This window comes from Apilactobacillus apisilvae (genome assembly GCF_023380225.1).
Classification (GTDB): domain Bacteria; phylum Bacillota; class Bacilli; order Lactobacillales; family Lactobacillaceae; genus Apilactobacillus; species Apilactobacillus apisilvae.
Genome location: NZ_CP093362.1, coordinates 1,038,088 through 1,469,670, shown reverse-complemented (window position 1 = coordinate 1,469,670; position 431,583 = coordinate 1,038,088). Strand labels below are relative to the sequence as shown.

The window sequence follows — 431,583 nt, the reverse complement described above, 5'->3', positions numbered from 1 at the left end:
ATCCTTAATCTTGCGCGTCTGCCAATTCCGCCATAGCCGCAAAAAACAACTACAACTATTATTATAATAAATTGTAGCCGTTTTTACAAATATCATTATATTATAAATAACTTATTCGCCACGAACTGATGCACCTTCATAATCAATTTTTAATAATCTAAAATTACCGTCCAATTCATGATTATTTAATACATCCCTTAACTTATTTAATTCTGATTCGGTGCCAAAAGTAGCAATTGTTGGACCACAACCACTAATATAAGTTCCACGAATTCCAATTTCATGAGCATATTTTCTAATTATATTTAATTCAGGAACATCTTTTTCACGATAATGTTCGTGAAACTTATCTCTTTCAATCATTTCGGCAGCTTTGCTCCATTCATTACTCATAACTGACGCAACAAAAACATTTGCAAAACTACTAGATTGAATCGCATCATTAAACTTAATTGTTTTAGGTAAAGGTCGCTTCGGTTTAGTAGATTCTTTATTTTTAATAAACATCAAAACATTAATATTTTTAGGCATTGATGCTTTAACAGTAGTACACATATCACCATCAAAAGTAGAAATTGTTAAATCACCTAGGATTGCTGAAGTTACATTTTCAGGATGTCCTTCAATTTTTGAACCAATATTAATTTGCTGATCTAATGATAAATCCATATCACCTAAAGCATTCGCAATCTTAATTCCAGCAACGACAGCTGTGGTGCTAGACCCCATTCCCCTTTCCATAGGAACATCAGACATTACTGTTAATTGATGTGGATGGATCTTTGAATTGATCGATAAAATCGTTTGGACAATTAAATTATTTTCATCATGTGGTATGTCATCACCCAAAGCGTGGTTAACTTGCCATTCATCCATCTCTTCTTCAACAATAACTGTATAGTATAAATGAAACGCAATTCCCAAAGAATTAAATCCCGCACCCAAATTTGACGAAGTTGAAGGCACTCTAACAATTAATTTTTTATCCAATTAAATCATCCCTTGCTTAATTAATTTTCCATGGCATTTACCACAAACGTAACGTCTAGTATCAATTCGACGTTTTCTTAAATAAATTTGACCACATTTTGTACAAATATACTTTATTTGATTAGTTTTATCTGGTGATGGTGCATATTTTAATCCACCAACTGCTTTTAACATATTTTTAAAATCATTTGTATTATGTTTACCAGAATAACCTGCTAAATGCAAATGATAATGACATAGCTCGTGCTTAATAACACCCACTAAGGTTTTATATGAATGCTCACTAAGCATTTTAGGATTAATATCGATATTATGTGAATCCATATGATATCGACCACCAGTAGTCTTCAACCGAGCATTAAAATAAACTTTGTGAAGAAATCGTCTAGCAAAACTAGTTATAGATATTTTCTCCACCAGTAATTGTAATTCTTTATTAGTCATATTAATCAATTCTTTTCTGGATCCATCATTGTTAACTGAATACGATTACGATTAACATCAATGTCTTTAACCCAAACAGTCACTACATCACCAATTGAAACAATAGTATTTGGATCTGAAATAAAACTATCACTCATATTAGAAATATGAATTAGTCCATCTTGTTTTAAACCAATATCAACAAAAGCACCAAAATCAACCACATTTCTAACAGTTCCTTGTAATTTCATATTTACTGATAAATCTTCAATTTTTAAAATATCTTGTTTTAATTTAGGCTTAGGCATATTTTCACGAAAATCACGGCCTGGCTTTTTTAACCCATTAAAAATATCATAAACTGTTTCTTTTCCAAAATGATTAGCACTGATAAATTCATTAATATTAATTTGATTTAATTTATCAAGCATAAAGTCTGAACCCAAGTTATTAATATCAATATTGGTTAATTTGATAATTTTTTCAGCAATTGGATAACTCTCTGGATGAATATCGGTATTATCTAACTTATTATCACCATCAATAATTCTCAAAAAGCCAACTGATTGTTCATAAGTTTTTTTACCTAATCTTGGAACCTTTGATAAAGAGACACGATTATTGAAACGACCATTTTCATTACGATATTTAACTAATTTTTTAGCTACATTTTGATTCATTCCAGAAATATGGGTTAATAATTCTACACTAGCAGTATTAACATTAACACCAACGTTATTCACAGCTGTTTCGACAACTCGATTTAAGCTTTGATCGAGTTGCTTTTCAGGCAAATCATGTTGATATTGACCGACACCCACTGACTTAGGATCAATTTTAATTAATTCAGCTAACGGATCCTGTAATCTTCTGCCAATACTTACCGCCGAACGCTCTTCAACATTAAATTCAGGAAATTCATCACGTGCGTTTTGACTAGCAGAATAAACCGAAGCACCTGCTTCATTAACAATTACGTAATATAAATCCCACGGTATTTTCTTAATTGCATTAATTACAAATTGTTCAGATTCACGACTAGCTGTACCGTTACCAATTGCTATCATTTCAACATGATTTTTTTTAATAAAATCTAGAAATAATTTTAATGCTTGTTCTCGTTGATGATTACTAGCTGGTTTATGCGGATAAATTACTAATTTATCCAGAAATTTACCGTTATTATCGACAACTGCTAACTTACAACCTGTTCGATATGCAGGGTCAAAGCCCATTACTGTCTTACCTTTTAAGGGCGATTGCATTAATAACTTATATAAATTTTTACCAAAAATTTTAATTGCATGCTCATCGGCAGTAGAAGTTATTTGGTTCCTAATTTCACGATTAATTGCAGGACCAATAAATCGATTATAAGCATCTTTAATGCTATTCTCAATAAACTCCACAGCTTTTCCGCGCTTATTATGATTGACTTGATTAAATAAATATCTTAGAATTTTGTCTTTATTAACAACTACTTTAACTGTCAAAATTTTATCGTTTTCACCACGATTAATTGCTAGGACTTGATAACTTTTTAATTTTTTAATGGGAACTTCAAATTCATAATAATTTTTATAAACTTGTTCTTCATCTTTCGAATTTTTCTTGTTCTTGCTATTCAAAGAACCAGTTTGAAAAGTGTATTGACGAACCCATTCTCGATATTCAGCAATATTGCCAAATTTTTCTGCTAAAATTTCATGCACACCATTCAAAACGTCACTTTTATTATTTAAGTCTTCGTTAATAAAATCAGCTGAATGTTGTTCAAAAGAGTTATCATAAGATAAAACCTTTTGAGCTAATGGTTCTAACCCCTGTTCTTTGGCGATATCAGCTTTTGTTTTACGTTTCTTTTTATATGGTAAGTACAAATCCTCTACTTGTTGTAAATTATTTGCAGACCTAATTTTACTAGATAATTCCTTAGTTAAATTATTTTGTTCTTCAATTAATTTAATTACTTCATCTTGACGATTAAACAAATGATTAATTCTAATATTCTCATCTTCAATTAATCGAATTTGCACTTCATCTAAACTGTTAGTTTTTTCTTTTCGATATCGAGCAATAAAAGGAACTGTGTTACCAGCGTCCAGCATTGTTATAACAGCATTTATTTGCTTGATTGAATAATCTTTTAAATTATTAGCAACCGCTTTAATAATTTCTACATTCAAGGTAAGCTTCTCACTCCTCAATATAAGTTCATTTATTAAATATTATAGCATTTATATTTTCATAAAAAAAAGCAGTTGATAATTTTCATTATCAACCACCATTAACTAAGCAGTTATCATAATTTTTTGTGCATATTTAAAAACTTTTTCGATACTAGTTTGTTGTAAATCACCAGCTTGATTGAATGAATCTTTATCAATATCATCATCTTTAATACTATCAACCATATCTTGGCAACCTTTTACATAATTAGCATAAGCTGATTTTAAATTAGAATGCATTCCCAATGTCTTAGCTGGTACATCAGCAGAACTTAACTTATCTAAGTAAGTTTTGTAGGTATTGGTTCCATCTTGAAAAGTTTTCTTTGTTGAAACCAAATCAATACCACTTAAATCTGATTTATCCATAGCTTTTTCTAGTGGTTCGTAATCTTTACTCATCTTTTCACCGGTTTCATTAGTACCTGAAATTAAATCAGATAACATTGAAGCATACATTGCCATTTTATTCTTTTTCATTACTAAATATCCTCTCTATTTCCAAAAATCATCATAAATATTGATGGGTAAATGACGTTTATGGGCTGTTCTATTATACCAATTTTCGATAGTCAAAGCAGCCTTTTCAGAAATTTCTTTACCTTCTAAGTAATCATCAATATCATCGTATCGAACGCCTAAAGCAGCTTCATCAGGTAAAGCTGGACGATCATCTTCTAAATCTGCGGTTGGTGTTTTTTCATACAAATGCTTAGGTGCATCTAAATATTCTAACATTGCCTTACCTTGACGTTTATCTAGACGCCAAAGTGGTGTAATATCGGCTGCTCCATCCCCAAATTTAGTATAAAAACCAGTAACTGCTTCAGCGGCATGATCAGTTCCTAATACAGCGCCAGATGATTGTCCAGCAATTGCATATTGAGCAATCATTCTTTCGCGAGCTTTGATATTTCCCTTATTAAAATCAGAAATTTTAGGACCATCTTCTTCAACTGCATTAACTGCAGCATCAGCCATTTCTTTAATATCAACTCTAACTACTTTATCAGCATTCATGAATTTAATAGCATCCATAGCATCAGATTCATCAGCTTGTTTACCATATGGCAAGCGAACTGCGATAAATTGATAATCTTGGTTGCCAGTTTCTTCTCTGATTTCGCTAATAGCCATCTGAGCAATTTTACCAGATAGCGTGGAATCTTGGCCACCTGAAATACCTAATACTAATGATTTCAAAAAAGAAAATTTCTTTAAATAGTCTTTTAAAAAATCAACACTATTTCTAATTTCTTGTTTAGGATCAATTGATGGCTTTACTTTTAAGTCGTCAATAATTTGTTTTTGCATTGAACGCATTAAAGTTCACCTTTTCCTTTTTCAATTTTGTTTTTAATTGTTTCATGAACATCTTTAATAATTTCCATTTTATTTTGCCAACATTTTAATGATAAATCAACTGGATATTCTTGCGGGTTCAATTCACGTTTATACTCAGGCCATAATGATGACAAAACTTTATTAGAGAATTCTTTAATTGATTTTAACGATGGTTGATTATAAACTAATTCACCATCTTCAAAAATAGTTTTCAATAGCGGTTTAGCATCAAAATCATTCAAGGTTTTATTAATATAAGTAAATTGAGGATGGAACATGTAAATACTTTGTTGTTTTCTAGGATCCTCATCACTAAATGAAATGTAGTCTCCCTCAGACTTACCATCTTTTTTCTCAGTAATTCGCCAAACTTGTTTTTTACCAGGTGTCGATACTTTCTCAGCATTATTAGATAATTTAATTGTATCAATCATCTTACCTTCATCATTTTCAGCAGAAACCATCTTATAAACTGCACCCAAGGCTGGTTGATCAAAACAAGTAATTAGCTTAGTTCCAATTCCCCAGACGTCAATCTTAGCATCTTGCATTTTTAAACTAGTAATCGTTTGTTCATCCAAATCATTAGATGCATAAATTTTTGCATTAGGAAAGCCAGCATCATCTAACATTTCACGAACACGTTTAGACAAATAAGCCATATCACCAGAATCAATTCTAACACCGGCAAAATTAATCTTATCGCCCATTTCTTTAGCAACCCTAATAGCATTAGGAACTCCACTTTTGATTGTGTCAAAAGTATCCACTAAGAACACACATTCATGATGGCTTTCTGCATAAGCTTTAAATGCTAAATAATCATCTTGAAAGAACTCTACTAATGAATGTGCATGCGTTCCACTAATAGGAATGCCAAACTCTTTACCAGCTAAAACATTAGAAGTAGCATCAAATCCACCAATATAGGCTGCTCTCGCTCCCCACAATGATGCAGAAGTTTCTTGGGCACGACGACTACCAAATTCTAGTAAAGGATCTTTATCACAGGCCAAACGAATTCTAGCTGCCTTAGTAGCAATTAAAGTTTGATAATTAACAATATTAAGAATTGCAGTTTCAACTAATTGGCACTCGCAAACATTACCTTCAACTTGTAGGATCGGCTCATTATTAAATACTAAGTCGCCTTCAACTGCCGAACGAATAGTCCCCTGAAATTTAAAATTACTTAAATATTTTAAGAAAGATTCACTATAGTCACCGTCTTTTCTTAAAAATGCAATATCTTCATCTGTGAAATTAATATCTTTTATATAATTAATCACATGTTCTAATCCAGCGAAGATACCAAAACCATTACCAAAAGGCATTTTTCTAAAATAAACTTCAAAGACACTACGACGATTTTGTTTGCCTTGTTGAAAATATGTTTGCATCATATTGATTTCATATGCATCAGTGTGCAAAGTTAAATTATCAAAAATTTCTGCCATGATAGAATAAAATCCTCCTAATCATATCGCTTTTTATTGTCTTTTATTTTATCATTAATTAAAGAAATAATCATAATTAATTAACCTAGAAAGGGAAAAAATGAAAAATAATAAAATTAATATTTTGGGATTTAATTTTTTAAATACCACTTTTAAAAAATTTATGGAAACAATCAAAGCAAGAGTTGATAAAAATCAAAACACTTTTATCGTTACTGCTAATCCTGAAATTGTAACCTATGCATTGGATCATGAACAATATAGTAAAAAAATTAAAAAAGCTGATTACTTAGTAGCTGATGGTGTTGGAATTTTAAAGGGAGCTAAAATTTTAGGAGAAAAAATGCCTGAAAGAATCACTGGATATGATATCTTATTAGATTTATTAGATTGGGGGAATAAAAATAATAAGTCTGCATATTTCATTGGTGCTAAACCAGAAGTAATGAGCGACTTAAAAAAAATAATAAATAAAGATTACCCTAATTTAATAGTAAAAGGTACTCAGGATGGTTATTTTAAAAATGAAGAAGTGGTTGCTAATGACATTCTTAATAAAAAACCAGACATGGTCTTTGTAGCTCTTGGTTTCCCAAAGCAAGAGAATTTCATTGTTAAATACAAAGATAGACTAAGTAGTCTTTGGATTGGCTTAGGCGGTAGTTTTGACGTTTTATCAGGACACACAAATCGGGCTCCTCAATTTTGGATTGATCATAATATTGAATGGCTTTATCGATTAATAAAAGAACCATCACGTTTTAAAAGAATGTTAGCATTACCCAAATTTATCCTATTAGTTAAAAGACAAAATAAAAAGAGTACTTATGAATGATTATTCAAAAGTACTCTTTTTACTATCTAAATAAAATTCAAAACGTTCTCCCACGTATTGAGTTCTTACATACTCAAAAGGTTCTCCATTTTGTAATGCTGTTGTTTGTCGCATTAATAAAATAGCATCACCCTTTTTAATATCTAAATAATCAGAAATTTTTTCAGATGCCAATGTTGCAGAAACTGTCTGATTAGAAACTTTAGGAATTAAACCTAGTTTCTTTTCTAAAGATGCATAAAAAGAATTAGTTACGTCATATTTACTTAGGTTTTGAACAATTTTTTCTGGAACAGTTGCAATTTCAAAACAAATGGGTAAACCATCGCCATAACGAATTCTTTCCATTCTAACAACTTTTTCATTTTGATTAATTTTTAATTTTTCAACTTCACTTAATGAAGGTTCCAAAGAGTGATACGAAATAGTTTTACTAGAAGGCTTCTTACCTTGAGCTAACATTATATCCGTAAAACTAGTGACTCCAGACATTTTTTCTTGAATCTTTTCATTAGTAACAAAAGTTCCTGAACCCATTCTTTGTTCTAAAATGCCTTCATCTACTAAAGTTTGAATAGCTTGACGTAATGTCATTCTACTAACATTAAAATTAACAGAAAGTTCCCTTTCAGAAGGAATTTTTTCCCCTAGTTTCCATACACCATCTTCAACCTTTTTTCTAATTTTGTTATGAATTTGAATATAAATTGGTAAAACCATTAAAATTATAAACCTCCTAGTGGCGACCCTGGGTAGCATCAAAACATTTCATAATTGCATTTTCAAAGCCATTTTCCTTTAATGCTAAAAGTCCTTTTACGGTACTACCACCAGGTGAACAAACATTATCAATTAGGTCTGAAGTGCTAAGAGAACTTTTAGAAATTGTTTCCATAGAACCCTTTACAGCTTGAGTTAACATTACATTAGCATCTTTTTTATTAATGCCATATTTAACAGCTATTTGACTAAAGGCTTCAACAAATAAATAAGCATAAGCTGGTGTACATCCAACTAAAGATCCAGCAATATTAATTTTATCTTCCGATACTTTAATCATTTTACCTAAGAGTTTAAATGTATTTATTGTAGAGCTTAATTGATTATCTTGCAGATTATTATTGTAATTATAAGCGATACTTCCTGAATTCTCTTCAACGTTGACATTAGGAACCATACGCATAATTGGTAAATCATAATTAGTAAGTTCTTCCAGGCGTTGTAAATCATAATCCCAAACAATAGAAATAAGTACTTTATTATCTAACAAATCTCTTACATTTTTTAATACATCAATAACATCATCAGGATTAATTGCTAAAATAATATAATCACTAGAATCAATAACTTCTTCATTAGAGTCCATGGCATTTAAATCATAGTCTTTAGAAAAATTTTTATAATTCTCAGCATGTTTACTATGAACAAAAATATCTCGTGGCTTAACCTGATTAGATTTAATAAATCCTCTAATCATAGCCTTAGCCATCGACCCTACACCAATAAAGCCAATCTTCATAAATAATCAACTCCAAAATTAAATAATAATATTATTATAACATAAAAAAAATGACTAACTTTTACAAGTTAGTCATTAAATATTGGGCTAGCTGGATTCGAACCAGCGCATCACGGGATCAAAACCCGATGCCTTACCGCTTGGCTATAACCCAATAATATGGAGGGGAGTGGATTCGAACCACCGAACCCGAAGGAGCGGATTTACAGTCCGCCGCGTTTAGCCAGACTTCGCTACCCCTCCGAAAGATATCAATTAATCAACAATATATATAATATCATTTATTAACGTATATTGTCAATAAATAATTTTAAAATTTTTAAAATTATTTATGCCTGTTAGTTCATATCAACCAACAAATAATATGATATCTAATTTTAGATAAATAGTCAATATTATTTTTAAATTTTTTTAAATTTTTTTAAAAATAATATGAATATACAGCTCATTGTCATTCCTATACATCCAAGGATAATAAAATACATATGAGGATTTAACATATAATATTTTGATATTTGAGAATTAATAGCTTGAGCACTAGCATAAGGAAGATAAGAAATAGCCATCATTTGTGATCCAAAAGCCTTTGGCATCAATTTATTAGTTAAAGACATTCCTATTGGTGATATTAACATTTCACCGATACCAATAAATCCGATAGACAATAATAGCCACATAGGTTTCATATTGATGCTAGGTATTAGCAAGGTGGGAATTATCATAATAAAACAACCAATCCCTGCAAAGAAAAGTCCAATTGAATATTTTAAAAATGCAGAGCATTTAAATTTAGACCATAGCTTAGCAAATAACGGAGTGTATATTAATATAAATAATGGATTTAAAGATTGGTACCAAGAAGAAGGAATATGAATATCAATACTCTTAAAACAATATATTAATATAGATAAAAAAATAAAAGCTATAGAAAAAAATATAGTAATTTTATTTATATTTTTTCTACTCCTTAATAACAATATAAATATAGACATAATAATAAATAAAATTATTATGAGAATATATTTATTAAGTGAAAAATTATTATCTGAATTTAAATTTGCTATAACTGCAAAAATAGTAGGTCCCTGTTCTTCTATTATCCAAAAAATAGTAGCTGAAATAAAGAAAAATGAGTATATACTTAGATTAGATTTTTCAATATCATTTACTTTTCTGCTAAAAAACATAAAGATAAAATATAAAATAGGAACTATTAATATAAAAATACTAATCATAGTAATAATATTATTGATATTAAAAGATCCTATTTCAAACATTAATATAGTTATTAATGTTATTCCGAAAACACCAATTATTATTCTTATAAATAAGTTTTTTAAATCATTGGGTTCAATTGGATTAATTGGATACATATTTTTAGAATTATAATATTTATATGAATTAGCTTTGTAATTAATAAAACCGATAATCATGGATATTGCACCAACTAAAAATCCTAAGTGAAAATTAATATGAGTTCCTATAAATCCAATTATCATGGGAGCAAGTAGTGCTCCTAAATTTACACCCGATAAATAATATGTAAATCCCGAATCCATCATAGATTCTTTATTTTCGTAAAGGTTACCAACTATTGAAGATATAGTTGTTTTAAGTAAACCAGTTCCAAAAATTAAAAATATTATAGATATAAACAATAGTGGAATTTTGAATAATGGTAAAGATAATAATAATTGACCAATTATTATTAGAATAGCACCTAAAGATACTGTTCTATAATTACCCAAAAGTCTATCACTAACATAACCACCCAATACTGAAAAAAGATATACTAATGATCCAAAAATAGAAAAAATGGAAATCGCATTAGCTAGATTTAAACCAATCCCCCCTTCTTTTAAGGAATAATACATATAGAATAATAACGTCGCTCTAGTACCATAGTATGTGAACCTTTCAAAAGTTTCAGTAGAAATTAATGTTGATAATCCATTAGGTTGATTATTAAAAGTTTCATCCAAAAATTTATATTTTTTTTTCAAGTAATAACCACTCCTAAACATATATTTATTACATATAAGTATATAAAAAAGCCAAAAAGTAAAAACAATTTGGCTTTTATGCCGGCTGCAGGACTTGAACCTGTGACCGCCGGTTTACGATACCGATGCTCTACCAACTGAGCTAAGCCGGCAAAATGGTTTTAATAATATAAAAGTGCTAACCAAGAAGTTAGCACTTTTCAGTACTCCGAATGTCAGACTCGAACTGACGACAACCTGATTAACAGTCAGGTGCTCTACCAACTGAGCTAATTCGGAATAATAAGCGCGGCAACTTCCTACCCTTGCAAGAGGCGATCCTCTAACTACTCTCGGCGTTTAGAAGCTTAACTACTGTGTTCGGCATGGGAACAGGTGTATCCTTCTAGCTATCGCCACCACACTATTTTTCTAAAAGAACTTCGTTCTTTCAAAACTAGATATTATCATTTCTAAATGAGAACAACCTTACTTGGTTAAGTCCTCGACCAATTAGTACTAGTCCGCTCCATACATCGCTGCACTTCCACTTCTAGCCTATCTACCTAATCATCTCTTAGGGGTCTTACTTCCACAAAGGAATGGGAAATTTCATCTTGAGGTGGGTTTCACACTTAGATGCTTTCAGCGTTTATCTCAGCCATACATAGCTACCCAGCTGTGCCCCTGGCGGGACAACTGGTACACCAGCGGTATGTCCATCTCGGTCCTCTCGTACTAGAGATAGCTCCCCTCAAATTTCCTACGCCCGCGACGGATAGGGACCGAACTGTCTCACGACGTTCTGAACCCAGCTCGCGTACCGCTTTAATGGGCGAACAGCCCAACCCTTGGGACCAACTACAGCCCCAGGATGCGATGAGCCGACATCGAGGTGCCAAACCTCCCCGTCGATGTGAACTCTTGGGGGAGATAAGCCTGTTATCCCCAGGGTAGCTTTTATCCGTTGAGCGATGGCCCTTCCATATGGTACCACCGGATCACTAAGCCCGACTTTCGTCCCTGCTCGACCTGTCTGTCTCGCAGTCAAGCTCCCTTGTGCCTTTACACTCTGCGAATGATTTCCAACCATTCTGAGGGAACCTTTGGGCGCCTCCGTTACTATTTGGGAGGCGACCGCCCCAGTCAAACTGCCAATCAGACACTGTCTCCCACCACGATAAGTGGTGCGGGTTAGAGTGTTAGCACAGCGAGGGTAGTATCCCAACAATGCCTCCACCGAAACTAGCGTTCCGGTTTCTACGGCTCCTACCTATCCTGTACAAGCTATGTCAACACCCAATATCAAATTACAGTAAAGCTCCATGGGGTCTTTCCGTCCTGTCGCGGGTAACCTGCTTCTTCACAGGTATCTCAATTTCACCGAGTCTCTCGTTGAGACAGTGCTTAGATCGTTACGCCTTTCGTGCGGGTCGGAACTTACCCGACAAGGAATTTCGCTACCTTAGGACCGTTATAGTTACGGCCGCCGTTTACTGGGGCTTCGTTTCTGAGCTTCGCCGAAGCTAACTCATCCACTTAACCTTCCAGCACCGGGCAGGCGTCAGCCCCTATACTTCATCTTACGATTTTGCAGAAACCTGTGTTTTTGATAAACAGTCGTCTAAGCCTTTTCACTGCGGCTGCACGTAGTGCAGCACCCCTTCTCCCGAAGTTACGGGGTCATTTTGCCGAGTTCCTTAACGAGAGTTCACTCGCTCACCTTAGGATACTCTCCTCGACTACCTGTGTCGGTTTGCGGTACGGGTAGTTAATTACTCACTAGAAACTTTTCTCGGTAGTGTGACATGGCTTACTTCCCTACTTAAATTCGGTCCTCATCACAGCTTGTCAACCCGCTAAAAAGCATTTCACTCTTCAACTGACTTGCTGCTTGAACGCACATCCAATAGTGCGCACAAGTTAGCCTCCTACGTCCTTCCATCGTTCAAACATAATTAACTAGTACAGGAATATCAACCTGTTATCCATCGCCTACGCCTCTAGGCCTCGGCTTAGGTCCCGACTTACCCTGGGAGGACGAGCCTTCCCCAGGAAACCTTAGTCATTCGGTGGATTAGATTCTCACTAATCTTTCGCTACTCATACCGGCATTCTCACTTCTAAGCGCTCCATCAGTCCTTACGGTCTAACTTCGTTGCCCTTAGAACGCTCTCCTATCACATGACTACGTCATGTCCACAATCTCGGTAATATGCTTAGCCCCGGTAAATTTTCGGCGCAGAATCACTCGACTAGTGAGCTATTACGCACTCTTTAAATGGTGGCTGCTTCTGAGCCAACATCCTAGTTGTCTGTGCAACTCCACATCCTTTTCCACTCAGCATATATTTAGGGACCTTAATTGGTGGTCTGGGCTGTTCCCCTTTCGACGGTGGATCTTATCACTCATCGTCTGACTCCCGGACATATAAATCAATGGTATTCGGAGTTTATCTGAATTTAGTAACCCATGACGGGCCCCTCATCCAAACAGTGGCTCTACCTCCATGATTCTAAATCCGAGGCTAGCCCTAAAGCTATTTCGGAGAGAACCAGCTATCTCCAAGTTCGTTTGGAATTTCACCGCTACCCACATTTCATCTCAGCACTTTTCAACGTACACGAGTTCGGCCCTCCGGTGCGTTTTACCGCACTTTCAGCCTGAACATGGGTAGATCACCTGGTTTCGGGTCTATCTCAACATACTCAAACGCCCTATTCAGACTCGCTTTCGCTACGGCTCCGGTCTTATCCACCTTAACCTTGCATGTTAACATAACTCGCCGGTTCATTCTACAAGAGGCACGCTATCACCCATTAACGGGCTCTAACTGTTTGTAAGCACATGGTTTCAGGAACTATTTCACTCCCCTTCCGGGGTGCTTTTCACCTTTCCCTCACGGTACTGGTTCACTATCGGTCACTAGGGAGTATTTAGCTTTGGGAGATGGTCCTCCCGGATTCCAACGACGTTCCACGTGTGTCGCTGTACTCAGGATCCTGAACTGAGGTTAAACAATTTCGTCTACGGGGCTATCACCCTGTATCGCCTAGCTTCCCAGCTAGTTCGACTATTGTCTAACTTGGTAACTCAAATGTTCAGTCCTACAACCCCAAAGAGCAAGCTCTTTGGTTTGAGCTGTTCCCCGTTCGCTCGCCGCTACTTAGGGAATCGAAATTTCTTTCTCTTCCTGTGGGTACTTAGATGTTTCAGTTCCCCACGTCTGCCGCCAAATTAGCTAATTAATTCACTAATTGGTGATAACCGATTAAGGTTATCGAGTTTCCTCATTCGGAAATCTCCGGATCAAAGCTTACGTACAGCTCCCCGAAGCATATCGGTGTTAGTCCCGTCCTTCATCAGCTCCTAGTGCCAAGGCATCCACCATGCGCCCTTCATAACTTAACCTGTTCATCACTTCGTGATGTTTGGTTAATTGAGTATAATACGAATAAAACTTTTTAAAAAACTCAAAATAACGCGGTGTTCTCGGTTAAAATTGTATTTAATACAAATTTTAATGTTAATTTTAGAAATTAATAATATCTAGTTTTCAAAGAACCAAGTTCAACACTTTCGTGTCAATGGAGAATAGCGGAATCGAACCGCTGACCTCCTGCTTGCAAAGCAGGTGCTCTCCCAGCTGAGCTAATTCCCCATATAAGGTTTTGTGGTAATCCACTAGTCCTATGGGCCTAAATGGACTCGAACCATCGACCTCACGCTTATCAGGCGTGCGCTCTCAACCAACTGAGCTATAGGCCCAAAAAGCATAAGCTTCTTTTGAGAGTAAACCTCTCAAAACTGAATAAGATTGATTAACCTAATGTAAGTTTCCGTAATATCCTTAGAAAGGAGGTGATCCAGCCGCAGGTTCTCCTACGGCTACCTTGTTACGACTTCACCCTAATCATCTGTCCCACCTTAGACAACTAGCTCCCGAAGGTTACTCCATCGTCTTTGGGTGTTACAAACTCTCATGGTGTGACGGGCGGTGTGTACAAGGCCCGGGAACGTATTCACCGTGGCATGCTGATCCACGATTACTAGTGATTCCAACTTCATGCAGGCGAGTTGCAGCCTGCAATCCGAACTGAGAATGGCTTTAAGAGATTAGCTTGACCTCGCGGTTTCGCGACTCGTTGTACCATCCATTGTAGCACGTGTGTAGCCCAGGTCATAAGGGGCATGATGATTTGACGTCATCCCCACCTTCCTCCGGTTTATCACCGGCAGTCTCACTAGAGTGCCCAACTTAATGCTGGCAACTAATAATAAGGGTTGCGCTCGTTGCGGGACTTAACCCAACATCTCACGACACGAGCTGACGACAACCATGCACCACCTGTCATTCTGTCCCCGAAGGGAACACCTAATCTCTTAGGTTGGCAGAAGATGTCAAGACCTGGTAAGGTTCTTCGCGTAGCATCGAATTAAACCACATGCTCCACCACTTGTGCGGGCCCCCGTCAATTCCTTTGAGTTTCAACCTTGCGGTCGTACTCCCCAGGCGGAATGCTTAATGCGTTAGCTGCGGCACTGAAGGGCGGAAACCCTCCAACACCTAGCATTCATCGTTTACGGCATGGACTACCAGGGTATCTAATCCTGTTCGCTACCCATGCTTTCGAGCCTCAGTGTCAGTAATAGACCAGACAGCCGCCTTCGCCACTGGTGTTCTTCCATATATCTACGCATTTCACCGCTACACATGGAGTTCCACTGTCCTCTTCTATACTCAAGTTCTTTAGTTTCCGCTGCACTTCCTCAGTTGAGCTGAGGGCTTTCACAACAGACTTAAAAAACCACCTGCGCTCGCTTTACGCCCAATAAATCCGGACAACGCTTGCCACCTACGTATTACCGCGGCTGCTGGCACGTAGTTAGCCGTGGCTTTCTGGTTAAATACCGTCAAAGCGTAAACAGTTACTCTTACACTTGTTCTTCTTTAACAACAGAGTTTTACGAGCCGAAACCCTTCTTCACTCACGCGGCGTTGCTCCATCAGACTTGCGTCCATTGTGGAAGATTCCCTACTGCTGCCTCCCGTAGGAGTCTGGGCCGTGTCTCAGTCCCAATGTGGCCGATTACCCTCTCAGGTCGGCTACGTATCATCGCCTTGGTGGGCTTTTATCTCACCAACTAGCTAATACGCCGCGGGTCCATCCTAAAGTGATAGCAGAGCCATCTTTCAAGTTGGAACCATGTGGTTCCAACTAATTATACGGTATTAGCACTTGTTTCCAAATGTTATCCCCTGCTTTAGGGCAGGTTACCCACGTGTTACTCACCAGTTCGCCACTCGTCCCGAATCCAAAAATCTTTTATGCAAGCATAAAATCAAATTGGGAGGACTCGTTCGACTTGCATGTATTAGGCACGCCGCCAGCGTTCGTCCTGAGCCAGGATCAAACTCTCATCTTATAGATGAAAAGCTTTTCTAGCTCATCAAATTAATTGTTTTTAAAAGCGAATTGACTTCGCTGTGTTTTAATTTCTTATAATCTAAATTATAAGAATCCTTACACATCATCGATTATCAATCTTGTTCAGTTTTCAAAGATCTACTTATTAGTTATCTGCTTCATTGAGCAGCTTTTTAATTATATCATGTTAACAACTTAACGTCAACAACTTTTTATAATTATTTTTTATTGCCGTTTGCTTTATCAGCAACGCAACAATAATTATTATGCCATCTTTACAAGTAAAAGTCAACAACTTTTTTTAATAAATATTTAAACAACTTGTAAAATTTGTTACCAAAATGACAACAGGAACAATAATATCAAGAATAAACACTCACGTCAATAGAAATAAATAAAAAAATTTATAATTGTTTAATGGAGCAAATAATTTCCTATATTCCAGAGACTATTGGTTACCTAATTTCATTTATTAGCCCAAAGTCTTTTCTTAATCAAATAGGTAACTATAAATTGATTTTATTATATTTATACTTTTTACCTAGTTATTGATTCATATGAATGTTTGTTATCGATCATAAAAAAAGCACCTCCGAATTATATTATTTTACAAAATTAAAATAATAATTTTATCAAAAGTGCTTTTATTTATCTGCTCAATATTATAATTTCAGTTAATTGTAAGAATTTTTTATATTACTATTCTTCAGAATTATCTTCTGGTCTCATAGTTGGGAATAATAAAACATCTCTAATTGATTCAGCATTAGTTAACAACATAACTAAACGATCAATTCCAATACCTAATCCACCAGTAGGAGGCATACCATATTCTAGAGCTTCAACATAGTCCAAATCTACAGGTTGAGCTTCATCATTACCTTGAGCTTTTTCTGCTGCTTGGGCTTCAAATCTAGCTTTTTGATCAATTGGATCATTTAGTTCAGAGAACGCGTTAGCATATTCCATTCCAGAAACATATAATTCAAAACGATCAGTAAATCTTGAATCATCAGCATTTTTCTTAGCCAATGGTGAAATTTCAACTGGATGACCATAAATAAACGTAGGATTTTTAATCTTAGGTTGAACTAATTCTTCAAAGAATTCATTAATAATGTGTCCAACTTTCCAGAAATCCTTGTATTCAATATGATGTTCATCAGCTAATTTACGAGCATCTTCTAAACTCATTTCTTTCCAGAAATCAACGCCAGTGTATTCTTTAATAGCATCAACCATGTGTAAACGTTCAAATGGCTTATTAAAGTCTACTTCGTCACCTTGGTATTCAATGATACCATTGTCTGACACAACTTTAGATGCAGACTTAAAAATACCCTCAGTTTCATCCATTACATCATGAAAATCAAAATATGCAATGTATGATTCTAATTCAGTAAATTCTGGGTTATGATCTTGATCCATTCCTTCATTTCTGAACACACGGCCGATTTCATATACTCGTTCCATTCCACCAACAATTAATCTCTTAAGATGTAATTCTAGTGCAATGCGTAAATATAAATCAATATCTAGTGCATTATGATGAGTAATAAATGGACGCGCATTAGCACCACCGGCTTGGTTATGCAATACTGGAGTTTCAACTTCTGTACAGTCCATTTGATTATCTAAGTAGCTACGAATAGCTGAGATAATTTTAGTACGTTTTTGGAAACGATCAAAACTATCACGGTTTGCAATCAAGTCTAAATATCTTTGACGATATTTTTGTTCTTTGTTTTGTAGACCATGATACTTATCTGGTAATGGACGTAATGCTTTAGCTAGGAAAGTAACATGAGTAGCTTTAACAGTAAGTTCACCCATGTCAGTCTTAATAACTTCACCTTCAAAGCCTAAATGATCGCCAATATCAGAACGTTTAAAGATATGGTAAGTTTCTTCACCAACAACATCTTTTCTAACGTAAAGTTGAATTTTTCCTGAACGATCTTGTAAATCAGCAAAACCGACTTTACCTTTACCACGTTTTGCAATCATACGACCAGCAATAACAACTTTTTTATCTAGCTGTTCTAAATCTTCCTTTGTTGAATCGTTATATTCTTCATGTAATTGTTTAGCTAAATGAGTACGTTCAAAACGACTACCGAATGGATCGATGCCTTCTTCTCGTAATTCATTCATCTTTTGGCGACGAACTCGCAATTGATCATTCATTTGCTTTTCTTTTGCCACAGTAATACCTCCATCAGAATAAATTATTTTCTATAATAATAATACCATAAATTATCTTCAAACCATTAATTTTAATTAAAACTATGCTTTGGTGACTGTTTTTTTAAGTGATTTTTCTAAAAATTTATCGAAGATATCATTCATTTCTTGTTCTGTATCAGCTGAATTTAAAGCAGCTTTAGTTCTTGCGGAATGTCTTAAACCTTTCAAATAGTATGCAGCTTGTCCTCTAAACTCACGGGGACCAATAAAGTCACCTTTAATGCCTACTAATCGGTGCAAATGTTCCTTAGCAGTCTGGATAGTTTCTTCAACAGAAGGTTCTGGTAAAATTTCACCAGTTTCCAAATAATGAGCGGTTTGTTTCAACATAAATGGATTACCTTCGGCAGCACGCCCAATCATAACGGCGTCACAGCCAACATAATCAAGCATTTCTTGCGCCTTTTGCGGAGTTGTAACATCACCATTACCCATAAATGGAATGGTTAATTTATCAGCAACTGCTTTTAAAACATCCCAGTCAGCACTACCTTGGTACATTTGCTTTCTAGTTCTTCCATGCATAGCAACTGCTGATGCTCCAGCTTTTTCAGCCATTAGAGCATTTTGTACAGCATAAATATGGTCTTCATCCCAACCAGTTCTCATCTTAACTGTAACTGGTTTATTAACAGCAGAAGTAACTGCCTTTACCATTTCATAGACCTTATTAGGATCCAATAACCATTTCGAACCAGCATCAGTTTTAACAACTTTGTTAACTGGGCATCCCATATTGATATCAATAATATCAGCTTCAGTTTTTTGATCAATGAACTTAGCACCCTCAACCAATGTTTCTTTACTTCCACCAAAAATTTGAATACTCATTGGATGTTCTTTTGCATCAACATTAATCATATCCAAAGTTTTTTGATTATTGTACATAATTCCACGATCAGAAATCATTTCACAGACAACTAATCCTGCATTAAATTCTTTACAAATCATTCGAAAAGCAGTGTTAGTTACTCCTGCCATTGGAGCAACCACTACTTGATTGGGAATTGTAACATCGCCAATTTTCCATTCCATAAATTTCACCTCATAAAATAATCATATATCTATCTTGCTAAACATAATAGCATATAAATATAAAATCAACTATTTTTCATCACCTTTTATCTTAGATGAAGCTGCTACTTCTAATTTTTTTAAATTGTCTTCACTAAAATTATATTCAGTTTCACAAAAGTTGCAAACAACTTTCGCTCCATGATCTTCATCAATCATCGCTTTAATTTCTTTTGCACCAATTCCCACAATTTCGTTAGCAAATTTTTCTTTTGAGCAATCACATTTAAATTCAACCGGTAGATTTTGTAGTAATGTTAAATTATCTTCACCAAAAATTAATTTAAGAATATCTTCAGGTTTTTGCTTTGATAAAAATAATTCAGAAATCATTGGAATTGATTTCAAACGTTTTTCCAAATTAGCAATAGCATCATCAGAAGCACCTGGAAGAACTTGAATTAAGTACCCTCCAGCTGCACCAATTGTTCCATCTTCATTTACATAAACTGAAACTCCAACTGCTGAAGGAATTTGTTCTGATTGAGCCAAATAGTAAGTAAAATCATCCCCAATTTCACCAGACACTAAATCAACATTACTAGTATAAGGCTCATCGCCTCCTTGACTCTTCATTACTTGAAGTGTTCCATTATGACCAATAGCACCACCAACATCTAATTTATGATGAGAATTTAAAGGTATATCAACATGTGGATTATGCATATAACCTTTAACATATCCATTAGCGTCAGCATCAACTACGATTGTTCCAGCAGGACCATCTCCCATTACTTTAACCGTCATACTTTCCTTCCCTTTTAATACAGAAGATGAAAGTAATAAACTGGCAACTAAGCTTCGTCCTAACGCTGCTGATGAAGTAGGCCAAGTATTATGATCCTTTTGTGCTTCACTAACTAAATCTGTGGCTTCCATTGCATATGCCCTAAACATTCCATCTTTAGTGACACTTTTTGTTAAATAGTCTGTCATTATAATAACCTCTTTCGATATTAATATATTTAAAAAACGTGAGTTAAATTATAGCATTTAACCCACGTTTTTATTAAATCAATTATTCTTGATTATTTGAATCATTATTTTCTTTTTCTTCATCATTTTTTTCTAATTCTTTTTTTGATTCTTCAAATGATGAATTTTCATTTGTTTCATTATTTTCTTCTGGCATTTTACCTGTACGGTATAAGCTTAAGATTTGCTTTTCATCAAGTGTTTCGTATTTGATTAAAGCATCAGCAATCGCACGATGTTGTTCACGATGACTTTCAATAATATCATGAGCTTCACCATGTGCTTCATTAATAAAGTTTCTAACTTCTTCATCAATAGTTGCTGCAGTCTTTTCAGAATAATTACGTGCATATGGATCTTGAGTAGGACTTTCTAACTGAACAGTTCCTAATTTTTCACTCATACCATATTGTGTAACCATAGCACGAGCTAAATTAGTTGCTTGTTCAAAATCATTAGAAGCTCCTGAAGATTCTGAATTAAAGATAATTTCTTCGGCAGTACGACCACCCATTAATCCAGCAAGTTGTTCCATTGCATTCTTCTTAGACATTAATTGTTGGTCTTCCCTAGGAAGCATAATTGCATATCCGCCAGCACGACCACGAGGAACAATCGTAACTTTGTGAACAACACGAGCATCATTTAATACTAATCCAACAATTGTATGTCCAGCTTCGTGATTAGCAACGATATTTTGTTCTTTCTTGCTAACAACTTTATTCTTCTTAGCAGGTCCAGCGATTACACGATCTTCAGCTTCATCTAATTCAGAAGGTCCAATACTATCCTTATTGCGACGAGCAGCTAATAAAGCAGCTTCGTTTAACAAGTTAGCTAAATCAGCACCCACAAATCCAGGAGTTTGCTTAGCAATTTCATGTAAATCAACATTATCAGCAACTGGCTTGTTCTTAGCATGAACTTTCAAAATAGCTTCTCTACCACGAACATCTGGTTGACCAACCAAGACCTTACGATCAAAACGACCAGGTCTAGTTAAAGCGGGATCTAAAACATCAGCACGGTTAGTAGCAGCTATAACGATAACACCATCATTACCTGAGAAACCGTCCATTTCAACAAGTAATTGATTAAGCGTTTGTTCTCTTTCATCATGGCCACCGCCCATACCGTTACCACGTTTTCTACCGACAGCATCAATTTCATCAATGAAAATGATGGCAGGACTGTCTTTTTTAGCTTGAGTAAACAAGTCACGAACACGACTAGCACCAACACCAACGAACATTTCAACGAAGTCAGAACCTGAAATGGAGTAGAATGGCACTGCTGCTTCACCAGAAACCGCTTTGGCAAGTAAAGTTTTACCAGTACCAGGAGGTCCTTCTAATAAAACACCATGAGGAATTTTAGCACCTAGTTTGGAGTATTTCTTTGGATTCTTTAAGAATTCAACAACTTCAACTAGTTCTTGTTTTTCTTCTTCTTCACCAGCAACATCTGAAAATTTAACATCACTATGTGTAGGCTTAGCTTTAGATTTACCAACACCCATGATGCCACCTTTACCACCGTTCTTACCACCGGCTTGGTTCATCATAATAAAGAAGAAAATCAAGATAATAATCATCGGAACAATTGAAATTAACAAGTTAGTCCAAAATCCACCATTAGTATCCGCTTCTTTTGCATTCATGTTAATATTGTTCTTTTTAGCATAATTAGTAATTTCAGAAATAGTACTATTATTCTTCAATACATTGGTCTTAAAAGAAGAAATTTTAGTAGTTTTCTTAGAATTACCAAATAATAGATTACTGCTATCAGAAGTACTTTCTTGTGCTTCTCTGTATTTCCCAGAAATGTTATAAACACCATCAGAAGGTTGAACAGCAAAATCCTTTATCTTATTATCTTTTAATTGTTTAACAAACTGACTAGATTGAATTTCTTGGTTTTGAGTTTGTCCTTTGTCAGAGGTGGCAAAGAAAAAGACTCCCATCAAAATCAAGAAAGCAACAATGTAGAACAGACTGTTTTTGAATATTCCATTGTTATTACGCAATTAATTGCCTCCTGTTCTAATTATTTTATTTAATGATAATTATATCACTAATAAAGAAAGATATTTTTTAGTTAGTATCTAAACTTAGACACAAAATATATATTATCATTTTTTTGTTTTATAGACTATCTATTTGTCTGAATAAACTTCTGGTTTTAAAACTCCTACATAAGGTAAATTACGATATTTACCTACATAGTCCAGTCCATACCCTACTACGAATTCATTAGGAACTTCTAGTCCAACATAGTCAGCCTTGGCTTCAACTACTCGACCTTCTGGTTTATCCATTAGTGTACATACCTTAATCGATTTAGCACCACGATCTTCCAATAAATCTTCTAAATATTTTAAAGTACGGCCTGTATCAATAATATCTTCAACAAATAAAATATTGCGTCCCTTTACATCAATATCAATATCCTTCATAAGTTCAATTGAACCACTTGAATGAGTACCGCCATGATAACTTGATACATCAATAAAATCGATATCCATATATAAATCAATATCTCGAACCAAGTCAGTCATAAAGAAAATAGCACCTTTTAAGACACCGATAACTATTGGATTTTTCCCTTGATAATCTGTAGTTATTTGATCACCAAGTCGTTTACATGCGTTTTCAATATCTTGCTCACTATATAGGGTCTTAAGAATGTCGTTATTCATTATGTTCTCCTTCCAAAAGCTTTACTTAATGATTAAATTATATCTTTTATTACTGTGATTTAAAATAGTTGATTCACTATATCCTAAAATTGATAAGACCTTACCCTTAGCGGTCAACAATGTTTGAGCAGTTTTTCTAAGGTCGTTAGGAACCTTCTTATTAATGAAAATTCGCTTAGCGAATTGATGTCCACCGCTTTTTAAAGTTATTTTATCCTTTTTATCGGTAAGTCTAACACTTAATGGAAAATCATCTGCAGATAATGAAAATATTGAAACTCGTGAATATTTATCAACAGATTTTATTTCTTTATCAGTAAATAATACAGATTTTCCATCTAATGTAGTAAACCATTGGTTTAATGGTACCACAAAGTTATCTGATTTTAATAAATTCACATTATTATTTTTATTTAAAAGGCCAAATTTATTATAACTTTTATAAATTTGATATTCATTAGATAAGTCAATTTTAAGTTGTGGTTTTGAATCAGCCGATAAGATTTCAATAATATTGTACATATTATTATTATTAGCTAGCGCTGGATTATTTATGGGATTTAAAATTGTTTCTAAAATACTAAACTTAACGTTTTTTGAATAACCATTAAATAATTCTAAATTATAGCCACCATCTGGTAATTTTAATTGATCTAATAACCTAAAAATTAAATCATTATTGGTATCAATTATTTGATTCAGTTGTTTCGAAAAGTTACCCAAATGTTTAATGACTTGTGGATTCTCTTTTTCCATCATTGGAATAATTTGATGACGAACACGATTTCTTTGAACATCTAACTCTTGATTAGTGGAATCCTCAAACCATTTAATGTGTTTTTCAATCGCATACTGCTTTAATTCTGATTTTTTAAAATCCAACAATGGTCTTAGTAAAAAGCCATTATTGAATTTACGAATTCTTTGAATTCCACTAATTTGTTTTACATATGAACCACGAATTAATTTCATTAAAATAGTTTCTGATTGATCATTTAAATGATGCGCTGTTAATAAATAATTGGCAGAATATTTAGTCATAATTTTTTTAAAAAAACTATATCTATATTGCCGCGCAAAATTCTCAATTCCATTAGTTGGATGATTTTTTTGTTCCCAAATACCAATTTCACATTGTAAATCGTTATTCTTACAAAAACTTTCAATATAAGATTGCTCTTTTTCACTTTGTAATCTCAATTTATGATTAATATGCGCTACGATAATTTTGGGTCTAACATTGTCTGGCAGATGAGTCATTAAGTATAGAAGTACCATTGAATCAACTCCTGCTGAAACTCCTATAACGACTTTATCTAAGGGACTAAACCACTCATTATTAGTAATTAAATTGAAAAATTGTGTGCTTAATGTCTCACCATCTTGCATCATTTTTCTCCTTTATATAATTAAAAAATTTGGATAAAAAGAAAATGATTAAGGAATGAATGTCCTCAATCATTTTTTAATTTTAGCTACGACGACCGCCACGGCCACCACGTTTGCCTTCTGTATTCTTCTTAATTGTTGCTAGTCGACTTTCACTATCCTTTATGAAATTATTCATTAAGTCATCGAAACTAGCCTTTTTATTTTTATGGTTATCGTTATTATGACGATGGTTATTATTGTGACCAAACTCATGCTTTGAATTACCATGATTATTAGAATGGTGTTCAGGTTTTCTTTCTGATTCTGGTTTTGCCTTTCTTATTGAAAGAGCAATCTTACCATCATCACCAATTTTCAAAACCTTAACTTGAACTTCATCGCCAACTTTTAAAACATCTTTAATGTCTTTGATATAGCTGTCAGAAATTTCACTAATATGAACTAACCCGGTTTTATGATCGCCTAGGTCAACAAATGCTCCAAAATTAGTAATCCCTGATACTTTGCCGGAAATTTTTGATCCAACTTCAATTGCCATAAAAAAATTGTTCCTCCTAAAAAAGTAAGTATATTAAGTATAGCACCATTATAGATATTATTGTACAAAAAAAATGGTATTTTTATACCATTTTAATTTTGTGTGACATCTCTTGATACATCACCTGGTAAACCATAAACTGTTTCACCTGGTTTTGTATAATAGTATTTTTGACGAATTAATTTTTCTAAATAATCATTACTATAGAGTTGCTTTACATTTTGCTTTAATTCTTTATTCTTCTCACTGCTATTTTTTAAAATAACTTCACTACGTGCTTTTTTACTAGCTAAATTACTAGACTGCATCTTAGTATTTATCAATTGATAACTAAGAATCAAAATAACTACCAAAAAAATTGAAACTAAAATAACCCCACGTTTTTTACGCATTTTAATTATTTTAGCGTGCCTGGAATTAGTTATCTTTTCATAATTATTATTCAAATGATGTACTTTATTTGGCATTATCTAGCAACCTCCCTAATAAATATTAGTATAATCATTATTTTAAATAAAATAAACACTTAAAAGCAAAAATAATACTATTCGTTAGAAAAATCACGTTCATATTGTTCATCTAATACAGTGTACATACGATCTGCATCAGCTTTCTTAGTTGTTTCAAAAAGTTGATTAACTTTTAAAGTTAAGGTTTTGTTACCAAATTTAATTACTAATTCATCATTAGATTTAACATCAGTGGATGATTTGGCAATACGGCCGTTTAGTAGAATTCTACCTTGATCAGAAATACTTTTAGCTACTGTTCTGCGTTTTATAATTCTGGCTGTCTTTAAAAATTTGTCTAATCTCATAAATTAAATTCCTCCTAATCTTTAATAAATCTATTTATTATTGGGACTGACTTCCACTCTTCATCACTTAGTATAGTAAGTTTTTTTGCAATTAAAATAAATAAGGCTGCTCCAATTGGAATCAAAATAAGCAATGAAACTAATGATTTTAATCTAAGACTATGCATTGGTAAATAATTATAAATCATATCAGATAAAATTAATTCAACTACCATCATAATAACAGTAGTTACTATTAATTTAATTGTGAACATCATTTTATTATTCATTTTTAGTTTAAAATTAGCAAAACAGATTTCTAAAATTAAAATAATCAACAAACTAAAAATCGTTGAAAAACTAGCCCCCATTATTCCAATTTTGGCTGTTAAAAATTCAGTTGTTAAAAATTTAAATAATATTCCTACTCCAATTGAAATCGCAGCAACTTTAAATTGGTCTATACTTTGTAAAATACTACTATAAATTGTAATAATCGTTGTGATTAGAATACTTAAACAATAAACACTAATCGTATGACTTTCAGTTTGACTGTTAAACAACAACTGATTAATTAATGGCATCAAGCTAATCATTCCTGCCGTAATCGCAACCGTTAAGAAAATGCTCACATGCATAATATCATTTGCAATATTGTTAAAAGTTTTATGATCACTTTTTTTATATGCCTGACTTAAAGAGGGTAAAATTGCACTAGAAAAAGATGTTGCAAAGACTAGTCCTAATTGAACTAAGGTTTGACCACGATCATATATTCCTTTAGATACTTGCGAATCAAACATTGATAAACCCGAAATAACTAATCCTTTTCTAACTGTAAAAGAGTCAACAAGTTGCAATAATACCATTAAAGATGCCAATAAACATAAGGTTCCACCTTCTAAAAATAACTGCTTAGTTAAGTTGGAATATGATATCAATTTAATTTTGGGTAAGTTACCAATCCATTTTTTAAAATAAATCAATAAAACAGCTAATGAAAAGATTTCAGCAATTGGTACTGCTAACATAGAATATTTACCAACAGTATACGGATCAATTCCACTATGCATTCCAATATATGCAGCTAATAAAATCACAGCAACTCTTATAATTTGTTCAACCACTTGAGAATATGCGGTGGGTTTCATAAATAAAACAGCTTGAAAATAGCCACGTAGGCTTGCTAAAAATGGCGTAAATAAAAACATCCAACTAATTGCTCTAATGATAATGGATAGTTTTGCATCCCCCATTAAATGAGCAATATTCAAAGAATTTAATTGTAAAATTAAAAAAATTATCATCCCAAAAATAGATAAAGAAATTAAAATTTGTCTTAATAAAGCTTTTTTATTTTCATCATTACTTTGCTCAGCAATCAATCTTGAAATGAAAATTGGTAATCCTGATAAAGCCAGTGTCATCCCAATGCCATAAATAGGATAGACCTGCTGATAAATATAAAAACCTAAGTTACCAACTAAATTTTGGAATGGAACCCGATAAAAAGCACTTAAAACTTTACTAATTAAAGAAGCGATTGATAAAAGCATGGCTCCCTTCATTAGAGCTGCTAATTTATTTTCACTATTTTTCATTATTTAAAATACCTGTATGTTCCTTATCTAAATCTAAAACAAATTTCATTAATTCGTTTAACCACTTATCTTCGCTCATCGTCGGTTGAACGATGAGTGTAATTTGCATTTTACCATCAGCTATCCCAATCATCGAACGAAATGAAGTTGCAGCAATGGATTTTAATACCTGTTTACTATCATAAAAGTCAGTTCCCATTTTAGATAGCGTAATTACTAATTGTTGCTTTCCTTTAGTAATACTTTGAATAAGAGCAGTTCCTGCATACATCTTAATCCGACTAATCGTCATTAGATTTTCAACTGCCTTAGGATAATCACCAAATCGATCAATCATATCAGATTGTAATTCTCGATACTGATCATCATTATTCATTTGACGAATTCGCTTATATAATTCAATTTTTTGTTGTGAATCCTGAATATATTCATCTGGTAAATAAGCCTCAACATCTAAATCAATATGAGTTTCAATTTTGGCATCAGTTTTACGCCCACGTTTTCTAGCTACTGCATCTGATAACATTTCAGTGTACATATCATAACCCACTGAATCTACAAATCCAGATTGTTGTTTTCCTAGTAAGTTTCCAGCACCACGTAGCGATAAATCACGCATCGCAATTTTAAAACCAGAACCTAATTCAGTAAAATCACGAATGGCTTCTAGACGATTTTCAGAAACTTCGGTTAATACTTTATTAGGTTTATACATAAAGTATGCATAAGCAACTCGATTAGAACGGCCAATTCTTCCACGAATTTGGTACAACTGTGACAATCCCATATGATCAGAATTCTCCACAAATAAAGTATTTGCATTAGGAATATCAACACCAGTTTCAATAATTGTAGTCGTTACTAAAACGTCATATTCACCATTAACAAAATCATATAAAACAGTTTCCAACTGATTTTCAGTCATTTGTCCATGAATATAGCCAACTCTTGCATCTGGTACTAATGACTGCAAATGACTAACCGTTTTTTCAATATCGGCAACTCGATTATGCATATAAAAGACTTGACCACCACGACTCATTTCACGATTAATTCCCTCTCGAATAGCACCAGCATTTTCTTCCATTACATAGGTTTGAATTGGATAACGATTGGCTGGTGGGGTTTCAATAACGGATAAATCACGAACACCCATCATTGACATATTCAATGTTCTAGGAATTGGGGTTGCTGTTAGCGTTAAAACATCCACATTCGATCTTAATTCCTTAATCTTTTCTTTATGTTTAACTCCGAAACGTTGTTCTTCATCAACCATTAATAAGCCTAGGTCTTTAAACTTAATATCTTTAGACAAAAGACGATGGGTTCCAACTACAATATCGATACTACCGTCTAACAATCCATTCTTAGTTTCCTTAACTTGTTTCCTAGTTCTAAATCTTGATAAAACTGAAACATTAACGGGGAAACCTTCAAAACGATTTAAAATAGTTTCATAGTGCTGATGTGCTAAAACAGTTGTAGGAACTAAAAAAGCCACCTGTTTGCCAGCTTCCACTGCTTTAAAAGCGGCATGCAAGGCAACTTCAGTTTTACCATAACCAACATCCCCAACTAATAAACGATCCATTGGTTGTGGTTGCTCCATATCGTGCTTAATTTCCTCAGAACTACGAACCTGATCAGGTGTTGGTTCATATGGAAAAGCAGCTTCAAATTGATCTTGATACTCATCATCTTTCGGAAATGCAAAACCTTTTTGTGAAGATCTTTTAGCATAAAGATCGATCAAATCGTCAGCAATATCCTCAATTTTATTTTGTACCTTACGTTTAGTTTTCTGCCATTCACTACCACCAAGTTTATTTACTCTTGGATGACGATCTTCTGAAGATACATATTTTTGAATTAAATTTAGTTGTGTAACTGGAATAAACAACTGAGCATTATCACGATAAGTGATAGTAATATAATCTTGATGTTTACCATCGACCTCCATTGTTTTCATTCCATCATATCGACCAATTCCATGGTTAGCATGAACAACATAGTCACCAGCCTTTAAATCAGTATAACTTTTAATTCTTTGCGCATTCGAAAAAGTCTGACGTCGTGGTCTTCTCTTATGGACTTTAGCAAACATTTCTGATTCAGTAATCACAACTAACTGATTAAGTGGAATTTCAAAACCATTCTTCAAACGTTCTGAAACTATTTGCACTTTATGTGGAATAATATTATCAGCACTATTTTGCAATGTCTTAATTTCAAAATCATTTAAAGTTTGGGTTACTTTTTGCATCCGATTTTTATCTTTAACCAATATAATTACTGTTGAACCTTGTTTAGACCAATTATCAATTTCAGTTTTTAATAATGGCATTTGACCAAAGAACTTTTGCATTGGACGAACTTTAATATCATTCAATTGAGTTAACTTAATATTGCCTAAGCCTTTTTGGAATAGTGAAAATAATATTTCAGATTGTTTAATTTTACGAAATTGGTCCTTAAAATCTAATGTAATATTATCAGTTGATAGAAGTTCAGAATGTTCAAGCTTCTCTTCCGCCCAATTTTGTTCATCAGTCATTAATTGACGATCTGAATCCAATAAACGACTATAATCGTCAAATAAAATTACTCCATCATTAGGAACATAATCAAATATTGAACTGGGATTACTAAATAACTTTTTAGCATATAATAACCAATTATTATTAAAAATACCTTTTTTCATATCATCAATAATTGATTCAACCGTACTTGAAAGACGTTTTTTATCTTCGGCATTTTCAATCGATGATATTCTAAGTTTTAATTTATCATTAATTGATTCGGCTGCTTTTTGTCGTTCATCTTCACTAACTACCATATCATTTGCAGGTAAGACATTAATATTGTCAATATTTTCTAAACTTCTTTGGTTAGAAATATCAAAATAACGAAGTGAATCTACTTCAGTATCAAAGAAGTCAATTCTAACTGGGTATTCAGAATTTAGTGGATAAATATCAACAATCGAACCTCGAATAGAAAATTCACCTGGTGCAGCAACCATTTTTTCAGGTGAATATCCCATTTGATATAACATTATTCTTAATTTTTCCAGATCAATATCCATTCCCAATTTGATACTTAGCTTAGATTCAGAAAAGGTTTTGGAATCAGGTAGATATCTTTTTACTCCTGAGACAGAAGTAACAATGATTTTAGGTCCATTACTTTGAAGAGCATCTAAAGCTAGAACCCGATCAGCTTTATATTCAGGTGAACTGGTTGCCATCTCAGCGGCAAGAACTTCTTCCACAGGGAATGATAAAACATCCTTTGCTGGTAAAATATTTTGCAAATCTTCTACAATATCAGAAACCCTCGATAGAGAATCAGTAACAATTAAAAATGTCTTTTTAGTTGACTGCATTAAAGTAGCAATTAACATCATCTTAGCAGAACCTGACAATCCGGTTACTAACTGACGATGTTTGGGTTTTAAATCATCAATTATCGAATCATATTGTGGTAATTGAGAGAAAAATTGATTAATTTCCAATTGTAATTCCCCCTTTTTAAACTTTAATTATATTTATTTTCCAAACGACTAAATTCTTCATTATTAACAAAATCTTCTAATGCAGATACAGAATTATCACAAGCTCTAGCAAAATCAGGTTTTTGTTCGGCAGTAAATTGACCTAGTACATAATCCACAACACTTTCACGTTGAGGATGACCAGTTCCAACTCTAACACGGTTAAATTTATCTGTTTGTAAATGGGCAATTAAACTTTTAATTCCATTATGACCACCCGCTGAACCATGCGTTCTTAAACGAATTTTACCAACTGGCAAATCCATGTCATCATAGACAACCACTAAATCTTCTAAACTTAATTTAAAGTATTTCATTAACGGACCGACTGCTCGACCTGATTCATTCATAAAAGTTAGTGGTTCAACTAACATAACTTTTTCCCCATCAATTAAGCCAGAGCCAAATTTAGCTTCCATTTTACGAGTTGATAAATCAATTCCATGCTTTTCAGCAAAATGATCTACAACTTCAAATCCTGTATTATGTCTAGTTCCATCATATTGTGGACCAATATTTCCTAATCCAACAATCATTTTCATATTTAAGCGCTCCTCATTTTTAGTTAATTATTATAAATTATATCATAATCAATGATTATTCTGATGTTTCAGTAATTCATCCAAATAAATTATGATTTTTTAAGGCTATGTCCTTACTAAATACAATTTTAATGATATAATTTTCTTGTAACTTTAAAATATGTTTTTGAAGGGATGATTATTGTGGCTTTGAAACATCAAAAAGTCGTTTTAGTTGGTGACGGTGCCGTAGGTTCATCATATGCATTTGCTATGATGCAACAAGGAATCGGTGAAGAATTCGTCATCGTTGATATTATTAGAGATCGTATTGAAGGAGACGCACTTGATTTAGAAGATGCTCAAGTATTTACTGCTCCTAAGAACATTTACGCTGGTGATTACAGTGACTGTGCAGATGCTGACTTAGTTGTTATCACTGCTGGTGCACCACAAAAACCAGGTGAAACTCGTCTTGACTTAGTTGGCAAGAACCTAAAGATTTTATCTTCAATCGTACCAGAAGTTGTTAAATCTGGTTTTGATGGTATTTTCTTAGTTGCTGCTAACCCAGTTGACGTTTTAACTTACGGTGTTCAAAAGCTTTCAGGTTGGCCAAAGGAAAAAGTTGTAGGTTCTGGTACTTCACTAGATACAACTCGTTTCCAAGTAGCTGTTGCTAAGAAGATCGGTGTTAACCCTGCTGATGTTAATGCATACATCATGGGTGAACATGGTGACTCTGAATTTGCTGCAATTGACGAAGCAACTGTTGGTTCACGTCCATTATTAGACGTTGCTAAAGATGCTGGCGTAAGCAAAGATGACTTACTAAAACTTGAAGATGAAACTAGAAACAAAGCTTACACTATCATTAACAAGAAAGGTGCTACTTTCTATGGTGTCGCTACTGCATTAATGAGAATTTCACGTGCCATTTTGCGTGATGAAAACTCAGTATTGCCTATTGGTGCTCCAATGAATGGTGAATATGGTTTAAACGATATTTACATTGGTACTCCTGCTGTTGTTAATGCTTCAGGTGTAAAACAAGTTATTGAAGTTCCTCTAAGTGATGAAGAAAAAGCTAAGATGGATGCTTCTGCTAAAACTTTAAAGGAAACTGCTGAAAAAGGTATGGAATCTTTAAAGTAATTTGTTAAATATAAATAAAAGCCATGTTGGATTTATCCAATATGGCTTTTATTTTGTCGAAAACCCTAATACATATTAAAAAATATATGCTAAAATGAGAATATTAGATATATTCTAATAATTAAAGGAGTGTTATTTATGTTACTAAAATCTTTAGTAAAACCCAAAAGTAGATTAGTTACGGTAAACGAGAACGTATCGCTTAAAGATGCTTTAACAGTTCTTGAAGAATCAGGATTTAGATGTATTCCCATTCTAGACGAAACTGGCACTATTTTTAGAGGAAACATCTATAAGATGCACATTTATCGTCACAAATCACGTGGTGGTGATATGAACTTACCAGTTACAACTTTATTAAAAAATGCTACGAAATTCATTAGTGTTGATTCAGCTTTCTTCCATGTATTTTTCTCAATTAAAGATTTACCTTATATCGCTGTATTAAGTAACGAAAATAAATTTTATGGAATTTTAACTCATACTAGATTACTCGATATGTTATCCCAATCATGGAACGTTAACATTGGTAGTTATGTAATTACAGTTTTGGCTCCTGGTGATCGTGGTGATTTGGAAGCTATGTCTAAAATAATTACTAAATATACTTCAATTGCAAGTGTTATTAGTTTGGATGCTCAGGAAGGTGAACTAGTTCATCGAGTAATGTTTACCTTACCAGCCGATGTAAATAAAGAACTATTAAGTAAAATCACTGCTGCTCTTGAAAGGAAAGCCTTTAGAGTGGCTGAAATTGAAGATTTAAATGATGAAAGATAATAAAAAAGATGCGTATATAAAAACCGCATCTTTTTTATTATCTAAATTTATGTATTAAAATCACTGAATCCCAACACTCAATTTCAAAGACTTATCGATACGTTTCATAAACTTATCGCCCAAATGATCCACACGATCATTAAGACGTTGTTTATCAATCGTCCTAATTTGCTCCAATAAAACTACCGAATTTTTTTCAATTTTAGTTTTATCAGCACTGATACCCACATGAGTGGGCATTTTAGGCTTTGAAATTTTAGCAGTGATTGCAGCGACAATTACGGTAGGACTATAATGATTACCAATATTATTCTGAATAATTAATACTGGCCTCATTCCACCTTGTTCTGAACCAACTACCGGTGATAGGTCAGCATAAAAAATATCTCCACGTTTGATATCAACGTTTGACATTTTCACATCCCCTATCCAAAAATTATTTTTTTAAATTAATAAACTTACATTCAGCATCAGACTCACATGGGGCAAATTCATGAGAAATCTCCTGGTTAATATTCCCCATTTCTTTGTAACCATGAATCATAGAATTAATTAATAAATAGTCATCAAGCATTGGACTAACTTTAACACTTTTTTGGTTATCTAATTTAGCTGGAATTCCATTAGAAAGTTCATCCAATTCATATTGAACTGATGAATTTCTTGCAATGTTAAAACAAATCCCATTATTTAATACCATATATAAATTACTCCTATTTTCTAAATTATGTCTAAGTTTAATTAATATAGACTCGTTTCAAACGATTAGTAAATAAACAAGCAACCTCATAATGAATTGTATCACAATACGTAGCGATATCCTGTAATGTTGTCTTGTGGTCACCACTTTTACCAACAATAGTGACCTTAGTGCCCGTTTTCATTTGAGTGGGAAGTTTTATCATTAGCTGGTCCATACAAACACGACCAACAATTGGACATTTATATCCATTAACTAACAAATTAAATCCTTGCATTTTTCTAATAACTCCATCTGCATAACCAACTGGTACAGTCCCAATCCACTCATTATCATTAGTAGTATAAGTAGCACCATAACCAATTGAATTACCAGACTTAACTAGCTTACAATTAACAATTTCACTAGTTAAGGAAAGTGCAGGATACAATTCATACGGAAGCTTTACTGCTCCACCGGAAGGATTTAATCCATATCCGGCAACGCCATATCTTACCATGTTACCATTACATTCACTATGCCACAAGCTCGTAGCTGAATTTGATACATGCACATACCTGGGTTTTACTTTAACAACAGTCATAAATTCCTTAAATTTTTTTAACTGAAAATTGAAATATGTTTTATCTTTTTCATCAGCAGTTGCAAAATGAGTAAAAACCCCTTCAAAAAACAAATTTTTACAATTGTTTATATAATCAATTGCTGCTTTTAAGTCATCAGGATTTTGAAAGCCAATTCTACCCATTCCCGTATCCAATCCCAAATGAACTTTTAAAGTATTATCAGTTGATCTTAATAAATTTTGTGCATCTTTAAGCCATTCTAATGATGATACTGTAACTGAAATGTTCTCTTTAGCAATTAATTGAACATCCTCAACTCGACTAATCCCTAAAATTAAAATTGGTTGCTTAAATCCAGCATGACGCAATTCTAATGCTTCATCTAACATAGCAACACAAAATCCGTTAGCACCAGCCTTTACTGCAGTTTTCGCAACTTCGATTGCTCCATGACCATAACCATTGGCCTTAACGACCATAAATAACGCATCATCTTTATTTAGATGTTGCTTTTCAGATAATATATTTTTGTATAAAGCATTTCGATCAATGATTAATTTAGCATTTCGATGCGTTGCTACAACCATAATGAACAATCCTCCAGTAAAAAACTAATTGTATTTCCATTGTATATCTAAGACCCAAAAAAAGCTATTGACTTATTAAATAAATCAATAGCTTTTTACATAATTAATCTTTGTTTTTAATAGTAAAAGACTTATTTGGACGACGACCAGCGGAACGACGATCATTGTTGCGACGGCCACCATTACGACGATTACCACCATTTTGATGATTATTATTTCTTCTAAAGTTTCCACGGCGACCACCGCGTCCACCACCACGATGGAATCCACCACGACGACCATTCTTACCATGTCCACGACTTGGTAGTGGTCTTTCAGATGAAATATGAACCTTAACTTGGTTTCTAGTCATCTTACTTAATAAAACAGCAACTAGGTCTTTTGCATCATATTCTTCTAATAATTTATCAGCAGTACCAGCAAATTTTTCAACCTTAGTTTTTTGGATTAATGAACCAATTTGTTTAGTAGCTGCTTCCAATTGACCTTTCAAAGCTTCATCAGCTGAAGGTGGCTTTAATGGTAGCATTCTAACTTTTGTTAGCTTTTCAATATCTCTCAAGTAGCTAGTTTCATTTGGTTCAACGAAAGTCATTGATACTCCATGATTTCCAGCACGTCCAGTACGACCAATTCTATGAACATAGCTTTCTGAGTCTTGAGGAATATCGTAATTATAAACATGAGTAACTCCTGAAACATCAATTCCACGAGCTGCAACATCAGTTGCTACTAAAACATCAACCTTATCGTTTTTAAAATCACGCATAATTTGTGAACGACGATTTTGAGTTAAATCACCATGTAATCCAGCAGCACGGTAACCTCTTAATAATAATCCCTTAGATACTTCATCAACACGACGTTTAGTACGACAGAATACAATCGTTACCTTAGGTGCTTGGATATCAAAGAATCTAGTCATAACATCAAATTTTTCGAACTGTTTTACACGGATATAATATTGATCGATTAATTCCGTAGTTAACTCTTTTGCCTTAATTTTAACTTGTTTGGGTTCTTTCATGAATTGAACCCCAACACGTTTAATTGATTGTGGCATTGTAGCAGAAAATAATAGTGTTTGTCTTTCTTTAGGAACTTTCTTGATGATACTTTCAATATCTTCTAAGAATCCCATATCTAGCATGTCATCAGCTTCATCTAGAACTAATGTTTTAACATTAACTAGTTTTAAAGTGTGACGGTTAATGTGATCTAATAAACGACCTGGAGTACCTACAATTACTTGTGGGTGACGCTTCAAATCTTTAATTTGTCTTCTAATATCTGAACCACCATATACGGCAGTAGTATTTACACCCTTAATCTTGCCAAAACGACTAATTTCGTTTTTAGTTTGAATAGCTAATTCACGAGTAGGTGAAATAACTAACGCTTGAACATTAGGATTATCTAAATCAATATGTTCAATAATTGGTAGTGCAAAGGCAGCTGTTTTACCAGTCCCAGTTTGGGCCTGACCTAAAACATCTTCACCTTTTAATGTTAAAGGAATAGTTTCAGCTTGAATTGGAGTGGCTTCCTTAAAACCTTTTTCCTCAATTGCTTTTAATAAGTCTTCTGAAAGACCTAAGTCTCTAAACTTCAAATATGTTTCCTCCTAAACGAAACATTTTATATAATACCATCGCTAACTTGAGAAAGATCCGTTCTCATAAATTCGGTAGCAACTTGATTATAAAAATTCCGATAATTAAAAAAATGTAACTAATCAATATTAAACCTTTTAAGCTAATTTATCAACTTAAGTTAATCTTCAGTTAGCTTATTTAAAACTTTTTCTAGATGAATCCCATGACTAGCTTTCAATAGGACTTCATCATCTTCATAAATTTCAGCATTTAATTGACCAAATAATTCGTCTAATTGGTCAGGTAAAAAGTAATGTAATGACTGTAATTCATACTTACCCTTCAGCTTTTCAGCTAAATATTTCATATCATTACCAATTAAATAAACACTTTGAATTTCATTTGGATTTAATGAATCATAAAGCGATTCATGCATTTCACGAGATTTATCTCCCAGTTCCAACATATCGCCTAAAACTGCAATTCTGCGACCCTTGGTTTCACTTTTAGAGAATGCCTTTAAAACTAACTTAGCCGCCGTTGGATTTGAATTGTAGACATCTGATAGAATCATTTCGTGTTTTAACCCTTTGATCCATTCAGTACGATTATCAGTAATTGTAAAATCTTTTAAAGATTGAATCATATAACTTTCATGAATACGATATAATTTTCCAACTGATAAAGCAGCTAATGCATTATTAACGTTGTATGATCCCATAATAGGAATCGTAAATTGATCTTCCCATTCATTAACAGTAAATTTAGTTTTATTTTCTTCGCTATCAATACTTGTTGAATATAAATCATTGTTGTCTTTGTTACCAAATGTTAATTGCTTAAATGGTAATTTTTTAGCACGATCTACTAATAATGGCTCGTCACCATTATAGATAAATACACCGTCTTCTTTTAAACCGTGTGTAATTTCCATTTTGGCATCAGCAATTTTGTCACGAGTCCCAAAAAATTCAATATGAGCCTCTCCAATCATTGTAATAATTGCAATATCAGGCTCCACTAGATGGCTTAATAAGTCTAACTGACCAGGACGATCCATTCCCATTTCAATAACTAGCATTTCAGTATTTGGTTCCATTGATAGAATAGTAATTGGAACACCAATTTCATTATTAAAATTATCGTGAGTTTTGGTAACGTTGAATTGTGTTGATAATATTGAAGCAATCATATCTTTAGTTGTAGTTTTACCGTTACTTCCAGTAACCGCCACAACTCTCGGATTAATTTTAGCCAAATAATATTGACTTAAGATTTGCAAAGCACTTAAAGTATTATCAACTTTCAACACTGGAAAATCTGATGGCTCATTAAAATGATCTGATTGCCATAAAACCGCCTTAGCACCATTTTCAATAGCATCGGCTACATAATCATGACCATCATTTTCGCTAACTAAAGGTACAAATAGCGATCCCGGTTCTAATTTTCGACTATCAAAAGAAACGTTAGTAATATCAATATCGTCATATTCACTAACATCATTTTGTGCGGAAACGGCTCTTGCTATTTCTGCAACTGACATTTTCATAATTGTTAATCTCCTATACACTTCTTTTTGTCAAAATAATTAATAACAGTATAACATGAAAAATAAAATTATTTTTAATTTAAAATTTCATAAATTTCACTAGGTAATGATTCGTCATCAATATGTAACTGCCATTTAGAATTAGTAAAATTATATTTTAAATATCCAACTCTGATTGTATCTTCATAAATATCATCGTTATCGTGAAAAATATAATGACTCTGAGGTTTATTTTCTATTAATAACGGAATTTTATACTCATGATGATGCTCATTAGTTTTGTCAAAACTTAAAAAAATGCCATCAGTACTTACTTTAATTATAAATTTTAAAATATCGATTGGAACATTTTTTAATAATAATGGACGAATGAACATCCTTCTACTATTATGTAATATTCTTAGATGACGCTTAATACCAATATTTAAGATATGGTTAAAGTCAGCAAAATTACGATAATAGGTTGTTAATAAATTATTCTTATTAGATACATAAACATATTTATTTTGTAATTTAGAAGAAAATGGATTGTCTATTGGCATCCCCATATGTCCAAAATACAATAAACTAGCAATTTCAGTATCCAATAACAAATTTAAATCATAATTACGTTCAAAATCCATAAATTTTTTATTAATAATCTGTTTATTTAACAAAAAATTTTTAATTGCTTCCTGCCCATTAATAACACTAAATTTAGTATGTATATTTACATTATTTGCGTTAATTCGATCATCATTTAATAAAATAATATTTTTTGGTAATTTGTCTAATCCATTAACAAAGTCAGCTGAACTAATTCCATAAGTTTTCACCATATTACGTAATAAATTAGCATTAATATAAATAAAATTATTGCGCATTAAAATCACTCTTTCAATTATTCCCACTTTTATTGTACAACTATTTTAGAATGAATGACTATAAATTTATAACTTAATATTATTAATTAATCCTGTTAAAATAATATATGAAAAATGTATTGGAGGTCATCAATTTGAAAAAAGTATTGTTTGTATGTCATGGAAATGTATGTCGTTCTGCGATGGCTGAAGCTATTTTTAGACAATTAATCAATAAAAATAATTTATCAGATAAACTAGAGGTTGCATCAGCAGCAACTAGCACTGAAGAAATTGGTAATCCACCCCATCCATCGGTGCAAAGTATTTTAAATCAAAATCATTTAGATTATTCTAATATGTACGCTCGACAAATTGAAGCAACTGATTTTAAAAAATATGATTATATTATTGGGATGGATAAGGAAAATATCCAAAATTTATTACACTGGGCTCCTAAAGATGATTTGCAAAAAATTCATTTGTTTTTGGATGTATCTGATAACAAAGCTGGAAAAGAAATTCCAGATCCTTGGTATACCGGGGAATTTAAACAAACTTTTAAAGCAATTAATGAAATGATACCTGAATGGATTAAATATATTTTAAATAATTAATAAAAAAGCAAGTCCAAAGTGGACTTGCTTTTTTATTATCTCTACTTGAAACCGTATTTCTTGTTGAAACGATCCACAGCGCCATCTGCTTGGGTGAATTTTTCACGGCCAGTGTAGAATGGATGAGAATCTGAAGAAATTTCAAGACGTACTAATGGGTATTCGTTACCATCGTCTAGTTTGATTGTTTCGCTTGAGTTCATAGTTGAACCAGCAACAAACTTAGCACCAGTACTAGTATCTTGGAATACTACTTCACGGTATTCTGGATGAATTCCTTTTTTCATTATATATCGCTCCTTTGCCCTGTATCATATGCTGATCCAGAGATTATCGATTAGTCGACCTAATTATACTAACACGAAATATCTATTTCAGCAATATAATATTATTTTTCATCGTTAATAATTTCTACATCAGCATTCAAATCTGTTAATTTATCAATAATATTATCATAACCACGTAAAATATTATCAGCATTACTAATTACAGTTGTTCCTTCAGCCATTAATCCAGCGATCATTTCTGATGCACCAGCTCTAATTTCACCAGCAGAAATGTTAGATCCAGTTAGTTTATCAGTATGACTAACAATAATACTTCCATTTCCGTCATTATAACGAATATTAGCACCCATTTTATTTAATTCGCTAATATGTTTAGTTCGTTTAGGATAAATTGTATCAATAATTGTACTATCGCCATTAGCTTTTAATAACAATGGAGTAATTGGTTGTTGTAGATCCGTAGCAAACCCTGGATAAGGCATTGTCTTAATCTCAATCCCATTAAAATGATGACTTTCGGGAACATAGATACTATCTTCATGAATTTTTAAATCAATTCCCATTTCTAGCAATTTAGAAATAAAAGATTCTAAATGTTCAGGAATAACATTATGAACATTAACACCATTTCCATAAGCAGAAGCCATCGCTAAATAAGTTCCAGCTTCAATACGATCAGGGATAATGATATGGGTATTCTTAGCTTCTAACTTTGAAACTCCTTCAATTCTAATCACATCGGTACCAGCACCTCTAATTTTAGCCCCCATATTATTTAGGAAGGTCACAATATCGATTATTTCAGGTTCCTTAGCAGCATTTCTAATAATGGTTTCCCCATTAGCCTTGACTGCAGCCAAAATAGTGTTAATAGTTGCACCTACTGAAACGACATCTAGAAATATAGATGCACCATGAAGTCCACCTTTTTCAGTATTAATAATAACCTTATCACCATCATTAATCACTTTGGCTCCCATGGCTTTAAAAGCTTTAATATGTTGATCAATTGGCCGTGGTCCAATATTATCACCACCTGGAAAAGTAACTTTGGCTCTTCCAAATTTTCCTAAAAGCGCTCCCATAAAATAGTATGAAGCTCTTAAACTTTTAATTGCTTTACTGGGTAAAGCATTTTCGACTATGTTGGTTGGATCAACATTTAAAATTCCATCAGCAAAGTCTGATTTTACATTCATGGATTCCAAAATTAACATTAGATTATGAACATCCAAAATATTGGGAACCATATCAAATTGAACTGGCGTATCAGCCAAAATGGCCGCTGGAATTAACGCCACTGTACTATTTTTGGCACCACCAATTGTTACATCACCAGATAATCGATGGCCACCCCTAATTATCATTTTATTCATTATTTAAATTCCTCACTTACAATTTCACCATACTTAGTGAACAATACAATAATAATCATAAATAATAAACTAGAAAAAAACAACACTTTAAGCAAAATTATGCTTATATTTAATCGTTTATTAATAAGAAAAGGGACTGTGACATAAGTCTCTAAAAAAATAACGCTCGTTGGAATTTAATTTTTCCAACGAGCGTTATTTATGTATAATAAAAAACGATATCGAACCAACCGATATCGTTTAAATAAATCTCCTTGAAAGGAAACTTAAAACTAATGAGTACTAATTATATTTTAAATATTCAAAATTGGCAACCTAAAAATAATCATCAAGTAAAAATTATCAATCAAATTGTTGAAATGATTGTTTTAGAAGAAAAATACATATTTGGTAGGCCACGAAAATACGACCTACGGTCACTATTAAAGTTAACCTTGTTTGCCTATTCTAAAGGAATTTTTAGTAGTCGCCAAATTAGTGAGCTGGCAGAAGAAAATTTACCTGCACGTTGGTTAACTAAAAATTCATTTCCTTCATACAGAACAGTCTGTCGATTTAGGATTTCAGATGAAGCAGAAAATTTAATTAGTAAATGCATGAATCAATTAACTAAATATCTAAGAAAAAATAATTATATTTATGATGTAAGTTTTATCGATGGAACTAAAATACTAGCGAATGCTAATAAGTATTCTTTTGTTTGGCGTAAAAATATAATCAGATTCGATAAATTAAATCGCGAAGCGATTATAAAATTACTACATGACATGAATGATGTTAAATATGTGGGTGAACTCCCAGATGACTCTGATATTTCAACAAGTGAGTTAGATGAAATCATCATCCATTTAGAAAATTGTTTATCAGATTTAAATGATCAAATTAAACAGAATAAAAAACTATCACCTAATCCCCATAAACAAAAGCGTCGTAAGTTAAAAGCCATTAGAAGAAAACTTCGTTTTCGTAAATGCAAACAAATAGAATATCAAAAAAGTAATAAAATATTTTCCAATCGTAATAGTTATTCTAAGACTGATCATGATGCTACTTTTATGCGTATTAAGGAAGACCCCATGTTAAATGGACAACTTAAACCTGCTTATAATTTACAAATTGCCACTAGTGGACAATTCATAACTAATTTTGACATTTATCAAAATCCCACTGATACTCGTACTTTAATTCCGTTCTTAAATAAACAAATTAAGAATAATAGTTTAGGTAAATATATTGTTGCCGATGCTGGTTATGGATCTGAAAGTAATTATCGTTTTATAGAAGACAAACTAACTAATAACATTCCTTTAATTCCCTATGGAACAATGTTAAAAGAACAAAGTCGTAAATGGAAAAGTGATGACCGTAAGGTCATGAATTGGTATTATAATTCAAAAGATGATTATTATATTGATCCCAAAGGCATCAGATTTAATTTTAATGGTTATCGTAAAAGAACTGATAAATATAAATTCACTCGTGATTTTAAAGAATATAAAGCTGAAAAGTATGATCTTAATCAAGACATTAATTCATATGCTCTAACTAAGTCTGGTAACACTAGAAAAATCAGTATTAATTATGCATGGGAATATTTTAAAAACAAACAACAAGCATTGCTTTTGGCACCAAAAACAAGTGATATTTACGCAAAAAGAAAGATAGATGTTGAATCGGTTTTTGGTAGACTAAAGGCTTCTTTGCGTTTCAATCGATTCTCCGTTAGGGGAATCGATAAGGTTAAAAAGGAAGCTGGGTTTACTATAATGGCATTAATTTTATAAAGTTATATACAAAAATAGGATTTACGTTAAATTTAAAACGTAAATCCTATTTTTGTATAGACTTATGTCACAGTCCCTTTTTAATAATTATTTATTATTTATATCATGTTGTTCATTTGCGGCTTCAACAAATGATTTAAATAACCCTTCTGGTCTAGTTGGTCTAGATAAGAATTCTGGATGATATTGGGCAGCAATAAAGAATTTATTTGCTGGAATTTCAATAACTTCAACTAAATGATTATCAGGTGAAGTTCCTGAAATAACTAAGCCATTATCTTCCATTTCTTGACGATATTCATTGTTATATTCATAACGATGACGATGACGTTCGGAAATTTCTGCTTTATTATCATATGCTGCAGCTGTTTTAGTACCAGGAACTAATTTACATGGATAAGCACCTAAACGTTGAGTTCCACCCATACCATCAATATCACTTTGATCAGCCATCAAGTCAATAATCTTGTGTGGTGTGTCTTGGTCAATTTCAGTAGTATTAGCATCTTTATAACCTAAAACATCACGTGCAAATTCAATACTTGCAATTTGCATTCCTAAACAAATACCAAAGTAAGGTACGTCATTTTCGCGAGCATACTTAACAGCAGTAATCATACCTTCAATTCCACGATCACCAAATCCACCAGGAACTAAAATACCATCAGCATCACTTAATAAGTCTTTAACGTTATCTTCATTAACCTTTTCTGAATTCAACATTTTTAAATTAACCTTAGCATCTAGTGGGTATCCAGCGTGTTTTAATGATTCAGTAATTGAAATGTAAGCATCTTTTAGCTTAACGTACTTACCAACTAAGGTAATATTAATTTCTTTACTTAGATTTTGAACTTTATGTTCAAGTTTTTTCCATTCTGTCATATCAGCTTTAGGTGTTTCTAGACCAAAGTGGTCCAATACCTGTTGATCCATATTTTGTGCTTGTAGCATCAATGGAATCGTGTAAAGTGTTGGGGCATCTTTTGATTCAACAACAGCTTCTGGCTTAACATCACAGAATAATGCAATTTTTCGTTTCATATCATCAGTAACATCTTGTTCAGTTCTAACAACTAATAAGTTGGGTTGTATTCCTAAGCCACGTAATTCCTTAACACTGTGTTGAGTTGGCTTAGTTTTCATTTCACCAGCAGCACGTAAATATGGAATTAAAGTTGTGTGAATATAGAAAACATTGTCTCCACCAACTTCAGCTTTCATTTGACGAATAGCTTCTAAGAAAGGTAGTGATTCAATATCTCCTACAGTTCCACCAATTTCTGTAATTACAATATCAGCATTAGTAACTTTAGCAGCACGCATAATTTTTTCTTTAATCATTCCTGTAATATGAGGAATAACTTGAACCGTAGCTCCTAAATAGTCACCACGACGTTCTTTACGTAAAACTTCTGAATAAATTTTACCAGTAGTTACGTTTGAGTACTTATTCAAGTCATTATCAATAAAACGTTCATAATGTCCAAGGTCAAGGTCGGTTTCTGTACCATCATTGGTAACAAAAACTTCACCATGTTGGTAAGGACTCATAGTCCCTGGGTCGACATTAATGTATGGATCAAATTTTTGGATGGTAACGTTTAATCCACGGTTTTTTAATAAACGACCTAGTGATGCAGAAACAATTCCTTTTCCTAGTGAAGAAACAACCCCACCAGTAACAAAAACATATTTAGTCATGTGTATAAACTCCTCGTAAAATCTATTAGGGTAAAAAACGTAAAAACTCCCTATTCAAAGAGAATAGGGAGTCATTGATTACTTTAATCGATCAATTGTCCTCACAAATACTTTTGTAAGGAGCCCAAAAACAATAATACATGGTTATATATCTTTAGTCAAGATTATAAAGTAAAATTATTTTAGATTAATCTTTGGAATCATCATCTTCATCATGTAACTCGGATAATTCTCCTTCGATACCATCAGGAATATCTTCTGATTCATTATCGTTTTCTTCGTCAATTTGGTCTAAATCTTTATGATATTTATCGGTTTCATCAGTGCCTTCATCGGCATCTTCAAATTCATCATCTTGATCTTCTGGGTCATCATCATCATAATCAATAACATCATCATCGTCAGAAGCATCAGCAAGGAAAGCATTAACTTTACGACGTTTTTTATTTCTAGGACGATCAATATCTTCATCTTCAGGATGAACAGTAGCTTCATCGATTGATTCATATGGATACCATGTTCTTAATCCCCAAAGATTATCACCTAAAGAAATAAAACTACCATCAACGTTCATATCTGTATAGAATTGAACTAATCGTTTACGAATTTCTTCATCAGAATCACCCAAATATTTTTGGATTTCGTTTGCGATGTCAGCAAAGGCCATTACATCCCCATGTTCAGCTAAGATAGCATGAGCAACTTCAACCATTGATAATTCTTTCTTGTCTTTACCTTCTAAGGCTTCTAGTTTCAAATCGGTGCACGTCCTTTCAAAATACTAAATAACATAATACTCGTTTAGGCCGAAAAATGCAATTGCATTTTATATTCACCAACCATCATTTTGCCAGAATATAATTCATAATTAATTAACAAATCCCCAGACTGTGGAGATTCATTATAACTATACAGTAAATCTTTAGTATCTACTGATAAATTCATTGGCCCATATGGGGTTTGATAAATAGTATCATGTTGTTCTTTATCAGCAAATATAAGTCTGGAATGGTGTCCCATCGAATCTTGTCTGGTTAATTGAATATGATCATCACTAATTTTAATCGTCACTGAAGCTACTTTTTCGCCTTTTTGAGTTTCTTTAAATCTTAGATAAGTTTTGGTTCCTACATTAACTAAACTTCCTAATTCTCGGAAAGTGAATTTTTCACTTTCATCATCTTGTTTAATATAGGTTGTTAGATCAACAACTACACTTTCACTATTATCTGTCATAAACCAATTCACTTCCCTTTATTTAAACTTATTATAATTAATTATATCTGGTATCCAAGTGGAATGCATTATTTTCATAATGATAATTTTAATTATTAAATAATAATCTTTGTTATAATAAATATCAAAGATATATAATTTTAAGGGGGAACAATAATTGAAATTTGAAGATGCATTGTTACCACGCGAAAAAGTTTTTCGTGACCCTGTTCATAATTACATTTATGTACAACACCAAATTATCTTGGATTTAATTAACACAAAAGAAATGCAAAGGCTAAGAAGAGTTAAGCAATTAGGACCTTCATCTTTTACATTTCATGGTGCTGAGCATTCAAGATTTACCCATAGTTTAGGTGTTTATGAAATCACCAGAAGAATTTGTGATATTTTTCTAAGAAATTATCCTACGAAGGAATCTGGTGATGGTCTATGGGATGACTCAGAAAGATTGGTTGCTCTTTGTGCAGCATTACTACATGATATTGGTCATGGTGCCTATTCACATACTTTCGAGCATATTTTCCATACTAATCATGAAGCGATTACTCAAGAAATCATTACTTCGCCTAAAACTGAAGTAAACAAAGTTTTAAAAAAGATTTCCCCCGAGTTTCCTAAACAAGTAGCTGACGTTATTAATCATAGTTATAAAAATAAACAAGTGGTACAAATGATTTCCAGTCAATGTGATGCTGATCGAATGGATTATTTATTACGTGATGCTTACAATACTGGCGCTAGTTACGGTAATTTTGATTTAACAAGGATTTTGCGAGTAATGCGTCCATACAGCGGTGGAATTTGTTTTGATGTTTCAGGAATGCATGCAGTTGAAGACTACATAATTAGTCGTCTTCAAATGTATATGCAAGTTTACTTTCATCCCGTCTCTCGTTCAATGGAAGTTATTTTAACTCATTTACTGAAGCGTGCTAAAGAATTATCAGATAAAATGCCAATTAATTCCAGTGAAACTCCATATTTATTAATGCCATTTTTTAATAATAATTTTGATATTAATGATTATTTAAAATTAGACGATGGCGTTTTAAATACTTATTTCATTCATTGGATTGATTCAAAAGACAGCATTTTATCAGACTTAGCTGACCGATTTATCAACCGTCGACCTTTTAAATCAGCAGAATTTACAGATGATACAGAATTTTTAACCACTAAACTTCAAAAGCTAATTAAACAAGCCGGTTTTGATCATAAATACTATACGGATACCAATGATTGTTTCGACTTACCATATGATGCTTACGATCCTAAAAAGAAAAGTCATGCAACTCAAATTGAATTACGTCGACCTGATGGATCAATGGTAGAGTTATCAAAAGTCTCACGTTTAGTAGCAGCTGTAACTGGTAAGCAATTGGGTGACGAAAGATTCTTTTTTCCTAAAGAAATGCTAAATTCAGCACAAAATATTGAAATTTTTCAACCAATTTATGAAGAATTTCAAAAACATATTAAAAATAATCAATTAATTGAATAATTGGAGGACATTATCATGAAAAATATTAAACTAATTGCCATTGACATTGATGGTACATTATTAAATGAGGAAAATGTTCTAGCACAAGAAACAATTGATGCTATTACTGAAGCTAGACAAAAAGGTATTAAAGTAGTTTTATGTACTGGTCGTCCATTAACTGGTGTAAAAAAATACTTAAAGCAACTAAATATTAGTGGTCATGATGAGTATGCTATTACTTTTAATGGTTCTCAGGTACAAAATGCTGATGGTCAAATTATTGAAAAAACAAATATTACCCATGAAGATTTTCTGGAATTAGAAAAATTAAGTCATAAATTAGGAACTAACTTTCAAATTGAAACTGCTGACTGCATTTACGCTACTAATCGCGACTTAAGTCCTTATTCCATTGCTGAAAGTTACTTAGTAAATATGCCAATTAAAGTGCGTAAGCCAGAAGAAATTGATAAGAGCATCGAAGTAGTTAAAGCAATGTTAATTGCTGATCCAAGTGTGATTGACTCATCATTTGAAAAAATTTCAAATGAATTATTTGAAAGATTTGCAGTTGTTAAAAGTACCCCTGTCTTTATTGAATTTATGAACAAAAATTCATCTAAAGGAAATGCACTAGATAGTTTAGCAAAAGATTTAAACCTCACTGCTGATAACGTTATGGCAATTGGTGATCAAAATAATGATATGTCAATGATTAAATATGCTGGCACTGGTGTTGCAATGGGAAACGGTGTTGATGAACTAAAAACAGTTGCTAACAAAATAACCAAAACCAATAAAGAAAATGGTGTAGCATATGCTATTCGTAATTTTGTTCTAAATAAATAAGAAAGGGGCTGTGACATAAGTCTCTACAAAAATAGGATTTACGTTTTAAATTTAACGTAAATCCTATTTTTGTATATAACTTTATAAAATTAATGACTTTCGTCATTAACTTTCTTATATTTAATGCCATTATAGTAAACCCAGCTTCCTTTTTAACCTTATCGATTCCCCTAACGGAGAATCGATTGAAACGCAAAGAAGCCTTTAGTCTACCAAAAACCGATTCAACATCTATCTTTCTTTTTGCGTAAATATCACTTGTTTTTGGTGCCAAAAGCAATGCTTGTTGTTTGTTTTTAAAATATTCCCATGCATAATTAATGCTGATTTTTCTAGTGTTACCAGACTTAGTTAGAGCATATGAATTAATGTCTTGATTAAGATCATACTTTTCAGCTTTATATTCTTTAAAATCACGAGTGAATTTATATTTATCAGTTCTTTTACGATAACCATTAAAATTAAATCTGATGCCTTTGGGATCAATATAATAATCATCTTTTGAATTATAATACCAATTCATGACCTTACGGTCATCACTTTTCCATTTACGACTTTGTTCTTTTAACATTGTTCCATAGGGAATTAAAGGAATGTTATTAGTTAGTTTGTCTTCTATAAAACGATAATTACTTTCAGATCCATAACCAGCATCGGCAACAATATATTTACCTAAACTATTATTCTTAATTTGTTTATTTAAGAACGGAATTAAAGTACGAGTATCAGTGGGATTTTGATAAATGTCAAAATTAGTTATGAATTGTCCACTAGTGGCAATTTGTAAATTATAAGCAGGTTTAAGTTGTCCATTTAACATGGGGTCTTCCTTAATACGCATAAAAGTAGCATCATGATCAGTCTTAGAATAACTATTACGATTGGAAAATATTTTATTACTTTTTTGATATTCTATTTGTTTGCATTTACGAAAACGAAGTTTTCTTTTAATGGCTTTTAACTTACGACGCTTTTGTTTATGGGGATTAGGTGATAGTTTTTTATTCTGTTTAATTTGATCATTTAAATCTGCTAAACAATTTTCTAAATGGATGATGATTTCATCTAACTCACTTGTTGAAATATCACAGTCATCTGGGAGTTCACCAACATATTTAACATCATTCATGTCATGTAGTAATTTTATAATCGCTTCGCGATTTAATTTATCGAACCTGATTATATTTTTACGCCAAATAAAAGAATACTTATTAGCATTTGCTAGTATTTTAGTTCCATCAATAAAAATTACATCATCAATATAATTATTTTTTCTTAGATATTTAGTTAATTGATTCATGCATTTACTAATTAAATTTTCTGCTTCATCTGAAATCCTAAATCGACAGACTGTTCTATATGAAGGAAATGAATTCTTAGTTAACCAACGTGCAGGTAAATTTTCTTCTGCCAGCTCACTAATTTGGCGACTACTAAAAATTCCTTTAGAATAGGCAAACAAGGTTAACTTTAATAGTGACCGTAGGTCGTATTTTCGTGGCCTACCAAATATGTATTTTTATTCTAAATCAATCATTTCAACAATTTGATTGATAATTTTTACTTGATGATTATTTTTAGGTTGCCAATTTTGAATATTTAAAATATAATTAGTACTCATTAGTTTTAAGTTTCCTTTCAAGGAGATTTATTTAAACGATATCGGTTGGTTCGATATCGTTTTTTATTATACATAAATAACGCTCGTTGGAAAAATTAAATTCCAACGAGCGTTATTTTTTAGAGACTTATGTCACAGTCCCTTTCTTATTTATAAAGTAATGCCGATTGAAATTAAAACCCAAGTAATTCCAATTAACAATAAAGATTTAGCGAAGTCATTAATAACAATGGCTTCATTTTTTTTACGACCAATTTCTTTAGCCGAAATTTTTTCATTATCAAAACGTTCATTATCACCATTACGGTGAAAAATGCGCCATCCAGTAAATAAGTGTCCCTTAGCTAGGATAAAGATAAATCCAATAACTAGTAATAACAATCCCACCAAAAACATAACATTACTAATAGCAGTCGTATCATATTTAAAAATATAAACTATTATTCCTAAAAGTATGCTAATAAGGACAATTATAAAACTAAATTTCTTTATATTCATTATTTATCGTCAATTCTGAAACGATTGCTAAACAATGGACTAACTGCACGATCTTCATTAATACGCTTAATTGCATCGCCAATTAATGGAGCAACAGAAATTTGTTCGATTTTATCAATTTGCTTTTCTTTAGGTAGACGGATTGTATCGGTAACAACTAATTTTTTAATTGGTGACTTTTCAATTCGATCAATTGCAGGACCTGATAAAACGGGATGAGTACAACAAGCATATACTTCTTTAGCACCGGCTTCCATTAAAGCTTGCGCACCTAAAGTAATAGTTCCAGCTGTATCAATCATATCATCAACCATTAGGCATGATTTACCCTTAACGTTTCCAATAATATTCATAATTTCCGCCACATTAGCTTGTGGACGGCGTTTATCAATAATTGCAATAGGTGATTTTAGAAATTCAGCTAATGCACGAGCTCTTACTACTCCACCATGATCGGGTGAAACAACCACTGCATTAGAATCCCAACCATTGTTCATGAAGTGATCAGCTAATAATGGAGCACCCATTAAATGATCAACCGGAACATCAAAGAATCCTTGAATTTGAGCAGCATGTAAATCTAAAGCAACTACTCGATTAATTCCAGCTGTTTCTAACATGTTAGCAACTAATTTAGCCGTAATTGGTTCTCTTGAACGAGCCTTACGATCTTGTCTAGCATAACCATAGTAAGGAATAACAACATTGATAGTCTTAGCACTGGCACGTCTTAAAGCATCAATCATAATCATAAGTTCCATTAAGTTATCATTTACTGGAGCTGATGTAGATTGGATAATATAACAATTATCTCCACGAATACTTTCTTCAATGTTAATTCTAATTTCTCCATCACTAAATCGATCTACAGATGTTTCACCTAAATCAACACCAACACGCTTGGCAATTTTTTCAGCCAATGGGATATTTGAATTCAATGCAAAAATCTTTAATTTAGGATCAGAATATTTTTCAGCCATAAAGTTCCTCCACCTAACAATAAAATATAATATTACTCGTCATTTCAATATAAAACATTCAACATCATTTTACACTAAAAATCGATTTTTTTCACTTAAATGTTATAGAAATGATAAATAAAAAAGTATCATAACTATTTATTATCCGTTATATGGTAATTTTTTATAGTAACCAGCTTTATTTGTCTGACGTTGTCTAGCAATTGCCATATCATATTGTTTAACATTATCAGTAATTGTTGAACCAGCTGCAATAAATGAATGGTCTTCAATATTAACAGGAGCGATTAAGTTAGCATTACTACCAATGAATGATGCGTCACCAACATTAGTTTCATGTTTATTTTTGCCATCATAATTTGCAAAAATAACTCCACAACCCACATTAATATCTTTACCTAAATGGGCATTTCCAACATAAGTTAAGTGACCTACCTTAGTTCCTTCATCAATTTTAGCTTTTTTAACTTCAACAAAGTTACCCAAATGAACATTCTTGCCAATAAATGCTTTAGGTCTTAAATGACTATAAGGTCCAATATCAGATCCTTCCAGCATTTCAGATTCTTGTAAGTATGATGAAATAACATTGACATTATCATGAATTTTACAATCATGGATTTCTGAGTTAGCACCCACTTTACAATGTGAACCAATTTCAGTTTCACCGTGAATTTGAACTCCAGCCTCAATTAATGTATCTTGACCAATTTTAACGTCAAAATCAATATAAGTATTATCGGGATTAACAAAACTAACACCATTAGCCATGTGTGATTCGTTGATACGTCTTTGCATAACCTTATTGGCATTAGATAAAGCAATACGATCATTTACTCCCATTGATTCATTAAAATCATCCATTTGATATGCACCAATTTTCTTACCTTGTTCCTTGAAAATTCCAATTACGTCAGGTAAGTAATATTCTCCTTGAGCATTATCATTATTAACCATGTTTAATGCAGCAAATAATGCTTTGTTATCAAAAACATAAACACCTGTATTAATTTCATCAATCTTCTTTTCAGCTTCACTAGCATCTTTTTGTTCAACAATCTTATTAACATTGCCTTCTGAATCACGAATAACTCGTCCATATCCAAAAGGATTAGGTGCTTTAGAAGTTAGAACGGTTGCAACTGCTTTGCTATCTTCATGATAATCAAATAACTTGTTAAAAGTATCAGCTTTAAATAATGGAGTATCACCACTAACCACCATTGTTGAACCTTCTAAGTCATTTAGAATAGGTGAAGTTTTTTTAACAGCATCACCAGTTCCTAATTGTTGTTTTTGTAAAACATACTGACTTCTTTTACCAAGTTGTTCCTCAACAGCTTCTGCACCATAGCCAACAACTGTCACAATATTATCCATGTTAATTTTTTCCACTTGAGTTAAAACACAGTCAACCATTGTTTTTCCGCAAACTTGGTGTAAGACTTTATATAAATCTGATTTCATACGAGTACCCTTACCCGCAGCTAAAATAATCGTATTTCTAGTACTCATTGCTAATTTCCTTTCTTACTAAAGTTATCAAATACTTTCCAATCAAAATTGCCCTTACTTACCTTAATATGGTCTTCATTTGTAGCAATTTTAAATAATGAAGTATATTGATCTTTATTGATTTTACGTTGACCATCATAATCACGTTCAGCAATAAAAGAAATTCCAGCTATTTTAGAATCAAATTCATGAATTAAACTACAAAGTCCCGCAGCAGATCCACCACCACGCAAGAAATCATCAACGATTAAAACATTGGATTTAGCTGGTAAACTTCTCTTAGATAAAACCATTTTTTCAATTCGGCGCTGAGAACCAGAAACGTAATTAACACTAATAGTCGAACCATCAGTAATTCTGGAATCGTGTCGAGCAATTATAAAAGGAACATTTAATAACGTTGCTACACTTTGAGCAATTGGAATTCCCTTAGTGGCAACTGTTAGTACTGCATCTATTTTTTCTTCTTTGTACATAGTAGCAATTAATCTACCAATTTGTCTTAGAATTGATGGACGATCTAATAAATCATTCATATAGACGTATCCACCTGGTAACATTCTAGCGTTATCATCTAAAAATGATTGCAATTCTTCAATAAATAAGAGTGCCTCATCTTTTTCAATACTAGGAATAAATTTACTACCACCGGCTGCCCCTGGAATAGTTTCTAATAATCCAGTTCCACTGTCTTTAAAAGTTTTTCTTAAAATTGTTAAATCTTCACTAATTGAAGATTTTGCAGAATCATAACGATTTGCAAAAAAAGTTAATGGAACAACCGTATTAGGATTTTCCATTAAATATCTAGTCATATCAACTAATCGAACACTACGTTTAGCTTTCATTTTTTCACCTCGTAAAAGTAAAAACTATAAGTAAATTTTATCATAATGTTCGGGTTTAAAACACTTTTTTGTCAATTTAAATTAAAAACATCCATAAAAATAATAATTTTAAACTGATCTGACAATATAAACCTCTGAACAAAAGCCTCGAATACTATTAAAAACATGTTTTGCATGTCTTTCATTTTTACACAAACCAAAAATACTTGGTCCTGTACCACTCATCTGAGCATTATCAGCACCATATTCCAATATTTTAGTTTTTATTTTATGAATATCCGAATGTTTTTTTGAAGATAATGGTTCTAAAACATTACCCATATTATTAGCAATCATATTATAATCGTGTTTTTGAACCCCTAAAATTAAGTTATTAACGTTAACATGCTCTAATTGATTATAATTAATGCGATTGAGAATATCAGGTGTTGATATGCTTAATCGCGGTTTTACTAGTACAAAATACATTTTCGGTAATTTAGGCAGTAACTTAATAACTTCACCCTTACCAGTAACTTGAGCAGTTTTACTATAAACACAATAAGGAACATCAGAATCTAACTTTAGACCAATAACCGCCATTTCTCGTAAGGTTAAATTTAAATCCCAAAGTTTATTTAGCCCTCTAATCACAGCAGCTGCATCAGAAGAGCCGCCACCTAATCCTGCGGCTACTGGAATATTTTTTTTAATATTAATAATAATCTTGGCTTTAACTTTAAAAGTTTGTTTCATTAAAAGAGCAGCTTGATAAGCTAAATTACGTTGATCGTGCGGCAAAAAGGCCTGACTTGATTTAACATTAATTCCATTGCCATGCTCAGAAATAATTTCGACATAATCTGATAAATCAATCGAAGTCATTAACATATTCCATTCAGGGCTACCATCTTTGTGGCGAAACAAAGTATCTAAGCCTAAATTAAGTTTGGCTCTCGCTTTTTCAACAGTTTTCAAGGTTTTCCACCTCGCTTCACTTCATTTATTTTATATTTATTATACTAAAATAAAATATAAAAGTCAGTGAAACTTTATTAACACATCATAAAATAAAAAAAGCTAATACAATGTATTAGCTTTTTATACTTCTTCAATATTACTATCATCAAAGTCAACTTCGATATTTTTAGTTAAAATATCTGTATAACTGTATGATACTCGTTTTAAATTTTCATCTTTTTCTAAGTCTACAATAAATACTGCAGGAAATGTTTCTGATAACGTTCCATGACGTTCTAAAGTTTTGTTTCTACCTACTTGAACAGTCACCATGACTTTTTCGCCAAGGCGATTATCCAATTCATCTTTGATTGTATTCAAATTTGCTGGCATAACCATTCACCTCACTGCAATGATTATAGCACACATTATAAATAACATCAAATTATATCATAACAATTTTTAAATAGCAATTATTTTATATCATTTTTATCGAATGAAATTCATTAGCAATTTCAACATATTGTTCTACCGAAATTTTTTCTGGTCTAATCCCCGGATTAATATCAAATTTATCTAAAACACCTTGAACCTTTGCTTTATTTTCAGGATTTTTGCCAAAAAGGCCTTGCATATTATTCCAAAAAGTTTTACGACGATGAGCGAAACAACCGCGAACAAAACTAGCAAACAATTTAACATCAAACACTTCAGTATCAATTGATTCTTTTTTGGATAAAGTTACGATTGCAGAATCAACTTTAGGGGCTGGAATAAATGATTTTCTAAGGACTTCAAATGCAATATCAACATTATTCATGTATTGAATAATAACGGATAACGATCCATAGTCACGACTACCAGGTTTAGCAACCAATCTTTGGGCAACTTCTTTTTGCATCATGACTACAATTTCATCGAAATCGGCATTACCTTTTAATAAATCAAGAATAATGGGCGTCGTAATGTAATAAGGTAAGTTGGCTACCACTTTGATAGGTCTTTCATTATTAAATTCCTCATTAATAATCTTAGGTAAATTAGCTTGTAAAATATCTTGATTAATAATTTTAACATTATTATATGCTGATAAAGTATCATCTAAAACTGGTAATAAATTTTGATCAATTTCAAAAGCCAAAACCTGCTTAGCTTCTCTCGCTAAATATTCAGTTAGCCCACCAATTCCAGGGCCAATTTCAATTACATTATCTTTATCACTTAAATTAGCTGCTTTAACAATGTTGTTTAAAACATTCAAATCAGTTAAAAAGTTTTGCCCTAAACTTTTCTTAGCTGATAAATGATAACGATTCAAAATCGCTTGGGTTCTTGCTGGACTAGCAATATCTGGATTATTTGTCATAATTACTCCTTTATTTTTTTAACTGCATCTAAAAATTGTTTTTTAGAAATACCAAACATATTTAAACGTTTAGGTAGTTGTTTACCATTTACATAACCAATTTTTAAAATATTACAGAATTCAGTTCTTCTTATTTTTGCTCTTTCATCATTAATTAAACGTGCTCCCTCAAGATCATCATGACTAATATCAATTGACGAAGCATTATCAGATGTATAAACATCTTTTAAGGATTCACGAATAGTTTCAATACTAGCATGTTCTACACCAAGGGAACCATCACTTTTTGTGGGGGTTGATTTTTTACGAGCTACAAAAGCATGCTTAGCATCAGGAACTGCTTCAGAAACAATTCGACGAATTCGTTCTCCAGAAAAATCGGGATCAGTAAAAATAATAACGCCCCTTTTTCTGGATGCTTTTTTTATTAACGATAAAGTTTCCGGTTCAATTGCTGAGCCTTGCGTTTCAATCGTATCTGCATTAACAGCACGTTTGATTCTTTTTGTATCATCTTTTCCCTCAACAACAATAACTTCTTTTATTTTTTTCATTATTTTTCCAATCCAAACACTTTAAGTGCATTTTTATAAGTTGCATCTGCTATCTTATCTGGCGTTGTATCTCTAAAGCGAGCAACAGCTTCAACCGTATACAAAGTATATCCTGGTTCGTTTTGATGACCACGCAATGGCTCTGGCGCCAAATAAGGTGCATCAGTTTCAACTAGCATTTTATCAATTGGAGTTTGTCGAACTGAATCATGAACTTCATGCGTTTTCTTAAAACTAGCAACGCCTGAATAAGAAACGTACATCCCTAAATCAATAAATTTTTTTAACCATTCTGGATCACCATTAAAACTATGAATGATTCCATTATTAACGCCTTCTTCACTCAAAATCTTATAAGTATCTTCAAAGGCTTCACGATTATGAACTGAAATTGGCATATTCATTTCTTTAGCAATTCTAATTTGACGTCTAAAAACATGAAATTGACATTTCTTAGGTGCTACCGATTGAAAATAATCTAAACCAATTTCACCTAAAGCAACAACTTTATCATCTTTTAATTGTTCTTTTAAAATGGCCTCTTGTTCGTCATCATACTTTAATGAATCTTCAGGATGCCAACCAACAATTGCATACAAATTATCATATTTATGAGCTAACTCAATGGCTTCTTGATTCATTTCAGTATTAGAACCAACAATCGCCATTTTATCTACACCTAATCGATGCGCATGTTCAATGTAAGCATCCACATTATCACGAAATGCATCATCATTTAAATGTGTATGCGAATCAAAAATTTTCATATACTAATTACACTCCATTTCACTAAAATAGCCATTAATTCTTTATTGAATTAATGGCTATTATTCAATTATCTAGTTATTAAATAACCATTATTCTAAGGTTGAACCATTTTCAAATTGATTGCCAACAGTAATCAACTCAACATTACCATCTTTATGTTCAACAGATAATAACATTCCTTGACTTAATTCACCGCGCATTTTTCTAGGTTTCAAGTTTGAAACAATGACTACTTTTTTACCAATTAATTTATCGTAATCTGGATACCATTTTGCAATTCCAGAAAGGATCTGTGTATCTTCTTCTTTACCAGCATCTAAAGTGAATTTAAGTAGTTTATCAGCGCCTTCAACTTTAGCAACTGCTTTGACTTGAGCCACTTTTAATTCAACTTTTTCAAAAGCATCAAAACGAATTTCTTTCTTATCATTAGCTTCTAATGGTTTATCTGCATCCAATTTAGCTTGTGCTTTTTGCTTAGCTTCTTCTTTGACAGCACGACCTTTTTTCTTATCAGACTTAGTCATTTGACCTTTAATAAATGCAACTTCTTCTTCCTTATCTAAACGTGGGAAAATTGGAGTTCCTTTGGCAACAACTTTATGTCCAGTTCCTAAATCTGACAATTTAGGATCAGTTAAATCTAAGTCTTGATCATCCAAACCTAATTGAGTAAAGATTTTCTTTGGTGCATTTGTCATAATTGGGCTAATTAATAATGCAATCAAACGTAAACTAGCAGCCAAATGTGCCATAACAGCTGATAGTTGTTCTGCATCCCCTTCGTTTTGTTGTTTAGCTAAGATCCAAGGAGTTGTTTGATCAATATACTTGTTAGTTTGGGAAACTAACTTCCAAATTACTGATAAAGCATCGGAGAAGTGAGCTGAATTCATTTTTTCTTTATACTCAGCAACAACACTATTAGCAATGTTTTCTAGTCCTTTATCAGCTGGCGTTACTTCTGATTTATAATCAGGAATAATTCCATCTTCATATTTATTAATCATTGACACCGTACGATTTAACAAGTTTCCTAAATCATTAGCTAAATCATAATTAATTCGATCAACAAATTCTTCAGGGGTAAACACACCATCATTACCAAAAGGTACCGCTCTTAGTAAGTAATATCTAACTGCATCAAGACCATACTTATCAGATAAAGTTTCAGGATAAATAACGTTCCCCTTAGATTTAGACATTTTACCATCTTTCATTGTTAGCCAACCATGACCAATAATGTGCTTAGGCATTGGTAATCCTAGTGCATGTAAAACAATGGGCCAGTAAATAGTGTGGAAACGAACAATTTCCTTACCAACCATTTGAACATCTGCAGGCCAGAATTTATTAAACAATGATTCATCATCACCACCATAACCTAAAGCAGTAATATAGTTACTTAATGCATCAATCCATACATAAACTACATGTTTAGGATCAGATTTAACTGGTACTCCCCACTTAAATGAAGTTCTAGAAACCGCTAAATCTTCCAAACCAGGTTTAATGAAGTTATTAATCATTTCATTCATTCTTGACTCAGGCTGAATAAAATCTGGATGTTCTTTGTAATAATTAACTAACCAGTCAGCATACTTACTCATTTTAAAGAAGTATGATTCTTCATGAACTTTTTGTACTTCATGTCCAGAAGGTGCTTTACCACCGGTAACATTGCCTTGATCATCTTTATAAACTTCAGCTAATTGAGATTCAGTAAAGTATTCTTCATCAGATACTGAATACCATCCTTCATATTCACCAAGGTAGATATCGCCTTGATCTAATAATTTTTGAAAAATCTTTTGAACCGCTTTTTCATGATCTTCATCAGTTGTACGAATGAATTTGTCATTAGTAATATCAAGGGTTTTCCAAAGTTGCTTAATTTGTGCAGCCATTTTATCCACATATTTTTGTGGAGTCATATTTAACTTTTCGGCTTTTTCTTCAATTTTTAGTCCGTGTTCATCGGTTCCAGTTAGGAAGAAAACATCGTAACCTTCAGAACGTTTATAACGAGCTAAAGCATCACATGCAATTGTAGTGTATGAATTACCGATGTGTAAACGTCCAGATGGATAATAAATTGGAGTTGTTACATAAAATGTATTATTATCGGCCATTTTAATCGTCCTTTCACCCTATTTTATATAAATATTATACATAAGTATATCACATTTAGTTATGCAAAAATATTGATCATTAGAACAAATCCAACTGCTTGGGCGCTAAGTTATTAAAATGTAATTTTAATAATTCTTGCAGTCTTAAAGCATTCGCAGCAGCATCTTTTCCAGAGTTATTATTAAATATAATGCATACTTCATGAGTCTTCTTTTCAAGTTGCTTAACAACATTAGCAAATTGGTTCAGTTCCTTATCATCATAACGATAAAGAGTCCGCTGGCTGCGCCAATCTTTATCTTGGTTAAACCAGCCTTCTTCATTGCGACCATGTAGTCTTAAAACCACTAATTTAGAATTGGTAACAATCGGTTTAAACTGAATTCCATTGTTAACATTATGGGGCTCATCAATAATCGATAAAGTAATATTCAATCGTTTTAAATAATTAGCTACGTCTTCATAAACGGCATTGTCAGTCCAACTAGGATTTCTAAATTCAACCGTAATTGGGATTTGATTTCCTAATAACTGACGAATTTTCATTAAATAGTTGATGTTATCATTACTACGTTGAAAATAAGGTGGAAATTGAAATAACACCGTTTTTAATTGATTGCCATCTATTAATGGCTGCATTGCAGATTTAAAATCTAAAAAAGCTTGATAACGTTGTTGATTATCAGCTGGCAACATTGATTTTAAATCATGTTTCGTCATTAACTTATTTGCCTTGATGATAAATTGGAATTCTTTAGGAACTTGATGTTGCCATTTCTGAACGGTTGATATTCTAGGAATTCCATAAAAAGGGTTATCAACTTCAACCGTTGGAAAATAACCTGTATACTCGTTTAATTTAACCTTTCGTTGTTCACCATTAATTAAGTCTGGATGATCTGACCAAGTTGTTAAACCAATTGTTATCATAAAATCATCTCACTTTTAGACTTTTAAGTCAGCAAAAAATTTAGTTGCATCTGTTTGAATCATTTTAAACGGAAAACTAAAATTTAATTTTTCTTGATTAATTGCTAAAACTTCTGCTTTAGGATTACGATAATCCAACAATCCTGCAAAAGGATAAACCCGCATCGATGTACCCACAATCACAATTAGGTCAGCTTTTTCCATCAAGTTAACACTATTAAGAATGTTACTTTGATTAAGCCCTTCATCATACAAAACAATGCCTGGTCGTAAGGTACCGCCACAGTTTTCATGGATTGGACTTTGCATGTATTCGTGCCAATCAACCGATTGATTACATTTTTGACAATAAACATTGTATAAATTGCCATGAAACTCAATTAGGTGTTTTGTATTAGCTTTCAAATATAAATCATCAACATTTTGAGTCACAATTGCAGCCCGATTTTTTCGAGTTAGTTCCGCTTGCTTTTCATGAATCGCATTTGGTTTTGCATCTGGATAATACATATTTTCTTTTACAAAAGTATAAAATGTATCTGGTTCGTTATTTAAACAAGCGTGACTTAAATAATATTCTGCTGGCTTACCGGTAGTATCAGTCGTATAAAGACCATTTTTAGATCGATAATCAGGAATACCTGATGCAGTTGATACTCCAGCTCCAGTTAAAAATACAATGTTTTTCGCGTTATCAAATAATGATTGAATTTCTTCATCCATTATTAAAGCCTCCCAAAATTATTTTCTAATGATGTATGGCATCTTTAATTCTTTAAATAAATCTTTAACCCTTAATGAATACAGTTTCTTAAAGTATGCAGGACTATCATCCATCCCCGTTGGTGCTGGTACTACAAATGAATTTTGATTATCACTCTTATTAAAACCAACGTAAGCACGACGATGAGTTTTACTTTCATGCATTTCTGAATGGAAAATTTCAAACATTTGTTGGACGTTTAGATTTAATTGACGTTCTGAAACAACACTAGAAATCGTAGCATATTCATTATTATGAAGTGCTGGCAATCCCCATTTGGTCAATTGATCGTCAAAAGCCTTAAATAATTTTACAACATTGCGACGTAAGCCAAATGGTGAGTCAGTAGCTTTTTCAGTAATGATTTGATAAATCTTATCAGCAGCTTTTAATGAAACCGGATAATCTTTTTGTAAGACATTGCGAACCTTTTCATCAAATTTATCACCATAAAAGACATGTGCATCAATTAAAGTTAATAAACGCAGTTCCATTGCATTATCCAATTCTTTAGGTTCTGGTTCAATTGTATTTTGAATTCCTTTTAGATACATGGCTTCAATATCATCATCAATCAAGTTATGCTTGCGTTGTTCTGAAACAACAACAAAGTGAGAAACAATATCAAACAACTCAGTTCCCATTACTTGTAATTGATCATCAATCTTTTCATTGCCAGTTTCTAATGAGAAAAATAACTGTGGAAAACCACGCAAAGTCATTAATAAATGTAATAATTCATGTGAAGCTGTGTAATCAGGAGCAGATAAATCAGAGATTTGAACAAAAATATTTTTACCATCTTGAACAACTTGTGCTTGATCATGTCGAACATATCCTGACTGTAATTGGCCAATAAATTGTACTTCAATTTTACCTGGGAAAAATTTGTTAACAACGTTAATTAAGCCTTGTGTTTCATCATTTAATTGAATATCCATTTTCTTTTCACCTTCGTTATTTATTTTCTTAAATTTTGAATAATTTGTTTTGCATTTGTTAAATTTGGATTTTGCATTTGACGTAAAGATTGAACCACCGTAAATAATTCTTCATCGGTTGATCCAGCCGTCATAGCTAAAGAATTTAATTGTAAATTCATATGTCCTTTTTGAATGCCTTCAGTAACTAATGCTTTTAAAGCAGCTAAATTTTGTGCAAGCCCAATAGCTGCTGCAAATTGCATTAATTCTTTTTTAGAATGTACCTTAGCAATTCTTTGGTTAATTTTCACCTTAGGTAAAACCTTAGTAGCGCCACCAATAAAACCTAAAGAAAGTGGTAACGTCATCTCACCATATAAAGTATCTTCTTTAATCATAAAATGACTTAATCCTTGATAGTGTCCATTTCGACTGGCATAGGCATGAATACCACTCTCAACAGCACGCCAATCATTTCCCATCGCCATAACAAAAGCATCAATACCATTCATAATTCCCTTATTATGCGTAGTTGCTCGATAGGTATCAATTTGTGCAATATGCGAAGCTTCGACAATTTTATTAGCAACTTCTTTTCCAGAAAAATTGCCCTTGCCCAGTTGAGAAAATTTAACTGATCCTGAAACTGTTACTAAACTATCAATTGAATAATTTGATAAAATGCTCATCAAAATATCTTTTGAAGCTTTCGTTTTTAAAAAGTTAGCTAATGCTTCTAACATTGAGTTCATAATATTAGCACCCATTGCTTCAGCAACATCTACAAATAAATCAATTGAACAATAATTTTCATCTAATTGCCTAACGCTAACTTCTTTAGCACCACCGCCATATTTTAAAATCGATGGGTGTGCGTTATTAGCAACCGCTATTATTTTATCACGATGAGTATTAACATAACCAAATAACAAGTTAAAGTTGTCAGTTTTCACAATAATTTGTCCAGTTAAATTCGAACTAATTACTTTGGCATTTAGGCCCCCATTTTTGGCAAACATCCTTGCCCCATTACTAGCTGCAGCAATCACAGAAGGCTCTTCAGTTACCATTGGTGCAACTTTTTCTTCACCATTAATCAAAAAATTAACCGCAATTCCTTCAGGTAAGGAATAATCAGTAATGTAGTTTTCAATTAAACTATTATTTCTTTCATTGTGGTTTTCGTATAAAGATTTTAATTCTTGTGAATTTAATTCAGAAAAATCACCAATAATATTTATCCTTTCATCATAACTCTTATGGTAAAAATGATTAAAAGTGCCCAAAACAAACACCTCACATATTTTAATTATATTTAATGATAACATTTATTAAAGCTTTAATAATTAAAAAAGGTTTTTAACCTCTTGATTCCAGATTAAAAACCTTTTTAGTATTTTCGATAATATTTATTTAAATATTCATTAACAATTCCTTCACGCACACCACCATCAGAAAAAATGACTCTTCTGGAATCTAATTCATCTAAAAGTGTGATTAGTGGTAATAATCCACCCAAAATAATATCTGCACGATCTTTTTCTAATCCTTTAACATGCTTACGATCATATAAATTTTTACGTAACAACATTTCATAGGTACCTAAGATACGGTGTTGGTTTAAATAGTAACCATTCAAATGATCGACATTTTGAAAACTCTGGTGATTACGATTAATCCTAGCTAACGTTCTAGCAGCACCACCTAACATAACAATCTGATAATGTGATGATTTTTTAAGCCAAGGAACGCGATGAAAAATACTTTTCAAGAAACGCTGTGCATTAAATAAATCAGCTGCATAAACGTGGTTACTTAAATTAAAGCGCTCTGATATATTGACTGCACCAACGGGAATACTAATTATATCCCTGCGTTTCTGGCCACGAACTCTAACTAGTTCAATACTAGCACCGCCAATATCCATAACTAAATAATCGTTCATTTTAACACGATTAACAACACCCAAATAATCATAATAAGCTTCTTCGTGTCCTGATAAGACGCGAACATTTAGGCCAACTTTTTTGCGAACCTTTTTTAAAAATAATTTTTGATTTTTAGCCTGGCGTACGGCCGCAGTTGCAATCGTAATTACTTTAGGGTCATGAATATTACTGTAAGCTTTCTTAAAGACTTGTAAAGATTCAATTGTTCGATCAATCGCTGTAGCCGTTAGATATTTATCAATTCCCATCCCCTCTGAAAGGCGACTACTACTTTTACAACGTTTAATCTCCGTACAAAAACCATCTGCATCAATCTGATATGCAGACATTCTTGATGAATTAGAACCAATATCGACAATTACTAAATTTCTCATTCCAATCCACCCTGATTAAAAGTAATTAAATGCTGATTATTTAAAGTAGTTGATACCAATAGCATCTCTTAATTCATCAAGTGTTTTATTAGCAACTTTATTAGCTTTTTCACTACCAGCTTTTAATATATCATAAACAGCTTGTGGATCTTTAGCAAATGCTTCACGACGTTCACGAATTGGTTTTAGCTCCGCTTGTAAAACATCATTTAAATAACGTTTAATTTTAACATCACCTAAACCACCATGAGTATATTGATCTTTTAGGTCTTGAACCTTTTGCTTATCATCAGCAAAAATATCTAGATAGGTGAACACAGTATTGCCTTCAACTTTACCAGGATCTTCAACATGAATATGACTAGGATCAGTATACATTGACATAACTTTCTTTTGAATTGTATCTGCATCATCAGAAAGATAAATACAGTTATTTAATGATTTACTCATCTTAGCATTTCCATCTAATCCTGGAATTTTACCCATTCCTTTTGGTGGGAAATATCCCTCAGGTTCTACTAAAATATCCTTTCCATAAAGATTATTTACACTTCTGACAATCTCTCTAGTTTGTTCCAACATAGGTTCTTGATCTTCACCTACTGGAATAGTGTCAGCTTTAAAAGCAGTAATATCAGCTGCTTGACTAACTGGATAAATAAAGAAGCCAGCGGGAACACTTTCACCAAATTGTTTTTGTTTAATTTCATTTTTAACAGTTGGATTACGTTTTAAACGGTTAACTGACACTAAATTTAAATAATGCATTGTTAGTTCATTTAATGCTGGAATTTGAGATTGAACCATGATAGTTGATTTTTCTGGATCAATGCCCACAGCTAAATAATCTAATGCTACTTGCAGTAATGAATGTCTAATTTTTTCTGGATCACGAGCATTATCTGTTAATGCCTGCATATCAGCAATCATAATATTGGTATCATAATCACCTGAATTTTGTAATTGAACACGGTTTTTTAATGAACCGACATAATGTCCAATGTGTAATTTACCGGTTGGACGGTCACCTGTTAAAATAACTTTTTTCTTTGACATATTTATCATCCCTTCTAAAAAAACGCCCCATTGTTAAATAAAACAATAGGACGCCTTCACGTGGTACCACCTAACTTGCACAAAAATGCCGCTTTGCGATAAGGGCGCATACCCATTTTCCCCAATTCGTTAGCCATAATCAATTTCAGCTTTAATGATTTCTCTGTTATTGGCATCACTACTATTCTCTTATAATCAATTACATTTTACTGGATTTAATAAATGATGTCAAAATTGATATTCATTGACATTTTAGTAAAATCTCATTAAAATTATTTAGCATATTTATAAGTAACGGATATTAAATTGAGGGAGGCTATAATGGAATCTCAAGATTTTCAAAATGAACAAAAAAGAGTTGATTATGTTGTCCATAAATTGGGCAATCGAATTGATCAAACTAAGCTTGAATATAATAAAGCTCATAATGAAACCAAAAGAGTTCAACAAAATTATGGAAATAATACTTCAGTTAACTACTTTGAAGTTGATGATCGAATTGAAACTTCAGCCGATTTGCAACAACAAAGGGGTTTAGTTAACACAGTGGTTCAAAATGAATCAATTATCGAAAACCAATTAAAAACGTATAAACAACTATCCAATTCTCCATATTTTGGTCGAATTGATGTTTTAGATGATGATGAAAACGATAGTGAAAAACTTTATATTGGTACAGCATCCTTTGTAGATGATAATAATGATTTTTTAATTTATGATTGGCGTGCCCCCATTTCTAGTATTTACTATAACGGAACTTTGGGCAAAGTGAATTATACTACTCCTGCTGGTAAACAAACGACTGAGTTATTAAAGAAACGACAATTTCAAATTCAAAACAGTAAAATTGACAACATGTTTGATACAAATGAAACTGTTGGTGATGAAATGCTACAAAATGCTCTAGGTCAACAAAATGATGAAACTATGCAAAATATTGTAGCAACGATTCAAAGTGAACAAAATGATATAATTCGTGATACCAAAAATGATTTGCTAGTTGTTCAAGGAGTGGCCGGTTCAGGAAAAACTTCAGCAATTTTACAAAGAATTGCATTCTTGTTATATCATAGCCGTAGTTCATTAGAAGCTGACCAGATCATTTTATTTTCACCTAATCGTTTGTTTTCGCATTATATTTCTGATGTTTTACCTAGTTTAGGTGAACGTAATATGCGACAAGTTACTTTACAAGAATTTATCGACCATCGATTTGAAGGATTAAATGTTCAAAGTTTATTTGAACGTTATGAGAATGAAAAAAATCTAAGTATAAACCAATCAACCATTAGAAATTTTAAAGAAAGTCATCAATATATGAAACAAATTTATGACTATGCTGAAAATACTGCTCCAAATAATATGGCATTTAATGATTTAATGTTAGATGGACAGGTTATTTTTGATAATGAAGTTATAAACAATATTTATAATGAACAGCCTAAATTAATGAAATCAGCTGATAAGTTTCTTAATACTAAAAATCGGCTGATTAAACTACTAAAGAAAAGAATTGAATTAGAAGTTTATAAACCATGGGTGGATGCAAAAATAGACCAATTAAATTCAGAACAATATCATGACTTTATTGCTGGACACCAGCTAGGTAGCTTTCAAGATGAAGATGATGAGAGATATTTTATCGCTAAACAAATCGTAACTGAACATTTTAGAAAAATGTACGATGCTATTTACAATGGAAATTTCTTTAACCCATACATTCAATATAAAAAGTTTATGAAACAAGTTACTCTTGAAAAAAATATTAAAGATAATAATTGGAAAGAAAATATTTTTGATTATGATAATCAATTAGAAATGCATAAAATTAATTTAGATAATGCAGCCCCTATTTTATATCTTAGAGATTTATTAATGGGCGGCGGACAAAATCAAAAAATGCAATATTTATTTGTTGATGAAATGCAAGACTATTCAATTGCTCAATTGGTGTATATTAAACACGCATTTCCGAGAACAAAAATTAACCTAATTGGTGATAGCGAACAAGCTTTATTTAAAGAAGTGGAATCTCCAGAATCATTATTAAACAAACTAAATGATGCTTTTGCTACTAAAAGATCTAGATTAATTACACTTAATCGTTCTTATCGTTCAACCTATCAAATAACTAATTTTGCAAAATCATTATTACCAACTGGAAATAAAATTGAAGCGTTTAATCGTCAAGGAAAAGCACCAGAAATAATTATTAGAGATAGTGAAAAAGATGCTATTGATAATTTAATTAAAAAGGCAAAAACTGAATTAGCATCAGAAGGCACAGTTGCTGTAATTACTAAAAATTTAGTTGAAGCAAAATCTGTATACCAACATATTACAACTCAAATTAATTCAACATTATTAGATAATGCTGACCGTTCTTTACCTAAAGGTGTTGTTGTTATGCCAATTTATTTAGCTAAAGGATTAGAATTTGATTCAGTTATAGCTTGGAATATTTCTAAAGAAAACTATAATTCCAAAAAATTAGTTGGAACACTTTATACAATCGCTACAAGATCAATGCACCATTTATCATTAATTAGTATTGGTAAGGTATCACCAATTATTGCTAATGCTAAATTACCAATAAATGAACTAAAGATTAATCGACAAATATAAAAAAGACTGCTATGAATTTTTTCATAGCAGTCTTTTTTTAAGCCGTTTCCGGGATTTGAACCCGGGACCTCTTCCTTACCATGGAAACGCTCTACCTTCTGAGCTAAAACGGCATAACTGTAAATAAAAAGCCCTCGATAATTAAACCGAGAACTCTTTATTTTAATATATTAGCGCGGCAACTTCCTACCCTTGCAAGAGGCGATCCTCTAACTACTCTCGGCGTTTAGAAGCTTAACTACTGTGTTCGGCATGGGAACAGGTGTATCCTTCTAGCTATCGCCACCACACTATTTTTCTAAAAGAACTTCGTTCTTTCAAAACTAGATATTATCATTTCTAAATGAGAACAACCTTACTTGGTTAAGTCCTCGACCAATTAGTACTAGTCCGCTCCATACATCGCTGCACTTCCACTTCTAGCCTATCTACCTAATCATCTCTTAGGGGTCTTACTTCCACAAAGGAATGGGAAATTTCATCTTGAGGTGGGTTTCACACTTAGATGCTTTCAGCGTTTATCTCAGCCATACATAGCTACCCAGCTGTGCCCCTGGCGGGACAACTGGTACACCAGCGGTATGTCCATCTCGGTCCTCTCGTACTAGAGATAGCTCCCCTCAAATTTCCTACGCCCGCGACGGATAGGGACCGAACTGTCTCACGACGTTCTGAACCCAGCTCGCGTACCGCTTTAATGGGCGAACAGCCCAACCCTTGGGACCAACTACAGCCCCAGGATGCGATGAGCCGACATCGAGGTGCCAAACCTCCCCGTCGATGTGAACTCTTGGGGGAGATAAGCCTGTTATCCCCAGGGTAGCTTTTATCCGTTGAGCGATGGCCCTTCCATATGGTACCACCGGATCACTAAGCCCGACTTTCGTCCCTGCTCGACCTGTCTGTCTCGCAGTCAAGCTCCCTTGTGCCTTTACACTCTGCGAATGATTTCCAACCATTCTGAGGGAACCTTTGGGCGCCTCCGTTACTATTTGGGAGGCGACCGCCCCAGTCAAACTGCCAATCAGACACTGTCTCCCACCACGATAAGTGGTGCGGGTTAGAGTGTTAGCACAGCGAGGGTAGTATCCCAACAATGCCTCCACCGAAACTAGCGTTCCGGTTTCTACGGCTCCTACCTATCCTGTACAAGCTATGTCAACACCCAATATCAAATTACAGTAAAGCTCCATGGGGTCTTTCCGTCCTGTCGCGGGTAACCTGCTTCTTCACAGGTATCTCAATTTCACCGAGTCTCTCGTTGAGACAGTGCTTAGATCGTTACGCCTTTCGTGCGGGTCGGAACTTACCCGACAAGGAATTTCGCTACCTTAGGACCGTTATAGTTACGGCCGCCGTTTACTGGGGCTTCGTTTCTGAGCTTCGCCGAAGCTAACTCATCCACTTAACCTTCCAGCACCGGGCAGGCGTCAGCCCCTATACTTCATCTTACGATTTTGCAGAAACCTGTGTTTTTGATAAACAGTCGTCTAAGCCTTTTCACTGCGGCTGCACTACGTGCAGCACCCCTTCTCCCGAAGTTACGGGGTCATTTTGCCGAGTTCCTTAACGAGAGTTCACTCGCTCACCTTAGGATACTCTCCTCGACTACCTGTGTCGGTTTGCGGTACGGGTAGTTAATTACTCACTAGAAACTTTTCTCGGTAGTGTGACGTGGCTTACTTCCCTACTTAAATTCGGTCCTCATCACAGCTTGTCAACCCGCTGAAAAGCATTTCACTCTTCAACTGACTTGCTGCTTGAACGCACATCCAATAGTGCGCACAAGTTAGCCTCCTACGTCCTTCCATCGTTCAAACATAATTAACTAGTACAGGAATATCAACCTGTTATCCATCGCCTACGCCTCTAGGCCTCGGCTTAGGTCCCGACTTACCCTGGGAGGACGAGCCTTCCCCAGGAAACCTTAGTCATTCGGTGGATTAGATTCTCACTAATCTTTCGCTACTCATACCGGCATTCTCACTTCTAAGCGCTCCATCAGTCCTTACGGTCTAACTTCGTTGCCCTTAGAACGCTCTCCTATCACATGACTACGTCATGTCCACAATCTCGGTAATATGCTTAGCCCCGGTAAATTTTCGGCGCAGAATCACTCGACTAGTGAGCTATTACGCACTCTTTAAATGGTGGCTGCTTCTGAGCCAACATCCTAGTTGTCTGTGCAACTCCACATCCTTTTCCACTCAGCATATATTTAGGGACCTTAATTGGTGGTCTGGGCTGTTCCCCTTTCGACGGTGGATCTTATCACTCATCGTCTGACTCCCGGACATATAAATCAATGGTATTCGGAGTTTATCTGAATTTAGTAACCCATGACGGGCCCCTCATCCAAACAGTGGCTCTACCTCCATGATTCTAAATCCGAGGCTAGCCCTAAAGCTATTTCGGAGAGAACCAGCTATCTCCAAGTTCGTTTGGAATTTCACCGCTACCCACATTTCATCTCAGCACTTTTCAACGTACACGAGTTCGGCCCTCCGGTGCGTTTTACCGCACTTTCAGCCTGAACATGGGTAGATCACCTGGTTTCGGGTCTATCTCAACATACTCAAACGCCCTATTCAGACTCGCTTTCGCTACGGCTCCGGTCTTATCCACCTTAACCTTGCATGTTAACATAACTCGCCGGTTCATTCTACAAGAGGCACGCTATCACCCATTAACGGGCTCTAACTGTTTGTAAGCACATGGTTTCAGGAACTATTTCACTCCCCTTCCGGGGTGCTTTTCACCTTTCCCTCACGGTACTGGTTCACTATCGGTCACTAGGGAGTATTTAGCTTTGGGAGATGGTCCTCCCGGATTCCAACGACGTTCCACGTGTGTCGCTGTACTCAGGATCCTGAACTGAGGTTAAACAATTTCGTCTACGGGGCTATCACCCTGTATCGCCTAGCTTCCCAGCTAGTTCGACTATTGTCTAACTTGGTAACTCAAATGTTCAGTCCTACAACCCCAAAGAGCAAGCTCTTTGGTTTGAGCTGTTCCCCGTTCGCTCGCCGCTACTTAGGGAATCGAAATTTCTTTCTCTTCCTGTGGGTACTTAGATGTTTCAGTTCCCCACGTCTGCCGCCAAATTAGCTAATTAATTCACTAATTGGTGATAACCGATTAAGGTTATCGAGTTTCCTCATTCGGAAATCTCCGGATCAAAGCTTACGTACAGCTCCCCGAAGCATATCGGTGTTAGTCCCGTCCTTCATCAGCTCCTAGTGCCAAGGCATCCACCATGCGCCCTTCATAACTTAACCTGTTCATCACTTCGTGATGTTTGGTTAATTGAGTATAATACGAATAAAACTTTTTAAAAAACTCAAAATAACGCGGTGTTCTCGGTTAAAATTGTATTTAATACAAATTTTAATGTTAATTTTAGAAATTAATAATATCTAGTTTTCAAAGAACCAAGTTTGAGAGTAGACCTCTCAAAACTGAATAAGATTGATCAACCTAATGTAAGTTTCCGTAATATCCTTAGAAAGGAGGTGATCCAGCCGCAGGTTCTCCTACGGCTACCTTGTTACGACTTCACCCTAATCATCTGTCCCACCTTAGACAACTAGCTCCCGAAGGTTACTCCATCGTCTTTGGGTGTTACAAACTCTCATGGTGTGACGGGCGGTGTGTACAAGGCCCGGGAACGTATTCACCGTGGCATGCTGATCCACGATTACTAGTGATTCCAACTTCATGCAGGCGAGTTGCAGCCTGCAATCCGAACTGAGAATGGCTTTAAGAGATTAGCTTGACCTCGCGGTTTCGCGACTCGTTGTACCATCCATTGTAGCACGTGTGTAGCCCAGGTCATAAGGGGCATGATGATTTGACGTCATCCCCACCTTCCTCCGGTTTATCACCGGCAGTCTCACTAGAGTGCCCAACTTAATGCTGGCAACTAATAATAAGGGTTGCGCTCGTTGCGGGACTTAACCCAACATCTCACGACACGAGCTGACGACAACCATGCACCACCTGTCATTCTGTCCCCGAAGGGAACACCTAATCTCTTAGGTTGGCAGAAGATGTCAAGACCTGGTAAGGTTCTTCGCGTAGCATCGAATTAAACCACATGCTCCACCACTTGTGCGGGCCCCCGTCAATTCCTTTGAGTTTCAACCTTGCGGTCGTACTCCCCAGGCGGAATGCTTAATGCGTTAGCTGCGGCACTGAAGGGCGGAAACCCTCCAACACCTAGCATTCATCGTTTACGGCATGGACTACCAGGGTATCTAATCCTGTTCGCTACCCATGCTTTCGAGCCTCAGTGTCAGTAATAGACCAGACAGCCGCCTTCGCCACTGGTGTTCTTCCATATATCTACGCATTTCACCGCTACACATGGAGTTCCACTGTCCTCTTCTATACTCAAGTTCTTTAGTTTCCGCTGCACTTCCTCAGTTGAGCTGAGGGCTTTCACAACAGACTTAAAAAACCACCTGCGCTCGCTTTACGCCCAATAAATCCGGACAACGCTTGCCACCTACGTATTACCGCGGCTGCTGGCACGTAGTTAGCCGTGGCTTTCTGGTTAAATACCGTCAAAGCGTAAACAGTTACTCTTACACTTGTTCTTCTTTAACAACAGAGTTTTACGAGCCGAAACCCTTCTTCACTCACGCGGCGTTGCTCCATCAGACTTGCGTCCATTGTGGAAGATTCCCTACTGCTGCCTCCCGTAGGAGTCTGGGCCGTGTCTCAGTCCCAATGTGGCCGATTACCCTCTCAGGTCGGCTACGTATCATCGCCTTGGTGGGCTTTTATCTCACCAACTAGCTAATACGCCGCGGGTCCATCCTAAAGTGATAGCAGAGCCATCTTTCAAGTTGGAACCATGTGGTTCCAACTAATTATACGGTATTAGCACTTGTTTCCAAATGTTATCCCCTGCTTTAGGGCAGGTTACCCACGTGTTACTCACCAGTTCGCCACTCGTCCCGAATCCAAAAATCTTTTATGCAAGCATAAAATCAAATTGGGAGGACTCGTTCGACTTGCATGTATTAGGCACGCCGCCAGCGTTCGTCCTGAGCCAGGATCAAACTCTCATCTTATAGATGAAAAGCTTTTCTAGCTCATCAAATTAATTGTTTTTAAAAGCGAATTGACTTCGCTGTGTTTTAATTTCTTATAATCTAAATTATAAGAATCCTTACACATCATCGATTATCAATCTTGTTCAGTTTTCAAAGATCTACTTATTAGTTATCTGCTTACTTGAAGCAGCTTTTTAATTATATCATGTTAAAAACTTAATGTCAACAACTTTTTATAATTATTTTTTTATTACCGTTTGCTTCATCAGCAACGCAACAATAATTATTATGCCATCTTTACAAGTAAAAGTCAACAACTTTTTTTAATAAATATTTAAACAACTTGTAAAATTCGTTACCAAAATGACAACAAAAATAATAATATCAAGAATAACCACTCACGTCAATAAAAAAAGAGAATTAATTTAAATTAATTCTCAATAAATCATAATTTATTTAATTCTAGCCAAGAAATACTTCTTTTTACCTCTTCTAACAACGACAAATTTCCCATCAAAGCTAGTACTTGGATCAATTTCAGCATCAAGATCATCAACTTTGTCACCGTTAATTCTAATTGCTCCATTTTTAACATCTTCACGTGCTTGTCTTCTTGATGATTCAATCTCAGTATCATCAGCTAACCATTCAACAATATTCTTTTTATCAGCACTAACAGTCATTGAAGGCATATTCTTAAAACCAGTTTCAACTTCATCAACTGTTAAGTCCTTAATGTTACCTGAAAATAAAGCTTGGGTAATATTTTCAGCTTCTTCAACTGCTGCTTTACCATGTACGAATTCAGTAACTTCTTCTGCTAATCGACGTTGAGCTTCACGTTTCCATGGTTCATTTTTTACTTTATCTTCTAATGCTTCTATTTCTTCCTTATTTAAGAAAGTGAAGTATTTCAAGTATTTAATTACATCACGGTCATCAGTATTAATCCAGAATTGGTAAAATTCGTAAGGTGTTGTCTTTTCAGGGTCTAACCAAACAGCACCGCCAGCAGTTTTACCAAATTTAGTTCCATCAGCTTTAAGCATCAAAGGAATAGTTAATCCAAAAGCTTTGGCTTCCGCTCCTTGTGTCTTATGAATTAAATCAATTCCGCCAGTAATGTTACCCCATTGGTCAGCGCCACCAATTTGCAATTGAACATCATGATTCTTGTATAAATGTTCAAAATCAATTCCTTGAAGAATTTGGTAAGTAAATTCAGTGTATGAAATTCCAGTTTCTAGGCGACTAGCAACAATTTCTTTATTCAACATTGTATTTACATTAAATAATTTACCGTATTCACGCAAGAAGTCTAATAATGAAAGTTTAGATAACCAATCATAATTATTAACGATGGTGAATGAACCATCTTGACCAAATAAATTTTCCATTTGTTTATTTAAACATTCTTCATTATGTTTAACCTGATCCATTGTTTGTAATGTTCTTTCCGATTTTTTACCGGAAGGATCACCAATCGAACCAGTTGCGCCACCAATTATAATATATGGATGGTAACCAGCCAATTGAAATCTTTTTAAAATCATAAAAGGAATTAAATGTCCAACATGCATACTATCACCAGTAGGATCAATTCCAGCATATAAGCCAATTTTCTTTTCGTTTACTTCTTTATTTAAGCCTTCAGCATCAGTTTGTTGATTAATAGCGCCACGCCATTTTAAATCATCAATAATATTCATAAGCAATTTCCTCCAAATAAAAAGTCCCCAACAATGCTAAAAAGCATTGTCAGGGACGAAATTTTAATATAATCCGCGTTACCACCCAAGTTATTGCAAATCGCAATCACTCAAATCATTAATAACGCAATGAACCGTCAATAAAATTGAATAAGCTCCATAGGTGTATTTCTTCAAGAAATTTGCTCAGTTTACATAACCACTGAGTTTCTGATTTCAAAAAATCTCAAATACTAGTTACTACTTCTTAGCTCTATTATTTATTATAATAATCAGCCTTGAAATAATTGTCAACATTTATTTAACTTTGCTTAATTCTTGTTTTATTTGTGGCATCATCTTTTGCATTACTTGAGCTTGTTGTTGGTTAGTAAATTCTTTTACTAATTGTTTTTGTAGCTTAGTTTGACTTTCTTTACTCATTTTAGGGTTCTTTTGCATTGCTTGCATCATTTTTCCTTGAACATAACTTTGTGCAGCAGATTTCATTTGAGCTTGAGAACCACTACTTTGAATTGAAGATTGAAGTTTCTTCATAATATTAGGTAGTGCTTTGGCCTGACTAACGGTTAAGTTTAACCAATCTTTAGGTACATAGAAATAGTTAACTGTTTTAACTCGAGTAGGCTTTTGTGCTAAATCAAACCAAAACTTAGCTGTTTTAGATTTATATTCATAACGAGTTGTCTTAGTAACTAACTTAGCACTATTAGCATCAGTAATAATGTAGTTAGTATTCTTATCAGTTGATGTTGTCTTTGGTTTAGTTTGATTGTTATTAGTACGATAAATAACAACCTTATCTTTACCAGAAGTACCAATTGGTTGATTTAATAACATATTCATTTTGGAATTACTAGATACTAATTTAGTTTCATTAGTATCAGTCACTTTATGCATCCCATAATGATCATGGAAATTCAAAGTAATAAAAGTTACTGAAATTATTAAGGCAACAAAAGAGATAATCGTTGTAGTCCAATGAAGCGCCTTATTTTTAACTAACAAGTTGTTAAATAGGAAGAAACATAAAGCTGAAATAACTAATATAATTAAAATCATTATTTGTTACCTCCCTTTTTATCACTAACTGCAAATGAAACAATTAAGCCAAGAATTGTGAAAATAGCAGCAACCCAGAAGGCAGCATGGTATCCACTTAGCGTAGCTGATAATGCTGAATGACCGTAAGCAACTGGATCTAAAGTCTTCAAGTGTGTTGAAGGCATATTGCTAGTTGTTACGTTGGATAAAATGGATACTAATACTGCAGTTGCAATTGCTGAACCTACTTGTCTTACCGTATTGTTAACAGCAGTTCCATGATTAATCATGTCAGTAGACAAAGCATTCATACCATAAGTAGTAGCTGGCATCATAACCATTGCCATTCCGAAAGTTCTAACTGCGTATAACAATACAATGTAAGTAACTGAAGCATCTTCAGTTAAGAAAGTAAAAGGAATGGTTCCTATGATTAACAGTAGAAATCCCGTTGTGACTAATTTTTTAGCACCGTATTTATCAAATATTTGACCAGCAAATGGTGAGACAATCCCCATCATTAATGCCCCTAGTAATAAGGTTAATCCAGAATGAAAAGCATTCATTCCACGAATAATTTGTAGATATAATGGTAAAACCATTTCAAATCCAACTAGAGCCATCATTGTAATAGATGACATGGCAGTAGCAACTGTAAATCTAACGTTTTTAAATACACGAATATTTAAAAATGGATTGGTCATTACTAATTGACGCCATACGAATAAAGCGATAAAGATAGCACCAACAATTAATGTTGAGATAACAGTTGTGCTTCCCCAACCAGCAGTCCCAACTTCAGAAAATCCATATAATGCACTACCAAATCCAATTGTGGATAAAATAAGTGAAAGTACATCAATTTTAGATTTCTTAGTTGGTAAGATTGGACGCATAAACTTAAATCCTAATAAGATTACTAAAGCAACAATTGGAATAATCATTCCAAATAAGTCACGCCAAGTAAAGTTAATCAAAATCCAACCAGATAATGTAGGACCAATTGCAGGAGCTAACCCAATAACAACTCCGGATAATCCCATTGCAGCTCCACGTTTTTCAGGTGGGAAAATCGATAACATAATTGTTTGTAATAATGGCATAGTAACACCAACACCAGCAGCTTGAATCAATCTTCCAGCTAATAAAATACCAAAATTACTGGCAAAGAAAGATACAATTGTTCCTATTTCAAAAACAATCATCGCTCCTAAGTATAGCCATTTAGTATTAACTCGACTTGAAAGCCAAGCACTAACTGGGATTGCAATCCCATTCACCATCATGAAACCTGATGTTAACCATTGAACAGTTGAAGTGTTAATATCAAAAGCCTTCATCAATGTAGGAAATGCAGTTGATAAAATTGTTTGATTTAAAATCGTACAAAATGTACCAACTAATAGTAGAATTATTAGCATTGTTTTATTGTAACTTTTGCCGTTTGCGTCTACATTCATAATATAACCCCTTTTCTTAATTATTATATTCGCCATAATTTTAACTTTATTTAATATACAACCTGTAGATGTCATTGTCAACTTATTTGACACTAATTATATATAATATATAATAATTACAAGTTATATAAAATTAATTGATAAAACTTAAGGAAGTGATATATTTGGTTGAAAGATTAAATGACGATGAGGTCAAGGATTATTCAAATCGCTTATACAAAATTTTTAAAGATTTAGACTTATTAGTTGGAATCGGTGGTTTGTCAAAAATGTGTAAAGTCCCTCAATCTAAAATTAGATACTGGGAACAAAAAGGATACATTGAAGCAGTTGACACAGATAAAAATAAGAATCGTCGCTATCCATATCATTCAATTATCAAGGTCGAATTAATTAAATCATTTTTAAATTCTGGTTACACATTAAGTGCCGCAGCTGATAAAGCAGCTGTTTTTGACCGAACTGGTAGTATTATAAGAAAAGTTATCGGTAATCGATTTAATGAATTAACCTTAATTGATAACAAGCCGGCTATTAATATGGGCCCAGTTGATGGAACGAAAGATCAATATATTTATTTCATAGATGAAGGTAATGATATAAAAACCAAAATAATAAAAAAGAATTCCTAATGGAATTCTTTTTTATTACAAACTTGTTTTTAATTTTATTGTAGAGTAACGTTATTTTGATATCTATGAATAATTACTTTATACTTAATTTATGTATATTACATAAATATGATTAATTATTTAGTAATAATACTAAGGAGGAAATCATAGAAATGGGATTTTTAGACATAATCAATGATTTTATAATCGGATATCCAATCATTGTTTCTGCAATTTGGATTGTTGGTTCTATTTTCGAAAGTCTATATCGTAAACATGAGAAGTTTGTCAGTATTTCAGGCAAAGATTTAGTATCAATTATCGTTCCATCACATAATGAAACTGATACTTTAAGAGGAGCAATTGACTCTATATCAAAAATTGATTATCAAAACTTTGAAATCGTATTAGTTGATGATAAAAGTGATGATGATACTTTAGATATAATGTATGAACTACAAAAGAAATATGCTAACCAGTTCAGAATTAAAATTGTTCCAATTGAAGTCAATCAGGGTAAAGCTAATGCTATGAACAAAGGATTTGCCGCATCAGAAGGTAAATACATTATGGGAATTGATGCTGATTCTTTAATTGCTGAAAATTCCGTTACTGAAATGGTAAAAACTTTAGCATCTGATAAAAATCTTGGTGCCGTCGCTGGAAAACCAGTTGTAAGAAACCGTACTACTATTTTAGGTCGTCTACAATTACTAGAATATATTGGTGTTATTGATATTATTAAAAAAGCCCAATCATTCTTATATGGACGTATTAACACTGTTTCAGGTGTTATGGTAGGTTTCAGAAGAGAAGCAATTGAAGATGTTGGCGGTTGGCATACCGATGTTATTACCGAAGATATTGATATTACTTGGCGGATGTACCGTAAACATTGGCAAGTTAGATACCAACCAGCAATGATATGTTGGATCTTAGTTCCAGAAAATACTAGAAGTTTAATTAAACAACGTCGTCGTTGGGCTCGTGGTGGTATGGAAGTTTTAGTTAAAAATCATGATTTCTTAATTCATAGTGATATATCTCGTAAAGCATTACTATATGAAACAATCATTAGTAACACTTGGGCGGTTTTAACTGCATTAAGCACTATTTCTTATTTATTTAATTTATTGTTAATTCATGAAGTTCAATTAGACGGTGATGTATTGCTACTATTAATTGTAATCAGTATTACACAATTTTGTATTGGATTTTTAGGATCAAAAGCGAAGGCATTTTTACAATTCCGTGATTTATTATTAATCCCAGCATATATTGTTTACTACTGGATGATTAACTTAATTTCATGTATTAGTGCCCTAGTATCATTCTTCTTGGATCCTGAAAATGTAGGAACTTGGAGCAGTCCTGACCGGGGGGTTAAATAATGAAAAATGAAATTGAAAAATTTGTGATTAGAAAAAATATTAGTCCATTTCGTAGCATCTTTCATTTTTGTTTATATGCTGTTTTATGGTTTTATGTATTCTTTGTTTTAATAGTTAACTTTGCATTTTTATTTGGATACTACAGTGATGATTTTGTAAGTTTCTATTTATTACTAAACTTAAATTACGGACTATACATTAAATTAATTATTGGAGTTGTAGCACTAATAGTATTAACTGCTATTTATTCAATATTTAGATTACACCACTTACGGAGGTTAAATAGTAATGTCGAGAAGGACTAGAAAAATCATCGTTGCTATTGTTGCTGTCATTGTTGTTATTTTAATGTCATTTACAGTTAGAAAAGCAATTCAATATGATAAGGGTAGTAGTGAAAACTATGCACTTGATAAATCAGCTGAAAAACAAAAAAATGGTATTTTAGTTTTTTGTTACCATCGAATTTTAAAAAATAATTTTGGAGTAAATGTATCAAGAACACTTTCAACTAACTCACAATTACATGACTTTAATGTTCCTTCTAATGATTTTGCTAACCAAATGAAATTTTTGCATGACCATCATATTAAAGTTATCTCTGGTAGTGAAATGGTTAAAATGACAAATTCTAATAAGCCTATTAAGGGTAAATATGCGGTGCTTTCATTTGATGATATTGACCGTACCACTATCGATAATGCTATTCCAATTATGAAAAAGTACAAATTCCCATTTACTACTTTTATCATTACTGGAAACACTGGTAGATACCGTGAAGGTACTCAATTAGCAACCTGGAATCAAATTCATGAAGCTCAAAAAGAAGCTGGTAATTTAATGACAATTGGATTACATACTCATAATATGCATTATTTAACTCACAAGTTAATTCCAATTTTCAACTTACCACAAAACTACGAACGTTTTACTCGCGATTTCCAAAAATCTCGCCAAGATTTATATAATCATACGGGAACTCGTGGCGATTCCTTTGCCTACCCTTACGGTGGTGGAACTCATAGAACTAATCATTTTCTACAAACACAGCATTTAGGCTGGATTGCGACTTTAGATGGTGGAGTTGTTTACAATGACGGTAATGGTAATCATTTAGATTTACAATATACACCTCGAATGATTATTAATAGTAACAGTTGGCCAAGTATTAAACATTGGTATTCAACTAAATAAAATAAAAAGACAATCGGAAAAACCGATTGTCTTTTTTAGTATCAAATATATTATTTGTCTAATTTTGTTTTGCTTTGTACTTCTAGTTTATCATTGAAATCATAAACTACTGGTTCACCAGTCTTCATTTCAAGATCCATGATATCATCATCAGAGATTCTTTCAATGTATTTACTTAAAGCACGTAGTGAATTACCATGAGCAGCAATAATAACGTTCTTGCCATCTAATAACTTAGGAGCAATTTCGTCTTCCCATTCAGGCATAACACGTTCTAATGTAACCTTTAGGTTTTCACCACCAGGAATAATGTTGGGGTCTAGGTCTGAGTAACGACGATCGTTAACAGCTGAGCCTTCATCATCTGGACTTAATAGTGGAGGTAGAGTGTCGTATGAACGACGCCAAATATGAACTTGTTCGTCTCCATACTTTTCAGCAGTTTCTTTTTTGTTTAAACCTTGAAGACTACCATAATGACGTTCGTTTAATCTCCATGTCTTAGTTTCAGGAATCCATAATTGATCAGATTCTTCTAAAACGTAATGCAATGTCTTAATTGCACGAGTTAATACTGAAGTGAAAGCATAATCAAATTCTAGACCAGCTTCCTTTACTAATTTACCAGCTTCTTTAGCTTCTTCAACACCTTTGTCACTTAAATCAACATCTTCCCAACCAGTGAATTTGTTGGATAAGTTCCATTGACTTTGTCCATGACGGATTAATACTAATTTTGACATAGGATTGAACCCCTTTCAAGTTTATAATTAACAAATCAATTTTACACCAAATTAAAACAATTTTCAGCTTATTTCATAATTCTCTTTATTTTCGCTGATTTTTTATTATCACCTTTTACTCCAATGATTTCTAAGAAAAATGTAAGAATTGGTACTGAGACAATTAGGCCCCAGCCTCCAAAAATTTCTTCACCAATCATCAAGGCACAGAAAGTGTAAAAAATGGGTAGTTCAGTTCTAGAAGACATTAATTTAGGATTTAAAATATAAGCTTCTAAGAAATGAACTGCTGCAATCATAATTACTAAATAGACAATATATTTAAAACCACCAACTGAATAACCAACAATTGATAATGGAATCAATGAAATAATTACCCCAGCAACAGGAATTAAACTCAAGAAGAATACTAAAATTCCTAAAATAAATAATTGTGGCATTCCTAAAGCGGCCATAATTAATGTTGTAAAGATAGTATTAAAAATAGCAATTAAGAATTGAGCTTCTAACACAACACCGAAAGTTTTAGTAAATGTTTTGGCAAAATAATAAATATCTTGAAAGAACCAATCAAATTCAGAGGTTAGAAAACGTTTACTAAATTCAGCCATTGATTTTTCTTCTAGTGTAAAGAAGAAACTTAAAATTAATGATAATAAGAAAGTTACTCCCATTTGACCAATGCTAGAAATATATTGAAGTAAGAAATCCAATCCACCCTTAACTTCAGTTAAGAAATTAGAACGATGGATAAACGAACTAATCCAATCTTGGAATTGACTAGCCCCTTCCATGTTATTAGGATCATCATAAAAATCAATCACATGTTTAGATGCAGTAACCGCTTGATCATAAATAACTGGTGAATAAACCGCTACAACTGTTACAATTCCAGCAATAAATAACACATACGTGATAATCACTAAAATGGGTGAAGGAATTTTAATATATTTTCTAATAAAATTAACCCACTTAGTGATTAATAATGAAAAAATAAACGTCAAAAGTAACATACTAATCATACTACGCATTAAATATAGGATAATAATTAAAAAAATTAGTACAAACCAACGACGTAATTTAACATTGGCTACAAACTTGTCCCAAATTTTCATACATACCTCCTGCTTATTAAATTTTATTTAGATACTTAATTATAACATCTAGGTCTATAAAATTAATAAATTTCATTCGGCTAATTACTTACAAAAACAGTCATTTTAAGAGTATAATTATTTAATGTGATTATTATTGAAAGAAAGGACTGTTCACATGTTTGAAAAAACATTCTACAAAACATTTTTTAAGCACGGATTTAATGAACCCATCCAAGTAAATTATTGGGACGGAAAATCTGAAAAATATGGTGATGGCGAACCTAAGGCTGTTATTACTATGAAAGAACCAATTCCTATTAAGGAAATTAGAAGTAATGCTTCTATCGCCCTTGGTGAAGCTTATATGGACGGAAAAATCGAGGTTGACGGTAGCGTTGAAGATTTAATTGTTTCTGCATACCAAAAATCAACTAGTTTCATTCGTGATCACAAATTTATTAACTTTTTACCTAAACAAAATCATAATGAATCTACTAGTAAGAAGGATATTCAAAGTCATTACGATATTGGTAATGATTTTTACAAGATTTGGTTAGATAAAACCATGACTTATTCTTGTGCCTACTTTGAGCATCCAGATGATGACTTATATGATGCACAAACACAAAAAATGCATCACATCATCAAAAAATTAAATCCACAACCTGGTCGTACCCTACTAGATATTGGTTGTGGTTGGGGTACCTTAATGTTAGCTGCTGCTAAACATTACGACTTAAAAGTCGTTGGAGTTACTTTAAGTCAAGAACAATGCGATTATGTAAATGCACAAATTAAGAAATTAGGCCTAGAAGATAAAGCAGAAGTTCGTTTACAAGATTACCGTCAATTAGGTGATGAACAATTTGACTACATAACTTCTGTCGGAATGTTCGAACATGTTGGTAAGGAAAACTTAAATGAATATTTCTCATGTGTCGCTAAATACTTAAAACCACATGGTGTTGCATTAATTCATGGTATCACTAGACAACAAGGTGGCGCTTACAACGGTTGGATTAATAAGTACATCTTCCCTGGTGGCTATGTTCCAGGAATGACTGAAAATCTTGATCACATTGTTAATAATGGATTACAAATCTTTGATTTAGAATCATTACGTCGTCATTATCAATTAACCCTTGAAAATTGGGACAAAAACTTTAATGAACATCTTGATGAAGTCAAAAAAGTTATGGGTGACGATGAACGTTTCTTAAGAATGTGGGACTTATATCTTAAGACTTGTGCTGGATCATTTAAAGCTGGTAATATTGATGTTATGCAATACTTAATTTCTAAGGGTCCTTCTGGACAAGAATTACCACTAACTAGAGATTATATGTACGAAGATAAATAAAAATATGAAAAAAGCAGTGATGATGTGAACCCTTAAATCGAAACAACTATTTATTTTCTAGGAGGTAAAGTTTCCGATATTCTTTCGGAGCTTTACCTCCTAGTTTTGTTTTAATTCTACAATTATTATAATATTTAATCCATTTTTTCATCGCTTTAATTAATGAAGACTTTGTTTCATAATGATTACTCATAATTTCTATTTTCATGATATGAAAGAATGATTCCATTTGTGCATTATCTAGACATGTCCCTTTACGGGACATAGATTGAAATATATGATTATCCTTTAAAAGCTTTTGCCACTTATTATTTTGATACTGAAAACCTTGGTCGCTATGAATGGTAGTTCTATATTTCAAATTGGGTAATGCCTTAATCAAGGCTTTTATTGGCTTAATAGTAAAGTCAACAGTTGGATGTTCGCTAATAGAAAATTTTAATATTTCATCTGAAAATAAATCCATAATGGGTGATAAATAAACTCTATGATTTATATCTTGATTACCATACCTAAATTCACTGACATCAGTTGTTAATTTTTGATATGGACGATCAGTCTTAAATTTTCTGTGAATTCTATTTTTAGCTATATGTCCAACTTTGCCAATATAAGAATTATATTTTCTTCTTTTTCTATTATAGCTATTAGTTGTTAAGTTTAACGTTTTCATTAATCTTAAAACTTTTTTATGGTTAACAACTACGTTGTTATTAATCAAAGCCAAGGTTACACGTCTATAACCATAGTTTGGATTAAAATGTTTGATTTGAGTAATCATCTTTTTTAATTTAATATCTTTATCATTTTCTTTTAAATGACGATAATAGTAGCTTCTACTTATACCAATACTCTTTAAAATGAATGATATAGAAAATCTTTTAAACAAATTAATTAATTTCTTTATATGATTAATAATAGATCCATGATCTTGTTTTATTTGTTCATAACGATAATTAATTAGATAATAATCAAGTTTGTCCTTTAAAGATTTATTAAGTAATTTAAGTTCAATATTATTTGATTTCATTTTTTTAGGGCCACGATTAGTGTATAATCCAATTAGGCCTTTAGTCTCCAATCTTCGCTCCCAAGCAAGGATTGTGCTCGGGGCAGATATGTTGAAGAAAAGTGCTGTTTCTGGATACGAACTGTGGTTAGTGTGCATCCAATGCAGCACTTTTCGTTTATAATCTCCAGAATATACTTTGCTTGGTTGCCTGACAACTAATCCTTTAATGCCGAAGGCATTATACATATGAATCCAATTTAACACAGATGTTCTACTCTTAATATTATATTTTTTAGCAAGACTAGTGGAACCCATTCCTGTTGAAAAATATTCTTTAATTATCTTTTTCTTTAATTCAAAACTAAATTTTGTCATACAAAAACCCCTAAAGCGTTGTTTCACTTTAGGGGTTCACTTCATGATGTCTAAACATCACTGCTTTATTTTTTTATATAATTAAAGCTAATAAAATTACCGAACCTAAACCTAAAATAACAGATAGTGCCATTGAACGTGTCCAATAAGCAATTACAAAAACAATTAATGAAGCAATCAATTCAGGGGCTTTACCACTAACTGATAAACCATATGAAGATGTGATTACTAGATCTTTAACCACTAATGATGTGAATAAAGCAATGGGTACATATGACATCCATTCATTAAACCATTTAGGTATTTTTCTTGTTCTAAAAAAAGAAAGGGGAACAAATCTTGGTATTAATGCAACTAAGAAACATAACATTACTAACCAAAAATGTTGTGTTGAATTCCACTCCATAAAATATCTCCTATTACACTACTTATTTTCTTGAAAATTCTCTTCATCTTCTTCTTCAGGTGTTCCCGCCGGATTCTTAAACAAATGTAAGAATATGTTCTTACGATAATGTTTATAATGCGCGCGAATGTATGATTCAACCATAAAACCAACAAAGGATGAAAGTAATGTTGCAACAACTAAACCTAATGTTGATTTCATCAGCATCAAAAAGATAATTGCTAAAACAATCGTTAATAATGTAATTAATACTTTTAATAATGACTTAATTTGCATTACTATCATATAAATAAACAATGCAGTTAAAGCAAAATGAACAACAGTTAAATTAATTTGAATAGCTGAGCCAATTAAACTACCAATGATTGTACTAACAGTCCACACAATTAACGCATAATGTTCAATTTGCAAAGCATCTTTTGGTGTAAACTTTTTATCAGTCGACAATTTTAAATAATTGACAGCATAAGTTTCATCATTTAATGACACTGCAAATAAGAATGTAAATAAATTCGATTGACCTTGTAAATACTTAGATATACTTGAACCTAACAATGCATATCTTAATTCTAAGAAAAATAACATAATTACAATTGATAATAACGGTGAATTAATAACTAACATTGAAGCAATTAGAAATTGTGCTCCACCAGAAAAGACTAACAATGAAACTAAACCAGTAAGAATTGTATTAAATCCAGCTGCATGTAGAAGAATTCCACATGCTAGTCCAATAGGTATATAACTAATATTTAACGGCATTGCTGTCTTTAAGTTAGTTAACCAACGTGGTTCATTTGGATTTGGTACTTGCTTTGTCAAAGAGTATTCCCCCGTATATAAAACATTCGGTAATTTAGATTAGTATCTCGGTAAATAGTTATATTTATTAAAAATAAACTTTACTACCATTATAGTACAAATTGATTATAATTTTGTATATTTATAGAAATTAATCTCTAATAATTTTAAAGCCAAGATAAAATACTCCGCCACATTCTAACAAAAATATTGGCCTTATCATCATCATTCAAAGCTGTTAATTTTAAATTATTTTCATTATTAATGTAATTCAATCCAATAACTTTGGCGTTAGCTACAACATCCCCTGCCGTAATTGGTGCATTCAGTCCACCATCGTATTCAACGCTTTTTAATGGGGTAATTTGACTCAATTGAAATTGTTGAACGTTTGATAGCCAAATATCTTGATGATCAGAAAAGCCTAAACTAACTTTTGTTTGCTTTCCATTAGGCACATCTAAAGTCCCTTCATTGCGACCTTCCGTCATTTCACTAACTGGTTGGTGAGCATTTAATGAAACATAACGATACTTAGCATAGACATATTTTAATAGTTTTTGCGTTTGCACAAACCGAGATGGATCATATTGACCAGCATGATGGACACCCATTACTACCGTAATTACTCGATGATTATCTTTAACGGCAGTTCCTGTAAAACAAGCGCCCGCAGTATCAGAAGTCCCTGTTTTTAACCCATCTACTTTAATATCTGGTAAAGCTTCACTTCGACCTCTAATCATCCAATTCCAATTCAACATAGTATTATTTTCAAATTTAGTGGTATTGGCGGCTGTATCTTTTAAGATATGTGGATATAGTTTGAGAATATTCATTGAAATAACTGCCATATCACGAGCCGATAGTTTATTTTCAGCATTAGCATCAACATTGGAAAAACCTAACGAGCCAACTTCCCCATTGGTTAAGCCACAAGCAGTATAAATCTGGGCATCATTAATTCCTAAATCTTTAGCTGCTTTACGCATTGCTAAAGCAAATTTTTGTGTACTACCTGCCACACCATATCCCATTGCCATCGCACCAGCATTTTCAGAATAAATGGCTGCTTTATATAATTGTTCAATTGTATAAGTATGATTTTCTCTCAATTCAACATTGGCATATTCAGGATTAACACTCAAAGCATGTAGAGCAGGAGTTATTTTAACTTTAGTATCCCAGTTAATTTGATGATTTTTAATTGCTTTTAAAGTTACATAGATACTTAATAATTTACTCATTGATGCAGTTGGTAAAGATTGCTTAGAATTCTTATCATATAAGATTTGCCCAGTTTTAGCATCAATTGCTAAAGCTGATTTGGCTTGTAAATTTAAAGGTAAATTATTTTTTAATAAATGATTAGTTTCCTGATTTAATTTTTGACTAGTCTTTTCTTGATTGGTAAGTTCATTATTCTGATTATGTATATTCGAACCATTAGTTGCAGCCATTGATGGACTTGATACTCCCGCTAACATTAATGTAATCAACATCACTAATGTTATATTTTTTAATAACTTATGAATCATAATTTAATTTCCTTTCAAGATATGTAATTTATATTATTATAATAATGCTTATAGCAGTATGTTACAACAATATAACAATTAATCGCACAAAAAAAGTACTAAAAGAATTAACTTTTAGTACTTTTGCTTTTAAATAATTATTATTTGTAATTAGGAGCAGCTTTAGTAATTTGCACATCATGTGGATGTGATTCTGATAAACCAGCATTAGTAATTTGAACGAATTGAGCATTTTCAATCATACTATGAATATCTTTGGCACCAGTATATCCCATAGCCGATCTAATCCCACCTTCCATTTGGAAGACAACATCTTTAGCTGAACCCTTGTATTCAACACGAGCTTCAATTCCTTCTGGAACTAACTTATTAGCTTCATTGACTTCACCTTGGAAGTAACGATCAGCTGAACCATGTTTCATTGCGCCAATACTACCCATTCCACGGTAGGCTTTGTATTTAACACCATCTTCTTCAAAAACTTCACCAGGGGCTTCATCAGTACCTGATAACATGCTACCTAGCATAACAGCATTACCACCAGCGGCTAAAGCCTTAGCAGCATCACCTGAGAACTTAATTCCACCATCAGCAATAATTGGCTTGTGCCATCTTCTTGCTACTTCAGCAGCATCGTAAATTGCAGTAATTTGAGGGACCCCAACACCAGCAACAACACGAGTAGTACAAATTGATCCAGGACCAATTCCAACTTTAACTACATCCACACCAGCTTCAAATAAGTCGTTAGTAGCTTCACCAGTAGCAACGTTACCAGCGATTAATGTCTTATCGGGATAATGTTCACGAATTTCTTTAACTTTTCTAATCACACCAGCTGAATGACCATGAGCAGTATCAATAATAATTGCATCCACACCAGCATGGAATAATGCATCTGCACGTTTAAAAGTATCAGATGTTACTCCAACCGCAGCAGCACATAATAAATGGTTATTAGCATCCACCGCAGCATTAGGATGTTTATCATCATTTTCAACAGCCTTAACTTTAGCCACTTCTTTAGCTTGGTCATCAATTAGCATGTTTTTATGCACAACGCCTAATCCACCAACTTGAGCCATGGCAATTGCCATTTCAGATTGTGTAACAGTATCCATACTAGCACTTAAAAATGGTACATTTAATTTTAAATTATCTGCTAGTTGAACAGATGTATCAACCTCATTTGGTAAAACGTGACTTTCGGCTGGAATAAGTAAAACATCGTCAAAGGTAATTCCTTTTTTTGCAAATTTTGTATCCCACTTAGACATAATCAATAACCCCTCTTATTATTTTTTATCTTCTAATATACAAAAAAAAACGATAAAGGTCAAATGACCTTTATCGCTTTCAAGGTATTATCTACGACCATTAGCCTTCATACCAGGAGTAAAAAAGTTAACAGTAATCGTATATTTTTTATATACATAAATTGCTAGTCCAATTGAAATAACTGCCAAAATAAAGTTGACATAGAATGGCACAACTGGATTAATGATTCCCTTTGGAATTCCCATTGAAATTGCGAATGCTGCAATCCAAGCAACAATAATTAATAATAGGAATAATACTCGGGTCCAGCCACTATACTTATGCTTAACATTGGAATCCATCATTCTTGTTAGCAATGGAATTAAAATTCCGGATAGAATTGATAACACTGTAATAGAAATAATTCCCACAGATTGTTCATTTGCACTATTTTTAGACATTAACATTGTAATACCATATAAAATGTTAAAAATAATGTAGAAGAACAACATATTATAAACCGCATTCGGCCAAAAATTATCCATCATACTGATTGGCTTTTTAGGTGGATTCATAATAAAGTCAATTCTTTGTTCAACTGTACCATAAAGATTTCTAGCAGTTGCCCCATGCTTTTGTTCAACTAACAATTGATCTTTCATTTGTTTAACAATTTCTGATTTGCGTTCAACACTCAAATCAGTTGCCATTAATTGGCGATTAAAACGAAACATGTAATCAGCATTACGTTTAGTTAAACCAATGTTGTCAAATTGTGTTCGTTCTTTTTTATCCGACTCATGGCGTTTTTGTTGCACATGAGCGTTTCGTTTTTCCGTCATATAAAAACTCCTATATTTTTAAACGTTGAATCTAAAGTTAACGATGTCACCATCATTCATAACATAATCTTTACCTTCAACACGTAATTTACCAGCATCTTTAACTGCTTGTTCACTACCTAATTGATCTAAGTCATCAAAAGCCATTACTTCAGCACGAATAAAACCACGTTCAAAATCAGAATGAATCACTCCAGCAGCTTGAGGTGCCTTAGTGCCTTTTAGATAAGTCCAAGCTTTGGTTTCCTTACCACCAGCAGTAAAGAATGTTTCTAGACCTAATAAGTTATATGAAGCACGGATCAACTTGTTCAAACCAGGTTCAGTTACTCCTTCAGCTTCTAAGAAAGTTGCTTTATCATCATCATCTAATTCAGCAATTTCTTCTTCACTTTCGGCAGCAATACCGATTGCACCGGCACCTTCTTTATCAGCATAAGCCTTTACTTGTTGGAAGTAATCTGATCCTTCTGGATTAGCCATATCATCTTCAGAAATATTAGCAACATATAAAACTGGCTTTGATGATAGTAAAAATAAACCTTTCACAATTTTTTCTTCATCTTCATCAAAGTCAATTGAACGAACAGCTTTTCCAGCTTCTAAAACCGGCTTAATTTTATTTAAAACTGCTAATTCAGCTAAAGCATCTTCGTCTTTACTTTTAGCAGCACGTTGAACTTTACCCAAACGCTTGTTAACTGCATCTAAATCGGCAATGTTTAATTCCAAATTAATAGTTTCAATATCATCAACTGGATCAACTTTACCGGTAACATGGGTAATATTATCATCATCAAAAGCACGGACAACATGCACAATTGCATCGACTTGTCTGATGTTTTCCAAGAATTTGTTACCTAGACCTTCACCCTTACTAGCACCTTTAACAATTCCGGCGATATCAGTAAATTCAAAGGTAGTTGGAACAATTTTTTTAGCTGGAATAATTTCTTGAATGCGATCTAAACGACTATCAGGCACTTCAACCATCCCAACGTTAGGGTCAATTGTCGCAAATGGATAGTTTGCCATTTCTGCCCCTGCTTTTGTAATTGCGTTAAATAATGTTGATTTACCAACGTTAGGTAAACCGACAATTCCTGCTGTTAATGCCATATTTACAATTCACTCCTAAATTATTTTATTTGTCAGAATCAGCTTTTTGCAAAACTTTCTTCATTTTCTTTTCAAATTCACGGCGAGGTAGCATGACCACATGTCCGCAACCTTGACATTCAATTTTGATGTCAGCACCCATTCGAATAATTTGCCATTCATTTTTACCACATGGGTGTTGTTTCTTCATTTCGACAATATCATTTAATGCATACATATAAAATCATACCCCTTTACTAGTCTAAATTAATATCTAAGATTTGCAAAATACGATTTAAATCATCATCGGAAGTATAGTTAATCTCTAACTTACCACTACCTTTTTTGGCACGACTAGATGAAATATTAACATTAGTTCCAAATTTATCCTGTAGTTCATCTTCATAAGCACGTAAAAATGGTGATTGTTTGGTTGAACGACGAGGTTTTTTCTTCTTTTTGGGGGTTGAAGATAACTCTTCAATCGCCTTTTCCAATTGACGAACCGTTAGAGTTTCACCGTAAGCACGTTTGGCTAAGGTAATTAAATCTTGTTTATTCTTTACTGAAAGTAAAGTCCGGGCTTGTCCCATTGAAAGCTGATTTTTAGTTAACATATCTTTAACTTCAGTTGGCAACCCTAATAAACGTAAATAGTTCGCAATATAAGGACGTGATTTCCCTAAACGTTTAGAAACTTCGGCTTGAGTGATCTCTAGTTTAGTCATCAAAGTGTTATAGGCTTCTGCTTCTTCGATAGGATTCAAATCTTCACGTTGAAGATTTTCTAAAACAGCAATCTCCATCATTTGTTCATCAGAAGCATCCCTAACAATTGCTGGGATCGTCTTCTTATCAGCCATTCGTGAAGCACGAAAGCGACGTTCACCAGCTAAAATTTCATAAGCATCATTTTTGCCAGCAGTTTTTCTAACGATAATGGGTTGAAAAACACCGGATTTTTTAATTGATAAAGTTAAATCTTTTAATGCTTTGGTATCAAAATGGGTGCGTGGTTGAAATGGATTGGGCGAAAGCTTATTAATTGTTAAATCTAAAACTTCCTCTTGGCCTTCATCAACATCATTATCAGCAAATAAGGCCTCAATCCCGCGACCTAATCCTTTATTATTCGCCATGAGCTGCTAACACTTCCTTCGCTAATTGCATGTATAGTTCTGATCCCTTGGACTTAGGATCATAATCAATAATGGGTAGGCCATAGCTAGGTGCTTCAGATAATCGAACATTTCTAGTAATCACCGTTTGATAAACGGTCTCACCAAAGTAGTTACGCACTTCTGAATTAACCTGTTGGCCCAATTTAGTTCTGGCATCATACATCGTTAATAATACCCCTTCAATCTTCAAATCAGGATTGAAGTGTTTTTGAACTAATTTAACGGTATTCAATAGTTGACTTAACCCTTCCAAAGCATAGTACTCACTTTGAACTGGAATTAAGATTGAATCACTAGCCGTAAAGGCATTAATGGTAATCAATCCCAATGAAGGTGGACAATCAACTAATATGTAATCATATTGATCTTTGACTTGTTTTAAAGCATTTAATAGACGCGTTTCCCGAGCCATCTGTGGAGTTAACTCAATATCCGCTCCTGATAGTTGAATGGTTGCAGGAACAACATCTAAATCTTTGTGACGTGAAGGTAAAATAGCATCAGTAATATCATCTTCATTAACTAAAATATCATAAATATCTTTTTTAATTGATGACTTTTGAACGCCCACTCCAGAAGTCGCATTTCCTTGAGCATCAGCATCAATTAGTAAGACTTTTTTACCTTGACTAGCTAAATCTGCTCCCAAATTGACGGAAGTGGTGGTTTTACCAACGCCACCCTTTTGGTTGGCTAAAGAAATTACATATCCCATGTATAAACCTCCTTATAAATTATTTTTTTGGTTCGCCAATTGGTTTTTTATTTGGTGTTCCAGCTTTTCTTGGATATTGTTTAGGTGTTTTTTTATCTTTACTTAAAATAATAATGTGACGTGGATCATCAGATACTGGTAAATTAAATTCTTCATCATCAATGACACTAGCACCTAAAGTCTTAATGGCTTGATTTCCATTTACTAATTCTGTTTCAGCTTGGGCTGCTTTTAAGGCAATCATTTTGCCCCCCACTTTAACTAATGGTAAGCATAGTTCAGCTAAAACACTCATGCGAGCCACTGCACGCGCAGTCGAAACATCATATTGTTCACGATGCTTGGATTTTTTACCACCAAATTCTTCAGCCCGCGCATGATATAATTTCACGTCTTTTAAGCCTAATTGATCAACCAAATCTTGTAAAAAAGTAATTCGTTTGTTCAATGAATCAACAATTGTTACTTTTAAATTAGGAAAGACTATTTTCATGGGTAATGATGGAAAACCAGCGCCCGCACCAACATCACATAACGTTAACGTTTCATTCTGTAGTGACTTATCATAAAATACCGGTGTGATGGAGTCATAGAAGTGTTTAAGATAAACATCGGCTTCATCAACGATTGTGGTTAAATTAACATGTTCATTCGTTGCAACTAGCATTTGATAATAAGTAGCAAATTGATCCATCTGATGATTAGATAATTCAATGCCATCAGCAGTCAATTGTGCTTTAAATTCTTCTGGATTCATTTTGATTCTCCTAATGTGAAACTTTTAAAATGTTTCACGTTTATCTCTACTTTAAACGAAAAATATTCGTTTTACAATACGCAAAAGTACACTTATATATTATAACGAAAAATCATTGATTTCGTCACTAGGTATTATATCGAAAACACAAAAATTTATAAAATAAAAAAGGCAGCCAAAAGGCTGTCTTTTAAAAATATTATTATATTACCAAACGAATAGTCCCACAATTCCTGCAGACATCAATGAAACTAGAATTCCTGATAAGACCAAGTATCCAACGTTTCTTGAAATTACATCGTTTGATTTTTTATCAACGATTCCCTTGAATGCACCAATAATCATTCCAACAGTAGAAAGGTTAGCAAATGATGTTAGAAAGACGGTTAATTGAGCACGGAAGTGAGGAGCAAAAGTATTAATTTTACTTGAGACACCACCCATAACAACGAATTCGTTGGTAACTAGCTTAGTTCCCATGTATTGTGCGAATTGGAAGGCTGTGTGAACATCTGAACCCATTAACCAAGCAAATGGGAACATGATGATTCCTAGAATATGTTCTAGGGACAAGGCCGGATTAATTAAACCTAAAACTTTATCGATTAGAGCAGCTAAAGCAACGAATGCAATAACATTGGCAACGATAATTAGGATTAACTTACCAGCACCTAAAATTGAATCTCCCAAGAATGAGAAGAATGGTTCACGTTCAACGTTTTCACCAATTTCAGCAGCTTCTTGGTTTTCACTGTTACTACCGCCCATTTTGGCGATAGTATCTTCTTCTGGGCTGACATTAGTTGGCATTAAAATACTACTAATGATAACTGCGTTTAAAATGTTTAACGGTACGGCAGTTAAAACAAATTGACCTGGAACCATTTGAGTATACGCACCTAAGATTGATGCAGTAACACAAGACATTGACATCATCGCAATGACAACGTTTCTTTGTGCAGAAATACGTTTAATTTGTAAGGTTGAAACCGCAATGGCTTCAGTATTACCTAGAAACATCATTTCAACGGCAAAGAATGATTCAAATTTAGGTTGGCCTGTTATGTATGCCAAACCTTTTCCTACCCATTTAATGATAAATGGTAGAACTCCAATATAAGTTAAAATATCAAAGACTGGAACAATCAATAGAATTGGAAGTAATGCTGAAGTCACAAAGTCCATTTGTTTCATATGAACCCAGCTTGGTAAAGCAAATGCAATTCCTTGATAGGCAACTTGAACCAAGACCGCGAAGAAATTAGCAGCTGCTTCCACAGCAGCACGACCCCAAGCAAACTTAGTTAAACAAAATGCAATCACTAAGTTTAAAACCAAAACAGTAATGACTGAACGCCATTTGATATTCTTTTTATCTTTCGAAAAAATAAATGCGATTCCTAAAAATACTAAAATTCCTAATATGTTAACTAACAAATACATGTAGAACTAATCCTTTCTTTACTCCAAAATAAATTTTAACAACGCTAGCTTATTTTAGTTGCGCATCACTCCCTTCAAGTTAAAGTAGATTTTAAAGTACTTCATTCAAGAAGTTTGGTTTTAATTGACGATCAGTATCGGAAAGATCAAAGTTCTGAGCAATCGCATTTGCAAACGCAGCACTACTGCGTTTGATGCCCAGTGATTTACCATTTTGATTTGAAGGATTAAAAACAATCAATGGTAAGTATTCTCGCGTAATGGATTCATTTAACGTTGGATCATTGGCAAAAGATGACGTAATAATTAATAGGTCATCTTCAGATAGATTTTCAATTAATTCTGGAATTTGTGCATCTAAATTACTCAATTGTTCAGCATATCCAGCAACATCACGATTCATCGAGAAACGTTTTAATTCAGGGGGCTGACAATATATCAAGCCATTAAATTGCACATCTAATTGCGCGCTTAATTCAACAAAAGCTTTACTATCATTAGGCACCTGAATTGAAAAAGCATCATCATGGTTTTCTAAGTAACTAGCAAAGCTTGAAATCATTGAAATATTCATATTTTTTTCAGACATTAAGTCCATTGTAGATAGAGTCCGCACGCTAGTATCGAAATCAAACATTTCACGTAAACCAGCACCACTACCCTTAGTATTAATGCAATTAACCATCTTACCATAAAAGGCACTAGGATTAGCCACTTGTGGAATTTGAGCAATCTCATTGTCCCATCTGATGCTACCTAGCCCTAGCTTAATAAGATTAGGGATTTGTAACTTGTCATTGGCATGTTTGCAAACATGCCCTAATGTATCAACACCAACAGAATTAAAGCGATTTGCATCAGGAGCTTCACCAATCCCTAAAGAAGCTAAATCTAAAATAACAATTCGCTTTTTACTCATTATTGCATACTTCCCCTCTGTCAGTTTTATTTAACTAATAATATTATCATAATTATAAATCATGTCAATAAAAAAAGATGTTAACTTGTCAAACAAGTTAACATCTTTCAAGCATTTTAGTGCCCCTGCCAAGGACCATCATTTTAACACAAAAGATAATCAACTATAATAATAACGGAGGGATTAATATGACAAAAAGATCTAGAATTGTAGCACTAGGAGATTCAGTCACCCGTGGATATGATGGATGCTCCGATATCGAAAAAAACTATCCTAATTACTTAAGTCAAATTCTTAAAACACCAGTTGATAATTTGGGGATTAATGGTGGTACGATCTATGATGATTTAGTTACTGAAGTCAATCAAGTTAAATGGGAAAAATATGATCAATGTATTCTAATGATGGGCACTAACGATTATGGTCATAACCATCATTCACTACATGATGTTATTGAGCAACTACAAAATAATCTCAACAGCATTTTAGCAAAAAATAATCAGCTTAAAATCTGGGCAATCTTACCATTAAATAGATATGATAATCATCAAAATGCTGCCGATAAAATCAGATTTGCAGATTACACATTCAATCAATTATTAAATGGTTTGAAAAAGTGCTATCAAGATAACAACATCAGTGTCTTAGATTGGCGCAATTATAATCCTAATTTTATTAATAATAACAACTATCAAACTCAGTATAACGATCACCATGTGCATCCCACAGCTGCGACCTATCAACAATTAGCTCATGAAATTGCTAATTTTATAAAAAAGCAATAGCACTTTTAAGCTTTTTATGATATATTTTATAATTATCAATCTAAAGGAGGCTACCCTATCGTGCTGACAAGCATCAGTAAAGATCCGGTAAGAACTAACTATTTAAACAATAGTAAATGTGTTCGTTTTAAAGATTTAAGATACTCACACATTATTAGAAAGGTCAAAAATCATCAGCCCAATTGGGATAAAATAATCATGTTGCTGGATTTTAATGAGCATAGCAAAAAATACCCCACTTTAGTAATTGAAAAAGATGTAGGTTTCTATCTAACTGATATATCAATTAATGTGATTATTAATCAGAACATTAAACAAAATCAATTTTCTAATCAACAAATTATTAAAATGTTTTGCGACAGTCTGAATTTAAAAAATACATATCCATTGATTAGCAATAATTCCATTTTAATTGCGTTACCCAAAAATAATCGTGGTAGTTGTAATCATTCATGGATTAATCCTAGTTATCTAGATTATTTTAAATCTGCTAAAAATAAAAATGAAACTGAATTTTTATTAGCTGATAATCAATTTATAAGTCTCCCTGTAACTGAAAAATACGTTGATAATAAGATAAATGATTCTAAAAAGCTAAAAAATTATTTAAAAACACTCCTAATTGCTTTAAATCAATGGGGAAATGTTAATTTACAAGATGCTAAATTATCGAATGAACCCGTTATTCCACTTAAAGACTTAATCGATAAATTAATTAACGATTAATAAAAAAACTATTTTATCAGTAAAAGATAAAATAGTTTTTTTAGTTCTAAAGCAAGATTTTAGCCACTACATAAATTAATAATAATAGCCAACTAAAGGCAAAAATGATCATTAAAATATTGAATGGTTTACTGCTTACATATTTAATTGTCATGGTATTTTTACCAAGTTTGGACTTAGCAATAATTGCACCAATTTCAGTGGTTTTAATATTTTTACTAGCATCTTTACCGTTTAAAATAACTTTAGTATTCGCATACTTAACCACTGGAACTTGGATATTTTTTTCACTAAATCCATCATTATGCCAAGTAACCGTTAAAGAACCATCCTGATTAACTTTTTTATCAAACTTATGATCTAAGTTAGGAATAATGAGCTGATAATGAGCTGTATAGTAGGGATGTAACTTATTATAATCAGCTGACTTCAAATGACTTTTAACTGGTAAATAATCAGGACTAGCCTTATTAATGTCTTGAATTAAGTATTGCCAATTATCGCCAAAGAAGTCTTGTTTAACGGTATGGTGATTATACTTAACATACATATAAGAATGGGCAATTGGGTTCCATGGATAATTGTCACTAACCATTTGATTGGATTTATCGACTTTAAAATCCATATTGTAACCATTGATCCCCATGTTTAAACCAATTAGCATAAATAGCAAAGCTGAGCGTAATAGCTTGGGTTGTTCCAATGCTTGCAAAGTAAAAATATGATCATCACTAGTTAAAATTTTACCAAAGACCACTAATAACATTACAAAAGCAATTACTAATAACCGTTTGGGAAATTGAAAATTATAAGCTAACTGTGGAAAAGTATTTTGTACTAATTGCCATGGAAATAGTGTTGTTGAAGCAAATAATGCTAATCCACCAGTAAACGTTAATAACCGAGTGATTAAATCTGATTGTTTAAAATGACGAATAAAATAATAAATTACAAATAAGAAAACAACCATCTCAACTGGTTTCACTAAACTAAACCAAGAATAGTGATCAAAACGAAAGGCATATTGACGCATATCACTAACTGGAAAGACTGGCATTAAGTAATTAGTGCTAAATAATTCTAGTGCACTCCCCCAGACATTCGCTGTTAATAACAAGGTCAAAGCAGTAGCTGATAATGTATTAAATAACATCTTGAATTTATGTGGTGTAATAATTAAAGCAGTCAAAAATAGCGGAATGACCGCAATAAATGCAATTACTGTACTCATTAAATGGGTTTGAATCAGTAATGTCATCGCTAATGCTAAATAAATAATTGCAACGCGCTTCTTCTTGATAGCTTCAGTTCCGGTTAAAACTAGTAAGGGAACCAACATCGCGCCCACTCCAGCAAATTGCTGGGTGGTCACCCAGCCCATTAATTGGGATGAATACATGTATAAAATCCCCACAGCAATCGCATATCCACGGGCAACATTATTCTTAATACATAACAAGTACATTGATAGACCAGCAATCAACAAAAAGATAATCGATTGAACTGATTGAAAAACATACCAGTTACGACAAAGAATTAATAACGCCCCACTAAGATAAGCAACTAGTGGTCCATAAATCGAATTAATCACACGACCCGTTTGATCAAAGCCAAAGTTGCCTTGGAAATAACTTAATTTTCCGGTTTGAATCTGCATGGCAGTATCATAAAAACGATTAAAATGGAAAATCGAATCTGCACCTAATAGCACTGAATGCGTAAATATTTGTTTACTCATCAATGCGAATGCTGCTAATAAAAGCAATACAAACGGCGCAAATCTAGATTGCCAGCAACGCTGGACAAACCTTTTAAAAGCATCCATAAAATAATAACCTCAATTTAAAAATGTAATAGTTTAATTATATGTTTATAACAAGGCTTTTTAAACCCAAATTCAGTTAAATTTTAGTTACAATTTTGCTTATAATGAAATAAAACAGTAAAGCTAACCAACTTAACATGCAAATAACCATCATTAATCTTGTCATAAAACTAGTTTGATATTTAATGGTAACACGGTTATGGCCAGCCTTCGCGTGCACAACAATCGCACCTAAGTTCGTTGTATGAACTTTCTTTAATACATTCCCGTTCAACGTAACCTTGGTATTAGCATATTTAACTAATGGAACTTGGGTCCACTTTTGCTGAGGACTATGCCAAGCCACTGATAAACTACCATTTGGCCAGACCCGATGTTTAAAATGCGTTACTTGATTCTTACCAATATATTGATGATAATCCAGGTCATATGGATTAAAAGCATTATATTCATTAAAACCCTTAATCGACTGCTTAACTGGTAAATAATCTGGTGAAGCTTTTAGATAATCATTAATTAAGTGACCAAGATGTGGACTGTCAATGTCAGATCGAACATTACGATGGTGTTTGCCAAAATAATAGTAAAGTGAGCTGTCATGATAATTACTTTCATTATGACCTTCAGCAGTTCGATCATAACGATAAATACGTTCATTCATCGAATAGAAATCTAGTCCCAAACTACCAAAAATAATGACTACCACCATGATTAGTCGCCACCATTTTTCTTTTTGAAAGAATGCTTGATTAGTTTGACTCTCAAAAGTCATAATCATCCCTAAAGCAAGTAAAATCATGATAAATGGCAATACCAAAAAACGTTTAGGAAATTGGAGTGTATAAGTTAAGCTCGGAATAAAGCGTTGCAAAAGTCCCCATGGAAAATGACTAGATGAAACAATCATAAAACCTAAGCCAGTAACAGTTAGTGTCTTAGTAATTAATTCTAGCTTTTTCCAACGATAAATCACAAAACCAATAACAAATAAAAATAAAATCACTTCAGTAGGTTTAAAAATATTAGTGATTGAATATAAATCAAAATTAAAGCCATAGGTGCGCAGATAATGAACTGGATAAACTGACAGTAGTTTGTTCTGTGCAGAAATAACGATCAGGTTATACCAAATATTAATGGTTAAAAGAATTGTTAAACCGGCTGCATACAAAGTATGGCGGACTAGTTTCCATTTATCAGTAGCGGTTACTAGACCAACAATAAATAAAGGTAAAATTCCAATTGCACCAATCATACTGCTCATTAAATGCGTTTGGATTAATAATGACATACTCAAAGCTAACCCAATAACCGAAACATCATGTTCACGCAATGCCCGCGTCCCACTTAATATTAAAAGTGGTAACAAAGCGGCACCAAAAGCCGTGAATTGTTGACTGGTCACCCATTGCACAATTTGGGATGAATACATATAAATAACTGCAATAATCATTGCATAACCGCGACTCACATGATTATGAATGTTCAAACGATACATTGTTAATCCAGCCGTTACTAATACCAATAAATTCAATACAATTTGAAATTTAAACCAAGTGCCACATAGCAATAAAATCGCACCGCCTAAATAGGCAATAATCGGTCCATAAAGTGCACTTAGAATTCGGCCACTTTGCATGAAACCATAATTAGTTTGAAAATAACTAAAATGGCCTGATTTTAGCTGCATAGCAGTATCATAAAAGCGATTGAAGTGAAATAGTGAATCGGCACCAAAAAAGAGCGTGTGCGTCCAAATTTGGCGACTGACCATTAATAACGCCATAATGATGAAAATAATCAGTGGCGTAATCTTGTAAGAAAATATTTTACTAGTTAGTTTTTTTATATTTTGCATAAATTATAACTAACCTCCTGTATGTAATTAATCAAACTAACATCAATGTTAGTACAAATTCTTAAAATAGCCATAGAAAATTAAAAAATCCACTTAAATTAATAAGTGAATTTTAATAATGATTTATTTATGAGTTTTAGTAGCTTTAAATTCCTCTGGAGTAAGAACATGACTTTTGCCATTGCTTAATTGGTTCAAAGATTCATTAAGTGCTTCACGATTATGAACATTGTATAATAAATAATTGGTTTCTTGCCAAGAATTATAAGTTGAGTTTTTATCAATAGGCATATTAAGTACTTCATAGTAATTAGGCGAAATCTTTGCATACAGATTGGCAGATGCAATATTCCTTATTGTTGAAAAACAAGGAAATCTATTATAGAATAAATTTAGTTAAAAAGAAGCCCTGTGTAACCAGGACTTCTATGTAGATCCGTTAAAAGCGGTGGCATGTTAATTATGAAATAAGAAAGCCATATTCAACCCGCCAAAGTTGAGGATACGGCTTTTTTATTTTGTCTTTTTGTTCTGTTTAATTACAGAAATCAATTTTGTTATTGAATTTATGCAATATGCTAAAGCTTTTAATAAACCAGCAATTGCACAAATCAATGCAATAATCGACAAAACTGTAAATCCTTTCATAAGATTTTGGATTATGATTTATTACACCATAACAACCATCTCTTATATTAAGATTTACCACCACATTCAATTTCTCCACTAAAATATATTTTATCATAGAATAATTAATCATTTTTAACATTGTCTGAATGGATGAGACTTAAAATAGATGAACTACACAGAATTAACTAAAAAACACTTTCCCAATCGAGAAAGTGTTTTTATATTAACGATAATAAACATTAACCACTAAATTATCACCCTTCACTAAACCAGCATCAGTATAAGCTAGACTAGCTGATCCATTGTCAGTTGGCACAATTGATAGACCATAGTTAGTTAATACTTGTTCTACTTGAGAAGTAGTTAAAATGGTTCCTTGCATTATGTTCATGTTAACAAGTGCTTGTTGGGCACTAGCAATACTATTATTTCCATTCATATTCATATTAACTGGTAATGCATTCCCATTGCTGTCAAAGTAACGTAAATTTAACTTCACATTTTTAACAGTGGGATTCTTCGCAACATAAATAATGGCTTGGCCACCGCTGGAAATAGTTCCATCATAAGAAATTGCATTGCCATATTGATAGAAACCATAGCCGCTTGGTAAGTACTTAGCCACACTGTTAGCGTTCAAAGTAGCCGAACCACCATTCGCATTCATTAAATCACTGACCGCAATGCTTTGTTGACTAATTGGTTGGGCGGTTGATTGATCAATAAACTTCAAAGTATAGTTATTAGTATTAGATGTTGGAATCAAATTAACATTGTTATTATCATTATTACTTGGCTTTGCTGGTTGGTTATTGGAAGTAGACTTTTGATCAACATCTGATGATTGCTTATCGACTTGTTTTTGTTTAGTCTGCTTCTTAACAGCTTGTTTCTTAGTTGTTTTCTTGGCAGGCTGCTTTTGCTTAGCATTAGCTTTTTTAGCAGGATTATTAGCTGGCTTTACATAGCTATGAAAAGCCCAGCCGTTAATCTTAGGATGTTGTTCATCAACAACATAGTAATAAACCCAACCTTGGGTGTTAGAAACAGCACTCTCAATTCTAAAAGTATCTTTAGCATATTCTTTTTGATTAAAACCTAAAGCCTTGGAATTAATTCGACTGTAGTTAGGTGTGGTCCATAGATCAGTATTAACCCGATAACCAGTTTTGTTCTTAGGCATCTTCGCATATTGAAGCGGTCTAGTAACCGTCATCCCAGTACCCTTATCAATATTAGTTAAGTCATTGGAAAAGTCGGTCTTACCAACATAAATCCAACCACGATATTTGCCACCTAAGGTCACAACATGAGCATAATAAAGACCAGTATTAGTCTTAGCCATGCCATAAACATAAAAAACATCCTTAGGTGAAGTCGAAGCAGCTAGTTGCTTCATGACAGTCTTTGAAGCAACCACTTTAGCGTTCCCCAACTTGCCAGGCTTGTTGAACATTGTGACAATTCCAGTTGCCTTAACATACGCCTTGTCTTCAGGCAGTTTTAAATCAGTATAATCCACCGTGGTTTTATTATACTTTTTAGTATGTTGATTCGTTTTTTTAACATTTTTGTTTTTAGTAGTAACAACTTGTTTATTAGCTTTACTCTTAGCATTAGCATTCAAGCTCATAATTGATCCAAAAGATATAGCTGCTAATCCTACATATAATGATTTTTTAATAAATTCATTCATTAATATGCCTGCTTTCCAAAGTACATACAAACATAGACATTGTTAGATTTTGCCTATTGTACTTTTAGTCATCGCAGTCTACATTAATATTCTGATTTGGCAACAAGTGCCTTACCACATTGATTAACTCTTGCGACATTATTTCTGGGTAAAGCCTACCCAGCAATTTGAGTTTAACTTTCAAGTAAACTCATTGTTTTTTCATTGTAATTAATTAAATTATTGACTGCGTTTTCATCTCTATCTAAAATGGCTCCGCACTTATAACAATAATATTTTTGGTGAATATGATGAATTGAATCACCATTTAATTTTTGCTTACCACCATAAGTTTCACTGGTTTTTCTAAAGCCACAATTGCTACAAATCTGTGTTGATGGATATAGTCTGTTTACAACAACTAACCTACGGTTATACCATTCACACTTGTAAGTTAAAATTTCTCTTAATCGCCCAAATAGAGAACGATGTAGATTTTTACCCATTTTATTACTCATGATCATTGCACGAACGTTTAAATCCTCAATATGAATTTCTGAATATTGTTCCATGACTTCGGTAGTGAATTTCTGTAGGATTTCATTTTGCAATCTTGAAACTTTAAGGTAATTCAGTCTAAGCTTGGTTTTCACTTTCTGATATCTTTTAGTTTTAAAATTGTTAGGGTTAACTAAACGTTTTTTAGCTAATAGCCGTTGATAATAAGTAACTCTTTGATAATATCTTTCTAGTTTTTGAGGATAAATATTAATTTTCTTTCCATCGTTGTAATCAAAATGCTTAACATTAACATCAATTCCGGCGATTTTATCAGTATTAGAAAATTGTTTGTTATCATCAGTATCAAATGATAGTGAAGCATATATGCCGTCTGACAATTTAGTTACTGTACATAGTTTTAAAGTTCCAGTAAACCTAATAGACTCAGACAATTTAATTGGGTACCATTCTGCTTTATCTACTTCGTTAGGTTTATCTATTACCAATTTACCCTTTATAATTCTTGCTCGATCTGTTGTAAATGTAGGTTTATAGTTCTTTTTGCTTTTAAATTTTGGTTTCATATGACTAGACATTTTAAGATTAAAATAGTTTTTCCATGATTGCTCTAATTGAGAAACTGTTTGCTGTAATACTCTAGAAAAACGTTTAAATTGCCAATCAGCTTTATTTAAAACTAATTCATTGCGTACCTTAGTGCCATTAGGTCTTAATTTTTTGCTGTTTAAAATAAGAGAACCATCGTATATTTCGTTCCATACACCAAGTGCTTGATTCCAAACATATCGCCTATAATTGAACAAATCATTAACAACTTTTGTCATATGACTATTTGGGTGTATCTTAATTTTTTGAGTTTTTATCATCTTGTAAACCCTTTCGATACTTTCTCAAACCATAAGAACGACAACTAAAAATATGAATAATGTTAATTAAATCTTCAGTTAACTCTTGTTCGGGACTAAGTTTCTTATTATTAACAACTACAATTTTTGTGCCAAATTTATTACAAAATTGTTCAAACCAGTCAAAACCAAATCTTATGAATCTATCTGGATAGGCAATATAGATATTTTCAATATTCCCAGCTATGACGTTGTCTAATAATCTGTTCCATTTTTTGCGATGGTAATTCAATCCACTACCAATATCAGTGATGACTTCAGAAATAATAACACCTTTAGCATTGCAATAAGTTTGCAAAAAGTCTGTTTGGTTCTCTAAATCATCTTTCTGGTTGGCAGTAGAAACCCGAGCATATATCACATTAACTTTATTAGTTTTTTTGATTTATGCCCATCAGTTGATTATATTGAGATTCTGTATAGCAACTACGATTAGTAGGAGTAAGATGAGCAATTAACTTGCCTGAATTATCCCAACGTTGTAATGTCTTGACGATTTTGCCAATGCGTTTTCCAAATTCCTTTGGCGACATACTTAACCATTTCTTTCTTATTTGGTTAAGAATAACATATAACAAAAGTATACATTTATCCACTTTTATATACTTAATTACTATTGTTTCCTCCTAAATCTTACTAATACTATTATATCACATACAAAAAAAGACATGGAATTTATCCATGTCTTTTAAAATTAGGTTGATTAACCGAAAATGTTAACATCGCTAGCATTTACAGTTTGACCAGTATTATTGTTAGTAATGTCATATACAAGGTTTAAACCACGACCGTTGTTTTGAGCATTAATATCACTAACTTTAGCAGCAGCATTAATAGTACCTTTATCGTCAGCAAATAATGCAGGGTTAGCAGAATGAGTTTGAGTCATCGCAGCATCAAATGTGTAAGTGTACTTACCATCTTTGCTAGTTAACTTATTAATTGCTTTACCTGGATTTAGTAAATTCATTTCGAAGTTTACATAATCAAAGTTACCATTAGCATCACCGGAGAATAAGCTATTTCTGTCGGTATTAGAAATGTTAATAGGATTCAAGTCACTAGTATTAACGCTAGTAGTTGATTGGTTATATGAACCTTTGTTATTAACACCATAAATACCATAGTTTAGTTGAGCACGTGAACTAACTAATACAGTTAGATTATCACCCTTCTTAACAACAACTGAACCGGCTAAACTTTGGCTATTTTGTGAATTATCATTAATGTTATTAGCAGTTACATTAGCGTAACCCTTACCATATAATGAATTATTAATAGAGTTCACAATATCTTGGGTATTGTAAGTACCATCATTTCTCATATTAGCAGGATTTAAAGTTTCAGTGTTAAGAGTTTGGTAAGTACTGTTATTTACGTAAGTTACATGAACACCATTAGCATAGTTTTGCGCATCAATAATTGACTTTGGAGTTTCATTAGTAAAGTAGTTAGCATTTACCCAACCATTAATTAGTGAGTTGTTTTGATCAGCAACTTTGTAGTAAACATTACCATCTGAAACAGTCATTGCATCACTAACTGTGAACTTATCCTTACTAAAGTCAATACCGTTAAAGTTTTGGACCTTAGCACCAAACTTAGAACCGTATGGGAAGTTAAAGATACGATTGCTGTTTAAGTAACCAGTGGTGTTGTTAGGTAATGAAGCTTGGCTGTTAGGATTTACTTCAGCAATGCCCTTAGCATATACATAACCACGGACTTTCTTATCAAATGATACTACTTTGTAATAGTGAACACCCTTTGAAGTCTTAACTTGTTGGTATGCCATGAATAAGTCACCAGTGGCTGTTGAGTTGGCCTTAGAAGCCATATTATCCTTAGTGACAGCGATTTGAGCACCTTTAACACCGTTTGGCTTAGTGTAGATTGCATTGCTACCAGTAGCACGATATACAACGCCTTGGTCTAATGACTTAGTAACGTTGAAAGTTACTGGAGCAGCTTTTTTAACAGTCTTTTTAGCGACCTTCTTAGTAGTTTTTTTAGTCTTTTTCTTAGTTACTTTAGTTGTAGTTGCTTTTTTAGCAGCATTTGCAGTAGTAGCTGAGGCAGTAGAAGCACCAGCAACTGAAGCAAATGTTAAAGCAGCAAGACCTAAGTAAATTGATTTCTTAAGCTTTAATTGCATGTAAAAAATCCCCTTAAATAATTATTATGAATATACCCATGATTATAACATTTACTCATCAAGATGCCATAATATTGGCTTAAGTTTTAATAAAAAAATCACTAGATAATTATTAAATTATCTAGTAATTAATTATATTATTTGTTTTCAGCGTGTAAACGTTGACTAATAGCTAGTTTTTGGTAACTAGTTACTGGTTGATTAGTGAAATACTTAGCATTTACCCAACCATTAATATTAGAATGGAAATTATCGGTTACCCAGTAGTACTTGTTACCATTAACTACTTGCATTGCATCGATAACAGTAAATGGATCACCACGGTAATCATACTTGTTGTTTTCCATAATTCTGAAACGAGCACTAAAACGAGAAGCATAAGCATCTCTAAACATGAAATTAGTGTGAATATAACCTTGAACGTTAGCAGGCTTGTCAGCTTGCATTAAAGTATTAACTTGGTTAATACCATCAGCAGCAATATAACCGCGGATATTGCGGTCAAAAGATACTACCTTGTAGTACTTAGCACCAGATTGAGTGGTTGCTTCTTGGTAAGCCATGAATTGCTTACCAGAAATACTGTCAGCACTAGCAACTTGTTGGGCACCAGCAACGCCAGCAGGACGTGAATAGATACCAGCACTACCAGTTGCTTGGTATGTAAGACTTTGATCTAAAGCCCACTTAGTAGTAGTAAATGCAGGTGTTGACTTAACAGTATGCTTAGTAGAAGCATTAGCTGAACTAGCATTCGTTGAAACTCCAGCAATGGTAGCAAATGATAATGCTGCCATACCTAGATATAATGACTTCTTAAAATTAATCTTCATAATGACACTCCTCTATATGTTTAAACCATAATAATTATAGCACTAAATTTATGTAAAAAAAAAGAATGGAATATATCCATTCTTTTTTATAATCTATATTAAAGATTATTTAACTTCACTTAACAAAGCGTTAATTTTAGCAACAGTTAAATCAGAACCGTTACCTTGGAATTTAACATTACCTTGTTGGTTAGTACCATCAGAAGCAGCTACAGCATCTTGCAATAATCCTTGAACTGATTGTACATATAGACCCTTAGTATTATCGTTCAATGTCTTAGCATTTTTAAATGCAGTAGCAATATTAGCTGCTGAAGCATTATTAGATAACATATGACCTAATGTTTCGAAATCAGTTCCTACAGTTTCATTATCTTCGCTTTGTTTATCAAGAAGAGTAAAGTTGTTCTTGTCTAATCTAGCATCAAGAATTGATTGAATTTCTGAAACTTGTGATGGTTTACTATCTTTTCCAGTATTGTAGTTTGTAAGGTTTTGCTTAGCAATTTCTTGTTTAAGAAGACCAAATGCATATGAGTTGATGTTCTTATCAGAATCACTAACAGGGTTAACAACAAATGCGTTGTTTAAAGCATCATTAGTATTAGCCTTTGCATATTGTGAAGCAAAATCTGCTACAGATTGACCATTATCTTTGGCAGTATTAGCGCTCTTCAAAACAGAAGCAACTAAGCTATCCTTTTGAGGAGTTTGATTTGAACCAAATGCATTAACAATTACACGGCCTGTAGAATCGTTGTGGCTTGCATTAAATACACTTGAAGTGTTGTTTGAAGTGTCTTTAGTGTAGTATACAGGTAATGAGCCATTGTTAAATGCAGTTTCAAATGTATAAGCTCTATCACGGTATGAGCTATTATTGTTGCTTTGTTCATTGTTGTAATAGTTACTATTGTTGTTGAATTGGTTTAACTTATCATTGAAAGCTCTCATAGTAGCAGTCTTATCAAATGTGTAAGTGTTACCATCATCACCCTTAACAACATTCCAAACTTTACCGTTATCAAAGAATTCGCTTACCATCTTATCAAATGATACAGTATCATTTTGTGCAGAAACTAAGTCTCTGAATTGTGAGTCTGAAATACCAGCAAACTTACTTACATCAAGTGGTGTACTGTTTACAGAACCATTTGAACCTGAAGTAAGACCGTAAGGTGTGAACTTAGCATTCAATTTAGCACTTTGTCTAACTTGAACGTTTAAGCTATCACCTTTTCTAACTGGTTGGTTAGGGTTAGTAACATTGTTGTATACACCAGTAGCAGTGTAACCAGTACCTACTAGAGAAGCATTGATAGCATCTAGAACTTCACCCTTACTGTAACTTGTAATAGGAGTGTTTAGATCTTTAGAAATATCATAGAAACCACCATTTGGTTGAACTGACTTAGATGACATAACAATACCACTGTTATCTACATTATAGAAAGTTAACTTAACAGCTTTTGAGTTGTTTTGTGCTTGGTTTACAGCGTCAGTAGCATCGTTTGAGAAGTAATCAGCGTTAACCCAACCATTAACCATAGCGTTGCTTTGGTCAGTAACGTTGTAGTACTTAGCACCATTACGTACTTGAACTGCATCGTTAACAGTGAACTTGTGAGTTGAGAAGTCAATGCCGTTAAAGTTCTTTAGCTTAGCGCCAAATTGTGAACCGTAAGCAACATTGAATACACGATTGCTCTTTAAGTAACCAGTAGTGTTTGATGGTGTAGCAGTTGAAGTCTTACCGTCAACCTTGTTAACACCACCAACGTATACGTATCCACGTACCTTCTTATCGAATGAAACTACCTTGTAGTAGTGAACACCCTTTGAAGTAACAGCTTCTTGGTATGCCATGAAGTTGTCGTTAACACTCTTTGAGTTAGCTTTTGAACCCATGTCAGCCTTAGTAGCTACAACCTTAGCACCTTTAACAGTACCTGGTTTTGAGTAAACAGCGTTCTTACCAGTTGAAGCAAATACAACTGATTGGTCTAAGTTTCTGTTAGTAGTTTTGTAAGTTACTTTTTTAGCAGCAGCTTTTTTTGAAGCAGCGTTTGCGTTTGAAGCAGTAGCAGTAACGCTAGCAACTGAAGCAAAACTTAAAGCAGCTAGACCTAAATATAATGATTTCTTTAGATTAGATTGCATTATATATTCCTCCAATATAATTTTATGTAATTCATTAAGCATAAAAAAGTATAACATATCAAGAATAAAAAACAAATATTTTTATCCATTAATTAAATAATACTTATTCATGCTGATTTGAACTCATTACAGATTAGTATAAATAACATTTACTAAATTATCAATAACCTAATAAGCTTTGTAATATAATTGATAAAAACTTGCAATGTTTATTAATGTCAATCGATAAATATGCAAACATCATTTACACCATCAATATAAAACGTGTATGAATGCTTGTCAAAAAATAAGCATAATCATCCCAAAACATGTACAATCTTTTTAATGATATTTATAGGAAGGAAGATTAATAATGATTTCTTTTGCTTACCGTGCATTAGTCACCGTTATGAACGAAGGTAGCTTTCATCATGCTGCCCAATTATTAGAAGTCACCCCTTCGGCGATCTCACATTCCATTGATAAGTTGGAAAAGAAGCTAGGCTTTTCACTCTTAATTAGGAACCGAGCGGGCGTGAAGTTGACGGAAGCTGGGAAGTTAATTCTACCAACGATTCAAGAGATCTTAAATAATGAGAATCGCTTGATGCAAGAAGCAGCTAACATTAAAGGATTAACTTCTGGAACCGTTAAGATGGGTGCTTTTAGTAGTGTCTGTATCAACTGGATTCCCAGCATTGTCCATCAATTTAATGAGTTATATCCAGATATTAAAATTGAAGTTACACAAAGCAGTTTTAATAACATTACGGCTCAAGCTCATCAAGGAAACATTGATTTAGGCTTCACTTGTCAGCCGATTAATGAGAAGTTAGTCCGGGTATTATTAGTTAAGGATCAGATTTATTGTGTTACCCCGAAATCATTTATCCCCAAAAATGGTCATTCAATTACGATTGAAGATATTAAGAACGAACATTTTATTCTGCAAAAATCTGATTATGATGGTGATACCAAGGAAGTATTGGATAAGTATCAAGTTAAAACTAATTCGATTCAGTTTAGTATTGATGATCAATCAATTATTGCGATGGTGGATGCAGGACTTGGTATGGGGATTTTACCGAAGTTAGCATTGGAAAATATTAATGGTAATGTGAGTGCCTATCCATTCGATAAGGCCTATTATCGTTCAATCTTCTTAGTGATGAATGCCGTGCAGATGAAAACACCGGCAGCACAAAAAATGGTCCGTTGTATTCGTGAATTTATTGAACAGACTTATCCGAATAATAGTTTAGAATAGACAAAAAGGCGGCCGTCAAATTAATGACAACCGCCTTTTGTAGTATTGATGTTAGATTTTAATTAATTATTTTTGTTTTTTGTCTTCGTTACGAGTGTCGAAGATTTCGTCAGTCTTGGTATCAACATAACGAGCCGCAAGCGGAATTTGGTATTGGTTCATCCCATTAACCTGGAAAATCTTCAATGCCGCAATTCGATTCATGTCACTAATCAATGCATTATTGTCTAAGGTACCACTTACATAGTTCAAGCGGAGTGTCTTAACCTTTTGTTCTTCACTTTTGAATACTAATTCTAATTTTCTCATTTATATTTCCTCCATTAATTAAGCGTAGTATTTTGTTTGTTCAACTAATTCAACGTTTTCTAAATTATCAGTGGTTAAAGTTTTTAAAATTGAGCCAAATTCAGCAATTTGATCATCGGTCACATTTTCAATGATGTTAGTGAAGGAGCGTTTTACGACCTTTTCTGCATCCTTTGTGACCATGTTATAGACTACCTTTGTTTTATCCCAAGTTTTATTCATACTTTCCATCCTCATTTCATTTTATTGGTAAGTCGTTAGCGCCAACCCTTACATCTACTAGTAACGAAGTTAGTCGCGAAATCGTCACACTTTTTTGCGATTTTCTAAAATTATTATTTTTTCTTGCAGTCGCTTTCGCCATTTTTTAAGCGTGCTTTCAGCAATACCAGTTAATCGAGAAATTTCTGCAGTATTATAAATTCGTTCAAAGTAACGATAATAAATAACAATTTTTTCAGTTTTATTACTCATATTCCATAATTGTTTTAATAGTTGATTACCTGAATATTCATTTTCAAATTCATATTCATCGATGATTTGGTTTTCCCAACTATCTTGGGTATCATCCGCCATGAATTCCATTTTTTGCGTTTCACGGCTGGCTTTTCTAAGTTGATCTAATAGATGCCAGTAGACACCTTGATAGAGATAGGCTAAGCGTTTTTTATCATCATCTTCTCCATTATATTGACGGTACTTTTTAGCAAATATAATGAAGCCTTCTTGCATCAAATCATCATATTGAGGTGTGTACCTCGGAATATTCAATCGTTTCAACACTCCATATATTATGACCTGATGATCACCTGTCATTAGGTAGTCGAATCCTGATTTTAAGTCCTTACAATCGTTCATATTGCACCAATCCTTGTCATCTAATTGGTCCAAAGGCCTTTGAACAAATATAAAGATAACAAGCAATTTTGCACATTTCACTGCTGCAGATTTAGGCAGAATTGCTGCATATTTTCGATTTTGGCATTTTTTGGCTAAAAAAGGGGTATTTTTTGTGTGTTTAGGTGGTAAATGTAAAAGAACTTTCTACTTTTTTGGCATAAAATTATCATATAAGGTGAATGTAAAGAAAAAGAGCCCTGTTTGAAAAAGGCTCCAATGTATTGTTGGATCAGGCTTTGGCTAATTTTAATTAAAATTTTTGTTTTGTATTTTAAAAACATAAGTACTGCATATTTTTTATTTTATTAACAAAAAAGTGGGGTTTCCTTTGCATTTTTATTTATAGTTATTATATACTGTGAATATAAAGAAAAAGGAGCCCTGCGGATACAGGACTCCTAAGTAGAGCCGTTTAAGACGGTGGCTACTATCGAATTTTATATAATGATAATAACCGCTAGCTTGCCAGAGCTAAGGCGGTTATTTTTTTTGATTGTTTTTTACAATCTCAACAACTAATGCGATGAGCGCGACGATAAACGTGCCAAACATCAACATTAGTTGTAAAGCGTCTGCGACAGACACTTTGGCTACTCCTTTCGCTAGGATCAATGAATAATACAGTTATAAAACCATACGCACCACTTCCTTGGCGTAGCCACCGCCTTAACTTCTCTACTCAAATATTATACATGAAAACAACATGAATATCTTAGACTTGGCTAATAATCATAATATTGCTGCATGTTTTTAATTTTATTACTAAATAAAATAGTATTTTCTTTGCATTTAGCTACAAAATAGTAGAATTGAATTATAAATAAGGAGGTATTATTATGCAATGGCATGAAAAAACATTTCAAAAATTAACACGTGACGAATTATGGGAAATATATAACGCCCGTACAAAAACCTTTGTGGTCGAACAAAAAAGGCCTTATCAAGAAGTTGATAAAGTTGATAAAAAAGCCTTACATATCTGGGCCGAAGAAGATGGTCATTTACTAGCCTATGCTCGGATTTTTTATGATACTGATAAAACTACTTTTGGCCGAGTCTTAACCACGAAAGAAGCTCGTGGTAAGGGCTTAGGTAAGCAATTGGTTCAAAAAATATTAGAAGAAATTGATGAACACTTCGATCATAATCACACTATTGAGATTGATGCACAGGAAGATAAAGAACTATTTTATGAAAAGTTTGGTTTTCATCCTGTCGGTAGTGTCTATACTTTCCATCAAACTCCCCATATTAAGATGATATTGAATCAATAAATTATTTAGGAGCAATTTATGTACTATTTTTTGAATGAATCATTACCAGTTAATGGTTCCGGAATTGAACATGCTGAAGTAAAAAGGTTAAATTTATTTAAAAATTTTGGTGTAAAAGCCAAAATTATTACGCGTAACTTTGATCGTTTAGCCCATTCCACCCTTTCATTATATGGTCTGAAAGATTCAGACTATTTGAATATGTTTGATTATTTTGCTGGGACCACTCACTATCGGCCTCGAATTGTAACAGTGGAATCATTGAAAATTCCGGATATTTACACAATGAATCCCGTTAAGGATGGTTATGAAGTCTTTGATCATGAACGTAAGGTTATGCGAATTTATCTTTTTCAAAATGAAAAGCAATTAGACAGTGTTGAATATTTTAATGCTGATAATCACACTACTAAGCAAGATTTTTATGATTATCGTGGTTTTAATAGTCTCACTAAATTTTTTGATACTGCTGATGGTCATCTAGTATATGAACAATTCCATCGTCCTGATGGCTCTAATTATTATGAAGTATCATATGAAAAAAGCCCCAATAATCTTGTGGCAACCAATTTACAATTAATTAATTTTAATGGTGCTGATTACTCATTAATGAATATGAATCAATTATTTACAATGATGTTAGATGATGTAAATACTATTGATGGTAAGGAACCATCCACTTTTATTTCTGACCGCAGCAATATTACTAATGTTCCAATGATTGATATGAAAACTAATGCCAAAAAGATTGAGCATTTTCATAGTATTCATTTCCGTGATTATTGGGATCCTATGAATTCACCGTTAACGTATCCGTCAATTAAGAATAACGAATTATTAAGTCGGACTGATTTAGTAATTGTAACATCTGAACAACAAAAAAATGATATGAAAAAACGTTTGAAAACAAAAGTCCCAATCGAAGCAATTCCAGCTGGAAGCATTCCTAATAGGTTATTGAAAACAAAGCATATCGATATTGGTCAACGTGAACAAGGTAAAATTATTGCGGTTGCTAGACTTTTTTATGAAAAAAGACTTGACGATACGATTAAGGCATTTAACATGGCTTATCAAAAAAATTCTAATTTAACTTTAGATATCTATGGATATGGTGATTCACGTGATAATTATAAAGAAGAAAAAATGTTAAAAAATTTGGTTAATAGTTTAAATTTGCAAAGCGTTGTTAAATTCATGGGATATACACGAAATATTGATGAAGTTTATAATAATGCACAATTAATGATTGTATCATCAAGATTTGAAGCTGGACCATTGTCAATAGTCGAAGGTCAAGCACATGGAGTTCCAGCGATTGCATATAACATTAATTATGGACCCGCTTATTTAATTAATAATCATCATAGCGGTTTAATTGTCCCTGATGGTGATATGAATGCATTAGCTAGTGGCATAACCAATTACTTTAATGACCAGAATCAACAAATAAAAATGAACGAAGCTGCTTACGAGAATGCTAAACGTTTTTCACAGGAAAATGTGTGGAAAATATGGCAAAAATATGTAGTTAAGTAGTTTAAACAAAAAAGCCTTACGATAGATAATATCTATTGTAAGGCTTTAATTTTATTAATTTAATATCTTATTCTAATGGATAAGTTGTCTTCATAATTTCTGAACGCCATAGTGCTAATAAGTAACCATAGCCATTTTCATCGAAACTTAAACCTTCAAATTCACGATGTGAATTAAAAGTTGTATATTTCATATCTTTACCAGTCAAAGTACCAGCATTTAATTTATCCACTGGTAATGAAGTAATAATGTCATTTGATACTAGGTACAAACGATCATTCTTAGGATTATAAGTTACTCCTTGGTTCCAACTACCAGCCCAATGGATAACTTGTTTAGCAGGACGGAAACTAATGTTACCGTCGCTTAAGTTACCAATGTATAGACTGTAAGCTTTACGGTTCTTAGTTCCACTAGGACCCGCTTGAATACCAAAGTAAGCACGACCTTGCTTATCAAAAGCTAAGGTATGAAGGCCAAAACTCTTGCCTTCATGTTGTAACTTAAAGTTATATTGATGGACTGGTTCCATTGTGTCAGCATCAATTTCAGTGATTTGGTTATCATCATTATCATTATAATCGCTAGTCTTATCATCTTGAGCTAAGTACAAATGATTATTAGCTGAATTATAAGCCATCGTTTGACCATGACCACTATTAATTAATGGTGTTGATTGAACTGAATCAGTAATTGATTCATATTGGCCTAGTAATGGATTCCCATTTTGCGCTTCTTGAATTGATTGTTGATCCTCAACAATTTGAGCATTTAGTTGGTTAGAAGTTGTTTGATCAGTCTTAATTTGATCATTGGTCTTTTGAACTAATGCATTATATTTTTTAATGCTCTTATCTAGTTGTTTCTTAGCAGCTTTTTGTTGAGCTTGTTGTTTCTTAGTTTCTTTGTCTTTGGCTGCTTTTTGTTGTTTTGTTAGCTTCTTGTTGTTTCTATTATCGTTAGATTGACCAGTTGTTCCAAATTTACTATTATAGTCATCTTGTAATTTTTGATTATCAGCTTGTGCTTTCGCCAAGTTGGTCTTCATATTTTGAATAGCAGTTTGAATCTTATTAATCTTTTGTCCGCTAGCCTTCATATCATCACGAGCATCTGAAGTTGCATTCAAGTAATCAACAAATTCCTGGTTATTTTGACGACCTTGGTCAGTATATGGATTAAAGTAATTGAAAACATTCAATAAAACATTTTCATTGCCTGATTGCATTAGACCCATATTTTCCAAAGCATCCAATTTAAAACGAATAATAGCACCTTGATTTACACCTGATCCCATCGATTCAAGTAAGTAAATACTATTATTAGCCATCACGATCCCTTGATAGTTACCATGTTCTGATTGTGAAATATTGAAACCTTGTGGTAAGAACCATTTAGTCGTGAAATCATTGGCGGTATTAGATTCATCAGTATTACTGTAAACATATGGTTTATCAGTACTCTTAACGTGCTTATATTTACCCCAAACTGGCTTGAATTTTGGTAATTTGTTGTTCATCATTTGTAAGTCTGAATCGTTATAGTCTTGAAGTACATTGCCAGCACTAGTCTGTGGAATTGGTGTTTTACTTTCATCCCAACTGTGAATAAAGAAATTAGAATCCGCATGCGCAGCTGGCGCAGCTAATCCACCTAAGGACAATGCTGCGACTGCGGTCAAAGCAAGTTTTGTAATTTTTTTCATACATATCCCCCTATGTAATCTGTAACCTAATACCTTCAATTTAAAACTTTTATTCATTAAATATCAAGTTTTTAATGGTATTTTTTATTTTAGTTTTTAGCATGATATAATTATACTTAAACATTACTACTGGATTTAGAAAAGGAAAACTATATGAAATATAATAAAAGAAATAATCGTCATAAGTTTGACGATGTCTCCGTCGAAATTGGTCAACAATTTAAGATGACTATTAAAAGAATGGGTATTAACGGTGAAGGAATTGGCTTTTATCAACATAAATTAGTCTTTTGTACTGATGCCTTTCCAGGCGAAAAAGTGGTTGCTGAAGTTACTGATGTTTTCGATAAATACATTAAAGCTAAAGCAGTCAAATGGAATAAAGAGTCTCCTGACCGAGTAGAACCACGTGATAGCTATGCCGGTGAAGTTGGTGGCTTTGAACTAGAAAACCTATCTTACCCTGCTCAATTACGTTTCAAGCGTGATTTAATTTATCAAGCATTAGAAAAATTCCAACCAATTGGTTATAAAGGTTATAAAGTTAATGCCACGATGGGGATGGAAGACCCTTACGAATATCGTAACAAAGCACAATTCCCCGTTCGTGAAAAAGATGGTAAAGTGGTCGCTGGTTTATTCAAAGCCGGAACCCATGAAGTTGTAGATTTAGAAACTTGTTCTGTACAATATCCAGCAACTATGGAAGTAATGCGTAAAATTGTTGAATTTATTAAAGAATTGGAAATTCCAGTCTTTAATGAAGAAAACGGCTCTGGAATTATCAAAACCGTGGTTGTGCGTGCTGCTTTAAATACTGATGATGTCCAAGTCGTCTTTGTTACTAACACGCCTAAGTTTGTTAAAAAAGGCTTCATGTTGAAAAAGATCATGAAAGAATTGCCTCAAGTAACTTCCGTAATGCAAAACGTTAATCCTGGTAAAACTTCCTTAATCTGGGGCAATGAAACAATTAAACTGGCTGGAAATAGTTTTATTGTTGAAAAAATTAAGCGCCTTAGTTTTGAACTATCAGCGCGTGCTTTCTTACAATTAAACTCGATTATGATGCCACGTCTATATGAAGTTGCAATTTCAGCTTTAGAATTAACTGGTAATGAAAATATTGTGGATGCCTACTCTGGAGTTGGAACCATCGGTTTACCATTAGCTAAAAAAGCCAAAGAAGTTCGTGGAATGGATACCATTGCAGAAGCTGTTGAGGATGCTAACCATAATGCAATTATCAATAAGATTCGCAATGCCCATTATGAAGTCGGTAAAGCTGAAGACTTACTACCTGAATGGTTAGCTGAAGGTTTCAAACCCGATGCGATTATCGTGGATCCACCACGTACTGGATTAGATGACAAATTAATCAAGGCCATTTTAAAGAGTGCCCCTGAAAAATTTGTATATGTATCATGTAACCCTTCAACGATGGCAGCTGATTTAGTTCAATTAACACGTAAATACAATGTTGATTTTATTCAACCAATCGATATGATGCCACAAACACCTCGTTGTGAAGCAGTTGTAAAATTCACTAAAAAGTAATAATTAGAATTTATCTTTAATAAGTGTTAATCTTGTCTTATTAATTAAAAAAGAAAGTAGGTCATAACATGCAAAATCCGTTTGGCAATGGAATGATTCCCCTACCTTCTAATGTAATTGTTTTGAAGAAAGGTAACTCTAAAAATCTACGTATTGGTAAAGTTGGTTTTTCAATTTCTGCCCTACTTTTTCATTGGTTACCATCAATTCTAAGATCAGATATGTATAACTTTTTATGTATCTTAGGTGTTGATGCAATTTTATGGATGGCAGTTAATATGTTTTTACGCCTTGTTTTAGGCGTAGATCCCAGTGCAACTTTCACCTTTGCATACTTAATTGGTAGTGTTATCTGGGGATTACTATATAACAGAATGTACATTAAACATTTATTAAAAAATGGATATAAGCCCGCTGATGACCGTTCAGCTAAATTGTTGGATAAGTCAGGGTATCTTAAAAAATAATAAATTGAGACATAAAATAGTTTTTTACTGTTTTATGTCTTTTTTTATTAACAAATAAAAAAGCAGGATGATTAAAAAAATCATCCTGCTTTAATTTATAAATTAGTCAGCATTAGTAGTATCAACTAAATGATGTCTAGCAATATCTACTTTAATTTCGGTATCAGTATCTTTAGGGTTGATGGTTTCATCATAACTGAAATCAGCTTCCTTAAAGTATTTCTTCATTTCATTATTAATAATGCTTAATTCACGTCTATCGCCATCTTGACGGTGAATAAGTAGAGTGTATTCTTTATTGTCTTCATCGACATTATCAAAACTATAAATTACATCAACTGTATTTAAAATTTCTTGAATTAATTGACGTTCAGTCATTTCCATAATTCTATTACCTCTTTATTGCTAATTATTAATACAATTATAGTGTAGTTCTTATTGTTAAAAATGTAAAATATTAAGCACAAAAAAGCCAGTTAAGATATAAATCTTAATTGGCTTTTTGCAATTTATGAATTAAGTTATTCACCTAATTTTTTAACAATTGTCTTATTGCTTGAAATATATTGACCATTGCCAATGTAAAATCTAGTAATATAACCTAATTTTTCAACTTTTTGAACTCTAATAATTGAATTCTTAGGAATCTTTTTAACAATTGTATGTTTATTAAATTGCTTACTACTGTAAACATGAGTTCCCTTAGGTTTAATTACACGAACTCGTTCATTTACCTTATTACCACGATAATATGCATCTGCAATATACTTATAATTTGCAGTGATGTAACCACCGGAAACACGATATCTTGGTAACCCATTCTTAGAATAAGATATGCCTAAAACCCTAAAGACATGAGCCAAAGCTCTTGTAACTCTTGAATACCCCTTAACACGAGTATTCTTATTAAATCCTTTCGAATTGTGCAAATACATTCCTTTAAGATTATAAATATACCTTGGCATATGCTTCTGAAATGCTTTTCTAAATGCATTATTATAAGCTTTAACATATTCAGATGAATATTTCTTTAATGCTTTAGCATTAAATTTACGCATTAGACCATCTTTATAACCAGCTAGTTCCCCAGCTTTTTGTGTAGCACTAATTGTTTTTTGATTGTTATTGGCACTTTTATTTGGCTTAACAAATTGGTGACCAGAATTATCAATTGGAATCTCAATACTACCAGAAGTAGCTGGTGCAGGAATATCACTCTTTCCTTGTTTAAAGGTAGCATCATAAATAGCTTTATAAACAGGTAAACTATTATATTGGCTATCTTGTGATTCATTAGGATTTTGAAGTCCATTATTATATCCACTGATATAACCATTATATGCACCCTCATAAGCATTCAAATAAGCCTGACGAGCATCAGAAGGAATATCAGTAGGCACTACTACTTTAGCGGGATCCACTTTATTTTTACTATTGCTCTTTTTGGCATCATTTACACCATTCTTAATAGCAGCATTAGCAGCATCATAACCTGCTTTAGCAACATTATCACTAGGTGCATTTTTGTCACTATTAGCTGCAGCTTTAATCCCATCTAATAAACTATTAGCTAATTTCTGTCCAGCAATATAATCAACATTATTTTTATCACTAGCTTTATCTTGACTAGGATTCATAACTGAATTGTAACCATCACGAGCAGCTTCATTACTTTGATTATATAAGTTTTTAGCTGTTTGAGTATCAGCTTTATCATATGGATTATTAACTTGTGCACTTGGATCCTTTGTAAAGTCGCTAACCCCTTTAGCTTTGACTCCATTATACATATTATAAGCATGATCATAAGCCATCTGATATTCAATACTCTGGTTAGTATTGTTAGATTGTGGTTTATTGGCTTTAACATCTTGATATGCTTGTGCTACAGCTTTATAACCCTCTAGCGCATTATTATCGGTTATTTCTTTCCCATTAGAATTTTTAATAGGTGAATCATTTACACTTGGATTGCCGTTGGCTTGAGCAGCTTGATAACCAGTCTTGGTAATTTCAGAACGTTGCAAACCTTGGTTATAAATATCCTTATAAGGATTGTCTGTATATGGATTATCTTTTGTAGAACCACCATTAATTCCGGAAATATATCCTTGTTGTTCAACAAATCCATTATTTTGAGCTTGTTCATGAATATTTTGTGGCTTATCAAATGGTAATTTAGCACCATTAACATTGCTATTATTTTCAACGTTAAGTCCGCTAACTTGTTTGAATAATTCTTTAGCACCATTAGCACGATCCGTTTGAATATCATTATAAGCATTATTATATGCTTGCTGATAAGATGCCGGCTTAGTCGAAATATTATTGTAATTATTACCATTTAATCCATCAATATATCCTGACTTGGCACCATCATATGAATCAGGATCAACTTCACGATTAGTATTTTGTTTACCTGAAATTGCATCTGAACCAGCACCAATAATAGCTTCCTTAGCTTTTTGACCATTCTGGTATGCAACTAATGATGGTCCAGAATATTGATTAGAGTGATCGACTTTATCATTAACTCCAGCAGAGTAAGCTTTTTGATTATCATATCCTTGGTTAAAGGCCTGATGATTTTGATTGTTGTCATTAGGTTGTTTATTACCATCGACTATTACTTCTCTAGCACCGGCATTCATCTGTTGAATAGCTTCTTCATAAGCCTTAGCATAAGCTGACTTTTGGGTTAAATTACCATCTGGGTGAAATCCAGAACTATTTTTAGCATCGTTATAACCTGCTTTGGAACCATTATATGAATCAACACTAGCATCAGCAGAAGGTTTATCGTTACCAACCTGCGCTTCTTGATAACCTTTTTTATAACCTGAAGAAGCATTGATTCCATTTTGATATGCTGACTTAACACCATCATTTCCAGGATATTTAGATGCATCAGATCCAACTGTATTATTTAAACCATCTTCAAAGGCCTTCTGATTATTGTAACCTTGATTATATAAATTGTTATTACCCTCAGGTGTTAAATCAGATTTGCCATCAATTTTATCACTAAGATATTGGTTAGCACCTTGTGAAGAATCTGATTGAGCTTTATTTTTACCAGTCTGATATGCTACTGAATTGGTATTAACATTTGCTGGTACTTTATCCCCAGTATTAGCACCTGATTGAGCACCCCAATAAGCGTTATATACATTAGTATCATCGGAATCAGGAATATCAGCATTCGTTTTAGCAGCATCATAACCCTTATCAGCATCAATTAAAGCATTAGCTCCGGTTTGATAAGCGTTACTGTTATGATTACTGTTTTTGTTGCCATTACCATCACCAGCATAGGCAGCTTGAGCATCCCTAACTCCATTGGCATAGTTGGCATCATATTCCTTTTCAGACTTAGTGTTAGCTTCATTAGTGGGATCATCAGTAACCTTACCAGCTACATAATCATCAGCACCCTTTTGTTGAGCAGCTTGTTTAAAGGCATTAACATAAGGCATATTATTAATTTGGCTACTATCAAATTTATTGTTGTAACCATCATATGAACCTTTATATGCATCTTGATAAGCTGTCGTGTTAATTCCGCTAGGTGTGCTTGGAACTATGATTGGATTAGGAACACTACCACCATTTTGTTTAACAGCAGCTAAGCCATTATGAGCACCCAATCCTTGACCATTAGCAATTGAGTAGACTGAAGTATTATTGACATTATCGTTTTTACCATTTTGAGCATCAGTTAACGCCTTCATTGTCTCTTGGTAAGATGCCTTTGCACTAGGCTCAGTTTCACCTTTGGCAGGATTAGAATTATCATATCTAGTCCCATTATTAAAGTCATTAATGGCATCAACATAACCTCTAGAATCAGCCTTACCTTTATTAAATCCATTTTGTTCATTTGAGTCAATTGGTTCGGTCATACCAGGATTGCTTAATCCTTCTTGGTAACCCTTTTGAATATTATTATAAACGTCTGAATAGAAAGCCTTCGTCATATTATTAGCAGGTGTTACGTTATTTTCATTTAATACCTTTCCAGCATTAAAATCACTATTAGCTTGTTTATTAGCCGCTTTAATATTATTTAAAGCTTGATTATAAGCAACTCGATAAACAGGATTACAATTATAATCATTACCTAAATCATTAACACTGTCTAATCCTTTACCGGATACATTAGCTTGTTTAGCATCTTGCAAAGCTTGAGCAACAGCATTATAGGCAGCCTTTGAATTATCATTATCTTTAGGAGCATTGGAATCATTAACATTTGGATTAGCATTATCTTGCGCTTGTTGAATTCCATTTTGATAATCATTCTTAGCATTTTTACCAGTTTCTTGAGCTCTTTGATACTCAGCCGAATTCTTTTCTGCATCAGTGATTCCATTAACCGGTTGACCAGTAATTCCAGCTTGATAACCATCTTTTGCATATTGATAAGCTTCATTGTAAGTATCAGTGGCATTTTTAACACTTGCTTTACCAGCTAACAAATCAGCTACCGCTTGTGACCTTTGGCCAGCATCGCGGCCTTTTTCATAGGCATCAACATTATTTTGATTATCACCGGAAACTTTACTATTATCAGTTGGATTACTTTGCCCATCATTATAACCATTAATCATGGCATTATAAATTGCTTTATAAGCATCTGGATTTAAAGAATTCTTGGCATCAGTATTATTGTTATCAATAGTATTCAATTTACTATTATTGGCATTATTATTAATAACATTCGATGCTACTTGCTTAGCTAACTCTTGTGAATTAGCTAAACCATAAATTGGATTTTGATTGTCCTTGTTGGTCTTAACAGCTGGATCATTTCCATTACCGTCAGCATCTTTTAATCCTTGAATGGCATTATTATATATATCTGCATTAATTCCAGTTTTGCTAGTAGTATCTGGTGCATCTTTCTTATCTGCTGCATCATTATAATCACTTACAGCTTGATTATATGAGCTTTGAATGGCTTTACCTGCATCTACCCCAGCTGCTTCATTGGAATTACTTGGTACTTTTGATGTATCTTCACCATTTATACCTTCACTATATCCGGTCTTGGTTTTAGCTTGGGCATTATTATAGATATCATCATTAGCTACATTAGAATCATAACTAGTATCTTTCCCATTATTTAAAGCCTTATTTTGACCAGCTTGGTTTGCCTTTTGGGCTTCTGCCAAGGCTTCATTATAAGCGTTGTTATAAACAATACTATTACTACTGTTTTTATTATCTAAAGCAGGCACATTATTAACACCAGTACCATCAGTATCAGCTCTTTTAACTGCATTAATGGCATCAGCGGCACCATTATAGGCATCTTTACCTACAGCGTTAGTTGGTGTATCGGAAGAATTACTTTGTGGATTAGTTGTACTTTGTGCTTTATTAACTCCACTTTGATAATAATTCTTAGCATTATGACCAGCTGCTTGAGCTCTTTGATACTCAGCCGAGTTTTTTTCTGCATCTGTGATTCCAGTAACTGGTTGACCAGTAATTCCAGCTTGATAACCATCTTTGGCATATTGATAACCATTACTATATTGAGTAGTTCCACCATTTGTTGGTTGCTTATTGTTTAGATAATCACTAGCACCTTGAGATTGTTGACCGGCGGTTTTACCTTGATTATAAGCATCCGCATTGATTGGATTGGTATCCTTTGATTGGCTATTATCAGTTGGATTATTTTGTCCATAACTATAACCATTTATAAATGCGTTATAACTATTGGTATATAATCTTGGCATCACATATTTATTTGCATTTGAATCACTATTATTGATATTACTTAAATTATTCTTTTTCGAACTTGATATTGCTTGAATCCTACCACTTTCAGATGCTTGAGCTGCATCATAAAATGCAGAAGAATAATCGGTAGGACGTTTACCACGATTATCATCGTTTTGATTATTAGCTGATTGTAGTCCAGCAATTGTTGCTTTATAAGCAGATTGGTTAGAACTATTTAGTGATGCATTAGGACTATAACTATAAGCATTAGGATTATTATGGTAATCGTTCATAGCTTGAGTATAACCGTCCATTCCATTATTCGCTAGAGTAACACCATCTCTATAGTTGACATCATTACTATTATTGGAAGCGTTCGGATTATTTAATTGATCTTGGAAGCCATCTTTAGACTTATTATAAGCATTAGTATAAACATTCTGTTCGGTTTTACTACCGTCAGTAGTAGTTGAATTGCCACCAGACATAAATGCATTTTTACCAGCATTGTTTGCTAATATAGCAATATCAATGGCTTTATCATAAGCTAAGACATAATAATCATTATTACTTCCCTTTGCAATATGATTGTTAAGACTGTTACTAAAATTACCAGATTTTATTTTTTGAACTGCATCTGCATAACCTTTATATGCAGATTTATCATTTCCACTAATTCCAGCCAAAGTCGAGTTAGGGAGCGGATTGCCCAAATCAGCTGCCTTATTATAACCAGTTTGACTATTAATAGCGATTTGATATCCATAATCATATTCAGCTGATGGCGTATCTTTTTCTTTAGTATTTGATCCATTAGCAATTACATCGCTATAACCTTGTTTAATATCATTATAGCCATTTACAAAAGATTGACTGTTATTAGCAGTTGTTGGTTGCTCATCACCATTTAAATATGATGCTTTACCTTTAGCTGCATCATAAGAATTTTGTGCTATTAAATCGTCAGTTGGACGATTACTACCTGTTCCAGCTAAATGTGCACCATAGTAAGCTGATTGATATACTTGAATATTAGGAATATTATCTGATGATAATACTTTAATATCACTAGGTTTGGTAATGTTTTGTGTTTGTGGATTACTATTATTATAATAGTCTTTTCTAGCTTGTTGTGCAGATTGATAACCATCTTTTTGAGCCTGATAATTAGGGTCAGTAGTATCAGTAGGTAATGAATCAGCACTGGCACCAACTAAAACATTTTTACCATAATTAAATCCAATCATTTGTTGATTATTTAAGCCGTCCGAAGATGATCCATTAATTCCATATTCATAACCATTATTAAATGTTCTAAAAGCAGTTTGATAACTATCATTATTAATCTGACTTAAAGTATCACCATTGCTAGTTGTTGCGGTACTATCAGTATGCGTAATTTGCCCATTGGCAATTGATTTCTTAACATCATTAATTCCAGTTTGGTAATCTTGTTGAGCCCGATTGAAACCTTGCTCAAATTGATCAGCATAACCACTATTAGCGTAATCATTTTTATAACTCTCATTATTCTGATAATTTAAAGTAGTGGGATCAACACTATTATTACTTAACTGATCAACAAAAGCTTGATAACCTGCTGCAGCAGAATTATAACCATTAGAATAATCATTATTATTACTCATAGTAGTTGGATTAGGCTTAACTGTGTTACCACCAGAATTAATAATCATTGCATCTGAAGCACCATTATTAACATCGCCTTCATTTCCAGTTGATACTTGGGTTAAATTAGATGTTAAATTTTTATTTGCATCATCAGAATAATTTAAAACATTCATAGCATAACCACCAGGAGTAGTTGAGACATTAGGTGTGCTAGGGTTATTAGCAGTATTGTATTTTAAATTAATTCCACTAACACCATATTTCAATAATACTGTTACACTAGTTGGTGAAATATTTGTATTATAAATAAATTTAAATGGAATTAATTGACCATTATCCTCAACTTCCATCGACTGATTAAATTTAGTTGTGTCACCATTGTTATTATTAGTTGTCTGTGAAATTGTAGGATTACTAATATCAGTATTATTATTGTCAGAATACTTAATATATATAGTTTTATCACCATTGTTATAGGTTCCAGATATTTTAGCATTGCCTGTAATTGTTGTTTGTTTACTTTGTGAATCGTAAGAAACATTAACTGGACCGACAAAGTAGGCGGCTGGAACCCTACTAATTAATAAACTATCGCCTTTAAATGAGGTTGGAACAACTCCATTATTGTTATTATTTGTTTGGTCAATAGTAGTAAGATTATTGTTACCATTTCCGTTAAGATTATACATATAGTAATTAACATCATTAACGTTAATGGTATTAGCAGTAATGGATGCTCCTGATTCTAAAATAGTTGAACCATCATTGTTAACTTTTAAGTTAACTCCAGATAATCCAGGGTTATTAACGCTAACATTACCATAAATCAATGCACTATTAGTAGAATTAGTAGCATCCATTGTTAAGTTACCACCATTAACAATATTAATCTTGCCACCGGAATTATATAAAATTCCTGAAGAATTATTAACACCATTAGCGATAACATTAATGGCACCACCATTTTGAACTAAAACATTACCACCAGCAAAATAAACAGGTAGTGAATTCGTATTGTTACCATTTAAAGTAATATTAATATTAGCATTATTTACATTAATCTGACCACCACTAGAATATATAGCAGATCCATAAGTACTACCAGCTTTTTGAGTATCTATATTTAGATTAGATCCTTTATTAACATTTAATTTAGAGCTTGAAGATGTTAAATAAACTCCCGCATTACCATTATTAGCAGCTCCATCACCACCAGAACCTCTAGAAATTAGGTTCATATTAGAATCCACACCTAAAGTAAGGTTCCCGTTCAATTGAACATTAGTTCCTCCTGTATTATTTGATACATCACCAAAAAAGTTGGAATTTTCTCCTAAAGTCAAATTATTAATAGCAAGTATTTGTTGATTACCACTACCATCCATTTTTGCATTCTGCTGAAATGGTGAATTATAAGTGTTAGAACTACCTAAATTTTGATAAGCATTGACATTGCCATTAATGTAAACATTATTATTTGTTGATTGTAACATTTGAGGACCAACATAATTAAAGTTATCAAAATAGATTGATCCAGAACTAGCTGCAAATGGTCCATAATAGTTTATACCATAAACAGTTTGGAAATTTTTAATATTAAAATTATAACTATTGCTTCCTTGATATTGTAAACAATATTGCATTCCATAAAAATCAGCAATATGATTTTGACCATTAATTGTTAAATTGGTATTTGTATAAGGATTAGTTCCGCCAGACCCGGAATTACCAGTAGTAACGTCCTGTAAATTAACATCATTTACTAAATTAATAGTATTAATTAAAGGTTTATTAATCGAAGAATTATTGTTATAAAGCATATTTAAACTATTATTTACACCAGTTCCAGAAGTGACTCCGGTAACAACATAGTTCATTTGTTGAGCATTTCTTACATAAACAATTCCATTTTTATTGTCATTAACTACACTATTATAAGCATTAGTATAATCATTATTAGTTGAATTAGAATTACTGCCTATAAAGCCGGTATTATAAGTATTGTCAGCCTTAAATTGATTGGCAATTCCACGCTTAGCACCTTCATATGCTTGGTAGTATGCATCAGATTTAGCGGAATCATATGTACCACCATTAATATTACTATCATAGAAGTCTTTAGTAATTTTAGCCGTATTTCCATAATTAGATGAATTTTGATTATAATTAGTTCCTTGCCATTTACCAGACTTAGCATCATTAGCACCCTGATTAGCTAAGAAGTAATTAATTCCATACCTAAAAGCATCATTATAGACACCTTGACCAGCATAATTTTGGGCTACACTATTGTCATTTTTCTTATCATCATTAATTATTTGTGAATCTGATGAAGGAACATTCACACTTGATCCATTTAATCTTACACTCGAATTATTCTGACTATTTAATTTGGCCGTATTCTTAGATGAATAATCAGTATATGACTGGCCACTAGCCTTATTATATGAATCATAATTGCCATTAGTTCCTTGATTTGAAGTAGACTGATTATAAGCGTTAGAAGCTGTTTGGGCACCACTATATGATGCATTATAGTAATTTTGTTGAGTCTGATCAGTATAATCAGTTTTCTTATTATTTATATAATCTTGAGCACCCTGATTCATTTCATTTTTATATTGATCAGCTAAATTTTGCCCTTGTTGATAAGCATCTGGTTGAGCAGTATTAGCTTGACTATCATTGGTTGTGTTGCCTTGTTTTAATTTATCATTAAAGCCATTAGAAGCAGCATCATACTGAGCCTGCTGGTCATTGTCATTAGTAGATGGCTTAGATTCACCATTACTATAACTTTGAGAACCAGCTTTGGCCGTTTCGGTTAATTTAGAATCACCTACTTGATTATTACTTGATGAAGGTGCAACCTTAGAATCATCAAAGTTATTAGAACTTGCTGACATTGTCATCTTATCTTCATTTAAGTTGCCAGCACCGGATGCATCACTTACTTTAAGTGTTTGATTATCCCTTTCACTTGAAGGAGCTGTTATTGATTGCGTTTTTTTAACAGAACTTGTATCATGAGTATCCTTTCCAGGATCACTATTTTCATTATTTTGGGAAGTATCTAATTGATTAGAATTCTTTTCATTAACTAATGTATCAGCATAAACATTATTAGAGGTTTTACTCAAAGGTAAAGATCCAGAAATAGCAAATCCACTAATGACGGATAGAGAGGCAATGGATACGACTACCCACTCTTTTTTCACCTTCTTAAGCAGTTTTTTATCATTAACTTTATTGAATTTATTTTTGTTATATTGCATAAAAAACATCTCCATTTCTATAAGCTGAAGAACCATTAAATAAAAAACTTTACGATTACAATTTAACACCTAATGGTAAATAAAATATAATCATTAGCTTACTAAATATGTAAAAAAGTCCCAACCTAATTAATTTAGATTGGGACTTTTTATAAAAGATAGATAATTAGTTATCTAATTTCCTTAACAATTGTCTTGTTACTTGAAATATAGCGACCATCGCCTAGATAGAATCTGGTAATGCGACCTAGTTTTTCAATTCCCTTAACTTTTAGAACTGATCCCTTACGCATATTCTTTACAGCAGTCTTCTTATTGAATTGTTTACTGTTATATGTGTAAGTTCCTTTAGGCTTAATTACACGAATTCTCTTATTAACTTTAACGAACTTAGCTTTATTGTCATTGCTAAATTGTTCTTGATCATTGTGACGATAGTATACATCAGCAACTGACTTACCGTTAGCTGGAATCCAACCACCGTTAACTTTGTAAACTACTTGACCTTTATCGTTAATCTTATATCCTTCAACCTTAAATACGTGACGTTCGTACAATACGGTCTTAGCGTATTTAGTTCCTCTAGTCTTACGATCTAAGACTGGTGAACTATGACGATAAATCTTCTTCAAATTATATACATAACGTGGCATAGTCTTCTTGATTTGAGCTTCGTATGCTTTCTTATAAGCATTAATGTAAGCCTTAGATTCATGCTTAAAGTTAGGTAAATCTCTTCTTACATTTCCAGCGTTTTCACCAGCCTTAGTTGCAGTTGTAAATTGCTTATGTCCAGCTTCATATCCAGCTTTATAAGAAGCATCATTTGTATTGACCTTCTTACCATTAGCACCAGCAGCATAACCAGCCTTAGCTTTATTATAAGCATCATTAAATGCATTTTGATATGCAGCTGACTTATTAGCTAACCCTTTGGTATTAGCTTTGTATGACTTGCCATTAAGGGCAGCCTTAATACCGGCATTTTTACCAGCTGGATTATTAGCAATATTATTATGATTATTATTTGAACCATTATTATTGCCATTTTGGTTGTTACCATTATTTCCATTATTACCATTTGATGAATTATTGTCAGTGTTATTAACACCGCCACCACCAAATGGAATAAAATTATCATAACCAGCTTTGTTAGCAGCTGTGTTCTTCTTAGCAACATCACTATCAGTATCACCATTTAAACCAGCATTATATGCATTTTTAGCATCTTCATATGCGGTCTTTTCTGGATCATTTGGATACATCTTAGAATTATCTTTGCCATCTTTAGCGTCAGTAATTCCTTGACGAGCTGCTTTACCAGTTTCATTTGCCACTGGATTATCGCTGTTATCTTTACCATTTAATCCATCATTATATGCATTTTTAGCTATATTATATGCATTTTCTGCAGCAGGATTATTACTGTATTGACTAGCATTATTAGCTCCAGTTTGACCATCAGTAGCTCCTTGTGCAGCTGCTTTACCAGCTTCATTAGCATATGGATTTGAATTATTGGTCTTACCATTCAAACCATCATTGTATGCTTGCTTGGCATTGTTATAAGCGGTCTTTTCTGGATCATTTGGATATGAACTATTAGCTCCGGTTTGACCATCAATAACAGCTTGTCTTGCTGCTTGTCCAGCTTTATTGGCATCAGGATTATCATTTGCAGATGAAGTATTAGTTTTATCATTTAAACCATCATTAAATGATTGCTTAGCAGTATTATAAGCAATTTGTGCTGATGGATTATTACTGTATTGGCCAGAATTGTCAGCTCCAGTTTGAGCATCAGTAGTTCCTTGATCTGCTGCTTGTCCAGCTTGATATGCTTGATTTTGATCAGCACCTGGTTGACCCGATGCAGGCATTCCTGAATTATTTTTACCAGCTTTAGCGGCTTCATATGCATTATTGTAATCAGCTGCATTTTTAGCTTTACTTGAATCAGATTTTTTACCAGCGATGGCATCAGCAATACCAGCCTTAGCATCCATACCAGCATTGTATGATGATGGGTTAGTATTATCAGCATTACTGCTATTACCACTTAAACCATCATTATATGCTTGTTTAGAATCGGCATATGCTTGTTTAGCAGTTGGGGTATTGTTATCGAATTGACCGGAATTATCCTTGCCTGTCTTACCATCACTAATTGCTTGTTGGGCAGCACGACCAGCTTGATATGCATTATTTTGACCAGCATTATCACCAGTTGCATCAGCACTTGCACCAGGAGTATTACCAGCTTTAGCAGCAGCGAATGCTTTATTATAAGCATCCGATTGACCAGAAGTTGGATTAGATTGACCTTTAATAGCATCAGCAATTCCTTGCTTAGCATCCATACCAGCTTGGTTGGCAACAGTATTCTTTTTAGCAGAATCGCTTGTAGAATCGCCGTTTAATCCATCATTGTAGGCAGACTGGGCATTTTTGTATGCGTTAATTTCATTACCATTGTAATCCTTTGAAATATTTTGTGTGTTATTAGCAGCATTATCAATACCCTTTTTGGCAGCTTGACCTGCATCATAAGCATTACTTTGATTATCAATGCCATCACCATAATTACCATTCATACCAGCATTAAAGTTCTTTTTAGCTTGATTATAAGCATTAATTTTAGAAGCATCACTTCCAAATCCTTGTTGATCACCATTTTCAGAAAAGTCACCATTGTTTGAAGCATTATCAATAGCTTTTTGTGCAGCAGATCCAATATTGTATGCACCTTTTTGTGACGAATAATTGTTAGGACTATATGAATTGTCATTCATACCTGCTTTAGTGGCATTAAATACATCGCTATTAGCACCATCAGTAGGGGTCTTTTGACCATCTAATGCATCTTGGATAGCTTTCTTTGCAGCTTGACCTTGCTTGTAGGCATCACTATTAGCATTTGGATATGAATTAGTGACCTTTCCATCTTTGTCTTTACCAATACCAGTACCATCTAAACCAGCTTGATAATCATTCTGTGCTTGTTGATATGAAACATTTTTAGCATTATCACCTTGTGGTTCACTACCCGATTGCTTATCTTTAATACCTTGGTTTGCAGCTTGACCATCTTGATAAGCTTTAGATTGATGTGAATCTGAAGTACCATTTGTAGATTGACCAGCGTTAAATCCGTCATTAAAGTCATTACCAGCTTTTTGATATGCTGATTTTTGATCATTATTATACTTATAATCATCTGGAGTTGTTCCTGATGTAAATTTACCAGAAGTTGCATCAGCAATTCCTTGATTTGTAGCTTGATCATTTAATCCAGCTTTATAAGCACTACTATTAGGATCATTTGATTTGCTACCGTTTAATCCATCACGGTAATCCTTTTGTGCTTGTTCATAGGCATCTTTTTGAGTTGATGAATTATATCCATGATCATTAGATGTCTTAGTAGGATCATTTTGTGCATCATTCAAACCTTGTTGAGCAGCTTGACCGGCTTGATATGCAACATTCTGGTTACCTTGTCCTACATCAGAAGCTGATTTAGAAGCATTAGCTGGATCATTACCGGCCTTAGATGCCTTATAAGCGTTAGTATAATCAGAGTTGCTATTCATCTGATTATTACCTGAAATACCATCAGTAATACCTTGCTTGTAATCTGCTCCAGCTTGATTTGCTGTAGGATTCAACTTAGCATCGGAACTTGTTTGGTCACCAGATAGTCCCTTATTAAATGCCTTTTGAGCATTATCATAAGATGTTTGATTTAATCCTTGAGCACTAGGTCTTTTATCAGTAGTTCCATTTTCACTAGCATTAATACCATCACGAGCGGCAGAACCAGCAGCATAAGCAGCGCTCTTAGATGAATCACTAGTATTTACATAAGATCCATCAGTTTTTTGTGTCATACCAGCGCTGTAATCTTTTTGTGCCAAATCATAAGCATCTTTTTGTTGTTGGGAGTAACCATTATAAACTGATGAATCACTTGACTTATCTTTACCTGATGAAGAATCTACAATAGCTTGATATGCAGCTTGGCCAGATTGATAAGCATCTTGATTACCATCTTTGGATGGATCATAGGTAGCTGATGGATTGTTAAATCCAGAACTAAATGATGCTTGTGCATCTGTGTAAGTATTTTGTTTAGTAGTCTGACCTTTATAATTAGAACTATTATTATTACCATTTATAGCATCTTTAATAGCTTGTGGAACAACCGCTACATTTTGACCAGCTTGATAAGCTTGATTTTGCTTGTAATCAACGGAACCATTATCAGTAGCTGTACCACTTGGGTTAGCTTTACCATCTAGGTATGCTTGATATGCAGCTTCATAAACTTTGTGTTGGTTAGATGTCCAGTCATTACCACTTGGTTTATATGAACTACTATTGTAGCTACTGTCATTTGAAGATTCAGCAGAATTTACATCTGAATACTTACCACTTTGTGCATCTTGTACAGCAGCTTGAGCGGCACGACCTTGATTGTAAGCATCACCTTGGTTATTGTTTAAAGCATCTTCTCGAGAAGAATTATTATCATCGGATGTAGTTGTACCATTAAATCCACCATTATAAGCTTTTTTAGCATTTGTATAAGCATCGTATAATTGTGTTGTAGCTTGAGGATTACTATCTCTATCTTTAGATTGTGGATAATTATGAGCGTTATCACTCTTACCAGAAGCTGCATCAGTAATTCCTGCTTGAGTAGCTGCACTGGTTTGTCCTGCTTGATATGCTAATACGTTAGCTTGAGCATCACTTGCATTGGTTGATGCTGAATTAGCATCTTTTCCGGCATTATCTGGACTAGTACCTGCTTTATATGCTTTATACGCTTGGTTATATGCATCTTTTTGTTGTTGAGTCCAATTTGAACTGTTAGCAGGTGTACCCGGTGTAGCAGAAGATCCACTAGCAGATGCATCTTGAACCGCCTGTTGTGCTGCTTTACCTTGGTTGTAGGCATCACCAGAATTAGGATCACTTACTGATGATGAATTTGGTTGTTGATTAAATCCACCCTTGTAAGCATTGTATGCATTCTTAGCAGCATCAGAATTATTTGATTTTTTCAAATCGTCGAGTGATTTACCAGCTTTAGCAGCATCGATACCTTCTTGTGAAGCATTAGCATCTTTTCCTGCTTGATTAATTACGGATTGGTTATTATTAGAATCAGCATCACCAGCAGCATTGTCTTTATTTTGAGAGTTTTTTCCATTTTTATATGCTGTATAAGCTTGATTATATGCATCCTTTTGTGCTTGAGTACCATTTGTAGGATATCCCTTTGAGTATGCACTATTTTGATGACCTTGGGAATCTGTAGAATCATGATTGGTGTCACCATCCTGCTTAGCAGCTTGCATCCCATTATATGCAGCTTGCCCAGCATTATATGCATTCATTTGATTTTTATCATTATTAGATGCTGGTTGACCATTCATACCATCTTGGGCAGCTTTTTTGGCAGCGTCATATGAAGATTGATCTGATGGTGTTTGAGATGGGGTACTCTTCCCAGTATAAGCATCCTTAATAGCTTGATTTGCAGAATTTCCAGCATTATAAGATGCTTTATCATTTTGACCATCAGTAGGTTCTCCAGAACCATTTAATCCATTATTATATGATTTATTAGCTCTATCATATGCAGCTTTTTGTTGTTCATTAAGCTTGTTATAACTACTATTTTGAGGATCAGTAGCATTCTTTCCATTTTGACCATTTGCTGCATCAGATTGACCGGCTTTAGCAGCTTGTCCATCTAAATATGCTTGACTATTATTAGGATTATTCTTGGCGGCATTATATGCTTTACCTTCATAAGAATCTGCGCCTGATGTGTCTTTTCTTCCAGCTCCAGCATTAAAGTTACCTTTAGCTGTATCATAAGCTTTCTTGGCAAATGAATCGGAGCCATTAAATGGATTTCCACTATAACTATCAGATGATTTATCATTACCAGCTTGGGCATCTAAAGCACCTTGTTTAGCAGCTAATCCAGCATTATATGCAGACCATTGTGGAGATGGATTTTCGTATTGAACACTTGTATCACCAGATAATCCAGCTTGTGTTGCTTTATAAGTAGCATTATATGAATCACTAGCATCGTTAGACTTATTAGGATCAGTATTATTAGTACCTTGACTTTGACCAGTTAAGGCATCATTAATACCATTGTATGCATTTTTACCATCTTGGTAAGCTTTGTAATCAGTATTATTAGTATCAAGATTTCCTGATGAATCTTTAGGTTGAGGTTGATTATTAGTATTACCATTTTGGGCATCTTGCATTCCATTAGCCATTTGCACACCATAATTATTGGCTAAATCAGATGGTTTAGTATTAGCTGTAACGTTAGGACTTTTCATTTGAGAATTATAACCGTTGTTAAAGCTAGAATGTGCTGCGGAATAATCAGGAGAACTGTTCTTTCCAGTATCATAATTATTATTAATAGTATCCTTAACTCCTTGGGCTTCATTCATACCCTTATTATAAATTGAGTTTGTAGAATTATTGCTATTTGCAGCTGTATCAGGATTACTACCAATATTATTATTAAATCCAGAGCTTAAATCTTTGCCAACTTGATTATATCCATCTTTATATTGGGATTTAGCAGGATCATCATTAGGCATTCCTGTATGATTTTCATTAGGTTGATTTACATTGTAATTACCGTTTGATAAATCATCAGTTCCTTGCTTATAACCATCATATGCATTGTTGTATGCATTTACATAATTATTTTTAAATTGGGATCCATCTTTACCATCAGCATAATTATTTTCATAGGCCTCAGTAGCTTCTGCATTTTTTGTGTTACTTGCAGCAGCATCATAGACACCATCACGAATACCATCATTTGCTGCTGATTCAGCAGTAATTGGTGCTTTGCTAGTAGAATTATTCAAATTAACAACACTACCATTGTCGGGCAATGTAACTGGTTTATAATCGCTTGTAGGGTTTACAGAATTAGTAGTCAAACCATTATCATTTGGATTTTGCTTATATGCAATTGTTTGAGTTTGTCCAGTAACAAAGTATTTAGCAGTAGCACTTAATGAATCTCCATCTTTACTTGGCACTTGAGAACTATCAAGTTGATATGTGAAAGCAATCCGATAAGTATTGTTATCAGTTTTGTCTATTTGTGGAATTTTTACATTATATGATCCATCAGATTGTCTTACATAAGTTAAATTTTGTTGTGATCCATTGGATCCAACTAGAACCATACTATCAGGTGAACCAATTGTATTAGTTTTCTCATCAATTTTATTTTGAATAGTTATATTAACATGACCATTGTTCCCACCATTATCTTGTTTAGAAGGTAGATTAGTTAAGATTAAATTACCATTCAAATCGCTATTACCATTAGTTTGATTTTGAACATTGATATGTCCATCAAAGTTGGCATTAGGAGTAGCATTTAATGATATATATTTTGCACCATAAGCACTGTCGGAACTGGGAACTGGTGAACCTGGTTTACCATCTGATTCTAATGGTACGTATTGAATTTTACTTCCATTAGTATTAGGAACGGTTAGTTTATAGTAGTATTGATCATTACCAGAATTTACTTGTGTACTACCTGGCTTATAACCCAATGCATAACTTACTGAGTAAGCGTTAATTTGATTAGTAAACAAGTAACCTGATCCATCTTGTTTGTAACTACCATCTTGATTGGTTAAAGGCTTAATTTGTAGATAAACACTCTTGCCAGGATTATCAACATTAAATTGACCATAGTTATATAGTAATGTTGGACTGTTTCCAGTACCATCAGTAACAATATTAAAGTTACCACGATTATTAATATTCAAGTTTGCTAAAACATTTAATAAATATCCACTAAAGTTACCTAAATTTTCTCCAGTAACATTAAAATTACCATCATTTGCAACTGTAATTGAACCAGCATTATAGTTAGCGTTAGTGACACCAGGAGTTCCATTTAAGTCAACACTTAAAGTACCACCATCGACAGTAATTTGGTTTTGAGCAGTTGAAAGATAAATACCTTGAGCTAATCCAGAAGCATTAGGACCAGCTTTAGGAATAATATTCAAATTTGCGCCTTTATTTACATAAATAGTACCATTGGATGTAAGACTATTTCTTAAGTAAACACCATTTGAACTATCACCACCAGAAGCTTGTCCTTGAGTAGTTCTCATAGGTACTAATTGCATATTAGAACCACTATCTAAAACCACATTACCAGTTAAGTTAAGGACAGTACCACCAGTAGTTGAGCCATAATAATTAGCACCGCTGTGTAATCTTAAGTTATTAGCTTCAAAGTTTTCTTGATTATCACCAAATACTGACTTACCAACACCACCAGTAACATTATCAGCACTATTAGAACCTTCAGTGATAACATTATTCTGGAAAGGACTTGTATAATTACCAACAGAAAAGACATTCAAATTACCATAAACATCCACGTTAGCATTAACACCTGAACTACTCATTAATTGAGGACCAACATAAGTAACGTTTGAATAATTTACTTGGGCAGTTCCTGTTTGAATTTTAAATGGGCCATAAAAGTTTGAACCATAAGCAGCATTAAAATTATTAAAACTAAATGATGATGTTTTATCACTGCTATAAGGAGTTACTAAGTATGAAATTCCATGAAAATCAGTAATATGATTTTGACCATCAAAAGTCATTGATTGACCATTCTTAGTATATTGAAGTGTAACATTAGTTTCACCATTTGATACTCCTACACCAGCAGCACTAGAATAATCAATATCCTTCAAAAACTTAATATTCTTAACGTCACCTTTTGATGTAACAGTATTAGTCAAAGGTGGATTTACAGTTCCAACACTACTTAAAGTACCTGTTAATGCACTATCAATTTGTTCAGCGTTGGAAACAAATGAGGTTCCATTTTGAACTTTTTTAACAACATCATTAAATCCTGCTTGATAATTAGTATCTGTTGATTGAGCAGTTGGATTAAAAATGCCTTGGCCTGTATCACCTAAGCTAGTATAAGTTAAATTATTAGAGCTATTAAATTGTTTTGCAATAGCATCTTGAGCACCACGATATGATTGATCATATGAGTTACCTAAATCAGCTTTTGGAGAATATGCATCGTTAACATTTTTACCATTCCAACGACCAGTTTCAGCATCATAAGTACCTTGAAGTGCTAAGAATTGAGTAACTCCTTGGTTAAATGCTGATCCGCTTGTAATATTAACTGTTTTAGATCCTGTTTTAGCAGCACCATTGTCATAGATAGTAGCTTGCTCGTTTTCTGTTTTAGGCATATTCTTTTGATCTTCACCCTTATTACTTTGAGAAGTTGGATCATAAGGAATAACAGCTGATTTGGAGCTATCAACACTATTGCTTCCACTATTTAATGTTGGATCAACACTATTAGGATTATTTCCATTTTGTGCATTATTTTTATTATAAGTAGTTACATTTTGAGTTCCATTTTGACTATTAGCATCATTGTAAACTTTCCATGCAGCTGCGGCACCGTTGTATCCATCTTGGTAATATGATGAATTAGTGTCAGCGCCTTTTACATCTTGTTTGTAATCATTATTAATGTCATTTTGATGAATGTCATTCCAATAAGCTTTAGCACCATTGTCAGATTGTGTTTTTTGATCATTATTTAGTTGTGAACTACTATCAGTAGAGTTACTTCTATTAGCTAATCCCATAACATCATTATTATGTTTCATAACTGATGCATTTGAAGTGCCTCCACTAGATGCATTTGAGGTTCCTGCACTGGATGTTGTTGAAGTGCCTCCACTAGATGCATTTGAGGTTCCTGCACTGGATGTTGTTGAAGTGCCTCCACTAGATGCATTTGAGGTTCCTGCACTGGATGTTGTTGAAGTGCCTCCACTGGATGCATTTGAGGTTCCTGCACTGGATGTTGTTGAAGTGCCTCCACTGGATGCATTTGAGGTTCCTGCACTGGATGTTGTTGAAGTGCCTCCACTGGATGCATTTGAGGTTCCTGCACTGGATGTTGTTGAAGTGCCTCCACTGGATGCATTTGAGGTTCCTGCACTGGATGTATTATCCGCATGTGCAACTACTGAACTAGTTGGTTGAGTCATATGTAGAGTTCCACTTACTGCAAACCCACCTAAAACTGCTAAAGAAGCAACAGATACAACGACCCATTGTTTCTTAACTTTTTTCATAATTTTTTTGTCATTTATTTTATTAAATTGATTTTTGTTATATTGCAATTTAACGACATCTCCTGTTCTATAAATGAATTAATATCTTTATTACGTCTATAATTTAACACCATAAGCATTAAAAAGTGTAATGATTTGCTCATATTTTTCCAATTATTTTTAAAAAAGTAAAAAAGCTACAAAAGCCGCAGTGACGGTTTTCGTAGCTCCATAAAATACATGTTTTATTAATGATAACACAATATAAAATTAAAGTAATAACATTTTGCTCATTAAATTTTAAGAAAAAAGGATATATCGTTTTAATTAGCGATATATCCTTTATTTATTAATAATTATTTCTTATTAATTTTTTCAACAATTGTCTTATTACTGGAAATATATTGACCATTACCAAGATAGAATCTAGTAATATGACCCAATTGTTCAACACTTTTAACTTCAAGTGTGGTTCCTTTTCTCATATTCTTAACAGCAGTTTTCTTATTAAAGTTCTTACTATTATAAATATAAGTACCTTGAGGTTTAATTACACGAATTTTTTGTGTTGATTTTCTAGCAGAATTAGTATTTTGATTATCATGACGATAGTACACATCATTAAATGATTTCTTATCAGCACTAATCCAACCCTTAGAAGTCTTGTAAACTAATTGACCCTTATCATTAATCTTGTATCCAGTAATTTTGAATGTTTCACGTTTGTACATTGCAGTCTTAGCATACTTATTTTCTCTGGTCTTACGAGTCATGCTAGGATTGTTATGACTGTAAACTTTCTTCAAGTTGTATACATAATGAGGAGTATTATATTTAACTTCTTTCTTAAATGCTTCTTTGTAAGCATCTGCATATGCTTGAGATTTGTTCTTAAAGCTAGGCAACTTAGTTAATTTGGAAGCAGCTTGCTTTCCAGCTTGCTTTCCATCATTAGTATTCTTAACGAATTGTTTCTTACCTGCTTTATAACCTTCTTGATAAGAAGAATCATATGAACCACTATAATGACCCTTTTTACCAGCATCAAATCCAGCTTTAGATTGATCATAAGCCTTCTTAAATGCTTTACGGTATTCAGGAGACTTATTAGCTAAATTAATGCTATTAGTAAATTTAGATTTACCATTAATAAGTGCATTTACCGCATCTTTAGCAGCTGCTTTTTCGTTTGAATTCTTTTGCTTAGCAGCATTTTGAGCTTCTTGATAAGCATTAGGTTTAGGACTGTTATTGTTATCATTCTCAGTCTTAGGGCTAAATGGAACAAAGTTAGCATAACCTGCTTTATTAACGGCTGGATTACCTTTAGCGTCAGCACTAGTAGTGTCACCATTAATACCAGCTTGGTAGGCCTTCTTAGCATTATCATATGCAGCTTTGGCGTCTGGATTACTGTTGTAGCTATCAGAATTATCCTTACCATTTTCAGCATCATTCATACCTTGACGAGCAGCTTTACCAATGTCATTAGCCTTAGTAGCTGAGGCGTTATCTTTATCACTATTGAATCCATCATTATATGCATTCATCGCTCTTTGATATGCATCATGAGCATTGGAATTATTATTATATGGACTTGCATCATTCTTACCAACTTGAGCATCAGCAGCAGCTTGACGAGCAGCTTTACCTGCTTCATTAGCAACTGGATTATCAGCATCATCATTACCATTTAATCCCTTATCAAATGCTTGTTTTGCCTTATTATAAGCATCTTTTTGAGGATTATCTGTATATGGATTATTCTTACCATTACCACTTTGAGCATCAATCATACCTTGACGAGCAGCTTGTCCAGCAGCATTAGCAGTAGGATTATCCTTAGATGCTTGCTTACTGTCACCACCATTCAAGCCATCATTGTAGGCTTGCTTAGCATCAGAATATGCTGATTGGGCTGCAGAGTTATCCTTGTATTGATCAGCACTGCCAGTACCAGTTTGAACATCCGCAATTCCCTTTTGAGCAGCTTGTCCAGCTTGGTATGCGGTGCTTTGATCATCTTTTTTAGCATCAGCAGCTGATTTATTAGCATTATCTACATTGTTACCAGCTTTAGCTGCATTAAAGGCATTATTATAATCTTCTGATTGAACAGCTGTTGGGTCAGTTTGACCCTTAATAGCATCCGCAATTCCTTGCTTAGCATCTAAACCAGCCTTGTTAGCAACACTGTTCTTCTTAGCATCAGCATTAGAATCATTACCGGCTAAACCAGCTTTGTAGGCAGCTTGAGCATTGTCATAAGAATCTTTGGCAAATGGATTACCATTGTAATTATCAACATTTGAAGTTTTATTAAAATCACCCTTATTAGCTTCAGCATCTTTATAACCATCTTTAGCAGCCTGACCTGCTTTATAAGCATCAGAAGACTCAGAAGTTTTATCATCTGTTTTATCAGCTAATCCCATATCAAAGTTATGTTCGGCATTATTGTAGGCATCAGTTTTATCTTTTTCATTGACATATTGGGTTTTACCAGGAGTTCCATTCAATGAATCATTAATTCCTTGATTTGCAGCTTGTCCAATATCATGAGCGGCTTGATAATTGTTATCATATGATTCGTTACCAGCTAAACCAGCTTTAGCAGCTTTATATGCTGGTGAATCAGAATGATCTTCTTTACCATTTAATGCAGAATCAATTGCATTTTTATCATTTTGACCTTGTTTAAATGCATCAGATTGACTATTAAATTTCTTTAAATCGTCTCCATTAGCTTTAGGATTATTAAATCCATCTTGATAATTTTGTTGAGCTTGATTATATGAATCAGACTTTGCATCTGTAGATTTTGTTTCAGATTGTTGGTCTTTAACGGCTTGTTTAGCATCTTTACCAGCTTTTTCACCAGATTGATATGCTGAATTATCTTTATCGATACTCTTATTACCGTAACCGTAGTCAAATCCATTAACCGCATTCTTATATGCATTTATTTGATTATCTACATTATTAATGTCTTTGCCATCAACTTGCTTAACTGGAGTATAAGAAGAACCATCTTCTTTAGCAACCCCATTAGATGCATCCTTAACACCTTGCTTAACGGCACGATCATTTAATCCTTCGCCATAACCATTACTGTTTACATTACCTGATTGTGCACTTAGACCATCTTGATAATCTTTCTTAGCTTGATTGTATTCACTTTGATGGTCTTTATTAAGATCTTTACCTGAATTGTCAGGATTATCTGTTGATTGAGCATCGCTTAAACCAGATTGATATGCTTTACCAGCATTATTGGCATAATTATTTTGGGCATTATTTTGATTATTCAATCCGGCTTTTGTAGCATCGTATGCTACTTTGGATACTTCAGTTGAATCGTCCTTTGGTTCAGAATCACCTCTAATTGCTGCATCAATACCAGACTTATCAGATTGACCTTCATTGAAGGCTTGAGTGGAATTATTAGGTTGTGGATTACCAGTTAAACCGGATTTATATGCTGATTGAGCATAAGTATAAGCATCTTTTTCTACTTGATTAGCACCATTTTTATCGTAAGATGTTTTACCATTAACATCTTTAGTGTCTTGGATTCCCTTTCTTGCCGCTAAGCCAATTTGGTAAGGAATACTGTTGTTTTTTTCATTATCTGTTGTAATTGATGAATCAGAACTATTTTTGCCAAATCCATATTGATATGCATTAAAGGCATTATCATAATAATTCTTTTGATCAGGTGAAAGATTGCCATCTGACATGTTACCAGTAGTTTTTGCATCACTAATTGCTTTGTTAACAATATCCACAGCTTTATGAATGTCATCAGAATTAGAATCCTTATTAGAATTTTCTAAAGAATAATTAAAGTTCTTTATGTTATTACTATAATCATTATCACCGTTACCAGTTTTACCATTAATAGCATCATTAATTGCTTCTGGTAACTGACCATCACCTTGCCCTTTATTATATGCAACTTTTTGACCATTAGGGGCAGAACCAGAATTAGGACTCTTCTTACCATCTAAATAAGCTTCATAAGCATTATCATAAGCAGTTTGTTGATTTGTAGTCCAGTCAGCACCACTAGGTTTATAATCATCACTGTTGTACATACTATCAGCAGATGAATTCTTGGATGAGTTAGGTTGGGTTGAATCTAAAGGTCTATTAGACCCATCATTACCAAATTTACCTGAACTTGCATCTTTGACCGCAGCTTGAGCAGCACGGCCTTGATTATAGGCATCCATTTGACTTGGATCAGATTTTATGGTTTCGGTAGGTTGTCCATTATTACTACCTTCATATCCAGCTTTATAGGCATTATAGCCATTATTTAACGTCTTACTATAATCATTATTTTTAAGAGTAGGTCCATCTTCATTATTAACATATTTATCTATACCTGATTTTGTAGCTTCATACTTTTGACCAGTTTGGTATGCTAATGATGCGCTTGTATCGACCGTATTATGATCATTAGAAGATGATAATTTATTTCTTTCTTTATTGCCATCTTTAAAGTCATTTTGAGCTTGATCATAAGCTTCTTTGTTATAAGTTGTATTTTTATCTTGTGAATCTTTTTGATCATTTGGATTACCTGGCTCGTTTTGTTGGCCATTTTCAGCATCTTGAATACCCTTTAAAGCATCTTTACCAACGTTGTAAGCATATCCTTGATTATGATCAACAGATGATTGATTAGATTGTTGAGTTAAACCAGCATTGTAGGCATCTTGAGCTTGATTATAAACAGTTAGTTGATTTTTGTCATTATTGGAAGGTCTATAAGTATTTGTATGATAAATAGCATCATGAATAGCATTATCAGTAGTTTCTGAATCTTTAGCTATTTGGTAAGGAACCGTTGATTCATTAGGATTTTGATTGCCATCACTTATTGGATTTTGACCAGGTCTATCATTATTTTCATTTTTACCATCAACAATTTTTGCTAATCCATCCTTATATGCAGTATAAGCTTTATCATAATTTGAATGTTGAGATGATCCTTCAGTATATGAATTTGAATATGCAGATGATTTATCCTGTTTTAATTCTCCATGATTTAACCCATTTGTATTATCTTGTTTAGCAGCCTGCATCCCATCATACATAGCTTTACCATTATCATAAGCATTTTGTTGTTGCTTATCCAGATTAGATTTTGCTTGACCGTTCATTCCATCTTCGGCAGCTCGTTTAGCAGCATCATAAGAATTTGTGTCTGGACCTTTTTGTTTATCGTCATTTGAAGGATTTCCATTTGAAAATGCATCATCAATACCATCTTTAGCTGACATTCCGGCATTATTTGCTGCTTGGTCAGCTTTAGCATCACCAGTTGTATTATCACCAGTTAAGCCCTTATTGTATGCTTTCTTAGCATTATCATAGGCTGTTCTTTGAGTATCGTTATAAGTGCTACCATCAGAATTATTAGGATAACTACCATTTTTATCTCCCTTAGTAGCAGCTTGTTGTCCGGCTTGAGCAGCTAAACCATCTTTATAGGCTTGACTGTTAGTATCAGGTGTAGATGCACCATTACTTCTACCAGCACCAGCGTTAAAGTTTCCTTTAGCATTATCATAAGCTTTTTGTGCAAATGAATCTTCACTAGGTCTATTACTATACGAATCTGCTTGAGCATCGGTAGAACCTTTTCTAGCAGCTTGTCCAGCTTCGTATGCTGAATATTGTGGTGAAGGATTAGTATATTTTTCTGGATTATTTGAACTATCTGTTAATCCCTTTTGTGCAGCTTCATATGCTGAATTATATTCATCGTTATTACTCTTATAGTCTTCATTCTTACCTTTATTTTGGCCCGTTAACGCATCGTTCATACCATTATATGCATTCTTACCATCATTATAAGCTTGATAATCACTGCTATCTTTATCGCTAGGTTCATTAAAACCTTTATTACCATTAGCAGCTTTCATACCATTAAGCATGTTTTTTCCATAATTGTAAGCTGTATTTTGATTATCTTTTGTATTATTATAACCATTTTTAGTTGAATCGTATGCATTATTATAAATGTCTTGGTTAACATTATTATTTTGCGTTTGATCAACTGAAGATGAGTTTTTATCCTTGCCACTTAGGTAATCACTAGTTCCTTTACCAGCAACATATCCCTTAGTATAACCATTACTTGCATCTGCAACTGCATTTTTGGCTTCAGCACCATCTTTATAACCGTTACTTGCTTCATCATAACCAGATTTATAAGAAGAACTATTACCATTGTAATTAGATTTATCCTTAGATTGACCAGCTATATAGTCATTAGTACCAGCATTACTTTGGGCAGCTTGATAACCTTGATCAAAAGCTTCAGTAGCTTGCTTATCTTTAGCTATCTTATAACTATTGTCATCTGTTGTATTATAATTATCACTAATATTATTATCAGGTTTCTTAACATAAGCTTCATAACCTGCTATAGCACTATTATAACTATTAGCATACAAATCATTATCGTTATAAAGATCATTATTCTTATAATTTGAACTATTAAAATCTTTGTCATTAATAGCATCTTTAATTCCTCGACGAGCATATGAGTTGTCAGAATTTAAAATTTGAATTGGTCTACTACCATCAGGAGAAACTCCGCCATTTTCTCCGGGATTGTTACTATATGATTGAGCATCAATTGTTTCTTTACTATAATTATCGTCTTTATCATGTAAATTGATAGTGATACCTTGTATACCATATTTAATAGTTGTTGAAACATTATCAGGCTTACCACTTAAACCATTAACAGTTTGAGTAAATGGAACTAATGTACCATTAGAAATGTTTGGAATTACATTATTGTATTTAGTATTATCATCAAAATCCCTTTGTTGAATTGTATTATTAGTTTCATTACTATCAGCTTTACTTCTTAAGTAAATGCCATTATCGTTTTTATCTAGTTCTTCTGCTCTATCAACAACTAAATTCCCTGTAATAGTAACAGTACCATCATCATTATATTTAGCATTCACTGGACCAGAAACAGAAACTGATGGTGCTCTATAAATTGATACTTCATTTTTACCTTTAGTGCTACCATTATATGTCTTACCATTACCACTAATACCTGTAATTGTGCCATTAGCATTTACATTGTATTGATAATAAAGTTGTTTATTATTTCGATTATCATCGACGGCAACAGTACTAGTATTCATTGTTCCGCTAGATACTAATTGACCATTTTCATTAGTTTTTAGAAGAATTCCTTTATTACCAGGATCATTAACACTAATAGATCCATTTAATAATGTAATAGGATTTTGATTATTTTGACTTCCATCAATAATCAAATTACCACTAGCAATGTTAAATTGATTACCAGTCGAGGCATTTAGCAATCCACTACTATAACTTCCATTAGCATTTGATAATTTAATCTGCATTAATCCATTATTAGTAACATTGATTTTACCTTTATTAATTATGAGTGGATTGTTTCCATAACTATCACCACTAAATTCAATGTTAATGTTACCACCATTAGAGTTAATATTACCATTGTTATAAATACCAGAACCGTAGTTTCCACCAAAATTATAATCTTTATTATAAATAACATTTAAGTTAGACTCTTTATTCAAATTCATAGTAGAGTCACTATTATCTATATAAACACCTGAATTGTATCCACTACTACTGTTGTTAATACTCTTACCGCCAGTAAGTAATGTCATATTTGAATTTCTTCCAAGAGTTAATGTTCCACCATTAAATACTTGAACAAGATCAGATCCGCCCAAGTTTTGGAAGTTAGTATCACCATAGTAACTAGCACCTGGTAATAATGTCATATTACTTGCCTCAATATTTTGTTGAGGAGTATTTACAACAACATTAGTAGTAAATGGTGAGTGATAGGAGTCTACTAACATAACATTATTCTTACCAGCAAAATTAACTTTAGTGGTTCTAGCACTAATAAGTTGAACTCCTACATAGTTAATATTTTTATAATTAATTGTAGAATTTGTTGTTTGAAAAGATACAGGTCCATAGTAACCATTACCATAAATAGTCTTAAAATTATTCATGCTAAGACTACTTTGTGAATTAGTATCACTAGGATTGAAACGATATTGCATATTTTTAAAATCAGCAATATGATTTTGACCATCAATATTAACATTAATAACGCCTGAAGGAGTTATTTGTTTATCAACAGTAGTATAGTTGGCATTATTTGAAGCAATTCCATTAACATTACTATAATCAATATCATTTATAATTTTTACATTACTCTTAACTTGATTGTTACTTAATAAGTTATCTAATTGATATCCATTAGAAACAAATGCAGTACTATTATCATTAATTTCATTTTTTACGTTATTATAACCAATTTTATAAAATTGATTTTCAGATAAGCTGACATCACTAATGTTACCATTTGTATTACTTAATTTAGTTGAAGCTTGATTCCCTGTCCACTGGCTTTCAGCAGCAGTTTTAGCACCTTGATACCCCTTATAATATGCACTTTTAGTATCTGGTTGGCTATCCATATAATAATCATGAGTAGGATCATTTTGAGAATTGCTTTCATTAGATCCATTATTGTCACTAGCTTTAGTACCCTTCCATTTACCAGATTCATAATCAATAGCAGCTTGATTAGCTAAGAAATAATTATATCCATAAGCATAAGTATCAGCGTTTATTCCCTCTAATTTAGTATTTTGAGGTGTAGTTGCACTAACATTGCTATCACTAGGAACACGCACATCATTATTTTGGACACTTGAATTAGTACTTTTTCCATTAGCATCTGTACCATTAAATTGCTTCTTTAAATCACTATCATAGTTCTTTGCACTATTACTTGCATCACTTGGATTATCTGCACCACCAGAATGGTCATCATTACTAATATTTGATGAGGAGTTAGTATTTGCACCACCATCTTTTTTAGAATTGTTCTGGCTATCTGAAACAGAATTATCATAAGATGTGTAATCCTTATCACTAGTACCTTGATTATTAATAGAATTATTATAGTCAGCTTTAGCCTGATTGGATCCATCGTATGAAGAATTATAATAGTTATTATCCTTATATTGATCATCCTTAACCTTACCATTAATGGCATCTTGGGCACCTTGATCAATAATAGTCTTATTGTCATTTGCTAATTGTGCACCATAATCGTATGAATCTTTTTTACCAGTATTATCTTGTTTATCACTGTTAGATTTGTCTTGATTTTGGTTATTCAATTTATCATTAAAACCATCTTTAGTTTTATCATAGTCTTTTTGGTTACCATCATTATCCGTTGAATTTGATGAAGCACCTTCATAATTTTTGGCACCTTGATTAGGACCTTGGGTGTTATTACTAGTTTGTGGCTGAGTAGTGCTACCACTACCGGCATTAGAGCCATTAGGTAGCGTAGATGATTTACCACTACTATTAACAGCTACGTTTTCATGATCTGGGGTATATGGTGCATCACCTTTTTTGTTATCAACATTTGTAGATGCTTTATTATTAGCACTACTTGCATCCTTCTTAGTAGCATCTGATGCTTTTTGTTGATCAGTTTCACCTTGTGGTTCTTCTTGTTGCTTTGATTGAACTGTTGAATCTGATGTTCCATCATCAGCATGTGCAACCACTGAACTTGGTTGAGTCATTGATAGAGTTCCACTTACAGCGAATCCACCTAAGACTGCTAAAGAAGCCATGGATACAACGACCCATTGCTTCTTTACTTTTTTCATTATTTTCTTATCATTTACTTTATTAAATTGCTTCTTATTATATTGCAACTAACGACACTCCTGTTCTATAAATGATTATTAAATATTAAAATATATTTAATTATATAAATTATATATTTAGAAATTTACCATTATTAAAAAAATTAGTAAATTATTTTAACTCTTAATTTTTGTTACATTCATAAGTGTAGTACAAATGAAAAAAGTATTTCAAGGATATTACAAAATGAAAGCGGATACATTTATAATTTGTTAAATATATCCGCTCTTATTTTATTTTTTACAGCATAACGCTATTTAACTTTTCCAACATAAGTCTTATTAGCTGTTACATATTCTCCATGACCAATATAGAATCTGGTCAATCCTTTGTAGTTAACAACTTTATCAACGTTAAAGATTTCACCATGATATGCTCTTCGAGCGACATTATTCTTACTGAATTTCTTCCCAGTATGAACCAATGCACCCTTTGGTTTAATCACTCTAATTTGTTTAAAATTATGTTGATAATATACATTTACAACACTATTATCGGCAGCAATTACACCAGTACCACTCTTGGATACAATACCACCACCACGAACACGATATCTTGGTGTTCCATTCTTGTAGTATTCAATACCCACAACTTTAAAGATATTAGAGTCATATCTTGGCTTTCTTACATATTCCTTAATACGATCAGACCTTGTGAACTTCACATTACTGTGGGTGAAAATCTTTCTAACATTGTAAACGTATTTAGGCATCTTACGTTTCATTTCACGTTTATATGCACTCATGTATGATTTTGCATAGGTTAATGAATGAGTAATGTTCAAATTAGTAGGCACAGCATGCATTGATTTAGCCTTTTCAATTCCACGCTTAATACCTAAGTTATGTTGATGACGTTGTTCAACTTTCATCCCTTGCTTAAATGCATGAACATAAATTGCATTTTTACCAGCTAAATCATGTTTGCTTAAACGTTTGTTGGCCTTCATCGTACGTTTTGCAGCAGCAATCCCATGCTTGTAACCACTGTATCCATCGTCATAGGAAGCTTTATCTTGTTTATTACTAAACTTCTTCATTAATGATTTATTAGCTGCATCTCTCATTCCAGATAAGCCAAGTAAACCATTACGGTAACCATCATTATAGCTAGATGATGATACTTTAGCATTTTTAATATTTCTCAATGCATTCATTTCACCAAGGTAAAAGTCTTGAGTATTAAAACCTTTATTAGCTTTATTATGATTAATATTTGGTTTATTGACAGTGTTAGCATGCAGGTCATTATTAGATGATGGAATTACAATATCGTTTTGTCCCATCTTGTATGCATGACTGTATACACTCTTATCAATAGCATTATTAGTATTTGGATTGGAAGCTTTGCCACTAATACCATCATTATATGCAGCTTGAGCTTCTTTATAGATATTATTATAAATATCTGGGTTCAAGCCACTAGGTACGTTCGAAGTATGTTTACCATTACGAGCATCATTAATAGCATTATCCATTGCTGTTTTAGCAGTGTTGTAACCATTCATATAATTTTTATCATTATTTTCAGGTTGCTTACCATTAATATTATCACTTAATCCACTCAATACATTCTTAGCTTTATCATAGCCCGCCTTTTGAGCTGGAGTTAAATTATTATGGTCAATGTTATTAGCACCATTCATAGTTTGTTGATACATATTTTGAGCATCGTTATATGCGTTACGACTAGCTGCTTGTTCAGCAGGAGTTCCTTCATTAGGAGTATTTGAATCACCATTTGTAAATTGATTCAAACCATTCTGAACGGCTGCTTTTGCTTTTTGCTGAGCATCATTAAAGGCATTACGATAAAATGGATTGTTAGCTTTATTAGGGTTGATTTGATTGTTACCACCATTAGCATAGCCATCTTTTATTCCTTGATATGCCATATCAGAATTAGTATTACCGTTATATTTGTCATCATTAGATGGGTTATTTTCATTTGCAGCCTTTTTAGCTTGATCAACATTAGTATTAGCATCAGTAATTACTGTCTTTTCAGCTGGACTCAAATTTGTATTAGGACCACCATTTGCTAAAGCATTAGCTGAGGCTTGGGCTTGATTATAAGCTGCATTGTAAGCATCTTGATAAGTACGAGATTTAGTATTTAAGTCAGATGGCTTTGGTGCAGAATTAGCACCCGCAGCAATCCCATCATAAGTAGCTTGATAAGCTTGTTTTTGATCATAACTACCTTGGTAATCTTTTTTAGGATGTTCTGAATTTTGGGCATCATTAGCACCATTGGCTTCATCAATTGCCATTTGAACTCCAGCTTGATATGATGGGTCGTTATTTGATGGATCAACTTGGTTCTTTCTTTGTTCATTATAGCCATCTTGAGCTGAATTATAGCCATCATTATGAGCATTATTTATTGCATCATTACGACCTTGAGAACTGCTATTTTCACGACCATTTCTAAATTCATTTAATCCAGCTTGTGCTGCTTGTCTAGCATCATTATTAGCTTTGTCATAGGCGCTCTTATAATATGGATCTTTAGCTTTGGTAGGGTCAATCGTATTATTACCATTATTAGCATAACCATCTTTAGCACCTTGATAGGCTTTGTCAGCATTAGTATTGCCTGAATATTGTGCATCATTATCTGGATTATTAGCATCAGCAGCTTTAATGGCATCATTCATTACTTTGGATGCTTGATGAGCAGCTTGTTGTTGAGCGTTAGACAAATCAGCAGGAATTTTATCGTCAATAATATCAGTAGCATTGGCCTTAGCTTTTTGATCAGTATCATTATATGCCTTGTTGTAAGCATCTTGATATGCCTGTGATTGCTTATTCAAATCACTTGGAATTGGTTGACCATTCATAGCGGCTTGCGTTCCATCAAAGGTAGCTTGGTAAGCTTGCTTTTGAGCAGGACTACCATTATATGAAGCATCTGGTTGAGAAGCATTATTAGCATCACTAGCTCCTTGATTGGCAGCATTAGCCATTTTAATACCAGCTTGATATGATGGATCATTATTTTGACTATCAGCAGTTCCATTCATTTGAGCTTGGTAACCTTTTTGAGCTTGTTGATAACCATAGTTATCAGCTGCCTTTCCAGCATTATTTGATTCCGTTGGATTATTAGTTTCACCATTTACATATTGGTTAGCTCCATTTTGAGCAGCTTGTTGAGCTTGTCTTTGGGCGTTATCAAATGCATTTTTATAGTATGGATTGTTTGCTTTGCTAGGATCCATCTTTCCAGTTCCACCGTTAGCAAGACCAGCTTTAGCACCTTGATATGCTTGATCAGCATTAGTATTACCAGCGTATTTAGCATCATTAGCTGGATTATTATCATTTGCAGCATTAGCAGCATTAGTAATTGCTTGTTGAGCATCAGCATTAGCTTGCTTTTGGGCAGGTGTTAAATCAGTTGGAGTATTACCTTGAGCAATCTTATCAGCATTTGCTTTGGCTTGTTGATAAGCTTGATTATATGCATCTTGATATACCTTAGGTTGATTACTCAAATCAGGTTGAGCTTGACCATTCATGGCAGCTTTGATTCCAGCAAAGGTAGCATTGTAAGCTTGTTTTTGCTCATCACTACCTTGATAGTTAGGATCAGGTTGATTAGCATTTTGTGCATCGCTAATACCTTGATTCTTATCTTTAGCCATTTGAATCCCTGCTAAATAACCTGGATTCTTATTAGTAGAATCTACAGGATTGGCATTATATCCAGCTTTAGCTTGGTTAAAGGCAGTGTTTTGTGCTTCTGATACTGGATCGTTTTTATCACTTACTTCAGTTTGGGATTTACCAGCTTTAAACTCGTTAATTCCATCTGTAACGGCACGACTAGCATTTTGTTGTGCTTGATTATAAGCACGCATGTAAACAGGATTACTGCTAGTTGGTTGACTCTTAGGATTGTTACCTGCTTTAAATCCGTCAATTGAACCATTATAAGCTTGATCATAATTACTATCACCAGTATGTTGACCATCATTATCAGGTGTATTTTGGCTTAACGCTTGTTGATAAGCATTATTATAGTCATTAACACCTTGTGAGTAAGCTTCACTAGCCATTTTATCGTTATTTAATTTATTTTGGTCAACAGGATTACCTTCGGCACCCTGTTGTGCTAAATATTGAGCATTTTTGTAAGCCTTTTGATAAGAACTATTATAGAAATCATTGTTTTCTTTAGGATTCATTGGTTTACCTGAAGCACCATCCATAGTCCCATCTTTACTTCCATTAAATGATTGTGATTGAGCAATACTACTTGGATGTTCTAATCCAGTTGACAAATCTGTTTTGGCTAATTCTTGTCCACTTTGTACATCCTTTGCAGCTTGAACTCCTTGTGCATAGTTAACATTTTTATTATTCCCATCTACATCATTAGCAATTTGATTTCTATATCCTGTTTGAGCCTGCTCAAAGCCTTTATTTTGGGCAGCACTTAAAGCATCATTTGATGACGAAGTACTACTGGAGCCTTTATCATTACCTTGAGCAAATTCTTGGGCACCAGTATTAGCTGCTTTAGCTGCATCATTTTTTGCTCTATTATATTCATTTAGGTATACAGGATCATTACTTTTAGGTGAACTATTAGGCGTTGTCCCATCAGTAAATCCATCACGGGCACCTTGATAGGCTTTATCAATATTAGAAGTACCATTATATTTACTGTCATTTGTGGTTGGATTATTTTCTAAGGCGATATTATAACCATTTTGAGCATCTGAAGTCCCTTGTGCAAATGAATTACGGTCAAGTGGAGTAATAAGATTATTTTCGTTTAATTGACCTGCAGCAGCACGGTTAGCAATATCATTAGCATGTTGATAAGCACTATTATATGCATCTTGATATACTCGTGATTGTTTGCTTAAATCAGGTTTAGTAATTCCACTTGCTCCGGCTTTACTCCCATCAACGGTAGCATTATAGGCATCGATTTGATTTTGATTTTGACCTTGATAGTTAATTCCTTGGGTAGGATGTTGTTGAGCATATTGAGCTCCAGTATTTTTATCTTGGGCGGCTTTGACACCAGCTCGATATGATGGATCAGTATTAGATTGATCAACTGGATTAGCATTGTAACCCTTTTGAGCTTGTTGATAACCATATTGATCAGCTGATTGTTCTGCCGGCGTACTTTCAGTTGGTTTATTATTTTGCCCGCTTAAGAATTGATTAGCACCATTTGAAGCAGCTGTTTTAGCTTTTGCTTGAGCTACATTAAAGGCATTTACATAATTTTGGTTGCTAGTTTTTGTAGTATCCATACTACCATTACCGCCATTAGCATAGCCATCTTTAGCACCTTGATAGGTCATATCAGCATTGGAATTACCTTGATATTTACTATCATTAGCTGGATTAGCTTGCGCAGCATCAGAACTAGCATTTTGATTATTATTATTATTATTGTTAATAGCAGCTTGTTGTCCCGGAGTTAAAGCTGCACCATTTTTTTGTGCCTGTTGGGCTTGATTGTAAGCATTATTATAAGCATTTTGATAAATAGGTGACTGCTTATCAAAATCGCTTGGCTTAGGTGAATTATTAGCTTGGGCATTATTACCAGCGACTGTGGCTGCATATGCTTGCTTTTGAGCAGGACTACCATTGTAGGCATCCCCTTGATTAGGATTATTTTGTGCATCCTGAACACCCTTAGCAACATCATTGCAAATACCATTAAATTGATAGTTATACATCTTTTGATACAAAGGTGGTTGTGAACTAACATCACTAGCTTGATGTTTTGTATTATAATCATTCAAAGCTTGATTATAAGCATTGAAACCAGCTTGATATGAATTTGCTTGGCCGTTAACACTAGCATTTTGATTTTGTGCAGCTAACTTAGAACCATTCATGGCATTAGTTTCTTCATTGTAGCCCGCATTGTAAGCAATGTTTTCTGGATCGTTATCACCGGCATTAGGATTTGGTAGATTCTTATTGCCATCAAGTGCATTTTGAAAACCATTCATTGCAAATGTGAAAGCTTGATTATAGTTATTTTTATAACTATTAGTTTGACTATTGTCTGCTTGATTGTAACCATTTTTATCAAATGCATTAGCACCATCAATGTATCCTTGAGCATCGGCTTTAGCTCTAGCATAACCTTTAATAAATGAACTTGGATCGGCAATATTATTGAATGATCCATTAACGACATCATAATTGCTAGCTTGTAGATTTTGCAAAATAGAATTTACATTCGATTGATCGTTTAATCCTAGATTAGGATTCTTGCCATACAAATTATAGCCGGCAGTTACACTATCATAAGCATTAGTGTAATCAGGATCTTTTTGATACATAGTAGAACTTTTATCACTAGTTTGATTAGATAAATCATCTAATGCATTATCAGTTCCTTGGTTGGAGCTATCAATAGATCCAGCTGATAGTACCGAATTATTCTCACTTAAATTACCATCGCTGGTTTGATTACGACCTTCAACACTAGAAGTATACTTATTATTAGCTATCACTTCATTGACACCACTAACACCATAACGAAGTCTAACTCCATAAGTGTTATAAGATGGGCTACCAGCGGGTAAAGTAAAGCTAATAGGGATTAAATCATTTTTACCATTAATTTGAACTTGTTGATTGTACTTATCCTTATCAAGACTAGAGAAACTATTACCAATAGATGGATTCCCAATAGTTTGCATATCTGTATATTGGGGAATGCTTTGTCCATCAGAGTTACCGGCAACATATTGAATATATACAGGACCAGCAGTTGAACTATATTGAGCAACTCTAGCGTAACCATTAATTACGGTATTACCACTTAAATTTTTGGTTACATAGATTGGTCCAACAAAATATGCCGATGGAACCGCAGCTATATATAGTGACTGAGTATTGATATTTCCAGTCGTTTTCTTACCATTTTGGTCAGTACCAGTATAATTTCCGCTTGAATCCATATTGAAGTCATAATACCAAGTATCATTAGGTTTAGCGGGATCAGTATAGGCACGAACAGTGTACCCATTAATACCAGCAGTAGAGAATGAACTATTATTATTAGAATTTCTTAATAGATTAACATTCCTATTGCCAACATCATATACATTAAGTTGATTCCCATTAATTAGGTTAACAACTCCATTAGTGTTACTACCATCAACAGTTAAAGTTCCACCACTGTTAATATTCATAACAGAATTATTATTAATTAAACCAGCTGAGTTATTGTTTGTTCCAGCAACTTTAACATTCAAATTACCACCATTAAGAACATCAATAGAACCATTTGAATAAATTAATACATTTTTTCCATTGGCAAACTCCCCATATGCTTCTGCATTAATGGTTCCGCCATTAATATTAATATTACCATTGCTATGAATACCTGAAACATATTGACCATATTTGGTTTCGGGATAAACATTTAGAGTAGCACCTTTATTGACATTAAGTGATGAATCAGCATTTTGAATATCAATACCATAATTATTAACATTATCTGGACTATTTTGACCTTGAGCAGCACCAGTAGGCATTAGAGTCATTGTAGAATTTTGGCCTAATGTTAAATTACCCCTAATTTGAAGAGTTGTTCCACCAGTTTGTTGAGCAGTATTTACGAAATACTTAGCACCAGCTCCTAAAATCATATTATTAATTTGCACTCCTGGTTGATAGTTACCACCATTACCATAGATATTATCAGTTTGAGTTGCCATTGAATTGAATGGTGAAGTATAAGTATCAACATCATCTTGATTAACACTTCCGTTAACGTATACATCACTATAATATGAAGAAACCAACTTAGACCCAATATAATTAATATTAGAGTAAGTTATAGAATAGGTGTTTGCGTTATTATCATTACCAGTGTTATCAAAAGCAAATGGTCCATAATAACTGGCACCATAAATAGTCTGAAAATTATGGATATTCAATTTAGTGTTAGGATTATTGGGCCAAAAAGTATAATTAGTATCAGTTTGATCTAACATATGATTTTGACCATCGATATCTAAATTAGTAGAATTAATATTTTTAACAGCTGTTAATGCAAACTTGTCATAATTCATATAAGCAATATCGTTAACTAGTTTCAATGAATTAACGTTAGCCATATCATTTTTGAACACGTTATCCATTTGAACGGCATTACCAATATAAACCGTTCCGTTTTGAGTTTGGTTAGCAGCATCATTATATCCACTTTGATAATATGCCGAATTATTGGTTCCTGAATAATTATTAACAGTCGTATTTGTTCCGGATTGTGTTTGACTAATTTGTTTATTTACGGCTGCTTGAGCACCTAAATAAGCTTGATCATATGGATTAGTTGAACCTGAACTAGGTTGATAGAATGACTTCATGGTATTTGAACCATTAGTTCCATTCCATTTACCAGCTTTAGCATCTTCAGCACCTTTATTAGCTAAAAAGTAATTAATTCCATATTGATAAGCTAGTGCATAACCTGAATTATTATTATAATTTTGTTGTTGATTATATTGATTTTGTTGACTAACAATTGCATTATCATCAGGTTTAGCAACCTGGACAACTGCAGAATTGCTAGTATGAACACTAACATTACCCTTGGAATTGAATTTATCGTTTAGGTAATCACTATAAGATTTAACATTATCTCGATTTTGTTGTGGAGTATCATTTTGACTTTTATTATTATCTGCTAACCATTGTTGATAATTTGTGTAATCTTGATTACTAGTTCCTTCATTTTGTGTCACATTATTGTAATCAGATTTAGCATTATTAGCACCATTATAGGCAGCTTCATAATAATTTTTACTTGAAGTATCAGTTTGTAATGATGAATTATCACCTTTACCATTATAGGCATCTGAAGCTCCAGAATTCATAACATCTCGATAATTATTATATTGATTTACTCCAGATTGATAATTTGAATTGATCTTATTATTGTTTGACGCAGGATTATTCGTATTATTTTTATTCTGGCTTTGAACAATATTCTTATCACTATTCATTGAGTCCTTAAATCCCTGACTAGCGGAATTATAAGCATTATTATAATCGGAGCTGGTATTAGTATTATCTTTAACACCATTTTGCCAATCTTTTATACCTTTATCATTGTTACTTGTACTTTGATTTTGTTGAACAGCATTAGTATAAACTTTATTTTGAGTAGATGGATTAGTCTGAGCACCTTGCATAGAAGTAAGATTGCTTTGTTGTAACTGGGCACTAGAAATTGGTTGCCTTTGTCTAGGATTGAAAGTTACTTCATTAGAATTACTTTGGTCACCATTTTGATTCTTTGATGAAATATTTTCAGTATTATTAGAATTTTGATTATTATTAGGTTCATATTGAATAACATTATTAGAATCTTTATCATCAGCCTTAACATTCATACTACTACTAGCGAAAACTGATGCACCAAAGAATGCAAATGATGCAATTGAAGCAACAACCCAGTGCTTCTTAACCTTTTTCATAATCTTTTTGTCATTGGATTTACGAAATTGTTTTTTGTTGTATTGCATTTAAAGCATCCCCATCCAGAATTATTTCAACAATAATTAATATGTACATAATTATTTTCTACAAGTAAATAATAATTCTAAACTAATATAACTATCAAAGATTTTGCTTAAAAAAAAAGAGCTCAAATTTTAGTAATTTTGAGCTCTTTTACTATTTAATTGTCACCGATATTACAGTAATCGAACGAATTAAAATATATAAAATCATAAATATAGTTAATTCCCGATAATTCTGCATCAAACTTTTCTTAAGTTGATTAAACCAATTATTAAAATAACCTTTTTTATCGTTATCATTATCAATCACATCAAAACTAATCTTAGTCAAATAATAAGCAAGCATTAAATGAGTAATTGTAAATATTAATTCCACAACTAAACCGATAATATTTAGTCTTGGTAATGTATAGTATGCTTGCACTAAAATTTGTCCTGCTGTCATGAGCATGAATATATTAGGTAATAAAGTTAATTTACGCGATGGAACTAAACTAAAAGCTACATATAATATGACAATAATTATTAAAGAAATTAAAGACCAAATATAATCACCTAGATTAGTAAACAAGAACGTAACATCAATATCTTTGATTCCATCATAGTGATATTGAATAAAGCCGGCATATACAGCAAACACAAAAAAGATTACTGCAAATAGCCAACCCTTAATTGACATTTTTAACTTACTTTTCATAAGACCACCCTTTTGAAAGTAATTTTACCTTAAATTTTATTTGAATGAAAATCATTATGAATTTTTTCTTTTAATAGTAATGACCAAGTATTTTCATCATGAAAGCCATCTAATAATAATTCGTTTTCTCTTAAGACACCATCTAAATGAAAATTACATTTTTTAGCAACATTGTTACTAGCATTATTTTCAACCGCTGCATTAATAATGATTTTGTTTAAATCATAATGATTAAATCCAATATCTAACATCCCGATTACACAACGATGAATAATTCCATAACCCGTAAAATCTTTGCCTAACCAATATCCAATATCCGCGGTATGACGGTTTTCATCAAAGCCATTAAAACTGATAGTACCAGCAATATCTCCGTGATATTTAATAACTACTATTAAGGATTTATTATTTTGATAATCTATTAATGAATTAGATAAAAAGATTTGTTCATCTTTAACCGTCTGCATATGTTTAACCCAAGGCAACCATTTCATAATTCGATTCCGGTCTTGATCAATTAAATTAAACAAAGCTTTCGCATCATGATCAATATCAGGTAATGATAATTCAATCTCATCGTCAATTTTACATGGAAACATACAAATCACCACTTTTTATTAATATACAACTCTTCTAACATAATGATTAAAACGTGAGCTCCAATGTGGATCATTTAATGATGAAATCCCGACACCACCAGTATCAGCGGAAGGAGAATCATGAATAAATAAACCATTACCTAAATAAAAGGCAACATGACAGAATTTCCCTTCTGATTTGTCATCAAAGAAGAAAATATCACCACGTTTCATATGCTTATAATTAACATGGCTTCCCATGTTTTTTAAAGTATATGTTGATGCACTTGACATTGCACCTAAGCGAACCCCAGCTTTGGAATACATATAATGAACAAATGAAGAGCAATCAAATTGGTGCATACGTACACTTGATACTGTACGACCTTTTCCCCATGCATAAGGTGATTTGCCATAAAGCTTATAACCGGCTTTAAAAGCAGTTTCAATTTTTTTATTCGAACCACTTAGTCCAGCCAAATTAAATTCTAAATATTTACCCCTAATATAATAGTTTCTACCATTATAATTAAAACGATAATACCCTTTACGTAAATTAGTTTCAGCACGGCCATTCACTTTAACTTCTTGGTTAAAGATACCTAATGAACTAGTGGAACCAATTTTTTTAGCCCCAGCAGTTTCATAAGGCTTGTTATAAAGTGCTGCATCGTCTTTCACTACTTTCATTGAGTAGTCCATATTACCAAAGCCAGTTACATACTGAGTAAAAGCATTCTGATTAATCCAGCCCTTGTTAGTCTTAACGTAGGTAATTCCACCACTGCTTTGCGCAATACGAGTTAATTTGAACTTCTTACCTTTATCATACTTAGCAGAACTTAATCGATATTTCGAATTAGGTTCTTTATAAAAATGAAATTTAGTGCGATATAAAGTTTTGGCTTCATTATAAGTACTTTGTTGAGTTGTTTGAGCATTATCATCCGCATGTGCAGAAATATTATTTATGCCTAAATATAAACCTGATACTGCCGTGGCTAATGATATCCACTTAAGAACATTATTCTTCATTAAAAATTATTCTCCTATACTTGAATTAATACTTTTAATCATTTTAGCTTGATCTCTTGATCCACTATTATCGTGTAAAGTTGTTACAATAATACGATCACGATTATGTAATTTACTAGTACTTACTAAACAATAACCAGCTAAAGGTGTGTAACCCGTTTTTAAGCCATCAACATGCAATGCATGATCATAACTATAGCCACCCTTTAACAATTCGTTCTCATTTTTCATTTTTTGGCTACCCATATAAGCAATCCGATGCTTAGCATCATTAACAATATTAGGATATAAATCTAATAACTTAGCTGCGATATTGGTAATTGCTCTAGCACTTACTCGATTATAATCACGATATTTACCATAGCGAATTCCATATCGATATAAGTCATTATTTTCTAAACCTGATGCCGAAACAAAATGAGCTTGGTTTTGAAGATGCCATTGTTTAGCTTGATAATTCATTAAATGAATAAATTTATTATTCGAACCACTCACCCATTTACCTAAAGTAATGGCCGATGCATTTGATGAAGCAATTAAACTGGCACGATACAAAGTCTTAACGGTATACTTTCTTCCCGCAACTAATCGAACGTTTCCTAAGTCAGAACTTTTGCTCATACGACTCAAGTTATTAGAAATTTTTACCCGTTGATTCCAGCCATTATGTTCATGCTGTACTTTATTAATTGCCAAATATAAGGTCATTAATTTGGTAGTTGAAGCAATTGCATAACGTTTACTAGCATTTTTTGTATAAAGAAATTTATGATTATTTAAATCCATTGCTGCTGCAGCCCTAGCATGATTAGACATTGATGTCTTAAAATCAGCATTCGCAATTATTGGATTAAAAAAAGTCATAAAAAATATGATAACCATTAAGATTACCGGCGTCTTTTGTAAAATTTTATTATTAATTTTTACACCCCCAATATTATATATTAATATTTTTCATGTAAAAAGTTAACCTTATATTATAAACAAATAAAAAAGCCATTATAAAATGACTTTTTTAAGACTATTTTTTATCGCCATCTTTAAGGATTTTCTTTAAAGTAGCAATTTGACCATATTCATTAGCTTTGTTCATTGGTGCCACAATTAAATTGCTATCGGATTTAGCAACCTCACCAAATGCATTAATTGATTGATTTTCAAAGTATTTTTCATCAGCATTTTTCAATCCATCTTGAACTGTATCGATTCGATATTTTTCAGCATCTGCCTTTAATTTAGTAGCTTTGGCATTGGCATTAGCAGTGGCAATCAAAGCTTCATTTTGTGCTTTCGTTCTTAATTGGATGGATTGAGCATCACCTTGTGCCTTAGAAATCTCAGCTTGACGCTCACGATCAGCAGTTAACTGCTTATCCATTGCTTCTTGAATAGCTGCTGATGGAGTTAATTCATCAATATTAATTCGATCAACATTAACTCCATAAGTATTGGTCAAATCACCGATTGCTTCAGCTAAATCTTGGTTAATCTTAGCGGTTGAACCTAACACTTCATTTAATTCCATACGACCAATAATATCTCTTAAATGACCGCGAACTAATTGCGACATTGATTCAACTGAATCCGTATTTTCGTATTGATATTTAACCGAGTTAGTAACGTGATAATTTAAAGTTACACTGGCGGATACTTCAGCATTATCTTTCGTGATGATTGAATAGCGAGGTAACAACTTAGGTTGCATTGCTAAACTAACACTTCTGATTTTTTGAACAAATGGAATGTAAAAATGTAATCCTGAGTGAATTGTTTTACGATATTTACCCCAATTTTCAACTAGTCCTTCATAGTTTTGTCTAACAACTTTAATTCCAAATGGCATAATTAAATTCCTTCTTCCTTAACTTTTTTTAAATATAAAATATTTCCATTATTACCAATAACTTCATATGAAGCATTTTGATTGAGTTCTTTTTCATTAATTAAATCATAGCGATAATAAATTCCATCCATCATTACGAGATGATTATTGCCATTGACATTCTTACCATCAACACGTTTACCAACAAATTGACGCTGCTCAAAGTTACCCGTTTTTAAAGTATCCTGTAGCAAATTAGTTATGTATTCTTCAACACTAGTATGCGCAGTATTAGCTGATTTTTTAACCTGATCAGCTAACATGCCATCTAGCTTGATTGTAACTTTCATCTTCACACCTCCTACACTGAATTATTTCAAATTATAAAAGTTTTAATTAAATAAGCAATAGGTTTAGCTAAAATTTATCAATAAATTAAAACTTGCATTTTTAAATGAATGCCATAAAATAAGAAGAAAATATAGAGGTGATTTCATTTGTCATGGCAAAGTGATTGGGCATACAACAAATATTGGGTAATGGCACGTTCTCAACAAGCTTATAATGAAATTCGAAATTTAGCTAAAAATAATCAATGGACGAAAGAAAAAGAACATAAATATGAACAAATTGTGATTGATTTAGAAAATATCACTCCAACTAGAGCTACGTTGGTGACTGCTTATCAACATGTTTGGGGATATTTTAAAAAAATTGCAAATGATGACGAAAAGAAAACATATCTAAAATATTTGGATGCATTATCTCCGAAAAGTGACCAGCTAGGACCTTTTTTAGCCGATTTAACCGATAAGTATGAAGTTAAATATTTACAAAAGTCTAGAATAATTCTTGAAATCAAGAAATCTTAATGTATTTTAAGCGGTCCCAAATATATTAAAAATTTACAAAGTGAGGATTTATATTTATAATGTAATAAAATCTGTGTTATAAAAGATTCATGTTAAGATTATGTTTACTAGATTAATCGAAAGGAATTTATTTAATGAAATTTCAAAAGACAATTATTGGTTCAGTTGCTGTGCTACTTATCGCAATTGGCGGTGGTGTCGCATTCAATAACTTATCAGATAATAACACTGATAAAGCTGACACCCTACCAGTTTCTTCCGATAACTTAATGAAACGAATTGCTGAAAATGATAGCTATCAAAAAGCAAAACAAAATCACAAAGTACAAAAAAATGACGATACTTATGATAATGTCGCTGATCAAAATGGTGATGATGTGAATAAGCATCCGATTTATAAGCCAATCACTCGTGACTATTTAGGAAATTGGTATAAAGGACAAAATGCTAAGATGATTATTCAAAATAGTATGTTTATGGCTGATCATCCTAGCGATCCAGTTGCTGGAATGCCACCCTTGAATATGGAACGTTACGGCAAAACCAATGCCATCTTTATTAGATCAGTATACAAAATTAATACTTACTGGCCTGCTAAGGTAATCTATAATGGTCAAACTTACAAAACCATGATTACTAGTAATGCCCCTAAATTTAATCATTTCAAATTCTATACTAGCGTAAAAACTAAATCACCAATTCCTGATTATGTATCAAAACAAAGTCACGTTGACTTGGTAGGTAAAAATGAAATTAATTTAGATCAATTAAATAATGAACAATAATAAAAATGGCGTTATCCAATTATGTGGGTAACACCATTTTTTTGTATTAATCTTCTTCTTTGTGTTGTGAAATAGGTTTATTATCTGAGGCAGTTTTAACAATCTTCAAATTATCGCCATCTTTTTTAACAGTAGCGGTCCATCTGAATACTTCCGTATTTGTTGAATCATCACTGTAGAAAACATACTTAACATTGTAATTAATAATTGAGGTTCCATCATGACCTGGTGTAATAGATTGAATATCGTTGGTCAAATCAACACTATTAATATCATCATTTTTATGTTGAGTTTTACCCCAATCGTAAAGTTGATTGTATGAATTATTGTCTGATCCACCAACAAAATCATCATCTAAATCGTCAGCATCACCATCACTAACAATATTTTGTAAATTATTAGATACATCGTCTAATAAGTTTTGAGTATCATCTTTAGATACACTACCTGGATAAGTAACATCAACGGTGGACTCATTATCATCTGAAGTTACCTTAGTTGGATTAGAATCAATATTACCGTATTTAGCAGTTACAACCATATTAGATGAATATGGCATTTCTGGAACAGCATAGTTCCCGCTATCGTCAACAGTTCCTTGACGTTTACCATTAATGTAAATAACTGATTTAGGTGCAGCTGACACCTTAAATTTGATCGTTTTTAATACTAAGTTTACCGAATCAGCATTATCACTTAAGTAATATTTACCATCATTAGAAATTTTCTTACCATTAACTTGACCGGTTGCTTTTAATTCATATTGACCTGGAAAAATAGGGCCAATCTTCTTTTGATAATCACTACTATTAGAAGTAAGAATATGTTTACCATCTAATTCAATTTTGGCATTATCACGATTAGTGTAAACAGTTGGATAAACTGTCTTGGCCTTAATTTGGTAACGAGGAAAAATTAAAAATTGATGGCCATTTTGTTTATATTCAAACTTGTCACCACTAGTTTCACCACCATCCATTAGCTGAGACTTAAATTCAAACAATTTTTCTTTATTGTCATTAAAGTAATTAGATAATGGTGTTAATGAATCACTATTCATTGTGTAACTAGGATCATTAGTATAGAAGTATTTAGTAACATCATTTTGATCTTGCATTCCATCAACAATTCGATTCATCGTAGCACTTTTAGAATAATAATTTTGGCCAAATAGGTAACCACCACCTAAGACGATTACCAAAATTGCAATGATAGAAAGCTTCAATTTAGGATGCTTCATCTTGTGTTGTGGTGATTTTCTTTGAATAGCGTTTTGATTATTAAACTGACTATTATTTGATTGATTAGCATCATTTTGTGATGAATTATTATTAACTGTGTCATTATTTGTATCAATGTTTTTTAAATTAAAACCACAGTTTTGACAAAATTCATCAGATGCTTGAATGGGATGTCCACAATTGGGACAAAATAATTTCTTAGGCATGGAAAGATCCTCTCTTAATCTTAACTAAATAGTTTAAAAATAATTAAAACCGCCAATAAGTCGGCAATAATCGTTCCTAATACCATATAAATTTCATCAATTTTACTGTTAGAATGTTCGAACAGAATTAATGATAAGCCAATATTATATGCAACAGGAATAATTAGTGTAATAAATAAGAAAACTAAGGCATAAGCTAAATAACTTGATGAAACTAAAACTAGTATAGATAGAAGTAAATCTATAATAATTATGTAGTTAGTAACATTAGATAGCTTATTAAGATATTCAAAAAAGCCAATTTTATTTTTAGATGAGAACTTTTTAGCAAGAAAACCGATTAAAATCCAAACAATAATCAAGATTAATACAGTTATCAAACAGTCGAAATAACTAACATTATCACTAATGTTATTACCTAAAACAGAACCAAAAGTGTCTCCTAAAAGTGAAGAGATAGTCATAAAGCTATGATACATGGTAAATGCAATTAAAATAGCTGAAACAATAAATGAAGTTAGTCCGTAATATGTATGACTTTCCTTAACTTCTTCACTAGGTTTTTTAATGGTTTTCATAAACCAACTAAAGTAACCATTTGAGTATTTTTTCATACTCTCAACATTTTGATTAATGTTGTCCTGTGTATTGTTTTGTTTTGATTGATTATTCATTTGATTATTTTGATCATTAATAAATGAATATCCACAATTAGTACAAAACTTAGAATTTGAATCAACAGATGCTCCACATTTAGGGCATTTTTTCATAAAATAACTCCTCCAATAATAATTTAAATATAAGATTGCACTAATTATAATAACACTATTTTATCAATGTTAGAAATTCATTCTAATATTAATGCTTAAAACTAGTATAATTACATATTTATCATATTAGAAAATACTTAAAATTATTAAAAGAATTGACTTTTAAAAATTTTACTGATATATTTCTATATATTAAATATTCAAGTAAATTAAAGGCAATGATAAAGCAAAGTAATAATTTGATTTTATTTAGAGAGTCTCAGTATTCTGAAAAGAGATATAAATTAAGTTATGAAAGTATCTTTTGAGCTATATACCGAAATCGTTGAGAGTAACGTATATTGGGTACACCCATTAAAGTGTTAGCGTATGTTAGTACGTGAAGTGGCTATTTTTAGCAATCAAGGTGGTACCGTGTGTCTAAAGCACCCTTAGTTTTTTATACTAAGGGTGCTTTTTTTATTGTTTTTAAAAAGATTGGAGATGATGGTTATGAAAGTGAGTAAATAAAAAATCGCAAGTAACTTATTTACAATATAATTTGGAGGAGAAAACATGCAAGATGAAATTAAAGATCTCAATAATAAACCATTGTCCATCAAACAATATTTAGTTGTAGGATCAATGTTATTTGCCCTATTTTTTGGTGCAGGTAACTTAATTTTTCCAATTCATTTAGGTCAATTAGCTGGTGCTAATTGGATTCCTGCGGCAGCTGGGTTTCTAATATCTGGGGTGATTTTGCCATTACTATCAGTTTTAGCAATTAGTATTACCCGTTCAAAAGGGGTTTTTGATATCGCAAAACCATTAGGTACTGGTTTTGCAATTATATTCTTGGTGATGGTTCACGCAACTTTGGGCCCATTATTTGCTACGCCTAGAACCGCAAGCGTTAACTTTACCGTTGGAATTAAACCATTCATCCCTGACCAATACGTTCAATTAGCAATGATTATTTTTACTGGTATTTTCTTTATTGCAACATTCTTATTAGCATACAAAACAACCAGCATTTTAGATAGTTTAGGAAAAATTTTAAATCCATTATTTTTAGCACTACTATTTATTGCATTTTTATTAGCCTTTTTACATCCAATGGGCAATGCCGCTAGTCAATCAATCTCATCTACTTATCAACATGCATCATTCTTCAATGGATTTTTGGAAGGTTATAATACAATGGATGCTTTAGCTGGATTAGCCTTTGGAGTTGCCGTTGTTAGTGCAGTTAATGTCTTAGGCAAAACAAATCCTAAATCAAATGCCAACGCAACTGCAAAAGCCGGCTTCATTTCAGAATCATTAGTTGGAATTATTTATATTGTATTAATTTGGATCGGTGCAACTTCACTAAATTTATTTAAGATTAGTAATGATAATGGTGGAACTACTTTTAATCAATTTATGGGACATTATTTAGGTTCAACTGGACATGCTTTACTGGCCACTTTAATGACTTTAACTTGTATTACCACTGCAGTTGGTTTGGCCTCAGCTTTTGCACAAGATTTTCATCAACATTTTCCAAAATTCAGTTATCATCAATGGTTAGGGCTAAATTGTATTATTTCATTTGTGGTTGCTAATGCTGGATTAAACTTAATTGTTACCTGGTCAACGCCAGTATTAATGTTATTATATCCATTCGCAATTACATTAATTTTATTATCAATTTTTTCCCCATTATTTAAAAGAAATAAAATTGTTTATATAACGACCATTATTTTTATAACGATACCTGCATTCTTTGATATGTTAGTTTCAATGCCACCGATGATTAGTAATTTAACCGTTATTCAATCATTAATTAAAATTGAACAAGGTATTTTACCATTTGCAAATATTAAAATGGACTGGATTCTTCCCGGAATTGTTGGTGCAATCATTGGATTAATCATTTATAAATATAAAAAGTAAAAAATAAGCAACTCAAAGTTAATTGAGTTGCTTATTTTTTATGGGGGATTGTATATATGAAATATCTTGTTTTCTAATCAATTATGGATTTAACCATTTGAAAGTTTTTGGTTTCCAAATATGACCACCCTTTAATTTCAATTCATAACGACCAATCATAATTGTATTATTTTCATTCAAACTTGTTGGATCCATTAAAATCTGTTGTCTTAGCATAGTCATATAACCTTCTTTCTTAATTGATTGTCATTAATATAACAATGAAAACTTAAAATTATCTTAAATGAAAAAAGAAATTACTAAACTTAGTAATTTCTTTTTGGCCTTTCATATTAGAAGTTAACTGATGGAGCTTTTTGGGCACTTTCATCAGCTTGGAAGTAATTAGCCTTCTTGTGGTTAGTAATACTTGCAACTAATGAACCAGGGAATTTAACTAGTTTATTGTTATATTCACGAGCAGTCTTATTATAACGATTACGTTCCACACTAATGCGGTTTTCACTCCCTTCTAGTTGTACCATCAAAGTTTGCATATTACTATTAGATTCTAATTTTGGATATGCTTCACGAATTGAACCAACCATGACATTTAAAGCACGATCTTGCCCACTTAAAGCATTAACTTTGTCAGAACTATTGTTAGCATTGTTATACTTAGATTTTGAATTATAGTATTCAGTTCTAGCCTTACTAATGTCACCATAAACTTGTTTTTCTTGTTTTTGTTGGCCCTTTACAGCATTCATTAAGTTAGGAATTAAGTCAGCACGACGTTGTAAAACGGTTTGAACTTGTGCCAATTGTTCCTCTACGCCTTGTTCACTGGTTGACATGCTATTGGAAGATTTAATAAAACCACCAATCATTCCAATTAGTACAACACCAACTACGACTAGTGTAATAAACCAGCCACGTTTATAAAATGGTTTGTTTTCAATCATTTTTTATATTCTCCTTATTCTTTACAAATTATTAAATATCGGATCCTCCACCACCGAAGTCTCCGCCGCCTCCGGAATCACTAAAGCCACCAGAGTCGCCACCACCAAAGCTACCAAAATCACTACCGCTAGACCTAGAACCACCAGATCCTAGTAAACTACCGATTAATGCACCAGTCCAGAAACCATTATCGCCGCCTCCAGAGCCACCACCGTAATGATTATGATGGTTATTGTCATCATTATTATTCTTCTTCAGATAGTAGATAATTACACCAACTATTCCTAATAAAATAAATAATAATACCCAAGTAGTATACTTTTTACGTTGGTTAGCTTGCATGGTTGCCTTGGCGTCTTTTACTGATTTGTTAGCGTATTCTTTACTGACAATTGAAGCAACATCTTGAAAAGTCTGTTGAAGTCCATTGTCAACTTCTGAAGAATTGCTAGACTTCAATAAAGACTTATTATTTTGTAGAATTTGATTAGTTTTACCATCAGGTAAGATTCCTTCAACTCCATAACCTGTACTAATTCTAACATTATTTTTACCCCCATTTTGGGCAAATAAAATTAAAGTTCCATTATCCAGGCCTTTTTTACCAAATTTCCAGCGATCATTTTCCAAAAGTTTATCAGCATAATCTGCAATAGATAAATCTCCAGTTGACTTTACCGTCATTACAACAATTTGTGGTTTCGTTTCCGTTTGTTGATATTTTTTATCCTGATTTAGAATAATTTGTTTAGTATTATCAGATAAAATATTAGCATAATCTTCAATCACATACTCCGAATTAGGTGTTGGATTGGTCGATTCAGCATTTGCATTTAATTTACCCATTAATAAAATTAATGAAAAAATAGGAATTAATAGATAAAATATTCTTTTAAAATACTTCGTAAATCTCCCCCCTATAAACTCTTTATAAGAGCATATTAATTGATTGTAATATAATAGTAAAGAAATATTTAACTAAAAATTTGAAAAAAATCCTTTTTTAGACTATTTTTGAGTTAAGGATTTAATTAAAGAAGGCATAAAATATGTATAAATATATTTCAATTATTTTTAGAACAATTAGTGTTATTTTAGGATTATTAGCTGGAACCATTATTGGGCTTGATATTATTCCTATCGAGCCAATTAGTCAGTTACCTCTTAACTTTGTTATTTATGATATTATAGGTGTAATTACTGTTATATTATTAATTATTCAAATTGTAGCAGCTTTCTTCATTCAAAATACCAAGTTTGATGCAATTTTATCAATTACATCAATTATAATGATTATGATTTTATGGATATTAAATCCAGAAACTAAGTTCCCTTATGTATGTGGAGTCATTTCAAGTATTTCATTAATTCTTGGCAATATCAGGAACAACGTCTACAATTTGCAAAATTAATTTATCCTTTTTTTATAATTTAAATCGTTATATCATAAGATATATAATTTACATCAGGAGTTGTTACAGATGGAAGCTATCAAATTGGGGAAGGCCAAAACCCAACAAATTACCCAATTTATTAACTTTGGCAATCAAAATTATGACAATGACAATCAAAAACAAGCAATTGAATTTTATAGTAATGCAATTGCAATTTACCCTGCTAACTTAAAAACAAATGAAGAAATAAATGGAGATATTCCTGATCGTAATGAAATTTTAACTAAATTAGGGATGCTATTTACTAAATATGGTACTCAACTTGATCCAACTGGTGTCCATTTATTTAAACAATCATTAATTTACGCACCAGATGATGTTGAAGCCAACTACTATCTAGGAAAAATCCTATTTAATAATGGTAACATCTACGAAGCTAATTTATATTTGAATAAGGTCATTGATAATATTGATGAAAATGATAAATTATATAATTCAACTAAAAAAGCTTTAGAAGAAATTAATAATCAAGATGAAAAAGATCTACCTATTTTTGCAACTGACTTTATCATTGGACAAGCTTTATCCCACACAATGTTAACCAGTCCAATTGGAACCTTTGTTAAAATGAGTTTTGATAAAATTGAAAATAAATACAATGATAGTGTTCAGCTATTTCCAACTGATCAGACTGTTAAAAAATTAAATAAAATTCGTGACTTTAATTCTAATCATGGCTTTAAGCAAGCTCCCTTTGAAGAGTTTTTACCAGCAAACCTACCATTATTTGAAGTAAAAAATAATCTATCATTATTTATCGATGAAAATTATACCTTAATTAATCAAGGTGCTGAAATCTATGATGTTTGTGGAATTAACGTCCCACCAGAATTATCATTTAATTTTTACAAACTAGTTAATAATGATACCGGAACAATTGCTTATCTATTACTAACAGGTAAAAGTCCATTAGAAATCAAAGATGAACAGTTAAGAACATCTGATGATTTTGATTATCAAGAAACTATTTTTGATGATTATAAAACTAATGTTTCATATGATACTGAAACAATTAAAGTATTTATGTTAGCGGTAGCGAAGGATTATTTCAACGATACAGTAACTAAAGATAATATTGAAAAAACTAAAGTTTGGGGTATTAAAGATGCCGGTTTTGAACAAACTTTTGATAAAAATGATGATTTTACTTTAGATGATTCGAGATTAGAGATTTTAATTGAAACCAATATTGAAAAATAAAAAGTCGATTCGAAAGAATCGGCTTTTTGTGTTTTATCGATTGTAATGATGATAACTACGATGGTAATTATGCGTATTATAACTACCATAGTTACGGGCATAATGATGATTATTCTTATAAGAACGGTTGTTATTACTAAAGTTAGGTGCACCTTGAGGTGTTGGAACCGTCATACTTTTATCAATTTTAGATCTACCTGTAGCGTAATCAAATTTAACTCCTGGTTGAACATTATATAAATAAATATTGAAGTTCAAAGTTTCATCAGTAGAAAGTGCTTGCATGTGAACTCCACTCGCCATTAAATTATTTCCTTTAAAAATTGGGGTAACTTTATAAATAACTTTCTTCCCCTCTTTTAAAGCATCTCGAACTTTAGTTTCGTAAATAGTTTGTACTTTTTGATTACTAAAGGCACTTTGCGTAAATAAATTCTTAATGTTGTTCTGGTCACCAGATTTTAAACCAGGTTTGTAACTACCATCTAAACTAATGCCTCCAGAAATACTATAGGCAATTTCATGGCCACGATTAATTATAGCTGAACCATCAACAAATTTTTGATGCCAAGCTGTTGGTTGAACAGTTTGTGAGCTTCTTAGGCTACCACTAGCTAAATTACGATGTTCTAAGTAAGCAATGTTACCAGTAGAAGTCCGATTCAAATTGTCTAAATCAGCATAAACAACATGATTATATTTCCAATCAGTTGTTTTTAAATTGGATTTATTATTATTAATTTCAATATAAGATTGATCGCCAGATTTGTATTCTAGCTGATCTAGTTTCTGATCAACTGTGTTATCATTCTTGCTTTCAATATTAATATTGTTGTCTTTTACTGTACTTTGGTTTTCTTCTTTTTTAGAACCACAACCTGTTAGGAGTAATGCTAAAAATAAAGAACTAACGACTAATCGTTTAATTTTCATACTTTATCCATCCCTCTAAATTATCTATCAATAATATTAACATAATCGCTAATTAAAAAATAAAAAAGCTGGATTAAAAATCCAACTTTTCGATATTAAATATTAATCAACTTCAAATTTATCAGCGTAAGCTTTTTCTTCTTTCATCAAACGTTGTTTTTCCTTTTCATTAAACCAAGGAGAAACGGTGAAAGCTAAGACGTCATTAGCAACATAAACAGCACTATTAACAAACATTGCCAAAGTAGCTGATCCTTCTTTGTAAGTAATGAACCATAATACTAATTGAGCAAGTCCTGATGCTAACCACCAGAAGTATTGATTGTTGTAACGCATGAAGCAAATGATTCCAGCAGTTAAACAAACCGCAAAACTAAATGCATCATAGAATGGACGACCATCATCGGTTAATGTTTGAATGGCAAATCCAGAAACTACGAAAACAACAGCTGTAAATGCAATTGAGATAAACCAGCTTTTAGCGGTAAACTTACGAATCTTAGAAACCATGTTAACATTCCAGTTCTTACTTAATAATACTGGAATATCAAGTGTCAATATGTAAGCAATCTGTTCACCAATACTTAAATAATTCTTTGCAGTAAATCCAACAATAATAAAACAAATTCCGGATAAAATACCTAAAATACCATTTACAGATTTAGCTGCATTTATTGCAAGCACACATAGAACTCCTAAAGTAGTTCCAATAAAAGTTAAGATTGAAAGCCATGTAATTGGTGCATTTACCAATGTCATCACTTGGCAACCTAAACTAAAGAAAAATAAGTAGTAGTTTTGTTTTGGCCATCCCTTTAGTTGATGGGCTAAAAATTTAAAATAATTAGACAATGTATAATTTCTCCTCAATATTTTCAAATTCGGTTAAGAATTTTGAGGAGAACATACCTAGGATTCATCTATATATTGTGTTAATACATAGTGTTCTCTCAAAAAACAACACTATATATACTACCATGTAGAAATATTTTTGCAATCCAATCAAAATAAAATTAGAGCCTTCTGGACTAGATAAGACGGGCTCTAATTTAGCTTTAGAAAAATTTGATTAAATTTTAAATTGAATATTTTAATCTTCAAAATTGAATTTGGTACATTGCAAAAAGAATCTATATAGTGAGAATATAATACATATTGTAACAAAAACCATAATGTAAAAAGATACACTTAGATTAATATTTAGAAAATAAATAAACAAAGAAGTTGATAATAATATTAATGGAATATAGTAAATTAATTTAATTTTCCAATTACGACTTCCAATAGCATTAATATTTTTAAAAAAATATTGATTGAATTTGTCAAATTTAATACTTCCCTTAGTTGCATAATTCATAATAATTTCATAGATAATAACAATAGCTAGTAACCACAAAGAACTATACATACTTAAAAAGCTATAATATAAAATAATAAATATACTTAGTGGAACTACCATCAAAAAAATAAAGTACGAAAAAGTTTTCCAGTCAATTTTCATTAAACACCCCTACTTACTCTCCAATGAATAAAATAATTCCAAAATAACTACATAACATAAAGTAAACACTAAACTTCCCAGATGAAGAACACTAAATAATATGTTCATAACAAATAACAGTCCAACTAAGATTAATAAAGAAGCTGTTGGATGAGTTCTGGCATATGCATTAGGTCGCATTCCAAATCCATAGTAAAACATTTGCGCAATTTTACTATATGGATGATTTTTGCAATAAAAATATAGTGCCACAAAATAAGCAATAATTGCTATTAAACTAAGTAACCAACCAATAAACACTTCAACAATTCCAGCAATCAAAAATGCTGGTAAAACTAAAATGATTCCGTTTATAAATGATTTCCAATTAATTTTCATAATAAGCTCCTATTTTTCTTCTAATGAGTAAGTAAAGTTGGTAAATGATAAAACAATAAACAAATAAATTAAAGGATTTACAACATTAAAGACTCTAATCAACAAATAAATAAGTAACAAGTAGAATGCAAAGTTAATCGCAATACATAAAATCTTATGAGAACGATAGAACATTTTTTCACTATCGTAAAAATTCAATTGCTTATTCCGTGCAGATTTTAATAAAAAATACGTCAAAGCCAATAAAATAACGGTTACAATTAAGCAGACAATAAAACTAACCTGCCACGCTGCTAGAATAACTAAAAATAATATTATTGGAATAAATCCTAATAAAAAATTATGTAAATGTATTTTCAATTTTTCACCCTCATAGTTTAAAGATATACCATAATGTTATCAGACTTCAGATTAAGTTTTAATAGTATTTAGCAATATATCATAATATAATGAAATTATCTTATATAAAAGGACTTGATTAAATGGATTATCGAATTGAAAAAGACTCTTTAGGTGAAGTAAAAGTTCCCAAAGATGCACTCTTTGGGCCTCAAACTCAACGTAGTCGAAATAATTTTAAATTTGGTAAACTCATGCCGATGCCAATTATTCATGCTCTTTTGCAAATAAAAAAAGCCGCCGCGGTGGTAAATTCAAAAGATGGCAATCTTGATCAGGATAAAGCTAATTCAATCGTAAACACAATTGATACAATTTTGAATGGAAATTATCGTAATGAATTTCCCCTTCATGTTTATCAAACTGGTAGTGGAACTCAAACTAATATGAATGTGAATGAAGTAATTTCACATCTAGCAGAAGAATTAAATTCAGCTGTTAAAATTCATCCAAATGATGATGTTAATAAGTCACAAAGTTCAAATGATACTTTCCCAACTGCCATGATGATTGCAGCAAATGATGCAATTAATCAGTTATTACCAACATTAAAAACATTGGTCCAAAAATTAAACGAAAAAGAAATTGCATACAAAACTGTTGTTAAGATTGGGCGAACTCATTTGCAGGATGCCACCCCCATTACTTTTGGCCAAGAAATAAGTGGCTGGAAGTCAGCAATCCAACATGATATTGACTTCTTAGAAGAAAATAAAAAAACATTATTAGAATTACCAATTGGTGGAACTGCTGTGGGGACTGGATTAAATACGCCTAATCATTTTGACTCAGATATGGTTAAACAAATCAGTAAACAATTAAACGAACAATTTAAAGTTGCACCTAATAAGTTCCAAGGATTAGCTAACCATACTGGTATTACAATGGTTCATGGAATTTTAAAAACCTTAGCGACTGATTTAATTAAAGTCGGTAACGACATTCGTTTCTTGGCATCCGGTCCTCGTGCTGGCTATGACGAATTAAATATTCCAAGTAATGAACCAGGTTCTTCAATTATGCCAGGAAAAGTTAACCCTACTCAGATTGAAGCTTTAACCATGGTCGGTGCTGAAGTAATGGGCAATGACACAACCATTAATTTTGCTAACAGTCAGGGAAATTTTGAAATGAATGTTTATAAACCATTAATCATTACTAAATTTTTAGAAAGTGCTAATTTATTACGTGAATCAGTTGAATCATTCACTGACAAACTAGTAAATGGGATGACTATTAATCAAGATCGGATGAATGAACTATTAAAGAATTCATTAATGCTGGTCACTGCATTAAGTCCACATATTGGTTATGAGCGCAGTGCTAAGATTGCCCAAAAAGCGAAAAAAAATAGCACAACTTTAAAAGTAGCAGCATTAGCTAGTGGTGTTACAGAAGAAGAATTTAACAAATGGGTAGTTGCACGTGATATGACAAATATTGATCGATAGAAAAAAGTCGGCTAAAAATTTAGTCGACTTTTTGTGATTTATTTTCAATTTTCTGCAATAGTAAATTATTTTCAAAATGGAAACAAACAAGTGATATTGCAATCGCAGCGTAAATTGCTAAAATTATAAATTCAAAAATAATTTCTTTACCACCAACGGCTGTATAATTACTTTCTGGCATCCCTTTGGCAAGTGTAACTACAAAGTCATAAATAAAATGGGTTGCCATTGGAATCAAAAGACTACCAGACTTAATATAAATAGCCCCTAGAATCATCCCAACTCCGATAGCATTTAGAACTTGTAGCGTTGTAAAACCAAATGATTGTTGAGCTAAATTAATATAATGGAAACAGCCAAAAATAATAGCGGCAACCGTTAAAGCAATTGATACATTGACATAGGTTTGCTTAAATTTCGTAATTTTTTCTAGTACCCAGCCCATAATAACACCGCGAAACATTAGCTCTTCAGGAATTGCCGCAATAATACCAACATCTAAAGCAGTCCAATAATGTTTAGAAGTACAAGTTATTAAGATAATTAATAAACAACAGAATATAAATATTTTCCAACCAGCTTCTTCTTTCGAAGGTTTTAAATAAAAAGTCTGTCTGAACAACAAGTAGTTCAGTATTAAGATCACAAAAATAGATAAAATTTTATAGATATTGAGATATAACATATAGTGATTCTCAACTAAACTTGCATGTGTTAATAATCGATAACCGCCAGCATATATCAATGGTAATATAAGACCATCTAATAGTGTTTCTAAAATCAATAACAATGGAATCATCGTCCATTGCCATTTTGAACTAATTTTTTTAACTAACATCTAGTCACTTCCTAAAATAATAGTTTAAGCATTAAAATTGCCGATATTATATTGTTGAGCATATGTAAGGCGATTGATACTTTTAAATTGTTAGTTTTTTTATAAACATAAGCTAAAAACATCCCAATTTGACTATAAATTAAAATAAAGAAAACATTAAAATTAGTTGTATGAGCCAGGCCAAAAATTAAACCACTTAAAATAATGGGTAACCATTTAAAACGTGTGGGAAATAAAGCATCCATAAAATAGCCGCGAAAAACTAATTCTTCTAAAATCGGACTTAATATAACAATTCCAAAAAGCATTAGAATAGCCGTTGCATGATTAGTAGAAACCATATTTTCCAAATTTTGTTGATTACCGCTCGTCGATTGATGATACAATAACTTACTTAAAAAAAATAAAATCTCTTCAAGAAGCTGCGATAAAATATAACAAATCACAACTAATTTTACATTACTTAAAGTGATTTTTTGTTTTAAATTATTAATACTATGCTTAGTATAACAATAACGAGATACCCAAATCATTGCAAAATACAATAGAAAAAAGACTACTGATAATATAATCACTGAACTTAGGCTATTAGTATGAGCTAAAAAAGCAATTGGAATATATTGAAATCCTGCTATAATCATTAAAAATAATAAAATAAAGATACAAATTCGGTTGAATAATTTATCAAATGACCAAAAATTTGAATCATGCATTTATAAATCACTCCTTACAAAAATAACTTATTATGACAATAATATCATAATAAGTTATTTTTCATTTAGTGTTTATTTCTTTTCTTAATTGCATTGTTAATTTTTGAAGTTGTATTTTTAAATGTACTAAGAACCATTAGCCAAATAATTACATATATAATCAAAAAAGCAGTGATATATTGAGCCAAATAAGGCATTCTAAACGTGTCCAATTGGCCAGTTACTATATTTAATAAAGATACCAAAGTAAAAGTACCAATAAAATGTAAAATGATGGCATAAGTAACCTTTAATTTATCAGAATTAATTAACTCTGTTAATAACCCAATTAGACCACAAATAGAAAGATATATGATTCTATATTTTAAATCCCCCTCATAAAAATCAGTTAACATATAAATCAACGATCCAAACAACATTCCAACTATAAATTCTCGAACAAGTCTTTTCACAATTTTCATCTTGAACACCTCACATCTTCAAACTGCGTTTTAATTCTGGTAAATATTTCCGACTAACATTTAGCTTTAAATCATTGGTTAAGAAAGCAGTCATACTTCCTGAAAATGCGGTTTCCATAGATTTTAAATGGTCTAAATTAATAATCGCTGAACGACTAATTTGAATGAAATGATATGGTTTTAAGTTATTCAAAACTGATTTCAACTTACCATTAGTAGTGTATTCTTGTTCAATCGAGTAAATAGTTAATTCATTGCCATAAACTTCAATCCCAATAATGTTATCAAAAGGTAACATCACTACTCGATCATCAGTTGAAACCGGTAAAACTTTATTTTCATTAATTGAATCATTTAATTCATTAAGTTGATTTAAAAGATTGATGACTTGGGGAGATAATTTATTTGCACTGACCAAGACTTTAATATCATTTTCTGCTAATGTTTCATCTTGGTGAAAATCAATATTCATAAAGTGTCCCCCCTCTTTACTTATAACCTTAACATAATAAAATTAAGAACGATTATTTTTAAATTGTGATATTAATAAAAATAAAATAATTAAAACTAAAATGAAGATACATAAGGCAAAAACATTGCCTAATTGTGTCGTAACACCATTCACTTTTAATCCCATTGTATCTTTAAAACTTGATAATACCTTTGATGGTAAACCACTGAAGCTATCATTTAATTGATCCTTCATCAAAAGATTACGGTATAAAGATGAATTATATGCTGCTGGAATAAATTCAATAATTTTTTGACCAGCTTTAGGCAAGGAACCTAATGGCATATACACACCTGCAAAAAATCCTGCACAGGTTCCTACAATTGAGTTAACCCCCGAGATAGATGCTTGATTATCAAAAAATAAATCAATAACCATATTTACCATCGTCCAAACTAAGCTACTAAGCATTGCGATTAAAATTATGGGAATAATTGAAGCAAAATTGATTAATAATCCATCGGAAAAGTTAAAATAAATTGATAATAAGAAGAAAACAATGACTTGCATTAAGGTCCCAATTACAACTGAAGTTGCGACATATCCAATATTAATTTGTAATTTAGAGGCATTAGTTAATAATAAATCATCAATTCGACGATTTTCTTTATCCACAATTTTTTGATTCAAAGCACTTTGTGTCGTAGTAATTGCAGTCACTGTGACGGTTCCACCAATCAACCAGTAGTCTAGCAATTTAGTTCCTTCATGAATTGATTTTAAATCAGATTGAATACCATTTTTTAAAAATAAAATATATAAGATAAATGAAATAATTGCTCCCATTAAAGAGAAGAAAACCCTTTGACGATTGTTAAAATATAATAATAAATTTCTTTTGACCAAACTAATCATTATTGAATCTCCTTTCCAGTTAGGGCAATAAAGATATCATCCATACTGCCACGTTTATATTCAAAAGTAGTAATGAAATCTTTAATTTTAGATAAAATATTAATTGCATCATTATGATCATTAATATTGATTGTAAGCGATTCAAAAGTTTCCTCAGCAACATCAATGTCTAAATGTTGTTTTAAAGCATGTACATTATTTGAATATAAGGTTAACTTATCTTTCGTATATTTAATTTTTAGATCATTAACCGTATCATTAGCGACAATATTTCCTTTATCCATAACATAAACAAAATCAGCATCTTCAGCTTCTTCTAAATAGTGAGTTGTGAGGATAATTGTTAAGTTCATGGACTTGCGAAGATTATTTAGCACCTCCCAAATTTTATTTCTAGTTTGAATATCTAAGCCAGTTGATGGCTCATCTAAAAATAAGATTTCCGGTTTATTTAATAAAGATCTAACAATATCTACCCTTCTACGTTGGCCACCAGATAAGGTTTTATATTTTTGATGGATAATGTTTTTTAATTCAAAATCATCAATCAATTTATTTTTAAAATGGATATCCAAGTTTTTATACATATGAGCTCTAATATCGATGTTTTTCTCTACCGTTAAATCATCATCTAGGACACTATTTTGGAATACAACCCCCAACTTTTGACGATACTTAGCATCATTGGGTGAAAAACCCGCAAGTTTAATTTCACCATTGGTTGGTTTCATTAAACCAATCAACATTGAAATCGTCGTGGACTTACCAGCTCCATTATGACCAAGTAAAGCAACTAATTGTCCTTTTTGAACACTTAAATTAACATTATTAACGGCGATTTTATTTTTAAATTTTTTAGTTAAGTTATCAACTTTTAAAAGTTCCATAATTAAGGCCACCCTTTTGATTAATTGTGAATAGATTACCAGTAATCAAATGGGGTGTATCGAATAATACGATAAGTCGTTATTTTTATAATACGAGTGGTTCATTTATGTATATAAAAAGAGTATTCATAAAATATGAATACCCTAATATTTATTAAAGATATAAAATAGCTGCATAAACAACTAATGCAATTGCATTTAATGTTAAGAACCAGTTAATATTTTGAACCGTTAAACCAAAAGTTTCAGTTTTAACCTGTTTACCAAAAAATATTTTAGTATTGGACCAAACTTTTGGAATACTAATTAGGACTAATAACATGGTCCATGGTAACCATTGGAAAATAACCGATACTACAATACTTACATACATTAATACATAATAAAAAGCATAAAGTTTTAGAGCATTTTCTTTACCAATTCTAGCAACAATGGTAATTCGATGAAGATTAATATCATCTTCTTCATCACAAATATTGTTAGCTAAAACCATATTAGTAATTGAAAAAATAGTTAAGCCTGATGACACAATTGCGATTAACAATAATCTAAGATTAATTTCGCTTAATGGTACATTAATCAAAATACAAGCAAAGGTAATCCCAATTCCCATCGTGACACCAGAAGCTAAATCACCAAAACGAGTTGTTGATAATGAGTGTTTTCCAGCAGAATAGAAAAATGCAACTCCGAATCCCCAAAGACCAATTAATAATAACCAATATGTAGTAATAAAAACTAAATAGATTCCTAAAATCGCAATTAATATTCCTAAAGCAATATCTAGACGAGTAGCTTTGGTAATGGAAAGTCCTTTCACTCTAGTATTTTCAATAAAGCCATGCGCACTATGCTTAACTGCTTTTTTATAGTCCTCTAAGTTATCAGTAACATTAGTAAACATATGCATAAGCAAAGCAATTATCAAGAATAACAAAGAATGCCAAATGTTGATTGAGCCAAAATTACCCAAAACAAAAGTTATTCCCAAAATAAAAGCGAAAATGGTGGTCAACAAAGGACCAAGTACAATTAAATTTAAATATTCCTTAATGTTAATCATCTCCTATAAAAAAGTTTCAATAATATTATAAATTATACAACTATTATTATACAAATGGGGCCTATTTATCATATAATGTAATGATGGAGTTAAAAATTAATACAAAGAAGGGGATAACATGAAAGAAGTCCTTGTATTAGGTGGAGGATTTGCTGGTCTTCGTGCCTGCAGATTACTTGCCAAAAGCAAGTTAGATATTAACATTACCTTGGTTAATAATAATGATTATCATTATGACGCAACAGCTCTACATACTGTTTCTGCTGGTACTAGCAAACCAGAAGAAATCATGATGAAAATTAGTAACTGTATCAGTTCCAAAGTTAACTTTATAGAAGATACAGTCAATAATATTGACCACGATAATAAAACCGTGTCCTTAGAAAATAACGGTAGAATTAAATTTGATTACCTATTTAATGCATTAGGTTTTGAATCTGAAACTTTTGGTACACCTGGTGCTGATAAATACGGTCTACAAATTTGGAATATGAAAAGCAGTATCCAAAATATCAATAAAGTAAATGACAACCTAAAAGAATATCGTAAATCAAAAGATAAAAGCTATCTTTCATTTGCAGTAATTGGTGGTGGATTTACTGGAATTGAATTGCTGGGTGAACTTGCTTACATGTTACCAACATGGGCTAAGGAATGTGATTGTGATGTAAATGACTTTACAATCACTTGTATCGCTCCTAATTGCATTCCAATGTTTGATGAAAAACTAGTCCATTTTGCTTTGGATTACTTACATGATAAAGGTGTTGACTTTATTCTGGGTAACGATGCCAAAGCCAAAGAAATCACTGCTGATGGTGTTTATTATGGTGAGGATAATAAATTTGTTCCCGCTAAAACTACTTTCTGGACAACTGGAGTTAAAGGAAACACTGTCATTAAAGAAGCTGGTTATGATCAAAAACGTAACCGAGTAGTTGTTAATGACACAATGGCTTTAGATGCTTATCCTGATGAATATTTAATTGGAGATGTTTCAGCTGTTATGGATAAAGATACTAATCGTCCATACCCAACAACTGGACAAATTTCAATTCAAGAAGCTTCTATTGCTGTAGAAAATTTAAAAGCTCGTCTAAATAACAGCAAAAAAGTTCCATTTAGTTATAAGTCATTAGGAACCGTATGTTCCTTAGGTCCTACAATGGGAATTGCTGAATTACCTATGGGTAAGAAAACAATTAAGATTAAAGGACATTCAGTTTCATTACTAAAACATCTTGTTAGAATGAATACTGCGTTCGAAATTGCTGGAGTTAAGGCAGCAATTCAAAATTAAGGAGGAAGGTAAAATAATGTTTGATTTTGCATTAAACGTTCTACCGTTTGCTCGTTTTCAATTTGCAATGACAACCATTTTCCATTATTTCTTTATTCCAATGTCAATTGGAATTGGTTTGTCTGTTTGTATTATGGAAACAATGTATGCAATCACTAAGAACAAAATTTATCAAACTATGACAAAGTTTTGGGGAAGAATTTTCTTAATTGCTTTCGCCGTAGGTGTGGTTACTGGTATTATTCAAGAATTTCAATTTGGAATGAATTGGTCACAATACGCAAGATTCATGGGAGATATTTTTGGTGCTCCACTTGCAATCGAAGCATTACTAGCATTCTTCTTGGAATCTACGTTTTTAGGAGTTTGGATGTTCACTTGGGATAAATTCAAACCCGCTTGGCATGCTTTAATGATTTGGTTAGTATTTTTAGCTTCCACAGCTTCTGCTTTCTGGATTTTAACTGCTAACTCATTCATGCAACATCCTGTTGGTTACAAGTTAGCTTCCTCTGGTCACGTTGAAATGACTAGTTTTAAAGCCCTACTTACTAACGAACAATTATGGTATGAATTTCCTCACGTTATCTCAAGTTGTATTGTTACTGGTTCATTTGTGGTTGCTGGTACTTCTGCTTGGATGATTTTCCGTAAGCAATCGGTTGCTTTCTTCAGAAAATCAATGCGTCTAGGATTAGTGTTAGGAATTGTTGGTTGTCTGGGTGCAGTTACATCTGGTGACTTGCAATCAGGTTACTTAATTAAAGATCAACCCATGAAGTTTGCTGCTTCTGAAGGTATTTATAATCATACTGAAAATCCAGCCCCTTGGTCAGTGTTCCAACTAACTAACACTAAATCACATAAAGAATATGGAAAAATTGAAATTCCATATATGTTAAGTTTCCTTTCTTATCACAAATTTAGTGGTTCTGTTGCTGGGATGGATGAAGCCAACCGAGCTCTTCACAAGCAATATGATGGTAAATTTGGAAAAGATATGGACTATTCACTTAATGTTAACGTTCTATTCTTTGCATTTAGATTAATGGCTGCTGGTTTTGGTGGTTTAACCTTTATTGCATTGTTAGGTCTATGGTTCTCAAGAAGAAAGAAAAATTCAATTGTTAAACAAAAATGGCTAACATTTATTTTATTCTTAGCTACATTCGCGCCATTTGTTATTAATACTGGTGGTTGGTTATTTACTGAACTTGGTCGTAATCCATGGGTTGTTTATGGACTACTACCAATCAAAGATGCCGTTTCACCAAGTACAAGTACCACTTCAGTAATCTTTACTATTGTTGTATACTTCTTATTATTCGTAACACTTGCTAGTTGCATGGTCTTCTATGCTAAGAAATCACTATACAAAGGTCCTGAAAGTATCGATAAAACTATCGATTACGATAATGATGATCCATTTTCTAAGGAGGCCTTTAACAAATGAGTTTCTTACAATTTTTATGGTATGCAGTAATTTGTTTACTGTTCATCATGTTTTTAGTCCTAGATGGAGCTGATTTTGGTGCTGGAATGGCATCTAAATTGCTTGCATTTCGTCCTGCTGAAAGTAATATGATTGTTCGTTCAATTAGTCCTCACTGGGATGGTAACGAAGTTTTCTTAATTGCTGCTGGTGGTTCTATGTTTGCAACGATGCCATTTTGGTATGCTAGTCTATTTTCTGGCTTTTATATATTATTATTTTTAGTACTAGTATCATTAATCTTTAGAGGGGTAGCATTCGAATTTAATAATGTTGCTGAAACCCCTAAGGGTAAAAATGCTTGGATGTGGGTTACCGCAATTAGTAGTACTACTGCACCATTCTTACTTGGAATGTTATTTACTGCTATGATTCAACCAGTACCAATGGATAGTCATGGAAATGTCTTCGTTAGTTTATTTAACGTTGTTAACCCACTTTCAGTATTAGGTGGACTTGCAGTTACTGCATTGTGTTTATTCCAAGGACTTCATTTCTTTACATTACATGCAAATGGAATCATGAGATATCGTGCTTCTAGTTTAGCTGCTAACCTCTATTGGGCTGCTTATCCAGTTGAAGTATTATTCGCAATTGCATTGTTCTTCCAAACTGATTTCTTTAAAGATCATTTATTTAGTACTTTAATCTTATTAGTACTAATTGTATTTACAACTGCTTGGGGACACTTATCAACTGGAATGCGTAAAGAAGTTCAAGCTTACATTGCCAACTCTCTAACCATTGCATTTGTTGTAATATTAGTATTTGTCGGATTATTCCCTCATGTACTAATTGCACAAAACCCAGTTAACTCATTATTAATTAAAAACGTTTCTTCTTCTCCATTTACTCTAACCGTAGTTACAATCGTTCTATGTATCTTACTACCAATTTTAACTACTTACTTCATTTGGAGTTATGTAATTCAATGGAAACGTCATGATTTATCAGAATTCGAAAACACCGATAAAGGTGCCTATTAGGATTCTATATCGGGAGGAATCTTCATATGTTCAATAAAAAACTAATGACAATTCCCGGTATCAAAAAACTAATTATTAAAATTAGCATATTAGCAGTCATTCAGGCATTAGCAATTATTGCCGAAGCATGGTTTTTATCCAGCGCTTTGGTTAATGCATGGATGCTTAAAAAAGTAACAGCATCGATTTATCCAATGCTGTTCTTTTTTATTGCTTTCATAATTAGATATTTGATTACTAGAATTGAAAATCAAATTAACGATAATTTTGCCGATCAAGCTAGTAGTGATTTCAAAAAAGAATTGCTACAAAAGACTTTCGAATTAGGTCCACAATCAATTGCTAAATTAGGTTCTGGACAATTAATCACTCTTTCACTTGAAGGTATCGACAAAATAAAAAATTATTTAAACATAATTATCCTAAAAACATTAAACTTAGCAATTATCCCATGGATTATTTTAGTTGCTGTCTTTTTTGTAAATGCATTGTCTGGATTAGTATTGTTATTAGTATTTCCAATTATCATTTACTTTATGATTATTTTGGGAATTGCTGCCCGTAAAAAATCAGACCAACAATATGTTAACTTTTCTAAAATGTCTAATAATTTTATAAATACGTTACGGGGATTAAAAACCTTAAAATTATTTGGTTTGAGTAAAATTTATGGTAAAAATATTTTTAGAGTTTCAGAAAATTATCGTAAATCAACCATGGAAGTTCTGAAAATAGCTTTATTATCAACTTTTACATTAGATTTTATGACAACTATCTCAATCGCAATTGTTGCCGTTATTTTAGGGGTTCGTTTAATTAATGGTTCAGTATTGTTGTTCCCGGCATTATTTGCATTAATCACAGCACCCGATTACTTCTTACCACTAAGAGATTACGGAAATGATTATCATGCAACTTTAGATGGTAAAAATGCCTTAGATCATTTAAATGAAATCTTAGAAACTCCATCACCTAAAGCTAAAAAAGAATTAAATAAATTTAATCATTGGCAAACAACATCAACATTCAGCGCCGAAAAGTTATCATTTAATTATGATGAAAAAGACAACAAAGGTGTTAATGATATTGCATTTAAGTTTACTGGTAATTTAAAAGTTGGAATTGTTGGGCAATCTGGATCAGGTAAATCAACTATGCTAAATTTACTTGGTGGTTGGTTACAACCTGATGAAAATAGTATTTTCAAAATTAATGGTGAAAAAACTGATAGTTTGGCTCAATTCAATTGGCAAAAGCACCTTAGTTATATTCCACAAAATCCATACCTATTTTCAGGGTCAATTGCGGAAAATATTGCTTTTTATAGACCAGATGCTAGTCCAGAAGATATTAAAAATGCAGCTCAAAGTGCTGGACTAGAAAGCTTTATCGAGTCATTAAAAGATGGAATTGATACTGTTATTGGTCGCGGTGGTCGTGGCGTTTCTGGTGGACAAGCCCAAAGAATTGCTTTAGCACGTGTATTATTAGACGATCAACGTGAAATCATATTACTTGATGAACCCACTGCTCATTTAGATATCGAAACCGAATATGAATTAAAACAAACTATGTTACCAATTTTTAATAATCACTTAATTATTTTTGCTACACATCGTCTACATTGGATGAATGAAATGGATTACACTTTAGTGATGGAAAATGGTAAATTAGTTGAACAAGGTAATCCAAAAGAATTACTTCAAAAAGATGGTAAATATAAACAATTAGTTAATGAAATTCGAGGTGAACATAATAATGCGTAATTTTTTTAATAAAGATACATGGATTAAACCATATTTAAAAAAAGACAAAAAATTATTGTTCACAGCTTTTAGTTTAGGAATTTTAACAATTATCTGTTCAATAGGATTGATGTTTGTTGCTGGATATTTAATCAGTCGTTCAGCGACAAGGCCTTATAACATTTTAATTGTTTATGTTCCTGTTATTTTGGCACAAGCATTTGGCACTGGAAGACCAGTCTTCCAGTATCTTGAACAATTAACCTCACATAATTGGGTATTAAGAGTTGTATCTTCTTTGCGTCAAAGATTATATGTAACTTTGGAAAAAGGTGCCGATTTTGTCGGTGAACGTTTTAAATTAGGTAATTTACTAGGAGTATTATCCGATGATTTAGAGCATTTGGAAGATTTATATCTTAAAACCATTTTTCCGATAATTACTTCTTATATTACTGGAACCTTACTAATTATTTTGTTGGGAATTATTAGTTGGCCCTATGCCATCTTTATGTTTATCTGCTTTGCAATCATCTTATTAGTAGTTCCTGTTATCTCAGTTATTATTTTTGGTAAAGCTAAAAAATATGAAAAAGATTTGGTTGCTGATAACTATCAAAATTTAACCGATGCAACCCTTGGTGTCACCGACTGGATGATATCTGGACGTAAAAATGACTTTGTTAATGAAGGTACTAAAAATGATGATAAGTTAGCTCAATCAAGAAATAAGGTGGATCATTTTGAATGGAATCGTGACTTATTTTTACGTGGAATGATCGGTATTATTATTTTAGGTTCTATCATTTGGGGAAATATCTACTTAAATGATAGCCAGTCAATGTCCAATTATATTGCAGCATTTGTATTAGGCGTTTTCCCACTTTTAGATACATTTATCCCCGTGTCTCAAGCAATGGAAAATTGGCCAATATATAAAGAATCAGTAAGTCGCTTGAATAATCTTTCCAATCAATTAGATACTGAAGAAAAAGAAACTAAAGCCGAATTTGATGAAAATAAAATTAATCGTATTAGTATGAACAATGTTTCATTTAAATATGATGACGACAATTCTGAAATTCTACAAAACGTTTCTATTAATCTTAAAAAAGGCCAAAAATTAGCCATAATTGGTCCTAGTGGTGTTGGAAAAACAACTTTACTTCAATTATTAATCGGTAGCATTAACCCCAACAAAGGAGAAATCAAGATTAATAATACTAAAGTTAGCGACTTGCAAAATAATCGATCAGATATTTTTAGCGTTCTGGACCAACAACCATTCTTGTTCGATACAACAATCATTAATAATGTCATGATTGGAAATGAACAAGCTAGTTTTGAGCAAGCCAAAAAAGCTTTATCTGATGTTGAATTATCAGATTACATTGAAAGTCTACCTAATCAATATGACACTGATATTGATGAAAGTGGAATCAAATTATCTGGTGGACAAAGACAACGCTTGGCAATTGCTAGAATTTTGCTACAAAACAATCCGATTGTATTGTTGGACGAACCAACCGTTGGTTTAGATCCCATTACAGAAAATAATTTAATAAAAACTTTAAATAAAGTATTAAAAGATAAAACCATTATTTGGGTAACTCATCATTTGCAAGGACTATCAAAAATGGATGAAGTTATTTTCTTACAAAAAGGAACCATCCAAATGGATGGCTCCCCAGCTGAGTTATATAAAAATAATGAAAAATACCGAAAACTTTATCAAATGGATCAAGGAATTGAAAATTAATTAAACAGTTTTGTTACCAATTTAGCTAATACTTTTCTAGCATTATTATTTGGTAGTTGTTCAATCATATTTTCAATTGATTGATTGTAAGCATCCATCTTGGCATGCGTTTTATCTAATGATCCACTTTCTTTTACAATTGCTTTAACTCGAATTAGATCAGCTCGCTTGAGCTGGTCTTTTTTGTTTAGAATCGAAGTTAGTTCATCTTTATAATTAGTTTGCATTGCATAAATAACTGGTAATGTATAAATACCATCTAAAATATCATTCAAAATTGGCTTACCAGCATCTTCTTTATTGTCTTCAAAATCAATTAAATCATCTCGAAGTTGAAATGCAATTCCAAATTCTGAACCAATTTGTTCGGAAAATTTGATTGTTTGTTCATCAGCTTCAGCAATGATGGCACCATTACCGGCAGCAATTTTGAATAATTCAGCTGTTTTACCTTGAACAGCTGCTAAATATTGTTGTTCACTTCGATTTAAATCAAATTTAGTTTCATTTTGGCGTAATTCACCATTAACTATTCCTTCAATACCTGTAATGTTGTATTTTATTTCAGCTTTACCAGGCAATGTATCTAATACTAAATTAAAATACTTAACGAATAAATAATCACCTAGGTAAATCGATGTCCGTTCGCCAAAATTATAATTTAAACTTTTAACCCCACGTCGTAAATCTGATTTGTCAATAACATCATCATGAACTAAAGACGCTAGGTGGATTAATTCTACTGAAGCAGCAACTTTTTCGAAATAATTGTCCTCATCCTTTTTAGTGCCAAATTCAGTAAATAACATTAAGAAAGCAGCACGCAGCATTTTACCGCTACCGTTAATTAGATCATTGATACTCTTTTTAAAATCATCATCGTCAATTTGAACTTGCTGTTTCATAATTTGTTCTATTGCTTTCAACCTTTTTTCTAACTCAGGTCTTTGTTTCCATAATCGAAGATCCATACAATTCCCCTATTTCATACTCGTTTATTATATTTCATAATTTTACAACTTTTAAAGTGTTCTATCCAGTTAGCAACCATTAATGTTATCAATCAATTCACAAATTATCAATCATCAAGCCCATTAACTATACCTTTAAGCAAAAAATGGTTAAAATATTGATTGTATAATATTTTTATAAAGGAATGATTTTAAATGAGAATTGGCGTTACCGCAGACATTATTTTAAGCCAAAACCAAACTTTCAGACAACGTGAAGGCCACTTTGCCCAAAGAACTCTGATGAGTTGCCTTTTGGCTAATAACATTACTCCAATTGTTTTTCCAGTTGCTAAGCCAGAAATGGCAGCTGATTTATTAGAAACAGTTGATGGAGTTATTTTAACTGGTGGTCCAGACGTTTTACCAAAATATTATGGTGAAGAACCAATCAAAGAAATCGGTGCTACATATGAACCACGTGATGAATTTGAATTAGCCTTGGTCAAAAAAGCTGTCCAAATGCATAAACCAATTTTAGCAATTTGCCGTGGACTACAAATTGTGAATGTCGCTTTAGGCGGAAATTTATATCAAGATATCGATACCCAATTTAAACCTAAAGATGGCATGCATATGCTACAACATTCGCAAAGAGCAATTGGTTATGCCCCTATTCACCATATTAACATTGATAAAAATTCAGCATTAGCAAATACCTTTGGTAGTCGAGCTTTTGTTAATTCATTTCATCACGAGGCAGCAAAAGACCCGGCTCCTGGATTAAATATTGTTGCTCGTTCCGATGACGGAATGATTGAAGGATTGGAAAATGAATATAAAACCATCCAATGTGTTCAATGGCATCCTGAGAATATGTGGGACGAATACGAAGAAGAAAATCAACTATTTGTTGACTTCTTTAATCGTATCCATACAAATTTAGGAAGTGATAATTAATGCCAGATACAAAAAAGAAATTAAGCTTCTTTAGTATTGTGCTTTTAGGTATAAATGCAATCATTGGTTCTGGAATCTTTTTGTTACCATCAGCTGGAATGAAGATCTTTGGTCCCGCTAGTATTTTAGTATTAATTTTTGATGCGTTTTTAGCATTTATGATTGGCCTTTGCTTTGCAGAATGTTCCGGATTATTCGATGAATCCGGTGGTGCTTACATTTATGCAAAACGCGCCTTTGGTAATTTTGTTGGATATGAAGTGGGAATTGCTGCATGGGCTGTTAGAATTATTGCCGAAGCAACTATGTATGTAGCATTTGCAACTGCTTTAGGTGGTTTTTTCCCTATTTTAAACTCATCATTAGCTAAAAACATGATAGTAACAATCATGGCAGTTGGGCTAATGATCTTAAACCTAGCTGGAATTGAAGCAGCTTCTGCTTTAAGTAATATTATTACTGTGGGAAAATTATTACCGATATTTTTGATAATTATAATTGGTTTATTCTTTATTCATCCCGGTAATTTCCAACCATTTTTTGTTCCGTCTCTAACCCATACTTTTAATTTTTCCAATGCTACATTAACGATGTTTTACATTTTTACTGGAGTTGAAGGATTAGTGGTTACAGCTGGTGAGATGAGCAATGCCAAAAAGAATTTACCCCGTGCAATTATGGTCGTATTATCAGTTGTAACAATTGTTTATATTCTAATTATGACGGTCTGTATTGGTGTTTTAGGTCATAAATTAACGCAAACTTCAGTCCCATTACAAGCAGCTTTAACTGCCATGATTGGTAAAGTTGGTAGTTACATCGTCGTAGCTGGATCGGTATTATCAATTGGTGGGATTTGCATTGCATCATCATTTATTACACCACGTTCAACTGAAGCTCTGGCTGATAATGGTATTTTACCAAAAGCTTTTAGTACTAAAAATAGGAAAAACGCTCCATATATTTCTATTATTGTTAACGCTGTATTGATTTTAGTTTTAGCGTACTCTGGAACATTTACTTACTTGGCACAAATTAGTGCAATTTCTCGTTTTGCACAATTTATTCCAACCATCATTGCAGTAATGGTATTTAGAAAAACCATGAAGAAACAACCCAGATCATTTAAACTACCTCTAGGTTATACGATTCCAATTATTGCATTGGCAATATCGTTATGGTTAATCTTTAATACTCAAGTTAATTTATTAATTTTTGGTTTTGGTGCATTAGTTATTGCATTACCATTCTACTTTTTAACTCGTGTTTATAGAGAAAAATAAATAATAAAAAAATCTCAAACAAATAAGTTTGAGATTTTTTATTTCATTTTTACAATAATGGCTCTTAAATTAAAGAATTTTTCAAAACGTACATGCATCCATTGAACATTATCACCCTGTCTTTCAAATTCTTTTTTATAACGCTTAATCATTCCAGGAGTATTCAACATAAAAATCTTACCACCACTTTTAACAACTCGATTTAATTCATTAGTGATTAGTAAATAAATGCTTTTACTATGATTACTTAATTGATCATCGCGACCATGAATAGCAGTAGCTACGTTAAATTGACTATCTTGATATGGTATTTGGGTAATATCACTATCTTTTAGTTCAATTTTATCTTTTACATTTTCTAAAACAGCATTTTTTTCTAAACGTTGAATACTGTATTGATAAATATCTTCTACACCATAAGCTTTTTCAATATTATTATCTTTAGCTAACTGGATTAGTGCATATCCAGTACCAGTTCCCAAATCTAAGCCTTGTGATTTTTCATCAAATTTTTGATTATTAATAAATTTATTAATATAAATTTTTTTAAAAGTAACCGTTCTAAAAATGGACCACAAAGCAATTAATATTAATAAAATAACATATATAGTCAATCCTCTTTTATGGTCTAAAGTAGTGGATCCATATAAACAAAATGCTGCAATCAATGAAAGTGCAATAATATATGGTTCATCAGTCTTATATCGATACCAATGTTTTATCCAATTTGTAAATTTCTTCATCAAATATGTATCCTTTCGAATCATTTTTATAATCCAATATTAACAAATATAGACCATTTTAATCTATATTTAAAGATGTTTAATAAAATAAAGCCTATTATATTTAAATAATAGGCTTCACTTCTTATCTTTTATCTAGCTTTTAATTCTGATTGAACTAACCATTTGTGATTATTGATCATCATTCCAGTTTTACTATCTTTAAAGTTAACTGCATAGGCTGGTCCTTGGTTTACTGAAACTATCTTACCTTTAGCACCTTTCATACCAACCATATGATCAGCTTTAACCGTAATATTTTCACCAGATTTAAGTGCACCCTTAGCACTTAATTCCTTAGCAACAACCCATTTATGATTCTTAACTTCTTTGCCGCCATTAGTTGGTTTAAAATTAATCTTGTATAATTTAGTCTTGTATACACCAGCAACAGTTGCTTTAGTATTCTTCATACCAGCCATATGATTAGCTTTAAGAGTTACCTTTTCACCTACATGGTATTTAGCATGAGTATCTTTTTTAAGACCCTTTGGCATCTTAGAATTCATATTCATCTTTAAACCGTCCATAGTCATATCCATATTCATATGTGTTGATTTCTTCTTATCAGACATATGAATTGATGACATGCTATCTTTATGAGTAGATGAGGCGTTGGCTCCTACTCCTGTAAAAATGAATAGTGACAATGCAGCCATTGATGTTGCAGCAAATACTTTTGACATTTTCATTATAAAGGCTCCCTAAAAATATTTGGTAAGATATAATCTTACTTGATTAAATATATTATCATAGAAAAAAATATATTCATACATATTGGCTCATAATTAATAATATAACTTAATAGATATCATTATTAAATTACGTTATCATGGAGTTAAATGTTGATAAGGAAGGGATATTTATGAATTTTAAAAAAAATGTAGCTGCAGTTTTAACTGGAATTACATTAGCTTCAATTCCAGCTATGTCAGCTAGTGCTAATGGCATGCCTAAAAATAATTCTAATTATTGGAATCAAAATAGATACATAAAAGTTAATAAAAACGTATCTGCAAATGAAAAACAAGTTAAAAATAATACCATTCAAAATAAAACTATTAAAAAAATGAATATTAAAAAAGGGACAGTGTTGGTTGTTAGTCGTATTAAAAACAATCACAATCAATGGATTTTACAAGGTATTAAAGGAAGTAAAAATTCAATTTGGGTTACTAATCAAAAGAATACTAATTGGATGAGCAAATATACTCCTAAGAAAGTAAATAATAATCCTAAGTTAGTTAAAATTAGTAAAAATACAGCTATGATTGAAAAAGAAGTTAAGAATAATACCATTCAAAGTAAAACTATCAAAAGTTCAACCTTAAAAAAAGGATCAATTGTTTATACTAGACAATTAGGCGAAAATGAATGGCTAGTTTATGGCAATAATTTACCAGGCAATTCAAAGAATGGTGCTTGGATTGTTAATAATAAAAATACTAATTGGATGAGTAAGTATACACCTAAGAAGATCGATAATAGTCCAAAATTGGTAAAAACTACTAAACAAACTAATATTGTCGCTAAAGAAGTCAAAAATAACACGATTCAAAATAAAACTGTCAAAAAAGCTAATTTGAAAAAGGGATCAATTGTATATTCTAGACAACTAGGTGAAAATGAATGGTTAATTTATGGTAATAACTTACCCGCTTCTTCAAAAAACACTGCTTGGATTATTAATGATACAAATGCTAAATGGATGAGTAAGTATACACCTAAGCCAATTGATAATAGAGCTAAAGTTGTAAGCTTAACTACTGATATATCAATCAATGAAAAAGCGGTTAAAAATAATACCATTCAAAATAATCAAATTAAGAGTGATAAGTTAAAAGCTGGGTCAATCGTATACACAAGACAAATTGGTGAAAACGAATGGTTATTATATGGTCATAGTCTACCTGCAACTTCTCAAAATGGTGCTTGGATTACTAATCAGAAAGACACTAGTTGGATGAAGAAAGCTCCAGTAGTTAAATCAAATTATTCAAGTGTTGAATCAGGTAACATTAGCAAAGATAACTATATTGGTGCATATTTACCAACAAGTATCGTTGGTAATAACAAAAAGGTATTAATTAAAGCTGGACAAAAAGTTCAAGTTAAAAAAATAGACAATAATACTGAATCAATTAGATTTAACGGTCAGGAATTCACATTATCAGTTGGTAATGGTGGATTTGCTACTAGAAATAATGCTTATCCTATACAAAATGGTAAGAGTATTCAATCAACATTTGCACCTAACAATGTTGATGCAGTAGTCCTAGCTGGTTATAAGCCAGAAAATGGTTCTCAATGGTATCAAAGTTTAGGTAATGGTCAATTTAAATACTTTACCTATTCATCACAAGATAATGGATGGGTGTACTTAGGTACCCACTAAAATTTAAATATAAAAAATAGACAAGATGATTTTTGAATCATCTTGTCTATTTTTTATTTATTCAGCTTCACCAATTGCTCCAGCTATATCATCATTAGAAAAATCATGTTTCATAAATTCTTCATCATTAACTGGTAATTGTTGATCTAAATTATCTAATACTTGAGCTGAAACTTCACCATTATCAGTTGAGAAGTCTAATAAATGGCCACCCATTGATAAATCATCTGCAATAAAGTGTAAATGAAAGCCACCAACAGCTGATCCATTAAATAGTTGTGGTGAATAGTATCCCATAACTGTTCCGGTAACTTTTTCACCATTAAATTCATGTTGCTTACGTGCACAATCAACTAACTTAGGATATGGTCTTGATTGTTTATAAACTGATCTAGTTTTAATTTGATCAAAAGTTCCATGCAATTTAATTGAGAAGAAAGTATTTTGCCAATCTTTCATCCCCATAACTTTTTCTTCCAGTTTGGATGGTGTTAATGTTTCATTAACATCAAAAAGATGCTTATAATCAGCAAAATGAACATCAGCAAATGGCACTGTAAAGTCACTATCTAGCTTATTAACATTGCCTTCCCCATCGATCTGATATGGAGTACCGTCTTTAATGACTAATTCACCATCTAAGCCATCACCAGTTCCGATACCGGTATCACCATGTTTTAATAAATCGCTTAATTTTAATGTTCCTTTAAATAAGCCAGGAACTAATAAAGCCAAAGTCCCATATTGATATAAAGTATTTGTTTTAGCCATTTTAAAATTCTCCTTTTCATTTGTTTACTAATATATTGTAGTACATATAATGAAATTTTAAATAAAAAAGACCTTACTCAAAATTGGCAAAGCCTTTTATAAAATTACTTTAAAAATTTTAAGCTTTCACGATTAAAGTCTTCCAAGTCATCTGGAGTACGACTAGTTACTAACTTGTGTTTATCGTCTACGACTACTGATTGATCTAATACTTCAGCACCAGCATAGAATAAATCGTATCTAACTGTAGTATATGCAGTTAATTTTAATTCACTACTTAATCCAGTTTGAATAAAGAATTGAGGTCCATGACAAATTGCAAATACTGGCTTATTAGCCATCAAAAACTTTTTAACAAATTCTACATAGCGATCATCCCCACGTAAAACTTCAGGAGAATTTCCACCAGGTAATAACAATGCGTCATAATTATCAAAATCTACATCATCAATTGACAAATCAACGGTTTGAGTATCACCGTGTTCACCTTTAATTTCATTACCTGCTTTAGCTTCAACAATATCAACAGTGTTGCCAGCTTCTTCAAAAGCCTTTTTAGGTGAAGTTAATTCTGAATCTTCATATCCACTAGTAACAATAGTAGCAATCTTACTCATATTAAATTCCTCCTAATTAAATCTTTGTATTAGATTATATCTTATAAAATATAATTATAAATTACAAATAAAAAGCTTAAGAATAACGCCAAATCATTGATAATAAACAATATTTTTTATTATAATTAAGATAATGAATATATAGGAGATATTATTTATGAAAAAAGTTATTAAGATTATGCTTACTGCATTTACTTGCTTATTAATTTTAAGTGCTTGTGGTAAAAAACAACAAACGAGTGAAAACAAAAAGCCTTTAAATGTTCCATCATTAGCTAGTGCTTTTGATACTAGTGGTATTTCTTTGCAAAAATATAATGGCATTAAAGTAACTAGCAATCAATTAAAGGGTGGAGATTCTAAAGCTAAAGTAATGAAATCTTTGGGTAAACCAATACGTACGTCAGATACTAAATTAACTAATAACCAAACTGCAAAAGAATATACTTGGCAATTAGGTAATGATGCTAAAATTAAATATATTTTCGCTATTGTTTATAAAGACAAGATTTTAAGTAAAGGTTATCAACAAAATACTTCATCTAAAATCGTCAAAAAGCAACAAATTATTAAACTAAGCAAGAATAGTAATTATAAAGATGTAATTAATGAATTAGGAAGTCCTTTAGCCGAAGAAATTTCAGATGGTGTTCAATTCTTAACCTATCAGACCGATAAAAATGGAAATGCTTATAATTTAACATTTAAAGACAACAAGTTAAGTAACAAAATGGCTAGTCAATTGAACAAATAAAATAAATCTTCACACTATTAAAATGGTGTGAAGATTTTTAAATATCAACATAGTTGTCAAATTGCAATGCTTGAAATTTTTTAAGTAATTCATCATTACTCATCTTAGACAATTTGGTCATGAATTCATGATCGTAATTATCCATTAAATCGTCAAAATATAATTTAATTTGCTTAGGGTCTAAGCTTTGATACATTTTTACTTTATCCTCTGGTTTCCTCAAATCATAATTATAATTTTTTGCAAATTTTTTAATATACCATGCGCCCTTAATCTTCGCTTGATAAATTTTGATTTGTTCGTCCGTTAAATTCATTTAGTTTTCACCCTCTATATTTTAATTATATAAAAATATCTAAACAAATAAAAGACACTAGCTGAATCACTAGTGCCTTTTATTTATTTTTGTCCACGCTTATAAGAGTCATTAAAAACTTTAAAATCATGATCATGTAAATCATTTGCAGCATCAGCTAACCAATTAGTATTTCTTAGAAGAGCTCGCCCTTCCATAATTAAATCTGCTTGATTATTTTGCAAAATGTATTCACATAGTCCTGGATTATCCAATAATCCAACTGTGGAAACTGGAATTTTAACTGCTTGTTTAATTTGACTAGCAAATTTAGTTTGATAACCATCATGAACGGGGAAATCCGGTGCATCATCAGTTAATCCACCAGTTGATACATCAATCAAATTAATGCCATCAGCCTCCAACCAACGACTAACTTGTTGCCATTCTGACATTGTATTTTGTGTTCCAGTAGTATCATAATCACTCAGTGATAGTCTAATCCAAACTGGTCCTTCATAATTATCTTTAACAGCATCAATAACTTCTTGTACAATCCGGTAGCGATTTTCTAAACTACCCCCATATTCATCATTACGTTTATTAGCAACCGCAGATAAAAATTGATGTAATAAATAGCCATGAGCTCCATGAATTTCGACCATATCAACACCAGCATCATTAGCTCGTTTAGCAGCTTGACCAAACTTTTTAACAATTTGATGAATTTGTGAAACTTCTAATTCTTCAGGAATCCGATAATTGTCACTAAAATCAAATGAACTAGGTGCAACTGGATGTTTTGCATCACTAGCTTTACGACCAGCATGATTTAATTGAACCCCTATTTTACTACCTAAATAGTGAATAGAATCCACTAGTTCTTTAAATTTATTAGCTTGTTCATCATTCCATAAACCTAAATCATTTTTAGTAATACGACCTTCAGGATCAACCGCAGTTGATTCGGTAATAATTAAGCCAACTTGACCAATTGCACGCATCCCATAATGAGCAAAATGAAATGGGGTTAAAATACCATCTTCATTTTTGACTTCATACATACACATTGGCGACATCGCAACGCGATTTTTCAAATCCAGTCCACCAATGTTAGCTTTAGATAATAATAAAGACATTTATAAAACACTCCCTCGAATTTATTAACTAGTTTAGAATTGTATTAGCTATTTTAAATTATGTAAAATAAAAACACTCAACAATGAGTGCTAATTTAAGGAATTTAATGCATTGGTAAAACAATGCATCGAACAATTAATCTCTCCCTTAATGATTTTTAATTTATGATTCACATAATTTGAATCAATCTCATGGTCATTAGATTTTAAATAATTAGTTAAATTATCAATATCCGAAATAACGTTACTTTTTTCATTTTTACTATCAAAGGCATTCATCATATGAGAACGGGTTCTTTTAAGATTATTTAAAGTTTTTTGAACATCTACTGGATTCAATATAATCACCTCAAATTATTAATTTGCATCTTATTTAGTTGATTTTAAATTTTTTCTAACTAATAATAAATTAATAGCGGCCAAAATAGTGGTAGCAATAAAAACACCACGATAACCACCGATTAAGACTACTGCTGATCCAATCATTGGACCCGAAACATTTCCCGCTGCTTGAAAGCTCTGATTCCAACTAAAAACCTGACTGATTCTTTCTTTTGGACTATATTTAGCCAACATTGCTTGAACGGTTGGTAACAGTGCCGCATCCGAAATTCCAACTAAGAATCTTAATGCCCCTAATTGCCAAATATTTTGTGCAAAGGTCGTTAAAAAGAATGTAAAAATTGAAAATAGAATTCCAAATTTCAAGATTTGGTGTGAACCAATTTTGTCACCTAATTTTCCAAAAAATGGTGCAATCGAAATCATTGCGACTCCATTCAATGCTTGAATAACACCTGCTGTTAAAGCAATATTACTTGAATTGGGATCCAATTGTTTTACATATAAACTTAGAATTGGTGAGATGGAGTTATTTGTTGCTTGAATAAACAATGTCGTTAAAAACATTCCAAATAAAATTTGTGCAGTTGGAATACCATTCAAAAAGTGTGGTTGCTTTTCCCCTTTTTCATGATGAACTGGAGTAAAGTTTTCATGAACAAAGAAAACACTCAATAAAAAAGCCATCATCATTGCAATTCCAGTAATCGTAAACGTATAACGATAGCCAAATAAATCAGCAATTAAACCACCAATCATTGGACCGATGAGGGTTCCAGAAACATTTCCTGTTGATAGTTTTCCAGATGCATGGCCAACTTTACTTTTAGGTGTTTCTGCAGCTACTAATGCATTGGCGTTACTAATGTATCCAGAGAAAACCCCTTGTAATAATCTTAAAACGATTAACTGCCAAGCACTCGTAACTAAACTCATTGAACCAATGACAATTGCCATTCCAAATGATGCTCTTAAAAGCATCGGCTTTCGACCATATTTATCAGCTAAGTATCCCCATAATGGTGAAACAATCATTTTAACAATAAATGGAGCAGCAAACGCCATTCCACTATATATCGATGTTTCAGTCGCATTATAATGACCTAACTGACCGATAAAAAGTGCAATAAACGGACTGATGCAACTAAAACCAATCCCTGCAATAAAGTTTCCAAACCACAAAACATTTAAATTTTGCTTCCAGTTAACTGTTTTAGAAACCAATATAATATTCATCTCCTATATATAATTTAAAAATTGTAACACTAATAAATAGCTTTAAAAAGTTATTTTATTTATATTTATGGTTTAAAATGAGGTTAGGCATTAAGGGGGAAACCAGATGATTTTTATTGGATTGATCTTGTTACTTTTAATATCAATTGGTTTATTTAGGATTTCATATAAGTTCAACCACACTAGTATAATTAATGGATGCTTTATACTGTTAATATTTTTATTGATAATTTTAAATATTGGTTACTGCCTATTGAAAATAAACTTTCCAATCATACATATTATTTTGTTTATTATATTTGATTCATTATTTGTTATTTTAGCAACTATTTATTTTATTCATGCAATTGTATTAATCATTAATGGTTTAGTAGTTTGGCGCCGAGAAAGTCACCAGTTGGCCAATATTATTACACTCACTTTAGGACTAGGAATGATTTTTTATCCATTAGTGAATCATTTTATATTTAAATTATTACCTGATCCAATTGATATTATTATCGAAAGAATTACTGAATTTGACTTAATCTATATAATTAGCGCTTTTATCGCATTTTCTATTTCGGTATTAATTTGCAATTATTATAAACCAAAGTTAGATAAAGATTATATAATTGTTCTAGGCGCCGGATTAATTCATGGTGATAAAGTAGGACCCATTTTAGCCGCTAGAATTGATAAAGCAATCAATATTTATTGGAAACAAATTGAAACTAGTAACAAGCACCCATTAATTATTTTTTCTGGAGGACAAGGGCCTGATGAAACAGTTCCTGAAGGATTTGCAATGTGTAAATATGCAACTAAACATGGTGTAATTGAAAATGATATAACGGCGGAAGAACAATCCATTAATACAATGACTAACTTCAAATTATCCAAAAAAATAATTGAACGTAAAAATTTTAAAATCGATCATGGTATTTTTGTATCAAGTAATTACCACATTTATCGTGCTAATAAATATGCAAAAATTGCTGGATTGAATATCAAAGGGATTGGTTCTAAAACTAAATTGATTGCATTCCCCAATGCAATTTTACGTGAGTTTTTTGCTATTTTACTAAACCACAAAATTTTTAATGTATTAATTGGAATTCTAATTTTAATAATTACAGTATATTTAAATATATAAAAAAACTATCTATAAATTTATATGATGTGAACCCTTAAATCGAAACAACTATTTATTTTCTAGGAGGTAAAGTTTCCGATATTCTTTCGGAGCTTTACCTCCTAGTTTTGTTTTAATTCTATAATTATTATAATATTTAATCCATTTTTTCATCGCTTTAATTAATGAAGACTTTGTTTCATAATGATTACTCATAATTTCTATTTTCATGATATGAAAGAATGATTCCATTTGTGCATTATCTAGACATGTCCCTTTACGGGACATGGATTGAAAGATGTGATTATTCTTTAATAATTTTTGCCATTTATTATTTTGATACTGAAAGCCTTGATCACTATGGACGGTGGTTCTATAGCTTAATTTTGGTAATTTTTTAATCAATTCTTTCATTGGCTTAATAGTAAAGTCGACATTTGGATGTTCGCTAATGGAAAAATTTAATATTTCATCAGAAAATAGATCCATAATTGGTGATAAATAAACCCTGTGATTTATATCTTGATTACCATATCTAAATTCACTGACGTCAGTTGTTAATTTTTGATAAGGACGATCAGTTTTAAATTTTCTATGAATCCTATTTTTGGCTATATGTCCAACTTGTCCAATATAAGAATTATATTTTCTTCTTTTTTTGTTATATTGATTGGTCGTTAAATTTAATGTTTTCATTATCCTTAATACTTTTTTATGATTAACAACTACGTTGTTATTTCTTAAAGCTAAGGTTAAACGGCGATACCCATAATTAGGATTAAAATGCTTTATTTTAGTGATCATCTTTTTTAAGTTATCATCTTTATCATCTTCTTTGAAATGTCGATAATAATAACTTCTACTTATACCGATACTTTTTAAAATGAATGATATAGAAAATCTTTTAAAGAAAGTAATCAATTTCTTTATGTGATCCATAGTAGATCCACATTCTTGTTTTATTTGTTCATAACGATAATTGATTAGATAATAATTAACTTTTTCTCTTAATGACTTGTTAGGTGATTTAATTTTAGTTTTATTTGATTTCATTTTTTTAGGGCCACGATTAGTGTATAATCCAGTTAGGCCTTTAGTCTCCAATCTTCGCTCCCAAGCAAAGATGGTACTTGGGGCTGATATGTTGAAGAAAAGTGCTGTTTCTGGATACGAACTGTGGTTAGTGTGCATCCAATGCAGCACTTTTCGTTTATAATATCCAGAATATACTTTGATTGGGTGCCTGACAATTAATCCTTTAATGCCGAAGGCATTATACATATGAATCCAATTTAAAATAGTTGTTCTGCTTTTAATATTATATTTTTTAGCAAGACTAGTAGAACCAATTCCTGCTGAAAAATATTCTTTAACTATTTTTTTCTTTAACTCAAAACTAAATTTTGTCATACAAAAACCCCTAAAGTGTTGTTTCACTTTAGGGGTTCACTTCAATAGATAGTTTTTTATTATTTCGATATAATATAATCCAATAATTGATACATAATTTTTTTATTTTCTTTGGGAACTGGATGATTAATAATATCACCAGCTGTCTGATTTAAAGCATTATCACAAGCATAATCACCATCATTGATAACAATTTCCCTTAAATCTGTTTGCATTGGTTCAAAATGAAATTGAAGTCCAATAATTCGATGGTTCATCACAAAACCTTGATTCTTCATTAAATCACTAGAAAAAAGTAATTGTGATTGATTTGGTACTTCAAACATTTCACCATGCCAATGTAAGGCTGTCATCTTTTTAGGTAATCCAGCAATTACATCAGTCTGTGTGTAAACTGGTGCCCAGCCCACTTCTTTAACTGGTGATGCTGATATCCGATAACCTAAAGCTTTGGCAATTTGTTGCGAACCAAAACAAGCACCATAAATTGGAATGTTTTTAGCAATTGCTTGATGAATTAATTGGCGTTCTTTTTTAACCCAATCAATATCATCATTAGCACTCATCGGGCCACCTAAAATAACTAACATATCAGTTTCATCAATCGTTGGTAACTTATTAAAAAAAGCAGGATGATAAATATACATATCATGGTCATGATCTTCAGCCCATGCTCTAATAGCCCCAGGGCCTTCGTTCGGAGTATGTTGTAAAACATTAATACGCAAATAGATTACCTTCTTATTCAATTAATAACAACAGTATAACGCTAAATAATTATATTAAAATAAAAATCAAATAAATTATTAATATTATTGTATAGAAAATAATGTAATAATGTTTCTCATTAATAGTTAAATCAGCATAACATTTTGAAGGCTTAACATATAACTGAGCTATAAAAAGAATTAATACGATCATTGATAGAAATATATTTAAAAAAATTCCCTTTTTATATGCCACAGCCATAATTATAATCATCAAAAAAGTCAAAATATTAATTAAATTAAATTTAAAAGTTGAAACTTTCATAATTATACATTCCTCAAATTAACGTCACTAAAAGTGACCATTTTATATAATTTAAATCAACTTAAAATTTTCGGAATGCCACTTAAATGACCGAAGTAATAACGTGCATGGTTAAAATCAGTAAATAAATTATTAATTTGATTATCCATCACGATTTTCCCCAATCATTTTGTTCTCTATATAAAATATAATTTAACCAATCAACAATTGCAATTTAAGTATCTTTACATATTATTTTTTTCTAATTTTTTTAATTTCTCTTCACTTTTAAACATATGATCATCAAAATGTTCAATTTTAAATTCCAAATGATCAATTGCATATTGAATATCATCACGTTTTTCTCTCATAATTTCAACTTGTTGTTTTAGTAAATCTTTTTGTTGTTCAAGATTATCTTCTTGCGAATCAAATAATTGAATATATTTCAATAATGACTCAATGCTCATCCCAGCAGCTCGCATCGTTTTGGCAAAATTAATTCGACGAATAATTCTTTCATCAATGTCACGAACACCGGAATCATTGCGATCATGAAGTGAACCTCTGATTTTTATAAAGCGCTTTTTTAATAAAAAAAATAGTTTATAAATTTTAGTAATATCAATATTGGTATATAATAAAAGCATAATTTATTGTTAAGAAGGCCTCGTAATGAAAAAAATAATCACTGCTTTAATGCTACTATCTACATTTGCAATGGTATCTATAATAAGTAATTGTGATGTACACGCAAGCACTAATCCTATTAAAATTAATAAAATAACTAATGAAAATAAGAATAGTATTGCAACTATTTATGCTGATAATAACGAAAATGTTTATACAAAAGATTTTAAAAAAGTTCTTCAACCTGCCAATATTTATAATTATCAAAAAGTTCTTACTGGAAAAACTTTTCATGTGAAAATAAATGGTAAGTATAAAATTTATCAAGCAATTTATCAGCATAAAAGATTTATCGGTTGTATTTGGCATAATGCCATTAATATAGATAAAAATAAAACATTTTCTTTTAGGGCATCAACAACTTTTAGAAAATTAATTAATGTCTATCGAAAAAATAAAGGACTTGCAAAAATTAAATTTAGCCATCATTTAACATATCAAGCAAATCAAATTGCTCAGAATGTTGATAATAATTTTCTACCCAAAAATAATAACAATCAAATAATTTACTATGCGAATAATAAGGAAACTTATATGCCATCTTCTTTTAGTTATTTGGCATTTAAAGATTTAGTTTACTTTGATCAAAATAATGGATGGCAAAATCGCGATATGCTAAGTAGCAATGTCCAAACACACATGGGAATTTCAGCAGTTAAAAGTCCCCTTCATATAGGTAATCATAATGACTTAAACAACTATTATTTAGTTATTTTAGTAAAAAAGGATAAATATTTTTAATAGTATCTTTACAAATAATAAAATATAATTAATTCATTAAGTATTTTGGAGGTTAATCATATGTCATTTAAACTTAGAGCAATTGAAAGCAAAGATTTAAAAAAAGTTCATAAATTATTTAATAATCCATTTAATATGAAATTCTGGTTTGCAGAACCATATTTACCAATGGAAAAACTACAAGCAAAATTTAATCATGATTTAGATGATAATAGTTCGCGTAGTTTCGCTATAACCCACGATGAAAAATTTGCTGGAATCATTGAATTGGTAGATATTGATTTAATATCTCAAAATGCTGAAATTCAGATTATTATTGATAGTGAATTTCGTGGCTTAAAATTGGCTCAAAAAGCTTTCAAAGCATGTATGGAATATGGTTTCAATACTTTAAATCTACACAAAATTTATTTAAATGTTGATGTAGAAAATGCACCTGCAGTTAATGTTTATAAAAAAATGGGCTTCAATATTGAAGGTACTTTAAAAGATCAATACTTTGCTGATGGTGATTTTCGTGATTGTTACTTCATGGGAATCTTAAAAAATAACTTTAATAAATAATAAAAGAGCTAACGATTAATCGTTAGCTCTTTTTAGTTGGTGACAATAAAATTGCAAAGTTTATAAGTGCCAATACTTTTCTTAAAAATGATAATATACTCAAATGATCTGCAAAAACAGAAATAATAACTAATAAAGAAAATATTAGTAAGAAATAATATCCATTGATTCCAGCATCACGATATCTTCTAACCATAAGTGATAGAGTCGGTAGAATTACTATTACTAAGTATATCAAAAATATCCAAACAGGAATCAAAATTATTCTGTTACCATGGCTTACCATAACTAATAAAACTGTAAGGATTAAAATTCCAACATTTAATAAATAAGTAAACAAAAAGTCTTTGAGGTTAGTTCTTCCCTTGTAGTTAAAGGTGTTTTTTATAAAACTAGCATATGAATGGCGCAATTACTTATCTCCTTTACTTTTTACTTGGTAATAATTTAATAACAAAATCAGCAATTAAAAGCAATGAAACAATTGGGCTCAAATAACTAGCAAAATTATTTTCAAAAGTAATAATAACTGTAATCAAAAATGGCAGTATATTAGTTAAAACAAACCACCATGCTGAAATACCCGTATCACGATATCTTCTAATAATAAGGTTGATGCTTGGAATAAAAATAAGAAACTGATAAATACATAGTCCTATAATTACATAAAATAAACTAAATAATAAATCATCAGCACCCGTAATTGCAGAGTAAATAGTAAAAATAATTATCGAAATTATAAAGCGAATAATAATATTAATTAAAAATACCCACCAATATTCGGAACGAGTACTTTTACCATGTAATTGAAAGTATTTTTTAAAAAACAATGCATATGCTTCAAAAAAACCAACCATATTTAACCCTCCTAGAATATAGTAAGATCATAATTAACATTTATAATAAAAGCAATTAAAATATTTATTTATTTTTACTAGGTAAAATTGTAATAATAATGTTAACTAAGGCAAATATTAAAACAATAATTGTACTTGTGACATCTTTGAAATTATAAATAACAGCTATAATTGTTGGTACCAAAGAAGTTAATAATAACCACCATGGCGATACCCCTGCATCACGATAACGTCTAAACAATAAAGAAATACTTGGAATCAAAGTAGATAATCCATATAAACCTACTAACATAATAACGGCAAATCCATAAAATATTAAACTCATTCCTGAATGAGTTTTGGATGCAAAAAAAGCAATTAATAATGCAAACCCAATTATTTCCAATAGAAGTGAAATTAGGAAATTCATTAACTGTACCCACCAATATTCAGCACGTGTACTTTTACCAGTAAACTTAACATAGTTTTTAAAAAAAAGCTTATAGGCTTCAAACATTCCGACCATAAAAAGGCCTCCTTCAAGAAGAATTATGTATCATTAAGTATGTTAATGGACTATCACATCAAAATCAAACTTATTATTAACTATGTTATAATTTTTTTAGTTAATAATTTTTAAAGAGGTGATATTATGAATAGAGTGGACTTTGATCAACTAGAAGCCGAATTAATGAAGGAAGAACAAAGACTTAATCCAGAACAACAACAAATGGTTGAAAATCAAACTAACGTTAGCAAAGCTAATCCAATTGTAGCTTGGATTCTATGGTGGTTTTTAGGTAATTTAGGTGCCCATCGCTTTTATTTACATCGTAATTATGCTGTTTTAATGCTAGTTTTAGATGTAATAGGATGGTTATTAGCTTTTATAATAATAGGTTTCCCTATCTTAGGAGCCATCTTTATTTGGTGGATCATTGACGCATTTTCAATGCAGGAATGGCTTCGTGAAGACTATCTATTAACGAAACAAAGAATGATTAACCTGATTAAAAGTAATGATAATTCAACATTTGATGGACAATTTAATGCTCGTAACTAATTTAGAATGCTTGTTAGCATTCTTTTTGTTTGCATTTTTTCAATCCGCCTGTTACTTTATTTATAACATGTTAATTAAAAAATAACAGTTTAAGAGGAGACTTTAATCATGAAATACGCAATCACAATGGTTACTGGTAAATTCGGTAAATATGCAATCAATAATTTAATGAAAGTTGTGGATCATAAAAATATTGTTGCTTTAGCCAGAAATGTTGAAAAAGCTAGTGAACAATTACCTGAAGATATTGAAGTTCGTCCTGGTGATTATACTAATAAAGACGAATTACAAAAATCCTTAAAAGATGTCGACAAATTATTATTTATCTCATCACAACCCGGTGGTGAAGTTTCTCGTTTACAACAACATAAAAATGTTGTGGATGCAGCTAAAGCTAGTGGTGTTAAGTACATTGCATATACTAGTTTTCCACATGCTGACAAAGCCGATAACTTCCTAGCTAATGATCATAAGGCCACAGAGATATACATTAAAGAACAAGGAATCGACCGTTCATTCTTACGTAATAACTGGTATCTAGAAAATGAAATCGCTACATTAAAAGCTGCCGATAATGGCAATACTTTTGTATATGCTGCCGATAATGGCAAAGTTGGTTGGGCACTAGAAGAAGAATATGCTCAAGGTGCTATTAATGTCTTAACAAAAGATAATCCTAAGGAAATTTATGAATTTTCTGGTCAAAGTCGTAATTACAAAGAATTATCGGATGCACTAAAAGAAGTTTCTAATAATGAATTTGATGTAAAATCAGTTAGTTTAGAAGAATATAAAGAAGGTTTTAAACAAGCTGGAATGCCGGACGCTGTTACTAATGCTTTAACCGCAATCCAAAGATTAATCAAAGATGGTGCTCTTAAAGAAGATACTAACGATTTGCAAGAAGTATTAGGTCATGAATTAACTCCAATTGAAGATGCGCTTAAAAAGATTTTACAATAATATATAAATGGTGATAAAGTGAAATATTCGCATAAACTAAGTGATGCCATTCATATTCTAACTTATGTATCTATATCAGATAGCATCGATAATGATTTATCCAGTCGTGCAATTGCTGGTAGTATTGAGTCTAATCCTAGCTTAGTTCGTCGATTAATGGCTAACTTAAGTAAAGCTAATTTACTAAAAAGTAGTCAAGGAAAAGTTAATATTAAGTTAGGCCGATCAGCTAAAGAAATCAGTATCTTGGATGTATATAAAGCAATTGAAGAACCTGATTTACTTCATGTTGATCCTGATACTAATGTAAAATGTATTGTTGGTGCTAATATTCAAAAAACGTTAAATAGTGCTTATAATAAAATACAAAAACAAGCAGAAAGTGAAATGGATAAAATTAGTATTTATGACATTATGAATGATATTTTAGAATCAAATAAAAGATAGAAAAAGACTCCGCATTTAATAAAATACGGAGTCTTTTTTAGATTAAAATTATTCGTTAATTCCAATATTATTTAATCTATTTACTTTCATATTGTCTAAATTATCCCAGTTAAGGGTTAGGTTCTTTCCGTCGTGGAAGAATGTTCCAGTCATTGTTCTTTGACCGTCATTAATATACATTTCGAAAACTGTATTATCAAAGTAAACTGAACAATTATTGAATCTAGATGAGCCTAATAAAATAGTACGGTTTTCTGGATCTTCGCCCACATTTTTACGAGTTAATGTTAACTTATGTGAGTCTTTATCAAATGATAGTTTCAAATAACTATCATCAGATTCAATCAGCATACTATTGTCTTTGCCATCTTCAACGTCAAATTTAATTAGACTTTGTTTATCTAATTTCATACCTTCTGAAACATCAACTGATTCTTTAACTAAAGAATCGTTTTCTTTTACAGGAGTTTGAATTAATCGGCCATCTTTAATGTGGAGCTCACGAACCATTGTTAATGAACCTTCCCAACCTTCATCATCTGAAAGATATTCAGTATCAGGTAAGCCAATCCAAGTTGATGATAATAAACGACCATCAGGAGCATTTAATAATTGAGTTGCATAAAAATCAAATCCTTCATCAACTTGATGCATTGCTGATGGATTAATTAACTTCATGTTTTCCCAATCAAAATCATCAGCAACGATATAAGCATTAGGATGAATATTATCATAACTAAACTTAGTATCATCAGCACCTTGTGGACAGAAAATTAATACTACTTTTCCATCAACAAAACCTAAATTAGGACATTCTGTCATATAACCTAGATTATCGTGACCTAGATCCATTTTTTTATAGAATTCCCAACCTTTATCAACGTTTTTAGAACGATAAGTTAAGATTTCACCTTCATTATCAATTGTTTGAGCACCCAAGATTGCATAGTAATAATCACCATGTTTTAGAATTTGTGGATCTCTAAAATGACCAGTAATTCCAGTAGGTGCATCATCAATTAAAGGATCTGATAGCTTAGTAATATTATTATCTTTATCCATCCATGCACCATTTTGATATGGATGACGACGGTATTCATCATCATCTTCAAATACATTTCCAGTATATATTAAGAATAGTTTATCATTAACATTAATAGCACTACCAGAGTAGCATCCATGGCGATCATTATAACGATCTGGAACCATTGATTTATTAACATTATTCCAATTAACTAAATCATCAGAAACCATATGGGTCCAACTTTTTAATCCATGCACACCCCCATATGGAAATGCTTGATAAAACAAATGCCACTGATTATTAAAATATGAAAAACCATTGGGGTCATTTAACAAACCAGTGTCAGTTTGAATGTGGTAACCCAAGCGCCAATTTGATTTAGTAATTTTTTCTTTCAAATCAGTTAATACTTTAGGATCCCAATCCTTGTATAAACGATCTAATCTATATTTAGTCCAATATTTTGTATCCATAATAAAAACCTCACTTTAATAAAAATTTTAGTTATTAATACTAATCATTTTGTTTATTTTAATGCTACTCAAATTATTAAAATGTAAATTAATATTTAATCCATCATGATAAAAATTACCAGTCATTGTTTTCATACCATTATTTATAAATAGTTCAAAGACTGTGTTATCTAAATATAAATAACAAGTATCAAAATTATTTATATCTAATGGACATTCACGGGATGTTTCTTGTTCTCCCCAATTTTTTCTAATAATTTTAACACAACTTCTGTCATTATCTAAATAAACTTTTAAATAGCTATTGTCAGACTTTAAAAATATTTTACATAATCCATCACTATTACAATTAAATTTTATTACTGATTGTTTACAAATATTCATACCATCATTAACAGGTATTTCTGAACTTATTAATTGATTGTTCTCATCAACTGGTTTTTGAAATAATTTATTATCTTTAACAGATAATTCACGAATCATGCTTAATGAACCAACCCATCCTTCTCCTGGAGAAAGATAATCTGTATCTGGAACACCAATCCACGCAACTTCTAACAATCTTCCATTAGGATCTTGTAATAATTGAGTTGCATAAAAATCAAAGCCTTCATCTAATTGTTGCATTTTAGATGGATTAATTAATTTCATATTATCCCAGTCCAAAGCATCAGCGATAATATAAGCAGTTGGGTAAAAATTACTATATCTAAATTTTGAATGATCAGCGCCTTGTGGACAAAATACCAAAATTAATTTACCGTCTATAAAACCTATATTAGGACATTCTGCCATATAACCAAGTCTCTCATCATTATACGCACCTACATCTAAATGTTTATAATAAGTCCATCCATTATCTAAACTGGTAGATCTGTAAACTATAAATTGACCTTTATCATTGACACTTCTGGCTCCAAGAAAAGCATAGTAATATTTACCATGTTTTATAACTTGTGGATCTCTAAAATGTCCAGTTATTCCATCAGGTGAACCATCAATTAATGCTTTATCTAGCTTTTTAATATTGTTATTCTTGTCCATCCATGCACCATTTTGATATGCATATCTAACCGATTCATCATACTTATTTTTTTTAAAAACATTACCAGTATACATCAAAAAAAGCTTGTCTTTGGTTGAATACGCACTACCAGAAAAGCAACCTTTAATATCATTATACTGATCTGGAACCATTGGCTTATGAACATTTTCCCAATGAACCAAATCATCAGATACAACATGCGACCAACTTTTCAAACCATGAACCGCTCCATAAGGAAAAGCTTGATAAAATAAATGCCATTGATTATTAAAATATGAAAAGCCATTAGGATCACTTAAAAGGCCTGTTTCAGGTTGAATATGATAACCTAAACGCCAATCAGATTTTGATATTTTATCTTTTAATTCATCTAATACCTTTGGATCCCAATCTTTATACAACTTATCTAATTTATCTACAGTCCAATATTTTTTATACATAATAATGACCTCACTTTGTTATAACTGAATACAAATATTCATTAATTAAATTTTAACAAAGTATTAATCGATTAGCTCTGATTTTGACTGATAAGCAATTTAATTAATAATTACATCACCATTTTCATTGGTAAAACTATATTTCTTTGATGAATTAGAATGACTAACGTCCGGAGCAACTTTATTATCGCCATCATCGGAATAAGTATAAATATTAGCATTGTCTTTAGCATCAACTTCACCACTAACATCGCCATTTTCTGAATCAGCTTTAAATTTATTAATTATATTTTGATGTTTGAATGTTATATCACCATTGTCATTCGATAATTCTAGTGCATACCAATCATTATTACCCAATTCAATATCGCCGTTTTCATTTTCAATTTCACTGAATCCACTATTAATTTTATTATTTTTAGCTATAATATCGCCATTTTCATTAGAAATGCTTAACTTCTTAAAATGATTATTATTAACATAAATAGCACCATTGTCGGACTCAATATCACTAGTACCATTATCAAAAGTACTATTTTCAATTGTCATATCTTTATTTGAAGCCTCTGCATCGATGCTAGGTGCTTTGACATTATATATATCTTTAACTGAATCTAATTCTAAAGGCTTTTCTACATTTATGTCTGACAGCGAAATCCCAGCATGTTTTTTACTTTGATTGATATATTTTAAATTATGGCCTTTGGGTACAAATAATGTAATTGAAGTTTTATTTCCATTATTAAATCCGTTCAAAAAACCGATTCTGAAGAAATTGTGATACCATTCATCACTTGAAGCATTAAGTTTTAAAACACCATTATCAACAGAATAACTAACCTTTTGTGTTTTATTCAAAGCAACTGACATTTTTGAACTATTTCCACTTTTAACATTAACTTTTACATTACTATTAAGATCAACTGCATTAAAACTATCCAAATTTTTTGTATATTTTTGGGTTATTTTTCCATTTACTGTTTCATTAGCTTGAGGTATTGAAAAACCATTAAATGCAAAACCAATAAAAAATACAAATAATCCAATTAACAAAAGAAATAATGATATTTTAATATATGTTTTCATAATTAAGCTCCTTATTTTTTATTGTAATTTACGTGAAAGACACTATTAACGATTGATATAAAACCATTAATAGTTAATTTATAAATAATTTTAAATAATTTCATACAAGATGGGAACATTATAATTACTAAACCTAATGCAAATATTGATAATCCAATTTGCATCAATGAAATTTGTAAATTATCAAAAATATAAATAACTGCTGCGATAAAACCAACAATTCCACCTAAAAAGAGACTAATTAATACACTAGCAATCGTAACAACAATTGAGAATATAATGCTTGCAATAATGATTAAAAAACTTAAAAGAAATGGTGAAGCTAAAATTAAGAGTAAAATTACCCACCAATCAATATGTTTCTTTTCTGGAACAACGTCAGCATGAGATCTTATACCAAACTCCTGCAGAATATTTTTAGATAAATGTTGAGGAGTTCCTAACTCCCTAACACAATCTTCATAGTTAATAAATCCACCATCCTCTAAAAATTCACTGTAGTAGGTTATGGCACTATCAAAATCATCTTTATTTAAAGACGTTAAATATTTTTTAAGTTCATTTATATATTCAATCATTAGAATTACCTCCCATTAAATAATTAATATTTTCTTTAAAATTTTGCCAATTTTGCTGTAAAAGTTTTAATTCTTCTTTACCCTTATCAGTAATTCGATAGTATCGACGGTTTCTGCCTTGATAAGGTGAATCATAGACTGTAACTAATTCTTGCTTCTTTAGTCGACGCATCACTGGATAAATAGTTGAACTGGAAACTGATATACTTTCTTGAATCTTCTGAGTTAAAGCATATCCGTAATAATCATCTTTACTCAGAACACCTAACACACAGCCATCTAGTAATTCAGTTGTAACTTTTAGTGCCATTAATTAACACCTCTTTTTATTTATTTTTTAATATTATATTAAATATAATATTAAACCTTATCTAATATTTTGTAAAATAAAAAAGCTAATCCAAAAAATTAGCTTTATTGCTTAATATTTAAATTATCGGGCTTATTGGCCTTAATGTTTTTATGAGTCGATAGATATTCCATAATTAACTTAGGCATATCTTTAGAAAAGCTTTTAACAACTTTACTGTTAGAAAACATCTCATAATCTCCAGCACCAATACCACGATATTGGTTCAAAGTTAATCGTAATTTTTGGTCTGGTCTAATGTCTGCATTATGATAATTCAATTTAACAACTCGTTGCCCAATTGGTTTAGTTAAGTCAAAAGTATAATCAATACCTGAATAATAATCATAATTAAATAGTTGGGGCTTAGGTCTTAAATATTGCTTAGAAATCATAACTTCATTTTGACTATTTAGTTCAAAAAATGAAGCGCAATGTTCTAATGCAGATTTTAAATCATTACCACTAATTTCTTCAATTACTAAAGTGTTAGGAAAAACATAACTATTTAGGACATCCCTAATCGTTACCTCACTATTAAAACCAGTAATTTCATCATTAAATAATGATGTACTAGCAATATCAGTACCCGTTGCATCCATTTGGACTCGATTAATAAAATCTAGGTATGCGTTACCATGTAATCTAGCATCCATAAAGTCATGAATTTTCAAATCACCCTCAATATGGGCTAAAGGCTTGTCTAACCATTGATCCACTGTTTGTTGAACATCAGAAATTATTAGTTTACCTTGATTATCAACATCATAATTAGCTGTTTTAATCAATTCAGAAAAACTTTTAATAACTTGATGATTAGAATCTAAATCCAAAGTAATTTTACCAACATTAGATCCACGATATCCTGGTTGTGTAACTGGTACGTTGTTAACAACATCAGAAATTTCACGATGTTGATGCCCAGTTACTAAAGCATCAATTCCAGCAACTTGCTTAACCAATGCATAACCTTCATTTTCCCCAGTTAATTTTTCGGTTGGTTCACCAGTTTTTAAGTCGCATTCAAAACCACCATGATATGACACAATAACGATATCTGCTTTTTGATGTAACTTAGGAACCCAGTATTGAGCAGTTTTTACTGCTGAATCAAATTGCAAGTCGCCTAAATTAGATGCTTTTTCCCAATTAGGCACGTATTGCGTAGTTAAACCTAAAATCGCAATTTTAACTCCCTTTTGTTCAATTATTTGATATGGACCATCAGATATTTTTTGTAAATCATGACCAAATAAATTAGCTGATAATATCGGAAATGTTCTATTTTTCCAAGTATTTTGAATGTATGAAATTCCATAATTAAATTCATGATTACCTAATACAGTTGCATTGGGATGAACATAGTTCACTAATTGATTTAATTTTTGATTTAAATGTTTTTCATTATTAGTACGGAAAAGATAATCTGTTAATGGCGATCCTTGAATAAAATCTCCATTTTCAATATATATAACAATCTCATCGTCTTTAGCATTTTTACGAACATCATTGATTGCACTAATAGCTTTTAAATATCCAAAAGGACTGTGATCATCATGACTATGAAAATTATTAGGAAACAAATAGCCATGAACATCACTAGTAGATAATATTTTAATTTGCATCTTAAACTAACCTCTTTCTTAAGGTTCCTGATAACCAGTCAATTAAAGTAACCATAATAATGATACCTAATAAAATAATTCCAACACGAGGCCAACTTCTTGTTTGAATGGCAAATAATAAAGGTGTTCCAATTCCTCCAGCACCAACCATCCCAAGAATTGAAGCTGAACGCACTGCAATCTCAAATTGATATAAAGTATAAGATAGTAACGATGGCATTACAGCAGGGAAAGTGGCCAAAAATAAGCCATCCATTTTATTCCCCCCCATTGAATACATTGCTTCAGTAGAACCGTTATCCATATTTTCAATTGATTCACTAAATAATTTTCCTAGCATTCCAATCGAATGAATTCCTAAAGCCAGAACTCCAGCAAATGAACCTGGTCCAACAGCTTTAATAAACATAATTGCTAAAACAATTTCTGGAAAAGTTCTAATAATAACCAAAATCACCTTGCCACTAGTTGATCTTAAATGAATTTTTTTCTTCATATCACTTCTAGCTGCCCAGAAAGAAAAAGGTACACTTAAAATTGAAGCAACAAAAGTTCCCAAAAAAGCAATTGATAAAGTTTGTAAAAGTTGAGTAAACAAATCTTCACCACTACCGTTATAAACATATTTCCAATCAGGATGAATTAACCCATTAAAAATAGAACGACTAACTTCACCTGCTGATGATTGTAATCCAGTAAATGAAAGACCCTTAAAAGCCCAAAGATATATTATTCCAATAATAAATATCCAAAAGATATACCCAAATCGATTAAATAAAGTTTGATTTTTCATTTCAATTTCTCCTGCAAAATATTACTGATTCCATCAATTACTATCACCACAACTAAAATTGTAATAATAATTACTGAAGTTTGGTTATACATAAATGAAGATAGTGAGCGTTGAAGATATACACCAATTCCTCCAGCACCTAAATAACCTAGAACAGTTGAAGAACGCACATTAATTTCAAATGTATATAAGAAGTAATCAATAAATCGATTTAATACTTGAGGGATTACTGAATAAATAATGACTTGAATTTTATTAGCACCGGTTGCTTTTAAAGCATCTAATGGCTTATCATCAATTGCTTCAACGGTTTCATAAAACAACTTAGAAACCATCCCAAATGAAAAAATAGCTAGTGTGAAGACTCCGGCAGTTGGACCAATTCCAACAACAGCAACAAATAAGGCTGCCAAAAGTAAGTTAGGAAAGGTTCTAACTAAATTAAGAATTAATCTAACGATACCACGAATAAATGGGTTCTTAACAATATTTCTAGCTGCAATTACTGAAAATGGAACTGCAACAATTGCGCCAAGCGTAGTTCCTAAGAGTGCCATCTGAATGGTTTCAATAATTGGTTGGATAATAATATTCATGTATTGCCAATCAGGATTCGACATCTTAACTAATAAATCAGCAAATTGATTTAAATTATTAAAGAATTCGGTAAGATTAACACCAGTCATCGCTGAAGATAAGAATAATAAAACAATTAAACTGATTACCCAAAGAATTCCTTTAACATGAAACTTTTGCATAAAACTTCTTTTAGGAATAGTATTGTTCATTTTTATTCCGCCTTTTCTGCATAAATTTGTTTAAAATCATTTTCTGCTACTTCAGAAATGGGCTTGTCGTAAACTAGTTCTCCACCTCTTAAACCAATAATTCGATTAGCATACTTCATTGCTAATGAAACTGAATGAAGATTGACTACTACAGTCATATTAAGATCTTCATTTAAATGCTTTAAATCATTCATCACTGATTCAGAAGTAACCGGATCTAGTGAAGCAACTGGCTCATCGGCCAAAATAATTTTAGGATCTTGCATTAAAGTTCTGGCAATTGCAACCCGTTGCTGTTGACCACCAGATAATTCGTCAACTCGTGCATATAATTTTTCTAATAAATGAACACTTTTAAGTGCATCAATTGCTTTTTGTTTATCTTTTTTACTAAACATACCTAGTAAGCTTTTCCATGTTGGGTAATAACCAACGCGACCATTTAAAACATTTTTTTGAACAGTTGATTGATTAACCAAATTAAATCCTTGAAAAATCATTCCAATATTTCTACGCAAATTACGTAATTCTTTAGCATTATAGTTATTGATAGAATGACCTTCGATTAGGACATCCCCATCAGTTACATTATGCATTTTATTAATAGTTCTTAATAAGGTACTTTTACCAGCACCTGATAGTCCAACTACCGCAACAAATTCACCTTTATAAATATCTAAATCAATGTCCTTTAAACCAATGTTACCTTTTCCATAAATTTTTTGAACATTTTTAAATGAAATTATTGATTCCGGCATGTTGAAAAACTCCTTTCCACAATAATTGCCTGCAAAATATAAATGTTTGCAGGCAATTATTTTAACTAAATATTTAAATTTTTATTTATTCAAATTTTCGGCACGTTTTTCGTATTGACGAAGTTGATTGAAATCACTGTCTTTAGAATTCTTGTATCCCTGATGAGCGTAAACTGTAGACATAATATCATGACCTTTTTTAGTCTTGATAATGTCCTTAAAGGCTTGAGAAATTTTCTTTTGCCATTTTGCACTCATATCGCCACGAACAGTTATTGTATCGTTAGGAATACCTGCAGTTGTGTACATAGGAACAACCTTCTTCATGACATCTGGGGCATCCTTAGTAACTAACTTTCTAGCACCTTGGAATACAAATGCTGCGTCTGTGTTCTTGTTATAAACAGATAGTACTCCTTGATCATGACCCTTAACTTGAACAGTTTGGATATTATCTTTATTAATATTCACACCATTTTTTAGCATATCAACTGCTGGATAAACCCATCCTGCAGCAGAAGTTGTATCCTGAACAGCAATTTTCTTACCTTTTAAATCTTTAAGACTCTTAATTCCACTACCCTTACGAACTAAGATTTGAGCATAATAATGGTCTTGCAATCTGTTTCCTTGGCGATCATTAGGTTCAAGATAGTTGTAACGTAATGCTTGTAATAACACTTTAGTATTGTATTGCTTGTGAGATAGAGTATAAGCATCAGGTGGCAAGAAACCAACATCAACTTTTTTGGAACCCATTGCTTCAACAATTGTATTGTAATCAGTTGAAACACTAACATTCACTGGAATTCCTAATTGTTTTGAAAGTAATCCTTCAAGAGGCTTAGCCTTTGCTTCCATTGCAGTCGCGTTTGATGAAGGAACAAATTGGACATTTAATTTCTTTGGTGTGTAATTTTTTGAAGATTGATTACCACACGCAGCCAGTACAACCACACTAAGTAGAATCAAACTTAGTGCAGTGAACTTTTTAAGATAATTCATTAATACTCTCCCCTTATAGTTCGTGTTTTGCTTATCTATATATTTATAATAACACATTTATTCACTTTGTCTATGTAAATTACGAACTATTTTTAAAAAAATTAAAAAATAAAGCTTTTTTTAATTTAATTCCTAATGATTTATATAAGAAAAAAAGAAACCGTTAGTATTTAAACTAACGGTTTCTTTTCATTTAAGTTGGGGGTAAATCTACTTTTTGCGAATTGGCAATGTAATTATTTTCTAAATTAGAATTAATAAATACACTGCCTTTTCCATCTTTGTAGACCCCAATTGGAAAGTTATATTTTTTAGAAGTTGAATGCAATGTATAACTCATAATAACATCTCCCTTGATTGATTAGTTAAAATCATCAACGCTTTAATCGATCTAAACGATTTTTAGATGTATCAATATAATTAAACACACTACTTTTATATTTTAGAAATGAAAATTGGTTAATTTTAATTGTGGTCATGCTAATCATCTCCGTAACACATTAAAGCAATAATTATTTAATTTTACATTGGCTTTCGTTTATCTAAACGTCCAGTCACAGCTTTTGCATTATTGAAGATATTATATTTCATTGTTTTAAAATCAATTAATTTTTTAGTAGTCATGTTAAGCATCTCCTAACTTGAACGATTTAATAAAATCGAACTAACGCTTTCGTCGATCCAAACGTACATTAGTAACTTGAATAACAGTTAAAGACTTACCTTTTAAATTAAATTTATTAGATTTCATAATTATCATCTCCGAAACTAAATTATTTTTTTAGTGCTTTAGTCGGTCTAATCGACGATTAGAGATATTAATATAAAACACGCTACCTTTCTCGTCTTTGACTGAGAAATTCTTATAATTTAAAACTGAAAACTTACTTACTGAACTTGTTGTCATATTAAACATCTCCTTTATCAACTAATAAATAATTAGCTTGCGGAACACTTCAATTTATCTAAACGATTATCAGAGATAAAATAATTAAAAACGTTCCTAATATCATTTGTATAAATTTCGGTTGGAAGATTAAACTTTCGAATCGATAAATCTAATCTCTCCTTATTACTTTTAATCATTGTTATCTCCTCCCATCAATTAAGATTATTATCATTATATTCTAATTAAATTTTAATTCAAGGGTTTTTATATATTTTTTATAAAAAAAGAGACGATTTATTATCGACTCTCTCAAAAAACTATCTAGCTACGGCTGGAGTAGCATTATCACTATCACGAACACTTTGATTAAAGTATGGTGAATATTTATAGATTGCTTTATACATTTTAGATTGGCTATAAGCACTAAAGCGATCATTTAAAGTAACAATAATTACTCGATCCTTTCCAGATAAATGACTAGTACTTACTAAACAATTACCAGCTAATGGTGTGTAACCAGTTTTTAATCCATCAACTTTAAGTTCTGGATAATATCTTAATCCACCAGGTAATAATTCATTAGTGTTGTTCATCCACTGACCATTTTGTTTAGTCTTGTAAATTTTAGAAGTATTTACAATATCTGGATATAATTTTAGTACGTTCGATGCAATAACTCCTAGGGCTTTTGCACTAACTTTGTTATATGAGTAATAACCGCCATATTTAATTCCATACATATATAAATCAGAGTTTTCTAACCCCGATGCTGAAACAAAAGTTGCTTGACGACCAATTCCCCAATCACGCGCTTGGCGATTCATTTGATTAATAAAATTAGTGTTAGAACCTGCAACCCATTGACCTAAAGCAATAGCAGCACTATTAGATGATGCAATTACAGTTGCCCGATATAAATTTCTAACTGAGTATTGTTTACCAGCGACAAATTTATAACTACCTAAAGACCCGTTGTGACTCATACTAGCTAAATTGGATGGCATTGTAATTTTTTGATTCCAACCATTACGGGTATTTTGTGCTTTTTGAATTGCTAAATATAAAGTCATTAATTTAGCAGTTGAAGCTACCGGAAAACGTTTATAAGCATTTTTTCGATAGAATACATGTCCATCATTCATATCTAAAGCATAAGCAGCCTTAGCTGTTTTAGTGTTATCACTCATTTGGTCAGTATAAGCACTGGCATTAGCACTTATCCCACCCATAGTGGTTCCTAAAGTAACTAAGCTTAATGTCACTAAGACCGCTCTTTTAATCCATTTGAAATTCATCAAATTGTACACCTCTCCATATATCAATACTAAGTCTATAGTACTATCTTTTAGAAGAAAGTGCGTTTACAAATTATTACATTTAGATTATGACAATGTTAAATAAAAAAGGATTGGTAATAAGACCAGTCCTTTTAAATTATATTTTATTTAGCTAATGCATCATTAACTGAAGCCTTTTCTGCCTCAACTAATTCAACACGAGTTTCAATAGATTTAGTATCCATCTTAATTTCACGAGTTAATCCTGGATTATTAACCTTAGGAGCAAAGAATTCGTTAAACTCATCGAAGCGACTACGAGTATGGAAAATACCTGAAGTAACAGTAATAAATGAAGCAAATTCCATATCACCACCAACAGTATCTTCTAACCATTGCCATTCGTTACGAATCCAGTCCCATGCGAATTGTTGTCCTTCATTATTAGCAAGTACACCTCTAAACCAAGCACGTAAATCTTGGGGCTTAATTGTCTTACTATCTTCAAAGTTAGCAACTATAATTGCAAGCAACTTAGGATCTTTAGTAGCAGTCAATGCTGCACAAATATCAGATTTGTAACTTGGGTCTGAAGTATGACGATAGTCATCAAGTAATCCTTCAAAGACATCAACATCACTGAAGTTTTTAATTTCATTGGCTAAGACTAACACACGTGTATCAGCTGGCAATCCAATTAAATTATCTTGATTTTGTTCAAAAATTTTATGAGCTGCTTCAACTGATTCTTCATCTTCTGAATACAAAGAAGCCTGTAAGACCGTTGGACGTGTTAATTGGTCATCGTTAGATTCGCCAGCTTTAGCAGTCCAGCCTAAACGTTTAACTTGGTCTGAACTCAATGTATTCATAAAATGTTTTAGATTTTCTTCTTCTTCAGAGTCTGGATCCACAAACTTTTTAAGGTTAAATGCAAGGCGGTACAATGCATCATTCACGACATTAGAATGACTGTCAGCAAACTTAGATAACACGGGGATGACTGATGCATAGGAAATATGACGACTTTCTGCCAATAAACGCAAGTCTTGTAGGATTTGCATCTTAGTAATTGAGTCTAATTCATCAGCATGATCTAAAATATCATTTAACAATGTTTGATCATATTTAACGATAAAGTGTGAGTTGTTCCCAACATTGACACGGAATGGTTTATCGTTGCTTTGACGTAATTCTTGATAGTTACCTAAGTCAACAGTTGCATCTTTAAAAATTTCTGGCATATCAGCATAATTACTATTCAAAGGAATTTGCCATTGACGACCTTTATCTTCACCATCACCAATAAAGAATTGTTTTTGAGATAATTTCAAATGACCATCTTCAACAGATGCTGAAACGACTGGATAACCTGGTTGTTCTAACCATGAATTCATAATTTTAGCTAAATCAATTCCTGAAGCAGCGCCTAAAGCATCCCACAAGTCTTTTCCAGCGGCATTATTATACTTATGCGCAGCAAAGTAGTTCTTTAATCCAGTCCTTAATGCGTCATCACCAATTAATGCTCTAACCATTACTAGCATTCTAGCACCTTTAGCGTAAACAATAGCTGGATCAAATAATGCATCAATTTCTGCAGGATGATTAACTTCAACGTGGACTGATTGAACACCATCGATTGCATCACGTTGCAATGCTGCTGGTGCTTCTGAAGTTTGGAAAGTTTCCCAAATTTTCCAGTCAGGTTCTAATGCATCAACTGATACATATTCCATCATGTTGGCAAAACTTTCGTTTAACCATAAATCATCCCACCATCTCATAGTTACTAAATCACCAAACCATTGATGAGCTAGTTCATGAGTAACAACAGTTGCAACTAATTGTTTCGTTGATAATGAAGTATTGTCTGGATCAATTAATAACAAAGCTTCACGATAAGTTACAAGTCCCCAATTTTCCATTGCACCAGCTGAGAAATCAGGTAATGCTAATTGCCATGAATGTGGTAGTGGGTATGGTGTTTGATAAAAGTCTTCATAAAATTCAATAGCACGTTTTGCAATATCTAAAGCAAAGTCCAACTCATTAGCTTTATGTGCTTTAGTAGCAAAAACGCCGACTTTAACACCACTCTTGGTTTCAGTCATCTTACTTTGCATATCACCAAAGGCAAATGCAACTAGATAAGTAGACATGCGAACCGTTTCGTCAAAGTAATGGACGCCATCTTCAACTTTAGTTTCAGGCATGTTCGCAATTGCGGTTTCGCCTGGTTTTTCATCAAATTTGATTGCTAAATTAAACTTAGCCTTAGCTTCTGGTTCATCGACACATGGAAAAGCTTGGCGAGCAAAATTAGTTTCAAATTGAGTTCCAACTAACTCTTTCTTTTCACCATTAACTTCATAATATGAAGGATAAATACCCATCATTGAATCAGTTAATTTAGCTTGATATTCAATTGAAAATTCAACTGCACCAGCTTCAGGTAATTCAATATTAATCATGTCATTGTCATCATCAACATCATAATTTAAATTATTATTTGATGACTTAACTGAACTAACTTTTAACCCTTTTTGGTGCACAGCGATTTGCTTTTCTGAAGCATTACCTTGGATAGTAGTTTTACCAGTAATTGTTTTTTCTTCACGGTTAACATCTACATAAATGTCATAGTGTTCTGGTTGAAATTTACTATATAATCTTGTAATTTTTTCCATAATGCCCTCCTAAGTTTATTTCTAATGTTTTTCTCATTTAAATCTAATTATATACTTTTTGATAGCATTAAGCTATTAATATATATATTGTATAAGATATATTTGTATGATGCTAATAAAAGCACTAAAAAAGCGACCTAATTATTTTTAGGTCGCTAATTTTATTTAAACATTTGATTTAACTGTTTTTTATTATGAAGATTAAGATATTTTTTAGATTGATTATCTTTTAAAACATAACCAATCCCATTTCCTTGAAGATTGGTTCCGTTGAAATATTTAGCTGACCAAGTTCTTAAGCGATATTGATCAGTTAATTTAGCATGATTAGAAACTTGGCGGTACTTAAACAAATTAGGAAAACGGTGTTTCAACATTTTAAGATAACGGCCACCATACTTATGCTGATAATCTTTTCCACTACCTAAACTATTGGCCGCGTATAAAATATTTTTGATTTTAGTGTTAGGCAATGGAACTCCAAATCCATTTGTCCTTGTAACATCAACAACTTGTTTCCATGGTAACGAATAAATTTGATTAGGAACAAAATCAGCCATCACTTGAATATTATTACGATGCAAAGCTTTAATGGTAGTTGCTAACTGGTCAGCGGTTCCATATTTAGTTGGTTTATTGAACCCTAAATCATACTTATCATTAAAAGCATAGCCATTTTTAATAACTGCATCAATAAAACTATCATCATTAGTTGAGCGATATTGTGGTGCCAATTCAAAAGAGGTAATTCCCCACCTATTAAATAAATCTGCGTTCTTTGCAATAATTGCATTAGTATATTGATCTTTAGGGGTAGTTGAATTAGGGTTGGTCTGGAAATTAGAAAAGCCTTCATAGATAACATTAGAATCTAACGCTGGATTACTATGGAGTGTTTTACCGTTAGCGTTATGTTTTTGGCTAGGTTTAGTTCGGACATCTTGGTTACTAAAAGTGCCTTTAGGTACCCAAACTGACATATAACCATAGACTTCTGGATTACGATAACCTTTAATATCATTAGCATTTAAAATTAATTGCCCCGCATCGTTAGTTTGCTTAGTAAATTGAGTAGCTGATGAATCATCGTAAGTACTAATACCATTTTGAGTTGATTGCATTAATGGACGATAAGTTTGGTTGGAATGTGCTTTCCCCATATCTAAAATAACTTTGTCATCATTCTTCAATGCTAAATTAGGATTATTTGAAACGACTACCCCAATGCCAGAACTACGTGTTAGGGAATTGCCTTTTTGTTTAGGATTATTAGCGCCTTTACCAAAACGAACTGAAGTTAATACCTTATCCTCACCAGTTTTTACATGAACCTTTTGTAAATCCATTTTTTGTCCACCAGCAACATATTTAACTCGATTGGTTAAAAGTTGACTAATTGAATCATAAAATGGCGTCTTAGTTTGCATGTAATTGTCACCATCAAAATACAAATCACCATAATAAATCCTTGGGACCGTGTCCTTGTTAGTTAGCATTAAAGCATAATTACTAGCCAAATTATATGGAGTATATTCTTTATTAGTACTCCACATGTCTTTTTTATAGATGCTAAGTGCCTTTTTAACAACTGATAAATTAGGATTACGCATTAAATTAACTTTACCTTTGGTATCCTTTAAAGCAATTTGCGTTAATGCATCCTGGGGTCCATTATCATGTGAACGTGAGAAGGTGTAGTTCGGCGCAACTGATTGATTGCCATAATTACGCGAACGATCAACATAATGATCACGAATTAATGAACTTAAATCAGAACCATTATGATTTTTGGCAGTTAATGGACTAGAGTACATTGCATAACGAATATCTAAGCTTAGATAATTAGTTCCACGACCTTTTAAATAGCGTGCATCATTGTCATCCCAGCCTTCAACAATTGACAAATGTTGATTAGCTTTCGCGTCATTTTTATTGGTGTGATATATATCGCGAGCATATTTAGCGTAAATATCAGTTAAATCAGCATCAATATTATCTAAAGCATCAATTCTGATACTATCGAAATTAGCATCACTGCCATGTTTAGTAATTTGGCCAAAATGGGTTAAATAATACATCCAGTTAAGTTGTTCCGATTGCACAATTGGGTTGGAATTATCAACATCATTAGCTAATAAAAATTCTTGTAAGTTGGTATCCTTATTACTTCCATCAACATTACTACCATTACGATTAATTAAACGATATTTAGAATTAGTGTTATTTTTCAAATGCTTATTGTTTCCATATAAGAAAAATCCACCTTGAAAACCATCAGCATTACTATAACTAGAAACAGCTGGTTGTTCACTTTTAATATTAAATTGGCGTTGTGATTTGATAAATTTATGCATCAAAGTCTTTAACCAATCAGTAGAATGTTCTTTAGCAATTCTTTTTTCAATTACACGTTGAATTTGGTTAGTCGTTTTATTTAAATCATGATTTATTTTAATTTCATCAAAATGTTTTTGCATAAAATGTATGTATTGTCGTTTCGTTGATTTGTTTGGCCACCAAAACATTAATAAAGGGCGACGATCATTTTTCTTGGAATTAGTCCAGTGTTTTCCATTATTTAAAATATATTTAGGACGAAACCAAGTTTCAGCAGTTAAATAACCATCAATATTGGAAATATTTTTATGGTCAACTTTATAAAATTCGTTGTGTTTGGCATATTGATTATCAATTGTTTTGGCACTAGTTGGAGTATTCCAATTAATTGCAGCTAGTCCCAAAACGGTCAGCAAAAGCATAAAAGCAGTTTTAATATTTTTGTTCATTAATAAGCGTTCTCCTAAGTTTTATGTATTTATGAATTAAGCAATATCTTATATTAAAGCATATTAAGTGAAAGTCTACAAATTAAAAAACACGCTTAAATTTAAGCGTGTCATTTATCATCTAACCAAGTATTTTATTGTTCTTAATCCAGTGGTTACCATTGTAATACCATTTATTGGTCGAGCCAATCCACTTCATACCTTTATATAAATATATACGGGAATTCTTCGGTGTTAATATTTTACTATAATTTGAAGGATCAAAGTTAGATTGAATAGTAGCACCTGATTTACTAGTGTTATATGGTCTCATCATAGAAATAATATATAAGTAGTAGACTTTATTACTATTACCAATTTTAGCTTGATAATTGTTGTAGATTTTTTTAACATAAATAATTTTTTTACTCTTACTGGAAATTTCTAATGCACTTTTTTTAGCTTTATTTAAATCATCAGTAAGCTTTTTTAGTTCGTTAGGTTCTGGATCAGCATCTTCATAGTCACCTAAATTACCATCCGCAGTATCATATTTATTAAGTGCTTTTAATGTTGGAAATAATAGAACCGAATTGTTAAACATGTTACTGCCATAACTATTGTCAAATTGTCCACGATACCAAATTTTGTTATTAAAATCTGTTATTTTGGCTTGTTTATAATGTACTTCTTTAACCGGTAAATTGTATTTATTATCATTAAGCAACTGAAGTTTGGGAACTCCGTGAATTTTTGCATACATTGCTGTTTGATGGTGCATATCGGTACTATTACTTTCAGGTTTATTAGTTAAAACCGTAAAGGTGTTAAATAATGCAGTCACATAGACCTTACTGCCAGCCTTTAAAGTTTGGCTTTTAATAACTTTTCTTTGCCAAGTTTGGTCAGATTGTCTTTTATAATCTTGAATCCAGTCAACTTTCATCGGAGCAGTTAGTTGAACATGCCGCCAGTTACTCCAATATGAATTCATCATTGCTGGAATATCGCTTTTCATAATTTTACTTTTTTGATTTGCTGATACTGACATTGTTGGTAGCATCAACAATATTAATGTAAAAGCATTAATTAATAATCGTTTTATTTGCATTTTAAAATGACCTCTTAATATATTTTCTATAATTTTACATACTAAACTAGAAATCGAATCGTAGACATTAAAACTAAATATAATAAATCTATTTATTTCCGTAAATTATTGAAAATATTTTCTTAATTATATATTTTTTATTATAAGATTTTTTGTTTAAGCTTTTTTTTCTAAAGTATTTTAATGAAATATTACTTAATATATTAAATAATATTTTTACATTCATTGAATTATAATTAATGATGCGATTTTTAATATTAAAATTATATTCTTTAATATCTGAATATTGATGAAGATCTTTCATAATTTCATAACGTTTAAAATTATTAAGTTTATATTTTTTACACAAAAAGACCAATTCACCATATAATTGAAAATATTTATTGTAATTATTAACTTCAGAATAGCCATAAGGTAACCCAATCTTCTGTATATTACTTTTACTATCCAAGGTTATTACCCCGCAAAAAATATTTTCAACTCTGTATTTTAATATCCAAAAACTATTGGATCTTTTATTTTTTTTATAATCCAAAAAATATTTATTTATTTTAGATTTATATTTTTTTAACTTAACATTACTTATACTGATGTTAACTATTAAAAGCTTTTCCCCTTTTTTACATTGAGAATTTGAATTTTGTATTATTATATTTTTAGGTACTGAAAGTAATGAAAATTCATATCCTAAAAAATCAAAAAGATGATAATTGTTTTGAATACTACTTTGTTTTAATTTTTTTAAAATTGGTTCACTAATTTTAGTTATAGAAAATTTTTTATCTGATAAATACAGGTTTAATTTTTTCAATTTGTCTGAAATATCTTTTTTAATACTATTAAAATCAAATTCATTTCCTGATAAAACAATAATGAAATCATCAACAAATCTTTCATAAATAATTGGCTCAAATTTTAAATTAATAAAATTATCAAATTCCATTAAATAAATTTCACTAAGTGAAGAAGACAAAGGATTCCCCTGAGGCAATCCTTTTATATTCTTATCAAAAATAATATTCTTGATAAGGTTTACTTTTTCAATAGACAAACAATCTTTTGTCATCATTTTTTTATATATAATACGCTTATTAACACTAGAAAAAAAATGATGAATATCTCCTCTTATAATTAATGTAGGACGTTCATTACTAAAAGTAAGGCAATTATCATTATCCATTATAATTCTATTACCATTTGACAGACATTCTTTAATATCTTTTATTATATTCTGTCTAGATTTTGTTTTAATAGACCATATTCTTCTTAAATAATTAGATAATTTCTTGTAAGAATTCATTAATTCATCATTATATATATATATTTCTCTGCCATTTAAGTTTTGTTTTTTATAATAATATTTTTTTTTCATAAATTATCTCCATTTATAAAATGATAATAATTAATTCAATATGTATAGGCCAAAAATTTTTCTTACATATATAAATTTTTTTAATTTAAATATGATTAAGATAGAAAATAATCTTAATATGATATTATAAGTATAAATATCTATTGTGTGGCTATTACATTTTACAAATGAAATTTCATAAATTAATATTTTATAAATGAATAATATAAAATTATTTTATCCAATAAATAAAGAAAATATAATTTAGCCTAAGAAAAATAATGACCTAATATGATAATAACATAAACTTAATGCATTCAGGAGATTTTATAATGTCTAATAATTATTTTTTGAGAACAGATGTTCTTCCAGAAGAATTACCAATACCATTTTCAAATAAACAACTATATAAAAATATAACAGAAAAAGATGTAAACAATTATTTAACAGAAAATTATAATAAAAAGGTATTAGATGTAAAAGATGGTACAATTCCTTTAGTTCAACAAAGCATCCCCCTTAAATTTAAGGTAGATGCTAGAACAGATAAAATTAGAAATATAGGATTAATCCATCCATTAGCTCAATTGCAAGTTTTATTTTTTGTAATAAAATATGAACGAATGATTTTATTATCAACTGAAAAATCTAATTTTAGTGTAAGAAAACCAGTTAATAGAAATAAAAATCAAATTGATGAGTTAAAAGCCAAAAAAAAGAAGATTAAAGAATTAAAAGATTCATTTATACCAAAATCACGTAATTTAATATCCTCAGAGGAATTAATTAAGCAATATAGAAATTACTTTTCATTTTCTAAATGTAATTCTATAAGTGAACTATTTAAATCATCTGAATTCATTAATTCTCAAGAAAATTTTTTACATATGCAAAAAATAGATATACAAAATTTTTTCCCTTCAATATATACACATTCCTTGTCTTGGGCTCTTTTTGGTTCTAAAAAGATTGCAAAAATTAATAAAAATATAAATTCATTTGAAAATAATGTAGATAAAATAATTAGAAGAATAAATTATGATGAAACTAATGGTATAATTATTGGACCCGAATTTAGTAGGATAATTGCAGAATTAATTTTATGTCAAATAGATAGAGAAGTAGAAAAGGATCTTTATAATGATAATATAAAAAATAACAAAGAATATAAAATTTTTAGATTTATTGATGATACATTTATATTTTATAATAGTGATGATGTAATAAACAAAATAATTCAAACGATAAAATCAAAATTAGCAAAATATAATCTTGATTTAAATGAAAATAAGATAAAGAAATTTTCATTAACTACATCCATTTCAGTATCTCCAATTACTAAAGTAAAAATTGCCATAGATACATTTAAAAGAAATAAATACATAAATGCACAAAAAAAGAATATCGATGAAAAAGATTTTAGAGGAACTAATAATGATTGGAATTTACTATTTGAACAAATTATTGAAATATCTTCAAATAATCCAAAAGATAAAACAAAAATAATAAATTATTTTTTAGAATCCTTATCAGGCATAATTATTATGAAGCCTACAAATAATAATATTGCAAATTATTTGAAAACAATTAATAAGGTACTAAGAGGCATAACTGATTTAATAAAGATTTCTTTTACACAAAAAACCTTATACAAATCTTATTTCTTAGTAATCAAAATAATAAATCAGATAAAAGAAGGAATTAAAAATAATAACTTACAAAATTATGAAAAGGATTTTATAGTTCCAATATTTATTTTTATATCTAAATTAATATCTTTTAATTGGTTTGATATAACCCAAGGATATGATTTTATAACTATATCTAAATTTTTCATTAAATATAATTTATATTTAAACAGTTATAAATTAATATCATTTATTAAATCAAACAAAAATTCATATTTCATTATGTCTACAATTGCTTATTATATTTATGATAATAAAAATAAAAGTGTATTTAAAAACTATATAACTGTTAAAAACGTTTTATATAGAACAATAAAAAGTACAATATTAAATTATAAATTAAAAGGAAGTTTAAAAGAACTATGGTTTGATTCTGAGTGGTTTTACTTTTCAAATGATTTTTCAAAATATCCTGGTTTTAAACAAGAAGAACGTCAATGTTTTATTGATAATTTTAAAAACACTTTAAAAAAAGCAAAATATAGCAACACTACGAAAATTTTATTTAAAGAATCATACTATAATTGGAATTTAACATTTGATGATATATCTAAAAAATTATTCTATAAAAAAGTAATAAATAAAATTGAAAATAATATAATATATTAAAAAAAGCAATAAAAAGATTTAGAAAATTATAAGTCTTTTTATTGCTTTTTTAATTACATATCTTTTTCAATTTTCTTTTTTAAATCTTCATATCCAGGTTTACCTAATAATGCGAACATATTACTCTTGTAGTCTTCTACTCCAGGTTGGTTAAAAGGATTAATTCCATTTAAATATCCAGAAACTGCAATTGCAAATTCAAAGAAGTAAATTAATTCACCTAAACTGTACTCAGTTTGATCTTTCAAACTAACTACCATATTAGGAACGCCACCATTAGTATGTGCAATAATAACACTTTGGAAAGCCTTATCATTAACATAATTCATGGTTCTACCTTCCAAATATTGAATCCCATCATTATTATCACCAGTAACTGGAACATCAATATCTGATTTATGTTGATCAATTTTAACAACTGTTTCCATTAAATTACGCATCCCTTGTTGAATGTACTGACCTAATGAATGCAAATCAGTTGAGAAGTTAGCGGAACTAGGATAAATTCCCTTTTCATCTTTACCTTCAGTTTCACCAGCTAATTGTTTCCACCATTCAGCTAAGAACCGTAGATTAGGTTCATAGTTTTCAAGAATTTCATTGGTATAGCCCTTACGATAAAGAATGTTACGATAAGCCGCATATTGAAGTGCCCCATTATCTTCTAAAGAAGTATTCATGTAATGCTCTTGGGCATCAGCTGCACCCTTCATCAATTCATCAATATCAGCACCGGAAGTTGCGATTGGCAACAAGCCAACTGCTGAAAGAACTGAGTAACGACCACCAATTCCATCTGGGATGATAAATGATTCATAACCATTTTCGTTAACTTCTTGTCTTAAAGCACCATTTTTAGCATCAGTAGTTACATAGATACGTTTGTTAGCTTCAGCTTGACCATATTTTTTCACTAATAATTCTCTGAAAATTCGAAAGGCAATTGAAGGTTCGGTTGTTGTTCCAGATTTAGAAATAACATTAACTGAAAAGTCTTTATTACCAAGAAACTTGATTAAATCATTAACATAGGACCCACTAATAGAATTTCCGGCAAATACAACTTGTGGGTATTCACGTTCATCTTCTGACATAGATTCATAAAAGTTATCATGAAGAAAATCAAGCGCCATTTTAGCACCCAAGTAAGAACCACCAATTCCAATCACAACTAAAACTTTAGAATCTGATTGAATCTTTTTAGCAGCTTTTTTAATTCGAGTAAATTCGTCTTGATCATAGTCAGTAGGAAGTGTCATCCACTGACGCATTTTATTTTCAACACCAGTACCATTTACTAACTCATCACGAGCAGTATTTAACATTGGTTTGATTTCATTTAATTCATTAGTTTTTACAAAGCTTTTTAATGCGGATGTATCAAATTTTATGTTTGTCATTATGCTCACCTCAATTAGATTTTAACAATATTTTCTTTATAATACTGTTTTAACGCTAGTGAAAAATTACCAACAGTTGCCGAACCATTATGTTCAACTTTAGGCATTTGAATATATTCTTTTAAATCACCAACATCCAAATAATCATTAAACATTGCTTTGAAGTGTGTTCTTACCATATCTAAGAAAGCTTCGCTAACAACCCCACCACCGAAAATAATACGTTCAGGACGAATAAATAAAGTGGCTTGAATTGAAGCTTGCGCAACATAATATGCAACATAATCCCATGAGGGATCTGATAATGGCACATCTTTACCATTTTTACCAGTCCGAGCATTAAAAGTTGGCCCGGAGGCTAGTCCTTCTAGACAGTCACCATGATATGGGCAAATACCTTTAAATGCTTTATCACCTTCAGCACGTTTTAAGCGAACATGCCCAGCTTCAGGATGACCGACGTGGCCTAGGAAATGACCATTATCAACGATACCAGCTCCAACTCCAGTCCCAATTGTGTAATAAACTAATGAATGAATTGGTTTGTGATTTTTAATTGAAGTAATGTATTCACCATAAGCAGAGCCATTAACATCAGTTGTCCAATACATTGGAATATCAAAATATTTTTTCATAGTTCCTAAAAAGTTGGTATTAGACCAATGTGGTTTGGGGGTATCAGTAATATATCCATATTTAGGATTATCTAATCTTAATTCAATTGGCCCAAACGATGCGATCCCAATGGCTTTTATGTCATCGAATTGCTTAAAATATTCCACACACTTACCTAAAGTTTCTTCAGGAGTGGTTGTTGGAATATGAATACTATCTTTAATGTTGAAATTTTCATCGCCAATTGCACACACGAATTTAGTGCCGCCAGCTTCAATACTTCCAAATAACATTAAAATCACCTCGTATTAATCACAAATCATCGTTTGCAATCTATCAATTTATAGAATTATGTTCTCTACAAAAATAAAGATAGCACTTTATGAAACCGTTTACAACAAAAAACATTCAAATTTATTGTAAACGGTTTCATAAAGTGGTAATTTTAAATTGTTAAATAATATTTAATGGCTTTTATTATGAAAAGAGGGATTGCCCATGTTATTAGGTAGCATTGAATTTCGTGATGATGAAATCACATGTGCTGTAAGTGATGGTCACATCAATATTAAAGATAAAGTCGAATTTCCATTAACCACTCCAAAGGAAAACTTCAAACAGATTGTTGAATATTTTAAAAAAATCAATGATATAAAAGCGATCGGAATTTCATCTTTTGGTCCACTGGAAATGCGTACCTATTCTCCGCAATACGGTTATATTAAAGATTCATCTAGGAAAAACTGGTCAAATGTTAATGTCCTAGGAACCTTAAAAAAATATCTAAAAGTTCCAATGTCCTTCACTACTGATGTTAATAGTACTGCATACGGTGAATACATCACTTCTATTTTAGAAAATAAACCAGTTTTATCATTGGTTTACATTACTATTAGTAAAGGTGTGGGTGCTGGTATCGTTAATGATGGTGAATTAGTCGGATATAAAGGTAGTCCTGAAATTGGACACATCTGTCCTAAAAGGCATCCCAAAGATCAAACTTTTCCCGGAACATGCCCTTATCAAGGTGATTGCTTAGAAGGTTTAGTTTCTGAACCAGCATTTCAGGCGAGATTTAATAAAAGCTATAAAGAAATTTCAATGTTTAAGCCGATTTGGGACATTATCGCATACTACATTGCTCAATCGGTTGTTCAATCAACTTTATTAATACGACCACAAAAAATAATCATTGGTGGTGACATTATTAATAAAATTGAAATTCAAAAAATTAAAAATGAATTTAAAAAATTAATAAATAATTATATTAAAGTTGGCGATGATGGTAACTTAGAAGGTTATATCAGTTTACCTTCAAATTCTAGTAATAAATTATCAATCATTGGTAATATTTCATTGGCCAAGAAAGTGTATTATGCAGATGGCGATGAATATGCAAAATAATTTTAAATTTTAAGGATGTTGGATTATTCTAACATCCTTTTTTATTGTTATGTATATGAATAATGAATTACAATTATAGTATATATATTGTTTAATTGAGGGAAACTGACAATAATGAAATTTTTAAATAACATTTTAAAAAATATGGGATACATATTAATTATTCCGGCATATATTTTATTTTTTACTGTATTTTTTGCATATTTAGCATACTTCTGTTTCCAAATTTTAACTGGACATATTCTAAGTGGAATAGTTTATAATTTTTTAAAAACTGCTGGATTAATTGTCGATAATAACATTTCAATAAATATTATTTCAGCCATTATTATTTCATCAATTTTAATGATGTGTGTCTTTACGGATTCATATATGATTGAAATTCTGAAAAAAGCTGAAATAAAAACCGTTGATGTATTAAGCAAAGTTAAATTTAATTGCTCGTTTGCCATTTTAATTTTATTAAATTGCTTAGCAATGTACATTAGAAATTCTTATAAAGAAGTCCCACTAGCACTTCCTAACGGTAATTTAATTCCACTAGGCATCTTTATTTGGCTTAGTATTTTATTAATAACTTACTTAAGTAACAAAAATATAAAAGAGGAAGAATAAACTTGAAAACAATTATTAAAATATTCAAAATAATTTTATACATATTAGTTGTAATATTTTCGATTAGTTTTCTAATTGTATTTTTTTCATGTTTAATGTATTTTGGATATAAATTAATGGGGATCGATAATGAAAATTTGATTTCATTCATGACAAATAGTGGATTAATTAAAGAAAAACATATAACAATAAGTATTCTTTCATCAATTATTGTATTAGTGTGTTTATTTTCAATAATTATGTTAATAATATCAGTATTAAGCGTTTTCAGAAATCTGAATAATAAAATTAAAATAAAAAATAATATTAAATATTTTAATATATACTTAGTTATCGTATTTGCCTTTAATGTAATTGCTATGGTTTTACGATTGATGAATTCAAATGTTCCCCATGCTTTGTCATATGGAAAAGTCATTCCATATCTAGCTTGTCTTTGGTTAACGTTCCCATATATAATAAAATACTGTCGAAATAAGGTTGGTCATAAATGAAAAAATTAATTTTCCTAATATTAGTTGTCGTTGGTGTTGTTGGATATTTTCACTATACAAGTGCTCAAGATAAAGCCCAACGAAAAAACTTTGTAAAAGCTTATGATGAAAATGGTCAAATGGTTTTAAATACTCAAAATAAGGATTTAATCAAGTATATGTCAGATGATTTTGGAGATAAGGCTGGATATGTTGGTGGAAACAATAAAAGTGCCAAATTGCCTAGTGGTTCAAAGTTATCTTATACTTATGAATTATCCCAAACCCATCCCAATGCTAGTATGAAAGTCAAAGTTTATTCCAATACTGGATATATTACTGCTGATAATAAGGGATCCAAAGTTTTCTTGGTAAACAAATTACCAAATGTAACTTGGAAAATGTCAGAAAAAGAAATGAGCATTTATAATAACCCAACAAGATATAAGTAAATAAAAAAATTCCAGCATCTAAAATTAAAAGATGCTGGGATTTTTTGTTTGTTCTATTATTTTTGCCTTCTGTATTATAATAACTTCATCATTTATGATAAGGACTACCTTCATTAATCATAAATGCCCGATAAACTTGTTCAGTCAAAACCAAACGCATTAGTTGATGTGGCAGAGTAAATTTACCAAAAGAAATTTGTGTATCTGCACGTTTCAATACATCAGAAGAAAGTCCCAATGATCCGCCAATCACAAAAGTTATATCAGAGTTACCATATGTAGTAAGTTTATCTAATTCTTTAGCAAAGTCTTCTGATGTTCGTTCATTACCCAAAATAGCCAATGCATATACATATTCTCGATCAGATATTTTTGATAAGATACGACTACCTTCTTTTTCCATCACATTATCCATTTGAGACTGGCTAAGGGATTCCGGCGCTTTCTCATCTGGAACCTCAATAATCCGAAATTTACAAAAACGTGATAAACGCTTTGCATACTCAGCAATTCCAGCTTTAAAGTACTTTTCTTTTAATTTTCCGACAACAACTAGCTTAATATTCATTTGTGAAATTTTCCTTTCAAAAAATATTTACACCATATTTTGTGTTTAAAATATCATAAAAACACAACCGATATGATATTAAAAATGTCAATCTTTTCCACAGAGTTATCCACAAGCTGATTAGTACTTATTTTTTGTGTAACAACTTATAATCATTGTCAAATTAACATTTCAATGTATAATTTTTTATGTGTAACTTTTTTATCCACAGAGTTATCCACAGGTCTGTGGGTAATAAGGTAAAAGCTATGAATTATAGATATAAAAGCCGTTATACCAACTTTTATACAAATTTAAAGTTCTATAATAACTATAATTAATTTGTTTAGTTATTATTAATAATAGTTTGTGAAATAACACTTAAATTTATTTCACAAACTATTAAAATATAATCAACATTATAGTTCGTAATTAATCGTACTTGAATATATCATTTTGATTATACCAGTAATTTTTATAATCGTAAAAAGCAAAAAAGGCAGAGATTAAATCTCTGTCTTTTTATGGATGCATCCCATTCATCAAAAAATTAGTTGCATCCTCAGTTATTTTATTAATGTTTAAATTTTGATAATCATTTTTAATAATAAAAGGTACCATATATCCCATTAATATAGAAAATAAATATTGTAGAAATTTTTCAGTTGATATATCAACCAACTCATTTTTAGATTTTAAATTTTCCAAAACAGGGGTAATACTTTTTGATAATCTACTCTTTACAATAGTTAATAACTCTACTGCCAATTTTTTCTTTTGTATTATCTCTTGCAAAAATACTTTTGCGATAAATTGATTTTTAACAGCAAAGTTTAAACGATCACGAATAATATAGTTTAAAAAATCCTTTAAACTATCAAAATGAACTTGATTTACTTCTGCAGAGAATTCACTAGCAACTTTGGGTACAACACCTTGAATAAAAGGTATCAATATAGCGTTCAAAATATTTTCTTTGGTCTTAAAATGTTTATAAACGGTTCCTTCTGCTACTCCTGCTTTCTTTGCAATATCAGCAGTTTTAGTTTCAGCATAACCTTTTTCAGCAAATAATTTAATACTAGCCTGTAATACCGATTTTTGTTTATCAGTTAAAGACTCTTCATCTAAACTTTTTGATAATAAGGTATTAATATCCGTAAGCTGCATATAAAAATCCCCTTTATACTTTTCTATAACGTTTTAGTCCCATCACATTTAGAATTGTTAGCACTATTGCAAAAACTATTAGTACAATAATATCTACCCAAACATCTGATAGTCCTTTACCACTAAATACAATAGCAGATTGAGCATCAGTAGCATATCTTAATGGTAAAATATGTGACACTACATTTAACCAGTTAGGCAATGAATCAAATGGAATAATTCCTGAGAAGAAAATTTGTGGAACTGCAACTACTGGAATAAATTGTACCATTTGGAATTCAGATTTTGCTAAAGTTGATACTAATAATCCAGCAGTTAAAGCAACTAGAGCAACCAAAACATTAATCACAATAACACTAAAGATACTACCAATAATTTCAATATTCAATAACCAAACAGTAACTAAGACAATCACTATTGTTTGTAATATTGATAAAACTCCGTATGCTTCCAAATATCCTAAAATAATTTCTGATCTTTTGACAGGAGTAGCTAAAACACGATCTAATGTCCCCGTAGTTCTTTCTTTTAACAATGCCATTCCTGAAATAAGAAAGACAAATAAGAATACAAAGAATGCCATTAAAATTGGTACAAGTGTACTGAAATAATTTGTATTAGAATCTCCATAAACATAATGATTGTGCACTTTTAGGGCTGATGATTGTGTTCTTTGTGCATTGGAAGGAACACTAGTTTGACTCATTTGTAATTTCTGATTAGTAATTGATAGTTGTTTTACCTTATTAGATAAGTTCTTCATCGTATTACTAGTAACACTACTTTGCAATCCCATTTTAGCTAAACTAGTTTTACTAGAATCAGTATTAGAATAAGTTACATCTAGTCGATTACTATTTTGATGGATATAAGCATCCACTTTACCATTTTTCATCGCTTTTTTAGCTGCATTAACATTATCATAATTATGAACCTTTACATTTTTAACATCTTTAAGTTCAGTTCTAATCCCACCATTAACCCCAATGGTTCCTAAGTTAACATTTGTGGAATTATTAGAATTAAACACTAAACTCATTAACCACATAATTAAAATAGGAGCTAAAAATATCATTGCTAGCGTTCTTTTGTCTTTTAATAATTCTTTAAATAGTCTGATACCAATTTCATTTATTCTACTCATTATAGTTCACCTTCTGCTTTCAAGAATGCATCCTCAACTGATTTAACATTATACTTAGCTTTTAGCTCAGTTGGGGTATCATAATCCATCACTTTTCCCTCAAGTAACAGAGCAACTTCATCAACTTTTTCAGCTTCATCCATAACATGAGTTGTAATCAAAATACTAGAACCGTTAGATGATAATTTTCTTAGTTCATCCCAAATTTGTAGTCTCAATGCTGGATCAATTCCAACAGTGGGTTCATCTAGAACTAACAATTGTGGATTATCTAACAATGCAATTGCTAATGATAATCTTCGCATCATTCCTCCAGAATAACCACCTACTGGTTTACTCAAATCATTTTCTAAATTAACAACTTTAGCAACCCGATTAATTTCTGATTTACGATTCTGCTTTTTAATTCCTTTCATTGAAGCAAAAAAGTCTAAGTTAGTGTAACCTGATAATGATGTATATAAAGCATCTGACTGTGCCATATATCCAATATCGCTCAACAATTTACGATTAGGTAACTTTCTACCAAAGACTTCGGCGGAACCAGCATCAGAAACTTCCATTCCTAAAGTAGTTTTAATAACAGTGGACTTTCCTGACCCAGAGGGCCCAATTAGACCAACAATTTTGCCTGGTTCAACATGTAAATTAACGCCACGCAAAACTTGTTGATTACCAAATGATTTTTTTACATTTTCTAGCAAAATAACATTTTTCATTATATTTCTCCCCTTTTCAATGAGTGAATACTCACTCATTAATCTATTTAATATTCTAATCATAAAAATAAAATTGTCAATAATTTTTGAGCAACTTATTATATTTAAATTTTAAATTATATTAATATTGATTTGAATAATAAATCTAAGGAGGAATTTTTCTATGTCTGATAAATTAACTACAGATGAAGGTCAAGCTTGGGCAGATAATAATCATTCATTAACTGCTGGCAATCGTGGCCCTGTTTTATTACAAGATTATCAACTAGTTGAAAAATTAGCTCATTTCAACCGTGAACGTATCCCTGAACGTGTTGTTCATGCTAAGGGTGCTGGTGCTAAAGGTGTATTCACATTAACTCGTGATATGAGTAAATACACTAAAGCTGACTTATTTAACGGTGAAGGTAAAGAGACTCCACTATCAATTAGATTCTCTGAAGTTGCTGGTGAATTAGGATATCCTGATACACTTCGTGATGTTCGTGGATTTTCGATGAAATTTTACACTAAGGAAGGAAACTACGATATTGTTGGTAACAATACCCCTATTTTCTTTGTTAATGATCCATTAAAATTCCCTGACTTCATTCATTCACAAAAACGTGATCCTGCTACTCATTTGAGATCACAAGATATGCAATGGGATTTCTGGTCACATTCACCTGAATCACTACATCAAGTTACATACCTAATGGGTGACCGTGGTAATCCTGCCAGTTATGCAACAATGAATGGTTATGGTTCACATACTTTCAAATGGGTAAATGCAGAAGGCAAACCTTGCTGGGTTAAATATCACTTTATCTCAGAACAAGGTGTCAAAAACATGACTGAAAAACAAGCTGTTAAGACTGCTTCAGAAAATCCTGACTATCTAATTCAAGACTTATACGATCGTATTAAAAAAGGAGATTATCCAAAGTGGAAAGTTTGTGTTCAAATCATTCCTTACGAAGAAGGTTTAAATTACAAATACGATATCTTTGATGTTACTAAGACTGTTTCACACAAAGATTACCCACTACAAGAAATTGGTGAATTCACACTAAACGAAAATCCTACTAACTATTTTGATGATGTTGAAGAAGCAGCTTATGCTCCTTCAAACTTGGTACCAGGTATTGAACCATCAATGGATAAATTACTACAAGGCCGTCTATTCGCATATAAAGATGCTGAAAGATACCGTTTGGGTGCTAACTATGAGAAGTTACCTATTAATCGTCCAAGAAACGAAGTTCATAACTATGCTCGTGATGGCTTTATGGCGCAAAGTCAAAACGGTGACGTCAATTATGAACCAAATGGTGAAAATGGCCCCGTTGAAGATAATTCAGCTAAAATTCATCAATATGATGTTGAAGGTAAGGCTGGTAACTATAAGACTTACGATGATGATCCATATTCACAAGTTGGAGCTTTATACAATGTATACTCCGATGATGAAAAAGATCGTCTAATTGAAACCTTAAAGAATACTTTAGGTACAATTAAGAGCCATGATAATAAAGTTCGTGAAACTCGGATGTTCTATAAAGCTGATCATGATTATGGTACTCGTGTTGCTAAAGCATTGGGATTAGACATGGATGAAATTACAAAATAATTCATAATTAATTGAATCAAAAAGTCTGATATAAAATATATCAGGCTTTTTTTATACATAGAATAAGTGAAATATGTCAGCGTTGTAATATTAAATAATATAACTGTAATTATTCAATAATATTGTTGATACATTTAACGGGTATAGTTACAAATATAGATAAGAACGAACGTAAAAAAATAAAATCGATATTTAAAACAAGGAGAAATTTATTTTGAATAGCATTAAGAAATCAATCGTAAAATATACAATCATCGCGTTAGGTACTTTTGCATTATTATTTGCATTTAACCTAGCAACTAACAATCAAAACAATGCTCAAGCTGCTACTAACTGGCAAACAGTTGCTGAAAAGGGTCTATCAAAGAACCAAGTATCAGCTAGACGTTGGATTTCATTTCATGAATCAACAAACAGATATTACGCAAGAAATGGTGTTTGTTATGGTAAATTCCAATTAAGTATTGGATACTTACATGGTGACCATTCAAAGAAAAACCAAGAATTAACTGCTAACCGTTACGTTAAAAATCGTTATGGTACTTGGACAAACGCTAAAAACTTCTGGCAAGCACACCATTGGTACTAAAATTTAAATATCTAAAGGCAACTATCACACGATAGTTGCCTTTTTATTTTGATTATTAATAGTGATAGAATAAAAACACTTAAGTTAAGTAAAGCGAGGCGAAGATAATCAATAAATATTATATTGTAGATAATTCATTACTACCTGATACTTTTGAAAAAGTGATTAAAGCACGTAATTTATTAAATCAAGGTGCTATAAAAAACGTTAGCGATGCAGTTAAAAAGGTTGGAATTAGTCGTGCTAGTTATTACAAATATAAAGATTTTGTATATGAATCTGAAAACAAAAATTACCAGAGAAAAGCAGTCATTTCATTTCTTTTAAATCACAAAAGTGGCATCTTATCAGAGGTTCTCAATGACATTTCAGAAGCTGATGCTAATATTCTGACAATCAATCAAAATATTCCAATTAACAATATGGCAAATGTTGTTATCTCATTGGATATTAATCATATGAATATTTCAGTTGATGATTTATTATCTAAAATTTCAGTTATTAAAGGAACTAATAAAGTTAATTTAATTGCGATTGAGTAAAAAAAGATAAGCCATCTGGCTTATCTTTTTTAAACGATTGTTTGTGATTTGGCATTATAAGAAGCAGGAGCTTCTTTAGCAACTAAATTAGTAACCTTTTGCATATGATCACCAAAATCACGAATAAGATTTTGAATGTTTAAATACTCATCGTGATCTTCAAGTCTATTCATTCGACTGATAATCGCACGACGTTCACGATTACGGAAGCATAACTTCAACTGGCGACTAACATTTAAAATCTCAGTTAAGCAAAATACATTAACTGACATTGGAGATGTTCCTAGCATTTGATTAGATATTTCATCGATTATTTCTTGATTAGTTTGGTGTTTAGGAACAAAAGTCCTAACTTTATGGATAAGTCCCTTTTTCTTTTCTACAACATGTCCATATTCAGCAAATTGTTCGCCTAGTGCCATATAAGTGTGTTTCATTACACTAAAATTCTGTAGTAATTTAGCGATAACAGTATCGATATCTTCTTCTTTATTTCTTTCAATTAAATCCATGAATGAATTCAAAAAGTATAATTGATGTGGTAACCCATTACCAATCTGAATCTTGTTATCTGTGCCAATTGTAATAACTCCGGCAGCTGCTAAATCAATTAAACAGCTATCAACCAAATAAGCGCGTGAGCGAATGTTCTTCAACATTACTCTACTATCTTTTGATTTACTAGTAATCAAAAAATACATTTCAGCAGTTGTAAGTGCCATTTTATAGCCTCCATGAAAATAATAGCAATATTTTACCACTTAATAAAAAGTTTGGGAACAATATTGATTAATTTTGTATTTCATTTCTAATTTTATTGGTTCGCTCAAAATTATTAGTAAACACTCCAAAAATATTCTTTCTAAATAGAAATCTTAGTCTTAATGGATGATTGACAGTGAAAATTTTTTCTCTATTCTCAATACCATCTTGAAAAAATTTCAAGTGTAATGAATCTAGATGATTATCATTCATAAACTTTTCGGGATGCTTTACTTTTCTAACACTTAAAAAGCAAAATTTTTGTTTACTGTCTAAATTTTGAGCAACTTTAATCGAATCTAGATTAAAAGATGAATAAATAACCGGATGACATAAATGATATTCACTCATCATCTTAATGACAATTGCTTCAATTCCACGATAATGAATTTTATTTGTCTTAAATTCAAGATTAATATAAATGTCCTTATATTCAACTAAATCTAAAAGCTCACTTAGTTTAGGAATCGGTTCATAGTTATCTAAAGAAAACTGTCTCAATTCATTTATTGTATAGTCCTTAACAAATCCACGTCCATCAGTAGTTCGATTGATTTTTTCATCATGAATTATGACCGGTATATTATCTTTAGTTAAGTGGACATCAAATTCAATTCCATCAATATGATGATTAATAGCATATCGAAACCCCTGTAATGAATTTTCAGGATATTTGTCTGGGAAACCGCGATGACCAAAAACTAAACTTTTCATTAGATAACACCCCCTAAACTAATCATTTAATTTCTATGATAAATCTATTTTTAAATTTTGCAAATAATAGTTTTTTAGCTACATAATGTTACAATAATATTATCATAAATAAAAACAAGGAGGTCCCTATGATTTACGCAATTATTAGCTTTTTAGCTGGATATATAATGTTTGTTTTTTGCTTATTTCAAGGTGTTTTGGATATGTCAGCTCAAATTAATGAAATTCATAAAGCTGAAAATTCATCACGTAAGTTTCGTGCCATTAGAACTGGTTTATGGATGATTCCACCATTAAAAATTATGCTCGAAAGAAATCGTTTAAAAAAAATTGTGCAAAGTGGTGATAATTCCATTGAAGATGCTAAACGTTTTAAAAAATATTACGATATTTCTAATCAATCAACTGCATGGGCATATATATCCTTTGCATGTATGTTAGACTCGATTGTTTCGATAAAAACTTTATTTGATGCATTTGGTTGGCATTTAACCTTACCACTATTTAGTGTTCTATCAATAGTGGTAATTCTTGCTGGATATGCACAGGTTATGTATCGGGCATCTGACGATCGTGAAGAAAAACTTAGTGCTAAAATTGAACGTCTTGGAAAACAATAAAATAATATAAGATTGCTTTTTGGATTATTATAAATGTATAATTTTATATAATTAATTTCCTGGAGGAAACAATGAATATTAACGAAGAAAAATTACATATGATTACAAAAGCTTTAGATAACTCAATTAGAATTAAAGTTTTATATTATTTAGCAGAAAATAAAAACAGTAATGTTTCAAATTTAATTAATATTTTTAATATATCTCAACCTAACATCTCTAGACATCTAAAAATATTAGCAGATGCTAACTTAGTCTTTAGTATTAAAGACGGTCAAGAAAGAATTTATCAAATAAGCGATCAACATGTTTTACAAATGCTAGACACTTTAAAAACGCATATTAATGATTAAACATTATCAATTGACATATACCTTTATTTGTTATATAAATATAAATGATATATAACAAATAAAGGTATTTTGTATTTTTGGAGGATAGTATGCATAAATTTAAAAAAATTAGTTTTTTAATCTTTTTGGGTAGTATTATTTTTATTTTAACCGGGTGTAATAGCCAGAGTAATAACCCTAAAAAAAGTATTAATGTCACAACATCATTGAACTTCTATGGTGAAGTCGCTAAAGATGTATTAGGTAATCACGGAACTGTTAATTCAATTATCAACAACCCTAATGTGGACCCTCATGACTTTGAGCCTAAAAGTAGTGATGCTAAAAATGTATCAAAAACCAACATCATGGTATATAACGGTTTAGGTTATGACAGCTGGGCTGAAAGTTTAACTAGTAATAATTCAAATATTAAAAATATCAACGTCGGTGCCCTAATGGGAAAACGTGATGGTGATAATCCACATATTTGGTATAATACTGACACAATGAAAGCTTTGGCCTATGATCTAGCAAAACAATTTAGTAAGTTGCAACCAGAAAATAAAAAAGCTTTTGAACAAAATGCTCAAGAATATGTTAATAAACTAAAACCAATTGATAATACCATTAAAGATATTAAAAAATCAAAAACCAATAAACCAGTTGCGGTTTCAGAACCTGTCTTTGATTATTCGTTAGAAAAATTTGGATACAAAATAGCAGACAAAAATTTCGAATCAGCTATTGAAAAAGATAACGATCCTGCTCCCAAAGACATTCGTCAATTACAAAATGATATAAAGGATCATAAATTAGCATTTTTCGTAGTAAATAAACAGGTTAATAGTAAAATTGTTACTAACCTAGCTGAATTGGCAAAACAAAATAATGTACCAATCGTTAAAGTAACTGAAACTAAGCCTGACAATGATAAAACTTATCTTGAATGGATGAATAATCAATATAGGCAAGTTCTAAACATTCAAAAAAATCATAGTTTGAAGTAAAAGCTTTAAAATATTAGTATATAATATAGGTATATTATATATGAGATTTTAAGTTAAGAGGTTCGAACAATATGGCAATTGCACTAATCAAAGAAATGTTCAATGAATTTAATGATCCCGACTTAACCTATATTGAATCCAGAGATGGAAACACAGAATGGTTTAAGTTATCTTTCCTAGCTGATGAACAATATCACACATATAAAGATGGAAAAAGACAATTTATTGAAAAATATAATCAAGAATTAAATGATGTTATGAGTAACTTTTTAAATAAATATCAAAAAGAATTTGAGTCTTCATTTATTGATGAAAATGAATTCGAAGTTTTAGATCGAACTAAAGAAATTGCAAAAGATTTGAAAGAAACTTTAGATAAAGAATTTTTAATTCCTAATAAAATTATTCTTTTTAGTATTGATTTAGTTGGTAGCTGGCAAGCCTTCAAAAGTTCGGGTAAATCTGAACTAGAAAAACGCTTTTACCATAATATTGCTGAACACGTTAAAGAACAACATGAAAAATAAAAAAACGGCCATTTTGGAACTGCAACTATTATTTTGAACAAATAAATAAAAGCAGCTTTCTAATTATTTAATTGGGCAACTGATTTCCTGTACTCTACAGGTGATTGGTTGCCTAATTTTGTTAATATTCGTGTATTATTCCAAAATTTGATATAATTATTCACACACCTAATGGTATCTGCTAAACCTTTTGGTTTAGCTTGTGTGTATATCATTTCAGTCTTTAGGCTTGAGTGAAATGATTCAATGATGGCGTTATCAGCTGGCGTCCCTTTACGGGACATACTTCTGATGGCGCCTTTTTTGCGTGCTAATTCAAAAAATTCACGCGAAGTATAAGTAGAACCCTGATCACTATGAATGATAGCACCACTTAAATAGCCTAATTGATTTAGTGTATCTAATGCCAATTGGGTATTTGGATGATTAGAAATTTTATGAGCAATAATTTCCGAATTAAAACTATCCATAATTGTAGAGAGGTACAACATTTTATTTCCGCAAGGAATATAAGTGATATCAGTGGTTAATTTACGATTTGGTAAACTAATGTTCCAATCACGATTGATTATATTATCAAATTGTTTGAACGGATTACCAGGTCGATGAGATCTTTTACGTTTAATACGACACCCCCAATTGTATTTAGCCATAATTCTTTGAACTTTACTAACACTGCATTTTAAGTGCTTATTAATTAGTGCATGAATTTTACGATAACCATATAAAAACTTTGTTTTTATACATAGTTGTTGAATCTCCTGTTCAATCTGACTTAAATTAAAATGAGCTGCATGTGTTTTATGATAGTAATAGGTACTTCTAGATATATTGAGATACTGACAAATCCTAACTAAAGGTATTTTGGATGTGAAAGTATCGATTAATTTAATAGTAGCTTGATTTACCACAGCCCTTCCATGATTAAATATTTTTTTATAACTTCAAGTTCTTCCTTCATTTGTTTAATTTCCATATCTTTTCTGACATCACTAGGTAGTTCTAAATTGCCTTTATTATATTTATATTGTTTGCCAGGCTTTTGATTCAAACGATAATAATCACCATTTCTTACATATTTCCGCCATGTATAAATTAAGCCGTCACTCTTTAAACCAAGTATTTTACAAATCTTTCTACCAGGAATACCTTCATTAAGAAGCCGAACGGCTTCTAGTTTAGTTTCATATGAATATTTATTATTAGTCATACAAAAAACACCTCCGAATTATATTATTTTACCAAATTAAAATAATACTTTTATCGAAAGTGCTTTTATTTATCTGTTCAATATTATAACTTCAGTTCCTTTTGGCCGTTTTTTATTTACTAATTTTTCCTTCTGATTTTAAGCTATTTAGATGTTCATAAAGAACTCCATATCTCAAGCCTTGTTTGCCAAATATCATTCGGTCAGAGTTTAAACGTTTCATCATTTCCATTGCCGGACAAAGTCCACCCACAATAATATCAGCACGTTCTTTGGAAACTCCAGGAATCATTTTACGATCTGCTAGGTCAGAGTTTAATAATTTTAAGAAAATATCCTTAGCTTCTTGGTTTGATAAATGAAACCCATGAATATCATCCCAGTATTTACGATCTGCATCGCGACGTCGCTTAATCTTAGCTAAAGTACGATTGGATCCACCTAAACCAATAATTGGTAAATTAGTTGCACGAGATAGCCACCAAATATCATTAAAGATATTATTTAGATAATCGGATAATCTAAATAATTCGCCAGCACTAACTACATCTGGATTAATTCTTCCTTCAGATAAAGTGACAGATCCAAATGGTAAACTAATCAAATTCATGGCACGACGATTCTGTACTAAAACTAATTCAGTACTAGCTCCACCTGTATCCATAATAATTCCGTTCACTACTGGTAAAGAGTTTATGACACCTAAGTAATCATAATAAGCCTCAGTAGTTCCAGTAATAACTTCTAATTCAATTCCAGTTTTTTCCATTACTTCATCTAAAAAATCTTTTTGATTTTTAGCCATTCTAGTAGCTGCAGTTGCAACCGCTTTTAAGTGAACATTTTCTAAATCTTTAAAATCTTCTTTGAATGATTTTAAAGTGCTAATTGTTCTTTCAATAGCTGGCTTTTTTAATATTTTTTCTGAACCCATGTTTTCTGATAATCTTACTGGTTCTTTTCTTTCAATAATATTTTTAAAAGAACCATCATTTTGAATTTCAGTAACCGCTAAGCGCACTGAATTAGATCCTAAATCAATAACCGCTAAATGTTCCAAAATTAAAGCTTCCTTTCATTTTTACTACGCATTGGTGTGAACTTATTTTTTATTTTACTTCGATGCTTTTTAGGAAACAAATCATTCAATAAATCATCGGCAACTTTTTTACGGTTGTCAATTAAATATCTTTGTGAATTTAATAACTTCTTATTATTTCTCAAATGCCCCCATGTATTATCAGGATATAATAATCTAGTTTTAACATTGTCATTCCATAAAATTTTATAAATATTAATTAAATGCTTTCTGATATTATCATTCAAAATTGGAAACATCAATTCAACACGACGACTTAAATTTCTAGTCATTAAATCAGCACTAGAAAGAAATACTTTTTCATCACCATCAGCATAGAAATAATAAAAACGACGATGTTCCAATAATTGTCCAACAATTGAATGCACTGTAATATTTTCTGATATTCCTGGAATTCCAACACGTAAATTACAAATTCCTCTAACAATTAAATGAATTTTAACACCCGCAGCGCTTGCTTCATAAAGTTTTTTTATAATTAAGGTGTCAGAAAGTGAATTCATTTGCATTTGAATTAAACCTTTCTTTCCCATCTTAACATTTTCGATTTCTTTATCAGCCATGTGCATTAAATAATCGCGAATGCCATCAGGTGAAATTGATAATTTATGAAAATATGGAGGTTGTGAAAATCCAGACAACATATTAAAGATGTTTGTAGCATCCACTCCCATTTCTTGATTACATGTGAAGATTCCCATATCAGTATATAGCTTGGCAGTTACATCGTTATAATTACCAGTACCCATATGCATATAACGCTTAATTCCACTTTCTTCTTTTCGAACAACTAGTGCCAATTTACAATGGACTTTTAATCCAACTAGTCCATAGATAACATGACAACCAACTCGTTCTAATTCATCTGCCCAGTGCAAATTATTCGCTTCATCAAAACGAGCTTTTAATTCAACTAAAACTGTCACTTGCTTACCATTTTGAGCAGCTTCTTTCAAAGCCTTAATAATTGGTGAATTAGCAGACACCCGATAAATTGTCATTTTAATTGCTAAAGTTTTTTTATCATGCGCAGCTTGTTGAATAAAATTCATTACTGGTTGGAATGAATCGTAGGGATGACTTACAAAAATATCACTTTTAGAAATAGCTTCAAACATTGTTTGATTACGTAGAGCTTTGGGATAATATGGTGTAAATTTATCAAATAATAAATCTTTGTGACCATAAACTTGCTTGATTAATTTACCCACAAAGTTCAAATTAATCGGCCCATCAACAACGTATAGTCCCTCTTTATTTAATTTATATTCCTTTAGCAATAGATTTAAAATTTGATTACTCATCCCAGCTTCAATTTCTAAACGCATAACTGGTCCGAATTCACGTTTTCTTAAATCATGTTTAATTTCTTTCATCAGATCAGAAGTATCTTCATCTGCTTCAACATCCATATCACGAGTAATTCTAAAGCAAGCCATGTCATGGGCTTTATAACCCACAAATAGTTCATTCATAAAGTATTTTATGACTTCTTCTAATAAGATAAAATCGTTATCGGCACCTGGTAGTTTAATAACGCGAGGACAAGTATCAGGAACCTGAACAGTTGCAAAAGATTCCTTATGGGCATCATCATTTTTAGTAATCATTAGTCCAATATTTAAAGTATTGTTTGCTAAAAATGGAAATGGTCTAGAAGAATCCACTGCCAATGGTGTTAAAACTGGATATAGTTCTTGATGAAAATAATCATCTAAAAAGTTTTTTTGTCTATCATTAATTTGGTTAATATTTAAAATATTAATATTTTCACGTGATAGTTTAGGTAATAATTTACCAAAAAGAATGGAATATTGATTACGAACTAAATCATGAACTTTTTTAGAAATACCACTTAATTGTTGAGCCGCCGTTAACCCTGCTGAGTCAGTACCTTCATAATTAACAGATGTTAATTTATGAAGAGAAGCAACTCTAATATTAAAGAATTCATCTAAGTTACTTTGGGTAATTCCTAAAAATCTCAGTCTTTCTAATAATGGATTGCTTTTATCATTAGCTTCTTCAAGTACTCGACTGTCAAAATCAACCCAAGTTAATTCCCGACTATTGAAATATTCTGGTTTTGTTAAATTCATTGTCTAATTTCTCCCTTCAATATAGGTTTAATGCCGAAGACCGATTCAAAGAATGCACCTTTACGTGCTAAATTTAATTTTTCTAAGGTCAATTCGTCTGCAGTCGTTACATAAATCATTAATTCGGTAGTATTCACTATTTTAATATCAATAGTTCTAATCTTTTGTAATCGACTAGCATCTAATGCATCAGAGATTCTTAGTAATGCTGATAATTTAATAACTGTCATTCGATGTTCAATACTAAGATCATCTAACATTTTAAACATTGATGAGGTTGCTCTATGACTATGGTAACGCGAAATCATTGCTACCATTATTAATTCGATATTAGACAATCCAAGTATTTCAGAATTCTTAATTATATATTCAGAATGAGCATAGTGATTATAATTATTAATAAATGAACCCACATCATCAACAATTGAAGCTAATTGTAGTAACAAACGCTGTCTACCATTTAGACCATGAACATCTTTTAATTCATCGAATAATTTTAATGATAAATCTTCAACAAACATTTGGTGTTTAGGTTCAACATTATATTGTTTAGCCATGTTTCTAGCTGAAGTGATAATTTGATTATTCATCATTTTTTCAATTTTATTGTCGTCTGCACTATTTTCTAATTTTTCACATGTAAGACCATCAATAAACTTCAAATTAGACACCCAAATATTTTTTACATCCAAGCTCTCAAGTAATTCATGGATTAAAGTTACCAGTGGAATTACCTGGTGCAAAGAATTTTCGTCAATATTATATAAATTAATCAATTCTTGGTCATTTACATGACGCATCTTATGATACAAATCATCTAAATCCTTCATTGTTAACTTACTGGTGATTTCATAATTTCCTAACAAAGCTTTTAGAATGGCCGTTGATGAACCTAATAAAATAACGTTTTGAGTAGATCCAATGTCTGGCAAGCCTCTTACAAATTCAAATAATTGTCCATCGATGTAGTCATGTAAAACTTCATTAAAATTATAAATATCAGCTTTAAAATCACTCATGACCTCATAAACTCTTAATGGGCCTAAATTTAATGTTTTAGAATAAGTAAATTTACTATTTTGATAGCCCATCAATTCAATATTGCCGGAGCTAATATCCATTAATAATGTATTATTTTGTGTTATTTTTTTAAAATCTGTTAAATAAAAATTAGTCGCAATATTCCGATATAAAGATTCTTGACTTTGACTAATCCAATTAATATTAAATCCAGTTCTTTGTTCAAGTTGGTCTTTAACCAATTCCGAATTACGTGCTTCATGAAAAGCATTTGTAGCAAAGAATTTATAATCGTTAATTTGGTAATCATTTAATAAATTTCGAACTACATTTAATGAATCAACAATTTCGTTAACTGTTTGCCCTTCAATAATTCGATCTGAAAAAACATCTTCCCCCAAATCAATATCATAATGGGTATCTTCTATTAATTTTGAATGTTTAATATCTATAATTTGAACAAAAATATTTTGTGAACCCATCACAATAATGGATGAAAAATCATTTGGCATATTAAAGCCTCCTGTTATTATTAATAAATAATTTTATTATTATATGATACCATATCATTTATGCATAAATAAAAATAATTTAGGTAAGCCAAAAAGATGATTATTAGCATTAATGTTACATAAATGAAATAAAAAGTATGTGTATTTAAACAACACTTTGCAATGTTGTTAAAAAATCATTACATCAATTGTAGTCATAATATTTTCTTAGTAAAATCTAATTAATGATAAAAAATGATTAAAAAAAGGAGATAGTTATGAAGAACAGTTTTATTAAAACTGCAATTTTTACATTTGCCAGTGCCATCCTATTTAAACTTTCCAGAAAAGCAATGAAATTAAGAAAAGCGAATAGTGACACATATATGCCGTCCAAAGAATTTTTTGTAGATAGTAATATCAATGGTAAAAAAATGGTTTTTTTAGGTTCTTCTATAACAGATGGTTTAGCATCTAAAGGTAAGTCATTTGTAGATTTCTTAAATATCGAACATGGAGTAAATACAATTAAGGAATCTGTTAGTGGTACTACTTTGGCTGGGCAAGAAGATAATTCTTACGTATCAAGAATGAAATCAAACTTAAATCCAAACGAAAAAATTGATATATTTGCTTGTCAGTTATCAACTAATGATCAAAGAAAAAATAAACATATTGGTGAAATAAGCAACTCATATAACCTTGACGAATTTGATATTAATACTACTATCGGTGCGATTGAATACATAGTAAAATATGTACAAGAAAATTGGGCTTGTCCGATGGTGTTCTATACTTGTTTAAGAAAACCGGATCCTGGATATGAATTTTTAAGAAATCAATTATTTAAATTACAAAAAAAATGGCATTTTGCAATTATCGATATCTGGAATAGTAAAGCAATAAAAATAATGAACCATAATAATCCATATTTTATGGCAGATGATGTTCACCCAACATGTGCTGGATACAGATATGGTTGGACCCCCATATTTGTTAAGGATTTAGATCAAATGTTTGAATAAAAAAGAACGATTTTATCGTTCTTTTTTATTTTTATTAAAATTTAATGAGATTTAACTTGCAATTAAATTAAAACGTAGTATTATAAATAAATAAGGAAACCAATTTCCTGATAATTAATTTAATTTATAATTTTTGCTCCATGGTTCAATTGGTAGAACGGCGCACTGTTAATGCGAAGGTTGCTGGTTCGAGTCCAGCTGGAGCAGTTGGGATTATTTCCCAAAATATATTAATTTAATTTATAATTTTTGCTCCATGGTTCAATGGTAGAACGGCGCACTGTTAATGCGAAGGTTGCTGGTTCGAGTCCAGCTGGAGCAGTTGGGATTATTTCCCAAAATATATTAATTTAATTTATAATTTTTGCTCCATGGTTCAATGGTAGAACGGCGCACTGTTAATGCGAAGGTTGCTGGTTCGAGTCCAGCTGGAGCAGTTGGGATTATTTCCCAAAATATATTAATTTAATTTATAATTTTTGCTCCATGGTTCAATGGTAGAACGGCGCACTGTTAATGCGAAGGTTGCTGGTTCGAGTCCAGCTGGAGCAGTTAGGGAATATATGACACCCCCTTATTTTTTGAATTCACAATTTCATAAATTAATTAATCCATAATTTAAAGTAAAAAATCACCAAGCTTAATTGCTTGGTGATTTTTTATTATTCAAATATAGATTGATAAGCCCAGCCCATTATCTTACCATCATATTTTACAAGGTAATAATGAGTATTCCAGCCTACTTTTTTCGCTGATTTTACAATTTGAACTTGTTTGCCAGCTAAATCACTGACATTACTTAAAACTTCATTTTTAGCAAAATGGCTGCCCTTAACATGTTCATTAAATTCACCACTTGCATCAGACTTAATTGTCTTTTCTTCATTAGTATTTGCATAATCAATGTAATTTTGGACTGAATTAGATTTAATCCATCCCATACTCTTACCATGACGAGTAACGCGGTAATATACATCACCGTTTTTAGTAACACCCTTTTTATTAGCATAAAGGGTTGCAGCTTTATAATCTTTTACTAAGTGAAGTCGTTTTCTAGATTTATAAGTTTTATCTTCACCTAAATGGTTATAAAAATTAAAGTTTGCATTATCTTTAACAGTGAGCTTTACGTTGGTATTGTAGTAATTTACGCCACCTTGTGTTTTTACAGGTTTACTTTTTTTTTGACTGTCAGGCACTAGCGTACTAGACGCACTATCATTACTGTTAGAACTATTATCAGATTTATTGGCAACTGGTAATTCAACGTTACCAATGAACCAATCTTTTCCTTTACCTAGTAAACTAGCATCGATTCTTTTTCCTAAAGCACTGGAGTAATGACGATCAGTATATTGCCACATAACACTGTTTACGGAAGGTTTCTTACTTTGATAAGCAGCTACCCAATAACCATCATAATATTTTAGTGCTTGAGAAGCATTTTGAAGCATAAAATGTTGATATGAATAGAAAAGGATTTTCTTACTACCAACTAATGGACGCAATGCTTGTACCCACGCCTTAGTAGCATTATTTGAACTACCATGAGTCACAGAAGACATTTCATAATCGTTTACATAAAATTTAGCATTGGGTGCCAAACGATATAACTGTTTAGCTTCAGACTTAGCTTGGCTAACACCAGAATATCTACTAAATGAATAAACACCATATGGAACACCATATTTTTCTAGTAACTTACGATTATTATTGAAAGTTTTATCATGATAAGAACTACCATATTGAACTCTTAGAATAACAAATGGAACTTCATTTTTCAGTTTTTTCACTTTATTAGCAGTAAAATTACCTTGCCATTCAGACAAATCATAAACTCGATTACTGTCTGCATGTGCTTTATTATTGTTATTAGCCAAACTTGCGCAAAAAAGTAATGCAAAAATGGTTGCCAACATTAAAAATATTGACTTTTTCTTAATCAAATAAATTCACCCCTATTTTTTATATCTCTAATATCAATACTAATTTGTATTATAAAGGGGAAATATTGCAATAACAATATGACAACATTACAAAATATAACAATTTGGTTAGAATTACTTCGTTAAATTCCTAAAACAGCATCAAAAACCTTTTGTGGCAACGTAATATTAGCATTTGCACTTTTTCGTTTGTTTATATTTTGTCGACGTAATAATGCTTGCTTTTTAGAAACATTCTTTTTATCACCACTTACTGCAGCATTTTTTCTTAAAGGTGGAACATCGATACGTGCAATTACTCTACCTTCAACAAAAGCTTGGACTGGAATTGGATATAGTTGTTTAGGCATTACATATTTTAATTTATGCACTAAATTTTGTGCCAATGAATCAGCATTGTTTCGATGAGTGATAAATGTTAAAGCATCAACTGGAGCATAGTTAACATCAATACTAATTTTTACAATATCGGAAACTTCATAGTCATTAAATTCAGCGTCAAAGGTAGCGTATCCATGCGATACAGATTTTAGTTTATTGAAAAAATTATAAGCAATTTCAGAAATTGGAAGATTATAAGACAGTTCAACTAATTTCCCCTGATTATCCATATTTATTAAAATTCCTCGACTTTGGTTAACCAAATCCATCACTTTATTGACTGAGTCAGAAGGAATTGTAATTGTAACTTTATCAAATGGCTCTTCAATTAAATCAATAAGTGCAAAGTCTGGCATTTTAGAAGGATTATTAACCACCTTTAGTTCATTATCCTTTTTAATATAAACATGATATTTAACATTAGGATTGGTAATAATTACAGACACTCCAAAATCACTTATCAATCGTTCACGGATAATTTGTAAATGAAACATCCCTAAAAATCCACAACGAAAACCTTGTCCCAATGATTCCGACGTCTCTTCTTGATAATTCAAAGATGAATCATTTAATGATAACTTTTCTAAAGCCATTTTCAAATCATCAAAATCTGAATTTTGCGGATAAATTCCAGCAAAAACAACCGATTGAACAGGTTTATATCCAGGAATTGGCGTCTTAGTAGGATTATTTTTATCAGTGATCGTATCTCCCACGCGAATGGCCTTTGGATCTTTCATTCCAGTAACAATATAACCAATATCACCAGCGGATAGACTTCGATCAGGTTTTAAATCAGGTGTAAAAATACCTATTTCATTATTTTCAAAAACCGAATGATCAGACATTAATTCTAATTGTTGATTGGCAAATAATTTACCATCGTAAATTCTTACATAAGCAATGATTCCTTTGTATGAATCATAATGTGAATCAAAAATTAAAGCTTTTAGTGGATTATTTTCGTCTCCATTTGGAGCAGGAACTTCATTAACAATCGCTTCTAAAACTTTATCAACATTCATTCCAGTTTTAGCTGATATTTTTATTATATCTTGAGTTAAAAATTCATCGTCTAATTCATATATTTGTTGTTCCGTTGATTCTATTTGAGCATTTTGATTATCAACTTTATTAATCACAGGAATTATCGGTAAATTGTTAGCCTTTGCAATTTGATAATTAGCTACTGTTTGCGCTTGAACTCCTTGGGTCGCATCAACTAATAAAATCACCCCATCACTAGCTGATAAACTTTTTGAAACTTCGTATGAAAAGTCGACATGCCCAGGAGTATCAATTAAGTTTAGCTCGTAAGATTGTCCATCATTAGCATGGTATAAATTACGGACTGTCCTTGATCTCACCGTTACACCATGTTCTTTTTCGACATTCATATCATCCAAAATTTGCGTTTCTTCATGCCTTGGTTTGATTGTATCGGTCATTTTCATAATTTGATCTGATAATGTAGATTTCCCATGATCAATATGTGCAATAATCGAAAAATTTCTGATATTTGATTGTTTCATTTTTATATCTCCTTATTAAATAATCCATCTAAATAAAAAGCAAAAGTTTCAATTGCATCGACATCTACATCCACTTGAAAATCGGCTAAATTATTTATAACTTTTTCATCATTAAAAGAATCTAAATTTGATAAATTAATTAAACCACTGATGATACTACTTTGAATGATAAATATTTTATTCGCTTGACTAACAGATATTTGTGGAAAATAAATATGAATCAATTCAGATAGCCTTTCATGGATTATATAAAGTTTTTTTCGCCCTTCAATTGTTTGTTCACGAGAAGCTTTATTTTCTAAAATAGGCCCCCGTAGAGCATTTAATTTAATTAAAGTAAAATGATGCTTAATTAAATTTTCAGTCGAATTTAACAGAAAAGTTTTCATTTCAGTAGCTGTGCTTGGTTTTTGCTCTTCTAATTTAATTGTTAATTCTTGAAAAAATTGTTGATACCCCACCAACAATAAATGCATAAAAATATTTTCTTTAGTTTTATAGTAATTAAACAATGTTCCCTTAGCTACATTGGCCTTTTTGGCAATTTCATTCATTGAAATATCAGCAAATGGTTGTTTTTTAAACATTTCTAAGGCAACTTTAGAAATTAATTCTGCTTTTTGTTGTTTTTGATTTATGGTTCTAGCATTCATTTCACTTATCACCTTTTTATTTTGTTTTTTACATTATTGACCATTGGTCATTTTTTGTCAAGAATAAACGAAAATGCAACACTTTTATTTATTTTGGTGATTGTATATCTTTGAATTATAAATATAATAGTGTGTACAATAATCAAAAAAGAGGGGAGCTTTGAAACAATGTCTTTCTTAGAATTAAAAAATATCCAAAAATCTTATTACTTAGGTAAAGATGAATTTAAAGTATTAAAAGGAATCAACGTTTCATTTAATAAAGGCGAAATGGTTTCTATTTTAGGTGAATCTGGTGGTGGTAAATCAACATTAATGAATATTATTGGTGGTCTAGATAGTAAATATTCTGGTGATGTCTTATTAAATGGCAGCTCATTAAAACACGATACCGATAAACAATTAGATGAATATCGTCGTAATACCATTGGTTTTATCTTTCAAAGCTTTAATTTAATTAGTCACTTAACGCTCTTAGACAACGTATTAGTTCCACTAGAAATGACCACACTATCAAAGTCAGATCAACGTAAACGAGCTGAGGAATTACTAACTAAAGTTGGTTTGAAGGAACATATGCATAAATACCCTAACCAACTATCCGGTGGTCAAAAGCAACGTGTATCCATTGCACGTGCATTAGCTGGCGATCCAGAAATGTTGATTGCTGATGAACCTACTGGAGCTCTTGATCCACAAAATACTACCGAAATTTTACAAATTTTGGAAAACATTGCTAAAGAAGGTAAGTTAGTTCTAACCGTTACTCATTCTGATAAAGTAGCTGAATATGGAACTAGAATCGTTCACATGACTGATGGTAAAATCGATCAAGATAAGCAATTACGTGATAAATTTAAAGAACAACAAGATGAAACTTTAGAATCAAAATCATTATCATTTAGCTCCACTTTAAAGATGACTTGGGACAATTTAAAATATAATAAAACAAGAAACATGCTAATTATATTTGGTAGTTTAATTGGAATTTTCTCAGTTATTTTCATGTTGGGATTAGGTAATGGAGTTCGTGGTTATATTAATCATGAAATTTATTCACAAGTAAATCCAAATAGTGTTCAAGTACAACACAAAGATTCAAATAATCGTTCTTCATTTACAGATAGTGATATTCAAAGAGTTAAAGATACTAAGGGTGTATCATCTGCTGAAAAAGGTTATTCAACAAATGGTATTCAATTTAAATATGGTAAAAAATCAGCTCAAAGCCAAATTATGAACACCAGTAATTCAACCATTAATAGCAGCAACATAAAAGCTGGAACTACACCTAAAGATAACGAAGTTTTAATTAATAAAGAAACAGCTCAAAGTTTAAATAAGAAAAATTATCGTTCTTTAGTTGGTAAAAAGGTTCAAACAACATTTACTGCACAAAAAGATGGTCGTCCATTCCCAGTTACCAAAACATTTAAAATTGCTGGAGTTTATGATTCACAATCACCATTAGTAATTACAACTTACAATACGGTGAAGAATGCATTAGCAGACAACAAAATTAAAATGACTACTACTTTCATTGATGCAAAAATAAGTGGTGGCGTAAGTAACGTTACTCCTGTGCAAGATCGAATTAATAATATGAAAGTAAATGGCAAAAAAGCTTATAGTGTTTCTGGAGCTGGTTCAATTATTTCAACATTAAATACCTACATTAATCTAGCTGTATATGTATTAGCAGCAATTGCTGGAATTTCATTATTAGTATCAGCAATTATGATTATTGTTGTTCTTTATATTAGTGTTTCTGAACGTACTAAAGAAATTGGTATCTTAAGAGCACTAGGTGCAACTAAAGGTAATATCAGAATGTTATTTGTATCCCAAGCTATTATGTTAGGATTATTCTCATCAATCCTATCAGTGGTTGTTGGTTACCTATTACAATTTGGTATTAACTCTGCCGTTAATGGTGCAATCGGATATTCAATTATTCAAATTACACCCGGCAATGCCATTTTTGGAATTGTTATTTCAATCATCATCAACTTGTTAGCATCAATCTTACCTGCAAATAAAGGTGCTAAATTAGATCCAATTGAAAGTTTAAGCGCTGAATAAAATAATATTAAAAAAATGCTACACGTAAACGTGTAGCATTTTTTTATATGTCAGAAAGACTATCTTTAGTAATAAATTCATAAATATCTTGTTGCGTATATTCATCAAAGTGGTGAACCCAAAAAGTAATAATGCCAATTGCTTGAACTGCTATCTGAAAAGAAAAGATTTTTTCTTTTTTCTTTTCAAGATCTTTATCACTTTTATTTAATGATCTAGTAAAAATGGATTTAAAAAGTTCTACTAATTGATAGTTAAAACTGAAATCACCCTTCTCACTCAATAATAAAGATAATAGATCATGATTATCATTAATAACTCTTAAAATATTAATAATAAAAAGATCATTAGTAGGAACTGCAACCATTATTTTGAACAAATAAATAAAAGCAGCTTTCTATTCTAATTGTTTAATTGGGCAACTGATTTCCTGTATTTTACAGGTGATTGGTTGCCTAATTTTGTTAATATTCGTGTATTATTCCAAAATTTGATATAATTATTCACACACTTAATGGTGTCTGCTAAACCTTTGGGTTTAGCTCGTGTGTATATCATTTCAGTCTTTAGGCTTGAGTGAAATGATTCTATGATGGCGTTATCAGCTGGAGTTCCTTTACGGGACATACTTCTGGTGGCGCCTTTTTTACGTGCTAATTCAAAGAATTCACGTGAAGTATAAGTTGAGCCTTGATCACTATGGATAATAGCGCCATCTAAATAACCTAATTGATTTAATGTATCTAACGCCAATTGGGTGTTTGGATGATTAGAGATTTTATGAGCGATAATTTCAGAATTAAAACTATCCATAATTGTAGAGAGATACAACATTTTATTTCCGCAAGGAATATAAGTTATATCAGTAGTTAATTTACGTTTTGGTAAACTAATTTGCCAGTCACGATTGATTATATTTTCGAATTGTTTAAATGGATTCCCAGGTCGATGAGATCTTTTACGTTTAATACGACAACCCCAACCATACTTCGCCATAATTCTTTGCACCTTACTAACACTGCATTTCAAATTTTTATTAACTAAGGCATGAATTTTACGATAACCATATAAAAACTTCGTTTTTATACATAGCTGTTGAATCTCTTGTTCAATCTGACTCAAAGTAAAATGATCTGCATGTGTTTTATGATAATAATAGGTACTTCTAGATATATTAAGATACTGACAAATCCTAACTAAAGGTATTTTAGATGTGAAAGTATCGATTAAATTAATCGTAGCTCGATTTACCACAGCCCTTCCATGATTAAATATTTTTTTATAACTTCAAGTTCTTCCTTCATCTGTTTAATTTTCATATCTTTTCTGACATCACTAGGTAGTGCTAAATTGCCTTTATTATATTTATATTGTTTGCCAGGCTTTTGATTCAAACGATAATAATCACCATTTCTTACATATTTCCGCCATGTATAAATTAAGCCATCACTCTTTAAACCAAGTATTTTACAAATCTTTCTACCAGGAACACCTTCATTAAGAAGCCGAACGGCTTCTAGTTTAGTTTCATATGAATATTTATTATTAGTCATACAAAAAACACCTCCGAATTATATTATTTTACCAAATTAAAATAATACTTTTATCGAAAGTGCTTTTATTTATCTGTTCAATATTATAACTTCAGTTCCAGTATTATGTTCTTTTAAATTACCAAAATTATCATTTTCAAATATTTTATATTCAGAATTTATTTTATCAATTATTGATTTTTCTATGACATCTATTAATTGATATTTATCTTCAAAGTGACGATAAAAAGTACTTCGATTAATATTAGAGGATTTAATAATATCACTAACTGTGACACGTTCTAAACCCTTTATTTTAGCAATTTTAATTGTATTATTAATTATTTTAGATTGCGTTTTTTGACGCTTTAATTCATATTTGGCCATTAAATACACTACCTTTGATTATACAAATGGATTATAAAATCTACTACCATCTAGTTTCATAAATACAATACCTAAAGCCAAAATAATAATTGAACATAATAATGTTAAATAATCATTTTTACCAAATTTTCGATTCATATACCAAGTTCGCTGTTTATTTTTACCGAACCTACGTAATTCCATTGCCTGACTAATTGTCTGAATTTTATCTAAGCTCGACAAAATTAATGGAACTAAAATTTGCGTGGTTCCTTTTAGTCGACTAAATAATCTACCTTTTTTAGACATTTCATAGCCACGCGCCTGTTGTGCCAAGCTAATTTCTTTAAAGTTATTTTGAATATCTGGAATGTATCTTAGCGATAAAGATAAGGAATAACTAATTCGGTAAGATAAGCCAATTTTATTCAAACTAGCGGAAAACTCACTTGGGTTAGTAGTAATTAAAAAGATTAATGAAATTGGTACAGTCACTAAATATTTCAGCCCTAAATTAAATTCATAAAATAACTGTTCTTGAGTAATTGTGAAGTAACCTAAGTTCAACAATACATGTCGTGTTCCATACAACGATGCACCATGATTGGGTGAAAAGACAAATACCATCACTAGATTTAAAAGCGCAAATATACAAATTAGTTTAACGACCAATTTGATCTGTGCCCATTTAATTTGTGATTGTCGAAAAGTCACAATAGATAGTATTAGGATTAGGATAATAAATCGATAATCATAACTAATCATTGCGATTATTGATACTAAAATGAAAAATATTAACTTACTAGTCCCAGTCAACTGATGAATCCAAGTATTATTATGATCATATCCAAATAAGTTATTATTCATGATGACTATTTTGCTCCTTATTAATTAAGTAGTTTGAAAATTCACGATAACTAATTCCGAATCTTTTAGCTAAAACATTTAAACTAGTGCGTTTAAGATTGGCTTTAAGAAGTAATTTTTCATCTTCTAAAACTTGTTCAGGAGTTCCATCCATTAATACTTTTTGATCACCAATTACTAGAGTTCGATTAGAATATTCGGCCATTAAATGCATATCATGAGTAATAAATATCATTGTTAAATTATGTTTGCGGTTCAATTCACTTAAGAATTTCATAATTTCAGTATAATGATAATAATCTTGACCAGCAGTTGGTTCATCTAAAATCAGTAACTTGGGTGATAAAACTAACATACTAGCAATTGTTAAACGTTTCTTTTGTCCATAACTTAACGCTGAAATTGGCCAATTACGGAATGGATATAAATTACATATTTTTAGTGCTTGGGTAACTTTTTTGTTAATTTCGTTTTTAGAAAAGTTTCTCAGTTTTAATCCTAGAGCAACTTCATCATAAATCATGACTTTACTGATCATTTTATCAGGATCTTGCATAATATAACCAATTTCATCGGCACGTTCTTTAATCGATTTATTTAATAAATTTTCATCATTAAAGGTAATTGAACCACCATTGGGTTTTAAGAATCCAACAATTAGTTGGCTTAATGTTGTTTTCCCTACCCCATTTTTACCAACTAATGACACCATGTCACCTTGTTTGATATCTAAATTAATATTTTTAAAAATAACTTTATTGCCATAGGAAAAATCTAAGTTATTAATTGATAAAATTGTTTTACCATCATCATTATTAGTTGATGATAAATGTTTCCCATTAAATTTTTTAAGTTGATTTTTCAAATTGGGTCCATTAATTTTATCGACTGAAGCAATATTATCAAGTGAAGACAAATCAATTTCTAATTCTTTAAGTGCCTCGATATAAAGTGGCTCTCTAATGCCATAATGATTTAAAATGTTTTTTTGCAATAATTCGGAAGGTTGGTAAGTTCCAACAATATTACCGTCATCCATCAAAATTATTTTATCAACATCTGAAGTTAAAGATTCCTCTAAACGATGTTCGATAATGATAATTGTTTTATCCAGATCTTTATGTAGTGACTGCAATAACTGAATAGATTCATGACCAGCAATTGGATCTAACGCCGCTAACGGTTCATCTAACAACAATATAGGAGCATCATCAACTAATAAGCCTGCCAGTCCAGTTCGTTGCTTTTGACCACCAGATAAACTATTAGGCGCTTGCTTTAATAAATTATTAATTGATAAATGGTTAGCCCATTTTTTTACTCGAGCATGCATGGTTGGATTATCGACACAATCATTCTCCATACCAAATGCAATGTCTTCAGCTACCGTTAGCCCCACAAACTGATCATTAGAATTTTGTAGTAGTGTCCCAACTTTTAATGAAGTATCAAATATCGACATATCTTTAGTATCTTGACCATCGATAATAATTTGTCCAAATAAATCACCACGATAGTTTTCTGGAATAATACCATTAATCAAGTTTCCTAGTGTAGATTTACCAGAACCGGAAGGTCCAATAATTAAGACTTTTTCGCCTTCATTAATTTTTAAATTAATATTTTTTAAAGTGTGTTCAGCTTGAGCATTATAACGAAAAGTTACATTTTTAAATTCAATCATTGTTTTTGTCATAAACTATTCCTTTTTTAAACTACCTTTTTCGACTTTAGTGGATGCATACATTACTAATAAAATCGTCCCAATTACACCGGTTGAAATACTATTAGTGATTGCTGAAATAATTCCCTGAAGATATACTTTATTACTAGGTTCAGAATAAATTAAAACATCCCCAGTTGGCGCAATTAATACCCAGCCAATCACATTAATAAGAATTTGATAAATATTGTAGATAATTAATTTTTTTAAGCCAATTTTTCCATCGGCTAATACGATATATTTTTTTAATAATCCAATTGCAAAGCCGATAAATCCGGTTGTAAAAACCCAAGTCCACCATGGTGCTCCAAATTGAGTTAAATCTGATAATGAATGACCAAAAAAGCCAACAAAGAATCCAACAATCGGTCCAAACATAATTGCTATAAAGCCTAAGAAACCATATGAGGTATCAATATTGGTGTTAGGAATTCCAGAAGGAATTGAAACATATCTTTTCAATAAAAATAAAATAGCTGTACCAATACCAATTGCTACAACACTTTGAACACTTAGTTTCCTTTTATGCATATCTATACCTCATTTATGTAAGTTTATAAAATACTTACTTTTAGTTTATCATCTTCTATTATATTTTACAGCAGTCTATTTACTATCATAATAGCTTATATCAATGTTATTATTAAATATAAATAAATATTCAAGGAGGTTAAAATATGATTGCACAAGAAGCAGATAACCCTAGTATTTTCACTAAATACATAGAGAGTTTTAAATGGGAAGAAATTTTGCATAATATTACTAATATCGTAATTGATTTAGTTTTAATTTCAATTTTCTTCTTAATTCTTAGATCTGTTGGTAAAGCTATTATTAACCATTTATTCAGTAATTATGCTAACAAACAAAATAGTAATATTTCGTCTAATCGAATGAAAACACTTCATTCCCTATCAATGAACGCATACATGTATATGTTAGTATTTTTCTGGATATACTCTTCATTAACTATTATTGGTGTTCCAATTGGAACCTTATTAGCTGGTGCTGGATTATTTTCAGTAGCTATTGGGCTAGGTGCTCAAGGTTTAGCTAGTGATGTTATTAATGGATTTTTCATTTTATTTGAAAAACAAATCAATATTGGTGATTATGTAACTATTGGTGACGTAACTGGCACCGTTTCTGAATTGGGATTAAGAACCACTAAAATCAGAAGTAATAATGATGCTTTAAACTTCATTCCTAATCGTAATATTACAAGTATTTGCAATATGTCAAAGGAAAGAATGAAAGCAGAAATTAATATTCGGGTCAATCCAGATACTCCAATCACCAAAGTTATGAATATTATTAAAGATGTTAATGACCAATACGTTCCTAAAACTGAAGGGATTATTGATGATCCTCAACTATTAGGAACCGTTGATATGGGAGACGGAACTATTGCCGTTAAGGAATTTATTCCAACAACTGATGAAGCTCGTTTCGATGTTCAATTTGAATTTCTACAATTATATCTAGAAGCAATTAAAGCAGCTGGAATTAAATTACCAAACAACAAAGTTATCTCAGATATATCTAAAGGATAATAATAAAAAGGGTCTGTGACATAAGTCTCCTAAAAAACAGGATTTACGTTTGAAATTTAACGTAAATCCTGTTTTTGTATATAACAGTATAAAATTAATGACTCTCGTCATTAGTTTTCTTATATTTAATGCCATCATAGCAAATCCAGTTTCTCTTTTGACCCTTTCGATTCCCCTAACGGAGAATCGATTAAAACGCAAAGAAGCCTTTAGTCTACCAAAAACTGATTCTACATCTATTTTTCTTTTTTCGTAGATATCATTTGTTTTCGGTGCCAAAAGCAATTCTTTTTGTTTATTTTTAAAATATTCCCATGCATAATTAATTCTAATTTTTCTGTTATTGCCAGATTTGGTTAATGCATTAGAGTTTATATTTTGATTAATATCGTATTTTTCAGCTTCATATTCTTTAAAGTCGCGAGTAAATTGATGCTTATCAGTTCTTTTACAATAGGCATTAAAATTAAATCGAACGCCATTAGGATCTAGGTAATAGTCATCTTGTGCATTGTAATACCAATTCATGACCTTACGGTCATCACTTTTCCATTTACGACTTTGTTCTTTTAACATTGTTCCATAGGGAATTAAAGGAATGTTATTAGTTAGTTTGTCTTCTATAAAACGATAATTACTTTCAGATCCATAACCAGCATCGGCAACAATATATTTACCTAAACTATTATTCTTAATTTGTTTATTTAAGAACGGAATTAAAGTACGAGTATCAGTGGGATTTTGATAAATGTCAAAATTAGTTATGAATTGTCCACTAGTGGCAATTTGTAAATTATAAGCAGGTTTAAGTTGTCCATTTAACATGGGGTCTTCCTTAATACGCATAAAAGTAGCATCATGATCAGTCTTAGAATAACTATTACGATTGGAAAATATTTTATTACTTTTTTGATATTCTATTTGTTTGCATTTACGAAAACGAAGTTTTCTTTTAATGGCTTTTAACTTACGACGCTTTTGTTTATGGGGATTAGGTGATAGTTTTTTATTCTGTTTAATTTGATCATTTAAATCTGCTAAACAATTTTCTAAATGGATGATGATTTCATCTAACTCACTTGTTGAAATATCAGAGTCATCTGGGAGTTCACCCACATATTTAACATCATTCATGTCATGTAGTAATTTTATAATCGCTTCGCGATTTAATTTATCGAATCTGATTATATTTTTACGCCAAACAAAAGAATACTTATTAGCATTCGCTAGTATTTTAGTTCCATCAATAAAACTTACATCATCAATATAATTATTTTTTCTTAGATATTTAGTTAATTGATTCATGCATTTACTAATTAAATTTTCTGCTTCATCTGAAATCCTAAATCGACAGACTGTTCTGTATGAAGGAAATGAATTTTTAGTTAACCAACGTGCAGGTAAATTTTCTTCTGCCAGCTCACTAATTTGGCGACTACTAAAAATCCCTTTAGAATAAGCAAACAAGGTTAACTTTAATAGTGACCGTAGGTCGTATTTTCGTGGCCTACCAAATATGTATTTTTCTTCTAAACCAATCATTTCAACAATTTGATTGATAATTTTTACTTGATGATTATTTTTAGGTTGCCAATTTTGAATATTTAAAATATAATTAGTACTCATTAGTTTTAAGTTTCCTTTCAAGGAGATTTATTTAAACGATATCGGTTGGTTCGATATCGTTTTTTATTATACATAAATAACGCTCGTTGGAAAAATTAAATTCCAACGAGCGTTATTTTTTAGAGACTTATGTCACAGTCCCTTTTTATTTTAAAGAATGACGAATATTGTTAAGAACTTTTTGTTGAAGTTCATTAAAATAATGTGACTTTAGATAAACCAAACTTGTCACAAACTTAGGCATATTTTCATCGTCTACTTTTAATCGAACAACATTCTTTGGATAACTAACAAATGAATTAAAGAAACCGATTCCTACATTATTCGAAATTAAATTCATAATATTGTTAGTTTCATTAGAACGTAAAATAATATTGGGATGCATCCCATTCTTTTTAGTTAATTGACGAAATGATTCATTTTGCACAAATCCTTGCTTAAATAAAATAAAGTCTTCATGTCTTAAATCAGAAAAATTCACAGATTCTTGATTAGCTAAATGATGATTTTTTGAAACATAAACATAAAAAGGAATTTGATCAATTTCTTCAGTTTCAATTCGAGCATCTTCCAATGGATTAATTGAACCTAGTAACGCTAAATCTAACTCACCATTTTTTAGCGAGTCTAAAGTAGTTTCTGAGCCATATTCAAAAGTAGTAATATTATTCAATAAATTTTCTGCTTTTAAGTTTTGGGCAATTTTAGGAAAGTACTTGGTTTCGATAATTGGTGGTAGACCAATTGCAATCTTATTAGATTTTAAATTAGCAATATTTTGTTTAGCCACTTCAAAATGACGAATAATTGCTCGCGCATGTTTTAATAGTTGCTTTCCACTATCTGTAACAATTAAATCACCATGGGTTCGATGACGAATAATTAGGTTAGAATCCATTTCTTGTTCTAAACGTTTTAAGGCAAATGTAATTGTTGGTTGACTGACATTAAATTCTTCTGCAACTTTCGAAAAAACTTTTAATTCTGTTAAGCTTATAAAATATTCAAGATCTCTAGTATTCATAATGACCACCTTTAAGTACTGATATAATGGTTTTTTATTTTTACATATAAATTATATTTATTATAACACTAACTTTTGACTATCAAAAAACTATGTATTATTATCTAGTTATTCAATTAAGGAAAGAGGTATGTACTATGACTATGGGATACAATATTTTAAACAACCCATTCAAAAACAAAGGTACTGCATTTACTAAAGATGAACGTAAAGCTTTAGGTTTAGAAGGATTACTTCCTCCATATGTACAAACTTTACAAGAACAAGTCGATCAAACATATGCACAATTTCAATCAAAACCATCTGATTTAGAAAAACGTGTTTTCTTAATGCAAATTTTTAATGAAAATCGCGTCTTATTCTACAAACTATTTTCACAACACGTTGTAGAATTTATGCCAATTGTTTATGATCCAACAATTGCTGAAACTATTGAAAACTACAGTGAACTATTTGTGCAACCACAAAATGCAACATTCTTATCAATTGATGATGATTTAGATACTATTAAAACATCATTGAAAAATGCTGCTGAAGGTCGTGACATTCGCTTAATCGTTGTGACTGATGCTGAAGGTATTTTAGGAATTGGTGACTGGGCTACTAATGGTGTTGATATTGCAGTAGGTAAACTAATGGTTTATACCGCTGCTGCTGGAATTGATCCTAGTCAAGTACTACCAGTAGTTCTAGATGCAGGTACCAATAACAAAGAACTTCTAGACGATCCTATGTACTTAGGTAATCGTCATGAACGAGTTTATGGTGAAAAATACCATAAATTTGTTGATACTTTTGTTGAAGATGCAGAGGAAATGTTCCCTGAAATGTATCTACACTTTGAAGATTTCGGTCGTGGAAATGCTGCTGAAATTCTAGATCGCTACAAAGATAAATACACAGTTTTCAATGATGATATTCAAGGTACTGGTATCATCGTATTAGCTGGTATTTTAGGGGCATTAAATATTTCCGGTGAAAAAATGACTGATCAAGTTTATCTATCATTTGGTGCCGGAACTGCTGGAACTGGTATCGTTTTTCGTGTCTACGATGAGTTCATTCAACAAGGAATGGATCCTAAAGAAGCTAAGAAACATTTCTATCTAGTAGATAAGCAAGGTCTACTATTTGATGATGATGATACTTTAACTCCTCAACAAAAACCATTTGCACATAAACGTGATGAATTTGAAAACCCCGATGAATTAACAAACCTTGAAGCTGTTGTTAAAGCAGTTCACCCAACTATTCTAGTTGGTACTTCTACTCAACCAGGCAGTTTCACCGAAAATATTATTAAAGAAATGGCTGCAAATACTGAACGTCCAATCATCTTCCCTATTTCAAACCCAACTAAGTTGGCTGAAGCAAAGGCTGAAGACTTATTAAAATGGACTGATGGTAAAGCATTAATCGGTACTGGAATTCCAGTTAAGGATGTTGAATACAATGGCACCACTTACCAAATTGGTCAAGCTAATAATGCATTAGTTTATCCTGGTTTAGGTTTAGGTGCAATTGCTTCTACTGCAACTGTTCTAGACGATGAAATGATTTCCGCAGCTGCCCACTCACTTGGTGGTATTGTCGATACCGACAAACCAGGTGCTGCCGTCTTACCTCCAGTTTCTAAGTTGGATCAATTTTCAACTACTGTTGCTAAGGCCGTTGCTGATAGTGCTGTCAAACGTAATTTAACTCGTGAAAAAGTTGAAAATGTTGATACAGCTATCGAAAACACTAAGTGGGATCCTGAATACTAATAAGTATGAATATACTCTAAGATGGTCAAAAAAGACGCTGATTTTTTCAGCGTCTTTTTTCGTCTTATATTAATTAACTACCAACACTGGATAACGATATTTATACCCCAGATTGGTTTTAAGAATTCTATATTTATCAATTGTACCCTTAATTGATAAATTTTTTTGTGGTAAATTTTTATCTTTTAATATCAAAAAATATAGGTGATTATCATCATCGGAAACACTCGCTTCTTTTCTACCATTTTTAATATATTGCTGATTAACATGAATATTTTTCAAATAATATTTCTGACCATAGTAATGATTACTGGTAATTAGTTTTTTATATGTAATTGGTTCAGTCCTTTTAACCTTTTGATTTTTTGGATGATGTAGTAAAGCAATTGTCCCAATGAAAGCAATCAGAATAGTTAATATGATTAATATTATCTTATTGTACTTCATAATATCTTCAACCCCAATCATCTTAATTGAACAATAATGTAATTAATAAGTCAAAGCCGTGCAGATAATAAATTTAATGTATAATGGACGTAAATTTATTAATTTAGAAAAGAGTTGAAAAGTTTAATGAACATTAGTAAAAAAGCGAATGATTTTTTTAATAAACATAGTCGTGCAATTAAAAGTATCTATGTAACAGTAATTGTTATTTTAATTTTGGTTGCATTTAATTCAATTAGAAAAGAAGTTCATTGGCATCAAGTTATGCAATCATTTAGTAATTTGACCCCTACTAAGATTATTATGTTGATTGTTTTAGGACTAATATCTATAATTCCTATGGCAATTTATGATTATGAGTATGTTAAACAAAGCCACAAACATTTTAAAACATCCACAATTTTGGTTAATAGCTATGTTATTAATACTGTCACTAATTTAGCCGGTGGTGGTGGAATTATTGGTGGTAGTTTAAGAACTTATTTATTTGGTAAAGTAAAAGATGTAAAACAAACTGTCGTCCAGGTATCTCAAATTGCTTTATTCACTTTAACCGGGCTATCAATTAACGCCATTATCGTGATTGGATTACATTTCTTCTTCGATATTAAATTAAATCTATTTTACTGGTTAGTATTAATTGGATTTATCATTTACCTAGTTACTTTGGTTTTCTTCCGTGCAAAATCTTTAAGTACTCATGATACAATCTTATTATTAACTGGTTCATTATTTGAATGGATTTGTTGTTTATCATTTTTTGTATCAATCGGTTTGTTCTTAGGATATAATTTTAGCATTCCATCAATATATTCATTAGTTGCTGTTGCAGGAATGATAGGAATTATTAGTTTTATTCCTGGTGGTCTTGGTAGTTTTGATTCAATTATGATTGCTGGAATGAGTGCCAATGGTTTGAACGTTAATCAAGCACTCACTTGGTTAATAATTTATCGAGTTACTTATTATATATTGCCTTTCCTTGTTGGAATAACATTATATTTTAGTAAAATAATTCATAATAAATATATAAATAACAAATAAAGCATGCCAATTTGATTGGCATGCTTTTTAAGCTTGATAAAAATATTTTAATGATGTTTTTTCACAACTATCAAGTTTGTTTAATAAAACTGATCCTAAAGCTGAAGTTTCATACATTATTAATCCACGATCAGCATCAGATGATAAATCATCGAAACCTAAGGCATGACCAATTTCGTGAATCATAACATGATCTTGATTATTAGATGAAGAGTTTAGTAAACTTGAATATAAAGTAACATTGGTTTTAGAAATATATTTCATCTTAGTCCCATCCTTAAGACTGACATCAGAATTATAGTCAACATAATTATCAGCATCCCCAAGTCGACCTTGAGTATAATCGGACCTACTGAAATCGTCAGCTAATGAATAATTACCGTGAACATTAACATTAGCGTGTTCTGAAGAACTAACTACCTTAAATTTAATAACATTTAAGTCATTCCAAGTTTCAATGGCATTTTTAAAGTTATCGGATAATTCACTATTCCCACTGTAGTTGATATGAACGGTTCCGTCATTATTAAGTTTTTGTTTAATAGGTAAACCTGTACGATAATCTTTAATAAAAGGTAAATTATGTTTATTAGGGTATTTAGCATTAACTTCACTAATGAATTTTACATTATCATCATCCTGCAAAATCCTGTAGTAGTTAAAATTTTCATCACTACCTAATGATACCTTTTTGCCAACTTCTTCATTGGCATTTTTGATTACTGATTTTGTTTTCTTTTTCACATTTTTTTTAACTTTATGTTGTTTCACTTTTTTATTTTTAGCAGCAAGTGCTGATGTATTATCATTAAAAAATGATAATGAAGATAAACAAAACAATCCCAAAAATACAATTAACAATTTTTTCATATAAATTCTCCTAAAAGTTTAAATAGTAATTAAGCAATCTGTTTAAAACAATTCAAAGAATTTATTGAAACATTCAATTATTGTATTTGTAGAAGGTCAAGAATTACTAGCATTTTTTAACAACAATTGCAAACAATACGCTTCTGAAAATAAAATTACAACTACATAAAATTAATAATAACTTATAAATAAAAAAGGGAAGCTGTTATATCAGCTTCCCTTTTTGTTTATTACTTTTGTGTAACGATTGCATTAGAAATCTTTAACTTCAACTAATTCTGCGCCACGATTCATTAGAATTAATCCGCGACCACTCTTAGTAAATGAGATTCCTTCAAATTCACGAGTAACATCCCACTTAGTAGTTCTAACATCATTAGGCTTTAAATGACCTAATTTATTAACTGGGACTGAAGTAATTGCACCATCAGAAACAAAGTATAGACGATTACTCTTAGGATTATATCCCATCCCTTGTGTATGATCACCTGGTGCATGCGCTAAGCCTTGTTGAATAGATTCCATGTGAACACGATTACCCTTCAATTGACCCTTATAAATGGTAATTCCACCAGCTACTTTGCCTTTATTCATGTGTTTAATATAAGTATAAAAATTACCATGCTTATCAAAAGTCAATTCATTATTGATACTGTCATTATTATTTAATTTAAAACTAATCTTTTTGGTAACTTTCAAAGTATCAGGATTAATTTCAACTAAAGTTGGTTTATTAGTAGTTAATAACATATCGAAGAAATATAATTTATTATTTTTAGGATTATACGATAATGATTGTCCATGACCTACACTAAATTTACTACCATATTTAATTGCCGCTTTGATTTGAGGATTGGTATTAATACCCCTTCTTAATGAATCCATATGATCAGTATTAACCCCTAAATCATGTAATTTCCACAAATCATATCTAATAATACTGTTATTTCCTAAAGAATACATTACATATACGTAATGACCATCAGGACTTTGGACAGCACTTTGTGGATTAGCAATATCTCCACTATAGTTATGACTCACTGGTAAATACATAAATGTTTGAGCATTACGTTTAAAATTACCGGCCTTAAACTTATATGTATCTGGCTTAGTTTGATAAGTACTGCTGCTAATATAGTCCTTACTAGAAGTATAGCTATAAGCAGGAATGGTAGCGTAATTTTTGTTATTAACAACTTTTTTAGAAACTGCCCCAGTTAAAGCGTTCCCTTTTTGATGAATTGTTGAACTAGCACTTGCCATTGTTGTAGTGGCACCCGTTAGTAAAGCAAAGCTACCCAATAAAAATAAAAACTTTCTACTTTTAAACATAAATAAAACCTCTAACTTTATAAAATTAAATAAATCTAATATTATAATAACACTACCATTACAGTTTAGTTAAATTTTTTAGTGATTATATACTTATATTCATTAATTTGTTCAATGTTAACATTCCAAATGGGTTTAAAAAATACACTTTCATCTGTAAATTGAATAATTAGTTGAGGACCGTCATATTCATTAATTGACTCATTATCATCATTTAAACGATTCATAAAAAGGATATTATTATAACGCTGATCGTAAAAATAAATCATTGTATTTTCATAATAAAAAGTATATTGATTAATATTTATTTTTTTCATTACATTCCTCTTCTAATAAAAAGACTTGATTTGGTAAACATTGTTTTTAATTTCAATAATATTTACCGACTTATCTGGATGAAAAGTCAATATTCCATCAAAAAAATCAATTACTAGATTAATTTCATTGGGAGTAATAAAGGCAATTCGACAATTATCATTATCAAAAAAACAATACATCTCATCTTCATCATACCAAAATTCATATTGTTTTAATTTAACACTTATCATAATTAAACCTCGTTATTAATAATTTTATATTCAGTCACTGAAATTTGTTCAATCGATAAATCAATTCCAAAACTATTCTTAATATTAAAATTTAAATAATTATTTTTAACATAAATTTTTAAGATGCTAGTATCATAATCTTCATTTAAAAAAATGAGTGTATTGGTTTTATTGTCAAAAATACATGGTGTGGATTCATTATTGTAATGAATATAAAAATTGCCTAATTGATATTTATCATTCATTGAAAGATTTCTCCTATTTATTTTTGATAATTCTATAATGGTTTTTGGAATTTTTTTGAAAAGTAACACCATTTCTTGGTCGAATTATCAGACTATTTTCCTTTATACTAAAATGGATCATAACTTCACTTTTATTGTCTCTATTCAAAAATAAAAGACTTTGCTTATCTTTAACACAATAAGAATCTTGAGAATTATAATCAATAATATATCCATTAAATAACACTTCATCCATACTTTTACCCCTTACTAATTATTGGATAAATTCCTAAAACGAACATATAAATAAAACCAGCCGCACATATTAATCCCACTAACATCCATGCAAAATGGCGTAAAAATAAACGTTCTCTAATCCATATAATGATATTAGCAATAGTAATAGAAATAAAAGATAATATAAACGGATGTAAGAACCCATTGACATCAAAAGCGGCTGCAATACTGAAACCAACTATAAAAAACATAACAGTTAATAAGAATCCAGTTACAATGTCAAAAATGTAATTAAATTCTTGTTTTTTTATTAAAAATATAAAGTAAAAAATAGTTATACATAAAAATAATCCTAGTAAAATTGTTAATAATATTTTCAAATGCAAAAGTTCTCCTCAATATAATTTATTATCTAAAGGATACTAAAAAAGCCCATAAAAAAATAGACCTACTTGAAAGGAGTAGATCTATTTTAAATTCACTACATATTATGCAGCTACTTTATCAGCACTAATTACTACCTGATCATCTTTCATATCAGCATCCAAGTGCTTAATATCTGCATGATCCAAGTAGAAATCAGTAATTTTATCTCTGATTTCTTGTTCAACAACTCGACGTAATGGACGTGCACCCATTGCTTCATCATATCCTTCATCAATTAAGTGTTCCTTAACTGGTTCAGATACTTTCACATCCATATCTTTCTTAGATAAAGTCTTGTTGACATCAGATAACAGCAAGTTAACGATTTCTTTCAAATTGTCTTTAGACAAGTGAGAGAATTCAACAATTGCATTAAATCTATTCAAGAACTCTGGACGGAAGTATGGAGCTAAACGATCCATTAACTTCTTATCTTTATCATCATCACCAGTAATACTTTCATTACCAAACCCAGCATTAGAAGTGGCGATAACTACAGTATTCTTAAAGTTAACAACGTTTCCTTGACCATCAGTTAAACGACCATCATCTAATACTTGTAGCAATAATGTTAATACTTGTGGGTTAGCTTTTTCAATTTCATCTAATAAGACAATTGAGTAAGGGTTACGACGAACTTTTTCAGTTAAAGTATTGTTATTGTCATTATATCCAACGTAACCAGCAGATGCACCAATTAACTTAGATACGGCTGTTTGATCGGAGTATTCGGACATGTCTAATCTAATGATATTTTCCTTATTGCCGAACATATCCAAAGCTAATTGTTTAGCAAGTTCAGTCTTTCCAACACCAGTAGGTCCAACGAATAAGAATGAACCAATTGGACGATTACCTTCATCAAAGCCAGCACGGTTACGACGAATAGCACGAGCAACTGCATTTACAGCTTCGTCTTGACCAATAACTTTACCTTGCAAGCGTTTACCCATATTCTTCAAGCGTTCAATATCATTACCACTCATCTTAGATACTGGAACTCCAGTTAATCTTTCAACGGCGTTAGCAACGTCATTAATATTAGCGGTAACTTTTTCAGCATCTTTCTTATTAGAATCAGCTTGTTTTTGTAACTTGTCAATTTCATTTTTATGCTTTAAAGCAGTTTCGTAATCTTCTTTGGCAGCTGCATCTTCTTGTGCTTTCTTTTCAGTTTTAATTTGGTCTTCTAATTGTTTCTGATCTAAAACTGGATGTTTAGCTGCAAGATGAGCAGCGGTCATATCAACTAAATCAATTGCCTTATCAGGTAAACTACGTTGTGGAATATATTGAACAGAATAATCTACAGCAGCTTTCAAAACATCATCTGGTAAAACTACATTATGATGTTCTTCATATAATGGACGAATGCCCTTTAAGATCTCTAAAGTAGTTTTTTCAGATGGAGCATTAATTTTAACTTCGTTGAAACGACGTGATAATGCGGCATCTTTCATAATTGTGTTTCTATATTCATCTTGGGTTGTAGCACCAATAACAGTGAATTCACCACGAGATAAAGCTGGCTTAATAATATCAGCTAAACCTTTAGAACCACTTTCATCACCGGCATTACCTGCACCCAAGATTTGATGAATTTCATCAAAGAATAGAATAACATTCTTTCTTGCTTTAACTTCTTTGATTAAGTTTTGAATATTTTCTTCAAAACTACCACGGTATTGAGTACCAGCTTCAAGTCCAGAAATATCAATACTAATAATTTCCTTATTCTTGATTGAAGCTGGAACATCACCCTTAGCAATTGCTTCAGCTAAGCCCTCAACAACAGCAGTTTTACCAACTCCAGCATCACCAACAAGTACTGGGTTGTTCTTGCTTCTTCTAGATAAGACTTCAGCAGCTTCTTGGATTTCTTTATCTCTTCCAATTACTGGATCCAACTTACCATCACGAGCTTCCTTCGTTAAGTTACGACCTAACTTACCAAGAATACTTTTACCACCATTTTGTTTTTGTTGTGGATTCATCTGACCATTTTGTAATTGACCAGATTGTCTTAATTGTTCTAATTGCTCTGGGGTGACTTCCTGACCGTTAACCATATAACGACGTTCAGAACGTGAATTACCTGTATCACCTAAGAATTGATTGAAAATTTTGTCAAAATCATCATTGAATGGATCGAATGGATTTCTAGCCATAGTACATCCCTCGCTTTTCTATATAAATTATTTTTATTTAATGAAGTCAGGAACTTTTTTGTTCATTCCTTTTCTTCATTACAAATATACTATAGCATCTATTTTACATAATACAAGTAAAAAGCTGACCTTTTTTGACCAAAAGAATAAAAATAATGTATAAACGTTGTTTTAATAGTATTTGTAGATGAAAATTTAATCAAAGATTTTGATCAAAGCAATGTGACTTTAAATAACACTGATTTCATCTTTTTTCCATTTTTAACTTTTATAAATATACTTTTATAAAAAACTCTGTTATTATACTTAATATACAATGTCACAAAACATTACATATAACTGTATATGTTTAAGAAAAGGGGATTATATAAATGAAACGACATTCATTAGCTGTCCGTTGTTTATTAACAATGGCATGCAGTTTTATTGTCGCATTCGCTTTATTTGCAGCCCCTGCTAAGACGCATGCTGCTGAAAAAACATATGAAATTGGTACGGATGTTACCTTCCCTCCATTTGAATATGCGAATGACAATAACAAATATGTTGGAATTGACATGGATTTACTGAGAGCCATTGCAAAAAACCAACAATTTAATGTAGATATTAAGCCACTAGGATTTAATGCTGCGGTTCAATCAATCCAATCTGGCCAAACCGATGGAATGATTGCTGGGATGTCAGTAACTCCCGAACGTAAAGCTACTTTTGATTTTTCAAATCCTTATTTTGATTCTGGTGTAGTTATGGCCACTTCAGATAAAAATGGTGTTACATCACTAAATCAATTAAAAGGTAAAAAAGTTGCCGTTAAAACTGGAACTGCTGGTGCACAGTATGCTCAATCAATTGAAAAGAAATACGGTTTTAAGACTGTAACCTTTGATGATTCTAATAACATGTATGAAGATGTTATGATTGGTAACTCTGCAGCATGTTTTGAAGATAATCCAGTTATGCAATATGCAATTAAGCAAGGAACTAAACTAAAAATCGTTACTAAGCCTGCTAACAAAGGTACATATGGATTTGCGGTTAAAAAAGGTCAAAACCAAGAACTATTGAAAAAATTCAATGCTGGTTTAGCTAATATCAAAAAATCTGGTGAATACCAAAAAATTGTTAACAAATATTTGAATGCTAAGAAAAGTGCTGTAGATGATCATTCATTCATGGGAATTTTGAAACAAAATAAAACTTTCCTATGGCAAGGTTTCTTACAAACAATGTGGTTAACTATTGTTTCAATTATCTTTGCTACCATTATTGGAGTTATTTTTGGATTATTTGGAGTTATTCCTAATAAATTTTTCCAGGGATTATCCACTACTTTCATATATGTATTTAGAGGTCTTCCATTAATTGTGTTGGCACTATTTATTTACACTGGAATTCCTACTTTAATTGGAACTAAGATTCCGGCATTCACTGCCGGAGTTATCACCTTAATGCTAGATGAAGGTGCTTATATCGCTGCTTTCGTTAAAGGTGGAATTCAATCCGTCGAAAAAGGTCAAATGGAAGCTGCTCGTAGTTTAGGATTACCATTCGGTAAATCAATGCGTAAAGTTGTGCTTCCACAAGGGATTAAATTAATTGTTCCTTCATTCATTAATCAATTCATTATTACATTGAAAGATACTTCAATTCTTTCAGTAATTGGAATTATCGAACTGACTCAAACCGGTAAAATTATTATCGCTAGAAACTTAGAAGGTTTCAAAGTTTGGGCAATGGTCGCAATTATTTATCTAATTATTATTACCCTACTAACTTGGCTTTCTAACTGGGGTCAAAGGAGGACTAAACTTTGAGTAAAATAAAAGTAACTGATCTACACAAACAATATGGTGATAATCATGTGTTAAAGGGTGTCGATTTAACTGTTAATAAAAATGAAGTCGTTGTAATTATTGGTCCTTCTGGTTCCGGTAAGAGTACTTTGCTTCGAACACTTAATAAACTTGAAGAACCTACTTCTGGTTCAGTCGTCGTAAATGGTGTCGATATCGCTAAAAAAGGTGTCGACTTGGATAAAGTGCGTGAACAAATTGGGATGGTATTCCAACATTTCAACTTATTCCATAATCTAACAGTAGGCAAAAACATTATGTTAGCACCTACTGAATTAGGTAAATTAAATAAAGATGATGCTGAAAAGCAAGCCAAAAAATTACTAAAAACAGTTGGTCTAGAAAACAAATTTGATTCATCAGTTGAATCACTATCAGGTGGTCAACAACAACGTGTCGCAATTGCGCGTGCTTTGGCAATGAACCCCGATATTATGTTATTCGATGAACCTACTTCTGCCCTTGATCCAGAAATGGTTGGAGATGTGCTACAGGTAATGAAAGACCTTGCTAAAGAAGGTATGACAATGGTTGTTGTTACCCATGAAATGGGCTTTGCTAAAGAAGTCGCTGATCGTGTAGTATTCGTCGACCAAGGTAAAATCCTAGAATCAGGTACCCCTGATCAAATATTTGGTAGTCCAAAAGATCCACGTCTACAAACATTCTTATCTAAAGTGTTAGATGTTTAATTAAAAATATGTATAAAAAATCGCCCGGTATTATTAATATCGGGCGATTTTTGTGTTTTAATTATTTACCATTACTTAAAGGTGTACCTGCACTAAGATTCCAATTCAAAGTAGTACTATAACTGTTAGTAGTATTAGGATCTTGGGGTAAGGATTTATCATTAATTATGATCTTTGGATTATTGGAAATTGTTAAGTTCTTATCTGATCCTTCTGCAACACCAGTATTATTAAAAACATCAGTTGAAGATTTACTATCTAAATTGACAGTCTTACCATTGCCTAGGTCAATAGTAGCATTCGTAGTCTTCTTATTGGCTTGATTAGTTAATTGGCTTCCGCTCAAGCTTAATGACCACTTATTGAAATTATCAGTTCCAGTAAAATTGTTAAAATTAGCCGTTACACTGGAATCAGATAATGCCATTGGTGCATTAATATTACCATTATTACTATTTAAGTTTAAGTCACTAGCTTTTAAACCATTAATATGATTTAAAGTTAATGGTCCAGTTGTAACATTATTATCAACTGAACTATTAGGATTGTTGTTGGCAACACTGCTATCAGCATGTGCACTAACACCAATCATCGCCAAACCCAGAGAACATAGTGAAAAAGCAGATAAAGTTATAATTTTATTTAAATTCATAAAAATCCTCCAATTAAAATTGTTATATATGATAATTGAGATTGTTTAAGATACCTATTCGAAAATAAGTCAATTAAGATATGTATAAATTCAGTATATTACTTTTAAACATCACTTATATTTCATTCAAAGGCAAAATTATGTAACATTAGAAATATTTTTAGACTAAAATCCAATTTAATAATGATTATAAAGGCTTCGATAAGCAAAAATAAGTAATATAAAATTTCAATAATATTTTTGAAAGTATAATAATAAAATGCTAACAAAAAAATAAAATTAATATATTAAAAAACGCCCGATATAATATATCGAACGTTTTTATTCCAAACTACTTTCTTTTCTTATTATGGATATATATGATTGCCATTGCTGCAATTATTAATAATAAGATTGCAATAATTACACCCATAATCCAAATCCATATGTCATTGTTATTGGAATTGGTAGCAGTTTTATTATCTTCGTATGCTTTAGAAATACTTATATGGAAGTGATTAACATAACGCCAAAAATGATTCCCCCAGTAGACTTTACTTACAAAAACGTAATCGCCTGCTTTAAATGATTTATTAGTTGGGATAACCGCATTAAAATTGGTATTAGGGGCAATCGAACCATTTTTCTTCTTAGTTGAATATAATGGTTTATCGCGATTACTGTAGCTTTCTTTAGTATAAACGGAGTTATCGACTTCTACCCCCGTCATTAAAACGGGCTGATCATTTTTAAAATGGGCATAGAAAGTATTAACACCATTAATGACTTTACCATCAGCATTAGAAACATTAAGATGTGGTTTAGCCTTAGTACCCTGATTAATAACAACTGGAATAACGTAAGAATAAGCATTGTTAATCTTAACATTGCCTTTGTTACCACTACTTTCAGGATCACTAGTAAAAGTCAAACTTCCTAAAATAGTTCCATTAAAATTACTTGCTGGTGATTCAACGTTAAAATTAATTATAACATCAGATTTTGCTGGAACTGAAACATCATGCTTATCACCATTAGTAGTAAGTTTGCTTAATGGATACTTCATGCTAGCGTCAAACTTATTAACATCATTAGATGCATAACTAACTTCAATTCCATCACTAGTCAACGCCGTGTTAACTTTTGCATGAATTTTAATCACACTATCACCAGTATTAGTAATTTTTACCTTTAATTGATGATTTTGCGACGGTTGTGAATTAATATCAAAATAAGAGTTTTGATCCTTATTTGAATTATCACCTGATAATACAGGAGTAGCAGAAAAGCTTGTGTTTGAGGCATTTGCACTAATACTATCACTTAAAAAAAGTAATATAAAAAAGGCGAACAATATTATATTAATTCTAAATATTTTCATAAATAAATCCTCCAAAAAAACATTTTATAATTGAGGATATTTATGTTTTATGTAATTGTAATTTGCAAAAATATATCAACCCAATTCTTCATTAATTAGTATACACTTTGAAAAAAGCTAATTGAATGCTTGTTATAATGGGCTTTTGTTATATGAAAATTTTTATTATTTATTTTTAATTATAAATACTAATAAATCAGCCTTTATAAATTATAAAATTAAAATTATCCTTTTAAATTAAATATTACTAAAAAATCGCTTACAAACAATAAGCGATTTTTTTAAATTATGCAATTTTATTAACATCCATATAAATAGTTGTAGCTAAAGTTTCACTCAAATTAAATTCATCTTTCAATTTTTCAATTGCTTCTTTGTCATCTGCACTACTAGATATTAATTTTTTTGCGGCATCGACTTTATTAACATCATTTAAAAAAAGTCTTAAAACTCGACGTTCTCTAAACTCTTTAATAATGCCTAAGATTGCAATTAAAATCACTAGTAAAATTAATATAATCCATATCATAAACTACACCTCGGTATTAAAATTATAATTCACAAACAAAAATAGCCCAAGCAACATGGCTTGAGCTATCATTTAAAATTAATTCATCTTTTGCACAAAGGCAAATATATCGGTAGCAACGGCATTGTTTAAATTAAAGTCATCTTTAATTTTATCAACAGCCATCTTATCATCAGTATGGTTTTGAATGATCGCATTAACCTTCAAAACATTCGACTTATCATTTAAAAAATCAGTAATTTCTTGACGTTCTCTGAATTCTTTAACGACACAATATACAACAAATATAATTAGTAAAATAGAAAATATATTCCACATATTATTTAAATATCACTCCTATATAATTTATTATACGTTATATTTGAGAATAAATAAAGCACCTAGTTTCATGATCATTCACCAAACCAGCAGCTTGCATAAATGAATAAATCGTAACTGGACCGACGAACTTAAAGCCATCACTTTTCATCTGCTTACTTATTTTATCAGCTAATTCATCATAACTTGGAATATCTTTATATGATTTATAATTATGTTTAATCGTTTTATTATCAACAAATTTCCAAATATATTCATCAAATGAAACTGGCAGACCAGCAATTACCTGAGCATTGTTAATAACGGCTTTAATTTTAAGTTGATTTCGAATAATTCCCTTATCCTGCATTAAAGTATCAACTTGGTCAGTCATATTTTTTACTTCATTAATACTAAAGTTAGCAAAAGCATTTTTAAAATTAACTCGTTTATTTAATACTGTTTTCCAACTAAGCCCTGCTTGCATCATTTCTAATGATAATAATTCAAATAAACTACGGTCATTGTGACATGGACGTCCCCATTCGTTATCATGATATTGTTTCATTAATTCATTGTCATCAACCCAACCACATCTCATCAATAACACCTCAATTAATTTAATTCATTTGGAATGATTTTAGTTTTTAATTTGATATTATCTTTATATTCAACTGGAACTTCAATCACTACGGGTCCATCGACTTGTTGTGATTGTTTCAAAGTAGCATCCAATTCATCAACATCTTTCACACGATAACCAGTTGCACCAAAACTATCAGCGTATTTTACATAGTCGACATAACCAAGTTTAACCCCAGCATCATGGCCATACTTAGCTACTTCTTGGAACTTAACCATGTCGTAATAACCATCTACCCAAATGATTTGAATAATATTCAAGTTCAAACGGACTGCTGTTTCTAATTCCTGACCAGAGAATAAGAATCCACCGTCACCAGATATTGATATAACAGGTTGATCTGGTCTTGTTAAGGCTGCACCAATTGCCCATGGTAATGAAACGCCTAAAGTTTGCATTCCATTACTGAACAATAAATGACGAGGCTTATAAGTCTTAAAGTAACGCCCCATCCAAATATAATGACTACCAACATCAACAGTGACCGTCATATCATCATTTACAAAATTTTGAATCGATTGAATTATCGATAATGGATGTAAGCCATTTTCAGTCGTTTCATAGTTCATTTCAGTTTTATTTTCAAAATAATCTTTTAGACTACTCAAATGCTCTTGAACATCATCATCTAATGATAAGTTATTAGGTAAAAATTCATTCAAAGCATCAATACTCTCACCAATATCAGCATTAACAATAATATTAGGTTGATAGTCAGCTGTTATTTCTGGTGAAACCGTATCAATATTAATAATATCAGCATCATTAACATTCCAGTTTCGTGCCTCATATTCAACTGGATCATAACCAATCGCAATAACCAAGTCACTTTCTTTTAGAATTGTGTCACCAATTTGATTATCGAATAAACCTACTCGACCATAATAATTATCAACTAAATCACGTGAAATAACTCCAGCACCTTGATAAGTTTCAACAACTGGAATCGAGAACTTTTTAAGTAAACGGTGTAATGCTTCACTATTACCTTCGGTCGATGCACGCATTCCTGCTAAGAAAACTGGTTTTTTGGCATGCGTAATTAGTTTAGCAATTTCCTTCATTTGTGATTTATCAACACTACCATTATTCAATACCGGTAACTTTTGAATTGGCTTACGATCAGTGGTTTCACCCAAAATATCTTGTGGTAATGAAATAAAAGCGGCGCCCTTTTTAGGTGATTGTGCTGTGATAAACGCATTCGAAAAAGTTTCCGAAATATTATTTGAATCTTCAACTTCAACACTCTTTTTAGTGACACTACTCATTAAAGCTGCACTGGGGATACTTTGATGAGTTAATCTAAGCACATCATCACGCTTTACCTGACCCCCAATTGCAATAATAGGATCACCTTCAGAAGTAGCAGTGATTAAACCAGTTGCAAGATTTGATACTCCAGGGCCAGATGTAACTGCGACAACTCCAGGAGTATCAGTCAAACGACCAATAGCAGCCGCTATAAAAGCAGCATTTTGTTCATGACGAGCAATAATAAGCTTAGGTGCTTTCGGATCAGAACAATCTTTTAAGTCTTCAAATAATTGATCAACTTTAGCTCCAGGAATTCCAAATACATATTTGATTCCTTGATTAATCATACTTTGAATTAACGATTGTGATCCGGTCATTTTATTTTCCATAATTTCACCTCATAAAATTAATAACGAGTGGTCAATTTAATTGACCTTTTATGTTATAATATCATTAATTAACAATAAGTCAACTTAACTGACTAAAACAGGAGTGATTAATTTGCTTGATAAAGAAAAATTAATGGTATTTTATTATGCCTTCCAAGGAATCAATAATATCGCTAATTTAGATGAATATAACTTAACTCCCAATCAACAAAAAATGTTATTTGCAATCGATACGATTCCAGAAATAACAATTAAGCAATTGCTACAAATTATCGGTATATCCAAACAAGCACTAAACGTTGCTTGCCGTGATTTAAGAGAACGTAATTTGGTTTTCACAGCAACTGCCAAGTCAGATAAACGTAAAACAGCAGTTTATTTGACTGATGACGGATCTAAAATGATTGAAGAAATTGAAACATCACAACTAGAATTCATCAATAAGGTTTGTGGAAAAACTGATTTTAATTGGGAAGATACAATGAAAATATTGTCTAGCAATTATTTGAAGAATATACAAAAATAACAAAAAAAGATGCTACTAAAATCAAATATGATTAGCAGCATCTTTTTATTTTAATTTACTATTCTTTAAAAAAATTCCAATTCCTATTATAACCCATGTAATTAAAGCACATTGCCAAATACTTTCATAATAGAAAGAGCTAATAATTAATTGAATTAGGCCAATAATACAGATAAATAAAACGCTTATATACCAAATATTAAATAAGGTTTTAAATCCTCCCATGTGTCTGCACATCCCCTCAATCATCAAGATGAATAAATAAAATTTTAAATATAATTATATTGTAAGTGGTATTACAAATCAATATAAATCAAAAACATCTTTAGGAATGAAAAGAACTGCTAGAAAGAATATACATTTTAATATTATTTTTTCAAAAATAATAGTTCTGGTTCTTCAGTAACATAGTCGCCAATATGTTCTTGGAAATTAATTAAATGTTTAGTTTGTAAATGCGCATCTAAATCTTCTTGGCTATCCCAATGTTCCAAAATTAAATATTGGTCTTCATTAGCAGTATCTTGATAATGTGCATATGATAAATTACCTTTATCATTCAAAGACTTGCTAACTAAATCTTTAATAAAGCCCAAATATTCAGCACGTTTATCGGGGTTAATTTTCATTCTAACGTTTACAACAATCATTTTTAACACTCCTTAAATATTTAATCGTATAGAACAATGTATATCCAATTTATAAAAATTTCAAACATTCAGCATTATAAATATAATTATAGATTTGCATTCCACTTTTAATTAGTTATATGATTATATTCAATAAGAAAATAAGGGTTGAAAAATAATGAATAAAAACTTGCAATTAATTAAACACGCTGAAGAACTTGGCCTACAAGATAAATTTGCTAAAGCATTGGAAGAACTAAAACAGTTGCCAGAAATTTCAGTGGAAGAATATACTAGTAAAATTAAGGTTAGTAAAAAGCCTAGTAAAGATTCAAAAATTGATGTTGCTGAAACTAGAAAATTAAATGATAAGTTATCAACATTTGATTACCTTAACTATCATGATTTGTTAGATTCATTAATTGTGAATATCGCTAGTGTGATAGATGATGATAAATGTGACTTAGATAATAACGTCATCAATAACCTTGATGAAAAAGACTTAGCTAATGCCAACAATGTTATTAATGAATTTTTATATGATACTGATATTGAATTTAAAACATTAAAAGAAAACACTATCAATATAAATATGCTTGAAGATAATATCATTAACAAAAGCGAAATTATGAATAATGTGTACTCATTTGATGCCTTTGATATTCATAATGTTAGCAAAAAAGAACTTCAAGCCAAAATGCAACAAATGTGGATTATGTATAAAAAAATTCAATAACCAAAAATGGAGACAATTAATTTTGTCTCTATTTTTTAGTTTGAAGATTAAAGATTACTGAAACAATAACTAAACTAATAAATAAAGTCACCCTTAAATTAATAAAGGTGACTTTTAATAATTTAAATTAATTATTATGTGCACTATTAATTTGTTTCATGCTCTTAGGTAAAGAATCTCTAAGCGCAATTTTGTACATTCTATTCTTGTTAAGCTCACTGTAAACATGGTTATGTTTGCTAGCTTGATGTCTCAACATATTGTTTTCTTGAATGTGACGATATTGGTTAGCCATCTTAGTGGCTTTAATATCTCTAACTGAATCTTTATTAATTTTGGTATCTTCTTTGTTTTCTTCTTTTTTAATCATATTTTTAAACTTGTTAAACATGCTATCCATCATATTAATTACCCCTATCTTTTAAAAAATATCTAACATAGTTATTTTAACATTGTTTTTTATAATGAAAAGGATGTGCTAATAGGATTAATTGCCTTTATGACAAGCTGGGACTATTATTAAATATGAATACATTGCTAGGAGGAAACTTATGATTTCGCATAAAAAATCAATTTTAAAATTAAATATATCAATCTTGTTTGCTCTATTATTATTTTTTGGCATTAATGTAAATTCAGCTCAGGCTAAATACAAAGGTCATCATCAAACCCCAACTGAATTAAGAGGAAATTGGTATGCATGGAATAAACATACAAAGAAATTTGATCATATGCATATCTATAAATACTCAGTCTATTTCAACCAAAAAAGACTTTATGCTAAGAATAATAAGAGTTATATGTACGTTATTAAGCATAAAAAAGGTAGTAGTAAATATGGTAAGCAACATGGATTTGGTGGAACCAATTATACATTTTATAGAAGTTTCACGATGGGGGATGCTAAAGCATACTGGCTATCACATCGTAAGATTCATGGTAGACGCGTCTTAAAAACATATAAAGATTCGTTAGGATTCAATATCTATAATCGAACAAAGATTAAACATGACTATTCATACAATTACACTGAGTATAATTACATGAGTAAAATTGGTCGATAAGACAGGAAAAGGAGCTGAATGTTCAGCTCCTTTTTTGTGGAACATTATTGATTTAACACGCTTCTAAAACCGCAGTCGCGGGAGTGATTATAGTAGTCTCAACTTAAACATTATTGATTTAACATACTTCTAAAACTGCTATCAACATCTTTATAAAACTTCATAAGATTTAAACATTATTGATTTAACATACTTCTAAAACGTTAAATACCATGATGGCTTCTTAAATAAAGATTTAAACATTATTGATTTAACATACTTCTAAAACTTGCTAACAGTCATTGCTGGGTCTAGTACTGATTTAAACATTATTGATTTAACATACTTCTAAAACGCACAAGAATATAATGGAATGCCTACTGGAGATTTAAACATTATTGATTTAACATACTTCTAAAACCTAACAATTGTTTAGCAGTTACTTTGGTAGGATTTAAACATTATTGATTTAACATACTTCTAAAACCTAACAATTGTTTAGCAGTTACTTTGGTAGGATTTAAACATTATTGATTTAACATACTTCTAAAACTAACGGTTTGCTAAATAAAACTGGTTATAGGATTTAAACATTATTGATTTAACATACTTCTAAAACTTACCTAACCTAACCTTACCTAACCTATGCGATTTAAACATTATTGATTTAACATACTTCTAAAACACCTACCGGCAATTTGTTAGCTGGATAATGGATTTAAACATTATTGATTTAACATACTTCTAAAACCTTATCACGATAAAAAACAAAAAAGTGTAAGATTTAAACATTATTGATTTAACATACTTCTAAAACTCTGGTGTAGCCACGCCTTGTTCTAAATATGATTTAAACATTATTGATTTAACATACTTCTAAAACAGGAAGGTTCTGGGATTTTTATAAAACTGTGATTTAAACATTATTGATTTAACATACTTCTAAAACTAGTTGCTGAATATGACTCAGCTGTTACTAGATTTAAACATTATTGATTTAACATACTTCTAAAACAGATTACTTTGAGCAAGTACAAGCTGATCGGATTTAAACATTATTGATTTAACATACTTCTAAAACAGACCATACGACTATAAGACGGCGTAACTTGATTTAAACATTATTGATTTAACATACTTCTAAAACCGTTAATTTCTCATAATTATTTCATATTACTTATGACTTATTAATACCAGTCAACGAAATCTTGGTCTATATATGCAAAATTACAATGTTTATAAGTATCTTTGGATTGCAAGTCAGTAAATTCGATCATTATTAATGGAATTGAAGCACTCTTACATAAATCTGCAATTCCACCAATTTGTTCCGGGGTTAAATAATGAGCTACATTAGTAACCGCCAAAACTGACGAATCTTTTAGTTCTAGATGTAATTTTATTAATATCTTTATTTTATCATAAGGATTATTAATAGAAAAATTATCAAAATGAATTTTGGAGTATTTAAAAATTCTTTTTAAGTCATTATCGTATTCCACTTCTATTGGTAAATCATACATAAATAAATGACTTTGAATAGTATTAAATAATTTTCTGTTAGCTTCATGAACTGAATTAATTTCTTTCTCGTTTAAATGATTGGAAATGTTATTAATCAATTTATTTTTATACTTTTGGTTAACATCAATTGACTCAAGTAAATCACCTACCCAATCAATATTTTTACTATTATCTAGCATATTATAATCTTTATCGAAAAAATTAACTAAATCCATATCACCATTCAATCCGTTAATAAGATCAAGATAAACAGATTGATTATTAGTCCCAATGACAACAGCATTACCTTTTTGGATAGTTATTTTTTTATGTGTCCTGTAACTAAATATCATAAAATGATTGTCCTTTCTGATGAGTTACGGATGTCATCAATTGGTTTACCAGTAATAAAATGAATATCATCATACTGCTTTTCAGTAATCATAAAGCTTTGAATCAATCCCTTAATAGGTGCCATCGCTGCGACTCTTTTTTCTAAAAACTTAGCTGACTTTCGGTTAACACACACCCGCTCATAAACAGAATATTGCAGCATCATAAATCCCTCGTTAATTAACTTTTTTCTAAAGTTACGATAATTTCTTCTATCTTTACTAGTTTCAGTTGGTAAATCAAACATTACTATTAAGCGCATTATTCGGTACCTCATTAATCAATTCAACCTCCATCTTAATGGATTTACCTGTAGTTAAATATTTAAGACAATCACTTGTGTATTTATCTATTGCGTTATTTAAAAGCATCGTTTTTCCATTATAAATAATTTCAACATTTAATAGCTCTACTAAACTGAACTTGATATCTGGAGTTAATTTATAAAAGTTTTTATTAGCTAACCAATAATCAACAATGGGTCTAAAAGGTTCCATTAAATCTGAACCTAAATTAAAATTATTTTCATCACTATGATGGTGGATTCCAATTTCAGTTAAATAACCATTCAATACAATCGAACGATTAAAGGTAGACAATAAAATGGAATATCCATAATTTAAAGCCGCATTCATTGGTGAAAAATCACGACGAGTAAACTTCTTATCAAATAGCAACATAAAGTATTTCCTAGCAACCACTGCTTCTCGATTACTAGTATCACCAAGTTCTAACTTACCTAATTCATTTTCTAAAGATTTAGTATCATGATTATAAATTCTTAAAACATTAATTTGATTAATAATTTTATTATTAATAATCTTTGTCCATAGAACATTTACACGACTACTTGGCCAATTATATTGTTTTTCTAATTTATCAAGAGAACGATTATTAGGATAATAATTTACTGTTTCACAGCATGGTTCGTGGTTATTATCTGAAAAGACAATCTTTACATCAGTATTATTCAATTGACTTATTAATTCAGTTGTTATCACTGCTTGGTTACTTTCAACAATTAATATATAAATATCAGCTATGGGTATCTGATGCATTCCTTCAAATGTTTGGACAATCATATTGTTAGCTGAATAAGATAATTTAGCATGTTGAGAAATAATTACGTTCCGCCATCCCATAAATTTACACTTTCTTTCTAAAAAATGGCCGATTCAAATTAGAATCGGCCATTTTTATAATCTTATAAGTCTTTAATTCTAACTTTTCGTTCAAATAATCCGGTTGGTGATTGATAAATAATCATAGCGTTCTCAGATAATTTAACACCATTATTTATCATACCGAGATCAGTATTCATACCTATTATCTTAAGATTTTTTCTAGTAGGGTTATCATGAAGTCCCTCTAAAATATCATTTAAAATATTAATTTTTGCAAAATTATCACTAATATTTTTAAACTTGTCAAAGCCCTCATTGAGTTTCTTTCTAAATGAGTTAATATCATACAATGGTAAATATTTATTAACTTGTTTTAAGATATCATTGTATACATAATCAAGCTTTTTGCTAAATTCTTCAGATGATAAATCATTCCGCAATTTTTCGTCTTTAAGAATCTTAACTGATTCAGACGATATAACTAATTGCTTAGCATTATACTTGTAGGTAGCACTTCCAACTGTATATTTTTCATCACCATCCACAATTAATTGACGATACATAACTTTATCTAAAACAACTGTAAATTTTTTATTAGGCAATTGTTCACTAATCATTTCATGTAATGTATTTTGATAAGAAGATAAGCTATCTTTTTTAGCTCTATTCAAATCAGACAAACATCTAATTGGAACTCCGACTAGCTTATATTCGTTTTCATTGTTGCTAGTAATTTTCACCATTGCCATATAAGCATTATTATTCCCAGTATGACCACCATATAAGTTAGTTGGTTTATCTTTTTTAATTGAAGTAAATTTATTATTTGCTAATTTAGCAGGATAAACACTCTGATTATATAAAGCATTTTTTCTGGTAGAAACTTCTTGAGTAACCAACATAAACTTATACTCATAAATATTTTTGATTATTTTAATTGCTTCTTTACGATTTAATATAATTTCGCCGCTATTTTTATCAAAAATTTTATTTTCATGTTCTTTGCTTGGGTTAGTAATATCATGCAAGAAACTAAATGTTTTTAGATGATTGATAATTTCAGAATCATCGAACTTTTTAAAATCACCATAGACAAAATAATGTCTTAGTTTAGGATAGCGATTATACAAATAAGTTCCCACAAATGTGGTTAAATAAGCATCCACACCGTGATGATAGTCATTTAATTCTCTTGATTTAAATAGTTCAAATGTATCTCTTAATTGGGTATTCATATAGGCCTTAACTTCAATAATATTGGTATCATCGTTTTTATATTTATCATTTAGAATATTAGCTACTAACTTGATGACTTGACTAGTTTCGACCAATTGACGGTTTACAAAACCCTTTTTAGTATATTTACTAATTGAGTCTAATCGAGTAGTTAAATTACGGAACTTACGAATACCAATAAGATCTTGTTCCAATAGTTCTCGCCAATATTCAACTCGATTAATAATGTTAATTGATGATAAACCATCTAATGGTGTTTTATCACCCTTCATATCATTGGTTTGATGATTAGTAAGCACCTTATTGTCTAGTGAATCATCTTTAATAAAGCTTTGAGGAATAATATGATCAATATCACAATTGATTACACTATCAATATCAATGGGGTTCCCAGTGTAGATATCAATTCCCTTTTGCATGAAATAAAGATACAACTTATCAGATAAATTCTTTTTATTACTTTTTAATTCATTCTTTAATTGTTTTGAAATATCTTTGGATAGTTTTTTGTATATTTTATCCATTTGATTGCCACGACTCTTTTTAATATCTGAATTAGAATCCGGTTTCCTTGTAAATTCAATGGAGATAGATGATGGTGCTTGGCCTTTCATTGCTCGTTGAATATCATCGACAACTTTCATTGTTTGTCTAATGGATTTTTTATTTTGTGGTGAAGTATAGGCATTATCTAGAATTGTTTCCATTCCTAAATTATTAACCTGTTTAGAATTAATTTCTGCAATTTGATTTTTAATATCTGGGTCATTTATTGCTTGCATAAAGTTTACAGAATTATTCCATAAAATATCCATAACTCTTTCACCATTTTTATTTAATAAACCAGTTAACAACTTCTTTGATAATCGACCCCAACCACTATAACGTTTGCTAACTAATTGATTAACTTGATTGTCATTTAACCAACTAATATCTTTAAGTTGTAACCTTAAAATATCGCGATCTTCAAAAATGGTGGACCACTCAATAATTTTTTCAAAATCATCACGCAAACTTAAATCATCAATTTTATCGCCAAATATTTTTTTCATATCAATGTATGAACCATAATTGTTATTAAACTTGTCTTTATCTGATAATCCAGTTATTTCAGGTGCCTTAATATAGTCATCTGCTAAATAATTACTTAGTTTCTTCGCGGTAACACTTTTTTGTTTTTTGAATAAATCATTAAAGACTGATTGCTTTTGTTTTACGGTTAAGCGTTTACCGTCAGCTTTTACAATATTTAGTTCATTTAATACTTTAAATTCTTGATATAACAAACTATTATCTGGCAATACATCTTCATTGATTAAATAAGTATCTTTAACCGTCATTCGCTTAATGAATTCAGTAGCAGTAGATTTTACATCTACCTTATCTTCAAAGTTCCATGGCGTAATCACGCCACTGCTTTTTCTTTTCATCCATGCAAAATTAGCATCAGAACTTTTTTTCTGATCATCAGCAGTAATCATTGGTCCAACATAATATGGAATTCTAAATGCAATTAGTTCATCCAACTTATATTTTGCAACATTTTTACGATTTGAATTAGGATTTAATTCAGCTAACCAAGGATAAAATTTCTTTTGTTTATCAATAATTTGGTCCATTTCATTTTGATTAATTTGATGTGGAATACTAGCATTATCAGAAGTTCTAAGTTTAGGTAAATAATTTCCCGCTTGAATGGCTTTACTAATACTAACAATTTCTTCTTTAATAGTTTTATTGCTAAACAATTCTTTTAGTGGATTATTGTCTAAAATATTTTGAATATCATTTTCGGAAATAAGGTCATCTTTCTTTTTACCTTTTTTTAATGCCTTAATCGCTGTTTGAACTTCAGAATAACTATCATTTTTAATTAATTCTTTAGTTTTATTTTCAAAATCTTTCAAAGATATTGGAGTATTGGATAACATCTCACTTAAAGTCTCAGTTAACTCAGGATTACCAAGTAAATCATGAAAAATTGAAAATAAGGAACTTTGAGTGATTTTCTTTTTATGATTTTTTAATACCTTTTTTATCGCATCTTTGCCATCTTTGTTCGAAATAGTATCAAGAAAATTATCTAAAGCATTAGATGAAAAGTTTTCCTCGTCTAAATTGCCAATGTATGCAGCATAGGCTATTTTAAGATTAATTTTCCTATTTTTATCAAAGTCTAAATTATCTAAAATATTCAACTTGAGACTTCTTAGTTGATCATGATGCAAATTATACTTATCAACCATCGATTCAGAATAAGTCTTCCCATTAGGGATAATTTGATTTAACTTTGCCCTTGAATACAAGGTCTTAATTTCATTAATAATATTTTGTTGGACTTCATTAACTTCGGAAAAAATAGCAGTAATTTGATCATCACTATTAGCTTTAGATAAGCATAATTCATTACTTTCTAGTTCTTCAGCACCTAAAATTAAATTAATTTTTTTACTATTGTATCCTAAAATTAATTTCACAATTTCAGTAATGATAGCTTTATCTTCTTTATTACTAACTTTGTTTTGTAATAAATTAATTAGTGTTTTTTTCTTATCAAAATTACGAATATTATTATCTAGTAAAATTGATTCAATCTTTTCAGCATTTAAATCATTAAGGCTAAAAGTAAGGTTTATTTGCTCGTAAAGATTATTAATATTATGTAATACATCAACTAAATGCATATCTGATGCTTCAAAAGAAGAAGCTGGCGTAGTATCCAAAAAATTCCCGCGATTTTTTACCATTGAATGAAAAGCTAAATAAATTTCTCTAATATCAGCTTTTTCATCCGATTTCATTAATCGATTTCGTAAGTGAAAAATAGTATCGTTCCCACGTTTATCTTCTTGAATATTGTTTGTATGAAAACGTTTATTCTCATCTTTTGGGAATAATAACTTACCAAAATATTTTTTATTTTCATCCTGATTGGACAAACTAGATTGTTTAAGTCTTTTTAAGAAGTCGGCATCAACTTCATCTAAGGGTTCCTTGAAGATTTGATTTAATAAGTTCAAGCGCCATCTTCTACGATTGTATCTTCTTCTAGCAGTTCTGTGTGTTCGACGTTCTTCTGCGGTTTGTCCTTCATTAAACAAACGAGCACCGATAATATTTTTACCTTTTTTATGAACGAAGCTGCCATCATCATACTTAGCAGCAAAGCCCACTGATGATGTTCCTATATCTAATCCAATATGATAATTTTTCATTACATTCTCCTTTTATTTTTCTATTTACTTACTTTTAATCTATTAAAGAAACAAATATAATTTTAATTTTATAGTTGTATAAAGTCAAATTTATTAGAAGTGTTGACAAAATTGAAATAAGTAATATAATAAAGGCTGTTGGTTAGCTACCAACTTTTAAACATTATTGATTTAACATACTAAGTTAAAATCAAACAAAGAATCTTATTGATTCTGAGTTTATATCTTTTTTATAATTGGGCATTTATATGCCATTACATATCTTTGGCTAAAGTTTTAAATAACTTTAGCCATTATTTATTAGATTAAAAGCTAAGTAAATATTTTAGAAGTATGTTAAACAAAAATACTCGTTGGTGAAGATTAACTTCCAACGAGTATTTTTATTTAGTATTCTAAATTACAAAGCAAAGGTTTTACCATTAGGATTATTATTATCATATACAGTATATGTCCCATCCGAAAGGCTTTTAATATTATAACTAAAGCCACTATTCTCTTCTTCTCTAAATAATTCATTTTTTGCTGTTCTTCTGTTTCATATTCTTTATTATAAGATGATATTTATTATGCTTAGACTTAGCAATTATTACATAATTATAATTTACACTAGTAAATTGTTGAAACAATGATAAAGTCATCATTGATAATCCATTTACAGAAATTTTATCGATAAATTTCATATGTATTCTTCTTAATCAATAGAATTCAATGATAGCATAAACTTAAATTAATGTTATTATAAATTAAGTATCATATTAATTATGGAAGGAGTAATCAAATGAAAAAAGTGGATTTCACAAGATACGATAGCATTGCAATTTGGAGCACTCCAAAAAGCACTGATAATTTAGATTCAAATAGAGAAAAACTATTTAAAGAATCATATAAAGAAAAGTATTTTGAAGAATCTTGGATGAATGATATTAATCTAGATAGAGTTATAGTTGGTCAAAATCCTGGTAAAGAGGGAAATAAAATTGACGATAATTCTTTGTTAGCTTTTCATTGGAATAAAAACAGCAATGATTATAGATTAGCTGCCGCATTATATGGAACTAGTTTCTGGGGTGCATTTATGACTGATTTAAATTCAGAATTTAATAGTCATAGTGATCAAGTAGATGCAGATGTTTCAGATGTTGAAGATTTACTTGATAAAATGGATAAACTAAAGATTAATAAAGATGCAAAAATATTATCTATTGGAGGCAAATCATTTCATGCATTTAAAAAATATAATAAAGAAAAATATGGAATCATAATGCACAATGATAATTACGATCCAATAGAAGTTGAAGGACACAAAGTAATTTATATTCCACATTATTCTGGCAGTAATAATGGATCAGGTGCTAATGATTGGAATACTGAAAATGTTCATAGAACTATAAAAAAATATAACTAAAGGAGTTTTTACATGAAAGATTTTGTCTCAAAAAATTATAAATCAATTGTTTTAGAAATATTAGTAATATTATTATTTAGTATTTTAGGTACTATGATTTTTACAAATAATGCAAATGCATCATCTCTAAAAACAAAGCCAGCTACATATTATTACACATTAGAAAATGAAAATACAAATAAAGATAAAGATCAAGCACAAACAGTATTACTAAAAGCCAAAGAAGGACAAAAAATAACTGTTAAGGCACCAACGTTTAAAGGATATAGTACTCCGGTTAAAAAAGTAACTTTCGTACTATGGCATGGTAAATTTGTTGAAGATATTTTAAGTAGTGGCGGTGGAATTAATCCATATACAAAAGATTCTCATATTAAGAATGGTGTATCTAAAGTTACATCAAATTTAGGCTCAAACATTCCTAATGCAAAAGTTAAAACTACTAATGAAAAAAATATTATCTCTGATGATTTTGCAAAAGGTACATTACCAGATACCTATGTATCTCCTAACTATGGACATTTTAATACTAGAACAATTAAATATTATATCCAATCTAATTCTAAAAAAGATAGAAATATTTGGAAGTCAGCAATTAAAAAGATTAGAAATAATGGTACATTAAAATTCATAGAAACTAATAAACAAAAAGCTAATCTAATTCTTAAAAATAGCAATATAAAATACAGCTATTCTTGGACAACAAATTTAAATAAAAAGCATGTTATTACAAAAGGTTCGTTAACATTTAATAAAAATCGGTTATTAATGGGAGATACAGAGTTTACTCCTATCCAAGGAATTTTATTAACAGTTGGTTTAAAGCAAAACAAATATTGGGATAGTATGTTGTATAAGAATCGTCCAAATTTACCATCCAATTTATCTCAGGGTGACAAAGCTGGTTTAGCTAAAGCATATAAGAACGTAAAATAATATATTTAGTAATTTGAATCCTGTAGATTTTATCTAAAATTTACAGGATTTTTCATACACTCTAACTGACACCAATCAACATGTTATATATAGTACACCTGTAAATAACAAGAAGCCCTGCTTTAACAGAACTTCTTAGTAAAGCCGTTTAAAAGACGGTGGCATAATTATAGTTAACTACTTAAAGCTATCCCATAACCTGTCAAAGTTATATAATGGGATGGCTTTTTATTTATGCATATTGATATAATTTAACAATGCTAAAATAAGTATTAAGCTAAATGATGATTAGGGTAATAAACATTTTTCTTATTTACACCCCACCAAAAAACCGCTATACTTATAAACATACAAAAATAAAACATAGAAAAAGAGCGTTGATCGACAATTACTACCAATAATTATCGACCAGCTAACAAAGTAATCGGACTACTTGTTAACCTTTAACGCTCCTTAGTTATTATATAAGAGCTAGGGATTCGTTTCAATATATCTTACATATATGAGGGGACAAGTTTATTACTTGTGCCCTCTTTTTCTGTCCAAAAAGGATGGATACTGATGAAACAATTTATTAAATTTGATATTGATTTACGTAATGATGACCGTTTAAACAATGATACTCGCTTGGCATATGCATACTTATACGACCGCATGCAATCTTCAATCAAGCGCCGTGAATTTTTTGATAAAAAAGTAAATGCATACTATGTAATTTATACCGTTGAAGAAATGATTAAAGACTTAGGTGTTGGTCGCAATACAGTAATTAACGTCTACAAAAAACTAGCTAAGTTAGGATATGTGATTAAGAAAAAAGTATTCAATGGCGCCACCAGATTCTTTTTACCCCATTTTCATGATGATAGTGCAGATTCTAAACCTACCCAAGTTGATTCTAGCAACTCTAATCAAACTAACTCTAAACAAATAACATCTAAGACAGCTGTTACAGCAGAAGCTAATATTCATCACCAAAATAAACCGGTTAACATTAGTGAATTTGATTTAATGCAGAATGTGGTGGATGGTTTAAAAGCTAAAGCAGCCTTTGAGCCGGACTTAATTAATACGTTAGTGAAATATTCTGAAAATGCGCATTGTTTGTATCAATATGCACAACTTATTTTTAAAACTAAAAAAGCTTCACTTAAGCGTGCCATTAAACACGGCTACAGTGAAGCCCGTAAAGCCTTACATTTTGAAACAAACTGTTATATGCAAAGTAATTTAGTTAAAACGATGCGAAATTTAATTATCCAAACTCGCACTAATCATAAAATTCATAATAAATCTGCTTATATTGCCCAAGCGTTATATAAGTTTTTTGATGATGTCGTTTTAGATTATCATGATCGTCTTGATATGCATGAAGTTAAGGATTTTAACATCCCAATCATATAATTAATAATTATCATTTTTTAGTTTACTTGCATAGTAGTTAACAGTATTTCTTTGTGATTTAGTATGATAATACTTATTTACTAAATATTTAATTGAAACATGACGTTGCTTGATGAAATGGCCATGCGCAACATCTTGCTTAGGTCCGACGTACCAATATTTATAATAAGCGGTATTCCCATTATGTTTATAGTAGATAAAGCTAGTAGGATCACCTTGACCAGTCACATATGAGTAACCTTTAAGCATAGTGGTATGCTTACTATTATCATATGCCATTACACCCATTTTGGAATATTCTTTAACCATTTTAGGTGAATACAAATATTTAAAAGTCATCATAATACCTAACTTTTTATCGTTTAATTGATAACGATTATATGTGGTATTAGCACTTGCATCTTGGCTATTCATTACAGTTAGTGTCATTGGAATAAACAACATTGCAATTAATAAGAAAATGATTGATTTTTTATTTTTCAACATAAATGAATCCTGCTTTCTTTTTTATAATTGATAGAATTTTATTTTTTATTAAATTATTATTTTAATTTTACAATTTACATCATCTAAATTTTTCGGAAGATTTTTTTATGTCATCTAAACAATTTTCTAAATGAATAATAATTTCATCTAGATTATCTGAAAATACTTCTGAATTTTTAGGAATCAAATTATTATATTTAGCATCATTTAAATCGTGAAGTAAACTAATTATCTCTTGAAAATTTAACTTATCAAAATAAATCATTTTTCCACGCCAAACAAATGAATACTTGTGCTTAGTAATTATACATTTATTATCATTAACCACTGTAACTTTCAAAAAATGATTACTATATAAATTTATATCCAAAGACTTCATACACTGGTTGATTAAATCATCGGTCTCATCCAAAGTTCGAAAATAACAAATTGTTTTATACGAAGGAATCCATCCATGCGTTAGCCAAAGAGATGGTAAATCTTCCTTCACTAATTCATTAATTTGGCGACTGCTAAATATATCTTTATAATACGCAAATAGCAATAACTTAATTAAGTTTATATTTTCATTTTGAGAAAACTTATTAAATGAATTAACATTATCAATTAAAGTAGATTCGACAACCTGATCGATAATTTTAGCTTGATGATTGCTATCGGGTTGCCAATTAATTAGATCTATTTTATCGCACAATTTTTAAAACTCCCTTATAGAAAAATTATTATGTAAAAAAGACGCTCAGAAAATGAGCGTCTTTAAAAATTTAAATTAATTACCAAATTCTCTATAAAAGTATAATAACATATTATTTTAAATCTTTTAATGCTTGTTGGGCAGCCACATTCATAATATTCCATGGACGATCAAAGCCTGGTTGGAAGAAGAAATCAGCATAAGCTAGGTCTTCAACTTTCATGTGAGCTTGAATTGCCAATGAAATAGTATTCATGTTTTGAGTAGCATCTTGTTTAGACATGACTTGACCACCCAAGATTTCATGAGTATCAGGGTTATAAGTTAATTTGAATAATACTTTCGCATTACCAGCATCGTCTGGGACAAATGCAGGTCTAAAAGTATCAGTTACTGTTGTTGATTGTGTTTTAACATCAAAACGTGATGCAGTGCCTTCTTTAATTCCAGTAGAAGCAAACTTGTAATCAAAGACAGATAATGCGCTGGATCCAGAAACTGGAACCATCTTATGTTCTTGACCTAGTGCATTCATTGCAGCTGTACGACCTTCACGACGAGCGTTAGTTGCTAACGCAATAACTGCTTTTTCACCAGTTGGGGCAAATGGAACTAGAGTTGCATCTCCAATTGCATAAATATCAGGTTCGCTGGTTTGCATATATTCATTATTTTTGATGAAACCATGGTCATCTAAATCAATTACGTCATTTAGCCATTCTGTATTAGGACGAATCCCAGCAGCTTCAATCACTAAATCAGCTGGAATTTCATTGCCTTTCGCAGTGACAACTGTATTAACTTTACCATCTTCACCACGATATTCTGTAACACCTTGGTTTCCATAAAAGTCGACATTATGGTCTTTCATGACATTGGTTAAAGTATCAGTAAATTCTTTATCTAAATATGCACCCAATAAGCGTTCGTTATGTTCAACAATTGAAACGTGCATTCCTGCTTTAGCAAATACTTCTGCAGCTTCAATCCCAATATAACCTGAACCAATAACTGCGACATTTTTTACATTATGATCAACAGTTTTTTCTTTTAATTTAATTGCCCAGTCACGACCACGCATTTTATAAATGTTTTGTAAGTCTTCACCCTTAACACCAAGAGTTGCTGGATTAGCACCGGGACTAATAATTAACTTGTCATAATGTTCATCACGTTCAGAACCATCATTGTGATTTAAGACATGAACAGAGTGATTTGCAGGATCAATTGAATTAATTTCTTGTTGTACAAAAACATCAACGCCTTCTTTATGCATTTGATCTGGCTTCGCATAGCTAACATCATTAACGTGTTTAACTACTCCTTCAAGATATAATTGCATCCCACAAGATAGAAAAGAAATGAAATCACCTTTTTCATACCATTGAATTTCAGTATCTGGTTTATCCAATAAAATTTGACGTACCGCTTCATAACCACCATGTGAGGAACCTAAAACAATAACTTTCATAAACTTATAACCTACCCTTCAAGTCTTTTTATAATTGTTTTTATTTTATAATCATTATAATCTATAAACATAATATAACAAATGTTTTTATGAATTACAAATTAAAAGAACTAAATATAAAGATCAGCTATTTTAGCGTAATCTATACAAAAGAATGGTCCATCACAAGTAGTTACTAAAAAAGGAGAACACTAAAAAGTGTTCTCCTTTTTTTACTATTTAGATTCTTTTGTGGAAAATACCACAACAAATTCAATCACACTAATTACGGCTAGAAAGACTAGCGCAAAAGTGTAACCCATAATTGGATTAGCTGGATTTACAGCAGTAACTTTAGTAACAATTGTGGATACAATCACTGTTCCAATTGCTCCAGCAAATTGTTGAACTGTCGTTAAAATGGCATTTCCATCGGCTTTAATCTCAGGTGATAGATAATCAAGTCCTTTAGTCATGATATTACCATATGATAAACCAATCCCAATCATAATAACGGTATAAAAAACTGTTAATATAATATCAGTTAAACTATATGAATTGATAGTTAGGTAAACTAAAGAAACAATAATCGCAGCAACTCCTGATAGAATTGGTTTCTTGGCACCAAAACGATCTAAAAGGCTTCCTGAGAATGGAGAAATAATCGCCCCCATCACAGCACCTGGTAATAAAATCAGTCCAGCAATACTGGAACTACTATGATTAATAATTTGAACATAGTTAGGAACTACAAATGATAGTCCCAAAATAATTAGTTGGTTAATGAAAAACGCAACTACATATTTAGAATAAGATCCATTCTTCAAAATATTCATTCGAAGAATTGGATTTTGTTTACGATTCTGCATTTTAACAAATACAGTTAAAGCAATAATTCCAATCAATATTGGTAGTAGTACATAAAAATCTAATAATGGCCTACTACTAATATTACTGATACCAACAATTAGTCCGGCAAAGGTTAAAACAATTAAGATAAAACTGACAATATCAAATTTATCATTACTTAACTCATTCTGAACTAACTTAGGTACTGCAATAATCCCCAATATTAAAGACATAACTAAAACTGGAATTAAAATTATAAAAATATAACGCCAACCAAGCGTATTAACAATAATTCCTCCAAAGGTCGGACCTACTGCCGAAGCAGCAGCAGTAATCAGGGAACCAAATCCCATCATGAATCCTAAACGACTTTTAGGGACATTTTCCAAAATAATATTAAACATCAGTGGTAATGCAATTCCCGTTCCAACACCTTGAATCACCCGACCTAACAGGATAAAAACAAAGCTTGGTGCAAAGGCATCGACAAGTAATCCAATTATGAATAATACATTGGAAAAAATAAATAAATGACTGGTCTTAAAACGACTCTTCAAAAATTTAGATAGTGGTATTACACTCGATAACACCAATAAATAAATGGTCGTGATCCATTGAACAACATTCAGACCAATATGGAACTCGGAAATTAAAGTAGGAAAAGTTATGTTCATCGAGGTTTCAACGGTCACCCCACTAAAAGTCATAACTCCTACGGCAACAATTGCTAATAATACGCTTCTTGATATTCTCTCTTTCATTAAATAAACATTATATTTCGTCTCCTAATAAAATTTACACTTACAGTAAGTGCATTAGCAAGAAGTAATTATAAAGAATAAAAAATTTTTTTGCAAGGAACAAATAATTATCGATTAAAAATAACTTGAACTACAATGTAAGTGAATAATTAATATATTTAAAAGGAGTGGATTGATTTGTTTAATTATAATATTTTGGCTTTAGTATCAAAAATAGCAAAGACATATCCAGACAAAGCTGTTAGCATGCAAAGTATCAAGGAATATATTATTAACGATTTAAGAATTAACATTCCTAAAGATAATCTATTATCAAGTGAATATTCTAAAATTAAAGACCAATTTCATCTAATTTCTGTCGGTGAAATGGCAAATAAATTATTATCACTTCAAAATAATAAATCTTTAAAATTACCAAAAGATTTTACAAATGATTTAGATAATTTAAAAGATAGCAAAGAACTAATTGATTTAGACAAATTCGGTAACATGACCAAAAGTCCTAACAAAGATGGCGGAATTAGTGTGCAATTTACTATTGATAGTTTAATTAAAAATGGTCTTCCTAATCCGGTAACTTATAAAGAGCTTAATTATCGTGTCCAAGATTTCTTAGATTATGTTGTAACTAGTGACCAACCTAATGTCGATAAGTACATCGATAAAGCCAACAATAAATTGGATGGATTAATCAGTATAATTTCAGAAATTGCGATCCAAGTCCCTGATAAAAAAGCTTCAAGAAGTAGCATTATCAAATTAATCAAAGAAGGTCACAGAAATAATCCTACTCAAGATGGACTATTACTATGCAGTATTCTTTTAGATGCACACATGATGGCAGCTCGAGATTTCAACTTATTAAATAGTGGCAAGAAAGAATATATTGCATTTGCTAAAAAGCATCCTGAACAAGATAAAAAATTAGAAGAAATGGAAAAAGCAGATTTAATCTTGGACTTAAAAGATTATGAACATCTAGTGGGTGATAAAGTCCAATTTAATTACAATGATTTTGTTAAATTACCAAATAGCGTTACCTATAGTGAATTACTTGATGGGCTTAGAAAAACACAAATTAAATAATTATGTAAAAAAATAGTGATGAATTTATCATCACTATTTTTTGTTTTATATTAACCTGGAATTCCACCTGTAAGTAATTGAATTAAACCATAAACTTCATCTGGGAAAGCCATGATTGCTGAATCATCAACTTCTTCTGGGGTCATCTTGTTATTAATAATAATTGATAACGCATTCGCGATTTGAACGGATTGAGCACCAAAAATTGTTGCTCCAACAATTTGATTTTCCTTATTCAAAACAACCTTAGCTTCAGAAGTATTATCATCTAATGGTTCAAAGACTAACATTCCATACTTAAGATTTTTAATTTCGTAATCATCGTTATCTTTAACATCTTTAGGTTTTACACCAACTTGAGCTAAACGTGGTAATGAGAATAAAGCTTCAGCAATTGGTGGATACTTAATTGCTGGATTATCATCATTTAAAATATCTTTAGCAATATAATTAGATTCATAAGTAGCAGTAGGTGTTAACTTAGGTTGTGCCTTAGCAATTGCATCACCACTAACAAAGATATTATCAACACTAGTTCTCAAATGATCATTAACCTTAATTCCTTTAGGACTAGCTTCAATCCCTAATTTATCTAAACCTAAGCCTTCATAATTAGCAACACGACCAGTTGCATCTAGCACATAATCAGTATTAACTTCTAAGCCTTCTTTAGTTTTTAGAACAAAACCATCAGCAGTCTTATCGACAGATTCAACATTTTGGTTAAAATCAAATTTGATGCCTTTATTTTGCATTTGCTTAGTAAGTTTTGCTACATATTCTGGGTCAAAGTTACGTAATGGTTTATCAGAATGACCAATTACTTCAACTTCTGCACCAGCAGCATGTGCTAAATCAGCAAATTCATAAGTAATAATTCCAGTTCCAATAAATGTAATGTGTTTTGGCATTTCAGGCATACTTAAGAAATCACGACTTTCTTTTAAGTATTCTTTACCTTTAATGTCTAATTTTGATGGATGTAAACCAGTTCCAATCACAATATAGTCAGTTTCATAACTATCATCGCCAACTTTAATATGATGAGCATCTTCAATTGATCCCCAACCATCAATGATATCAACCCCTAATTTAGGGAATGATTCACGAACAGCTTTGTGTTCAGGATCTGAATCTAACATTTTATGTTTATGATCCATTAATTCTTTCCAATCAATTTTAACGTCACCTTTTAAAGCAACACTATTTTCCACTTGGTTAAGAACGTGAGCCGGACGGTCTAATAGGAATTTAGCGTTACATCCATAGTTAGTACAAGTTCCAAAAATCTTGTCACCTTCGATTAAGGCAACTTTTTTACCTTTTTTGGCTAGTTTTAAAGCACCATGCCAAGTTGCATGGCCACTACCTAAGAACATTACATCATATTTTTGGGTCATAATTATGCTTCCCTTCAGTAGTTAATTTTATTTTAACGTTGAACAGTATAGCAGGATTAATAAAAAAATAATGTTAAAAAGCTCATTGATAAATTGAATTAATAGTTTAATCAAAGAAGTGCTATTAAATGCCAAAAATAGCATTATTAAAATGCATCAATATGAAAATAAAGTAAAAAAAGAAGTTAAAACTGAAGATAATTATAAAAAAGAAATTTTCATCAATAACATTATTAGATGTGATTATTGGATCACAGATGAAAAAATTCAACACAAAATATTTAAATATATTGAAGAAGAAGAAAACTCAATTGCATTGGACAAAATTTTAAATAAAGACGAACTTAATCAACTAACTCAAAATTTATCCGAAATAATTAAAAAATCAGGTCATGAGAATAAAAATTATTTAAACGATAGAAAAGATAATATTGGAAAATATGTCGATGTCTTTAGAAAAGGTGAAGAGGCCCTCTTGAGTATTTGATTAGAAGCTATCACACCAGCTAAAGAAAAAGTAATTTAATTTGTTGTAAAAATTTTAAATCTTGCTATAGTTAAAGTTAAAAATAATAGCTGGAGATAATTTTATGAAATCAATTAAAAAGACAGTGTTAGTATCAGCAATTTTATTAAGCGGAATTGGTCTATTCAGTCCAAACATTGCTAGCGCTAATATTAACTCATCCAAAGCAAAAGTGATGCCAAATGCTAGTTCCAAATACTGGGCAAAGTATCGTAAAGTAACCGTTACTAAAAATACAACTGTCTACCAAAATAAAATAGTTGTCCCTCACTATAAGTCATCAGATAAAAAAGATGGTGTCCTTAAAAAAGGTAGTACCGTTTATTTATCAAATAAGATGCGCAAAATGGCTGATGTATCATATCCATGGATTATTAAAAATGCAAAATACAAACCTTCAAATAATAATAAAACAGAAGTTTCATATATTTACAGTGTAAATAACGAAAGTAATAATTGGTTTAAAATTAATCAATAATAAAAAAGCTCGCTAGGAATAAATTTCCTAACGAGCTTTTTAATTAGCTTATTTCATATACTTAGCAACTAGTTGTTCAAAGTTTTTATTTTCTAGTGGGTAAGCAATTGTTTTGTAATTTAATAAATCAGAATCAGTTACATTATGGGAAATTGAATTATAACCCCATGAACCAGTTCCTAAAGTAAGTGATGGATCCATTCCATTAACAATATCACCAACACCACCAATTCCACATGGTGTATTAACTAGAATCCGACATGCTTTCATGGTTAAACCAAATTCAGTTACTAAATCATCATCAGTAGTACGGATGGCAGCGGTGTGACCTAGACCACCATAGTTCAATAATTGTTCAACAATGCTGAACGCATCTTTATGGTCTGTAGCTTTATAAACTGAAACAACTGGTGATAATTTTTCGCCTGATAATAAGTGATCTTTTCCAATGCCAGTTAATTCAGCAGCTAAAACTTTAGTATCAGATGGAACTTCAATTCCAGCCATTTCAGCAATTTTAGTAGCTGGACGACCTGCAATGGGGCCATTTACGCCACCAGTTTTTTCGTTGAACATGGTTTTGGCTAATTTAGCTTGGTCAGATGCTTTAACAAAGTAAACCCCTTTGTCAGTTAACTTCCCTTTTAAGTCATCATAAATAGCATTGTCGATAACTAGACTGTTTTCAGTTGCACAAATCATCCCATTATCGAAAGTCTTGGATGCCAAAATATCATCAGCAGCAGAATCCAAATCAGCTGATTTTTCAATATATAATGGACCATTACCGGGGCCAACACCTAAAGCTGGCTTTCCAGTAGAATATGCAGCTTTAACCATGGCAGGACCACCAGTGGCTAAAGTCGTAGCAACCCCATCATTATTGATTAGTTGATTAGTAGCTTCAATACTTGGTTCAGTAATCCATTGAATACTGCCTTCAGGAGCACCAGCAGCAATTGCAGCATCTAAAACCACTTGAGCAGCTTTAGACGAACATTTCATTGCTTGAGGGTGGAAACTAAAGATAATTGGATTTCTAGTCTTCATCGCAATAATTGCTTTGAATAAAGTTGTTGAAGTTGGATTTGTAACTGGAGTAATTCCAGCTAAAATCCCTAAGGGTTCAGCAACCGTAACTGTCTTTCTTTCATTATCTTTATTAACAATGCCAACTGTTTTATGGTTTTCAATGCGATGACCAACTTGACCAGACGCAAAGATATTTTTAATTGCCTTATCGTGAGCAACCCCACGACCAGTTTCTTCATATGCCATGTCAGCTAATTCTTGGCTGTGTTCCAATCCCGCTTGAACCATTGCATCGACAATTTTATTTACTTTAGCTTGATCAAAATCCATCATTGTTTTTAAAGCAGCATCTGCTTTTGTTACCAATTTATTAATCATTTCATCTACTTGAACCATTAAGAACATCCTCCTTAAGAAAATCTTAACATCCTTTAAACAAGTACATTGTACCAAATTTCACAAAGTATATTCAATCTTTCTGAGATTAATCTAATCAATTTTTTCGGCGCTATTAATCGATAATAAATATAGATATTTATCAGTAACTGGTTTATTAGTAATTTTTTCTAAAGCTGTCGCATATAGATTAATTTGGCCCCGATATTTTTCAATTATTTTATTTACTTGTTGTTCAGTATTTCTTTGACCAATATAATCAGTTTTATAATCAAAAAGTAAAATATGATCTTCGAATTCTAAGTAACCATCAATAATTCCATGAATTAAAATCTTTTCGTCATTTTTTTCATCAAAGCCTTTAAAAACTAAATTAGCATCCATCAACATTGAAAAAGATGCTTCGCGAGATAAATGATCATAGTTTTCCAAAATAGTTTCACCTAAATCAGTATCAAACAATTTAATAACTTCATCTACATCTATTTTAGAAGCCACTTCTTTAGTTAATACTTGATCAGTCACTAATCGTTCAATCAAAGTTTGAACTTCATTATTTTGGGGAAGATGACTCAAATCTAATTCTTGTAAAATTAAATGAGTGGCTGTTCCAACATCAGCTGGACTAGGCTGGCTGACTGATTGCATAAATTTAGGCTTATTAAAATCACTATTTACATACCGACTACTTTGTTTATTTTCTTGCCAATCTTTATCATAGTTACCTAAAGTAATATTATCCGGATCTTCAAATAATCGTTTAATTTCTGAAACTGATTGATATGCAGTTGTTTGTGTTGCAACTGTATTAGGATAAACAAAGTTCATAATTTGATCAATATCATCAACATTAATATCTTTTGGAACTGGTTTATCTTTCGCAATCTTGGCAAAATGTTCTAACCAATCACGGTTAATTGATTGATCACCACTGATAATATTTTTGGATAAATCATTTTGATTATAAAAACTAACATCAAAGTTAGTTTCGTCATTATCAAGGCCCCGATACATTGTGTCGTCGCCAAATTTATTACGGAAACGTGGATGACGAACTAATGCTGGTCCAATCCAATCTAGATAACTTTTAGCTCCACTTCGCAACGAATTATCTAATAAAACATTCTCATCATGTGCAGATTTATTCCAATTATCAATAATTTTAGTCTGATCATTACCACTTTTAGTAGCACCCACGATGAATAATTGTTGTTCCGCTCTTGTTAAAGCTACATACAACTTTCGCATTTCTTCAGCCAACAAACCTTGGTTTTCCATTTGATTAACTACTTGGCGTTGTAAAGTATCTTCCTTAACTCGATATTTAGAATCAAGATAGGTGATGCCTAAACCTAACTTATCATTTAAAACGTATGGCTTTTTACTATCTTGTTGGTTGAAACCATGTGAAGCATCTAATAAGAAAACCACCGGGAATTCTAGTCCCTTACTTCCATGAATTGTCATGACCGAAACTGCATTTGTATTTTCATCAGCATTAGCTTCGTCTAAATCTTCATTTCGCTCTTGCATCCGACGAACAAAACGAACAAATTGGAATAAACCTTTAAAACTCGTTCTTTCATAATCGAAAGCTCGTTCATATAAAGCATGCAAGTTGGCTTGGCGTTGCTTACCTGCTGGCATTCCACCAACATAATCTAAGAACCCAGTGCTCTGATAAATGTGCCAAATTAAATCCACAATTTCATGTTGTTGTGCAATATCACGAAATTCAGTTAATTGATCCAAAAAAGTTTTCACTTTAGCAAAAACTTGATCACCAAATTCTGTTTGTTGCATGTTTGAATAGTCATACATAAATTTCAAAACAGCATTAAAATAGTCACCAGTTTTAGCATTTATTCTTAAGTATGCCAATTGATTTTCATTTAAACCAACAATTGGTGAGCGTAAGACTGCAACCAATGGGATATCTTGATAGGGATTATCAATAATACTTAATAACGCCATCATAATTTGAATTTCAGTTGTCTTAAAGTAACTCTGTGCTCCATTAACAATTAATGGAATATTATGACCACCAAAAATATCAGACAGAACTAAATTATTATTTCTGGTTGAAGAGATGATTGCAATATCTGAATACTCCACTGAGCGCATTACTTGTTTGCGACGATCATAAATTGGCATTTGTTTGCTAATCATTTCATCAATCTTTTGAGCAACAATTTCAATTTGTCCATGTGCACTATCTTGAATCTGGAATTGTTCATCTACCGCTTCTTGATCATCATCGGTACTCTCATACATCAATACTTCAACGTTAGACTTTAAATCATCAGGATACTTGGCACCTGCTTTTAACTTTGCATCACCTGTATAGTCAATTTCACCAACTTGTTTATCCATAATTTGTGTGAAAATTAAATTAATAAAATCATCAATATTCTTAGCCGAACGAAAATTATCTGGTAAAACGATTGTTCCTTCAGCTGGGTCTTCCATTCGATGAATAAATAATGAAGGATCTGCTAGACGGAAACGATAAATGGATTGCTTAACATCCCCCACCATAAACATGTTACTGGAATCTGTTTTGGCAATTTGTTTAACAATTGCATCTTGCAGTTGATTATTATCTTGGTATTCATCAATCATAATCTCATTATATTGATTCTGCAGGATTTCACGAATTCCTTTTGATTTATCATCTTGTCCACTTAAAATATCGTAAGCATAATGTTCAACATCAATAAATTCTAAAGCATGGCGTTTTAACTTGGCTTGTTGGTAACTATCGCTAAAAGTTAATACTACTCGAACTAATTTATCGACTAATTGTTTGGAAGCAGTCATGATTTTTAAATTATCAGCTTCATTTAAAGCAAAATATTTATTGGGTAATTTTTGAAATGCTTTTTTAGCACCATCACGAATATTTTTTACTCGATCGTGAGTTGCTTTATCCTCATCCTTTGATTTTCTAGGAAAAGTTTTAAATTTAACATCATTGAAAGCAGTTTGTAGTTTATCCCAGCTAGCACTAGATAGTAATTCGATTAAATTATCCATATTATCGATATCATTTTGAACCACTGCAACAATCTTACCTAAGCTATTATCCTCAGCAATGTTTTTGGCAGCTGCAAAAGATAATTTTTGTTGCTGAACTTCATTTTTAATAATGGATAATAAGTGCTTTTGGTAAAAATCACTAGCTGTAATTGAACCACTGTCAATATCATAAATAGCAGGCGTCTTTTTTAACCAATCAACAGGATCTTGATTAACATTGGCATAATCATAAGTTTTAAATACTAGATTAGTTAACCCATCATCAGAACGATCATCAGAAAAATTTTCAGTTAATTGTGCAAAACTACCATCTTTATCATTAGCATATAAATCTTCACGGACATTTTCCCAAACTTGTTCTTTTAACATTTGACTCTCAGTTTGATCAGCTAATAAACGAAAGTTAGGGTCTAAGTTAATAATATAGTAATAATTTTGCACAATTTTCTGACAAAAAGCATCCAATGTTGAAATATCTGAAACTGGTAAACGACGTAATTGTTTAATCAAAAAAGCTTTAACATCATTATCATCAGCATTATTTAACTGATCACGTAAAGCTGTTTGAATCCGGTCACGCATCTCTTTAGCAGCAGCATTAGTAAATGTTAAAATCAACATTTCATCAATATTAATGTGATCATTTAATAACTTATTAATTACGCGATCGACTAAAACGCGTGTCTTCCCGGAACCAGCTGAAGCAGAAACTAAAACATCTTGATCAAAATGACCGTAAACAGCTTCATGTTGTGGCTTTGTATATTCCATTATTGATTGTCACCCCTTAATTTTTTCAAAATGCTATTCAAATTATAATTCTCAACATCACGATAATTATTTTCCTTTAACAGTGGATCAAATTGCATAATTGAGCGATATGGTGTGTACTGCATCGCATCTTGATTTTGATCAAAACGAGCTGGTTTCATATCAATATTTCCAGAAAAGATTTTCTTACCAGCATTAGTAATTAGGTCTTCATTGTGTTTCAATAGTAAGTCTAAATCTTCTGGTTGGACGATGGGACTACTCTTGTAATAACTACCATCTTTTTTCTTTTGAATTGGAAATACTTTGGAAGTTCCATATTTGTCATCAGCAATATTTTTATCAATCTTGTTCAATAAGTCTCCATTATCAACTAAAATTCCTTGATATTTTTGTTTACTTAACATTGCATCAGCAAAAGTTTTTCGTAAATCACTCTTAGAATATTTAGGATTAAAGATATGCATATACACGGCTCCGGCTAGTTCAGCTTTATCCTCTTCATCAAAGATTCCTAAATTATGTGCTAATACATCAATATAAGTCATCATTTGCATTGAAGTTCCATCATAAACGCGACCGAAATCTAGTTTACGTTCACTCGACTTATAATCAACAATCCCTAGATAATCATGACCATCAACATTCATATAATCAATTCGGTCAATTCGACCACGGACATTAATCAACTTAGGTGTTGAAATTTCATCACTTGCTGGAATATCGAAGTTTAATGATTTTAGATCATTTTTATGCCCAACTTGGCCAAATGAAATCTCAGTTTTACGTGGTCGCATTGGTGTAAATTGACTTTGCTTTTGCATTGTTTCAATCGTGTGTTTAATTGTTTTAATCAATTGCGATTTAATATAATTCATTCGACTAGAACTTTGCAAAATTGTGTATTGCATATCATTCGGATCATCCAGCATTTTACCGGTAACTGTATCTACCAACTCATCCATTGCTTGTTTATCCAATGAAGACAAGTCCACATGCTCTTCATTCACAATCCGCATTAATTTATCTAATGCTTCATGATAGAACTGACCAGTACTAGCTGGTGATAGATCAAAAACATCGCGTTCTTTTAAATTCAATCCATACTTCAAGAAGTACTCATATGGATTACTGTAAAATTGTTCCAATTTTGAAATAGAAGTATGAATTTCATCACCATATAACCCAGTAATAATATTTTCAGTTAATTTGGTTGGTGTATTATTATATTCCAAACCACCAAGCAATTTATTCGTTAAAGCCGCTAAATCACTATCTTTACATAGTTGATTATAAATATAGTGCCATACTGGCGCTAATTGAGCATTTACTGCTTTACTATTTTGACTAGCTTGCACTAAATGACGTAAAGTTGAACGCTTATTTCCAATAAATGATTGGACATTAGATTCGCTAGCTGCTGGCATACTATTTAAGTGCACCATTGGAATATTAAAATGTTCCACAATTCTATTTACATATGGCGAAACATTAACGGCACTATCAGTATCTTCCTTTAAACTATATGAAAAGATTAATTTGTCACTACCGGTTAAGAAAGCCAAATAATTCAAGAATGGATCATTAGCCATTTGTTTTTCAGACGTTTCACGCAAATATTGCCCATCAGAAAAATTATCCGCTAGGTCGTCGCGATCAGCATCACTAAATAAGGCTTCATTTGTAATTTTATCAGGCATCACATCATCAGTAGATCCCATCATAAAGACAACTTTACGATTATTCATTTGCACAATTCCACTTTCAGAAATCGCAACTTGGTCTAAGGTCGAAGGAATTTGAGAATAATTAGCACCTTCAAAACCACTTTGTAATAACAATAAAAAGTCATCTAATTTGAATTCACGATCACCTAAGATTGATACAAAATCATCTAATAAATTACAAAATGTTTGCCAAACTTGTTCTGGTTGTGCAGCTTCGACTAATTTTCCATCATCAATTGATGTTTTACGCCAAATTTTTAATTGGTCATCAACGCCCATTTTCACTAGAAATTGGTATAGAACTTGAGCAGCTTGGATTCCAGTTTTGGCATGTTTAATCCGTTTAAAAAACGGTGGTAAATTATCTTTAATAAAATGACGAATTAGATTAATCTGCTTTTCAATATCGGAAAAGCGATCTGCTTTTACCCCAAAATCACTTTCCGAAAGCCAAGCATACTTCCAATCATCTTCTTGCAACCAACGATGACCTTCGTAACCATTTTTAAGTACTAAATTTTCAGTCAAAGCAACTGCTCGACGGTAATCTTCAATAGAAATGTATTCGCCATTTTCATCTTTAGGAATTAACAACTCTGTCTTTAACAATCGCATAACATCAGCATACTGATAGCTGCGTTTACTATTGACGGGATCAATGTTAAATAACGAGTTAATTAATTCAACTAACGGATGATCTTCCATCGAACGACTGACATCATTAAATGAAGGGATGTCTTCTAAATCAAAAATTGGTTTTAAAACATTCTGATAATGATCCAAATGTCTGGTCATTACTAAGAAATCTGAATATCGATAGCCTTGTTCAGCAACCATTTGACGAATCTTAGTCGCAATATTTTCGACTTCAGAAAAGGCGTTGTCAGCTCGAAAAGCTTGAATCGACTTATTATCATCTAATTGAGCAGCATATATTTTCCCCAACTTAGTAGATTGTTGCCAATATTGGTCTAACTTTAACAAATCATTATTAACTCGTTGTTGTTTGGCCATTTTATCCATTAAAATATGAATACCATTTTCACGTGCTAAATTATAAAATCGTTGGTATAACTTAGCCGGTTGATAGAACAAATTAGGATTTTCAGGTAATTGATTAGAATACTTACGATCTAAATTTAATGAAATGGTGACACTTTTGGCCTGCTGAATTAATATTTCAACTAATCGACCTTCTTGCGCTGTAAACTGGTTAAAGCCATTGAAATAAAAATGAGCATTTGATAAATCAAGACTGCCTTCCATTAAGTAATTACAGAATAAGTTCAATACATCTGATTTATACAAATATTTTCCTGCTGTTTGTTGTTCAAAAGCACGGTAAATAATCGTGAAATCATGCATCTTATCGTGTAAACTGGATTTTAAGTTTCCATTGTTTTCATAGATATTATTTAAATCGTCAGCAGTAATTTGACCAGCTTGCATTTCAGCAATTTGTTGTGAAATTTTTTGAATAAAACCCGGTTGTCCACTTTCACCACGAAAAACAGTTAACTCATCTTGATGATCCAAAATAATTTGATAAATTAACATGTTAATCCCTGACTCGCTTAAGCGGGTCCGTTGATAATCTGGATGGTTCTTCATGTAATACCAAACCAAACGGGTAATGGAAAAAGTTTGAAATTTACTTTCAGCGTAAATACTTTTATTATCAACATTCAATTTTTTCAAAGCTTGCACTTCAGATTCAAACTTAATATGGTTAGGTACTAAATAAAAATATTGATCATTTGGCTTGTCATCAATTGATTGTTTTAATTGATCAATGATAACAGCTTCGTGATCATAACTAGCAGTTCCTAAAATAAATTGCAGCGTCATCAAATTACCCCTTTTTATTTTTAGATATAATATTCCTTATTATATAATACGCAGACCATTTTAAAAAATTGAGTAAAATAAAAAAGCCATATTTTAAAAATGTTTCACATGAAACATTCCAAAAACATGACCATAATTAAAGATTATTCATCTTCTGATAATTTATTTTCAGGTAACTTATTTTCCTTTAAAACTTCATTAGTATATTCTTCAATATCTAATGCCACTTTTTGCATATTAGGATCTTTTGGATCCATATGACCAGCAGTATCTTGAGCCACTGCCCAATATGCTAAGCTATCAGTAATTGGGATGATATCTCGAACCACTTCCATTTGCATATTTGAACGAGCTTGTTTCAAGTTTTCAAAAGTGTTGTAATCGGTAATCATATGCATAAAGCCACCCTGAGGATCAGTAGTTTTAAAAATTACTAAATGTGATTGTTCCCTAGTTGCTGATAATTGTTGCTTAATTTGTGACAATTGTTCTTTACTTAATTCTAATGCCATAATATATCCACCTCAATTATTCCTCAATCAATCCAATGGATTGATTGATAAATTCTTGCTTCTCAACCACATTGTAAGCCACATCAGCGACGTTATCAAAAGAAACTTTACCATAATTCATTTTTTGTCCTTCATCAATAACTGACAATTTACCATGTTGTTCATCAGTCATTTTAACCGGACGCAAAATCGTATATGGAATTTCATATTCATCAACTAATTTCACGGCGTAGCGTTGTTCATTTAAATATTCTTTTTTACTATCAACATTTTCATATGTAACATCGTCAACTAGTTCATTATCAATCCCAGCAGTTGATAACATCACGAACTGTTTTAATGGTGGCTTAGCTTCATCAAGGGCTGAAAAGAGTGCTTCAAAAGCTAAATCAACATCTGTAGGTCCTAAAAATGAATAAATAATATTAACATCTTTAACCACATCAACATAAGAACCTTCATTATCAAATTGAACATCATCTAAATGTGTAAGTTCGTAATCATGATTATTCTTAAATAATGACATAACTTTTTTAGCGACTGGTTTTTGACCACCTAAAATTAAAATTTTCTTCATATCTAATCACCCCTACTTTATATCAATTCAAGTGTAACAAAAATTAATATTGGAAGGAATTACTAAATACTTTAAAATAACTTACTTTTAGTTCATAATTATAATGTTAATTAATTTAGAGGAGGAATTTTCACATGGTTAAAATTGGTAAATCATCAGTTGAATCAACTGCACTTGGTTTAGGTACCAACGCGGTTGGTGGTATTAACTTATTCCCAAACTTAAAAGATGAAACAGGTATTAAAATCGTTAAAACTGCTTTGGATTCTGGAATTACCCTATTAGATACTGCATTTGCATATGGGATGGGGCATTCTGAAGAATTAATTGGTCAAGCTATTCAAGGTTATGATCGTAGTAAATTCGTAATTGCTGATAAAGCTGCACAAGATACTAGCGGTGATGAAGTAACCATCAATAACAGCCCTGAATTTTTGAAAAAAGCTGTTAATGATGCTCTAAAACGTCTACAAACTGACTACATTGATATTTTCTATATTCATTTCCCAGATGACAGCACTCCTAAAGATGAAGCAGTGGCTGCATTAAATGAAATGAAAAAAGAAGGAAAGATCAAAGCTATCGGAGTTTCTAACTTCTCATTAGATCAAATTAAAGAAGCTAACAAAGATGGCTTAGTTGATGTTGTAGAAGATCAATACAGTTTGTTGCATCGTGATGCTGAAAAAGACATGTTCCCTTACTTAAGAGAAAATAACATTTCATTCGTACCATTCTTCCCTCTAGCATCTGGTTTGTTAACTGGAAAATATTCAAAGGCAGTTACATTCCCAGACGATGATATTAGACATGGTAATCCCGACTTTGAAGGTTCACGTTTTGAATCAATTGTAGATGCTGTTAACGGCCTAAAACCATTAGCTGAAAAACATGACGTTACAATGGCAGAATTAATTCTTGCATGGTACATGAAGAACCCAGATATTACTGTTGTAATTCCTGGTGCTAAAAAGCCAGAACAAGTATCAAGTAATGCTAAGGCACTAAACACTACTATTAGTGACGATGATTACAAGCAAATTGATGAAGCATTTCAAAACTTATAATTTTTTATAAACCACTAAAAAAGACCAGATTCTTATGAATTTGGTCTTTTATATTAAGATAAATATTTAGGAAGTGGTCTTTATGACTTTGGGTACGATTATATTTTTAATTTTAATTGGTATAATTTCCGGCATTATTAACAGTATTATCGGCATGGCATCATTAATATCATATCCAGCTTTAATTTCAGTGGGCATTCCACCAGTATTAGCTAATGCATCCAATACCGTTGCCCTAATATCAAGCGGTATTAGCTCAACTTTATCCTCGTTGAAAGAATTAAAAGGACATTGGCATGAAATTTACCCAGTGATCTTATTAAATGCACTTGGTGGATTAGTTGGTTCCATTTTATTATTGCATAGTTCTAATGCTGCATTTTCAAAAATTATTCCGTTTTTAATTTTCTTTGCTGCTTGTTCAATTTTGATACCAAAAAGACAACCAGCTCAAGGTAAGAAAAAAGGTAACAGTACATTTTGGGAATACTTGATTTTAGGGCTAGTGGGCATTTATGTGGGTTATTTTGGTGCCGGCGCTGGAGTTATCATGATTGCCGTCTTATCCAGAATTACCGATAGTTCATATAATGTTTATAATGCGACAAGAAACGTTGCAACGCTATCTTCTAATCTTGTTGCATCAATTATTTTTATTTTGGTGGCTAATATTTATTGGCATGAAATAATTATTTTAGCAATTGGCTTGTTCATTGGTGGCTTTATTGGCCCTAAAATTGTCAGATATATCCCTACTAAAATTATGAAAAATGGTGTCGGAATTTTTGCGATTCTGCTATCAATTTATCTATTTATCAAAGCATTTTTCTAAAGCAAAGGTTATTTTGTAGCCTTTGCTTTTTTAGATATTTGAATTAGTTATTTTGCTTAAAATTTCAACAAATTTATTAATATCATCACCAGAATATTCATCAATTATATTCTTAAGATTTGTATAAATATGCTTTTCTAAAGCATCATGAACATCAAATAACTTTTGTCCAGTAGAAGTTAAATTAACAAAAGTTTCTTTATTATTAGAAGCCTTGTAATATCGATCTACTATTTTAGTTTCAGCAAATCTTTTGATTGTTCGTGAAATCGTTGGTTGTGAAATACCTGATAAATTAGGTAATTTTTTAACAGAAATTGGTTCATATTTGCCAATTAATGATATTAAATGAATATCACTAGTTTTTAGTTTTTTTAAAATTGGATATGCATCACCATCAGCACTTAGCTGATTTTCCATCCACACTTTTTCATTATCATTTCTTGAATCTTCATTTAATAGTTTACCAATTGAAGACATTATATTATTTACATTTTCATCTAATTGCATAATTACCCTTCTTTTATTCATTTGAATATATATCTTGATTATATCATATTAAGTGTTACAATATTTTTATATTCACGTGAATAAATATCTAAAGGGAGTGTTTTATATGGCTAAAAAAATGTCTTCCAAAAGATGGTGGATATTATTTTGTATTGGAATTGTAACGTTTATGACCGATCTGGATGCTAGTGTTGTCAACATTGCTCTTCCAGTTATTAATAAATCATTATCAATTAATATGAGCGTTTCAGAATTGATAGTTTCTTCTTATCTAATAACTATCTGTATTCTGTTATTACCATTTGGCAAATTGAGTGATAAATTAGGAAAAAATAAAATTTTTAAAATTGGTGTAATTGTTTTTTCCGTGGGTTCACTATTATGTGGGATGAGTAATCAAATTATCTTTTTACTAGTATCAAGAGTAATTCAAGCTGTGGGTGCTGCTATGACTATGAGTACTAATAATGGAATTATAACTGAAGTCTTTCCTAAAGAAGAACGTGGACAAGCATTAGGTTGGATTGGTTCATTTGTTGCTTTAGGCATGATTGCAGGCCCTGGAGTTGGCGGTATTATTCTACAATATCTATCATGGCAATATATATTTTGGATTAATGTTCCAATTGGTGTAATTATGATAATAATGTCCATTAAGTTGTTACCAAATAGTTTAATCAAACATAAAACAAAGTCGGACAATTTTGGCATCTTTTTATCAATGGCATCAATTCTTGGAATATTCATTTACATCTATGCTGGACAACAAATTGGTTACACTAATATTTATTTATATTTAATTCTATTTTTATCAATTATTTTATTTGTTGGTTTAATATTAGTAGAACGCAAAAAAGAAAATCCGTTAATTAATTTGGCATTATTTAAAAATAGAAATTTTTCGATTGGATTATTAACTGCCACGATTATTTTCATTACCAATAATTTTTATATGGTACTAACCCCTTTCTATTTAGAAAATGCCCGAAACTTTAGTGCCGGATCTGCGGGACTAATGATGATGCTTTTACCATTAACTCAAATTATTACTTCACCAATCTCAGGAAAACTGTCAGATAAGATTGTTGAACTAAATTTAACAATTATTGGTTTAGCAGTTATCTTCATCACACAATTCTTTTTGATTTTTAGTAATCTAAGTACAAATATTAAAATTTATTTATTTGCGATTGGACTACTAGGATTAGGAAATTCTATTTTCCAATCTCCTAACAATTCAATGATCATGAGTTCTATTTCGCAAAAAGAATTGGGAATTGCTGGCAGTATGAATTCATTATCAAGAAATATTGGGATGGTAACCGGTAATGCATTGGCAACATCGTTACTATTTATATTTATGAGTAATTTAGCAAATAAACATATAACTAACTTTGATGGAAATAAGAAGTTAACCTATATGGTAGGACAACAATATGTATACATTATTGGAACTATTTTAATACTGTTTGCATTAGTTATTTCTATCGTCAATTTTTACAAAAATAAAAAAATTTCGGAGGTATAATTATGACAAAAATTAACATTATTTTAGGAAGCTCAAGAAAATCTTCAATTGGTAGACATTTATTTAATTATTTAAAAAACAATCAATCTGAGTATGAAAAGGAAATTAATGCTCAACTAAATTTCATTGAAATCGGCCAATATGAATTACCATTTTTCTATGAAGCATTACCACCAATGAATAATAAAAACCGCTCATTGCCAGATAATGAGCAAAAATGGTTAGATGATATGGCAGATGCCGATGGTTATATCTTTTTGACTCCAGAATACAACCATTCTTTTCCTGCTGTAATTAAAAATGCTATTGATTATTTATCATTTCAAATGTCAGGCAAAGCTGTCTTAACCATGACTTATTCTAACAATGCTCGTGGTGGTCAATTTGGTGGACTTGAATTAAATGAAGTTTTAACTAGACTAAATGCATTTGTCGTTCCACAAAATGTCGCTATTGGTAATGTCCAAAAGAATTTTGATGAAAATGGTAACTTCTTAGAAGATGCTCCATCAAAAGAATTCTATGAAAACAAATTGAAGCAAAGTATTAAAAAGATTATTTTTTACAGTAATTTATTTAAAGAAAATCCTTTTAAGGGATAAGTATTTTGTAGGAGATCAAATATGAATAATATCATTCCAGATATCGCAATCTTGGAATCAGTTACCAAAATAAAAATTAATGATCTGGCTGAACAAGTTAAAGCTGCATATTTTTATTTTAATAGAAAAAAGAATTCTTTATCAATTGATGAAAGCAATGATGAATATATTTCATTTTCATTTAACGACCATAATGATTTTATACTAAACGGTAGTGGAGGCAGACCTTCTGATATTGAACAGTTTATCGGTTATCTAGGTAATTTAGGTGCTAAATTTGATGTATTTAATATTCTTGATGATAATGATGAAACAAAAATCATTTCAATCAACTTCAATGTAAAACGATTACCATTATAATATTAATCACTAAAAATGACATACAATTTGTATGTCATTTTTTATTTAATTAAATTGATAGTTCGGAAATGGTGGACAAATTATGAAAATGTGCTAAAATTAATAAACGTTAAAACAAAAACACGAACTATAAAGGGAGAGATTACATAATGGTTAATCAAATCGCTAAATTTTTTAAATTTGACGAATTAGGAACCAATTATAAACGTGAAACTTTAGCTGGAATTACCACTTTCGTTTCGATGGTTTATATTATCTTTTTAAATCCGAACGTTTTGGGAGCTGCCGGAATGGATAAAGGAGCGGTATTTACTTCTACTGCTTTAGCCACTGCCCTTGGTTGTTTCTTAATGGGAATTATCGCAAATTATCCGATTGCTTTATCAACTAGTTTAGGAATGAACGCTTTCTTCGCCTATTCCGTTTGTATCGGAATGAAAGTTCCGTGGGAAACTGCTTTAGCTGGAACTTTTATCGCTGCTATTATTTTTATTATTTTAACTGCTTTTAAATTAAGAGAAAAAATTATCGATGCAATTCCTACTGATCTAAAAAGTGCAATTGCTGGTGGAATTGGTTTATTTATTGCCTTCTTAGGTTTGAATCAAGGTGGATTAATTGTTGCTGATAAAAGTACATTAGTTACTCTAGGTTCATTCCATACTGGTACAACTTGGATTACTATTTTCGGTTTAATCGTCGTAATTGTTTTGATGAGCGCCAACGTTCCTGGTGCCATCTTTATTAGTATGGTTGCAACTGCAATTCTTGGAATGATAACTGGCTTAATCCCAGTTCCTAGTCACATTGTTTCAAGTATTCCTAGTATTAAACCAGTTTTCTTAGCAGGTGTTTCACATGTAACACAAATTAATACACTGCAACTATGGATTGTAGTATTTACTTTCTTGTTAGTATCATTTTTCGATACTGCTGGAACTTTAGTTGGTTTAGCTCAACAAGCTGGTTTTATCAAAGACAACAAGATTCCAAGAATTGGTCGTGCTTTAGCTGCTGATTCAACTACGATGTTAGGTGGTTCATTATTAGGAACTTCTCCTATGGGAGCTTTCGTTGAATCATCCGCTGGAATTGCTGTTGGTGGTCGTTCTGGATTCACAGTAATTATTACTGGAATTTTATTCATTCTAGGTACATTCTTCTCACCTATGTTAGGTGTAATCACTGACCAAGTTACAGCTCCAGCATTGATTACAATTGGTATTTTAATGGCAAGATCGCTTAAAGATATTCATTGGGAAAGATTTGAATTGGCTGCACCATCATTCTTGATTGTTTTGGGGATGCCTCTTTCATACAGTATTTCAGATGGAATTGCTTTAGGATTTATTACTTACCCACTAGCAATGATTGCTGCTAAACGTGGCAAAGAAGTTAACGCATTTATGTATGCATTATGTATTATATTTATCATTTTCTTCTGGTTATTAAATGAATAATTAAGTTAAAAAGACTTTCTATAAGTAGTAAAATTATGGAAAGTCTTTTTTATTAAAGTGAGGTTTTTATATGAGTAAACAAGCATTATTAATAATCGATTATACAAATGATTTTGTCGCTGATAAGGGTGCCCTGACAGTTGGTAAACCTGGGCAACATTTAGAAAAAAACATTGTAAATTTAGCCGATGATTTCGTTAAAAATGATGATTGGGTGATTTTACCAACTGATTTACATCACAAAAATGATCCATATCATCCCGAAACTAAACTCTTCCCTTCCCATAACTTAGCTAACACTTGGGGACGTCAGTTTTATGGTAAGTTACAAGATTGGTATGATGAGCACAAAGATAATGCCAAAATTTATATGTATGACAAAACTAGATACAGTGCTTTTGCGGGAACTGATCTAGATTTAAGATTACGCGAACGCCATATTGATACTCTACATTTAGTCGGCGTATGTACTGATATCTGTGTATTGCACACTGCCATTGATGCTTATAATCTTAATTATAAGATTGTAGTTCATGAAAGTGGTGTTGCCGGATTGACTGATGAAGGACAACATTTTGCGTTAAATCATTTTAAAAATACTTTAGGGGCGAAAGTAGTAAAATAAAGTTCTCTATATTTAATAAAAGAGGATTGATATTTTCATTATGGAACTGCAACTATTATTTTGAACAAATAAATAAAAGCAGCTTTCTAATTATTTAATTGGGCAACTGATTTCCTGTACTCTACAGGTGATTGGTTGCCTAATTTTGTTAATATTCGTGTATTATTCCAAAATTTGATATAATTATTCACACACCTAATGGTATCTGCTAAACCTTTTGGTTTAGCTTGTGTGTATATCATTTCAGTCTTTAGGCTTGAGTGAAATGATTCAATGATGGCGTTATCAGCTGGCGTCCCTTTACGGGACATACTTCTGATGGCGCCTTTTTTGCGTGCTAATTCAAAAAATTCACGCGAAGTATAAGTAGAACCCTGATCACTATGAATGATAGCACCACTTAAATAGCCTAATTGATTTAGTGTATCTAATGCCAATTGGGTATTTGGATGATTAGAAATTTTATGAGCAATAATTTCCGAATTAAAACTATCCATAATTGTAGAGAGGTACAACATTTTATTTCCGCAAGGAATATAAGTGATATCAGTGGTTAATTTACGATTTGGTAAACTAATGTTCCAATCACGATTGATTATATTATCAAATTGTTTGAACGGATTACCAGGTCGATGAGATCTTTTACGTTTAATACGACACCCCCAATTGTATTTAGCCATAATTCTTTGAACTTTACTAACACTGCATTTTAAGTGCTTATTAATTAGTGCATGAATTTTACGATAACCATATAAAAACTTTGTTTTTATACATAGTTGTTGAATCTCCTGTTCAATCTGACTTAAATTAAAATGAGCTGCATGTGTTTTATGATAGTAATAGGTACTTCTAGATATATTGAGATACTGACAAATCCTAACTAAAGGTATTTTGGATGTGAAAGTATCGATTAATTTAATAGTAGCTTGATTTACCACAGCCCTTCCATGATTAAATATTTTTTTATAACTTCAAGTTCTTCCTTCATTTGTTTAATTTCCATATCTTTTCTGACATCACTAGGTAGTTCTAAATTGCCTTTATTATATTTATATTGTTTGCCAGGCTTTTGATTCAAACGATAATAATCACCATTTCTTACATATTTCCGCCATGTATAAATTAAGCCGTCACTCTTTAAACCAAGTATTTTACAAATCTTTCTACCAGGAATACCTTCATTAAGAAGCCGAACGGCTTCTAGTTTAGTTTCATATGAATATTTATTATTAGTCATACAAAAAACACCTCCGAATTATATTATTTTACCAAATTAAAATAATACTTTTATCGAAAGTGCTTTTATTTATCTGTTCAATATTATAACTTCAGTTCCTATCAATCCTCTTTTAGATTACATATCCCAATAAAGCAGCTAAGACACCTAAAATAGCCGTTAATAAATAATAAATCAATGATAGAACTTGTCTTTTATTACGCAACTGAATAGTTTCATCAATATAGGTAGAAAAAGTTGTATAGCCACCTAAGATTGCAATAAATAAAATCGTTGTAAACATATTTTTAGGTAGTTGATGATTAACTAATCCTAATAAAAAAGACCCTGAAACATTAATAAACAAAGTTGAAATTGGTAAAGAAATTTTATGAAAAAGTTCATTCAGTATTTTGGTAACTAAAAATCTTAAAAGTGAACCGATTGAGGCACCTAGACCAACAATTAAAACGTTATATAACATTATTGATGCCTCTTTTCCATATATTGTTTCCCTAGATTTGCTCCAAGCATACCAAATAACAAACCGCCAATTAAACTAATAATTATATATAAAATACCTAGACCAATTTGGTGATTCATTAATAAGGTAATACTTTCAAAAGAAAAGGTTGAAAATGTTGTAAAGCCACCAATTAAGCCTACACTTAATCCATCAACTAAATCTTCCGATGCATCTAATAATTTAACCACAACTGAGGTTAATAGTGCTAATAAGAATGATCCAATAATATTGATAAAAATGGTTGCTATAAAATGATTATTACCAGCAACAAAAGTAAGATATCCCCTAATAGATCCACCGATAAAGCTAAAGAAAGCAATATAGATCAATTTTCTAATAAGCATAATTTTAAGCCTTCTTTTAAATAAATTTATTTTAATATTATCATACAATAATGAGAATGCCTTTTGCTACTATACCAATTTATTTTTTATTTTGACATTTAATCATTTAAAATTTATTATTAATGTAAGTATAAATAATTAGATACCCATAAGGAGTAATTTTATGTTACTTGGAAGTATCGAGGCCGGTGGCACAAAATTTGTATGTGCAGTTGGAAATAATGACTACCAAATTGTAGATAGCGAAATTATAAAAACTACCACGCCCGATGAAACATTAACTAAAACAATTAATTTTTTTAAAAAGTTTAAAGATTTAGCAGCATTAAGTATTGCATCATTTGGTCCTATTGAGGTCAGAAAACAATCTTCAAAATTTGGTTATATTACAGATACACCAAAAGAAGGTTGGTCTAATGTTAACTTTTTGGGAACTATTAAAAAATCATTAGATGTACCCATTTATTGGACCACTGACGTAAACGGATCTGTGTATGGAGAATATATCAATCTAGCAAAACATGATGTTAATCTTAATTCAATGGTTTATTACACGATTGGAACTGGTGTTGGTGCAGGAATTATCATTAATGGTCAATTTGTTGGTGACATGGGACATCCAGAATTAGGGCATATCAAGTTAAAACGTCATCCTGACGATCAAAATTTTGCCGGCATTTGCCCCTATCATGGAGATTGCTTGGAAGGATTAGTCGCTGGCCCTACTTTTGAAGCCCGTTTAAATAAAAAAGGAAAAGATGTTCCATTAGACAATCATGTATGGGATATTATGGCTTATTATGTTGCTCAAGCGGCGTTACAAGCGACTCTCGCATTTCGTCCTTCCAAATTAATATTTGGTGGTGGCGTAGTTAGTGAAACATTTCTCAATAAAGTTCGCGCTGAATTTGAAAATTTACTAAATGGATATATAAACATCGATAATATTGATGATTATATTGCAATACCATCGATTGTAGATAACGGTTCAGCAACTTATGGTAATTTCGCTTTAGCAGACGAATTACTAAAGAAAGTGTAATTGCGCACAAAATAAAATAAAATATTTTTTAGCCAGGAATGATTCTTGTAAACCCTTTCATAGTAAGTTTTCATAACAATCATTCCTTTTTTTATAAGATTTTTTCAATAAATTTGCCACAAAATGCTTTCTTTTTTTGAAAAATGAGTTATCATAATAGTTGTAAGATTGTGAAATGATTAATTAATCATTTTGCACAAGAAATTAATAAACTTGAAATTCAATATGAAAGGATCTTGAATTATGAAAGCATTAGTTTTAACTGGTAAGAAACAATTAGAAATTCAAAATACTGAAAAACCTGAACCAAAGGCTAACGAAGTTGTTGTAAACGCTAAGTATGCTGGTATTTGTGGTACTGACTACGCATTATACAATGGACTTCCAGGTTCAGCTCCAGCTGTTCCCCCAATCGTTTTAGGTCACGAAAACTCAGGTGTTATCTCAGCTGTTGGATCAGACGTTACTGACTACAAAGTTGGTGACCGTGTAACTGTTGACCCTAACATCTACTGTGGTAAATGTAAGTACTGTCGTACAGCTCGTCCAGAATTATGTGAAAACCTATCAGCCGTTGGTGTTACTAGAAACGGTGGACTAGAAGAATACTTCACTGCTCCTACACAAGTTGTATACAAATTACCTGAAAATGTTGATTTAAAATCAGCTGCTACATGTGAACCTATTTCATGTGCCGTTCATGGTATGGATTTATTAGACATTAAGCCTTACCAAAACGCTTTAGTTATTGGTGATGGTTTCATGGGTCTAATCTTTGCTCAAATGCTAAAATCATACGGTGTTAAATCAGTTACTTTAACTGGTCGTCACGATGACAAATTAGCTGCTGAAAAAGAAAAGACTGGTGCTGACAAAGTTATCAACACTACTAAGGAAAAGATTCCTGCAGAATACGATGTTGTTATCGAAGCTGTTGGTCAACCTGCTACTCAAGAACAAGCTGTTGAAGCAACTGTTAAGGGTGCTCAAGTATTAATGTTTGGTGTTGGTGCTCCTGACCAAAAATTCCAAATGAACACTTACGAAGTATTCCAAAAACAATTAACTATTAAGGGTGCATTCATTAACCCTAACTCATTTGAAGATGCTATTGCATTACTACAAAGCAAAGGTGTTAATGTTGCTGACATCATCGATAACGTTATCAGCTTAGAAGATGTTGAAGGCGTTCTAGATGGTACTTCAGACCTTAAAGGTAAATGTGTAGTTAAAGTTTCTGACTAATTTATTTGGAGGATGACATTATGGCTTTAAACGATTACTTTGACGGATTACAACACGTTGGAATCCCTTCAAAAGATTTAGACAAGACAATTGAATTCTACAAATCATTAGGATTTGACCAAGCTGGAGCATTCCACAATGGTGAAAATCGTTGTGCCTTCATGAGATACGGTAACTTAACTGTTGAAACATGGGAAGGCGATCCAGTTGCCATGGAAAATGGTGCTATTAACCATATTTCTATGAACTGTACTGATGTTGATAAAGCATTTGCTGCCGCTAAAGAACAAGGCTTCAATGTTTTAGATGACGAAATCCAATCAATCCCTTCATTCTGGGATAATGGTATTCGTTTCTTCAATATTCAAGGTCCTAACCACGAAAAAATTGAATTCTGCCAAATCGTTAAATAACATTTGAAAGAATATAAAAAATAGAACTCCCATAAGGGGGTTCTATTTTTTTATATCTTTTTAAGGATGAGTGGCATATAGGGGTGTATTTTTCATTTCATCAGATTTATTAAAATGAACATATTTACTACTTAACCAACCCTTTTCATTAAAACCTTTACCATAAATATTTACATAATATTTTACCGATTGGCTAAAATGACGTTTTTGATTTTTAGTAACTTTATAGAATTTCGTAGTCATTGATTTTTTAGAAACAGTTGCTGCATAGTTATTCGAATCAATCAGTTTATTTAAATTGATATGATGCTTATTAGTATAAAGTGTTCCTTTATTATTTATCGATACTTTTTCGTTATTTAATTTAATTGATCTATGATAAGTTTTGATATCACTAGAATGAGAATTATGATTTACATTCGCCGATGCTATGGAATTACCGGTTAATAATAAACCACCAATTAAAACGATACTAACTAAAGCTTTCTTAATTAAATTTTGCTTCATATAAAAACTCCCTTTTATTATTGATAAATAGCAACTGAAGTTTTTCGAGAAGTATAAGTCGCTAAATTTCCTTTTGCCATAACACGATTATTTTTAATATCGAATGACTTAATAGCTAATACTTCACCATACTTAGCAGTTCTCAGATACTTTCCGTTAACGTAAAGTGGAATCCCCTTTTTATTAATGACCTTAAAATAACTCATGTTCTTTTGATGATAATAATTTTCTAAGTGAACTTTAGACCCCTGTTTATGTTTTTGATACAAAAGATTATTAATATTACCATTATAAGGAACCATATTAGCATCTAAGCGCTGATTTAAAGAAACACTTGGATATTTATCGGTAAATTGCCACAAATCATAGTGATACGAAGGATTAGGCATATACTTAGAGTAAGAAGCTAGCCAGATATTATTATAGTCTTTTAAAGTCTTATTATCGAAACCATCGATTTTACTTCTAGAACCATATAGAACAACCGGTTTGCCACCACTTATTTTACGCATTTCATGTGCCCATGAAGAGGTTGCTTCATCAGAATTTTTGTTCATTTGAAGTTCATAGTCGTTTACATAAAAAAGCGCTCCCAAAGCATTATGATGTAATCTGCGTGCTTCAATTCTAGCTTGATAAGAGTTTGTATATTCACTATAACTATAAACCCCATATTTTATATTATAACGATTCATTAGCTTAACATTATTTTGAAATTTAACATCCATATAACTACCATCTTGAACTCTTAAAATAACAAACTTTATTTCTTTTTTTAGTTGTTTAGCCTGATTATCGGTTAAATAGCCCTGATACTGCGAAATATCATAAGCAACTGGTGAATCACTTTTATTATCAGCATTTACTGTTTTACTACAAAAAAAGAATACACAAAATAATAATACAATGACAAGCATAAATTTTATTGCTTTTTTATTTATAATCATAATAACTTTCCTTTTATAGACTAGCTAAAATTTTATCAAAAAATGACCTAGAAACCAAACAAGTTTCTAAGCCATTAGGTTTTATTATTTAATTGATGTTGCCATCTTTAAAGCTGAATTTACATTTGGAGCTTTAACTGTATAAACAACATTGCCTTCTTGCCAAGTAACTGAGCTTTGAGAATCATTTTCTAGTTTAATTGAACCTTTTCCTTGAGGAATTGGTAAAGCATTACTTTGAATAAATTGAGTAGCGGCTTTAGCATTTGATAATGCTGAATCGCCACCATTTTGAGTATTACCATGTGATACTAATGACCAATTACCAAAATTGGTACTTACATATGCTTGACCAGCACCACGATCTTCATGACCTTTAACATTGTAACCTAAGTCCACTGAAGGTAGTCCTTTAGTACTATCACTACTTTGATAGTCAACATTTTGACTAGCTTCACTTGAATTATTGTAAGTCTTTTTGTTAAATGTTGCACCATCAGAAGAATATTTAACATTGTAATTGCTATTGTTACCATTCATTTGTGATTTTTCTGAGCTAGATCTAGGTAGTTTTTCATTACCTAATCCACTATTGTCTGAATTAGCCTTACTAGAGCTCATAGAACCATTTGATGAGCTTGAATTACTCGATGATTCATTACTTGATGATTTATCAGAACTCGAATTGCTAGAACTGTCATTAGATGAGCTACTTGAAGAATCACTCATTTTTGTAGATTGTTCTTTTGAACTACTATCTGATGACTTATTACTATTACCTTGGCCACAAGCTGTCAAAACTAATCCTAAAACAGCAACTGCTGGCACGATTTTTTTCCATGCTTTCATATAAAAATTAGCATCTCCTTGTAAAACTATTTATTAGAAACAGTATAACAAATGAACTTAACAATTTGTTTAAAGTTTAAGTTAAATTCTTGTTACTTTATCGTAAAAAACTGCAATAACGTAAATAATGGTTTCGATTAATGCAATAAAGAAACTAACGGATAGATTAGTGATAAAGCTTAAATATAATCCGACCCATGTCCCAATCAAAGAAAATAAGAATGATAAAGCTGTCATTCCCCAGATACTATGAGCAAAGTATTTAGCAGATGCAGCTGGAATTGTTAGTAATGCAAAGATTAGCAATGAACCCACAATTTGAGCTGTTACACTAACTGTACATGCTAACAATATCAAAAATACAATTGAAACAAAAGTATTAGATCTAGAATTAAAATTAGCACCAATATCGTCAAAAGAATTATATTTTAGCTTTCGATAAATTAAAGTAATTAATACAATAATTAGTACACTTAATGCAACTAAAGTTGTTACATTACTTAAACTTATTCCCACAATACTACCAAATAAAATATTAGTAGCATAGCTAGACTGACTATTAGCTAATGAAAGAAATAATATTCCAAGTCCGATAAATAATACCGAAAAAACACTAATCGATGATTCACGCCGACTCACTTTGGAGCCAACCGTTCCAATCATTAATGAACTTAAAACTGTAAAAATTAGCATTCCAATAATTGGATTAGTCCCTAGAAAAACTCCAAATGAAGCTCCTGAGAAACTTATCTCTGAAAGTGTATGAGTAAAGAAAGCAGTCCTTCTAGCAACAACAAATACTCCCATCATTCCACATATAACAGATATGAAAAAACTAGCGATAAATGCATATTGCATAAATGGATAACTAAACATATCTAACATCATTTTACCCCCTTTAGAGCAGAAAGCATTCCATGATGATTAGATATATTTAAATCAAAATCACCATATGTTTTAACTAAGATGGGATCATGGGTAATGAAAATCACTGCAGTTCCAGTCTGTTTAATAACTTCCTTAACTACGTCCAACAATAAAAATTTAGCTTCTTTATCTAAACTGGCAGTACTCTCATCCAAAATTAAAAGCTTCGGATCTGATACCAATGCTTGCGCTAAAAATACTCGTTGCTGTTCACCACCAGAACACTTTCCCAATGGTGTTTTTGCTAATTCTTGTAAATTAGTCATCTTTATAATTTTTTGAATAACTTGTTTTTCTTTTTTGCTTAACCATGGTCTTATTGACTTTTGCAAGCCCAATCCAATAAAATCACGAACAGTTAATGGATAATCATTATCGATATTTCTAAACTGTGGAACATACTGCAATTGACTACGTTTAATCGTGGCTCTTACTGAATCATTCTTGTTAAAGTTTTTTAAAATTGCTTTAACCATCGTCGTTTTTCCCACACCATTTTCGCCTGTAATACAAGTGAGTGTTTGTGGATAAATTTCAAATGATAAATTATGAATTAAATTCCGTTCTTTAACAGCTACATTTAAATTGTTAATCGAAAGCAGCGGTTGCTTATCTACTTGCATGTTATATCATCTCCGCTTTTTATTATTGTGAAAGCATCCACTTTTGATAAGTAATAAAATTCAATTAAAACATGTTAAATATTAATTACTCCTTATAATTTCAAATATTATTCATTGATAATTATTAGTAATTGCTACATAATTTTAACATATAAAGATTAAAAAGTTCCTAACTTAACGTTAGATAAAAATTGCAATCGAGGTAAATTAAATGATTCAAAAAATCTGGATAGATTTTAAAAACGCTCCGTTCAGAATTTGGTTAATTAGAGGAATTATAGCAGCTTTATTGTTAATTATATTAATAATTGAGCTGGCAAGATTGATATCGTTACCCAAAGTGAACGCTGTTAAAATAAATTTAAGACAAGATCATAATGATCAATCTAAAATAATTAGCCAAGTCCCACATGGACAACATTTAAATGTTATGAAAACTAGTAATAATAACTGGTGGTATGTAAAATACAACGGTCAAAAAGGTTGGGTTGCATCATGGCTATTAGATAAAAGCAGTTATGATCCTAGTAAGAGTAATAAAATGGCTGAAGCAACCATTGTAATTGATCCCGGTCATGGAGGTTCTGATTCTGGAACATTATCACAAAATCAACAATATATGGAAAAAACTTATACTTTAAAAATGGCTGATAAAGTCGCAAATCAATTACAAAAATTAAATGCTAATGTTGTAATGACTAGGAATAGCGACAAATATGTTAGTTTGGGGCAGAGAACTAGACTATCAAACAATCTAAAAGCCGATTTATTTGTTAGTTTCCATTTTGATTCTGCCAATGGCGATGGAAATGCTTCTGGTTTTGGTATTTATAAATATCATGATAATGCTAATCAAATTGCCAATAAAGTTAATGATAATTTTAATTTGCCATTACACAGCCGTGGCGTTTCAATTGGTAATTATTATGTTCTTCGTGAGAATACGCAGCCTGCAATTTTACTAGAAATGGGCTTCATGGATAGTACTAATGATGTTCAATATATTCGTAACAATGGTTATCAACAAAAAGTTGCAGATCAAGTTAGCTCAGCAATTAATCAATATTTTAATAAATAAAACAAAGGCATCTAGAATTTTTTCATTCTAGATGCCTTTCTTTATTGTAATTTATTTTTATTTTCGATCAAAAATTCTACAAAATATTTACTAGCAATTGGCATTGTCTTTTTATCCTGACAAACTACTGAAACCGGACGCGTTACCTTAGGATTTACTGGTCGACAAACAATATCGAAATCGGTCCTTTTAGCAACTAATTCAGATAAAATGCTAACTCCCAAACCGGCTTCTACCATTGCCATAATCGTATAATCATCTTGAATTTGATATTTTACATTGGGTTCGTTGATTCCAATTTGTTTAAAAGCTTTGAGTGGCTCACTATACCCACCACCTTGAACCAAAATAAATGGATCATCAGATAATTTGGCTAATGGAATAGTACTTAGTTTAGCTAGTGAATGATTTTTTGGCACAAATGCTTTCATCTCAGTATTACGAATCAAGATTTTGTCCAATCCTTCACCGTAATCAGCAGTCATAATCGCAAAATCTACTTCGCCAGTTTTTACCCACCTTAGTAAGGTGCCATAATCACCTTGTTTTAAGACAAAATCAATTCCAGGATATTCTTCTTTGAACCGTTTAAATAAGTCCGGAAGCCAATAGCAACTAACACTAGTAATCGCGCCTAACTTGACCGTTCCGGTTTTAAGCCCATGGATTGCATGAGCCGTTTCTTGCAACGACTGATATTGACGAATAGTTTCATGAATATATGGATATAAAGTTTTCCCCTGCACTGTTAGTTCAATGCCTGTACGCGAACGCTTTAAAATCTGCATATCATATTCAGATTCTAAAGATCTAATCATCTGACTCACTGAAGATTGAGTATATCCCAGTTGATTAGCTGCTTTTGTAAAACTATTGTTATCTAAAATTGCTTTTAATACTAATAATTTATTAATGACACATCACCTTTACTAATGTTAACACAAAAAATATTAATTTCACTTATTAATAATAATATTTTATATTAATAATATAGAAAAAATTAGGAAGTGAAAATATATGAACGTTTTTAAAAAAGAATCAGTCCATACTTATATAAAGGCTGATCAACGATTATCCAAAAACCTTAACGCTAGGGATCTCATCGGATTAGGCATTGGAGCGGTTATTGGGACCGGAATTTTTATTTTACCTGGTCACGAAGCGGCTAGTCATGCTGGGCCGGCAGTTGCAATTGCATTTTTATTAGCAGCAATTGTTTCTGGAATGGTGGGAATGGCCTATGCTGAATTTTCTTCTGCAATGCCTATTGCTGGATCAGCCTATTCATTTGGTTCCATTATATATGGAGAAATGACTGGTTGGATTTTAGGTTGGGCGCTAATTCTAGAATATTTCTTGGCAGTTTCTGCTGAAGCAACTGGTTTTGCTGCTTACTTCAATAATAATATTTTAAGTGCTATGGGGCTTAATTTACCAAAAGCATTACAAAGTAGCCCAATGGAAGGTGGCGTAATTAATATTACTGCCGTCGCAATTGTGTTAATAATTACTGCAATTATTTTACAAGGAACCGAATTATCGAAAAGAATTGAAAATTGGGCGGTAGTAATTAAAGTTGCTATTATCATTATGTTTATCCTTGTAGGTATATTCTATGTTAAGGCTAATAACTACGTTCCATTTTATCCAAAAGAATTTCATAGTGTGCCATTTGGCATGGGTGGAATTTGTACCGCTGCTGCAACTGTTTTCTTTGCTTTTATTGGTTTTGATGCTTTAGCTGCTAATTCAGCCGAAACTATCAATCCAGGAAAAAACGTTGTTCGTGGAATTATTGGTACCGTTATTATTGCGGTAGTCCTATACGTGTCTTTTTCATTAGTATTAACCGGAATTGTTAACTACAAACAGTTAAATGTTGATGATCCAGCTGCATTTGCCCTACAAATAATTAATTTGACCGCATGGAATAAATTGATAACTGTGGGTGCATTAATTGGAATTTTTACCGCAATGGTTACAATGTTTATTGGTGGTTCTAGATTAGTTTATGCTTTGGGTCGTGACGGATTGCTTCCTAAAAGAATAGGCAAAGTATCCAAAAAGCATGCAGTTCCAAGTAACGCAATTATAATTGCAGCAATCGTGCAAGCTATCTTTGCTGGCCTAGTTCCATTAACCCAACTAGCATCATTAATTAATGCTGGTACACTAATCGCATTCACATTTATATCATTTGGTGTTATTAAACTGCGTCATCGTAAAGATATTCAAAATAATGGGTTCAAAATGCCATTCTATCCAGTTTTACCTATTCTAGCAGGAGCATTTAGTATTTTCTTTATTATCATGCTTCCTGATATCACTAAGATTTCGGTTGGTATATGGATTGTAATTGGATTTATCGTATACTTTGTTTATGGTATCCATCATTCTAAACTACAAAACGAAAAATAAAAGAATCCACTTTGAAATTTCAAAGTGGATTCTTATTTTATTTAGCTAATTTCTTTAAAGCTGGAATTGACATCATTGTAATGAAACTGAAGATGTACAGGCATGATAGAATTCCCATAATCATAAATAGTGAATGACTTTCCATCAATAATCCAATTACGAATGGTGAGAAACCACCAACTGCTCTACCAAATCCCATAATAACGTTGTTAGCAGTTGAACGAACTTCAGTTGGATATAGTCGACTAATAATTGCACCATAACCGCCGTACATTCCGTTAGAAAAGAATCCAACAACGGTTGAAGCTAGTAGTAAAGTAAAGCCATTAACCGCAATGGTGAGTCCATAAACTGCAACTGCTGCAAATAGTAAGAAAATTCCAAAGGCCTTACGAGGTCCTAATTTATCTAGAATGGTTCCAAAGGTTAACATTCCTGCACTCATTCCAGTAATTGTAACGATCATCCATAATGATGAACCTGAAACACTTAAACCTAATTGTTTTTGCATAATTGATGGTAACCAGTTAATTAATCCGTAGTATCCGGCAATTTGCACAATTACCATCACACCTAAAGCCATTGTTTGATAAGCAATCTTAGGAGTAGCAAATAATTTTTTCATTGAAACTTTAGGGCGTTTCTTATTGTTTTCCATTGCGGAAATAAATTCGGGGCTTTCTTTTAAGTGTCTTCTAATGACGAAAGCGAAGAAAATTGGGATAATTCCGACTAAGAATAATGCACGCCATCCAAACATTGGTACCATAAAGGCTGCTAGTAATGCCGCAACAATTGAACCTAATTGACCACCAATCGTTGAGATTGAAACTTTTTGACCTAATTGCTTTTTACCGAAGCTTTCACAGATCATCGCAACTCCAGCTCCGTACTCACCACCAGCACCTAATCCAACTAAGAATCTAAGAATTAGTAAAGTTGTAAAATCTTTTGCAAGAACAACTCCAGCAGTGGCGAAAGCGAAAATGAAAATTGTGTAGGTAAGAATCTTAACACGACCAAAGCGGTCAGCTAAAAGTCCAAATAAAATACCACCCAATAACGTTCCAAAAGTGGTAACCGTCGACAACATTCCAGCAGCAGCTGAAGAAATATGTAAACTAGCCATAATTGAGGTTAATGTGAAAGAGATAAATGATATATCCATACTTTCTAGCATTTGCCCAATCGAGGTTGATGCAATTACCCATTTTTGATTATTTGACGTTAAAGCGTGGTTCTTCTGCGTATTTTCCATATTCAATTCCTCCAAAACGAATGCTCGCAGACATTCATTATTTTTTTGAAATACCTATGACTAAGATATTTATATTCTTAAAAAATTATGCACTAAATTTTATTTTAATGCAAATTTATTTTTTGATTTTGCATTATCGTAATTTTAGAGTATAGTAGGTAGCAATAAATGATTTTAAATTAGTCCCGAGAGGCTAGCAAATCGATGAACGGAATAAATGTACCCTATCGTCGTCTAGTCTCTTTGATTAGACGACTTTTTTATTTGGAGGGTAATGAATGAAACCAGTTTTTATAGCGCTAGATTTTCCAAATGCAGAAAAAACATTTGAATTTTTAAAACCTTTTAACGGGATTAAAAATCTATCAGTTAAGATCGGAATGGAACTATTTTATCGTGAAGGTCCTGCAATTATTAAAAAATTAAGAAATCAAAATATTAATATCTTTTTGGATTTAAAATTACATGACATTCCACATACTGCTGAACAAGCAGCATTCCAATTAGCACAATTAGATATCCAATATACTACTATTCACGCTCTGGGTGGCGGTAAAATGATTCAAGCCGCTAAAGATGGTTTAAAAAAAGGTGCTGAAGAAAGTAATCACGAAGCTCCAAAATTATTGGCAGTCACCCAATTAACTTCTACTTCTGAAAGCCAACTTCAAATTGAAGAACAAATAAATCATAGTATGCAGGAGTCAGTCGCTCATTTAGCTAATATTGCCTATCAAAGTGGTGCTGATGGTGTGATATCTTCAGCCTTAGAAGATAAATTCATCCATGAAAAAGTAAGTGATAAATTGCTATGCATTAATCCTGGCATTAGATTAAAAAACAATTCTAAAGATGATCAGAAAAGAGTGGTCACACCAGCAAAAGCTCATGATTTAGGCAGTAACGGTATTGTGGTTGGAAGAAGCATTACACAATCAGATAATCCAGTTGAAACTTACAAAATGATTTATTCACAAATTAACGGAGGTAAATAATATGACTACAGAAATCAGCAAACAAATCGCAACCGACTTACTAAAAATTAAGGCGGTTTCACTATCACCAAATGAACCATACACTTGGGCTTCTGGTATTAAAGCCCCCATCTATACTGATAATCGTATTACAATTAGCTATCCAAATGTACGTGATCATATTGCTGAAGGCCTCGCTAAATTAATTCAAAATAAATTTCCAGAAGCAAATGTAATCGGCGGAGTTGCTACCGCAGGAATTCCACACGCCGCTTTAGTAGCAGAAAAATTAGACCTACCAATGATTTATGTTCGTTCAAAACCCAAAGATCATGGTCAAGGCAAACAAATGGAAGGTGTTGTCGATGAACATTCCAAAGTAGTTTTAATTGATGACTTATTATCGACTGGTAAAAGTGTGTTAAATGCTGCAAAATACTTAACTGATAATAAAATCAATGTAGTTGGTGTCGCTGCTATCTTTACTTACGGTTTGCCAGATAGCTTTGAAAACTTTGAAGAAGCTCATTTAGACTTTGATACTTTAACTAGCTACCCTGCTATTATTGAACAAGCTAAAGAAGATAATCTAATCTCAGCAGAAGAATTAAATTCCTTGAAAAAATGGCATCAAGATCCATGGAATTGGAAAAACTAATTAATATTCTTATAAACACAAAAAGGAATCTTAAAAAAGATTCCTTTTTCACTATAAAATTGGTGAAAACAACCGACTAAAGACCTGTTTAAATTTCATCCATGAAGATTGCTTATCCATCGTTTCAACTGTTTCTAAAGTACTATCCCGAATATCTTTAATATAAAGTGATCTTAATTGTTGACTAATGGCTTCATCATACAAAAAAGCATTAATTTCAAAGTTTAATTTGAAACTACGAAAATCAAAATTAGCTGAGCCAACCGATGAAACTTTTCCATCAACAACAATGGTTTTGGCATGTAAGAAACCCTTTTGATAAAAATAAATTTTGACCCCGTACTTAGCTAATTGCTTAGCATAATATTGAGTTGCACGGTAAACAAAGGGATGATCTGGCTTACAAGGAAGCATTATCCGAACATCAACACCTGACATTGCGGCACTTTTTAAAGCATCGGTAGTGCTATCGTCAGGAATTAGATATGGTGTTTGAATCCAACAATAATTTTTAGCAGTCTGAATTAGCTTAATATAGCCAAGCTTAATTTGTTGTAGATTAGTGTCTGGACCACTAGATACAATTTGAATATTAGTACTGCCCTCTTGATAAGTCGCTGGGAAATAAAATTCTTTATCTTTTTCTTCATCTATCGGCCGATGAATATCTGTAACATTCCAATCTAAAATAAACTGAGCTTGTAGATTATAAACAGAATTACCAATAATTCTCAGATGAGTATCACGCCAATTACCAAATTTCTTTTTGCGGTTTAAGTATTGATCACCAATATTAAAACCACCAACATAACCAATTTGTCCATCAATCACCACAATTTTACGGTGATCACGAAAGTTAATTCTAAAGTCGGTAATTGCAGAATGAGTATGTAAAAATGGTTCTGCTATGCCACCAACATCCACTAATGGTTGGAAAAATCGACGGGTTGTCCCCATGGATCCCCAACTATCATAAATAACATGAATGTGAATGCCCTGCTTGGCTTTTTTTATCAATGTATTCAAAACTTGTTTTCCAATTTCATCATTATAAAAAGTATAAAATTCGATATTAATAGATGATTTTGCTTTTTCAATATCACTTATCATTTTATTAAATAAGCTATTGCCATCAATAAATATTTTCACATGATTACGTCTTGATAAATCAGAGATACCGCTATTTTTAAACAGTTTAACTAAATTCTTGGCCGAATAGGATACCTCATCGGCCTTAATTTTTTTAGGATTGCTATGTAATCTAATTCGATTTTCTAATACTCGATAAATCTTCTTAATATCGCGATCTTGAAAACGAAATAAACGTTTTTTGGGCAACTTTCTACCAACAAAGGCATAGATAATAAATCCAATCACCGGTAGAAATGATAAAACTAACAACCATGCCCATGTGGCAGAAATTTCTCTTTCTTCTCTGAAAACAGTAATTAATGCTAATATTTCGTTGGCTAAAATGACAAAATCAATAAACGTCATTACGTCCATTTGAAGTCTTCTTTCTCATATAATTATAAGGATATTATAGCATATTATATTTTTATAATTATCTATCGTGATATACTATTAATATACAAAATTAAGGGGTGTGTAAAATTGACGTCCACAATTGAACTAAGAAACATGTTAACTTTAGACTATGAAATTGGTCCATTTATTTCTGTTTATGTTTCTTTTGATGAAATTACTAATAAAGAAGAATATTTCAACCTAATAAAAAATATAAAAACTAAATTTAATAACAAATATGATGAAAATTTATGGTCAAAATATGAACGTAAATTAAAAAAATTTAACTTTGAAAAAGATAAACATATTAACAATGGTAGTGGATTTGCTTTATTCATTAGTGTTAAGGCAGTTCATTCATTTACCTTAACCCAGCCGATTAATACTAAAGTCATTTTAGATGACACGATGGAAATATTACCATTAGTAAAAGAAATCCAATCTGAATTACACTATCGGATATTAATTTTAGAAAAAAATAATTTTAAAATTTATCGAATCGACAATAATAAAATCACTGAAATTAAATTGGTGAATAAGCCTATTTCAATTTTAATTAATGATGACCAAAAGAAATTTTATCAACTAGTTGATGAATATTTAACAAAGCAATTTAGCGATGATGATTATGTTCCTACTGTTTTAGTTGCAAATGAAGAAAATAGTAACTTATACTTTGAAATTGCTAAGCAAAATAAGGTCTTGAAAAATATCAATTATAAGACTGTTGGTGAAAAAATTAGTGAAGATCATTTGGATAAAGTTGTAAAAGATATAAATACACAATTTTATGCTGAAGGAATTCATAATAATCACTTCAACTATAAAAAAGCAGCTGCTAATAATACGGTTTCAAATGATTTAAATGAAATTATTTCTGATGCAATTGCTGGTAAGATTGACACTTTATTTATTAATGAAGAAAAGTACAATCATACCTATAATGATTTAGCAATTACCACGATTGGTTTTGCTGGTGAAGTAATTGTTTTATCAAAAGAACATATGCCAGTAAATGCTGATTGTGCAGTGATTAATCGTAAATATGTATAGTAAAAAGACTACTCAAAGTTAAATGATTTTTTATGGAATGATTTCGATGTTCAATCGATGTCATTCTTTTTTTGTATCAACGATATATATAATATTAAATTTAATGTATAATTCTTTTAGTAGAGAAGTTAATGGATGGTGACTGTCTTTTTTCCTAAAGAGGTGATTTCTATGGAAGCATGGAATAATCTACAGAAAGGTTTCACAGTCAATGAGCGTTTTTCAAGCTCTTAGCTTAATGTTGATGTTTGGCATGTTTATTTTAGCATTGCTAACATACATCAATAAGCATAAATAAAAAGCCGTCCCATTATATAACTTTGACCGGTTATGGGATAGCTTTAAGTAGTTGTTCGTAACTTATGTCACCGTCTTTTAAACGGCTTTATTTGGAAGTCCTGTTTGAGCAGGGCTTCTTTTTATTTACAGCTATAGTATATAATATATAGTTCATCTTGTCAGTAAATTAACATAAGATACAAATGTAGATTTATCTAAATTAATGAACATTTTTAATTTGTTAAATAAATATTAACACAAATACAGATTTTTAAATTTTAAAAGTTCATAATGTGAACATTATATCTGTTACCACCATTCTTTTTATCATATTTAAAGTAACGATTTCCAATGATATCTTTAATATTATTGGGAATATTATTTTTAGATATCGGTCTAGCTGCAGATACATAAGAACCTTTATATCTTAAAAGTGCCCATCTTTGATTTTTATTGTAGTCACCAACTGAAAATTTTAACCATTGACCTTCTCCAAAAGGATCAGAAGTCACAAACGCGTCTACTGGTTGAGGATCATCCCTCATTTCATAACCTTTTTTACCATTTCCATAATTAATAAATTCTTTTATTTTTTTAGTTGGTACTTTATCAGGTAAAACCGCATATCCATATCTAGTTGGTAAAAATGGATTAAATTCATCAATTCGATCAATTTGATGAATCCTACCATAAATAAAAATTCCTGAAGATAGTATCAATAATGTTATCAATACGAAGATACTAACCAATAATTTAAAATATCTGCGTTTCTTCCTAACGTCATTACTAATCTGTGCAACAACTTTATCTTGTTCACCTAATAATTCATTTAAAGAAATATGTAGAACTTTACTCATCTCAACTAAAATATCTAAATTTGGATAACTTTGGTCATTTTCCCATTTAGATAATGCTTGTCTAGTAACATGAAGTCGATCGGCCAATTCTTGTTGAGTTAAGTTCATTTTCTGGCGACCTTGTTTTATTTTCTGATTTAGATTCATTTAAGCCCTCCTTTACATCAATAAGTTACTATATTAGACAATAAAATGTCACGCAACTTATGGTTGCAAGTCTGATAATAGTGGTTTTTAAGCAATAATGAACATAGAACAAATAAAAAATGATATTGTTAATATATTCAAAAAATTTATGAAGGGAGTTACAAATTTGTTATATATATTAGGTATCATTGCCGGATTAGTCTTACCTATTCAAACGTCAGTCAATACCAATCTTAAAAATCACGTGGGTGGATCACCCTATTTAGCATCCATGCTATCATTCTCAGTTGGAACAATTGTCTTATTAATCGCCACAATTTTAAGTGGGCAATCATTATTCTTTTCACCGCAATTATTTTTGAACCAACCCATTTGGATCTGGTTTGGTGGATTATTAGGGGTAATTGGTTTAACAACTAACATCATTATTTTTCCATATTTGGGAGCTGTGCAAACAGTGATTATGCCTATTACTGGGCAAATCTTAATGGGGATGTTAATTGATAGCTTTGGTTTATTTAGTGCCCCATTCCATGCATTCACTCTTTTAAGATTAATAGGAATTGTGGTCTTAATAGCTGGAATCTTGATGGTCGTTCTACAAAAAAATGATAGTTCAGGTAATTCTGAACGTAGTAAATTACCATGGCAAATTTTAGGGATTATTGCTGGGATGTTTCAAGCATCACAAGCGCCAATTAATGGTCACTTAGGTGTTGTTTTACATTCATCAATTCATGCATCATTTATATCATTTCTAATTGGTGTAATTATTTTAATAATTATCGCCGGAATAACTGGAAAAGGATATCCTGGAATTACTAAAGGTTTTGGTAAAGGTAATCCTTGGTGGATATGGCTAGGTGGCGCATTAGGTACAATTTACGTACTAACTAATGCTGCATTAAGTCCAGTTATTGGCGCAGGAACTACCGTTGTATTAACCCTACTTGGTAATCTCGTTGGTAGTGTGCAAGTTGATAAATTTGGTCTATTAGGTTCACCCAAAAAAGCAGTTGGAATAAGACAATATACTGGACTAGTTATTATGATAATTGGTGTCGCAGTGATTAAATTATTCTAGAAATATAATGTAGGAGATTATAATTAAATGCCCCCACAAAAATTATATAAAAGCTTTTCCTTAATATTTGAAAGCATCTTTTGTTATAATTTATCTAATATTAATTAGGGGGAATAATTTATGAACAATAAAGAAATTGCTCTAGAACTTACTAAAGAATTTTTCAATCATGCTAGTTTAGATCCACAAGATGGCAAAACATATTTGGAAGCTTTTAATGAAGCATACACAAATATTTATTATAATGTTTGCCATTCAGAACAAGAATATCAAGAAAAAACTGATAAAGAAATCTATGGTAAATAATTAAAAGCACTTTCGATAAAATTATCGAGAGTGCTTTTATACTTTAAAATTACTTTATTTAAAAATTAATGGTATAAATATAAAACATATAATTATTGATAAACATGCTGCAACAACTAAAAAAACTAATCTTACAAAAATAAATTTTTTGGCAGATCTTTTATTATTATAATTATTTTTAATCTGTAATTGATCTATTTTAATCCTATGATGAATATTTTTTAATTCATTATCTGATATTTTTTGTCTTTGATAATATGATTATTATGTTCAATTTCATTTTGCCAACGCAACATTGTGGTTTTAGATGCAACATAAGGCTGATATTTACCTACATAATAATATTGGGCTTGTCTGGTAAAGTATATAGATAAGATAATTAATATAATAAAAACTACTAATATGATAATTCTCCTAAAATTCTGCAATTTAAACTCCTAAATATTTAAAATAACAATACACATATATAAGTATATAGATATAATTATAATTTACAAATAAATTCAAAACCGCTATACTTAAAAACATACAAATAAAGCCATAGAAAAAGAGCGTTGATCGACAATTATTGGTAGTAATTATCGACCAGCTAACAAAGTAAGCAGACTACTTGTTAACCTTTTAACGCTCCTTAGTTATTATATAAGAGCTAGGGATTCGTTTCAATATATTCAATACATATATGAGGGGACAAGTTTATTACTTGTGCCCTCTTTTTCTATCTAAAAAAGGATAGATAAAAATGAAACAATTTATAAAATTTGATGTAGAACTCCGTAATGATGATCGTTTAAACAATGATGCACGCCTTGCTTATGCTTATATTTATGATCGCATGTGTTCGTCAATTAAGCGTCGTGAATTTTTTGATAAAAAAGTAAATGATTATTATGTAATTTATACCGTGGATGAAATGATTAAAGATTTAGGTGTTGGTCGCAATACGGTAATTAATGTATATAAAAAGTTAGCTGAATTCGGTTACGTAATTAAGAAGAAAGTTTTTAATGGCGCGACCCGTTTCTTTTTACCCAATTCTCAGCATGATAATTTAAATAGTAAACCACATAGAGTTGAAAAAGTAACTCCTAATCAAAATAACTTTAAACAAACAACATCTAAAACAGATGTTACACAAGCAGTTAAAATTAGTCAGTTCGATTTAATGCAAAATATTGTGGATGGTCTTAAAAATAAGGCTTATTTTGACCAGGAATTAATTAATACTTTGGTGAAGTACTCAGAGAATGCTAGCTGTTTATATCATTATGCTCAATTAATTTTTAAGACTAAAAAAGCCTCACTAAAGCGTGCTATTAAGCATGGCTATAGTAAGGCTAAAAATGCATTAAGTTTTGAAACTAACTGCTATATGCAAAATGATTTAGTTAAAACGATGCGTAATTTAATTGTTCAAACTAGGACTAATCCTAAAATTCATAATAAATCAGCTTATATTGCCAAATCACTATATAAGTTTTTTGATGATACCGTGGAAATTTATCACGATAGATTGAATATGCATAAAGTAAAAGATTTTAGTATTCCAATCATCAAACTAGATTAGTTTATTTATAATACTTATTTAAATGATGAATCAACATCCAAATAAGAATCGCTATAACGATTACAATTCCAATGAATAAATGTACTAAGTTAACGAAGTCGCTGGTCATATCTAGAAACATATATAGTATTACTAAAAATGATCCTACGTAAATTAGACTCCTAAATGACCCTACAAGACCCATTAAAATCCATGATATAAATTTTATGATAACTCACTCCAAAAACATATTTCATTACCAAGTATATTAGAAAATAAAAATACCCGCTAGTGCATTTAAGCATTAGCAGGCTATATTTTTATAGAATGATGATTTCTTTAGGGGCAGTCGTCAAAACCTTATGTCCATTCTTTTGAACTAACACATCATCTTCAATTCGAATCCCGCCTTTACCCGGTAAATAAATTCCAGGTTCAGCAGTCATTACGTAATTTTCATATATTTTATCTTTAGTATTAGAACCTAAGATTGGCGTTTCGTGAATATCTAATCCAATACTATGACCACTCCCATGACCAAAATATTCTCCATAACCCTTATCAGTGATGTAATCACGAGCTGCTGCATCAACTTCTTTTCCATCAGCTGAATCTGTCATTGCATCAATCATTTTATTTTGGGCATCTAAAACTACTTGATAAGCATCTTTTAGTTCTTGTCCTGGATCACCAACTGCAAAAGTTCTGGTCATATCAGAAGTATAATCTTGATAATAGAAACCAAAATCTACAGTTACAAGTTCTCCATTTTCAATTTTTTTATCAGTTGCATCCCCATGTGGTAATGCTGAACGATAACCACTTGCTACAATCGTATCAAAGCTAGGCTTTTGCGCTCCATGTCTTAGCATGAAATCATACAAGAATAATGAAACCTCTCGTTCAGTAAGCCCGGCATGCACATATTGCAACATTGCTTCATAGGCCTGGCTAGCTAATTTAGCGGAATGTTCTAAAATACTAATTTCGTTTTCATCCTTAGTATCTCTTAATATTTCCACTAAATTAGTTTTAGAAACTAATCGATTAGGAAGCAATTTATTTAAGGTTTGATAAATTTGAAAGCTAAGTGAATCTTCAAAGCCAATTTCATAAGCAGTATTTTTTAAATATGTGGCAGCTGTTCCATAATAATCACGCGTAATTTTTAATTTAACGTCATTTGGCAATTTGTCTTGCATCTCTAATTCGTATCTAGAATCAGTGATTAAAACTTGTTCATTATCAGTAATAACCATGCAACCATCACCATCTAATCCATGAAAATTAGCAAAGTAATTTAAGTTAAATGGATTAGTAATAATAAAATTGTGAATATTATTTCGATGCATTAACTGTTTAAATTTTTCAATGCGCTTATTCATATGAAACACCTCTAACAAATAAATTAATATAATTATAAATTATTATTGAATAAAAAGCGTTTGCAAAGCTCAAATTTATTTATCACTAACATATGCTTTAGCAAAGTCCCAACTATCACCAGTTGAATTATATCTAAGTCCGTGGACATTGGTCTTAACTAATGTTGGTGTTGCATTCTGGTATAAGTTAACGGCTGAAACATCTTTATCAGCTAACTTACCAGCTTGTACCATATCATCCCAACGTTTACTTTCATTATTAGAATTAGTATTTTCAGCATCGTTCATTAAAGCATCAAATTTATTGTTTTTCCATTTACTAAAGTTCATTGAATTAGTAGATTCTCTAGTATCTAAAGTAGCTGATGGATCTGGGATTCCAGGATTCCAACCAGTTAGACACATATCAAAGTTTTGTGATAGTAATCTAGAAACTCTTTGTTGGCTAGGTAATGCAACATTGGTCACTTTTAGTCCTGGTAATTTAATCCATTGACTTTGCATATATTCACTAACTGATTTGGCAGTATCACTATCATCAGCTGTTAATTTCAAATCTAGACTACTTTTACCGACTTCTTTTAATCCTTGTTGCCATAATTCTTTGGCTTTATTCATATCATAAGCACTAGCACTTTTAACTTGAGCAACTTTAGCAAAATCTTGGCCTTTATATGAAGCTAAACCGCTAGCAACGAAACTCTTTAGTGGTTTGGAACCATCACCTAAAACATCATTGACTAATTGATTACGATCTAGTGCATAAGAAAGTGCTTGTCTTAATTTTAGATTCTTAAAAGCTGGTACTCTTTGTTGATTTAATTCGACATAATCTGAGTTAGCAGTGTTTAACTTATGTAACTCAGGAGAATTATTGTAATTATTAACTTGTTGCTTACTATTCAAGCTTAATTGGTCTAACATGCCGGTTTGATATTCATTCATTCCAGTTTCTCCATCTTTTACAACATGAAAATCAACCTTATTTAGTTTTACGCTTTTAGAATCCCAATAATTATTATTCTTCTTTAAGCTCCAATTATCGTTAGTACCGTTCCAATTTTCAACAGTGTATGGTCCATTATAGACTTGATTAGCAGATTTAGTTCCGTAAGATTTACCATACTTTTCAACGACTTTTTGATTTTGTGGATACATAATTGAACCGGTTGTTAGATATTTGAAATAAGTTTGTGGCTTACTTAAGTTAACAACAAAAGTGTAATCATTAGGTGCAGATACTCCTAGTGAAGTCGAAGGCGCTTTACCCTTACTTACTGCATCATAATTAGCAATGTGATCTAAGATATATGAATCTTGAGAAGCAGTTTTAGGATCAGCACTTCTTTGGAATCCATAAACAAAGTCTTTGGCAGTGACTGGATCACCGTTACTCCATTTTTCATGTCTTAAATTAAAGGTATATGTTTTCCCATCTTTAGAAACATGATAATTTTTGGCAACTCCACCATCGAGTTCATTACTCTTTGGATTAACTAATAGCCCTTGATCAGCATTAGCTAAAGTTTCAGCACTGGTTGATTCAACAATAGTCGATGGATCTAAAGTTCTAATATTACCCTTCTCCATCCATTTCAATGTTTTAGTTTTGGCACCACTTGATAGATTACTTCCATTAGCTTGGTTTCCACAAGCAGCTAATCCTAAACTTGATAATGCTGTTAAAGCCATTACTGATAATACTGATTTATTCATCTTATAATCCCCCAATAATATGTAGCGATCATCCAATGAAGAAACCAGTTATCATGCTAACTTTTTCATTGGAGATCGACTTTTATAAATTTTCTGACTAGTTACGATTCGCATTTTTTAAAACCATAATGTCATGTTTCATAAAATCATCTCCTTTAAATAAAATATTTTAATGTCTAGTTATTAGTATGAACATATCTAAAGTCATAGTTTCCACCACTTGGGTAGTAGTTAACTCCTTGAACCCGGTTCTTCAAAACTTGTGGACTTACCAATTGGTATAGTGGAACAACTGCTTGATCATTTAACATAACCTTTTGTGCTTTCACCATATCATTCCAACGTTTACCATAATTATTAGCATCAGCTGTAGTAGCCTTTTGCATTAGACTGTCATATTGTGAGTTGCTCCAACCACCATGATTGTAGCCATTGTTAGTCGTCATTAAGCTCATAAAACTAACTGGATCTGGAAAATCAGCAATCCATGCACCCACAGTTACGTCAAAATCACCCTTTTCAGTTCTTGAAGTAGCAACTTTGGCGGGAACATTGACATCGTTAATTGTTAAGCCTGGTAATTTTTGTAATTCACTTTGTAGAAATTCAGTCATGGTCTTAGAATCAGAAGTATCATCAGATAAAATTGAAAGTGTTAATTTATCTTGGCCAACTTGTTTCATTCCTTTAGCAAATAATTGTTTAGCTTCTTTCAAATTATTTTGAACTGCTGATGAAACATATCCATCGTCGGTAAAGTCTTTACCTTGATATTTGGCCATATCAGATGCGACAAATCCTTTTGCAGGAACCGAACCATTTCCTAAAACATTATTAGTTAATTCGTTACGATTAATTGCCAATGATAGTGCTTTTCTAACATTCACATTTTTTAGTGCTGGAACTTTCTTTTGATTCATTTCTAAATAAAATGTTCCGGCTTCTTTTCTAGCATGATATTCAGAATTACCTTTGAAACTGGATACTTGGCTTTTTCCACTTAATTGCATTTCATCTAATTTACCACTTTGATATTGATCTAAAGCAGTTTGTGAATCTTTGGCAACACTAAAGTTCATCTTTGACAATTTAGTATTATTTTTATCCCAGTAATATGGGTTTTTAACTAATTGCCAATTATCGTTAGTACCATTCCAGCCTTTAACTTGAAATGCTCCATTGTACAATTGCTTATCACTATTAGTTGCATATCCTTGGCCATATTTGTTAACTTCAGCCTGACTTTGTGGATAGGTTGGTGGCATGGTAGCTACATATTTGAAGTAAGTTTGTGGTTTGTCTAAATTCACAACAAATTTATAATCGCCTTCAGCCTTAACTCCTAAACTGGAAACTGGCATTTTTCCTTTTGAGACTGCCCCAGCATTATGTACATTATCAAATAAGTATTGGTAAGCAGCTGCTGTCTTTGGATTAACACTTCTTTGGAATCCATAGACAAAGTCTTTAGCCGTAACTGCAGTTCCATTACTCCATTTTGAATGTCTTAAGTTAAAAGTATATGTTTTTCCATCTTTAGAAACGTGATAACTCTTGGCAACCCCAGGAACTACCTTACTATCTTTCGTCATTACTAGTAGTCCTTGATTAGAATTGTTTAAAGTAACATCACTAACTTGATCAACTAATTTTGATTGATCCAAAGTTAATAAATTCGTTGGTTCTGACATATTAACTTCATTTTTTGGTGCCGAACTATTATTTTGATTACCACAAGCAGCTAAACCTAATGCTGACATTGCAGTTAATGCTAATACTGATAATTTTGCTTTCTTCATTTTAAATCCCCCAAGTATTAGGACTTTTCCGATGAAGAAGCTTTTTATCTTAGTTCAATCTTCACCGGAAGCCTAATTTTATAAATTTCATAACTATTTACGATTCGCATTTTTAAAAATCATAATATTGTGTTTCATAAAATCATCTCCCTAAAATTTATGTATAAAAAAAGCGCCCCATATTTCGCATACACGAAATAAAGGGCGCTTGCGCGCGGTACCACCTTTTGTTATACCGTTTTTAAATTCATTTATAATATGGCAAAACGATATCACTCAAACAAACCTGTTGATTTGCAGATTCAATAATGGGAATTCCCAGCCCAGACTACTTAATTTGCCTGGCAGCTAATAGATGATTTTCATCCTTACACTCCTTAATTCCTTGCACCAAACGGAATCTCTCTAGAAATTCATGTAAAAATTACTCTTTCTATTTCAACGCTTTTATATATATTTATTTGCCAACAATTAGAATTCTAATCCTTTTATCATTTTTGTCAAACATATTTCAGAAAATTAAATTAATGATTGGATAAGTAATTCATTTAAAAAGCTTTAATGTTAGTAATTTAGAGTATCTAAAATTTTTTTCAAATTTAATTTGTTTAGATATTAAAATACTAATTTTGCATTTAATTACACATATGTGAGATAATACTATTTAAATTATTTTCATAGATAATAATTTTTATGACATTTCAGAATAAAACTAAAAGCATAACATTAATATATTTATGTTATATAATATATAAAATGATTGCTATTTGATTTAGGAGAGGATTTTAAAAAGATGTCAGATATAAAATTAAGACCTATTTTAAATGAATGGGCACAAGATTATAGTGATGAAATTGTAGATTTAGATGATGTTAGAAAACAATTATCTACTGAACAATTTGATGACTTCATGAAACAAGTAAAAGGCCTTGATTTATTAACTAATACTGAGGCATATAAGATTATTTATGATGCTGCTAAGAATGATCTTGAACTAAATCACATTGATGATTTAGAAAATCGTACAACTCAATTAAGAAGATTAATTGAATTATGTGGAGAATACCAAGAAACACCTAAGTTTGTGTTATTTGCTAACATGTTTACACGTGCTGGTGTATCAACTGATGATACTTTTGCTCGTTTAACATATACAGAATTAGCATTACAAGATTTTGAATAAATAAAAAAGAGCATCCATTAATTTGGATGCTCTTTATTTTGTTAAATAAAAGGACGACCACCAGCTGTAATTAGACCAATTATAAATAATAAAATTAATGCAATGAATAAGCTAATTACCATCCATTTAGTCAAACGGCCCTTTGTTTTTTCAGCAAAAGTCATTTCTAGCATTCCAATGAACAATAATGCTGCCAAAACTTTCAAAATAGCCAATAATGGGTCACGACTATATGCTTTAAAAAATAAAACTATCCCCGTAATTAAAAACACAAGATAGGTTACTCGACTAATCATCATGTAAATTTTGAAGTTATTTTGTTTGAATACAGATAACGAGATTAATATAACCAAAATAATTGCAAATACTAAATGAATCCATAAATACATATTAAACATTTCTCCTCTTAAATAAAGAATTATAAGTCTATAATTATATTGTACATCAATTTTAAAAATCAAAAAGTAATCGATAACTGCTTTATTGAATTATTTTTGATATATTAATTATTTAGAAGGAAGGTGATATTATTAATTACGATGAATTTACCGCAAAAAGACTTGTAAGGCCTTATGTTCGCCAATATTTAAAAGGATTAAACACAGGTAACGTAAGCCAATTAGAGTTAATTAATTTTCAAGATTACTTATTTAAAATGTATAAAAATGGTAATTTAAATGAAAGTCAGGCTTTATATGTGGCTGAAGATTATTTACCACATGAGCTTTATGAAGAAACCAAACATAAAATCCAAGATTATGGATATAAACAAAGGCGTCGTGAAGATATTGATAACTATCTTCGATTATGGTTTATCTTATCCACTGGAATTGTTTTATTTGGAATTATTTTTGGGATAGCATCTTTTGCCACATATGAAAATTTTACAGATCGAAAAGTTATTTTATTCTTTTTAATATCATCTAATTTACCAATTGCAATCTTTTTATTAAATAATATTATTAATAAAACTTTATACCGATTAAGTTATTCTAAAACACTAACCACATTTATTATTCCAATCATTTTTGGAATTGCAACAATGAGCTATCGAAAATATTTTCCGCAATTAAGCTTTCATAAATATCGTGAAAATGATGTCATTATTTTGATATCAGTTACGATGACCTTTTTATTGGCAGTTATTTTTTTAAATGTTCTATCATTTATTAGTAAGAAACTTAAAAATTATTATGCCAAAAGAGGACAAGATGACTAAAAAAGACTAGATTCTAATAATCCAGTCTTTTTTATTTATATCATTTTACTTAAAAATCTTTTTGCATTATCAGTTTTTGGATGTTCAAAAAATCCTTCAGGTGTTTGTTGTTCTTGAATTTTACCGTCATCCATAAACCAAATTTGATTTGATACATTTTTCGCAAATTCCATTTCGTGGGTAACAATAATCATTGTCATGTCTTGTTGCGCAAGTTCTTTCATTACATTCAGAACTTCTCCAACTTTTTCAGGATCTAATGCTGAAGTCGGTTCATCGAAAAGAATTACTTCAGGATCCATAGCCAATGCCCTAACAATTGCCACCCGTTGAGATTGGCCACCAGATAAACTAGCTGGATAAGCAGCCGCTTTATTATCTAAACCGACTGTTTTAAGTAGGTCATGCGCTTTATTTTCAGCCGCTTCTTTGGTCATTCCTTTAACTTTAATTGGTGCTAAAGTAATATTATCCAAAATCGTTTTATTTTCGAATAAGTTGAATCCTTGAAATACCATTCCAATTTTAGTTCTTAACTTAGTTAATTCTTTAGGTGAGCTCGTTACTAAGTCCTCCCCATTCAAAATAATTTTTCCAGAAGTTGGTTCCCCCAACATATTAATACAACGCAGGAAAGTACTCTTACCAGCACCAGAAGGCCCTAACAATGAAATTACATCACCCTTATGAACTTCAGCATCTAAATTACTAAAAATGACATTATCTTTAAATTTTTTGGTTAAATTTTCAATTTTAATCATTGGTTCCATGGCTAAACTTCCCTTCAAAGTATTTCATAATTCTAGAAATGGTAAATGTAATAACAAAGTAGATTACCATAATAATTGCGATGGGAGCGACTCCTTTATAACTATCTGCTTGAACGGCTCTCATTTGATACATCAATTCACCAACGCCAATTACTGATGCTAATGAACTATCTTTAATCAAAGTCACTAACTCGTTACCAAGTGCTGGCCAAATATTTTTAAAAGCTTGTGGTAAGACGATGTATCTCATTGACTGTTTACTAGATAATCCTAAGGATAACGCTGCTTCATTTTGACCAGTTGAAATTGAGGTAATTCCACCTCTAATAATTTCTGCGACATAGGCTCCAGAGTTAATTGAAATTGCAATAATTCCAGCAGTCAAAGCTGGGACATTCACAATTGCGCCTAAACCAAAGTAAACGAACATGATTTGAACTAGCTGAGGAGTCCCTCTGATAAATTCAATATAACAAACAGCAATTGCATGTAGTAACCAATTATTGCTTAATCTCATTAGTGCAAAAATAACACCTAGAATAATACCAAAGATAACTGCAATTACTGAGATTAAAATTGTATTTTTAATTCCTTCAATAAAGAAATCTTTGTATTGCCACATCGAGTTAGCCGTTGATTGATTTTTATTATCAGGCATTTTATTAATTGCTGCCGGTATAAAATTTTTAGTATATTGATTATTTTTTTGTAAGTTACTAATAGTTTTATTGGCCGAATTAACTAATGAATCCGCACCTTTAGCAAAAGCAATGTTATTATCAGAATCACCTGAATGTAATCCGGATGAAATAGTCATAATTCCACTATTGTGATTAGCATAGGCTTGGGCAACTGATTGATCCATCGCAACAGCTGCAATTTTATTTGTCTTTAAAGCCATGATTAAATCATTAGCATTTTCCATTCCCTTAGTTGTAACATCAGGTAGTTTTTTCATCGAATCATATTGAACCGAACCAACTTGTGCACCTACTGATTTATTTTTTAAATCATGATAACTTTTAATTTTATTTTTATCATTTTTATTAATAATTAGTCCGGTTCCTGATCTATAGTAGCTATTGGAAAAGCTAACACTTTTGGCTCTTTGTGGAGTTTTATTTAGTCCAGCAATTACCATATCTACTTTATTAGTTTGTAAACCGACCAATAACGAATCAAATCCCATAGATTTAACTTGTAATTTCACGCCCATGTTTTTAGCAATTTGCTGTCCCAATTGGATATCAGCACCTTCTATTTTATTTTGACCATTTTGGTTAGCCAAAAATTCATATGGCGGATAATCTGGAGAAGTCCCCATGACCAATGCACCCTTCTTCTTAATATTTGCTAAATAGTTATCATTAGTGCTAGCAGCATGCACATTTTCAGTACCTAAAATACCTAATATTCCAACAAAAAAAATAAATATAATTGCAATAAATTTAAAATGTTTCATGTGAAACAATCCTTTCTTAATAAAATAAAAAACGCCCACTTGGATATAATCCAAGAGGACGTCTAAACGCGGTGCCACCTCAATTTTTAGTATTTTCACAAATACTAACTTAAGAAGTTATAAAAACTTCAAGCGTTAACGCAGCTAACGTAATTTTTACTTAGTTCAAAATTCAGCTTACAGATACGATTTAATTATCATTATCTTTAGCTCTCATCACTGCTAAATTTTCTGTAAATAATTGGATAAATAAAATTTCTGTCGATGCTTTTATATATTTAATTGGATAAAAAAGTCCTCTTGGAATAAATCCAAGAGGACGAATAAATCGTGGTGCCACCTCAATTTCTAGTATTTTCACAAATACTAGCTCAAGAAGTTATAAAACTTCAGCTGTTAACGCAGGCTAACGATTTTTTCTACTCATTTCGAAAAATGACTCTCAGGTACGATTTAATAATGATATTACTTAGTCTCACTACCCTAAGCTTTCTGTAGAATATCGATTAATTAAAATTCCTGTTCAACGTCTTGTTTAATTGTTGAATATCATATAATGATATTCTGAGAAATGCAAGTATTTTTTAATTTAATTTTAATTTATATCTTTAAGTTATGACTTTTGGTGATATAATTTAATTGTAATACATATTTCGGAGGATAATTATATGAATTTTAAAAAAGCCATCACAATGACTGCTTGTGCTGCAATGATTGGCACTAGCTTTTCATTAGTTAGTTCACTAAATGAAAATGGAGCAATGAATGCACATGCATATTCAATGAAACTAAGTAATAAACAGTTTAACTCTGATATGAATGCTGCAACAAAAGCCGCATCTCATCTTGGAAGTACTTATAATTTTGATAATAGCAATGTAGAAGCAATGAAAAATTCTGGAATGCTTGCATACACTAATTATTATAATAGTTTTCCAGCATTACTAAATAGTGCATACGGAAACGCTAGTTTAAGTGGACTTAACGCCGTCAAAGATTTATATCATCACTTCTATAATCGTTTTGATACTAAGACAAAAATGGAACTATCATCATATTACCATGCTGCAACACCCAATAATTTTTCTGATTTAGCTTCTAGTTTAAGTAATGACATTAAAAACTGGGCCGCTAATTACGATGGAGTTGCCGCACCAGTGAAAAACAACAATAATAAAACTTCAAATCATAAGACTACCAATAATAAAAAACATTCTCACAAAAATAGTCATGCTAAAAAACATCATTCAAAAAAAGATAAAAAATAACAAAAAATAAGCTGCCAAATGGCAACTTATTTTTTATACAAATTTATTCTAATGAATCCCAAGGTTTCAATTCAATTGGAGCTTGGTTCAACATTGCTTTTTGTTTTTCTGATAGATATTTCTTGTTTACAACAATTTCATATACATAGTCATTCATCCAGCTATCGTCCATGGTGTAATAACCATCAAAACCGTTTTTGGCCCCCCATGAGTTTTCCATCTTCCAACGACGTGGCTTATCATCAACTAAATCCACACCAGTTAGAGCAGTTGCATGTGAAACTTCGGCATCATGATATTCAAAACGATCTTTCTTATTCATTGATAAGTCAATGTTAAATAAATCAGCATAACGATATAAATTAGAATCTAAATAACCCGCTTTACGTTCGGATTGTTGAGCAATATCATTTGAAATCCAAACAGCTTGGCCATCTTTCAATTGCGAAATTGATGCTTGTTTCAAGTCATCCATTGGTAAGTTTAAGAATTCAATATTACGACCGCCAACCACGTTATCTTGAGCACTCATACTATATACTTTTTCATAATCTTTATCAGGTGAATTACTTAAAACAACATAATCATCTAGATCAACATCTGAGAAGTATTTATCAAAGAATGCTTTGGGTGTTAAATCACGATCAATATGGTATTTTTTCTTATCATCACGGTATTCAAAATCAAATGTTTCACGTGGAACACCTAATGAATAAGCAGTAATTCGATAAACTTCAGATAACATTTGGTTACGTGCTTCTTTAATATCTTCATCACTAACGCCGTCATTAATCATATTTCTTAGTTTCATTGCATCTTGGCGTAACTTGTAATTTAAAACAGTATTTAAATCATTTGTATTTTCTGAAACTGCAGATTCTGGAAATTCGCTCTTAGGCATCACACCATATTTTTGAACTAGTGATACTGCCATGGCCCATTGACCACCATCAGTACCAGGACCGGCTAAATAAAATTCAACCGTTCGGTCATCTACTGGTTTCCCTGCCGTAGCAATAATGTTGTCATAAAAGATATTGGCACGTTCAATTTTATCCCAGAAAAATAAATAATTTTGGGACATTTCAAAATCTTTAACACCATACTTTTTACCAAATTCATGTTTTAAAGTATTTAATAAAGCAAACATCCAGCAACGACCAGATTGTTTTTGATTAGAAACCTTACCCGTTTCAACTTCAACTGAAAAAACGGGATTCATTCTAATTTTGCTGTCGGCATCGCGAGCAACATTATTGATCCCATTTTGTGTAACAGCTCGTTCTAACATTTCGTTTTCTGGATTACTTTGATAATCTTTTCTTAAACTGTTTAAATAATCCATACTTAATTTTGAATCATTCATTAATTACACGCTCCTATCATTATTCCCAAGGTTTTAGTACAACTGGTTCTTGGTCTAGTAATTGACGTTGTTCATCAGTTAAGTACTTCTTATTAACAATTACTTCGTCGACGTAAGCATCCATCCAATTATCTGCCATCACAAAGTAACCTTTTTCACCAACTTTTTCACCCCATGAATTTTCAACTTTCCATTGAGTGGGTTTTCCATCGACTAAATCTACACCCGTTAAGGTCATAGCATGATTTGAAAGACTATCTAGATGAGCATATTTTTGCCCCTTTGTCATATCCATATCAATATCAAATAGTTGATCATAGTGATATAAGTTAGCATCTAAAATACCAGCTTTACGATCTGATTGAGCAGTTACATCATTAGCAAACCAAATTGTTTCGCCATCTTTTAATTGGGAAATTGCAGTTTCTTTCAAAACATCCATTGGCATGTTTAAAAATCCAACATGTTTACCACCAACTACGTTGTCAGAAGCTGGATTAATATAATTTTTATTAAATTCCTTGTTAGGTGCGTTTTCAATAACTACATAATCATCTAAGTTAACTTCAAAGTATTTATCAAAAAATTCTTTAGGTGTAATCCCTTTATCAATATGGTATTTTTTATTGTCATCACGGTATTCAAAGTCAAATGTTTCATGTGGAACACCACATGCATAACCAGCAATTCTAAAGATTTCTTTCAACATTTCATCACGTTTATTAGCGATATCTTCATCAGAAGCACCTGAATTAACCATGTCACGTAAAATTTTCCCGTCACGACGCATTGTTAAATTAAGTACATCATTCAAGTTAGAAGTATCATTAGTAACTTTGCTTTCTGGAAAAGCAGAAGTAGGCATCACACCATACTTTTGAACCAAAGCAACTGCCATGGCCCATTCACCACCGTCACTACCTGGTCCATCCAAATAAGTGCGAACTTCACGGTCATCAACAGGCTTACTTGCAGTCGCAATCATGTTATCAAAAAAGATATTAGCACGTTCAACTTTATCCCAAAAGAATAAATAACTTTGTGATAATTCAAAATCTTTTACATCATATCTTTTAGCGAAATCATGTTTTAAATTATTTAATAAAGCAAATAACCAGCAACGTCCGGAATGTTTTTGATCAGAAACTTTACCAGTATTCACTTCAACTGAGAATGTCCGATTTAACTTTCCTTTAACAGTATTATCTTTCGCAGTATTATTAATTCCATTTTGCATGATTGATCTTTGGATTACTTTTGCGCGAGGATATTTAGCATATTGTTCTCGCATTGCATCAAAATCTTGTTTAGTTAGTTTTGAATCAGCCATAAATAGACCTCCAATTATTTTCTTTAATTTATAGGTTATCACACGAAAAAATTTTTGAAACTAATCTGCACTCCAACCAATTTTAGCATCAAATGCAATTTTACCAGCTTCTTCATCTTGCATAGCCTGTTCCATAATATCAAACGCCTGATGAAGTTCTTCTTTCGTAATGACCAAAGGTGGTTGAAAGCGTAAAATATTTCCCCTGACGGTAATCATAACAACACCTAGTTCGAACATTCTATAAATGAGTTTTGTTGCGATATCTGTATCAGCTTTTTGGTTTTTGGGATTAACAATATCAATCCCACCATCTAAACCATACATCCTCACGTCACCGACAAAATCAAATTTAGCATGCATTTCATCAAAAAATTTCTTAGCTTCTAGCCCTAAATCATGACTACGTTGTAATAAATGTTCATCTTCAATCACATCGAGAGTAGCTAAAGAAGCTGCCGTTGTGACAGGGTTCCCAGCTGTTGTATAAACATTAGCTGGAGCAGATAGTGAATCCATAATTTCTTTTTTACCAATAACTGCACTCAAAGGTAACCCTGAAGCCAATGATTTCCCAACTGACATTAAATCAGGTTCAAGTCCTGGAAAGTTTTGAATTGACCACCATTTACCGGTCCGGCCCATCCCTTGATTTACTTCATCCACGGCAAACAAAATGCCATGTTCATGCGCAAATTGATAAACCTTTTCTAAGTACTTGGTGGGTGCTTTAACAATCCCACCATCACCTTGAATTGGCTCAACCAAAATGACAGCAACTTCATCAGCCGGAACATAGGTTTCAAAAGGTAATTTAAATTCATCAAACATCCGATCGATGAATTCATCTTCATTTTCATAATTACGACGATACCATGGACTTGGAAATGGTACTTTGTAAAAGCCATCCATTAGTGGTCCCATTTTACGACTCATATTCAAACTCACAGCAGAAGCACTCATTGATCCATAAGTGGAACCATGATATGCTCCGGTAAAACTAACGACATTCGAACGACCTGTATAACCGCGAGCAAATTTAATTAAAGCATCATTAGCATCTGAACCAGAATTACCCCAAGCCAGTTTAACTGGTCCTTCAATTGGTGATAAATCAGTTAATCTTTTTGATAATTTAGCAGCTGGAACATTAGCAAAATAAGCCGGTGTATATTGCAGTAATTTTTGAGCTTGCTTAGTAATTGCATCAACAATATGTGGATGTGAATGTCCAGTATTAGTTGCGGAGGCGCTTGCTAATAAATCTATGTATTTTTTCCCATCAACATCAGTCAAGATGGCACCTTTTCCTGATTCAATTACCAAATCAAAATATTTAATTCTTGCTGCATTTGATAATGATTGGCTTTCATCTTTTAGAATTTTTTTATTATCTGACAAATTATAACACCTCATTTAATTCTAATTATTTTCTAATTTTTATTGTTTTAAATTATATGAGTTGTTAAATTGGTTGTCAACATGTGGAAAACTTTGTTTCATTAAGTTTAGATTAAATTTATAAAAAGGAATTGATATTTTTAAGATTACTGGTAAATTATAGTTAGTTATGTTTTATAGATTTTTTTGGGGGAATACTTTTAAAATGAAGAGACTATTATTTGTCTTATCCTTATTTTCTATCGTAGCTGTTGGAATGATTATGAATGAATCATCGGCATCAGCTAATAATATGTATACTAACCGTAATGACTATACGAATGTCTATAAGTTTGTTTTTAACAATCGTGGCAATCGTATGATTCATTTTCACAATTATAAGCGACTAGGTAAATTTTCATTGGGTCGTCATATTAGATTTAATGGTAATCATTATTGCTATATACAAAAAGTTGATGGCTATGTTCCTACTAATCAACTAAAAAAAGTGTATGAAGCTCGCAATAAAAATATTATAATAAAAAACCACTTTGCTTAGTTGCAAAGTGGTTTTTATCATTACTTAGATAAATCATTAATGTTGTGACGAGAAGTTGAGTTAGTCGACCATGGAAATGTATGGGCAACTCCAAGAATTTTATCTTGATCAACAAATCCCCAATAACGACTATCATTAGAAATTGCTCGATTATCACCCATCACAAAATATTTTCCCTTAGGAACAACTGTAGCAGTCTTATTATAAGTCCACTTAGTTTTAGCTAGTTTAGAAATATCCCAGTTTTTAAGATTTTCCCCATTATAATTATATTCAGAACCTTGTTGTTGCTGTTCTTTACTGATGTAATCCTGTTTAACAGGTTTGTCATTAATATACAATTGGTCATCTTTAAATGCTACCTTATCCCCAGGCATTCCAACAACTCTTTTAACATAGTTAATGTCTTGCGTAGCAGTTGGATCTTCACCATGTGCATTAAAAATAATTACACTATTACGTTTAACTTGTGCTTGGCGGAAAACCATAATTTTTTCTTTATTTTCTAGGTTTGGATACATTGAATCACCATCTACATTAGCGGTAGTAACAAAATGATTCAGAATGAAAAATAATATTACCCCAATCACTACATAGATTAAAATACTAAAAGTTTCTTTTACAAATCTATTCATAATTAATACTCCTCATAATTATAATAACATTGTATCACTATTTTAAGTGTTTAAATATTATATATATTTACAAAAAAAGTCATAAATAAAAACACGTTGAATTATTTCAACGTGTTTTTTACTATTCGGCTAAGTCATTAATATTATGGCTAGCTGTTGAATTAGTTGTAAATGGGAATGTATGAACTACACCCAATATCTTATCTTGTTTAACAAAGCCCCAATAACGACTGTCATTAGAAATTGCTCGATTATCACCCATCACAAAATATTCGCCTTTAGGAACAACTGTGGCCGTCTTATTATAAACCCATCTAGTTTTAGATAATGTTGGAATATCCCAATCTTTTAAAACATCACTACCTAGTTTATATTCAGAACCTTGTTGCTGCTGTTGTTTATTAATATAATTTTGTTTAATAGCTTTGTCATTAACGTATAATTGATGATCCTTAAACACAATTTTATCACCAGGCATCCCTATTACTCGCTTAACATAGTCAGTTTTAACGGTTCTAGAAGGATCTTCACCATGTGCATCAAAAACAATAACGCTATTTTTTCTAATTTTTGATTGCTTAGTAACATAAACTCTTTCTTTATTGTGCAAATTAGGATCCATTGAATCACCATCAATGGTAACCATTGCAAAGAAATGTTGAATAACGAAATATATTACTGCAATAATTAAGATATAAATTACAGTACTAAATATCTCTTTTACATATTTATTTTGCATTTTTTAGGTCTCCTTTTTAGTATATAAATATTGTATCATTTATTTAAAATATTATTTGACTTAAACCTAACTTTAAGGTCTATTATAAACCTTGTTTAAATTAAGGAGGAGTTATTTATGACTAATATTAAGAACGTAAAACTAAATAACGATATTTTAATGCCACAAGAAGGTTTTGGTGTTTTCCAAATTCCTGATTACAATGAATGTAAACAAGCCGTCAAAGATGCACTAAGCGTTGGATATCGTGCTTTAGATACTGCCCAAGCCTATCAAAATGAAGCAGCAGTTGGCGATGCCATCGAAGAAAGCGACGTTGATCGAAAAGATATCTTTTTAACTACTAAGGTTTGGATTAGTAATTTTGGCTATCAAAATGCTTTAAATTCAATTAAAGATTCAATGAAAAAATTAAAGACAGATTATTTAGATTTGGTCATTTTACACCAACCATTAAGTGACTATTATGGAGCTTATCGAGCATTAGAAAAACTATACAAAGATGGTAAGATTAGAGCTATTGGTGTATCTAATTTCGATGCATCAAGATATATTGATTTAGTTTCGAATGTTGAAATAAAACCTGCAATCAACCAAATTGAAACACATGTTTTTAATCAACAAAAATTGACAAGAAAATATATGGAAGAACAAGGCACCCAAATTGAATCTTGGGGACCATTAGCAGAAGGTAAGAATAATTTATTCAATAATGAGACTTTGACTAAAATTGGTGAAAATCATGATAAATCAGCTGCTCAAGTTGCATTAAGATTCTTAGTACAAAGCGGTGTGGTTATCATTCCAAAATCAGTCCACATCGAAAGAATGAAACAAAATCTAGAAATTTGGAATTTCGAATTAAATAATGATGAAATTAAAGCAATTGAAGAATTAGATTTAAACACGAGTTTATTTGTTAATTATTCAGATCCCGAATTTATTAAGTCATTGAACTCATTTGATGTATAAATAAAAGCATTGATATTAAATATCAATGCTTTTTTATCATTATAATTCACGAATAACTTTTCCAGGAACTCCAGCAATTAAACTATTGTCTGGAACATCCTTACTAACCACTGCACCAGCAGCAATCACAACATTGTTACCAATCGTAATGCCTGGGGTAATGGTAACGTGACCACCAATCCAAACATCATTACCAATTGTCACGGGAAAAGCTTTTGCTAAGTGTTTTCTTCTACCCTCTGGATCCATTGGATGATTAACAGTATAAATATCAACGTTAGAACCAATCATAACGTGGTTTCCAATTGTAACTTTACCCATACCTAAAACTGTTAAATTATAATTACTGGCAAAATCATTCCCCAAGCGAATGTTCTTACCATAATCAAAATGAATCGGTGCTTGAATTCCAAATCCATCGCCACAAGATCCAATAATAGATTTTATTTTAGCAGTTCTAATTTCATCGTCGGTAGGTGCTAAAGCATTAAATTCCTCACAAGCTCTTGCCGCATGTAACTTACGACTAACAATTTCACTATCAGAATAGCAATACCATTCACCGTTATCTGCTTTTTCGATTTCTTTCATTGATAATTCCTCTTTTCGACACTTTATTTTCAATTATAACTAAATTGATAAAAGTTTTTTACTAAAAAGAGCTAAGCATTAAATTATGCTTAGCTCTTTTTATAATTATTTATTTATTTTAGCAATGTGACCTTGTTGAATGTAAACACCCAAAATGGCAACATCTGAAGGATTTACTCCTGAAATTCTAGAAGCTTGGGCTACAGTTTGTGGTCTAATCTTTTCTAATTTTTGACGGGCTTCGGTTGCTAAACTATCAATTGCTTCGTAATCAATATTTTCTGGAATTTTTTTAGCTTCCATTTTTTTCATTCGAGCAACGTTTTGTTCAGCCTTTTTAATGTAGCCGGCATACTTAGTTCTAATTTCAACTTGTTCAATTACACGACGACCTAATGGTTGAGGTGCTGGTTCAATAAATTTCAATAGAACATTATAAGTAACATATGGGCGACGTAAGAATACTGATGCCAAAATCCCATCCTTCAATGGTTTGTCACCATATTCAGCAACAAAGTTGTTAACTTCATCGCTAGGTTTAATTCTAATCTTATCTAAGCGTGACAATTCATCCATAACTGCTTTTTTCTTGTCTAAAAATTTATTGTATCTTTCATCTGAGATAAGTCCTAAATCATGACCTTTTTCAGTTAGACGAAAATCAGCATTATCATTTCTCAATAGCAAACGATATTCAGCACGACTTGTTAATAAACGATAAGGTTCATTGGTTCCCTTAGTTACTAAGTCATCAACTAATACTCCAATATAAGCTTCATCACGTTTCAAAGTAAATTGATCTTTACCTTGAGCTCGTAGTGCAGCATTGATTCCAGCATATAAGCCCTGTCCAGCTGCTTCTTCATAACCAGAAGTCCCATTAGTTTGACCAGCAGTATACAAGTTTTTAACAATCTTAGTTTCAAATGTTGGTTTTAGTTGATAAGGAGCTACCACATCATATTCAATTGCATAGCCGGGACGCATCATTTCAGCATGTTTTAAACCAGCAACTGAATGTAGCATCTTTTGTTGCACTTCTTCAGGAAGTGAAGTGGATAAGCTATCACAATAGTACTCATTAGTATCGCGACCTTCAGGTTCCAAGAAAACTTGATGGCGATTTTTATCAGCAAAACGAACAATTTTGTCTTCAATTGATGGACAATATCTAGGGCCAACTCCTTCAATTACACCAGTGAACATTGGTGCACGATCAAGGTTATCGCGAATAATTTGGTGAGTTGTTTCGTTAGTATAAGTTAACCAACAAGATAATTGATCTTTTACTGGAATGTAATCTTCATCAGGCGTTTCATAACTAAAATGATTTACTTCTGGATCACCAGGTTGTTCTTCAGTTTCATCAAAATCAATTGTACGACCATTAACACGTGGGGGAGTACCTGTCTTAAAACGTTTTAAATCAAAACCTAAATCTTCTAAGTTTTTAGATAATTTTAAAGCTGGTTGTGAGTTATTAGGACCTGATGAATATCTTAATTCACCAATAATAATACGGCCGCGGGCAGCGGTACCAGCACAAACAACCACCGTTTTGGCATGATATTTGGCACCAGTATAGGTAACAACACCCTTACATACACCATCTTCAACAATTAAAGAATCAACAATTCCTTGACGTAAAGTTAGGTTAGGTTCTTCTTCAATTGTTTTTTTCATTGCACGATGGTAGGCGTGCTTGTCAGCTTGTGCACGTAAGGCACGGACAGCAGGACCTTTACCAGTATTTAACATTCTCATTTGAATGTATGTTTTATCGATGTTGTGCCCCATTTCACCACCAAGAGCATCAATTTCACGGACAACCGTTCCCTTAGCCGGGCCTCCTAGTGATGGATTACAAGGCATGAAAGCAACCATATCAACATTAATTGTGATTAACATCGTTTTATTACCCATTCTGGCAGCAGCTAAAGCAGCTTCACTACCAGCATGACCAGCACCAACAACAATTACATCGTAGTTACCAGCATCGTATTGGATGTTTTCTTCGCTTACGATTTCACTCATTAATTTTTCCTCCATAAACGTAAATGTTTCACATGAAACATTCGATTTTATTTACCTAAACAGAATTGGCTGAATAATTGATCTAATAGTTCACCATTATAGCTATCACCAGTAATTTCACCTAGTGATTCCCAACAATCTCGCATATCCATTTGAACTAAATCAACTGGCATCCCATCATCCAAGCCATTAATAACATTATTTAATGATTCTTTAGATTTATGCAATAAACTAACATGACGAGCGTTTGTGACCATCACATCAGCCTGTGAGCTTTGAATTCCTTCATTAAAGAATAAATGGGCAATCATTTCTTCCAATGGTTCAGTCCCGTCATCTTTAATTGCTGATGTTGTAATAATATTTTCTTTTCCAATCAATTGATTCAATACATCTGTATCAATTTTTTGTGGTAAATCAGTCTTATTTAAAATAACAATTCTTTTTGCATCATTGGTTAATTCAATTAATTGCTTATCTTCATCTGATAACTCTTCAGAAGAATTTAAAACTAGTAGAACCAAATCAGAACTTTGAATCGCTTTTCTAGAACGTTCAACCCCAATTTTTTCTACTTTATCTTCAGTTTTTCTAATTCCGGCAGTGTCCACTAATTTCAAAGGAACGCCACGAACATTAACATATTCTTCCAAAACATCACGAGTAGTTCCTGGTACGTCCGTGACAATCGCTTTATCTTGATGTAATAAATGATTTAAAATACTAGACTTACCAACATTAGGGCGCCCTACAATTGAAGTAGCTAAACCATCGCGTAATACTTGCCCTTGTTTGGATGTTTCTAGTAATTTATTCACTTTTTCTTTAATATCTTTGGCGTTTTTCATTAATAGATTCGAAGTAACAACTTCAGCATCATCATATTCTGGATAATCAATGTTAACCTCAACATTAGCTAAAACATCCAAAATTTGTTGTCTTAGTGATCTAATTAGTCTTGATAAATTACCATCTAATTGACCTTCAGCTGCTTTCATTGAACGATTGGTTTTTGCATCAATAATATCCATAACTGCTTCAGATTGTGATAAATCAATTCGTCCATTTAAGAAGGCACGTTTAGTAAATTCACCAGGTTCAGCCATTCGGGCACCATAGCTTAATACTAATTGTAGGATTGTATTAGTAGCAACAATTCCACCATGACAATTAATTTCAATAACATCTTCACAAGTGTAAGTTTTTGGAGCTAACATAACCGAAACCATTACCTCATCGATATCTTCTTTGGTTTCTGGATCAAAAATATGTCCATAATTAATAGTATGAGAAGCAACGCTATTCAAATCTTTTCCACGATAAAGTTTAGAAATTACTTTCAAAGCTTCTTCTCCACTAATTCTGATGATTGAAATACCACCTTCACCAGGTGGAGTTGAAATTGCAGCAATTGTATCAAAGTCGGTTGTTGTTGCCATGTTATTCTTCCTTTCTACTAAATCCAGCGTAGTTATGAGCACAAAAAAAGTGCCCACTCCACGCCATAATAAATAAGCATGGATAAAGCACTTTGACTACTTCATCTAAGTCTAAATGTAACTATTATCTATAATAATAAGAATTTTAGTATTATTTGTCAATTTTTTGGATTAAATAATTTGTGGTTCAATTACCACAGAGCGATATGGCTCACGTCCAGAGGAAATTGTTTCCACATGTGGACTATTTTCTAACTCGCTGTGAATAACTTTTCTTTCAAATGATGGCATTGGATCTAAATATACCGGCTGACCACTAGCAACCGCTTCACGTGCAGTCTTTTCAGCTAATTTTTTCAAAGTCTCAACGCGACGATGACGATAATCAGCAGTATCTAACTGAATCGATAGGCGACTAAAGCCCAAGTGATTTAAGTAAATTTGTGATAAATCTTGTAAAGCATTAATGGTTAAACCGTGTTTCCCAATTAAGATACCTTCTTGATTAGTTACAAAATTTATTTCTGCAAATTTACGATTAACTAACTTAGGTTCTAATTCAGCTTGAATTCCTAGTTCCTTAACAATCGGTTCTAGGTAGCTAACCAAATCTTTCAGTGCTTCTTCATTAATGTCTTTTCTATTTTTAGGTCTTTTAACTATTTTATTTTCTTTTGGTTTATCTTCTGTTTTATTATCAACAGGTTTATTTTGGGTAATTTCATCAATTTCAACAATTGCATTTTTACGTCCAATTCCAAAAAACCCCTTGCGGCTTTTTTGAACGATATTTATTTGGGCGTTATTTTTTTTAAGGTTTAATTTTGATAGTCCTTGTTCAATCGCATCATCGACTGTTTTCGCAGTAAATGTTGACATTATGTTGCTCCCTTTATTTTTAATCATATTGTTATATACTATCATAATTTTTAGTTGTAAAGATACCTGTATTTGATATATATGTAATTTATTTATAAATAAAAAGGACTGACAATTTTGTCAGTCCTTTTAAGTTCTATTTACGACGAGAACGTTTAGCTTTTCTAATTGCTTTATTAATCGCATTTTTATGCTGTCTTTCAGCAGATTGTTTTTCTTCACGTTCTCTTTGCATCTTCCAAGGATTTTGTAGCACTAAAGTTTGTCCGGCTTGGAATAAATTAGTTACTACCCAATAAATGGAAATAGCGGCTGGAATGTTTAATGCCATGAAGAAAATAATTAATGGCATTCCATAAGTCATTGACTTAGTCATTCCATTTTGTTCAGGTTGTGATTTAGTTGCTAACCATGAACTAATAAAAGTAAATAGGGCCGCTAAAATCGGCATAATAAAGTAAGGATCTTTATGTCCTAATTGCAACCATAAGAAATGGCCGGACTTCAAAATATCAGTACGCCAAATTCCTTGGTATAAGGCCCATAAAATTGGTAATTGAACAATTAAAGGCAAACACCCAGCAACTGGATTCACACCTGCTTCTGAATATAATTTTTGTTGTTCAGTACGCAATTTTTGCATTGTTTCAGTATCCTTAGATGAATACTTCTTTTGTAATTTCTTTAACTCAGGTTGTATTTCTTGAGTTTTCTTCATACTCCTAGTTTGATAAACCATCAAAGGTAGGATAATGATTCTTACGATAATGGTAAAAATGATAATTCCCATTCCATAATTATTACCAAAGAATTTTGACAACCAAATAATTGCTCTAGAGAAGTTAAGAACAATTACTCCATCCCATAATCCAGTACTGTGGGAAGTAATAGGTTTATTACTACATGCACTTAAAAAGAATACTAGACCTAATATGGAAGCTAATGAAAAATATTTTTTGAACTTTTTCATTTAATTTTCTCCCTCATCAAGTAAATTTGCTAACTTCAAAACATGAACCAGGTTCTTCTTAACTTCTTCCATTGAAAGTCCATCAGCACGTGGACGAGCAATCACTAAGAAATCAACATCTTGTTTTAAATCAGGCTTTAACTCTAGCAAAGTTTGTCTAATTCTTCTTTTTACCCAGTTTCTGTGTACAGCGTTACCAATTTTCTTTCCCACAGAAATTCCAACACGAAAATGTTTTTGATCAGGTTTGTCCATTTGATAGACAACAAAAGTTCGATTGGCTACTGAATCATGTTGTTCAAAAACCTTTTGGAATTCTGCTTCTTTTTTGACACGATATGATTTACGCATAATCCATCTCCGTTAATCTTCTATCAATATAATGAAAAAGACCACTGATTAATTGGTCAGTGGTCTTTAGTATACTAGGCAGATAATGACTTTCTGCCTTTTCTACGGCGATTAGCTAAAATTTTACGACCGTTGTTTGTGCTCATACGTTTACGGAAACCGTGTACACGAGCATGCTTACGTCTCTTTGGTTGGTAAGTTCTTTTCATTACTAACCCTCCTTGCTTATTTAAATGTTTCTTTTCCATGCTAAATACATTTCTTAAACATAATACCACAAAATATAAAATCATGAAACATCTATCTTTAATTTATAGCTATCTCTACGCTTTAAATTTAACCACATTTTAATTTGTTTCATGCACATTTTGTTAATTTCTTTGTGGATTAAAAAATATTAATCCACAGGGTTATCCACATTTTATCCACAAATTCACAGGGTGTTATTAACTTTATCCACAGACTGTGCATAAATAATTACAAACGTTATTATATCAGTTAATATATTTTATTTTTTATCCACATTTACATGTTAATAACTTTTATTTTTTTAAATTATTTAAGGTTATGCACACCTTGTGGAAAACTTTATGCACACCCTGTGGAACATTTTAAATTAGTTGTGATTATCTGTGGAAAACTTTTTATAAGAATGGTAAAATTATTTAAGAATTTTGTTGGGAGGACATCAATTAATGAATAAAGATTCATTATGGGAACAAATCTGTGAAGATTTTGCGAATAACGTATCAACAACGACTTATTCAACATGGATTGAAACAGTGAAACCCATTAGTTTAGAGCATAACCAATTAACATTAGAACTCCCCTCCCCTCTTCATAGAGATTACTGGAAAGATAAATTAGCCGATCAATTAGTCGAGTATGCTTATAAAATTACTAAAAAGGACATTGCACCAAAATTTGTTCTTGAAGATGAATTAAAAAACAAGGAAGATTCATCAAAAGTCAATAATATAGATTTAAATGATGATGAATCAATTAGTAATACACATTTGAATCCAAACTATACATTTGAATCTTTTGTTATTGGTAAAGGTAATCAAATGGCACATGCAGCAGCATTAGTTGTATCTGAAGATCCCGGTCGAATGTATAATCCCCTACTACTTTACGGAGGTGTAGGATTAGGTAAAACTCACTTAATGCATGCAATCGGTAATAAAATCATTAAAGATAATCCATCTGCTAACATTAAATACATTACAAGTGAATCATTTACTAACGACTTTATTAACGCTATTCAAAGACATAAGACAGAGTCTTTCCGTCAAGAATACAGAAACGTTGACGTATTATTAGTAGATGATATTCAATTTTTTGCAGATAAAGATGGAACGCAAGAAGAATTCTTCCACACCTTTAATGATTTATATGAAAACCGTAAACAAATTGTATTAACATCTGATCGATTACCAAATGAGATTTCCAAATTACAAGATAGACTGGTATCTAGATTTGCATGGGGGTTGTCTGTAGATATAACTCCACCAGACTTGGAAACTAGAATCGCTATTTTAAAAACTAAAGCTGAAGCTGATAATATTGATGTACCAATTGATACTTTAAATTATATTGCTGGACAGATTGATTCTAATGTACGTGAATTAGAGGGAGCTTTATCAAGAGTTCAAGCATTTGCTAAGTTTAAAAATGTTAAAATTACAACCGATCTTGTATCAGAAGCACTAAAGGGTCTAAATAAAGGTGAAAAGAAATTTGAAGTAAATATTGATAAAATATTGCAAACTGTTTCTATGTACTTTAACTTATCAGTTGATGATTTAAAGGGTAAAAAAAGAATCCAAAAAATTGTTATTCCTAGACAAATCGCAATGTATTTATCAAGAACAATGACTAATAATTCATTACCTAAAATTGGAAATGCTTTTGGTGGAAAAGATCATACAACTGTTATTCACGCATATGATAAAATTTCAGATGAAATAAAAAGTAATGTTAATTTACAAAATAAAATCGATGAATTAACGGAAGAACTAAAAAGGTAATTTTGAAAGTTGTGGATAATATCAAGAGTTATCCACATTTTATCCACAGGCACAAAGCTAATAGTAGAAAGGGATTAGATGAGTTATACACATATCCACAGGCCCTACTACTACTGTATTACTATATATTAATTAATATTAATAACAGGGGGAAAATGAAAATGAAATTTTCAATAAAAAGATCAGCATTTATTCAAGAACTAAATACTGTATCAAGAGCAATATCATCTAAAACAACAATTCCTATACTTACTGGGTTAAAATTAAAAGTAACTGATAATGAAATCATCTTAACTGGTAGTAATGCAGATGTTTCAATTGAAACCCAAATTCTAGCTAGTGATGAAGATAATGAATTAAACATTGAAGAAACTGGAGAAATTGTATTACCAGCAAGATTCTTTAGTGGAATTGTAAAAAAATTACCCACAGATAAAATGAGTTTATCAGTTAGTAATGGATTTCAAACCGAAATAACTTCAGGTTCTTCATCATTTACAATTAACGGTTTAGATGCTAACGATTATCCACATTTACCAGAAATTGATAATGAAAATGAAATTTCTTTATCTGGAAATGTATTTAAAGAAATTATTAACCAAACTGTTATTGCTGTTTCAAAACAAGAAAGCCGCCCTATTCTTACAGGTGTGCATTTTGTTTTAAAAGATCAAATATTATTTGCAGTTGCTACAGATTCACACCGTTTAAGTCAAAGAAAAGTTGCATTACCAGATAATAATGGTGAATATGATGTAATCATTCCGGGAAGCAGTTTATCTGAATTATCAAAAATGATTTCAGATGATAATGAAAATGTAAAAATGAAGATATCAGAAAACCAAGTATTATTTACAATTGGTAACACTTATTTCTATTCAAGATTACTTGAAGGAGCTTACCCAGATACTTCTCGTTTGATCCCTAAAGAATCAGAAACTAATGTCCAATTTGATGCACGTGAATTGCTGGGTTCAATTGAAAGAGCTTCATTACTTTCACATGAATCTAGAAATAATGTTGTTAAATTAACAATTAATGCATATGATAAGAAAGTAACAGTTTCAGGAAATTCTCCTGATGTTGGTAATGTTGAAGAAGAACTTGATACCAAAGAAATTGATGGAAAAGATTTAGAAATTTCATTTAATCCTGATTACATGAAAGATGCATTACGTGCATTTGGACAAACTATGATTAACATTTCATTTACTTCACCACTCAGACCATTTACATTGGTTCCTTCTGAAGATCAAGAAAACTTTATTGAACTAATAACACCTGTTCGTACATTCTAAAAAATAAAAGAGTACTGATACTAAAATCAGTACTCTTTTTTATCCAAAAAATTAAGTTTTAAAGTTATTCACATCATTTGTGGATAATTTATCTAAGATATAAATAAAATGTCTTAAATCGGTTAAAATTTTCCAATTATCCACAGATGTTGTGGATAATATAATAAAAAAAGCTTGGGAATTTTCCCAGGCTTGTTGATTGTTTTTATAGTTGTGAGAACTTCAATAAAGTACGAACCATGTTGCAAGTAAAGCCCCATTCGTTATCGTACCAGTTCCAAACTTTAACTAATTGGTTGTCACCAACAGTTGAAACATTAGTTTGAGTAGCATCAAATACAGATCCGTGAGTATCACCAATGATATCACTTGATACAATTGGTTCATCATTGTAACCGAATGTTTCATCCGCATGACCCTTCATCTTTTCATTGATTTCGTCAGCAGTAACATTCTTTTTATCAACAATGGCAGTCAATTCAGTTAGTGAACCATCAATAATACCAACACGTTGTGCAACACCATCTAATTTACCTTGTAATTCAGGAACAACTAAACCGATAGCTTTAGCAGCACCAGTTGAGTGAGGAATAGTGTTTACTGAAGCAGTACGGTTATTTCTAAACTTCTTACCACGAGGACCATCTAAGATAGCTTGAGTAGAAGTAAAGGCATGGATAGTTGTCATTGATCCAACTTTAATACCAAAGTCTTTGTTCAAGAAGTATGCAGTAGCTGCAATACTACCTGTTGTACATGAACCAGCTGAAACGATTTGATCATCTGAGTTCAATGTGTCCAAGTTAACACCAGGAACAACTGTCTTCATATCACCAGCTGGAGCTGAGATTAGAACACGTTTTGCACCGGCATCCAAATGAGCTTGTGCTTTTTCTTTTGAAGTGTAGAATCCAGTACATTCTAGTACGAAATCAACGCCATCATTCTTAACCCATGGAAGGTTAGCGGCATCTTTTTCAGCATAAACTGGAATTTCGTGACCATCAACGACGATACCTGTGTCAGTTGATGAAACTTCACCTGGGAACTTACCATGTGTTGAATCATATTTTAATAGATAAGCTAGCATTGAAGGAGTAGTTAAATCATTAATAGCTGCTACTTCGATACCATCAGATTTTAATTCATGAATTCTTTTGAATGCTAAACGACCAATACGACCAAAACCGTTAATACCAATTTTTACTGTCATACTTGTACCTCCAAATTCATTATTTAATTATTTATATTTTACAAGATATAATTTACCACGCTTTAAGTTAAATTTCACTTATTAAGCTTGTGAAAAAATATGCTTAACTTAATAGCTAATAATTATATTTTTCACAAATTTTTTTATATTAAATATTCAGTTTGTAAATATTTTGTGATAATTTGATTGATAATTGTAATTTAAATATATTATTTCTGAAATATTGTCCATGTAGAATTAATAATTGTAGATGGAGGATAATTATTTTGAGATTTTATAGATTTAAGTATTTAATTATGTCACTTGCCGTTATTTTTATATCTTTTTTATGTATAAATTTAAGTGCAAATGCTGACCAGAAAAATGTTTATGATTTATCTGAATGGCAAGGTAATTTTACCAGTGCACAAGTTCAACAATTGAAAAATGAAGTGCCATTTGTGATTCTAAGGGTTCAATATGGAAGTGAATATTCAGATCGAACTTTTCAACATAATAAGAATTTATTAGACCAATATCATGTCCCATATGGAGTTTATTCTTTTAGTCAATATGAAAGTGTTAGTGATGCTAAAAACGAAGCAAGAGTGCTTTATAATCGAGCTCCTAATGCTAAATTCTATGTAAATGACTATGAGGACCAAACGGTGAAATCTGGCGATACTAACGATGCTACTTTAGCTTGGTTAAATGAATTAAGATCATTAGTGGGTAATAAAAAAATTCTGTTCTATTCATACCAAAATTTTATGTTAAATTATGCGGCTGAGGCAATTAGTTCATATGACGGTTATTGGTTAGCAGCATACCAGTCAAATGAGCCTGAACGTGAAAATGTTTTATGGCAATACACTGATCATTATTATTCACCAGCACTTGGTAAATATATTGATTCTAGTTTATTAACATCGAAGAAAAGTAGTTGGTTCATTGGTAATCCGACAGTAGTTTTACATACTAAATATTATCGTGATAATCAAACTTTAATGACTAAAAGTTCATTTAATGAAGATTTTTATAACCACGTTGTTAGCGATAACAAGTATATGAACTATTTAAAAATAACAAGTCGCGGAAGTAATAATCGTGCTAAAACGGTAACTACAGACTGTAAAGCAGTAGTTGGTGGAAAAGTATTTTATCGTTGCTATTATGAAGGTAAATATTTGGGCTGGATTAGCAGTGATGCATTAGGTCCACACATTAGTTATTCAAAAGCGAATGGAACTAAAAATGTCAAAAGTAATCCTTCCAACAACTTTTATAATCATGTTATGAACAGTCATTTTAAAAATATTAATATGACTGCTCGCGGTTCTGAATATGCTAATAAAAAATTAACGGTAACGCAAAAAGCTAAGAAAAATGGCTGGAAAAGTTATTACTATAAATGTTATTACAAGGGTAAGTATTTAGGTTGGTTCTACCAAGGTTCATTCAAATAGAAAAGGTTTACTTAGAATTTTTTTCTAAGTAAACCTTTTTATTTTATTATTACGAAAAATTATTGTTTTATAAAATAAATATCCAAAAACATAACCAATAAAATTCAATATTAAGTTGTCGACATCAAATATTTTGTTACTCATATAAAAATAATTAAATATTATATCAATTACCTCAAACATAAATGCTACGCTAAATCCCAAAATTAAGTTTGGTTTCATTTCACCAAATTTTTGCGGTAAAACAATTGCTGCGAAGATAGCTAATGGAAATAATATAAATAAATTTCCAATAAAATCAATCAAATTATAATTGCCAATTGCTAAAAGATTAAAATTAATATCTAAAATTTGTCCTAAGCCATTTTCATAAATTTTATTAGATGGAAAAAATATATTAATTGGAAAAATTGTTATTTTTAACATTAAGAATAAGTATGATAAAAATAATGCGGTTATTGAAATATTTTTTAAATTAATTTTTTTCTTTTTAAATAAAATAATTAAAATCAAAAAAGTTACTCTCATAATAATTAGCCCAAGAATTGTGTTACTCAAAACATAATCTGGAATGTTATTTGTTCCGTTAATCTGCATGTAATTCTCCATGTTCATTAATTAATATTTATATAATATATCAATAGATTATTATACATAGAGAAAATTTGTTTTCAAAGCTGAAATTAATTTTTACCGATATAATTATATAGCCTTGGATCAATATATTTATCTTTTAACAATGGTATTAATAAAATAATACTTGCGACTAAGCATCCTAAAGCTGTTAATGTTGGATTAATCGCATTATCTGGGAAAATATAACTTACGAAATCAAAGATGAAGTGCAAAATAATGCTTGGAACGATACTACCAGTCGCCATGTACAGTGATGTTACAACTAAACCAAAACTAAATGCATAAATCACCTGTTCATAAGATTCAACCCTAACAGCCTGCACAATATAATATGCAGCAAAAAGTAAACTTGTTAAAATAATTTGCATGATTATTCCAGAACGACTAAATTTTTTTAAATTTCGAATTAGGGCATTTAAAATAACACCACTAAATAAATATTCTTGAGTTATTGCAGTTCCAAAGACGTATGCAATACTGTTAAATAAGTATTCATCAAAGGATAAAGCATGGGTCATTGTGGGCCTCATCGAATAAACAATAAATATAATTAGTAATACATACGGAATGATTTTCTTCTTAAATGGAATTTTAGATGTAAAAAATATCGGAACTTTAGTTAACATGACATTTGAAATTACAAGAATAAGCATAATAATGATGTATTGTAAGTATGAACTTAACGTGATGGGCAGATTAGTTTCGATTAGTAAGTTTTGTGAAACGACAGTTGCCATCACGAAAATTATAAACATGATAACCGAATATAAAATTACCGATGTATATGTTTTTAGTTTGAACAAATTATCACCTCTTTGATTAATAATATACTATTAATTATTTTAAATAAAAAACGCTTAGATTAAGATCTAAACGTTTTGCCAATCACTTCTTAAAATTCCATATTTTACAGAATCAAAATATTGATTTTCCCAGTATCTAACCTTTGGAATTACTGCTTCTTGTTTTAGACCAATGGATTCAGCTAGATGCATCATATTTTGATTACCGGACCAAGTTGTTAGACCAATATGAGGTAAATCAAATAATCTGAACATTTCATCAATCCACATTTTTAAAGCTTTTTTGCCAATCCCTTGATGCCAATTATCCTGACTATAAATACAGATACCGACGTCTAACCATTGATTTAGTGGACAATCCTCATAATATGCGGATACGGATCCAACTATTTTATCATTTACCCAGATTGCCTTATACATATCATTATTTAAATGTTTTTTGGATGCATCACCGTCAATGAATTCCTTTTTTTCTGGTAATTTGTCTTTAAAATAAGGACCATTAAATTTAGTCCATTCAGCATTTTTATTTTTGTAAGCAACTTCCCAGAATTTTTCAAGTTCTGATTTCTGAATTTTTTTAATTTTTAGATTCATAATTAACTCCTCCTTTATACTAATAGATCATTATATTTATCTGTATGTTCAAAGAATTTTACTGAATATGAACATACTGGATTAATCAAATAATTATTTTCTTGTGCATAACTAATAATTTGTAACATTAATTTTCTGGCAATTCCCTGTCCACGTAAAGACTTATCCACAAGGGTGTGATTAATTGAAATAATTTTTTCATTTACAGTAAAAGTTACTTCAGCCGCCAATTTATCATGTTTTATTAAATAAAATGTTCCAGGTTTAAATTTAAAATTCATATTTAATTACCCCTTTTATTTATTTGAATTTAATGAATATTTTAATTCAAGTAATAAAAATATGCTTAGGCATTGCTTATAAATTAATTCGTAATATAATCGATTTAACTTATATATGAATAACTAGGGAGGTTTTTCTTATGAAGAAAAATAACAAATTTAGTGAAAATTCACCTAGAACTTTTTTTGAAGTGATTTTACAAGGAACAATGGGATTAATATCGTTCTTTTCTAAGTTAATTTTTAGATAAAATGATCTGGGGAGGTTTTTCCTATGAAGAAAACTAAAAAATTTACTAATTGCATAATAGATGGATTATTTGAAATAGCTTTCGATGGAATCCCAAGATTAATTTGTATTATTGTATCGTTTTTTGCGAAAATGATATTTAATTAGAACTCTCTTAAGTTTCATTTAAGAAATGCCTGTTATATTAATAACAATCCAAAAAGGAAGAAGGCATTACAATGATCAAAAATGAAGTAAATAAAAATCATAAATATAAATTTAACTTGCGAGTTAGTCGCGATTGGAAAGCCGCTTCCCTAAAGTGGATAACTAATAAATAAATTAAAAATAGATTGTAAAATATATACCCCCATTAATAAAAAGTGCTCAGCTAGAATAATTCTAACTGAGCACTTTTTATTTGATTAACATTCAATAATCACGAATAAAAATTTATTCTAATGTCTTAGAACATTTTTTAATATAATTTTTTCTTCGATCTAGAGTATCTTTTGTGTTTTCCATTTTTCCTAAATCATAGCAATTATTCACTTTTATTCCACAATATCCCAAAATTAAATGTTTCCATTTAGAAAATACTTTTCCATAAAGCTTATAGAAAAAACTAGGTCCATGACTAGAGGTAAAAATATCTGCGGTTTTTCCACTTAATAACTTTTTATGAGTACCTTTACTCTTGTTATAGGTATATGCAAATCTAGGTGTAAATGTTCTATCAATTAATCCTTTTAAAATAGATGGCTCTGATGCCCACCAAATTGGAAAAAAGAACGCAATATGATCTGATATTTTTATTAAGTTTTGGACATTAGTTATATAACTTTCATTTTCCATATGTTTTCTATATCCATATCTTAAAAATGGATCAAATTTGTTTTCACTTAAATCAATAAAATTAACTTCGTTACCTAATTTTTTTGCGTAATTATAATAATTAATAGCATTTGCATGAGTAAATGAATTTTTGTCGGGGTGTCCTTGTATTACTAATATCTTCAAAACTTTGCATCTCTTTTTTAATATAAAATTCCCTTAAAGGAAAATACAACATAGCCGAAACTAATCACTAATATCGCAATCCACAAGTATTTCTTTATTTTGTCATTGTCATTTTTAATTCTTTTTAAATTCCATAGACAAATTGCTACCATCAATAAGGATAGCATTAATTTTAAAATGAAATTTATGATTGTTCTATCCATATAAACGTTCATAAAAACTCCTTAATATAATTTATTAATAACAAAGCTAACAATGATATATATCAGCATAGCAGTCAAACTGTATATAATTACATAATTAAAACGTTTGTTAATAACTAAATTACTTTTATTATTTTTAATTTTGTTTTTATATTTCTTATTATCTATAAAAAGCATTGGTAAAAGAAATAATGCAAAAATTGCAAAAAAGTAAGTGTGATGAATATAAAAATAAGAAAACATAATAACAATAATTGAAGACATGAATTGAATAAATCGAGTCCATTTTAATTTTTTTAATACATACTGTTGGCTCACTGTATCGCCTTCCATTCTATGTAGTTAATTGTTATGATAAAACTTTTTATTTGACTTTCAAGTCTACAAATGTAAACTTAGTATAAATATTTAAATATTCGAGGTGTTATTTGTGAATAATAAAGTGCAATCGATATCCAATGCTGAATGGGAAGTTATGCGGATTCTATGGACGCTTGGAAATGCAAAAAGTAAAACAATCATTGATTTACTTACTAAAAAAAATAATTGGAGTGAGTCAACGATAAAAACTTTAATTACTAGACTAAAAAATAAAAAAATTATTGGAGTTAAAAAAGAAGGTAATAAAAATTTTTATTACTGTTTAGTTGATGAAGATGAAGCTTACAAGATGAGTATCATGCATTTATTTAAAGAAATTTGTTGTATGCAATATGGATCAACGCTTGATTATTTAATTAATAATATCGAATTAAGTAAGAATGATATTGATGGTTTAATCAAAACACTAGAACAAAAAAAAGCTGGTGCACCGGATAAAGTTGAATGTAAATGTTTAGGAGGTAAATCTAATGAAGCATAATAAAGATGATATGAAAAGTATGAATCATGAACATCAAGATCATAATATGGATCATATGAACATGGGCCATGAAGGTCACGATATGAAAAATATGAACCACGAACACCATGATATGGGAAATATGAATATGGACCATGACATGCATCATATGGACCATGACATGCATCATATGGATCATGATATGAATGGAATGGATCACAGCCAAATGATGAATCATGGTGGTCACATGATGGATATGGGAGATATGAAAAAGAAATTTTGGATTTCATTAATTTTAACAATTCCAATTATTTTAATGTCTCCAATGATGGGCATGCAATTGCCATTTCAATTAACTTTTCCAGGTTCTAATTTTATTGTTTTAATTTTAGGTAGTATTTTATTCTTCTACTGTTCAACACCATTTTTCAGTGGTGCCAAAGGTGAAATTAAGAATAAGAAACCTGAAATGATGTCATTAATTACTTTAGGAATTTCAGTCGCTTATGTATACAGTGTTTATTCAGTTGTTGCTAATGATATATTGAACATCACGCCTAAAGTTAATGACTTTTTCTGGGAATTATCCACTTTGATTGTGATTATGTTGTTAGGTCATCGAATTGAAATGAATTCAATTATGAACGCCGGTTCAGCTATTAATAAGTTATCTAAATTATTACCAGATAGTGCGCATTTAATCTCTGAAAATGGTGATATTAAAGATGTATCAACAAATAAACTTGCTGTTGGTAACTCAATTTTAATTAAATCAGGTGAACAAATTCCCGCTGATGGAAAAATTTATGATGGTAGTACTTCAGTAAATGAATCACTAGTTACTGGTGAATCCAGAAGTGTTAATAAACAAACCAATAATGACGTTATCGGTGGCTCAATAAATGGTGATGGAACCATTAAAGTTAAAATTTCTGGAACCGGTAGTAGTGGTTATTTATCAAAAGTTAAAAACATGGTTCAAGAAGCACAATCTTCTAAATCAAAAACTGAAACTGCTGCCAATCAAGTTGCTAGTTATTTGTTCTATGCAGCGTTAGTAGTTGCAATTATTGCTTTTGTTGCATGGTCATTTGTTCGAGGAGTTAGCTTTGCAATTCCAGTAACAGTAACTGTTTTGATTATTGCATGTCCCCATGCTTTAGGATTAGCAGTGCCACTAATTACTTCTAGAACAACTTCTTTAGCTGCAACGAATGGACTATTGATTAGAAATAAAAATGCATTGGACGGTATCAATGACATTAAATATGCATTAATGGATAAAACTGGAACTTTAACTGAAGGTAAATTCAAAGTTAATGGATACGTTAGTTTAGATCAAAATTATTCAGATGATGAAATTGTCAAAATTGCAGCAAGTGTTGAACAAAACTCTAATCATCCACTAGCTAATGGAATTGCTGAAATTGCTAAACAAAAAGGTTTATCTTTATATGAAGTTATAAATGATACTCAAATCACTGGTTACGGAGTAAAAGGGACTTTAAACAACAATGATTTTGCAGTTGTTTCAGCAGCATATTTGGATGCTAATAATATTAAATACACTGCTCAAGATACCCAAAATTATTTAAATGATGGTAACTCCGTAAGTTATGTCATTAAAGATAATGTAGCAATTGGTTTTATTGCTGAAGGTGACTCCATTAAAAAAGGTTCCAAAGCAATGGTGCAATATCTTCTAAGCCAAAATATTACGCCAGTGATGTTAACTGGTGATAATAAAGATGCTGCTGCAAAAGTAGCTTCATTATTGGGTATTAGTGAATTTAAAGCACAATTATTACCAGAAGATAAGCAAAAAAATGTATTAAGTTATCAAAAACAAGGTAAAACAATTTTTATCGGTGATGGAATTAACGATGCACCTAGTTTGACTCAATCAGATATTGGTATCGCAATTGGTTCTGGTACTGACGTTGCCATTGATTCAGCTGATGTAGTCTTGGTTAATAGTGACCCTAATGATATTGTTAGCTTAGTTAAATTGGCTAAAAATTCTCACCGCAAAATGATTCAAAATCTATGGTGGGGAGCTGGTTATAATATTTTAGCTCTACCATTAGCAGCCGGTATTTTAGGGTTTGCTGGTATTATGTTAGATCCAATGGTTGGAGCTATTGTAATGTCACTAAGCACTGTGATTGTTGCTTTGAATGCACTAACTTTAAAAATTAAATAATTTAAAGATTAAAAGACGTCTGCAAATTGTAGACGTCTTTTTCTATTAATATGTCAATTTATTCAATTAGTCTGATACAATTAATAAAAAGGTATAGTATCGTTAGGTGGGGTGAAAATTAAAAAATTAAAAAGCATTTTAAAATATATTAGTTTAATTTTAATAATTTTCGGTTACATAGAATTATTTAATGTTAATGGAATTCATTTACCAATCATTACTTTATCAATGATTATAGTATGTATTTTGAATTTAAAAATGATCAATAAATTTTTACCAAAAAGAAAAAATGATATCAATGATTTAGCATTATTTATTATGCTTATAAATGCCATTTTATACTACTTGTTGGTATTCAATATTGAATTTAGTAGTAGCCTTGAGTTTAACATTGGATATATTTTTGGAAAATTTATATGCATAATATCTTTGTCATTGCTTCTATCTCATTTAATTATTGACTTCAAACATAAGTTCATTTAAGGAGATGTTTAAAATGGTTTATATTATTGGTTATTGTGTAACCTTAGTAGGCTTAGGATTTTTTATATCTGACTGGAAAAATTTATTGTCTAAATTAAATAAATTACAAAAAATTGGATTCATTATGATTGCCTTGGGAATTATAATTCCAATGATTTACGGATTAGTAAATGGTTTTATTAATAATGTAAAATTTTAAAATTAAGGAGTTATTTTATGAATAAAAAATTATTGTTTTTATTTTCTGCATTCTTTGTTTCATTTGCTATGATTTTTGTTAATACTAATCAAGCAAATGCTTCTGATAAGCCAGCTTTGAAAATAAATAAAGTATCTAAAACTTACATAACTGGTCATTCTAGTAAACTATCTGTGATAAATAGTTCAGTTGGTAAAACTACAAAAACTGATAATCATGGATATTTTACAATCAAACCTTATAAAAATTTTAGATATGGTAAACTACAAAAATTTACTTTAGTTCAAGGTAAGCAACATCAAAATATATATTTTAGATTGTATGATACTAATAATGTAAATATTAAAAATAATAAACAAGCAAATAATTATTTAAGACATACTGTTTTTACTAAACCAAATAAAAATATTGTTTGGGGAGCTGGTAAACAAGACGATGCATTTATTGTTATGACGACTAATAACAAGCTAAAAATGGAAGGTTACACAGGAGTTGATTATCCTTATACTTTATACCCTAATGGTATAATAATGAATAATTAAAGGAGTTATATTTATGAAAAATGATTACTACAAAGGTTTACAAAAAGCATTTCGAGAAAATAATAGTTATGAGTATATGAAAAATCATAAAATTATGAGTTATTTTTATAAATTAGGAATTAATAATAATCGCAGATTAAGAAGTTTATTCAATATTCACCATTCTGATGAATATATTAAAGGTTATACTAAAATTTCTATTTTTTAAAAATCTAATAAAACAGCTATTTCATCAAAGAAATAGCTGTTTTATTATGGTCAATTTAATATATTAATTTGACTTTTATAAAATTATAAGTAACATATAAGTTACTTAAGTAATTTATATGTTACCTGATCAGGAGCGTGAATTATGAATAATAAGGTAAAACTCATCAGAGTTTCTAAAGACCTTCAACAAAAGGACTTAGCTTTAAAAGTGGGAATTTCAAGACAAACTTTAAGCCTGATTGAGAAGGGTCAATACAATCCTTCTTTAAAGCTATGTGTAAGTATTGCTGAAGCCTTAGGCTCTGATTTAAATACATTATTTTGGAAGGTGTAATTTATGAACAATCAAAAAGAATCTTTTTACATAAAATTTATAAAATATTTATATCATATTAATGGTGATATTGATGAGTATAAGATATCAGAAATAAACAGAATTGGTAATAATGCTTTTATGATTCTAATAGTATATTTTTGGTTGGAAATAATGGCATTAATGGTACCGCTATTTTTATCTTTAAATCTACAGAATACATTACTAATAGTATTTTTTTCAAATGCATTAATGTTATTTATTATAATGTCTTACATATACTTTAGTATATACAGATTAAAATTGGATCAAATAGATGCTTATGATGAAAAAGATTACTTATTAAAATTAAAAAAAGCCAAAAGAAAAAGTATTTTGGGTGCATTTATCTTTTTTGTTTTAGAGCGATTATTAACACTTTTTATTGATTTTTCTAATAATACTGATCATTTATCTTTAATTCAGTTAATCATTTCTCCTAAGCGAAATATAAACTGGATTATCGGAGCTTTATCTGTAGGTGTTATTTCTTATTTTAGGCTTAAGTCAAAGATTAAAAAATAAATTATATTATTTGAGGTGTTAAATTATGAGTGAAAAACACTTATTAAATAAATTAAATTTAGTAATAATAACAGCAATTATATCTGTAATAATATCTTTATTTATCGTAATTTCTGGACAAAAAGAATATCATATGATGAGCATTATAGCTATTATATTATTATTTATAAGGTATTTTTCAAATAGAAACAAAATAAAATTGAATAAAGATATTGTAAAGGTCAATAAAAACATGAACTACATCTTTATTTATAGCTTAATACTGCCATTTTTGTTCATGTTAATTAATCATATTACTAGTTAGGAGATATTTATGAAAAGTTGTTTCAATAAATCTTTTAGTGCAAAAAACATAGGTAATATCTTTTGTTTTTTATTATTTGCAAATTTTATTGCATTATTTGATCCAAATAATATTAATTTGTTTTTGTCTATCATTTTTCTTATTTTTATTATATGTGTATATGCATTTAAAAATTTATATCTAGATAAATTAAATGACAGCAAAAAATACATTATTTTTAATTTTTGTTCCCTAATTTTTCAAATTTGTTTTATTATTTATATAATTAGATATTGATTTACATAGAATCAAAAGGAGCACTCTATGAAAAAAATTATAAAATTAATAATAGTTACAATGTTACTTGTATTGTCAATTCAATCATCTGTATCAGCACAAGCAAAAACAAGTCAGTTTAAGGATGAAGATTTTATTTATACACTAAGTAGTAATAAAAATTATTTTGATGGCTATGGTGTAGCTTATAATATTCAGGGATTAAAAGTTATAGCAAGAAGTAACTATGATAATCCTGATGTTAAAACATTTATAAATAATAAAATTTCATATTTGCAAAATTATTTAAGCAAATATAAATGTTCACCTAAAAGAATTGAATATATAGTTAATCAAGCAGGGGTTAGTTACGGGATAAATGAACAAAATTTTGTAAAATATTTAGAAAAACATAATAGTTTTAGTTTATTGTTATCGGAATATCATAAGCAAATTTTACAACAAATAAATTTTTATACTGCCAAACCTTATAAAAAAGTCGATAGTGACAACTTTTCTTACAAAAAATGGGAGAATGGTTTTATAAATCCCACATTTGCCAATAAAATGAACAATTGGGATAACACAGGACTTGACTATACTCCAGATGTAAAACGTAATACTTCAATTCCTTTATATAATTCATTAGCAAGCTTAAAAAATGATGATAAGTATTATTCCAAAGCTAATAAATATATTGGAAATAATCGATCTGATTTAAAAAAGAATCGAAAAATGATTGGTTTATTTAGTAAAAATCCAATAAAAATTAAAAAGTATAATAAAAATATTTTTATCATAAAGTACAATAATAGAACTTATTATGTTCCTAAAAAGGTCAGTTTGCCTTGGAGCTGGCATGAAAAAGATACGGCTTTTGAAAAATATAATAGTATTATCAAGGTTGGTGAAAATAGCACTAATAAAAATAATGTCATGATTTCATTAATCACACCACAAGATAATGATGCATCTAATAAAGTAATATTTAGTAAAAATTCAATTTTTTCGAATCAAATAAATACATGGATACCTGCATTATCAGAAGGATATAGTTTTAATTCAGTAAATAATAATTTTAAATGGCAAGTCAATGCTAGTGATTATACAGGTTAGTAAATTTTAATAGTATTTATTTATAGAAAAATATAGTAGAGGTGCTTTATTGTGATTAAAAAAATATCTTATATATTATTTTCTTTATGTTTATTAATTTTGATTATCAATATCAATAAAGTAAATGCTAAAAGTAATGGTAATAATTATTCATATTTGACAGTTATGAAAAACTATAATGATCACAAAATTAAAAGTTATTCAGATGCATATCACGTAATTACGAAAATGAAGCATTCTAATATCTATGAATCTCACTATAAGCCTAATGGCAAAATTAAAAATGGTTATTCAATATATTATTTTAATAAAAATAATGCACCAATAAATTATCGGGTTTCTTATGAAAAATCAAATAGTATAGCTGTTTATAATAATAGTAAAACTACTTATTTAAAGTATAGACACTTAAGTTCTTACAAAGATGCATGCAGTATATTTTTGAAAGATGTGTATAAGAAAAATCATCATAATATTACATTTAAACCATTATCAAATTTAAAACACATTTTCACATTTAAAGCTTTTAAAAATAATATATTACTTGGCAAATACACAATGAAAAAAGTAGTTAGACATTATAACAAAATAGTCGAGGATGATAGTATTTACCAGCTTCCTTCTAATGATCATCTTAAAATAACTAAATAATTTTATATTAAAAAACCGCCTAGTTTAAAACTAGGCGGTTTTACTTTATTTATGTTAAAAGCTAATTATTTCATAGTTGATTAATCTTTTCTGTCGACAATGCTTTTTGTAGCAATAAATATGAAGAATACGGTAAAACCAATATAAAATAATTTTGCGATAATACTGTTTCCAAAAGGATGTTCAGATAACAATACGATATAAATTACCAAGAATGGTGCAAAATTTGATTTATGATTTTTCATAGTATTACCATCTTTCTTATTTCATTATTTAAAGGCACTTTGATAAATCCAACCAACTAATTTGCCACGATAAAATGCTTGGTAATAGTAGCTGTTCCAGCCATCTTTAATTGCTCGACGAGTAACTTGTAATTTTTTATTAGCATATTTATGACCATTTGCAGTTACTTTAACATTGGAAAAACCACTATTACTAATGTGATTATTAAAGTTTACCTTAGGATTACTTTTCATAGTCTTAGTACGATAGTAAGTTGAGTATTTTACATTAGGAATCAATGCTTTAGTATTAACCCAGCCGATTGATTTACCTTTGTAGTATAAACGATAGTAAGTTTTTCCATTTACAGTAGCAATGGAGTTAACGTACACGGACTTACGAGTGTAATCACTAACACTAGCTTTTGCGTAAGTATTATCAGTGAACTTATTATCACCAGGAACATGATTATAAATTTGATAGTCATAACCAGCTTTAATCAGCATATTCTTTGATTGTTGAACATAACTAGTGTTTCTTGGTTGTTGTTCTGGTTGATTGTCATTATTGTCTGTATTATTTGAAGAGTTATTTTGATCACTATTTTGTTGATTTTGTTGATTATTATTATTTTGTGAATTAGTAGTTTGGTTATTTGATTGTTGATTACTTTGTTGATTATTTGACTGGTTATTATTTTGCTGATCATTATTATTTGTGTTATTAGATTGGTTATTACTACTTTGATCAGTATTTGTATTATTTGTTGGTTGTACATAATTAGAACTAGCAGAATTTCCAACAAACCAGCTTGCATCTTTAGAATTTAATAAACTAGCGTCGATATTTTGGCCTAAAGCGTTTGAATAAAAGCTACTAGTAAATTGCCATAAGACATGTTCTCTTGCAGGTTCGGTGTCGTTATAATTTGGAAGCCAATAGCCATCATATGAGCTAATTGCTTCAGCTGCATGAGCTTCCATAAAATAGGCATATGAATAAAACAGGATTTTACGTTGACCAACCAATGGTCTTAAAGCATTAATCCATGCTTCAGTTGATTCATTAGTGCCACCAGATGTTACTGTTTGATCTTCATAATCATTTACATAAAATCTAGCGTTTGGAGCACGATTATAAAGCGTACGAGCTTCATCAGCAGCATCTGATGGATTTTCATATTGACTGTACGAATATACTCCGTATGGAATATTATATTTATTCATCAAATCACGATTTTGTTGAAATGTATGGTCAGAATAAGCACTACCTTGTTGAACTCTTAAAATCATGAAAGGAACTTCTGACTTTAATTGTTGAACTTGTTGGTCTGTGAAAACACCTTGATGTTCTGAAACATCGTAAACAGTATTATTAGCATTAGCATCACTAGCAGACATTGCATGGGCACTATTATTAGCGACACCAAACGTAAATGTTAATAAGCATATAGCTAAAATTGTTAATAAAAGATTCTTAATTTTCATATGTAATATATAAAATACTTTTTATTTTATATATTTAACACCTCCGTAGATTTATTATTTTTATTTATACCTAGATTATATAGCCTTTATGGTTTCAATTAAACATATGAACCATAAATAATCTTAATTGTTTTTATTTTTATCTTTTTTTGAAAAAAATTGAAATATATAGAAAAATACAAAGGAACCAATTGTACCTTTTATAAATAACAAGCAATAATCGATAAATTTATAACTATGAATAGTAATCACATCAATCAGACCTTTAACTATGAATATAAAGATAATAAATATTGGCATTAAGAATAGTACGTCAGATAAAGCATTCATTAATCTTTTATTATTTTTTATTTTCTTCATAAAACACCTCTTATAAAAAATAAAAGACTAGATTTAACATCTAATCTTTTTATTATATTTGTCCAACTAGTAATGATGGTACACCATTACTATTGTCTTTTACATAGCTTTTTAGTTGTTCATATGATTGTTTAGCGATCTTTTTATCTTTAGCTGAGTTTATATAACTAATCATTTTTTCCAATTTAATAAAATCTTTTTTGATTAGTCTTTTATTTTGCGATTTCATAATTGAGGTTTCTAATTTAATGATATTCTTTAAAGATTTAATATTGGCATTTTTATTGTAAAATCCATCGATCATACTTACAGTAATTTCTTTACCTTTTTTAGAAACTAATTTAACACCTTCTGAAAAAGTGGCACCACTGTATGACCAGACGCCTTTAACCTTGTAATCGGTTTTTCTTTTACTTTGCAAAACTTCCACTGAATCATTTTTATCATTGTAATTAACCTTATATGGCTTGTAAGTGTAACCATCTTTAGCTAATCTTTCGCTCAATGATTTTAAAAATGTTATTTTTTCTTTAGGGGTTTTTGGATATTGATCTTTATTATTTTGCTTATTTTGAGCATTAACACTAATTCCTAAAATTGAAGTTGATAATAATAAAGTCAATGATGAAACTGTGATTTTTTTCATTGTTTTATTCATTATAAATTCTCCAAACTATTTTTATAATCTTACTTTAATCAATTATATTCCCATTAGTTTCTTTGTAAAAGTACACATCATAAATAAGTATGATTGCATAATATTTATTAAATACAAATATTTCTAATTAAAATTTCGTTGTACTATACTAATCAGTAAGACCAATAGAAAGCGTGATTTTAATGACTGCTGTAATGTGGTTTCGTCGAGATTTTCGACTAGAAGATAATACTGCTTTGTATAACGCAATCAAAAATAACAATAAAATTTTACCAATTTTTAATATCAATCCTGAGCAACTTTCTGATATACCAACTGTAAATCAAGATGCCTTTTTTGCTAGTTTGTTAAATTTTAAAAAATTTTTAGATAGCAAAGGAATTAATCTAAATATCATTTATGGTGATGTTAAGAAATGTTTTGCTGAACTAAAGAATAAAATACCAGACCTAAATTGTATCTATTTTAATTTGGATGAACGTGGTTATGGTGGTAAACGTGATAAAGATATGATTAGCTATTTTGAAACGAATTTAAAAGTTAATGCACATTCATATTTAGACTATAATTTACATGGAATTAATGAAGTTAAAAAGCCTGATGGAAATCTTTATAAGATGTTTACACCTTATTTTAAAAAATGGATGACACTTAAAAAGCCATCTCCGGTTGAATGTTATATTGATAGTAACCAATTTATTAATCAAAATTATTTCCCAAAAGATGAAGAAAAATTAACTGGATTAATCGATAGCAACTCAATTACTAAAAACATGTCATTTGGAACTGCTTATGCTAAGAAAGTTTTAAGTGATTTTATTAATGATGGATTGTCTGATTATGATAAGCAACGTGATTTTCCTTCTGTTGAGGGAACCAGTCGCTTATCCAGATTTCTTAGAACTGGTGAAATTTCAATTAGGATGATTTGGCAAGCCTTGTTAGAACAACCTGACAGTGATGGAAGAACTACTTTCATGAATGAGTTATGTTGGCGAGATTTTTACAATATGATTTATGCTAGTCATCCTAACCAAAATAAGGTTTCGATTAAGTCGGATTTTCAAAATATAAAATGGTCCAATAATAAAGAACAATTTGAAGCTTGGAAAAATGGTTTAACTGGTTTTCCAATTGTTGATGCAGCAATGCGTCAATTAAATCAAACTGGTTGGATGCACAACCGATTGCGAATGATAGTGGCTTCATTTTTGACGAAAGACTTATTGATTGATTGGCGTTGGGGGGAACAATATTTTCACGAACGTCTAATTGACTATGATTCTGCTAGCAACATTGGTGGTTGGCAATGGGCCGCTTCGACCGGAACAGATAGTGTTCCTTACTTCAGAATTTTTAATCCAACAACACAATCTAAAAGATTTGATTCAAAAGGATTATTCATTAAAAAATATGTACCAGAATTAGCGGATGTTCCAACTAAATTTATCCATGAACCAACTAAAGATGGTTACTTAGAAGATCATGAATTAAATTATCCAAAGCCAATTGTTAGCCATAAAGAAGCTAGAAAATGGGCAATTGAAGTTTATAAAATGAGCAAAAATAATGATTAATTATATATGATTAATAGTACATTATGTAACGAATTCATTTTGCTGTTAATTAAATGACAAAATGAAGGACATATTATATAATATGTCTGTAAATAAAAAGAAGTCCTGCTCTAACAGGACTTCCTAGTAAAGCCGTTTAAAAGACGGTGACATAAGTTACGAACAACTGTTTAAGCTATCCCATAACTCGCCAAAGTTATATAATGGGACGGCTTTTTATTTATGCTTATTATTGATGTATGTTAGCAATGCTAAAATAAACATGCCAAACATTAAGCTAAGTGCTTGAAAAACACTCATTGACTGTGAAACCTTTCTGTAGACTATTCCATGATTCCATAGAAATCACCTCTTCAGGAAAAAGACAGCCACCGTCCATTAACTTCTTTACAAATTAATATTATACATGAAAACATTATAAATAATACAATGTAAAAGATAAGTGACGATTAGTTTAATAAACCATCTTCTTATTTACACCCTAATGCAAAACCGCTATACTTATAAACATACAAAAAATAAAACATAGAAAAAGAGCGTTGATCGAAAATTATTACCAGTAATTATCGACCAGCTAACAAAGTAAGGATGGTACTTGTTAACCTTTTAACGCTCCTTAGTCATTATATAAGAGCTAGGGATTCGTTTCAATATATCTAATACATATATGAGGGTGCAAGTTTATTACTTGTGCCCTCTTTTTCTATCCAAAAGGATGGATAATAATGAAACAATTTATAAAATTTGATGTAGAACTCCGCAAAGATGACCGTTTAAACAACGATGCAAGATTAGCTTATGCCTACTTATATGACCGGATGCAATCTTCCATTAAGCGCCGTGAATTTTTTGATAAAAAAGTAAATTCCTACTATGTAATTTATACCGTGGAAGAAATGATTAAAGATTTAGGTGTCGGTCGTAATACGGTTATTAATGCCTATAAAAAATTAGCTAAATTGGGTTATATTGTTAAAAAGAAAGTTTTTAACGGTGCAACTAGATTCTTTTTACCAAGCTTTCATGACGATAGTTTAGATAATAAACATAGTAAAGTTGAAAAAATAACTCCTAATCAAACTAACTCTAAACAAATAATATCTGAAACAGCTGTTACACCAGAGGTTAAAATTAGCCAGTTTGATTTAATGCAAAATATCGTCGATGGCCTGAAAAATAATGCCTATTTTGATCAAGAATTAATTAATACCTTAGTTAAATATTCAGATAATGCTAGCTGTCTATACCAGTACGCTCAATTAATCTTTAAGACCAAAAAAGCCTCACTAACCCGTGCAATTAAGCATGATTATAGTAAAGCTAAAAATGCATTAAGTTTTGAAACTAATTTTTATATGCAAAATGATTTATTCAAAACAATGCGTAATTTAATTGTTCAAACTAGGACTAATCCTAAAATTAATAATAAAGCTGCTTATATTGCCAAAGCACTATATAAGTTTTTTGATGATACCGCGGAACTTTATCATGAAAGAATGCAGATTGATCAATTAAAGGGATTTAATATTCCGATTGTGCAATTAGATGAATAAAAAAATACCCAGCTTTTCAGCTGGGCATTTTATACTCATTTATAGTAGGGGAAGTTTTATATGCAATTTAAGTTGAAAGTCTTCTTACTTTCAAATCCACTTTAAGGAAGCGGCTTGCCAAGTTCGATTAATTCTAAAAACAGTTTTGTATCTATAATTTTCATTATTCTTCATGGAATTACCTTCTTCCTTTTTGGATTGTTATTAATATAACAGTGAAAGCTTAAAGAAAACTTAAGGCGTAAAGATTATCCAAAAATTTCTGACCAGTCATTTTGATATTTAATATCAAAACCAGCACCAACTTGTAGTAGCATTGGTTGATAGGCATGACATTTAATGTCGTTAACAATTACATGGTGTGAGCTATTATTAACTTTAATTACATTTAAATTATATAAGTTATCTAAAGCTTTAATTAGTGGGGCGATTGCTAAATACTCATCAATTTTATCTTTAGCATTTTCATATTTATCATTTTTATTAAAGAATTTTTGGAAAATATCGTCAGCAAGAACATAGTCATTTTCTTGCGTTTGCCAACGAATATATTCGTAAACTTTCATATCAAGTGAATATTTATTATAGTCAATGTCGACTTTTTTATTAATAGCAGATAAGCCTCTTTTATCCATTTGTTTTTGAATAAGTTCACCTAAAGTTTTATTTTGTGATAATTGGCGATCCTTACCACGTTCATAATTGTCATAATTAGTTTTAAACATATTATTTTTTCGTTGAATAAAGTCACGTAATTTCATAGTAATCCCTCCTATACATCATATTATAAACATTTTTGATATTTTTATGTAATAAAGAGATTTTCATGTTGTATGATGTTCTTATAAATAATTAAAAGGAGATTTTTTATGGAAAATGTAGATATTAGATTCAAACTCAGAATAATTGTCACTGCTGGAATGAACGCAGGTGAAAGACATACTGTTTATAATATTGAAGGACTGGAATTTGATAACACTTTAAGCCGTGAAGAATGTTTAGCACAATTTTTAAAAAATCAAAAATTTATTATTTGTACTGAACAAAAAGTGATGAAAGCAAAACAATATAAGAGCGTGTTAATTTCAGTAAATAATATTTTATCAGCTGAATTTATTGATGAATAATTGTTGACTTAAAGCTAACTTTAAACAGTAATATAATCATCGAGGTGATTAATATGAAAAATATTTTAGTTTTAGGTGCTACTGGTTCACTTGGTAGTCTAATTACAGATGATTTAAAAAACAATTCAAACTATCATTTAACATTATTTGCAAGATCAATTAAATCTAATGATCAAGCCGATGTTATCAATGGCGACGTTCTAAATGATGCTGATTTAAATAAGGCTACTAAAAATCAAGATGTGATTTTTGCTGCTTTAAGTGGAAACATTGAATCAATGGCAAAAAAGATTGTCCAATTTTCTGAAAAAAATCATGTTAAAAAATTGATCTTTATTTCTTCAATGGGGATTTATGATGAAATTCCAGCATCGGTTAGATCTGATGGTAATTTATCTAAGAATCCATTTTTACAAGGGTATCGGAATGCAGCTGATGTGATAGAAGATAGCAATCTTAACTATACATTGATTAGACCAGTTTGGTTTGATGGTGGAAGCGATGATTATGAAATTACTAAAAAGGGTGAGCCTTTTGGTGGACACAATGTTTCAAGACAAGCAATTATTAATCTAGTGAAAAGTTTAATTGATGATGAAAATCTTTATATCAAACAAAGTGTTGGCATTAATCGACCATAATAAAAAAGATATTTTAACTTTAAAATGTTAAAATATCTTTTTTTAATTCAAAATGTTTCACATGAAACATTTTTAAATCCAAAAAAATAAATCAATAATTGAGTGCCAAAAAGCAGTCCATAAATTTTCTCGTTTGTTTTTATTTTTTCTTTCATAATATATAAAATTAATACCTAGTAGTATTAAAAATAAAATCACAAAGAATCCAATTACTATATACATTATTTATGCCTCTTTTCAAAATTATAATATAATTTTAATCTTTGTTATACTTATAATTAATAATTTTAAGGAGTGTTTTTATATGGAAAATCAAAATGACGGTTCAGGATTGATTAAAGCTAATTTTATATTAGCAATTATTTTATGTATTCCCATTGTTAGTATGGTAGATTATTTATTTGGTGGTTTAGATATTGCTGTTATTGTAATATCAATTATTATTTTAAATAAAAAAACTTATATGCCTAAGGTGGGGACTATTTTAATGCTAATATCCAGTATAGTTAGTATTATTGGAGTCATTTATTTTTATGTTTCTTTACCAGAAGTTATTAATAAAGTTCTTTATATTTCAGAATATCATATTCAAAGTGAAAATGTTGGTTTATTTAATGGCCCATTAATTATCATTTTAGGATACCTATCTTTGGGATTAAGAATTGCCGCAATTATTATTTATTGTATCAATCGTAGACCTAAAATGAATTAATAATCTCATCATTTTCTAATAATGGTGTTTTAATTATCCAATAAATGGACTAGAATATTCAATAACAATAGGAGGGATTTTTAATGACTAAGTTAGACACAGTTCAAAATTGGACTTACAAGAATGAATTAGATTTTACATATTTGAGTGATCCTAAGACCATTCAATATTTAACTGGATTTTTCAGTGACCCGGTAGAAAGAGTTTTAGCATTGGTGGTATTTCCTGATAAGGAACCATTCATGTTTGCACCTGCACTTGAAGTAGAAGCAATTAAGGATACTGGTTTTCCATATGAAGTATATGGATACTTAGATCATGAAAATCCTTGGCAAATGATTGCTGAACATATCAAAGAACGAGTAGCCAACCCTAAACATGCTGGTTTAGAAATGGATAATTTAACTATCAGTCGTTTAAATGCTCTAAATTCTCAATTGTCAGATGTATCTTTTGATAAAGATGTTACTGATTTCATGAGTGGAATGCGTTTAATTAAATCTGCAGATGAAATTGAAAAATTAGATGCTGCTGGTCGTGAAGCTGATTTTGCTTTTGCAAAAGGATTTGCTGCTGTTAAAGCTGGCAAACCAGAATCAGCAGTGATGGCTGAATTAGAATATGCCTTGAAACAAAAGGGTGTGATGGAAATGAGTTTTGACACCTTAGTTCAAGCAGGTGCCCATGCAGCTGAACCACATGGTGCTACTAGTGATAACGTAATTAAAAATAACGAAATGGTGCTATTTGATTTAGGAACTGTTCACCAAGGCTATATTTCAGATTCATCCAGAACCGTTGCTGTTGGTGAATTGTCAGATAAACAAAAAGATATTTACAACGTTTGTTTAGATGCTCAATTAACTGCAATGAACTATGTAAAACCTGGTGTAACTGCCGAATCAGTTGATAAAGTTGCTCGTGATATTATTGATAAAGCAGGTTACGGTAAATACTTTATTCACCGTCTTGGTCATGGCATGGGAATGTCAGAACATGAATTTCCATCTATTATGGAAGGAAACAAGATGGAATTAAAACCTGGCATGTGTTTCTCAATTGAACCTGGAATTTATGTTCCTGGATTTGCTGGTGTAAGAATTGAAGATTGTGTGCATGTAACTGAAGATGGCTGTAAACCATTTACTCATACACCTAAAGAACTTAAATATTTATAAAATAAAGATTAAAATGGCTATCAAAGTAGAAAGATAAAATCTTAAGCTTTGATAGCCACTTTTGTATGATGCACCAACTAGAAATTATTTGGAAAGGAGCATTAAAAATGATTATTAAATATATATTTGCTATCTTATTTACTCTTTTTTCTTTACTAATTGCATCTGCTTCTATTATTAATATAAGGCAACATAATAATTTTATATTAATTTGTTCGCTTGTAATCAATTGTTTAGTATTCATATTTAGTCTATCTTCGTTATTATTTCTATCTATTAATAGTAGTCAATTTAAAGTTTTAACCACAGTACTATCTTTTTCCTTAATTATATCTGCTATTCTCAATGGATTAGGACAAAATAATCTACACATTACTCATCATATAGTTAGAACAATAATATTACTTTTCTATATTTTTATTATTTTCAGATAGTATCTTAGTAATTATATTGAATTTATGATAAATATCATCACAGTTAATGGCGACAGCATTCATGATATAAATTTTATTTTATACATATTTGGAGGCTTGTTTATGAAGATTTTAGGATATCTTTTAAGAATATTATTTATATGATAATAAAGAAAGGAGATTTATATAATTTGAAAAAGAAATCTGTTTTTAGTATTTTATCTTTTTATTTTTTACAAATAATAATATTAATATTATTTGCTTTTATATCTCAAATATTGTTTAGAAATAGTGAGATATTATCCGTTGTATTTAGATATGCTCTTGCTTTACTTTCAATATTTTTAATTAATAAATTTTGGTTAAAACAAGAAGTTAATTTTGGTTTTCATAATGTTTCAATCAAGGATCAATATTCATCATATTTTTTAACTTTATTGATTTTTGTTGCATACTTTTATTCTTTTCGCCCCAATGATTTAGCTCAACCTTTAACTGATGTTCTATGTTTTTCTATAGGACCGGGTATATTTGAAGAATATGTTAACAGAGGGTTAATATTAACTGCTTTAATTAACAAGTTTAAAGAAAAAGGTTACATATATATACTAATGTCTGTTTTAATTAGTAGCTTTTTATTTGGCCTTATGCACTTTATTAATTTTATCTTTATGGCACAATCACTTCCAAATACAATTGTACAGGTAATAAATGCAACCGCTTTTGGTTTTATAGCCTCTGCAATATATATTAGAACTAAAAATATATTTTTAGTTATGTTTATACATTTTTTTACAGATTTTTCTGTTGGTATTTTAAATACCATTTGGGATAATAATTATGCACTATATATGCTAGATATTTTATTTATATTATTTACATTTTTACTTCTTAAATCTAAAAATAAAATTAATGTTTTGGTCAATAATCATATAAATTAGATAAATATTTTGTATGAATTATAAAATAATTTTTTATGTAACTCTTACATTAGCTTATCAATTTTATTGATAAGCTTTTTTATTTGTCAATTAAATTTTTGCTATTTTAGGCATTTTTTATATTATTTAGTATCTTTACTCTAATAATGCATAAAATCGCTTAGAAAGGCTGATAAGGGCTTATTATCTATACTTTTATCTTTAAAAAGGGTATAATATGGATATAAGAAAAGGTGGGTGAAGTTTTGAAGAATAGTGTTTTCATCAGTACCGAATACATTACATTGGGTCAATTATTAAAGGAAGAAGATATTGTTTCTTCTGGTGGACAAGCAAAGTGGTATCTTAAGGATCCAGACAATCAAGTGATGCTTAATGGTGAACCTGAAAACCGTCGTGGTAAAAAACTATATGACGGTGATAATGTTGATGTAATGGGTGTAGGATTATTTTTTATCCGCAAAAAGTAGGCCAGTTCTATGAAATTAAAAGCAATAAAATTACGTCATTTTCGTAATTATGACGACGTTGAGATGCATTTTTCACCAGGAATCAATGTGCTACTTGGTAACAATGCTCAGGGAAAGACCAACATGTTAGAAGCTATCTATGTTTTAGCTTTAACGCGTAGTCATCGGACTAGCAATAATCGTGATTTAATTGAATGGCAATCAGATGCCGCTCAAATTTACGGTAATGTTTCGAAGAACTTGGGTGATACTAAATTAGAAATTGATTTAGGGAAAAAGGGCAAGCGCGCTAAGGTCAATCATTTGGAACAAGCAAAATTATCATCTTATGTCGGAGAATTGAATGTGATTTTGTTTGCCCCAGAAGATTTATCAATCGTAAAGGGTGCACCTAGTGTTAGACGTCGTTTTATGGATATGGAATTTGGACAAATGAGTAATCATTATCTTTATGATAATGCTCAATATCGCAAAATTTTAAAGCAGCGCAATAACTATCTAAAAAAATTACAGTTAAAAGAAGCTAGTGATCAGTTGTATCTAGAAGTTTTATCTGACCAGCTAGCTGCTTATGGTTCTAAGATAATTTTTCAACGCCTTGAATTATTAGCTAAGCTCGAAAATTGGGCAGCTGATATTCATGCTGAGATTTCCCAAGATAAAGAGAAATTAAAATTTAAATATGTTTGTGCCTTAAAAAAGAAGCAACAAACTGATATTGATACGATTTATGAAGGATTACTTCATTTATACAAAGAGAATCGCGAAAAAGAAATTAGACAGGGTAATAGTTTGTATGGACCACATCGTGATGATTTACAATTCATCATCAATCAAAAAGATGTTTCAACTTTTGGCTCACAGGGTCAACAAAGAACTTCAGCGCTTTCGGTTAAATTAGCCGAAATTGATTTAATGAAGGAAGAAACAAATGAGTATCCAATCTTATTATTGGATGATGTGTTATCTGAATTGGATGATAGTCGGCAGACCCATCTATTAAAATCTATTCAGAATAAAGTCCAAACATTTTTGACAACGACCAGTCTAAGTGGAGTCGCACGTGATTTAATTTCAGATCCAAAGATTTTTAATATTGAAAATGGAACTGTTTCGGAAGAAAAGTGATTTCTTTTTAGGAGGAATAAAGTTGACTGATAAGGAAAAAGAAGAACAAAGAATAAAAACTGACGAATATAATGCCAGTCAAATCCAAGTTCTAGAAGGTCTAGAAGCCGTTCGCAAACGTCCCGGAATGTACATAGGATCAACTAGTGTTCAAGGATTGCACCATTTAGTTTGGGAAATTATCGATAACGGGATCGATGAAGCATTAGCTGGTTTTGCCGACTCAATTCATGTAACGATTGAAAAAGATAATAGTATTACAGTTGTTGATGATGGTCGTGGAATTCCAGTTGATATTCAAAAGAAAACTGGAAAACCAGCCTTAGAAACTGTTTTTACTATTTTACATGCCGGAGGTAAATTCGGTGGTGGCGGATACAAAGTTTCCGGTGGTTTACATGGTGTTGGTGCATCAGTTGTCAATGCTTTATCCACGGAATTAGATGTAACGGTTACTCGTGATGGTAAGAAGTACTACATGGACTTTTCTAGAGGTCATGTTAAAACTCCAATGAAATTTATTGGTAATGATGATCCTGATAATCATGGAACTAAGGTGCATTTCACACCAGATCCAGATATTTTTACTGAAACAACCACTTATAATGTCAAAACTTTAACTGCTCGAATTCGTGAATTAGCTTTCTTAAATAAAGGTTTAAAAATCTCACTTCGTGACAATCGACCAGCCGAACCTACCGAAGAAGACTTCTTGTATGAAGGTGGAATTAAGCATTACGTTGAATTTATTGATAGTGATAAGGAACCTATTTTTCCAGAACCTATTTATGTTGAAGGTAAGGAAAATGGTATTTCTGTTGAAGTTGCTTTGCAATATACAGATGACTATCACAGTGAACTTAGAACTTTTACCAATAATATTCATACCATCGAAGGTGGAACCCACGAAGAGGGTTTCAAGCGTGCATTAACTCGTGCTGTTAATGACTATGCTAGAAAGAATAATTTACTAAAAGAAAAAGACGCTAATTTAACTGGTCCTGATGTTCGTGAAGGATTAACTGCCGTTATTAGTGTTAAGCATCCTGATCCTCAATTTGAAGGTCAAACAAAAACTAAATTAGGTAATTCAGATGCCAGAACTGCAACTGATCACATTTTTGCGGAACATTTCTCTAAATTCTTAATGGAAAATCCTAAGTTAGGTAAACAAATTGTTGATAAAGGTTCATTGGCATCTAGAGTCCGTGCTGCTGCTAAACGTGCCCGTGAAGTTACTAGAAAGAAATCAGGACTAGAAATTAGTAGTTTACCTGGTAAATTGGCTAATAACACTAGTAAAGATCCTGAAATTTCTGAATTATTCATTGTCGAAGGGGACTCTGCTGGTGGTTCTGCTAAGCAAGGTCGTTCTCGTTTAACCCAAGCTATTCTACCTATTAGAGGTAAAATTTTAAATGTTCAAAAAGCAACAATGGACAAGATTCTAGCTAATGAAGAAATTAGATCAATGTTCACTGCAATGGGAACTGGTTTTGGTAATGATTTTGATATTAATAAAGTTAAATATCACAAGTTAATTATTATGACTGATGCCGATGTTGATGGTGCGCATATCCAAGCACTACTATTAACTCTAATCTATAACTACATGCGTCCATTACTTGACGCAGGATATGTATATATCGCACAACCACCTTTGTATCGTTTACAACAAGGTAAAATGATTAGATATGTTGCTAATGATGAAGAATTAGACCGCTGGAAAGCTGAATTACCAGCATCTCCTAAGCCAAGTATTTCTCGTTATAAAGGTCTTGGTGAAATGGATGCTGAACAATTATGGGATACTACTATGAATCCAGATAATCGTCGTTTACAACGTGTTGAAGAAAAAGAAGCTGAAAATGCTGCTGATGTATTTAACATGTTAATGGGTAACAAAGTTGAACCACGTCGTAAATTTATCGAAGAAAACGCTACATTCGTTGAAAACTTGGATGTTTAATAAAAATGTTTCACATGAAACATTCTGCTAGAACGACCATGAATGGAGGCAAATATATTGGCCAATAATGAAGATCTAACAAGTCATCGTATTGAAAATGTTGACTTATCTGAAAAAATGAAAACATCATTCTTAGACTATGCAATGAGTGTTATTGTTGCACGTGCCTTACCTGATGTAAGAGATGGAATGAAACCAGTTCATAGAAGAATTTTATATGATATGCGTGAATTAGGTTTAACTCCTGAAAAGCCATTCCGTAAATCAGCCAGAGTTGTTGGGGATACTTTAGGTAAGTATCATCCCCACGGTGATACTGCTGTTTATGGTTCAATGGTTCGTATGGCACAAGACTTTAGTTACCGTTATCCATTAGTTAATGGGCATGGTAACTTTGGTTCTGTTGATGGTGATGGTGCAGCCGCTATGCGTTATACCGAAGCAAAATTAAGTAAAATTGGAATGGAAATGCTACGTGATATCAATAAGGATACTGTTGATTTCCAAGATAACTTTGATGGTAGTGAACGTGAACCAGAAGTTTTACCTTCAAGGTTCCCTAATTTACTAGTTAATGGTGCTTCAGGTATCGCTGTTGGGATGGCCACTAATATTCCACCACATAACCTAAGTGAAGTTATTTCTGCTTTGCATATTTTAATGCAAAACCCAGATGCGACAACTGCCGATTTAATGGAAGCAGTTCCTGGACCAGACTTTCCAACTGGAGGGGTTGTTCTAGGTAAATCTGGTATCAGAAAAGCTTACGAAACTGGTAAGGGTAGCATTATTTTACGTGCTAAAACTGATATTGAAGAAAATAAAAATGGAAAACAACGTATCATTGCGACTGAAATTCCTTACATGACTAATAAAGCTAAGTTAATTGAACGCATCGCTGATTTAGTTCGTGATAAAAGAATTGAAGGCATCACTGATGTTAACGATGAATCTGACCGTGAAGGTATGCGCATTGTTATCGATGTTAAACGCGATGCTTCAGCACAAGTTGTATTAAATAATTTATACAAAATGACTTTAATGCAAACTAGCTTTAGCTTTAACATGCTAGCAATTGTTGATGGTACCCCAAGAATTCTTAGCCTAAAAGAAATTCTTCAATATTACTTAGAACATCAAGTTAGTGTTATCAAACGTCGTACTCAATATGAATTGAAGAAGGCTGAAAACCGTGCCCATATTTTAGCCGGATTAATTAAAGCATTAGATAATATTGATCGTGTGATTACGATCATTCGTGAATCACAAACTTCTGCCGTTGCTAAAAAGCAATTAATGGATGAATTTGATTTATCAGATAAACAATCACAAGCTATCTTAGATATGCGTTTGGTTCGTTTAACTGGATTGGAACGTGGCAAGATTGAAAGTGAACATGATGAGTTATTAAAGAACATCAATGAATATAAAGAAATTCTTGCTAGTCGTGAAAAAATCAATGACATTATTTATGATGAATTAATGGAAATTCAACGTAAATTTGGTGATGACCGTAAGACTGAACTTCGTGTCGGTGAAGTCCTAAGTATTGAAGATGAAGACTTAATTGCTGAAGAAGATATTATGATTACTTTAACTCATAATGGATACATCAAACGTACCGCAACTTCAGAATTCAAGAGTCAAAATCGTGGTGGCCGTGGAGTTCAAGGAATGGGTGTCCATGATGATGACTTCATTGAACATCTAGTTTCAACAACTACTCATCACACATTGTTATTCTTCACTAATCAAGGTAAGGTTTACCGTATGAAAGGGTATGAAATTCCTGAGTATGGACGTTCTGCTAAAGGACTTCCTATCATTAACTTGTTAGGAATTGAAAATGCTGAAAAAGTACAAGCGGTAATTACTATTAGTGAAAATGAAAATTACGATGATAAAGACTTATTCTTTACTACAGTTCAAGGAACTGTAAAGCGTACTTCAGTTGATGAATTCAAGAATATCCGTAGTAATGGTCTAAAAGCAATTCATTTGAAAGACAAAGATGAATTAATGCGAGTTTCAACTGTTACAGAAAATCAAAATATGGTTATTGGAACTCATTTAGGTTACTGTGTCAGCTTTAAAGTCGCTGATGTACGTTCAATGGGACGTTCAGCAACCGGGGTTCGTGGAATTCGTCTAAGAGATCATGACTATGTAGTTGGTGCCGATGTCTTGAATCCAGACGACAAAGTATTTGTTATTTCTGAAAAAGGTTATGGTAAACAAACGCCTGCTTCTGAATATCAAATCAAAGGTCGTGGTGGAAAAGGTATTAAAACCATGAACGTTACTGAAAAGAATGGTCCATTAGCTGGTTTAACAACTGTTACTGGTGATGAAGATATTATGTTAGTTACTGATAAGGGTGTTATGATCAGATTTAATGTTGCCGATGTTTCACAAACTGGTCGTGCTACTTTAGGGGTTCATTTAATTAGAATTGATGAAGACTCTAGAGTTTCAACCGTTGCTAAAGTTTCCAATGAAGCTGAAGAATCAGATGATGAAAAAGATGATTCAAATTCAGATGAAGAAACTACAAATGAATAGATAATAAAAATGCTCGCGATTTTTCAATCACGAGCATTTTTGTATTAATTATTTTTGTGTCCATGGACGTGCCACATATCCTGTATGTGTAGATCTAGCATAAATGCTTGATACTTGAACACGTGGTGGCCAGCTTTCAATAATTCTATCTTTACCTAGATATAGAGCAACATGCCAAATTGTAGAAGTTCCTGGTTCGTAATAGAAGATTAAATCTCCACGTTTACGTTGACCAAATGGAACAAACTTAAACTTTTTGGATGCCCACAATTTACTTGAATTCCATTCGTTACCAGGATGTGCATGTTGAATTGCACTGACTGGTTTAGGATTGATACCACCAGCATATAAAGCTTGGACAACTAATCCTGAACAGTCATTACCATAATTAGGACTTGATGAAGCACCGTATATGTATGGTTTACCCAAATATTTGTAAGCTTGCTTAATTGCTGCTTCAATGTGAGCTTTGCGACCTTGAGTAATTTTTGCGCCTAATGGTGCAACATACTTATCAATGCTATAGAATTGCCATCTTGGGAAACCTAATTTAACCCAAGTGTTTACGTCAACATCTCCAGTTGCTTTTAAATTATGATGTTTCTGAAAATTAATAACAGCATTTTTAGTTGCATAGTTATATTCATAATGCCCTGTTCCAATAGGTCCCATGTTGATACCTAATCTACGCATTATTTTAACTGTTTTAATACCTTCATATCCAACTTTAACGGTATATCCAACTTTTCCCACTGGCTTAATTTGCTTATCAGAAATTTGATAATATCTCTTAGGATTCTGATAAACTTTTCCCTTAGCATGTGTATTAGTAGAAGTACCTAATACAAATCCCAATGATACTAATAAAATCATTGCTATTGTTGGAATTAATGTTCTTTTTAATTTAAACACTAAATTTCCTTCTTTCATAAAAACATTATAATATCACAATTATATTCTAACACTGTTGTAATAATTGTGATATTATAATAATTATAAAATGCACAGTGTAAGAAAGAAGTATAGTTAATGAAAAAATCAGTAATTGCATCAGCATTGTTAATGGCGATGTCCTTACTAACGTTATCGTTTTACCAATCTACTAATGTACATGCCGATGATGTTAGTCAAAATGATAGTTCAATTAAAAATACTGGCTCTTATATTTCAAGTGATCAAAATATGAACAATCAATCTGACAGTAATCAAAGCAACTACCAAAGTAGGGTAGAAACTGCAAATAGTCAAACATCAGATAACTCAAATAATAAAAATTCTAATAACCAGAATCCTGATAATCAAAATTCAAAAAATCCAAATGATAATGAACATAATGATGATAGTAATGAATCAAATAAACCAAGTCATGACAAAGAAGAAAGCCCTAATAAACAGGTTAAAAAGCATAATTATTTTAGAGTATTAAGTAATAAAAATGCCAATTTCTTAACTGTTATAAAAAAGAATCGAAATATTTATAAGAATGGTGCTTACAATACCAATGCTTCTAATATTAAAAGCTCTGGTAATAGCGGTCATTTAATTGGGAAATGGATTCAAGTTACCGACTTAGAATCAACTAAGTTAGGTAAATATGCACATATAATAAATAAAGGTAAGGATGAAGGATGGATTAATACTTCAGCTTTAGATTATTCTTCATTTAAATTAAATAATGTCCCATTAATTGCTCAAAGACCTGAGCTACCAACAGGTTGTGAAATTACAGCTTTAACTATGATGATTAATTACGCTACTGGTAAAAAATATTCGAAAACTTATATGGCTAACAGGATGCCTCATAGTTCTAATCCCAATAAAGGATTTATTGGCAGCCCTTATTCGAAGAGTGGGTGGTATATTTACCCACCAGCATTGATGAAATTAGTCAAAAAGTATGTTGGATCTAGTAATAATTTAACTGGTAAATCAACTGAATCAATCAAAGTATATTTGAAAAATCATTCACATCCAGTAGTGATTTATGTTGCAGGAGTTGATGGCTTTCCTAATCATGCTTTAACGGTTACCGGTTATACTAAAGATCGTATTTATTACAATGATCCGTGGTTGGGCAAACGCACAAGTATGAGCATCAAAGCTATTAATATTCATCGTAATGGAGATTCGAAAAGAGCTATTAGTTATTAATAAATTAAAATATCAATTATCTTTAAAAGATAGTTGATATTTTTTATTGAAAAATTATGACTAAAATATCAAAAGTAATATAATGAACAAAGGTGATTTTTAAAGAGGTGTTTTTAATGCGCAATTTTTTTAAATCCACAATCTTAATATGTGGTTTTATCATATTTTTTATGGGTCTTAATTACAGCCATGTTGAGGCTAATGTTAAAACATACCATCAACACGGCAAGGCACTTGAAAAGTTTGATGTTTCTAAATTTAAATATGTACATAATCATAACTATACTCGTAAGGACTATCATAAACACTATCGTAGGGGTTATCGGCTTAGACATAATCATATAAAATCTTATGGTGGCAATTATCGTACTTATGCTAAAACGTTGTTTTTTCTTACAGGGGCTAAGAATACTAGACTTAGAAACCATTGGAATCCACAAAGTATTACAGTAAGTCCGACTGGTAAGTATGCTTTTGTTATGTATCCTGGTGAAGTCGTTAGATACAACTTATTTACCTTAAAAAAACTGGGCGTGAGCTATAAGCATCCGGTTTTAAATAATAAACAAATAAAGTCAGCTGTTAAATTTGGTCCCCACATTGATACTGGCCATGGTCAATCACTTACTTACAATCACAAAACTCATCATTTATGGTTTTTGAATATGGGAACTATAAATAAATATGCCAAACTTGAAGAGTTAAGTATTAAGACTTTGAAACCGATTCAAATTATTAAATTTCATTATGATTCTAACTATTCTTTGAGTAATGAACTAACTTTTGACAAAAAAGGTAATCTTTATACTTATACGAGAACTAGTGGTGATGGTGCAATCAAAAATGGAACTTTAAGAATTAGTAAAGGAATAATTCATAACCATAATGTTAAATTTAAAATGATTATGCAAGGTATTAGACATGCACCGGGTTATAGAACACAATCTTTGTCTTATAATCCTAAAAATAATCGCCTTTATTTTGTATCTGATGGGGGCATTCTTTCAGCTCCAGTTAGTGGATTGGGACATCTTAAGCCTAGTCAAATCAGAGACACTAAATTTTTAACTCATCGTGAATTCGAAGGACTAGCTTTCACCAGAAGCGGTAAAGGCTATCTATTATTAAATCGTTCACCAGAAATAATGACATTTAATCATTTTTAAATTAATTGGAGAAATAAATGTTTAATTACAAGAATCTTTTATTAAGTCTTTTCATTTTTACTTTGTTTGCATCATTTTTTATGATTAATTCGCAAGCAAATGTTAAAGAATATCATCAAAAAAGATTGGCATTAACTAGTGGAAGAATTAAGAGTTATGTTAAAAACAAAAATTATGCTATTTTGCATAAATATAAATACAGTCACAGTGATGGGTATTATTCTGAAGGTACCTATCAAAAACATCCACATAACTTTTTTGCCGCTGCAGGTAATTTTAGAAGAAATGCACTCACTGATTTTTATTTACCCGTTTCTAGATATAAAAGTGCCGATATGGGGAATCCACAAAGCTTTGTGAAAAGCCCTGATGGCCATTATGCATTTGTAATGTATTCAAAGAAAGTTCGCGGTCGAAATATCGGAACAAGTAATATCGTTCGATATGATTTGTGGAAGCTATATCAAATGGGATTTAATTTAAAAAATATGGATGCTTTAAGACGTGGGGTTAAACATAACGCTAAAGTTAGATCAGCAATTAAATTTGGACCGAAAATTAATGTTGGTCATGGTCAATCACTGGCCTACAATTTTCACAATAATACAATGTGGTATCTATTGATGGGGGTTAATGGAAAAAAGGCATCATTTGTTAGAGTAAACTTTAAAACTTTAAGACCGATGATCAAGATTAAATTCAAGTTTAGTAATCGTTATCGATTAAGTAATCAGCTAACTTTTGATAAACATGGAAATATTTATACCTATATCAAGTATCTTTCAGGTAGAATTGTTATTTTTAAAGGTAAATTTGTGCATAATCGGGTTTACTTTCATACGATTAAACAAGGACTATTGCATGCGCCGGGGAGACATACTCAAGGGATGGGGTATAATCCCAAAGCTAATCGACTATATTTTGTGTCTGATGGAGCCATTACATCAATCCCAGTTAATAAATTGGGCCATTTAAAGCCATTTGATGTTCATACAACCAGGTTTAATACTAATCGTGAATTCGAAGGAATTGCTTTTGATAAACATGGTGTTGGCCATATTTTGATGAATCGGGGACCTGAGTTAGCTAAAATAAATCATTTTTAGTTATTTAACGTATCTTATAAATGTATCGCAAACAATTTCTCGATTTGTATTGAATAAAATAAATTTTAATGGTAGACTTACTAAACGTGAGTATTGGTTATAAAAACTTTTACTCCTTACCTTTCATTTTGTGAAAGGTCTAAAGTCCACAAGGAGGTGTAATTCATGGAAGAACATAAATATGAAATTACTTACATCGTTCGTCCTGATCTAGAAGAAGGCGCTAAAAAAGATTTAGTTGCTAAATTCGACAAGGTTTTAACTGACAATGGTGCTAAGTTAATCGACTCAAAAGACTGGTCAAAACGCCGTTTCGCATTTGAAATTGGTGGTTACAATGAAGGTGTATACCACATTGCTAACTTAACTACTGCTGAAAAAACAGCATTAGACGAATTTGATCGTCAAGCAAAATACAGTGACGATATTTTACGTCACATGATCGTAAGAAGATAATTTAGACTTTAATTGCTTTTAAAAAGAGAGGAGTACTTTCAGCATGATTAATCGTACAACTTTAACAGGTAGATTAACTCGGGACGTTGACTTGCGATACACTCCAAGCGGTGCCGCTGTAGGTAATTTTACCTTAGCTGTTGATCGTAGATTTACTAACCAAAATGGTGAAAGAGATGCAGATTTTATTAACTGTGTTATCTGGCGTAAATCCGCTGAAAATTTTGCTAACTTCACACATAAGGGTTCTTTAGTTGGAATTGATGGCCGTATTCAAACCAGAAATTACGAAAATCAACAAGGCCAAAGAGTCTATGTCACTGAAGTAGTTGTTGAAAACTTTGCTTTGTTAGAACCTCGTTCAGCAAATCATAGTAACAACAATAACGGCGCTCCTCAGAACAATTCAGGAAATAACAATCCTTTTGAAAACCAAAACAACAACCAACCATCTAATAATGGCGGTAACAGTAATAATGGAAACAACATGAATAATAATTCAGCTGATCCATTTGCTAGTTCTGGTGATCAAATTGATATTTCCGATGATGATTTACCATTTTAATGAGTAGATAATAGAGGAGGGAATTTTAATGCCACAACAAAGAAGAGGTGGCGGCCGTCGTCGTCGCAAAGTTGATTTTATTGCAGCTAACCACATCGATTACATCGATTACAAGGATGTTGCATTGTTAAGCCGTTTTGTTTCAGAAAGAGGTAAGATTTTACCACGTCGTGTTACTGGAACTAGCGCTAAAAACCAACGTAAAGTAACTATTGCTATCAAACGTTCTCGTATCATGGGCTTAATGCCATTTGTTACAGAAAACGCATAAAAATAATATTTTTAACTGAGAAAACTGCTACGTTTTCTCAGTTTTTTTATTCTATAATTTTTGTGATAAAATATAGTTACAAAAAATAGTATAAAAGAGGAGTTACAATGAAAAAATTGTTCTCATTTACTAACTTACCACCTTTTTTAAAAAATAAAATTTTAAGATGGATTACGTTAGCATTAACGGTATTATCAATTTTTAGTTTAGTAGTTTCATTTCTATATAATTTTATTGTAGGAATCATTTTCCTAGTTGTGGTATGTGGTTTGTTGACTTACATATTTAAGAAAATGAATGATTTAAGTGACAGTACTGAGAATTATCTTTCTGATTTATCATACCGCATTCACCGTGGTGACCAAGAGGCATTATTAGAAATGCCAGTAGGGGTTATCATCATTAGTGAAAATGGTGCGATTGAATGGGTGAATCCATATTTAACCCCCTATTTTGGCGATCAAGATTTATTAGGCAAAGAAGTATCGGAATCCAATCCTGAATTGGCTGATATTTTAAATAATAATTGGGATAATCCTGATAATGCCACTGTAAAATGGAATGATCATTATTTTAATTTGTTAATTCAAAAAGAATATCGAACTGTTTATATGATGGATATTACTAAATATTATCAAATTGAAAAGGATTATAAGGATGAAAAAATTTCCATTGGACAAGTTTTCTTGGATAACTATGATGAAATTACTCAATCTATGAGTGACCAGGAAATTTCCAATTTAAATAATTATGTTACCAATGAGTTAAATATCTGGGCACAAAACTTTGGTTTCTTCATTAAGCAAGTTGATGAAGATCACTATATTATGTTTACCTATTCTAAAGTTCTTAAAGACATTGAAGACGATAAATTTAGTATTTTGGACACTATTCGTGAATCGACTTCAAAACAAAACTTCCCACTAACACTAAGTATTGGGATTGCTTATGGCGAAGATAATCTAAATGAATTGGCTGAACAAGCGCAAAGTGATTTAGATTTAGCTTTAGGTCGTGGTGGTGACCAAGTTGTTGTTAAGGCTAAAGATCATGAAGCTCGTTTCTATGGTGGGAAAACCAATCCAATGGAAAAACGTACCAGAGTACGTGCTCGTATGATTTCGCAAGCCTTACAAGAAGTCTTTAAGGAATCTGATCAAGTGTTTGTGCAAGGGCATAGTCAACCTGATATGGATTCAATTGGTGCTTGTTTGGGAATTCATCGTCTTGCACAAATGAATAATAAACATTGTTATGTTGTGATCCCAGAGGGCACTTTTCATTCTGATGTTCAACGTTTGGTTGATAAGATGCGTTCGGATGAAGAACTTGAAGCCGATGTTATTACTCCAGATGAAGCCTTGCAAAAAGCCACTGATAATAGTTTATTAGTAATGGTTGATCATTCTAAACCATCAATGAGTATTTCTAATGACTTATATAAACGTTTAGAAAATAAAGTAATGATTATTGATCACCATCGTCGTGGAGAGGAATTCCCTGAAAATCCAGTGCTGGTTTATATTGAACCATATGCTTCTTCAACTTGTGAATTAATTACTGAAATGTTCGAATATCAATCTCAAGATGCGGAACCAATTAGTAAATTAGAAGCTACAGCGATGTTAACGGGAATCTTTATTGATACGAAATCGTTTACTTCAAGAACGGGAACTAGAACCTTCGATGCTGCTAGTTATTTACGTTCAGCTGGGGCTGATTCTAGTGAAATGCAAGACTTTATGGAAGAAAATCCAGAAAGTTATATGGCTAGAATGCATTTAATTTCATTAGCTCGTTTTATTAGCGATGAAAATAATATGATGGTAGTTTCTGGTGAACAAGATAGAGTTTATGATCCAGTTACGGCTGCTCAAGCTGCTGATTCTATATTAGATATGTCGGGAGTTAATGCTTCATTTGTAATTACCCATCGTCCTGATAACTTAATCGGAATTTCTGCAAGAAGTGACGGTGAAGTTAATGTTCAAAGAATCATGGAAGAATTAGGTGGTGGTGGTCATTTATCTAGTGGCGCTACTCAAATATCTGATAAGAAGATTGATGAAGTCGATCAAATGTTAGATGAAGCAATTAAAAAAGCTAAATCTGAAGAATCTTCTGATGAAAATCAAGAAACATAATTTTCAAAAATCATAATTTAAGTTTATAATTGTATGAAGAATAATAAGAGGAGTGATATTGTATGAAGGTTATATTTTTAGAAGATGTACGCGGAAAAGGTAAACGTGGAGAAATTAAAAACTTACCTGATGGATATGCACAAAACTTCTTGATTAAACGTGGTAAAGCAAAAGCCGCTACTAACTCAGCTGTTAGTCAGTTAAATGGTGAAAAGAAAGCAGAAAAGAAAGAAGCAGATGCTGAACTAGCTGAAGCTAAAGATTTAAAAAAACAATTAGAAACTGATAAAAATACGGTTGAAGTTTCTGCTAAGGTTGGTGCTGATGGTCGTTTATTTGGTTCAGTATCATCTAAACAAATTGTTAATGAAATGCAAAAGCAACACGACCTTAAGATTGATAAAAGAAAGGTCGAACTAAAAGAACCTATTAAGTCACTAGGATACACAAATATCCCAGTTAAATTGCACAAGCAAGTAACTGCAACTATGCGTGTTCATGTTAGTGAAAAATAGTTCTCTGAATTTCTAATATAGAGGATTAATATGAGTAATGATTATTTAAATACCCAAACTCCTCCGCAAGACGTGCAAGCTGAAAAAGCGGTCTTGGGTGCGATTTTACTAGATAATGATCAATTAGCAGAATCACAGGAGTATTTAGAGCCGGCTGATTTTTATCATCATGCGCATCAATTGATTTATGCAGCAATGGTGAAGTTATCAGACGAAGATCAACCGGTCGATGCATCGACGTTGAGATCTGAATTGGATGGTCAAAAGAAGTTAGAGGATGCTGGTGGAATTGCCTACTTAGCAGAGCTCGCTTCTTCAACGCCCACCGCTGCGAACGCAATGTACTATGCTAAAAACGTTCGTAAAAAATCAGTCGCAAGACGCTTAATTAAAACCGCCACTAACATCGTAACGGAAAGTTACAATAATAATGATAATATCGATGATTTATTGGATGAAGCTGAACGGTCAATTTTGAATGTTTCTGAAGATCGGAATAATACCGGTTTTCAAGAAATTGGTGAAGTTTTAAAAAATGCTTTAAACAATATTGAAGATTTATCAGAAAGTACTTCAGATGTAACTGGTTTATCGACTGGATATCCTGCTTTGGATAAGATGACGACTGGTTTACATGAAGATGAATTAATTATCTTAGCTGCTCGTCCAGCTGTTGGTAAAACAGCTTTCGCATTGAATTTGGCACAAAATGTTGGAACTAAAACTGACAAGACAGTTGCCATTTTCAGTTTGGAAATGAGTGCTGAATCACTAGTTAATCGGATGATTTGTGCTGAAGGTAGTATTGATGCCAATCATTTGCGAACTGGTCAATTATCAGATGAGGAATGGAACAACATGATGATTGCGATGGGAAGTTTAGCCAATGCTAGTATTTATATCGATGATACGGCTGGAACTAAAATTTCTGAAATTCGCGCTAAGGCCCGTCGTTTAGCTAAAGATACTGGTAATCTTGGTTTGATTGTAGTGGATTATCTTCAATTAATTGATGGTGGAAATAAAGAAAATCGTCAACAAGAAGTATCTTATATTTCTCGACAATTGAAGAAAATTGCGAAGGAATTAGGAGTGCCAGTAATTGCGCTATCTCAACTTTCTCGTGGGGTTGAACAACGCCAAGACAAACGCCCAGTATTATCTGATATTCGTGAATCTGGTTCAATCGAACAAGATGCTGATATTGTTGCATTTTTATATCGTGATGACTATTACGAACGCGAAGATGACGACGATGATGATCAAGAAGACAGTGATGTTGGTGAAGTTGAAGTAATTGTTGAAAAAAATCGTTCTGGTCCACGTGGAACGGTTAAGCTACTTTTCATTAAGTCGCATAATAAGTTTTCGTCAATTGCGTATAATCAAGATGAATAAAATTAAATCCTTAGCTATTTTAGCTAAGGATTTTTTGTATAATGAGTATAAATAAAAGAAATGAAGGTGATGCAATGCGAGAAATAAAATTACATTGGTTGTTTTTAGGTTCGTTAATTAATAATATTGCAGTTAGTACAGTTTGGCCCTTAACGACTGTTTACATGCATAATGCCCTTGGTAAAAGTTTAACTGAAGTGGGAATTATTCTGTTTATGTATTCAGCTTCTAATGTATTTGGTAATTATATCGGTGGTAAATTGTTTGATCGCCATAATCGATACATATTAACTATTTTGGGGATTATTTTTTCAATAGTAGTTTCAGCAGGCCTAATTCTCTTTAATGGTTGGCCAGCTTATCCAATTGGTTTAGTGTTATTTGGTTTTGCCACTGGGTGGAATCTAACGATGATTAATTCACTGGGCACGACCGTTAAATTAAAATCTGGTCGCTATATTTTTAATATGCTGTACTTGGCCCAAAATGTGGGCGTCGTTTTTGGGACGATGGCAGTGGGGCTTTTATATCCAATTGGAATTAGCTCAGTTTTTCTACTTTCGACAGTGATTCTAATCATATATGGCATTAATGCAATTTTTACTTATAATAAGCCTGATTCAATTCATCCATCGAAAGCTCAAATAAAGGTCAAAAAGGTTAAGTTACCTAAACCAAAACTAACAATCATTATGACTTTTTTTGTTAGCTTAGCGGTTATTTGGATTGTTTATGAACAATGGGTATCAAATATGTCAGTCTATATTACTGGAATGGGCATTCCAATGAGTATGTATAGTTTGTTATGGACATTGAATGCCTTTTTATTAGTAGTTTTTCAATTACTAATTAATTGGATATCTAAATATCATGATAGCCTTTATTTTCAAATTTACTTTGGGATTTTCTTTATTGGACTATCGTTCTTCACTTTAATTTTTATGCACTCTTATTTAGGATTTGTCATTTCGATGACTGTTTTAACTTTAGGCGAGGCATCGGTAATTCCCTCAATTCCCGCATTAGTTAACGAACTGACACCGATTGAAGTCAAAGGCAAGTATCAAGGCTTAACTAATGCTTGGGCTTCAGTTGGGAAGGCAATTGGGCCATTAGTTGGTGGAATTGTGATTGATATGACATCATATCGTTCATTATTTGTGATTAGCGCAATGATTTGCTTATTTCTGGTGATTATTACAAAGTGTATTGTAAGATTAAAAAAACAAAAAATAACTAAATATTCTAAATAAAGGATGGTTTTAATATGTTACTTAATATTATGAATGTTTTAGGAATGTTTTTAATTTTATTATCAATTATTGTCCTGATTTTTACTTTAATTAGCTTTATTCTTAAAAAGCAGTTTTATTTAAAAAAAATGTATGTTCCAATTATTGGATTAATTTTAGGTTTAATTATAATTTTTATAGTTTCACTTAATTCCAACTATGTTAATAATCATTCATCTTTATATACTAACCCGGATAACACGATTCCGTTATCAATTAATTTAATATCAGGCTCAAAAGTTGATTATGTTTATGATAAAAAATATATCTATAAGTTTAGACATGAAGGACAAGATATATTTAGACTAAATCCATTATCGATTAAAGGATCCACTAATTTAGTTGTTACTCAAAGATATCGAAATAATTTCTTAGTGCCCACTGTTGAAGTTGATAATTTTAAAATTATAAAAAGATAAAATATGGAACTGAAGTTATAATATTGAACAGATAAATAAAAGCACTTTCGATAAAAGTATTATTTTAATTTGGTAAAATAATATAATTCGGAGGTGTTTTTTGTATGACTAATAATAAATATTCATATGAAACTAAACTAGAAGCCGTTCGGCTTCTTAATGAAGGTGTTCCTGGTAGAAAGATTTGTAAAATACTTGGTTTAAAGAGTGACGGCTTAATTTATACATGGCGGAAATATGTAAGAAATGGTGATTATTATCGTTTGAATCAAAAGCCTGGCAAACAATATAAATATAATAAAGGCAATTTAGAAATACCTAGTGACGTCAGAAAAGATATGGAAATTAAACAAATGAAGGAAGAACTTGAAGTTATAAAAAAATATTTAATCATGGAAGGGCTGTGGTAAATCAAGCTACTATTAAATTAATCGATACTTTCACATCCAAAATACCTTTAGTTAGGATTTGTCAGTATCTCAATATATCTAGAAGTACCTATTACTATCATAAAACACATGCAGCTCATTTTAATTTAAGTCAGATTGAACAGGAGATTCAACAACTATGTATAAAAACAAAGTTTTTATATGGTTATCGTAAAATTTATGCACTAATTAATAAGCACTTAAAATGCAGTGTTAGTAAAGTTCAAAGAATTATGGCTAAATACAATTGGGGGTGTCGTATTAAACGTAAAAGATCTCATCGACCTGGTAATCCGTTCAAACAATTTGATAATATAATTAATCGTGATTGGAACATTAGTTTACCAAATCGTAAATTAACCACTAATATCACTTATATTCCTTGCGGAAATAAAATTTTGTACCTCTCTACAATTATGGATAGTTTTAATTCGGAAATTATTGCTCATAAAATTTCTAATCATCCAAATACCCAATTGGCATTAGATACACTAAATCAATTAGGCTATTTAAGTGGTGCTATCATTCATAGTGATCAGGGTTCTACTTATACTTAGCGTGAATTTTTTGAATTAGCACGCAAAAAAGGCGCCATCAGAAGTATGTCCCGTAAAGGGACGCCAGCTGATAACGCCATCATTGAATCATTTCACTCCAACCTAAAGACTGAAATGATATACACACAAGCTAAACCTAAAGGTTTAGCAGATACTATTAAGTGTGTGAATAATTATATCAAATTTTTGAATAATAAACGAATTTTAACAAAATTAAGCAACAAATCACCTGTAGAGTACAGGAAATCAGTTGCCCAATTAAATAATTAGAAAGCTGCTTTTATTTATTTGTTCAAAATAATAGTTGCAGTTCCCTATGCTCTACAAAATTTAATTTTTATTTTCCAAGCCAAATTCTTTGTTTATTAAAATTATAATTTTATAATATATTTGTAATAAAGAAGGGATACATTTAATTGCAAGCTCTAATTACATATTTAAATTAAAAGGGGTTGTTTTATATGTTCTTTGATAAAAAGACAATGTTAACGGTTTTCGCAGGTGTTGCATTACTATCAGCCTCATCTGCTAGTGGTATTACAGCTTTTGCTGATGATTATACTGGTAAGGATACATCAGGTAATGGTCCTGTAAATATTGATGAAAGTGGTAAAAATGTAAATAATGGTAGCTTTAGTAATGGTATTAGTTCGACTCAAGGTACTGGAAGTAATACTTATGGAAGTGGAACTTCTAATTCAGATGCACACATTAAAGTAGTCCAAGGTTATTTAGTTCTAGAAACAGTTCCTAGTTTGGGATTCCAAGATGTTAGCGCTACTAATACTAAATCACATATTTCCAATTCAGTGATTGATAATCATAATGTATTAAATACTGATACATTTTGGAATAACGATCGAGAACCTGAAAATCTAGAAGTTTTGGATGCTAGAACTCAAGGTGGAGCTCCTTCCAATCAGCAGGGTGGTGGATACGCTGTTACAGCTAACTTAGGTCAATTTAACACTTATAATAGTTCTAATGGTGATAGTCCTGACAATAGTATGAAAGATCAAAAGGGAGCAGCTATGAGTGGTAATTTATCTTCTAACGCTGGTAGTGGTTTCACTTTAAATCTAAATGGTCAAATTTCTAAGTCAGATGATAATAATGCTTCTGTTACCAATGATGGTTCATTGAAGTCAGATGGTAGTTCTAATAATGGTATTGTTTCAGCCTCTAAAAATAAAGACAATAGTTTACTAGTTTTGAGTAATAATACAATAGGTAGTGGTACAACTGATGTTAACTTTAATAAAAAGAGTACATTAACAGTACCTACAAATGTTCCTGGTGGACAATATGCTGCACCAATTACATGGACTTTGGCACCAACAGCTAATGGTGATGTTGATACTCCAAATGGTAATTAATTATTTCTTTCTTTCTTGATAAATAACTAATAATTGAATAAAATTAATAAGAGAGCATTATTGCTCTCTTATTATTTTATGTGGAGGTATTTATATGTCTAAAAAATTTAAAATATTCCTATATTCTATAGCGATATTATTAAGTTTTGTATTTATAAGCGCTCAAAGAGCTCAAGCTAGTGATGTTAATGGACTAGCAATGGAACCAATCTATCCTAATAATCAAATAACTAAAAATGGAATTTTATACCCAATGGTATCACCTGGGAGTACTCAAACACTTTCTTTTAATATTATTAATCTTTCTAATCAATCACAAAAGTTAACTATTTCTCCCAATACGGCCATTACTTCTAATGGACCATCTATTGATTATAGTCAGTCCAAATATAAATATGATTCTTCTTTGAAGTATAAATTCAGTGATATTTTCTTTCCTAAAAAAATAAAATTGGATGTTAAACCTAATACCCCAACAAAAGTAACCTTTACCGCTAAAATTCCTAAAAAAGAATTTAAGGGGTTGTTAATGGGTGGTTTCTACATTGATACAAATCAAACTTCTTATAATAATGACAGTGGAACATCAATTAATAATAAGTATACTTATGCAATGCCAGTTATTATGCGTGAAAATAAAGAAAAATCATTGCCTGAATTAAAGTTAGGTACCGTTACAAATGGCATGTCTTTTAAAGCACCAATTATTTCCAGTAAAATATATAACAAACAACCAGCTATGATTGATCAATTAAAAATGGATACAACCATTAAAGATGACAATAATAAATTAATTTTTCATAGTTATAATAATGATAATAGTGTAGCGCCTAATAGTAGTTTTAATTATGTTAATACGATTCCCAATAAGGATAATTTACAACCAGGTACATATCATATTAAAATCATTGCAAAAAGTCCTGAAGGTAAATGGATTTTGCAAAAAAGTTTTACTGTTAGTGTTGGGCAATATTTAGGAACAATTTTTCAAAATAATCAATGGCTTTGGTTGTTTATTATTATTATAATATTATTAATTGTTTCGTTTATCGGCTATCTTATTTATAAAAAACATAAGAAAAATTTATTATCGCAAAGTAATGATAAATCAACTATATCTAGAGAAAGTTCAGGGAGTCATTTTAAATAATGAAATTATTAATTAAATTTTTATTATCTTTATCATTTATAATTTTATTAATTATGAATTTTAATTATATAAATGTTTTTGCCGCAAGTAGTTTGAACTATCAAGCTCGTCCAGATTTACCTAAAGCTATGCAAAAAATTGGTTATTTCAAATATAATGTTAAGCCTAATGAAATATTAAAACTTCCAATCATTCTAGCAAATTTTTCTAATCAAGATACTACCATTACTAGTTACTTAAATGATGGATATAGCAATGATAATGGTAATATTGGTTATGATTTATTTAAACCTTTTGGTTTATTAAAAGACAGTGTTCCTAGACTTAGTAATATTACTTTGAGACATCGCTTCAATAAAGTGAATTTAAAACCAAATGAAATGAAAAAAACATCATTTACTATTAAAGTTCCTGACAAACCATTTCAGGGTAGTATTTTGGGTGGGATTACTAGTATTAGTAATAAAAATATAACTGAAAGTGGTAATCCATCAATTAAAAATAGACTCCAGTATTCAACGACAGTGTTGTTAAATCAAAATGCACCTGTTGACAATATCAAAAAAATCAATTTGTTATCAGTTGATGCTAAGAATAATAATCTTCAAATTAAGATGCATAATGATCAACCATCAATTGTGCATAACTATAAAATTTCGGTTCAGGTAAGAAAAGAAAACAAGATATATGCCCGTAAAAATAGTAATAGATATAGTTTAGCTCCTAACTCTATTGGTAATTATGATGTAGATTTATTTAATCTAAAGCCTAATATATATAAAGTAATAGTTAAAGTTACTAATAATAAGGGCCAAAGTGAAGAGTTTGATAAAAATGTTTTAATCAATAATGCTTACCAGAGTTTGAGTGTTTATAAATCAGATAAATCAATTAATTGGTTTATTTATACATGTTTTATTTCCGTTTTCTTATTGTTTATATTAATTTGTTATTTAATTCTAAAATTTTTAAAATAATTAAATATCTTCATCAAAAAAGATGAGGATATTGATTATATGTATTGAATGTATTTGTCTATTGGAATAACATATAAAATGTAAATGTTATAACAGCAAAATAATTATCTAATATATGGGGCTTTTGCTATGAAAAAAATTTTGGAAATATGTATACCTATAATGTTAATATTTATTGGTATATTAATATTTAATAATAACGTTGTCAAAGCTGATATTAATTCCAGTCAGCCCTTTCAATCTTGGAATAATGGTTTATCTGGATATAGTTATAAAAATCCAGTATTGAATGATGGATGGAAAGAACCCAGCGATATTAATACGGACACCAGTTTATGTAATCGTACAGATTATAATTCCAACAATAAAATTAGTGCTATTTATAAAGGAACTACTGCATATGTTTATGACTATGAAGGTTTTTATAACGCTATTTTTAAACAAGGCTATGGCAACGGCATTGATGGTCATAATGACTCTTCTGGAGTTGTATCTAATATTCATAAAGTGGTTTTAGAAAACGATATTAACCTGGATGGCACTAGTGGATCAAAAATAAATGGATTTGGATCTAGCGATTATACTGCTAATTATGCAGAACATGATAAATTAGTTATAGATGGTTATTCAAATGGAAATTATCATACTCTAGATATGTCAAAAGGTGATATTTCTATTGAAGCTTTAACAAGTAGTGAAGATTGGACAATAGAAAATATGAAAATTTTAGGTTATTCCTATTTTGGACCTATTAGTTCATATACTCCTAACGGAGGAACTACACTTAACTATCGTAATATTGATTATTATGGTGCGCAATTAAGTTGGGGTAGTAGGCAGAATAATTGTAAAATTAATATTTATGGAAATGTTTCTGTTCACAGTTTAGACTACTATAAAGATAGTAGTGGTCAATCTCAAATTTCTGAAGGGCAAAATCAACAGAATTTACAGACTGGTGATATTGAATTTCATAAAAATTCTAACTATTATGGTGAAACATATGACGGTAATTGTTTGGAGTTAGAGGGAAGCTGTAAAATTGATAACAATGTAAATATTGATTTACATCCTCATGGCACTTATGCTGAGGATGCTTGGTTTAATTCCTATGGATTATATTTATACCCTGGTGGAAATTATAAACCTGAAATTAATTTCGGTTCGAATGATAAATTTAATATTTATTGTGATTCTAATAATTTAACGGATTCTGATGGATCATCACGTATTCCAGAGGATCCTTATAATATTTCAATTGCTATTTATGCCAATGCAAGTAGTTCTGTTCCCGCTAACATGTATATGAATAATGGAACTAATTCTAAATTTAATATTTATTCTAATGGTCAGGTGAAATCTCAAGCTGCATTAGTATACTTTAGTTATGTTAATGCTAATGTATCTGGTGTAGGAAATGAATTTAATGTATCTTCAGATGCAAATAATTCGTATATACCCTCTAATGGAGTTGTTGAATTTAATGGATCTGGTAATAACATTAATGTTGATAATTTAGGATCATTTAAATTAAATATAAAAAATATTCCTCAAACATCAACTTCCAATTATCAGATTAATTCTGATAGTAGTACTAATATTAATTTAGATCGACCTACAGATGTTGAGATTAGTAATAAAACATATAATTCTAATCAAAATAATCATATGTTTTATTCTGGAACTTCTAATGTTAGTAACAATGGTTATATTTATGCACGTAATACGCGTGTTACTGGTTGGTTAGGTGATAATCAAACACCTTCTATTGATAATCAATTGGTTAAATCCTTATTTTTGCCACTTCGTAGCGATAGTAGTTATGGCAAAAGTACTATTTTTGTTGGTGGTGTTAGATTATATGGTTCCTATTTTGAAGTTTCTGATATGGTAACAAAACTAGATAGACAGCTAGTTGATTCTAAGTCCAGCGATGTTTATTTGAAAGCTCAAGCAAAAAACTATAATTCAATTAAATTCACAGCTTCACCAATGGCAACGATATCATATACTAATTATAATGATTATAATAAAAACAATAATAAAGTAACGGGTAAAGTTATTGATGATAACGGCAATCCTTTGAAAAATAGTTATATAAATATATCACTTGATAACGACAAAGGTAAATTTATTGATCCAGATACAAGACCAGTTAATAAAAATTATAATCAGTATATTGCTTCTAATGAAGTATTGTTCAGCCCAGTGAAGCAATACATGCCTAGTACTTCAGCTTCAACGATTATACAAGATAACGGTAATACATCTAATTTTTATAATAATATTGCTGGAACTATCGGTTCTACTGATGGACAATTTGGCTTAGCTCATGACTATTTTTATAATCGTTATAATATGGGAGACGCTAATACATTAAATCAAGATATTACACTTTATTCTAGAGATGGAACAACTATTAATAAAGATTCTTCCAAAGATGAATTTTATTCGGGAAATGTTGGAGATCAAGGATTGCAAGTGGGAATGGAACATTATGTGGCAATCACTGACAATAATGGTAATTTTAGTTTTAATATTCCAAATGTTTTATGGAATGAAATTAATAACAATAATAATAATCATAAACTGAATATTACCCCATATTATAATTTTTCTCCTGGTAACACAAAAACTGTAAATTTAGCATATAATCCTAAATTGAATATTAACAATAAAATTAAAGATATCACTTATTCCAATGCCGATTCATCTGATGGATTTTCTTTGAGTAAGGTTTTTCAAGGTGGACAGGGTTATAGTTCTCAAGGAGATACTTTAGAATTTGATTCTACAATTAATAATACTTCTGACAATTCTGATATTTCAGTTAATTCTTCAGCTACTTATGATCAACCATTACCTAATAATATTGATGTAAGTACACTAAAGGTTTCTTATGATAATAATGATTTTAATGTCATTCATGAACCTAATGTTATTAAGTCAAACAATGGAGTTAAAATACTAAAAATACCAATTAAAAATTTAAAAAGTAATTCTACACTCAATTTAAAAGTTCGAGGAACATTAAAGAATGATAACGCTACAGTCGATAATTCTGATATCCGTATTAAACCTAAATATAATATAGATTCTACTGAATATTCTGGTGAAGCCGATAATGTTAACGAAATTAACTTTTCTGATAATCAACTCAACTTCACTCCTATTAGTAACATTGACTATGATTATAGTAGTATTGTAAAAGACAGTCTATTATTACCTACTAATAGTTCTACGCCAGTTATGAGTAATGTAAAAAACAATATGCGCGGTAATTCTTATGCCGATATACAGGTTCAACAACCAAGCGAAGAATTTAAAGATAATTCGTCTAGTGAAATTAAAGGAGATTTAATTTATAATGGTCAAAATTTAAATCAAAGTCCAGTAATGTTGTTCAGTACAGATGGTAATGACAATATGTACATTTCCAATAGTACTCCATTATATTTAAAGCCATTACAAAACTACGAAGGAGAAGGAAATGATTTTTATACCCTATTAAATTGGAGCGTAACTTATGGAATTAATTAACTAAAATACAAAATTAAGTGAATTTCTAAGGTAGGAACTGCAACTATTATTTTGAACAAATAAATAAAAGCAGCTTTCTAATCGTTTAATTGGGCAACTGATGTCCTGTATTCAACAGGCGATTGGTTGCCTAACTTTGTTAATATTCGTGTATTATTCCAAAATTTTATATAATTATTCACACACTTAATGGTGTTTGATAAACCTTTGGGTTTAGCTTGTGTGTATATCATTTCAGTCTTTAGTCTTGAGTGAAATGATTCTATTATGGCGTTATCAGCTGGCGTTCCTTTACTGGAAATACTTCTGATGGCGCCTTTTCTTGCGTGCTAGTTCAAAGAATTCACGTGAGGTATAAGTTGATCCTTGATCACTATGAATAATAACTCCATCTAAATAACCTAATTGATTTAATGTATCTAATGTCAATTTGGTATTTGGATGATTAGAAATTTTATGAGCAATGCTTTCTGAATTAAAGCTATCCATAATTGTAGAAAGATACAACATTCTATTTCCGCTATGTATAAATTAAGCCATCACTCTTTAAACCAAGTATTTTACAAATTTTTCTATCAGGAACACCTTCATTAAGAAGCCTAACGGCTTCTAGTTTAGTTTCATATGAATATTTATTATTAGTCATACAAAAAACACCTCCGAATTATATTATTTTATCAAATTAAAGTAATACTTTTATCGAAAGTTCTTTTATTTATCTGTTCAATATTATAACTTCAGTTCCGGTAACATAATATTTTATGAATTTTTATATAAAAAATTATTTTTAGTTAAAGGATAAATACTTATATTATGCGAACTCCAAAATTTAGATAACTTTTACTAGGATATTATTCCCCAATGTTGATTTGTATCCTAGTTTTTCTTTTTTCCTATTACTATTGTAATACTTAATCCGTTTGTTCATTGTCTAAATATGGCAGGTTGCGTGGAATATGAATTGAATATCATTATATTATTTTATTTAAATATAAATCCATATTTTTGATACATTTGTACCCATGAAAGTAATGTTGCACTTCCTTTAATACTATACTCATGGTTCAACGAAGTTGAACCTATTCCTGATAAATATTTTAATACTAATTTTAATTTAAACTCGCTATTAAATTTAACCAAAAAAATGACCTCCAAATATCGAACAATTTCTTGTCCAACTTTTGGGGGTCACTTCACACTTTCTTTTTTTAAAACTGTTGAATTATAAGTTAGGGAAGCAGTAAATAAAATTAAAATCTATGAATATCTCATAATTACTGAATATTTAAATAATGGAAAACATATAAATCATAAATTTATACAAAAAATATGTATAAATATAGTTTACAATGTAATGTGTTTATTAAAATAAAACGCAAATATAATTTGACATATAGCACCTAATGTATTGAATGTAAATTTCAAGTCACAACGTTTTGACCATAAAATAACTACTGATTTCAGTGAATTTAGATATGGTAATAATTCAATAAAACAAAGGTTTTATTTATCACCAGTAGTGGATCTTTATTTCGCTCAAATCATTGCATATAATATTAGTTTAAATCTAACATTTAATTTTCCAATATTTGTAGGTGCTTTATATAGATATTTTTTATTTGCTTTAACCATTTACCAAATGTTTTGGTGAAAACAATTCGTCAATTTTATCTTTTGATAAAATATGTTTACTAATTAAAATATCTTTTACATTTTTATCTTCTTTTAAAGATTCCTTTATTATCTTAGTGGTTCTAACATATCCCAATTCTGGGGATAAGATGGTTGCGGTTACGGCTGATTTTCTAACATCATCAGCACATTTTTCTTTATTAACTTCAATATCGGTTAAGCAGTGATCAATTAGTGTTTTAATCGCACGAGTTAAATGTTCTTCGCTAGTTAGAATACTCTTAAACATAATGGGTTCAAAAGCATTTAATTCTAGTTGTCCAGCTTCTGATGCAGCAGTCACAGTTGCGTCAAAACCAATTATTTCAAATGCCACTTGATTGACGACTTCTGGAATCACTGGATTAATCTTATTTGGCATAATGGATGATCCAGCTTGACGCTTAGGTAAATGTAATTCATTTAATCCTGATTGTGGTCCACTTGCCAAAAGTCTTAAATCATTGCTGACTTTTGATAAATCGACTGCTAATGTTTTTAATGCTGCTGAGAAAGTTACGAAATGATCAGTATTTTGGACAGCATCAATTAAATCATTATCTGATTTTAAATTCATCCCAGAACACTTGTTAATATTTTTTACAATATGTTCTTGATAATATTTTGAAGCATTCATGCCAGTTCCAATAGCGGTTCCGCCCATACTAATCGTTTTTAATTCTTCACTGGCAGTTTTAATCCTTCTTAAATCACGTTTGAATAGTGAAGCATATGCATGAAAACTCTTTCCGTATGTAGTAGGAACAGCATCTTGCAGTTGAGTGCGACCTAATTTAATTGTATTTTTAAATTTACGACTTAATTCTTCAAAAGTAGCTACTAAGCGTTCAATTTCATTTAGAAGATTGGGCATTAATTTTAGCATCGCCATTTTACCGGCAGTTGGATAAGTATCGTTAGTTGATTGAGCTTGATTAACATCATCATTAGGATGAATAAATACTTTAGGACGTAATTTCATTGCCATATTAGCAATTACTTCGTTAGTATTCATATTGGTAGAAGTACCGGCACCACCTTGAATTGCAGGGGTGATAAATCCAGATTGATCACCAGAGCTTAATAATTCATCACATGCTTGAATTATCGCGTCACATTTTTTAACATCTAATTTTTGTGCTTCGCAATTAGTTTTTGCTGCTGCTTTTTTAATTTGAATATAACTTTCAATTAAATCAGGGTGCACCATTTCCTTAGTGATTGGGAAATTACCTGCTGCTCTAAGGGTGTGGATGCCATATAAAGCATCTTCAGGAACTTCCATTTTACCAACACAATCTTCTTCAATTCTCATCAAAGCCATCTCCTAAAATGTATCTTTGTTATAAAACCTTACATAAGAGTATAGGCCATTTTTTTGAAAAGTCAATCTAGATTATTAAAAGTGTTATAATAATGCTAATTTAAGTAAGGAGTGATATTTGATGAGATTATTAATGTACAACGCTCGTCCTGACGAAATGGTTAACTTTAAAGTCCTGGAAGATGAATATAAGATAGTAATTAAAACTACTGATAAGGGATTAAATAAAGATACGGTATCATTAGCAAGAGGTTTTGATGGTATCACAGTTCAGCAACATGGTGCTATCGATGATGAAATGATTTATGCAAAGTTAGCTGATTTTGGCATTAAACAAATTTCATTACGTATTACTGGTTACGATATTATTAATTTTAAATTTGCTAATAAATATGATATTAAAATAACTAATGTTCCCGCATATTCACCAAGGTCAGTCAGTGAATTAGTGCTTGCTGATGTAATGTCATTGCTACGTCATTTACGCGAAACTCACTTACGCGAAGATCGTGGTGACTTTGCCTGGGATGGTTTACAAGCCCGCGAGATTCATAATTTAACAGTTGGAATTATTGGTGCCGGAAAAATTGGTAGTGCGGTGGCTCGAATTTTTAAAGCACTTGGTGCTAAAGTTTTGGTAGCTGATCCAATTAAACGACCAGAGTTATTCGATACAGTGGAATATGTTGATTACAATACTCTATTCAAACAAGCAGATGTAGTGACAATGCATACTCCAATGACTGAATTTATGAATCATTTTATGAATGCTGAACGATTTGAACAAATGAAAAACGATGCTATTTTTATTAATGCATCTAGAGGTCCAGTTGTTGATACCAAAGCATTAATTACTGCTTTAAATGATCAACAAATTGCTGGTGCAGCCATTGATACCTTTGAAGGTGAAGCTGGCATTACCGGTGTTGATTTATCGAAATCAGGTTTTGATAATGAAAACTTAGCCGAACTATTAAAGATGCCAAATGTAATTGTTACTCCACATATTGGTTTTTATACCGATGCTGCAGTTAAAAATATGGATTTGATTTCAGTGAGGGATGCTTTCAAAATCTTGAATGGGGAAGAACCATTGCATTTAGTTAATAAGTAAACATTTAAGGGTAATTCTAATTAAAGAATTACTCTTTTATTTTGTCATATATATTTGACAAATGTATTAATTAGCAGTACGTTATGTGTAACATATATGTGACAGAAAAATAAGGAGGCTTATTTTTGAATCGTGTACGCGAGTATCGAGAGCAGCAAGGGCTCTCACAGTTTGCTTTATCACAAAAGATTGGTGTCGCGAGGCAAACCATTAATTTGATTGAAAACGATAAGTATAATCCATCATTGAATTTATGTATTAGTCTGGCAAAAGAGTTGGGAACTGATTTGAATGGATTATTCTGGGAAGGGGAAGATGATGAAAAATAAGGAATCGTTATTTACTAAATATCTTAAAATGTTTTATGGAATTTCAGGACCATTAGATGAATATAAAACACAAACAATGAATCGAATTGGTAATAAATCTTTTATTGCCTGTTGGTTGTATATGGCATTTTTATCACTATTTTTGATTTATTATGGGATGGAAAATCCTAAAATTTCAGTCACAGTCTGCATCGCTTCTAATTTTATATTTTTAATGATTTTAAGTATATCTATAATCGTTGCAACTAAAAAAGCCAAATTAACCACTAATGAAGTTTTTGTAGATAATTATAAACAAGCAAAAAGAAAAGCAGCCTTTAAGGGGATTGGGTTTGGAATTTATTTTGCTATAGCAATGTATTTAATAACACCGCTTATGCAATTATCATCTAGCAATAAATCTTATATAGATTTATTAAAAAATCCGGATGGTGGATTCTTAGGATTTATTGTCGGAGGATTTGTATTTGGATTATGTATGTATTTGGTATACAGGATGCGTATGAAAAAAATGAAATAGGAGATGATCTTATCTTACATATTAGTAATTTAGATAAACGTTTTGATAACGTTCACGCTTTAAACCAAGTTAGCTTTGATGCTAAGGATGGTCGTATTTTAGGATTAATTGGACAAAATGGAGCAGGTAAGTCCACAACATTTCACAGTATTTTAAATTTTCTTAAATACAATGGTGAAATTAAATGGAATGACAAGCCAATTAGTGAGCCAACGTTTGACGAAATTGGTTATTTGCCAGAAGAACGTAGTTTAATGGAAAAAGCGACCGTTCAACAACAAATTGTATATTTTGCAAAACTAAAAAGTCGTTCTGCTAAATGGACTAAGTCGCGAATTAAGGGTTGGATGCAACGATTTGATGTTAAGGGAAATGTAAATTCTAAATTAAAATCATTATCGAAAGGTAACCAACAAAAAATTCAATTAATTAGTACATTAATTCATGAACCTAAATTTATTATTTTGGATGAACCTTTTAGTGGGCTAGATCCAATTAATGCTGATTTATTGAAAAAAGCA

General features: G+C 31.3%; 380 protein-coding genes, 11 tRNA genes, 6 rRNA genes, 4 pseudogenes, 1 CRISPR repeat array and 4 other annotated features (1 of these 406 only partly in view). Of the genes and pseudogenes, 141 read left to right on the top strand and 260 right to left on the bottom strand.

What is annotated here, in order from left to right; all coding sequences use genetic code 11:
* Positions 1–111: 111 nt before the first annotated feature.
* The 6 genes from thrB to MOO46_RS07275 all read right to left on the bottom strand — a co-directional run bounded on the left by thrB (position 112) and on the right by MOO46_RS07275 (position 6,442).
* The gene (gene thrB, locus MOO46_RS07300; protein WP_249511006.1) at positions 112–990 is read right to left on the bottom strand and encodes a homoserine kinase; all 879 of its coding nucleotides are present in this window, start codon (positions 988–990) and stop codon (positions 112–114) included.
* Positions 991–1,434 carry a SprT family protein gene (locus tag MOO46_RS07295; RefSeq protein WP_249511005.1) on the bottom strand — a complete coding sequence of 148 codons (444 nt, stop codon included), beginning with the start codon at positions 1,432–1,434 and terminating at the stop codon, positions 991–993.
* Positions 1,435–1,439: 5 nt separating this feature from the next.
* On the bottom strand, positions 1,440–3,599 hold the full coding sequence (locus MOO46_RS07290) for a Tex family protein (RefSeq protein ID WP_249511004.1): 2,160 nt from the start codon (positions 3,597–3,599) through the stop codon (positions 1,440–1,442).
* A 105-nt stretch (positions 3,600–3,704) separates the two neighbouring features.
* Positions 3,705–4,121: a hypothetical protein gene (locus MOO46_RS07285; protein ID WP_249511003.1), complete on the bottom strand. Its 417-nt coding sequence runs from the start codon at positions 4,119–4,121 to the stop codon at positions 3,705–3,707.
* A 15-nt stretch (positions 4,122–4,136) separates the two neighbouring features.
* Positions 4,137–4,964, bottom strand: a complete 828-nt coding sequence (gene nadE / locus MOO46_RS07280) for an ammonia-dependent NAD(+) synthetase (RefSeq protein WP_249511002.1) — start codon at positions 4,962–4,964, stop codon at positions 4,137–4,139.
* Entirely contained in the window at positions 4,964–6,442 is a 1,479-nt protein-coding gene (locus tag MOO46_RS07275; protein WP_249511001.1) for a nicotinate phosphoribosyltransferase, read from the bottom strand. Before MOO46_RS07275 ends, nadE begins: the two co-directional genes overlap by 1 nt.
* Before the next feature lie 100 nt (positions 6,443–6,542).
* Here MOO46_RS07275 and MOO46_RS07270 point away from each other — a divergent pair, with 100 nt between their 5' ends.
* On the top strand, positions 6,543–7,277 hold the full coding sequence (locus MOO46_RS07270; RefSeq protein WP_249511000.1) for a WecB/TagA/CpsF family glycosyltransferase: 735 nt from the start codon (positions 6,543–6,545) through the stop codon (positions 7,275–7,277).
* On the opposite strand, the gene MOO46_RS07265 is transcribed toward MOO46_RS07270, so the two are convergent.
* The 24 genes from MOO46_RS07265 to pth all read right to left on the bottom strand — a co-directional run bounded on the left by MOO46_RS07265 (position 7,278) and on the right by pth (position 31,630).
* Positions 7,278–7,997, bottom strand: coding sequence for a GntR family transcriptional regulator (locus tag MOO46_RS07265; protein WP_249510999.1), 720 nt, complete (start codon positions 7,995–7,997; stop codon positions 7,278–7,280).
* A gap of 16 nt (positions 7,998–8,013) precedes the next feature.
* Positions 8,014–8,796, bottom strand: a complete 783-nt coding sequence (proC, locus tag MOO46_RS07260; protein WP_249510998.1) for a pyrroline-5-carboxylate reductase — start codon at positions 8,794–8,796, stop codon at positions 8,014–8,016.
* 82 nt (positions 8,797–8,878) lie between these two features.
* Positions 8,879–8,950 (bottom strand) — tRNA-Gln (locus tag MOO46_RS07255).
* Positions 8,951–8,956: 6 nt separating this feature from the next.
* Positions 8,957–9,039: transfer RNA gene (locus MOO46_RS07250), tRNA-Tyr, on the bottom strand.
* Positions 9,040–9,197: 158 nt separating this feature from the next.
* Positions 9,198–10,799: a peptide MFS transporter gene (locus MOO46_RS07245; RefSeq protein ID WP_249510997.1), complete on the bottom strand. Its 1,602-nt coding sequence runs from the start codon at positions 10,797–10,799 to the stop codon at positions 9,198–9,200.
* 79 nt (positions 10,800–10,878) lie between these two features.
* A tRNA-Thr gene (locus MOO46_RS07240) sits at positions 10,879–10,951 on the bottom strand.
* A gap of 54 nt (positions 10,952–11,005) precedes the next feature.
* Positions 11,006–11,078, bottom strand: a tRNA-Asn gene (locus MOO46_RS07235).
* 7 nt (positions 11,079–11,085) lie between these two features.
* Positions 11,086–11,202, bottom strand: a 5S ribosomal RNA gene (gene rrf, locus MOO46_RS07230).
* Positions 11,203–11,271: 69 nt separating this feature from the next.
* A 23S ribosomal RNA gene (locus MOO46_RS07225) occupies positions 11,272–14,190 on the bottom strand.
* A 177-nt stretch (positions 14,191–14,367) separates the two neighbouring features.
* A tRNA-Ala gene (locus MOO46_RS07220) sits at positions 14,368–14,440 on the bottom strand.
* Between the two features lie 32 nt (positions 14,441–14,472).
* Positions 14,473–14,547 (bottom strand) — tRNA-Ile (locus MOO46_RS07215).
* A gap of 86 nt (positions 14,548–14,633) precedes the next feature.
* Positions 14,634–16,206 (bottom strand): 16S ribosomal RNA (locus tag MOO46_RS07210).
* The 16S, 23S and 5S rRNA genes sit together here with 4 tRNA genes alongside, the layout of an rRNA operon.
* 701 nt (positions 16,207–16,907) lie before the next feature.
* Positions 16,908–18,413 carry a lysine--tRNA ligase gene (lysS, locus tag MOO46_RS07205; RefSeq protein ID WP_249510996.1) on the bottom strand — a complete coding sequence of 502 codons (1,506 nt, stop codon included), beginning with the start codon at positions 18,411–18,413 and terminating at the stop codon, positions 16,908–16,910.
* An 81-nt stretch (positions 18,414–18,494) separates the two neighbouring features.
* On the bottom strand, positions 18,495–19,490 hold the full coding sequence (gene dusB / locus MOO46_RS07200; RefSeq protein WP_249510995.1) for a tRNA dihydrouridine synthase DusB: 996 nt from the start codon (positions 19,488–19,490) through the stop codon (positions 18,495–18,497).
* Positions 19,491–19,559: 69 nt separating this feature from the next.
* Entirely contained in the window at positions 19,560–20,465 is a 906-nt protein-coding gene (gene hslO, locus MOO46_RS07195) for an Hsp33 family molecular chaperone HslO (protein WP_249510994.1), read from the bottom strand.
* Between the two features lie 82 nt (positions 20,466–20,547).
* The gene (gene ftsH, locus MOO46_RS07190) at positions 20,548–22,470 is read right to left on the bottom strand and encodes an ATP-dependent zinc metalloprotease FtsH (protein ID WP_249511727.1); all 1,923 of its coding nucleotides are present in this window, start codon (positions 22,468–22,470) and stop codon (positions 20,548–20,550) included.
* A gap of 192 nt (positions 22,471–22,662) precedes the next feature.
* Complete coding sequence (gene hpt / locus MOO46_RS07185; protein WP_249510993.1) at positions 22,663–23,205, bottom strand: hypoxanthine phosphoribosyltransferase; 543 nt, start codon at positions 23,203–23,205, stop codon at positions 22,663–22,665.
* 21 nt (positions 23,206–23,226) lie between these two features.
* A complete protein-coding gene (gene tilS / locus MOO46_RS07180) occupies positions 23,227–24,594 on the bottom strand; it encodes a tRNA lysidine(34) synthetase TilS (RefSeq protein WP_249510992.1) in 1,368 nt (455 codons plus the stop codon).
* A gap of 82 nt (positions 24,595–24,676) precedes the next feature.
* Positions 24,677–25,135, bottom strand: a complete 459-nt coding sequence (locus MOO46_RS07175) for a S1 domain-containing RNA-binding protein (RefSeq protein ID WP_249510991.1) — start codon at positions 25,133–25,135, stop codon at positions 24,677–24,679.
* A gap of 92 nt (positions 25,136–25,227) precedes the next feature.
* On the bottom strand, positions 25,228–25,602 hold the full coding sequence (locus tag MOO46_RS07170; protein ID WP_249510990.1) for an FtsB family cell division protein: 375 nt from the start codon (positions 25,600–25,602) through the stop codon (positions 25,228–25,230).
* A gap of 77 nt (positions 25,603–25,679) precedes the next feature.
* Complete coding sequence (locus MOO46_RS07165) at positions 25,680–25,952, bottom strand: RNA-binding S4 domain-containing protein (protein WP_249510989.1); 273 nt, start codon at positions 25,950–25,952, stop codon at positions 25,680–25,682.
* Positions 25,953–25,966: 14 nt separating this feature from the next.
* A complete protein-coding gene (locus MOO46_RS07160) occupies positions 25,967–27,532 on the bottom strand; it encodes a putative polysaccharide biosynthesis protein (RefSeq protein WP_249510988.1) in 1,566 nt (521 codons plus the stop codon).
* A complete protein-coding gene (mfd, locus tag MOO46_RS07155) occupies positions 27,522–31,049 on the bottom strand; it encodes a transcription-repair coupling factor (protein WP_249510987.1) in 3,528 nt (1,175 codons plus the stop codon). Before mfd ends, MOO46_RS07160 begins: the two co-directional genes overlap by 11 nt.
* Positions 31,050–31,072: 23 nt before the next feature.
* Positions 31,073–31,630 carry an aminoacyl-tRNA hydrolase gene (gene pth / locus MOO46_RS07150; protein WP_249510986.1) on the bottom strand — a complete coding sequence of 186 codons (558 nt, stop codon included), beginning with the start codon at positions 31,628–31,630 and terminating at the stop codon, positions 31,073–31,075.
* 183 nt (positions 31,631–31,813) lie between these two features.
* Here pth and MOO46_RS07145 point away from each other — a divergent pair, with 183 nt between their 5' ends.
* Together MOO46_RS07145 and cbpA are read left to right on the top strand one after the other, a co-directional pair.
* Positions 31,814–32,764, top strand: coding sequence for an L-lactate dehydrogenase (locus MOO46_RS07145; protein WP_249511726.1), 951 nt, complete (start codon positions 31,814–31,816; stop codon positions 32,762–32,764).
* A 138-nt stretch (positions 32,765–32,902) separates the two neighbouring features.
* Positions 32,903–33,544, top strand: a complete 642-nt coding sequence (cbpA, locus tag MOO46_RS07140) for a cyclic di-AMP binding protein CbpA (RefSeq protein ID WP_249510985.1) — start codon at positions 32,903–32,905, stop codon at positions 33,542–33,544.
* 60 nt (positions 33,545–33,604) lie between these two features.
* On the opposite strand, the gene MOO46_RS07135 is transcribed toward cbpA, so the two are convergent.
* The 6 genes from MOO46_RS07135 to MOO46_RS07110 all read right to left on the bottom strand — a co-directional run bounded on the left by MOO46_RS07135 (position 33,605) and on the right by MOO46_RS07110 (position 39,407).
* On the bottom strand, positions 33,605–33,958 hold the full coding sequence (locus tag MOO46_RS07135; RefSeq protein WP_249510984.1) for a type II toxin-antitoxin system PemK/MazF family toxin: 354 nt from the start codon (positions 33,956–33,958) through the stop codon (positions 33,605–33,607).
* A 22-nt stretch (positions 33,959–33,980) separates the two neighbouring features.
* Positions 33,981–34,244, bottom strand: a complete 264-nt coding sequence (locus MOO46_RS07130) for a hypothetical protein (protein WP_249510983.1) — start codon at positions 34,242–34,244, stop codon at positions 33,981–33,983.
* A gap of 37 nt (positions 34,245–34,281) precedes the next feature.
* Positions 34,282–35,397, bottom strand: a complete 1,116-nt coding sequence (alr, locus tag MOO46_RS07125) for an alanine racemase (RefSeq protein WP_249510982.1) — start codon at positions 35,395–35,397, stop codon at positions 34,282–34,284.
* A gap of 103 nt (positions 35,398–35,500) precedes the next feature.
* Complete coding sequence (locus tag MOO46_RS07120; protein WP_249510981.1) at positions 35,501–37,009, bottom strand: DEAD/DEAH box helicase; 1,509 nt, start codon at positions 37,007–37,009, stop codon at positions 35,501–35,503.
* Positions 37,010–37,170: 161 nt separating this feature from the next.
* Positions 37,171–38,544 (bottom strand): UDP-N-acetylmuramoyl-tripeptide--D-alanyl-D-alanine ligase, encoded by a 1,374-nt coding sequence (locus MOO46_RS07115; protein WP_249510980.1) that lies wholly within the window; start codon positions 38,542–38,544, stop codon positions 37,171–37,173.
* A 74-nt stretch (positions 38,545–38,618) separates the two neighbouring features.
* The gene (locus tag MOO46_RS07110; RefSeq protein ID WP_249510979.1) at positions 38,619–39,407 is read right to left on the bottom strand and encodes a hypothetical protein; all 789 of its coding nucleotides are present in this window, start codon (positions 39,405–39,407) and stop codon (positions 38,619–38,621) included.
* A gap of 134 nt (positions 39,408–39,541) precedes the next feature.
* Here MOO46_RS07110 and MOO46_RS07105 point away from each other — a divergent pair, with 134 nt between their 5' ends.
* Positions 39,542–40,003, top strand: a complete 462-nt coding sequence (locus tag MOO46_RS07105; protein ID WP_249510978.1) for a low molecular weight protein-tyrosine-phosphatase — start codon at positions 39,542–39,544, stop codon at positions 40,001–40,003.
* A gap of 41 nt (positions 40,004–40,044) precedes the next feature.
* On the opposite strand, the gene MOO46_RS07100 is transcribed toward MOO46_RS07105, so the two are convergent.
* Together MOO46_RS07100 and MOO46_RS07095 are read right to left on the bottom strand one after the other, a co-directional pair.
* Positions 40,045–40,290, bottom strand: coding sequence for a type B 50S ribosomal protein L31 (locus MOO46_RS07100; RefSeq protein ID WP_249510977.1), 246 nt, complete (start codon positions 40,288–40,290; stop codon positions 40,045–40,047).
* Positions 40,291–40,391: 101 nt separating this feature from the next.
* Positions 40,392–41,666, bottom strand: a complete 1,275-nt coding sequence (locus tag MOO46_RS07095; RefSeq protein WP_249510976.1) for a UDP-N-acetylglucosamine 1-carboxyvinyltransferase — start codon at positions 41,664–41,666, stop codon at positions 40,392–40,394.
* Between the two features lie 275 nt (positions 41,667–41,941).
* Here MOO46_RS07095 and MOO46_RS07090 point away from each other — a divergent pair.
* Positions 41,942–43,441 (top strand): annotated as a pseudogene (locus tag MOO46_RS07090) (IS1182 family transposase); the annotation flags it as partial.
* Positions 43,442–43,537: 96 nt separating this feature from the next.
* Here MOO46_RS07090 and MOO46_RS07085 read toward each other — a convergent pair.
* From MOO46_RS07085 to MOO46_RS07075, 3 genes are all read right to left on the bottom strand, one after another.
* Positions 43,538–45,154: a CTP synthase gene (locus MOO46_RS07085; RefSeq protein ID WP_249510975.1), complete on the bottom strand. Its 1,617-nt coding sequence runs from the start codon at positions 45,152–45,154 to the stop codon at positions 43,538–43,540.
* A 187-nt stretch (positions 45,155–45,341) separates the two neighbouring features.
* The gene (rpoE, locus tag MOO46_RS07080) at positions 45,342–45,866 is read right to left on the bottom strand and encodes a DNA-directed RNA polymerase subunit delta (RefSeq protein ID WP_396121424.1); all 525 of its coding nucleotides are present in this window, start codon (positions 45,864–45,866) and stop codon (positions 45,342–45,344) included.
* An 89-nt stretch (positions 45,867–45,955) separates the two neighbouring features.
* Complete coding sequence (locus MOO46_RS07075; protein WP_249510973.1) at positions 45,956–46,390, bottom strand: DUF1934 domain-containing protein; 435 nt, start codon at positions 46,388–46,390, stop codon at positions 45,956–45,958.
* A gap of 157 nt (positions 46,391–46,547) precedes the next feature.
* Between MOO46_RS07075 and MOO46_RS07070 the strand changes: the two genes are divergently transcribed.
* Both MOO46_RS07070 and yidA read left to right on the top strand, forming a co-directional pair.
* On the top strand, positions 46,548–47,894 hold the full coding sequence (locus tag MOO46_RS07070) for an HD domain-containing protein (RefSeq protein WP_249510972.1): 1,347 nt from the start codon (positions 46,548–46,550) through the stop codon (positions 47,892–47,894).
* Positions 47,895–47,909: 15 nt separating this feature from the next.
* On the top strand, positions 47,910–48,725 hold the full coding sequence (yidA, locus tag MOO46_RS07065; RefSeq protein ID WP_249510971.1) for a sugar-phosphatase: 816 nt from the start codon (positions 47,910–47,912) through the stop codon (positions 48,723–48,725).
* On the opposite strand, the pseudogene MOO46_RS07060 reads toward yidA, so the two are convergent.
* The 17 genes and pseudogenes from MOO46_RS07060 to trpS all read right to left on the bottom strand — a co-directional run bounded on the left by MOO46_RS07060 (position 48,697) and on the right by trpS (position 65,942).
* A pseudogene (locus MOO46_RS07060) lies at positions 48,697–50,346 on the bottom strand (IS1182 family transposase). The gene yidA and the pseudogene MOO46_RS07060 sit on opposite strands and share 29 nt — an antisense overlap.
* Before the next feature lie 150 nt (positions 50,347–50,496).
* Positions 50,497–50,844: a DUF3899 domain-containing protein gene (locus MOO46_RS07055; protein WP_249510970.1), complete on the bottom strand. Its 348-nt coding sequence runs from the start codon at positions 50,842–50,844 to the stop codon at positions 50,497–50,499.
* A complete protein-coding gene (locus MOO46_RS07050) occupies positions 50,844–51,824 on the bottom strand; it encodes a ribose-phosphate diphosphokinase (protein WP_249510969.1) in 981 nt (326 codons plus the stop codon). Before MOO46_RS07050 ends, MOO46_RS07055 begins: the two co-directional genes overlap by 1 nt.
* A gap of 141 nt (positions 51,825–51,965) precedes the next feature.
* On the bottom strand, positions 51,966–53,339 hold the full coding sequence (gene glmU / locus MOO46_RS07045; protein ID WP_249510968.1) for a bifunctional UDP-N-acetylglucosamine diphosphorylase/glucosamine-1-phosphate N-acetyltransferase GlmU: 1,374 nt from the start codon (positions 53,337–53,339) through the stop codon (positions 51,966–51,968).
* Between the two features lie 2 nt (positions 53,340–53,341).
* A complete protein-coding gene (purR, locus tag MOO46_RS07040) occupies positions 53,342–54,187 on the bottom strand; it encodes a pur operon repressor (protein ID WP_249510967.1) in 846 nt (281 codons plus the stop codon).
* 108 nt (positions 54,188–54,295) lie between these two features.
* Positions 54,296–55,144: a 4-(cytidine 5'-diphospho)-2-C-methyl-D-erythritol kinase gene (gene ispE / locus MOO46_RS07035; RefSeq protein WP_249510966.1), complete on the bottom strand. Its 849-nt coding sequence runs from the start codon at positions 55,142–55,144 to the stop codon at positions 54,296–54,298.
* A 123-nt stretch (positions 55,145–55,267) separates the two neighbouring features.
* Positions 55,268–55,519 carry a Veg family protein gene (locus tag MOO46_RS07030; RefSeq protein ID WP_249510965.1) on the bottom strand — a complete coding sequence of 84 codons (252 nt, stop codon included), beginning with the start codon at positions 55,517–55,519 and terminating at the stop codon, positions 55,268–55,270.
* Between the two features lie 85 nt (positions 55,520–55,604).
* Positions 55,605–56,492 carry a 16S rRNA (adenine(1518)-N(6)/adenine(1519)-N(6))-dimethyltransferase RsmA gene (gene rsmA, locus MOO46_RS07025; RefSeq protein ID WP_249510964.1) on the bottom strand — a complete coding sequence of 296 codons (888 nt, stop codon included), beginning with the start codon at positions 56,490–56,492 and terminating at the stop codon, positions 55,605–55,607.
* A gap of 2 nt (positions 56,493–56,494) precedes the next feature.
* Positions 56,495–57,046: a ribonuclease M5 gene (gene rnmV, locus MOO46_RS07020; protein WP_249510963.1), complete on the bottom strand. Its 552-nt coding sequence runs from the start codon at positions 57,044–57,046 to the stop codon at positions 56,495–56,497.
* On the bottom strand, positions 57,046–57,813 hold the full coding sequence (locus MOO46_RS07015; RefSeq protein WP_249510962.1) for a TatD family hydrolase: 768 nt from the start codon (positions 57,811–57,813) through the stop codon (positions 57,046–57,048). Before MOO46_RS07015 ends, rnmV begins: the two co-directional genes overlap by 1 nt.
* 90 nt (positions 57,814–57,903) lie before the next feature.
* On the bottom strand, positions 57,904–59,946 hold the full coding sequence (gene metG / locus MOO46_RS07010) for a methionine--tRNA ligase (RefSeq protein ID WP_249510961.1): 2,043 nt from the start codon (positions 59,944–59,946) through the stop codon (positions 57,904–57,906).
* A gap of 79 nt (positions 59,947–60,025) precedes the next feature.
* The gene (locus MOO46_RS07005) at positions 60,026–60,877 is read right to left on the bottom strand and encodes a DUF72 domain-containing protein (protein WP_249510960.1); all 852 of its coding nucleotides are present in this window, start codon (positions 60,875–60,877) and stop codon (positions 60,026–60,028) included.
* A 15-nt stretch (positions 60,878–60,892) separates the two neighbouring features.
* On the bottom strand, positions 60,893–61,603 hold the full coding sequence (locus MOO46_RS07000) for an NAD-dependent protein deacylase (RefSeq protein WP_249511725.1): 711 nt from the start codon (positions 61,601–61,603) through the stop codon (positions 60,893–60,895).
* A 15-nt stretch (positions 61,604–61,618) separates the two neighbouring features.
* A complete protein-coding gene (locus tag MOO46_RS06995) occupies positions 61,619–62,581 on the bottom strand; it encodes an IpaB/EvcA family protein (RefSeq protein ID WP_249510959.1) in 963 nt (320 codons plus the stop codon).
* Between the two features lie 20 nt (positions 62,582–62,601).
* Positions 62,602–63,858 carry a hydroxymethylglutaryl-CoA reductase, degradative gene (locus MOO46_RS06990; protein WP_317619381.1) on the bottom strand — a complete coding sequence of 419 codons (1,257 nt, stop codon included), beginning with the start codon at positions 63,856–63,858 and terminating at the stop codon, positions 62,602–62,604.
* 95 nt (positions 63,859–63,953) lie between these two features.
* Positions 63,954–64,886 carry a Ppx/GppA family phosphatase gene (locus MOO46_RS06985; RefSeq protein ID WP_249510957.1) on the bottom strand — a complete coding sequence of 311 codons (933 nt, stop codon included), beginning with the start codon at positions 64,884–64,886 and terminating at the stop codon, positions 63,954–63,956.
* Positions 64,887–64,922: 36 nt separating this feature from the next.
* Positions 64,923–65,942: a tryptophan--tRNA ligase gene (gene trpS / locus MOO46_RS06980; RefSeq protein ID WP_249510956.1), complete on the bottom strand. Its 1,020-nt coding sequence runs from the start codon at positions 65,940–65,942 to the stop codon at positions 64,923–64,925.
* A 321-nt stretch (positions 65,943–66,263) separates the two neighbouring features.
* Here trpS and helD point away from each other — a divergent pair, with 321 nt between their 5' ends.
* A complete protein-coding gene (helD, locus tag MOO46_RS06975; protein ID WP_249510955.1) occupies positions 66,264–68,567 on the top strand; it encodes an RNA polymerase recycling motor HelD in 2,304 nt (767 codons plus the stop codon).
* A 40-nt stretch (positions 68,568–68,607) separates the two neighbouring features.
* Here helD and MOO46_RS06970 read toward each other — a convergent pair.
* The 7 genes from MOO46_RS06970 to MOO46_RS06940 form a co-directional block, all read right to left on the bottom strand.
* Positions 68,608–68,680: transfer RNA gene (locus MOO46_RS06970), tRNA-Thr, on the bottom strand.
* A 60-nt stretch (positions 68,681–68,740) separates the two neighbouring features.
* Positions 68,741–68,857, bottom strand: a 5S ribosomal RNA gene (gene rrf, locus MOO46_RS06965).
* A gap of 69 nt (positions 68,858–68,926) precedes the next feature.
* Positions 68,927–71,845, bottom strand: a 23S ribosomal RNA gene (locus MOO46_RS06960).
* A 227-nt stretch (positions 71,846–72,072) separates the two neighbouring features.
* Positions 72,073–73,645 (bottom strand): 16S ribosomal RNA (locus tag MOO46_RS06955).
* Positions 73,646–74,079: 434 nt separating this feature from the next.
* The gene (tyrS, locus tag MOO46_RS06950) at positions 74,080–75,336 is read right to left on the bottom strand and encodes a tyrosine--tRNA ligase (protein ID WP_249510954.1); all 1,257 of its coding nucleotides are present in this window, start codon (positions 75,334–75,336) and stop codon (positions 74,080–74,082) included.
* Positions 75,337–75,384: 48 nt separating this feature from the next.
* Positions 75,385–75,594, bottom strand: a binding site (T-box leader).
* A gap of 39 nt (positions 75,595–75,633) precedes the next feature.
* Positions 75,634–76,398 (bottom strand): DUF4811 domain-containing protein, encoded by a 765-nt coding sequence (locus tag MOO46_RS06945; RefSeq protein WP_249510953.1) that lies wholly within the window; start codon positions 76,396–76,398, stop codon positions 75,634–75,636.
* Positions 76,398–77,840 carry an MDR family MFS transporter gene (locus MOO46_RS06940; RefSeq protein WP_249510952.1) on the bottom strand — a complete coding sequence of 481 codons (1,443 nt, stop codon included), beginning with the start codon at positions 77,838–77,840 and terminating at the stop codon, positions 76,398–76,400. Before MOO46_RS06940 ends, MOO46_RS06945 begins: the two co-directional genes overlap by 1 nt.
* 164 nt (positions 77,841–78,004) lie before the next feature.
* Here MOO46_RS06940 and MOO46_RS06935 point away from each other — a divergent pair, with 164 nt between their 5' ends.
* The 3 genes from MOO46_RS06935 (at position 78,005) to MOO46_RS06925 (ending at position 81,036) form a co-directional block, all read left to right on the top strand.
* Positions 78,005–78,472, top strand: coding sequence for a MerR family transcriptional regulator (locus tag MOO46_RS06935; RefSeq protein ID WP_249510951.1), 468 nt, complete (start codon positions 78,005–78,007; stop codon positions 78,470–78,472).
* Positions 78,473–78,624: 152 nt separating this feature from the next.
* Positions 78,625–79,842, top strand: a complete 1,218-nt coding sequence (locus tag MOO46_RS06930; RefSeq protein ID WP_249510950.1) for a glycosyltransferase — start codon at positions 78,625–78,627, stop codon at positions 79,840–79,842.
* Between the two features lie 288 nt (positions 79,843–80,130).
* The gene (locus tag MOO46_RS06925; RefSeq protein ID WP_249510949.1) at positions 80,131–81,036 is read left to right on the top strand and encodes a polysaccharide deacetylase family protein; all 906 of its coding nucleotides are present in this window, start codon (positions 80,131–80,133) and stop codon (positions 81,034–81,036) included.
* 50 nt (positions 81,037–81,086) lie between these two features.
* On the opposite strand, the gene MOO46_RS06920 is transcribed toward MOO46_RS06925, so the two are convergent.
* Both MOO46_RS06920 and MOO46_RS06915 read right to left on the bottom strand, forming a co-directional pair.
* Entirely contained in the window at positions 81,087–81,779 is a 693-nt protein-coding gene (locus MOO46_RS06920; protein ID WP_249510948.1) for a 2,3-diphosphoglycerate-dependent phosphoglycerate mutase, read from the bottom strand.
* Positions 81,780–81,847: 68 nt separating this feature from the next.
* The gene (locus MOO46_RS06915) at positions 81,848–82,894 is read right to left on the bottom strand and encodes an AI-2E family transporter (RefSeq protein ID WP_249510947.1); all 1,047 of its coding nucleotides are present in this window, start codon (positions 82,892–82,894) and stop codon (positions 81,848–81,850) included.
* Between the two features lie 157 nt (positions 82,895–83,051).
* On the opposite strand from MOO46_RS06915, the gene MOO46_RS06910 reads away from it, so the two are divergent.
* Entirely contained in the window at positions 83,052–84,236 is a 1,185-nt protein-coding gene (locus tag MOO46_RS06910; protein ID WP_249510946.1) for an SAM-dependent methyltransferase, read from the top strand.
* Between the two features lie 46 nt (positions 84,237–84,282).
* On the opposite strand, the gene MOO46_RS06905 is transcribed toward MOO46_RS06910, so the two are convergent.
* The 13 genes from MOO46_RS06905 to MOO46_RS06845 all read right to left on the bottom strand — a co-directional run bounded on the left by MOO46_RS06905 (position 84,283) and on the right by MOO46_RS06845 (position 96,580).
* The gene (locus MOO46_RS06905; RefSeq protein WP_249510537.1) at positions 84,283–85,623 is read right to left on the bottom strand and encodes an IS3 family transposase; all 1,341 of its coding nucleotides are present in this window, start codon (positions 85,621–85,623) and stop codon (positions 84,283–84,285) included.
* 73 nt (positions 85,624–85,696) lie between these two features.
* Positions 85,697–86,029 carry an AzlD domain-containing protein gene (locus MOO46_RS06900; RefSeq protein ID WP_249510945.1) on the bottom strand — a complete coding sequence of 111 codons (333 nt, stop codon included), beginning with the start codon at positions 86,027–86,029 and terminating at the stop codon, positions 85,697–85,699.
* 18 nt (positions 86,030–86,047) lie between these two features.
* Positions 86,048–86,791 (bottom strand): AzlC family ABC transporter permease, encoded by a 744-nt coding sequence (locus MOO46_RS06895; RefSeq protein ID WP_249511724.1) that lies wholly within the window; start codon positions 86,789–86,791, stop codon positions 86,048–86,050.
* A 206-nt stretch (positions 86,792–86,997) separates the two neighbouring features.
* Positions 86,998–88,368: a serine hydrolase gene (locus MOO46_RS06890; protein WP_249510944.1), complete on the bottom strand. Its 1,371-nt coding sequence runs from the start codon at positions 88,366–88,368 to the stop codon at positions 86,998–87,000.
* 140 nt (positions 88,369–88,508) lie between these two features.
* On the bottom strand, positions 88,509–89,645 hold the full coding sequence (gene guaB / locus MOO46_RS06885; protein ID WP_249510943.1) for an IMP dehydrogenase: 1,137 nt from the start codon (positions 89,643–89,645) through the stop codon (positions 88,509–88,511).
* 87 nt (positions 89,646–89,732) lie between these two features.
* Positions 89,733–90,467 (bottom strand): DUF1129 family protein, encoded by a 735-nt coding sequence (locus MOO46_RS06880; RefSeq protein ID WP_249510942.1) that lies wholly within the window; start codon positions 90,465–90,467, stop codon positions 89,733–89,735.
* Positions 90,468–90,485: 18 nt separating this feature from the next.
* Positions 90,486–91,586, bottom strand: coding sequence for a redox-regulated ATPase YchF (gene ychF / locus MOO46_RS06875; protein ID WP_249510941.1), 1,101 nt, complete (start codon positions 91,584–91,586; stop codon positions 90,486–90,488).
* A 25-nt stretch (positions 91,587–91,611) separates the two neighbouring features.
* A complete protein-coding gene (locus tag MOO46_RS06870) occupies positions 91,612–91,803 on the bottom strand; it encodes a DUF951 domain-containing protein (protein ID WP_249510940.1) in 192 nt (63 codons plus the stop codon).
* A gap of 19 nt (positions 91,804–91,822) precedes the next feature.
* Complete coding sequence (locus MOO46_RS06865; RefSeq protein ID WP_249510939.1) at positions 91,823–92,704, bottom strand: ParB/RepB/Spo0J family partition protein; 882 nt, start codon at positions 92,702–92,704, stop codon at positions 91,823–91,825.
* Positions 92,694–93,461, bottom strand: a complete 768-nt coding sequence (locus MOO46_RS06860; RefSeq protein ID WP_249510938.1) for a ParA family protein — start codon at positions 93,459–93,461, stop codon at positions 92,694–92,696. Before MOO46_RS06860 ends, MOO46_RS06865 begins: the two co-directional genes overlap by 11 nt.
* Positions 93,462–93,480: 19 nt before the next feature.
* Positions 93,481–94,218, bottom strand: coding sequence for a 16S rRNA (guanine(527)-N(7))-methyltransferase RsmG (gene rsmG, locus MOO46_RS06855; RefSeq protein WP_249510937.1), 738 nt, complete (start codon positions 94,216–94,218; stop codon positions 93,481–93,483).
* 207 nt (positions 94,219–94,425) lie between these two features.
* Entirely contained in the window at positions 94,426–95,661 is a 1,236-nt protein-coding gene (locus tag MOO46_RS06850) for a NupC/NupG family nucleoside CNT transporter (RefSeq protein WP_249510936.1), read from the bottom strand.
* A 91-nt stretch (positions 95,662–95,752) separates the two neighbouring features.
* Positions 95,753–96,580 carry an alkaline phosphatase family protein gene (locus tag MOO46_RS06845; protein WP_249510935.1) on the bottom strand — a complete coding sequence of 276 codons (828 nt, stop codon included), beginning with the start codon at positions 96,578–96,580 and terminating at the stop codon, positions 95,753–95,755.
* A 188-nt stretch (positions 96,581–96,768) separates the two neighbouring features.
* On the opposite strand from MOO46_RS06845, the gene MOO46_RS06840 reads away from it, so the two are divergent.
* Both MOO46_RS06840 and MOO46_RS06835 read left to right on the top strand, forming a co-directional pair.
* Positions 96,769–97,365 carry an SGNH/GDSL hydrolase family protein gene (locus MOO46_RS06840; RefSeq protein ID WP_249510934.1) on the top strand — a complete coding sequence of 199 codons (597 nt, stop codon included), beginning with the start codon at positions 96,769–96,771 and terminating at the stop codon, positions 97,363–97,365.
* A gap of 60 nt (positions 97,366–97,425) precedes the next feature.
* Positions 97,426–98,091: a competence protein ComK gene (locus MOO46_RS06835; protein WP_249510933.1), complete on the top strand. Its 666-nt coding sequence runs from the start codon at positions 97,426–97,428 to the stop codon at positions 98,089–98,091.
* A 46-nt stretch (positions 98,092–98,137) separates the two neighbouring features.
* Here MOO46_RS06835 and MOO46_RS06830 read toward each other — a convergent pair whose 3' ends face one another.
* The 9 genes and pseudogenes from MOO46_RS06830 to MOO46_RS06785 all read right to left on the bottom strand — a co-directional run bounded on the left by MOO46_RS06830 (position 98,138) and on the right by MOO46_RS06785 (position 110,654).
* Positions 98,138–99,916 carry a glycosyltransferase family protein gene (locus tag MOO46_RS06830; RefSeq protein ID WP_249510932.1) on the bottom strand — a complete coding sequence of 593 codons (1,779 nt, stop codon included), beginning with the start codon at positions 99,914–99,916 and terminating at the stop codon, positions 98,138–98,140.
* Positions 99,917–99,992: 76 nt separating this feature from the next.
* Positions 99,993–101,774, bottom strand: a complete 1,782-nt coding sequence (locus tag MOO46_RS06825) for a YfhO family protein (RefSeq protein ID WP_249510931.1) — start codon at positions 101,772–101,774, stop codon at positions 99,993–99,995.
* Positions 101,775–101,897: 123 nt separating this feature from the next.
* Entirely contained in the window at positions 101,898–102,065 is a 168-nt protein-coding gene (locus MOO46_RS06820) for a hypothetical protein (protein WP_249510930.1), read from the bottom strand.
* Positions 102,066–102,627: 562 nt separating this feature from the next.
* A complete protein-coding gene (locus tag MOO46_RS06815; RefSeq protein ID WP_249510929.1) occupies positions 102,628–104,100 on the bottom strand; it encodes a hypothetical protein in 1,473 nt (490 codons plus the stop codon).
* A gap of 173 nt (positions 104,101–104,273) precedes the next feature.
* Positions 104,274–105,467 carry an RNA-guided endonuclease InsQ/TnpB family protein gene (locus MOO46_RS06810; protein ID WP_249510928.1) on the bottom strand — a complete coding sequence of 398 codons (1,194 nt, stop codon included), beginning with the start codon at positions 105,465–105,467 and terminating at the stop codon, positions 104,274–104,276.
* Positions 105,445–106,039: pseudogene (locus tag MOO46_RS06805) on the bottom strand (IS607 family transposase). Before MOO46_RS06805 ends, MOO46_RS06810 begins: the two are co-directional and overlap by 23 nt.
* Before the next feature lie 170 nt (positions 106,040–106,209).
* The gene (locus MOO46_RS06795) at positions 106,210–107,661 is read right to left on the bottom strand and encodes a hypothetical protein (protein ID WP_249510925.1); all 1,452 of its coding nucleotides are present in this window, start codon (positions 107,659–107,661) and stop codon (positions 106,210–106,212) included.
* Between the two features lie 137 nt (positions 107,662–107,798).
* Positions 107,799–108,494 (bottom strand): GW dipeptide domain-containing protein, encoded by a 696-nt coding sequence (locus MOO46_RS06790; RefSeq protein WP_249510924.1) that lies wholly within the window; start codon positions 108,492–108,494, stop codon positions 107,799–107,801.
* Between the two features lie 105 nt (positions 108,495–108,599).
* Positions 108,600–110,654: a hypothetical protein gene (locus MOO46_RS06785; RefSeq protein ID WP_249510923.1), complete on the bottom strand. Its 2,055-nt coding sequence runs from the start codon at positions 110,652–110,654 to the stop codon at positions 108,600–108,602.
* Positions 110,655–111,006: 352 nt separating this feature from the next.
* Between MOO46_RS06785 and MOO46_RS06780 the strand changes: the two genes are divergently transcribed.
* The gene (locus MOO46_RS06780) at positions 111,007–111,900 is read left to right on the top strand and encodes a LysR family transcriptional regulator (RefSeq protein ID WP_249510922.1); all 894 of its coding nucleotides are present in this window, start codon (positions 111,007–111,009) and stop codon (positions 111,898–111,900) included.
* Between the two features lie 66 nt (positions 111,901–111,966).
* On the opposite strand, the gene MOO46_RS06775 is transcribed toward MOO46_RS06780, so the two are convergent.
* The 4 genes from MOO46_RS06775 to MOO46_RS06760 all read right to left on the bottom strand — a co-directional run bounded on the left by MOO46_RS06775 (position 111,967) and on the right by MOO46_RS06760 (position 113,694).
* The gene (locus MOO46_RS06775; protein WP_249510921.1) at positions 111,967–112,209 is read right to left on the bottom strand and encodes a DUF2922 domain-containing protein; all 243 of its coding nucleotides are present in this window, start codon (positions 112,207–112,209) and stop codon (positions 111,967–111,969) included.
* A gap of 18 nt (positions 112,210–112,227) precedes the next feature.
* Positions 112,228–112,431, bottom strand: coding sequence for a DUF1659 domain-containing protein (locus MOO46_RS06770; protein ID WP_249510920.1), 204 nt, complete (start codon positions 112,429–112,431; stop codon positions 112,228–112,230).
* 84 nt (positions 112,432–112,515) lie between these two features.
* Entirely contained in the window at positions 112,516–113,067 is a 552-nt protein-coding gene (locus tag MOO46_RS06765) for an RNA polymerase sigma factor (protein WP_249510919.1), read from the bottom strand.
* Between the two features lie 522 nt (positions 113,068–113,589).
* Positions 113,590–113,694, bottom strand: a complete 105-nt coding sequence (locus tag MOO46_RS06760) for a putative holin-like toxin (protein ID WP_249510918.1) — start codon at positions 113,692–113,694, stop codon at positions 113,590–113,592.
* A gap of 251 nt (positions 113,695–113,945) precedes the next feature.
* Between MOO46_RS06760 and MOO46_RS06755 the strand changes: the two genes are divergently transcribed.
* The gene (locus tag MOO46_RS06755; protein WP_249510917.1) at positions 113,946–114,383 is read left to right on the top strand and encodes a GNAT family N-acetyltransferase; all 438 of its coding nucleotides are present in this window, start codon (positions 113,946–113,948) and stop codon (positions 114,381–114,383) included.
* An 18-nt stretch (positions 114,384–114,401) separates the two neighbouring features.
* Complete coding sequence (locus tag MOO46_RS06750; protein WP_249510916.1) at positions 114,402–115,922, top strand: glycosyltransferase; 1,521 nt, start codon at positions 114,402–114,404, stop codon at positions 115,920–115,922.
* A gap of 67 nt (positions 115,923–115,989) precedes the next feature.
* Here MOO46_RS06750 and MOO46_RS06745 read toward each other — a convergent pair whose 3' ends face one another.
* The gene (locus tag MOO46_RS06745; protein ID WP_249510915.1) at positions 115,990–117,627 is read right to left on the bottom strand and encodes a hypothetical protein; all 1,638 of its coding nucleotides are present in this window, start codon (positions 117,625–117,627) and stop codon (positions 115,990–115,992) included.
* Positions 117,628–117,780: 153 nt separating this feature from the next.
* Between MOO46_RS06745 and rlmD the strand changes: the two genes are divergently transcribed.
* Positions 117,781–119,184 (top strand): 23S rRNA (uracil(1939)-C(5))-methyltransferase RlmD, encoded by a 1,404-nt coding sequence (rlmD, locus tag MOO46_RS06740; RefSeq protein WP_249510914.1) that lies wholly within the window; start codon positions 117,781–117,783, stop codon positions 119,182–119,184.
* Between the two features lie 68 nt (positions 119,185–119,252).
* Positions 119,253–119,651 (top strand): hypothetical protein, encoded by a 399-nt coding sequence (locus tag MOO46_RS06735; RefSeq protein WP_249510913.1) that lies wholly within the window; start codon positions 119,253–119,255, stop codon positions 119,649–119,651.
* Between the two features lie 102 nt (positions 119,652–119,753).
* Here MOO46_RS06735 and MOO46_RS06730 read toward each other — a convergent pair whose 3' ends face one another.
* The 11 genes from MOO46_RS06730 to MOO46_RS06680 all read right to left on the bottom strand — a co-directional run bounded on the left by MOO46_RS06730 (position 119,754) and on the right by MOO46_RS06680 (position 164,287).
* On the bottom strand, positions 119,754–120,035 hold the full coding sequence (locus MOO46_RS06730; protein ID WP_396121402.1) for a hypothetical protein: 282 nt from the start codon (positions 120,033–120,035) through the stop codon (positions 119,754–119,756).
* Between the two features lie 137 nt (positions 120,036–120,172).
* On the bottom strand, positions 120,173–130,288 hold the full coding sequence (locus MOO46_RS06725; protein WP_249510912.1) for a DUF5776 domain-containing protein: 10,116 nt from the start codon (positions 130,286–130,288) through the stop codon (positions 120,173–120,175).
* Positions 130,289–130,458: 170 nt separating this feature from the next.
* Positions 130,459–140,559 carry a DUF5776 domain-containing protein gene (locus MOO46_RS06720; RefSeq protein ID WP_249510911.1) on the bottom strand — a complete coding sequence of 3,367 codons (10,101 nt, stop codon included), beginning with the start codon at positions 140,557–140,559 and terminating at the stop codon, positions 130,459–130,461.
* Between the two features lie 287 nt (positions 140,560–140,846).
* Positions 140,847–150,284, bottom strand: coding sequence for a DUF5776 domain-containing protein (locus tag MOO46_RS06715; RefSeq protein WP_249510910.1), 9,438 nt, complete (start codon positions 150,282–150,284; stop codon positions 140,847–140,849).
* A 245-nt stretch (positions 150,285–150,529) separates the two neighbouring features.
* Entirely contained in the window at positions 150,530–159,808 is a 9,279-nt protein-coding gene (locus MOO46_RS06710) for a DUF5776 domain-containing protein (protein ID WP_249510909.1), read from the bottom strand.
* 151 nt (positions 159,809–159,959) lie between these two features.
* The gene (locus MOO46_RS06705) at positions 159,960–160,502 is read right to left on the bottom strand and encodes a hypothetical protein (RefSeq protein ID WP_249510908.1); all 543 of its coding nucleotides are present in this window, start codon (positions 160,500–160,502) and stop codon (positions 159,960–159,962) included.
* A 29-nt stretch (positions 160,503–160,531) separates the two neighbouring features.
* A complete protein-coding gene (locus MOO46_RS06700) occupies positions 160,532–161,101 on the bottom strand; it encodes a GNAT family N-acetyltransferase (protein WP_249510907.1) in 570 nt (189 codons plus the stop codon).
* Between the two features lie 18 nt (positions 161,102–161,119).
* Positions 161,120–162,115: a C40 family peptidase gene (locus tag MOO46_RS06695; protein ID WP_249510906.1), complete on the bottom strand. Its 996-nt coding sequence runs from the start codon at positions 162,113–162,115 to the stop codon at positions 161,120–161,122.
* Positions 162,116–162,121: 6 nt separating this feature from the next.
* On the bottom strand, positions 162,122–162,979 hold the full coding sequence (locus MOO46_RS06690; protein ID WP_249510905.1) for a D-alanyl-D-alanine carboxypeptidase family protein: 858 nt from the start codon (positions 162,977–162,979) through the stop codon (positions 162,122–162,124).
* A 157-nt stretch (positions 162,980–163,136) separates the two neighbouring features.
* Positions 163,137–163,958 carry an SPFH domain-containing protein gene (locus tag MOO46_RS06685; protein ID WP_249510904.1) on the bottom strand — a complete coding sequence of 274 codons (822 nt, stop codon included), beginning with the start codon at positions 163,956–163,958 and terminating at the stop codon, positions 163,137–163,139.
* 2 nt (positions 163,959–163,960) lie between these two features.
* Positions 163,961–164,287, bottom strand: coding sequence for a toxin-antitoxin system HicB family antitoxin (locus tag MOO46_RS06680; protein WP_249510903.1), 327 nt, complete (start codon positions 164,285–164,287; stop codon positions 163,961–163,963).
* A gap of 147 nt (positions 164,288–164,434) precedes the next feature.
* On the opposite strand from MOO46_RS06680, the gene MOO46_RS06675 reads away from it, so the two are divergent.
* Entirely contained in the window at positions 164,435–164,809 is a 375-nt protein-coding gene (locus MOO46_RS06675) for a DUF1722 domain-containing protein (protein WP_249510902.1), read from the top strand.
* A 134-nt stretch (positions 164,810–164,943) separates the two neighbouring features.
* Entirely contained in the window at positions 164,944–165,594 is a 651-nt protein-coding gene (locus MOO46_RS06670; protein ID WP_249510901.1) for a hypothetical protein, read from the top strand.
* A gap of 46 nt (positions 165,595–165,640) precedes the next feature.
* On the opposite strand, the gene MOO46_RS06665 is transcribed toward MOO46_RS06670, so the two are convergent.
* Positions 165,641–167,041 (bottom strand): zinc ribbon domain-containing protein, encoded by a 1,401-nt coding sequence (locus tag MOO46_RS06665; protein ID WP_249510900.1) that lies wholly within the window; start codon positions 167,039–167,041, stop codon positions 165,641–165,643.
* 20 nt (positions 167,042–167,061) lie between these two features.
* The gene (locus MOO46_RS06660; protein WP_249510899.1) at positions 167,062–167,811 is read right to left on the bottom strand and encodes a zinc ribbon domain-containing protein; all 750 of its coding nucleotides are present in this window, start codon (positions 167,809–167,811) and stop codon (positions 167,062–167,064) included.
* Between the two features lie 209 nt (positions 167,812–168,020).
* Positions 168,021–168,247 (top strand) — a binding site (T-box leader).
* Positions 168,248–168,366: 119 nt separating this feature from the next.
* Here MOO46_RS06660 and brnQ point away from each other — a divergent pair.
* Positions 168,367–169,731, top strand: coding sequence for a branched-chain amino acid transport system II carrier protein (brnQ, locus tag MOO46_RS06655; RefSeq protein ID WP_396121401.1), 1,365 nt, complete (start codon positions 168,367–168,369; stop codon positions 169,729–169,731).
* An 81-nt stretch (positions 169,732–169,812) separates the two neighbouring features.
* Here the strand turns inward: brnQ and MOO46_RS07885 are convergent, their stop codons facing one another.
* From MOO46_RS07885 to MOO46_RS06645, 3 genes are all read right to left on the bottom strand, one after another.
* Positions 169,813–169,947 carry a hypothetical protein gene (locus tag MOO46_RS07885; RefSeq protein WP_260525466.1) on the bottom strand — a complete coding sequence of 45 codons (135 nt, stop codon included), beginning with the start codon at positions 169,945–169,947 and terminating at the stop codon, positions 169,813–169,815.
* A 116-nt stretch (positions 169,948–170,063) separates the two neighbouring features.
* On the bottom strand, positions 170,064–170,675 hold the full coding sequence (locus tag MOO46_RS06650; RefSeq protein ID WP_249510898.1) for a LemA family protein: 612 nt from the start codon (positions 170,673–170,675) through the stop codon (positions 170,064–170,066).
* Positions 170,676–170,706: 31 nt separating this feature from the next.
* Positions 170,707–171,522 (bottom strand): TPM domain-containing protein, encoded by an 816-nt coding sequence (locus tag MOO46_RS06645; protein ID WP_249510897.1) that lies wholly within the window; start codon positions 171,520–171,522, stop codon positions 170,707–170,709.
* Between the two features lie 203 nt (positions 171,523–171,725).
* On the opposite strand from MOO46_RS06645, the gene MOO46_RS06640 reads away from it, so the two are divergent.
* Together MOO46_RS06640 and MOO46_RS06635 are read left to right on the top strand one after the other, a co-directional pair.
* Positions 171,726–172,088, top strand: coding sequence for a hypothetical protein (locus MOO46_RS06640; protein ID WP_249510896.1), 363 nt, complete (start codon positions 171,726–171,728; stop codon positions 172,086–172,088).
* A 69-nt stretch (positions 172,089–172,157) separates the two neighbouring features.
* The gene (locus MOO46_RS06635; RefSeq protein WP_249510895.1) at positions 172,158–173,330 is read left to right on the top strand and encodes a tetratricopeptide repeat protein; all 1,173 of its coding nucleotides are present in this window, start codon (positions 172,158–172,160) and stop codon (positions 173,328–173,330) included.
* A gap of 33 nt (positions 173,331–173,363) precedes the next feature.
* Here MOO46_RS06635 and MOO46_RS06630 read toward each other — a convergent pair whose 3' ends face one another.
* The 4 genes from MOO46_RS06630 to MOO46_RS06615 all read right to left on the bottom strand — a co-directional run bounded on the left by MOO46_RS06630 (position 173,364) and on the right by MOO46_RS06615 (position 176,142).
* Positions 173,364–174,263 carry a DNA/RNA non-specific endonuclease gene (locus MOO46_RS06630; RefSeq protein WP_249510894.1) on the bottom strand — a complete coding sequence of 300 codons (900 nt, stop codon included), beginning with the start codon at positions 174,261–174,263 and terminating at the stop codon, positions 173,364–173,366.
* A 102-nt stretch (positions 174,264–174,365) separates the two neighbouring features.
* Complete coding sequence (gene pnuC / locus MOO46_RS06625; RefSeq protein WP_249510893.1) at positions 174,366–175,115, bottom strand: nicotinamide riboside transporter PnuC; 750 nt, start codon at positions 175,113–175,115, stop codon at positions 174,366–174,368.
* A 238-nt stretch (positions 175,116–175,353) separates the two neighbouring features.
* Positions 175,354–175,764 (bottom strand): hypothetical protein, encoded by a 411-nt coding sequence (locus MOO46_RS06620; RefSeq protein ID WP_249510892.1) that lies wholly within the window; start codon positions 175,762–175,764, stop codon positions 175,354–175,356.
* Positions 175,765–175,773: 9 nt separating this feature from the next.
* On the bottom strand, positions 175,774–176,142 hold the full coding sequence (locus MOO46_RS06615; protein WP_249510891.1) for a hypothetical protein: 369 nt from the start codon (positions 176,140–176,142) through the stop codon (positions 175,774–175,776).
* Positions 176,143–176,624: 482 nt separating this feature from the next.
* Here MOO46_RS06615 and MOO46_RS06610 point away from each other — a divergent pair, with 482 nt between their 5' ends.
* Positions 176,625–177,992 carry a class II fumarate hydratase gene (locus MOO46_RS06610; RefSeq protein WP_249510890.1) on the top strand — a complete coding sequence of 456 codons (1,368 nt, stop codon included), beginning with the start codon at positions 176,625–176,627 and terminating at the stop codon, positions 177,990–177,992.
* A gap of 19 nt (positions 177,993–178,011) precedes the next feature.
* Here MOO46_RS06610 and MOO46_RS06605 read toward each other — a convergent pair whose 3' ends face one another.
* From MOO46_RS06605 to MOO46_RS06575, 7 genes are all read right to left on the bottom strand, one after another.
* Positions 178,012–178,830: a CPBP family intramembrane glutamic endopeptidase gene (locus tag MOO46_RS06605; RefSeq protein ID WP_249510889.1), complete on the bottom strand. Its 819-nt coding sequence runs from the start codon at positions 178,828–178,830 to the stop codon at positions 178,012–178,014.
* Between the two features lie 11 nt (positions 178,831–178,841).
* Positions 178,842–179,543 (bottom strand): CPBP family intramembrane glutamic endopeptidase, encoded by a 702-nt coding sequence (locus tag MOO46_RS06600; RefSeq protein ID WP_249510888.1) that lies wholly within the window; start codon positions 179,541–179,543, stop codon positions 178,842–178,844.
* Between the two features lie 65 nt (positions 179,544–179,608).
* Entirely contained in the window at positions 179,609–180,004 is a 396-nt protein-coding gene (locus MOO46_RS06595) for a DUF3021 family protein (protein ID WP_249510887.1), read from the bottom strand.
* 10 nt (positions 180,005–180,014) lie between these two features.
* A complete protein-coding gene (locus MOO46_RS06590; RefSeq protein ID WP_249510886.1) occupies positions 180,015–180,476 on the bottom strand; it encodes a LytTR family DNA-binding domain-containing protein in 462 nt (153 codons plus the stop codon).
* 42 nt (positions 180,477–180,518) lie between these two features.
* Complete coding sequence (locus MOO46_RS06585; protein WP_249510885.1) at positions 180,519–181,370, bottom strand: ABC transporter permease; 852 nt, start codon at positions 181,368–181,370, stop codon at positions 180,519–180,521.
* The gene (locus tag MOO46_RS06580; protein WP_249510884.1) at positions 181,370–182,257 is read right to left on the bottom strand and encodes an ABC transporter ATP-binding protein; all 888 of its coding nucleotides are present in this window, start codon (positions 182,255–182,257) and stop codon (positions 181,370–181,372) included. Before MOO46_RS06580 ends, MOO46_RS06585 begins: the two co-directional genes overlap by 1 nt.
* Positions 182,258–182,411: 154 nt before the next feature.
* On the bottom strand, positions 182,412–183,320 hold the full coding sequence (locus MOO46_RS06575) for a prenyltransferase (RefSeq protein ID WP_260525465.1): 909 nt from the start codon (positions 183,318–183,320) through the stop codon (positions 182,412–182,414).
* Positions 183,321–183,438: 118 nt separating this feature from the next.
* Here MOO46_RS06575 and MOO46_RS06570 point away from each other — a divergent pair, with 118 nt between their 5' ends.
* The 5 genes from MOO46_RS06570 to cydC are packed head-to-tail and all read left to right on the top strand — an operon-like array spanning position 183,439 to position 190,602.
* Positions 183,439–184,620 carry an NAD(P)/FAD-dependent oxidoreductase gene (locus MOO46_RS06570; RefSeq protein WP_249510882.1) on the top strand — a complete coding sequence of 394 codons (1,182 nt, stop codon included), beginning with the start codon at positions 183,439–183,441 and terminating at the stop codon, positions 184,618–184,620.
* Between the two features lie 16 nt (positions 184,621–184,636).
* Positions 184,637–186,073 (top strand): cytochrome ubiquinol oxidase subunit I, encoded by a 1,437-nt coding sequence (locus MOO46_RS06565; protein ID WP_249510881.1) that lies wholly within the window; start codon positions 184,637–184,639, stop codon positions 186,071–186,073.
* Positions 186,070–187,098 (top strand): cytochrome d ubiquinol oxidase subunit II, encoded by a 1,029-nt coding sequence (gene cydB / locus MOO46_RS06560; RefSeq protein ID WP_249510880.1) that lies wholly within the window; start codon positions 186,070–186,072, stop codon positions 187,096–187,098. The genes MOO46_RS06565 and cydB overlap by 4 nt, the downstream gene beginning before the upstream one ends.
* Positions 187,099–187,124: 26 nt before the next feature.
* The gene (cydD, locus tag MOO46_RS06555) at positions 187,125–188,864 is read left to right on the top strand and encodes a thiol reductant ABC exporter subunit CydD (RefSeq protein ID WP_249510879.1); all 1,740 of its coding nucleotides are present in this window, start codon (positions 187,125–187,127) and stop codon (positions 188,862–188,864) included.
* Positions 188,857–190,602: a thiol reductant ABC exporter subunit CydC gene (gene cydC, locus MOO46_RS06550; protein ID WP_249510878.1), complete on the top strand. Its 1,746-nt coding sequence runs from the start codon at positions 188,857–188,859 to the stop codon at positions 190,600–190,602. The genes cydD and cydC overlap by 8 nt, the downstream gene beginning before the upstream one ends.
* Here the strand turns inward: cydC and MOO46_RS06545 are convergent.
* Positions 190,599–191,573, bottom strand: a complete 975-nt coding sequence (locus tag MOO46_RS06545; protein ID WP_249510877.1) for a polyprenyl synthetase family protein — start codon at positions 191,571–191,573, stop codon at positions 190,599–190,601. The genes cydC and MOO46_RS06545 overlap by 4 nt on opposite strands.
* A gap of 195 nt (positions 191,574–191,768) precedes the next feature.
* Here MOO46_RS06545 and MOO46_RS06540 point away from each other — a divergent pair, with 195 nt between their 5' ends.
* Positions 191,769–192,512 (top strand): gamma-glutamyl-gamma-aminobutyrate hydrolase family protein, encoded by a 744-nt coding sequence (locus tag MOO46_RS06540; protein WP_249510876.1) that lies wholly within the window; start codon positions 191,769–191,771, stop codon positions 192,510–192,512.
* Positions 192,512–193,795, top strand: coding sequence for an APC family permease (locus tag MOO46_RS06535; RefSeq protein WP_249510875.1), 1,284 nt, complete (start codon positions 192,512–192,514; stop codon positions 193,793–193,795). The genes MOO46_RS06540 and MOO46_RS06535 overlap by 1 nt, the downstream gene beginning before the upstream one ends.
* Before the next feature lie 38 nt (positions 193,796–193,833).
* Here MOO46_RS06535 and MOO46_RS06530 read toward each other — a convergent pair whose 3' ends face one another.
* Together MOO46_RS06530 and MOO46_RS06525 are read right to left on the bottom strand one after the other, a co-directional pair.
* A complete protein-coding gene (locus tag MOO46_RS06530) occupies positions 193,834–194,538 on the bottom strand; it encodes a class I SAM-dependent methyltransferase (RefSeq protein WP_249510874.1) in 705 nt (234 codons plus the stop codon).
* A 131-nt stretch (positions 194,539–194,669) separates the two neighbouring features.
* Positions 194,670–195,269, bottom strand: coding sequence for a YdhK family protein (locus MOO46_RS06525; protein WP_249510873.1), 600 nt, complete (start codon positions 195,267–195,269; stop codon positions 194,670–194,672).
* Between the two features lie 173 nt (positions 195,270–195,442).
* On the opposite strand from MOO46_RS06525, the gene MOO46_RS06520 reads away from it, so the two are divergent.
* A complete protein-coding gene (locus tag MOO46_RS06520; protein WP_249510872.1) occupies positions 195,443–196,972 on the top strand; it encodes a hypothetical protein in 1,530 nt (509 codons plus the stop codon).
* 57 nt (positions 196,973–197,029) lie between these two features.
* Here MOO46_RS06520 and budA read toward each other — a convergent pair whose 3' ends face one another.
* Both budA and MOO46_RS06510 read right to left on the bottom strand, forming a co-directional pair.
* Positions 197,030–197,743 (bottom strand): acetolactate decarboxylase, encoded by a 714-nt coding sequence (gene budA / locus MOO46_RS06515; RefSeq protein ID WP_249510871.1) that lies wholly within the window; start codon positions 197,741–197,743, stop codon positions 197,030–197,032.
* 104 nt (positions 197,744–197,847) lie between these two features.
* On the bottom strand, positions 197,848–198,360 hold the full coding sequence (locus MOO46_RS06510; RefSeq protein WP_249510870.1) for a type 1 glutamine amidotransferase domain-containing protein: 513 nt from the start codon (positions 198,358–198,360) through the stop codon (positions 197,848–197,850).
* A 157-nt stretch (positions 198,361–198,517) separates the two neighbouring features.
* Between MOO46_RS06510 and MOO46_RS06505 the strand changes: the two genes are divergently transcribed.
* Positions 198,518–199,114 carry a DUF3862 domain-containing protein gene (locus MOO46_RS06505; RefSeq protein ID WP_249510869.1) on the top strand — a complete coding sequence of 199 codons (597 nt, stop codon included), beginning with the start codon at positions 198,518–198,520 and terminating at the stop codon, positions 199,112–199,114.
* A 37-nt stretch (positions 199,115–199,151) separates the two neighbouring features.
* On the opposite strand, the gene MOO46_RS06500 is transcribed toward MOO46_RS06505, so the two are convergent.
* The 4 genes from MOO46_RS06500 to MOO46_RS06485 form a co-directional block, all read right to left on the bottom strand.
* Positions 199,152–199,430, bottom strand: coding sequence for a hypothetical protein (locus MOO46_RS06500; protein WP_249510868.1), 279 nt, complete (start codon positions 199,428–199,430; stop codon positions 199,152–199,154).
* 83 nt (positions 199,431–199,513) lie between these two features.
* The gene (locus tag MOO46_RS06495; RefSeq protein WP_249510867.1) at positions 199,514–200,548 is read right to left on the bottom strand and encodes an NADH:flavin oxidoreductase/NADH oxidase; all 1,035 of its coding nucleotides are present in this window, start codon (positions 200,546–200,548) and stop codon (positions 199,514–199,516) included.
* 90 nt (positions 200,549–200,638) lie between these two features.
* Positions 200,639–200,887: a hypothetical protein gene (locus tag MOO46_RS06490; protein WP_249510866.1), complete on the bottom strand. Its 249-nt coding sequence runs from the start codon at positions 200,885–200,887 to the stop codon at positions 200,639–200,641.
* Positions 200,888–200,917: 30 nt separating this feature from the next.
* Positions 200,918–202,114 carry a multidrug efflux MFS transporter gene (locus MOO46_RS06485; RefSeq protein WP_249510865.1) on the bottom strand — a complete coding sequence of 399 codons (1,197 nt, stop codon included), beginning with the start codon at positions 202,112–202,114 and terminating at the stop codon, positions 200,918–200,920.
* A 265-nt stretch (positions 202,115–202,379) separates the two neighbouring features.
* Between MOO46_RS06485 and MOO46_RS06480 the strand changes: the two genes are divergently transcribed.
* Positions 202,380–203,261 carry a YdcF family protein gene (locus MOO46_RS06480; RefSeq protein ID WP_249510864.1) on the top strand — a complete coding sequence of 294 codons (882 nt, stop codon included), beginning with the start codon at positions 202,380–202,382 and terminating at the stop codon, positions 203,259–203,261.
* A 48-nt stretch (positions 203,262–203,309) separates the two neighbouring features.
* On the opposite strand, the gene MOO46_RS06475 is transcribed toward MOO46_RS06480, so the two are convergent.
* The 3 genes from MOO46_RS06475 to MOO46_RS06465 all read right to left on the bottom strand — a co-directional run bounded on the left by MOO46_RS06475 (position 203,310) and on the right by MOO46_RS06465 (position 206,311).
* A complete protein-coding gene (locus MOO46_RS06475) occupies positions 203,310–204,650 on the bottom strand; it encodes an IS3 family transposase (RefSeq protein WP_249510559.1) in 1,341 nt (446 codons plus the stop codon).
* A gap of 59 nt (positions 204,651–204,709) precedes the next feature.
* Positions 204,710–205,378: a type 1 glutamine amidotransferase gene (locus MOO46_RS06470; RefSeq protein WP_249510863.1), complete on the bottom strand. Its 669-nt coding sequence runs from the start codon at positions 205,376–205,378 to the stop codon at positions 204,710–204,712.
* Between the two features lie 528 nt (positions 205,379–205,906).
* Positions 205,907–206,311, bottom strand: a complete 405-nt coding sequence (locus MOO46_RS06465; RefSeq protein ID WP_249510862.1) for a MerR family transcriptional regulator — start codon at positions 206,309–206,311, stop codon at positions 205,907–205,909.
* 25 nt (positions 206,312–206,336) lie between these two features.
* Between MOO46_RS06465 and MOO46_RS06460 the strand changes: the two genes are divergently transcribed.
* Positions 206,337–207,092 (top strand): CAP domain-containing protein, encoded by a 756-nt coding sequence (locus MOO46_RS06460; RefSeq protein WP_249510861.1) that lies wholly within the window; start codon positions 206,337–206,339, stop codon positions 207,090–207,092.
* 60 nt (positions 207,093–207,152) lie between these two features.
* The gene (locus tag MOO46_RS06455; protein ID WP_249510860.1) at positions 207,153–207,656 is read left to right on the top strand and encodes a GNAT family N-acetyltransferase; all 504 of its coding nucleotides are present in this window, start codon (positions 207,153–207,155) and stop codon (positions 207,654–207,656) included.
* Positions 207,657–207,678: 22 nt separating this feature from the next.
* Here the strand turns inward: MOO46_RS06455 and MOO46_RS06450 are convergent, their stop codons facing one another.
* The 3 genes from MOO46_RS06450 to MOO46_RS06440 form a co-directional block, all read right to left on the bottom strand.
* On the bottom strand, positions 207,679–208,068 hold the full coding sequence (locus MOO46_RS06450) for a DUF805 domain-containing protein (protein WP_249510859.1): 390 nt from the start codon (positions 208,066–208,068) through the stop codon (positions 207,679–207,681).
* A 13-nt stretch (positions 208,069–208,081) separates the two neighbouring features.
* A complete protein-coding gene (locus MOO46_RS06445; RefSeq protein ID WP_249510858.1) occupies positions 208,082–208,513 on the bottom strand; it encodes a DUF805 domain-containing protein in 432 nt (143 codons plus the stop codon).
* Between the two features lie 64 nt (positions 208,514–208,577).
* On the bottom strand, positions 208,578–209,018 hold the full coding sequence (locus MOO46_RS06440; protein WP_249510857.1) for a DUF805 domain-containing protein: 441 nt from the start codon (positions 209,016–209,018) through the stop codon (positions 208,578–208,580).
* Positions 209,019–209,144: 126 nt separating this feature from the next.
* Here MOO46_RS06440 and MOO46_RS06435 point away from each other — a divergent pair, with 126 nt between their 5' ends.
* From MOO46_RS06435 to MOO46_RS06425, 3 genes are all read left to right on the top strand, one after another.
* On the top strand, positions 209,145–209,555 hold the full coding sequence (locus tag MOO46_RS06435; RefSeq protein WP_249510856.1) for a TM2 domain-containing protein: 411 nt from the start codon (positions 209,145–209,147) through the stop codon (positions 209,553–209,555).
* A gap of 108 nt (positions 209,556–209,663) precedes the next feature.
* Positions 209,664–210,518: an SDR family oxidoreductase gene (locus MOO46_RS06430; protein ID WP_249510855.1), complete on the top strand. Its 855-nt coding sequence runs from the start codon at positions 209,664–209,666 to the stop codon at positions 210,516–210,518.
* 18 nt (positions 210,519–210,536) lie between these two features.
* Complete coding sequence (locus MOO46_RS06425) at positions 210,537–210,965, top strand: Rrf2 family transcriptional regulator (RefSeq protein WP_249510854.1); 429 nt, start codon at positions 210,537–210,539, stop codon at positions 210,963–210,965.
* A gap of 48 nt (positions 210,966–211,013) precedes the next feature.
* Here the strand turns inward: MOO46_RS06425 and MOO46_RS06420 are convergent, their stop codons facing one another.
* From MOO46_RS06420 to MOO46_RS06345, 16 genes are all read right to left on the bottom strand, one after another.
* Complete coding sequence (locus tag MOO46_RS06420; RefSeq protein WP_249510853.1) at positions 211,014–212,462, bottom strand: sucrose-6-phosphate hydrolase; 1,449 nt, start codon at positions 212,460–212,462, stop codon at positions 211,014–211,016.
* Between the two features lie 27 nt (positions 212,463–212,489).
* The gene (locus tag MOO46_RS06415; RefSeq protein ID WP_249510852.1) at positions 212,490–213,947 is read right to left on the bottom strand and encodes a sucrose-6-phosphate hydrolase; all 1,458 of its coding nucleotides are present in this window, start codon (positions 213,945–213,947) and stop codon (positions 212,490–212,492) included.
* Between the two features lie 99 nt (positions 213,948–214,046).
* Positions 214,047–215,033: a DUF4097 family beta strand repeat-containing protein gene (locus MOO46_RS06410; RefSeq protein WP_249510851.1), complete on the bottom strand. Its 987-nt coding sequence runs from the start codon at positions 215,031–215,033 to the stop codon at positions 214,047–214,049.
* Between the two features lie 11 nt (positions 215,034–215,044).
* Positions 215,045–215,611: a DUF1700 domain-containing protein gene (locus MOO46_RS06405; RefSeq protein ID WP_249510850.1), complete on the bottom strand. Its 567-nt coding sequence runs from the start codon at positions 215,609–215,611 to the stop codon at positions 215,045–215,047.
* Positions 215,604–215,921, bottom strand: coding sequence for a PadR family transcriptional regulator (locus MOO46_RS06400; protein ID WP_249510849.1), 318 nt, complete (start codon positions 215,919–215,921; stop codon positions 215,604–215,606). The genes MOO46_RS06405 and MOO46_RS06400 overlap by 8 nt, the downstream gene beginning before the upstream one ends.
* 104 nt (positions 215,922–216,025) lie before the next feature.
* Positions 216,026–217,585 (bottom strand): bifunctional metallophosphatase/5'-nucleotidase, encoded by a 1,560-nt coding sequence (locus MOO46_RS06395; RefSeq protein ID WP_249510848.1) that lies wholly within the window; start codon positions 217,583–217,585, stop codon positions 216,026–216,028.
* 1 nt (position 217,586) lies between these two features.
* On the bottom strand, positions 217,587–218,378 hold the full coding sequence (phnE, locus tag MOO46_RS06390; RefSeq protein WP_249510847.1) for a phosphonate ABC transporter, permease protein PhnE: 792 nt from the start codon (positions 218,376–218,378) through the stop codon (positions 217,587–217,589).
* The gene (phnE, locus tag MOO46_RS06385; RefSeq protein ID WP_249510846.1) at positions 218,375–219,166 is read right to left on the bottom strand and encodes a phosphonate ABC transporter, permease protein PhnE; all 792 of its coding nucleotides are present in this window, start codon (positions 219,164–219,166) and stop codon (positions 218,375–218,377) included. Before phnE (MOO46_RS06385) ends, phnE (MOO46_RS06390) begins: the two co-directional genes overlap by 4 nt.
* A 2-nt stretch (positions 219,167–219,168) precedes the next feature.
* Entirely contained in the window at positions 219,169–219,924 is a 756-nt protein-coding gene (gene phnC / locus MOO46_RS06380) for a phosphonate ABC transporter ATP-binding protein (RefSeq protein ID WP_249510845.1), read from the bottom strand.
* Between the two features lie 81 nt (positions 219,925–220,005).
* A complete protein-coding gene (gene phnD, locus MOO46_RS06375; RefSeq protein ID WP_249510844.1) occupies positions 220,006–220,929 on the bottom strand; it encodes a phosphate/phosphite/phosphonate ABC transporter substrate-binding protein in 924 nt (307 codons plus the stop codon).
* Positions 220,930–221,122: 193 nt separating this feature from the next.
* A complete protein-coding gene (locus MOO46_RS06370) occupies positions 221,123–221,269 on the bottom strand; it encodes a hypothetical protein (RefSeq protein WP_249510843.1) in 147 nt (48 codons plus the stop codon).
* An 866-nt stretch (positions 221,270–222,135) separates the two neighbouring features.
* Positions 222,136–223,113 carry a D-alanyl-D-alanine carboxypeptidase family protein gene (locus tag MOO46_RS06365; RefSeq protein ID WP_249510842.1) on the bottom strand — a complete coding sequence of 326 codons (978 nt, stop codon included), beginning with the start codon at positions 223,111–223,113 and terminating at the stop codon, positions 222,136–222,138.
* 146 nt (positions 223,114–223,259) lie between these two features.
* Positions 223,260–225,785, bottom strand: a complete 2,526-nt coding sequence (locus MOO46_RS06360; RefSeq protein ID WP_249510841.1) for a M1 family metallopeptidase — start codon at positions 225,783–225,785, stop codon at positions 223,260–223,262.
* 161 nt (positions 225,786–225,946) lie between these two features.
* Positions 225,947–228,571 carry a glycoside hydrolase family 70 protein gene (locus MOO46_RS06355; protein ID WP_249510840.1) on the bottom strand — a complete coding sequence of 875 codons (2,625 nt, stop codon included), beginning with the start codon at positions 228,569–228,571 and terminating at the stop codon, positions 225,947–225,949.
* Between the two features lie 121 nt (positions 228,572–228,692).
* Positions 228,693–229,661, bottom strand: a complete 969-nt coding sequence (locus tag MOO46_RS06350; RefSeq protein ID WP_249510839.1) for a hypothetical protein — start codon at positions 229,659–229,661, stop codon at positions 228,693–228,695.
* An 88-nt stretch (positions 229,662–229,749) separates the two neighbouring features.
* The gene (locus MOO46_RS06345) at positions 229,750–231,033 is read right to left on the bottom strand and encodes an RNA-directed DNA polymerase (RefSeq protein WP_249510838.1); all 1,284 of its coding nucleotides are present in this window, start codon (positions 231,031–231,033) and stop codon (positions 229,750–229,752) included.
* A gap of 311 nt (positions 231,034–231,344) precedes the next feature.
* Here MOO46_RS06345 and MOO46_RS06340 point away from each other — a divergent pair, with 311 nt between their 5' ends.
* Positions 231,345–233,309 carry an RNA-directed DNA polymerase gene (locus MOO46_RS06340; RefSeq protein WP_249510837.1) on the top strand — a complete coding sequence of 655 codons (1,965 nt, stop codon included), beginning with the start codon at positions 231,345–231,347 and terminating at the stop codon, positions 233,307–233,309.
* Positions 233,310–233,362: 53 nt separating this feature from the next.
* On the opposite strand, the gene MOO46_RS06335 is transcribed toward MOO46_RS06340, so the two are convergent.
* Positions 233,363–234,709: a glucose-6-phosphate isomerase gene (locus tag MOO46_RS06335; protein ID WP_249510836.1), complete on the bottom strand. Its 1,347-nt coding sequence runs from the start codon at positions 234,707–234,709 to the stop codon at positions 233,363–233,365.
* Between the two features lie 14 nt (positions 234,710–234,723).
* The gene (locus MOO46_RS06330) at positions 234,724–235,617 is read right to left on the bottom strand and encodes an ROK family protein (RefSeq protein ID WP_249510835.1); all 894 of its coding nucleotides are present in this window, start codon (positions 235,615–235,617) and stop codon (positions 234,724–234,726) included.
* A 205-nt stretch (positions 235,618–235,822) separates the two neighbouring features.
* Here MOO46_RS06330 and MOO46_RS06325 point away from each other — a divergent pair, with 205 nt between their 5' ends.
* The 3 genes from MOO46_RS06325 (at position 235,823) to MOO46_RS06315 (ending at position 238,268) form a co-directional block, all read left to right on the top strand.
* Complete coding sequence (locus MOO46_RS06325; protein WP_249510834.1) at positions 235,823–236,728, top strand: ROK family protein; 906 nt, start codon at positions 235,823–235,825, stop codon at positions 236,726–236,728.
* 114 nt (positions 236,729–236,842) lie between these two features.
* Positions 236,843–237,343, top strand: coding sequence for a hypothetical protein (locus MOO46_RS06320; RefSeq protein ID WP_249510833.1), 501 nt, complete (start codon positions 236,843–236,845; stop codon positions 237,341–237,343).
* Between the two features lie 490 nt (positions 237,344–237,833).
* Positions 237,834–238,268: a hypothetical protein gene (locus MOO46_RS06315; protein ID WP_249510832.1), complete on the top strand. Its 435-nt coding sequence runs from the start codon at positions 237,834–237,836 to the stop codon at positions 238,266–238,268.
* An 88-nt stretch (positions 238,269–238,356) separates the two neighbouring features.
* Here MOO46_RS06315 and rlmH read toward each other — a convergent pair whose 3' ends face one another.
* From rlmH to MOO46_RS06295, 4 genes are all read right to left on the bottom strand, one after another.
* Positions 238,357–238,836 carry a 23S rRNA (pseudouridine(1915)-N(3))-methyltransferase RlmH gene (gene rlmH / locus MOO46_RS06310; RefSeq protein WP_249510831.1) on the bottom strand — a complete coding sequence of 160 codons (480 nt, stop codon included), beginning with the start codon at positions 238,834–238,836 and terminating at the stop codon, positions 238,357–238,359.
* A gap of 501 nt (positions 238,837–239,337) precedes the next feature.
* Entirely contained in the window at positions 239,338–239,985 is a 648-nt protein-coding gene (locus tag MOO46_RS06305) for a TetR/AcrR family transcriptional regulator (protein WP_249510830.1), read from the bottom strand.
* A 13-nt stretch (positions 239,986–239,998) separates the two neighbouring features.
* Positions 239,999–241,129: an ABC transporter permease gene (locus tag MOO46_RS06300; RefSeq protein ID WP_249510829.1), complete on the bottom strand. Its 1,131-nt coding sequence runs from the start codon at positions 241,127–241,129 to the stop codon at positions 239,999–240,001.
* Positions 241,129–241,848, bottom strand: a complete 720-nt coding sequence (locus MOO46_RS06295; protein ID WP_249510828.1) for an ABC transporter ATP-binding protein — start codon at positions 241,846–241,848, stop codon at positions 241,129–241,131. Before MOO46_RS06295 ends, MOO46_RS06300 begins: the two co-directional genes overlap by 1 nt.
* A 163-nt stretch (positions 241,849–242,011) precedes the next feature.
* On the opposite strand from MOO46_RS06295, the gene MOO46_RS06290 reads away from it, so the two are divergent.
* The 3 genes from MOO46_RS06290 to MOO46_RS06280 all read left to right on the top strand — a co-directional run bounded on the left by MOO46_RS06290 (position 242,012) and on the right by MOO46_RS06280 (position 244,588).
* On the top strand, positions 242,012–243,457 hold the full coding sequence (locus MOO46_RS06290; protein WP_249510827.1) for a catalase: 1,446 nt from the start codon (positions 242,012–242,014) through the stop codon (positions 243,455–243,457).
* Between the two features lie 214 nt (positions 243,458–243,671).
* Positions 243,672–244,046 carry an aggregation-promoting factor C-terminal-like domain-containing protein gene (locus tag MOO46_RS06285; protein ID WP_249510826.1) on the top strand — a complete coding sequence of 125 codons (375 nt, stop codon included), beginning with the start codon at positions 243,672–243,674 and terminating at the stop codon, positions 244,044–244,046.
* A 107-nt stretch (positions 244,047–244,153) separates the two neighbouring features.
* Positions 244,154–244,588 carry an ACT domain-containing protein gene (locus tag MOO46_RS06280; protein WP_249511721.1) on the top strand — a complete coding sequence of 145 codons (435 nt, stop codon included), beginning with the start codon at positions 244,154–244,156 and terminating at the stop codon, positions 244,586–244,588.
* 29 nt (positions 244,589–244,617) lie between these two features.
* On the opposite strand, the gene MOO46_RS06275 is transcribed toward MOO46_RS06280, so the two are convergent.
* Positions 244,618–245,310: a GPP34 family phosphoprotein gene (locus MOO46_RS06275; RefSeq protein ID WP_249510825.1), complete on the bottom strand. Its 693-nt coding sequence runs from the start codon at positions 245,308–245,310 to the stop codon at positions 244,618–244,620.
* Positions 245,311–245,377: 67 nt separating this feature from the next.
* The gene (locus tag MOO46_RS06270; protein ID WP_249510824.1) at positions 245,378–246,064 is read right to left on the bottom strand and encodes a glycerophosphodiester phosphodiesterase family protein; all 687 of its coding nucleotides are present in this window, start codon (positions 246,062–246,064) and stop codon (positions 245,378–245,380) included.
* Positions 246,065–246,192: 128 nt separating this feature from the next.
* Here MOO46_RS06270 and MOO46_RS06265 point away from each other — a divergent pair, with 128 nt between their 5' ends.
* From MOO46_RS06265 to MOO46_RS06250, 4 genes are all read left to right on the top strand, one after another.
* Positions 246,193–246,684 carry a hypothetical protein gene (locus MOO46_RS06265; RefSeq protein WP_249510823.1) on the top strand — a complete coding sequence of 164 codons (492 nt, stop codon included), beginning with the start codon at positions 246,193–246,195 and terminating at the stop codon, positions 246,682–246,684.
* 71 nt (positions 246,685–246,755) lie between these two features.
* On the top strand, positions 246,756–247,037 hold the full coding sequence (locus MOO46_RS06260; RefSeq protein ID WP_249510822.1) for an ArsR/SmtB family transcription factor: 282 nt from the start codon (positions 246,756–246,758) through the stop codon (positions 247,035–247,037).
* 89 nt (positions 247,038–247,126) lie between these two features.
* Positions 247,127–248,026 (top strand): metal ABC transporter solute-binding protein, Zn/Mn family, encoded by a 900-nt coding sequence (locus tag MOO46_RS06255; protein WP_249510821.1) that lies wholly within the window; start codon positions 247,127–247,129, stop codon positions 248,024–248,026.
* A gap of 71 nt (positions 248,027–248,097) precedes the next feature.
* The gene (locus MOO46_RS06250) at positions 248,098–248,553 is read left to right on the top strand and encodes a hypothetical protein (RefSeq protein WP_249510820.1); all 456 of its coding nucleotides are present in this window, start codon (positions 248,098–248,100) and stop codon (positions 248,551–248,553) included.
* Positions 248,554–248,612: 59 nt separating this feature from the next.
* Here the strand turns inward: MOO46_RS06250 and MOO46_RS06245 are convergent, their stop codons facing one another.
* From MOO46_RS06245 to MOO46_RS06225, 5 genes are all read right to left on the bottom strand, one after another.
* Positions 248,613–249,464, bottom strand: coding sequence for an IS3 family transposase (locus MOO46_RS06245; RefSeq protein ID WP_249510752.1), 852 nt, complete (start codon positions 249,462–249,464; stop codon positions 248,613–248,615).
* Positions 249,458–249,763, bottom strand: a complete 306-nt coding sequence (locus MOO46_RS06240; RefSeq protein WP_249510625.1) for a transposase — start codon at positions 249,761–249,763, stop codon at positions 249,458–249,460. The genes MOO46_RS06245 and MOO46_RS06240 overlap by 7 nt, the downstream gene beginning before the upstream one ends.
* A gap of 112 nt (positions 249,764–249,875) precedes the next feature.
* Positions 249,876–250,826: a Ppx/GppA family phosphatase gene (locus tag MOO46_RS06235; RefSeq protein WP_249511720.1), complete on the bottom strand. Its 951-nt coding sequence runs from the start codon at positions 250,824–250,826 to the stop codon at positions 249,876–249,878.
* Positions 250,826–252,961 (bottom strand): RNA degradosome polyphosphate kinase, encoded by a 2,136-nt coding sequence (locus tag MOO46_RS06230; protein WP_260525464.1) that lies wholly within the window; start codon positions 252,959–252,961, stop codon positions 250,826–250,828. Before MOO46_RS06230 ends, MOO46_RS06235 begins: the two co-directional genes overlap by 1 nt.
* A complete protein-coding gene (locus MOO46_RS06225; protein WP_249510819.1) occupies positions 252,958–254,493 on the bottom strand; it encodes a Ppx/GppA phosphatase family protein in 1,536 nt (511 codons plus the stop codon). The genes MOO46_RS06230 and MOO46_RS06225 overlap by 4 nt, the downstream gene beginning before the upstream one ends.
* 257 nt (positions 254,494–254,750) lie before the next feature.
* Between MOO46_RS06225 and MOO46_RS06220 the strand changes: the two genes are divergently transcribed.
* The 5 genes from MOO46_RS06220 to MOO46_RS06200 all read left to right on the top strand — a co-directional run bounded on the left by MOO46_RS06220 (position 254,751) and on the right by MOO46_RS06200 (position 256,049).
* On the top strand, positions 254,751–255,497 hold the full coding sequence (locus tag MOO46_RS06220) for an SGNH/GDSL hydrolase family protein (RefSeq protein WP_249510818.1): 747 nt from the start codon (positions 254,751–254,753) through the stop codon (positions 255,495–255,497).
* Positions 255,498–255,631: 134 nt separating this feature from the next.
* Positions 255,632–255,704: transfer RNA gene (locus MOO46_RS06215), tRNA-Asn, on the top strand.
* Positions 255,705–255,747: 43 nt separating this feature from the next.
* Positions 255,748–255,819, top strand: a tRNA-Asn gene (locus MOO46_RS06210).
* 43 nt (positions 255,820–255,862) lie between these two features.
* Positions 255,863–255,934 (top strand) — tRNA-Asn (locus tag MOO46_RS06205).
* Positions 255,935–255,977: 43 nt separating this feature from the next.
* Positions 255,978–256,049, top strand: a tRNA-Asn gene (locus MOO46_RS06200).
* A 110-nt stretch (positions 256,050–256,159) separates the two neighbouring features.
* On the opposite strand, the gene MOO46_RS06195 is transcribed toward MOO46_RS06200, so the two are convergent.
* From MOO46_RS06195 to MOO46_RS06185, 3 genes are all read right to left on the bottom strand, one after another.
* Entirely contained in the window at positions 256,160–257,443 is a 1,284-nt protein-coding gene (locus tag MOO46_RS06195; protein ID WP_249510817.1) for a GH25 family lysozyme, read from the bottom strand.
* A gap of 122 nt (positions 257,444–257,565) precedes the next feature.
* Complete coding sequence (lepA, locus tag MOO46_RS06190) at positions 257,566–259,356, bottom strand: translation elongation factor 4 (RefSeq protein ID WP_249510816.1); 1,791 nt, start codon at positions 259,354–259,356, stop codon at positions 257,566–257,568.
* A 2-nt stretch (positions 259,357–259,358) separates the two neighbouring features.
* Positions 259,359–260,009, bottom strand: a complete 651-nt coding sequence (locus tag MOO46_RS06185) for a TetR/AcrR family transcriptional regulator (protein ID WP_249510815.1) — start codon at positions 260,007–260,009, stop codon at positions 259,359–259,361.
* A 168-nt stretch (positions 260,010–260,177) separates the two neighbouring features.
* Here MOO46_RS06185 and MOO46_RS06180 point away from each other — a divergent pair, with 168 nt between their 5' ends.
* Entirely contained in the window at positions 260,178–262,091 is a 1,914-nt protein-coding gene (locus tag MOO46_RS06180) for an ABC transporter ATP-binding protein/permease (RefSeq protein WP_249510814.1), read from the top strand.
* A gap of 43 nt (positions 262,092–262,134) precedes the next feature.
* Here the strand turns inward: MOO46_RS06180 and MOO46_RS06175 are convergent, their stop codons facing one another.
* The 7 genes from MOO46_RS06175 to MOO46_RS06145 all read right to left on the bottom strand — a co-directional run bounded on the left by MOO46_RS06175 (position 262,135) and on the right by MOO46_RS06145 (position 267,110).
* Positions 262,135–262,470, bottom strand: coding sequence for a TetR/AcrR family transcriptional regulator C-terminal domain-containing protein (locus tag MOO46_RS06175; protein ID WP_249510813.1), 336 nt, complete (start codon positions 262,468–262,470; stop codon positions 262,135–262,137).
* Between the two features lie 23 nt (positions 262,471–262,493).
* Entirely contained in the window at positions 262,494–263,345 is an 852-nt protein-coding gene (locus tag MOO46_RS06170) for an IS3 family transposase (RefSeq protein WP_249510812.1), read from the bottom strand.
* Entirely contained in the window at positions 263,339–263,644 is a 306-nt protein-coding gene (locus tag MOO46_RS06165) for a transposase (protein ID WP_249510811.1), read from the bottom strand. Before MOO46_RS06165 ends, MOO46_RS06170 begins: the two co-directional genes overlap by 7 nt.
* 69 nt (positions 263,645–263,713) lie before the next feature.
* Positions 263,714–264,010 (bottom strand): TetR/AcrR family transcriptional regulator, encoded by a 297-nt coding sequence (locus MOO46_RS06160; protein WP_249510810.1) that lies wholly within the window; start codon positions 264,008–264,010, stop codon positions 263,714–263,716.
* Positions 264,011–264,028: 18 nt separating this feature from the next.
* Entirely contained in the window at positions 264,029–264,856 is an 828-nt protein-coding gene (locus MOO46_RS06155; RefSeq protein ID WP_249510809.1) for an energy-coupling factor transporter transmembrane component T family protein, read from the bottom strand.
* The gene (locus MOO46_RS06150; protein WP_249510808.1) at positions 264,849–266,552 is read right to left on the bottom strand and encodes an ABC transporter ATP-binding protein; all 1,704 of its coding nucleotides are present in this window, start codon (positions 266,550–266,552) and stop codon (positions 264,849–264,851) included. The genes MOO46_RS06155 and MOO46_RS06150 overlap by 8 nt, the downstream gene beginning before the upstream one ends.
* 3 nt (positions 266,553–266,555) lie before the next feature.
* Entirely contained in the window at positions 266,556–267,110 is a 555-nt protein-coding gene (locus MOO46_RS06145) for an ECF-type riboflavin transporter substrate-binding protein (RefSeq protein WP_249510807.1), read from the bottom strand.
* A gap of 146 nt (positions 267,111–267,256) precedes the next feature.
* Between MOO46_RS06145 and MOO46_RS06140 the strand changes: the two genes are divergently transcribed.
* The gene (locus MOO46_RS06140; protein WP_249510806.1) at positions 267,257–268,132 is read left to right on the top strand and encodes a mechanosensitive ion channel family protein; all 876 of its coding nucleotides are present in this window, start codon (positions 267,257–267,259) and stop codon (positions 268,130–268,132) included.
* Here MOO46_RS06140 and MOO46_RS06135 read toward each other — a convergent pair.
* On the bottom strand, positions 268,112–269,758 hold the full coding sequence (locus MOO46_RS06135; protein WP_249510805.1) for an IS1182 family transposase: 1,647 nt from the start codon (positions 269,756–269,758) through the stop codon (positions 268,112–268,114). The genes MOO46_RS06140 and MOO46_RS06135 overlap by 21 nt on opposite strands.
* A gap of 145 nt (positions 269,759–269,903) precedes the next feature.
* The gene (locus MOO46_RS06130) at positions 269,904–270,782 is read right to left on the bottom strand and encodes a LysR substrate-binding domain-containing protein (protein WP_249510804.1); all 879 of its coding nucleotides are present in this window, start codon (positions 270,780–270,782) and stop codon (positions 269,904–269,906) included.
* Between the two features lie 92 nt (positions 270,783–270,874).
* Here MOO46_RS06130 and MOO46_RS06125 point away from each other — a divergent pair, with 92 nt between their 5' ends.
* Positions 270,875–272,548, top strand: coding sequence for a malolactic enzyme (locus MOO46_RS06125; RefSeq protein ID WP_260525463.1), 1,674 nt, complete (start codon positions 270,875–270,877; stop codon positions 272,546–272,548).
* A 69-nt stretch (positions 272,549–272,617) separates the two neighbouring features.
* Here the strand turns inward: MOO46_RS06125 and MOO46_RS06120 are convergent, their stop codons facing one another.
* A complete protein-coding gene (locus tag MOO46_RS06120; protein ID WP_249510802.1) occupies positions 272,618–272,995 on the bottom strand; it encodes a hypothetical protein in 378 nt (125 codons plus the stop codon).
* A gap of 126 nt (positions 272,996–273,121) precedes the next feature.
* Between MOO46_RS06120 and MOO46_RS06115 the strand changes: the two genes are divergently transcribed.
* A complete protein-coding gene (locus tag MOO46_RS06115; protein WP_249510801.1) occupies positions 273,122–274,039 on the top strand; it encodes a lysylphosphatidylglycerol synthase domain-containing protein in 918 nt (305 codons plus the stop codon).
* 27 nt (positions 274,040–274,066) lie between these two features.
* Here MOO46_RS06115 and MOO46_RS06110 read toward each other — a convergent pair whose 3' ends face one another.
* The 8 genes from MOO46_RS06110 to MOO46_RS06075 form a co-directional block, all read right to left on the bottom strand.
* Entirely contained in the window at positions 274,067–274,909 is an 843-nt protein-coding gene (locus tag MOO46_RS06110) for a matrixin family metalloprotease (RefSeq protein WP_249510800.1), read from the bottom strand.
* Positions 274,910–275,161: 252 nt separating this feature from the next.
* Positions 275,162–276,241 (bottom strand): hypothetical protein, encoded by a 1,080-nt coding sequence (locus tag MOO46_RS06105; protein WP_249510799.1) that lies wholly within the window; start codon positions 276,239–276,241, stop codon positions 275,162–275,164.
* A gap of 65 nt (positions 276,242–276,306) precedes the next feature.
* Entirely contained in the window at positions 276,307–276,558 is a 252-nt protein-coding gene (locus MOO46_RS06100) for a hypothetical protein (protein ID WP_249510798.1), read from the bottom strand.
* 12 nt (positions 276,559–276,570) lie between these two features.
* Positions 276,571–276,789 carry a hypothetical protein gene (locus tag MOO46_RS06095; protein ID WP_249510797.1) on the bottom strand — a complete coding sequence of 73 codons (219 nt, stop codon included), beginning with the start codon at positions 276,787–276,789 and terminating at the stop codon, positions 276,571–276,573.
* Positions 276,790–276,791: 2 nt separating this feature from the next.
* Entirely contained in the window at positions 276,792–277,034 is a 243-nt protein-coding gene (locus tag MOO46_RS06090; protein ID WP_249510796.1) for a hypothetical protein, read from the bottom strand.
* 13 nt (positions 277,035–277,047) lie between these two features.
* Positions 277,048–277,269 carry a hypothetical protein gene (locus MOO46_RS06085; protein WP_249510795.1) on the bottom strand — a complete coding sequence of 74 codons (222 nt, stop codon included), beginning with the start codon at positions 277,267–277,269 and terminating at the stop codon, positions 277,048–277,050.
* A gap of 4 nt (positions 277,270–277,273) precedes the next feature.
* On the bottom strand, positions 277,274–277,630 hold the full coding sequence (locus MOO46_RS06080; RefSeq protein WP_249510794.1) for a hypothetical protein: 357 nt from the start codon (positions 277,628–277,630) through the stop codon (positions 277,274–277,276).
* Between the two features lie 108 nt (positions 277,631–277,738).
* The gene (locus MOO46_RS06075) at positions 277,739–279,844 is read right to left on the bottom strand and encodes an AAA family ATPase (RefSeq protein ID WP_249510793.1); all 2,106 of its coding nucleotides are present in this window, start codon (positions 279,842–279,844) and stop codon (positions 277,739–277,741) included.
* A 371-nt stretch (positions 279,845–280,215) separates the two neighbouring features.
* Between MOO46_RS06075 and MOO46_RS06070 the strand changes: the two genes are divergently transcribed.
* Entirely contained in the window at positions 280,216–281,658 is a 1,443-nt protein-coding gene (locus tag MOO46_RS06070) for an amino acid ABC transporter substrate-binding protein/permease (RefSeq protein WP_396121400.1), read from the top strand.
* Positions 281,655–282,389, top strand: coding sequence for an amino acid ABC transporter ATP-binding protein (locus tag MOO46_RS06065; RefSeq protein WP_249510792.1), 735 nt, complete (start codon positions 281,655–281,657; stop codon positions 282,387–282,389). Before MOO46_RS06070 ends, MOO46_RS06065 begins: the two co-directional genes overlap by 4 nt.
* A 61-nt stretch (positions 282,390–282,450) precedes the next feature.
* Here MOO46_RS06065 and MOO46_RS06060 read toward each other — a convergent pair whose 3' ends face one another.
* The 6 genes from MOO46_RS06060 to alsS form a co-directional block, all read right to left on the bottom strand.
* Complete coding sequence (locus MOO46_RS06060) at positions 282,451–283,041, bottom strand: hypothetical protein (protein ID WP_249510791.1); 591 nt, start codon at positions 283,039–283,041, stop codon at positions 282,451–282,453.
* A gap of 331 nt (positions 283,042–283,372) precedes the next feature.
* A complete protein-coding gene (locus tag MOO46_RS06055; protein WP_249510790.1) occupies positions 283,373–284,401 on the bottom strand; it encodes a DUF916 domain-containing protein in 1,029 nt (342 codons plus the stop codon).
* Between the two features lie 286 nt (positions 284,402–284,687).
* A complete protein-coding gene (locus MOO46_RS06050) occupies positions 284,688–284,930 on the bottom strand; it encodes a hypothetical protein (RefSeq protein ID WP_249510789.1) in 243 nt (80 codons plus the stop codon).
* 78 nt (positions 284,931–285,008) lie between these two features.
* Positions 285,009–285,248, bottom strand: coding sequence for a hypothetical protein (locus tag MOO46_RS06045; protein ID WP_249510788.1), 240 nt, complete (start codon positions 285,246–285,248; stop codon positions 285,009–285,011).
* Positions 285,249–285,285: 37 nt separating this feature from the next.
* Complete coding sequence (locus tag MOO46_RS06040) at positions 285,286–285,828, bottom strand: DNA-3-methyladenine glycosylase I (protein ID WP_249510787.1); 543 nt, start codon at positions 285,826–285,828, stop codon at positions 285,286–285,288.
* Positions 285,829–285,842: 14 nt separating this feature from the next.
* A complete protein-coding gene (alsS, locus tag MOO46_RS06035; RefSeq protein ID WP_249510786.1) occupies positions 285,843–287,516 on the bottom strand; it encodes an acetolactate synthase AlsS in 1,674 nt (557 codons plus the stop codon).
* A gap of 112 nt (positions 287,517–287,628) precedes the next feature.
* Here alsS and MOO46_RS06030 point away from each other — a divergent pair, with 112 nt between their 5' ends.
* Entirely contained in the window at positions 287,629–288,042 is a 414-nt protein-coding gene (locus MOO46_RS06030; RefSeq protein ID WP_249510785.1) for a MarR family winged helix-turn-helix transcriptional regulator, read from the top strand.
* Between the two features lie 368 nt (positions 288,043–288,410).
* On the opposite strand, the gene MOO46_RS06025 is transcribed toward MOO46_RS06030, so the two are convergent.
* Complete coding sequence (locus MOO46_RS06025) at positions 288,411–288,692, bottom strand: putative quinol monooxygenase (RefSeq protein WP_249510784.1); 282 nt, start codon at positions 288,690–288,692, stop codon at positions 288,411–288,413.
* Between the two features lie 157 nt (positions 288,693–288,849).
* Here MOO46_RS06025 and MOO46_RS06020 point away from each other — a divergent pair, with 157 nt between their 5' ends.
* Positions 288,850–289,407: a hypothetical protein gene (locus MOO46_RS06020; RefSeq protein ID WP_249510783.1), complete on the top strand. Its 558-nt coding sequence runs from the start codon at positions 288,850–288,852 to the stop codon at positions 289,405–289,407.
* Positions 289,408–289,534: 127 nt separating this feature from the next.
* Here MOO46_RS06020 and MOO46_RS06015 read toward each other — a convergent pair whose 3' ends face one another.
* Positions 289,535–289,810 carry a hypothetical protein gene (locus MOO46_RS06015; RefSeq protein ID WP_249510782.1) on the bottom strand — a complete coding sequence of 92 codons (276 nt, stop codon included), beginning with the start codon at positions 289,808–289,810 and terminating at the stop codon, positions 289,535–289,537.
* 148 nt (positions 289,811–289,958) lie between these two features.
* On the opposite strand from MOO46_RS06015, the gene MOO46_RS06010 reads away from it, so the two are divergent.
* Positions 289,959–290,471 carry a hypothetical protein gene (locus MOO46_RS06010; protein WP_249510781.1) on the top strand — a complete coding sequence of 171 codons (513 nt, stop codon included), beginning with the start codon at positions 289,959–289,961 and terminating at the stop codon, positions 290,469–290,471.
* Positions 290,472–290,505: 34 nt separating this feature from the next.
* A CRISPR array of direct repeats spans positions 290,506–291,597; the repeat unit is 36 nt; unit sequence GATTTAAACATTATTGATTTAACATACTTCTAAAAC.
* Between the two features lie 40 nt (positions 291,598–291,637).
* On the opposite strand, the gene csn2 is transcribed toward MOO46_RS06010, so the two are convergent.
* From csn2 to MOO46_RS05985, 5 genes are all read right to left on the bottom strand, one after another.
* Entirely contained in the window at positions 291,638–292,306 is a 669-nt protein-coding gene (gene csn2, locus MOO46_RS06005; RefSeq protein ID WP_249510780.1) for a type II-A CRISPR-associated protein Csn2, read from the bottom strand.
* A complete protein-coding gene (gene cas2 / locus MOO46_RS06000; protein WP_249510779.1) occupies positions 292,303–292,608 on the bottom strand; it encodes a CRISPR-associated endonuclease Cas2 in 306 nt (101 codons plus the stop codon). The genes csn2 and cas2 overlap by 4 nt, the downstream gene beginning before the upstream one ends.
* Positions 292,586–293,488, bottom strand: coding sequence for a type II CRISPR-associated endonuclease Cas1 (gene cas1, locus MOO46_RS05995; RefSeq protein WP_249510778.1), 903 nt, complete (start codon positions 293,486–293,488; stop codon positions 292,586–292,588). The genes cas2 and cas1 overlap by 23 nt, the downstream gene beginning before the upstream one ends.
* Positions 293,489–293,550: 62 nt before the next feature.
* Complete coding sequence (cas9, locus tag MOO46_RS05990; RefSeq protein ID WP_249510777.1) at positions 293,551–297,921, bottom strand: type II CRISPR RNA-guided endonuclease Cas9; 4,371 nt, start codon at positions 297,919–297,921, stop codon at positions 293,551–293,553.
* A gap of 515 nt (positions 297,922–298,436) precedes the next feature.
* Positions 298,437–298,604, bottom strand: a complete 168-nt coding sequence (locus MOO46_RS05985; protein WP_249510776.1) for a hypothetical protein — start codon at positions 298,602–298,604, stop codon at positions 298,437–298,439.
* 98 nt (positions 298,605–298,702) lie between these two features.
* Here MOO46_RS05985 and MOO46_RS05980 point away from each other — a divergent pair, with 98 nt between their 5' ends.
* The 3 genes from MOO46_RS05980 to MOO46_RS05970 all read left to right on the top strand — a co-directional run bounded on the left by MOO46_RS05980 (position 298,703) and on the right by MOO46_RS05970 (position 301,669).
* On the top strand, positions 298,703–299,329 hold the full coding sequence (locus MOO46_RS05980; RefSeq protein WP_249510775.1) for a hypothetical protein: 627 nt from the start codon (positions 298,703–298,705) through the stop codon (positions 299,327–299,329).
* 12 nt (positions 299,330–299,341) lie between these two features.
* Entirely contained in the window at positions 299,342–300,265 is a 924-nt protein-coding gene (locus MOO46_RS05975; protein ID WP_249510774.1) for a hypothetical protein, read from the top strand.
* 561 nt (positions 300,266–300,826) lie between these two features.
* Entirely contained in the window at positions 300,827–301,669 is an 843-nt protein-coding gene (locus MOO46_RS05970) for a replication initiator protein A (protein ID WP_249510773.1), read from the top strand.
* Here the strand turns inward: MOO46_RS05970 and MOO46_RS05965 are convergent, their stop codons facing one another.
* The 4 genes from MOO46_RS05965 to MOO46_RS05950 all read right to left on the bottom strand — a co-directional run bounded on the left by MOO46_RS05965 (position 301,670) and on the right by MOO46_RS05950 (position 305,909).
* A complete protein-coding gene (locus tag MOO46_RS05965; protein WP_249510772.1) occupies positions 301,670–302,155 on the bottom strand; it encodes an Lreu_0056 family protein in 486 nt (161 codons plus the stop codon).
* 79 nt (positions 302,156–302,234) lie between these two features.
* Positions 302,235–302,849, bottom strand: coding sequence for a transposase (locus MOO46_RS05960; RefSeq protein WP_249510771.1), 615 nt, complete (start codon positions 302,847–302,849; stop codon positions 302,235–302,237).
* Between the two features lie 112 nt (positions 302,850–302,961).
* A complete protein-coding gene (locus tag MOO46_RS05955) occupies positions 302,962–304,320 on the bottom strand; it encodes an FAD-dependent oxidoreductase (RefSeq protein ID WP_249510770.1) in 1,359 nt (452 codons plus the stop codon).
* Positions 304,321–304,535: 215 nt separating this feature from the next.
* Positions 304,536–305,909, bottom strand: a complete 1,374-nt coding sequence (locus tag MOO46_RS05950; protein ID WP_249510769.1) for an MFS transporter — start codon at positions 305,907–305,909, stop codon at positions 304,536–304,538.
* Positions 305,910–306,086: 177 nt separating this feature from the next.
* Here MOO46_RS05950 and MOO46_RS05945 point away from each other — a divergent pair, with 177 nt between their 5' ends.
* Positions 306,087–306,995: a hypothetical protein gene (locus MOO46_RS05945; protein ID WP_249510768.1), complete on the top strand. Its 909-nt coding sequence runs from the start codon at positions 306,087–306,089 to the stop codon at positions 306,993–306,995.
* A gap of 50 nt (positions 306,996–307,045) precedes the next feature.
* Here MOO46_RS05945 and MOO46_RS05940 read toward each other — a convergent pair whose 3' ends face one another.
* Positions 307,046–308,395 (bottom strand): dihydrolipoyl dehydrogenase family protein, encoded by a 1,350-nt coding sequence (locus MOO46_RS05940; RefSeq protein WP_249510767.1) that lies wholly within the window; start codon positions 308,393–308,395, stop codon positions 307,046–307,048.
* Between the two features lie 151 nt (positions 308,396–308,546).
* Here MOO46_RS05940 and MOO46_RS05935 point away from each other — a divergent pair, with 151 nt between their 5' ends.
* Together MOO46_RS05935 and MOO46_RS05930 are read left to right on the top strand one after the other, a co-directional pair.
* The gene (locus MOO46_RS05935) at positions 308,547–308,882 is read left to right on the top strand and encodes a hypothetical protein (RefSeq protein WP_249510766.1); all 336 of its coding nucleotides are present in this window, start codon (positions 308,547–308,549) and stop codon (positions 308,880–308,882) included.
* A 103-nt stretch (positions 308,883–308,985) separates the two neighbouring features.
* The gene (locus MOO46_RS05930) at positions 308,986–309,399 is read left to right on the top strand and encodes a hypothetical protein (RefSeq protein WP_249510765.1); all 414 of its coding nucleotides are present in this window, start codon (positions 308,986–308,988) and stop codon (positions 309,397–309,399) included.
* A 51-nt stretch (positions 309,400–309,450) separates the two neighbouring features.
* Here MOO46_RS05930 and MOO46_RS05925 read toward each other — a convergent pair.
* The 5 genes and pseudogenes from MOO46_RS05925 to MOO46_RS05905 form a co-directional block, all read right to left on the bottom strand.
* Positions 309,451–310,836: pseudogene (locus MOO46_RS05925) on the bottom strand (aldehyde dehydrogenase family protein); the annotation flags it as partial.
* 84 nt (positions 310,837–310,920) lie between these two features.
* Positions 310,921–314,637 carry a helicase-exonuclease AddAB subunit AddA gene (gene addA, locus MOO46_RS05920; protein WP_249510764.1) on the bottom strand — a complete coding sequence of 1,239 codons (3,717 nt, stop codon included), beginning with the start codon at positions 314,635–314,637 and terminating at the stop codon, positions 310,921–310,923.
* Positions 314,637–318,212, bottom strand: a complete 3,576-nt coding sequence (locus MOO46_RS05915) for a PD-(D/E)XK nuclease family protein (RefSeq protein ID WP_249510763.1) — start codon at positions 318,210–318,212, stop codon at positions 314,637–314,639. Before MOO46_RS05915 ends, addA begins: the two co-directional genes overlap by 1 nt.
* A 143-nt stretch (positions 318,213–318,355) precedes the next feature.
* Positions 318,356–318,724: a hypothetical protein gene (locus MOO46_RS05910; protein ID WP_249510762.1), complete on the bottom strand. Its 369-nt coding sequence runs from the start codon at positions 318,722–318,724 to the stop codon at positions 318,356–318,358.
* Positions 318,725–318,740: 16 nt separating this feature from the next.
* On the bottom strand, positions 318,741–319,301 hold the full coding sequence (locus MOO46_RS05905; protein ID WP_249510761.1) for an NAD(P)-binding oxidoreductase: 561 nt from the start codon (positions 319,299–319,301) through the stop codon (positions 318,741–318,743).
* 134 nt (positions 319,302–319,435) lie between these two features.
* On the opposite strand from MOO46_RS05905, the gene MOO46_RS05900 reads away from it, so the two are divergent.
* Positions 319,436–320,368 (top strand): aldo/keto reductase, encoded by a 933-nt coding sequence (locus tag MOO46_RS05900; protein WP_249510760.1) that lies wholly within the window; start codon positions 319,436–319,438, stop codon positions 320,366–320,368.
* Between the two features lie 82 nt (positions 320,369–320,450).
* Entirely contained in the window at positions 320,451–321,200 is a 750-nt protein-coding gene (locus MOO46_RS05895) for a sulfite exporter TauE/SafE family protein (protein WP_249510759.1), read from the top strand.
* Positions 321,201–321,230: 30 nt separating this feature from the next.
* Here MOO46_RS05895 and MOO46_RS05890 read toward each other — a convergent pair whose 3' ends face one another.
* Positions 321,231–321,710, bottom strand: a complete 480-nt coding sequence (locus tag MOO46_RS05890) for a MarR family transcriptional regulator (protein ID WP_249510758.1) — start codon at positions 321,708–321,710, stop codon at positions 321,231–321,233.
* A gap of 106 nt (positions 321,711–321,816) precedes the next feature.
* Here MOO46_RS05890 and MOO46_RS05885 point away from each other — a divergent pair, with 106 nt between their 5' ends.
* The 5 genes from MOO46_RS05885 to MOO46_RS05865 all read left to right on the top strand — a co-directional run bounded on the left by MOO46_RS05885 (position 321,817) and on the right by MOO46_RS05865 (position 326,285).
* Positions 321,817–323,238 carry an MFS transporter gene (locus tag MOO46_RS05885; protein WP_249510757.1) on the top strand — a complete coding sequence of 474 codons (1,422 nt, stop codon included), beginning with the start codon at positions 321,817–321,819 and terminating at the stop codon, positions 323,236–323,238.
* 2 nt (positions 323,239–323,240) lie between these two features.
* Positions 323,241–323,840: an NADPH-dependent FMN reductase gene (locus MOO46_RS05880; RefSeq protein WP_249510756.1), complete on the top strand. Its 600-nt coding sequence runs from the start codon at positions 323,241–323,243 to the stop codon at positions 323,838–323,840.
* A 21-nt stretch (positions 323,841–323,861) separates the two neighbouring features.
* Complete coding sequence (locus MOO46_RS05875; RefSeq protein ID WP_249510755.1) at positions 323,862–324,200, top strand: hypothetical protein; 339 nt, start codon at positions 323,862–323,864, stop codon at positions 324,198–324,200.
* A 149-nt stretch (positions 324,201–324,349) separates the two neighbouring features.
* Entirely contained in the window at positions 324,350–325,660 is a 1,311-nt protein-coding gene (locus MOO46_RS05870; protein WP_249510754.1) for an NCS2 family permease, read from the top strand.
* A gap of 70 nt (positions 325,661–325,730) precedes the next feature.
* Positions 325,731–326,285, top strand: a complete 555-nt coding sequence (locus MOO46_RS05865; RefSeq protein ID WP_249510753.1) for a cysteine hydrolase family protein — start codon at positions 325,731–325,733, stop codon at positions 326,283–326,285.
* 86 nt (positions 326,286–326,371) lie between these two features.
* On the opposite strand, the gene MOO46_RS05860 is transcribed toward MOO46_RS05865, so the two are convergent.
* From MOO46_RS05860 to MOO46_RS05845, 4 genes are all read right to left on the bottom strand, one after another.
* Positions 326,372–327,223: an IS3 family transposase gene (locus MOO46_RS05860; protein WP_249510752.1), complete on the bottom strand. Its 852-nt coding sequence runs from the start codon at positions 327,221–327,223 to the stop codon at positions 326,372–326,374.
* Positions 327,217–327,522: a transposase gene (locus MOO46_RS05855; RefSeq protein ID WP_249510625.1), complete on the bottom strand. Its 306-nt coding sequence runs from the start codon at positions 327,520–327,522 to the stop codon at positions 327,217–327,219. The genes MOO46_RS05860 and MOO46_RS05855 overlap by 7 nt, the downstream gene beginning before the upstream one ends.
* Before the next feature lie 112 nt (positions 327,523–327,634).
* A complete protein-coding gene (locus tag MOO46_RS05850; RefSeq protein WP_249510751.1) occupies positions 327,635–327,985 on the bottom strand; it encodes a fluoride efflux transporter FluC in 351 nt (116 codons plus the stop codon).
* Entirely contained in the window at positions 327,985–328,371 is a 387-nt protein-coding gene (locus tag MOO46_RS05845) for a fluoride efflux transporter FluC (RefSeq protein ID WP_249510750.1), read from the bottom strand. The genes MOO46_RS05850 and MOO46_RS05845 overlap by 1 nt, the downstream gene beginning before the upstream one ends.
* Positions 328,372–328,534: 163 nt before the next feature.
* Between MOO46_RS05845 and scrK the strand changes: the two genes are divergently transcribed.
* The 3 genes from scrK (at position 328,535) to MOO46_RS05830 (ending at position 331,071) form a co-directional block, all read left to right on the top strand.
* Positions 328,535–329,413 carry a fructokinase ScrK gene (gene scrK, locus MOO46_RS05840; protein WP_249510749.1) on the top strand — a complete coding sequence of 293 codons (879 nt, stop codon included), beginning with the start codon at positions 328,535–328,537 and terminating at the stop codon, positions 329,411–329,413.
* 243 nt (positions 329,414–329,656) lie between these two features.
* The gene (locus MOO46_RS05835) at positions 329,657–330,658 is read left to right on the top strand and encodes a zinc-dependent alcohol dehydrogenase family protein (protein WP_249510748.1); all 1,002 of its coding nucleotides are present in this window, start codon (positions 329,657–329,659) and stop codon (positions 330,656–330,658) included.
* A 20-nt stretch (positions 330,659–330,678) separates the two neighbouring features.
* On the top strand, positions 330,679–331,071 hold the full coding sequence (locus tag MOO46_RS05830; RefSeq protein ID WP_249510747.1) for a VOC family protein: 393 nt from the start codon (positions 330,679–330,681) through the stop codon (positions 331,069–331,071).
* A gap of 60 nt (positions 331,072–331,131) precedes the next feature.
* Here the strand turns inward: MOO46_RS05830 and MOO46_RS05825 are convergent, their stop codons facing one another.
* The 5 genes from MOO46_RS05825 to MOO46_RS05805 all read right to left on the bottom strand — a co-directional run bounded on the left by MOO46_RS05825 (position 331,132) and on the right by MOO46_RS05805 (position 334,924).
* The gene (locus tag MOO46_RS05825) at positions 331,132–331,578 is read right to left on the bottom strand and encodes a hypothetical protein (protein WP_249510746.1); all 447 of its coding nucleotides are present in this window, start codon (positions 331,576–331,578) and stop codon (positions 331,132–331,134) included.
* Positions 331,579–331,595: 17 nt separating this feature from the next.
* Complete coding sequence (locus MOO46_RS05820) at positions 331,596–332,525, bottom strand: GH25 family lysozyme (protein ID WP_249510745.1); 930 nt, start codon at positions 332,523–332,525, stop codon at positions 331,596–331,598.
* A gap of 84 nt (positions 332,526–332,609) precedes the next feature.
* The gene (locus tag MOO46_RS05815; RefSeq protein ID WP_249510744.1) at positions 332,610–333,374 is read right to left on the bottom strand and encodes a hypothetical protein; all 765 of its coding nucleotides are present in this window, start codon (positions 333,372–333,374) and stop codon (positions 332,610–332,612) included.
* An 81-nt stretch (positions 333,375–333,455) separates the two neighbouring features.
* Positions 333,456–334,250, bottom strand: a complete 795-nt coding sequence (locus MOO46_RS05810) for a metal ABC transporter permease (RefSeq protein ID WP_249511718.1) — start codon at positions 334,248–334,250, stop codon at positions 333,456–333,458.
* Positions 334,251–334,258: 8 nt separating this feature from the next.
* Positions 334,259–334,924: a metal ABC transporter ATP-binding protein gene (locus tag MOO46_RS05805; RefSeq protein WP_249510743.1), complete on the bottom strand. Its 666-nt coding sequence runs from the start codon at positions 334,922–334,924 to the stop codon at positions 334,259–334,261.
* 211 nt (positions 334,925–335,135) lie between these two features.
* Here MOO46_RS05805 and MOO46_RS05800 point away from each other — a divergent pair, with 211 nt between their 5' ends.
* A complete protein-coding gene (locus tag MOO46_RS05800) occupies positions 335,136–336,002 on the top strand; it encodes an N-acetylmuramoyl-L-alanine amidase (RefSeq protein WP_249510742.1) in 867 nt (288 codons plus the stop codon).
* A 41-nt stretch (positions 336,003–336,043) separates the two neighbouring features.
* Here the strand turns inward: MOO46_RS05800 and MOO46_RS05795 are convergent, their stop codons facing one another.
* Positions 336,044–336,916: a LysR family transcriptional regulator gene (locus tag MOO46_RS05795; protein WP_260525482.1), complete on the bottom strand. Its 873-nt coding sequence runs from the start codon at positions 336,914–336,916 to the stop codon at positions 336,044–336,046.
* 103 nt (positions 336,917–337,019) lie between these two features.
* On the opposite strand from MOO46_RS05795, the gene MOO46_RS05790 reads away from it, so the two are divergent.
* On the top strand, positions 337,020–338,420 hold the full coding sequence (locus tag MOO46_RS05790) for an APC family permease (RefSeq protein ID WP_249510741.1): 1,401 nt from the start codon (positions 337,020–337,022) through the stop codon (positions 338,418–338,420).
* Between the two features lie 37 nt (positions 338,421–338,457).
* Here MOO46_RS05790 and MOO46_RS05785 read toward each other — a convergent pair whose 3' ends face one another.
* A complete protein-coding gene (locus MOO46_RS05785) occupies positions 338,458–339,678 on the bottom strand; it encodes an MFS transporter (protein ID WP_249510740.1) in 1,221 nt (406 codons plus the stop codon).
* A 278-nt stretch (positions 339,679–339,956) separates the two neighbouring features.
* Between MOO46_RS05785 and pyrF the strand changes: the two genes are divergently transcribed.
* Positions 339,957–340,673 (top strand): orotidine-5'-phosphate decarboxylase, encoded by a 717-nt coding sequence (gene pyrF / locus MOO46_RS05780; RefSeq protein WP_249510739.1) that lies wholly within the window; start codon positions 339,957–339,959, stop codon positions 340,671–340,673.
* 1 nt (position 340,674) lies between these two features.
* The gene (pyrE, locus tag MOO46_RS05775) at positions 340,675–341,310 is read left to right on the top strand and encodes an orotate phosphoribosyltransferase (protein ID WP_249510738.1); all 636 of its coding nucleotides are present in this window, start codon (positions 340,675–340,677) and stop codon (positions 341,308–341,310) included.
* 51 nt (positions 341,311–341,361) lie between these two features.
* On the opposite strand, the gene cls is transcribed toward pyrE, so the two are convergent.
* Positions 341,362–342,816 (bottom strand): cardiolipin synthase, encoded by a 1,455-nt coding sequence (gene cls / locus MOO46_RS05770; protein ID WP_249510737.1) that lies wholly within the window; start codon positions 342,814–342,816, stop codon positions 341,362–341,364.
* 108 nt (positions 342,817–342,924) lie between these two features.
* On the opposite strand from cls, the gene MOO46_RS05765 reads away from it, so the two are divergent.
* Together MOO46_RS05765 and MOO46_RS07905 are read left to right on the top strand one after the other, a co-directional pair.
* A complete protein-coding gene (locus tag MOO46_RS05765; RefSeq protein WP_249510736.1) occupies positions 342,925–343,890 on the top strand; it encodes a baeRF3 domain-containing protein in 966 nt (321 codons plus the stop codon).
* Positions 343,891–344,101: 211 nt separating this feature from the next.
* Positions 344,102–344,188 (top strand): putative holin-like toxin, encoded by an 87-nt coding sequence (locus MOO46_RS07905; protein WP_317619380.1) that lies wholly within the window; start codon positions 344,102–344,104, stop codon positions 344,186–344,188.
* A gap of 259 nt (positions 344,189–344,447) precedes the next feature.
* On the opposite strand, the gene MOO46_RS05755 is transcribed toward MOO46_RS07905, so the two are convergent.
* Entirely contained in the window at positions 344,448–345,173 is a 726-nt protein-coding gene (locus MOO46_RS05755; protein WP_249510735.1) for a helix-turn-helix domain-containing protein, read from the bottom strand.
* A gap of 166 nt (positions 345,174–345,339) precedes the next feature.
* Here MOO46_RS05755 and MOO46_RS05750 point away from each other — a divergent pair, with 166 nt between their 5' ends.
* Both MOO46_RS05750 and MOO46_RS05745 read left to right on the top strand, forming a co-directional pair.
* Positions 345,340–346,257, top strand: coding sequence for a DMT family transporter (locus MOO46_RS05750; RefSeq protein WP_249510734.1), 918 nt, complete (start codon positions 345,340–345,342; stop codon positions 346,255–346,257).
* Between the two features lie 120 nt (positions 346,258–346,377).
* Entirely contained in the window at positions 346,378–346,563 is a 186-nt protein-coding gene (locus tag MOO46_RS05745) for a hypothetical protein (RefSeq protein ID WP_249510733.1), read from the top strand.
* Positions 346,564–346,784: 221 nt separating this feature from the next.
* Here MOO46_RS05745 and MOO46_RS05740 read toward each other — a convergent pair whose 3' ends face one another.
* Complete coding sequence (locus tag MOO46_RS05740; protein ID WP_249510732.1) at positions 346,785–346,991, bottom strand: hypothetical protein; 207 nt, start codon at positions 346,989–346,991, stop codon at positions 346,785–346,787.
* A gap of 314 nt (positions 346,992–347,305) precedes the next feature.
* On the opposite strand from MOO46_RS05740, the gene MOO46_RS05735 reads away from it, so the two are divergent.
* Positions 347,306–348,130, top strand: coding sequence for a replication initiator protein A (locus MOO46_RS05735; protein ID WP_249510731.1), 825 nt, complete (start codon positions 347,306–347,308; stop codon positions 348,128–348,130).
* Positions 348,131–348,429: 299 nt separating this feature from the next.
* Here MOO46_RS05735 and MOO46_RS05730 read toward each other — a convergent pair whose 3' ends face one another.
* The 3 genes from MOO46_RS05730 to MOO46_RS05720 form a co-directional block, all read right to left on the bottom strand.
* A complete protein-coding gene (locus MOO46_RS05730; RefSeq protein WP_249510730.1) occupies positions 348,430–349,494 on the bottom strand; it encodes a M24 family metallopeptidase in 1,065 nt (354 codons plus the stop codon).
* Between the two features lie 75 nt (positions 349,495–349,569).
* A complete protein-coding gene (locus MOO46_RS05725) occupies positions 349,570–351,210 on the bottom strand; it encodes a peptide ABC transporter substrate-binding protein (RefSeq protein WP_249510729.1) in 1,641 nt (546 codons plus the stop codon).
* Positions 351,211–351,386: 176 nt separating this feature from the next.
* Positions 351,387–353,009 (bottom strand): peptide ABC transporter substrate-binding protein, encoded by a 1,623-nt coding sequence (locus tag MOO46_RS05720; RefSeq protein ID WP_249510728.1) that lies wholly within the window; start codon positions 353,007–353,009, stop codon positions 351,387–351,389.
* Between the two features lie 197 nt (positions 353,010–353,206).
* Positions 353,207–353,460: a binding site (T-box leader), on the bottom strand.
* Positions 353,461–353,802: 342 nt separating this feature from the next.
* On the opposite strand from MOO46_RS05720, the gene MOO46_RS05715 reads away from it, so the two are divergent.
* Positions 353,803–354,192, top strand: coding sequence for a hypothetical protein (locus MOO46_RS05715; protein ID WP_249510727.1), 390 nt, complete (start codon positions 353,803–353,805; stop codon positions 354,190–354,192).
* Positions 354,193–354,233: 41 nt separating this feature from the next.
* Here the strand turns inward: MOO46_RS05715 and MOO46_RS05710 are convergent, their stop codons facing one another.
* On the bottom strand, positions 354,234–354,581 hold the full coding sequence (locus tag MOO46_RS05710) for a DUF1516 family protein (RefSeq protein WP_249510726.1): 348 nt from the start codon (positions 354,579–354,581) through the stop codon (positions 354,234–354,236).
* Between the two features lie 266 nt (positions 354,582–354,847).
* On the opposite strand from MOO46_RS05710, the gene MOO46_RS05705 reads away from it, so the two are divergent.
* Positions 354,848–355,411, top strand: a complete 564-nt coding sequence (locus tag MOO46_RS05705; RefSeq protein ID WP_249510725.1) for a hypothetical protein — start codon at positions 354,848–354,850, stop codon at positions 355,409–355,411.
* Between the two features lie 35 nt (positions 355,412–355,446).
* Here the strand turns inward: MOO46_RS05705 and MOO46_RS05700 are convergent, their stop codons facing one another.
* Positions 355,447–356,181: an amino acid ABC transporter ATP-binding protein gene (locus MOO46_RS05700; RefSeq protein ID WP_317619366.1), complete on the bottom strand. Its 735-nt coding sequence runs from the start codon at positions 356,179–356,181 to the stop codon at positions 355,447–355,449.
* Complete coding sequence (locus MOO46_RS05695; RefSeq protein WP_249510724.1) at positions 356,165–357,643, bottom strand: ABC transporter substrate-binding protein/permease; 1,479 nt, start codon at positions 357,641–357,643, stop codon at positions 356,165–356,167. The genes MOO46_RS05700 and MOO46_RS05695 overlap by 17 nt, the downstream gene beginning before the upstream one ends.
* 312 nt (positions 357,644–357,955) lie before the next feature.
* Positions 357,956–358,179, bottom strand: a binding site (T-box leader).
* A gap of 132 nt (positions 358,180–358,311) precedes the next feature.
* Here MOO46_RS05695 and MOO46_RS05690 point away from each other — a divergent pair.
* Positions 358,312–358,911 (top strand): hypothetical protein, encoded by a 600-nt coding sequence (locus tag MOO46_RS05690; protein WP_249510723.1) that lies wholly within the window; start codon positions 358,312–358,314, stop codon positions 358,909–358,911.
* A gap of 43 nt (positions 358,912–358,954) precedes the next feature.
* Here MOO46_RS05690 and MOO46_RS05685 read toward each other — a convergent pair whose 3' ends face one another.
* The 3 genes from MOO46_RS05685 to MOO46_RS05675 are packed head-to-tail and all read right to left on the bottom strand — an operon-like array spanning position 358,955 to position 363,023.
* Entirely contained in the window at positions 358,955–360,277 is a 1,323-nt protein-coding gene (locus MOO46_RS05685) for a C1 family peptidase (protein ID WP_249510722.1), read from the bottom strand.
* A gap of 19 nt (positions 360,278–360,296) precedes the next feature.
* Complete coding sequence (locus tag MOO46_RS05680) at positions 360,297–361,607, bottom strand: C1 family peptidase (protein WP_249510721.1); 1,311 nt, start codon at positions 361,605–361,607, stop codon at positions 360,297–360,299.
* 60 nt (positions 361,608–361,667) lie between these two features.
* Entirely contained in the window at positions 361,668–363,023 is a 1,356-nt protein-coding gene (locus tag MOO46_RS05675; RefSeq protein WP_249510720.1) for an aspartate aminotransferase family protein, read from the bottom strand.
* Positions 363,024–363,213: 190 nt separating this feature from the next.
* Between MOO46_RS05675 and MOO46_RS05670 the strand changes: the two genes are divergently transcribed.
* Positions 363,214–363,546, top strand: a complete 333-nt coding sequence (locus tag MOO46_RS05670) for a hypothetical protein (RefSeq protein ID WP_249510719.1) — start codon at positions 363,214–363,216, stop codon at positions 363,544–363,546.
* 20 nt (positions 363,547–363,566) lie between these two features.
* On the opposite strand, the gene lepB (MOO46_RS05665) is transcribed toward MOO46_RS05670, so the two are convergent.
* Both lepB (MOO46_RS05665) and lepB (MOO46_RS05660) read right to left on the bottom strand, forming a co-directional pair.
* A complete protein-coding gene (gene lepB, locus MOO46_RS05665) occupies positions 363,567–364,181 on the bottom strand; it encodes a signal peptidase I (RefSeq protein WP_249510718.1) in 615 nt (204 codons plus the stop codon).
* Between the two features lie 121 nt (positions 364,182–364,302).
* Positions 364,303–364,920: a signal peptidase I gene (gene lepB, locus MOO46_RS05660; RefSeq protein WP_249510717.1), complete on the bottom strand. Its 618-nt coding sequence runs from the start codon at positions 364,918–364,920 to the stop codon at positions 364,303–364,305.
* A gap of 126 nt (positions 364,921–365,046) precedes the next feature.
* Between lepB (MOO46_RS05660) and MOO46_RS05655 the strand changes: the two genes are divergently transcribed.
* The gene (locus MOO46_RS05655) at positions 365,047–365,892 is read left to right on the top strand and encodes an aldo/keto reductase (protein WP_249511714.1); all 846 of its coding nucleotides are present in this window, start codon (positions 365,047–365,049) and stop codon (positions 365,890–365,892) included.
* 39 nt (positions 365,893–365,931) lie between these two features.
* Here MOO46_RS05655 and MOO46_RS05650 read toward each other — a convergent pair whose 3' ends face one another.
* The 7 genes from MOO46_RS05650 to rpmH form a co-directional block, all read right to left on the bottom strand.
* Positions 365,932–366,483: a sugar O-acetyltransferase gene (locus MOO46_RS05650; RefSeq protein ID WP_249510716.1), complete on the bottom strand. Its 552-nt coding sequence runs from the start codon at positions 366,481–366,483 to the stop codon at positions 365,932–365,934.
* A gap of 105 nt (positions 366,484–366,588) precedes the next feature.
* Positions 366,589–368,517, bottom strand: a complete 1,929-nt coding sequence (gene mnmG, locus MOO46_RS05645; RefSeq protein WP_249510715.1) for a tRNA uridine-5-carboxymethylaminomethyl(34) synthesis enzyme MnmG — start codon at positions 368,515–368,517, stop codon at positions 366,589–366,591.
* A gap of 47 nt (positions 368,518–368,564) precedes the next feature.
* Complete coding sequence (mnmE, locus tag MOO46_RS05640; protein WP_249510714.1) at positions 368,565–369,956, bottom strand: tRNA uridine-5-carboxymethylaminomethyl(34) synthesis GTPase MnmE; 1,392 nt, start codon at positions 369,954–369,956, stop codon at positions 368,565–368,567.
* A 171-nt stretch (positions 369,957–370,127) separates the two neighbouring features.
* On the bottom strand, positions 370,128–370,835 hold the full coding sequence (gene jag / locus MOO46_RS05635; protein ID WP_249510713.1) for an RNA-binding cell elongation regulator Jag/EloR: 708 nt from the start codon (positions 370,833–370,835) through the stop codon (positions 370,128–370,130).
* 136 nt (positions 370,836–370,971) lie between these two features.
* Positions 370,972–371,805, bottom strand: a complete 834-nt coding sequence (gene yidC, locus MOO46_RS05630; protein WP_249510712.1) for a membrane protein insertase YidC — start codon at positions 371,803–371,805, stop codon at positions 370,972–370,974.
* Positions 371,806–372,156, bottom strand: coding sequence for a ribonuclease P protein component (gene rnpA / locus MOO46_RS05625; protein ID WP_249510711.1), 351 nt, complete (start codon positions 372,154–372,156; stop codon positions 371,806–371,808).
* 74 nt (positions 372,157–372,230) lie between these two features.
* Positions 372,231–372,365 carry a 50S ribosomal protein L34 gene (gene rpmH / locus MOO46_RS05620; protein ID WP_249510710.1) on the bottom strand — a complete coding sequence of 45 codons (135 nt, stop codon included), beginning with the start codon at positions 372,363–372,365 and terminating at the stop codon, positions 372,231–372,233.
* A gap of 486 nt (positions 372,366–372,851) precedes the next feature.
* Between rpmH and dnaA the strand changes: the two genes are divergently transcribed.
* Positions 372,852–374,186, top strand: a complete 1,335-nt coding sequence (gene dnaA / locus MOO46_RS05615; RefSeq protein ID WP_249510709.1) for a chromosomal replication initiator protein DnaA — start codon at positions 372,852–372,854, stop codon at positions 374,184–374,186.
* A 161-nt stretch (positions 374,187–374,347) separates the two neighbouring features.
* Positions 374,348–375,484, top strand: a complete 1,137-nt coding sequence (dnaN, locus tag MOO46_RS05610; RefSeq protein WP_249510708.1) for a DNA polymerase III subunit beta — start codon at positions 374,348–374,350, stop codon at positions 375,482–375,484.
* Positions 375,485–375,689: 205 nt separating this feature from the next.
* On the opposite strand, the gene gap is transcribed toward dnaN, so the two are convergent.
* Positions 375,690–376,697 carry a type I glyceraldehyde-3-phosphate dehydrogenase gene (gap, locus tag MOO46_RS05605; RefSeq protein ID WP_249510707.1) on the bottom strand — a complete coding sequence of 336 codons (1,008 nt, stop codon included), beginning with the start codon at positions 376,695–376,697 and terminating at the stop codon, positions 375,690–375,692.
* Between the two features lie 266 nt (positions 376,698–376,963).
* On the opposite strand from gap, the gene MOO46_RS05600 reads away from it, so the two are divergent.
* Positions 376,964–378,142, top strand: coding sequence for a GH25 family lysozyme (locus tag MOO46_RS05600; RefSeq protein ID WP_249510706.1), 1,179 nt, complete (start codon positions 376,964–376,966; stop codon positions 378,140–378,142).
* Positions 378,143–378,166: 24 nt separating this feature from the next.
* Here the strand turns inward: MOO46_RS05600 and MOO46_RS05595 are convergent, their stop codons facing one another.
* The 6 genes from MOO46_RS05595 to MOO46_RS05570 form a co-directional block, all read right to left on the bottom strand.
* On the bottom strand, positions 378,167–378,739 hold the full coding sequence (locus tag MOO46_RS05595) for a VanZ family protein (protein ID WP_249510705.1): 573 nt from the start codon (positions 378,737–378,739) through the stop codon (positions 378,167–378,169).
* A gap of 86 nt (positions 378,740–378,825) precedes the next feature.
* Positions 378,826–379,581 carry a CPBP family intramembrane glutamic endopeptidase gene (locus MOO46_RS05590; RefSeq protein WP_249510704.1) on the bottom strand — a complete coding sequence of 252 codons (756 nt, stop codon included), beginning with the start codon at positions 379,579–379,581 and terminating at the stop codon, positions 378,826–378,828.
* Positions 379,582–379,647: 66 nt separating this feature from the next.
* Positions 379,648–380,178, bottom strand: coding sequence for a GNAT family N-acetyltransferase (locus MOO46_RS05585; RefSeq protein WP_249510703.1), 531 nt, complete (start codon positions 380,176–380,178; stop codon positions 379,648–379,650).
* Positions 380,179–380,192: 14 nt separating this feature from the next.
* Positions 380,193–380,459, bottom strand: coding sequence for a GNAT family N-acetyltransferase (locus tag MOO46_RS05580; RefSeq protein WP_249510702.1), 267 nt, complete (start codon positions 380,457–380,459; stop codon positions 380,193–380,195).
* 682 nt (positions 380,460–381,141) lie between these two features.
* On the bottom strand, positions 381,142–381,708 hold the full coding sequence (locus MOO46_RS05575) for an NAD(P)H-dependent oxidoreductase (RefSeq protein WP_249510701.1): 567 nt from the start codon (positions 381,706–381,708) through the stop codon (positions 381,142–381,144).
* Positions 381,709–381,932: 224 nt separating this feature from the next.
* Positions 381,933–382,229, bottom strand: a complete 297-nt coding sequence (locus tag MOO46_RS05570) for a hypothetical protein (protein ID WP_249510700.1) — start codon at positions 382,227–382,229, stop codon at positions 381,933–381,935.
* A 112-nt stretch (positions 382,230–382,341) separates the two neighbouring features.
* Here MOO46_RS05570 and MOO46_RS05565 point away from each other — a divergent pair, with 112 nt between their 5' ends.
* The 10 genes from MOO46_RS05565 (at position 382,342) to MOO46_RS05520 (ending at position 389,592) form a co-directional block, all read left to right on the top strand.
* A complete protein-coding gene (locus tag MOO46_RS05565; protein ID WP_249510699.1) occupies positions 382,342–382,773 on the top strand; it encodes a CopY/TcrY family copper transport repressor in 432 nt (143 codons plus the stop codon).
* A gap of 121 nt (positions 382,774–382,894) precedes the next feature.
* Positions 382,895–384,955 (top strand): heavy metal translocating P-type ATPase, encoded by a 2,061-nt coding sequence (locus MOO46_RS05560; protein WP_396121423.1) that lies wholly within the window; start codon positions 382,895–382,897, stop codon positions 384,953–384,955.
* Positions 384,956–385,066: 111 nt separating this feature from the next.
* A complete protein-coding gene (locus MOO46_RS05555; RefSeq protein ID WP_249510698.1) occupies positions 385,067–385,438 on the top strand; it encodes a hypothetical protein in 372 nt (123 codons plus the stop codon).
* 13 nt (positions 385,439–385,451) lie between these two features.
* The gene (locus MOO46_RS05550) at positions 385,452–385,637 is read left to right on the top strand and encodes a hypothetical protein (protein WP_249510697.1); all 186 of its coding nucleotides are present in this window, start codon (positions 385,452–385,454) and stop codon (positions 385,635–385,637) included.
* Positions 385,638–385,654: 17 nt separating this feature from the next.
* Entirely contained in the window at positions 385,655–386,179 is a 525-nt protein-coding gene (locus MOO46_RS05545; RefSeq protein ID WP_249510696.1) for a hypothetical protein, read from the top strand.
* 13 nt (positions 386,180–386,192) lie between these two features.
* On the top strand, positions 386,193–386,387 hold the full coding sequence (locus MOO46_RS05540; RefSeq protein WP_249510695.1) for a hypothetical protein: 195 nt from the start codon (positions 386,193–386,195) through the stop codon (positions 386,385–386,387).
* Between the two features lie 144 nt (positions 386,388–386,531).
* Positions 386,532–386,723, top strand: a complete 192-nt coding sequence (locus MOO46_RS05535; RefSeq protein ID WP_249510694.1) for a helix-turn-helix transcriptional regulator — start codon at positions 386,532–386,534, stop codon at positions 386,721–386,723.
* Positions 386,724–386,726: 3 nt separating this feature from the next.
* Positions 386,727–387,266 carry a DUF3278 domain-containing protein gene (locus MOO46_RS05530; RefSeq protein WP_249510693.1) on the top strand — a complete coding sequence of 180 codons (540 nt, stop codon included), beginning with the start codon at positions 386,727–386,729 and terminating at the stop codon, positions 387,264–387,266.
* A 607-nt stretch (positions 387,267–387,873) separates the two neighbouring features.
* Positions 387,874–388,941 carry a hypothetical protein gene (locus MOO46_RS05525; RefSeq protein ID WP_249510692.1) on the top strand — a complete coding sequence of 356 codons (1,068 nt, stop codon included), beginning with the start codon at positions 387,874–387,876 and terminating at the stop codon, positions 388,939–388,941.
* A 51-nt stretch (positions 388,942–388,992) separates the two neighbouring features.
* Positions 388,993–389,592 (top strand): hypothetical protein, encoded by a 600-nt coding sequence (locus MOO46_RS05520; protein WP_249510691.1) that lies wholly within the window; start codon positions 388,993–388,995, stop codon positions 389,590–389,592.
* Positions 389,593–389,861: 269 nt separating this feature from the next.
* Here MOO46_RS05520 and MOO46_RS05515 read toward each other — a convergent pair whose 3' ends face one another.
* From MOO46_RS05515 to MOO46_RS05505, 3 genes are all read right to left on the bottom strand, one after another.
* Positions 389,862–391,304, bottom strand: coding sequence for a GH25 family lysozyme (locus MOO46_RS05515; RefSeq protein ID WP_249510690.1), 1,443 nt, complete (start codon positions 391,302–391,304; stop codon positions 389,862–389,864).
* A 123-nt stretch (positions 391,305–391,427) separates the two neighbouring features.
* On the bottom strand, positions 391,428–391,664 hold the full coding sequence (locus MOO46_RS05510) for a hypothetical protein (protein ID WP_249510689.1): 237 nt from the start codon (positions 391,662–391,664) through the stop codon (positions 391,428–391,430).
* A gap of 52 nt (positions 391,665–391,716) precedes the next feature.
* Positions 391,717–392,322, bottom strand: a complete 606-nt coding sequence (locus MOO46_RS05505) for a hypothetical protein (RefSeq protein ID WP_249510688.1) — start codon at positions 392,320–392,322, stop codon at positions 391,717–391,719.
* A 182-nt stretch (positions 392,323–392,504) separates the two neighbouring features.
* Here MOO46_RS05505 and MOO46_RS05500 point away from each other — a divergent pair, with 182 nt between their 5' ends.
* Complete coding sequence (locus MOO46_RS05500) at positions 392,505–393,899, top strand: cryptochrome/photolyase family protein (protein WP_249510687.1); 1,395 nt, start codon at positions 392,505–392,507, stop codon at positions 393,897–393,899.
* 216 nt (positions 393,900–394,115) lie between these two features.
* On the opposite strand, the gene MOO46_RS05495 is transcribed toward MOO46_RS05500, so the two are convergent.
* Positions 394,116–394,163, bottom strand: a complete 48-nt coding sequence (locus MOO46_RS05495) for a hypothetical protein (protein WP_249511712.1) — start codon at positions 394,161–394,163, stop codon at positions 394,116–394,118.
* A 461-nt stretch (positions 394,164–394,624) separates the two neighbouring features.
* Here MOO46_RS05495 and MOO46_RS05490 point away from each other — a divergent pair, with 461 nt between their 5' ends.
* Positions 394,625–395,452, top strand: a complete 828-nt coding sequence (locus tag MOO46_RS05490) for a replication initiator protein A (protein ID WP_249510686.1) — start codon at positions 394,625–394,627, stop codon at positions 395,450–395,452.
* Positions 395,453–395,700: 248 nt separating this feature from the next.
* Here MOO46_RS05490 and MOO46_RS05485 read toward each other — a convergent pair whose 3' ends face one another.
* Positions 395,701–396,213: a hypothetical protein gene (locus tag MOO46_RS05485; protein ID WP_249510685.1), complete on the bottom strand. Its 513-nt coding sequence runs from the start codon at positions 396,211–396,213 to the stop codon at positions 395,701–395,703.
* Positions 396,214–396,321: 108 nt separating this feature from the next.
* Between MOO46_RS05485 and MOO46_RS05480 the strand changes: the two genes are divergently transcribed.
* The 9 genes from MOO46_RS05480 (at position 396,322) to gyrA (ending at position 406,593) form a co-directional block, all read left to right on the top strand.
* Positions 396,322–396,579, top strand: coding sequence for a hypothetical protein (locus MOO46_RS05480; RefSeq protein ID WP_249510684.1), 258 nt, complete (start codon positions 396,322–396,324; stop codon positions 396,577–396,579).
* Positions 396,580–396,632: 53 nt separating this feature from the next.
* Positions 396,633–397,220 (top strand): NAD(P)H-binding protein, encoded by a 588-nt coding sequence (locus MOO46_RS05475; protein ID WP_249510683.1) that lies wholly within the window; start codon positions 396,633–396,635, stop codon positions 397,218–397,220.
* A 304-nt stretch (positions 397,221–397,524) separates the two neighbouring features.
* Positions 397,525–397,932: a hypothetical protein gene (locus MOO46_RS05470; RefSeq protein ID WP_249510682.1), complete on the top strand. Its 408-nt coding sequence runs from the start codon at positions 397,525–397,527 to the stop codon at positions 397,930–397,932.
* A gap of 83 nt (positions 397,933–398,015) precedes the next feature.
* Complete coding sequence (locus tag MOO46_RS05465) at positions 398,016–399,110, top strand: M24 family metallopeptidase (protein WP_249510681.1); 1,095 nt, start codon at positions 398,016–398,018, stop codon at positions 399,108–399,110.
* Between the two features lie 604 nt (positions 399,111–399,714).
* Positions 399,715–400,464: a CPBP family intramembrane glutamic endopeptidase gene (locus MOO46_RS05460; protein ID WP_249510680.1), complete on the top strand. Its 750-nt coding sequence runs from the start codon at positions 399,715–399,717 to the stop codon at positions 400,462–400,464.
* Between the two features lie 245 nt (positions 400,465–400,709).
* Positions 400,710–400,934 (top strand): S4 domain-containing protein YaaA, encoded by a 225-nt coding sequence (gene yaaA / locus MOO46_RS05455; RefSeq protein WP_249510679.1) that lies wholly within the window; start codon positions 400,710–400,712, stop codon positions 400,932–400,934.
* Between the two features lie 9 nt (positions 400,935–400,943).
* Complete coding sequence (recF, locus tag MOO46_RS05450) at positions 400,944–402,062, top strand: DNA replication/repair protein RecF (RefSeq protein WP_249510678.1); 1,119 nt, start codon at positions 400,944–400,946, stop codon at positions 402,060–402,062.
* Positions 402,063–402,084: 22 nt separating this feature from the next.
* On the top strand, positions 402,085–404,031 hold the full coding sequence (gyrB, locus tag MOO46_RS05445; protein ID WP_249510677.1) for a DNA topoisomerase (ATP-hydrolyzing) subunit B: 1,947 nt from the start codon (positions 402,085–402,087) through the stop codon (positions 404,029–404,031).
* A 42-nt stretch (positions 404,032–404,073) separates the two neighbouring features.
* A complete protein-coding gene (gyrA, locus tag MOO46_RS05440) occupies positions 404,074–406,593 on the top strand; it encodes a DNA gyrase subunit A (protein ID WP_396121399.1) in 2,520 nt (839 codons plus the stop codon).
* A gap of 48 nt (positions 406,594–406,641) precedes the next feature.
* On the opposite strand, the gene MOO46_RS05435 is transcribed toward gyrA, so the two are convergent.
* Positions 406,642–407,505 carry a C40 family peptidase gene (locus tag MOO46_RS05435; protein WP_396121398.1) on the bottom strand — a complete coding sequence of 288 codons (864 nt, stop codon included), beginning with the start codon at positions 407,503–407,505 and terminating at the stop codon, positions 406,642–406,644.
* Positions 407,506–407,622: 117 nt separating this feature from the next.
* Between MOO46_RS05435 and MOO46_RS05430 the strand changes: the two genes are divergently transcribed.
* The 18 genes from MOO46_RS05430 (at position 407,623) to MOO46_RS05345 (ending at position 426,104) form a co-directional block, all read left to right on the top strand.
* A complete protein-coding gene (locus tag MOO46_RS05430) occupies positions 407,623–408,744 on the top strand; it encodes a C39 family peptidase (protein ID WP_249510676.1) in 1,122 nt (373 codons plus the stop codon).
* Positions 408,745–408,860: 116 nt separating this feature from the next.
* Positions 408,861–409,910 (top strand): hypothetical protein, encoded by a 1,050-nt coding sequence (locus tag MOO46_RS05425; RefSeq protein WP_249510675.1) that lies wholly within the window; start codon positions 408,861–408,863, stop codon positions 409,908–409,910.
* A gap of 17 nt (positions 409,911–409,927) precedes the next feature.
* Complete coding sequence (locus MOO46_RS05420) at positions 409,928–411,016, top strand: hypothetical protein (protein WP_249510674.1); 1,089 nt, start codon at positions 409,928–409,930, stop codon at positions 411,014–411,016.
* A 165-nt stretch (positions 411,017–411,181) separates the two neighbouring features.
* Positions 411,182–411,472, top strand: a complete 291-nt coding sequence (gene rpsF, locus MOO46_RS05415) for a 30S ribosomal protein S6 (protein WP_249510673.1) — start codon at positions 411,182–411,184, stop codon at positions 411,470–411,472.
* Positions 411,473–411,515: 43 nt separating this feature from the next.
* The gene (ssb, locus tag MOO46_RS05410; RefSeq protein ID WP_249510672.1) at positions 411,516–412,037 is read left to right on the top strand and encodes a single-stranded DNA-binding protein; all 522 of its coding nucleotides are present in this window, start codon (positions 411,516–411,518) and stop codon (positions 412,035–412,037) included.
* A gap of 28 nt (positions 412,038–412,065) precedes the next feature.
* Positions 412,066–412,308, top strand: a complete 243-nt coding sequence (gene rpsR, locus MOO46_RS05405) for a 30S ribosomal protein S18 (RefSeq protein WP_249510671.1) — start codon at positions 412,066–412,068, stop codon at positions 412,306–412,308.
* A 107-nt stretch (positions 412,309–412,415) separates the two neighbouring features.
* Positions 412,416–414,452 carry a DHH family phosphoesterase gene (locus MOO46_RS05400; RefSeq protein ID WP_249510670.1) on the top strand — a complete coding sequence of 679 codons (2,037 nt, stop codon included), beginning with the start codon at positions 412,416–412,418 and terminating at the stop codon, positions 414,450–414,452.
* A gap of 62 nt (positions 414,453–414,514) precedes the next feature.
* Entirely contained in the window at positions 414,515–414,967 is a 453-nt protein-coding gene (gene rplI, locus MOO46_RS05395; protein ID WP_249510669.1) for a 50S ribosomal protein L9, read from the top strand.
* Between the two features lie 30 nt (positions 414,968–414,997).
* Positions 414,998–416,365 (top strand): replicative DNA helicase, encoded by a 1,368-nt coding sequence (gene dnaB / locus MOO46_RS05390; protein WP_249510668.1) that lies wholly within the window; start codon positions 414,998–415,000, stop codon positions 416,363–416,365.
* A 41-nt stretch (positions 416,366–416,406) separates the two neighbouring features.
* On the top strand, positions 416,407–417,618 hold the full coding sequence (locus tag MOO46_RS05385; protein WP_249510667.1) for an MDR family MFS transporter: 1,212 nt from the start codon (positions 416,407–416,409) through the stop codon (positions 417,616–417,618).
* Positions 417,619–417,632: 14 nt separating this feature from the next.
* Entirely contained in the window at positions 417,633–418,076 is a 444-nt protein-coding gene (locus tag MOO46_RS05380) for a hypothetical protein (protein ID WP_249510666.1), read from the top strand.
* A 104-nt stretch (positions 418,077–418,180) separates the two neighbouring features.
* A complete protein-coding gene (locus MOO46_RS05375) occupies positions 418,181–418,486 on the top strand; it encodes a transposase (RefSeq protein ID WP_249510665.1) in 306 nt (101 codons plus the stop codon).
* Positions 418,480–419,061: a DDE-type integrase/transposase/recombinase gene (locus MOO46_RS05370; protein ID WP_249510664.1), complete on the top strand. Its 582-nt coding sequence runs from the start codon at positions 418,480–418,482 to the stop codon at positions 419,059–419,061. The genes MOO46_RS05375 and MOO46_RS05370 overlap by 7 nt, the downstream gene beginning before the upstream one ends.
* A 45-nt stretch (positions 419,062–419,106) precedes the next feature.
* On the top strand, positions 419,107–419,331 hold the full coding sequence (locus MOO46_RS05365) for an IS3 family transposase (RefSeq protein ID WP_249510663.1): 225 nt from the start codon (positions 419,107–419,109) through the stop codon (positions 419,329–419,331).
* A 191-nt stretch (positions 419,332–419,522) separates the two neighbouring features.
* The gene (locus MOO46_RS05360; RefSeq protein WP_249510662.1) at positions 419,523–420,437 is read left to right on the top strand and encodes a hypothetical protein; all 915 of its coding nucleotides are present in this window, start codon (positions 419,523–419,525) and stop codon (positions 420,435–420,437) included.
* A 94-nt stretch (positions 420,438–420,531) separates the two neighbouring features.
* On the top strand, positions 420,532–421,587 hold the full coding sequence (locus MOO46_RS05355) for a DUF916 and DUF3324 domain-containing protein (protein ID WP_249510661.1): 1,056 nt from the start codon (positions 420,532–420,534) through the stop codon (positions 421,585–421,587).
* Positions 421,587–422,564, top strand: a complete 978-nt coding sequence (locus tag MOO46_RS05350; RefSeq protein WP_249510660.1) for a WxL protein peptidoglycan domain-containing protein — start codon at positions 421,587–421,589, stop codon at positions 422,562–422,564. The genes MOO46_RS05355 and MOO46_RS05350 overlap by 1 nt, the downstream gene beginning before the upstream one ends.
* A gap of 129 nt (positions 422,565–422,693) precedes the next feature.
* The gene (locus tag MOO46_RS05345) at positions 422,694–426,104 is read left to right on the top strand and encodes a hypothetical protein (protein ID WP_249510659.1); all 3,411 of its coding nucleotides are present in this window, start codon (positions 422,694–422,696) and stop codon (positions 426,102–426,104) included.
* Positions 426,105–426,181: 77 nt separating this feature from the next.
* On the opposite strand, the gene MOO46_RS07945 is transcribed toward MOO46_RS05345, so the two are convergent.
* The 5 genes from MOO46_RS07945 to MOO46_RS05325 all read right to left on the bottom strand — a co-directional run bounded on the left by MOO46_RS07945 (position 426,182) and on the right by MOO46_RS05325 (position 429,090).
* Positions 426,182–426,370: an IS3 family transposase gene (locus MOO46_RS07945; protein ID WP_396121422.1), complete on the bottom strand. Its 189-nt coding sequence runs from the start codon at positions 426,368–426,370 to the stop codon at positions 426,182–426,184.
* A 25-nt stretch (positions 426,371–426,395) separates the two neighbouring features.
* Positions 426,396–426,614, bottom strand: coding sequence for a DDE-type integrase/transposase/recombinase (locus tag MOO46_RS05340; RefSeq protein ID WP_249510658.1), 219 nt, complete (start codon positions 426,612–426,614; stop codon positions 426,396–426,398).
* 10 nt (positions 426,615–426,624) lie between these two features.
* On the bottom strand, positions 426,625–426,750 hold the full coding sequence (locus tag MOO46_RS05335; protein ID WP_249510657.1) for a helix-turn-helix domain-containing protein: 126 nt from the start codon (positions 426,748–426,750) through the stop codon (positions 426,625–426,627).
* Positions 426,751–427,085: 335 nt separating this feature from the next.
* Positions 427,086–427,244 (bottom strand): hypothetical protein, encoded by a 159-nt coding sequence (locus MOO46_RS05330; RefSeq protein WP_249510656.1) that lies wholly within the window; start codon positions 427,242–427,244, stop codon positions 427,086–427,088.
* A gap of 484 nt (positions 427,245–427,728) precedes the next feature.
* The gene (locus MOO46_RS05325; RefSeq protein WP_249510655.1) at positions 427,729–429,090 is read right to left on the bottom strand and encodes an aspartate ammonia-lyase; all 1,362 of its coding nucleotides are present in this window, start codon (positions 429,088–429,090) and stop codon (positions 427,729–427,731) included.
* A gap of 127 nt (positions 429,091–429,217) precedes the next feature.
* On the opposite strand from MOO46_RS05325, the gene MOO46_RS05320 reads away from it, so the two are divergent.
* The 4 genes from MOO46_RS05320 to MOO46_RS05305 all read left to right on the top strand — a co-directional run.
* The gene (locus tag MOO46_RS05320; protein ID WP_396121397.1) at positions 429,218–430,213 is read left to right on the top strand and encodes a D-2-hydroxyacid dehydrogenase; all 996 of its coding nucleotides are present in this window, start codon (positions 429,218–429,220) and stop codon (positions 430,211–430,213) included.
* 125 nt (positions 430,214–430,338) lie between these two features.
* A complete protein-coding gene (locus MOO46_RS05315; RefSeq protein ID WP_249510653.1) occupies positions 430,339–430,542 on the top strand; it encodes a helix-turn-helix transcriptional regulator in 204 nt (67 codons plus the stop codon).
* On the top strand, positions 430,532–431,062 hold the full coding sequence (locus MOO46_RS05310) for a DUF3278 domain-containing protein (RefSeq protein ID WP_249510652.1): 531 nt from the start codon (positions 430,532–430,534) through the stop codon (positions 431,060–431,062). The genes MOO46_RS05315 and MOO46_RS05310 overlap by 11 nt, the downstream gene beginning before the upstream one ends.
* An 11-nt stretch (positions 431,063–431,073) precedes the next feature.
* A protein-coding gene (locus MOO46_RS05305; protein ID WP_249511710.1) for an ABC transporter ATP-binding protein crosses the window boundary here: on the top strand, positions 431,074–431,583 show its 5' portion. Its footprint extends 387 nt past the window's final position; 510 of the gene's 897 nt are visible here — the first part of the coding sequence; the start codon lies at positions 431,074–431,076; its stop codon lies off the right edge, out of view.

Excerpts from the sequence above, each read along its gene's own strand:
- MOO46_RS06140 (WP_249510806.1), top strand. The coding sequence starts at position 267,257 with ATGATTGCACAAGAAGCAGATAACCCTAGTATTTTCACTAAATACATA.
- rnpA (WP_249510711.1), bottom strand. The coding sequence starts at position 372,156 with ATGCGTAAATCATATCGTGTCAAAAAAGAAGCAGAATTCCAAAAGGTT.
- MOO46_RS06580 (WP_249510884.1), bottom strand. The coding sequence starts at position 182,257 with ATGGAACTTTTAAAAGTTGATAACTTAACTAAAAAATTTAAAAATAAA.
- MOO46_RS06910 (WP_249510946.1), top strand. The coding sequence starts at position 83,052 with ATGTTTGAAAAAACATTCTACAAAACATTTTTTAAGCACGGATTTAAT.
- MOO46_RS06230 (WP_260525464.1), bottom strand. The coding sequence starts at position 252,961 with ATGAATTTAACAAAACCAGAATATTTCAATAGTCGGGAATTAACTTGG.
- MOO46_RS05850 (WP_249510751.1), bottom strand. The coding sequence starts at position 327,985 with ATGTTATATAACGTTTTAATTGTTGGTCTAGGTGCCTCAATCGGTTCA.
- MOO46_RS06795 (WP_249510925.1), bottom strand. The coding sequence starts at position 107,661 with ATGCAATTAAAGCTTAAGAAATCAATTTACTTAGGTCTTGCTGCTTTA.
- MOO46_RS06685 (WP_249510904.1), bottom strand. The coding sequence starts at position 163,958 with ATGCCATTTGGAATTAAAGTTGTTAGACAAAACTATGAAGGACTAGTT.
- MOO46_RS06055 (WP_249510790.1), bottom strand. The coding sequence starts at position 284,401 with ATGAAAATATTTAGAATTAATATAATATTGTTCGCCTTTTTTATATTA.
- MOO46_RS05425 (WP_249510675.1), top strand. The coding sequence starts at position 408,861 with ATGCGCAATTTTTTTAAATCCACAATCTTAATATGTGGTTTTATCATA.
- MOO46_RS05705 (WP_249510725.1), top strand. The coding sequence starts at position 354,848 with ATGTATAAAAATGGTAATTTAAATGAAAGTCAGGCTTTATATGTGGCT.
- MOO46_RS05365 (WP_249510663.1), top strand. The coding sequence starts at position 419,107 with ATGTCCCGTAAAGGGACGCCAGCTGATAACGCCATCATTGAATCATTT.
- MOO46_RS07270 (WP_249511000.1), top strand. The coding sequence starts at position 6,543 with ATGAAAAATAATAAAATTAATATTTTGGGATTTAATTTTTTAAATACC.
- MOO46_RS05800 (WP_249510742.1), top strand. The coding sequence starts at position 335,136 with ATGATTCAAAAAATCTGGATAGATTTTAAAAACGCTCCGTTCAGAATT.
- MOO46_RS06275 (WP_249510825.1), bottom strand. The coding sequence starts at position 245,310 with ATGGCACTTACAACTGCTGAAATGTATTTTTTGATTACTAGTAAATCA.
- cas1 (WP_249510778.1), bottom strand. The coding sequence starts at position 293,488 with ATGGGATGGCGGAACGTAATTATTTCTCAACATGCTAAATTATCTTAT.
- MOO46_RS06360 (WP_249510841.1), bottom strand. The coding sequence starts at position 225,785 with ATGGAAAAAATTACAAGATTATATAGTAAATTTCAACCAGAACACTAT.
- MOO46_RS05510 (WP_249510689.1), bottom strand. The coding sequence starts at position 391,664 with ATGAAGAAAATAAAAAATAATAAAAGATTAATGAATGCTTTATCTGAC.
- MOO46_RS07085 (WP_249510975.1), bottom strand. The coding sequence starts at position 45,154 with ATGACTAAATATGTTTTTGTTACTGGTGGGGTTGTTTCTTCACTAGGA.
- MOO46_RS06585 (WP_249510885.1), bottom strand. The coding sequence starts at position 181,370 with ATGATTAGTTTGGTCAAAAGAAATTTATTATTATATTTTAACAATCGT.
- MOO46_RS05490 (WP_249510686.1), top strand. The coding sequence starts at position 394,625 with ATGAAACAATTTATAAAATTTGATGTAGAACTCCGCAAAGATGACCGT.
- MOO46_RS06090 (WP_249510796.1), bottom strand. The coding sequence starts at position 277,034 with ATGAATGATAAATATCAATTAGGCAATTTTTATATTCATTACAATAAT.
- MOO46_RS06410 (WP_249510851.1), bottom strand. The coding sequence starts at position 215,033 with ATGAAAACATATATTAAAATATCATTATTTCTTTTGTTAATTGGATTA.
- MOO46_RS07005 (WP_249510960.1), bottom strand. The coding sequence starts at position 60,877 with ATGATAACAATTGGTTTAACAACTTGGTCAGATCATCCAGACTTAATT.
- MOO46_RS05385 (WP_249510667.1), top strand. The coding sequence starts at position 416,407 with ATGAGTATAAATAAAAGAAATGAAGGTGATGCAATGCGAGAAATAAAA.
- MOO46_RS06440 (WP_249510857.1), bottom strand. The coding sequence starts at position 209,018 with ATGGTCGGAATGTTTGAAGCCTATAAGCTTTTTTTTAAAAACTATGTT.
- phnC (WP_249510845.1), bottom strand. The coding sequence starts at position 219,924 with ATGCCGGAATCAATAATTTCATTTAAAAATGTTCAAAAAATTTATGGA.
- MOO46_RS07075 (WP_249510973.1), bottom strand. The coding sequence starts at position 46,390 with ATGACAGATAATAGTGAAAGTGTAGTTGTTGATCTAACAACCTATATT.
- dnaB (WP_249510668.1), top strand. The coding sequence starts at position 414,998 with ATGAGTAATGATTATTTAAATACCCAAACTCCTCCGCAAGACGTGCAA.
- MOO46_RS05875 (WP_249510755.1), top strand. The coding sequence starts at position 323,862 with ATGAATAATATCATTCCAGATATCGCAATCTTGGAATCAGTTACCAAA.
- MOO46_RS06815 (WP_249510929.1), bottom strand. The coding sequence starts at position 104,100 with ATGAATGAATTTATTAAAAAATCATTATATGTAGGATTAGCAGCTATA.
- MOO46_RS06135 (WP_249510805.1), bottom strand. The coding sequence starts at position 269,758 with ATGAGTACTAATTATATTTTAAATATTCAAAATTGGCAACCTAAAAAT.
- MOO46_RS06500 (WP_249510868.1), bottom strand. The coding sequence starts at position 199,430 with ATGAATTTAACGGACGAACAAATCAAAATTTATCAAGCGAAGATTAAG.
- MOO46_RS06430 (WP_249510855.1), top strand. The coding sequence starts at position 209,664 with ATGAAATACGCAATCACAATGGTTACTGGTAAATTCGGTAAATATGCA.
- MOO46_RS06940 (WP_249510952.1), bottom strand. The coding sequence starts at position 77,840 with ATGAATGTAGACGCAAACGGCAAAAGTTACAATAAAACAATGCTAATA.
- jag (WP_249510713.1), bottom strand. The coding sequence starts at position 370,835 with ATGTCAACATTTACTGCGAAAACAGTCGATGATGCGATTGAACAAGGA.
- MOO46_RS05830 (WP_249510747.1), top strand. The coding sequence starts at position 330,679 with ATGGCTTTAAACGATTACTTTGACGGATTACAACACGTTGGAATCCCT.
- MOO46_RS06660 (WP_249510899.1), bottom strand. The coding sequence starts at position 167,811 with ATGAAAAAATGCCCTAAATGTGGAGCATCTGTTGATTCAAATTCTAAG.
- MOO46_RS06590 (WP_249510886.1), bottom strand. The coding sequence starts at position 180,476 with ATGAATATTGATTTTCACCAAGATGAAACATTAGCAGAAAATGATATT.
- MOO46_RS05835 (WP_249510748.1), top strand. The coding sequence starts at position 329,657 with ATGAAAGCATTAGTTTTAACTGGTAAGAAACAATTAGAAATTCAAAAT.
- MOO46_RS06670 (WP_249510901.1), top strand. The coding sequence starts at position 164,944 with ATGAAATTTCAAAAGACAATTATTGGTTCAGTTGCTGTGCTACTTATC.
- helD (WP_249510955.1), top strand. The coding sequence starts at position 66,264 with ATGGAATCTCAAGATTTTCAAAATGAACAAAAAAGAGTTGATTATGTT.
- MOO46_RS06920 (WP_249510948.1), bottom strand. The coding sequence starts at position 81,779 with ATGTCAAAATTAGTATTAATCCGTCATGGACAAAGTCAATGGAACTTA.
- MOO46_RS06270 (WP_249510824.1), bottom strand. The coding sequence starts at position 246,064 with ATGAAAAGTTTAGTTTTTGGTCATCGCGGTTTCCCAGACAAATATCCT.
- MOO46_RS07160 (WP_249510988.1), bottom strand. The coding sequence starts at position 27,532 with ATGAAAAATAGTGAAAATAAATTAGCAGCTCTAATGAAGGGAGCCATG.
- tilS (WP_249510992.1), bottom strand. The coding sequence starts at position 24,594 with ATGCAAGATGGTGAGACATTAAGCACACAATTTTTCAATTTAATTACT.
- MOO46_RS05310 (WP_249510652.1), top strand. The coding sequence starts at position 430,532 with ATGAAAAATAAGGAATCGTTATTTACTAAATATCTTAAAATGTTTTAT.
- MOO46_RS05970 (WP_249510773.1), top strand. The coding sequence starts at position 300,827 with ATGAAACAATTTATTAAATTTGATATTGATTTACGTAATGATGACCGT.
- MOO46_RS05915 (WP_249510763.1), bottom strand. The coding sequence starts at position 318,212 with ATGACGCTGCAATTTATTTTAGGAACTGCTAGTTATGATCACGAAGCT.
- MOO46_RS05545 (WP_249510696.1), top strand. The coding sequence starts at position 385,655 with ATGAATAAAAAATTATTGTTTTTATTTTCTGCATTCTTTGTTTCATTT.
- MOO46_RS06540 (WP_249510876.1), top strand. The coding sequence starts at position 191,769 with ATGAGAATTGGCGTTACCGCAGACATTATTTTAAGCCAAAACCAAACT.
- MOO46_RS06125 (WP_260525463.1), top strand. The coding sequence starts at position 270,875 with ATGTATTATTATCTAGTTATTCAATTAAGGAAAGAGGTATGTACTATG.
- MOO46_RS06115 (WP_249510801.1), top strand. The coding sequence starts at position 273,122 with ATGAACATTAGTAAAAAAGCGAATGATTTTTTTAATAAACATAGTCGT.
- MOO46_RS05965 (WP_249510772.1), bottom strand. The coding sequence starts at position 302,155 with ATGTTGAAAAATAAAAAATCAATCATTTTCTTATTAATTGCAATGTTG.
- cydD (WP_249510879.1), top strand. The coding sequence starts at position 187,125 with ATGTTCAATAAAAAACTAATGACAATTCCCGGTATCAAAAAACTAATT.
- MOO46_RS06695 (WP_249510906.1), bottom strand. The coding sequence starts at position 162,115 with ATGAAGAATAATGTTCTTAAGTGGATATCATTAGCCACGGCAGTATCA.
- MOO46_RS06240 (WP_249510625.1), bottom strand. The coding sequence starts at position 249,763 with ATGACTAATAATAAATATTCATATGAAACTAAACTAGAAGCCGTTCGG.
- mnmG (WP_249510715.1), bottom strand. The coding sequence starts at position 368,517 with ATGAGTGAAATCGTAAGCGAAGAAAACATCCAATACGATGCTGGTAAC.
- MOO46_RS06025 (WP_249510784.1), bottom strand. The coding sequence starts at position 288,692 with ATGATTGTTGTAAACGTTAGAATGAAAATTAACCCCGATAAACGTGCT.
- MOO46_RS06535 (WP_249510875.1), top strand. The coding sequence starts at position 192,512 with ATGCCAGATACAAAAAAGAAATTAAGCTTCTTTAGTATTGTGCTTTTA.
- MOO46_RS06505 (WP_249510869.1), top strand. The coding sequence starts at position 198,518 with ATGAAAAAAGTTATTAAGATTATGCTTACTGCATTTACTTGCTTATTA.
- glmU (WP_249510968.1), bottom strand. The coding sequence starts at position 53,339 with ATGAGTACTAGAAATACGATTATTTTAGCTGCGGGTAAGGGTACTCGT.
- MOO46_RS06020 (WP_249510783.1), top strand. The coding sequence starts at position 288,850 with ATGAATAAAAACTTGCAATTAATTAAACACGCTGAAGAACTTGGCCTA.
- rsmA (WP_249510964.1), bottom strand. The coding sequence starts at position 56,492 with ATGACAAATAATCCAGATATTGCTAGTCCAGCAAGAACCCAAGCGATT.
- MOO46_RS05485 (WP_249510685.1), bottom strand. The coding sequence starts at position 396,213 with ATGAAATTACGTGACTTTATTCAACGAAAAAATAATATGTTTAAAACT.
- MOO46_RS06690 (WP_249510905.1), bottom strand. The coding sequence starts at position 162,979 with ATGACTTTTTTTAATCCAATAATTGCGAATGCTGATTTTAAGACATCA.
- MOO46_RS05550 (WP_249510697.1), top strand. The coding sequence starts at position 385,452 with ATGGTTTATATTATTGGTTATTGTGTAACCTTAGTAGGCTTAGGATTT.
- lepA (WP_249510816.1), bottom strand. The coding sequence starts at position 259,356 with ATGAAACAATCAAATATCAGAAATTTTTCGATTATTGCACATATTGAT.
- MOO46_RS06165 (WP_249510811.1), bottom strand. The coding sequence starts at position 263,644 with ATGACTAATAATAAATATTCATATGAAACTAAACTAGAAGCCGTTCGG.
- MOO46_RS05725 (WP_249510729.1), bottom strand. The coding sequence starts at position 351,210 with ATGAATAAATCAGTATTATCAGTAATGGCTTTAACAGCATTATCAAGT.
- MOO46_RS06365 (WP_249510842.1), bottom strand. The coding sequence starts at position 223,113 with ATGAATTTCAAATGGATTAAAAGAGCGGTCTTAGTGACATTAAGCTTA.
- MOO46_RS06040 (WP_249510787.1), bottom strand. The coding sequence starts at position 285,828 with ATGAGATGTGGTTGGGTTGATGACAATGAATTAATGAAACAATATCAT.
- ftsH (WP_249511727.1), bottom strand. The coding sequence starts at position 22,470 with ATGGGAGTCTTTTTCTTTGCCACCTCTGACAAAGGACAAACTCAAAAC.
- MOO46_RS07055 (WP_249510970.1), bottom strand. The coding sequence starts at position 50,844 with ATGAATATAAAGAAATTTAGTTTTATAATTGTCCTTATTAGCATACTT.
- cls (WP_249510737.1), bottom strand. The coding sequence starts at position 342,816 with ATGGACGTAATGACGTTTATTGATTTTGTCATTTTAGCCAACGAAATA.
- MOO46_RS05885 (WP_249510757.1), top strand. The coding sequence starts at position 321,817 with ATGGCTAAAAAAATGTCTTCCAAAAGATGGTGGATATTATTTTGTATT.
- MOO46_RS05785 (WP_249510740.1), bottom strand. The coding sequence starts at position 339,678 with ATGGAAAATACGCAGAAGAACCACGCTTTAACGTCAAATAATCAAAAA.
- MOO46_RS06405 (WP_249510850.1), bottom strand. The coding sequence starts at position 215,611 with ATGATTGAATATATAAATGAACTTAAAAAATATTTAACGTCTTTAAAT.
- MOO46_RS06780 (WP_249510922.1), top strand. The coding sequence starts at position 111,007 with ATGATTTCTTTTGCTTACCGTGCATTAGTCACCGTTATGAACGAAGGT.
- alr (WP_249510982.1), bottom strand. The coding sequence starts at position 35,397 with ATGGTTGTAGCAACGCATCGAAATGCTAAATTAATCATTGATCGAAAT.
- yidA (WP_249510971.1), top strand. The coding sequence starts at position 47,910 with ATGAAAAATATTAAACTAATTGCCATTGACATTGATGGTACATTATTA.
- MOO46_RS07905 (WP_317619380.1), top strand. The coding sequence starts at position 344,102 with ATGAGCGTTTTTCAAGCTCTTAGCTTAATGTTGATGTTTGGCATGTTT.
- MOO46_RS06870 (WP_249510940.1), bottom strand. The coding sequence starts at position 91,803 with ATGTATGCATTAAATGATATTGTCGAAATGAAGAAACAACACCCATGT.
- MOO46_RS06455 (WP_249510860.1), top strand. The coding sequence starts at position 207,153 with ATGTCATTTAAACTTAGAGCAATTGAAAGCAAAGATTTAAAAAAAGTT.
- MOO46_RS06600 (WP_249510888.1), bottom strand. The coding sequence starts at position 179,543 with ATGCATGATTCAAATTTTTGGTCATTTGATAAATTATTCAACCGAATT.
- MOO46_RS05375 (WP_249510665.1), top strand. The coding sequence starts at position 418,181 with ATGACTAATAATAAATATTCATATGAAACTAAACTAGAAGCCGTTCGG.
- MOO46_RS07135 (WP_249510984.1), bottom strand. The coding sequence starts at position 33,958 with ATGTCAAACGTTGATATCAAACGTGGAGATATTTTTTATGCTGACCTA.
- pyrF (WP_249510739.1), top strand. The coding sequence starts at position 339,957 with ATGAAACCAGTTTTTATAGCGCTAGATTTTCCAAATGCAGAAAAAACA.
- MOO46_RS06860 (WP_249510938.1), bottom strand. The coding sequence starts at position 93,461 with ATGGGATATGTAATTTCTTTAGCCAACCAAAAGGGTGGCGTTGGTAAA.
- MOO46_RS07030 (WP_249510965.1), bottom strand. The coding sequence starts at position 55,519 with ATGCCAGCAAATTTGAATACAATCAAAGATGAATTGGATAATCGCCTT.
- guaB (WP_249510943.1), bottom strand. The coding sequence starts at position 89,645 with ATGTCTAAGTGGGATACAAAATTTGCAAAAAAAGGAATTACCTTTGAC.
- MOO46_RS06325 (WP_249510834.1), top strand. The coding sequence starts at position 235,823 with ATGTTATTAGGTAGCATTGAATTTCGTGATGATGAAATCACATGTGCT.
- cas2 (WP_249510779.1), bottom strand. The coding sequence starts at position 292,608 with ATGCGCTTAATAGTAATGTTTGATTTACCAACTGAAACTAGTAAAGAT.
- MOO46_RS05695 (WP_249510724.1), bottom strand. The coding sequence starts at position 357,643 with ATGAAACATTTTAAATTTATTGCAATTATATTTATTTTTTTTGTTGGA.
- MOO46_RS06420 (WP_249510853.1), bottom strand. The coding sequence starts at position 212,462 with ATGGATACAAAATATTGGACTAAATATAGATTAGATCGTTTATACAAG.
- MOO46_RS07110 (WP_249510979.1), bottom strand. The coding sequence starts at position 39,407 with ATGCGCAATAATTTTATTTATATTAATGCTAATTTATTACGTAATATG.
- MOO46_RS06130 (WP_249510804.1), bottom strand. The coding sequence starts at position 270,782 with ATGAATACTAGAGATCTTGAATATTTTATAAGCTTAACAGAATTAAAA.
- MOO46_RS05710 (WP_249510726.1), bottom strand. The coding sequence starts at position 354,581 with ATGTATTTATGGATTCATTTAGTATTTGCAATTATTTTGGTTATATTA.
- hslO (WP_249510994.1), bottom strand. The coding sequence starts at position 20,465 with ATGACAGACTATTTAACAAAAAGTGTCACTAAAGATGGAATGTTTAGG.
- MOO46_RS06415 (WP_249510852.1), bottom strand. The coding sequence starts at position 213,947 with ATGTATAAAAAATATTGGACTGTAGATAAATTAGATAAGTTGTATAAA.
- MOO46_RS05820 (WP_249510745.1), bottom strand. The coding sequence starts at position 332,525 with ATGATTATAAATAAAAAAGCAATAAAATTTATGCTTGTCATTGTATTA.
- MOO46_RS06775 (WP_249510921.1), bottom strand. The coding sequence starts at position 112,209 with ATGAGAAAATTAGAATTAGTATTCAAAAGTGAAGAACAAAAGGTTAAG.
- MOO46_RS06750 (WP_249510916.1), top strand. The coding sequence starts at position 114,402 with ATGTACTATTTTTTGAATGAATCATTACCAGTTAATGGTTCCGGAATT.
- MOO46_RS06630 (WP_249510894.1), bottom strand. The coding sequence starts at position 174,263 with ATGAAAATTAAACGATTAGTCGTTAGTTCTTTATTTTTAGCATTACTC.
- MOO46_RS06070 (WP_396121400.1), top strand. The coding sequence starts at position 280,216 with ATGAAACGACATTCATTAGCTGTCCGTTGTTTATTAACAATGGCATGC.
- rsmG (WP_249510937.1), bottom strand. The coding sequence starts at position 94,218 with ATGAATCCAGAAGAATTTAAAGCACAATTGACTGCTGATGGCATTGAA.
- MOO46_RS06945 (WP_249510953.1), bottom strand. The coding sequence starts at position 76,398 with ATGATTTTAATTATATTAGTTATTTCAGCTTTATGTTTCTTCCTATTT.
- rlmD (WP_249510914.1), top strand. The coding sequence starts at position 117,781 with ATGAAATATAATAAAAGAAATAATCGTCATAAGTTTGACGATGTCTCC.
- MOO46_RS05855 (WP_249510625.1), bottom strand. The coding sequence starts at position 327,522 with ATGACTAATAATAAATATTCATATGAAACTAAACTAGAAGCCGTTCGG.
- MOO46_RS06460 (WP_249510861.1), top strand. The coding sequence starts at position 206,337 with ATGAAAAAAATAATCACTGCTTTAATGCTACTATCTACATTTGCAATG.
- MOO46_RS06705 (WP_249510908.1), bottom strand. The coding sequence starts at position 160,502 with ATGAAAAGTAAGTTAAAAATGTCAATTAAGGGTTGGCTATTTGCAGTA.
- MOO46_RS07275 (WP_249511001.1), bottom strand. The coding sequence starts at position 6,442 with ATGGCAGAAATTTTTGATAATTTAACTTTGCACACTGATGCATATGAA.
- MOO46_RS05585 (WP_249510703.1), bottom strand. The coding sequence starts at position 380,178 with ATGAATCTAAAAATTAAAAAAATTCAGAAATCAGAACTTGAAAAATTC.
- gyrA (WP_396121399.1), top strand. The coding sequence starts at position 404,074 with ATGGAGGCAAATATATTGGCCAATAATGAAGATCTAACAAGTCATCGT.
- MOO46_RS06525 (WP_249510873.1), bottom strand. The coding sequence starts at position 195,269 with ATGAAAATGTCAAAAGTATTTGCTGCAACATCAATGGCTGCATTGTCA.
- MOO46_RS06330 (WP_249510835.1), bottom strand. The coding sequence starts at position 235,617 with ATGTTATTTGGAAGTATTGAAGCTGGCGGCACTAAATTCGTGTGTGCA.
- MOO46_RS06355 (WP_249510840.1), bottom strand. The coding sequence starts at position 228,571 with ATGAACAAAAATATTAAAACTGCTTTTATGCTTTTGCTGACCGTTTTG.
- MOO46_RS05675 (WP_249510720.1), bottom strand. The coding sequence starts at position 363,023 with ATGAGGTGTTATAATTTGTCAGATAATAAAAAAATTCTAAAAGATGAA.
- MOO46_RS05825 (WP_249510746.1), bottom strand. The coding sequence starts at position 331,578 with ATGAAGCAAAATTTAATTAAGAAAGCTTTAGTTAGTATCGTTTTAATT.
- MOO46_RS06730 (WP_396121402.1), bottom strand. The coding sequence starts at position 120,035 with ATGGAAATGACTGAACGTCAATTAATTCAAGAAATTTTAAATACAGTT.
- alsS (WP_249510786.1), bottom strand. The coding sequence starts at position 287,516 with ATGGAAAATAAAATGACCGGATCACAATCGTTAATTCAAAGTATGATT.
- MOO46_RS06890 (WP_249510944.1), bottom strand. The coding sequence starts at position 88,368 with ATGATTCATAAGTTATTAAAAAATATAACATTAGTGATGTTGATTACA.
- MOO46_RS06145 (WP_249510807.1), bottom strand. The coding sequence starts at position 267,110 with ATGCATAAAAGGAAACTAAGTGTTCAAAGTGTTGTAGCAATTGGTATT.
- MOO46_RS06495 (WP_249510867.1), bottom strand. The coding sequence starts at position 200,548 with ATGTCTTTATTATTATCTAAAGCTAACATTGGTGGACTGGATTTGAAA.
- MOO46_RS07265 (WP_249510999.1), bottom strand. The coding sequence starts at position 7,997 with ATGGTTTTACCAATTTATATTCAAATTCATAACAAAATTAGAAAAAAG.
- ychF (WP_249510941.1), bottom strand. The coding sequence starts at position 91,586 with ATGGCATTAACAGCAGGAATTGTCGGTTTACCTAACGTTGGTAAATCA.
- MOO46_RS06010 (WP_249510781.1), top strand. The coding sequence starts at position 289,959 with ATGATTTCGCATAAAAAATCAATTTTAAAATTAAATATATCAATCTTG.
- MOO46_RS06220 (WP_249510818.1), top strand. The coding sequence starts at position 254,751 with ATGAAGAACAGTTTTATTAAAACTGCAATTTTTACATTTGCCAGTGCC.
- MOO46_RS06820 (WP_249510930.1), bottom strand. The coding sequence starts at position 102,065 with ATGCCTATTGATAAAAACTCAACTTATAATTCTTGGCAAGAAACCAAT.
- rpoE (WP_396121424.1), bottom strand. The coding sequence starts at position 45,866 with ATGGTTGAAGTTGCTCATGCTATCTTAGCTGAACATGGGGATGTAATG.
- MOO46_RS06850 (WP_249510936.1), bottom strand. The coding sequence starts at position 95,661 with ATGTATTTGTTAGTTAACATATTAGGAATTTTAGTATTTTTAGGAATC.
- MOO46_RS05680 (WP_249510721.1), bottom strand. The coding sequence starts at position 361,607 with ATGGCTGATTCAAAACTAACTAAACAAGATTTTGATGCAATGCGAGAA.
- MOO46_RS05340 (WP_249510658.1), bottom strand. The coding sequence starts at position 426,614 with ATGTTGTATCTTTCTACAATTATGGATAGCTTTAATTCAGAAAGCATT.
- MOO46_RS05930 (WP_249510765.1), top strand. The coding sequence starts at position 308,986 with ATGAAATCAATTAAAAAGACAGTGTTAGTATCAGCAATTTTATTAAGC.
- MOO46_RS05865 (WP_249510753.1), top strand. The coding sequence starts at position 325,731 with ATGAGTAAACAAGCATTATTAATAATCGATTATACAAATGATTTTGTC.
- MOO46_RS06565 (WP_249510881.1), top strand. The coding sequence starts at position 184,637 with ATGTTTGATTTTGCATTAAACGTTCTACCGTTTGCTCGTTTTCAATTT.
- MOO46_RS06100 (WP_249510798.1), bottom strand. The coding sequence starts at position 276,558 with ATGAAAAAAATAAATATTAATCAATATACTTTTTATTATGAAAATACA.
- csn2 (WP_249510780.1), bottom strand. The coding sequence starts at position 292,306 with ATGATATTTAGTTACAGGACACATAAAAAAATAACTATCCAAAAAGGT.
- MOO46_RS05690 (WP_249510723.1), top strand. The coding sequence starts at position 358,312 with ATGAATTTTAAAAAAGCCATCACAATGACTGCTTGTGCTGCAATGATT.
- MOO46_RS06615 (WP_249510891.1), bottom strand. The coding sequence starts at position 176,142 with ATGAAAATTAATTGGAAATCATTTATAAACGGAATCATTTTAGTTTTA.
- MOO46_RS05745 (WP_249510733.1), top strand. The coding sequence starts at position 346,378 with ATGAACAATAAAGAAATTGCTCTAGAACTTACTAAAGAATTTTTCAAT.
- MOO46_RS07100 (WP_249510977.1), bottom strand. The coding sequence starts at position 40,290 with ATGAAAAAAGGAATTCATCCAGAATACCGTGAAGTAGTATTCCAAGAT.
- MOO46_RS06865 (WP_249510939.1), bottom strand. The coding sequence starts at position 92,704 with ATGGCGAATAATAAAGGATTAGGTCGCGGGATTGAGGCCTTATTTGCT.
- MOO46_RS06900 (WP_249510945.1), bottom strand. The coding sequence starts at position 86,029 with ATGGAGTGGAATTCAACACAACATTTTTGGTTAGTAATGTTATGTTTC.
- MOO46_RS05465 (WP_249510681.1), top strand. The coding sequence starts at position 398,016 with ATGACTAAGTTAGACACAGTTCAAAATTGGACTTACAAGAATGAATTA.
- MOO46_RS05355 (WP_249510661.1), top strand. The coding sequence starts at position 420,532 with ATGTCTAAAAAATTTAAAATATTCCTATATTCTATAGCGATATTATTA.
- MOO46_RS06755 (WP_249510917.1), top strand. The coding sequence starts at position 113,946 with ATGCAATGGCATGAAAAAACATTTCAAAAATTAACACGTGACGAATTA.
- MOO46_RS06895 (WP_249511724.1), bottom strand. The coding sequence starts at position 86,791 with ATGCCGTTAAATATTAGTTATATACCTATTGGACTAGCATGTGGAATT.
- MOO46_RS06605 (WP_249510889.1), bottom strand. The coding sequence starts at position 178,830 with ATGTTAGTTAAAAAAATTAGTTCAAAATGGCAATGGACGATGATTCCA.
- MOO46_RS06985 (WP_249510957.1), bottom strand. The coding sequence starts at position 64,886 with ATGAGAAATTTAGTAATTGTCGATATTGGTTCTAATTCATCAAGAATG.
- MOO46_RS06305 (WP_249510830.1), bottom strand. The coding sequence starts at position 239,985 with ATGCAGCTTACGGATATTAATACCTTATTATCAAAAAGTTTAGATGAA.
- MOO46_RS06445 (WP_249510858.1), bottom strand. The coding sequence starts at position 208,513 with ATGGTTGGTTTTTTTGAAGCATATGCATTGTTTTTTAAAAAATACTTT.
- MOO46_RS06105 (WP_249510799.1), bottom strand. The coding sequence starts at position 276,241 with ATGTTTAAAAGTAGAAAGTTTTTATTTTTATTGGGTAGCTTTGCTTTA.
- MOO46_RS05535 (WP_249510694.1), top strand. The coding sequence starts at position 386,532 with ATGAATAATAAGGTAAAACTCATCAGAGTTTCTAAAGACCTTCAACAA.
- MOO46_RS05890 (WP_249510758.1), bottom strand. The coding sequence starts at position 321,710 with ATGCAATTAGATGAAAATGTAAATAATATAATGTCTTCAATTGGTAAA.
- MOO46_RS06710 (WP_249510909.1), bottom strand. The coding sequence starts at position 159,808 with ATGCAATACAACAAAAAACAATTTCGTAAATCCAATGACAAAAAGATT.
- hpt (WP_249510993.1), bottom strand. The coding sequence starts at position 23,205 with ATGAATAACGACATTCTTAAGACCCTATATAGTGAGCAAGATATTGAA.
- MOO46_RS07175 (WP_249510991.1), bottom strand. The coding sequence starts at position 25,135 with ATGGCAATTGAAGTTGGATCAAAAATTTCCGGCAAAGTATCAGGGATT.
- MOO46_RS06650 (WP_249510898.1), bottom strand. The coding sequence starts at position 170,675 with ATGATTGAAAACAAACCATTTTATAAACGTGGCTGGTTTATTACACTA.
- MOO46_RS06635 (WP_249510895.1), top strand. The coding sequence starts at position 172,158 with ATGGAAGCTATCAAATTGGGGAAGGCCAAAACCCAACAAATTACCCAA.
- MOO46_RS06345 (WP_249510838.1), bottom strand. The coding sequence starts at position 231,033 with ATGAAAAAAAAATATTATTATAAAAAACAAAACTTAAATGGCAGAGAA.
- MOO46_RS06645 (WP_249510897.1), bottom strand. The coding sequence starts at position 171,522 with ATGGGTAAATTAAATGCAAATGCTGAATCGACCAATCCAACACCTAAT.
- MOO46_RS06620 (WP_249510892.1), bottom strand. The coding sequence starts at position 175,764 with ATGAAAATTGACTGGAAAACTTTTTCGTACTTTATTTTTTTGATGGTA.
- MOO46_RS05325 (WP_249510655.1), bottom strand. The coding sequence starts at position 429,090 with ATGAGAATTGAAGAAGATTGTGTTGGTAAAATGGAAGTTCCTGAAGAT.
- cas9 (WP_249510777.1), bottom strand. The coding sequence starts at position 297,921 with ATGAAAAATTATCATATTGGATTAGATATAGGAACATCATCAGTGGGC.
- MOO46_RS06320 (WP_249510833.1), top strand. The coding sequence starts at position 236,843 with ATGAAATTTTTAAATAACATTTTAAAAAATATGGGATACATATTAATT.
- MOO46_RS06295 (WP_249510828.1), bottom strand. The coding sequence starts at position 241,848 with ATGAAAAATGTTATTTTGCTAGAAAATGTAAAAAAATCATTTGGTAAT.
- cbpA (WP_249510985.1), top strand. The coding sequence starts at position 32,903 with ATGTTACTAAAATCTTTAGTAAAACCCAAAAGTAGATTAGTTACGGTA.
- MOO46_RS06155 (WP_249510809.1), bottom strand. The coding sequence starts at position 264,856 with ATGAATAATAACTTATTTGGATATGATCATAATAATACTTGGATTCAT.
- MOO46_RS07295 (WP_249511005.1), bottom strand. The coding sequence starts at position 1,434 with ATGACTAATAAAGAATTACAATTACTGGTGGAGAAAATATCTATAACT.
- nadE (WP_249511002.1), bottom strand. The coding sequence starts at position 4,964 with ATGCGTTCAATGCAAAAACAAATTATTGACGACTTAAAAGTAAAGCCA.
- MOO46_RS06050 (WP_249510789.1), bottom strand. The coding sequence starts at position 284,930 with ATGATATGGATTATATTAATTTTACTAGTGATTTTAATTGCAATCTTA.
- dnaA (WP_249510709.1), top strand. The coding sequence starts at position 372,852 with ATGAATAAAGATTCATTATGGGAACAAATCTGTGAAGATTTTGCGAAT.
- MOO46_RS06825 (WP_249510931.1), bottom strand. The coding sequence starts at position 101,774 with ATGCAAAATATAAAAAAACTAACTAGTAAAATATTTTCTTACAAGATT.
- MOO46_RS06510 (WP_249510870.1), bottom strand. The coding sequence starts at position 198,360 with ATGAGTAAGATTGCTACTATTGTTACTAGTGGATATGAAGATTCAGAA.
- MOO46_RS05540 (WP_249510695.1), top strand. The coding sequence starts at position 386,193 with ATGAAAAATGATTACTACAAAGGTTTACAAAAAGCATTTCGAGAAAAT.
- MOO46_RS06095 (WP_249510797.1), bottom strand. The coding sequence starts at position 276,789 with ATGATAAGTGTTAAATTAAAACAATATGAATTTTGGTATGATGAAGAT.
- MOO46_RS07165 (WP_249510989.1), bottom strand. The coding sequence starts at position 25,952 with ATGAGATTAGACAAATTTTTAAAGACAGCCAGAATTATAAAACGCAGA.
- MOO46_RS06610 (WP_249510890.1), top strand. The coding sequence starts at position 176,625 with ATGGATTATCGAATTGAAAAAGACTCTTTAGGTGAAGTAAAAGTTCCC.
- MOO46_RS06840 (WP_249510934.1), top strand. The coding sequence starts at position 96,769 with ATGACAAAAAGATCTAGAATTGTAGCACTAGGAGATTCAGTCACCCGT.
- MOO46_RS05905 (WP_249510761.1), bottom strand. The coding sequence starts at position 319,301 with ATGAAGAAAATTTTAATTTTAGGTGGTCAAAAACCAGTCGCTAAAAAA.
- MOO46_RS05560 (WP_396121423.1), top strand. The coding sequence starts at position 382,895 with ATGAATATGGACCATGACATGCATCATATGGACCATGACATGCATCAT.
- MOO46_RS05380 (WP_249510666.1), top strand. The coding sequence starts at position 417,633 with ATGTTACTTAATATTATGAATGTTTTAGGAATGTTTTTAATTTTATTA.
- MOO46_RS06045 (WP_249510788.1), bottom strand. The coding sequence starts at position 285,248 with ATGTGGAATATATTTTCTATTTTACTAATTATATTTGTTGTATATTGT.
- MOO46_RS07115 (WP_249510980.1), bottom strand. The coding sequence starts at position 38,544 with ATGAAAATGTCAGTTGCAGAAATAGCAAGAGCCGTTTCCGCACAAAAT.
- MOO46_RS05525 (WP_249510692.1), top strand. The coding sequence starts at position 387,874 with ATGAAAAAAATTATAAAATTAATAATAGTTACAATGTTACTTGTATTG.
- MOO46_RS05670 (WP_249510719.1), top strand. The coding sequence starts at position 363,214 with ATGAAGAGACTATTATTTGTCTTATCCTTATTTTCTATCGTAGCTGTT.
- dusB (WP_249510995.1), bottom strand. The coding sequence starts at position 19,490 with ATGGAATGGAAAATTGGCGATGTTACAATTCCCAATCAAGTAGTGGTT.
- MOO46_RS06465 (WP_249510862.1), bottom strand. The coding sequence starts at position 206,311 with ATGCTTTTATTATATACCAATATTGATATTACTAAAATTTATAAACTA.
- MOO46_RS06400 (WP_249510849.1), bottom strand. The coding sequence starts at position 215,921 with ATGGCACTAAAAGTTACAACTGAATTACTAGATGGCTGTGTGTTAGGT.
- MOO46_RS06315 (WP_249510832.1), top strand. The coding sequence starts at position 237,834 with ATGAAAAAATTAATTTTCCTAATATTAGTTGTCGTTGGTGTTGTTGGA.
- MOO46_RS05480 (WP_249510684.1), top strand. The coding sequence starts at position 396,322 with ATGGAAAATGTAGATATTAGATTCAAACTCAGAATAATTGTCACTGCT.
- MOO46_RS06085 (WP_249510795.1), bottom strand. The coding sequence starts at position 277,269 with ATGGATGAAGTGTTATTTAATGGATATATTATTGATTATAATTCTCAA.
- MOO46_RS05950 (WP_249510769.1), bottom strand. The coding sequence starts at position 305,909 with ATGAAAGAGAGAATATCAAGAAGCGTATTATTAGCAATTGTTGCCGTA.
- MOO46_RS06745 (WP_249510915.1), bottom strand. The coding sequence starts at position 117,627 with ATGAAAAAAATTACAAAACTTGCTTTGACCGCAGTCGCAGCATTGTCC.
- MOO46_RS06075 (WP_249510793.1), bottom strand. The coding sequence starts at position 279,844 with ATGGCTAGAAATCCATTCGATCCATTCAATGATGATTTTGACAAAATT.
- proC (WP_249510998.1), bottom strand. The coding sequence starts at position 8,796 with ATGAAGATTGGCTTTATTGGTGTAGGGTCGATGGCTAAGGCTATGATT.
- MOO46_RS06735 (WP_249510913.1), top strand. The coding sequence starts at position 119,253 with ATGCAAAATCCGTTTGGCAATGGAATGATTCCCCTACCTTCTAATGTA.
- recF (WP_249510678.1), top strand. The coding sequence starts at position 400,944 with ATGAAATTAAAAGCAATAAAATTACGTCATTTTCGTAATTATGACGAC.
- gap (WP_249510707.1), bottom strand. The coding sequence starts at position 376,697 with ATGACAGTAAAAATTGGTATTAACGGTTTTGGTCGTATTGGTCGTTTA.
- MOO46_RS06370 (WP_249510843.1), bottom strand. The coding sequence starts at position 221,269 with ATGAGTTATACATTGCATTCAACTTCTAAAAAATATAACTTTCCAATT.
- MOO46_RS05975 (WP_249510774.1), top strand. The coding sequence starts at position 299,342 with ATGAAAGATTTTGTCTCAAAAAATTATAAATCAATTGTTTTAGAAATA.
- MOO46_RS06930 (WP_249510950.1), top strand. The coding sequence starts at position 78,625 with ATGGGATTTTTAGACATAATCAATGATTTTATAATCGGATATCCAATC.
- MOO46_RS05845 (WP_249510750.1), bottom strand. The coding sequence starts at position 328,371 with ATGCTTATTAGAAAATTGATCTATATTGCTTTCTTTAGCTTTATCGGT.
- MOO46_RS06160 (WP_249510810.1), bottom strand. The coding sequence starts at position 264,010 with ATGGCCAAATATGAATTAAAGCGTCAAAAAACGCAATCTAAAATAATT.
- MOO46_RS06395 (WP_249510848.1), bottom strand. The coding sequence starts at position 217,585 with ATGCAAATTAAAATATTATCTACTAGTGATGTTCATGGCTATTTGTTT.
- MOO46_RS06110 (WP_249510800.1), bottom strand. The coding sequence starts at position 274,909 with ATGAAAAAATTGTTAATTGTATTTTTGGGATTGTTTTGTTTATCTTCA.
- MOO46_RS06225 (WP_249510819.1), bottom strand. The coding sequence starts at position 254,493 with ATGCCAAATGATTTTTCATCCATTATTGTGATGGGTTCACAAAATATT.
- MOO46_RS05720 (WP_249510728.1), bottom strand. The coding sequence starts at position 353,009 with ATGAAGAAAGCAAAATTATCAGTATTAGCATTAACTGCAATGTCAGCA.
- MOO46_RS06185 (WP_249510815.1), bottom strand. The coding sequence starts at position 260,009 with ATGAATGCTAGAACCATAAATCAAAAACAACAAAAAGCAGAATTAATT.
- MOO46_RS05985 (WP_249510776.1), bottom strand. The coding sequence starts at position 298,604 with ATGAAATTTATCGATAAAATTTCTGTAAATGGATTATCAATGATGACT.
- MOO46_RS07015 (WP_249510962.1), bottom strand. The coding sequence starts at position 57,813 with ATGAAAATTTTTGATTCGCATACACATTTAAATGATGATGCATTTCGT.
- MOO46_RS05505 (WP_249510688.1), bottom strand. The coding sequence starts at position 392,322 with ATGAATAAAACAATGAAAAAAATCACAGTTTCATCATTGACTTTATTA.
- MOO46_RS06340 (WP_249510837.1), top strand. The coding sequence starts at position 231,345 with ATGTCTAATAATTATTTTTTGAGAACAGATGTTCTTCCAGAAGAATTA.
- MOO46_RS05400 (WP_249510670.1), top strand. The coding sequence starts at position 412,416 with ATGAAAAAATTGTTCTCATTTACTAACTTACCACCTTTTTTAAAAAAT.
- tyrS (WP_249510954.1), bottom strand. The coding sequence starts at position 75,336 with ATGAATATTATTGATGATTTAAAATGGCGTGGCGCTATTAATCAACAA.
- MOO46_RS06260 (WP_249510822.1), top strand. The coding sequence starts at position 246,756 with ATGAATATTAACGAAGAAAAATTACATATGATTACAAAAGCTTTAGAT.
- MOO46_RS05650 (WP_249510716.1), bottom strand. The coding sequence starts at position 366,483 with ATGAAAGAAATCGAAAAAGCAGATAACGGTGAATGGTATTGCTATTCT.
- MOO46_RS05430 (WP_249510676.1), top strand. The coding sequence starts at position 407,623 with ATGAAAAAATCAGTAATTGCATCAGCATTGTTAATGGCGATGTCCTTA.
- MOO46_RS05475 (WP_249510683.1), top strand. The coding sequence starts at position 396,633 with ATGAAAAATATTTTAGTTTTAGGTGCTACTGGTTCACTTGGTAGTCTA.
- MOO46_RS06915 (WP_249510947.1), bottom strand. The coding sequence starts at position 82,894 with ATGAAAATTTGGGACAAGTTTGTAGCCAATGTTAAATTACGTCGTTGG.
- phnE (WP_249510847.1), bottom strand. The coding sequence starts at position 218,378 with ATGAAAAATCAAACTTTATTTAATCGATTTGGGTATATCTTTTGGATA.
- MOO46_RS07130 (WP_249510983.1), bottom strand. The coding sequence starts at position 34,244 with ATGGTATTAAATAATGGGATTTGTTTTAACATTGCAAGAAATTCATCA.
- MOO46_RS06180 (WP_249510814.1), top strand. The coding sequence starts at position 260,178 with ATGTCTTTCTTAGAATTAAAAAATATCCAAAAATCTTATTACTTAGGT.
- MOO46_RS05810 (WP_249511718.1), bottom strand. The coding sequence starts at position 334,250 with ATGTTTAGTTATCCATTTATGCAATATGCATTTATCGCTAGTTTTTTC.
- MOO46_RS06435 (WP_249510856.1), top strand. The coding sequence starts at position 209,145 with ATGAATAGAGTGGACTTTGATCAACTAGAAGCCGAATTAATGAAGGAA.
- rpsF (WP_249510673.1), top strand. The coding sequence starts at position 411,182 with ATGGAAGAACATAAATATGAAATTACTTACATCGTTCGTCCTGATCTA.
- MOO46_RS05580 (WP_249510702.1), bottom strand. The coding sequence starts at position 380,459 with ATGAATTTTAAATTTAAACCTGGAACATTTTATTTAATAAAACATGAT.
- MOO46_RS07170 (WP_249510990.1), bottom strand. The coding sequence starts at position 25,602 with ATGCCAAATAAAGTACATCATTTGAATAATAATTATGAAAAGATAACT.
- MOO46_RS06265 (WP_249510823.1), top strand. The coding sequence starts at position 246,193 with ATGATTTACGCAATTATTAGCTTTTTAGCTGGATATATAATGTTTGTT.
- MOO46_RS06765 (WP_249510919.1), bottom strand. The coding sequence starts at position 113,067 with ATGAACGATTGTAAGGACTTAAAATCAGGATTCGACTACCTAATGACA.
- MOO46_RS06150 (WP_249510808.1), bottom strand. The coding sequence starts at position 266,552 with ATGACAAAAACAATGATTGAATTTAAAAATGTAACTTTTCGTTATAAT.
- MOO46_RS05735 (WP_249510731.1), top strand. The coding sequence starts at position 347,306 with ATGAAACAATTTATAAAATTTGATGTAGAACTCCGTAATGATGATCGT.
- MOO46_RS06680 (WP_249510903.1), bottom strand. The coding sequence starts at position 164,287 with ATGAAAGTTACAATCAAGCTAGATGGCATGTTAGCTGATCAGGTTAAA.
- MOO46_RS05500 (WP_249510687.1), top strand. The coding sequence starts at position 392,505 with ATGACTGCTGTAATGTGGTTTCGTCGAGATTTTCGACTAGAAGATAAT.
- rpmH (WP_249510710.1), bottom strand. The coding sequence starts at position 372,365 with ATGAAAAGAACTTACCAACCAAAGAGACGTAAGCATGCTCGTGTACAC.
- MOO46_RS05910 (WP_249510762.1), bottom strand. The coding sequence starts at position 318,724 with ATGGCATTAGAATTAAGTAAAGAACAATTGTCACAAATTAAGCAACAA.
- MOO46_RS06575 (WP_260525465.1), bottom strand. The coding sequence starts at position 183,320 with ATGATTAACATTAAGGAATATTTAAATTTAATTGTACTTGGTCCTTTG.
- MOO46_RS05360 (WP_249510662.1), top strand. The coding sequence starts at position 419,523 with ATGTTCTTTGATAAAAAGACAATGTTAACGGTTTTCGCAGGTGTTGCA.
- MOO46_RS06290 (WP_249510827.1), top strand. The coding sequence starts at position 242,012 with ATGTCTGATAAATTAACTACAGATGAAGGTCAAGCTTGGGCAGATAAT.
- MOO46_RS05900 (WP_249510760.1), top strand. The coding sequence starts at position 319,436 with ATGGTTAAAATTGGTAAATCATCAGTTGAATCAACTGCACTTGGTTTA.
- MOO46_RS05595 (WP_249510705.1), bottom strand. The coding sequence starts at position 378,739 with ATGCAGATTAACGGAACAAATAACATTCCAGATTATGTTTTGAGTAAC.
- rlmH (WP_249510831.1), bottom strand. The coding sequence starts at position 238,836 with ATGAATATTAAGCTAGTTGTTGTCGGAAAATTAAAAGAAAAGTACTTT.
- MOO46_RS06665 (WP_249510900.1), bottom strand. The coding sequence starts at position 167,041 with ATGCCTAAGAAATTATTTTGTCCCAATTGTGGACATCCCATTCAAGCA.
- MOO46_RS06520 (WP_249510872.1), top strand. The coding sequence starts at position 195,443 with ATGAATTTTAAAAAAAATGTAGCTGCAGTTTTAACTGGAATTACATTA.
- MOO46_RS05940 (WP_249510767.1), bottom strand. The coding sequence starts at position 308,395 with ATGACCCAAAAATATGATGTAATGTTCTTAGGTAGTGGCCATGCAACT.
- lepB (WP_249510718.1), bottom strand. The coding sequence starts at position 364,181 with ATGAATAGATTTGTAAAAGAAACTTTTAGTATTTTAATCTATGTAGTG.
- rpsR (WP_249510671.1), top strand. The coding sequence starts at position 412,066 with ATGCCACAACAAAGAAGAGGTGGCGGCCGTCGTCGTCGCAAAGTTGAT.
- MOO46_RS07050 (WP_249510969.1), bottom strand. The coding sequence starts at position 51,824 with ATGGCTGAAAAATATTCTGATCCTAAATTAAAGATTTTTGCATTGAAT.
- purR (WP_249510967.1), bottom strand. The coding sequence starts at position 54,187 with ATGAAAGCTAAACGTAGTGTTCGATTAGTTGATATGACTAGATATTTA.
- MOO46_RS06570 (WP_249510882.1), top strand. The coding sequence starts at position 183,439 with ATGAAAGAAGTCCTTGTATTAGGTGGAGGATTTGCTGGTCTTCGTGCC.
- cydB (WP_249510880.1), top strand. The coding sequence starts at position 186,070 with ATGAGTTTCTTACAATTTTTATGGTATGCAGTAATTTGTTTACTGTTC.
- rnmV (WP_249510963.1), bottom strand. The coding sequence starts at position 57,046 with ATGAAAAAAATAAAAGAAGTTATTGTTGTTGAGGGAAAAGATGATACA.
- MOO46_RS05715 (WP_249510727.1), top strand. The coding sequence starts at position 353,803 with ATGTCAGATATAAAATTAAGACCTATTTTAAATGAATGGGCACAAGAT.
- pyrE (WP_249510738.1), top strand. The coding sequence starts at position 340,675 with ATGACTACAGAAATCAGCAAACAAATCGCAACCGACTTACTAAAAATT.
- MOO46_RS05530 (WP_249510693.1), top strand. The coding sequence starts at position 386,727 with ATGAACAATCAAAAAGAATCTTTTTACATAAAATTTATAAAATATTTA.
- MOO46_RS06530 (WP_249510874.1), bottom strand. The coding sequence starts at position 194,538 with ATGAAGAAATTTACAAATTGGATAAAACATTGGTATCGATATAAGACT.
- MOO46_RS06640 (WP_249510896.1), top strand. The coding sequence starts at position 171,726 with ATGTATAAATATATTTCAATTATTTTTAGAACAATTAGTGTTATTTTA.
- MOO46_RS06335 (WP_249510836.1), bottom strand. The coding sequence starts at position 234,709 with ATGACAAACATAAAATTTGATACATCCGCATTAAAAAGCTTTGTAAAA.
- lepB (WP_249510717.1), bottom strand. The coding sequence starts at position 364,920 with ATGCAAAATAAATATGTAAAAGAGATATTTAGTACTGTAATTTATATC.
- MOO46_RS05805 (WP_249510743.1), bottom strand. The coding sequence starts at position 334,924 with ATGCAAGTAGATAAGCAACCGCTGCTTTCGATTAACAATTTAAATGTA.
- MOO46_RS05980 (WP_249510775.1), top strand. The coding sequence starts at position 298,703 with ATGAAAAAAGTGGATTTCACAAGATACGATAGCATTGCAATTTGGAGC.
- pth (WP_249510986.1), bottom strand. The coding sequence starts at position 31,630 with ATGAAAATGATTGTTGGATTAGGAAATATTGGTCCACAATATGATGGA.
- dnaN (WP_249510708.1), top strand. The coding sequence starts at position 374,348 with ATGAAATTTTCAATAAAAAGATCAGCATTTATTCAAGAACTAAATACT.
- MOO46_RS05790 (WP_249510741.1), top strand. The coding sequence starts at position 337,020 with ATGAACGTTTTTAAAAAAGAATCAGTCCATACTTATATAAAGGCTGAT.
- yidC (WP_249510712.1), bottom strand. The coding sequence starts at position 371,805 with ATGAAAAAGTTCAAAAAATATTTTTCATTAGCTTCCATATTAGGTCTA.
- MOO46_RS06785 (WP_249510923.1), bottom strand. The coding sequence starts at position 110,654 with ATGCAATCTAATCTAAAGAAATCATTATATTTAGGTCTAGCTGCTTTA.
- MOO46_RS06925 (WP_249510949.1), top strand. The coding sequence starts at position 80,131 with ATGTCGAGAAGGACTAGAAAAATCATCGTTGCTATTGTTGCTGTCATT.
- MOO46_RS05350 (WP_249510660.1), top strand. The coding sequence starts at position 421,587 with ATGAAATTATTAATTAAATTTTTATTATCTTTATCATTTATAATTTTA.
- MOO46_RS06725 (WP_249510912.1), bottom strand. The coding sequence starts at position 130,288 with ATGCAATATAACAAAAATAAATTCAATAAAGTTAATGATAAAAAACTG.
- MOO46_RS06120 (WP_249510802.1), bottom strand. The coding sequence starts at position 272,995 with ATGAAGTACAATAAGATAATATTAATCATATTAACTATTCTGATTGCT.
- MOO46_RS05870 (WP_249510754.1), top strand. The coding sequence starts at position 324,350 with ATGGTTAATCAAATCGCTAAATTTTTTAAATTTGACGAATTAGGAACC.
- MOO46_RS06810 (WP_249510928.1), bottom strand. The coding sequence starts at position 105,467 with ATGATAAAAACTCAAAAAATTAAGATACACCCAAATAGTCATATGACA.
- MOO46_RS06770 (WP_249510920.1), bottom strand. The coding sequence starts at position 112,431 with ATGAATAAAACTTGGGATAAAACAAAGGTAGTCTATAACATGGTCACA.
- MOO46_RS05515 (WP_249510690.1), bottom strand. The coding sequence starts at position 391,304 with ATGAAAATTAAGAATCTTTTATTAACAATTTTAGCTATATGCTTATTA.
- MOO46_RS06790 (WP_249510924.1), bottom strand. The coding sequence starts at position 108,494 with ATGAAGATTAATTTTAAGAAGTCATTATATCTAGGTATGGCAGCATTA.
- MOO46_RS06015 (WP_249510782.1), bottom strand. The coding sequence starts at position 289,810 with ATGATGGATAGCATGTTTAACAAGTTTAAAAATATGATTAAAAAAGAA.
- MOO46_RS06250 (WP_249510820.1), top strand. The coding sequence starts at position 248,098 with ATGGCAATTGCACTAATCAAAGAAATGTTCAATGAATTTAATGATCCC.
- cydC (WP_249510878.1), top strand. The coding sequence starts at position 188,857 with ATGCGTAATTTTTTTAATAAAGATACATGGATTAAACCATATTTAAAA.
- MOO46_RS07095 (WP_249510976.1), bottom strand. The coding sequence starts at position 41,666 with ATGAATAAAATGATAATTAGGGGTGGCCATCGATTATCTGGTGATGTA.
- MOO46_RS07285 (WP_249511003.1), bottom strand. The coding sequence starts at position 4,121 with ATGAAAAAGAATAAAATGGCAATGTATGCTTCAATGTTATCTGATTTA.
- ssb (WP_249510672.1), top strand. The coding sequence starts at position 411,516 with ATGATTAATCGTACAACTTTAACAGGTAGATTAACTCGGGACGTTGAC.
- MOO46_RS05345 (WP_249510659.1), top strand. The coding sequence starts at position 422,694 with ATGAAAAAAATTTTGGAAATATGTATACCTATAATGTTAATATTTATT.
- MOO46_RS05700 (WP_317619366.1), bottom strand. The coding sequence starts at position 356,181 with ATGGAACCAATGATTAAAATTGAAAATTTAACCAAAAAATTTAAAGAT.
- trpS (WP_249510956.1), bottom strand. The coding sequence starts at position 65,942 with ATGTCAAAGAAAAAAGTTATTTTAACAGGTGACCGTCCAACCGGTAAA.
- phnD (WP_249510844.1), bottom strand. The coding sequence starts at position 220,929 with ATGAATTATCTTAAAAAGTTCACTGCACTAAGTTTGATTCTACTTAGT.
- MOO46_RS05935 (WP_249510766.1), top strand. The coding sequence starts at position 308,547 with ATGCATCAATATGAAAATAAAGTAAAAAAAGAAGTTAAAACTGAAGAT.
- MOO46_RS06595 (WP_249510887.1), bottom strand. The coding sequence starts at position 180,004 with ATGAAAATTGTGAAAAGACTTGTTCGAGAATTTATAGTTGGAATGTTG.
- MOO46_RS07885 (WP_260525466.1), bottom strand. The coding sequence starts at position 169,947 with ATGCTAAGACAACAGATTTTAATGGATCCAACAAGTTTGAATGAAAAT.
- MOO46_RS05880 (WP_249510756.1), top strand. The coding sequence starts at position 323,241 with ATGACAAAAATTAACATTATTTTAGGAAGCTCAAGAAAATCTTCAATT.
- MOO46_RS06995 (WP_249510959.1), bottom strand. The coding sequence starts at position 62,581 with ATGGATATTCAATTAAATGATGAAACACAAGGCTTAATTAACGTTGTT.
- brnQ (WP_396121401.1), top strand. The coding sequence starts at position 168,367 with ATGCAAGATGAAATTAAAGATCTCAATAATAAACCATTGTCCATCAAA.
- MOO46_RS06830 (WP_249510932.1), bottom strand. The coding sequence starts at position 99,916 with ATGGATGCTTTTAAAAGGTTTGTCCAGCGTTGCTGGCAATCTAGATTT.
- rplI (WP_249510669.1), top strand. The coding sequence starts at position 414,515 with ATGAAGGTTATATTTTTAGAAGATGTACGCGGAAAAGGTAAACGTGGA.
- MOO46_RS05335 (WP_249510657.1), bottom strand. The coding sequence starts at position 426,750 with ATGACTAATAATAAATATTCATATGAAACTAAACTAGAAGCCGTTAGG.
- MOO46_RS05755 (WP_249510735.1), bottom strand. The coding sequence starts at position 345,173 with ATGAATCTAAATCAGAAAATAAAACAAGGTCGCCAGAAAATGAACTTA.
- MOO46_RS06905 (WP_249510537.1), bottom strand. The coding sequence starts at position 85,623 with ATGACAAAATTTAGTTTTGAATTAAAGAAAAAGATAATTAAAGAATAT.
- budA (WP_249510871.1), bottom strand. The coding sequence starts at position 197,743 with ATGGCTAAAACAAATACTTTATATCAATATGGGACTTTGGCTTTATTA.
- phnE (WP_249510846.1), bottom strand. The coding sequence starts at position 219,166 with ATGAACAATACTATTCCTAAAAGAAGTTTTATGCAAAAGTTTCATGTT.
- MOO46_RS05895 (WP_249510759.1), top strand. The coding sequence starts at position 320,451 with ATGACTTTGGGTACGATTATATTTTTAATTTTAATTGGTATAATTTCC.
- addA (WP_249510764.1), bottom strand. The coding sequence starts at position 314,637 with ATGGAATATACAAAGCCACAACATGAAGCTGTTTACGGTCATTTTGAT.
- MOO46_RS05955 (WP_249510770.1), bottom strand. The coding sequence starts at position 304,320 with ATGAAAGTTATTGTTTTAGGTTCCTCACATGGTGGTTATGAAGCGGTA.
- MOO46_RS06060 (WP_249510791.1), bottom strand. The coding sequence starts at position 283,041 with ATGAATTTAAATAAAATTATAACTTTATCTGCTTTTTCACTATGTTCT.
- mnmE (WP_249510714.1), bottom strand. The coding sequence starts at position 369,956 with ATGGCAACAACAACCGACTTTGATACAATTGCTGCAATTTCAACTCCA.
- MOO46_RS05420 (WP_249510674.1), top strand. The coding sequence starts at position 409,928 with ATGTTTAATTACAAGAATCTTTTATTAAGTCTTTTCATTTTTACTTTG.
- MOO46_RS06475 (WP_249510559.1), bottom strand. The coding sequence starts at position 204,650 with ATGACAAAATTTAGTTTTGAGTTAAAGAAAAAAATAGTTAAAGAATAT.
- MOO46_RS06350 (WP_249510839.1), bottom strand. The coding sequence starts at position 229,661 with ATGCAAATAAAACGATTATTAATTAATGCTTTTACATTAATATTGTTG.
- MOO46_RS05815 (WP_249510744.1), bottom strand. The coding sequence starts at position 333,374 with ATGAAAGCATGGAAAAAAATCGTGCCAGCAGTTGCTGTTTTAGGATTA.
- MOO46_RS05470 (WP_249510682.1), top strand. The coding sequence starts at position 397,525 with ATGGAAAATCAAAATGACGGTTCAGGATTGATTAAAGCTAATTTTATA.
- MOO46_RS05685 (WP_249510722.1), bottom strand. The coding sequence starts at position 360,277 with ATGAATGATTCAAAATTAAGTATGGATTATTTAAACAGTTTAAGAAAA.
- MOO46_RS06880 (WP_249510942.1), bottom strand. The coding sequence starts at position 90,467 with ATGACGGAAAAACGAAACGCTCATGTGCAACAAAAACGCCATGAGTCG.
- MOO46_RS06545 (WP_249510877.1), bottom strand. The coding sequence starts at position 191,573 with ATGGATCTTCGATTATGGAAACAAAGACCTGAGTTAGAAAAAAGGTTG.
- MOO46_RS06255 (WP_249510821.1), top strand. The coding sequence starts at position 247,127 with ATGCATAAATTTAAAAAAATTAGTTTTTTAATCTTTTTGGGTAGTATT.
- MOO46_RS06700 (WP_249510907.1), bottom strand. The coding sequence starts at position 161,101 with ATGTTTCCATGTAAAATTGACGATGAGATTGAATTATCATTACCTGAT.
- metG (WP_249510961.1), bottom strand. The coding sequence starts at position 59,946 with ATGGCCGATAATAATACATTTTATGTAACAACTCCAATTTATTATCCA.
- MOO46_RS05730 (WP_249510730.1), bottom strand. The coding sequence starts at position 349,494 with ATGAATAAGCGCATTGAAAAATTTAAACAGTTAATGCATCGAAATAAT.
- MOO46_RS06300 (WP_249510829.1), bottom strand. The coding sequence starts at position 241,129 with ATGAGTAGAATAAATGAAATTGGTATCAGACTATTTAAAGAATTATTA.
- scrK (WP_249510749.1), top strand. The coding sequence starts at position 328,535 with ATGTTACTTGGAAGTATCGAGGCCGGTGGCACAAAATTTGTATGTGCA.
- MOO46_RS06845 (WP_249510935.1), bottom strand. The coding sequence starts at position 96,580 with ATGAGTAAAAAGCGAATTGTTATTTTAGATTTAGCTTCTTTAGGGATT.